Annotated in this window: 367 protein-coding genes, 1 other RNA gene and 1 riboswitch; of the genes, 171 read left to right on the top strand and 197 right to left on the bottom strand. The window is 58.0% G+C overall.

The features are described 5' to 3' along the window. The 4 genes from AVO44_RS12150 to rpsL form a co-directional block, all read right to left on the bottom strand. The coding region (locus tag AVO44_RS12150; protein ID WP_038034850.1) for a GTP-binding protein at positions 1 to 99 on the bottom strand (99 nt) is incomplete at its 3' end. A gap of 60 nt (positions 100 to 159) precedes the next feature. Further along, positions 160 to 2,277 (bottom strand): elongation factor G, encoded by a 2,118-nt coding sequence (gene fusA, locus AVO44_RS12145; RefSeq protein WP_068337291.1) that lies wholly within the window; start codon positions 2,275 to 2,277, stop codon positions 160 to 162. Positions 2,278 to 2,295: 18 nt separating this feature from the next. Then, entirely contained in the window at positions 2,296 to 2,766 is a 471-nt protein-coding gene (gene rpsG, locus AVO44_RS12140) for a 30S ribosomal protein S7 (RefSeq protein ID WP_039529242.1), read from the bottom strand. Between the two features lie 15 nt (positions 2,767 to 2,781). Continuing rightward, a complete protein-coding gene (gene rpsL, locus AVO44_RS12135; RefSeq protein ID WP_005980675.1) occupies positions 2,782 to 3,153 on the bottom strand; it encodes a 30S ribosomal protein S12 in 372 nt (123 codons plus the stop codon). A gap of 396 nt (positions 3,154 to 3,549) precedes the next feature. On the opposite strand from rpsL, the gene AVO44_RS12130 reads away from it, so the two are divergent. After that, a complete protein-coding gene (locus AVO44_RS12130; RefSeq protein ID WP_068337289.1) occupies positions 3,550 to 4,365 on the top strand; it encodes a putative rhamnosyl transferase in 816 nt (271 codons plus the stop codon). Here the strand turns inward: AVO44_RS12130 and AVO44_RS12125 are convergent. The 7 genes from AVO44_RS12125 to rplJ all read right to left on the bottom strand — a co-directional run bounded on the left by AVO44_RS12125 (position 4,350) and on the right by rplJ (position 16,068). After that, the gene (locus AVO44_RS12125) at positions 4,350 to 5,219 is read right to left on the bottom strand and encodes a DMT family transporter (protein WP_068337288.1); all 870 of its coding nucleotides are present in this window, start codon (positions 5,217 to 5,219) and stop codon (positions 4,350 to 4,352) included. The genes AVO44_RS12130 and AVO44_RS12125 overlap by 16 nt on opposite strands. 57 nt (positions 5,220 to 5,276) lie before the next feature. After that, positions 5,277 to 5,903: an NAD(P)H-dependent oxidoreductase gene (locus AVO44_RS12120; RefSeq protein ID WP_068337286.1), complete on the bottom strand. Its 627-nt coding sequence runs from the start codon at positions 5,901 to 5,903 to the stop codon at positions 5,277 to 5,279. 274 nt (positions 5,904 to 6,177) lie between these two features. Beyond that, on the bottom strand, positions 6,178 to 10,419 hold the full coding sequence (gene rpoC / locus AVO44_RS12115; protein ID WP_068337284.1) for a DNA-directed RNA polymerase subunit beta': 4,242 nt from the start codon (positions 10,417 to 10,419) through the stop codon (positions 6,178 to 6,180). Continuing rightward, positions 10,416 to 10,706, bottom strand: coding sequence for a hypothetical protein (locus AVO44_RS12110; RefSeq protein ID WP_068337283.1), 291 nt, complete (start codon positions 10,704 to 10,706; stop codon positions 10,416 to 10,418). Before AVO44_RS12110 ends, rpoC begins: the two co-directional genes overlap by 4 nt. After that, positions 10,707 to 14,843 (bottom strand): DNA-directed RNA polymerase subunit beta, encoded by a 4,137-nt coding sequence (gene rpoB, locus AVO44_RS12105; RefSeq protein WP_068337281.1) that lies wholly within the window; start codon positions 14,841 to 14,843, stop codon positions 10,707 to 10,709. It lies immediately after the preceding gene. Positions 14,844 to 15,092: 249 nt separating this feature from the next. Further along, positions 15,093 to 15,470 (bottom strand): 50S ribosomal protein L7/L12, encoded by a 378-nt coding sequence (gene rplL, locus AVO44_RS12100; RefSeq protein WP_068337280.1) that lies wholly within the window; start codon positions 15,468 to 15,470, stop codon positions 15,093 to 15,095. A gap of 79 nt (positions 15,471 to 15,549) precedes the next feature. After that, positions 15,550 to 16,068, bottom strand: coding sequence for a 50S ribosomal protein L10 (gene rplJ / locus AVO44_RS12095; RefSeq protein ID WP_068337277.1), 519 nt, complete (start codon positions 16,066 to 16,068; stop codon positions 15,550 to 15,552). 410 nt (positions 16,069 to 16,478) lie between these two features. Here rplJ and AVO44_RS12090 point away from each other — a divergent pair, with 410 nt between their 5' ends. Together AVO44_RS12090 and AVO44_RS12085 are read left to right on the top strand one after the other, a co-directional pair. Beyond that, entirely contained in the window at positions 16,479 to 17,444 is a 966-nt protein-coding gene (locus tag AVO44_RS12090) for an aminoglycoside phosphotransferase family protein (RefSeq protein WP_157769970.1), read from the top strand. A 153-nt stretch (positions 17,445 to 17,597) separates the two neighbouring features. Then, the gene (locus AVO44_RS12085; protein ID WP_068337273.1) at positions 17,598 to 18,623 is read left to right on the top strand and encodes a Hint domain-containing protein; all 1,026 of its coding nucleotides are present in this window, start codon (positions 17,598 to 17,600) and stop codon (positions 18,621 to 18,623) included. A gap of 73 nt (positions 18,624 to 18,696) precedes the next feature. Here AVO44_RS12085 and rplA read toward each other — a convergent pair whose 3' ends face one another. Further along, positions 18,697 to 19,395, bottom strand: a complete 699-nt coding sequence (rplA, locus tag AVO44_RS12080) for a 50S ribosomal protein L1 (protein ID WP_068337271.1) — start codon at positions 19,393 to 19,395, stop codon at positions 18,697 to 18,699. Position 19,396: 1 nt separating this feature from the next. Continuing rightward, positions 19,397 to 19,846 (bottom strand): 50S ribosomal protein L11, encoded by a 450-nt coding sequence (gene rplK / locus AVO44_RS12075; protein WP_037314971.1) that lies wholly within the window; start codon positions 19,844 to 19,846, stop codon positions 19,397 to 19,399. Positions 19,847 to 20,172: 326 nt separating this feature from the next. On the opposite strand from rplK, the gene AVO44_RS12070 reads away from it, so the two are divergent. Continuing rightward, positions 20,173 to 21,384, top strand: coding sequence for a peptidoglycan-binding domain-containing protein (locus tag AVO44_RS12070; protein ID WP_068337269.1), 1,212 nt, complete (start codon positions 20,173 to 20,175; stop codon positions 21,382 to 21,384). Positions 21,385 to 21,440: 56 nt separating this feature from the next. Here AVO44_RS12070 and nusG read toward each other — a convergent pair whose 3' ends face one another. From nusG to ccoN, 11 genes are all read right to left on the bottom strand, one after another. After that, positions 21,441 to 21,974 (bottom strand): transcription termination/antitermination protein NusG, encoded by a 534-nt coding sequence (nusG, locus tag AVO44_RS12065; protein WP_068337267.1) that lies wholly within the window; start codon positions 21,972 to 21,974, stop codon positions 21,441 to 21,443. A 198-nt stretch (positions 21,975 to 22,172) separates the two neighbouring features. Next, positions 22,173 to 22,370 (bottom strand): preprotein translocase subunit SecE, encoded by a 198-nt coding sequence (gene secE / locus AVO44_RS12060; RefSeq protein WP_068337265.1) that lies wholly within the window; start codon positions 22,368 to 22,370, stop codon positions 22,173 to 22,175. Between the two features lie 68 nt (positions 22,371 to 22,438). After that, positions 22,439 to 22,597, bottom strand: a complete 159-nt coding sequence (ccoS, locus tag AVO44_RS12055) for a cbb3-type cytochrome oxidase assembly protein CcoS (protein ID WP_068337263.1) — start codon at positions 22,595 to 22,597, stop codon at positions 22,439 to 22,441. Between the two features lie 5 nt (positions 22,598 to 22,602). Then, positions 22,603 to 24,780, bottom strand: a complete 2,178-nt coding sequence (locus AVO44_RS12050; RefSeq protein ID WP_068337262.1) for a heavy metal translocating P-type ATPase — start codon at positions 24,778 to 24,780, stop codon at positions 22,603 to 22,605. 4 nt (positions 24,781 to 24,784) lie between these two features. Further along, the gene (locus AVO44_RS12045; RefSeq protein ID WP_068337261.1) at positions 24,785 to 25,243 is read right to left on the bottom strand and encodes a FixH family protein; all 459 of its coding nucleotides are present in this window, start codon (positions 25,241 to 25,243) and stop codon (positions 24,785 to 24,787) included. Between the two features lies 1 nt (position 25,244). Beyond that, a complete protein-coding gene (gene ccoG / locus AVO44_RS12040) occupies positions 25,245 to 26,672 on the bottom strand; it encodes a cytochrome c oxidase accessory protein CcoG (protein ID WP_068337259.1) in 1,428 nt (475 codons plus the stop codon). 100 nt (positions 26,673 to 26,772) lie between these two features. Next, entirely contained in the window at positions 26,773 to 27,648 is an 876-nt protein-coding gene (locus AVO44_RS12035) for a LysR family transcriptional regulator (protein WP_068337256.1), read from the bottom strand. Between the two features lie 375 nt (positions 27,649 to 28,023). Beyond that, the gene (gene ccoP, locus AVO44_RS12030) at positions 28,024 to 28,887 is read right to left on the bottom strand and encodes a cytochrome-c oxidase, cbb3-type subunit III (protein WP_068337254.1); all 864 of its coding nucleotides are present in this window, start codon (positions 28,885 to 28,887) and stop codon (positions 28,024 to 28,026) included. Beyond that, positions 28,884 to 29,120 carry a CcoQ/FixQ family Cbb3-type cytochrome c oxidase assembly chaperone gene (locus AVO44_RS12025; protein WP_068337253.1) on the bottom strand — a complete coding sequence of 79 codons (237 nt, stop codon included), beginning with the start codon at positions 29,118 to 29,120 and terminating at the stop codon, positions 28,884 to 28,886. Before AVO44_RS12025 ends, ccoP begins: the two co-directional genes overlap by 4 nt. Positions 29,121 to 29,132: 12 nt before the next feature. Next, a complete protein-coding gene (gene ccoO, locus AVO44_RS12020) occupies positions 29,133 to 29,861 on the bottom strand; it encodes a cytochrome-c oxidase, cbb3-type subunit II (protein ID WP_068337252.1) in 729 nt (242 codons plus the stop codon). 14 nt (positions 29,862 to 29,875) lie between these two features. Beyond that, complete coding sequence (gene ccoN, locus AVO44_RS12015; protein ID WP_068337344.1) at positions 29,876 to 31,483, bottom strand: cytochrome-c oxidase, cbb3-type subunit I; 1,608 nt, start codon at positions 31,481 to 31,483, stop codon at positions 29,876 to 29,878. Between the two features lie 196 nt (positions 31,484 to 31,679). Between ccoN and AVO44_RS12010 the strand changes: the two genes are divergently transcribed. Continuing rightward, the gene (locus tag AVO44_RS12010; protein ID WP_068337250.1) at positions 31,680 to 32,519 is read left to right on the top strand and encodes a universal stress protein; all 840 of its coding nucleotides are present in this window, start codon (positions 31,680 to 31,682) and stop codon (positions 32,517 to 32,519) included. A 36-nt stretch (positions 32,520 to 32,555) separates the two neighbouring features. Here the strand turns inward: AVO44_RS12010 and AVO44_RS12005 are convergent, their stop codons facing one another. Beyond that, the gene (locus AVO44_RS12005; protein WP_068337248.1) at positions 32,556 to 32,807 is read right to left on the bottom strand and encodes a GlsB/YeaQ/YmgE family stress response membrane protein; all 252 of its coding nucleotides are present in this window, start codon (positions 32,805 to 32,807) and stop codon (positions 32,556 to 32,558) included. A gap of 74 nt (positions 32,808 to 32,881) precedes the next feature. Then, positions 32,882 to 33,625 (bottom strand): transcriptional regulator FnrL, encoded by a 744-nt coding sequence (gene fnrL, locus AVO44_RS12000; protein ID WP_068337246.1) that lies wholly within the window; start codon positions 33,623 to 33,625, stop codon positions 32,882 to 32,884. A 61-nt stretch (positions 33,626 to 33,686) separates the two neighbouring features. On the opposite strand from fnrL, the gene hemN reads away from it, so the two are divergent. Together hemN and AVO44_RS11990 are read left to right on the top strand one after the other, a co-directional pair. After that, positions 33,687 to 35,042, top strand: coding sequence for an oxygen-independent coproporphyrinogen III oxidase (hemN, locus tag AVO44_RS11995; RefSeq protein WP_068337244.1), 1,356 nt, complete (start codon positions 33,687 to 33,689; stop codon positions 35,040 to 35,042). A gap of 173 nt (positions 35,043 to 35,215) precedes the next feature. Then, the gene (locus AVO44_RS11990; RefSeq protein ID WP_068337242.1) at positions 35,216 to 37,144 is read left to right on the top strand and encodes an elongation factor G; all 1,929 of its coding nucleotides are present in this window, start codon (positions 35,216 to 35,218) and stop codon (positions 37,142 to 37,144) included. Positions 37,145 to 37,164: 20 nt separating this feature from the next. Here the strand turns inward: AVO44_RS11990 and AVO44_RS11985 are convergent, their stop codons facing one another. The 5 genes from AVO44_RS11985 to AVO44_RS11965 all read right to left on the bottom strand — a co-directional run bounded on the left by AVO44_RS11985 (position 37,165) and on the right by AVO44_RS11965 (position 43,527). Then, entirely contained in the window at positions 37,165 to 38,742 is a 1,578-nt protein-coding gene (locus tag AVO44_RS11985; protein ID WP_068337240.1) for an ABC transporter ATP-binding protein, read from the bottom strand. Beyond that, positions 38,739 to 39,845 carry an ABC transporter permease gene (locus AVO44_RS11980; RefSeq protein ID WP_068337238.1) on the bottom strand — a complete coding sequence of 369 codons (1,107 nt, stop codon included), beginning with the start codon at positions 39,843 to 39,845 and terminating at the stop codon, positions 38,739 to 38,741. Before AVO44_RS11980 ends, AVO44_RS11985 begins: the two co-directional genes overlap by 4 nt. After that, positions 39,846 to 40,931, bottom strand: coding sequence for a microcin C ABC transporter permease YejB (locus AVO44_RS11975; RefSeq protein WP_068337237.1), 1,086 nt, complete (start codon positions 40,929 to 40,931; stop codon positions 39,846 to 39,848). A 9-nt stretch (positions 40,932 to 40,940) separates the two neighbouring features. Next, complete coding sequence (locus tag AVO44_RS11970) at positions 40,941 to 42,845, bottom strand: extracellular solute-binding protein (RefSeq protein WP_099045663.1); 1,905 nt, start codon at positions 42,843 to 42,845, stop codon at positions 40,941 to 40,943. 172 nt (positions 42,846 to 43,017) lie between these two features. Continuing rightward, entirely contained in the window at positions 43,018 to 43,527 is a 510-nt protein-coding gene (locus AVO44_RS11965; protein ID WP_068337342.1) for a c-type cytochrome, read from the bottom strand. A gap of 119 nt (positions 43,528 to 43,646) precedes the next feature. On the opposite strand from AVO44_RS11965, the gene AVO44_RS11960 reads away from it, so the two are divergent. Further along, positions 43,647 to 44,480: a prephenate dehydratase gene (locus AVO44_RS11960; RefSeq protein ID WP_068337233.1), complete on the top strand. Its 834-nt coding sequence runs from the start codon at positions 43,647 to 43,649 to the stop codon at positions 44,478 to 44,480. A gap of 112 nt (positions 44,481 to 44,592) precedes the next feature. Here the strand turns inward: AVO44_RS11960 and AVO44_RS11955 are convergent, their stop codons facing one another. Both AVO44_RS11955 and nudC read right to left on the bottom strand, forming a co-directional pair. Then, positions 44,593 to 45,060, bottom strand: a complete 468-nt coding sequence (locus AVO44_RS11955) for an SRPBCC family protein (protein WP_068337231.1) — start codon at positions 45,058 to 45,060, stop codon at positions 44,593 to 44,595. A gap of 37 nt (positions 45,061 to 45,097) precedes the next feature. Continuing rightward, positions 45,098 to 46,078, bottom strand: coding sequence for an NAD(+) diphosphatase (gene nudC / locus AVO44_RS11950; RefSeq protein WP_068337229.1), 981 nt, complete (start codon positions 46,076 to 46,078; stop codon positions 45,098 to 45,100). Between the two features lie 174 nt (positions 46,079 to 46,252). On the opposite strand from nudC, the gene AVO44_RS11945 reads away from it, so the two are divergent. Both AVO44_RS11945 and ffs read left to right on the top strand, forming a co-directional pair. Then, positions 46,253 to 48,133, top strand: a complete 1,881-nt coding sequence (locus AVO44_RS11945) for a bifunctional 2',3'-cyclic-nucleotide 2'-phosphodiesterase/3'-nucleotidase (RefSeq protein WP_068337227.1) — start codon at positions 46,253 to 46,255, stop codon at positions 48,131 to 48,133. Positions 48,134 to 48,172: 39 nt separating this feature from the next. Further along, an RNA gene (gene ffs / locus AVO44_RS11940) (signal recognition particle sRNA small type) lies at positions 48,173 to 48,271 on the top strand. Positions 48,272 to 48,302: 31 nt separating this feature from the next. On the opposite strand, the gene AVO44_RS11935 is transcribed toward ffs, so the two are convergent. Continuing rightward, the gene (locus tag AVO44_RS11935; RefSeq protein ID WP_068337224.1) at positions 48,303 to 49,160 is read right to left on the bottom strand and encodes an alpha/beta hydrolase family protein; all 858 of its coding nucleotides are present in this window, start codon (positions 49,158 to 49,160) and stop codon (positions 48,303 to 48,305) included. Positions 49,161 to 49,294: 134 nt separating this feature from the next. Beyond that, a riboswitch (cobalamin riboswitch) is annotated at positions 49,295 to 49,514 on the top strand. An 81-nt stretch (positions 49,515 to 49,595) separates the two neighbouring features. Between AVO44_RS11935 and AVO44_RS11930 the strand changes: the two genes are divergently transcribed. Continuing rightward, complete coding sequence (locus AVO44_RS11930) at positions 49,596 to 50,003, top strand: hypothetical protein (protein ID WP_068337222.1); 408 nt, start codon at positions 49,596 to 49,598, stop codon at positions 50,001 to 50,003. A gap of 1 nt (position 50,004) precedes the next feature. Here the strand turns inward: AVO44_RS11930 and AVO44_RS11925 are convergent, their stop codons facing one another. Continuing rightward, positions 50,005 to 50,499 (bottom strand): protein-tyrosine phosphatase family protein, encoded by a 495-nt coding sequence (locus AVO44_RS11925; RefSeq protein WP_233421975.1) that lies wholly within the window; start codon positions 50,497 to 50,499, stop codon positions 50,005 to 50,007. 134 nt (positions 50,500 to 50,633) lie between these two features. Between AVO44_RS11925 and AVO44_RS11920 the strand changes: the two genes are divergently transcribed. From AVO44_RS11920 to AVO44_RS11900, 4 genes are all read left to right on the top strand, one after another. Then, positions 50,634 to 52,394, top strand: a complete 1,761-nt coding sequence (locus AVO44_RS11920) for a DNA polymerase III subunit gamma/tau (protein ID WP_068337216.1) — start codon at positions 50,634 to 50,636, stop codon at positions 52,392 to 52,394. Positions 52,395 to 52,523: 129 nt separating this feature from the next. After that, positions 52,524 to 52,868, top strand: coding sequence for a YbaB/EbfC family nucleoid-associated protein (locus AVO44_RS11915; protein WP_068337214.1), 345 nt, complete (start codon positions 52,524 to 52,526; stop codon positions 52,866 to 52,868). 63 nt (positions 52,869 to 52,931) lie between these two features. Further along, on the top strand, positions 52,932 to 53,525 hold the full coding sequence (recR, locus tag AVO44_RS11910) for a recombination mediator RecR (RefSeq protein WP_068337212.1): 594 nt from the start codon (positions 52,932 to 52,934) through the stop codon (positions 53,523 to 53,525). A 490-nt stretch (positions 53,526 to 54,015) separates the two neighbouring features. Next, a complete protein-coding gene (locus AVO44_RS11900; RefSeq protein WP_068337203.1) occupies positions 54,016 to 54,504 on the top strand; it encodes a hypothetical protein in 489 nt (162 codons plus the stop codon). Here the strand turns inward: AVO44_RS11900 and AVO44_RS11895 are convergent. Then, complete coding sequence (locus AVO44_RS11895; RefSeq protein WP_082677480.1) at positions 54,501 to 55,142, bottom strand: ribonuclease T2 family protein; 642 nt, start codon at positions 55,140 to 55,142, stop codon at positions 54,501 to 54,503. The genes AVO44_RS11900 and AVO44_RS11895 overlap by 4 nt on opposite strands. 130 nt (positions 55,143 to 55,272) lie before the next feature. Between AVO44_RS11895 and AVO44_RS11890 the strand changes: the two genes are divergently transcribed. Together AVO44_RS11890 and AVO44_RS11885 are read left to right on the top strand one after the other, a co-directional pair. Then, positions 55,273 to 56,034 (top strand): DUF1013 domain-containing protein, encoded by a 762-nt coding sequence (locus tag AVO44_RS11890; protein ID WP_068337200.1) that lies wholly within the window; start codon positions 55,273 to 55,275, stop codon positions 56,032 to 56,034. Positions 56,035 to 56,085: 51 nt separating this feature from the next. Continuing rightward, positions 56,086 to 56,478 (top strand): hypothetical protein, encoded by a 393-nt coding sequence (locus tag AVO44_RS11885; RefSeq protein ID WP_068337196.1) that lies wholly within the window; start codon positions 56,086 to 56,088, stop codon positions 56,476 to 56,478. Between the two features lie 38 nt (positions 56,479 to 56,516). On the opposite strand, the gene AVO44_RS11880 is transcribed toward AVO44_RS11885, so the two are convergent. Continuing rightward, complete coding sequence (locus AVO44_RS11880; RefSeq protein WP_068337193.1) at positions 56,517 to 57,545, bottom strand: permease; 1,029 nt, start codon at positions 57,543 to 57,545, stop codon at positions 56,517 to 56,519. Further along, positions 57,538 to 57,846: an ArsR/SmtB family transcription factor gene (locus AVO44_RS11875; protein WP_068337190.1), complete on the bottom strand. Its 309-nt coding sequence runs from the start codon at positions 57,844 to 57,846 to the stop codon at positions 57,538 to 57,540. Before AVO44_RS11875 ends, AVO44_RS11880 begins: the two co-directional genes overlap by 8 nt. 133 nt (positions 57,847 to 57,979) lie before the next feature. Between AVO44_RS11875 and pdxR the strand changes: the two genes are divergently transcribed. The 8 genes from pdxR (at position 57,980) to AVO44_RS11835 (ending at position 68,524) form a co-directional block, all read left to right on the top strand. Beyond that, positions 57,980 to 59,440 carry a MocR-like pyridoxine biosynthesis transcription factor PdxR gene (gene pdxR, locus AVO44_RS11870; protein WP_068337185.1) on the top strand — a complete coding sequence of 487 codons (1,461 nt, stop codon included), beginning with the start codon at positions 57,980 to 57,982 and terminating at the stop codon, positions 59,438 to 59,440. Between the two features lie 125 nt (positions 59,441 to 59,565). Then, a complete protein-coding gene (gene xsc / locus AVO44_RS11865; RefSeq protein WP_068337182.1) occupies positions 59,566 to 61,338 on the top strand; it encodes a sulfoacetaldehyde acetyltransferase in 1,773 nt (590 codons plus the stop codon). Between the two features lie 93 nt (positions 61,339 to 61,431). Further along, positions 61,432 to 62,529, top strand: a complete 1,098-nt coding sequence (locus tag AVO44_RS11860; RefSeq protein WP_068337177.1) for an acetate/propionate family kinase — start codon at positions 61,432 to 61,434, stop codon at positions 62,527 to 62,529. Beyond that, entirely contained in the window at positions 62,526 to 65,339 is a 2,814-nt protein-coding gene (locus AVO44_RS11855; RefSeq protein ID WP_082677479.1) for a molybdopterin oxidoreductase family protein, read from the top strand. Before AVO44_RS11860 ends, AVO44_RS11855 begins: the two co-directional genes overlap by 4 nt. A gap of 109 nt (positions 65,340 to 65,448) precedes the next feature. After that, the gene (locus tag AVO44_RS11850; RefSeq protein ID WP_068337175.1) at positions 65,449 to 66,198 is read left to right on the top strand and encodes a 4Fe-4S dicluster domain-containing protein; all 750 of its coding nucleotides are present in this window, start codon (positions 65,449 to 65,451) and stop codon (positions 66,196 to 66,198) included. Then, positions 66,198 to 67,085: a dimethyl sulfoxide reductase anchor subunit family protein gene (locus tag AVO44_RS11845; protein ID WP_068337172.1), complete on the top strand. Its 888-nt coding sequence runs from the start codon at positions 66,198 to 66,200 to the stop codon at positions 67,083 to 67,085. Before AVO44_RS11850 ends, AVO44_RS11845 begins: the two co-directional genes overlap by 1 nt. Before the next feature lie 99 nt (positions 67,086 to 67,184). Beyond that, the gene (locus AVO44_RS11840) at positions 67,185 to 67,643 is read left to right on the top strand and encodes a carboxymuconolactone decarboxylase family protein (RefSeq protein ID WP_068337170.1); all 459 of its coding nucleotides are present in this window, start codon (positions 67,185 to 67,187) and stop codon (positions 67,641 to 67,643) included. Continuing rightward, positions 67,640 to 68,524: a sigma-70 family RNA polymerase sigma factor gene (locus AVO44_RS11835; protein WP_068337167.1), complete on the top strand. Its 885-nt coding sequence runs from the start codon at positions 67,640 to 67,642 to the stop codon at positions 68,522 to 68,524. Before AVO44_RS11840 ends, AVO44_RS11835 begins: the two co-directional genes overlap by 4 nt. A gap of 36 nt (positions 68,525 to 68,560) precedes the next feature. On the opposite strand, the gene dapA is transcribed toward AVO44_RS11835, so the two are convergent. Next, positions 68,561 to 69,433 (bottom strand): 4-hydroxy-tetrahydrodipicolinate synthase, encoded by an 873-nt coding sequence (gene dapA / locus AVO44_RS11830; protein WP_068337165.1) that lies wholly within the window; start codon positions 69,431 to 69,433, stop codon positions 68,561 to 68,563. 135 nt (positions 69,434 to 69,568) lie between these two features. Here dapA and AVO44_RS11825 point away from each other — a divergent pair, with 135 nt between their 5' ends. Beyond that, positions 69,569 to 71,533 (top strand): lytic transglycosylase domain-containing protein, encoded by a 1,965-nt coding sequence (locus AVO44_RS11825; RefSeq protein ID WP_068337162.1) that lies wholly within the window; start codon positions 69,569 to 69,571, stop codon positions 71,531 to 71,533. Here the strand turns inward: AVO44_RS11825 and AVO44_RS11820 are convergent. Together AVO44_RS11820 and mnmC2 are read right to left on the bottom strand one after the other, a co-directional pair. After that, positions 71,507 to 72,376, bottom strand: a complete 870-nt coding sequence (locus tag AVO44_RS11820) for a DMT family transporter (protein WP_068337159.1) — start codon at positions 72,374 to 72,376, stop codon at positions 71,507 to 71,509. The two genes, AVO44_RS11825 and AVO44_RS11820, sit on opposite strands and share 27 nt — an antisense overlap. Next, on the bottom strand, positions 72,373 to 73,038 hold the full coding sequence (mnmC2, locus tag AVO44_RS11815; protein ID WP_068337157.1) for a tRNA (5-methylaminomethyl-2-thiouridine)(34)-methyltransferase MnmC2: 666 nt from the start codon (positions 73,036 to 73,038) through the stop codon (positions 72,373 to 72,375). The genes AVO44_RS11820 and mnmC2 overlap by 4 nt, the downstream gene beginning before the upstream one ends. Positions 73,039 to 73,086: 48 nt before the next feature. Between mnmC2 and AVO44_RS11810 the strand changes: the two genes are divergently transcribed. Continuing rightward, positions 73,087 to 74,127, top strand: coding sequence for an NAD(P)/FAD-dependent oxidoreductase (locus AVO44_RS11810; protein ID WP_068337154.1), 1,041 nt, complete (start codon positions 73,087 to 73,089; stop codon positions 74,125 to 74,127). Here the strand turns inward: AVO44_RS11810 and AVO44_RS11805 are convergent. From AVO44_RS11805 to AVO44_RS11780, 5 genes are all read right to left on the bottom strand, one after another. Next, positions 74,119 to 74,919 (bottom strand): HTD2 family dehydratase, encoded by an 801-nt coding sequence (locus tag AVO44_RS11805; RefSeq protein WP_068337151.1) that lies wholly within the window; start codon positions 74,917 to 74,919, stop codon positions 74,119 to 74,121. The genes AVO44_RS11810 and AVO44_RS11805 overlap by 9 nt on opposite strands. Positions 74,920 to 74,957: 38 nt before the next feature. Beyond that, the gene (locus tag AVO44_RS11800) at positions 74,958 to 75,500 is read right to left on the bottom strand and encodes an NADPH-dependent FMN reductase (RefSeq protein WP_068337148.1); all 543 of its coding nucleotides are present in this window, start codon (positions 75,498 to 75,500) and stop codon (positions 74,958 to 74,960) included. 115 nt (positions 75,501 to 75,615) lie between these two features. Further along, positions 75,616 to 76,287, bottom strand: a complete 672-nt coding sequence (locus tag AVO44_RS11795) for a YiaD family glycine zipper/OmpA-like lipoprotein (protein ID WP_068337145.1) — start codon at positions 76,285 to 76,287, stop codon at positions 75,616 to 75,618. Positions 76,288 to 76,387: 100 nt separating this feature from the next. Next, on the bottom strand, positions 76,388 to 77,107 hold the full coding sequence (locus AVO44_RS11790; protein ID WP_068337142.1) for a helix-turn-helix transcriptional regulator: 720 nt from the start codon (positions 77,105 to 77,107) through the stop codon (positions 76,388 to 76,390). Positions 77,108 to 77,409: 302 nt separating this feature from the next. Continuing rightward, complete coding sequence (locus AVO44_RS11780) at positions 77,410 to 78,057, bottom strand: RluA family pseudouridine synthase (protein ID WP_068337136.1); 648 nt, start codon at positions 78,055 to 78,057, stop codon at positions 77,410 to 77,412. Between the two features lie 96 nt (positions 78,058 to 78,153). Here AVO44_RS11780 and AVO44_RS11775 point away from each other — a divergent pair, with 96 nt between their 5' ends. Further along, complete coding sequence (locus AVO44_RS11775) at positions 78,154 to 78,564, top strand: nuclear transport factor 2 family protein (RefSeq protein WP_068337132.1); 411 nt, start codon at positions 78,154 to 78,156, stop codon at positions 78,562 to 78,564. A gap of 2 nt (positions 78,565 to 78,566) precedes the next feature. Next, positions 78,567 to 79,271, top strand: a complete 705-nt coding sequence (locus AVO44_RS21475) for an SGNH/GDSL hydrolase family protein (RefSeq protein WP_082677478.1) — start codon at positions 78,567 to 78,569, stop codon at positions 79,269 to 79,271. Here the strand turns inward: AVO44_RS21475 and rarD are convergent. The 8 genes from rarD to AVO44_RS11735 all read right to left on the bottom strand — a co-directional run bounded on the left by rarD (position 79,262) and on the right by AVO44_RS11735 (position 89,118). Continuing rightward, positions 79,262 to 80,137: an EamA family transporter RarD gene (gene rarD / locus AVO44_RS21470; RefSeq protein ID WP_082677477.1), complete on the bottom strand. Its 876-nt coding sequence runs from the start codon at positions 80,135 to 80,137 to the stop codon at positions 79,262 to 79,264. The genes AVO44_RS21475 and rarD overlap by 10 nt on opposite strands. Positions 80,138 to 80,327: 190 nt before the next feature. Then, positions 80,328 to 82,781, bottom strand: a complete 2,454-nt coding sequence (locus AVO44_RS11765; RefSeq protein WP_068337129.1) for a GcvT family protein — start codon at positions 82,779 to 82,781, stop codon at positions 80,328 to 80,330. A gap of 151 nt (positions 82,782 to 82,932) precedes the next feature. Next, positions 82,933 to 83,826: a homocysteine S-methyltransferase family protein gene (locus AVO44_RS11760; RefSeq protein ID WP_068337126.1), complete on the bottom strand. Its 894-nt coding sequence runs from the start codon at positions 83,824 to 83,826 to the stop codon at positions 82,933 to 82,935. 13 nt (positions 83,827 to 83,839) lie between these two features. Further along, positions 83,840 to 84,892, bottom strand: a complete 1,053-nt coding sequence (locus tag AVO44_RS11755) for a zinc-binding dehydrogenase (RefSeq protein WP_068337122.1) — start codon at positions 84,890 to 84,892, stop codon at positions 83,840 to 83,842. Positions 84,893 to 85,068: 176 nt separating this feature from the next. Beyond that, complete coding sequence (locus AVO44_RS11750; protein WP_068337119.1) at positions 85,069 to 87,522, bottom strand: GcvT family protein; 2,454 nt, start codon at positions 87,520 to 87,522, stop codon at positions 85,069 to 85,071. Between the two features lie 15 nt (positions 87,523 to 87,537). Beyond that, positions 87,538 to 87,918, bottom strand: coding sequence for a GFA family protein (locus AVO44_RS11745; RefSeq protein ID WP_068337116.1), 381 nt, complete (start codon positions 87,916 to 87,918; stop codon positions 87,538 to 87,540). 4 nt (positions 87,919 to 87,922) lie between these two features. Further along, a complete protein-coding gene (locus AVO44_RS11740) occupies positions 87,923 to 88,549 on the bottom strand; it encodes a LysE family translocator (protein ID WP_068337114.1) in 627 nt (208 codons plus the stop codon). After that, positions 88,549 to 89,118 (bottom strand): helix-turn-helix domain-containing protein, encoded by a 570-nt coding sequence (locus AVO44_RS11735; RefSeq protein ID WP_068337111.1) that lies wholly within the window; start codon positions 89,116 to 89,118, stop codon positions 88,549 to 88,551. The genes AVO44_RS11740 and AVO44_RS11735 overlap by 1 nt, the downstream gene beginning before the upstream one ends. 42 nt (positions 89,119 to 89,160) lie before the next feature. Between AVO44_RS11735 and AVO44_RS11730 the strand changes: the two genes are divergently transcribed. After that, positions 89,161 to 89,514, top strand: a complete 354-nt coding sequence (locus tag AVO44_RS11730) for a DUF1294 domain-containing protein (protein ID WP_233421974.1) — start codon at positions 89,161 to 89,163, stop codon at positions 89,512 to 89,514. Positions 89,515 to 89,625: 111 nt separating this feature from the next. Then, on the top strand, positions 89,626 to 90,015 hold the full coding sequence (locus tag AVO44_RS11725; RefSeq protein WP_068337109.1) for an SHOCT domain-containing protein: 390 nt from the start codon (positions 89,626 to 89,628) through the stop codon (positions 90,013 to 90,015). 51 nt (positions 90,016 to 90,066) lie between these two features. Here AVO44_RS11725 and AVO44_RS11720 read toward each other — a convergent pair whose 3' ends face one another. Both AVO44_RS11720 and AVO44_RS11715 read right to left on the bottom strand, forming a co-directional pair. Continuing rightward, entirely contained in the window at positions 90,067 to 90,519 is a 453-nt protein-coding gene (locus AVO44_RS11720) for a GAF domain-containing protein (RefSeq protein WP_068337335.1), read from the bottom strand. 54 nt (positions 90,520 to 90,573) lie between these two features. Further along, positions 90,574 to 91,746, bottom strand: a complete 1,173-nt coding sequence (locus tag AVO44_RS11715; RefSeq protein WP_068337106.1) for a thiolase family protein — start codon at positions 91,744 to 91,746, stop codon at positions 90,574 to 90,576. A gap of 99 nt (positions 91,747 to 91,845) precedes the next feature. Here AVO44_RS11715 and AVO44_RS11710 point away from each other — a divergent pair, with 99 nt between their 5' ends. Next, positions 91,846 to 92,184 carry an STAS domain-containing protein gene (locus tag AVO44_RS11710; protein WP_068337104.1) on the top strand — a complete coding sequence of 113 codons (339 nt, stop codon included), beginning with the start codon at positions 91,846 to 91,848 and terminating at the stop codon, positions 92,182 to 92,184. Between the two features lie 32 nt (positions 92,185 to 92,216). Continuing rightward, positions 92,217 to 92,657 carry an ATP-binding protein gene (locus tag AVO44_RS11705; protein ID WP_068337334.1) on the top strand — a complete coding sequence of 147 codons (441 nt, stop codon included), beginning with the start codon at positions 92,217 to 92,219 and terminating at the stop codon, positions 92,655 to 92,657. A 13-nt stretch (positions 92,658 to 92,670) separates the two neighbouring features. Here the strand turns inward: AVO44_RS11705 and AVO44_RS21300 are convergent, their stop codons facing one another. Next, positions 92,671 to 92,865 carry a hypothetical protein gene (locus tag AVO44_RS21300; RefSeq protein ID WP_169794852.1) on the bottom strand — a complete coding sequence of 65 codons (195 nt, stop codon included), beginning with the start codon at positions 92,863 to 92,865 and terminating at the stop codon, positions 92,671 to 92,673. A 4-nt stretch (positions 92,866 to 92,869) separates the two neighbouring features. Here AVO44_RS21300 and AVO44_RS11695 point away from each other — a divergent pair, with 4 nt between their 5' ends. Beyond that, positions 92,870 to 94,447, top strand: coding sequence for a gamma-glutamyltransferase family protein (locus tag AVO44_RS11695; RefSeq protein WP_068337098.1), 1,578 nt, complete (start codon positions 92,870 to 92,872; stop codon positions 94,445 to 94,447). A 25-nt stretch (positions 94,448 to 94,472) separates the two neighbouring features. Here the strand turns inward: AVO44_RS11695 and hspQ are convergent, their stop codons facing one another. Continuing rightward, entirely contained in the window at positions 94,473 to 94,799 is a 327-nt protein-coding gene (hspQ, locus tag AVO44_RS11690; protein WP_068337094.1) for a heat shock protein HspQ, read from the bottom strand. Between the two features lie 80 nt (positions 94,800 to 94,879). Here hspQ and AVO44_RS11685 point away from each other — a divergent pair, with 80 nt between their 5' ends. Then, the gene (locus AVO44_RS11685) at positions 94,880 to 95,761 is read left to right on the top strand and encodes an AEC family transporter (RefSeq protein ID WP_068337091.1); all 882 of its coding nucleotides are present in this window, start codon (positions 94,880 to 94,882) and stop codon (positions 95,759 to 95,761) included. A 60-nt stretch (positions 95,762 to 95,821) separates the two neighbouring features. Next, positions 95,822 to 96,403, top strand: coding sequence for a transglycosylase SLT domain-containing protein (locus AVO44_RS11680; RefSeq protein ID WP_068337088.1), 582 nt, complete (start codon positions 95,822 to 95,824; stop codon positions 96,401 to 96,403). Positions 96,404 to 96,415: 12 nt separating this feature from the next. Here the strand turns inward: AVO44_RS11680 and AVO44_RS11675 are convergent, their stop codons facing one another. From AVO44_RS11675 to AVO44_RS11660, 4 genes are all read right to left on the bottom strand, one after another. Next, on the bottom strand, positions 96,416 to 97,012 hold the full coding sequence (locus AVO44_RS11675) for a LolA family protein (protein WP_068337085.1): 597 nt from the start codon (positions 97,010 to 97,012) through the stop codon (positions 96,416 to 96,418). A gap of 39 nt (positions 97,013 to 97,051) precedes the next feature. After that, positions 97,052 to 99,946, bottom strand: a complete 2,895-nt coding sequence (locus AVO44_RS11670) for a DNA translocase FtsK (protein WP_068337082.1) — start codon at positions 99,944 to 99,946, stop codon at positions 97,052 to 97,054. Between the two features lie 14 nt (positions 99,947 to 99,960). Further along, entirely contained in the window at positions 99,961 to 101,142 is a 1,182-nt protein-coding gene (locus AVO44_RS11665) for an aminotransferase class I/II-fold pyridoxal phosphate-dependent enzyme (RefSeq protein ID WP_068337079.1), read from the bottom strand. A 108-nt stretch (positions 101,143 to 101,250) separates the two neighbouring features. After that, a complete protein-coding gene (locus AVO44_RS11660; protein ID WP_068337077.1) occupies positions 101,251 to 102,579 on the bottom strand; it encodes an amidase in 1,329 nt (442 codons plus the stop codon). 56 nt (positions 102,580 to 102,635) lie between these two features. Here AVO44_RS11660 and AVO44_RS11655 point away from each other — a divergent pair, with 56 nt between their 5' ends. Beyond that, on the top strand, positions 102,636 to 103,898 hold the full coding sequence (locus tag AVO44_RS11655) for an FAD-dependent monooxygenase (RefSeq protein ID WP_233421973.1): 1,263 nt from the start codon (positions 102,636 to 102,638) through the stop codon (positions 103,896 to 103,898). On the opposite strand, the gene AVO44_RS11650 is transcribed toward AVO44_RS11655, so the two are convergent. The 6 genes from AVO44_RS11650 to AVO44_RS11625 all read right to left on the bottom strand — a co-directional run bounded on the left by AVO44_RS11650 (position 103,895) and on the right by AVO44_RS11625 (position 107,979). Next, a complete protein-coding gene (locus AVO44_RS11650) occupies positions 103,895 to 104,080 on the bottom strand; it encodes a Trm112 family protein (protein ID WP_068337074.1) in 186 nt (61 codons plus the stop codon). The two genes, AVO44_RS11655 and AVO44_RS11650, sit on opposite strands and share 4 nt — an antisense overlap. After that, positions 104,077 to 104,718: an LON peptidase substrate-binding domain-containing protein gene (locus tag AVO44_RS11645; RefSeq protein WP_068337072.1), complete on the bottom strand. Its 642-nt coding sequence runs from the start codon at positions 104,716 to 104,718 to the stop codon at positions 104,077 to 104,079. Before AVO44_RS11645 ends, AVO44_RS11650 begins: the two co-directional genes overlap by 4 nt. A gap of 27 nt (positions 104,719 to 104,745) precedes the next feature. Then, positions 104,746 to 105,663 (bottom strand): thioredoxin, encoded by a 918-nt coding sequence (trxA, locus tag AVO44_RS11640; RefSeq protein ID WP_068337069.1) that lies wholly within the window; start codon positions 105,661 to 105,663, stop codon positions 104,746 to 104,748. Positions 105,664 to 105,739: 76 nt separating this feature from the next. Further along, on the bottom strand, positions 105,740 to 106,528 hold the full coding sequence (locus AVO44_RS11635; protein ID WP_068337066.1) for an exodeoxyribonuclease III: 789 nt from the start codon (positions 106,526 to 106,528) through the stop codon (positions 105,740 to 105,742). Between the two features lie 108 nt (positions 106,529 to 106,636). After that, positions 106,637 to 107,107, bottom strand: coding sequence for a GNAT family N-acetyltransferase (locus AVO44_RS11630; protein WP_082677476.1), 471 nt, complete (start codon positions 107,105 to 107,107; stop codon positions 106,637 to 106,639). Positions 107,108 to 107,292: 185 nt separating this feature from the next. After that, positions 107,293 to 107,979, bottom strand: coding sequence for a response regulator transcription factor (locus AVO44_RS11625; protein WP_068337060.1), 687 nt, complete (start codon positions 107,977 to 107,979; stop codon positions 107,293 to 107,295). A gap of 160 nt (positions 107,980 to 108,139) precedes the next feature. Here AVO44_RS11625 and ribA point away from each other — a divergent pair, with 160 nt between their 5' ends. Then, a complete protein-coding gene (gene ribA / locus AVO44_RS11620; protein WP_068337056.1) occupies positions 108,140 to 109,234 on the top strand; it encodes a GTP cyclohydrolase II in 1,095 nt (364 codons plus the stop codon). After that, complete coding sequence (locus AVO44_RS11615) at positions 109,231 to 109,731, top strand: L,D-transpeptidase family protein (RefSeq protein ID WP_068337053.1); 501 nt, start codon at positions 109,231 to 109,233, stop codon at positions 109,729 to 109,731. The genes ribA and AVO44_RS11615 overlap by 4 nt, the downstream gene beginning before the upstream one ends. Here AVO44_RS11615 and AVO44_RS11610 read toward each other — a convergent pair. Together AVO44_RS11610 and AVO44_RS11605 are read right to left on the bottom strand one after the other, a co-directional pair. Continuing rightward, positions 109,715 to 110,374: a YggS family pyridoxal phosphate-dependent enzyme gene (locus AVO44_RS11610; RefSeq protein WP_068337051.1), complete on the bottom strand. Its 660-nt coding sequence runs from the start codon at positions 110,372 to 110,374 to the stop codon at positions 109,715 to 109,717. The genes AVO44_RS11615 and AVO44_RS11610 overlap by 17 nt on opposite strands. A 106-nt stretch (positions 110,375 to 110,480) precedes the next feature. Then, positions 110,481 to 111,551: a porin gene (locus tag AVO44_RS11605; protein ID WP_068337332.1), complete on the bottom strand. Its 1,071-nt coding sequence runs from the start codon at positions 111,549 to 111,551 to the stop codon at positions 110,481 to 110,483. 285 nt (positions 111,552 to 111,836) lie between these two features. Here AVO44_RS11605 and AVO44_RS11600 point away from each other — a divergent pair, with 285 nt between their 5' ends. The 4 genes from AVO44_RS11600 to holA all read left to right on the top strand — a co-directional run bounded on the left by AVO44_RS11600 (position 111,837) and on the right by holA (position 116,432). Beyond that, positions 111,837 to 112,322: a DUF3576 domain-containing protein gene (locus AVO44_RS11600; RefSeq protein ID WP_068337048.1), complete on the top strand. Its 486-nt coding sequence runs from the start codon at positions 111,837 to 111,839 to the stop codon at positions 112,320 to 112,322. A 72-nt stretch (positions 112,323 to 112,394) separates the two neighbouring features. Beyond that, complete coding sequence (leuS, locus tag AVO44_RS11595) at positions 112,395 to 114,929, top strand: leucine--tRNA ligase (protein WP_068337045.1); 2,535 nt, start codon at positions 112,395 to 112,397, stop codon at positions 114,927 to 114,929. Further along, complete coding sequence (gene lptE / locus AVO44_RS11590; protein ID WP_068337042.1) at positions 114,916 to 115,407, top strand: LPS assembly lipoprotein LptE; 492 nt, start codon at positions 114,916 to 114,918, stop codon at positions 115,405 to 115,407. Before leuS ends, lptE begins: the two co-directional genes overlap by 14 nt. Continuing rightward, positions 115,404 to 116,432 (top strand): DNA polymerase III subunit delta, encoded by a 1,029-nt coding sequence (gene holA, locus AVO44_RS11585; protein ID WP_068337040.1) that lies wholly within the window; start codon positions 115,404 to 115,406, stop codon positions 116,430 to 116,432. The genes lptE and holA overlap by 4 nt, the downstream gene beginning before the upstream one ends. On the opposite strand, the gene AVO44_RS11580 is transcribed toward holA, so the two are convergent. Further along, on the bottom strand, positions 116,429 to 117,610 hold the full coding sequence (locus tag AVO44_RS11580; protein ID WP_267885770.1) for a TIGR03862 family flavoprotein: 1,182 nt from the start codon (positions 117,608 to 117,610) through the stop codon (positions 116,429 to 116,431). The genes holA and AVO44_RS11580 overlap by 4 nt on opposite strands. Positions 117,611 to 117,658: 48 nt before the next feature. Between AVO44_RS11580 and AVO44_RS21590 the strand changes: the two genes are divergently transcribed. After that, positions 117,659 to 117,955, top strand: a complete 297-nt coding sequence (locus AVO44_RS21590; protein ID WP_068337037.1) for a hypothetical protein — start codon at positions 117,659 to 117,661, stop codon at positions 117,953 to 117,955. Here AVO44_RS21590 and AVO44_RS11570 read toward each other — a convergent pair whose 3' ends face one another. From AVO44_RS11570 to AVO44_RS11560, 3 genes are read right to left on the bottom strand one after another with little or no spacing between them, the layout of a single operon-like run. Beyond that, on the bottom strand, positions 117,956 to 118,693 hold the full coding sequence (locus tag AVO44_RS11570) for a VOC family protein (RefSeq protein WP_068337034.1): 738 nt from the start codon (positions 118,691 to 118,693) through the stop codon (positions 117,956 to 117,958). It abuts the gene before it with no gap. Then, positions 118,690 to 119,298: an enoyl-CoA hydratase/isomerase family protein gene (locus AVO44_RS11565; RefSeq protein ID WP_068337031.1), complete on the bottom strand. Its 609-nt coding sequence runs from the start codon at positions 119,296 to 119,298 to the stop codon at positions 118,690 to 118,692. Before AVO44_RS11565 ends, AVO44_RS11570 begins: the two co-directional genes overlap by 4 nt. Further along, positions 119,295 to 120,044 (bottom strand): SDR family oxidoreductase, encoded by a 750-nt coding sequence (locus tag AVO44_RS11560; protein ID WP_068337028.1) that lies wholly within the window; start codon positions 120,042 to 120,044, stop codon positions 119,295 to 119,297. Before AVO44_RS11560 ends, AVO44_RS11565 begins: the two co-directional genes overlap by 4 nt. A gap of 132 nt (positions 120,045 to 120,176) precedes the next feature. On the opposite strand from AVO44_RS11560, the gene AVO44_RS11555 reads away from it, so the two are divergent. The 5 genes from AVO44_RS11555 (at position 120,177) to lpxK (ending at position 126,496) form a co-directional block, all read left to right on the top strand. Then, on the top strand, positions 120,177 to 121,700 hold the full coding sequence (locus AVO44_RS11555; protein WP_068337025.1) for a hypothetical protein: 1,524 nt from the start codon (positions 120,177 to 120,179) through the stop codon (positions 121,698 to 121,700). Positions 121,701 to 122,144: 444 nt separating this feature from the next. Further along, a complete protein-coding gene (locus tag AVO44_RS11550) occupies positions 122,145 to 123,491 on the top strand; it encodes a TldD/PmbA family protein (protein ID WP_068337022.1) in 1,347 nt (448 codons plus the stop codon). Then, positions 123,478 to 124,278 carry a 3'(2'),5'-bisphosphate nucleotidase CysQ gene (locus AVO44_RS11545; protein ID WP_068337019.1) on the top strand — a complete coding sequence of 267 codons (801 nt, stop codon included), beginning with the start codon at positions 123,478 to 123,480 and terminating at the stop codon, positions 124,276 to 124,278. Before AVO44_RS11550 ends, AVO44_RS11545 begins: the two co-directional genes overlap by 14 nt. Then, a complete protein-coding gene (locus tag AVO44_RS11540) occupies positions 124,275 to 125,498 on the top strand; it encodes a 3-deoxy-D-manno-octulosonic acid transferase (RefSeq protein ID WP_068337016.1) in 1,224 nt (407 codons plus the stop codon). Before AVO44_RS11545 ends, AVO44_RS11540 begins: the two co-directional genes overlap by 4 nt. Continuing rightward, entirely contained in the window at positions 125,498 to 126,496 is a 999-nt protein-coding gene (lpxK, locus tag AVO44_RS11535) for a tetraacyldisaccharide 4'-kinase (RefSeq protein ID WP_068337013.1), read from the top strand. The genes AVO44_RS11540 and lpxK overlap by 1 nt, the downstream gene beginning before the upstream one ends. Before the next feature lie 39 nt (positions 126,497 to 126,535). Here lpxK and AVO44_RS11530 read toward each other — a convergent pair whose 3' ends face one another. Together AVO44_RS11530 and AVO44_RS11525 are read right to left on the bottom strand one after the other, a co-directional pair. Then, the gene (locus tag AVO44_RS11530; RefSeq protein WP_068337011.1) at positions 126,536 to 127,198 is read right to left on the bottom strand and encodes a DsbA family protein; all 663 of its coding nucleotides are present in this window, start codon (positions 127,196 to 127,198) and stop codon (positions 126,536 to 126,538) included. Positions 127,199 to 127,212: 14 nt separating this feature from the next. Then, complete coding sequence (locus tag AVO44_RS11525) at positions 127,213 to 127,719, bottom strand: DUF721 domain-containing protein (RefSeq protein WP_068337008.1); 507 nt, start codon at positions 127,717 to 127,719, stop codon at positions 127,213 to 127,215. A gap of 81 nt (positions 127,720 to 127,800) precedes the next feature. On the opposite strand from AVO44_RS11525, the gene mutY reads away from it, so the two are divergent. Then, positions 127,801 to 128,856 carry an A/G-specific adenine glycosylase gene (mutY, locus tag AVO44_RS11520; protein ID WP_068337005.1) on the top strand — a complete coding sequence of 352 codons (1,056 nt, stop codon included), beginning with the start codon at positions 127,801 to 127,803 and terminating at the stop codon, positions 128,854 to 128,856. A 59-nt stretch (positions 128,857 to 128,915) separates the two neighbouring features. After that, complete coding sequence (locus tag AVO44_RS11515; protein ID WP_068337002.1) at positions 128,916 to 130,052, top strand: alkane 1-monooxygenase; 1,137 nt, start codon at positions 128,916 to 128,918, stop codon at positions 130,050 to 130,052. A 78-nt stretch (positions 130,053 to 130,130) separates the two neighbouring features. On the opposite strand, the gene AVO44_RS11510 is transcribed toward AVO44_RS11515, so the two are convergent. From AVO44_RS11510 to AVO44_RS11495, 4 genes are all read right to left on the bottom strand, one after another. After that, complete coding sequence (locus AVO44_RS11510) at positions 130,131 to 131,519, bottom strand: adenylate/guanylate cyclase domain-containing protein (RefSeq protein ID WP_068336999.1); 1,389 nt, start codon at positions 131,517 to 131,519, stop codon at positions 130,131 to 130,133. Between the two features lie 144 nt (positions 131,520 to 131,663). Further along, a complete protein-coding gene (locus AVO44_RS11505) occupies positions 131,664 to 132,767 on the bottom strand; it encodes a site-specific DNA-methyltransferase (RefSeq protein ID WP_068336996.1) in 1,104 nt (367 codons plus the stop codon). A gap of 106 nt (positions 132,768 to 132,873) precedes the next feature. Then, positions 132,874 to 133,491: a ribonuclease HII gene (locus AVO44_RS11500; RefSeq protein ID WP_068336993.1), complete on the bottom strand. Its 618-nt coding sequence runs from the start codon at positions 133,489 to 133,491 to the stop codon at positions 132,874 to 132,876. A 111-nt stretch (positions 133,492 to 133,602) separates the two neighbouring features. Further along, positions 133,603 to 134,091, bottom strand: coding sequence for a hypothetical protein (locus tag AVO44_RS11495; protein WP_068336990.1), 489 nt, complete (start codon positions 134,089 to 134,091; stop codon positions 133,603 to 133,605). A 177-nt stretch (positions 134,092 to 134,268) separates the two neighbouring features. Here AVO44_RS11495 and AVO44_RS11490 point away from each other — a divergent pair, with 177 nt between their 5' ends. The 3 genes from AVO44_RS11490 (at position 134,269) to AVO44_RS11480 (ending at position 136,903) form a co-directional block, all read left to right on the top strand. Further along, a complete protein-coding gene (locus AVO44_RS11490) occupies positions 134,269 to 134,556 on the top strand; it encodes a hypothetical protein (protein ID WP_205626541.1) in 288 nt (95 codons plus the stop codon). After that, a complete protein-coding gene (locus AVO44_RS11485) occupies positions 134,528 to 135,229 on the top strand; it encodes a winged helix-turn-helix domain-containing protein (RefSeq protein WP_068336984.1) in 702 nt (233 codons plus the stop codon). The genes AVO44_RS11490 and AVO44_RS11485 overlap by 29 nt, the downstream gene beginning before the upstream one ends. A gap of 102 nt (positions 135,230 to 135,331) precedes the next feature. After that, complete coding sequence (locus tag AVO44_RS11480; RefSeq protein WP_068337330.1) at positions 135,332 to 136,903, top strand: DUF427 domain-containing protein; 1,572 nt, start codon at positions 135,332 to 135,334, stop codon at positions 136,901 to 136,903. Between the two features lie 92 nt (positions 136,904 to 136,995). On the opposite strand, the gene AVO44_RS11475 is transcribed toward AVO44_RS11480, so the two are convergent. From AVO44_RS11475 to AVO44_RS11450, 6 genes are all read right to left on the bottom strand, one after another. Next, entirely contained in the window at positions 136,996 to 137,661 is a 666-nt protein-coding gene (locus tag AVO44_RS11475) for a DUF1217 domain-containing protein (RefSeq protein ID WP_233421972.1), read from the bottom strand. 122 nt (positions 137,662 to 137,783) lie between these two features. Beyond that, positions 137,784 to 138,185, bottom strand: coding sequence for a flagellar biosynthesis repressor FlbT (gene flbT / locus AVO44_RS11470; protein WP_068336978.1), 402 nt, complete (start codon positions 138,183 to 138,185; stop codon positions 137,784 to 137,786). Next, positions 138,185 to 138,559, bottom strand: coding sequence for a flagellar biosynthesis regulator FlaF (gene flaF, locus AVO44_RS11465; RefSeq protein WP_068336975.1), 375 nt, complete (start codon positions 138,557 to 138,559; stop codon positions 138,185 to 138,187). Before flaF ends, flbT begins: the two co-directional genes overlap by 1 nt. Before the next feature lie 77 nt (positions 138,560 to 138,636). Beyond that, positions 138,637 to 139,854: a flagellin gene (locus tag AVO44_RS11460; protein ID WP_068336973.1), complete on the bottom strand. Its 1,218-nt coding sequence runs from the start codon at positions 139,852 to 139,854 to the stop codon at positions 138,637 to 138,639. Between the two features lie 208 nt (positions 139,855 to 140,062). Beyond that, positions 140,063 to 140,422, bottom strand: a complete 360-nt coding sequence (locus AVO44_RS11455) for a flagellar export chaperone FlgN (RefSeq protein ID WP_068336970.1) — start codon at positions 140,420 to 140,422, stop codon at positions 140,063 to 140,065. After that, positions 140,406 to 140,687 carry a rod-binding protein gene (locus tag AVO44_RS11450; RefSeq protein ID WP_068336967.1) on the bottom strand — a complete coding sequence of 94 codons (282 nt, stop codon included), beginning with the start codon at positions 140,685 to 140,687 and terminating at the stop codon, positions 140,406 to 140,408. Before AVO44_RS11450 ends, AVO44_RS11455 begins: the two co-directional genes overlap by 17 nt. A 111-nt stretch (positions 140,688 to 140,798) precedes the next feature. On the opposite strand from AVO44_RS11450, the gene AVO44_RS11445 reads away from it, so the two are divergent. From AVO44_RS11445 to AVO44_RS11435, 3 genes are all read left to right on the top strand, one after another. Then, a complete protein-coding gene (locus tag AVO44_RS11445) occupies positions 140,799 to 142,034 on the top strand; it encodes a flagellar hook-length control protein FliK (RefSeq protein WP_082677475.1) in 1,236 nt (411 codons plus the stop codon). A 2-nt stretch (positions 142,035 to 142,036) separates the two neighbouring features. Next, positions 142,037 to 142,693: a flagellar hook capping FlgD N-terminal domain-containing protein gene (locus AVO44_RS11440; protein ID WP_068336963.1), complete on the top strand. Its 657-nt coding sequence runs from the start codon at positions 142,037 to 142,039 to the stop codon at positions 142,691 to 142,693. A gap of 61 nt (positions 142,694 to 142,754) precedes the next feature. Beyond that, on the top strand, positions 142,755 to 143,636 hold the full coding sequence (locus AVO44_RS11435) for a phosphotransferase family protein (RefSeq protein ID WP_233421971.1): 882 nt from the start codon (positions 142,755 to 142,757) through the stop codon (positions 143,634 to 143,636). Here the strand turns inward: AVO44_RS11435 and AVO44_RS11430 are convergent. From AVO44_RS11430 to AVO44_RS11410, 5 genes are all read right to left on the bottom strand, one after another. Beyond that, complete coding sequence (locus AVO44_RS11430; protein WP_068336960.1) at positions 143,625 to 144,926, bottom strand: NAD(P)/FAD-dependent oxidoreductase; 1,302 nt, start codon at positions 144,924 to 144,926, stop codon at positions 143,625 to 143,627. The genes AVO44_RS11435 and AVO44_RS11430 overlap by 12 nt on opposite strands. After that, complete coding sequence (locus AVO44_RS11425) at positions 144,923 to 145,741, bottom strand: ABC transporter permease (RefSeq protein ID WP_068336958.1); 819 nt, start codon at positions 145,739 to 145,741, stop codon at positions 144,923 to 144,925. The genes AVO44_RS11430 and AVO44_RS11425 overlap by 4 nt, the downstream gene beginning before the upstream one ends. Further along, a complete protein-coding gene (locus tag AVO44_RS11420) occupies positions 145,738 to 146,628 on the bottom strand; it encodes an ABC transporter permease subunit (protein ID WP_068336956.1) in 891 nt (296 codons plus the stop codon). The genes AVO44_RS11425 and AVO44_RS11420 overlap by 4 nt, the downstream gene beginning before the upstream one ends. Further along, a complete protein-coding gene (locus AVO44_RS11415; protein ID WP_068336953.1) occupies positions 146,628 to 147,755 on the bottom strand; it encodes an ABC transporter ATP-binding protein in 1,128 nt (375 codons plus the stop codon). The genes AVO44_RS11420 and AVO44_RS11415 overlap by 1 nt, the downstream gene beginning before the upstream one ends. Positions 147,756 to 147,822: 67 nt before the next feature. Then, positions 147,823 to 148,908, bottom strand: coding sequence for a polyamine ABC transporter substrate-binding protein (locus AVO44_RS11410; protein ID WP_068336950.1), 1,086 nt, complete (start codon positions 148,906 to 148,908; stop codon positions 147,823 to 147,825). A gap of 140 nt (positions 148,909 to 149,048) precedes the next feature. On the opposite strand from AVO44_RS11410, the gene AVO44_RS11405 reads away from it, so the two are divergent. Continuing rightward, positions 149,049 to 149,750 (top strand): GntR family transcriptional regulator, encoded by a 702-nt coding sequence (locus tag AVO44_RS11405; RefSeq protein ID WP_082677474.1) that lies wholly within the window; start codon positions 149,049 to 149,051, stop codon positions 149,748 to 149,750. A gap of 56 nt (positions 149,751 to 149,806) precedes the next feature. Next, positions 149,807 to 151,204, top strand: coding sequence for an aspartate aminotransferase family protein (locus AVO44_RS11400; RefSeq protein ID WP_068336945.1), 1,398 nt, complete (start codon positions 149,807 to 149,809; stop codon positions 151,202 to 151,204). A gap of 114 nt (positions 151,205 to 151,318) precedes the next feature. On the opposite strand, the gene AVO44_RS11395 is transcribed toward AVO44_RS11400, so the two are convergent. The 5 genes from AVO44_RS11395 to dapE form a co-directional block, all read right to left on the bottom strand. Then, entirely contained in the window at positions 151,319 to 151,555 is a 237-nt protein-coding gene (locus AVO44_RS11395; RefSeq protein WP_068336942.1) for a hypothetical protein, read from the bottom strand. Positions 151,556 to 151,798: 243 nt separating this feature from the next. Then, a complete protein-coding gene (locus tag AVO44_RS11390; RefSeq protein WP_068336940.1) occupies positions 151,799 to 153,097 on the bottom strand; it encodes a lytic murein transglycosylase in 1,299 nt (432 codons plus the stop codon). A gap of 102 nt (positions 153,098 to 153,199) precedes the next feature. Beyond that, positions 153,200 to 155,458, bottom strand: coding sequence for a ribonuclease R (gene rnr / locus AVO44_RS11385; RefSeq protein WP_068336937.1), 2,259 nt, complete (start codon positions 155,456 to 155,458; stop codon positions 153,200 to 153,202). 47 nt (positions 155,459 to 155,505) lie between these two features. After that, positions 155,506 to 156,081 (bottom strand): TIGR04282 family arsenosugar biosynthesis glycosyltransferase, encoded by a 576-nt coding sequence (locus AVO44_RS11380; protein ID WP_068336934.1) that lies wholly within the window; start codon positions 156,079 to 156,081, stop codon positions 155,506 to 155,508. A gap of 3 nt (positions 156,082 to 156,084) precedes the next feature. Further along, the gene (gene dapE / locus AVO44_RS11375; protein ID WP_068336931.1) at positions 156,085 to 157,224 is read right to left on the bottom strand and encodes a succinyl-diaminopimelate desuccinylase; all 1,140 of its coding nucleotides are present in this window, start codon (positions 157,222 to 157,224) and stop codon (positions 156,085 to 156,087) included. A 208-nt stretch (positions 157,225 to 157,432) separates the two neighbouring features. Here dapE and AVO44_RS11370 point away from each other — a divergent pair, with 208 nt between their 5' ends. Next, positions 157,433 to 158,491: a transporter substrate-binding domain-containing protein gene (locus AVO44_RS11370; RefSeq protein ID WP_068336927.1), complete on the top strand. Its 1,059-nt coding sequence runs from the start codon at positions 157,433 to 157,435 to the stop codon at positions 158,489 to 158,491. On the opposite strand, the gene AVO44_RS11365 is transcribed toward AVO44_RS11370, so the two are convergent. Further along, positions 158,488 to 158,832 (bottom strand): hypothetical protein, encoded by a 345-nt coding sequence (locus AVO44_RS11365; protein WP_082677473.1) that lies wholly within the window; start codon positions 158,830 to 158,832, stop codon positions 158,488 to 158,490. The two genes, AVO44_RS11370 and AVO44_RS11365, sit on opposite strands and share 4 nt — an antisense overlap. A 113-nt stretch (positions 158,833 to 158,945) precedes the next feature. Between AVO44_RS11365 and AVO44_RS11360 the strand changes: the two genes are divergently transcribed. Beyond that, positions 158,946 to 159,281, top strand: a complete 336-nt coding sequence (locus AVO44_RS11360; protein ID WP_068336922.1) for a cupin domain-containing protein — start codon at positions 158,946 to 158,948, stop codon at positions 159,279 to 159,281. A 60-nt stretch (positions 159,282 to 159,341) separates the two neighbouring features. Here the strand turns inward: AVO44_RS11360 and dapD are convergent, their stop codons facing one another. Both dapD and AVO44_RS11350 read right to left on the bottom strand, forming a co-directional pair. Beyond that, positions 159,342 to 160,169, bottom strand: a complete 828-nt coding sequence (gene dapD / locus AVO44_RS11355; protein ID WP_068336919.1) for a 2,3,4,5-tetrahydropyridine-2,6-dicarboxylate N-succinyltransferase — start codon at positions 160,167 to 160,169, stop codon at positions 159,342 to 159,344. A gap of 108 nt (positions 160,170 to 160,277) precedes the next feature. After that, positions 160,278 to 161,195, bottom strand: a complete 918-nt coding sequence (locus tag AVO44_RS11350; RefSeq protein WP_068336917.1) for a threonine/serine dehydratase — start codon at positions 161,193 to 161,195, stop codon at positions 160,278 to 160,280. Between the two features lie 79 nt (positions 161,196 to 161,274). Here AVO44_RS11350 and AVO44_RS11345 point away from each other — a divergent pair, with 79 nt between their 5' ends. Together AVO44_RS11345 and AVO44_RS11340 are read left to right on the top strand one after the other, a co-directional pair. After that, positions 161,275 to 162,117, top strand: coding sequence for an LOG family protein (locus AVO44_RS11345; RefSeq protein ID WP_068336914.1), 843 nt, complete (start codon positions 161,275 to 161,277; stop codon positions 162,115 to 162,117). Between the two features lie 3 nt (positions 162,118 to 162,120). Further along, positions 162,121 to 163,218, top strand: a complete 1,098-nt coding sequence (locus AVO44_RS11340) for a cystathionine gamma-lyase (protein WP_068336910.1) — start codon at positions 162,121 to 162,123, stop codon at positions 163,216 to 163,218. Here the strand turns inward: AVO44_RS11340 and AVO44_RS11335 are convergent, their stop codons facing one another. Next, positions 163,219 to 163,602: a hypothetical protein gene (locus tag AVO44_RS11335; RefSeq protein WP_068336907.1), complete on the bottom strand. Its 384-nt coding sequence runs from the start codon at positions 163,600 to 163,602 to the stop codon at positions 163,219 to 163,221. Positions 163,603 to 163,751: 149 nt separating this feature from the next. Here AVO44_RS11335 and AVO44_RS11330 point away from each other — a divergent pair, with 149 nt between their 5' ends. Further along, complete coding sequence (locus AVO44_RS11330; RefSeq protein WP_068336904.1) at positions 163,752 to 164,669, top strand: DnaJ C-terminal domain-containing protein; 918 nt, start codon at positions 163,752 to 163,754, stop codon at positions 164,667 to 164,669. Next, positions 164,666 to 165,010: a chaperone modulator CbpM gene (locus tag AVO44_RS11325; protein ID WP_068336902.1), complete on the top strand. Its 345-nt coding sequence runs from the start codon at positions 164,666 to 164,668 to the stop codon at positions 165,008 to 165,010. The genes AVO44_RS11330 and AVO44_RS11325 overlap by 4 nt, the downstream gene beginning before the upstream one ends. 2 nt (positions 165,011 to 165,012) lie before the next feature. Here AVO44_RS11325 and AVO44_RS11320 read toward each other — a convergent pair whose 3' ends face one another. The 5 genes from AVO44_RS11320 to AVO44_RS11305 all read right to left on the bottom strand — a co-directional run bounded on the left by AVO44_RS11320 (position 165,013) and on the right by AVO44_RS11305 (position 168,520). Continuing rightward, positions 165,013 to 165,639 (bottom strand): cytochrome P460 family protein, encoded by a 627-nt coding sequence (locus tag AVO44_RS11320; RefSeq protein ID WP_068337328.1) that lies wholly within the window; start codon positions 165,637 to 165,639, stop codon positions 165,013 to 165,015. 233 nt (positions 165,640 to 165,872) lie between these two features. Continuing rightward, the gene (gene rlmN, locus AVO44_RS11315) at positions 165,873 to 167,060 is read right to left on the bottom strand and encodes a dual-specificity RNA methyltransferase RlmN (protein WP_068336900.1); all 1,188 of its coding nucleotides are present in this window, start codon (positions 167,058 to 167,060) and stop codon (positions 165,873 to 165,875) included. A gap of 79 nt (positions 167,061 to 167,139) precedes the next feature. Then, positions 167,140 to 167,517, bottom strand: coding sequence for a lysozyme inhibitor LprI family protein (locus AVO44_RS11310; RefSeq protein ID WP_068336898.1), 378 nt, complete (start codon positions 167,515 to 167,517; stop codon positions 167,140 to 167,142). 142 nt (positions 167,518 to 167,659) lie between these two features. Beyond that, positions 167,660 to 167,824: a hypothetical protein gene (locus AVO44_RS21295; protein ID WP_169794851.1), complete on the bottom strand. Its 165-nt coding sequence runs from the start codon at positions 167,822 to 167,824 to the stop codon at positions 167,660 to 167,662. 162 nt (positions 167,825 to 167,986) lie between these two features. Beyond that, positions 167,987 to 168,520, bottom strand: a complete 534-nt coding sequence (locus AVO44_RS11305) for an invasion associated locus B family protein (protein WP_068336896.1) — start codon at positions 168,518 to 168,520, stop codon at positions 167,987 to 167,989. Between the two features lie 178 nt (positions 168,521 to 168,698). Between AVO44_RS11305 and AVO44_RS11300 the strand changes: the two genes are divergently transcribed. Continuing rightward, entirely contained in the window at positions 168,699 to 169,697 is a 999-nt protein-coding gene (locus AVO44_RS11300; protein ID WP_068336894.1) for an asparaginase, read from the top strand. Between the two features lie 5 nt (positions 169,698 to 169,702). Here the strand turns inward: AVO44_RS11300 and AVO44_RS11295 are convergent, their stop codons facing one another. From AVO44_RS11295 to hutI, 8 genes are all read right to left on the bottom strand, one after another. Continuing rightward, on the bottom strand, positions 169,703 to 170,023 hold the full coding sequence (locus AVO44_RS11295; protein ID WP_068336892.1) for a YciI family protein: 321 nt from the start codon (positions 170,021 to 170,023) through the stop codon (positions 169,703 to 169,705). A gap of 22 nt (positions 170,024 to 170,045) precedes the next feature. Next, a complete protein-coding gene (locus AVO44_RS11290; RefSeq protein ID WP_068336890.1) occupies positions 170,046 to 170,474 on the bottom strand; it encodes an SRPBCC family protein in 429 nt (142 codons plus the stop codon). Further along, positions 170,462 to 170,791: an ArsR/SmtB family transcription factor gene (locus AVO44_RS11285; protein WP_068336887.1), complete on the bottom strand. Its 330-nt coding sequence runs from the start codon at positions 170,789 to 170,791 to the stop codon at positions 170,462 to 170,464. The genes AVO44_RS11290 and AVO44_RS11285 overlap by 13 nt, the downstream gene beginning before the upstream one ends. A 47-nt stretch (positions 170,792 to 170,838) precedes the next feature. Beyond that, entirely contained in the window at positions 170,839 to 171,717 is an 879-nt protein-coding gene (serB, locus tag AVO44_RS11280; RefSeq protein ID WP_068336884.1) for a phosphoserine phosphatase SerB, read from the bottom strand. A gap of 70 nt (positions 171,718 to 171,787) precedes the next feature. Beyond that, a complete protein-coding gene (gene hutU / locus AVO44_RS11275) occupies positions 171,788 to 173,470 on the bottom strand; it encodes a urocanate hydratase (RefSeq protein WP_068336878.1) in 1,683 nt (560 codons plus the stop codon). After that, positions 173,467 to 174,264, bottom strand: coding sequence for an N-formylglutamate deformylase (gene hutG / locus AVO44_RS11270; protein WP_068336875.1), 798 nt, complete (start codon positions 174,262 to 174,264; stop codon positions 173,467 to 173,469). Before hutG ends, hutU begins: the two co-directional genes overlap by 4 nt. After that, positions 174,264 to 175,793: a histidine ammonia-lyase gene (gene hutH, locus AVO44_RS11265; RefSeq protein ID WP_068336872.1), complete on the bottom strand. Its 1,530-nt coding sequence runs from the start codon at positions 175,791 to 175,793 to the stop codon at positions 174,264 to 174,266. Before hutH ends, hutG begins: the two co-directional genes overlap by 1 nt. After that, on the bottom strand, positions 175,790 to 176,998 hold the full coding sequence (gene hutI, locus AVO44_RS11260; protein WP_068336871.1) for an imidazolonepropionase: 1,209 nt from the start codon (positions 176,996 to 176,998) through the stop codon (positions 175,790 to 175,792). The genes hutH and hutI overlap by 4 nt, the downstream gene beginning before the upstream one ends. An 81-nt stretch (positions 176,999 to 177,079) precedes the next feature. Here hutI and AVO44_RS11255 point away from each other — a divergent pair, with 81 nt between their 5' ends. The 3 genes from AVO44_RS11255 to AVO44_RS11245 all read left to right on the top strand — a co-directional run bounded on the left by AVO44_RS11255 (position 177,080) and on the right by AVO44_RS11245 (position 180,764). Next, on the top strand, positions 177,080 to 178,435 hold the full coding sequence (locus AVO44_RS11255; RefSeq protein ID WP_068336870.1) for a formimidoylglutamate deiminase: 1,356 nt from the start codon (positions 177,080 to 177,082) through the stop codon (positions 178,433 to 178,435). A gap of 12 nt (positions 178,436 to 178,447) precedes the next feature. After that, positions 178,448 to 179,152, top strand: coding sequence for a GntR family transcriptional regulator (locus tag AVO44_RS11250; protein ID WP_068336869.1), 705 nt, complete (start codon positions 178,448 to 178,450; stop codon positions 179,150 to 179,152). Between the two features lie 94 nt (positions 179,153 to 179,246). Then, positions 179,247 to 180,764: a malonate--CoA ligase gene (locus AVO44_RS11245; protein WP_068336867.1), complete on the top strand. Its 1,518-nt coding sequence runs from the start codon at positions 179,247 to 179,249 to the stop codon at positions 180,762 to 180,764. Here the strand turns inward: AVO44_RS11245 and AVO44_RS11240 are convergent. From AVO44_RS11240 to gcvT, 6 genes are all read right to left on the bottom strand, one after another. Next, complete coding sequence (locus AVO44_RS11240; RefSeq protein ID WP_068336865.1) at positions 180,751 to 181,488, bottom strand: metallophosphoesterase family protein; 738 nt, start codon at positions 181,486 to 181,488, stop codon at positions 180,751 to 180,753. The genes AVO44_RS11245 and AVO44_RS11240 overlap by 14 nt on opposite strands. Positions 181,489 to 181,604: 116 nt before the next feature. After that, positions 181,605 to 183,200 carry a phosphoglycerate dehydrogenase gene (gene serA, locus AVO44_RS11235; RefSeq protein ID WP_068336863.1) on the bottom strand — a complete coding sequence of 532 codons (1,596 nt, stop codon included), beginning with the start codon at positions 183,198 to 183,200 and terminating at the stop codon, positions 181,605 to 181,607. 58 nt (positions 183,201 to 183,258) lie between these two features. After that, on the bottom strand, positions 183,259 to 184,440 hold the full coding sequence (locus AVO44_RS11230; protein WP_068336860.1) for a phosphoserine transaminase: 1,182 nt from the start codon (positions 184,438 to 184,440) through the stop codon (positions 183,259 to 183,261). A 196-nt stretch (positions 184,441 to 184,636) separates the two neighbouring features. Continuing rightward, positions 184,637 to 187,492: an aminomethyl-transferring glycine dehydrogenase gene (gene gcvP / locus AVO44_RS11225; RefSeq protein WP_068336857.1), complete on the bottom strand. Its 2,856-nt coding sequence runs from the start codon at positions 187,490 to 187,492 to the stop codon at positions 184,637 to 184,639. 108 nt (positions 187,493 to 187,600) lie between these two features. Next, positions 187,601 to 187,966 (bottom strand): glycine cleavage system protein GcvH, encoded by a 366-nt coding sequence (gene gcvH, locus AVO44_RS11220; RefSeq protein WP_068336854.1) that lies wholly within the window; start codon positions 187,964 to 187,966, stop codon positions 187,601 to 187,603. 18 nt (positions 187,967 to 187,984) lie between these two features. Then, complete coding sequence (gcvT, locus tag AVO44_RS11215; protein ID WP_068336851.1) at positions 187,985 to 189,079, bottom strand: glycine cleavage system aminomethyltransferase GcvT; 1,095 nt, start codon at positions 189,077 to 189,079, stop codon at positions 187,985 to 187,987. A gap of 322 nt (positions 189,080 to 189,401) precedes the next feature. Here gcvT and AVO44_RS11210 point away from each other — a divergent pair, with 322 nt between their 5' ends. From AVO44_RS11210 to AVO44_RS11195, 4 genes are read left to right on the top strand one after another with little or no spacing between them, the layout of a single operon-like run. Then, positions 189,402 to 190,052 (top strand): histidine phosphatase family protein, encoded by a 651-nt coding sequence (locus AVO44_RS11210; protein ID WP_068336848.1) that lies wholly within the window; start codon positions 189,402 to 189,404, stop codon positions 190,050 to 190,052. Between the two features lie 22 nt (positions 190,053 to 190,074). Next, on the top strand, positions 190,075 to 190,689 hold the full coding sequence (locus AVO44_RS11205) for a glutathione S-transferase family protein (protein WP_068336846.1): 615 nt from the start codon (positions 190,075 to 190,077) through the stop codon (positions 190,687 to 190,689). Between the two features lie 14 nt (positions 190,690 to 190,703). Further along, the gene (locus tag AVO44_RS11200; protein ID WP_068336843.1) at positions 190,704 to 191,759 is read left to right on the top strand and encodes a saccharopine dehydrogenase; all 1,056 of its coding nucleotides are present in this window, start codon (positions 190,704 to 190,706) and stop codon (positions 191,757 to 191,759) included. A gap of 3 nt (positions 191,760 to 191,762) precedes the next feature. After that, positions 191,763 to 192,905: a saccharopine dehydrogenase family protein gene (locus tag AVO44_RS11195; protein WP_068336840.1), complete on the top strand. Its 1,143-nt coding sequence runs from the start codon at positions 191,763 to 191,765 to the stop codon at positions 192,903 to 192,905. 188 nt (positions 192,906 to 193,093) lie between these two features. Here the strand turns inward: AVO44_RS11195 and AVO44_RS11190 are convergent, their stop codons facing one another. Beyond that, on the bottom strand, positions 193,094 to 193,411 hold the full coding sequence (locus AVO44_RS11190) for a DUF3775 domain-containing protein (RefSeq protein WP_068336837.1): 318 nt from the start codon (positions 193,409 to 193,411) through the stop codon (positions 193,094 to 193,096). Between the two features lie 87 nt (positions 193,412 to 193,498). Beyond that, on the bottom strand, positions 193,499 to 194,272 hold the full coding sequence (locus AVO44_RS11185) for a DUF1365 domain-containing protein (RefSeq protein ID WP_068336834.1): 774 nt from the start codon (positions 194,270 to 194,272) through the stop codon (positions 193,499 to 193,501). Between the two features lie 146 nt (positions 194,273 to 194,418). Here AVO44_RS11185 and AVO44_RS11180 point away from each other — a divergent pair, with 146 nt between their 5' ends. From AVO44_RS11180 to AVO44_RS11170, 3 genes are read left to right on the top strand one after another with little or no spacing between them, the layout of a single operon-like run. Then, positions 194,419 to 195,075 carry a sigma-70 family RNA polymerase sigma factor gene (locus tag AVO44_RS11180; protein ID WP_068336831.1) on the top strand — a complete coding sequence of 219 codons (657 nt, stop codon included), beginning with the start codon at positions 194,419 to 194,421 and terminating at the stop codon, positions 195,073 to 195,075. 9 nt (positions 195,076 to 195,084) lie between these two features. Further along, positions 195,085 to 195,735 carry a ChrR family anti-sigma-E factor gene (locus AVO44_RS11175; protein WP_068336828.1) on the top strand — a complete coding sequence of 217 codons (651 nt, stop codon included), beginning with the start codon at positions 195,085 to 195,087 and terminating at the stop codon, positions 195,733 to 195,735. A gap of 51 nt (positions 195,736 to 195,786) precedes the next feature. After that, positions 195,787 to 196,191 carry a hypothetical protein gene (locus tag AVO44_RS11170; protein ID WP_068336826.1) on the top strand — a complete coding sequence of 135 codons (405 nt, stop codon included), beginning with the start codon at positions 195,787 to 195,789 and terminating at the stop codon, positions 196,189 to 196,191. Between the two features lie 3 nt (positions 196,192 to 196,194). Here AVO44_RS11170 and AVO44_RS11165 read toward each other — a convergent pair whose 3' ends face one another. From AVO44_RS11165 to AVO44_RS11140, 6 genes are all read right to left on the bottom strand, one after another. After that, positions 196,195 to 197,424 carry a DNA recombination protein RmuC gene (locus AVO44_RS11165; protein ID WP_068336823.1) on the bottom strand — a complete coding sequence of 410 codons (1,230 nt, stop codon included), beginning with the start codon at positions 197,422 to 197,424 and terminating at the stop codon, positions 196,195 to 196,197. A 52-nt stretch (positions 197,425 to 197,476) separates the two neighbouring features. Then, a complete protein-coding gene (gene mutL / locus AVO44_RS11160) occupies positions 197,477 to 199,342 on the bottom strand; it encodes a DNA mismatch repair endonuclease MutL (RefSeq protein ID WP_068336822.1) in 1,866 nt (621 codons plus the stop codon). Between the two features lie 283 nt (positions 199,343 to 199,625). Beyond that, a complete protein-coding gene (locus AVO44_RS11155) occupies positions 199,626 to 200,555 on the bottom strand; it encodes a metal ABC transporter permease (protein WP_068336821.1) in 930 nt (309 codons plus the stop codon). Further along, a complete protein-coding gene (locus tag AVO44_RS11150) occupies positions 200,552 to 201,757 on the bottom strand; it encodes a metal ABC transporter permease (RefSeq protein ID WP_068336819.1) in 1,206 nt (401 codons plus the stop codon). Before AVO44_RS11150 ends, AVO44_RS11155 begins: the two co-directional genes overlap by 4 nt. A 2-nt stretch (positions 201,758 to 201,759) precedes the next feature. Further along, complete coding sequence (locus AVO44_RS11145) at positions 201,760 to 202,563, bottom strand: metal ABC transporter ATP-binding protein (RefSeq protein WP_068336816.1); 804 nt, start codon at positions 202,561 to 202,563, stop codon at positions 201,760 to 201,762. Between the two features lie 3 nt (positions 202,564 to 202,566). Beyond that, entirely contained in the window at positions 202,567 to 203,520 is a 954-nt protein-coding gene (locus AVO44_RS11140; protein WP_068336813.1) for a metal ABC transporter solute-binding protein, Zn/Mn family, read from the bottom strand. A gap of 198 nt (positions 203,521 to 203,718) precedes the next feature. Between AVO44_RS11140 and deoC the strand changes: the two genes are divergently transcribed. From deoC to AVO44_RS11125, 3 genes are all read left to right on the top strand, one after another. Continuing rightward, positions 203,719 to 204,717 (top strand): deoxyribose-phosphate aldolase, encoded by a 999-nt coding sequence (gene deoC / locus AVO44_RS11135; RefSeq protein WP_068336811.1) that lies wholly within the window; start codon positions 203,719 to 203,721, stop codon positions 204,715 to 204,717. Between the two features lie 75 nt (positions 204,718 to 204,792). Further along, positions 204,793 to 207,126 carry an aldehyde dehydrogenase family protein gene (locus tag AVO44_RS11130; RefSeq protein ID WP_068336808.1) on the top strand — a complete coding sequence of 778 codons (2,334 nt, stop codon included), beginning with the start codon at positions 204,793 to 204,795 and terminating at the stop codon, positions 207,124 to 207,126. A gap of 24 nt (positions 207,127 to 207,150) precedes the next feature. Further along, positions 207,151 to 207,969 carry an SDR family oxidoreductase gene (locus AVO44_RS11125; RefSeq protein WP_068336805.1) on the top strand — a complete coding sequence of 273 codons (819 nt, stop codon included), beginning with the start codon at positions 207,151 to 207,153 and terminating at the stop codon, positions 207,967 to 207,969. A 35-nt stretch (positions 207,970 to 208,004) separates the two neighbouring features. Here AVO44_RS11125 and AVO44_RS11120 read toward each other — a convergent pair whose 3' ends face one another. After that, positions 208,005 to 208,997: an ABC transporter ATP-binding protein gene (locus AVO44_RS11120; protein WP_068336800.1), complete on the bottom strand. Its 993-nt coding sequence runs from the start codon at positions 208,995 to 208,997 to the stop codon at positions 208,005 to 208,007. Positions 208,998 to 209,084: 87 nt separating this feature from the next. Here AVO44_RS11120 and AVO44_RS11115 point away from each other — a divergent pair, with 87 nt between their 5' ends. The 3 genes from AVO44_RS11115 to polA all read left to right on the top strand — a co-directional run bounded on the left by AVO44_RS11115 (position 209,085) and on the right by polA (position 212,924). After that, positions 209,085 to 209,264, top strand: coding sequence for a zinc-finger domain-containing protein (locus AVO44_RS11115; protein ID WP_068336798.1), 180 nt, complete (start codon positions 209,085 to 209,087; stop codon positions 209,262 to 209,264). Between the two features lie 82 nt (positions 209,265 to 209,346). Further along, entirely contained in the window at positions 209,347 to 210,009 is a 663-nt protein-coding gene (locus tag AVO44_RS11110) for a YrbL family protein (protein WP_082677472.1), read from the top strand. Between the two features lie 116 nt (positions 210,010 to 210,125). After that, the gene (gene polA, locus AVO44_RS11105) at positions 210,126 to 212,924 is read left to right on the top strand and encodes a DNA polymerase I (protein WP_068336796.1); all 2,799 of its coding nucleotides are present in this window, start codon (positions 210,126 to 210,128) and stop codon (positions 212,922 to 212,924) included. Between the two features lie 45 nt (positions 212,925 to 212,969). On the opposite strand, the gene AVO44_RS20690 is transcribed toward polA, so the two are convergent. Both AVO44_RS20690 and AVO44_RS11095 read right to left on the bottom strand, forming a co-directional pair. Then, positions 212,970 to 213,200 (bottom strand): DUF2798 domain-containing protein, encoded by a 231-nt coding sequence (locus AVO44_RS20690; RefSeq protein WP_082677486.1) that lies wholly within the window; start codon positions 213,198 to 213,200, stop codon positions 212,970 to 212,972. A 62-nt stretch (positions 213,201 to 213,262) separates the two neighbouring features. After that, positions 213,263 to 214,018 (bottom strand): hydroxypyruvate isomerase family protein, encoded by a 756-nt coding sequence (locus AVO44_RS11095; protein ID WP_068336794.1) that lies wholly within the window; start codon positions 214,016 to 214,018, stop codon positions 213,263 to 213,265. Positions 214,019 to 214,200: 182 nt separating this feature from the next. Here AVO44_RS11095 and AVO44_RS11090 point away from each other — a divergent pair, with 182 nt between their 5' ends. Then, complete coding sequence (locus AVO44_RS11090) at positions 214,201 to 215,139, top strand: DMT family transporter (RefSeq protein ID WP_233421970.1); 939 nt, start codon at positions 214,201 to 214,203, stop codon at positions 215,137 to 215,139. Here the strand turns inward: AVO44_RS11090 and AVO44_RS11085 are convergent. Then, the gene (locus AVO44_RS11085; RefSeq protein WP_068336793.1) at positions 215,136 to 215,714 is read right to left on the bottom strand and encodes a DUF1285 domain-containing protein; all 579 of its coding nucleotides are present in this window, start codon (positions 215,712 to 215,714) and stop codon (positions 215,136 to 215,138) included. The genes AVO44_RS11090 and AVO44_RS11085 overlap by 4 nt on opposite strands. A 65-nt stretch (positions 215,715 to 215,779) precedes the next feature. Here AVO44_RS11085 and AVO44_RS11080 point away from each other — a divergent pair, with 65 nt between their 5' ends. From AVO44_RS11080 to AVO44_RS11065, 4 genes are read left to right on the top strand one after another with little or no spacing between them, the layout of a single operon-like run. Further along, positions 215,780 to 216,787, top strand: coding sequence for an AAA family ATPase (locus tag AVO44_RS11080; RefSeq protein WP_068336792.1), 1,008 nt, complete (start codon positions 215,780 to 215,782; stop codon positions 216,785 to 216,787). After that, complete coding sequence (locus AVO44_RS11075; protein ID WP_068336791.1) at positions 216,784 to 217,659, top strand: DUF58 domain-containing protein; 876 nt, start codon at positions 216,784 to 216,786, stop codon at positions 217,657 to 217,659. Before AVO44_RS11080 ends, AVO44_RS11075 begins: the two co-directional genes overlap by 4 nt. Next, positions 217,656 to 220,418, top strand: coding sequence for a DUF4159 domain-containing protein (locus AVO44_RS11070; RefSeq protein ID WP_068336788.1), 2,763 nt, complete (start codon positions 217,656 to 217,658; stop codon positions 220,416 to 220,418). Before AVO44_RS11075 ends, AVO44_RS11070 begins: the two co-directional genes overlap by 4 nt. Further along, on the top strand, positions 220,415 to 222,457 hold the full coding sequence (locus AVO44_RS11065) for a hypothetical protein (protein WP_068336785.1): 2,043 nt from the start codon (positions 220,415 to 220,417) through the stop codon (positions 222,455 to 222,457). Before AVO44_RS11070 ends, AVO44_RS11065 begins: the two co-directional genes overlap by 4 nt. Here the strand turns inward: AVO44_RS11065 and AVO44_RS11060 are convergent, their stop codons facing one another. Then, entirely contained in the window at positions 222,458 to 223,306 is an 849-nt protein-coding gene (locus tag AVO44_RS11060; protein WP_068336783.1) for a 2-keto-4-pentenoate hydratase, read from the bottom strand. Between the two features lie 116 nt (positions 223,307 to 223,422). Here AVO44_RS11060 and AVO44_RS11055 point away from each other — a divergent pair, with 116 nt between their 5' ends. Both AVO44_RS11055 and AVO44_RS11050 read left to right on the top strand, forming a co-directional pair. After that, positions 223,423 to 225,621, top strand: a complete 2,199-nt coding sequence (locus tag AVO44_RS11055; protein WP_068337321.1) for a response regulator — start codon at positions 223,423 to 223,425, stop codon at positions 225,619 to 225,621. A 234-nt stretch (positions 225,622 to 225,855) separates the two neighbouring features. After that, positions 225,856 to 226,314 (top strand): VOC family protein, encoded by a 459-nt coding sequence (locus AVO44_RS11050; protein ID WP_068336781.1) that lies wholly within the window; start codon positions 225,856 to 225,858, stop codon positions 226,312 to 226,314. Here AVO44_RS11050 and yaaA read toward each other — a convergent pair. The 3 genes from yaaA to AVO44_RS11035 form a co-directional block, all read right to left on the bottom strand. After that, a complete protein-coding gene (gene yaaA / locus AVO44_RS11045) occupies positions 226,305 to 227,075 on the bottom strand; it encodes a peroxide stress protein YaaA (RefSeq protein ID WP_068336778.1) in 771 nt (256 codons plus the stop codon). The genes AVO44_RS11050 and yaaA overlap by 10 nt on opposite strands. A gap of 33 nt (positions 227,076 to 227,108) precedes the next feature. After that, positions 227,109 to 229,148 (bottom strand): DNA helicase RecQ, encoded by a 2,040-nt coding sequence (gene recQ / locus AVO44_RS11040; RefSeq protein ID WP_068336775.1) that lies wholly within the window; start codon positions 229,146 to 229,148, stop codon positions 227,109 to 227,111. A gap of 78 nt (positions 229,149 to 229,226) precedes the next feature. Continuing rightward, positions 229,227 to 229,514, bottom strand: coding sequence for a YggT family protein (locus AVO44_RS11035; protein WP_068336772.1), 288 nt, complete (start codon positions 229,512 to 229,514; stop codon positions 229,227 to 229,229). A gap of 127 nt (positions 229,515 to 229,641) precedes the next feature. Here AVO44_RS11035 and AVO44_RS11030 point away from each other — a divergent pair, with 127 nt between their 5' ends. From AVO44_RS11030 to smpB, 10 genes are all read left to right on the top strand, one after another. Beyond that, positions 229,642 to 231,009: an MFS transporter gene (locus AVO44_RS11030; protein WP_068337319.1), complete on the top strand. Its 1,368-nt coding sequence runs from the start codon at positions 229,642 to 229,644 to the stop codon at positions 231,007 to 231,009. Beyond that, the gene (mepA, locus tag AVO44_RS11025) at positions 231,006 to 231,869 is read left to right on the top strand and encodes a penicillin-insensitive murein endopeptidase (RefSeq protein ID WP_068336769.1); all 864 of its coding nucleotides are present in this window, start codon (positions 231,006 to 231,008) and stop codon (positions 231,867 to 231,869) included. The genes AVO44_RS11030 and mepA overlap by 4 nt, the downstream gene beginning before the upstream one ends. Further along, positions 231,842 to 232,726 carry an esterase-like activity of phytase family protein gene (locus tag AVO44_RS11020; protein ID WP_068336766.1) on the top strand — a complete coding sequence of 295 codons (885 nt, stop codon included), beginning with the start codon at positions 231,842 to 231,844 and terminating at the stop codon, positions 232,724 to 232,726. Before mepA ends, AVO44_RS11020 begins: the two co-directional genes overlap by 28 nt. Before the next feature lie 91 nt (positions 232,727 to 232,817). Continuing rightward, positions 232,818 to 233,462 carry a queuosine precursor transporter gene (locus AVO44_RS11015; protein WP_068336762.1) on the top strand — a complete coding sequence of 215 codons (645 nt, stop codon included), beginning with the start codon at positions 232,818 to 232,820 and terminating at the stop codon, positions 233,460 to 233,462. Between the two features lie 262 nt (positions 233,463 to 233,724). Next, entirely contained in the window at positions 233,725 to 234,144 is a 420-nt protein-coding gene (gene arfB / locus AVO44_RS11010) for an alternative ribosome rescue aminoacyl-tRNA hydrolase ArfB (protein ID WP_068336759.1), read from the top strand. Between the two features lie 54 nt (positions 234,145 to 234,198). Beyond that, the gene (locus AVO44_RS11005) at positions 234,199 to 234,945 is read left to right on the top strand and encodes an SDR family oxidoreductase (RefSeq protein ID WP_068336758.1); all 747 of its coding nucleotides are present in this window, start codon (positions 234,199 to 234,201) and stop codon (positions 234,943 to 234,945) included. A gap of 9 nt (positions 234,946 to 234,954) precedes the next feature. Next, entirely contained in the window at positions 234,955 to 235,977 is a 1,023-nt protein-coding gene (locus AVO44_RS11000) for a P1 family peptidase (RefSeq protein ID WP_068336756.1), read from the top strand. A gap of 105 nt (positions 235,978 to 236,082) precedes the next feature. Further along, positions 236,083 to 236,496 (top strand): c-type cytochrome, encoded by a 414-nt coding sequence (locus AVO44_RS10995; RefSeq protein WP_068336754.1) that lies wholly within the window; start codon positions 236,083 to 236,085, stop codon positions 236,494 to 236,496. 205 nt (positions 236,497 to 236,701) lie between these two features. Beyond that, on the top strand, positions 236,702 to 237,244 hold the full coding sequence (idi, locus tag AVO44_RS10990; protein ID WP_068336747.1) for an isopentenyl-diphosphate Delta-isomerase: 543 nt from the start codon (positions 236,702 to 236,704) through the stop codon (positions 237,242 to 237,244). Between the two features lie 47 nt (positions 237,245 to 237,291). Further along, entirely contained in the window at positions 237,292 to 237,768 is a 477-nt protein-coding gene (smpB, locus tag AVO44_RS10985) for an SsrA-binding protein SmpB (protein ID WP_068336745.1), read from the top strand. A gap of 13 nt (positions 237,769 to 237,781) precedes the next feature. Here the strand turns inward: smpB and glpK are convergent, their stop codons facing one another. The 3 genes from glpK to panB form a co-directional block, all read right to left on the bottom strand. Beyond that, a complete protein-coding gene (gene glpK, locus AVO44_RS10980; protein ID WP_068336743.1) occupies positions 237,782 to 239,260 on the bottom strand; it encodes a glycerol kinase GlpK in 1,479 nt (492 codons plus the stop codon). Positions 239,261 to 239,327: 67 nt separating this feature from the next. Further along, positions 239,328 to 240,173: a pantoate--beta-alanine ligase gene (panC, locus tag AVO44_RS10975; protein WP_068336740.1), complete on the bottom strand. Its 846-nt coding sequence runs from the start codon at positions 240,171 to 240,173 to the stop codon at positions 239,328 to 239,330. After that, positions 240,170 to 241,009, bottom strand: coding sequence for a 3-methyl-2-oxobutanoate hydroxymethyltransferase (gene panB / locus AVO44_RS10970; protein WP_068336736.1), 840 nt, complete (start codon positions 241,007 to 241,009; stop codon positions 240,170 to 240,172). Before panB ends, panC begins: the two co-directional genes overlap by 4 nt. Before the next feature lie 168 nt (positions 241,010 to 241,177). On the opposite strand from panB, the gene AVO44_RS10965 reads away from it, so the two are divergent. The 6 genes from AVO44_RS10965 (at position 241,178) to AVO44_RS10940 (ending at position 248,659) form a co-directional block, all read left to right on the top strand. After that, complete coding sequence (locus tag AVO44_RS10965) at positions 241,178 to 242,665, top strand: ABC transporter substrate-binding protein (protein WP_068337317.1); 1,488 nt, start codon at positions 241,178 to 241,180, stop codon at positions 242,663 to 242,665. A 71-nt stretch (positions 242,666 to 242,736) separates the two neighbouring features. After that, entirely contained in the window at positions 242,737 to 243,813 is a 1,077-nt protein-coding gene (locus AVO44_RS10960) for a ligand-gated ion channel (RefSeq protein WP_068336733.1), read from the top strand. A gap of 10 nt (positions 243,814 to 243,823) precedes the next feature. Further along, positions 243,824 to 244,771, top strand: coding sequence for an ABC transporter permease (locus AVO44_RS10955; protein WP_068336730.1), 948 nt, complete (start codon positions 243,824 to 243,826; stop codon positions 244,769 to 244,771). Continuing rightward, entirely contained in the window at positions 244,768 to 245,583 is an 816-nt protein-coding gene (locus AVO44_RS10950) for an ABC transporter permease (RefSeq protein ID WP_068336726.1), read from the top strand. The genes AVO44_RS10955 and AVO44_RS10950 overlap by 4 nt, the downstream gene beginning before the upstream one ends. Then, positions 245,580 to 247,178, top strand: a complete 1,599-nt coding sequence (locus AVO44_RS10945) for an ABC transporter ATP-binding protein (protein WP_068336724.1) — start codon at positions 245,580 to 245,582, stop codon at positions 247,176 to 247,178. The genes AVO44_RS10950 and AVO44_RS10945 overlap by 4 nt, the downstream gene beginning before the upstream one ends. A 29-nt stretch (positions 247,179 to 247,207) precedes the next feature. After that, entirely contained in the window at positions 247,208 to 248,659 is a 1,452-nt protein-coding gene (locus AVO44_RS10940) for an aldehyde dehydrogenase family protein (protein ID WP_068336721.1), read from the top strand. A 3-nt stretch (positions 248,660 to 248,662) separates the two neighbouring features. Here AVO44_RS10940 and pncB read toward each other — a convergent pair whose 3' ends face one another. Then, on the bottom strand, positions 248,663 to 249,955 hold the full coding sequence (gene pncB, locus AVO44_RS10935; RefSeq protein WP_068336718.1) for a nicotinate phosphoribosyltransferase: 1,293 nt from the start codon (positions 249,953 to 249,955) through the stop codon (positions 248,663 to 248,665). A 166-nt stretch (positions 249,956 to 250,121) separates the two neighbouring features. On the opposite strand from pncB, the gene AVO44_RS10930 reads away from it, so the two are divergent. Beyond that, positions 250,122 to 250,655 (top strand): hypothetical protein, encoded by a 534-nt coding sequence (locus AVO44_RS10930; RefSeq protein WP_068336715.1) that lies wholly within the window; start codon positions 250,122 to 250,124, stop codon positions 250,653 to 250,655. Here the strand turns inward: AVO44_RS10930 and pncA are convergent. Continuing rightward, on the bottom strand, positions 250,652 to 251,245 hold the full coding sequence (gene pncA / locus AVO44_RS10925; RefSeq protein WP_068336713.1) for a bifunctional nicotinamidase/pyrazinamidase: 594 nt from the start codon (positions 251,243 to 251,245) through the stop codon (positions 250,652 to 250,654). The genes AVO44_RS10930 and pncA overlap by 4 nt on opposite strands. A gap of 97 nt (positions 251,246 to 251,342) precedes the next feature. Here pncA and trhO point away from each other — a divergent pair, with 97 nt between their 5' ends. Next, entirely contained in the window at positions 251,343 to 252,248 is a 906-nt protein-coding gene (gene trhO, locus AVO44_RS10920) for an oxygen-dependent tRNA uridine(34) hydroxylase TrhO (protein WP_068336712.1), read from the top strand. Between the two features lie 75 nt (positions 252,249 to 252,323). After that, the gene (locus AVO44_RS10915; RefSeq protein WP_068336710.1) at positions 252,324 to 252,827 is read left to right on the top strand and encodes a potassium channel family protein; all 504 of its coding nucleotides are present in this window, start codon (positions 252,324 to 252,326) and stop codon (positions 252,825 to 252,827) included. A 4-nt stretch (positions 252,828 to 252,831) separates the two neighbouring features. Here AVO44_RS10915 and AVO44_RS10910 read toward each other — a convergent pair whose 3' ends face one another. Continuing rightward, complete coding sequence (locus tag AVO44_RS10910) at positions 252,832 to 253,161, bottom strand: hypothetical protein (protein WP_068336708.1); 330 nt, start codon at positions 253,159 to 253,161, stop codon at positions 252,832 to 252,834. A 254-nt stretch (positions 253,162 to 253,415) separates the two neighbouring features. Between AVO44_RS10910 and AVO44_RS10905 the strand changes: the two genes are divergently transcribed. Beyond that, entirely contained in the window at positions 253,416 to 255,854 is a 2,439-nt protein-coding gene (locus AVO44_RS10905; RefSeq protein ID WP_068336707.1) for a GcvT family protein, read from the top strand. Then, the gene (locus AVO44_RS10900; protein WP_068336705.1) at positions 255,854 to 257,197 is read left to right on the top strand and encodes an MmgE/PrpD family protein; all 1,344 of its coding nucleotides are present in this window, start codon (positions 255,854 to 255,856) and stop codon (positions 257,195 to 257,197) included. Before AVO44_RS10905 ends, AVO44_RS10900 begins: the two co-directional genes overlap by 1 nt. Before the next feature lie 64 nt (positions 257,198 to 257,261). Here AVO44_RS10900 and AVO44_RS10895 read toward each other — a convergent pair whose 3' ends face one another. Genes AVO44_RS10895 through AVO44_RS10875 form a run of 5 tightly spaced genes read right to left on the bottom strand, consistent with a single transcriptional unit; the run spans position 257,262 to position 261,902 of the window. Beyond that, positions 257,262 to 259,406, bottom strand: coding sequence for a hypothetical protein (locus AVO44_RS10895; RefSeq protein WP_068336702.1), 2,145 nt, complete (start codon positions 259,404 to 259,406; stop codon positions 257,262 to 257,264). Then, positions 259,403 to 260,272, bottom strand: coding sequence for a flagellar motor stator protein MotA (motA, locus tag AVO44_RS10890; RefSeq protein WP_068336699.1), 870 nt, complete (start codon positions 260,270 to 260,272; stop codon positions 259,403 to 259,405). The genes AVO44_RS10895 and motA overlap by 4 nt, the downstream gene beginning before the upstream one ends. A gap of 38 nt (positions 260,273 to 260,310) precedes the next feature. Continuing rightward, on the bottom strand, positions 260,311 to 260,883 hold the full coding sequence (locus AVO44_RS10885; protein WP_068336697.1) for a MotE family protein: 573 nt from the start codon (positions 260,881 to 260,883) through the stop codon (positions 260,311 to 260,313). Beyond that, entirely contained in the window at positions 260,880 to 261,395 is a 516-nt protein-coding gene (locus tag AVO44_RS10880; RefSeq protein WP_068336695.1) for a hypothetical protein, read from the bottom strand. Before AVO44_RS10880 ends, AVO44_RS10885 begins: the two co-directional genes overlap by 4 nt. A 9-nt stretch (positions 261,396 to 261,404) precedes the next feature. Next, on the bottom strand, positions 261,405 to 261,902 hold the full coding sequence (locus tag AVO44_RS10875; protein ID WP_082677485.1) for a flagellar basal body-associated FliL family protein: 498 nt from the start codon (positions 261,900 to 261,902) through the stop codon (positions 261,405 to 261,407). Between the two features lie 119 nt (positions 261,903 to 262,021). Here AVO44_RS10875 and fliF point away from each other — a divergent pair, with 119 nt between their 5' ends. From fliF to fliP, 4 genes are read left to right on the top strand one after another with little or no spacing between them, the layout of a single operon-like run. Then, positions 262,022 to 263,611: a flagellar basal-body MS-ring/collar protein FliF gene (gene fliF, locus AVO44_RS10870; RefSeq protein ID WP_068337316.1), complete on the top strand. Its 1,590-nt coding sequence runs from the start codon at positions 262,022 to 262,024 to the stop codon at positions 263,609 to 263,611. Then, a complete protein-coding gene (locus AVO44_RS10865; protein WP_068336690.1) occupies positions 263,611 to 264,207 on the top strand; it encodes a FliH/SctL family protein in 597 nt (198 codons plus the stop codon). Before fliF ends, AVO44_RS10865 begins: the two co-directional genes overlap by 1 nt. Further along, positions 264,200 to 264,481: a FliM/FliN family flagellar motor switch protein gene (locus tag AVO44_RS10860; RefSeq protein WP_068336688.1), complete on the top strand. Its 282-nt coding sequence runs from the start codon at positions 264,200 to 264,202 to the stop codon at positions 264,479 to 264,481. The genes AVO44_RS10865 and AVO44_RS10860 overlap by 8 nt, the downstream gene beginning before the upstream one ends. Then, on the top strand, positions 264,481 to 265,212 hold the full coding sequence (gene fliP / locus AVO44_RS10855) for a flagellar type III secretion system pore protein FliP (protein ID WP_068336685.1): 732 nt from the start codon (positions 264,481 to 264,483) through the stop codon (positions 265,210 to 265,212). The genes AVO44_RS10860 and fliP overlap by 1 nt, the downstream gene beginning before the upstream one ends. 4 nt (positions 265,213 to 265,216) lie before the next feature. Here fliP and AVO44_RS10850 read toward each other — a convergent pair whose 3' ends face one another. Then, positions 265,217 to 266,665 (bottom strand): sensor histidine kinase, encoded by a 1,449-nt coding sequence (locus AVO44_RS10850; protein WP_068336684.1) that lies wholly within the window; start codon positions 266,663 to 266,665, stop codon positions 265,217 to 265,219. Further along, positions 266,662 to 267,402, bottom strand: a complete 741-nt coding sequence (locus AVO44_RS10845) for a response regulator transcription factor (RefSeq protein WP_068336683.1) — start codon at positions 267,400 to 267,402, stop codon at positions 266,662 to 266,664. Before AVO44_RS10845 ends, AVO44_RS10850 begins: the two co-directional genes overlap by 4 nt. 219 nt (positions 267,403 to 267,621) lie before the next feature. Here AVO44_RS10845 and AVO44_RS10840 point away from each other — a divergent pair, with 219 nt between their 5' ends. The 4 genes from AVO44_RS10840 to AVO44_RS10825 are packed head-to-tail and all read left to right on the top strand — an operon-like array spanning position 267,622 to position 271,789. Continuing rightward, on the top strand, positions 267,622 to 268,866 hold the full coding sequence (locus AVO44_RS10840) for an ABC transporter substrate-binding protein (RefSeq protein ID WP_068336682.1): 1,245 nt from the start codon (positions 267,622 to 267,624) through the stop codon (positions 268,864 to 268,866). 57 nt (positions 268,867 to 268,923) lie between these two features. Continuing rightward, on the top strand, positions 268,924 to 269,796 hold the full coding sequence (locus AVO44_RS10835) for a carbohydrate ABC transporter permease (protein ID WP_068336681.1): 873 nt from the start codon (positions 268,924 to 268,926) through the stop codon (positions 269,794 to 269,796). Then, the gene (locus tag AVO44_RS10830) at positions 269,789 to 270,688 is read left to right on the top strand and encodes a carbohydrate ABC transporter permease (RefSeq protein WP_068336680.1); all 900 of its coding nucleotides are present in this window, start codon (positions 269,789 to 269,791) and stop codon (positions 270,686 to 270,688) included. Before AVO44_RS10835 ends, AVO44_RS10830 begins: the two co-directional genes overlap by 8 nt. Positions 270,689 to 270,691: 3 nt before the next feature. Beyond that, the gene (locus AVO44_RS10825; RefSeq protein WP_068336677.1) at positions 270,692 to 271,789 is read left to right on the top strand and encodes an ABC transporter ATP-binding protein; all 1,098 of its coding nucleotides are present in this window, start codon (positions 270,692 to 270,694) and stop codon (positions 271,787 to 271,789) included. A gap of 56 nt (positions 271,790 to 271,845) precedes the next feature. Here AVO44_RS10825 and AVO44_RS10820 read toward each other — a convergent pair whose 3' ends face one another. Together AVO44_RS10820 and AVO44_RS10815 are read right to left on the bottom strand one after the other, a co-directional pair. Then, complete coding sequence (locus AVO44_RS10820; protein WP_068336674.1) at positions 271,846 to 272,454, bottom strand: MlaC/ttg2D family ABC transporter substrate-binding protein; 609 nt, start codon at positions 272,452 to 272,454, stop codon at positions 271,846 to 271,848. Beyond that, positions 272,444 to 273,172: an MlaA family lipoprotein gene (locus AVO44_RS10815; RefSeq protein ID WP_099045661.1), complete on the bottom strand. Its 729-nt coding sequence runs from the start codon at positions 273,170 to 273,172 to the stop codon at positions 272,444 to 272,446. The genes AVO44_RS10820 and AVO44_RS10815 overlap by 11 nt, the downstream gene beginning before the upstream one ends. 379 nt (positions 273,173 to 273,551) lie before the next feature. On the opposite strand from AVO44_RS10815, the gene AVO44_RS10810 reads away from it, so the two are divergent. From AVO44_RS10810 to AVO44_RS10800, 3 genes are all read left to right on the top strand, one after another. Further along, positions 273,552 to 274,007, top strand: coding sequence for a RidA family protein (locus tag AVO44_RS10810; RefSeq protein WP_068336673.1), 456 nt, complete (start codon positions 273,552 to 273,554; stop codon positions 274,005 to 274,007). A 284-nt stretch (positions 274,008 to 274,291) separates the two neighbouring features. Further along, a complete protein-coding gene (locus AVO44_RS10805; protein ID WP_068336671.1) occupies positions 274,292 to 275,479 on the top strand; it encodes a GNAT family N-acetyltransferase in 1,188 nt (395 codons plus the stop codon). Continuing rightward, positions 275,476 to 275,769, top strand: coding sequence for a 4a-hydroxytetrahydrobiopterin dehydratase (locus AVO44_RS10800; RefSeq protein ID WP_068336668.1), 294 nt, complete (start codon positions 275,476 to 275,478; stop codon positions 275,767 to 275,769). The genes AVO44_RS10805 and AVO44_RS10800 overlap by 4 nt, the downstream gene beginning before the upstream one ends. Here AVO44_RS10800 and AVO44_RS10795 read toward each other — a convergent pair. From AVO44_RS10795 to AVO44_RS10780, 4 genes are all read right to left on the bottom strand, one after another. Then, positions 275,766 to 276,071, bottom strand: coding sequence for a hypothetical protein (locus AVO44_RS10795; RefSeq protein ID WP_068336667.1), 306 nt, complete (start codon positions 276,069 to 276,071; stop codon positions 275,766 to 275,768). The two genes, AVO44_RS10800 and AVO44_RS10795, sit on opposite strands and share 4 nt — an antisense overlap. Positions 276,072 to 276,086: 15 nt before the next feature. Further along, complete coding sequence (locus tag AVO44_RS10790; RefSeq protein WP_233421969.1) at positions 276,087 to 276,434, bottom strand: EF-hand domain-containing protein; 348 nt, start codon at positions 276,432 to 276,434, stop codon at positions 276,087 to 276,089. Positions 276,435 to 276,445: 11 nt separating this feature from the next. Then, positions 276,446 to 276,691, bottom strand: a complete 246-nt coding sequence (locus tag AVO44_RS10785) for a glycine zipper 2TM domain-containing protein (RefSeq protein ID WP_068336660.1) — start codon at positions 276,689 to 276,691, stop codon at positions 276,446 to 276,448. A gap of 103 nt (positions 276,692 to 276,794) precedes the next feature. After that, positions 276,795 to 277,280, bottom strand: coding sequence for a peroxiredoxin (locus AVO44_RS10780; RefSeq protein WP_068336658.1), 486 nt, complete (start codon positions 277,278 to 277,280; stop codon positions 276,795 to 276,797). Between the two features lie 99 nt (positions 277,281 to 277,379). Here AVO44_RS10780 and AVO44_RS10775 point away from each other — a divergent pair, with 99 nt between their 5' ends. From AVO44_RS10775 to AVO44_RS10765, 3 genes are all read left to right on the top strand, one after another. Beyond that, positions 277,380 to 278,591, top strand: coding sequence for an NAD(P)/FAD-dependent oxidoreductase (locus AVO44_RS10775; protein WP_068336655.1), 1,212 nt, complete (start codon positions 277,380 to 277,382; stop codon positions 278,589 to 278,591). Next, positions 278,588 to 279,148: a 16S rRNA (guanine(966)-N(2))-methyltransferase RsmD gene (gene rsmD / locus AVO44_RS10770; RefSeq protein ID WP_068336651.1), complete on the top strand. Its 561-nt coding sequence runs from the start codon at positions 278,588 to 278,590 to the stop codon at positions 279,146 to 279,148. Before AVO44_RS10775 ends, rsmD begins: the two co-directional genes overlap by 4 nt. 88 nt (positions 279,149 to 279,236) lie before the next feature. Beyond that, positions 279,237 to 279,416 carry a hypothetical protein gene (locus AVO44_RS10765; protein WP_068336649.1) on the top strand — a complete coding sequence of 60 codons (180 nt, stop codon included), beginning with the start codon at positions 279,237 to 279,239 and terminating at the stop codon, positions 279,414 to 279,416. Here the strand turns inward: AVO44_RS10765 and map are convergent. Next, a complete protein-coding gene (map, locus tag AVO44_RS10760) occupies positions 279,404 to 280,216 on the bottom strand; it encodes a type I methionyl aminopeptidase (protein WP_068336647.1) in 813 nt (270 codons plus the stop codon). The two genes, AVO44_RS10765 and map, sit on opposite strands and share 13 nt — an antisense overlap. Positions 280,217 to 280,488: 272 nt before the next feature. Between map and AVO44_RS10755 the strand changes: the two genes are divergently transcribed. Continuing rightward, the gene (locus tag AVO44_RS10755) at positions 280,489 to 280,884 is read left to right on the top strand and encodes a RidA family protein (RefSeq protein ID WP_068336643.1); all 396 of its coding nucleotides are present in this window, start codon (positions 280,489 to 280,491) and stop codon (positions 280,882 to 280,884) included. A gap of 13 nt (positions 280,885 to 280,897) precedes the next feature. Here the strand turns inward: AVO44_RS10755 and sfsA are convergent, their stop codons facing one another. Next, positions 280,898 to 281,605, bottom strand: coding sequence for a DNA/RNA nuclease SfsA (gene sfsA / locus AVO44_RS10750; protein ID WP_068336641.1), 708 nt, complete (start codon positions 281,603 to 281,605; stop codon positions 280,898 to 280,900). 52 nt (positions 281,606 to 281,657) lie between these two features. On the opposite strand from sfsA, the gene AVO44_RS10745 reads away from it, so the two are divergent. Genes AVO44_RS10745 through AVO44_RS10730 form a run of 4 tightly spaced genes read left to right on the top strand, consistent with a single transcriptional unit; the run spans position 281,658 to position 284,573 of the window. Further along, positions 281,658 to 282,380 (top strand): competence/damage-inducible protein A, encoded by a 723-nt coding sequence (locus tag AVO44_RS10745; protein WP_068337313.1) that lies wholly within the window; start codon positions 281,658 to 281,660, stop codon positions 282,378 to 282,380. Continuing rightward, positions 282,377 to 283,087, top strand: a complete 711-nt coding sequence (locus AVO44_RS10740; protein WP_068336639.1) for a GNAT family N-acetyltransferase — start codon at positions 282,377 to 282,379, stop codon at positions 283,085 to 283,087. Before AVO44_RS10745 ends, AVO44_RS10740 begins: the two co-directional genes overlap by 4 nt. Positions 283,088 to 283,101: 14 nt before the next feature. Next, on the top strand, positions 283,102 to 283,674 hold the full coding sequence (locus AVO44_RS10735; protein ID WP_068336636.1) for a peroxidase-related enzyme: 573 nt from the start codon (positions 283,102 to 283,104) through the stop codon (positions 283,672 to 283,674). Then, on the top strand, positions 283,671 to 284,573 hold the full coding sequence (locus tag AVO44_RS10730; RefSeq protein ID WP_068336633.1) for an OmpA family protein: 903 nt from the start codon (positions 283,671 to 283,673) through the stop codon (positions 284,571 to 284,573). The genes AVO44_RS10735 and AVO44_RS10730 overlap by 4 nt, the downstream gene beginning before the upstream one ends. 248 nt (positions 284,574 to 284,821) lie before the next feature. Here the strand turns inward: AVO44_RS10730 and AVO44_RS10725 are convergent, their stop codons facing one another. Then, positions 284,822 to 285,733, bottom strand: a complete 912-nt coding sequence (locus tag AVO44_RS10725) for a LysR family transcriptional regulator (protein ID WP_068336630.1) — start codon at positions 285,731 to 285,733, stop codon at positions 284,822 to 284,824. Positions 285,734 to 285,961: 228 nt separating this feature from the next. Between AVO44_RS10725 and AVO44_RS10720 the strand changes: the two genes are divergently transcribed. Continuing rightward, positions 285,962 to 286,402 (top strand): DUF4399 domain-containing protein, encoded by a 441-nt coding sequence (locus AVO44_RS10720; RefSeq protein ID WP_068337311.1) that lies wholly within the window; start codon positions 285,962 to 285,964, stop codon positions 286,400 to 286,402. A gap of 129 nt (positions 286,403 to 286,531) precedes the next feature. Further along, on the top strand, positions 286,532 to 287,464 hold the full coding sequence (locus AVO44_RS10715) for a glycosyltransferase family 8 protein (RefSeq protein WP_068336627.1): 933 nt from the start codon (positions 286,532 to 286,534) through the stop codon (positions 287,462 to 287,464). Positions 287,465 to 287,524: 60 nt separating this feature from the next. Here AVO44_RS10715 and AVO44_RS10710 read toward each other — a convergent pair whose 3' ends face one another. After that, complete coding sequence (locus AVO44_RS10710) at positions 287,525 to 289,552, bottom strand: NADPH-dependent 2,4-dienoyl-CoA reductase (protein ID WP_068336624.1); 2,028 nt, start codon at positions 289,550 to 289,552, stop codon at positions 287,525 to 287,527. A 135-nt stretch (positions 289,553 to 289,687) separates the two neighbouring features. On the opposite strand from AVO44_RS10710, the gene AVO44_RS10705 reads away from it, so the two are divergent. Both AVO44_RS10705 and AVO44_RS10700 read left to right on the top strand, forming a co-directional pair. Then, positions 289,688 to 290,173, top strand: a complete 486-nt coding sequence (locus AVO44_RS10705) for an RNA pyrophosphohydrolase (RefSeq protein WP_068337308.1) — start codon at positions 289,688 to 289,690, stop codon at positions 290,171 to 290,173. 147 nt (positions 290,174 to 290,320) lie between these two features. Then, positions 290,321 to 290,956: a hypothetical protein gene (locus tag AVO44_RS10700; RefSeq protein WP_068336609.1), complete on the top strand. Its 636-nt coding sequence runs from the start codon at positions 290,321 to 290,323 to the stop codon at positions 290,954 to 290,956. A 78-nt stretch (positions 290,957 to 291,034) separates the two neighbouring features. Here AVO44_RS10700 and AVO44_RS10695 read toward each other — a convergent pair whose 3' ends face one another. The 3 genes from AVO44_RS10695 to AVO44_RS10685 are packed head-to-tail and all read right to left on the bottom strand — an operon-like array spanning position 291,035 to position 293,507. Next, positions 291,035 to 292,024: an adenosine kinase gene (locus AVO44_RS10695; protein WP_068336607.1), complete on the bottom strand. Its 990-nt coding sequence runs from the start codon at positions 292,022 to 292,024 to the stop codon at positions 291,035 to 291,037. Beyond that, positions 292,021 to 292,665: an endonuclease III gene (nth, locus tag AVO44_RS10690; protein WP_068336600.1), complete on the bottom strand. Its 645-nt coding sequence runs from the start codon at positions 292,663 to 292,665 to the stop codon at positions 292,021 to 292,023. Before nth ends, AVO44_RS10695 begins: the two co-directional genes overlap by 4 nt. Positions 292,666 to 292,706: 41 nt before the next feature. Beyond that, positions 292,707 to 293,507, bottom strand: a complete 801-nt coding sequence (locus AVO44_RS10685) for a methyltransferase domain-containing protein (protein ID WP_068336598.1) — start codon at positions 293,505 to 293,507, stop codon at positions 292,707 to 292,709. 136 nt (positions 293,508 to 293,643) lie between these two features. Here AVO44_RS10685 and AVO44_RS10680 point away from each other — a divergent pair, with 136 nt between their 5' ends. Then, positions 293,644 to 294,495: a methylated-DNA--[protein]-cysteine S-methyltransferase gene (locus AVO44_RS10680; protein ID WP_068336596.1), complete on the top strand. Its 852-nt coding sequence runs from the start codon at positions 293,644 to 293,646 to the stop codon at positions 294,493 to 294,495. A gap of 177 nt (positions 294,496 to 294,672) precedes the next feature. Then, entirely contained in the window at positions 294,673 to 295,107 is a 435-nt protein-coding gene (locus tag AVO44_RS10675; protein WP_068336593.1) for a glyoxalase superfamily protein, read from the top strand. Positions 295,108 to 295,168: 61 nt separating this feature from the next. On the opposite strand, the gene AVO44_RS10670 is transcribed toward AVO44_RS10675, so the two are convergent. Then, a complete protein-coding gene (locus AVO44_RS10670; RefSeq protein WP_068336591.1) occupies positions 295,169 to 296,608 on the bottom strand; it encodes an aldehyde dehydrogenase family protein in 1,440 nt (479 codons plus the stop codon). Between the two features lie 183 nt (positions 296,609 to 296,791). On the opposite strand from AVO44_RS10670, the gene AVO44_RS10665 reads away from it, so the two are divergent. Then, positions 296,792 to 297,442, top strand: coding sequence for a peroxiredoxin (locus AVO44_RS10665; protein ID WP_068336589.1), 651 nt, complete (start codon positions 296,792 to 296,794; stop codon positions 297,440 to 297,442). Positions 297,443 to 297,510: 68 nt separating this feature from the next. Here AVO44_RS10665 and AVO44_RS10660 read toward each other — a convergent pair whose 3' ends face one another. After that, entirely contained in the window at positions 297,511 to 298,242 is a 732-nt protein-coding gene (locus tag AVO44_RS10660) for a glycosyltransferase family 25 protein (RefSeq protein WP_068336587.1), read from the bottom strand. A 219-nt stretch (positions 298,243 to 298,461) separates the two neighbouring features. Between AVO44_RS10660 and AVO44_RS10655 the strand changes: the two genes are divergently transcribed. Continuing rightward, complete coding sequence (locus tag AVO44_RS10655) at positions 298,462 to 299,097, top strand: DUF1326 domain-containing protein (RefSeq protein ID WP_068336584.1); 636 nt, start codon at positions 298,462 to 298,464, stop codon at positions 299,095 to 299,097. Between the two features lie 50 nt (positions 299,098 to 299,147). Here the strand turns inward: AVO44_RS10655 and AVO44_RS10650 are convergent, their stop codons facing one another. Both AVO44_RS10650 and pnp read right to left on the bottom strand, forming a co-directional pair. Next, entirely contained in the window at positions 299,148 to 299,486 is a 339-nt protein-coding gene (locus tag AVO44_RS10650; protein WP_068337307.1) for a putative quinol monooxygenase, read from the bottom strand. Positions 299,487 to 299,618: 132 nt separating this feature from the next. Next, positions 299,619 to 301,769, bottom strand: coding sequence for a polyribonucleotide nucleotidyltransferase (pnp, locus tag AVO44_RS10645; RefSeq protein ID WP_068336580.1), 2,151 nt, complete (start codon positions 301,767 to 301,769; stop codon positions 299,619 to 299,621). 285 nt (positions 301,770 to 302,054) lie between these two features. Here pnp and AVO44_RS10640 point away from each other — a divergent pair, with 285 nt between their 5' ends. Both AVO44_RS10640 and AVO44_RS21035 read left to right on the top strand, forming a co-directional pair. Next, the gene (locus AVO44_RS10640; RefSeq protein ID WP_068336572.1) at positions 302,055 to 302,255 is read left to right on the top strand and encodes a hypothetical protein; all 201 of its coding nucleotides are present in this window, start codon (positions 302,055 to 302,057) and stop codon (positions 302,253 to 302,255) included. Between the two features lie 49 nt (positions 302,256 to 302,304). Then, positions 302,305 to 302,481, top strand: coding sequence for a hypothetical protein (locus tag AVO44_RS21035; RefSeq protein WP_157769968.1), 177 nt, complete (start codon positions 302,305 to 302,307; stop codon positions 302,479 to 302,481). 230 nt (positions 302,482 to 302,711) lie between these two features. Here the strand turns inward: AVO44_RS21035 and AVO44_RS10635 are convergent, their stop codons facing one another. The 7 genes from AVO44_RS10635 to rbfA all read right to left on the bottom strand — a co-directional run bounded on the left by AVO44_RS10635 (position 302,712) and on the right by rbfA (position 308,054). Next, positions 302,712 to 303,563 carry a hypothetical protein gene (locus tag AVO44_RS10635; RefSeq protein WP_068336570.1) on the bottom strand — a complete coding sequence of 284 codons (852 nt, stop codon included), beginning with the start codon at positions 303,561 to 303,563 and terminating at the stop codon, positions 302,712 to 302,714. A gap of 297 nt (positions 303,564 to 303,860) precedes the next feature. Continuing rightward, positions 303,861 to 304,130, bottom strand: a complete 270-nt coding sequence (gene rpsO / locus AVO44_RS10630) for a 30S ribosomal protein S15 (protein WP_068336567.1) — start codon at positions 304,128 to 304,130, stop codon at positions 303,861 to 303,863. A gap of 141 nt (positions 304,131 to 304,271) precedes the next feature. After that, positions 304,272 to 305,339, bottom strand: a complete 1,068-nt coding sequence (locus AVO44_RS10625) for a calcium-binding protein (RefSeq protein WP_068336565.1) — start codon at positions 305,337 to 305,339, stop codon at positions 304,272 to 304,274. A gap of 94 nt (positions 305,340 to 305,433) precedes the next feature. After that, a complete protein-coding gene (locus AVO44_RS10620; protein ID WP_068336563.1) occupies positions 305,434 to 305,937 on the bottom strand; it encodes a DUF1643 domain-containing protein in 504 nt (167 codons plus the stop codon). Positions 305,938 to 305,958: 21 nt separating this feature from the next. Further along, positions 305,959 to 306,864 carry a tRNA pseudouridine(55) synthase TruB gene (gene truB / locus AVO44_RS10615; RefSeq protein WP_068336561.1) on the bottom strand — a complete coding sequence of 302 codons (906 nt, stop codon included), beginning with the start codon at positions 306,862 to 306,864 and terminating at the stop codon, positions 305,959 to 305,961. Between the two features lie 60 nt (positions 306,865 to 306,924). Beyond that, positions 306,925 to 307,662: a phosphodiester glycosidase family protein gene (locus AVO44_RS10610; protein ID WP_068336557.1), complete on the bottom strand. Its 738-nt coding sequence runs from the start codon at positions 307,660 to 307,662 to the stop codon at positions 306,925 to 306,927. Further along, positions 307,659 to 308,054, bottom strand: coding sequence for a 30S ribosome-binding factor RbfA (gene rbfA, locus AVO44_RS10605; RefSeq protein ID WP_068336555.1), 396 nt, complete (start codon positions 308,052 to 308,054; stop codon positions 307,659 to 307,661). The genes AVO44_RS10610 and rbfA overlap by 4 nt, the downstream gene beginning before the upstream one ends. Before the next feature lie 91 nt (positions 308,055 to 308,145). On the opposite strand from rbfA, the gene dapB reads away from it, so the two are divergent. After that, positions 308,146 to 308,955, top strand: coding sequence for a 4-hydroxy-tetrahydrodipicolinate reductase (gene dapB / locus AVO44_RS10600; RefSeq protein ID WP_068336552.1), 810 nt, complete (start codon positions 308,146 to 308,148; stop codon positions 308,953 to 308,955). A 100-nt stretch (positions 308,956 to 309,055) separates the two neighbouring features. On the opposite strand, the gene AVO44_RS10595 is transcribed toward dapB, so the two are convergent. Continuing rightward, positions 309,056 to 309,238: a DUF1674 domain-containing protein gene (locus AVO44_RS10595; RefSeq protein WP_068336550.1), complete on the bottom strand. Its 183-nt coding sequence runs from the start codon at positions 309,236 to 309,238 to the stop codon at positions 309,056 to 309,058. A gap of 89 nt (positions 309,239 to 309,327) precedes the next feature. On the opposite strand from AVO44_RS10595, the gene AVO44_RS10590 reads away from it, so the two are divergent. The 10 genes from AVO44_RS10590 to AVO44_RS10545 all read left to right on the top strand — a co-directional run bounded on the left by AVO44_RS10590 (position 309,328) and on the right by AVO44_RS10545 (position 322,451). After that, positions 309,328 to 310,584 carry an RsmB/NOP family class I SAM-dependent RNA methyltransferase gene (locus AVO44_RS10590; RefSeq protein ID WP_068336548.1) on the top strand — a complete coding sequence of 419 codons (1,257 nt, stop codon included), beginning with the start codon at positions 309,328 to 309,330 and terminating at the stop codon, positions 310,582 to 310,584. A gap of 90 nt (positions 310,585 to 310,674) precedes the next feature. Further along, a complete protein-coding gene (locus tag AVO44_RS10585) occupies positions 310,675 to 312,414 on the top strand; it encodes a heparinase II/III family protein (protein ID WP_068336546.1) in 1,740 nt (579 codons plus the stop codon). Between the two features lie 22 nt (positions 312,415 to 312,436). After that, entirely contained in the window at positions 312,437 to 314,026 is a 1,590-nt protein-coding gene (gene purH, locus AVO44_RS10580; RefSeq protein WP_068336544.1) for a bifunctional phosphoribosylaminoimidazolecarboxamide formyltransferase/IMP cyclohydrolase, read from the top strand. Further along, positions 314,026 to 314,496 (top strand): signal peptidase II, encoded by a 471-nt coding sequence (lspA, locus tag AVO44_RS10575; RefSeq protein ID WP_068336542.1) that lies wholly within the window; start codon positions 314,026 to 314,028, stop codon positions 314,494 to 314,496. The genes purH and lspA overlap by 1 nt, the downstream gene beginning before the upstream one ends. A gap of 50 nt (positions 314,497 to 314,546) precedes the next feature. Beyond that, positions 314,547 to 315,065, top strand: coding sequence for a DUF3035 domain-containing protein (locus tag AVO44_RS10570; RefSeq protein ID WP_068336539.1), 519 nt, complete (start codon positions 314,547 to 314,549; stop codon positions 315,063 to 315,065). Positions 315,066 to 315,147: 82 nt separating this feature from the next. Beyond that, on the top strand, positions 315,148 to 316,488 hold the full coding sequence (locus AVO44_RS10565; protein ID WP_068336538.1) for a M16 family metallopeptidase: 1,341 nt from the start codon (positions 315,148 to 315,150) through the stop codon (positions 316,486 to 316,488). Then, complete coding sequence (locus tag AVO44_RS10560) at positions 316,485 to 317,789, top strand: M16 family metallopeptidase (RefSeq protein WP_068336537.1); 1,305 nt, start codon at positions 316,485 to 316,487, stop codon at positions 317,787 to 317,789. The genes AVO44_RS10565 and AVO44_RS10560 overlap by 4 nt, the downstream gene beginning before the upstream one ends. A 200-nt stretch (positions 317,790 to 317,989) precedes the next feature. Further along, positions 317,990 to 320,908 carry an error-prone DNA polymerase gene (locus AVO44_RS10555; protein ID WP_068336535.1) on the top strand — a complete coding sequence of 973 codons (2,919 nt, stop codon included), beginning with the start codon at positions 317,990 to 317,992 and terminating at the stop codon, positions 320,906 to 320,908. A gap of 48 nt (positions 320,909 to 320,956) precedes the next feature. After that, positions 320,957 to 321,370 (top strand): group III truncated hemoglobin, encoded by a 414-nt coding sequence (locus tag AVO44_RS10550; RefSeq protein ID WP_068336532.1) that lies wholly within the window; start codon positions 320,957 to 320,959, stop codon positions 321,368 to 321,370. 142 nt (positions 321,371 to 321,512) lie between these two features. Further along, complete coding sequence (locus AVO44_RS10545; protein WP_068336530.1) at positions 321,513 to 322,451, top strand: DMT family transporter; 939 nt, start codon at positions 321,513 to 321,515, stop codon at positions 322,449 to 322,451. A 22-nt stretch (positions 322,452 to 322,473) separates the two neighbouring features. Here AVO44_RS10545 and AVO44_RS10540 read toward each other — a convergent pair whose 3' ends face one another. Further along, positions 322,474 to 323,202 carry an NYN domain-containing protein gene (locus tag AVO44_RS10540; protein ID WP_068336522.1) on the bottom strand — a complete coding sequence of 243 codons (729 nt, stop codon included), beginning with the start codon at positions 323,200 to 323,202 and terminating at the stop codon, positions 322,474 to 322,476. An 88-nt stretch (positions 323,203 to 323,290) separates the two neighbouring features. Then, positions 323,291 to 324,403 carry an S-(hydroxymethyl)glutathione dehydrogenase/class III alcohol dehydrogenase gene (locus tag AVO44_RS10535; protein ID WP_068336520.1) on the bottom strand — a complete coding sequence of 371 codons (1,113 nt, stop codon included), beginning with the start codon at positions 324,401 to 324,403 and terminating at the stop codon, positions 323,291 to 323,293. Between the two features lie 130 nt (positions 324,404 to 324,533). Here AVO44_RS10535 and AVO44_RS10530 point away from each other — a divergent pair, with 130 nt between their 5' ends. After that, the gene (locus AVO44_RS10530; protein WP_068336518.1) at positions 324,534 to 324,821 is read left to right on the top strand and encodes an I78 family peptidase inhibitor; all 288 of its coding nucleotides are present in this window, start codon (positions 324,534 to 324,536) and stop codon (positions 324,819 to 324,821) included. 66 nt (positions 324,822 to 324,887) lie between these two features. Further along, positions 324,888 to 326,540, top strand: a complete 1,653-nt coding sequence (locus AVO44_RS10525) for a DUF6504 family protein (protein WP_068336517.1) — start codon at positions 324,888 to 324,890, stop codon at positions 326,538 to 326,540. 3 nt (positions 326,541 to 326,543) lie between these two features. On the opposite strand, the gene AVO44_RS10520 is transcribed toward AVO44_RS10525, so the two are convergent. Further along, on the bottom strand, positions 326,544 to 327,269 hold the full coding sequence (locus AVO44_RS10520; RefSeq protein WP_068336516.1) for an SDR family NAD(P)-dependent oxidoreductase: 726 nt from the start codon (positions 327,267 to 327,269) through the stop codon (positions 326,544 to 326,546). Between the two features lie 165 nt (positions 327,270 to 327,434). On the opposite strand from AVO44_RS10520, the gene AVO44_RS10515 reads away from it, so the two are divergent. The 5 genes from AVO44_RS10515 to AVO44_RS10495 are packed head-to-tail and all read left to right on the top strand — an operon-like array spanning position 327,435 to position 331,641. Further along, positions 327,435 to 328,757 (top strand): NAD(P)/FAD-dependent oxidoreductase, encoded by a 1,323-nt coding sequence (locus AVO44_RS10515; protein ID WP_068337305.1) that lies wholly within the window; start codon positions 327,435 to 327,437, stop codon positions 328,755 to 328,757. Continuing rightward, positions 328,720 to 329,265 carry a hypothetical protein gene (locus AVO44_RS10510; protein WP_068336512.1) on the top strand — a complete coding sequence of 182 codons (546 nt, stop codon included), beginning with the start codon at positions 328,720 to 328,722 and terminating at the stop codon, positions 329,263 to 329,265. Before AVO44_RS10515 ends, AVO44_RS10510 begins: the two co-directional genes overlap by 38 nt. Then, positions 329,265 to 330,488, top strand: a complete 1,224-nt coding sequence (locus AVO44_RS10505) for an MFS transporter (RefSeq protein ID WP_068336510.1) — start codon at positions 329,265 to 329,267, stop codon at positions 330,486 to 330,488. The genes AVO44_RS10510 and AVO44_RS10505 overlap by 1 nt, the downstream gene beginning before the upstream one ends. After that, a complete protein-coding gene (locus AVO44_RS10500; RefSeq protein ID WP_068336508.1) occupies positions 330,485 to 331,102 on the top strand; it encodes a DUF3833 domain-containing protein in 618 nt (205 codons plus the stop codon). Before AVO44_RS10505 ends, AVO44_RS10500 begins: the two co-directional genes overlap by 4 nt. Next, entirely contained in the window at positions 331,099 to 331,641 is a 543-nt protein-coding gene (locus tag AVO44_RS10495) for a DUF3833 domain-containing protein (RefSeq protein WP_068336505.1), read from the top strand. The genes AVO44_RS10500 and AVO44_RS10495 overlap by 4 nt, the downstream gene beginning before the upstream one ends. Positions 331,642 to 331,698: 57 nt before the next feature. On the opposite strand, the gene AVO44_RS10490 is transcribed toward AVO44_RS10495, so the two are convergent. From AVO44_RS10490 to AVO44_RS10435, 12 genes are all read right to left on the bottom strand, one after another. Beyond that, entirely contained in the window at positions 331,699 to 332,721 is a 1,023-nt protein-coding gene (locus AVO44_RS10490) for a porin (RefSeq protein WP_068336502.1), read from the bottom strand. A 371-nt stretch (positions 332,722 to 333,092) separates the two neighbouring features. Beyond that, positions 333,093 to 334,238, bottom strand: coding sequence for an energy transducer TonB family protein (locus AVO44_RS10485; protein ID WP_068336499.1), 1,146 nt, complete (start codon positions 334,236 to 334,238; stop codon positions 333,093 to 333,095). After that, entirely contained in the window at positions 334,235 to 334,612 is a 378-nt protein-coding gene (locus tag AVO44_RS10480; RefSeq protein WP_068336496.1) for an ExbD/TolR family protein, read from the bottom strand. Before AVO44_RS10480 ends, AVO44_RS10485 begins: the two co-directional genes overlap by 4 nt. Then, positions 334,609 to 334,974, bottom strand: coding sequence for an ExbD/TolR family protein (locus AVO44_RS10475; RefSeq protein WP_224891179.1), 366 nt, complete (start codon positions 334,972 to 334,974; stop codon positions 334,609 to 334,611). The genes AVO44_RS10480 and AVO44_RS10475 overlap by 4 nt, the downstream gene beginning before the upstream one ends. Beyond that, entirely contained in the window at positions 334,967 to 335,632 is a 666-nt protein-coding gene (locus tag AVO44_RS10470; RefSeq protein WP_068336493.1) for a MotA/TolQ/ExbB proton channel family protein, read from the bottom strand. The genes AVO44_RS10475 and AVO44_RS10470 overlap by 8 nt, the downstream gene beginning before the upstream one ends. Further along, positions 335,629 to 336,057, bottom strand: coding sequence for a hypothetical protein (locus AVO44_RS10465; RefSeq protein WP_082677471.1), 429 nt, complete (start codon positions 336,055 to 336,057; stop codon positions 335,629 to 335,631). Before AVO44_RS10465 ends, AVO44_RS10470 begins: the two co-directional genes overlap by 4 nt. Before the next feature lie 163 nt (positions 336,058 to 336,220). Beyond that, positions 336,221 to 338,770, bottom strand: coding sequence for a glycoside hydrolase family 9 protein (locus AVO44_RS10460; protein ID WP_082677470.1), 2,550 nt, complete (start codon positions 338,768 to 338,770; stop codon positions 336,221 to 336,223). A gap of 3 nt (positions 338,771 to 338,773) precedes the next feature. Next, positions 338,774 to 339,736 carry a glycosyltransferase family 2 protein gene (locus AVO44_RS10455; protein ID WP_068336490.1) on the bottom strand — a complete coding sequence of 321 codons (963 nt, stop codon included), beginning with the start codon at positions 339,734 to 339,736 and terminating at the stop codon, positions 338,774 to 338,776. Position 339,737: 1 nt separating this feature from the next. Continuing rightward, entirely contained in the window at positions 339,738 to 340,703 is a 966-nt protein-coding gene (locus tag AVO44_RS10450; RefSeq protein ID WP_068336485.1) for a glycosyltransferase family 2 protein, read from the bottom strand. Then, positions 340,693 to 341,664, bottom strand: a complete 972-nt coding sequence (locus AVO44_RS10445) for a sulfotransferase family protein (protein ID WP_068336484.1) — start codon at positions 341,662 to 341,664, stop codon at positions 340,693 to 340,695. Before AVO44_RS10445 ends, AVO44_RS10450 begins: the two co-directional genes overlap by 11 nt. A 3-nt stretch (positions 341,665 to 341,667) precedes the next feature. Next, positions 341,668 to 342,534 carry a sulfotransferase domain-containing protein gene (locus tag AVO44_RS10440; RefSeq protein WP_068336482.1) on the bottom strand — a complete coding sequence of 289 codons (867 nt, stop codon included), beginning with the start codon at positions 342,532 to 342,534 and terminating at the stop codon, positions 341,668 to 341,670. A gap of 72 nt (positions 342,535 to 342,606) precedes the next feature. Further along, a complete protein-coding gene (locus tag AVO44_RS10435) occupies positions 342,607 to 343,407 on the bottom strand; it encodes a WecB/TagA/CpsF family glycosyltransferase (RefSeq protein ID WP_068336481.1) in 801 nt (266 codons plus the stop codon). 284 nt (positions 343,408 to 343,691) lie between these two features. Here AVO44_RS10435 and AVO44_RS10430 point away from each other — a divergent pair, with 284 nt between their 5' ends. The 3 genes from AVO44_RS10430 (at position 343,692) to AVO44_RS10420 (ending at position 347,694) form a co-directional block, all read left to right on the top strand. Continuing rightward, entirely contained in the window at positions 343,692 to 345,917 is a 2,226-nt protein-coding gene (locus AVO44_RS10430; RefSeq protein ID WP_082677468.1) for a GumC family protein, read from the top strand. A gap of 156 nt (positions 345,918 to 346,073) precedes the next feature. Beyond that, entirely contained in the window at positions 346,074 to 347,462 is a 1,389-nt protein-coding gene (locus AVO44_RS10425) for a GMC oxidoreductase (RefSeq protein ID WP_068336471.1), read from the top strand. Further along, positions 347,452 to 347,694: a hypothetical protein gene (locus AVO44_RS10420; protein ID WP_157769967.1), complete on the top strand. Its 243-nt coding sequence runs from the start codon at positions 347,452 to 347,454 to the stop codon at positions 347,692 to 347,694. Before AVO44_RS10425 ends, AVO44_RS10420 begins: the two co-directional genes overlap by 11 nt. 23 nt (positions 347,695 to 347,717) lie before the next feature. Here the strand turns inward: AVO44_RS10420 and AVO44_RS10415 are convergent, their stop codons facing one another. From AVO44_RS10415 to AVO44_RS10385, 6 genes are all read right to left on the bottom strand, one after another. Beyond that, positions 347,718 to 348,116: a GtrA family protein gene (locus AVO44_RS10415; RefSeq protein WP_157769966.1), complete on the bottom strand. Its 399-nt coding sequence runs from the start codon at positions 348,114 to 348,116 to the stop codon at positions 347,718 to 347,720. Between the two features lie 77 nt (positions 348,117 to 348,193). Then, positions 348,194 to 349,714 (bottom strand): hypothetical protein, encoded by a 1,521-nt coding sequence (locus AVO44_RS10410; protein ID WP_068336462.1) that lies wholly within the window; start codon positions 349,712 to 349,714, stop codon positions 348,194 to 348,196. Positions 349,715 to 349,815: 101 nt separating this feature from the next. Beyond that, positions 349,816 to 351,138, bottom strand: a complete 1,323-nt coding sequence (locus AVO44_RS10405; protein ID WP_068336461.1) for a polysaccharide biosynthesis/export family protein — start codon at positions 351,136 to 351,138, stop codon at positions 349,816 to 349,818. Between the two features lie 42 nt (positions 351,139 to 351,180). Further along, positions 351,181 to 351,756: a sugar transferase gene (locus AVO44_RS10400; RefSeq protein ID WP_157769964.1), complete on the bottom strand. Its 576-nt coding sequence runs from the start codon at positions 351,754 to 351,756 to the stop codon at positions 351,181 to 351,183. A gap of 546 nt (positions 351,757 to 352,302) precedes the next feature. Beyond that, positions 352,303 to 352,515, bottom strand: coding sequence for a hypothetical protein (locus AVO44_RS10390; protein WP_068336459.1), 213 nt, complete (start codon positions 352,513 to 352,515; stop codon positions 352,303 to 352,305). Positions 352,516 to 352,810: 295 nt separating this feature from the next. Next, positions 352,811 to 354,226, bottom strand: a complete 1,416-nt coding sequence (locus AVO44_RS10385) for an oligosaccharide flippase family protein (protein ID WP_068336458.1) — start codon at positions 354,224 to 354,226, stop codon at positions 352,811 to 352,813. 409 nt (positions 354,227 to 354,635) lie between these two features. Here AVO44_RS10385 and AVO44_RS10380 point away from each other — a divergent pair, with 409 nt between their 5' ends. From AVO44_RS10380 to AVO44_RS21585, 3 genes are all read left to right on the top strand, one after another. Next, positions 354,636 to 355,982 carry an O-antigen ligase family protein gene (locus AVO44_RS10380; RefSeq protein ID WP_068336453.1) on the top strand — a complete coding sequence of 449 codons (1,347 nt, stop codon included), beginning with the start codon at positions 354,636 to 354,638 and terminating at the stop codon, positions 355,980 to 355,982. A gap of 132 nt (positions 355,983 to 356,114) precedes the next feature. Next, entirely contained in the window at positions 356,115 to 357,029 is a 915-nt protein-coding gene (locus AVO44_RS10375) for a sugar phosphate nucleotidyltransferase (RefSeq protein WP_205626540.1), read from the top strand. Continuing rightward, positions 356,956 to 357,963 (top strand): NAD-dependent epimerase/dehydratase family protein, encoded by a 1,008-nt coding sequence (locus AVO44_RS21585; RefSeq protein WP_233421977.1) that lies wholly within the window; start codon positions 356,956 to 356,958, stop codon positions 357,961 to 357,963. The genes AVO44_RS10375 and AVO44_RS21585 overlap by 74 nt, the downstream gene beginning before the upstream one ends. Before the next feature lie 20 nt (positions 357,964 to 357,983). Here AVO44_RS21585 and AVO44_RS10365 read toward each other — a convergent pair whose 3' ends face one another. The 3 genes from AVO44_RS10365 to rfbC are packed head-to-tail and all read right to left on the bottom strand — an operon-like array spanning position 357,984 to position 360,815. Continuing rightward, on the bottom strand, positions 357,984 to 359,309 hold the full coding sequence (locus tag AVO44_RS10365) for a protoporphyrinogen/coproporphyrinogen oxidase (RefSeq protein WP_082677466.1): 1,326 nt from the start codon (positions 359,307 to 359,309) through the stop codon (positions 357,984 to 357,986). A 1-nt stretch (position 359,310) separates the two neighbouring features. Then, positions 359,311 to 360,249 (bottom strand): NAD-dependent epimerase/dehydratase family protein, encoded by a 939-nt coding sequence (locus AVO44_RS10360; RefSeq protein ID WP_157769963.1) that lies wholly within the window; start codon positions 360,247 to 360,249, stop codon positions 359,311 to 359,313. 35 nt (positions 360,250 to 360,284) lie between these two features. After that, positions 360,285 to 360,815: a dTDP-4-dehydrorhamnose 3,5-epimerase gene (gene rfbC, locus AVO44_RS10355; RefSeq protein ID WP_068336444.1), complete on the bottom strand. Its 531-nt coding sequence runs from the start codon at positions 360,813 to 360,815 to the stop codon at positions 360,285 to 360,287. Positions 360,816 to 361,157: 342 nt separating this feature from the next. On the opposite strand from rfbC, the gene AVO44_RS10350 reads away from it, so the two are divergent. From AVO44_RS10350 to AVO44_RS10315, 8 genes are all read left to right on the top strand, one after another. Then, a complete protein-coding gene (locus tag AVO44_RS10350; protein WP_169794850.1) occupies positions 361,158 to 362,213 on the top strand; it encodes a glycosyltransferase family protein in 1,056 nt (351 codons plus the stop codon). 243 nt (positions 362,214 to 362,456) lie between these two features. Further along, positions 362,457 to 363,953, top strand: a complete 1,497-nt coding sequence (locus tag AVO44_RS10345) for an AMP-binding protein (protein WP_169794849.1) — start codon at positions 362,457 to 362,459, stop codon at positions 363,951 to 363,953. A gap of 5 nt (positions 363,954 to 363,958) precedes the next feature. After that, the gene (locus tag AVO44_RS10340; protein ID WP_068336436.1) at positions 363,959 to 364,186 is read left to right on the top strand and encodes an acyl carrier protein; all 228 of its coding nucleotides are present in this window, start codon (positions 363,959 to 363,961) and stop codon (positions 364,184 to 364,186) included. A gap of 27 nt (positions 364,187 to 364,213) precedes the next feature. Next, complete coding sequence (locus AVO44_RS10335) at positions 364,214 to 365,365, top strand: acyl-CoA dehydrogenase family protein (protein WP_068336431.1); 1,152 nt, start codon at positions 364,214 to 364,216, stop codon at positions 365,363 to 365,365. A gap of 860 nt (positions 365,366 to 366,225) precedes the next feature. Beyond that, complete coding sequence (locus AVO44_RS10330; RefSeq protein ID WP_068336428.1) at positions 366,226 to 367,389, top strand: tyrosine-type recombinase/integrase; 1,164 nt, start codon at positions 366,226 to 366,228, stop codon at positions 367,387 to 367,389. Between the two features lie 104 nt (positions 367,390 to 367,493). After that, positions 367,494 to 368,126 carry a tyrosine-type recombinase/integrase gene (locus AVO44_RS10325; RefSeq protein ID WP_068336427.1) on the top strand — a complete coding sequence of 211 codons (633 nt, stop codon included), beginning with the start codon at positions 367,494 to 367,496 and terminating at the stop codon, positions 368,124 to 368,126. Positions 368,127 to 368,469: 343 nt separating this feature from the next. Then, the gene (locus AVO44_RS10320; RefSeq protein WP_068336424.1) at positions 368,470 to 369,186 is read left to right on the top strand and encodes a tetratricopeptide repeat protein; all 717 of its coding nucleotides are present in this window, start codon (positions 368,470 to 368,472) and stop codon (positions 369,184 to 369,186) included. Between the two features lie 136 nt (positions 369,187 to 369,322). Then, positions 369,323 to 369,844 carry a hypothetical protein gene (locus tag AVO44_RS10315; RefSeq protein WP_169794848.1) on the top strand — a complete coding sequence of 174 codons (522 nt, stop codon included), beginning with the start codon at positions 369,323 to 369,325 and terminating at the stop codon, positions 369,842 to 369,844. Positions 369,845 to 370,101 lie beyond the last annotated feature (257 nt).

The following is a 370,101-nucleotide window of genomic DNA, read 5'->3' as shown; positions in this document are numbered from 1 at the left end:
GGTGATTGCTGCGGTCAGCGTCGTCTTACCATGGTCAACGTGGCCAATCGTGCCGATGTTGACGTGCGGTTTTGTACGCTCAAACTTTTCCTTTGCCATGATGGCCTCCTTTTTCGGTAATGAAGGGAGCCCGTGAACCGCGCTCCCTCAAATCTTCGCTTATGCGTATTTCGCCTGAATCTCGTCCGAGATATTCTGCGGAACCGGATCGTAGTGGTCGAATTGCATGGTGAACTGGGCGCGGCCCGACGACATCGAACGCAGGGTGTTGATGTAGCCGAACATGTTCGCCAGCGGAACAAACGCGTCGATCGCAATGGCGTTGCCGCGCGGTTCCTGACCAGACACCTGGCCACGACGCGAGGTCAGGTCGCCGATGATACCGCCGGTATATTCTTCCGGGGTGATCACTTCGACCTTCATGATCGGTTCCAGCAGCTTGGCACCGGCCTTGCGCATGCCTTCACGCATACACATCCGCGACGCGATTTCAAACGCCAGAACGCTCGAGTCAACATCGTGGAACTTACCGTCCAGCAGGGCAACCTTGAAGTCGATCACGGGGAAACCAGCCAGCGGGCCGCTATCCATGACCGAGTTGATGCCTTTTTCAACACCGGGGATGTATTCCTTCGGAACGGCACCACCAACGATGCGGCTTTCGAACGAATAGCCTTCGCCTGGCTCGGTCGGCTGGATCTCCAGCTTGACTTCGGCGAACTGACCAGAACCACCCGACTGTTTCTTGTGGGTGTAGGTGTGTTCAACCGGCATCGAGATGGTTTCACGGTATGCAACCTGCGGCGCACCGATATTCGCCTCAACCTTGAACTCGCGCTTCAGACGGTCCACCAGGATGTCCAGGTGAAGTTCGCCCATGCCCTTCATGATGGTCTGACCCGATTCCAGGTCAGTTTCCACACGGAAAGACGGGTCTTCGGCGGCCAGACGGGCCAGACCCTGAGACATCTTCTCCTGGTCACCCTTGGTTTTGGGCTCAACCGCGATCTCGATCACCGGATCGGGGAAGGTCATGGTTTCAAGAACCACCGGATCCTTCGCGTCACACAGGGTGTCACCGGTGGTGGTGTCTTTCAGACCCGCCAGCGCGATGATGTCGCCTGCAAACGCTTCTTCGATCTCTTCCCGGTTGTTAGAGTGCATCATCATCATACGACCGATGCGCTCTTTCTTGCCTTTGGTCGAGTTCAGGATCGAGTCGCCCTTCTTCATGACGCCCGAGTAGATGCGCGTGAACGTCAGCGAACCAACGAAGGGGTCGTTCATGATTTTGAACGCAAGGCCCGAGAAGGCCATGTTGTCGTCGGCGCGACGCGCAATGTCACGAACTTCCTCTTCGTCACCGGGCTTGAAGCCCATATAATCAACAACGTCCAGCGGGCTGGGCAAATAGTCGATCACGGCATTCAACAGTGGCTGAACGCCTTTGTTCTTGAACGCCGAACCACCCAGAACAGGAACGAAGTCCAGCGCAAGGGTTCCCTTGCGCAGCAGTTTGCGCAGGGTTGCGACGTCGGGCTCGTTGCCTTCCAGGTATTCCATCATGGCGTCGTCGTCTTGCTCGACGGCCGCTTCGACCATCTTGCCGCGCCACTCGTCAGCCATGTCCTTCAGGCTGTCGCGGATCGGCGCTTTGATCCAGCTTGCGCCCAGATCTTCGCCCTGCCACAGCCATTCTTCCATGGTGACCAGGTCGATCAGACCTTCCAGCTCTGATTCAGCACCAATCGGGATGCCAACCGGAACAGCACGTGCGCCAGTGCGGTCTTCGATCATGCGAACGCAGTTGAAGAAATCAGCGCCGATCTTGTCCATCTTGTTGACGAAGACCATACGCGGAACCTTGTAGCGGTCAGCCTGACGCCACACGGTTTCGGTCTGGGGCTCAACACCGGCGTTTGCGTCCAGAACGCAGACGGCACCGTCGAGAACGGCCAGCGAGCGCTCGACTTCGATGGTGAAGTCAACGTGGCCGGGGGTGTCGATGATGTTCAGGCGGTGCTTGGGCGTATCGGCGGTTTGACCGTCCTCGGTGCGCTCCCAGAAGGTGGTGGTCGCAGCCGAGGTGATGGTGATACCGCGTTCCTGCTCCTGCTCCATCCAGTCCATGGTGGCTGCACCATCGTGCACCTCACCGATGTTGTGGGATTTACCAGTGTAAAACAGGATACGTTCCGAACAGGTGGTCTTACCTGCGTCGATATGCGCCATGATACCGAAGTTTCGGTACAGTTCGAGAGGATATTCGCGTGACATGTGTCTAAACCTCTGGGATTACCAACGGTAATGGCTGAAGGCTTTGTTCGCCTCGGCCATCTTGTGGGTGTCTTCGCGCTTTTTGACGGCGGTACCGCGGGACTGAACAGCGTCCAGCAGCTCACCGGCAAGGCGCTCTTCCATTGTGTTTTCGTTGCGGCCGCGCGCAGCAGTGATCAGCCAGCGGATGGCCAGTGCTTCGCGGCGCTCGGGGCGCACTTCGACCGGAACCTGATAGGTTGCACCACCAACCCGACGCGAGCGAACCTCGACCGACGGTTTGATATTGTCGAGCGCTTCGTGGAACACTTCGACAGGTGCGCGCTTGATCTTGTTCTCAACGCGGTCAAACGCGTTGTAAACGATGCGCTCTGCGACCGACTTCTTGCCGTCGATCATCAGGTTGTTCATGAATTTGGTCAGAACCTTATCGCCAAACTTGGCGTCAGGCAGGACTTCGCGTTTTTCGGCGGCGTGACGACGTGACATATCAGCCTCTCCTTCTTACTTGGGACGCTTCGCGCCGTATTTCGAACGACGCTGCTTACGGTCTTTGACGCCCTGAGTATCCAGAACACCGCGCAGGATGTGGTAACGCACACCGGGAAGGTCTTTTACACGGCCGCCACGGATCAGAACAACCGAGTGTTCCTGCAGGTTGTGGCTTTCACCGGGGATATACGAGATGACCTCGTACCCGTTGGTCAGGCGTACCTTGGCAACCTTACGCATAGCCGAGTTCGGCTTTTTCGGCGTGGTCGTATAAACACGTGTGCAGACGCCGCGTTTCTGCGGGCACTGCTCCAGGTGCATGGACTTCGAGCGTTTTACTTTCGGCTGCCGCGGCTTGCGGATCAGCTGTTGAATAGTTGGCATTCCGGTTTCTTCCCCGTTTTGCAACACACATGACATGCACGCGCGTTGCGTGCGGTTAAATTCGCTGCACTCATGCGTCCACAAGCGCAAAACCCGCGAGCGTTCCCATTCCGAGGTGAACGTCGCGGTTGGTTATCAGAGGACGCGAACGACAAAATTGCCCGGGTCTTGACCAGTTCATTACTGAAATCGGTTATGGGGCGGCCCCCGGTACCGAGATGACGCGCGTAATAGGGGGAGTCGGCGCAAGTGTCAACAGCACAAGCCCACCTGCGCCAATCTGGCGAGGAATCGTGCGTTTACTTGGGTTCGGGACTGACATCCAGCCCTGTCCTGCGTTGCGGGCAAGGTCGTCGCCCGGCATAGTCGGGCCAGAATTCTGATGATGGATGCACCATGCAAGTACTTGGCCTTTGCCGCTTTTCCTTCCCCGCCTTGGGCAGTTTTCAGATCGAACATGAAACACTCGAAGACCGGCGCCGGCATCTGTACGACCCCAAGCGGCTGGAAGAGAGGTTCCGGCTTTTCGAAACCTCCACCCTCCCCTGTTTTAGGGAACACACGGATGAGGATTTTCAACTGCTGGTAGTCGTCGGTGATTGCCTTCCCAGATCAGCGTTTGAGCGGTTGACTGACCTGACAGCCGACATCAAGCAGATCAGGATTCTTCAAAAATCGGCCGAAACCGACAAATCGCACCGGCACATCATGAAAGACATTTTGAACGCAGCCCGTACTGACCCGGCCCAACCCTGTTTGCAATTTCGCCATGATGACGACGACGCCGTTTCCGTCGATTTCGTGGAACGCCTGCGCGAAGCGGTCGAGGACTGCAAACCGCTTATGGCCAGAAATCGCACGGTTGGCATAGATTTCAACAAAGGCTTCGTTGCCCGGATGGATGCGAATGGGATCAGGGCGGAAGAAACCTTCAAATCACTTCTTGGCGTCGGACTGGGCATGTATGTCTCTGGTGGATGCAAACAGACGATCATCAGCTTCACACATCACCGCATCGGTCGTTTCATGCCTGTCGTCAGCTACCCGGACGCGCCCATGTGGGTGCGCACTCTGAACGGTTCAAATGACTCCTGGGGCGCTCGAAACAGTACCAAAGATCTGCCTGCCCTAAGCCCTGAACAAGAAGGCGAGTTCATCGCGCGTTTTGCCATTGACCAAAAGGCGGTGCGGCGGGCTCATTCTTTTGCATAAGACTGGCGTTCGCGGAAAAAGGTGAACAGCCCTGCCCCAACGACCAGAGTTGCCCCAAACATCGTAAGCGCGTCCGGCCAGTCTCCGAAGACCAGCCACCCCAGCGCCAAGGCCCAGATCAGGCTGGAATACCGGAATGGAGCAACAAAACCAACATCGCCCGCACGCATGACCATGACGCTGAACAGATATCCCGCCAGCACGAACACAGCGGCGCATGCAATCATAATCCCGGCCCCAGCCGGAACCGGCTGCCAACCTGTCCCGAACGAAGCGACAGTTGCCGCCAAGGTGATCGTCACGGTGGTCGCCAATGTGACCGCGAGCGAGGGCACGTGAGACGACATGCGCCGTGTGATCAGGTCGCGCGCCGTCACCGATGCCACCGCGATCAACGCGTAAATCGCGTAGATGCTGAACCCGTCGGGTCCGGGCCTAACGATCGTCAGCATGCCGACGAACCCCAAGACAATCGCAACGACACGGCGCCACCCGATCTGTTCGTGAAACAGCAGCACAGCACCCAGTGTCACGGTCAATGGTAAGGCCTGCAAAACCGCCGTGACATTCGCCAACGGCATGTGCAGCAATGCGGTCAAAAAGAAGTACGTAGCCGAAAGCTCGGCCAGGCACCGCGCGACAACCAGCCACTTGTCATGACGCGGAAAATTCAGATGCAGCGCCCCCAGATGACGGGCCAGAAGGTAGACGAGGATCGTCGCCAACACACCACGCATTGCAACCATCTGGAATAAAGGCACCTCTGCACCTGCCGCCTTGACGAGTGTATCATTGATGGTAAATGCGGCCATGCTGCCCATCATCAGCAAAGCACCCTTAACGTTTGGCGTCATCTTGGTCTGGTCCGGTCTGCATTTCTTGCGACATTGGCCCCGCCCTCCGTAGGGTTGTCAACCAGGCACCGTTATACTTTTTCCTCCCTGCCGAACCTGTCGTGGAGGTTGCAGGTCCAAACCCGCCCGGTAGCTTTTTTCAAGCAGCACCTGCCGCCGTTTTTCGGACCCCGTCGCACCACACAGCAGTTCGAGCTTTCGGGGCGAAAAACCAAAATAGCCGAATGTTCCCTTCATCCAGGCCGTTTCCATGGCAGCCAGGTATCCTTCGCCCTCAATCTCATCTGAACGCGCGCCAGCGGGGATCAACAGAACACCGGATCGGGGCCGTTGAAGCGATCTTTCGGGGTCATCCAACTGATCATAGGCCCACCCCCAGTTCCAAACGCGGTCAACCCACCCTTTGGTCATCGCGGGCATGCCCCACCAATACAATGGAAACACAAGACAGATTGCATCCGCCCGGGCAATCCTGTCCTGCTCCGCAACAACGTCCGGCAGTGCGGACATGTGACCGTCCGGCTCAATGTCGGCCATCGACCAGCGCGGGTCAAAACCTTCCGCATGCAGGTCTGCAAGCTCGACCGAATGCCCCGCCGCCGTGGCGCCATCCATGAAATGCCGGGCTACGGCAGAACTGAACGAGGCGGGGTTAGGATGGTCGAGGACGGTCAGGACGTGCATGCGCAAGCTCCGGGCTGGAATTGTCATTGTGAGCAAATTGCACAACCGTCCGCAGAAGCTGGCGGCGTCACACTACGGCGCAAGCTGAACGGTATAGCTCAATCCGCATGCTCCGCGTCACTATCGAATCTCAAGGTAGGTTGAGATCAACAGGGTTTTTCGCGAACCCGGTCACAAATCCTAGAGGGTTACACACTTCTGATAGTTTCAGAGCCCGCACGCAAAAAGGCCCCGCGGGTACGCAGGGCCTTTCTTTCTTGCTTCCGGTCAGAGGTTACTCGCGGCTTTCTGGAGTCTCCACCATAACGTCCAACTCGTCACCAACCATGTCATCATCAATGGTCGGAGCGGCCAGGGCGGCGGCGGCTTCGGCCTCTTCCCGGCGGGCTTCGATCACGACGTTATCACGGGACTGCGCAACCTGACGCACGGCCTGAGTCGCGCCACCGGTACCGGCGGGGATCAGACGTCCGACGATGACGTTCTCTTTCAGGCCAACCAGTTTGTCTTTTTTGCCCTGTACCGACGCTTCGGTCAGCACGCGGGTGGTTTCCTGGAACGAGGCCGCCGAGATGAACGAACGCGTCTGCAACGAGGCTTTGGTGATCCCCAGCAGGATCGGCTCGCCCTGTGCCGGACGACCACCGCGCGCGATGGTCTTCTCGTTGGCCGCGTCGAACTCCTGCTTGTCGACATGCTCGCCTTTCAGCAGGGTGGTGTCACCTGAATCCAGGATCTCCCACTTCTGCAGCATCTGGCGCACGATGACCTCGATGTGCTTGTCGTTGATCTTCACGCCCTGCAAGCGATAAACGTCCTGCACCTCGTCGATCATGTAATCCGCCAGCGCTTCGACACCCATGATGGACAGGATGTCATGCGGAGCCGGGTTACCGTCCATCAGGTATTCACCCTTCTGGATGAAGTCCCCTTCGGCGACCGGGATGTGCTTGCCCTTGGGTACCATGTATTCGATGGTCTCCATGGACTCGTCAGCCGGTTCGATGCTGATGCGGCGCTTGTTCTTGTAGTCGCGGCCAAAGCGCACGTAACCATCGGCTTCTGCGATGATCGCGTGATCTTTCGGACGACGCGCTTCGAACAGTTCGGCCACACGCGGCAGACCACCGGTGATGTCCTTGGTCTTGGCGCCTTCACGCGGGATACGCGCGACAACGTCACCAGCTTCGATCTTCTGGCCGTCTTCGACCGACAGGATCGCATCCACCGACATCGGATAGTGAACCGGGTTGCCCGCGTCATTGCGGACCGGTTCGCCATCTTCACCGACCAGAATGATCTCGGGCTTGAGGTCGCTGCCTTTGGGGGCGGCGCGCCAGTCAACCACGATCTTCTGCGTCATGCCGGTTGCTTCGTCAGTCTCATCACGGACAGCAAGGCCCGAAACAAGGTCAACATACTTCGCAGTACCAGCTTTTTCGGCGATGATCGGCAGGGTGTAGGGATCCCACTCGAACAGCTTGTCGCCGCGGTCCACCTTGGTGCCGTCCTTGACGAACAGTTTAGAGCCGTAGCCCAGCTTGTGGCTTGCACGCTCTTCGCCATGTTCGTCTTTGATTACCAGCTTCATGTTCCGGCCCATGACCAGGCTTTCACCTGCGGCATTGACCAGAATCTGCGGGTTCTCGAACGAAACGACACCTGCCTGGCTGGCTTCCTGGAACGACTGCTGACCACCTTGCGCAACACCACCGATGTGGAAGGTCCGCATCGTCAGCTGCGTACCGGGTTCACCAATGGACTGGGCGGCGATGATGCCGACAGCCTCACCCGTGTTCACCATGGTGCCGCGCGCCAGATCACGACCGTAGCACATCGCGCAGACGCCTTCCTCGGACTCACAGGTCAGAGGCGAACGGATGCGGGCCGACTGAACGCCAGCTTCATCAATGGTGTCGGCCATGCGCTCATCAATCAGCTGACCAGCAGCCACGATCACCTCATCCGTGCCCGGACGCAGGATGTCATCGGCGGCCACACGGCCCAGCACACGTTCGGCCAACGAGGCGACAACCTCACCATCGTTTACCGCGGCTTCGGCCGTGATTGCACGATCGGTGCCACAGTCGATCTCACGAACGATGCAGTCTTGTGCCACGTCCACCAGACGACGGGTCAGATACCCCGAGTTCGCCGTCTTCAGAGCGGTATCCGACAAACCCTTACGGGCACCGTGGGTCGAGTTGAAGTATTCAAGAACGGTAAGACCTTCCTTGAAGTTCGAGATGATCGGCGTCTCGATGATGTCACCGTTCGGCTTGGCCATCAGGCCACGCATACCGCCCAGCTGTTTCATCTGAGTGACCGAACCACGCGCACCCGAGTGGGCCATCATGTAGACCGAGTTCGGTTCCATGTCCGACCCGTCTTCGGCCTTGGCGACGTCCGAGATGGTGCTCATCATCGCCTCGGTCACGCGGTCGTTACACTTCGACCAGGCATCGACGACTTTGTTGTACTTTTCACCCTGAGTGATCAGGCCGTCCATGTACTGCTGTTCAAAGTCTTTCACCTGGTTGCGGGTGTCATCAACAATGCCCCACTTGTCGTTCGGAATGACCATGTCGTCCTTACCGAACGAAATGCCCGCCTTGAACGCTTCCTTGAAGCCCATCGACATGATTTGGTCACAGAAGATGACCGACTCTTTCTGACCGCAGTAACGGTAGACGGTGTCGATCACCTGCTGCACTTCTTTCTTCCGCAGCAAGCGGTTGACCAGCTCGAACGGCGCTTTGTTGTTCATTGGCAGCAAGGCACCCAGACGCAGACGGCCCGGAGTGGTTTCATACCGCTTCTGAACTTCGTTGCCTTCGTCGTCGATCTGCGTGATCCGCGCAGTGATTTTCGAGTGCAGATGCACCTCACCCGCGTCCAGCGCGTGCTGAACTTCTTCGATCGACCCAAAGACCTTGCCTTCACCCGGCATGCCTTCGCGTTCCAGGGTCACATAGTAGAGGCCAAGGATCATGTCCTGCGACGGAACGATAATGGGCGCACCGTTTGCAGGCGACAGAACGTTGTTCGTCGACATCATCAGAACACGCGCTTCCAGCTGGGCCTCAAGGCTCAGCGGGACGTGAACCGCCATCTGGTCCCCGTCGAAGTCGGCGTTAAAGGCCGAACAGACCAGCGGGTGCAGCTGGATGGCTTTACCTTCGATCAGAACCGGTTCGAACGCCTGAATGCCAAGACGGTGCAGCGTCGGCGCACGGTTCAGCATGACAGGGTGTTCGCGGATCACCTCGTCGAGGATATCCCATACTTCGGGACGCTCTTTCTCAACCAGTTTCTTCGCCTGCTTCACGGTTGAAGACAGACCCTTGGCTTCAAGGCGCGAGTAGATGAACGGCTTGAACAGCTCCAGCGCCATCTTCTTGGGCAGACCACACTGGTGCAGCTTGAGTTCCGGACCAGTCACGATGACCGAACGGCCCGAGAAGTCGACGCGCTTACCCAGAAGGTTCTGACGGAAGCGGCCCTGCTTGCCCTTCAGCATGTCCGAAAGCGATTTCAGCGGACGCTTGTTGGCGCCGGTGATCACGCGGCCACGACGGCCGTTGTCGAACAGAGCGTCCACGGATTCCTGCAGCATCCGCTTTTCGTTGCGGACGATGATGTCAGGCGCGCGCAGCTCGATCAGACGCTTCAGACGGTTGTTCCGGTTGATGACGCGGCGATACAGATCGTTCAGATCCGAGGTCGCAAAACGGCCACCATCCAGCGGAACCAGCGGACGCAGTTCCGGCGGAATGACCGGGATCACGGTCATCACCATCCATTCAGGCCGGTTGCCCGACTCGAGGAAGGATTCAACAACCTTCAAACGCTTGATGATCTTCTTGGGCTTCAGCTCGCCAGTTGCTTCGGCCAGATCAGCGCGCAGCTGCTCGGCTTCGGCTTCCAGATCGATCTGGGCCAGCATCTCACGGATGGCTTCGGCACCTATATTCGCGGTGAACGCGTCCATGCCGTAGGCATCCTGCGCGTCCATGTACTCTTCTTCGGTCAGCATCTGGCCGTAGGTCAGGTCAGTCAGACCGGGCTCGATAACGACGTAGTTTTCAAAGTACAGAACGCGTTCCAGATCGCGCAGCGTCATGTCCAGCATCAGACCGATGCGGGACGGCAGCGATTTCAGGAACCAGATATGCGCAACAGGCGCGGCCAGTTCGATGTGGCCCATACGCTCGCGGCGGACTTTCTGCAGGGTGACTTCCACGCCACACTTCTCGCAGACAACGCCACGATACTTCATCCGCTTATATTTGCCGCACAGACATTCGTAATCTTTGATCGGGCCAAAGATACGCGCGCAGAACAGACCGTCACGCTCGGGCTTGAACGTCCGGTAGTTGATGGTTTCGGGTTTCTTGATCTCGCCATAGGACCAAGACAGAATCCGCTCGGGCGACGCCAACGAGACCTTGATCTCGTCGAAAACCTTCGGGGGCGTCAGCGGGTTGAACGGGTTGTTGGTGATTTCCTGGTTCATGAGGCATCCTTTCCAGGTTCCACACAGTCAAACTGATACTTAGAAGTCGTCAGAATGGCGTGTGTAATGTCAAAATTCAGAAGGTCGGTTTGAGTACGACACGCAGCTGTTGCGATCTCGTCGGCGGGAACGAACGAGCCAACAAACTCATTCGTCACTGTACCGCCAACCAGCACGCCATCTCTGTAGTTAAGCACCAACTCAGTTGTACGGGTGCTGGCAAAGATACCTGCCAGAAAACCCGCTCCGATAAGAGCCGCAGAGATAGCGAGCCGCTTAAGCTGCATTTATTCCTCAACCTCCGCATCCAGGAGTTCCATATTCAGGCCAAGGCCACGGACTTCTTTCACCAGAACGTTGAACGATTCCGGTACGCCCGCTTCAAAGTTATCCTCGCCCTTGACGATCGACTCATAGACCTTGGTCCGACCGGCGACGTCATCCGATTTCACGGTGAGCATCTCCTGCAGGGTGTAGGCGGCGCCGTAAGCTTCCAAGGCCCAGACCTCCATCTCACCAAAGCGCTGACCACCGAACTGCGCCTTACCACCCAGCGGCTGCTGGGTTACCAGGCTGTACGGCCCGGTCGAACGCGCGTGGATCTTGTCGTCCACAAGGTGGTGCAGTTTCAGCAGGTACTTGATGCCCACGGTCACCGGACGTGCAAATTGCTCACCCGTACGACCGTCGAACAGAACCGACTGACCGCTTTCCGAGAAGCCAGCACGCACCAGCGCGTCGTTGACGTCAGCCTCTTTGGCGCCGTCGAAGACCGGGGTTGCGATCGGAACACCGCGGGTCACATTGCCCGCAGCCTCGATCAGGCCATCCTCGTCCAGACCAGTGATGCCTTCTTCGTAGACATTCTCGCCATAGGCCAGCTTCATCGCTTCGCGCACCGGGGTCAGATCGCCAGACCGGCGATATTCACCCAGAGCGTCGTCGATGTTCAGACCCAAACCGCGCGCGGCCCAACCCATGTGGGTTTCAAGGATCTGACCAACGTTCATACGCGACGGCACACCCAGCGGGTTCAGACAGAAGTCAACCGGCGTACCATCGGCCAGGAACGGCATGTCTTCCATCGGAACAACCTTGGAAATCACACCTTTGTTCCCGTGACGACCGGCCATCTTGTCGCCCGGCTGCAGCTTGCGCTTCACGGCGATGAAGACTTTGACCATCTTCATCACACCCGGCGGCAGGTCGTCGCCACGGCGGACCTTCTCGACCTTGTCTTCGAAACGAGCGTCCAGAGCACGCTTTTGCACTTCGTATTGCTCGTTCAGAGCTTCTACGATCTGTGCGTCCTGCTCACCTTCCAGCGCCAGCTGCCACCACTGACCACGGGTCAGGGTATCCAGCAACTCCTCGGTGATCACCGACCCCGCCTTGACGCCTTTCGGGCCTTTGACAGCGGTTTTACCAAGGATCAGACCTTGCAGACGCGCATAGATGTTGCGGTCAAGGATCGCCAGCTCGTCGTCCCGGTCACGGGCCAGACGTTCGACTTCCTCACGCTCGATCTGCAGCGCACGCTCGTCTTTCTCGACGCCGTGACGGTTGAAGACCCGGACTTCGACCACCGTACCGTAATCGCCCGGCTTCACGCGCAGCGAGGTGTCGCGCACGTCAGATGCTTTTTCACCAAAGATGGCGCGCAGCAGCTTTTCTTCCGGGGTCATCGGGCTTTCGCCCTTCGGAGTGATCTTGCCGACCAGAATATCGCCCGGCTCAACATCCGCACCGATGTAAACGATGCCCGCCTCGTCGAGGTTGCGCAGCGCTTCTTCACCGACATTCGGGATGTCGCGGGTGATCTCTTCCGGGCCCAGCTTGGTGTCACGGGCGGCGACTTCAAACTCCTCGATATGGACCGAGGTAAAGACGTCATCGCGCGCGATACGTTCCGAGATCAGGATCGAGTCTTCGTAGTTGTAACCGTTCCACGGCATGAACGCGACGACCACGTTCTTACCAAGTGCCAGCTCACCCATATCGGTCGACGGACCATCGGCAATGACCTCGCCCTTCTGGACGGTGTCACCCACCTTGATCAGCGGACGCTGGTTGATGCAGGTGTTCTGGTTCGAACGCTGGAACTTGCGCAGACGATAAATGTCAACGCCAGCATCGCCCAGTTCCAGATCCTCGGTGGCGCGGATAACGATACGCTGGGCATCGACCTGGTCGATGATACCGGCGCGTTTCGCCTGAATCGCAGCACCCGAGTCGATCGCTACCTTTTCCTCGATCCCGGTACCGACCAGCGGTGCCTCGGCCCGCAGCAGCGGAACCGCCTGACGTTGCATGTTCGAGCCCATTAGAGCGCGGTTGGCGTCGTCATTTTCAAGGAACGGGATCAGCGAGGCCGCTACCGAGACCAGCTGTTTAGGTGACACGTCGATCAGGTCAACATTCTCACGCGGAGCCAGAGTGTAGTCACCGGCCTGACGGGTCGAAACCAGATCGTTGATGAACTTGCCGTTTTCATCCAGCGTCGCGTTCGCCTGCGCCACGGTGTGACGCATTTCCTCGGTCGCGGACATGTAGTGAACCTCATCGGTCACCTCGGCGTCTTTGACAACGCGGTACGGTGTTTCGATGAAGCCATACTTGTTCACGCGGGCAAAGGTGGCCAGCGAGTTGATCAGACCGATGTTCGGACCTTCCGGCGTTTCAATCGGACACATCCGGCCATAGTGGGTCGGGTGCACGTCGCGGACCTCAAAGCCAGCACGCTCACGCGTCAGACCACCGGGGCCAAGCGCCGAGAGGCGGCGTTTGTGGGTAACCTCCGACAGCGGGTTGGTCTGGTCCATGAACTGCGACAGCTGCGACGAGCCGAAGAATTCGCGGACAGCAGCTGCAGCCGGTTTCGCGTTGATCAGGTCCTGCGGCATGACGGTGTCGATCTCAACCGACGACATACGCTCTTTGATCGCGCGCTCCATGCGCAGCAGGCCAACGCGGTACTGGTTCTCCATCAACTCGCCGACCGAACGCACACGACGGTTGCCGAGGTGGTCGATATCGTCCACGTCGCCTTTGCCATCGCGCAGTTCAACCAAAGCTTTGATGCAGGCCACGATGTCTTCGCGACGCAGCGTGCGCAGAGTATCCGGCGCGTCCAGAGCCAGGCGCATGTTCATCTTCACACGGCCAACGGCAGACAGGTCATAACGCTCGCTGTCAAAGAACAAGGTATCGAACAGAGCCGACGCAGCCTCGACTGTGGGCGGTTCACCCGGACGCATGACGCGGTAGATGTCCATCAGCGCGCTTTCGCGGCCCATGTTTTTGTCCTGCGCCATTGTGTTGCGCATGTAGGGGCCGACATTGACATTGTCGATGTCCAGAACCGGGATGTCGGTGATGCCCGCATCCATCAGCTCTTTCACGGTGCCGCCGATCAACTCGCCGTCCTTGTCGTATTCCAAGGTCAGTTCATCACCGGCTTCGACATAGATCGCGCCGTTTTCTTCGTTGATGATGTCCTTAGCAACGAACTTGCCGACAATGTTGTCGAACGGAACCAACAGGTCAGTGACAGTGCCCTCGTCGATCAGCTTTTTGACCGCGCGCGGCGTCACTTTCTTACCCGCTTCCGCAATCACTTCGCCGGATTTCGCGTCGACAAGGTCATAGGTTGGGCGCGTACCGCGCACACGCTCGGGGAAGAACGGCGTGATCCAGCCCTTCTTCTTGTCCAGCTTGTAGGATACCGTGTTGTAGTAGGCATCCATGATCGCTTCCTGATCCAGACCCAGCGCATAAAGCAGGGTTGTCACAGGCAGCTTGCGGCGGCGGTCGATACGTGCGTAGACAATGTCCTTGGCGTCAAACTCAAAGTCCAGCCAGCTGCCGCGATACGGGATGATGCGGCAGGCAAACAGCAACTTACCCGAAGAATGGGTCTTGCCTTTGTCATGGTCAAAGAACACACCGGGCGAACGATGCATCTGAGACACGATCACGCGCTCGGTTCCGTTCACGATGAACGTACCATTGGGCGTCATCAGGGGCATGTCGCCCATGAACACGTCCTGTTCCTTGATGTCCTTGACGGATTTGGCGCCGGTGTCTTCATCAACATCAAAAACGATCAGACGCAGAGTGACCTTCAGCGGCGCGCTGTAGGTCATGTCGCGCTGCATACACTCTTCGACGTCATATTTGGGTTTTTCCAGATCGTATTTCACGAACTCCAGAACGGAGGTTTCGTTGAAATCCTTGATCGGGAAAACCGACTGAAACACGCCCATGATGCCTTCGCCGTCGGTCGGCTGATCCGCATCACCAGAGCGCAGGAATAGATCATAAGAAGATTTCTGGACCTCAATGAGGTTCGGCATTTCCAGCACTTCACGGATTTTGCCGTAATATTTACGAAGACGTTTCTGGCCAAGGAACGTTTGAGCCATGTCAGATGTCACCTTTCGATGTTCTCAGCGGGCAAAGACGCCGTCGGGCCCCGGCGCCTTGCACATTCGAGACGACACGTCCGGATCAATTCATGGCCACCGTCCCGAAGGCAGCCTCCCGACCCGCGAACCGCGTCTTAGAAAACGCCCCAGCTTGTGAGGCCCTTTCTAAGACAGGTTCGGCTGGACCCGGATTTCTCCGGACCCAGCCAAATTTCCGACGCATCAGGGATGCGCCACTGGACAGATTTAGGCCAGTTCGACCTCGGCACCAGCTGCTTCCAGCTTGCCTTTGATCTCTTCGGCTTCGTCTTTCGACACAGCTTCTTTGATCTTGCCGCCAGCTTCGACCAGTTCCTTGGCTTCTTTCAGGCCCAGGCCGGTGATGCCGCGAACTTCTTTGATGACGTTGATTTTCGAAGCGCCGGCGTTCTTCAGAACGACGTCGAATTCGGTTTTCTCTTCCTCGGCTGCGCCACCGGCATCGCCAGCTCCACCTGCGACCATTACGGCGCCGCCAGCTGCGGGCTCGATGCCGTATTCGTCTTTGAGGATGGTTTTCAGTTCTTGTGCTTCCAGCAGGGTCAGACCCACGATGCTTTCTGCGAGTGCTTTCAGATCAGCCATTTTATCAGCTCTTTCCGTTTACAGTGTGTGTTCCAACGTCAGGGCATATGCCCCACGCAGATCATTCAGTGCCAACCGCTTACGCAGCTTCCGCCTTCTCTTCGATGGTGGAAAGGATGCTTGCGATGTTGCTTGCAGGTGCGCCAATCGCGCCGGCGATGTTCGAAGCAGGTGCGCCAATGCAGCCAACGATCGAAGCAATAAGCTCTTCACGGGACGGCATTTTCGAAACTGTTTCGACGCCTTTGCGGTCCAGAGCGTTCTCGCCCATTGCACCGCCGAGGATTTCAAATTTCTTGTTATCCTTGGCGAAGTCCTCGGCCACCTTGGCTGCTGCCACGGGGTCCTCGGAGTAGGTCAGAACGGTCATCCCTGTCAGCAGGTCGGCCATGCTTTCACACGGCTTACCCTCAAGGGCGATTTTGGCGAGCCTGTTCTTGGCAACACGCACGGAGCCGCCCGCGTCACGAGCACGTGCGCGAAGGTCCTGCATCTCGGCAACTGTCAGACCGGCGTAGTGAGCAACCACTACGACGCCAGAGCTTTCGAAGATTTGGCCGAGTTCCTCGACCACTTTCTCTTTCTGGGCTCTATCCACAGTTCTCTCCAAGTTAGGGGCGATACCTCACCCCGGCTCATATTTGCCGCGGCTCACGCCCCGGCGTTCAGGTCCGTTGTTACGGGATTGGCCAAAACACGCCCGAGGGTTGGACCCCCAGAATTCTTTGGTCTTACCCGTCTCAGGCAGGGAATTAAGGGGCCGGTTGGACCCACCCACCGTCTTGGACGAAACGAAATAAAGCGCACGACGAATCGCACGCTTTATCTCGTAACTCTCTTTAGGGCAGATGACAGGGGTTTCCAAGGGGTAAATTGACCCTTTGCACCGTGCGGGCAATTTCGCACGAAATCCTTTCAGGATCGCGTGATTGACATGTCAAAGCCCTTCCTGTCTGTTTGGCGCTGCAGTTTCCGCAACCTGTTTTTGAAACGCTGAACCACCAGACCATGCCGACGCCAACCCTTGATGAATACGACATGGCCAGCACCTATGCCGAGGAATTCGCACGGGCGCAAGTCAACAGCTCGGTAAAGGACGTTACCTGCATCTACCGATCGCACGCTTTCCCGGCTTCCCGGCTGGTTTGGAAAATCGAAAAATCGGGGCGGCCCTTTGCCTTGAAGATTGACACCCTCTCACCCGAGACGGGGCGGCTGAGCAAGGAATTCGACGTCCTGACCCGGCTTTCGGACCACTTCAAGGGTAACGAAACTAATCGGGTCGTACGTCCGGTCTATTTAGCCCCGCATGGCGCGTTTATGGTCACGGAATTCATCGACCGGCCAACAGCTGTGGACTACATCTACAACAGCTCGAACGATGACCAGGTGGCCCAGGTGTATCGGCGCGCTGGGTCCTGGCTGAATACCCTGCACAGCTTTCAGGCACCAACCGAATATGCCTTTCGTCCACGATGGATGACAGACAGCATCAATGACCTGTCTACCGCGCTGCCCTTGCATATCGAAGAAGCCAGCAAGCCAATGATCGACGCGTTCTTGTCACAGGCAAAGCGGCTTAAGAACCGACCGGACATTCGCGTATTCTCTCACGGAGATTTTCACGGCGACAACCTGATCATGGGTTCGGGCACAGTCATTGGCCTTGATTTCACAGAAGCGCGCGACAAGCTGGCCGTCTACGATATCGTTGACTTGCTGAAAGCCGATATCTTTCGGGACGGCCCCGCATCCGAGATCGACCGAAGTGGGGTGCTGCGCAAGAACAAGGACATGTTCTTTCGTCAATACCGACACCCGATAGACCCTGAGATCCTCGAGTGCTGCCTGCGTGGCCGACTTTTGAAAGACTGGCTGCGTCTTTGGCAAACGGATTTTACATGCAGCCCTTTCGAAGATCGGAAAAAACATCGGCTGCATCTTCGGCTTAGGGCGGCGTTCAGCACGGATTGACCCTTGGGATGGCTCTGCCTGAGCAGCACAAAGATATAAGCCCAGTACTGACGCCAAACCGCATTTGTATTTCTAGTTGCGCCTAAAACCGATCTATGGTTGTCAAATAAAAAATCCAAAAATATCCGTTATATAGAAGGTAATTTGCCACAGATGGCACTTCGCAGCTTTTTCGCCCAGGACAACGCAAGTCTGATCGTAACATCGAGCCCCAACGGAAGCATTGTCAACAATCCGATCATAAACAATTCAGACACACCAAACGGCACCGTGTTTTCTTATTCTGCCGGGACAGGAACCACCGTGACATTGAATGACACAAGAGGTGGCCGAAATGTCTTTAATGATGATCTGGAGTCCCGCCACGTCATCACGGATGGCGGTGGGATTGTCGCGAATGGCACACAAGTCGAATCCGAATCCATAATTCGAGTGCGAGCACTGGATGGAGACGGAAACCCTACTGGACCCGAGATCGACATCTATGTGTTTTCCAAGAACGGAGTCACACAGGATGTTTGGGGATACAGCACATCTGCGCCTTTGGATTCCGGCACGTCTTACATCAAGGTTGGCGGTTCGAATGACGGGTCATCCGCCTACTCTAGCTTCGTTACCTGCTTTGGGCCCGGAACACTGATCGAAACGGAACATGGCGCAGTTGAGGTGCAAAACCTTGGGAAAGGTCAGCGCGTCTGGACGCGTGACAGCGGACTGCAGCCGATCTGGTGGATCGGATCAACCGAGGTTCACGGTTTCGGCCCATTTGCACCGGTCGTCATTGAAACCGGCATCATCGGGAACACGCAAAAGCTGGTGGTGTCGCAACAACACCGCATCCTGATTCAGTCCCCTGCAACCGACATGCTTTTCGGTTCATCCGAAGTTTTCGTCGCCGCAAAGCACCTGTGCGGTATTCCGGGTATTTCCATTTGCGAGACTGATCGCATCACGTATACGCATTTCATGTTTGACCAGCACCACATCATTCGGTCGAACGGTGCGCTGACCGAAAGCTATTATTTTGGGGACATTGCTGAACATGCACTGTCATCTCCGCAGAGGGCTGAAATCCTCGCTCTTTTCCCGTCGATGAACAGTATGAGTGATGCCTTCCGGCATACAGCCGCGAAAACGATCAGTGCACGTGAGGCCAGCGTATTGCGCGCCTATTACTGACGGGTTTTCGAGATGCAGAAAACCCGGGCTGCGTTTGCACCCCGGGTTGTAGTTTTCAGCGCTTGGTCGCCGCTTATTCGCCTGCAGCAGCTGCGACGTCCAATGTCACACCCGGGCCCATGGTCGAGCTGAGTGCGATTTTCTTCATGTAGGTGCCCTTGGCGCCTGACGGCTTGGCCTTGGCCACAGCCGAGACAAACGCACGGACGTTTTCGACCAGCTTGGCTTCGTCGAAGGACGCTTTGCCGACGCCGGCATGCACAACGCCGCCTTTTTCCGCCTTGAACTGAACTTCACCGCCCTTGGCTGCTTCGACGGCCGCTTTCACGTCCATGGTCACGGTGCCAACTTTGGGGTTCGGCATCAGGTTACGAGGGCCCAGAACCTTACCCAGACGGCCGACGATCGGCATCATGTCCGGGGTGGCAATGCAGCGATCGAAGTCGATGGTGCCGCCCTGAATGGTTTCCATCAGGTCTTCTGCGCCAACGATATCTGCACCGGCTTCTTTTGCTTCGTCTGCCTTGGGGCCACGCGCGAAAACAGCAACGCGCATCGCTTTGCCGGTGCCGTTCGGCAGACCGACAACGCCGCGCACCATCTGGTCTGCGTGACGGGTGTCAACGCCGAGGTTCATCGCGATTTCGATGGTCTCGTCGAATTTCGAGGTTGCGTTGCCTTTGACCAGGGCAACAGCTTCTTCAACCGACAGGTTTTCCTTGCCGGCGACAGCTTCGCGCGCAGCGCGGGTACGTTTACCGAGTTTTGCCATCTTACTTTACCTCGATGCCCATGGAGCGGGCCGAGCCCAGGATGATCTGCATTGCGCCTTCGACGTCGTTGGCGTTCAGATCTTTCATTTTGGCTTCGGCGATTTCGCGCACCTGCTTCGAGGTCACGGTTGCCACGGTCTCACGACCTGGGTTTTCCGCGCCACGGGGACGGTTACGCTTGCCAACCGGCTTCAGACCAGCGGCTTTTTTCAGGTAATATGACGCGGGCGGCGTCTTGATGTCCATGGTGAAGGACTTGTCCTGATAATAGGTGATCACGGTCGGGCAAGGAGCGCCTTGCTCCATGTCTGCGGTCTTGGCGTTGAACGCCTTGCAGAATTCCATGATGTTAATGCCGCGCTGACCCAGCGCCGGACCAACTGGCGGTGACGGGTTCGCCTGACCTGCAGGAACCTGCAGCTTCATTGTACCAGCAAGCTTCTTGGCCATTTGGTTTTCCTTTCAACGTAGGCAGGACGCGTCCCACCCGGTTTATGTTGCGTGGTCCGATCCGGGATCGCGATCCCAGCAATCTCCCACGAGAGAATCTCGCCCGAAGACGATAGAAGCGGCGTTTACAGGTGAACAAAGAGGTTGGCAAGTAGCCAGTGGAGCCAAGCCGTATCTGGCTTTTCCCTATATCCAAGAGGTTTTCGCAGACCCGGAGCTTCTCATATTGCCAATGGCGTGTTTCGCCCGGCGAAATGTGCGTGTCCGCGTTGCGCTGCGAATGTGCTATACTTGTCAGATTAAGGCCTTTGTATTGGAGGTAAGTTATGATTCTGCGTTTAATAACAACTCTTGGCATCGCGCTGTCCTTCGCTGTCACCGCCCCTCAGACCGCGCGGGCCGACGCCGGTGACTTCCTCGGCGGCGCTGTTGTAGGTGGCGTTGTTGGTTATGCGATTGGCAAGGACCAACAGAAGAAAAAAACTCAAAGAACGACCCGAACCTACCGGCCCAGCATTCCGTCAACCACGCAAGGAGCTCAGACTCAGACGGCCCTCAATTATTTCGGCTATAATGCCGGACGGGTCGATGGCCAAGTCGGAAGTGGGACCCGAGCCGCCATCGAACGGTATCAGGCGTCGATGGGTTATCCCATTAACGGATATGACTTTCAGCCGTATCAGTACGACTTTCTGATGCAGGCGTATTACTGGGCCACAAGCGGTGGACAGGCGACAACTCAGCTCGCGGGCCAGCCGCTTTTGATGGCGTATCGTCAACAACAGCTTAGCGGTTCTGCCCTTGCGGCGGCAGCTCAGCCGCAGGCTGAGGCTGCTCCGGTTCCAACAACGCAAGAGCCCGAACCAGTGCCGGATGCTGGCGAGACAACGTCCGCTTCACTGCCAACCCTCTTCTCTGGCGGCACCGCGCGTCCTTCCCTCGCCAATCGTTGCAGCGCAGTAATGCTGCAAACGTCGACCAACGGCGGCTATACGACGCTGGCAAATATGTCAGATCCTGATTTCGCACTTAGCGAACAATTCTGCCTTGCCAGAAGCTATGCGATGGCGCGCGGTGAGGATCTGATGCAGGACATTCAAGGGCTGACACCGGACCAGATAGCAACCCAGTGCACCTCATTCGGCGAAATGCTGGAACCGCAGGTTGTTTCGCTGTCTCTGAACACAAAAACCGAGGCGGAAACACAGATGCGCAAGCTTGCGTTGGACTCGGGACTCAGCCCCGAAGATCTGGCAGCGACAAGCAAGGTCTGTCTTGCAATGGGCTACCGTCAGGACAACATGGACACCGCAGTTGGCTCTGCTTTGATGTTGGTCGCAATGGGAGAACCCGCCTATGGCGAGCTGATTGGACACCATTTGCGTGAAGGATTTGGCGTTCAGGAGCGCCGTGATCTTGCGATGCAGTGGTATGATGCAAGCCTGTCTGCACTGGACGCCGGATCAGAAGCTGTCTTCTTGCCATCCCAAGCCGATCGCCCGCAACTTTTGCGAACAGCAATGACAGCGGCGCAGTAAACCGAAGCATATTCGCACCCGCTGGCGAACTTACGTCCTGCGGGTGCAATAACCCGCTAGGTCTGCTTGGTAACCTGGGTAAAGTCCAGCTCAACCGGAGTTTCGCGGCCGAAGATTGAAACAGAAACCTTCAGCTTCTGGTTCTCGTCATCCACGCCTTCAACCATGCCGTCGAAATCCTCGAACGGGCCGTCGTTGACCTTGACCTTTTCGCCGATTTCGAAGGTGATCATCAGCTTGGGCGCTTCTTCACCTTCCTGGACGCGGTTCAGGATTTGGTTCACCTCAGCATCGCGCATCGGCATCGGACGCCCCTGCGGACCAAGAAAACCGGTGACGCGGTTGATCGAGTTGATCAGGTGGTAACCCTGATCCGACATTTCCATATGCACCAGTACGTAACCGGGCATAAAGCGGCGTTCGGTCGTAACCTTTTTGCCGCGCCGCACTTCGATCACCTCTTCGGTGGGCACCAGAACTTCGTCGATGTCGTCCTCAAGGCCCTGCTCGGCCACGGACGTGCGGATTTGCTCTGCGATCTTCTTTTCGAAATTCGAAAGAACGCTGACCGAATACCACCGTTTCGCCATGAACCTGTCGTCCTTGTTTGCCTTCGGTGCGTTGGTATCGCCGCAAGCACCGTCATTGAAATTCTATCACGTCACCCGGAATAAAAAGCGGCGCGCAGCCCGAATCTCCGCACGCCCATTCCGAATAGTACCGTCACCTACTCCGACATTGCTGGCTGTGCAAGGGGGCAGTGGCGTTTCCGCTGCGCCCGAACGGTCCTAGCCGAATATACCAAGGATCAATTGCAGCCCGCCGCGAATGCCCAGATCAACCAGCGCAAAGAATACGGCCGTCAGCGCCGCCATGATGAACACCATGACCGTGGTCAGCAGCACCTCACGCCGGGTCGGCCAGACGACCTTTGCAACTTCGGCACGGACTTGCTGTATGAACTGGATCGGATTCATGGTGGCCATTTGGCTTGGTTCTCTCTGCTAGCGGATGCGCTGGACATAGCCGGGCATTGCGGCGATTTCAAGGGTTGTCAGGGCTTGGGCTTGTCGTCCCATTCATCGCTGAGGATACGCTGTGCGTCGCCTTCGGGATCATCATACTGGTTCGAGCGGACCGTGTAGACAAAAGCCACAAGGCCAACCCCGCCTAAAAACAGGGAAATCGGTATCAGATAAGCCAGAACTTCCATATCAACTACCTTAGACGCAGGGCATTCAGAGACACGGTGATGGACGAAGTCGACATCGCCAGAGCCGCAATCAGCGGTGTGGCCAAACCGGCCACGGCCAACGGCACGGCAATGATATTATAAACGGTGGCAATGCGGAAGTTCTCACGAATCCGCTTTGTCGCTTTTACCGCAGTGTCGCAGGCATCGGCGATCGGGGACAGATTGTTGCCCAGCAACACGATATCCGACGCCACCCGCGCTGCATCAAGTGCCGAAGCCGGCGAGATCGACACATGCGCCGCCGCCAGCGCAGCAGTGTCGTTCAACCCATCGCCAACCATCAGAACACGGCGACCCTGATTGCTCAGGTCCTGCACTCGGGCGGCCTTATCCTGCGGCAGCGCCTGCGCGATCCAGTTTTCGATCCCCAGTTTCCCGGCCAGCGCTTGAACAGCGCCCTGCGTGTCGCCGGAGATGAGAATGACATCTTTACCAGCCTCCCGAAACGCCTCTACAGCCTCGGCTGCACCGGCGCGCAGGCTGTCTGAGAACAAAAAGGCGACAGGCGTACGTCCGGCCACCGACAACCACGCCGCGGTTTGATCGCCATCCTGCGCGCCGGTCCATTCAGCCCGGCCCAAACGCACCCGCTGACCGCGGAAGAGGCCCTCGGTGCCAAAACCCGGCACCTCCACGGTATCCTTAACGCCCGCAGGCGTGATACCGGCATCCCGCGCCGACTTGGCCAGCGAAACCGACAACGGGTGTGACGATGCCTCGGCCAGTGCCAGAGCAATCTCAAGATCAGAACGCGCGTGATCGCCCAAATTGGTCAATTCAGGGGTGCCCGACGTCAGCGTGCCGGTCTTGTCAAACACAACCGTATCGACCTCGGCCAGACGCTCCAGAGCGGTGGCATGTTTGATCAGCATCCCCTTGCGAAACAGACGGCCTGACGCGGCAGTCGTCACCGCAGGTACGGCCAAACCGAGCGCACAAGGGCATGTAATAATCAGCACCGCAGCAGCGATGTTCAAGGCAGTGCGAATATCGCCGGAATAAAGATACCAGCCCACGAAGCTGAGCGCCGACAGGATGTGAACGCCGGGTGCGTAAAGCTTGGCCGCCTTATCCGCCAGCGAGGTATAACGCGACCGCCCCGATTCAGCGATTGCCACCAGATCAGCCATACGGTGCAGCGAAGTATCCTCGCCCACTGCGGTCGCCCGAATGGTCAGAGGGCCGGTCAGGTTGACCTCGCCCGCGCTCACGTTCAGACCCGCCTGGGCAAACACGGGCAGCGTTTCCCCGGTTAGCAACGAGCGGTCAAGCTCTGACTGACCCGAGACGATTTCACCATCCACCGGCATACGGCCACCGGGGCGGACAAGGACAAGATCACCAACTCCAAGCGAGGCAACCGAGACCTCCTCTTCGACGCCATCCACCAGCCGAGTGGCGCGCGGGACCTCAAGCGCTGTCAGTTCTTCGGCGGCAGACCGGGCCGCGGCACGTGTGCGATAGTCCAGATACCGACCTGCCAACAAAAAGAACGTCAGCGTCAGGGCCGCATCGAAGTAAGCATGCTTTCCGCTAAGCGCGGTTTCCCACAACGACGTGACCAAGGCCAACACGATCGCCAGAACAATCGGCACGTCCATGTTCAGGCGCCTGACCCGCAGGGCGCTCCAGGCGTTGACAAAAAAGGGCTGGGCGGAAAATGCAATCGCGGGCAGTGCAATGGCCGCCGAAATCCAATGAAACATGTCGCGCGTGGCGTCCGATGCACCCGACCAGACCGAAACCGACAGCAGCATCACATTCATCGAAGCAAACCCGGCCACGGCCAGCCGCATCAACAAATCACGCCCAGCCTTGTCTGTTTGCGTGGCGGACAGGGCACCGGGGTCCAGTTCGTGCGCCTCATACCCTGCATTTTCCAGCACAGGGATCAGATCGGCGGCCTGCAGATCAGGCGCCGCTTTGATCATGGCACGCTTTAACGTCAGATTGACCCGCGCGTCCTCGACACCGGGATGTGCGTTCAATTCACGTTCGACCTTGGAGATACAAGCCGAGCAATGGATACCCGGCAACGACAAGGCAATCTGCACATCCTGTGGTATGGGGCGGGCGGGCTCTGCCGGGCTTGCAATGCAGCCCGGACAGGCCGCAGTACCAGAGGTCACCTGTGCGGTCATCCTTTCACCCTTTCACGAACAGCGGCACACGCTGCGCGAACTCAGCCCCATCATGGTCTTTTGCGACCAAACGGATATTCCAGTTGCCCCGCCCAAGAGACGCTGGCGTCGAATAAGCTTGGCCGTCAAAGATGAAATCCGGGGAGAAATCGTCTTTCACGTGAGTGGCGCGCCCGACAACGGCCTGAAGCTCGGCCACTTCAACCGGGGCTCCGTTCTTATCGGTTATGTACAGGACCAACAAACCGCCGGATAACTCTGCGCGAATCTCCCAGCCCAGTGCTTTGTGCTCCTGCAGTCGATCATTGAATTCCTGGCTGGCGACATAGGAGTTCTTGACCTCCAGCCCCGGAAAGGTTTTGACCGCGTTATAGGCCAGCAGAAGATTAACGGTAATGATTACGCCAAAGGCGGCGACAAACACCGCCAAGGCGTGCTTTCCAGTGAATTGCCGCTCAGCCATCCTAGTTTCCTCGTCCGTTGAAAGAAGTATCCTTGTAGGCGCGTTCTCCACTTTGCAGGTCTTCGACCCAGATACGGACCGGAGTTGTGTCTGCCACAGCAGGATCGGTGTCTTTTCTGGCAATGATATACACACGTTGCAACTGCGACGTATCTGCCGCAACGTTGACTGTATCAAGATCCGTGCCTTCGATCACTATCCGCATTGCCGGATCTCCGGTCAGCGACAATTTGAACAGACGGTCCTCACCATGCTTGTTACGCAGCCGCACATCGTAAGTGTTGCGGATGGTGCCGTCCGACATCGTAACAAAGGTCGGGTTACGTACTGGTGCAACTGTCAGATCGATATCCGACCGGATAAACAACGCAAACAGCAATGCAAATCCGACCGCTGACCACAGGCCCGTGTACATGATCGTACGGGGCCGCAGGATGTGTTTCCACACGCTTTTTGGCGGCTGCCCTGCCCGTTCACGGCCCTCATCACTCAGCGCCATGTAATCGATAAGGCCGCGTGGCTTGCCGATCTTGGCCATCATGTCATCGCAAGCGTCGATGCAAAGGGCGCAGGTTATGCACTCAAGCTGTTGACCATCGCGAATATCGATGCCCACGGGGCAAACATTCACGCAAGCCATGCAATCAATACAGTCGCCCAATTCGGAATCGGCCGTACGCTTCCCCTTGCCCCGAGGCTCTCCGCGCCACTCTCGATAGCCGACGACCAGAGTGTCTTCGTCCATCATCGCAGCTTGAATACGCGGCCAAGGGCACGCGTAGATACAAATCTGTTCACGGGCGAACCCACCAAACAGAAAGGTTGTTCCGGTCAGAATCAGAATGGTCGTGTAAGCAACCGGATGGGCGTTTCCGGTAACAAGATCGCGCAGCAGCGTCGGCGCATCGGCAAAATAGAACACCCAGGCGCCACCGGTCGCCAAACCGATCAACAACCACGCTGTCCATTTCGTAATGCGAAGCCGCGCCTTGCGGAGATCCATCTTTTCCTGTCGGTGAAGACGCAATCGTGCGTTGCGATCCCCTTCGATCCAGCGCTCGACCAAAATAAACAGATCTGTCCAAACCGTCTGTGGGCAGGCATATCCGCACCACACACGACCCAGCGCCGAGGTGAACAGGAACAGGCCCAAGCCTGCCATGATCAGAAGGCCAGCAACAAAGTAGAATTCATGCGGCCAAATCTCGATCCAGAAAAAGTAAAAACGCCGGTTTGCCAGATCCAGCAGCACGGCCTGATCCGGCAAGCTTGGCCCTCGGTCCCACCTGATCCATGGCGTTACATAGTAGATACCCAGTGTAACCGCTAGAATGATCCATTTAAGGTTTCTAAACGGCCCGGATACACGTCGGGGGAAGATCGGCTCCCTAGCGGCATAAAGGCTGGGGGCGGGGTCGGAATCGCTCACGAGCTGGCTCCAGATGTGGCTGTATTTCTGCGTCTTGTTTCAGATCATACAGGCACTCACTTTGACATGTGTCAAAAGCGCATCGCACAGACACCTTTTGTCACATCTGGCTGGCTTGCCTTCTGATCCAGCCGACAAACGCCTTAACTGCTGGTCGCAAAGGCGCATCTGCAGTGACGATATGGTATCCACGCCGGCTGGGCTCGTGAAAAAGTTCAACAACCCGCCCTGCCTTGACATCGGCCTCGACAAAATGTCGCGCCGTGACAGTCACCCCCTGACCGGCGCGTAAGGCTTCAAGCATCAGATTGCCCGGCAACGCGATGCGACCCGCACGAGGGCCGTGTTCGACACCTTGCTGTGCCAACCAAGTGGTGGCTTCGGTTGTTCCAAGTTCCTCAAGCCAGGGCAGTTGGCTCAACTCGTCCGGCGTCATTGACGTGCGACCTTTCAGCAATGCGGGTGCAGCGACGATCACCATTGGACTTTGGAGCAGCAATTCCGAGTTTAAACCCGGCCAATCGCCCTCTCCATACCGAATTGCCACATCAACGCCACCCGGACGCAGGCTGACAAGCGCGGGTGTAGGATCCAGCGTCAAGGGAACATCGGGATATTCTGACTGAAACGCCGGAAGACGTGGCATCAACCACGACGCAGCAAACGACGGGGTGAGCGAAACGTGAACTGGACGATCTTGGGTAATATGCAAAAGATCGGCCACGGCGTCCGAGATGGCGCCAAACCCAAGATGCAGGGCACGAGCCAGTTTCTCGCCATCGGCGGTCAGCGTCATGGACTTCCCGCTTCGGTCCAACAGGGCGGCACCAAGGTGTTTTTCCAACGCGCGCAATTGTTGACTAATGGCAGCGTGGCTGACATTCAGCAATGCCCCCGCCTGCACCACATTTCCCGTTTCCGCAAAAGCATGGAACGCCTTCAGCGACGCAAGCGGCGGCATCTTCATCCAATCCATATGTAAGCTCCTGTTACATGGTCGAATGGCAATTGAGTCGCATTTTCTGACCGAAGGATCAATCCTGAAGGCATGCGAAACCATCAACAGGAGAGATCGAATGCTATCGATCCTTGCGAACTCGTTCAGAATTGCCACCCGAACGGATGGGCATAATCCACCCCAGAGCCGAAAAGAAAAACCCGGGCATCATTTTTGGAAAAAGACAAAGCGCGTCACATTTTCCCGTTTCAGGTAACGAGGCTTCTAACGCTAATGCGAACAGGCTATTGGTGCATCTTAATGGCACCGGCTGTTCAGGAAACGCGCGAACAGATAGAACAGCCGGTACCTTGGCCTTCGGGCGGCGAACCGTCCGAAGGTTTTCTTTTACCGTTACTGGCCGCCACCCAACTGGTGGACATAGGCCGTGACCGCGCGGATTTGCGCGTCGGTCAGGCGGTTTTCCCACGGAGGCATGACGCCAAAGCGGCTATACGTGACCGTTTCGGTCAGTGCCTCTTCGCTGCCACCATATAGCCAGATTGCGTCGGTCAGGTTCGGTGCGCCCTGGAAAACGTCGCCCTTACCTTCTTCGCCATGGCAGGCCGAACAATTGTCTTCAAAAACAACCTGACCCGCCTGCGCCGCCGCGTCATCAGTTTGCGCATTGGACAATGACATCACATACTGAACAACCTGGGTGATCTCTTCATTTTCGAGGATCTCGCCAAAGGCCGGCATTTCGGAATAGCGTGCGTCGTCGCTTTCCTCGTTCCGGATACCATAGGCTATAGTATACTCGATATCTTCCAGCGTACCGCCCCACAGCCATGCGTCGTCCAGCAGGTTCGGGAAACCTGTGGCACCTTGGGCACCCGAGCCGTGGCACTGTGCGCACCAGGTGCGGAATACCGCACTACCCGCGTTTACTGCGTATTGCTGCAATTCGGGATCGGCCGAGATTTCCTCGAGCGGGGTCTCGACCAGCCGCACGTTCCACGGCGCGTTGGCTTCCTGGAAGGCCACCAGTTCTTCCTGGACTTCCGCACGGGACGACCAGCCGGTTACACCAGCCGTTGCGGACTGAACCAGTGGCCACGCGGGATACATGATCGTGTAGATCACACCCCAAATAATGGTGGCGTAGAAGGTCCATAGCCACCAACGGGGCATCGGGTTGTCAAACTCTTCGATACCGTCCCAGGTATGACCAGTGGTGTTAGGGTCACCCGGCTGTTTTTCAGCTTTCTTGCTCATTTCCTCGCCTCCTTGGACTCGGCGGGTTTGTCGCCCTCTTGGGGCGTGGCTTTATCTTGATCCTGCTGCGAAGCAGGCGCGTCTGCATGACGAAACGGAATATTGGCCGTGTCCTTGTATTCCTTGCTGGCACCGGGGCGAAAAACCCAGATGACGATGCCAACAAAGAACACGAACAAAACAAGCAACATCCAGCTGTCCGCGAATTGACGTAGAAGGGTGTATTCTTCCATCACACCCCCCTGTCAGCGGTTCGCGTCCGGGGTGAAGGTCGAGAAGTCAACCAGCGTGCCCAACATTTGCAGATAGGCGATCAACGCGTCGGCTTCGGTCAGGTCTGACTGACCGTCGAAGTTTCGCACGTTGACGTTTTCGCCATAGCGCTCAAGCAGACCATCGTAGTCGCTGTCGGGATCAGCCTGAGCGCGCAGGTCAGCCATAGCATTTTCCAGCATTTCCTCGGAATAAGGCGTTCCGACCATCGCATTCGCGGCCATGATGTCACCGATATACCTATCCTCCAGCTTCCGCGTTTCGAGGAAGCCGTATTTCGGCATAACCGATTCCGGGACAACAGACTGCGCATCCCGCAGGTGCCGTACATGCCAGTCGTCCGAGTAACGGCCGCCAACACGGGCCAGGTCAGGCCCGGTACGCTTGGACCCCCACTGGAACGGATGGTCATACATCGACTCAGCCGCCAGCGAGTAGTGGCCATAACGCTCAACCTCGTCCCGCATCGGGCGGATCATCTGGCTATGGCAGACATAGCAGCCTTCGCGCAGATAGATTTCACGGCCCGCCATTTCCAAAGGCGTGTAGGGGCGCATGCCCTCCACTTCTTCGATGGTGTTCTCAAGGTAGAACAGCGGGGTGATCTGAACGATGCCACCGATGGTCACGACCAGAAAGCTGAAGATCAGCAGGAGGGTCGCGTTGGTCTCGAGGATTTTATGTTTGTCGAGAATTGCCATTGCTCCGGCCCTCCTTATTCAGCCGGGACCGCGACGGTCAGGCTGGCTTCTTTGACCGGCGCTCTCCGTACAGTCATCCACAGGTTGTAGCACATGATCAGCGATCCAGCGACGAAGAGCACGCCACCCAGAGCACGCACCACGTACATCGGGAACTTGGCAGCCACGGTGTCGGCGAACGAGTTCACGAGGAAACCGTTGGCATCCACTTCACGCCACATCAGACCTTCCATGATACCGGTGACCCACATCGACGCCGCGTACAGCACGATGCCGATAGTGGCGAGCCAGAAGTGCCAGCTGACCATTTGCAGCGAGTACAGACGCTCACGCTTCCACAGGACAGGTACCAGGAAGTACAGCGCGCCAAAGGTGATCATGCCGTTCCAGCCCAGCGCGCCCGAATGCACGTGACCAATGGTCCAGTCGGTATAGTGAGACAGGCTGTTCACTGCACGGATCGACATCATCGGGCCTTCGAAGGTGGACATGCCGTAGAAGCCGACCGAGATTACCATCATCCGGATCACCGGGTCCGTACGCAGCTTGTCCCAAGCGCCCGACAAGGTCATCAGACCATTGATCATACCACCCCAGGACGGCATCCACAGCACGATCGAGAACACCATGCCGAGCGTCGAGGCCCAGTCAGGCAACGCGGTATAGTGCAGGTGGTGCGGGCCAGCCCAGATGTACAGGAAGATCAGCGCCCAGAAGTGGATGATCGACAGCTTGTACGAGAAGACCGGACGCTCGGCCTGTTTCGGGATGAAGTAATACATCATACCCAGAAAGCCGGCGGTCAGGAAGAAGCCCACAGCGTTGTGGCCATACCACCACTGGATCATGGCATCCTGTACGCCCGACCAGACGATGACCGACTTGGAACCCCAGATGCTGACCGGAATGGTCATATTGTTGACCAGGTGCAGCATCGCGACGGTGACGATGAACGCCAGATAGAACCAGTTGGCTACATAGATATGCGGCTCTTTCCGCTTGACGATCGTTCCCAGGAACACGGCCAGGTATGCCACCCAGACCACGGTCAGCCACAGGTCAACATACCATTCGGGCTCTGCGTATTCCTTGGACTGCGTGCCACCCAGTACATAGCCGGTCGCGGCCAGCACGATGAACAGTTGATAGCCCCAGAACACGAACCACGCCAGGTTTCCACCCCACAACCGCGCGGCACTGGTGCGCTGCACCACATAGAACGAGGTTGCGATCAGGGCGTTACCGCCAAATGCAAAAATCACTGCCGAGGTGTGCAGCGGGCGCAGGCGGCCAAAGTTCAGGTAGCCCTGCGCCCATTCAAAGTTCAAAACAGGAAAGGCCAACTGAAACGCAATGAAGGTTCCTGCAAGAAACCCGACCACGCCCCAGAATGCGGTTGCGATCACGCCATAGCGGATCACGTCATCCATATATTCACCTGAGCGGTCTATGAGAATATCTGGCTCATCGGTGTTTCGAAGCGTCCAGATGAACAAACCACCGGCGATCAACATCACCAGAATTGCATGCACCTGATACGCCAAATCGCGTGCGTAGTTGGATCCGATCGCGGCAAAAATCACGACCAGACCAAGCACGATCAGCTTGATGTAATTTGACATATTGCGTCCCTTTGCCATGCCCCGCGTGGTTCATTATGTGTCGCAGGACCTTTTTGACTAGCTGTTGTTTTGTCCGACAGGCGTCGAAGCTGCTTTGATCTGTGTCAAGACAGTACTCTGATTTCTATGACAATCGTAGACCAGCGGCTGAGGCATCGGGCCGCAGCAAGACACGCGTTAAAGGCACGAGGTCAAAATGGCGTACAAATCTCTTCTCACAGTCATGACAGACGCAAAGCAAAGCGGATCGGCACTGGCGCAGATGGTGGCCTTGGCAGGCGCACAGGATGCGCATGCCGAAGCTCTGTGTCTGGGTGTCGATCGCAGCCAGACCGGGTACTACTACGCCGGGGCAAACGCCCTGATTTTGCAAGAGACTCTTAGCCGCGCAAGCGCCGAGGCTGAGGAAATACTAACCTACGCGAAGGAGTATCTGGGCAAGACCGGGGCCCGCTGGTCCGCCGAAAGCGGCGTTGCTCAGATTGCGGATATCGGCCGCCACGTGGCGCATCGCGCACGATTCTCAGACCTTGTCATCTTACCGCAACCTTATGGCGAAGACCGTGGTGCCGAGGCCGAATCCATTATCGAAGCCGCAATGTTCGAAGGGCATGCACCTGTTCTGGTCACTCCGGATGACGTGGCCCCGTTTGAACGCCCCGGTACCATCCTGCTTGGCTGGAACGAAAGCGTCGAGGCGATGCGGGCCATCCGTCGCGCTTTGCCTTTCCTGATCCAGGCTGACCTGGTGCGCATAGTGGTAATCGACCCGCCGCGCCACGGACCTGACCGGTCGGACCCGGGCGGAATGCTGTCACAGATGCTGGCCCGCCACGGCGTGAAATGCGAGATCGACGTATTGAGCAAGACCATGGCCCGTGTGTCAGACATCCTGAACCGGCATGCGACAGACACCGAGGCGGACATGATCGTAATGGGTGCCTATGGACATTCGCGCTTTCGCGAAGCCATTCTGGGCGGCGCAACACGAAACATGCTGGAACAATCCCCAGTGCCGGTTTTCTTGGCCCACTAGTTCAGTCAGCGTAAAACCGTCACGAAGTGGGCGGTTTTACTTCTTCACCAGCCCGATCAAAAACAGCAAAATAATCGCCCCGATGGTGGCGAAAAATATGGATGAGAAAACTCCGCCGCCGACTGCGAAGCCCAGCGCGGGGAAAATCAGCCCGGCCAGAAAAGCGCCAACGATACCAACGATAATGTTGCCGATCAGGCCGAACCCTCGGCCTTCCATGATCTTGCCTGACAGCCAACCGGCGACTGCACCGACGACAAGCATCGCCAGTATGCTTGTGAATTGCATGACCTGCTCCTGAGGTGGTCTTCACTCAACCCCAGTTAAGCATTTCGGGTGGCCCCAGTCACGCCCCAACCGCCTTATACCAGGAACCCGCCGTCCGAGTCATCGCCAGCCTCTTCCATCAGGCGCCCCATATCGGGGATCGTGACGTGCCGTTTACCTTGCAGCGAAATAACCTGATCTTTTTTCAGGGCCGATATCTGGCGGCTGACCGTTTCCAGTGTCAGGCCAAGATAATCCGCCATGGCTTCGCGCGTAAGCGGCAAGTCAAACACGATTGGGCCGGAGTTGCCTTTTTTACTGATAGACGCATCGCGACGCGCGATGATCGACAGCAGGCTCGCGATTTTCTCGCGTGCGGTCTTGCGGCCCAGCACCAACATCCATTCGCGGGCTGCATCCAGCTCGTCCAATGTCATCTGCAACAAGCGATGCGCGATATGCGGCGTCGTACCCATCAGTTCTTCAAAGGGTTTTTTGCGAAAGCAGCACATAACCAAGTCGGTTGTCGCCTGCACGTCATATGGCGCGATTTCGCGCCCCGGTCTCCCGACGAAATCACTCGGCAGCAATAGACCCACCATCTGAGTGCGCCCGTCTTCCATCGTCTGCGTCAAAGAGGCGATTCCAGAAACGACAGAGCCCACGAAATTCATTTGGTCGCCTGACCAGATGATCGTCTGGCCGGCCTCGAAGCTTCGATAATATTTAATTTCTTCAAGCTCTTCCAACTCATCCGCATCACAGTGCGCGCACACTGCACGATGCCGGATGGGGCAGTCCTGACAATTCGTATGGTCGACCTTAAATATCGGTGTCATGAACGTTTCCACTTGATCTCTGTCAAAGCACGCAGGCGAGCCACCCCCTAAGCGTATCGCCATGATAGTGAAACCACAATTGGCAAAGCTTGGACTATTTGACGCGAAAGTCCCGCGTTATACAAGCTATCCCACCGCACCCCACTTCAGCAATGACGTGGGGTCAGGTCTTTTTGGCGACTGGATTTCCGGGATCAAACCGGGAAGCGAGGTATCGCTTTATATCCACATCCCGTTTTGCCGCAGGTTATGCTGGTTCTGCGCCTGCCGGACGCAGGGAACCCAAACGGACAACCCGGTAATTGCCTATGTAGACGTGCTTAAGGCCGAGCTTGATCTATTGGCCGCTCGCCTGCCAGAGGGCGTAGCGCTGTCGCGGTTGCATTGGGGCGGCGGCACACCAACCCTTCTGAACCCCGATTTGATGCTCGATCTTGCGACGCGTATCCTTGACGTGGTGCCGCTGGGACCGAATGCCGAGTTCTCTGTCGAAATTGATCCGAACGAGATCGACGAATCCCGCCTGGATGTGTTGGCCGAGGTCGGCATGAACCGGGCCTCGATCGGGGTGCAGGACTTCGACGATAAGATACAACAGACTATCGGCCGCATCCAAAGCTATGACATCACGCGCAAGGCTGTTGACATGATCCGCGCCCGTGGGATCACCAGCCTGAACGCAGATATCTTGTACGGCTTGCCGCATCAGACCAAGGCGCGCATGACAGAAAGTGTGCAGAAGCTGTTATCTCTCACCCCCGACCGGGTTGCGTTGTACGGGTATGCGCATGTGCCATGGATGGCAAAACGACAGCAATTGATCCCGTCAGACGCCCTGCCTACACCCGAGCAGCGGCTGGACCTGTTCGACACCGCCCGCCGTCTGTTTATGTGGGACAACTATGTCGAGATCGGAATCGACCATTTTGCCACGCAGGATGATGGCCTGACCCATGCACTTAAGGCGGGGCGGCTTAAAAGGAACTTCCAGGGCTATACCGACGATCGTTCCGAGGTTCTGATCGGCGTCGGGGCAAGTTCGATCTCACGCTTTCCGCAGGGCTATGCACAGAACGCACCTGCGACATCGGTACACACGAAGGCTATCCGCGAAGGACGGTTCTCGACCTCGCGCGGGCACGTATTCAAGGGGCAAGACGTCCTGCGCGCCCGGTTGATCGAGGCATTGATGTGCGACTTCCAGATCAACAGCGCCGAGATTCTTCGCGACCACGACATTACCGAGACCGAGTTGCAGGGCATGTATCAGAAGGCCAACGCAGCCTTTGACGGGCTGCTTCGGATCACCGAGGACGGGTTGTTCATCCCGCCCGAGGCGCGCCCGCTGACCCGTATGATCGCCCGCAGCTTTGACTCTTACGATCTCAGCAAAGCTGGTCACAGCTCAGCCATCTGACCCGACGGCATGTCAGGGCTTGACGCGGTGGGTCCGTTATCCGCACACTTACAGGGTGGGCGAACCTCGCCCACGGCTGAGGCAGGCCGAGTAACAGGCAAAGCGCCGGCGCATCCGTGCACGGCTATCCCTTCCGTGCAGTCGAACTGCAATTTGAAAGAGGGACAGCACTCATGCGCGTTTTCACCGTCCTCGGCCCCAGCCAATCGGGCAAAACAACCCTGGTCGAGGCGATCAGCCGCCTAGATGACCGACCCACCACATTCGACGTATCAGGAACCGTGCATTTGCACGGTTTTTCTTACTTGGGAGAGCCTTGGTGCGCCGTTGACGTGGATGGCGGCGGCGACAATCTGGCGTATGTCGGACCGGCCATGGCGATCTCTGACGCGGCGGTGGTTGTTGTTCCGCCCGATCCAAACGCCGCAGTCCTGTGCGCCCCATATCTGCGCCTGGTTGAAGAGGCGGGCATCCCCTGCTTTCTGTTCATCAACCGAATGGACAACCCTAACGGGCGAATCCGTGACATCATCGCGGCCTTGCAGACCTATTGCACCCATCACATTGCCCTGCGGCAAGTTCCGATCCGCGAAGGTGACGCGATCATCGGTGCGGTCGATCTTATATCTGAACGGGCCTGGAAATATCAGGAAGGGCAACCCTCGGCCCTTATCGAGCTTCCGCAATCGGTTGAAGACCGCGAACAGGAGGCCCGCACCGAGTTGCTGGAAACCCTGTCGGATTTCGACGACCACCTGTTAGAGCAATTGATCGAAGACAAGCGGCCCCCCAGCGCCGAAGTCTATGACCTGGCCGCGCAGGTCATGCAAAACCAGCAACTGATCCCTGCCTGCTTGGGCGCGGCCAGCCACGGTAACGGCTTGACCCGCCTGATGAAAGCGCTGCGGCACGAAGCCCCGGAGTTCGACATTGCGGCCGGGCGCGATGAGGCTGCCGAAAACGCCCGAGCCATCGCCGGGTTCGCGGATGTGAAAAAACACATCGGCAAGATTGTCGTTCTGCGCGGCCTTGGTGAGGGCGTGAAAGCGCATGAAAGCCTTGGGGGCGAGACCGTCGGCAACCTGACTACTCTGGATGCCAAAACGCAGATCGCCGAACTGCCCGCCGGGCAAATCGGGCTTGCAGTCAAGTCCGATCACCTGAACCCCGGAAACCTGTATGACAGCGCATCTTCGACCCCGCTACCGGAATGGGCCGCATCGCATCCGGTCGCGCATCGACAAATCGTTTCACCAGCGCATGAACGCGATGACGTGCGCCTGTCCAACGCGCTGACACGTCTGGCCGAGATCGACCCAGGTCTTCATTTGGCGCAGGATGAACTGAGCGGACACGCCATATTGGGATCACAGGGACCGCAGCATATGCGCCGCGTCACCGCGAAACTGGCCGAGGATTTCGGAATTGAGATACTGGCCGATCCGGTCGCAACTGCCTATCGCGAAACCATCCGTGCACCTGTCGAACACCGTCACCGCCACCGCAAGCAATCTGGCGGCGCGGGGCAGTTTGCCGACGTGGTGATTTCGGTCGCGCCGATGCCACGCGGATCGGGGTTTCAGTTCGAAGAAATCGTCAAGGGCGGCGCGGTACCCAAGAATTACATCCCGTCGGTCGAACACGGCGCCAAAGACGCGCTGGCGCAGGGACCCGAGGGCTTCCCCGTGGTCGACGTGAAGGTGACACTCAGCGACGGTAAGCACCACAATGTGGACAGCTCAGACTATGCCTTCCGTACTGCTGGCAAGAACGCCGTGCGCGAAGCCTTGCCGCAAGCCAAACCCGTGGTTCTGCAACCGATTCTGAGCGCCGAAATCCACCTGCCTTCGGATTTTGTCGGGGATCTCGTTCCGACGATCAGTTCGCTGCAAGGGCAGGTGCTGGGATTCGAGGGCAACCCCAATGCGTCGGGATGGGAGATTTTCAATGCCCAACTGCCCGCCGTGGCCGAGGATGAGCTTCACCGGACCCTTGCCAGCGCAACGCGCGGCACCGGCTGGGTCAAGCTGAGCTTTGATCACTACGAAGAGTTGCGCGGGCCAGTGCCAAAAACCGCAACGCGTGAAAGCGCTAATGCCTGACCGAATGGCGCGGGCTGGGTTCAGCCCGCCGCCGCGATCAGTTCGCGGGTATAATCAGTCTGGGCGTTTTCAAACAGATCCTCCGCCGCGCCCATTTCGATAACGTCGCCATTACGCATGACGATCACCTTGTGCGACATGGCACGCACAACTTTCAGATCGTGGCTGATGAACAAATAGGCCAGCCCGTATTTCCGTTGCAGGTCGCGCAGCAGATCAACAATCTGAACTTGTACCGTCATGTCCAGTGCGCTGGTCGGTTCATCCAGAACCAACAGCTTGGGCCGCAATACCATGGCGCGTGCGATAGCGATACGCTGACGCTGCCCGCCCGAGAACTCGTGCGGATAGCGATCCATCGCCGCCGGGTCCAGGCCAACCTCGGTCATCACCTCGGCCACCAATTCACGCGGGGCGCGATGAGGATCGACATTGTGGATCGCCAACCCTTCGGCAATGATCTGCTGGCACGTCATACGCGGGCTGAGGCTGCCGAACGGGTCCTGAAACACGATCTGCATATCCTTGCGCAATCGGCGCAGTTCCCGTGTGGACCAGCGTCGCACGTCCTGATCACGGAAGGTGATACCGCCCTCAGACGCGATCAGCCGCATGATCGCCAGCGCCAGAGTTGTCTTGCCAGAGCCGCTTTCCCCAACAATACCCAGCGTCTCGCCCGCCCGCACGCTTAGCGTGGCATCATTCACCGCTTTGACGTAACCGACAGTCCGTTTCAAAAACCCCCGCTGGATCGGAAACCAGACCTTGAGGTTTTCTGTTCGGGCGATCTCTTCCGCGTTCGATGCCACGGGATCGGGATGACCCGAAGGTTCAGCACCCAGCAGTTTGCGAGTGTAGGGGTGCTGCGGGTTGTTGAAGATTTCAGCCGTCGCGCCGGTTTCGACAATCTCGCCATCTTTCATCACGCAAACCCGGTCCGCGATACGCCGCACGATACCCAGATCGTGCGTGATAAAGAGCATTCCCATGTTTTCGGATTTTTGAAGCTCGGCCAGTAGGTTCAGGATTTGCGCCTGAATCGTCACGTCCAGCGCGGTGGTGGGTTCATCAGCGATCAGAATATCGGGCTTATTGGCCAGCGCCATGGCAATCATCACACGCTGCCGTTGCCCGCCCGAAAGCTGGTGCGGATAGCTGTCCAAACGCTCCCGAGGGTCACGGATGCCGACCTTAGTCAGCAGCTCGACAATTCTTTCGCGCGCCGCGTCACCGGTCAGACCCTGGTGCAGGGCCAGTGACTCGGCCATCTGCTTTTGGATCGTGTGCAGCGGGTTGAGCGAGGTCATCGGCTCTTGGAAGATAAAGCTGATATCGTTGCCCCGCACTTCCATCAGCTTGTCTTCGGACGCGCCGATCATCTCGTGGCCGTCATATGTGGCCGAACCTTCGACGATGGCGCTGTCACCCAAAAGGGAAACCGTCGACAGGGCTGTAACCGATTTACCCGACCCGGATTCCCCCACAAGGGCAACCGTCTCCCCCCGGTCGACAGTAAACGAAACACCTTTTACCGCCGCGCTGACCTGCCCGTCCTGCCGAAACGAGACGTTGAGGTTTTTGACATCCAACAGGCTCATGAAAAGGTCTTTCTCGGATCAAACGCATCGCGGACACCTTCGAAGATGAAGACCAGCAGCGACAGCATGATGGCAAAGGTGAAAAAGGCCGTGAAGGCCAGCCAAGGCGCTTGCAGGTTCTGTTTGGCCTGCAAAGTCAGTTCGCCCAACGACGGAGCCGAGGACGGTAGACCAAAACCCAGAAAGTCCAGCGAGGCGAGACCCCCGATGGTGCCCGTCACGATGAAGGGCATGAAAGTCAGCGTTGCAACCATTGCGTTGGGCAGCATGTGACGGAACATGATGGTCATATTCCCAACGCCCAGTGCCCGCGCCGCACGGACATATTCAAGATTGCGGGCGCGCAAAAATTCAGCCCTGACAACACTCACCAGCCCGGTCCAACTGAACAGAATCAACAAGGCCACCAACAGCCAGAAACTTCGCCCCAAAATGGCAAACATAATGATGATGACGTAGAGCGAAGGCGTGGCCGACCAGATTTCGATGATGCGTTGGAACACCAGATCGAGCCAGCCGCCGAAAAAGCCCTGAATGGCCCCGGCGAATATACCAATCAGGCTGGCGACACCTGTGACCATCAGCGTGAACAGGATCGACAGGCGAAAGCCATAGATCACCCGCGCCAGAACATCACGTTTTGTATCATCCGTCCCAAGCAGATTTTGTCCGTTGGGCGGCAATGGTGCCGCGCCTGGACGGTCTACGCTCGTGTTGAAGGAATACGGGATCAGTGGCCAGATGGCCCAGCCGCGTTCAAACCCTTCGGCTTGGAACGTACCGGCTTTGATCTCATCAATAATGCCTTCGGGGTCGTCGAAACAGTCTTCAAGACCACCGCTGTCGATCAAGCACTGCACTTCGGGGTCGCGATAGATCGCTTCGGTCTGGAAATCGCCACCGAATTCAGTTTCCGCATAGAAATTGAAGATAGGCGTGTAAAACTCACCCCGGTATTTAACCAGGATTGGTTTGTCGTTTGCGATGAACTCGGCAAAGAGCGACAGGCCAAACAGAACCGAGAAGATGATCAGCGACCAAAACGCCCTGCCATTGCGGCGGAAGTTGCGCCAACGGCGCTGGTTGAGCGGGGAAAGTGTCATCTACCCCTCCCGTTTTTCGAAATCGATGCGTGGGTCGACCAGCACATACATCAGGTCGCTAATGATGCCGACTACAAGGCTCATCAGGCCAAAAATGAATAGAGTGCCAAAGATCACCGGATAGTCCCGCGCCACCGCGGCCTCAAAGCCCAAACGACCCAGACCGTCGAGCGAAAAGATGGTCTCGATTATGATCGACCCGCTGAAGAAAACCCCGATGAACACGGCCGGGAACCCGGCAATCACGATCAGCATGGCGTTGCGAAAGACATGGCCATATAGAACCTTCCCCTCGCTTAATCCTTTGGCGCGGGCCGTCATGACATATTGCTTTTTGATTTCATCCAGAAACGAGTTCTTGGTCAGCAGCGTCAGCGTTGCAAAGGCTGAAATCGTCAGGGCAATCACCGGCAGGGTGATGTGCCAGAAATAATCGACGATCTTGCCAAACAGGCTGAGGCTGTCCCAATCGTCCGAGGTCAGTCCGCGCAACGGGAAGATTTGATAATACGACCCACCGGCAAACAGCACCAGCAACAGAATCGCAAACAGGAAGCCGGGGATCGCGTAAGCCACGATAATTGTTCCGCTGGTCCATGTGTCGAACCTCGACCCGTCCCTGACCGCCTTGCGGATACCCAGTGGGATCGACACCAGATAGGCGATCAGCGTCGACCACAGGCCAAGCGAGATCGACACCGGCATCTTTTCAAGCACCAGATCAATCACGCTGATCGAGCGGAAATAGCTCTCACCAAAATCCAGCGTCAGGTAATTGCCCATCATGTCCAGGAACCGCTCGACCGGAGGTTTGTCGAACCCGAATTCCCTTTCAAGTTCTTCGATGAACTCTGGCGGCAGTCCACGCGCACCGACATAACGATCGTTCGCACCACCAGTTTGTTGTTCGATATCACTACCGCCGCCCGCGATACCTTCAAACACGTCACCGCCCCCTTCCATCTGGGCGATGATCTGTTCAATCGGACCGCCGGGGACGAATTGAACCAGCGTGAAGTTGACGATCATGATCCCCAGCAGGGTTGGAATGACCAGCAACAGACGTCTTAGAATATATGCTCCCATGGGGGCGGATTACCTCAACGCGCCCGAGGATTTCAACTCGGCTTCTTTTTCGGCGTTGATCCACCACAGGTCTTCGACCCCCAAAGCATAAGGCGGCAGGTTTTCAGGGTATTCATACATGTCCCAATAAGCGACCCAGTATTTACCCAGATACCATGTTGGCACCATGATGCGCTTGGCGCGCAAGACACGGTCGAGGGCGCGGACATTGGCGTACAACTCCTCGCTTTCGGTTGCAGCCACAATATTGTCGATCAGCGGTTCAATATCCGGGCCATGCGCACCTGACGGGTTGAATACGGAATACGAGGCCGCCTCGGTCCCGAATTGCTGATAAAGGCCAGTCGAAGGTTGCAGCGATGTTGGATATCCGCCGACGATCATGTCAAAGTCTCGGTCACGACGACGCAGCGTGAACTGGGCATTGTCCACACGGTTGTAGACCGCATCAATCCCCATAGCGCGCAGATTGTCGACAAAGGGCTGGATAATCCGGTCCAACGTGGGCTGATCCGACAGGAACTCAATGGACAGAACCTTGCCCTCGGCATTGCGGCGAATGCCGTCGCCGCCGACGACCCAACCGGCCTCATCCAGCAGGGCCATGGCCGTGCGCAGGTTACGGCGATCGTTCTGGCGCGCGGGTCTGGAGGCATGAGCCATCACCGGTTCTTCAGTCAAAACAGCCGGGTCCACTGCATCGCCAAGGCTTTGCAGTACTTCAAGCTCGCGTCCTTCCGGTAGTCCCTTTGCCTCAAGGTGTGTGCCTTCCCAGAACGAATGGCGTTGCTGAAACAAGCCGTATTGCAGGCTTTCATTGGTCCATTCGAAGTTATAGGCAAGCTGAACCGCTTCACGCACACGTGGGTCCTGAAATTGAGGGCGGTCCAGATTCATGATGAACCCCGAGGCCGTGGGGACGTTGCCGTCCTCAAGTTCAACCCGAATGACAGACCCGTTGGCAATTGCGGGAAAATCATACGCGGTTGCCCAGCTTTTCGAGTTGTTTTCCTGCCGCAGGGTGAAAGTACCCGCCTTGAACCCCTCCATCGCGGCAATCGAGTCGCTGAAATACTCGATCCGGATCGTGTCATAGTTGTTGCGGCCGACATTCACGTTGATGTCGTCACCCCAATAGTCCGGGTTCCGCTTGTACACGATACGCCGGTTGATGTCGTAGCTGTCCAAAAGGTACGGGGCCGATCCGATCCCCGGCTCCAGCCGCGACTTGTCCAAGCGCCGGTTTTCCGGGTCCGCTTCGAACCACGCTTTTGAGAACACCGGCGTGCCACCCACCTGCGAGATCAATGCCCGTCGCGGAATATCCGGGGCAAAATAGAATTTGACCCGGTGATCATCCAGTGCTTCGGCGCGGGGGATACGCTTGCGAACCGCATCTGCATATGACTTGAGCCCCTGATCCAGCAGCAGATTATGGGAAAACACCACATCTTCGGCCGTCACTGGCGTACCGTCAGAAAACCGCGCCTCGGGGCGCATGTTGAAAATGACCCATTCCTGACTTTCGGGATATTCCAGGCTTTCGGCCAGCAGCCCGTAGTAAGACGCAGGCTCGTCATAAGACGCGACCAGCAGGGATTCGTACTGATCAGCCGACCGCGCACCAGCACGGCCTTGCCGCGTGAAGGGGTTGAAACTGTCGAATGTGCCCTGCGCAGCATAGGACAGCTCGCCTCCTCTCGGAGCGTCAGGGTTAACATAATCGAAATGCGCAAAGCCTTCGGGGTATTTCAGATCACCAAACTCCGAAAATCCGTGGCTTTTTATAATCTTCTCTTCCGCAAACAGCGGAACGGTCATCAGAAGAAGAAGCCAGAACCCGATCACCAACGCATGTGTCCAGCGACTGAAATCCATTGCACGTGCCTGAACAGAAACTCTGTTGGATTTCATGTTGCTCATCCCCTGCTTCACCTGTTTCAATAACTTATACGCGCCAGCTAAATGGCCAGCGCTGTCAGGTTCAAGTTTAGATTGCGTGAACACTTTGTGAAGATGTTATGAGGCAAAAATAAAGCCGCTGCGTAGTGCAGCGGCTTTGAATTTGGTCATCCTGATCACTGGATCAGTTGCCGATCGTCTGCAAATAGGCAATCAGATCAGCGCGATCTTCAGGTTTCTTGAGGCCGGCAAAGCTCATGGATGTACCCGAGATATAGCTGCTGGGCTTGGCCAGGAAAGCATCCAGTGCTTCAGGCGTCCAGTTGCCGCCGTGCGCCTGCATCGCAGCCGAATAGCCGGTGAACCCTTTCGCAGATGCCACCGGACGGTCCACAACTGCGTACAAATATGGGCCGGTGCCATTCGCACCATCATCCAGCTTGTGGCAGGCAGTACATTTACGGAATACCTTTGCGCCTTTTTCCGGATCAGCGGCGGCCAGCAGGTCTTCGAAAACGACTTCTTCGGCATCGGCGCTTTCGCCTGCGCTTTCGGTTTCGATGATGTAAGAGGCCGTCTCACCATGGCCGTCCGCATGGTAAAGCACTTCGGCTGCCCATTTTGAAAGAAGCAGGACCAGGAAGGTGCCAAAAAGGCCTGCTGCGGCCTTGGTAACTGTCATCGTGTCGAACATTGATCGCTTGTCCATTTCAGCTGTCTTTGGGGTGTCTAAGGCTTCCCCTTGCAAGAGGCAAGGTATAGACACCGCGACTAAACGCCCAACCCTAAAACTTTTTGCACGGAATCGACCACATGACCAAACGAATTGCATTTCAGGGAGAACCCGGCGCCTACAGCCACGAGGCCTGCCGCAATGCGCGCCCCGAAATGGAGGCCCTGCCCTGTCGCACGTTCGAAGATGTGATCGAATCAGTGCGGACGGGCGAGGCGGACCTTGCCATGCTGCCGGTCGAAAACACGACTTATGGGCGGGTGGCCGACATTCACCGTTTGCTGCCGCATAGCGGGCTTCACATTATCGATGAGGCGTTCGTCCGCGTGCATATCAATCTGCTGGCAGTTCCAGGTGCCACTCTGGCTGACATCACCGAGGCACACTCGCATCTGGTATTGCTGCCGCAATGCGCGGGTTTTCTGAAAGAACACAACATACGCGGCCGAGTCAGCCCCGACAACGCCCGTGCCGCGCGTGAGGTCTCGGAACAGGGAGATCTGCATTCGGCGGCGCTGGCCAGCGAACTGGCGGGCGAAATCTATGGGTTGAACGTATTGGCCCGTCACATCGAGGACCAAGACAACAACACCACCCGTTTTCTGATCATGTCACGGGAAACGGACCTATCCCGGCGTGGTCCACATGGAATGATCACCAGCTTTGTGTTTCAGGTGCGCAACATCCCCGCCGCATTGTATAAAGCGCTGGGTGGGTTTGCCACCAATGGCATCAACATGACCAAGCTGGAAAGCTACATGGTCGATGGCTCATTTACCGCGACACAGTTTTATGCAGATATCGTAGGCCATCCCGATGACCACAATGTACAATTGGCGATGGAAGAATTGGAGCATTTTACCACCAATGTCGAAGTACTGGGTGTATACCCCGCAGCGCAACCGCGCGGCTGACCCGCGCGACGGGTCACTTCAGTGAATATTTCTTCGACACAGCATCGGTGATCTCGGCTTCGCGTCGCAAGAAATGTCTACGCTTTCCTGCGCCCTTCCAACTTTGCGGCGCTCACGACCCGTGGAGATGACGCTCTTCAATTTCACGCGCAAATTCGCTGAGCCGCATCTGGAACCGGCGACGAAAGCGAGCTTGCCCCAGTTTCAGCGATTGAAGGAACAGCCGCGCTGGCAAAGACCTGGCAGCCAGCGACATTTCAACACTCATACGGGTGCGCCGCTGCGATAGGGCCAGAAATTCGACGAGTGTCATACCCTTCATGCCCTTGCTTGTCGCCTGGAACCGCATCAGCGATGGCGGGTCGCATTCGTCCATTTCAATCGCAATATGACGGGGCTTTCCACGCAGTTTAAACTGCGTCTCCCAACGGGTTCCCGGGACGACACCCATATGCCCTGTCAGACGCCGCACTTCGATCCCGCGGCGCATTGCCATGCGTTCGAACCGCTCGAAATCGGCGACCATTTCGAACACGGCATTGATCGGGGCTTCGATGTCTTCGCGTGCTGTAAACTGCATGGCGGCTCGTGTTTTTCGTTCTTTACTCAGTATTTTGTCAGTCCAGCGTGTCCGCAAGCCAGTTTTGCAACAGGAAATGCGCGATGGCCCCTTTTCGCGCAGGCAGCAGCGTCGGATGCTCGCCCGCGAAGACCTGCATCATCTCGGGCTTACTTACCCATATCGCGTCTTCGATTTCGACCGGATCAATGGTGATCTCGCGCGATAGTGCTTCGCCGGCACAACCAAACATCAAAGACGCGGGAAATGGCCACGGCTGGCTGGAGAGGTAGCTGACCGAACCGACCGGCACACCTGCCTCTTCCATCACCTCTCGCCGGACTGCCGCCTCAAGCGTTTCGCCGGGCTCGACAAAACCGGCCAGCAGCGAATACATCCCTTCGGGCCATCCCGGCGATCGCCCGATCAGAACCGAATCCCCATGGGTGATCAACATGATGACCACCGGATCGGTCCGCGGGAAATGTTGCGCGCCACAGACCGGGCAACTGCGCTGCCATCCGGCCTGCGATACCTCGCTGGGCGCACCACACCGCGCGCAGAACCTGTGCGTCTCATGCCAGCCGATAACCGCTTTGGCTGCTGCCGCCAATTCTGCCTCTCGGGCAGACAGCCGGGTCATAATCCGGCGCAGTTCAGCAAAGACATAGCCTTGGGGCAAGTCCGGGTGTTGCTGTTCTGACGGATCGACAAAGCCGCCAACCTGCGACATGTCCATCCCGTCGGGTGACCATTCCGATATATCCTGAGCGAACACCGGATCACCATCGGAAAGACCCAGAAACACCGGCTCTTCAATACTGCCACCCGGTCCATTCTTGACCAGATCGTGATCCATTGGCACGAGGCCCAAACGGTCCAGCGCCTCGCCCTGAACCAGCGGCTTGCCACGCCAGAGCAGAAGGCAGCGCGCCTGTGGATGGGCTTGGGCCTGCGCCAGTTTGTCAAGATCGCCCCGTATCTGCGCCGCGCGATCAAGGCCTGAACTGCCAAACGTCACAAGTTCCGCGTGTTTCATAATAAGTCCTTCGGGTAGTCGGCACGGGGGTGCCACGGCTGACCCCATGTTGCAATGGCAATTCTTGCACCGGAACACCCCAGGCTGCCGGATGATCGCAGACATACCTTACAAGTTGCACATATTATACTTTTTGGAGAATATGGCGCACATACAACATCCAGAAGTAGAAGCTTGACTCACTCCCCCCGACCACCGAACGCCCCGCTAAAGATACGGATTCTTGCAACCTCCGATCTTCACATGAACCTGTGCGGCTTTGACTATTATTCAGACACACCTGACCCGTCGATCGGTTTCACCCGCACGGCACACCTGATCCGTGCTGCCCGGCAAGAAGCCGAGGCGCAGGGCGCCATGGTTCTGCTGTTTGACAACGGGGATTCGCTGCAGGGTACGCCGCTTGGGGAATGGGCGGTACAACCGGAAAACGCGCCTCATATCCTGATGCGTGCGTTTGGCGATCTTGGTTATGACGCCATTGGGCTGGGCAACCACGACTTCAGTTTCGGCTTGAATACGCTTGACCAAGTGATCGCGGCCTCAAGCTGCCCGGTGATTTGCAGCAATGCGCACCGGCTGGATGCCAGCCCCTCGTGGCAGGGACATACCATCGTCACCAAAACGGGTCTGTACAAGGGTCAGCCAGTTTCGCTGAGAATTGGTGTTTTTTCAGTTCTTCCGCCACAAACTGCGAAATGGGAAGCGCATAAGCTGGAGAAAATGGTTGTCATGGACGGGATTTTGGCATGCGCCGCAGAAAAGGTCGCTGATCTTAAAAGCCTGGGCTGTGATCTGATCATCGCCCTTGCGCATACAGGTATTGGCCCCACGAAAGGGGACTCCGATCTAGAAAATGCCATCATACCGCTGGCCGCCCTTGATGGGATTGATGCCTTGATCGCAGGACATTCGCACCTGACGTTGCCCGGAAAGGCACATGACGGTTTTGCGCATGTCGATGCGAAACAGGGGAAGGTACATGGAAAGCCGGTCGTGATGCCCGGAGCGGCCGGCGCAAATCTTGGGTTGGTTGATCTGGAGTTGGACAGGCTTGAGGGCAGCGAATGGCGCGTGCGGTACAGCCATGTCGAACTGCGGTCGGTATGCCCTTCAAAATCCGGCGCGTCGCCCGCGCCCGTCGCAAAAGACCCGGTGTTGAGGCAACTTTTCGCCCCCGGTCACTTGGAAACCCGGCGACGCACCGCACAACATATCGGTCAGACCGATCGTCACCTGCACAGCTATTTCAGCTTTTGCGCCCCGGACAGGGGTCTTGTTCTGACGGCGGCTGCGCAAGCGGCAGCGGTCAGGCCCTATTTGCAGACGACACCGTTTGCGGGTTTGCCGGTTCTGTCTGCGGCCGCGCCCTCCAAGGTCGGAGGACGCGCCGGTCCGCGATATTTCACCGATATTCCGGCCGGTCAGATCTTTGTGCGCCACGTGAACGACCTATGTATCTTTCCCAATGAATTGCGGGCCGTATTGGTTGACGGAAGACAGGTCACGGATTGGCTGGAAATGTCCGCGAGTGTTTTTAATCGCATTCAACCCGGCCAGCACGCCGATATGATCAACACAAACCGGGCCGGGTACAATTTTGACGTTCTGCAGGGTCTGACCTATCGGATCGACCTTTCGCAGCCCCCACGTTTTGACTTGGCAGGCCATCTGATTTCCCCCACTCACCAGCGTATTCGAAACATTTGTTTTGAGGGGCAGCCATTGACGGCTGATCAGCGGTTTGTGGTTGCGTCGAACAATTATCGCGCCAATGGCGGTGGCCATTTCCGTTTTATGGAAGCAGCAGAACGCATAACCCTGCCGCCATTGCTTGTTCAACGCGCCCTGCAGGATTATCTGTCCGGATCTTTGCCGCGCGACCCACTTGAGGCAGCCCCCTACCCGTTTACCTTTGTGCCCGTGCAGGGGGCCACATGCCTGCTTAGAACAGGCCCGAAGGCGCAAGCTCATATCGCGGAACTGGATAGTTTTGACCCTCAAGTCATCGGAACAGATGATGAAGGCTTTTTGCTTATCCGATTGACGCTCTGACGGGTTGTGTTTCGGAAGTGGTTTGCTTATATCCCTGCGTGAGAGGTTGGCGCGGGCGAGCGCCTCGCCAACCTGGTCAGGTCCGGAAGGAAGCAGCCACAACGAGCCCCGCTTGGGTCGATGTCCAACCTCTCACTTCATCCTCACCATTTCTCTGTGCACGTGCGGCCTAGGCAATCAATCGCGGCCAGATTGCGGCGTTACGACGGGCAAAAGCTCCGATATGTCCTACCTTGGGCAATCCAAGCTCAGCCGGAGACAATATATGTCGGCGCGCGTTGGGTCCGAAAAGACCAGCTAACCGCCAAACCGCCTTTGGCGGCACTACATCGTCGTCGTCGAATGTAAAAAGGTCCACGGGTGTGTCTGGCGGCGCTTCGCGAGCGTCGGGCAGGGTCACCCCGATTTCGGGCAGATAGTTGCGCGGTGCGGTACTCCATCCGCGCCACTGCCAATACACTGACGCGGGCAAATCTGCCCCGAAACCCAGCGCCTTGCCCGGTAAATAGCCCAGTGCTTTTACGGCCAATGGGGCATGACCGTACCAGAACAGCAAGGCTAGGCCGCGGTACGGCCACGGGTGATCCGACACTGTGACCAACCCGGAACAGACACAAATCATACGGTCAATCTGATCCAGATCGGATTGAATCGGCCCTAACATTCCACCGATGGAATGGCCAATGCTCCATTGCTGCGCATCGGGAAATCGATTTCGCATTTCGGCGCGTGCTGCGGGCATATCTGTCAAAGCCCAGTCCGCCATCGTGGCCCGCGCCGCTTTTAGCGGACCACTCAGCGAATGGCCGAAGTCGCTGTAATCATAGGTCAGGCAGGCCATGCCCTGCTCAGCAACCAGCCAGCGCGCAAAATGTTGGTAAAAGTCCCGCGGCACGCCGGTTGCCCCGTGAATGACGACGGCCGTTCGGGGCGTGTCGATCGGGCAATATAGCCGAGCCGACAATTGGGTCGTACCTGACGGAATCAGAATATCTTCGGTCAGCACGGCTTGTTCGGTATCCAGCATCCTACCCTCTATCTGAACCAATCAGTTCACCTGATGTACCCACATGGATTGCCGGGCCAAGTCAACCGGGTTTCAACATGACCCCACGTCCACCTCCCAAACCAACAGGTCGCTTGACTCAAGCCACACTGACCCGCTAGCGATGGGCTGATGGTTCTTGCCCCGGACCCCGGGGCGGGATGAAAAGGGAACACGGTGCGGTCCTGCCCGTGAAATCGGAATGGACCAAGGCCGAGACTGCCCCCGCAACTGTAAGCGGTGAGCAATGCCGAAACGCCACTGGCCGCAAGGTTGGGAAGGTCGGCAACGCGATGACCTGCAAGTCAGGAGACCTGCCATCGAAACAAAATCGAAACTCGGGCGGGGTGCCCGGACGGGTCGTCAAGACGTTGTCACACCTGATCCATGCCCCGATCCATGCGCGGAGGGCGCAGTATGATCTGGAAGACAAAGACACACCAATTCTCAGCAACCGTGTGTCAGAAAACCGGCAAAACCTGCCCGGCACTGGCGCAGATGGCGCGTTCGGTCGTGCGGGCGGTCGAGACCGCGGTCCCGGCGACGACCCCTGATTTTGAATTCGACGGCAATAGTGAGCTTTCCCATTGCCCGCAAGGCTGCGTCGCACGGTTCAGAGCGCAAAAAGACCTTATCCGTATCTACTGCGGGGCCACCGAAGATGCGCCTCTCGAAGTGCTGGAGACATTTGCGGACATGATGTTTGGCCCGGACACGGCCACGCGTCCGGCCGGAATGCTGACCACTCCGCCTTGCGCGATGCTGGAAGTCACGACCCTTGCGACAGACCCTGCCGTTACGATGGACCGGCAAATGGCGCTCTGACCTAGCGGCCTATCACGGGCCGGGCCGCCCATTGCATCTGGCTATCGGTTTCGACGGCGCACTTGCGCACAGCACGCAACCGTTTTAACGCGGTGTCCGGGCTCTCTCCGTGTTCGACCATGAGGCGCAGAACGATCATACCAGAGCGACCGCAGCCTCCGCGGCAATGCACCAGCACCCGCCCCCCACAGGATAGGATACGCGACACTATTGCGCCTATATCGGCCCAAGCCGTATCAACCGGCGGCGTCGGAGTGCCAAAATCCTCAATTGGCAAGTGCACCCACCTGACACCATTTGCACGCAGATCGTCCCCCAATCTGATCGCGCCTTCTTGCAGCATTTCATCCGTCGTAGTTACCGAGATCACAAGACCAGGCCGCCAATCGCAAATAGACACCAAGTCCCGTGCGTATCCATCGCCGCAGCCGGGCAGCGGCGACAAGGCAACAATGCCGTTTCCAACGTGAACTGGGTGAATATCAAACCTGTCCACCGTGTCCCCTCTTTCATCTGTGCTTCTAGGGTGCTCAAACATTCTTGCAAACGAATTTTCATCCTAGGTGGCTGTGGACGTGGGGCGCGGGGGTCTCTACGCTGCGGTCCTGAACCGAATCCGACAGAGCAGATATGAACGACACGCCCAGCCCCGCCTATCAGGTTCTTGCCCGCAAATACCGCCCGGAAACTTTTGCTGACCTTGTGGGTCAGGACGCGATGGTGCGAACGTTGAAAAACGCGTTCGACGCTGATCGGATCGCGCAAGCCTTTATCATGACCGGTATTCGCGGCACCGGAAAAACCACCACGGCGCGGATCATTGCGAAAGGCATGAACTGCATCGGTCCGGATGGCCAGGGCAAGCCAACAACCGAACCATGTGGTCAGTGCGAGCATTGCGTTGCCATCATGGAAGGCCGCCATGTCGACGTGATGGAAATGGACGCCGCCAGCCGAACTGGCGTGAACGATATTCGCGAGATCATCGACAGCGTCCGCTATCGCGCCGCCAGCGCACGCTACAAGATCTATATCATCGACGAAGTTCACATGCTTTCGACGAGTGCGTTCAACGCGCTGCTCAAAACGCTTGAAGAACCGCCTGAGCATGTGAAGTTCATCTTCGCCACAACCGAAATTCGCAAGGTGCCGGTGACGGTCCTGTCGCGCTGCCAGCGATTTGATCTGCGCCGGATTGAGCCCGAAGACATGATCGGCCTGCTCAGCAAGATCGCAGCGGCGGAAAACGCTCAGATTGCGGATGACGCCCTGGCCCTGATTACGCGTGCAGCTGAAGGATCGGCGCGGGATGCGACGTCGTTGCTGGATCAGGCAATTTCACACGGGGCGGGTGAAACCAGTGCAGACCAGGTGCGCGCTATGCTGGGCCTGGCCGATCGCGGACGCGTGCTGGACTTGATGGACATGATCCTGCGTGGTGATGCGGCGGCGGCGCTGACCGAATTGGGGGCGCAATATGCCGAAGGCGCAGATCCTCTGGCCGTGCTGCGCGATCTCGCAGAAATCACCCACTGGGTGTCCGTGGTGAAAATCACGCCGGACGCGGCGGAAGACCCGACAGTCTCACCCGACGAGCGCGCGCGTGGTCAACAAATGGCCGAGGCACTGCCCATGCGCGTCCTGACCCGGATGTGGCAGATGCTGCTGAAGGCGCTAGAAGAGGTCTCGGCTGCGCCAAACGCCATGATGGCGGCTGAGATGGCCGTGATCCGTCTGACCCATGTGGCTGACCTGCCCAGCCCCGAAGAACTGATCAAGCGCTTGCAGGATGCGCCACCTCCGCCGCCCAATGGTGGACCCGGCGGTGGAGTGGCTGCGCCGTCGCAACCTGCCGCGCACACTCGGACGCCGGTGGCATCGTCCTACACAAGCCCCATGCGCGGAGGGGCCGGCGCACCAAGCGCCGCTTTGGCGCAGGACGCACAAACCGCACTGGCACGTTACCCGACCTTTGATCACGTGGTCGATCTGATCCGCGCCAACCGCGATGGTGTCCTGCTGGACGAGGTGAAGCGCGCGCTGCGGCTGGTCGCCTACCAGCCCGGACGCATCGAATTCCAGCCGACTGAACGTGCCTCTCCGCAATTGGCGCAGCGTTTAGGGACAGCCCTGCAACGGTGGACAGGCAATCGCTGGGCGGTCACGGTCGTCAACGAAGGCGGTGGGGAAACGATCTACGAAAAGGAAAACGCGGCAGAGGAAGCGTTGAAAGCCGAAGCGCGTGCGCATCCTTTGGTGCAGGCTGTTTTGGCCCAATTCCCCAAGGCGCGGATCAAAAGCATCGAAACACCGGAACAGCGCGAGGCCAAGGTCGAAACCGAAGCGCTGCCCGAGGTCGAAGACGAGTGGGACCCGTTTGAAGAAGACTAGGCAAAACCGGAACCAACGGGAAGAAAGGTCTTGCAAAAGACCGTGACGACGGGCGGGAGCCTCTGCGCCCTTGTGCGGCGCGAATGCCGCCCGTATTTAGGCGACAAACCGATTTGTAGGAGAAAAGCGATGCTCAAAGGACTCGGCGGTCTTGGCGACATGGCCAAGATGATGAAATCCGCCCAGGATTTGCAGACAAAGATGGCAGAAATGCAGGAAGAGCTGAACACCATCACGGTTGTCGGCGAATCCGGTGCTGGGCTGGTCAAGGCCACAGCCACCGCGAAGGGTGAGTTGAAGGGTCTGGACATCGACCCGTCGATCTTCAACGGCGACGAAAAGGAGGTTGTCGAAGACCTGATCCTTGCTGCCATCAAGGACGCGCAGACTAAAGCTGCTGAGCGCGCGCAGGCTGAAATGGCCAAGCTGACCGAAAGCATGGGCCTGCCCGCAGACATCAAGCTGCCGTTCTGATAGACACTCCTGACGGAATATCGGCCGGGCACCCTGCCCGGCCCATTTGCAGGAGCACGCGCCGTGAGTTCGAACAGCGACATCGACAACCTGATCGACCTGATGGCCAAGCTGCCGGGCCTCGGCCCCCGCTCGGCCCGTCGCGCGGTGCTGCACCTGATCCGCAAACGTGCCCTGCTGCTGACCCCGCTGTCCGACGCGATGCAGCAGGTCGCAGCCACCGCGCGTGAGTGTCTGAACTGCGGCAATATCGGCACCACCGATATCTGTGACATCTGCGACAGCGAGGCTCGCGCGACCGGAGAGCTGTGCGTGGTCGAGGATGTCGCCGACCTCTGGGCAATGGAACGCGCGGGCGTGTTCAAAGGCCGCTATCACGTTCTTGGCGGAACCTTGTCCGCTTTGGACGGCGTCGGCCCGGACGATCTGCGAATCCCCCGCCTCAAAGATCGGGTCACGGCCGAAGGGATCACCGAGGTCATCTTGGCCCTGAACGCCACCGTCGACGGTCAGACCACCGCGCACTACATCGCGGATCAGTTAGAGGGGCAGGTCCGCCTCACCTCACTGGCGCAGGGTGTGCCGATTGGAGGTGAGCTGGACTATCTGGATGACGGGACGATTACAGCGGCGCTCAGGGCTCGGAAGGAAGTCTGAGACATCAGTTATTGGGCAATTCTTGTTGCTGTTTTATTAAGGTCGAAGTCAACTAGATAATCTATTGAATTTTATTAGCAGCCTCACTCATGACACCTTCCTGGCCCTGCTTTTCACGGTGCCTGCTTTGGCGGTAGTCTTGGGGTATCTTAAGAAGCTGAATTGGCTCAAGATTGCCGTAGGTCTGCAGACAATTGACATGGTGATCAGTCTTGCAGCTTTGTATATCGTGATAAAAACAGGTCGGTGTCGGAATTGCACCGGAATGAAAGGGCTGGCCTTCCTTGTTTTGCCAGGTTTTTTCTGATCTTTGATGCAGCCAGTTTTAGTATCTACGGTGTGGTTCGCTGGATTGCCAGTTTACTGCGCAGAAACCGCAGTGACATTTCTTAAGTCTCTCGATCGGCACATTGGGATGTAGCCTGCTTTAAACGAGTTCGCTATCTTGCAGAAAGCCAAAATTTGACAACGCACATTCTTGGAAACTGTTATGACCCGCCTGCTCGCCCTCATCTTCGCCGCCTTCACTGCAACCGCAGCCCTGTCTCAAGAACTCATCGACAAGGGTTTTGTCGAAGGTTGGAACATCATGATGGACCCTGCGCTTGGCAACGGGTGCTTGATCCAGACAGTTTATCAGGACCTCTCGGTGGTGCGTATCGGCTATGACGCGCTGGACAATCGCGGGTATTTCGCCGTTTACAACAAGGCTTGGGGCGAAATCGAGCACGGCGAAAGCTATCCGATCCGCTTCGAACTAGACAGTAAGAGCTATGCCGCCACTGCCATTGGGTTTAATCAGGGCCGTGTACCCGGCGCGACCGTGTTCTTCACAGACCGACGTTTCGTCGACGTCATTGCGCAGAACAGGACGATGACCGTCTACAACTCCACAGGTGACGTGGTGATGGCGATTGACCTAAAAGGCACTGCCAAGGCGTTGGAATACGCCCGCGAGTGTCAGAACCGGACGCTTTAACGAATCGGATCGAACAAGGCATCTGTGGCAGAACAATCACGGATGACGTCCCGACCACAGGGCACAGGTTCAAGGTCAAGTGACAAGCACAACCGCACCTCTTCGATGTAACCTTGTTTGCAGGTGACGGTGATCATGTCGCGCTCCAACGTGGGGTTGGCTTTCAGAAACGCCTCTTCCACCACCGAAGCAGGCAATTTGAGCGACGAATCCAGCTGACGGAATACCTCAGGGCGTTCGACCTGCGCATAAGCCTGCCGCGACAACGCAAAATAATCCGCTGCGGACAGGCCCGAACAAGTGCCATGTTTCTTCCACTGGTGCCATGAAAGACCCGGCGAGCCCTGAATATCCGCCATTTCGCGCGTCATCGCACGCGACGGGGGCGCCTCGGGCGTGCGGCAGAAGGAAGGCCAACCCTGGTGATATTGCGGCCAAAGACCATGCAGAATCCAGCCGTGGTCGTGGCGCGCATCGCATTGGTCCGACCCGCGCGCATCGCCTTCGCGCGCGCACCAGTTGGGCGACCAGCTGAGCGACAGAATGTAGTAGTCGAACTCTCCCGCCTTTTCGCCTTCGGCAAGCACAGTTACAGTGCCCAACACCCACAGAACCAGTCCTAGAATAGGCCGCAGCATTCGCCTCTTTCCTTCTTGCCCTGCCGCGACTATATAGACCCCAAGTTCCCCGACAACGGAAACCTGCCCCAAGATCACGGGGCCGCCGAATTCCGGCGACGGGACAGATGTACTTATAGGAGACGGGCTGATGGCAAAACCGCTTATGGCCAAGGCAACAGCCGTATGGCTGGTGGACAATACAACGATCAGCTTCAAGCAGATCGCTGATTTTGTAGGAATGCATGAACTTGAAGTGCAGGGTATAGCCGATGGCGATGTGGCCGCTGGCGTGAAAGGGTTCGACCCGATTGCCAACAACCAGCTGACCCAGGATGAGATCGACGCCGCGCAGAACAATCCGCTGCACAAGCTGAAGCTCAAGTTCAACCCGGCCGCCTCGGGCGAGGAAAAGCGCCGCGGCCCGCGGTATACGCCGCTGTCGAAACGTCAGGACCGACCAAACTCGATCCTGTGGCTGGTCAAGTTCCACCCCGAGCTTAGCGATGGCCAGATCGCAAAGCTGGTTGGCACCACCAAACCGACCATCCAGTCGATCCGTGAGCGTACGCACTGGAACATCGCCAACATGCAGCCCATCGACCCGGTTGCATTGGGTCTGTGTAAACAGTCCGAGCTGGATGCGATCGTTCAGAAAGCCGCCGCCAAGAAGGCCGCCGAAGGTGGCGTCATGAGCGATGACGAGCGCCGCAAGCTGGTTTCGACCGAGCAGTCGTTGGAAATGGACGCCGCGCCGAAGATTCCGACAGCCATCGAAGGGCTGGAAACGTTCTCGCTGTCCGACGAACCTGCGGAAGAAAAAGAGGACGAGCCGATCCTTGACGCCGACAGCTTCTTCAATCTGCCCAAAGGCGGAGCCGAGGAAGAAGACGAAGACGATCAGCGCGCCTGATGCTCAGATTGCCCCGGCCCGTAAAGGCTGGGGTGTTTTCGTGGGGAACCCATGCTGACCATCCTGTCCAAGATCTTTGGCCCGCACCGCGCTGTATCAATCTATGCGTTTCTGAAAACCTGGGGTTTGCTGGTGGTGGCGGTCATCGGCACCATCTCGATCGCAACGGCGCTTTTGGTGCTGAATGACGATGGTACGCATGAACATGAGGCGTACCTGACCCTTCCGGTTCTTTCAGCGACCCCTGTGAATGGGGATCTGAAATTCGGTGTCATTGCCTCCGTCCAGCTTCCAGATGGCTCGGCCATCTCGATCAACGAACCCAAAGAGCATATTGCACGAACCGTTGGCACCACTGCATGCGTGGAAAAACGCGTGTTCGTCGAAAGCGGAGAGCCACGGTACCGCTTTAAACAGCCGAGCCTCTGCGAGGCCAACCAATAAGCAAAACCGCCCGGAGGCATCTCCGGGCGGTTTTTCCTTTAGGTCATTTGGAAAAGAATACCGGCAATGATCGCCCCGGTGACACCTAGCCCCAGATAGGTTGCAAAGACCCTGGGTTTGACCAACGACCAGACCGCTGCCATGGCCGGGATCGAGCTGACGGCACCCGCGATCATGAATGACATTGCTGCGCCTGCGCTCATCCCCTGTTCGGTCAGACCAGCCAAGAGTGGCGGCGCAACGTATGAATTCAGATAGGCGGGCATCCCGACCAGCGCGGCGATTACAATGGGCATGACCCCTTCGCCGCCCACCACGTTGGCAATCATGTCAGCCGGAACGTAGTTGACCAGCAACGCCTCGAGTACATAGGCCAAGGCCAGCCATTTCAGCAGGAACAGACCGTTATGCACAAACTCAGCGCGGAACCGCTGACGACGGTCGGGTTCTTGCCAGAACCCCCAGACCGGTTTGTCATCCTGCTTGGGCCCACACCCGCAGCAGCTAGCCGGTTTATACTCGCGCAGAGGCGCGGAAAAAGCGCCCGAGCGCATCAGGCCGCGCACGACGAAGCCGCCGAACAAACCCAGCGCGACCGCAGCAACGGCTTTACCGATCGCAAAGGGCCATCCAAGAGCGCCTGCAGTGATCAGCAATGTCGGCGGGTCAATCAAGGGTGAGCTAAGCCAAAACGCCATCACGGCAGAAAGCGGCGCACCCAGCGCCAGCAGACCAGCGATGAAGGGAATGACCTCGCAGGAACAGAAAGGGGCCAACCCGCCAAAGACGGCGGCAAGAAAGATCATCCGAGTCTCGCGCCCCTCAAACGCTCGCGCGACCATGACCTCGGCCCCTGTTGCCTTGAGATAGGACAGCAGCAGAACAGCAAACAGGATGTACTGGCCGGTATGGGCCAATGCCTTGCCGGCAAAGGTAACGACCTCAACCCAGTTGCCGGGGTCCAAAAGCGCGACGGCTATCAGGATCGCGACGATCAGCGCCCATGGGGTTTTGATCAGTTCAAGCGCCTTTACGGGCACTTTGGGGTTTTGCGTTAACTCAGCCATCGTTCGCGGCCTTTCCCACTTCGTCCGCGCAGCATTCCGCAAGGATGAACTGCGCCAGATTCCTCAACTCGTCATAGCAGGCCCGGTTGATCGTGCTGCGCCCGGCCTTCTCTTGTTCGACCACCCCACCAGCGGCCAGAAACCGGAGGTGATGCGCCAGTGTCGACGGCGCGATTCCCGTCCGTTCCTGTATTTCACCAACTGTCAGCCCAGCCTGCCCAGCCCGGACCAGAGTCCTTAGAACCTTCAACCGGGCCTCTGATCCCATGGCCGAAAATCCTGCTGCCGCGGTTTCCCACATTTGCTTACTCCATTAAACTAGATTTCTAGTTATTTAATGCAATCGAATTCCTCAGTCAATCACCTGACGCAGGATTTATCGAAAGGACATAAGTCCAGATTGCCCACCCCGTAAGTCCAGCCTATAAAGCCTCATGGCAATATCGGTTGATACATTCTTTCTTGAACTCAACGGGCAAGGCACTCTGCAAGCCCAGATCCAGCAGATGATTGCCGAGGGCATTCTGTCCGGGCGTTTTCACGTCGGTGAAAAACTACCTTCGTCACGCAAACTGGCCGCCCACCTGGGGGTAAGTCGCATCACGGTGACGCTGGCATATACGGAATTGCTTGCCAATGACTACCTGACGGCAAAGGGGCGGTCGGGGTATTTTGTCTCGCAAAACGCACCGGTGCCGCCCAAATACACGCCTGTCCAGCGCGGGACGGAAACCGTTGACTGGGACGCTGCCCTTGCCCGTCGATTTTCGGGCGGGGATGTGCTTGCGAAACCGGCCGATTGGCGCAGCTATCGCTATCCCTTCATCTACGGTCAGGCCGACCAGTCGCTGTTCGACCACGCCAACTGGCGCCTGTGCGCCGTGCGTGCGCTTGGGCACAAAGAGTTCGACACACTGACCGCAGACTATGTCGATCAGGATGATCCCCTGTTGGTTGAGTTCATCGCCCGCCACACCTTGCCCCGCCGCGGCATAGCCGCCCGCCCCGAAGAGATTCTGATCACCATGGGGGCGCAGAATGCGCTATGGCTGGCCTCTCAAATCTTGCTGACCCGCAATCGGACTGCCGTGATCGAAGATCCCTGCTACTACGCCCTCCGCAGTCTGTTGGACCCTTGGGATTGCAACGTGACCGCTCTGCCCGTTGACAGTGATGGATTGCCGCCTGATGCTTTGCCAGACGGCACCGATGTCATTTTCACGACCCCCAGCCATCAATGCCCAACAACCGCAACAATGCCCGTTGAACGCCGGACCAAGCTGCTGGAGCGCGCACGGGATCTGGATGCCATCGTGGTCGAAGACGATTACGAATTCGAGATGGCCTTTCTGGGCGCCCCTTCTCCGGCGCTGAAGTCGATGGACCGGGATGGCCGCGTGATATACGTCGGCAGCTTTTCGAAATCGATCTTTCCCGGATTGCGCTTGGGTTACATGGTCGGGTCCGAACCGTTCATCCGCGAAGCGCGCGCGCTGCGTTCCCTGGTGCTGCGCCACCCGCCGGGCCATATTCAGCGCACAACAGCCTATTTCCTGTCGTTGGGCCACTACGACGCGCAAATCAGGCGCATGTCTAAGGCGCTGGCACAGCGGCGCGAGGCATTGGACACAGCAATAGAGGAACACGGTCTGACCGTCGCCGGACGGGGGATCATGGGCGGCTCGTCCCTGTGGATGTCAGCGCCTGACCATGTCGACACAACGCAATTGGCCCATACCCTGCAGGGCCAGAGTGTCCATATAGAACCCGGGGCGTCTTTCTTTGCTGGGTTGGACAAACCAAAGAATTTCTACCGCCTTGGCTATTCCTCAATCCGGCAGGATCGGATCGATCCGGGCGTCAAGCTGATCGCTGATGCCATACGCGCAAGCTAACACCAGACTGGACCTAATCCGCCACCCGTTCTGGCCCTAACGCAGCCCCGTCCCATACGCCAAAACCGTAGGCAAAGGCAGCGCAAACCGCCCCGCCGTTCCACTTATCCTCGGAGATCGCTCAGATGAAGATGACCACAGAAGAAGCCTTTGTGAAGGTTTTGCAGATGCACGGTATCGAGCACGCCTTTGGCATCATCGGCTCGGCCATGATGCCGATATCGGACCTGTTCCCGAAGGCCGGGATCATGTTCTGGGACTGCGCGCACGAAGGTAGCGCCGGAATGATGGCCGACGGTTACACCCGCGCCACCGGCAAGATGTCGATGATGATCGCGCAGAACGGCCCAGGAATTACAAACTTCGTGACGGCCGTGAAAACCGCGTACTGGAACCACACCCCGCTATTGCTGGTCACTCCGCAGGCGGCGAACAAGACAATTGGACAAGGTGGCTTCCAGGAAGTCGAGCAGATGAAGCTGTTCGAGGACATGGTTGCCTATCAGGAAGAAGTCCGCGATCCGACCCGCGTTTGCGAAGTTCTGAACCGCGTGATCATGCAGGCCAAACGTGCAAGCGCCCCGGCCCAGTTGAATATCCCGCGAGACATGTGGACTCAGGTCATCGATGTCGAACTGCCGGCAGTTGTCGAGTTCGAACGCCCCTCGGGCGGTGAAGCCGCCGTTGCGCAAGCCGCCGAACTGCTGTCGAACGCCAAGAACCCCGTCATCCTGAACGGAGCGGGCGTGGTCCTGTCCGAAGGCGGGATCGAGGCATCAAAAGCTTTGGCCGAGCGTCTGGACGCACCGGTCTGCGTTGGCTACCAGCACAACGACGCCTTCCCCGGCTCGCACCCTCTGTTTGCTGGACCGCTGGGCTATAACGGATCGAAGGCCGGGATGGAGCTGATCAGCGAAGCCGACGTGGTTCTGTGTCTGGGCACACGTTTGAACCCATTCTCGACCTTGCCGGGGTATGGCATGGAGTATTGGCCAGCCGATGCCAAGATCATTCAGGTTGACATCAACCCGGATCGTATCGGTCTGACCAAGAAGGTCACGGTCGGAATTATCGGGGACGCGGCCAAAGTGGCCAAGGGCATTCTGGCCCAGCTCAGCGACACCGCCGGTGACGAAGGCCGCGCGGACCGCAAGGCAAAGATCGCGCAGAAGAAATCTGCCTGGGCTCAGCAGCTTTCCAGCATGGATCACGAAGACGACGACCCCGGCACCACCTGGAATGAACGCGCCCGCGCGGCCAAGCCCGACTGGATGAGCCCCCGCATGGCATGGCGCGCAATACAGGCGGCCCTGCCGAAAGAGGCCATCATAAGCTCGGACATCGGCAACAACTGCGCCATCGGCAACGCTTATCCATCCTTTGAAGCGGGCCGCAAATACCTTGCGCCCGGCCTGTTCGGCCCCTGCGGTTACGGCTTGCCCGCCATCGTCGGCGCCAAGATCGGCTGTCCGGATGTGCCGGTCGTGGGCTTTGCCGGTGACGGCGCGTTTGGCATCGCTGTAAACGAACTGACGGCTATCGGCCGCGAGGAATGGCCGGCCGTGACGCAAGTCGTTTTCCGCAACTACCAGTGGGGCGCGGAAAAGCGCAACTCGACCCTGTGGTTCGACGACAACTTCGTAGGCACCGAGCTGGACACCAAGGTATCCTACGCCGGTATCGCGCAGGCCTGTGGCCTCAAGGGTGTCGTCGCCCGCACGATGGACGAGATGACCGCAGCGCTAAAACAGGCGATCGAAGACCAGAAGAATGGCACGACCACCCTAATTGAAGTCATGATCAATCAGGAATTGGGTGAGCCGTTCCGCCGCGACGCGATGAAAAAGCCAGTTGCAGTCGCCGGAGTCGACGCGGCAGATATGGCACCGCAACATTGAACGGTCAGGCAAGCCTCTGCTTGCCTGCCTCCACAACAGGAGCCTTTGATTGACCGAAACCGGACCTATGCACAATCTGACGTGCCGGGATCTATGATTCTTGTCGTCAATGCAGGATCGTCCTCGATCAAGGTCGAGCTTTTCAAGCTCGACCTTACCTCGGCCCTGTCTGCTGCGGTTACAGAAATCGGCGGTGCCGCACGGCTGAAACTTGGCGACATCACCGCCAGTGTCGAGGTACCCGACCACGCGGTGGCTCTGACTAGGGTGTTAGAGGCGTTGGAGGAGCAAGGTGTAAGCCTGTCAGACCTCAGCGCAGCCGGTCATCGCGTGGTCCATGGCGGCACCGAACTGACGCAGCCTACACGGCTGACGCAAACCGTGCTGGATCAGATCGCCGCCTGCATTCCTTTGGCCCCGCTGCACAACCCCCACAACCTGACGGCAATCCAAAGTCTTGCGAACAAAATGCCTGACCTGAGGCAGTTCGCGTGTTTTGACACGGCTTTTCACGCCAGCAACCCGGCCGTCGCGACGACATACGCCCTGCCCGAACAAGCCCGGTCGCTCGGCTTGCGACGCAGTGGGTTTCATGGGCTCAGCTATGCGGCGCTTGTAGAACATTTTGGTGATGCGTTGCCGTCGCGTTTACTGGCGTTCCACTTGGGAAACGGGGCCAGCCTGTGTGCCATTCTCGACGGGAAAAGCAAGGCAACCAGTATGGGCTATTCCCCGCTTGACGGGCTGACAATGGGTACCCGCAGCGGCGCTATCGATGGCATGGCGGTTTTGCGGCTGGTTCAGGAATATGGTCTGGAGCAGACCGACAAGATACTCAACACGCAAAGTGGGTTGAAGGGTCTGGCCGGTACAAATGACATGGCCGAACTTCTAAGCCGCGACGACGACGCGGCACGCTTTGCGGTTGATCACTTCTGTTACTGGGCCGCACGCCACGCCGGAAGCGCAATTGTCGCGATGGGCGGGCTGGATGCGGTCGCTTTCACCGGGGGCATCGGTGAAAATGCGGAGCCCATCCGACACAACATCATGCAACACCTGTCCTTTTTGGGGCAGGTCCCCGTTCATGTTGTGCCCGCCGATGAAGAAAAGCAGATTGCACGCGATACGCTGCGCCTGTTGAATGCAGAGGCACCGCAACGGGACACACACCGGAGAGCCAGCACGTGAGCCAGCAACCAGACCTTGATCTTTCGCCAAAAGTCTCTGACGAAGTTCGGCAGACCACCTGCTACATGTGCGCCTGCCGCTGCGGGATAAACGTGCATATGAAAGACGATAAAGTCGCCTATATTGAGGGCAACCGCGACCACCCGGTGAACAAGGGCGTTCTGTGCGCTAAGGGCAGCGCAGGGATCATGCAGGTCAACGCGCCGTCGCGCTTGCGCAAGCCGCTGCGGCGCGTCGGTCCGCGCGGATCAGGTGAGTTCCGCGAGATTGAGTGGGACGAAGCGATCAGCACCGCAGTGGGCTGGCTGAACGAGTTGCACGAGACTGCTCCGCAAAAGCTGGCGTTCTTTACGGGTCGGGATCAGAGCCAAAGCTTCACGTCCTTTTGGGCACAGAATTTCGGCACGCCGAACTACGCGGCGCATGGCGGGTTCTGCTCGGTCAACATGGCGGCGGGCGGTATCTATACAATGGGCGGCGCGTTTTGGGAATTCGGCCAGCCCGACTGGGACCACACCAAGCTGTTCATGCTGTTCGGCGTGGCCGAAGACCACGACAGCAACCCGATTAAGATGGGTATTGGCAAGATCAAGGCGCGCGGCGCGCGGGTGATCGGGGTAAATCCGATCCGAACCGGCTATAACGCGGTCGCCGATGATTGGGTCGGCATCACGCCGGGCACCGATGGCTTGTTCATCTTGTCGTTGATCCATGTACTGATGAAGGCAGGCAAAATCGATCTGGACTACCTCAGCCGCTACACCAACGCGCCAGTTCTGGTGAATGCTGCGGAAGGTCCGGAAAAAGGCCTGTTCCTACGCGACGCCGACGGCAAACCGCTGGTGATCGACCGCACCATTGGCGAACCCACCGCCTTTGACAAGCCGGGTGTGCGCCCGGACCTGTCGGCGACTTATGAACTAGATGGCGTTACCCATCGCCCGGTCTTCCACCTGATGGCCGAGAAGTACCTGTCCGACGACCACGCACCCGAGGCCGTCGCCGACCGCTGCGGAATCCCGGCCCAACGCATCCGCGCCATCGCCGCCGAAATCGCCCGCGTCGCCTTTGATGAGGCCATCGAGCTGGACCAAGAATGGACCGATTTCCGGGGCGAGAGACATGCGAAGATGATCGGCCGCCCGGTCAGTTTTCACGCCATGCGTGGCATCTCGGCCCATGCCAACGGCTTCCAGACGTGCCGCGCCCTGCACGTGTTGCAAATCCTGCTGGGCACGGTCGAGGTCCCCGGCGGATTCCGATTTAAACCGCCCTATCCGAAACCGGTCGAGGCGCACCCCACCCCGCATGGCGACCGCCGGCCCGGACGCCCACTAGAGGGCCCGCATCTCGGCTTTCCACGCGGCCCCGAGGATTTGCTGCTTAACGAGGACGGCACCGCCCAGCGCATCGACAAGGCGTTTACCTGGGAAAACCCGATGTCGGCCCACGGCCTGATGCATATGGTGATCTCGAACGCCGCGGCAGGAGATCCGTACAAGATCGACACGCTGTTCATGTACATGGCGAACATGTCGTGGAACTCCTCCATGAACACCAAGGGCGTGATGGAGATGCTGACCGCCCGAAACGAGGATGGAAAATATGTTATTCCCCGCATCATCTATTCTGATGCATATTCCTCGGAAATGGTTGCCTATGCGGACCTGATCCTGCCTGACACGACCTATCTGGAGCGTTACGACTGTATCTCGTTGCTGGATCGTCCGATCTGCGAGGCCGACGCCGCAGCCGACGCGATCCGCTGGCCCGTCGTGGAACCCGACCGAGACGTACGTGGTTTTCAGTCGGTGCTGATCGAACTGGCCAACCGCATGAGCCTGCCCGGTTTCACCAACGCGGACGGTACACCCAAGTGGAAGGACTACGCCGATTACATCGTCAACCACGAGCGTAAACCGGGTATCGGACCTTTGGCCGGGTTTCGCGGCAACGGTGACAAAGTCGGGCGTGGTGAGGTCAATCCAGACCAGCTAAACCGCTACATCGAAAATGGCGGCTTTTTCGTTTCGCATATTCCGAAAGGTGCGGATTACTACAAACCCTGGAACACGGCCTATCAGGACTGGGCAGTGGGTATGGGCCTGTATGACAGCACCCAGCCTTACCTGTTTCAGCTCTACTCGGAACCTATGCGCAAGTTTCAACTGGCCGCCGAGGGGTATGGCGACTGCCAACCGCCCGATCATCTGCGCCAACGGGTTCAAAACGCAATGGACCCGCTGCCCATCTGGTATGAAACCGATCAGCAGGGCAACGAAGGCTTTACGGTTAACGCCCTGACCCAGCGCCCTATGGCGATGTATCACAGTTGGGGCACTCAGAACGCTTGGCTGCGCCAGTTGCATGGCCGCAACCCGCTATATGTGCCAACCAAACTGATGCGCGAGCACGGGCTGAACGATGGCGACTGGGCCAAGGTCACGTCCCCGCACGGAGAGATCACGGTACCTGTCATGGAGATGGCCGCCCTGAACGAAAACACCGTTTGGACGTGGAACGCCATCGGCAAACGCAAAGGCGCGTGGGCATTGCAAGAGGATGCACCGGAAGCCACCAAAGGCTTTTTGCTGAACCACCTAATTCACGAATTGCTGCCACCAAAAGGGGATGGGATGCGATGGGCCAATTCTGACCCGGTGACCGGTCAGGCCGCGTGGTTCGACCTGAAAGTCAAAATCGAAAAAGCCGAAGCCCCCAGCGATGCCGAAAGCCAGCCCGAGTTTGCCCCTATAAAGTCCCCAGTAGGCACCGGTCCGAAAGATCTTGCATGGAAGGTGGGCAAATGACCCGGATCCGCCCTTCATCTGGTCAAAAATATCCCGGGGGTGAATTGAGCCGCAGGCTCAAGAGGGGGCTGGCCCCCTCCCCCGCCTACCACAGCCGAGGTTCCCTGATATGACCCAGCTTCCCGAATCCTCCAACCGTAAAATGGGACTGGTCATCGACCTGGACACCTGCGTCGGCTGCCATGCCTGCGTCATCTCATGCAAAGGCTGGAATACCGAGAACTACGGCGCGCCACTGTCCGATCAGGATGCATATGGGGCAAACCCATCGGGTACTTTCCTGAACCGTGTGCACTCATACGAGGTGCAGCCAAAAGACGGACCTGCCCAGCTTATCCATTTCCCCAAATCCTGCCTGCATTGCGAGGACGCGCCCTGCGTGACTGTCTGCCCCACTGGAGCCAGCTACAAGCGCGTTGAAGACGGCATTGTCCTCGTGAATGAAAGCGACTGTATCGGCTGCGGCCTTTGCGCGTGGTCCTGCCCGTATGGAGCGCGCGAAATGGACATGACCGAAGGGGTGATGAAGAAATGCACGCTGTGTGTTGACCGCATCTACAACGAAAACCTGCCGGAAGTAGACCGCGTGCCTTCCTGTGTGCGCACTTGCCCGGCCGGTGCCCGCCATTTCGGCGACCTTGGTGATCCCGACAGCGACGTCAGCAAACTGGTGGCCGAACGCGAAGGCATGGACCTGATGCCGGAAATGGGCACCAAACCCGTCAACAAATACCTGCCACCGCGGCCAAAAGATCAGATCGAGGACCAGATCGACATTCTGGCCCCGCTTCTGGCCCCCGTCGCCGACGAGCCCAAGGGCTTTCTGGGCTGGCTGGACAAGACATTGGAGAAGCTCTGATGCATCCCGCCCCTTCCGTCATCCTATTTACCACCTTGTCTGGTCTCGGCTTTGGACTGCTGTTTTTCCTGGGCCTCGGCATGCCGGACGTCACGGGCTGGGTGGCTTTCGTTTTCTACCTGATCGCCTATGGGCTTTCCGTCGGCGGCCTTTTGGCTTCGACATTTCATCTGGGTCATCCCGAACGCGCATGGAAAGCGTTCACGCAGTGGCGCTCAAGCTGGCTCAGCCGCGAAGGCTGGTGCGCCGTCATTGCGCTGCTGGTTATGGGGCTTTACGCGATCGGCGCCGTATTCTTCGGGCAGCGCTGGGGCGGTCTTGGCGTCCTTGGCGCGGCGTTTTCACTGGCGACGGTTTTTACCACCTCGATGATCTATACCCAGCTAAAGACCATTCCGCGGTGGAACATGAACCTGACGCCGGCCATGTTCCTAAGCTTCAGCCTTGCCGGAGGAGCCCTCTTGGCGGGGCAAATCACGCTGGCCATACCGCTTTTGTCGATCGCTGCCGCGGTACAGGTGCTATTTTGGCGGAAGGGAGACATCGCGCTAAAGCAGTCCGGCACCGATCTGGGCACTGCCACCGGGCTTGGTGCGCGCGGCACTGTCCGCGCATTCGAGCCACCACATACGGGCACGAACTACTTACTGCGCGAATTCGTTTATGTGGTTGGTCGCAAACATGCCGAAAAACTGCGATTGATAGCGTTCAGCCTGGCTTTCGGTCTACCGCTGCTTTTGATCGTGCCTCCGGTTGAAAGCACCGCAGTAAAACACGTTTTGGCCCTGCTGGCTGTCCTTTCACATCTTGCCGGGGTCGCCACGTCTCGGTGGTTGTTCTTTGCGCAGGCCGAGCATGTGGTCGGGTTGTACTACGGCAAACGCTGACCGGGAAAAGACCTTGTGGGATTTTTTTTCTCTGACCCTGTCACAAATCCGGTGCCACGCATGTCCTGTTTTTGTTAACTTCAAAATCAGGAGAATACGATGTCCCCTCGGATCAATCACTTTGCCGTCGCCCCCAACTTGCTTCAACCCATGCTCGATATGGAAGAACGCCTGAGCGCATCCGGGCTGGAACACAGTTTGAAAGAACTGATCAAGCTTAGGGTGTCGCAGATCAACGGCTGCGCCTATTGTATTCACATGCACACGCATGACGCCCGCGCCAACGGTGAAACCGAAGATCGCCTGCACCTGTTGAACGCATGGCACGAGTCGTCGCTGTATTCAGACCGTGAACGTGCCGCCCTTGCGTGGGCCGAAGCCCTGACACGAGTTGAAACCAACCGTGCCCCTGATGACGTCTATAGCGCCATGGCTGCCCAATTTTCGGAACATGACCAGGTGGCGCTGACTTTGGTGATCACCCAGATCAACGCGTGGAATCGCTTGGCCATCGGCTTTGCGGTTCCGCATCCCAAAGCCAAAGAAGTGGCCGCGTGACCCGATCACATACACAGCCCAGGGATCGGGCATTCGTTGAGTTGCAACCGCGTCTTTTTGCGGTTGCATACCGCATGCTCGGAACGGTCAGCGATGCCGAGGATATCGTTCAGGACGCCTATCTGCGCTGGCAACGTGTCGATGCAGAAAAGGTGCGGGACGAAACCGGCTACCTGATAAGGGTTGTCACCAGACTATGCCTTGATCACTTACGCGCGGCGCGGGCCATCCGTGACGCATACCCGGGTGAGTGGTTGCCGGAACCACTCGTCACCGACGATGTAACAGAAAGGCTTGACCGCGATGTCTCGGTCGCGCTGATGATGGCGCTCGAGCGATTGTCACCCCTGGAACGCGCCGCCTTTCTTTTGCATGACGTTTTTGAGTGCTCGTACGATGAGTTGTCCAATACGCTTGAGCGTAGTCACAGCAGTTGCCGCCAACTTGTAAGCCGCGCCAGGAGACACATCGAACACATGAAGCCCCGCGCCCGTGTTGACCGCGAACACGGTCAGGAACTGGCCAATGCGTTTTTCAGCGCGGCCAAAAGCGGTGACACGAAACACCTGACTGATTTGCTGTCACGCGATGTCCAACTCCATTCGGATGGCGGAGGAAAAATCATCGCGACTCTGAACCCTATTATCGGTCGGGATAAAGTCATTCGGTTCTTTGCCGGATTGTCGCGTAAACCTTCTGCAACCCAGCCCGCTCACTGGGTTGCGTGTCAGCTGAACGGTTTACCCGCGATCATCAATCGCGAGCCGGGCGGTACTTTGCAAGCAACATCGGTGACGATCGACAAAGGCAAAATCGCCGCCATCTACATGGTGCGCAATCCCGACAAGACCCGGCACCTGGAAAGCGTTATGAGCGATTAGAGCCTGCAGAGATCAAAACAGGCCCCGATTTCCCTATTACACAAGCCCCGCATGCGCCATCGCCGCGTCAATCGCTGCTTTGGTGCTGGTTTCCAACGTTGTCAGGGGCGAACGCACTTCCTCGCTGCAAAGGCCCAGCTTGCTCAGCGCGTATTTCGCTCCGGCAAGTCCCGGTTCGATGAAGAGCGCCTCGTGCAGGGGCATCAGACGATCCTGATACGCCAGCGCCTTGGCATAGTCGCCGTCCAATGTGGCCTGCTGGAATTCGGCGCACAGCTTCGGCGCGACGTTTGCAGTGACCGAGATACAGCCGACGCCGCCATGCGCATTGAAACCCAACGCCGTGGCGTCCTCACCCGACAATTGGCAAAAGTCCGGCCCGCAGGTGGCGCGTTGCTGGCTGACACGGGCCAGATCGCCGGTGGCGTCCTTGACACCGATGATACGCGGCAGCTTGGCAAGCTCACCCATGGTTTCAGGCGTCATGTCGATCACTGACCTGCCGGGGATGTTGTAGATGATGATCGGAATATCCGCGCAATCATGCAGGGCGCGATAGTGCATGATCAAACCCTTCTGGGTGGGCTTGTTGTAGTATGGAGTCACAACCAGCGCAGCATCAGCGCCAACCTTCTGCGCGAATCGCACGAACCGGATCGCCTCAACCGTGTTGTTAGAACCCGCCCCTGCGATGACGGGAACACGACCGGCTGCGGCTTTGACCACCTCTTCAACAACTATTTCATGCTCATCATGGCCCAGCGTCGGACTCTCGCCGGTGGTGCCAACGGGCACCAGCCCGGTCGAGCCTTCCTGAATCTGCCATTCCACCAAGTGTTTGAGCGTTTTCAGGTCCAACTCGCCGTTGCTGAACGGGGTGACGAGGGCCGGCATTGAGCCTTTGAACATGACACGCTCCTTAGGGTGCAGTTAGTGTGTTTTTTGCGCCCTGAGTCATCACAATCCAACCGATGTGAGTTGATCCCGGCAGCGCAAGGTTTATCCTGATTGGCTGTATCCTTGGTTGGTTGGGAAATGCAAGGCATGACACGCGTTCTGGCGCTTTTGATAGCGGTGATTCTTGGGTCAGTTGGGCAAGCACAAGCCGATGCGGTGGGCGATTTGCGCGCCGGAATGGCGGAAATGCGCAAAGGCGATTGGAATGCGGCCTTGCGGGTGTCGGGCCAACGGGGGTCGGTCAGCCGTGATATCATCGTGTGGCACTGGCTGCGCGAGGGGTATGGCAGCTCAGGCGATGTACTTGTTTTTCTGGATCGCCGGCCGGATTGGCCGGGTCTGGCCTGGTTGCGACGCAAAAGTGAGCCGGCATTTACCGGCGCTGATCCCGACCGGGTGCTGAAATTCTACGCAGGCAAACCACCGCAAACCGCCGAAGGGGCGTTGAACTACGCTGTAGCACTGCTGGCGAAAGGGCGTCAGGGCGAGGCGCAGGCTGATCTTGTGACCGCGTGGCGGACCATGCCGATGGGCAAGGGTTTGCAACAAGACTACTTGGAGAACTTCGGCGAGCTTCTGAAACCCCACCACGCGGCCCGGTTGGACAGGATGCTGTGGGACAACCACCTTGTGAGTGCCGCGCAGATGCTACCGCTGGTCAGCACCGATCAGCGCAAGCTGGCCGAGGCACGGATCGCCTTGCAGAAACGTCAGCCCGGCGTTGATGGCAAAGTCGCCGCAGTTCCAAAATCCGTGGCGGAGGCACCTGGGCTGGCCTTTGACCGCTTTGTTTGGCGCGACAAGAAAGAGCTGGACGACAGCGCAATTGACCTGATGCTGGCGCGCTCGACCGGGCCGGATGCCTTGGGTGAGCCTGACAAATGGGCCGAGGGACGTCGCCGACTGGCGCGGCTTGAGATGCGCAACGGCGACGCCAATCGGGCCTATCGGATCGCAGCCAACCACCACATGACACCGGAAATGGGCTATGCCTATGCGGATCTGGAATGGCTGGCTGGCTTCCTTGCGTTGCGCAAGCTGAATGACCCTGCCACAGCGGTACGACATTTCCAGAACTTCTCGGCAGCGGTACAGTCTCCGATTTCGAAAGGGCGCGGAGGGTACTGGTTGGGGCGGGCCTATGCGGCGCTGGGTGATGCGGACAAAGCCTATGAAGCATATTCGGCTGGCGCCGATCACCAAACCTCGTTCTATGGCCTTTTGGCCGCCGAGCGGATCGGTCGGCCTTTTGACAGCGATCTGGCCAACCCCCGTCGCGCGCCGCATTGGAAACAGGCTGACTTTGCTGACTCCAGTGTCTTGGAGGCTGGCCTGCTGTTGCTGCGCGCGGGTGAAGACACTATTTCCGAACGTTTTCTGACCCATCTGGTCGAAAGCCTGGATCAGACCGAAGCAACGCAGCTGGGTGATCTGGTGATCGAGTTGAACGAGCCTCATCTGGCGGTGATGATCGCAAAACGCGCGGCTCAAAGCGGTATTGTTCTACCTGCGGCCTATTATCCGGTTCACCCGGTGGCCGACATGGGGCTTCCCATGGCGAAAGAGATGACGCTGGCCATTGCCCGCCGCGAAAGCGAGTTTGATCCGGTGGTGATCAGCGGCGCGGGCGCGCGCGGCTTGATGCAGGTGATGCCCGCCACGGCGCAACTGGTCGCGAAAGAGCTTGGCATCCTCAGCGGGCACAAGACGATCAAGCTGACCTCGGACTGGCAGTACAATGCCAAGCTGGGGGCGAATTATCTGTCTGGGCTGGCCGCGGATTTCAACGGCAACGTGGTTATGATGGCCGCTGGCTACAATGCCGGGCCCCGCCGCCCAATCTCGTGGATGGAGCGGTATGGCGATCCCCGCACCGGTCAGATCGACGTGGTCGATTGGATTGAAACCATCCCGTTCAGCGAGACCCGAAACTACGTGATGCGGGTGGCGGAAAGCCTGCCGATTTATCGCGCGCGGCTGGGTCAGCCCGCGCTACCGATTCCGTTCTCGCAAGAGCTGATCGGCTCAACCCTGGCGTCTTTCGCGCCATAGGGTGAACAAACCAGCGCTTACGACCAAGGCTGCGCCCAGAACAACTTCTGGCCGCAGCGCCTCTCCAAAGACCGAGATCCCTAGGATGGCGGTCCATACGAGGTGGAAATAGGCAAAAGGCTGCACTGTGCTGGCCTCAGACATTTCATAGCATTTGATCAGCAACCAGTGCCCGCTGACACCGCTGACGCACAGCAGCGCCATCCACGCCCAATCCGATTGGGCCATCGGCTCCCAGAACCACATGCCAACCAAGGTCATCGTCACCGACCCGGCGATACCCGTCCAGAAGAAGCTGGTGGCCGAACTGTCCTTACGGGCGGCATAGCGGGTCAGCAGGCCATAGACCGCGAACATCAGTGCTGACATCAAAGGAAGAACAGCCCACGGATTGAAGACGCCCTTGCCGGGTTGCAGGATGATCAGCACCCCGATGCATCCCACACCAATTGCAGTCCAGCGGCGCCAGCCGACAGTTTCACCCAGAACCGGGCCACTGAGCGCTGCGACCAAGAGGGGATAGCAGATGAAGACCGCCATACTGTCGATCAGGCCAAGAACCGTAAAGGCAAAAACGGCAACGCAAATCTCGGCCGCCAGCAAGATGCCGCGAAACACCTGCAACCCAAGCTGACTGGTCTGCGACGCGACCTTTAAGCCTCCGGGCGCGCGTCCGGCCAAGGCGATGACAAAGGCCGCGAAGAACCAGTAGCGGATCATGACAACCATGTAGGTGTTATAGGTCCCCGCCAGATGGCGCGAGATACCATCCTGAAGGGCAAACACGATTGTTGCGGCAATCATCAGTGCGATGCCTGCACGGGCGTTGTTCTGCTGTGTCATGGCCGGACCGCACGGGTCATGTGGCGCTTGCGGCCAAATCCGGCAGTGCGAGATACGGCAAAGCCCGCCTCTTGCAACCCACGCCGCACGAATCCCGCTGCGGTGTAGGTCGCCGCAGTGCCCCCTTTGGCAGTGTGGCTAGCAACCTGTTGCATCAGGTCAGCGCCCCACAATTCCGGGTTCTTGGCAGGCGAGAATCCATCCAGAAACCACGCATCCGCCTGATCCGTCCATGCGGGCAATGTCTGACGCGCGTCACCTTCGATGACCTCAAGGTGCAAAGTATCCAGCTGGCATGTGCCGCCCTGCCACCGAGCCAGAAAACGGGCGGCCCAGGGTTTCAGTTCCGGAAAGGCCGCCAGCGCACGCGCCATATCCTGCGCGGTCATCGGAAACGCTTCGAAACTGGTGAAGGACAAGGGCGTTGTCTGACCGGATTTTTCCCATTCGGACCAGGCGGTCAGCATGTTCAGACCCGTGCCAAAGCCCAGTTCGGCAATGCGGAACCCCGGTGTAAACCGCGCAGGCAGATCGTTACCTTCCAAAAACACGTGCCGGGTTTCCTCCAACCCGTTCTGCAACGAATAATAAGGGTCGTCAAAACGATCCGAGACCGGGATGTGATCCTCGGTCCATGTGAGTTCGGCGTGCTGGTCTGCCATCGGGAAATCCTGTAGTCACCGGCGCGACACTGAACAAGGAAAAGGGGAATGGCAATGGCCGATGTGACGGTGCGCGGCGCGGGTATTTTTGGCCTGTCCATCGCGTGGATATGCGCGCGGCGCGGCGCCAAGGTTCAGGTCGTTGATCCATTTGGTCCCGGTGCCGGTTCCAGCGGTGGGCTTGTCGGTGCGCTGGCCCCGCATGTGCCCGAAAACTGGAACGCTAAAAAGGCGTTTCAGTTCGACAGCCTGTTGATGGCCGAACCCTTCTGGAAACAGGTCGAAGCCACCGGCGGCGTCTCATCCGGATATGCGCGGTTGGGACGGTTGCAACCAATTGCGGACGACCGGACGTTAAAACTTGCCCACGCGCGGGCACAGACCGCGGCGCAGCTTTGGCAGGGTCGCGCCGAATGGCGTGTGGTTGAGGGTCGCAAACTTGGCTCATGGTGCCCGCCCAGCCCGACCGGTTTCGTGATTCACGATACACTAAGCGCCCGAATGCATCCCCGACGCGCCTGTGGGGCGCTGGTGTCTGCGCTGGCGGTGATGGGGGTCAACGTGGTCACGGACGCACCGGACCAAGGGCAAGTGGTGCACGCAACGGGTCTTGCCGGATTGCAAGAGCTTTCCGCCGCATTCGGGAAAACGGTCGGCAATGGCGTCAAAGGTCAGGCCGCGCTACTGCGGTTCGACGCGGGCGACGTACCGCAACTGTTCGCTGATGCCATTCACTTCGTCCCCCATGCGGACGGCACGCTGGCGATCGGCTCCACGTCAGAGCGTGACTATGATGACCCCACCAGCACCGACGCCGCCTTGGACGATGTGCTTGAGCGGGCAACTCGCGCCGTGCCGGTGCTGCACGGTGCCGAGGTTCTTGAAAGGTGGGCCGGTGTGCGGCCCCGCAGCAAAAGCCGCGCGCCGATGCTTGGCGCTCACCCGGTATACCAAGGTCAGTTTATCGCAAACGGAGGTTTCAAGATCGGCTTTGGCATGGCTCCGAAGATCGCCGAGGTGATGGCCGATCTGGTTCTTGAGGGAACCGATAATATACCCAAGGACCTCCATCCTGAGGCTTCACTCTGATCGCGGAACAGCCATGGCCGTCATACATTGCCGCCCATCAGGGCCGCGCACCCACAGCGCAAGGCCTTCCCGGCACAGGGTCGCCGTTTCGAAATGCATCAAGGGCGCTGTAGCGCGAAAAGAAAACTGCGCCAACGGCCCCATGAGCTCTTCGGCGAACCGCATCAGCAATTGCGCCAGCAGCGGGCCATGCACCACCAGCCCGGAGTAACCTTCAACATCGCGGGCATAGTCCAGATCATAGTGGATGCGGTGACCATTGAAGGTCAGCGCCGAATAGCGAAACAGCAAGGTCGAATCGAACGTGACATCGCGCTGATCGGTCTGATCGGTGCGGGCGGCGGGCGGCGTTGGCTTGACCTCATCAGCAGCGGGGTCCTGACGGTAAACCAAGTCCTGCCATTCTGTCACGCACAATGCGTCGTCTTGCCAGATTTCGTGGCGTAGAGTGACAAACCCCAGCAGACCGGTGCGCCCAGTCTTTGAGGTTGCATTTTCGCAGGTGGTTCGCCGCTCGGCTCCTCGGCCCGCAATCAATGGTGCATCGAATTGCAACCGTCCGCCCGCCCACATCCGGCGGGGCAGCCCCATATCGGGGATCACCCCTTCGCCAACTCTCGGGTGCCCGTCCCGACCAAGCTGAGAGGGTGGGCGCGGCGACCAGAAATAGAGCTGGTGAAAGAACGACGGCAGCGGAGTGCCACATTCAACGCCCCCTTCTTGACCCAGCGCCACCAGCAGAGCAGCGGCGCGGGCCGGGTCCATTACATCGGTTTGAATTTCCACTGTCATGACGGCAGATTAGGCAGCCGTTCACGCGGGAACAAGCGCTAGAAACCCGCCTCGGCCCTTAGCTTTTCCATCAGGGTCCGCAGCGTGCTTTCATAGCGGTCGCTGGTGAGTTTACCGTGTTCATCAAACTCGTTGGAACTGTCGGCCAGGTGCATTTCAGGCCCTTGCAGGATACGCGGCTGGAACGGCACCATGTAGCCGCGCAACACCATCTGTGCGCGCTCGCCACCGGCGCGGCCAGCGGCGGCGGACATCACGGCCACCGGTTTATCAGCCCAAGGTCGCCCGCCCGTCCGGCTGACCCAATCCAGCGCATTTTTCAGAACGCCGGACGGCCCCTTGTTGTATTCCGGGGTAGAGATGATGACCGCATGGGCCTGCGCGATTTGGTCGGACAAAGTCTGTACGGCCTCGGGAATGCCTTCACCATCCTCAAGATCCCCATCATACAAGGGCAGGTTCAGATCTGCCTCGATATGTGTTCCGGGGGCAAACAGACGCGCTGCTTCCCGCAGCAGTTTTCGGTTGGTCGCATTTTGGCGCAATGAGCCCGACAGGCTCAGAAGGATCGGTTCGGACATTCATCAGCTCCGCTATTGTAATTCCCAATAGCTAGTTCAGAATTTGCGCGGGCCAAAGCCCATGTGACGCGCCGTCAATTTGCAATCAGGGCGCGTCGAAACGCGCCCTGAATGCTCAGGTACGGCCGTTGGGAACGATTTCGATATCGACCCGGCGATTCTGCGCCTTGCCCTCGGGCGTCAGGTTCGAGGCGGCTGGCCGGCTTTCCCCAAGACCAAGCGTTGAAATCCGGGCACCGCTGACACCATTGGCCTGCAAAATGTCTGCCACCGATCTGGCGCGGCGTTCGGACAGAGCCTGATTGTAGGACGCCTCCCCATCACTGTCGGTGTGGCCGATGACCTGAACGTTCGAATTGGGGTAATTCACAAGGTTTTGCCCCACCCGCACCAGATCAGACCGCAGCGCCGGGCGAACGGTCGCGCTGTCGGTATCAAAGGTGATGTCATTCGGCACGGTAACGATCAGTCGGTCACCGGCGTTGGTGACGATAATGCCCTGATTGGCCAGTTGCTGGCGCAGTTCAGCCGCTTGTCTATCCAGTTGATTGCCGATCAGACCACCCCCGGCGGCACCAATCGCCGCACCGGCAGCCGCACCCAAGAGCGGGTCCGAGCTGTTCGCGATAGCACCTACCCCGGCACCAACCAAACCACCCAGAATTGCGCCCTGCCTGGTGTTCTGATTGGGATCGGCAGGCAAGTTCAGCGTGCCCGGATCGGCACAGGCGGCCAGCATCATGGCCGCACCCAGCCCAGCGGGAATAACAAATTTGGAAATCGACATGATAACACCTTCTGCTCCGGCGCCCGTTTTCCGGGCGCATATTGTTTGGTGCAGTATATCGCTTTACCCGCAGTTAGGCTCAAGCAACAATCAGGTGAAATCAGCGAATACCTGCCAACTCGGACGGGTCGCATCGCCCAGCCAGTACTTGTGCACTGTTTCGTTCCTGCCAGAGTTCCCGAAGCGACCTTGCCTGCCCCGAAAAGCTTTGCCCAACATATTCGCTGGCCCAGATTCGGTCGGTTCGGAAATGCCTGAACCCGTCGCGCAGTTCGCACCACCCCGCCAGCATCGTACATTCGGTATGATAGATCAGCGCCACCGGGCGGACCACGCGTTCCGTGCGATCGCCATCGCCATTCTCGTAAGTTATGCGAATTTTCTGTTCGGCTCGGATCGCTTCGCGAAAACTGGCAACGGGAATACAGCCCTTGGCCGGATCATCAACCGGAGCGCCCCACGGCGCAACATGCAGCCAATCCGCGGGGCAATGCAGCGCCTCGATCTTTTGGCAGATGCGGTTGGCGGCGCGCTGCAAGTGGCTGTCTCCGGTTCGTGCCAGAAGCGACAGACCGACCCACAGCGCCTCAACTTCTTCTGCGTCGAAGTTCAAGGGCGGCAGATCATACCCGCGCCGCATCAGATACCCGATCCCCGCCTCGCCTTCGATAGGTGTCCGCTGGGCCTGCAACTCGGCAATGTCGCGATAAACCGTGCGTACGGAAACTTCCAGCTGCGCGGCCAGTTCCTCGGCGGTCACCGGCGCACCTGCGGCCCGCAGGATCTGGATGATTTCAAACAATCTGGTTGAGCGGCGCATATGTTCCTCCGTGCGATCTGCTGACATCTTATCACTCGCCCCTGACAGGGTAGTGTCAGGAGTGATGCGCGAAGCTGGGCCCGTTCTTGAATAAACGGAGACAGAACATGCCCTGCCTCGACAACCACGTCATGATGACGCTGAAACTTGGTCAATGGTCTCAGGACCACGCTTTGCGGGCGTTCGAAATCGAGCGCGAGATTGCCGCGACTCGACACTGCAGCCTGACCAGCGCGAAGACACGCAAAAGGTGGCTTTCTCTCGGAAAGTTGAAACGGCTTTTGAGAAAACCGGCCTGAGTTCTAAAAATCCGCTTTGGCCCGGAACTTCATTGAAACACCGCCTTCGGGGTGTTTAAGCCGCAGCTCTTCGGAATGCAGCATCAGGCGCGAGAAATCCCGCGCTGGCCCTTCGGCGTAAAACGGGTCACCCAGAATCGGGTGACCCAGCGCCTGCATATGTACGCGCAACTGGTGCGAACGGCCCGTTTTTGGAAATAGCCGAAGGCGGGTCGTTTCACCCTCATGCTTCACGACGCGCCACTCTGTGATGGCTGCCTTGCCCGTCTCGTGACAGACCATCTGACGCGGTCGGTTGGGCCAATCCACGATCAGCGGCAGGTCAACTGTTCCCGTTTTATCAGCGACCCGCCCCCAGACACGCGCCACATAGGTCTTTCGGGTCTGGCGGTTCTCGAATTGCAAGCCCAGGTGCCGCTGCGCATGGGGGGTTTGTGCAAAAACCATCACGCCGGATGTATCCCGATCCAGCCGATGCACCAAAAGGGCCTGCGGGAATGCCGCCTGTACCCGCGCCAGCAGACAATCGGCCAGATGCGCGCCCCGCCCCGGCACTGACAACAGGCCCGCTGGCTTGTTCACCACAATCAACTGCGCGTCCTCGTGCAATACATCCAAGGGTGTCGTCGGGGGGTCATAGGTCTCGCTCATGCGCGCCTGCGTATCGCAGCGCGCGACCTCCCGCAACGTCGGGCTTGCCTGAGTGGACTGGTTCCGCAACTCTGCCCCAAAAGGTAAGGAGACCCCATGCACCCCACTATCGAACGCATGCAAGAGGTGGTTGCCAAAGGCGATGAAAGCCTGATCTGCGAATTGCTGGCCGAAGATGTTCGGTTCTCTCCGCCGACTTACTACAGCACCTGGACCGGGCGTGCGCCTGTGGCAGCTGTACTGGGGCATGTGGGGCAGGTCTTTTCCGACTTTCGCTATCGCCGTGTTTTGGGCGAAGGCAACGATTGGGCCCTGGAGTTTCAATGCAAGGTCGGGGATCTGGATGCCGTGGGCGTTGACCTGATAACCCTCAACAAGGATGGCTTGATCCAGGAGTTCGAGGTCGTCATGCGGCCATACAAGACCATCGGCGCCCTGCGTGAGGCGATGATGGCGCGCATCATGACAGACGCGCGGTTCCTTGAGTTCAAAAGCGCGCTGAGCTGACGATGCCCGTTGCCGCAGATCAACTGCTCCGCTTGCCCTTGCTGCCGGTTCTGGCTGCTCAAGGCCTATCGGTACGCCGCAAGGCGCAACGTCTGCCCGAACCGATTGGCCCACGCCAAGGGCGCATAGGGCGTGGCCCCCGATTGCGCTTGCTGATTGCCGGAGACAGCTCTGCCGCCGGGGTCGGCGCGGGAACACAGGCGCAAGCTTTGTCCGGGCATCTCGTCACCCGATTGGCCAAGCACTATGCTGTTGAATGGCGGCTTGAGGCCACGACCGGGCATCGGACGCAGGACACGATTGACCGGCTTGGCAAAATCAATGACCAGTTCGATATGGCGGTCACCGCGCTTGGCGTGAATGACGTGACCCGAGGTGTGACGCGCCGACGGTTCATCACGCAGCAGACCCAATTGCTTGATCTCTTGTCCGGTCGATTGGGTGCTAGGCGGATTGTGGTCACTGCGGTGCCACAGATGCAAAGGTTCCCGGCGTTGCCACAACCGCTGGCCTGGGTTCTTGGACGTCAGGCCGCGCGGCTGGATCAGGGTTTGCAGCAGGTCGCAGACAGTTTTCCAAAGGTCCGGCATCTGAAACTGGACCTGCCCGACGACCCGGCCCTTGCCGCCCCTGACGGATATCACCCCAGTCCGAAAGCCTATGCCCTATGGGCCGAGGAAGCCGCCCGTCTGCTGCGTCAAGCCTGAGCGCGCACCTGCCGGATCATCGGGATCGAATACACCACCAAAGCGGTCCAGATTAGCGGGAAGGCAATCATGCGCCCACGGTCAATCTGTTCGCCAAAAACAGTGATCGCCGTGATAAAGATCATGGTCGGAGCGATATATTGCAGGATGCCCATCGTCGACAGCCGTACCAGCTTGGCCCCGTTGGCATAAACAAGCAGCGGCACCGCCGTCACGATCCCAGCCCCCACCAGCAGCATTGTGTCCGTCGCGGTGACTCCAAAATGCCCCGTGCCTTGCACACCCAGCCATGTGACATATGCCAAGGCCGGGATCAGCAGGATCAGAACCTCAAGCAAAAAGCCCTGATTGGGCCCGATGGGAAGGGACCGTTTGAAAAAGGCATAGAACCCCCAACTGACCATCAACCCCAGCGCGGGCCAAGGCAGGCTGCCTGCCTCGACAATCAGAACCAGCACGCCCAGCGCGGCAATCGCCACCGCCGCCAGTTGCGTTTTTGTCAACGGCTCGCGCAGCAGAATCGCGCCCAGCGCTATGCTGAACAATGGGTTGATGTAATAGCCAAGCGCGGCATCCAAAGCCCGGTCATTTGCAATGGACCAGACATAGATCGCCCAATTCACCGAGATCAGCGCCGCCGTCAGACAGGCCATTCCCAGCATCTTGGGGTTCACCAATGCCGCCTTCAAATCCCGCGTGCGCCCCAACGCGACCAGCAGCAGTCCGGCAACGGGAACCGACCAGATGATACGATGCGACACGATCTCGACCGCCCCGACATGCGCAATGGCTTTCATGTACAACGGCAGAAAGCCCCACAGGACGTATGCCGTAACAGCCAGCACCAGCCCCTTGGGCGTGTCCATCGTGTTCGGCGGTAAGGGGGTGTCTGCCACGGCGGGTCTCCGATTGATACCCTGGTTCTCTATGGCAAATCAGGCGCGCTTGGGAACTCAGAAAACTGTGAACAAGGTCATCACGAATGCTGATGTATCCGACCTACTAGTGACGGCCGGTCGGAAAGGGCCGGGGCGCAGAAGCGCCCCGACGATTTGATCACACCTTAACGCGTTCGGATTTCGGATCGTACATCGGCTTGAGCGATGCCTCTGCCTTAACTTTCACACCGCACACGTCGATCTCATAGTCTGAAGCCAGAACATCCGCCGCGTTCTCCCCTTTGCACGGGACATAGCCCATACCAATGGCACCACCCAGGGTATGACCGTAGTTGCCGGAACTCAGATAGCCTACATACTCGCCATCCCGAATGATCGGTTCGTTGTGGAACAGCAACGGCTCAGGATCGGTCAGTTTAAACTGCACCAGGCGGCTCTTCGGTCCGCTTTCCTTGCGCGCAATCACGGCCTCGCGTCCGATGAAGTCACAGCCTTTGTCCACCTTCACGGCAAAGCCGAGGCCCGCGTCGACCACGTGATCCTCGCAGGTGATGTCATGGCCGAAATGGCGGAACCCCTTTTCGATCCTGCAGCTGTCCATCATGTGCATACCGCAAAGCTTCAGCCCCATGTCCTGCCCGGCTTCGTACAGGGTTTCAAAAACATGGCCAGCCATGTCCGCCGAGACATAGACCTCCCACCCCAATTCACCCACATATGTGACGCGGTGTACACGGGCCAGCCCCATGCCGAGTTCAATCTCTTGCGCGGAGCCAAACGGGTTGGTCGCGTTCGAAAAATCACCCGGCGACACTCTTTCAAGCAGCGCGCGCGCATTCGGACCCATAACAGCCAGAACACCTTCGCCAGCAGTCACATCCGTGATGACGACATTGAAATCACCTGCATGGCGCATCATCCATGTCTGATCCGCCAAGCGGGTCGCTGCCGGGGTGACAACCAGATATGCGGTCTCGGTCAGGCGCGTAACGGTCACGTCAGCCTCAATCCCGCCGGTGCGGTTCAGGAACTGCGTGTAGACGATCTTGCCAGTTGGCACCGAATAGTCACCACCGCCGATGTAGTTCATGAATCTCTGGGCATCCGGCCCTTCAACGCGGATTTTTCCGAAGGACGACATATCGTACATGCCGACGTTTTCACGGACCGCGCGGTGCTCGGCCGCCGAGTTCTCGAACCAGTTCTGGCGCTTCCAACTGTACTGGTATTCGCGTTCCTGTCCTTCACTGGCAAACCAGTTGGCGCGTTCCCACCCTGCCAGTTCGCCGAAAACCGCGCCTTGTTCCTTGAGGTGGTGATGGAACGGGGTCCGGCGAACGCCGCGGGCAGTCGCCTTCTGGCGGTAGGGGTAGTGGTCGGCATAGAGCAAACCCAGCGTTTCCTTGGACCGTTCGAACAGATACTTCTTGTTGCCCTGAAACGGCTGCATCCGGCCGATATCCACATCCCCTAGATCAAACGGTCTCTCGCCGCTATCCATCCATTCGGCCAGCGCCATACCGGCACCGCCCGCCGATTGGATACCGATTGAGTTAAACCCGGCCGCCACCCAGAAATTATCCATCTCGGGTGCAAGGCCCAGATGGTAGGCATCGTCAGGCGTGAAAGATTCCGGGCCGTTGAAAAAGGTATGAATACCCGCCTCGGCCAGCATGGGCATACGGTTGCACGCGGCCTCAAGGATCGGTTCGAAATGGTCAAAATCCTCGGGTAGCTGGTCGAATTCAAAACTGTCAGGGATGCCCTTCATCGCCCAGGGCTTTGCGTTTGGTTCAAACGCGCCCAGCAGCATTTTACCCGCGTCTTCTTTGTAATAGGCGCATTCGTCAGGGACGCGCAGCACCGGCAATTGGGTCAGACCTTCAATGGCTTCGGTGACAATGTAGAAATGCTCACACGCGTGCAGCGGGACGTTCACCCCAGCCATGCGGCCAACTTCGTGGCCCCACATGCCTGCACAGTTTACAACCATATCGCATTCAATATGGCCCGAGGCACTACCGTCATCCGCCACCCAATCCACACCGATTACCTTACGGCCCTGTTTGACGATATCGGTGACTTTTACACGTTCCTTTACGATGCCACCGCGCTGGCGGGCGCCTTTGGCCAAAGCAAGGGCAATATTTGCCGGGTCACCCTGCCCGTCCAGCGGCAAATAAACAGCACCTTTGACACCATCGAGGTTCAGATGCGGATAAAGCGCCTGCACGCGTTCATTCGAAATCTCTTCGACCTCAACACCAAAAGCGCGCGCCATGGCCGCTTGCCGATAAATCTCTTCCTTGCGTTCCTCAGTCAACGCGACGGTAATTGATCCGCACCGCTTGAACCCGGTGGCGACGCCGGTTTCTTCTTCAAGTGAGCCGTAGAGCTCTTGACTGTACTTCGCCAGCTTGGTCATGTTCGCCGTTGCACGTAGCTGCGCTATTAGGCCTGCGGCGTGCCATGTGGTGCCGCTGGTTAATTGCTTGCGCTCAAGCAATACTACGTCCTTCCAACCCTTCTTGGTCAGGTGATACGCGACCGAGCATCCGATAACGCCGCCGCCAATGATCACCACTCGGGCCTTGCTGGGAAGATCAACCATCCTGAAATCTCCGCTGTGTCAGGTTTGTGCTAAAATGCCATGAAAGACCGACAACAAATGTGCGAAAACCGTCACAGTATCGGCGATTATTACCGATGCGGTGCCGCACGTTTGTGTTGAAGCGTCCGCCGGTATTCCCATCCGCTGCCTCTCAGACAATCTGGTGACCGGCTGCGCGCAGCCGGTTGGCAAGGGTTTCGATATGATCCGGCCCGACTTCGCAACAGCCGCCAACAATGGTTGCCCCTTGCGCCACCCAGCCCATCGCATGATCCGCATAGGCATCAGGTCCCAGATCATGACGCTGTTCCAGTGCATCCACCGTGGGCGCGTCTTGTAAAAACCCCTGGGTGATGCGCGTGAATCCGTTGGCATAGGCGCCGAATGGGCGCCCCAGTTTTGCGATGATCTTCAGCGCGGCCGGGATGGCCTCGGGGCGCGAGCAGTTGATCAGAACAGCCTCGGGCGCGAAATGATCCACCACCGGAGCGATATCGGAGAGCGGCTCGCCCGAACGCAACCGTGTCCCGTCATCATCCATAACCGAAAGCCCGAGCCAGACCGGTTTGCCACCATGCGCAGTACCGCGCAAAACACCTTCGGCCTCTTGCACCGAGGAAACGGTTTCGATCAGGAACAGATCGACGCGTTCACGCATAAGGTTCACCAGCTCAGAGAATTTTGCGGCGGCGTCGTCCACATCTGGTTTCAGGTCGGGCCGGTAAGAGGCCAGCAAAGGCCCAAGCGCCCCGGCAATGCACCCGCCATTTGACTCGCGCGCCCGTTCGGCCTGTGTCAGGGCCGCGTTGACCAGATCCGCCAGTTGGTCTTCCATCTGCTCCCGCGCAAGCCGCGACCGGTGAATGGCGTAGGTGTTTGTTGTGGCCACTGTCGCCCCGCGCCGGAAATACTCTGCATGCACGTCCCCGACCAGCTCAGGATGGTCGATCATGACGCGGGTCGACCACAAGGGTGTTGGCTTGTCACCACTGCGTTTGACCAATTCCTGCCCGATTGAGCCATCCAAAAGAGTGATATTCGCCATGTTTTCAGCCTAGTTAGGGGATCAGAACAAGTTTGCCCGGATACGATTTGGATTGAAAATCCTCCTGCGCAGCGGCGATGTCTTTTAGCGGATAGGTCTTTGAAATCAAAGGTCTGATCCGACCGCTATTGATCATCTCAACCAGTCGCCCAAATACCTCGAAGGCCTGATGGGTGCAGCCGTGAATGGTGATGTCGCGCAGGTAGATGTCGCGCAGATCGGCCTGCACCACCGGGCCAGCGATGGCACCCGAAACCGCATAGTGTCCACCCGGCTTCAGCGCGAGTATCAGACCGGGCCACGCAGGTCCGCCCACAACGTCGATCACCACGTCGAAAGTGTCGGTGGGCAGCGCCGCGTCACGGTCAAACGTATCTACAGCGCCCTGGCTTTTGACAACCTCGGCCTTGGCTGGGCTGGTCACACCCCAAACCGTTGCCCCGCGCAACGCCGCCAGCTGCACGGTGGCCAGTCCAACGCCGCCCGATGCGCCTGTGACCAGCACGTTCTGTCCAGGGCTCACACCTGCGCGGGTCAGCAGGTTTTCGGCGGTGCCAAAAGCGCAGGGGATCGCGGCAATCTCAACATCAGACAGGGGTGAGGCCGAAACATCATAGAGATCACCCGCCTCGACCAGACAATATTGCGCAAAAGCTCCGTCCATTTCTGAGCCCAAGGCGATAAAACCGGTCGGGTTTCCAGGTCGTGGCCGTGGCAGGTTGATCGGACAGGTCACGCGCTGGCCGGGTCGGAGCGCCGCCCCTTGTCCAACCGCCGCTACGACCCCGCAAAGATCACCGCCCTGAATGCGCGGGAACTGCAACGCACCGCCCCAGCCTCCGGCCTCAACATCCTGATCGACCGCATCCGTGGCACTGGTCACGTCCGAGGAATACCAGCCGACCCGCGTATTGATATCGGTGTTGTTCACGCCCGCCGCTGCAACCCGAACCACAACCTGCCGCGGACCGGGCCTTGGCACCGGTATGTCATCGCGCCATTCCAGAGCCTCTGGCCCGCCGTGTCGGGTCAGGTAAACGCCGGACATGTGATTGGGGAGGGTCATTGGATTTCACCTTTACGTCTTGTCGTCCAGATGCGGTGTCACCGACCCCATCAGAATTATGCATCGCCCGTGTTCTGACCCGACACCGTGTAATAGGGTTTGGTCAGTCTTCCGGTTATAAATGGGACCCAGATCGGGTCCCATCATGCGTATCGTTTGCTCACGGCAGTTTCCTGTCAGGCGCGAAGCCGCTGGTTCTCAGGATCCCAAAGCGGCTGGTCTTTTTCTACGACCGCACGATGCTTTTGCCCGTAGATTTCGACCTCAAGCTCGGTGCCCGGATTTGCCAGTTCAGCCTTGATCATGCCCAACGCGATGGACTTGCCGACACGGTATCCCCATGCGCCCGAGGTCGTCTCGCCCACAATCTGGTCACCTTGCCAGATGCACGACATGTACGGCGCGTCGCAGTCACCCGCATCCACGGTCAGGGTTACAAAGGACTTTTTCACACCCTGCTGTTTTTCGTTCAGGATCGCAGCCTTACCCGGAAAATCCTGCGGCTTATCAAGCTTGACGAACCGCTCCAAGCCACCTTCCAACAGCGAATAGTCGGTCGAAAGATCGCCCTTCCACGCGCGGTATCCCTTTTCGATGCGCAGTGAGTTCAGGGCGTACATGCCGAAAGGCTTGGCCCCGGCCTCAAGGATCGCGTCATAAATGGCAGGCATATCCGCGTTTTCTGCATGAACCTCCCACCCGAGCTCACCCGCGAAGGACACGCGTAAAAGCGCAACCCAGCCGCCGGTGATTTCACTCTCCTGAAAGCTGAGCCATGGAAGCGAAAGATCTGCATCGCAAACCTTGCTGAGCACCTCGCGCGACTTTGGGCCGGTCACGATCAGTGTGCTCATCCGCGTCGTCCAATCCTCCAGCGTAAAGGCCGCGTCAGCAGGTATGTGGCGTTCTAGCCATTCGCGGTCATGCCATTGCGCCGTGGCCGCAGTCACCAAAACGAAGAGGTTTTCGGCCTCACGCGTCACAGACATTTCCGTAAGGATGCGACCTCGTTCATCGGCGAAATATACCAACCCGACGCGACCAATCTTGGGCAAAGCGCCCGTTACAAGACCCCGCAGCCATTCGTCCGCGCCCGGACCTTGTATTTTGAACCGCGAAAACCCCGGCAGATCCAGCACGCCACAGTCGTCTCGCACGGTTTCACATTCTTCTTTGACGCGCTGCTCCCACGGACCCGAGCGACCCCAGGTATGTGTGGCCTCAAGCGACGTGTCGTCGCCCGGCTTGGCGAACCAGTTGGCGCGCTCCCAGCCGTTATAGGCACCCATCACACCGCCCAGCGCTTTGACCTTGTCATGTACGGGTGACAGTTTCTTGTCCCGCGCGGCGGGCCATTCGTGATGCGGGAAGTGCATGGCGTATTCGTTGCCATAGACCTCCATCCCCTTTTGGTTGCAGTAATCCTGATCGGTGTAATCGGTATAGCGGCGCGGATCGACCGCCCACATATCCCATTCGGTGTGGCCATCGACGATCCATTCGGCCAGCACCTTGCCTGCACCGCCGCCTTGGGCAATGCCGAAGGTGAAAGTGTGCGCCTCAAACGCATTCTTCACGCCCGGCATGGGTCCCAACAGCGGCAGACCGTCCGGCGCGTATGGAATCGGGCCGTTGATTACGCGGCCCACGCCCGAGGTAGCCATCAGTGGCACCCTCTCCATCGCGTCTGTAACGATTTCTTCGATCCGGTCCAGATCGTCATTCCAAAGCTGGAAGCTGAAATCATCGGGCATGGGATCATCTTCGGTCATCCAGTGGCCCTTGCAGTTGGGCTCGTAGGGGCCGAGGTTAAAGCCGTTCTTCTCTTGCCGTAGGTAGTAGGAAACATCCACGTCGCGCAGCAACGGCAGCTTGCCACCGTTTTCTTTGGTCCAGGCTTCAATCTCGGGAATCTCGTCGGTCAACAGGTACTGATGGCTCATGACCATCGCGGGTACAGTGCGGCCGCCAAAGGGTTTGAACCACTCACCCACACGCTGCGCGTAGTAGCCCGCAGCGTTGACGACATAGTCACAGTCAATATCGCCCTTGTCAGTATGAACCGTCCATGTGCCGTCCTCCTGCTGGGTCACGCCGGTCGCCGGGCAGAAACGGATGATCTTCTGTCCCAGATCGCGCGCGCCCTTGGCCAATGCCTGCGTCAGCTGCGCCGGGTCGATATCGCCATCGGTCGGGTCGTAGAGCACACCTTCCAGATCATGGGTTTCAAGGAACGGGTAACGTTCCTTGGCCTGTTCCGGGGTCCAAATCTCCATCGGGATGCCCTGATAGCGGCCCATGGACATGGCGCGCTCGAATTCCTGCATCCGCTCCTTACTATGCGCCAGACGGATCGAGCCCGAAACATGGTAGTTCATCGGATAGTCGACCTCTTCGGCAAGCCGCGAATACAGCTCGGTCGAATAGCGCTGCATGTTCATGATCGCCCATGACGTTGAAAAGGTCGGAACGTTGCCCGCCGCGTGCCACGTTGACCCGGCGGTCAGTTCGTTCTTTTCAAGCAAGACGCAATCGGTCCAGCCCTTCTTGGCCAGATGGTACAGCGAGGAAGCCCCCACAACACCGCCACCGATGATAACCACGCGGGCCTTTTTCGGAAAATCGCTCATTGGTCTTGTTCCCTGTTACTGGGCCCGTTGGGGCAGGTCGTCCATGATGTCGTAGTATTCGCCTTTGTCCGCCACGAAGATATGCTGGGCGAGTTTCAATCCGGTGGGTTCGTCCAATGAGCCCACGGAGATCGCGATCGTGTCCTCGTCGTTGTGCTGCCAGAACAGGAACGAACCGCACGCGCTGCAAAAACCACGCTTGGCGATGTCAGACGCGTGATACCAGCCCAGCGTCTCTTGGGCGGTGAAGCTCAGGTTGTCCTCATGCGTCACGGTCGAAGCCCACAGATGCCCTGATTGCCTGCGGCACTGACCACAGTGACACGCGTTGGGCGGGGTGAGGTCTCCTTCAATCGTGAACGCAACCTTGCCGCAAAGACATGAGCCAGTTTGCATGTCGTTATCCCCTAGTTGTTGTGGGCGTGGAGCTGGCCCCCAGCAACACGCCGTAAATAATGAAACAGGCCGCCATTACCCGGCGGACCCAGATGTTGAACACGGCCCCCAACGCGGCCTTGCCCATCAGCGCGCCCAGCAGGGTAAACCCCGTGTAGCTGAGCGTGGTGATAATCAGCGCAGTGGGCATGATCACCCCCATCTGCTGCCACACCGGCACGTCGGGTTGAACGAATTGGGAAAAGGCCGCAAGGTATCCGGCCACGCTTTTGGGGTTGATCGTCGCTACCGCCAGCGCATGCAGATAGACATGCCGCGCGGGTTGTTCGCGGGCCGGGGCGGGCTTGGTCGCGTTTATCCAACCGCGCACACCGACCCATATCAGAAATCCCGCGCCCACCAGCTTGGCAATGAAAAATCCGGTCGGAGACGCCGCGATCAGTGCAGTGATGCCCAGCGCCGACAGGATCAGGAACGCACTCGCCTGAGTCAGGATCGCCAAGACTCCAAGCATCGCTTTGGGAAAAGGCAGGCTCATCCCGTTCGAGATACAATTGACGGCATTCGGACCCGGAGTGGTCACGAAAACCACCCAGAAAAGCGCGAATATGGTCCAGGCCTCAAAACTCATCAATACACCGGTGGCGCGATGACCCAGATAGCCAGGGCAGGCTCATCATAGGGGTTGGTCCATTGATAGGGTTCGTGCTTGATGCGAAAACTGTCGCCCGCGCCTACCGTGAACTGTCGGGATCCAATGGTCAAATCCAACCGGCCCGAAATGACATAGCCGACCTCTTGCGTTGGTCTGTTGGCCGGTTTCTGCATCTTGGACCGTGGCTCGAACGTGGAATGCACCACCTCAAAATCATCGGTCAGATCGGGTGAAAGAAGCTCTTCGATCAACCCCTCATCACCAGACCCCATAGGCCGACGTGTTCCCGCGCGCACGACATAGCCCTGCTCGTCAGCTGGCACTGCGGAATGCGCAAAAAGCATCGACATCGGAACGCCCAGACATTCGGCAATCTGGCGCAGATCCGAGATTGAAGGGTTCGACATGTCTCGCTCAACCTGACTGAGCCACCCCACCGAGCGGTTCAATCGCGTCGCGATCTCGGTCAATGTCAGCCCGCGCGCTTTGCGCAGAGCGCGAATATCGGCTCCAAGTGTCGCGCTATGGGGGGCTTGGCTGTTCATGGCTGGGCGGCACCTTGTGAAATTCGCATCACATTTTTCACGATGTCGCAGAATCATGAAATTTCCAAGGGTTTTTTCATTTGCATTGGTGGCACCGCTTGCTATGCCGCGTTTATGTGGATTGCAGTGATGTACCTATGGGCGATTAACACCCTGACTTTGCTGGCCTTTGGTTGGGACAAGGCCCGCGCGAAACGTCGAAAGCGCCGCGTCCCGGAACGCCGCTTGCTTTGGCTGGCTGCGCTTGGCGGCAGCCCCGGTGCGGTGCTGGGGCGTTGGATGTTCCGGCACAAGACGCGCAAGCGCGGGTTTTCGATCTGGCTGTTCGGGATCTTTTTGACTCAAGCGGCTATGGTTTACCTGATTATATCCGAAACACTGCCCACATTGCTGTAAGCCGCGCATCGCACCCAAAGAATTTTCTAACCAACGCGCGACCTGCCTGTTACAATTGCGTGATCTCAAAGCGCAGGGATTTCTTACAATTGATTAAAGGATTGGACAAAAATGGAAAACGGGCTTGGTTTCTTTGACGTAGTCTGGTCGATCTTCTGGCTGTTCCTGATGGTCGCCTGGTTCTGGGTGATGATATCGGTTGTTGCCGATGTCTTTCGCTCAAAAGACCTGAGCGGAGGCGGCAAGGCGCTGTGGATTGCCTTCGTGATCCTGATCCCATGGTTGGGTGTCCTGTGCTATCTCATCGTGCGCGGCGACAAGATGCATCAACACAGCGTTGAGACCATGAACCAGATTGAAGAGGCTCAGAAGGATTATATCCGATCAGTCGCATCCGTATCTGCCGCGGATGAGATTGAGCGGCTTGCGAGCCTCAAGGAAAAAGGCCACCTGACGGATGAAGAATTCGCCGCTCAGAAAGCCAAGGTACTGGGAACCTGACAGAAAACATTGGCTTTTCCGATCTCGAACGGGGCTTGACGCCGGTCGAGCCTATCTTGCGAAAACGTCTGTAAGGATTGAAGACAGGGCAGACGCGTCCGTTTCGGTGAACGCGTCCGGTTGGTCGCTGTCGATGTCGAAGACGGCGATTATCTCCCCTTGAGCGTTGCGTACCGGCAAAACAATCTCGGACCGGGTGGACGAGGCGCAGGCGATGTGGCCCGGAAAAGCATCCACGTCCGGAACCAGTTGTACCTCGCCCGTGCGCGCCGCCGCGCCACAGACTCCCCGGTCGAACGGAATGACAAGGCAACCATGACCGCCTTGGTATGGACCGATCTTCAACAAACCCGGTTCGGTAACGCGATAGAACCCGGTCCAGTCGAACCGATCATCTGAATGGTGCACCTCGCAGGCGACGGTTGCCATCAGCGCAACCTGATCCGTTTCACCTTCGGTCAGCGCAGATATGGTTTTCGCCAGGGCGTCGTAGTCAGCGGTCATGGTCGTGCTCATTGCAGGAATTTTTCCCCGCACTATGCGGAAAAGGACAGGGGGTCAAACCCGTTCAATGGCAATGGCGGTGCCTTCTCCACCACCGATGCAGATAGCGGCCACACCGCGTTTCAGGTTTCGCTTTTCCAACGCATTGAGAAGCGTCACCATGATCCGTGCGCCCGACGCGCCGATTGGATGGCCCAGCGCGCAGGCACCGCCATTTACGTTCACTTTGTCGCGGGGCAGCCCCATCTCGTGCATGAACGCCATGGGCACGACGGCAAAAGCCTCGTTCACCTCCCACAGATCAACATCCTCTTTCGACCAGCCAATATTAGACAACAGCTTCTGCGCTGCCGGAACCGGAGCGGTCGTGAACAAGCCTGGCGCCTGAGCGTGACTGGCATGGCCGACGATCCGGGCGCGCACGGTCAGGCCTTGCGCCTCTGCCGCCTCGGCCGAGGCAAGGACCAAGGCCGCAGCACCGTCAGAAATTGACGACGAATTGGCCGCCGTCACCGTCCCATCCTTGCGAAACGCTGGCTTCAGCGTCGGAATTTTCTCTGGCCGTGCGGATTTTGGTTGTTCATCTTCCGCGAATGTAACTTCGCCCTTACGCGTGCGGGTCGTGACCGGAGTTATTTCATCCTCAAAAGCACCGCTTTCCTGCGCCGACAGCGCGTTGGACAGAGATTGCAGCGCGTATTCGTCCTGTGCCTCACGCGTGAACTGATAGGCCTCGGCGCAGTCCTCGGCAAAGGTTCCCATCAGGCGGCCCTTGTCATAAGCATCCTCGAGCCCATCGAGGAACATATGATCCACGACCTGACCATGCCCGATCCGCGCACCGCCACGCATTTTGGGCAACAGGTAGGGGGCATTGGTCATGCTTTCCATGCCACCTGCCACCATGGTGTCCGCATGGCCCAACGCGATCTGATCAAAGGCCATCATCGCGGCCTTCATGCCTGATCCACACATCTTGTTCAGCGTTGTCGCAGGCACCTCTTCCCCCAGACCGGCCGCAAACCCGGCCTGGCGCGCAGGTGCTTGACCCAGCCCCGCAGGCAGGACGCATCCCATCAAAACTTCGTCAACGGTTTCTGCGCCAGCGCCCTTGAGCGCGGCCCTTATCGCGGTACCGCCCAACTCGGATGCGGCAACGCCGTCGAATACTCCTTGAAACCCACCCATGGGCGTCCGTGCTGCGCCGGCAATAACGACCTGTTTCACGATGCTTCTCCTGTTTTGCCAGTCGATGGATACCGAATGGTAAGATTTGTCGTCTAGCGTATTTCTACTAGCAACCTTCAGATTAAAGGACCGTCGCGCATGGCCCTGACCAGCACAACAAACGACGCAACCCAGATCATCAAGGTGCATTGCGACCGCATTGATGCGGCCATGGCAATTCAATTCAAGGAAAACATGCGGGGCGAAGCGGAAGGGGGTGCCCCCAGGGTTGTTCTCGATCTGACGAATGTCGAATTCATCGATTCAAGCGGGCTGGGCGCGATCGTCGCCTCGATGAAGCAGCTTGGCAGCGACCGCAGGCTGGACCTGGCCGGCCTTCAACCCTTTGTCGAAAAGGTTTTTCGACTCACCCGCATGGATACAGTGTTCAAACTGTACCCAACGCTTGATGACGCCCTGTCAGCCGCAACAGACTGACGCCTTTGTTTATCTGAATAGGCGCGATGCCCATGCAAACCGGCAAGTGTTTGGATTTGAGCTTCCTAGCGACCCAGTCGAAGGCCAGCGCCGGGGTCGCTCGAATAAGCCAAGACCTGGAGGCCCAAGGGCTTCCGGCCCCTTGGGCGGGCGACGTCAAAATTGCTTTGGCCGAAGCGATCAACAACGTTGTCGAACATGCCTATGCTGGCCTCACCCCTGCCGAGGTCGAGATTCGTTGCCAATTACACAAGACTTGGCTGGATGTTCTGATCACGGACACCGGCAACCCGTTGCCTGGGCTATGTATACCGGACGGCATCCTTGCCCCACTTGGATCAACACTGAGTGAACTGCCCGAAGGGGGGTTTGGCTGGTTTCTGATCCACGAACTGACTAGTGAAATCCGCTATGAGCGTAGCAACGGGCGCAACCGACTGTCGTTGCGCTTCGACTTCGTTCAAACCGTGTAATGACCAAAAATCGTCACAATAAGGCCCAGATCGAACCATTGTAACGCCGCAAACGCAGGGCAAAAAGGAACACGTAGCTCAGATAGCTTCCCTCGGCGCCATGTGTCACAGCCCCCACCCAGTGAACGGCGCCGAGGAATTTCCCATTGATTTTACTGGACAACCCCGGGCCGCGCGATAGGTTCGGCGCGTTGAATCGGGGGGACATCACCATGCGGGATTTTCAAACACCGGGCCGGTCCGAAGTTCTGGCCACCGAAGGGATGTGCGCGACGTCGCACCCGTTGGCGGCCAAGGTGGCTTTGGACATTCTTGCCCAAGGTGGCAACGCAATGGATGCCGCAATCGCCGGTGCAGTTCTGCTTGGCATATGCGAACCCCAGATGACCGGGCTTGGCGGTGACTGTTTCGTGCTTTTCAACCGCGCGGGTGAGGATGAGGTGCGCGCCCTGAACGGCTCGGGCCGTGCACCGGCTGCTGCCGATGCTGAAAAACTTCGGGCACAAGGGCTAAAGGCGGTCCCGCTGAATACGGCTGATGCAGTGACTGTCCCCGGTGCCGTGGATGCCTTCTGCCACTTGGCGCAGGCCGAGGGCAAGCTGGGGCTGGATGCCCTGTTACAGCCCGCCATTCACTATGCCGAAAACGGCGTGCCGGTTGCCCCGAGGGTTGCCTTTGACTGGCAGATTGGCGCAGCAACGCTGCAAGGTGCAGCGCGTTCGCATTATCTGGTCAACGACAAGGCGCTTGAGACCGGGCAGGTTTTTCGCTCTCCCGGTCAGGCAGAGGTTTTGCGCCGGATCGCGCGGGATGGGAGGGATGCTTTTTATTCCGGTGAAATCGCCGACGACATGATCGCGACGCTGAACCAACTCGGTGGCGTCCACACGGCCGATGATTTTCTGGCCACAGCTTGTACGAAAACACAGCCCGTCAGTGGCAACTACAACGGTCTGGAACTGGTTGAGCATCCACCCAACGGCCAAGGGGCCACGGCCATTCTGCTGCTGAACATTCTCAAAAGCTTTGACCTGGCCAGCATGGACCCGTTCGGGGTGGAGCGTCTGCATATCGAGACCGAGGCCTCGAAGCTCGCCTACGATGCGCGCAACCGGTTCATTGCGGACCCTGATCACACGACGCATGCAGATCGTTTCCTGGATCAGAATGTAGCTGACCGCCTTGCCGCGCTGATTGATCCGAAACGGGCCATGGCTGCAGCAGCCCCTCTGACCGAATCCGTCCACAAGGATACGGTGTACATCACCGTCGTGGACCGGGACCGGATGGCGGTATCTCTGATATATTCCATTTTCCACAGCTTCGGGTCGGGAATCGCGTCCGAAAAATACGGCATTCTGATGCAGAACCGGGGGTCGGGCTTTACCCTGCAAGCTGGGCACCCGAATGAATTGGGCGGTCGCAAACGGCCAATGCACACGATCATTCCAGGATTGCTGAAGCAAGATGGGCGCGTTCTTATGCCGTTTGGCGTTATGGGCGGCGCCTATCAACCCACCGGCCACTCGCGGTTCGTGTCAAACCTGACCGACCACGGCATGGGCCTACAGGCCAGCATCGATGGACCGCGCGCATTTTTCGACAAAGGCTTTTTGAAGCTTGAGCGCGGAATTTCGCCCAAGGTTGCTCAACAATTGAGTGAGATTGGTCACAATATTCAAGTATCGGAAACACCGTTAGGCGGTGCTCAGGCAATTCGAATCTGTGAAAGCGGTGTATTGCAGGGCGCAAGCGACCCGCGAAAAGACGGATGTGCGCTTGGGTACTAAAAAACAGACGTCTGGTCGAACGACTTCAGTTCAAATGAAAGTGGAGCGGATATGCGCCATTCTCGAACGGGCCGAACATATCGGGAATATCTGGGTGTTCAACCGGTTCACCGGACTGATCCGCAACCAGATTTTGTTCAGAAACATAAGCGACATAGAACGATTGATCGTTTTCTGCCAACAAGTGGTAAAACGGCTGATCCTTGACAGGTCGGCTATCCTCGGGGATGGCCTGATACCATTCTTCCGTATTCGAAAACTCTGGATCGACGTCAAAAATCACCCCTCGGAAGGGATGTTTCTTATGGCGGACCACCTGTCCCAAACCGTATTTGGCGTTTGTCTTCAGCATTATCTCTGCCCCCACTGGTCTTACTACCTGTTTCCGGGCCGAAATGCCAATGATTGATCTGAAATTTAGGGAAACAGTCTGTGAACCTCTTGCCAACAGTCTTCGAAATTGTGGCGCCGGTTTTTCTTTTGGCGGGAATCGGTTTTGCGTGGGTCAAGCTTGGGTTTGAGTACCGACTGCAATTCGTCACGCGCTTTGCCATGACCCTTGCGGTGCCCAGTCTGATCTTTGTGGCGCTGATGAAAACAGATATTCCGGGGGAGGACCTTTCTCGCTTCACCGTTGCATCCGTTGCAGCACATCTGGCGATGACGGGGGTATTCTGGGTGATTGCACGCGGGCTGAGGCTTGAGCAGCGCACCTACCTGTCGCCGCTGATCTTCGGGAATACAGGCAACCTTGGCCTACCTTTGTGCCTGTTTGCGTTTGGTCAGGCCGGACTGGGCTATGCCGTCATCTTCTTGTCGACTACTGCTTTGTTTTCATTCACTTTCGGCATCTATCTGGTGGCTGGCAAAGGCGCGTTCGGAAAAGTCTTGCGTGAACCGATTGTCTGGGCGACCCTGTTTGGTGCCTTGTTTCTGTGGCGCGGCTGGGAAACGCCCGTGTTCCTGACCAACACACTTGATCTGTTGGGGCAGATGGCCGTTCCCCTGATGTTGATCACTCTGGGCGTTGCGGTGGCACGCCTGACAACGCATCGCTTGGGTCAGGCATTTTCGCTTTCATTGCTGAAGCTGGGGGTCTGCTTCGTTTTGGGGTGGGCTGTTGCACGTGTGTTCAGTCTGGATGCCGTGGCCTTCGGAGTTCTGGTGCTACAGGCCTGCGCGCCGGTGGCCGTGACCTCATACCTGTTGGCCGAACGGTTCGAGGCCGATTCCGATGCCGTCGCCGGGATGGTCATGGTCTCAACCGCCCTTTCAATAGGCGCAATGCCCTTAATTCTAGCTATTATTCTATGACGAATGTGATTTCCTAAAACGTCAATTTACGCTAGAATAAGGAAAAAAGGCACGAGGCACATGAGCAGAATTCTTATCGTACTCTTCGGGGTGCTGCTTTTGGCATCCTGTGGGGGTGGTTCAAAACAGCCGCCCAGCAAGCTGAATGACGCGTGCAGCATTGCGCGTGAAAGGCCTGAATTTATAAAGGCCTTCAAAAACACTGAACGCAAATGGGGCATCCCCGTTCACGTTCAGATGGCGACGATTTATCAGGAAAGTCGCTATCGGCATGACGCGCGCACACCGCACCAATACGTTCTGGGTGTAATACCGATGGGTCGTCAGAGCAGCGCATATGGCTTTAGTCAGGCGTTGGATGGTACTTGGGAACAATACCAGAAGGAAACCGGCAAACGCCGCGCCAAGCGTGACCGTATTCGCGATGCGTCGGACTTCATCGGCTGGTACATGAACAAAAGCTACACGCGGAACGGCATCCATCCCAGCGACACGCGTAACCAGTACCTCGCCTATCATGAGGGTCACTCGGGTTATGCCCGGGGTAGCCACTACAGCAAGACCTGGCTGCTGAATGTCGCCAATGACGTAGATGCCCGCGCTAAGCTATACCAGGCGCAACTGGCTGGCTGCCGCCACTAAAAACCACGCGGGTCAGCGATTGTTTGACCCGCTTCGTTTTGAAGATGAGAACAGGTCCCGGCTCAGGTTCGGGCCTGTGTTCAACTGTCCTAACAGAACGGTTGTCTGGCTGCCGGCATTGTCATGAATAACCCACTTGCGCAGCTCAATCGGGTTATCGGTGAACATCAGCTCAATCCGTCCAGTTTCAGGGTTCTTCGGGTCCTGCGCGGTGACAACCGTAGCAGTGCCATCGAAATCATGACCCACCACCATGTTCGCCTGCCCCAGATTCACATTGCGCGCCAACACCAGTGACAGCGGCGTTCGTTTCAATGGGTATTGCTCGGGCGGTTGGTTAGACTTCGGGTCGAAGATTTTCACGGTTCCGGTATTCGCCAAAACAACAGCGCTGTTTGGCGGGTCATACTCGAACCGCATCTTGCCGGGCCGTTGAAGCCACAACTTTCCAGTACTTAATGAGCCATCATCGTTGACCTGCGTGAATGTTGTCTCAACGGCCTTCAGGCCGTTCAGATAGTCAGAGATTTGTGACAAGGCCAATTTGTCGGCAGCCCAGGCGGCTGGCGCGGCAAGGCAAAAGGCAAGGGCAAGGGCAATCTGTTTCATGCCCTACAGATATGCGCTCTGCCCTTGTTATTAAATATCCTATTGCTCGGGGACGAGGATTTCCCGCTTACCGACGTGATTTGCTGACGAAACAACGCCTTCGTCTTCCATCTGCTCAACAAGCCGCGCAGCTTTATTATAGCCAATGGCAAGTTTCCGCTGGATGTAAGAGGTTGAGCATTTGCGATCCTTGATCACAATCGCCACCGCCTGGTCATAGAGCGCGTCCTCACCATTGGTGTTGCCACCGGTGTTCAGGCCCAGAACGGCGTCGATATTGTCGGCCTTTTCCTCAGCCGGGCCATCGACCACACCACCAACGTAATCCGGTGGGCCGAACTGTTTCAGGTGGTTGACGATTTCCTCAACCTCCTCATCCGAAACAAACGGTCCATGGCAGCGTGTGATCTTGGCGCCACCCGCCATGTACAGCATGTCACCCTGCCCCAAAAGCTGCTCGGCGCCCATTTCGCCCAGAATAGTGCGGCTATCGACTTTGGACGTCACCTGGAACGAAATCCGGGTCGGGAAGTTCGCCTTGATCGTGCCGGTGATCACGTCGACCGAGGGGCGCTGCGTCGCCATGATCAGGTGAATACCTGAAGCCCGCGCCATTTGTGCCAGACGCTGAATGCAGGCTTCGATCTCTTTGCCGGCAACCATCATGAGGTCGGCCATCTCATCGACGATCACGACGATGTAGGGCATCGCCTCGGGCGCGAATTCCTCGGTCTCGAACATCGGCTCGCCAGTTTCTTCGTCAAACCCGGTCTGGACCGTGCGGCTGAACATCTCACCCTTGGCCAACGCATCCTTCACGCGGCCATTGTAGCCCGCGATATTGCGGACGCCCATCTTGGACATCTTGCGATAGCGGTCTTCCATTTCGCCCACGACCCATTTCAGGGCCACAACCGCCTTTTTCGGGTCGGTCACAACGGGCGACAACAGATGTGGGATACCGTCATAAACCGACAGTTCCAGCATCTTGGGGTCGATCATGATGAGGCGACACTCATCCGGTGTAAGCTTGTAGAGCAGCGACAGGATCATCGTGTTGATCGCCACAGACTTACCCGAACCAGTTGTCCCGGCGATCAACAGGTGAGGCATCTTGGCCAAGTTGGCTACGACGGATTCGCCACCGATATCTTTTCCCAGTGCCAGCGGCAGTGCTTGGTTGCCATCACCGAAATCACGGCTGGCCAAGATCTCGCGAAGCACAACCATTTCGCGGTTTTCGTTTGGCAGCTCGATGCCGATCACCGAACGCCCTGGCAGAGTCGAAACCCGCGCCGAAAGGGCTGACATCGAACGCGCAATATCATCGGCCAAGCCGATCACGCGGCTGGCTTTCAACCCCGGGGCTGGCTCCAATTCGTACATCGTGACAACGGGGCCGGGACGGACGCTGACGATCTCACCCTTTACGCCGTAATCATCCAGAACGTTTTCCAGCATCCGCGCGTTTTCTTCCAGTGCCTCATCGCTGAGGTGATGGCGCTGAATACTGGCCGGATTGGACAAAAGACCCAGCGGCGGCAGTTCGAAATCCGAATGCCTTTCTTCAAAAGACAATGCCGGCTGCGCCTCGGCCTGAGCCCGGCGCGAAGGCGGCGGAGTGCGGCGCACAGGCTGCGCGACGACCGGTTTGCGCGGCTCGGCCACCGGAATTTTCATCGCTGGACGCGGCTGAGGTTCCGGTTCTGGTGCGTCTTCGAACACGTCATCGTCTTGGTCATACGGCTCGGGCGCAAAGTCATCATGCAAGGTGTCCTGCCATTCAGGATCAGGGGTCGCAGTCTGCATGGGTTCGGGCGGCAAACCTGCTGACGTCACGGGCGGTTCGGGCGGCAGTTCACCCGTGCCCCTTGGGTTCAGGATCAATGGGTCAGGCCCCCGACCCCGCCCCTTAGTCAGCGGCAGGTTCGGATCAGGCTCGGGTGTCATCTCTCCGGTGGCCACTTTGCGATTGCGAACGGCGGCAGAGATCTTGGATCTGATGCGATCTTCGCCCGGCATTTCATCGAAACCGGCAACCGGATCTTGATCAATCAATTCAGGTTCGGGCATCGGGTCGGGACGACGGATCAGGCTGGGCATCCGTGCCAGAAGCCCCGACTTTGCAGGCTCGGGCTCGGCATATTCAAGGTCTTCAAATACCGGATCGGCAAAGGCCACGTCATCGTCAAACACGGCTTCGGCAGCTTCGGCCCGCGCTGCCTTGCGTTCATCCCACTGTGCACGGCGATCACGGGCGGCCTGTGCAGTGGCCGCCGCCCCTCGACCCATTACGTTCATCAGCATGTCGTAGGACATCACCAAGCCCAACAGGAAGGCGCGGAACCCCTTGCGCACGTCGGATTTGGTGAAACCCAGCACAAAAACACCAAGCGCCAGCATCCCGACCGCCATGGCCAGCGACATCAGCTTGACCATGAAGTGCGAAGAAAGCGGCAGCAGGGTCAGCAATGCACCCATCACGGTGTCGCCGAACAGCCCACCCAGGCCATAGCTGTGCGTGGCGCGCCACGCCTCACCCGGCACCAGCGTCGCCGCGTAAACGGACACAACGGCAATCCAGATCGGAGCGAAGATCAGACAGTTGACCGCGCGATCCTCACCGAAATGGCCGGTAAAGCGCGCACCCCAACCGATCAGCACCAGCGCGATGCCCCAACTACCCCAGCCCACGATCATGAACAGAGGCGCAGCGATCGATGCGCCGATCCGACCCATCCAGTTCTGCACCGGTGCATCAGTCGAAACCATCCAGTTCGGATCATCGGGCGTGTAGGACCATATCATCGCGGCCGAGGCCAACCCCAGCAGGATCAGCGCGATCCCGATCAGCTCTTTGCTGCGTCGTTCAATTGCCGCCTGGGTCGTGCTGTCCAGCAATGGATCGCGTTTGCGCGCGTTATATGATGCCATTTTGCCCTCGTACCTCACGAATAGATGCAGTCGCGGAGCTTGATCAGCCCTTGCTGCAACTCTGTTTTTGGGGCCACCAGAGCGGCCCGTATATAATGTTCGCCCGGGTTCTGCCCGGAATCACCTTGGGAAAGATAAGCGCCCGGCAGGACCCGAACACCGGTTTGCTGCCACAGCTTCAATGCGGTTTCTTCGCCGTTATCGACCGGCAACCAAAGGAAAAACCCGGCCTCTGGCGGCATATAGCCTTGAACATTCGCAAACACCTCATCGGCAATCGCGTATTTTTCTTGATAGAGAGCGCGGTTCTCGGCCACATGCTCTTCGTCAGCCCAGACACGTGCCGCCGCCGCCTGCAACGGCGCGGGCAAGGGTGCGCCTGCATAGTTGCGCAACTGCTTGACCCGTTTGATCGTCTCAGGGCCACCCGCAATCAGCCCCGAGCGTAAGCCGGCCAGGTTCGATCTTTTCGACAGCGAGTTAAAAAGCGTGATCCGTTCGGGATCTGCCCCCAATTCCTGCGCCACGGTCAGCGCACCCGTGGGTGCTTTGTCGCGATAGATTTCAGAATAGCATTCGTCAGCAAAAATCCGGAAATCGAACTTCTCGGCCAAACTGATCAATTCGGCCCAATAGTCACGCGACGCAACAGCGCCCTGCGGGTTGGCCGGTGAGCAGATATAAGCCGCAACGGTGCGGTTCAAGACATCATCGGGAAGGCTTGCATAGTCCGGCAAATGACCGGTTGCGGCCGTGGCGGGCACAAAAACCGGTTCAGCCCCAACCGAGATCGAGGCGACCATGTACACCTGATAAAACGGGTTCGGGCATAGGATAACCGGTTTTTGCCCATTTTTCTGTTCGGGGCAGAGCGCCATGGCGGCATTGTACAGCCCCTCGCGCGTGCCGTTCAAAGCCATCACGTTGGTCTCGGGGTCCATGGTTACGCCATAGCGACGGCCAATCCAATCGGTGATCGCGCGGCGCAACTCAGCCGTCCCTTCGTTTGGAGGGTAGCCCTGAAATCCCGCTGCGTTTTCCATGATCACGTCCGTTACCCAAGACGGGAAATCATGCATCGGCGCGCCGATGGTCATGTGAATCACGTCTCCACCCGGTTGGTGGTGGTCCAACAGGGTGCGCAGACGTGGGAATGCATATTCCGGTAGGTTCGAAAACCGCTCGGGAAAATTCATAACTACTGCCTCAATATCGGGGTCATTTCGCCCCGTTTTTTCAGAAGATTACAGACCGCACCCTGCTTCGTCCAGACAAAGAGGTGCCGAATCAGGGGATTGTGGCATTCAGGCCAATGCTGTCTCGGCCGCAGAACCAAGACGCAAAAGAGCCTCTTCCGAACCTGGGTAGCCCAACATCATAAGCCCACATCCGGAGGTGCCTGTCGGCAGGCTGAGCGCGGCCAGACCCATGAGATTCCCAATCCGCGTGTTGCGCAGCGCCAACAGGTTTTCGGTGACGTAATAGTCGTGATCACTCAGTAACCTTTCAAGATTCGGCGGCAGGATCGGCGCGGTGGGGGCCAGAACGGCATCAAAGCCGGACGTGGCCGCATCCCAAGCGGCACGGCACGCCTTGAGCGTGGACCAGGCGGCAACATAATCTGGACCCGCAGCGTTTTTGCCAGCACGAAAACGCTCTAATATCTCGGGATACATCGCGTCAGGGTTGGCCTCGATCACATCGCGCCACAGTCCGTAGGCTTCGGTCGTATAAAGAACGCCGGAAAGACCCATCGCTTCGTTCAGCTCAGGGACTTCGATGGGTACGATCTCGGCTCCGGCATCGCGCAGACGATCCAGCGACGCGTCATAGGCTGCGCGCGGTGCATCGCGCAGATCATCTTTTGCGACATTCTGCAAATCGGCGAAACGGCGGCCTTTCAGGCTGGCGCCTCGCAGGTCGGCTGGGCTGTTTCCTTCAAGCAGCGCCAGCATATGCGCCGCGTCCTCGACAGACCGGGCTAGCGGGCCAACGGTATCGAAGCGCAGGCACAAAGGTACAACCCCTTCCAGACTGATTCGACCCGAGGTGCTCTTTAGCCCGACCAGATTGTTCCAAGCCGCCGGAATGCGCACCGAGCCCCCAGTGTCCGAGCCTATACCGCCCGCAGCCAGCCCCCATGCGACCGATGCCGCCGCGCCCGAGGATGACCCGCCGGGAACGGCCTTTTCATCGTCAACACAAGGCGGTGTTTCGGTAATCGGGTTCAGGCCCAGACCGGAAAAGGCCAGCTCGCTCATATGCGTTTTGCCCAGACAGACCGCGCCCATCGCAGTGGCATTGCGCAACACGACCGCGTCAGCCTGCGGTACGCGGCCTTTTAACAGGGCAGAACCCGCCTCGGTCGCTATGCCGGCGGTATCGAACAAGTCTTTCCAACTGATCGGCACGCCATCCAGCAGAGACAGGCGCAGACCGAGCTTGGCCCGCTCTTGCGCGGCTGCAGCCTCGGCCCGCGCACGGTTGTGGGTGACGCGCGCGTAAATCCGGTCACGGTGGGGATGCGCGTCGATTGCGGACAGGAACGTCTCGGTCAACTCCACAGGGTCGATTCGACCCATACCTATGCCGCGACCCAGATCACACGCCGTCATGGTCAGCCAATCTTGCATCCCTGCCCCCTTTTTCTCAATTCTTGGTTTTGGCGACGGTAGCGACAGGACCGCACATGGACAATCCCGAATGGGCGCGCATATTGCACCGCATGGAAAAGAAACCCGACATCCTGATCGTGGGCGGAGGCCTGAATGGCCCGGCCTTGGCCTTGGCCCTGGCGCAGACCGGGCATTCCGTCACCGTGATTGACGCGTTGGCCGAGAAGGTGCGCAAGAATGCGGCCTTTGACGGGCGTTCATATGCGCTGGCGCTTGCGTCACAACGTCTTTTGGATGCGATTGGGATCTGGGACCGCGTGGCCGAACACGCCCAGCCAATGTTGGAGATCAAGGTCACTGACGGGCACGCCGGGGCAGGTCCTTCACCTTTTTTCATGCATTTCGACCATGCCGAGATCGAAGAAGGCCCGATGGGGTACATGGTAGAAGACCGTCACCTGCGGCGCGCATTTCTGGACGCAATGGCCGAGGAAAAGGCCATCACGGAACTCAGTGGCAAGACGGTTGTCGCACAAGAGAGCAACGCAAACGGCGTTACGCTGACCTTGGATGATGGAAGCACCTTGACTGGCGATCTGCTGGTCGGCTGTGATGGACGCCGCAGCGGTACGGCCGCACGGGCGGGGATAAAGCGGACCGGTTGGGATTACGGTCAGACAGCGCTGGTCTGCGCTATCGAGCACGAGCTGCCCCATCACGGCATCGCACATCAGTTTTTTATGCCCCCCGGCCCTTTGGCCATCCTGCCCCTCACTGGCAATCGCAGTTCGATCGTATGGAGCGAGCGGACCGAAATGGCTGAGCGGATCAACGCCATGTCCGAAGCCGATTACCTACAGGTCTTGCGGCCCCGGTTCGGTGATTTCCTGGGCGAGATCAAGCTGGCCGGAGACCGGTTCACCTATCCGCTGAACCTGACCATCGCCAACTCTTTCATCGCGGATCATCTGGCCTTGGTCGGAGATGCCGCACACGGCATGCACCCCATTGCCGGGCAAGGTCTGAACGCGGGCCTGCGCGATGTCGGTGCACTGGCCGAGGTGCTGACCCTTGCAGGCCGACGGGGCGAGGATATCGGTTCAATCACGGTGCTGGAGCGTTATCAGGCGTGGCGCCGTTTTGACACCGCCTCACTGGCGATGGCGACGGATATGTTCAACAAGCTGTTTTCCAACGACAATCCCATACTCCGGATGGGTCGGGATATCGGGATGGGGATCGTAGGCTCTTTACCTGGGCTACGGCGCGGTTTCGTGCGGGAAGCCGCCGGGTTGACCGGGGACTTGCCTAAGCTTTTACAAGGTCGCCCAATCTAGTCCAGCGCGCGCGCTTCATCCACCAACATCACGGGGATTCCGTTGCGAATGGGAAAGGCAAGACCCGCCGCCTTGGACACCAGCTCTTGCTTTTCTGCGTCGTAGTGCAGCGTGGTATGGGTCTGTGGACAGATCAGAGCCTCAAGCATATGTCGATCAAACGCGTGTTCAGGCTCGGTCATTGAAGCTTTTCCTCATTCGTTCCGCCGCGCATGGCAATTTCGATCAGAGTCACCAGTGTCTCACGCCGCGTACGAAGGCAAGGCGCCTCAAGAAGCGCCTGTTTTTCTTCGGGGTCGAAGTCCAGCAGCATGGAGAGCGAGTTCACCAATAGCTCATCCTCGGCGTCTTTCAGTGTGTCCCAGTCGGTTGAAAGGTGGCGTGACGCAAAGAACCGTTCAAGAAGGTTCATGAACTGCTTACGATCAAAGCCTTTGTCCGTTTCCACCTTGCCGAGGTCACGGTCAAACCCTTCCCACGAAACCACACATCGCCTGTAAGGTGTAAATGCGTCCAGTTCGGACCGAATGCGGAACCGCGATATTCCCGTAAGCGTAATGAGATAACGGCCATCTTCGGTTTCCGAAAACTGCGTCACGCGACCGGCGCAGCCGATCTGGTGCAGCTTGCCTTCATTACTCTTGCACGGGTTCGGCTGCACCATGCCAATCAATCGCTCCTGCGTTTTCAGGGCGTCATCCAACATTTGCAGATAGCGCGGCTCGAAAATGTGCAGAGGCAGGCGGGACCGGGGCAGCAAAAGCGCCCCTGGCAATGGAAAAACGGACACCGTTTCAGGCAGATCAGCGGGATGCATCATGTACCCGATTCTAGCTCTGATCGGAGATTAGGCAAATATCATCGAGCTGAGTTTGCGCCGCCCATTCAAAACAATCGGATCATTTGGCTTGAGCGCGTCGAAGATCGTAAACAGCTGCGCCTTGGCCGCGCCTTCATTCCACTCACGATCCCTGCGGAAAAGCTCCAGCAACTGAGCAACGGCTTCTTCAACATCGCCGTTTGCATGCAGGGCCTGCGCCAGATCGAAACGGGCTTGGTGGTTGTCTGGATCGGCCTCGACCGCGGCGCTCAGATCGGCGACCGGGCCCGCATCTGCGGCCTGCTTTGCCAGTTCCAGTTGCGCATGTGCCGCCTCAACCTCGGTCGAAGTGGAAATCTCGGCCGGTGCACCGTTCAGGATCGCCTCGGCCTGTTCCAGATCATCGGCCGCAATATGGGCGCGGACCAAACCGCCGTAAGCCGCCGCATGGTTCGGGTCTTCGCCCAGAATGGCGGCAAATGTTTGCGCGGCGTCACTGGCAGCGCCAGCGGCCAGCATCTCTTCGGCGGCCTCAACGGCTTCGTCCAGTTGACCGCCGGGGCTTTCACCGCCCGCAGCTTCGATCACACGGTCGATGAACGCCTTGATCTCGGAGCCTGGCAGTGCGCCCTGAAACCCATCCACCGGCTGGCCCTTGTAGAAGGCATACACCGTCGGGATCGATTGGATGCGCAGTTGTCCTGCGATCATCTGCGCCTCGTCCACGTTGATCTTGACCATCCTCACCGCACCTTTGGCGGCGGTCACGGCATCTTCCAGCATCGGGCCTAGCGTTTTGCATGGGCCGCACCAAGGCGCCCAGAAATCAACGATGACTGGCGTTTCCTGCGATGCTTCGACCACATCGGCCATAAACGTGGCCTCGGACCCGTCCTTGATCAGATCGGTAGTGTCAGGGCTGGCAGCGGCGTTCAGAAGGTCCATGGCATTCACTCTCCGGTTCGAACTTGAGCCTTATATGCAACCGCTGGCAGCGGAAACCAAGGGCAGAGTTGCGCAATTACAGGTCGAAACTGGCAAAAACAGGCGCGTGATCACTCGGCTTCTCCCATCCGCGCGCGTCGCGCAGAACACGGCTGGAATGACCGGCGTTTGAGATATCGGGCGTGGCCCAGACGTGATCCAGCCGCCGCCCCTTGTCCGCCGCATCCCAATCGCGCGCACGATAAGACCACCAGCTATAAAGCTGCCCATCGGGAATATCCTGCCGGGTTACGTCAACCCAACCCCCCGCATCCTGGGTTTCGGCCAGTGTTTCAACCTCGATCGGCGTGTGCGAGACGACCTTGAGCAGTTGTTTGTGCGACCAAACGTCGTCCTCGCGCGGAGCGATATTCAGGTCACCGACCAGAATGGATTTCTGGGGTTTATCGGCATGGAACCAGTCACGCATATCGGTGAGGTAATCGAGTTTCTGACCGAACTTCTCATTCACCTCACGGTCCGGAACATCGCCGCCCGCCGGAACGTAGAAGTTGTGGATTGTTACGCCATTCTCCAGCCGCCCTGCGATGTGGCGGGCGTGGCCAAGACCTGCAAAGTCCTTATCGCCGACCTCTTCCATCGGAATCCGAGACAGGATGGCGACACCGTTATAGCCCTTTTGACCACGTGCGATCATGTGAGTGTAGCCCAGCGCAGCGAACCCTTCGGTCGGAATCTTGTCGACCGGAGACTTGCATTCCTGCAAACACAACACATCCGGAGCCTCTTCCTGCAGCAATTTCAGGACGATAGGCTCGCGCAGGCGGACCGAGTTGATGTTCCAGGTGGCAAGGGTAAAGGGCATATTCGGGGAATCCTCTGTCGCGATTGACCGGAAAATAGCGCGGTGCGGGCCGGGGTGCCATCGGAAAACCCTGACAATGGCATCACTATCGCGAAACGGCGCGCGACTTCACCCCGTGTTCAGCCGATACTTTCGAAACAGGGCACCCTCATACTCCGTTTCGCCAATGAACTCTGCGCCGAGCCTTAACAGGGCACCGGTCTTTGTCCGCGATGGCGGCAGCAGAAACGTGACAAACGGAATGCGCGGGTCTGATGCGGCAAAATCCAGTGCTTTCCGGGTGATCCGCCCACCAAGCCCAAATGAGTCCGGTTTAAGAACCAGCCCATAATCCCACTCGCCCTCTTCTTTCTGAAACCCGCCCCAACCGACATAGTTTCCGTTGTGCAAAATGGCCCAATGCCCCAACCCATCACGTGACCAGCACTGTTCCTTGGCTTCGACAAAACGAGCCACATCGGACAAGCCCCAAGCACCTGTAAGCAAAGGCATATGTTCCATCAGGCGCGGGTCCGACATGTGGAACAAAATCTCTTTTGCATCGATATCCGGCAGGCGGGTGAATTCAATTTTGGTCATTTCAGCTTTTCCTACCGCAGAAAGCATCGCTGCAGAATGGTCCGCGCATACACAAAAAAAGGCCGGGCCCAAGGGCCCGGCAGTCCAACAGGGAGGTGCATGTCATAACCCGGACATGCGCGGGTTGGGAGTAAACTAATTACACATCCAGAGTATCACTTTGATGCACGTCAATCCACAACGAGTTATGACACCAAGCGATATCCACCCGATTCTGTGACCAAAAGGCGCGCGTTGGATGGATCGGGCTCGATCTTCTGACGCAGGCGATAGATATGCGTTTCCAGCGTGTGCGTGGTGACACCCGCATTGTAGCCCCAGACCTCGTGCAGCAGAACGTCGCGGGCGACCACACCATCGGCCGAGCGGTACAGGAACTTGAGGATGTTGGTCTCTTTCTCGGTCAACCGGATCTTACGATCCTCTTCGGTGATCAGCATTTTCATCGCAGGCTTGAACGTGTAGGGGCCAAGTACGAAAACCGCGTCCTCTGACTGTTCATGCTGGCGCAGTTGGGCACGGATACGGGCCAGCAAGACCGGGAATTTAAAGGGTTTAGAGACATAGTCGTTGGCGCCTGCGTCCAGACCCAGAATGGTATCAGCGTCGCTGTCATGGCCCGTCAGCATCAGTATCGGGCTTTTGACACCTTGTTTCCGCATCAGGCGGCACAGTTCCCGACCATCGGTATCTGGCAGGCCCACATCCAAGATGACCAGATCATAGATCGCTTCGCGTGCGCGCTCCATCGCGGATTGACCGTCCTGAGCTTCGAACACATCGAAATCCTCGGTCATCACAAGCTGCTCACTTAGCGCCTCGCGCAGGTCTTCATCGTCATCTACCAGCAGGATTTTTTTGAGCTGAGCCATGTCGGGTCCTCCAAACCTTTTCCACCACTTGCGCGCAGAAGATGCAATCAACAAGGTTTGCTGCAACACGCTCACGCGGTCGTGTCTGATGAGGAGGAATTATTTCACATTATTGCCAGATCAGGATATGGGAAGGCCGGATTGTGACAGGATACCATTGATGAGCCTTGTTCCTGATATCTCAGAACTGCTGGCGCGGGCCCGTGCGGATTTGCGGATGGGTGTTCCTGTTGCCCTGACCGATGACAGCGGGTTCAGTGTACTGGCCATCGCGACCGAGACACTGACCGCGCAGCGGCTTGCGGACCTGCGCAGCGTCGGAGAGGATCCGGTCGTCGCCGTTACCGTGCGCCGGGCCGAGACGCTCAAGGCGCGCGCCTATGATGGCGATCTTGCGCGGGTGATCATCCCAATGGATGCGGATATCGCGTGGGTTCAGGCTGTCGCCGATCCGTCGGACGACCTGAATGCCCCGATGAAAGGTCCCCTGATGACTCGGCGTCAGGGCAATGCCAACTTGCATCGCATCGCAATTGCATTGGCCAAGTCGGCGCGGCTTTTACCTGCGGCTGTTGTTGTGCCAATCGAGGATGGGCGCAGCTTTGCCGCCACCCATGGCCTGACCTGTATCGATCACGCAAGCGCAGCGCCGCATCTGGCTGATCGCAGTGAATTGCACGAGGTGGCCGCGGCCCGTTTGCCAATGGAAGTATCCGAAGCTGGGCGGCTTCACATCTTCCGCCCCGAAGACGGTGGCGAAGAACACTATGCCGTCGAAATCGGCCGCCCAGAGCGCGACAAACCGGTTCTGGCCAGGTTGCATTCGGCCTGTTTCACCGGTGACCTTATGGGCAGCCTGAAATGCGATTGCGGTCCGCAACTGAGGGGCGCGCTTGCGCAGATGGGCGCAGAAGGGGCCGGGGTTCTGCTTTACCTTAACCAGGAAGGGCGTGGCATTGGCCTAGCCAACAAGATGCGAGCCTATTTCCTGCAGGATCAGGGGTTCGATACGGTCGAGGCCAACCACCGGTTGGGGTTCGAGGATGACGAACGGGATTTCCGGCTGGGTTCGGATATCTTGAAATCCTTGGGATTCAACTCGGTACGCCTTCTGACCAATAACCCTGCGAAAATCGCTATGATGGAAAAGACCGGGATTGCCGTTGCTGAACGCGTCCCGCTGAAGGTCGGCGAAACGGCCCATAACCGGGGCTACCTGGCGACAAAGGCCGCAAAATCGGGGCATTTGCTTTGACGCCAGATGATCTGGTTCTGACCCCTCGCGGAACACGGTTCGCGGGTCGGATGTTTCCATGCGTGATCGGCAAAGGCGGCTTAACCAACACCAAGCAAGAGGGCGACGGGGCAACGCCCGCCGGCGTGCATCACATCGTAGGGATGCTCTATCGGCCAGAACGGATGGCCCGTCCTGCCAATTGGGCGATTCCCATCGGCCCGCGCGATCTCTGGTCGGACGATGGCCGCGACAGTCACTACAACAACCTGGTCACCGCGCCATACGGTTTCAGCCATGAAAAACTGCGCCGCGCCGATCCTTTATATGATCTGGTGCTGATCACCGACTGGAACTGGCCCAACGCGGTGCCGGGTCGTGGGTCGGCGATCTTTATTCACCAATGGCGGCGTCCGGGATTCCCGACCGAAGGCTGTGTTGCGTTTCGCCGCGATCACCTGCGCTGGATCGCTGGGCGGGTGTCATTGGGTACGCGCCTGATCATTCCCCGGGCTTAACGCGCTCACCAAAAATGGCCGACCCCACGCGCACATGGGTTGCGCCCAGCGCGATGGCCTGTTCGAAATCACCACTCATACCCATCGACAGACCATTAAGCCCGTTGCGTTCAGCGATCTTGGCCAGCAAGGCGAAATGCAGGGACGGTTCTTCATCTATTGGGGGGATACACATTAAGCCTTGCACCGGCAGGTCCAGATCCCGGCACTCCGCAACAAAGGCATCTGCATCAGCGGGCAGGATACCTGCCTTTTGATCCTCTTCCCCCGTATTGACCTGAATGAACAGGTCCGGGCATTTACCCATTTCCTGCGCCAGCCGCGCCAGTGTTTTTGCCAGCTTGGGACGGTCAACCGAGTGGATGGTGCTGAACAAGTCAAACGCCTGCCGGGCCTTGTTGGTTTGCAAGGGTCCAATCAGGTGCAGATCAACATCTGGAAACTGCTCGGTAAAACGCGGCCATTTTCCGGCGGCCTCTTGCACCCGGTTTTCGCCGAAACACCGATGGCCCTGCTCTAGAACGGCCTGCACGCGCTCATCCGGTTGCACCTTGGAAACAGCGATCAATTTAACAGACCCCGCAGACCGCCCTGCGGCGGTTTCGGCCTTGGCAATACGGGCGGTGATATCTTGCAGCGACATAGATAGGGTACCTCAATCTGCTTTATGCGCAGGAAAACACCATGTCGCCGCAAGAGAAAAGGGCAGGCCCGAAGACCTGCCCTTAAACCTTTCGGTTCAGATCAACTTAGAAGTTGAACTGCGCACCGAAGTCAGCAACGATCGTTGAGTCGTCGCAAACGTCACAGTCGTTTACACCGATACCACCGCGCAGCGATGCACCGCCGCCCAGGTCGTAGATGGCGCCAGCAGCAACCTGCTGAGTGTCCGCATCCGCGTTACCGTCGCCGTAGGCGAAGATCAGAGTGGTTGCGGCACCCAGGTTGTAGGCAGCCGACAGACCCCATGCGGTGCCGTCAGTTGCGTCAACTTCGGTGGCGTCGTCTGCTACGAACAGAGTACCCGAGAAGTCGCCCCATTCACCACCCAGAGTCAGAACTGTCAGGCTTGGATCGCTACCACCGAAGTCGTCCAGATCAGTCTGACCGTAGGCAATCGCTGCGGTGATGTTGTTGAACGAGTAGGTCGCGCTGATGTCCCAGCGGTCAGCGTCAACTGCAGAACCGTTCAGGCCCAGAGTCGCTTGGTCGTACGATGCGCCAAACGCAAAGTCACCAACTGCGTACTGGAAGAACACAGCGTTCGAACCCGAACCGGTCGAGCTGTAGGCCAGGAAGTTGTAGTCAACGCCGGAGTACTGACCAGCGAACAGTTCCAGACCAACTTCGTTACCATAGTAGTTTGCGAGGTTGTCGAACGAACCGGCAACGTTGCCGGCGTCAACACGCAGACCACCGTAGATAACCGAGAAGCGCGCGCCGTTCAGACCAGCCGAGTTGGCTTCGCCGGTCGAAGAGTTTTCGTCGGCTTGCAGACGAACACGGCCTTCAAAGCGAACGCCACCGTCGGTTTCGGTGAAACCGTCAATGTTCAGACGGAAACGCGAAACCAGGATTGCGTCGTCGGTGTCGACAACTGCAGTACCGGTGGTGGTGGTGGTCTGGCCAGTGTTGGTGGCGCCGCCAGTGGTTGTTGTGGTTACACCAGTGTTGACGTTGAAGTTCGTTACAGTACCGGTACGGTCTTCAGAGTACCCAATACCAAAGCGGCCATAACCGCTAAAGTTAACGCCGGACTCGGCGGCCGCAACGCCTGCGGTTGCAATCAGAGCCGTCGTTGCGAAGAGAACTTTTTTCATCTTGTTTCCCTCGGTTTCAAAAAGTTTATCTACTCGACACATGCCACAGCATATGTCTCAGCACGGACACCGTTTCGCTCTTTTTGCCCCCTTTACGCAAGCTTGGCATAAGGACTGCCCGCTCATTGACCCTGAATTGGTGCAAGGATGCCACAGTCGGTTTTGAGGGCCTGATGGACCCCACACCAAACCATATGTGACAATAATAGGGTTGTTGCTGAACGGGTCCTTGTCTAGGAGTATCACTCAGACAATGTAGACCAAAGTGAACAGGACCAGTCGACAATGCGCCTGCAGACGATTTTCGGTTTGATCATAATGACTGCTGCCGTGTCGGCCTGCGGAGAGAATCGGGGGGCCACGCCGAACCCGGATGTGCTTGCAACCGGTGGCAATTCCGATGAGCAGGAACTGAACGATCCGAACCGCTCGACCATCTGGGATGTCTTCAACACGGCTGATGCCGAGCAAGTCACCAACGTGAATCGCTATCTGTGGGCTGCATCGCTGGACGTTCTGAACTTCCTGCCCGTTCAGGAGATTGACCCGTTTACCGGTGTAATTGTAACAGGTTACGGCACGCCTCCGGGCGGGGGGCGGCAATACCGGGCAACGGTTCACATCAGCGATCCGGCTCTTGCGGCGCGATCTCTGAGAGTTGCTTTGCAGACAAGCGGCGGCAATCCGGTTAGCGCGGCAACCACCCGCGCTGTCGAGGATGCGATCCTGTCCCGCGCCCGCCAGTTGCGCATTGCGGACAACAAGCTCTAGCAACCCGCCGAAAATCGCAATATTACCACGCCGGGTTCACGCCCGGCGTTTTCATTCACGAAGGACCGCACGATGTCTCGCTATTCGGCCACCGAAATCGAAGCAAAATGGCAAGAGGCCTGGGACAAGGCCGGAATCTTCACCGCCAACCACAAGGCGGACAAGCCGAAATACTACGTGCTTGAGATGTTCCCTTACCCGTCGGGCCGAATCCATATGGGGCATGTGCGCAACTACACGATGGGTGACGTGATCGCGCGGCACAAACTGGCGACCGGGCACAACGTGCTGCATCCGATGGGCTGGGACGCGTTCGGTATGCCGGCAGAGAACGCCGCGATGGCGATTGGCGGCCACCCGAAGGACTGGACCTACGGCAACATCGCCGACATGCGCGGGCAGATGAAACCACTGGGGCTGTCTATCGACTGGTCCCGCGAATTCGCCACCTGTGACCCCGAATACTACGGTCAGCAGCAGGCTTTGTTCCTGGATATGCTTGAGGCCGGGCTGGTCTATCGCAAGAACGCCGTGGTGAACTGGGACCCGGTCGACATGACCGTTCTGGCCAACGAACAGGTTGAAAACGGGCGCGGCTGGCGTTCTGGCGCGCTTGTCGAGCGGCGCGAACTGACACAGTGGTTCTTCAAGATCTCGGATTATTCCGAAGAGCTGCTTGAGGCACTGGACACACTGGACAATTGGCCCGCCAAGGTGCGGCTGATGCAGGAAAACTGGATCGGCAGATCGCGCGGTCTGCAATTCGGGTTCGAGCGCACCGATGGGGGTGAGCCGATCACCGTATACACAACGCGCCCCGATACGTTGTTGGGCGCGTCCTTTGTCGGTATCTCTCCGGATCATCCGATAGCCAGACAGTTGGAAGCTGAGAATCCGGAAGTGGCTGAATTTGTTGCTGAATGTCGCAAAGGCGGCACCACGGAAGAAGCCATCGAAACCGCCGAAAAGCTTGGATACGACACCGGTATTCGTGTCAAACATCCTCTGGACCCGAATTGGGAGCTGCCGGTCTGGATCGCGAACTTCATCCTTATGGATTATGGCACCGGTGCGATCTTTGCCTGCCCGGCGCATGACCAGCGCGATCTGGATTTCTGCCGCAAGTATGACTTGCCCGTGATCGACACGTTCTTTGCGCTGGATGACGGCACTCCGGTCGACAAGATCGCATTCGTCCCGCCCAAAACCGAGAAAGTCCGCTGGGTGAATCACTTTGCAGGTTTGACCGAGGCCACTGGTGACGAGGCGATCAACGCCACGGTCGATTTCGCCGAAAAGGCGGGGTGGGGAGAAGGCGTCACCAAGTACCGGTTGCGTGATTGGGGCCTGTCGCGCCAGCGCTACTGGGGCTGCCCGATTCCCGTGGTGCATTGCGAAAAATGCGGCGTTGTGCCCGAGAAGAAAGAAAACCTGCCGATCCGTCTGCCCGACGATGTCACCTTCGATAAACCGGGAAACCCGCTGGACCGTCATCCGACATGGCGCGATTGTGCCTGCCCCAAATGCGGCGGATCTGCCCGGCGCGAAACGGATACGATGGATACGTTTGTTGATTCGTCGTGGTATTTCGCGCGCTTCACCGCTCCGCGCGCTGAAACACCCACCGATCTGGCCGAGGCCGAATACTGGATGAACGTTGATCAGTACATCGGCGGTATCGAGCATGCGATTCTGCACCTGCTCTATTCCCGCTTCTTCGCACGGGCGATGAACATCACCGGCCACCTGCCCAAGAAAGCCATCGAACCCTTCGATGCCCTGTTTACGCAGGGCATGGTGACGCACGAGATATACCAGACACGCGATGAAAAAGGCCGCCCAGTCTACCACCTGCCCGAGGATGTGACCGACGGCAAACTGGCCGATGGGACAGAGGTTGAGATCATCCCTTCGGCCAAAATGTCGAAATCCAAGAAAAACGTTGTTGATCCGGTCAGCATCATCTCGGCCTTTGGCGCAGATACCGCGCGTTGGTTCGTGCTGTCCGATTCGCCGCCCGAGCGTGACGTAGAGTGGACCGCATCCGGGGCCGAAGCCGCATTCAAGCATCTCAGTCGCGTTCACCGCATCGCGACCGAGATCACCGCGTCAAACGTTCCGCCCAATGCCGACGACGAAACCCTGCTGCGCGAGATGCACAAGGCCATTCATGACGTGACGGGTGGGGTCGAATCTTTTGGGTTCAACGCCTCCATCGCCAAGCTTTATGCCTTTACCAACACGCTGGCGAAATCCAAGGCAGGCACAGCCGCAAAACGCGAGGCAGCCAAAACGCTGGCACAGCTGATGTCGCCCATGACCCCGCATCTGTCAGAAGAACTCTGGCAGCTTTTGGGCGGCGAAGGGCTGGTTGCCACCGCCCCGTGGCCTGTCGCGGATGAGGCGATGCTGATCGACGACACCATCACCCTGCCGATCCAGATCAACGGCAAACGCCGCGCGGAAATCAGCGTGGCCAAGGATTTGGCCAAGGCAGAGGTTGAAAAAATCGCGCTCAGCACCGAAGCTGTCCAAAAGGCGCTGGATGGTGCCGCGCCGAAGAAAGTGATTGTTGTCCCGGGCCGGATCGTGAATGTCGTTGTTTGACCGCAGAACCCTGTTGTTGATGCCGCTGGTGCTGGCAGCCTGTGGCTTTGAGCCGGTCTATGCACCCGGCGGGTCGGGCGCAGCGTTGAATGGGAAGGTTGCCGTTTCAGTCCCGAACTCGACCGACAGCTACTTGATGGTCCAGAATCTTGAACAACGTCTGGGTCGCAGCGCGAATTCGGGGAATGACTACAATCTGGACGTGAGTGTCGCGACTGTTATCCGGTCGGCCGCTATCACCCCAACCAACGAGATCAACCGCTATACCATTGAAGGCAGAGCGAATTACGCCCTGAAATCCAACAGCACGGGTCAGGTTGTTGCATCCGGTGCCGTCAATAATTTCGTCGGCTATTCAGCTGCCGGATCGACGGTCTCAACCTTGGCAGACGAGCGCGATGCCCGGCAAAGGTTGATGGTGATCCTGGCGGACCAGATCGTAAACGAGCTTTATGCCACGCCGGGTCTTGGCTCATGAAGCTCAGCCCGCGCGAGGCTGAGGGGTATTTCGCGCGGCCCGACGCCGACAAGGCCGGGCTTTTGATCTATGGCGCAGATGCGATGCGCGTGGCTTTGAAACGCCAACAGGTTTTGACCGCACTACTGGGCAGCAATGCCGAAGAAGAAATGCGCCTGACCCGAATGCCGGGCGCTGATCTACGCGGCGATCCTGCCCTGTTGCTGGATGCGGTCAAGGCGGTGGGCTTTTTCCCCGGGCCGCGCGCGGTATTTGTCGAAGACACTACGGACGTCGCAGCCCCCGCGATCATCGCCGCGTTCGAGGATTGGGCTCCGGGTGACGCCCAGATCATCGTTACTGCCGGGCAGCTCAAAGCCAGCTCGAAAATCCGCAAAGCGTTCGAGGCGCACCCGTTGGCCTATGCGGTCGGTATCTACGACGACCCACCATCCCGGGGCGAGGTCGAACGGATTCTTAAGCAGTCCGGGTTGGACAACATCCCCAATGATTCAATGTCTGCATTGGTCGAGTTGGCGACCGCGATCAGCCCGGGTGATTTTGCGCAAACCATCGAAAAACTGTCGCTCTACAAGTACGGCGACAGGTCAGAGCTGTCTATCGAGGATATCATGGCCTGCGCCCCCCGCTCGACCGAGGCCGGGCTGGATGATGTTCTGAACGTAATCGCCGAGGGCCGTGCCGGCGAGATCGGCCCGCTGATTCGGCGTTTGCAATCCCAAGGCACCAACGCGGTTACCCTGTGCATCGGTGCGACCCGGCATTTTCGCACGCTTTATGCCTGTGCGTCGGACCCCGGCGGGGCAGCACAGGGAATCGGTAAGCTGCGGCCACCGGTATATGGTAAACGCCGTGACCGGATTCTACGGCAGGCGCAAGGTTGGGGCGCACCGAAATTGCAGACCGCGCTGACCGTTCTGACCGATACCGACCTTTCACTGCGCTCAGCAGGTCAAACCGCACCCGCGATGGCATTGGTCGAACGTGCGATGATTCGCTTGGCGATGCTGGCGCGGTCTCGCTAACGCGCTTGCAACCATTCCGCGGCAGATCGCCCGGCCCATTTCCCGGTCGCCAAACAGGCGGTCAGCAGATAGCCGCCGGTTGGGGCCTCCCAATCCAACATCTCTCCGGCGCAGAACACACCGGGAATCGCGGTCAGCATCAGCCCACCATCCAAAGCAGTACGTTTTATGCCGCCCGCTGTCGAAATCGCTTCGTCCATAGGACGCAGGCTATCGTATCGGATCGGCAGATACTTGAGGGCCTCGGGCCATCGCGCCTGCGGCAGACCGTTACTTTTGGTCATCTCATGAAACAGCGCGATCTTTTGTGGCGGCAGGCGGAGTGATTTTTTCAGCCATTGTGACAGCGTGGTCTTGGATTTCTTTCTATCAAGCCGGGATTGCAGGGCCGCTAGGTCCAAATCTGGCAGCAGATCGAGGTAGAGCGGCGCACCCTCACGCAACGCTGGAGTCAGGGAATACATCCCCCCACCCTCTAGCCCGGTTGCCGAGATCGTGGCTTCGCCCCGACTTTGCAGTTTTCCAGCCTTCCAGCGCACCGACTTGAGCGGCGAACCGAAATACGGTTGCATATGATCGCTCCAACCAACGGATAAGGCAGCGTTCGCCGGTGCAAAAGGGGCCGTCGCGACACCTGCGTCCCCCAAGATTTTTGCCCACTGGCCGTCCGAGCCCAACCGCGCCCAACTTGCCCCGCCCAGTGTCAGTATTGTCACATCCGGCGCAAGCCTCTGCTCGCCGTCCGGTGTTTCGAACAGCAGTGCATCGCGATCCCAACCCAGCCAACGCCAGCGGGTTCTGATCTGAACGCCTGCGGCCTCAAGCCGGGACAGCCACGCACGTAACAGCGGCGATGCTTTCATCACCGTCGGAAACACTCGGCCTGTCGTACCGGTGTATACCTCTTGCCCTAACCCTTGCGCCCAGCGCTGTACGCCAGTGGCGTCGAAATCGGCAATCATAGGTCGCAGCCAGTTGGCCGCGTCCCCATACGATTGCAACAAAGTCTCAAGGGGTTCATCCTTGGTCAGGTTCAGACCCGATTTCCCCGCCATCAGAAACTTGCGACCAACCGAGGGCTTGGCCTCGGCCACAAGAACGTCATGGCCAGCGGCAGACAATTCCTCAGCAGCCATCAAACCTGCGGGTCCAGCCCCGATTATCACTGCCTGCGCCACGACTGCCCCCTTGCTTTCCGCTCCGTCCCGCGCATTTCTACGTGGGCCATGTCGAACAGTGATCCGATCTGCCCGCTCTGTGACCGCCCCATTCCGAATGGGGGCGGCAGCCTGCACCATCTGATCCCAAAACTCAAAGGGGGCAAGGGCGGACCGACGGTTTTGTTGCATGTCATCTGCCACAAAGAGGTTCACGCCACGCTGACCGAAGCGGAATTGGCTCGCGAGTTCAACACCGTCGAGGCTTTGCGCGGTCATCCACGGCTTGAAAAATTTCTGCAATGGGTCCGGAAACGACCGCCCGGCTTTCGGTCGAAAGTTCCGGGCAAACGCCGTGGGCGGTGATCAACCCGGACGCACAGGATCACCAAAGGCATCGCGGACGGATACCGCCAGCCCCTGAACCTCTAACCCGCGATAGTCAGGTGCCGGCGCGAATTGCGCCCCGGAAAGATGCTGGAACTCCAGCACCGTGTATGGTCGTTTCCAAAGCCATTCGCGGTTTGCAACAGACCAAATATCGGGGTCAGGCGGCGTTTCATCGGTGAAGGCATAGAAATGCAGGTCGAACCCCAATTGGGCCACATCCTGAATTGACAACAGCCGCATGCCTTGAGCACGGCAGAAAGCATCTTCGGCGGCGATATTCCCTGTGCGCAAGGTGATCTGGCCGATGCAAGCTTTTGCAAATGGCGCGGCAGGATTGGCGGCGTTCAACGGGCGGTTGGCCTGAAAATCATGTTGCAGCAACTCGATTACAAACCCTTCCGGGTCTTTCAGGTGACACATATAGCCAATGTCGAGAAACTGTTTCGGTTCCGAGACTTCGACACCTTTTTGGCGCAGACGGGATACGGCGAGATCAACATCCGGCACGGTGATCCCGATCTTCCAGTACCTTTGCCCGCCGTCATGCGTATATCCACCTCCACCCGGCATCAAAAGCAGGTCCGCGTCCTGACCCGCATAGCCAACTCTGTGGTTCGGCCCTTGTGCTTGTGCCGTCATGCCCAAAGCATCCGCATAGAAACCTGCAAGCCGTTCGGGGTTCGCGACACGCAGAAGCAAAGCGGACAATCTCATCGGCACATCCTTGCGATTCCTGCCGCGATCTCAGGCGTGGCGGCCAGACTGTCAGCGACAAGCTCACGCGCCGTTTGCATCAGTTGATCGGGCTCAACCACCCTGTCAACCAGCCCAAAGCCATAGGCTTCCTCAGCCGTTATCTTTTGCCCGGCCATCAGGATCATCTTGGTGCGCGCTGGCCCGATCAGGGCAGCCATACGCCCGGGATCTGATGGTTGCGGCAGAAAACCCAATTTCATTACCGGGTAAAAGACCTTGGTGTGCGGCACTGCAATTCGAATGTCACAGGCCAAGACCATCCCGTTAGCTCCACCTGCCAGCGTTCCGTTCAAGGCGGCAACCGTAAGACAGGGCAAAGCTGCAATTGCGCCCGATACCCGCTCCCACAGGTCCGAGGTTGCAAGGCCCGCCCGCGCCTCTTCCAGATCAGCCCCCGCGCTGAAAACCTTGCCTTTACCGGTCAGGATCAGAGCGCGCGCCTCGGTCGCGGCTTCCGCGATTTCGGCCAGATCACTTAGCATCGCAGCCGTCAGAGCATTGGCCTTTGACGGATTATTGAGCGTGACCGTCCACAACCCATCTGCCTTGGTCAATTCGATCACGTCAGCCCAACCCGTTTGCGGATATCTTCGCGCCGCAGAGAAACTTCGGTGCCCAAAAACTCATCCGCATCGGACGAACACATCCACAGCAGCGCCCGCGCGGGCCAATCGGCGGGGATGTGATCGCTCCACTCCAACTGGCTGACGGCGTTGATGCCGCTGGCCTTGATTACCCGCTGCATATCCGTGGCAACAGTTCCGGGGGAAAGGCCCATGGCGCGGATGCCGTGTATCGACTCTTCAAGATGCAGACATTCGGTCAGCATCTTGGCCCCAGCTTTCGAGGCGCAGTAATGACTCCATGCTTCAATTGCATTAGACGCCGCGCCTGATGAAACGGTAATCACCGTCCCGCCTCCGGCAGCACGCATCACAGGCAGCGCCGCGCGCATTCCATGGAACACACCCTTGAGATTGATATCGATGGCCGCGCTCCAGGCTGCGACATCGGCATTGGACAAATGAGAGATCGGATCAATCACACCCGCGTTGCCGATCACGACATCCAACCCGCCGAAACGGTCCACACACTCTGCGACGGCCTGTTCAACCTGCGAAAAATTGCTGACGTCACATTGCAGCGCCATGGCTTGATCACCCAGCGCCTCGGCCAATGCGCCGATCTGATCGCCACTGCGCGCCACCAGTGCAACATTTGCCCCCGCTGCGGCAAAAACGCGCCCCGCCTCGGCCCCGATGCCGCGGCTGGCTCCTGTTATCAGTACGGTTTTGCCCTGCATTTCCACCCTGTACCTCCGTTGTTTTGAGATTAAGTGAATCTCTACCGCGCCAAGGGGGAAAGGGTCCAGCCCTTGCCCCTTGACGCCTGCCTCTGCAGGCACGACGATGCCGGCAAATTGATAAAGAAGGGTTCTCAGATGTCCGTTTTCCTTCGTCGCAGCAGCGGCGCAGTCTTAGCTTATGCCCTTGTCACCCAAGGCGCGCTCGCCGACGTCACCGCCCAACAGGTGTGGGATGACTGGCAAGCCTACTTGTCCCAGATGGGATATACCGTATCGGCAGAGCAATCGACAGCAGGCAATGTGACCACCATCACGGATATGAAGGTGGTCGCCACCGTTCCGGACGCTAGCGGATCGTTTGAGATGAACGTCCCGCAGATGACCCTGACCGAAAACGGCGATGGCACAGTCAATATCGGTCTGCCGGAAAGCCTTCCCATGACCTTGTCCGGTGAAGAGGATGGCGAGGCGTTCTCGGTCGATATCGAATACTACCACACAGGGCTGGAGATGGTGGTCTCGGGCGATCCTGACGATATGACCTATGACTATTCCGCGCCAGCGCTTGGACTGAAGCTGGGCGGCCTGCAAGTCGATGACGAGACCATTCCAGAAGACAGTCTGGACATGGATCTGAAACTATCCGACCTGGCTGGCAGCACACGAATGAAAATCGGTGAGTCGCGGTCAGTTGATCAGAATATGACAGCCGCGACGCTCACCTATGATCTGGTGTTCAACGACCCTGAAGGATCGGATGACGGCAAGATTAACGGATCACTGAACCAGCTCACGTTCGAGGGTACCAGCGTGGTCCCAGACGATTTCGACGGGACAGACCCGCAAGCCTTCTTTGAGAACGGCTTTTCATTCTCGGGTCTGTTTACCTATGCCTCCGGTCAAACCGCGATTGCAGGCACCAGCGAGGGCGAGGCATTCTCGATGGGAAGCGAATCCGAAGGCGGACGCTTTGGCGTCAGCATCGACGATCAGCGCCTGGCCTATGATGTCGAGCAGAACAGCTCGAAACTGGCGGTGACCACGGATGACCTGCCCTTTCCGATCGAAATCGCGATGGCAAATGCCGGTATGAAGTTCGAATTTCCGGTACAGCAATCCGAAGAGGTTCAGCCCTTTGGCTTTGCCATGAACCTGAAGGATTTCACCATGTCGGATGTGTTGTGGAGCATGTTCGATCCGGCAGGCGCCTTACCGCGTGACCCTGCAACCATTGCGTTGGACGCAACCGGTACTGCAAAAATACTGACAAACTTGTTCGATCCGGAATCGGTCGAAGCCATGGAGACCACGGGCGCTGCGCCGGGTGAGCTGCATTCGCTGAAGATCAACGAATTGCTGGTCTCTTTGGTTGGCGCTAAGCTGACCGGAGATGGCGACTTTACCTTCGACAATTCCAACGCGGCCGAGTTTGACGGTATGCCGACCCCTACGGGCGTGGCGAACCTGCAACTGGTGGGTGCCAACGCTTTGATCGACACGCTGATCAGCATGGGCCTGGTTGACGAGAACGAAGCGATTGGCGCGCGCATGATGATGGGCATGATGGCTGTTCCGGGCGACGCGCCGGACACGCTGAACTCCAAGATCGAATTCACCGAAGACGGTCAGATTCTGGCCAATGGTCAGCGCATCAAATGATGCTCTCAGCGGTGAAGCTCAGCCTTAAATGGGCTTCGCCGCACTAGGAATTCAGGTTTCTAACTAAGTTCTTCCATCAGCGCCCGAGCGATGCGTCGCCCGGCCTTTCGGCCATCAAAAAGTGCCAGGATATTCGCATTCAACTTCTCGTTTGAAGGATTTTTGCTTCACAACAAAAAAACTTAGCGTGGTGCAACAGAACATGCCTTTGAGGTTCGGCCGTTAGGCCATGCTCGACGAACACGTTGAAAGGCACGATTACTGCAGAAACGTTCAACCTCCCTAGAACACCGAAGACGCGTCTGATTAAAGACCCAGACCCTTTGTCTGCCGCCTTCGAAACTAGGCGCGGTTTGCCGGGCTCAACGGCGACTCAATCTGCCCTGAGGTCTTGCGGGAACGGCAGTCCAAGGCTAGGTCCAGTGCATTGCAACCGGAGGCCGCATGACCCGTACACCTGAAGATATCAGCCACGCCCTGCTGGACGCTGCCCGCAAAGCCGGGGCGGATGCTGCGGATGCCATTGTGATCGACGGATCTTCGGTCTCTGTCGAAGTCCGTGGCGGCGCGCTGGAACATGCCGAGCGGTCAGAGGGTACTGATCTTGGCCTGCGGGTCTTGCTGGGTCAGCGGCAAGCGATTGTATCCAGTTCGGACAGCAGCCCCGAAACACTGGCCACCATGGCCGAACGCGCCGTCGCCATGGCCCGCGAGGCACCAGAGGACCCGTTTGCCGGGTTAGCCCATTCGGACCAGTTGGCCACTGGCTGGGACGTTACCGCGCTTGAATTGTTCGATCCAGCCCAGGAACCGGCAGCTGAGGATTTGTTGCAAGATGCATTGGCGGCCGAGGCGGCGGCGCTTGCGGTTCACGGCGTTTCGCAAGTTTCGGATGCGGCGGCGGGCTATGGCACGCATCGCGTGCATCTGGCGGCAACCAATGGCTTTTCCGGCGGTTATGCCCGCAGCAGCCGATCCACCTCTTGCGTGGCGATCTCGGGCGAAGGCACGGGGATGGAGCGCGACTATGACGGCGACAGCCGCACCTTCCAAAGCGACCTGCGCAGCCCCGACGAGATCGGCCGCACCGCCGGCGAACGCGCCGTAGCGCTGGTGGGTGCCCGCAAGCCTGCCACAGGTACGTTTCCGGTCCTGTTTGACGAACGAATTTCATCCTCGCTGATCGGTCATTTGCTGGCGGCCAGTAACGGGGCCGCAATTGCACGCGGGGCATCCTGGCTTAAGGATTCTCTGGGCGAGCAAGTGCTGCCAGAGCATCTGTCGCTAATCGAAGACCCACACCGCCCACGCATCTCAGGCTCGCGCCCCTTTGATGCCGAGGGGTTGCCGACGCAACGGCGTGCGATTGTCGAAAATGGTGTCCTGACCGGTTGGACCCTGGACCTGTCCAGCGCGCGCAAACTGGACATGACCTCGACAGGCAATGCGGCCCGCGGTGTGTCCGGACCGCCATCGCCCAGCAACTGGAACCTGAGTCTGACGCAGGGCAAACACAGCCGCGAAGACCTGCTGCGCGACATGGGCACCGGCCTATTGGTGACGTCGATGATCGGGTCCACCATCAATCCGAACACCGGCGATTATTCGCGCGGGGCCTCGGGGTTCTGGGTCGAAAACGGAGAGATTACGCACCCGGTCAATGAATGCACCATCGCAGGCAATCTGCGCGATATGCTGAAACGGATCATCCCGGCAAACGACGCGCGGCCCTGGCTGTCGCGGGTTGTCCCCTCGATTCTGGTCGAAGGAATGACACTTGCCGGCAGCTGACCTGCAACTTCTGATCGACGCCGCATTAGAGGCCGGAAAGATCGCGACACGGTATTCGGGTGATACGGCGCAACGCTGGGATAAACCCGGCGGCGCGGGGCCGGTGACCGAGGCCGATCTTGCCGTCAACGCCATGTTGGAACAGCGCCTGCCCTTCGCCCGGCCCGGCTATGGCTGGCTAAGCGAAGAAACCGAAGACAACAGCGCCCGGTTATCGAAGGACCGTCTGTTTATCATCGACCCCATTGATGGCACCCGCAGTTTTGCCGAAGGGTCGCGCACATGGGCGCACTCTTTGGCGGTCGCCGAGCGGGGCGAAGTAACGGCAGCGGTGATTTTCCTACCGCGGCGCGATCTGCTTTACGCGGCTGCAAAGGGGCAAGGCGCGACGTTGAACGGTGCCCCGATCCGTGTTTCCGGGGTTTCAACCTTGGAAACGGCCGAGATTCTGGCCGCCAAGCCCAACCTCGACCCGCGCCATTGGCGGCAAGGCGAAGTGCCGGAATTCAAACGGGTTTACCGCCCCTCGCTTGCCTATCGACTGGCGCTTGTCGGACAAGGCCGGTTCGACGGGATGCTGACGCTTCGGCCGAGTTGGGAATGGGATATCGCCGCAGGCGACCTGATTATCCGCGAGGCGGGCGGCACCTGCTCTGACCGGCTCGGTCTTCCTCTGCGATTCAACAACGCAAATCCACGTCTGAACGGCGTGATTGCGGCGGGCGCGGCAGTGCACCAGATCTTGCGGGCACGGCTTGACCCCGGCAGCACCGGCATTCGCCCATGAGCAAGCCGCGTTCGCTCAGCCTGGCTGCATATAGGGTTCTTTCCTGGGGCGTACCTAACGCGGCTGCCTTGTCTTATCCAGACCGCCCGGAAGGTGAAGTCATTTGGGCGCACATCAGCACCCAAGACCGTCAACGCGCGGTGACCGATTTCTGCCGTCGCCTGCAACAGGTCCGGCCTAATTTGAATGTACTGCTGACAACGCCGCCCGGAGCCGATCTGTCGCGCTGGGATCGGTCCGAGTTTCCGCTTGTCGATCTGCCGCTGGAACAGACCGGCGCAGCGCGGGCGTTTCTTGATCATTGGCGCCCGGATATCGGCCTGTGGGTCGGGGGCGGCCTGATGCCAAATGTGATTACACGCGCCGATGAGCGGGGTATCCCCCTGATCCTTATCGAGGCGCAGATCGACATCAACATCGCGCGCGGTGCACGGTGGCTGCCCGATATCACCCGTTTTACGTTAGATTGCTTTCAATCGATTCTGGCCACAACGCCCGAAACGGTACGCACCATCCGACGCCTTGGTATCGCGTCAAGCAAGGTGTCCGAAGCTCCACCCCTGCATGTTAGTCCAAACCCTAAACCCTGGCCTGAAGATGAGCTGATCGAGATCACCCACGCGCTGGCCGGGCGTCCAGTTTGGCTTTCAGCCTGTGTGCTGGATACGGAATTCATCTCGGTCCTTACCGCCCACCGTCAGGCGCTGCGGATACTGCCGCGGCTAACGCTGGTGCTGCATGTGGCGGACGTGGCCGAGGCCGAGCCACTGCACCGCCGCCTGGAAAACATGGACCTGCGTTGTACCAATTGGGATACGGGCGGGCAGATCGAAGACACCACGCAGGTCATACTGTCGTCCGAACAGGAAGATCTGGGTTTGTGGCACAGGGTCTCGCCTGTCACTTTTATGGGCCGCTCACTTGAAAGGGGCGCGGGCGGGCATGATCCGCTGGTTGGCGTTGCGCTTGGCTCATCCGTGATCCACGGCCCGTTTGTGCATCGGCATCAGCAGATATACGATCAGTTGGATCAGGCCGGGGCAACCCGCGTCGTCAGAACGGCAACCGAGTTGGGTGACGCCGTGGTTGAGCTGCTTTCGCCGGACCGCGCCGCGGATATGGCATTGGCGGGATGGCGTATCGTTTCCGAAGGCGCACCCCAGGCTGATAAACTGGTCGATATGGTACAGGATTGCCTGGATCAGCGGAGTACGAAGTGATGCGGGCACCGAACTTTTGGAACACCGCGCCGGACCAACTGGATCTGCGCGCGCGTCTTCTGGCGCCGCTTGGCCACGTCTACGCCGCAGCCACGGCGCGGCGGGTCGCGGCCGGCGCGGGCTACAAACCCGGTGTTCCGGTCATCTGCATCGGCAATCTGAACGCAGGTGGCACCGGTAAGACGCCGACCGTGATTTGGATGATCGAGCAACTGCGCGACGCCTGGCACCAACCACACGTCGTCACACGCGGTCACGGTGGGTCACTGGAGGGTCCGGTGCAGGTCGATCCGACCAAACACAGCGCCGCACAGGTTGGGGATGAGCCATTGTTGCTGGCTGCCTTTGCCGAGGTTTGGGTCGCCAAGGACCGCGCCGCCGGTGCCCGCGCCGCAGCGGAAGCAGGTGCAACTGTGATTCTGCTTGATGACGGGTTTCAGAACCCGTCGGTCGCCAAGGATTTCTCGGTTATCGTGGTAGATGCGGCACGTGGCTTTGGCAATGGGTTGTGCCTGCCAGCAGGACCGTTGCGTGAACCTGTCGAGGTCGGGCTAAGGCGCGCTGATCTGGTGTTGTCTCTGGGTGATGACGCGGCGCAAACCGAATTTGCGGCTCGTTGGGGGCAAGCCCTGACCAAACCCCATGCAACAGGAGCCGTTGAACCCCTGCAAACCGGTATGGATTGGAGTGACACGCCTGTTCTGGCCTTTGCAGGGATCGGCCATCCCGAGAAGTTCTTTGCCACCCTGCGCCAGCAAGGCGCTAAGTTGCTAAGGGCCGAAGCGCTGGATGATCACCAGCCTTTGACCCCGGCGCTGATGACGCGGTTGGAAAACGACGCACGCCTGCTCGGCGCGCAGATGGTTACAACGGAAAAAGACGCGGTTCGCCTGCCACCCGCATTTCGAAGCAAGGTGATCACCTTGCCGGTGCGACTTAGGGTAAATGAGCCCGACAAGGTCCGGCAGATGCTTTTGCGGATTGCCCCCTCGCCCTGAGTGGCGACCAGCCCTGAACAGGCTGGTCACATCAATTGCTTAACTACCCAGTTCAGCCTCGATCAGCTTTTTGAAATCGGCATAAGACTGGTTGCCCACTTTCTCTCCGTTAATGATGAACGACGGTGTGGATTGAACGCCGTCGCGTTCGGCGTTTTCCTGATACCAGGCCACCAGCGTCTGAGCGCGTGTTCCGTCCTGCAGACAAGCCTCAAGCTGATCATTGTCGATACCGGCCAGCCGCCCGATCTTGCGCAGTTCATCCACGATCTCGGCAGGGCCGCCTGCCTTCGTCCATTCGGATTGACCTTCATAGATCAGATCAGAAATCCCGAAGAACTTTTCAGGCCCGTCGCAACGCGCAACCATCGAGGCCCACAGACCATATCGGTCAAAATACACCTCACGATAGATGAATTTCACCTTACCGGTGTCGATAAAGTCCTTTTTCAACTGCTTGAACGGGCCGTTATGGAAATTGGCACAATGCGGACAGGTGTAAGAGGCATACTCGATGATTTCGACAGGCGCATCCTCGGCCCCCTGCACCATCTCGACAATTGTCGAGGTGTCCAGATCGGCTTCTTGTGCTTCGGCGCTGCTGATCAGCGGATACGAAGACGTGGAATTCGACAGCGACAGCCAATAGCCGCCTGCGGCAATGGCGACAGCCGCGCAGATTCCAGTTGCAATACGGCTCATTTCTCAGCCCTTTCTCAGCGTTTTTGTTTGGATAGAACGTTACGACCCAGACGTTCAAGGGCCGCGCGCAAATCACCATCGTGAACCTCGCGTGCGGTCCGGTCTGCCTCGGCTGCAATCTCTGGATTGAGTCTTGGTTTTGCCGGTTTCGGCTTGTGGTCAAAACTGGCCTGCCCCTCGGCAAACCCGGTCAGAGCGGTCTGCGTGATGCGCACCCGGCTGATGGCGTTGTAGCCATAGACGGAGTTCACCTTGTCGCGCAATTGTTCTTTCTGCATCTCAAGCATTGGGGCCTGCGGACCGGTCGTCAGCACCGTCAACGTCGCGCCAATACCGCCCTTGCCATAGCCGACATTCACTGGCCTCGCGATAGCGGCCAGATCCTGCCCGACAATTTCAGCCCAATGGGTCAACAGACGTGACACGGCAAAACCCCGGCTCTCCCCGGCGCGCCTGATCTGGTCGTTCAGCAATGTCGCGGTGCGTTTGAACCCGCGGGTCGAAGAACGTCTGCGCTGCATCTGGTTTCCAACTCCTGCGCCGCTATTGTAATGGGCATGACACCGGGCGCCAGAAAAACCCGACAAAGAGATAGATAAAACTTGCGTGACGCTATTCAATCTGACCTGAGCACCGACCTGCTGGACTGGTACGACCGCAACGCCCGTGTGATGCCGTGGCGCGTTGGGCCGGGCGACCGGGCAGCAGGCGTTATGCCCGACCCTTACCGGGTCTGGCTGTCCGAGGTGATGTTGCAGCAAACCACCGTTGCTGCCGTGCGCGATTACTTCACCCGCTTCACCACGCGCTGGTCGACAGTTCAGGCGCTGGCTGCCGCCCCCGACGATCAGGTGATGGGGGAATGGGCTGGGCTGGGCTATTACGCCCGCGCCCGCAACTTGCTGAAATGTGCCCGTGTGGTGGCCGACGACTATGGCGGAGCATTCCCCGATACCTACGATGCCCTGCTGAAACTTCCGGGGATCGGTCCCTATACCGCCGCTGCTATCGCGGCCATCGCCTTTGACCGTCCCGAAACGGTGCTGGACGGCAACGTCGAACGCGTGATGGCCCGCCTGCATGACATCCACGAGCCTCTGCCGGGATCAAAGCCGGTACTCAAAAACAAGGCCGCTGCACTTACGCCGAACACGCGCCCCGGCGACTACGCACAGGCGGTGATGGATCTGGGTGCCACGATCTGCACACCCAAGTCACCCGCCTGTGGAATTTGCCCGCTGCGGGACCCCTGTCAGGCCCGCGCGGCCGGAACACAGACCGATCTGCCGCGTAAAACGCCCAAAAAGCCCAAGCCAACGCGTTATGGCCATGTCTACATAGCCCAGCGCGAAGACGGAGCCTTGTTGTTGGAGCGTCGCCCCGACAAGGGGCTGCTCGGCGGTATGTTGGGCTGGCCCGGGTCCGATTGGTCAGATACGCCGGTCAACACACCCCCTTTTTCAGCGGACTGGCAGGAATTGGCGGGCGAGGTTCGCCACACGTTCACCCATTTCCACCTGATCCTGCGTATATGGACCGCCCCGCTGCCTGCCGGGCTCCACCCACATCGTTTAATTGTGTTAGACAAACATGCTTTCCGCCCCAGCGACCTGCCAACCGTGATGCGCAAGGCGCATGATCTTTGGCGCAATCGGTAACCCATTGTGCGGTGTAACGGACTTGGACTAGTCTCGGCCCAGTTGTTCGGAGCTTGGGAATGATCGCAACAGAAACTCTGTCCCGCTGGCAATCGGCCCTGCCCTTTTGGGTCTCATTCCTGTTGATTCCACTGATCTGGTTTACGGCGATTGCAGGTGGCTGGTGGGTTCTGCTGGTGCCGCTGTCGACATGGTGGGTTTTTGCTGTTCTGGATCGGCTGACCGGCCTTGAAATTCGAAACGCCGACCCCGACACTCAAGACCCGATTCTGCGCTGGTACGTCCTGCTGACCAAGGTCTGGGTTCCGGTTCAGTTTCTGACCCTTTACGGATTGATCTGGTACGCAACACATGCTGACCAACTGTCGACTCTGGCAAAGATTGGTCTGTTCTTTGGAATGGGCGTGATCTCGGGAACAGTAGGTATCAATTACAGCCATGAGTTGATGCACCAGAAAGGTCGGTTTGAACGCTGGCTCGGCGACATCCTGTTGGCAATGGTGCTTTATTCGCATTTCCGTTCGGAACACTTACTGGTGCATCACCGCTTTGTCGGCACGCCGCGCGACCCTGTAACCGCGCGATACAACGAAGGCTTTCACCGCTTCTACCCGCGGGTGTTGAAACAATGCCTCGTCTCTGCCTTCAAGGCTGAACGCGACAAATTGGCCCGCAAGGACCGCGCCTGGACCGATCCCGCGAACCCGTTCTGGCGCTACTGGGCGCTGCAGGGCACCATGCTTGGGCTTGCTTCCCTGATCGGAGGCTGGTCCGGCCTCGCCCTGTTCCTTATCCAGGCCGGCACCGCCATCTGGCAGCTGGAACTGGTTAACTACGTCGAGCATTACGGCCTGACCCGGAAACATCTGGGAGATGGCAAATATGAACACGTCCAACCGCGTCATTCCTGGAATGCCTCACAAAAAGCGTCGAACTGGTTGTTGATCAACCTGCAACGCCACTCGGATCACCACTATAAACCGAACCGCCGCTTTCCGCTGTTGCAGCATCACCCCGACGACACTGCCCCACAATTGCCTTATGGCTATCCAGTCATGACAGTCGCTGCGATGATCCCACCACTCTGGCGCCGTGTGATGAACCCGCGCGTCCGCGCATGGCGGCGCCAGCATTACCCCGAGGTCAAGGATTGGGTCCCCTACAACAGGTCGCAAAACCCCTTGCCACGCGCGTGACCGCAGCGCGCCATAGCGCGCTGCCCGGCCCAACAATCTGACTTGCGTCTTCGATGCATGCCAGATTGGCGGGAGCCGCTATGCCCTCATCACCCATAGGTTCATCGGGGCGTCTATGCCTCGAACAGCCTGATTCTGTTGGCTCTCAAATCCTGCCAACACATCTGATGCACTATGGCTTTCGCGTTCCAACTGGCTTTGAACGGCATCGCTGATCACGACCCTTGCCGGAATGTCACGGGTGAATGCCTCTAGCTTGGCTGCAACATTCACGGCATCGCCAATCACCGCGAATTCCAGTCGATTGGCACCGATATCGCCCAGCACCACAGACCCAAAGTGGACCCCGATCCCAACCTTGATCTCGGGCTCTCCTGCGCGGCGACGCTCCGAGTTCCAGCGATCAATGACACCGACCATATCCACCGCGCAGGCCACCGCGTTTGTGGCATCCAGCGGCGTCGGCACCGGTGTCCCGAACGTAGCCATCAACCCATCACCCAAATACTTGTCCAGCGTCCCGTGATGGCGAAACACCGCAGATTCCATCCGGGCGTGGAAACCACGCAAAACCTCGATGACGTCATAGGGATCGCGCCCTGCGGCATATTTCGTGAACCCCACGATATCGATGAACAAAACCGCTACGTTCTCTTTGCGCACCTGCTTCAGAGGCTCGTCGTTCTGGCTGAGTTCTTCCACAACATTGGGTGAAAAATATCGCGACAGGTTCGCCCTTTCACGTTCAAGCCCCGCATTTGTCATCAGCAGCCGGTTTAGGCGCCGCATTGACACGCCCAACGTCACCGCCACCATCATGAATACAATTACCTGCTGGATGCGATGTGACGGCATAAAGCTGTTGGGGTCCAACAGTTCGGCCACAGCCGGATACCCGGACAAAGCCTCGGCGACGCGCTCGCTAAGGCCAGGCATCGGGGTCGCCACCCACCAGGCAACGATCCATCCCAAGGTCCAAATCCCGGCTGTCCATGATCCGATTGCAACCACCGTCCGCCAGGAATATGCCAACGTACCCGCTGCCAGAATGATAAAGAAGTACTGGAAGTTATCAAACCGGTACTGCATCGCCAAAGGCCGGACATCGTCGCTGAACGGGTTGGGCAGGATCATCCCAAGCGTCATGATCAGCAGGTCCACAAAGATCAGCAGCAACTCGACCCGTGATTGCCCAACGCGCCCGGCCCTTCGGATCAGCCATCCATTTGCGCAGATCAGCAGCAGAATGAAGTGATACCACAACACCTCCCACTGAGGGTTCAGGAAAACCAACAGAACCCCGGTCAGCGCCATCGCCAGCCAGCGTGCGCGGACGGCAAGTTCCAGACCTTCGCGTTTGTGACGCTCCAGCGCGGCTTCGGTGTATTTGTTTTCAAGGTCGAAAGTGTCCGGGCGGGTCACGAAAAACCGATCAAAGCGGGATCCGCTGGCTGTAGTGTCCGACATTGCACAAGCTCCTTCACTGCGCCGCAGAATACAGAAAGCGCATGTTCAATCCAAACGCCCGGCAAAACAAAAGACCCCGCCGGACTCGGCGGGGCAAGGCTTAGTGCCTTGTGTCAGGCCACAGGCACCGGCGGTGTTCGTAAATCAGTTGTGCATTTCGGCCCGTATCTGCTGCCGCAGAACGTCGATCGGAACTGTCTTTCCATCGCGTTTAAAGCACCAGTAGGTCCAGCCATTGCAGGACGGTGCATTCTCCAAATGCGCCCCGACCTGATGGATCGAGCCTTTTACGTTTTGTCCGACCAAGGTGCCATCAGCGCGAACCTTGGCTTTGTGGCGCTGGTTCATGGAATAGAGTTCTTCACCCGGGCGGAGCATGCCGCGTTCAACCAGTTGGCCGAACGGCACGCGAGGCTCAGCGCGCTTGCTGGCGCTGACCTCCAACGCTTCGCGGTCGAATTTGCGGACCTTTGCGATACGCTTTTCGGCCACCTTGCGATAGCTTTCCTCACGCTCAATCCCGATGAATTCACGCCCCAGCATCTTTGCAACCGCGCCCGTTGTACCGGTGCCAAAGAACGGATCCAGCACGACATCGCCCGGATTGGTCGAGCCGATCAGAACACGATGCAACAACGATTCAGGCTTTTGCGTCGGATGCGCCTTGTCGCCGTTTTCATCTTTCAGGCGTTCGTGACCAGTACAGATCGGCAGGACCCAATCGCTACGCATCTGCACGCCTTCATTCAACGCCTTCAATGCCTCATAGTTGAACGTGTATTTCGCACCTTCCCGCTTGGATGCCCAGATCATCGTCTCATGCGCGTTGGTGAACCGCTTGCCGCGGAAGTTCGGCATCGGGTTCGATTTGCGCCAGACCACATCGTTCAGAATCCAGTACCCAGCATCCTGAAGGGCCGAGCCGACGCGGAAGATATTGTGGTAAGACCCAATAACCCAGATCGCGCCATTCGGTTTGAGCAGGCGATGCGCCGCCTTGAGCCAGTCGCGGGTGAATTGGTCATAGGCAGCAAAGCTGGAAAACTGGTCCCAGTGATCGTCGACCGCGTCTACCTGGCTGTTGTCGGGGCGGTGCAGCTGGCCTTTCAGCTGCAAATTATAGGGCGGATCTGCAAAAATCAGGTCCACCGACGCCTCGGGCAGACTGTTCATCACGTCGATGCAGTCTCCGGATAGAATCGTGTTTAACGAGAGCGCGGCTGCGCCCTTTGTCTTGGTCGTTGTCATATTGCTGCCTCAAGTTCCACGGCGCTTTTGCGCTCATTTGGTTGAGACAAGGATGAGTCAAAGACGAATCGCCGTCAATTTCTTTTTTGAATCATGGACTTACGATTTACTCTTGATACAAGATATTGTGGACGGGTTTAAACGAACGTCTATGGTGTGGGGTCACACCAAGATTTTGCAGCGCCTCTTTGTGTTGTTTCGACGGATAACCGGCGTTTGTCTCCCACCCATAGCCGGGGTGCTGTTGCGCCAAATCCACCATCAGTTGATCGCGCCAGTTTTTCGCTATGATCGAAGCAGCCGCAATTGATACAGAATGCGCGTCACCTTTGACCACTGCCCGGGCCGGGATCGTCAGACCGCGCGGAACCATGTTTCCATCAATCAGCAGAAAGTCCGGCGTTGGGTCTAACGCCGCGACCGCGCGTTCCATCGCCAGATGCGAAGCACGCAAGATGTTGTGTTCATCAATTTCGGCAACCGAGGCTTCGGCAACCGCAATCTTGGCCCGTTGGCGCACCGCCGTGTCCAATGCAAGACGCCGTTTGGCCGTCAGCTTTTTGGAGTCGTTCAGCCCGACGGGAATATCCTCGGGGTTCAGAATCACTGCCGCTGCGACCACCGGCCCGGCCAGTGGCCCGCGGCCTACCTCATCAACGCCGGCGATCCGCAGATATCCCTGCGCAAGGGCGGCTTTCTCAATTTCATAATCCGGTAACGTCATACATTTCGGGAAATCGCGTTTTTAAGACCATCGCAAGGGGAAAAGAGAGGGTAGCTTGCGCCACCCTCTCCCGCGGGGCGCTTCTTTGGCGCCGCTCCTGCTCGAAACCGGTTATCTGGAACCCACACGGTATCCTTGCTGACGCAGGCAGCCAGGGTGGTAGGCGCGCTTGACCTTTTTGCCATTCCAGAACCTGACCTTGCACTGGTTCGGCAAGCTGTTGCTGTATTTGTAATGGTTCCCCAGACACGTCTGCCCCAACAGCCGCTGATCAGGTGAATACCCTTTGAAGGTGCGCAGGCATCGTTGCGGCAGAGTATAGCGCGCAACACGTTTCGGCAGTGGACGAACGTGATGCGGCCTGTCCTTTGGCCTTTTATACACGTGGTCATGCGGTGCCTTATATACGTGATTGTAGTTATGTGTAACGGTGTTCTTTTTGTTGTCATCGCTGAAGTGCTTTACAGCGGCCCCAAGCAACGCGATTGCAGCCAGCCCGCCAATAATATCCCCAACATCTGCCGCCCGCGCCTGCGACGCTGAAATGCCCGTGATGGCAACCGCCGAAGCCACGATCAAAGCTATGAATTTCCTGTGCATGCTACTTGTCCTTCAGGTGTCTTGAGGTGACCCGGTCGCGGGCCTTGTGCTCGATGCCCTGACACTGGCAATCCCCCACCCAGACAAGCAATAACGGGTCCCTGTTATCCGATATCAGCGCCGCGAAACCCCTTCGGTTATTGAATATCGCGCCAACCCATGCGCAGGATGCGGCCTATGAAACAGATCCTCTCTTCTCTGGTCCTGCTGGCCCTGATATCGCTTGGCACCGCCGCTGCGGCGGAGGATTGCTATGCCGACTACAAGGCCAAAAAGGACAATCCGCTGCGTCTGCACTATGGCGTTATGCAGGTGTCATCCTGCGGCAAAGGGCAGGCAAATCAAGAAGTCGCCCAGCGCCTCAAAGGGTCGGGCTGGACCCTGCTGAACGTCATATCCGTGTTCGGATCGGAAGGGTTGGATAAAAGGAAGGCCAATGCCGGACAATTCTATCTCCGTTACTGAGGCTCGCCGGTCCGGTGTCAGGCTGGTCGGCGCCGGCATTGCGGCGATCGTCGTAATTCTGGTGACGGCAGCCGTTTTCCTGTTTTGGACGTTGCCGGATGCCAATGCTTTCAACGCCAAGGTCGAGCGCCTGTTCGTCGAAAGCGATCTGACCTCGCAGGCCGAGATTCGTTTGCTTGAGATACTGGCCCAATCCGGCACGGCCTTTGCTGATACCCTGTCCAGCTATCGTATGGTGATATTTGTGCTGCTCGTTTTCGCCACCGCCATGCTGGTATCGGCACTGGTTTTTCTGGTGATGCTGGTTTTGCTGAACAGACGAATGGCCCAGATCGAACGGACCGGAATTCAGGTTACCTCGCTTTTGATCAGCCGCGAGGAAAATACCGTCTACCTCAACAACATGGATTTCAAACTGACCCCCGCCGCGATGGAAACGCTGTCGGTACTGGCTGAATCCCGTTTGGATGACGAAGTTCTGTCCGGCGCCCAGATCGAGGCGATGATTTCGGGTAGAGACGCCGCTGATTGCGACGAATCCGCAGGCGCCACCCGTATCAAGCGGTTGCGGGATGCCCTGGGAAATCAGATGGTCAGCGAGTTGCTGGTCAAGAATATCGCCAAGAAAGGCTACATGCTGTCGATTGAGAAAGACGTGATTCAAATGGTTTGAACAGGTCGCACAGGTCATGCGCGCGAAAAAGCCGATTACACCCCTTGGAATAAACCCATGTAGGACCCATGCTATGGAATAGTCACGTCAGGGAGTCTGATGATGAATGTGCACACCACCCCAAAGACCAAAGGTTTTGGCATCTCGGTCGAAGACCTGACCGGGCGGGTCGCGATCTACCGGGATAAAACCCTACTGGCTGAAAGTACCCGTGCAAAGGTGATGTACGAAACGCGCTTGCCAGCCACCATTTACGTCCCCCGCGCAGATGTTTGCGTCGATATGGGTGATGAAAGCGAGTTACAGACTTTTTGCCCGTTCAAGGGGACGGCGACCTATCACGACGTTATTCTGGAAGACCAGCGGTTGGCCAACTCTGTTTGGGCCTACGAAGACCCGCTGCCTGAAAGCCTTGCCATTCGAGGCTATGTTGGCTTTGTGCCGGACGCCTACACGCATGTCGACCTGGGTGAGAACACTCTCCGAGATGCTGAGGATGGCAATATCAGCGGCCCACTAATCGACTGGCTGATGCGCCGCGCATCTGACAGCAAGACGCCCGAGGCCTTCACCAAGGCGCTTGCCGAAAAGATGCTGGAGCATGGGATAGCGATCCAGCGTCTCAGCATTTTGACGTGGTCCTTGCATCCATTGATCGCAGGTAAGCACTATATTTGGGAGAAAGGCGCGGCCGAGATTTCGACCAATGTGCCAACTTATGAAATCCATGACCACCCGGCCTATATCAACAGTCCCTTACGCCACGTCTCGAACGGGCTGGGCGGTGTTCGCCAGCGGTTGAATGACGACAACCCGCATAACAGCTTTCCCATAATGGAAGACCTCAGGGCAAAGGGAGCAACAGACTACGTCGCGATGCCGCTACCGTTTTCGGATGGGCGCACAAACGTTCTGACCTTGACGTGCGATCACCCAGACGGATTCACTACCGAGAATCTTGGGCTGGTTTTCGAATGCTCGTCGGTTATTGCCCGGTTTTACGAAGTTTTCATGCAACGCGAGAATGCGCAGGTTCTGCTTGAGACCTATGTTGGCAAACGCTCGGGTGCGCGGGTGTTAGGCGGTGAAATCAGGCGTGGCGATGGGGATGAGATCGACGCGGCAATCATGTTCTGCGATCTGCGCAATTCCACCAGTCTTGAGGAACAGCTTGGCCGCGCGGACTATATCAACTTGCTGAACGACTTTTTCGAAACGGTATCAGGTATCGTGCATGACAACGGTGGCGAGGTTTTGAAATTCATCGGAGACGCTGTTCTGTCGGTCTTTCCTGAAGGTGAAGATTCAATCGTGGCGCGCGGTAATGCTCAGCGTTCAGCGATTGCGATCGTCGAAAAGCTGGGGGAACTGCGCCAATCCGGCTCCGAAGCCCATTGCGATTGTTCAATCGGGATAGCCTACGGGCAGGTTACCTATGGCAATGTCGGGTCGCGCGAAAGGCTGGATTTCACTGTCATCGGTCAGGCCGCGAATGTTGCAGCCCGGCTGGGTGAATACGGTAAGTCATCGGGGCACCGCATTGTCGTCTCGGGGGATATACAACCCGCATGCACCAGCGCCATACCATTAGGCGATATCAAACTGCACAATGTGTCACTGCCTGTGACATCCTTTGCGCTAAGTACGTCGGCGGATGCAGTGCTGAATGCCTAATGGCCCGCAGCGTTCGTCGGTCAGACGGATTGCTGCCTGGTATGATTTGCTTTTTTGGTACCTGAAATCGCGGAAAATCCAAATTTACCGCGTTATGCCCTGAGCAGAATCAATGCCGTCTGACCCGGTGATATCGTGCTTTGCAATTGCTTTATCTGACTGCGGGCTTGATATGTATCCGTCAGCTTGGCAATGGCGGCCTCATCGGTGAACTGCGCAAGATCATCTGACCCTGTCAGACGTGACAACCTGTCTTTGAACACCTCAAGCTGCCTGTCGATATCAACTTGCCCGAAGCTTGACGGCAGACCCAAAGCCGTCTCCATCATGCTCCGCAGCGGCGGCTGGCCCATCAGATCAAACCATTTGGTATCTACGCTGTTGTCCTGAGATGCCAAATCCGTCAAGGAGCGCTGTGCGTAAAGCGATATACGCATTGTCTCATCCGACTCGCCGACTGCGATTTCAAACTGGGACACGACATTGTCCTGGGCAACCTCCTCCATAAACGTGATCAACCCGGTTTTGCGAATTTCACCCGGCCCAAGCCCAAATGCCTTGGAGAACTCCCGATATCGCTTGTCAGCCAGCCGGTTTGACAGCGCGTCACCAGCTGTGGTGCCATCGGACAGTATTTTCTGGATGAAGAAGCGGTTGTTGATGTCACCGTCCAATCCAAAGGCCCCCAACGCCACTTGCAACAAGCGCCGGTCCGAAACCAAATCTTCAGCCGTCTGAACCTTGCTGATGTTGTCCAAAAAATACTTGGTCTCTCTTTCATTAACAGAGGAGGATGAAAAACTCTGCAGTTGCGCGTCGTAGGTACGCTGCAGAAAGCGCCAGCCCACGATTCCGTTTGCGGGGACTACTGGCTGAAAAGTCATTGCTGATACGCCATCAGGCGTTCTTCGCGCGGCAACAGGGCGCGCAGCGATTTCAGGCATTTATAATACTGTTTGGCCAGCAATGCTTCGGTGGCTTCAGACAGCACCTGACGGCTGTCCAGGTCGGTAAAAACCTGACTCAATTCCTCAACACGCCGCAAAAGCTGTTGGTGCGCCTGTTCGGGCTCCATGTCACCGGATAGAACAAGCTGGGCAGCATAACAGACCCGCCGAACCGGGGTATTCACCTCATCAGGATGGATGGCATCACGCAGACGCAGGACATTTGCCCCGGGCGTCATTATCGAAAACCGACTGCGGCGGTCGCCATTCTCCACGACCACACCGTTGATTAGCACCCTCTCTTTCGGTGCCAGTTTCAGAACCAGCCCAGCCATCACGTCAAACCAATCTGCCGCAGGCCACGCAGGACGGCCATGTTGATCTCAAGCAAAGGTTCTACGGTTGCATTGTTGCTCAGAATCTGGGTGCTGTGCTGTTCCGTGAACTCTGCCAAATAGAAAATCCGCGCGCGCAGATCGTCGGGAAGGGCGTTGTCGGAATCCATTACACCCGTAGCCAAAACCGTCCACAAGCGACGGTTTTCGTGAAGTGCCTGAACGAACCCGGCATAGTCGGTTTTGCGCTGGGCGGTCGCAGCCTTGAGCCGATGGGTAATCCTTGAAATCGCTTCGAATTCGGTATCGCGTGGGGTACGCGTTGGGGCGGCGGTCTGCGCATATGCGCGCTGGGCAACAGTTTGCGGTGTCACTTGAATTCCTTCCAATAGGCCGTCTTTTGGCGGTCAGGGTCGGGGCGCGTGGTTGCGCCCCGACCGGGCTGCGAAGATTAACGGAACAATGACAGGATCGACTGCGGTGCCTGGTTGGCGATCGACAGTGACTGGGTTGCCAACTGCTGCTGCACCTGCAGGGCCTGAAGGCGGGCCGATGTCTCTTCCAAGTTGGCATCGACCAGCGACCCGATACCGGATTTGAACGAGTCACTCAGGTTCGAGATGAACTCTTTCTGAGTCTCGATCCGGTTTTGGGTCGAGCCAAAAGCAGCCGACGCATCGATGGCAGTGTCAATAAGACCCGAAATCGTACCCAAGGCTGCAGCTGCATCCGATTTCGACGTCACGGAAATCGAAGACAACGCACTTAAACCGCCTGAGCCCGCGTTGGCGTACTGGCCACTGATTTGCAGCGAATCTGCTCCGTCATTGGTGATGTCAAGCTGCGCTGCGTTCGAACCCGGATCGTAGGCGACCGTAACGTTCGCACCAGAAGCTTCGATTGCGGACTTCAACCCGACTGCGATGAGTTCTTCAGGTGCGCTGCCTGCACCGAGGTCGCCAGCCTTAACCGTATAGGTTGCTTCGATGTCACCCAGCCGGATAGTAAATGAATCACCCGCAGACAATGAGCCAGGATCAGCAATCACAATGCTGCCGGCATCTGTCGAACCACCATTCGCATCGAGGGCGAAGCCGAATGCGTCAGCGACATCCGTAGTTACACCATCGGATCCGGTGAAAACGTCAGCGGCAGTGTAACCGCCAGTAGACAAATCCGCAGCCGAAACGGTGATAGAGGACGGTGTCACACCACCAGAACTGTCACGATCCAGCGAAGCCAGAATCTTGGCGCCTGAGCCACCTTTAACCAGATTAAGGCCATTGAACTGGGCCGCGTCGACAACCGAATTAATCTGATCTTTCAGCGCGGTAATATCGGCGTTGATCTTATCCCGTTCGACGTTATCCTCTTGTGCCGCGACGACTTTCTCTTGCACCTGGATCAACAGGTCAGTCACGGTTTCTGACGCGTTACGAGCCACCGCGACAGTCGATTCACCCAGTGCGAGGCTGTCTTTGATCGCATTGAAGCTCTTGACGTCGGATTCCATAACTTTGGAAATCGCCCAAACTGCCGAATTGTCTTTGGCGGTTGCAACATCCTTACCAGTTGCGATCGCGGTCTGGGTTTGCCCCAGATTCTTGTTGACCATTTTCAGGGTTTGCAGCGCCACCATTGCGCCATTGTTTGTCAGAATGCTGGACATAGCTTTCTTCCTTTGTGTTCGGGCACTTTGCGCCCATGCTTACCCCGCACCGTAAGCGGGCTTTGACGTCGTTCTGAGCGATGCGATCCGCCGTCGGGCTGTTCGCGCCACCTGTTGTATCAGGTGCAGGACCACCTTTGCCCGTTACCTCCTAACGGAGTGCTAAAGCCCCTCGGTCAAAAATTTTGGATTTGAATCAAACCCGTACCTATGCTCGCTTCTCAAGCTTTGGATTGCGACGCACAGCGAACCCGTTGCGCTGCCCGTCCGCGCCATAGGTGGTGAACTCTTGCCGAACGCGACGCAGTTCAGCCATGCGGTCGGCCACGGCGCGAATCCCTTCGGCGGCGCTGTTGAGCAACAGCTGGTTCCGTTCGACCTTTTTCTGCAACCGAATCAACTCGGCGCTTTCAAAGACCTGAAGTTCATTGATCGTATCAATCAGTTTTTCTTTTTCCGGTACCACCTGGTTCAGTCTGTTCAGATCACCATCGACAAGCGCGGTGCGTTCAAGGTCCAGCACATCTTCAAGCGAGCGGATCAGGTCGGTATCAGTATTGGTCGGCATTTGTTTTCTCCATCATGGATTGGAACAGAATCTCGGACAGCCCAACACCACCAGCCTCAGCCAGCGTGCGCGCCTGATGCTGTATAAGGAACGACGAAAACTGTTCCTCGCCGGCACCGCCACCAAAGGAATCATGTGTCTCACCCAATCCAGAGGACTTGAGCATTTCAGCCAGGAATGCCGCCTCAAGCTCGACAGCGGCAGCTTGCAATTTCTCGGCTGTGGTTGGGGGATGGGAGCCAGGCAGGGTTCCAGAAATCTTCATTATATTCTCCGAAATTTACATCGAACTTTCTTGATCAAAGGCGAAAGCGGTTAAAATAAACGTAACTTCCTGCGGGCAGGTTGCTGGTCACACAAACGGAGTCGGAGCAAAATGCCCAACCCTATTTCAGCACTGATGCCTGCGTCGGGCGGCGCCATGAAACCTGCGGCTGCCGCGAAAGACGCAAGCAACACCAAGGGCGCCGAGTCATTTCAAACGGTCATGGATCAAGAGGCCGACGCGCAGCCAAACGAACAAAATACGGGTGAACCTGCGATTCAGAATCCCGATTTGGCACCGGACTCGGAAATCATCGTTGTCGATGGTGAGGTCGCGCCTTTACCAATTGAGCCGCAGGATCAGCCGCCCACCGAAATACGCCCTGCTGCGGCTGAAATAGCTGAGAATCCGACCGTCAAAAGGCAGGTTGAAAAGCCAATTGTAGCGGCCCCGGCTGTCGTTGTTGAAGCTGAGGTGTCCGCCTCCAAGCAGCCGGTAATCGTGCAGAGTGAAACGGTGCGATCACAGCCGCGCCCAACGCAGGCCGAAGTTGCACCGACCGTTCAGGCCCTGATTTTTGCGTCGGTCCCTCCGAAAAAAACGCCACAGGTCGTAGCTCGGCCAAATGGCGTCCCCGTGGGGTTGGCGACACCAGATGCTCACCCTGATGGAACGCCTGACCTTCCAACCCCTCCCCGGCCTGAAAAAGAGGCACCTGCCACCCGGGCCGTGCCGCAGGCTAGTCGCCCGGAGGCAGTAAAACCCAGCCGCACGCCGCCGACGCCTGTCCAGATACAGCTTTTCGCCGCCGACACTCAAACCCTTCAACCCGAGGCGAACCCGACAACCGAGATTGAAGACATCCCGCTCAGCAGGGAGGCCACAACGCTTTCTTCATCACGCGATTCTAGCCCCATGACGCAAACGACGACGACGGCAACGGCACGGGCTGAAACGGCGCGCGCAGTCGCCAACCAAATGGCAACCGTCGTTTCTGCCCGGGGGCAGCCCGGAATGATCGAAGTCGCCTTGAACCCTGAAGAGTTGGGGCGCGTTTCGATTGTCTTGAACGGTCGCGAAGACGGTCTGCACATGACGATCTCAGCCGAACGTCCAGAGACGCTGGACATGATGCGCCGCCACCTTTCGGTTCTTGAGGCAGAATTCCAGAACTTCGGGTTCGGCAACCTGTCTTTTGACCTTGGGACATCTGCAGGGTCACAGCACAGCGACTCTGATACAGGCGAAGGCGCAGGGTTTTCGGACACACAGCCCGAACAGATCACCGAGGCTGCACCAGCCGCTCCAAAATTAGGCCCTGAAGGCCGAATCGACATGAGGCTTTGACCATGATCAACCCAACACAAGCCACAACCCAGACCAACACGCAGGTCACGTCCGCATCCCAATCCAGAACGTCCTCAATCGCGTCGGATTTCGACACGTTCCTGTTGTTGATGACGACACAGGCGCAGAATCAGGATCCGTTGGAACCGATTGGGTCTGCTGAATATGCCTCGCAATTGGCTCAGTTCTCGATGGTGGAACAGCAGGTGCAAACCAATGATCGCCTGTCAGAACTGGCGCTGACTTTGGGCAGCGTAAAACTCGACGAACTTGCAAATTGGGTCGGCATGTCTGTTCAGACAACCTCGTTCCAGTTTGATGGTGATCCGGTGACCATGCATGGACAGGCCGCAGCAGAGGCAGACAGCGCCGAGATGGTGATCGTAGACAGTGAAGGAACCGAGGTTGATCGGGTATCCATTCCCGTGACCCAGTCTGAATTCACCTGGGACGGAATCGCAAGCGATGGAAGTCCTCTTCCTCCGGGCAGCTATTCGGCTACGCTGGAAAGCTACTATGAGGATGAATTGATATCGACGCTGTCAGTTTCACCTTTCAGCAAGGTGGTCGAAGCGCAGGCCGCGGATGGGACGGTTTCGCTGACACTGGACAACGGGCAGTCCGTTCCGGTCTGGATGGTGACTTTGGTAAGCACCTGAGCTTGATCTACTGGCCGGGACAGGCCACACCAGTGCGACATGCGACTCGCTTATCGTCTTGGTGATCCCCCTGCCTGACCCGAACAGCCCTCCAATCCAACTGGTTGCGCAACTGCGCGATCAAGGCCTGATAGCTGCGGAAACGCAATTCCAGGCCATGTATGGCGGACGTACCAATCAGGTTTGGAAGGTAATCGACGAAAACGGCGGTAGGGTCCTGAAACTCTACCGCGCCGGCCTGCGCAACCCGCTGTTTCGCAACGACGGCGAACTCGAGGCGCAGTGCCTTACTTTTTTGGAACCGACCGGGTTTGTGCCCCGCCTGCGCGCGACTGGCCTGCACCAAGATGACCGCTGGGTCTTTTACGACCACGCACCGGGGTCCCCGTGGCGTGAGGGCGTTGCGCCAGTGGCAGAGCTGTTGGGCAAACTGCATCAGTTTGATCTGCAGATACAAGCACCCAAGGGGTGTAATGGCAGTATGGACCTGGCCCGCCACGGGCAGAGCATTCTTGATCGGTGCAGATCTGGCATGCGGCAAAAGCTAGAGGCGCTACGGCCCGACGATTATATTCCGCCGACCCACCACACCTGCCTGATACATGGCGACCCGGTTGCAGGGAACATTCTGGTGGCGCCCTCGGGTTTGACCCTTATTGACTGGCAATGCCCCGCGCAGGGTGATCCGTGTGAGGACCTTGCGCTGTTCCTGTCGCCTGCCATGCAGCACCTGTACCGGGGCAAAGCCTTGACCACTGCAGAGGAAAGCCTGTTCCTCTCTGCCTATGGCTGTGCCGACACGGTGGAACGGTACAAATCGCTTCGCCGCTGGTACGCGTGGCGGATGGCAGCCTATTGCCTTTGGCGAATTGAAAACGGTGCTTCGGACTACGCAGTAGGCTTAGAGCTGGAACGCGCCACTCTGTCATCTTCACCAATCTAAAACGGCCATCATCGCATAAGCGGGCGGCATCAGAGCGCGCCGCCAGCGGCCAAGGGGAAAACGAGCAGGGATGCGCGTCATCGGGTCGGGTAGGTCATCTGCCTGCCCCAAAACAAGCCGAGCCAGCGCACGTCCACAATAGCTCCCCATTGCCACCCCATTCCCATGATAGGCAAAACCCGCGAACAGGCCGGGCTGACCCGGCACTTCGCCAACAAAAGGTGTCAGACCTCGCGACAGGCAAACCATACCGGACCACATATGAGTGACCTCGACCCCACCCCACGCCGGGAACATTCGCCGGAAGTCCCGGACAGCCTTTTGCCGAATCGCTCCCTCAGCCCGCGGGGACGAGTGCAAACCGCCGCGCATTCCGAACAGAAATCTTCGGTCGGGCATCAGCCGAAAGTAGTGCAGTAAATGCCGGGTGTCGTAGGCCATCTGATCCGTGGTCCAGCCTTGTGCGTGCAATTCGGGCTCCGTCAGCGGGCGGGTAACCAGAACTGTGGACTGAGCAGGCATATAGCGGCCCGACATCCAGGGCGGCACATCCTCGCTGGAATATCCATTGGTGCAGATCAAAACACTACGCGCCGTAACTCGGCCGTTGTTCGTGCCAAGGTCAAACCCGGATTGCGTTTTACGGAGTCTGTGAACCGCGGTGTTGCCAAACAGATCAGCCCCCAATGAACGAGCCGCCCCCGCAAGACCAAAAAGATACTTTCTAGGGTTCAGAGCAAAGCCGACCGGGTTGGTGTATCCGCCATGAAACCCGCCCCCGAAGCCAAGCGCAGGCAGGTCACTTGCTTCGTGAAGGGTGCCTGACGCCTCGGCCTGTTTTCGCAACGAGTCCATCGCGCGGGGCGTGTGGGCCAGTTGGGTTTCCCCTGCCGAATGCACATCCGCGTCAATGGCGTGACCGCTCAAAAGATCCGCGACAAGGTGAACTGCGTCTTTTTCAGCCTGCGCATAGCGCTGCGCGGCACCCTCTCCAAACTGGCGAACCATTGCGGCCTGGCTGAGTTTCGAGCCTCCCAAACAACAAAACCCGCCATTTCGCCCCGATGCGCCCCAGCCTGGCGTCTCGGCCTCAAGCACTGCTACGCGTATTCCAGCCTCGGCAAGATGCAGCGCGGCAGACAGGCCGGTATAGCCGCCCCCGACAATCGCGACATCCGTGTTCAAATCGCCCTGCAAAACTGGCCAGTCCGGGCTGGCAATGGTTTCATCCCACCAGCAGTTGGTCCGCGGACCGGGTCCGTAAGTGTAGGTCGGGAATAGCCGTTTCATTCCGTTTTCGCAGCGGCCAACTCATCCTGCTTCTGCCGGACCATCGCGCGCTTAGTCACCAGCGACGCGGTGATGACGCCAACCGTGACGACCGCGATCATGATTGTGGACAGCGCGTTGATTTCAGGGCTGACGCCCAAACGTACGGCCGAAAAAATCTTGATCGGCAGGGTCGTGGCTGACGGGCCCGAGGTAAAGGATGCGATCACCAGATCGTCAAGCGACAAAGTAAACGCCAGCAACCATCCGGAAATCACCGCAGGCGCGATGATCGGCAGGGTCACAAGCCGGAAGGCCTGCGCCGGAGAGCACCCCAAGTCCAGCGCTGCTTCTTCCAGCGACTGATCGAAAGTCACCAGACGCGACGACACCACGACCGAGACAAAACACATCGAAAAGGTCGTATGCGCCAGAACGATGGTAACAATACCCCGATCCAAGCCGATACCGATAAACAGCAGCAGCAGCGACAGGCCGGTGATCACCTCGGGCATCACCAGCGGCGCATAGATCATGCCCGAGAACAGAGTACGGCCAAAGAATCGCCCGCCACGCACCAGCACATAGGCCGCCGCGGTACCCAGGATCGTCGCCAGAGTCGATGAGACCACGGCAACGCGCACAGTCACCCAGGCGGCATCCAAAAACGCCTCGTTCTGGACCACCGCGCCGTACCATTTGGTCGAGAACCCGGCCCAGACCGTAACCAGTTTGCTTTCGTTGAAACTGAAGATAATCAGTATGATCATCGGGATGTACAGGAACGCAAACCCCAGCGTAAGCGAGACTGTGTTAAACCAGCTTAACCTGCTCATTTTTCCGCCTCCGCCTGTTTTTGCTGGTTGCGCTGGAACAGCACGATCGGCACCACGAGGATCAGCAGCAAAACAACCGCCACGGCGCTGGCAACCGGCCAGTCGCGGTTCGAGAAGAATTCCTCCCACAGCACCTTACCGATCATCAGCGTGCCAGACCCACCCAGAAGTGAGGGGATAACAAACTCACCAATCACCGGGATCATGACAAGGAAGCACCCAGCGATAATGCCAGGGCGCGACAACGGGATCGTCACCAGCCAGAACGCCTGCAAACGCGAACAGCCCAAATCCTCGGCGGCTTCGATCAGGGATTCGTCCATCCTTTCAAGCGAGGAATAGATCGGCAGGATCATGAAGGGCAAATAGGTGTAGACGATGCCGATATACACGGCTGTATTGGTGTTCAGAATGGTCAGCGGGGTCGAGATGATGCCCGTCCACAGCAGGAACTGGTTCAGGTAACCTTCGTTCGACAGGATGCCCATCCAAGCGTAAACGCGGATCAGGAACGAGGTCCAGAATGGCAAAATCACAAGCATCATCAGCGTCGGCCGCCACTCCACAGGTGCGCGGGCCATGCCGTAGGCGATCGGATACCCCACCAGCAAGGTCAGCACGGTTGAGATAACCGCAATCTGGACACTGGAAAGATAGGCTTTCCAGTAAAGATCGTCCTCGGTCAGCCAGACGAAATTCTCAAAATCCAACTGACTGAAGAAGTCTTTGATCCCGGCCCAGCCCTGCGACAGGTCCAGTGTCGGAGTGTATGGCGGGATGGCCAGCTCGGTATCTGACAGCGATATCTTCAGAACGATGAAGAACGGCACCAGAAATAGCGCCAGCAACCAGACATACGGAACGGCGATCAGAAACGCGCGGCGCATCAGTCGACCAGCAGAACCGCGGCCGTCGCTGTCCAGGACAGCCAGACCGGGTCTTCCCACGTAAAGGACCGGCGCGAGATGCGGCGGGTATTGGCCGTCTGCGCCTTGATGATCGTGCCGTTCGGCAGTGCGACATGATAGGTGGACAGGTTGCCCAGATAGGCGATGTCATGCACCTTGCCTTGCACCGCGTTGATCGCATCTGCCGGGCGATCTACCGAGATCGTCACCTTTTCGGGCCGGATGGCAAGGTGACAGGTCTGTCCGTTCGAAAACCCGGTGGCTGACGTCGCAGTCAGCGGTGCCTGCCCCTCGGCCCAGTCGACCTGATAGGTTTCGTCTCCGTTCGCCGTGGCCCGGCCTTCGATGATGTTCACATCACCGATGAAATCCGCCACGTAGACCGAGTTCGGGCTTTCGTAGATCTTGTCCGGCGTCGCCACCTGCATCAGCTTGCCCTGATCCATCACCGCAACGCGGCTGGCCACGGTCATGGCTTCTTCTTGGTCATGGGTGACGATCACGAAGGTCGTGCCGGTCTTTTCCTGAATGTCCATCAGTTCAAACTGCGTATCCTGCCGCAATTTCTTGTCCAGCGCACCCAGTGGTTCATCCAGCAACAGCAGCTTCGGCGCCTTGGCCAAAGACCGCGCCAGCGCCACCCTTTGCCGTTGCCCGCCCGAAATCTGATGCGGTTTTCGTCGGGCAAACCGCTCTAACCGTGTCAGTCGCAACATTTCTTCGACGCGATCTTCAAGATCATGCTTGGGCATGTTGTCCCTGCGCAGGCCAAACGCGATGTTGTCCCGGACGCTGAGGTGCGGGAACAGCGCGTAGGACTGGAACATCATGTTGACCGCCCTTTTGTTCGGCGGGATCGGGTCAATGTCCTGCCCGCCCAGAATGATGCGCCCCTCGGTCGGTTTTTCGAATCCCGCCAGCATCCGCATCATGGTGGTTTTGCCGCAGCCCGAAGGCCCCAGCAGCGCAAAAAACTCACGCTCGAAAATATCCAGAGACAGGTCGTCGATGGCCGTGAAGTCGCCAAAGCGCTTGGTAACATTCCGGAACTGGATCAAAGGTTTCGCCTGCGGGTCTTCCCACGGCGCAAAGACGTCAGAGTTCACTACAGCCCCCGTTCGACAATCTGGTAAAAAACAAGGCGGCCAGGCCGCCTTGCATGAACAAATCAGATCAGGTGCCGGATTTGATCTTGGTCCAAAGACGGGTCACGACCCGCTGTGTTTTGGACGGGTAAGGCGTCGTGATATACAGGTTTTGCATGGTCGCATCGTCCGGATAGATCGCCGGATCACCGATTACATCTTCTTCAAGGAACTCTTGCGAGGCCTTGTTGCCGTTCGCGTAATACACATAGTTCGATGCGGCCGCCATGTTGTTGGCATCCAGAATGAAATCCAGGAACTTATGTGCACCTTCCGGGTTCGGGGCATCCACCGGAATGGCCATCTGGTCGAACCACATCAGCGATCCTTCGGCGAAGGGGTGATATTCAATGTTCACGCCGTTGTCAGCCTCGGCCGCGCGATCCCGCGCCTGCAAAATATCACCCGACCAACCGACAGCGACACAGATATCGCCGTTGGCCAGGGCGTTTATGTATTCCGAGCTGTGGAATTTTTGGATATGTGGGCGCACGCCCATCAAAACCTCTTCGGTTTTTGCAATGACATCCGTGTCATGGCTGTCCGGGTCTTCACCGATATATTGCAAGGCCATCGGAATGATCTCGGACGGAGCATCCAGGAAATGCACCCCGCACGAGGCCAGCTTTTCCATGTTCTCAGGCTTCAGAACCAAGTCCATGCTGTTGAGTGCAACGTCCTCGCCCAGCGCCTCTTTGACCTTGTCGACGTTCACACCAAGGCCGGTCGTTCCCCACATGTAGTTGATTGAATATGCGTTGTTGGGGTCATAGCCCGCCGTACGCTCTTGGATCACGTCCCACAGGTTGCCGGAATTCGACAGCTTAGACTGATCAAGCTCCTGAAACGCGCCAGCCTGAATCTGGCGCTGCAGGAATGTACCGGACGGCACTACCACATCATACCCTGACCCGCCGGCCAGCATCTTGGTTTCCAGAACCTCATTGCTGTCGAACACGTCATAAATCAGCGTCAGGCCGGTTTCCTGTTCGAACTTCTCAAGAAGGTCTTCGTCGATATAGTCGGACCAGTTGTATACGCGCACCTCTTCGGCGAAAGCCGCCGACGTCCCCAATGCGATGACCGCAGTCATGCTCAGCGTTTTGATTGACATTTTTTTCTCCCTGCAAGTGTAAGGGTATTTTCCCGTTTTTTGTGATTTGATCAAGTTTTGCGTTTTCCTCCGAACATGCGTATGGTTTCACGAGGTCAGATACCTGACAAGTCACCTTAATTGGAAACAGGGCAAACCAATTGGATTTGATCAAAAATAAGGCATCGGCCGCGTTGGAAGAGGCTGAAAAAAGGCCAGCACATGAACAGGTCTATCAAACTCTCAAAGCACAGATCATGTTTGGTGAGCTGGTGCCCGGCCAACCTGTCACGATCCAGGGTTTGACGGAATCACTCGGGGTCGGAATGACCCCGGTGCGCGAAGCGATCCGCCGTCTGATCTCGGACGGTGCGCTGGTGTTTCAAGGCAATCGCAGGGTCAGCGTGCCGTTGTTGTCATCTGGTGACGTTGAGCAGATGATTTTCGCCAGAATTTCAATAGAATCAGAGCTTTCGAAGCGCGCGACCGAAAATGTGAACAGCACTGATATCGACGATCTTGAGCGTATCGACCAACGTCTGGACGGCACAATTGCAGATGGGGACGTCAGTGGCTACCTGCATCTGAACCACGCGTTTCACGAGACGTTGTATTCCTACGCCCATGCCCCGATTCTCAGTGACTTGGCCGAGCGGCTCTGGCTCAGATTCGGGCCATCGCTGCGGGTGGTTTGCGGTCGGTTCGGTACGCAAAGCCTACCAGATCGCCACAAGGATATCATCGAAGCACTGCGCGCACGTAACGCCGATGGAGTTGCCAGAGCGACTGCACAGGACATCGAACAGGGGATGGAGCTGATGGCCGAGGCGCTGACCGATGCTCAGCCCACGCGATTCGATTGACACGGAAAAATTTGATCATATTGTGAACGCCAACCGCTCTTGCAGGAGATTTCCGGATGTCCACCATCACCAACCACATGCCCACCGCCGAATTGCAGGCGCTGGATGCCGCCCATCACATGCACCCGTTTTCAGCCAACGGCGCGCTTGGTAAAGAAGGGGCCCGTGTGATCACCCGCGCGAATGGCGTCTATCTGACAGACAGCAATGGTGAGCAGATTCTTGACGCCATGGCCGGTCTGTGGTGCGTCAATGTCGGCTATGGCCGCGATGAACTGGCCGAGGCTGCATATCGCCAAATGCGTGAGCTGCCCTATTACAACACATTCTTCAAGACGACCCACGTGCCTGCCATCGCGCTGGCCAAAAAGCTGGCCGATCTTGCGCCCGGTGATCTGAACCACGTCTTCTTTGCCGCCGGCGGGTCCGAGGCGAATGACACAAATATCCGCCTCGTGCGCACATATTGGGCCGAGAAGGGCCAACCAGACAAGAACATCATTATCAGCCGCCACAATGCCTACCACGGCTCATCGGTGGGTTCGGCCTCGCTGGGCGGTATGGCGGGGATGCATGCGCAGGGTGGTATCCCGATCCCGAATATCCACCATATCAACCAGCCGAACTGGTGGGCCGAAGGTGGCGACATGACGCCCGAGGACTTCGGCTTGGCCCGCGCGCGCGAGTTGGAAGAAGCCATTCAGGAACTGGGCGAAAACCGCGTCGCAGCCTTTATCGCCGAACCCGTGCAGGGCGCGGGCGGCGTGATCGTAGCACCCGATACGTACTGGCCCGAAGTTCAGCGTATATGCGACAAATACGATATCCTGCTGATCGCGGATGAGGTGATTTGCGGTTTCGGTCGCACCGGCAACTGGTTCGGTTCGCAAACCGTGGGGATCAAGCCGCATATCATGACCATCGCCAAGGGTCTCAGCTCGGGCTACGCGCCGATCGGCGGGTCCATCGTCAATGATGAGATTGCCGAGGTCATCGGTGGCACCGAATTCAACCACGGCTATACCTATTCCGGTCACCCGGTCGCCGCTGCTGTGGCATTGGAAAACCTACGCATTCTCGAAGAGGAAAAGATCGTCGATCACGTCCGCGATGTGGCTGCGCCCTACCTCAAAGAGAAATGGGAGGCTCTGGTCGATCATCCATTGGTTGGCGAAGCCAAAATCGTCGGGATGATGGCATCCATCGCCTTGACGCCGGACAAGGCCAGCCGCGCCAAGTTTGCCTCTGCGCCCGGTACGGTTGGCTACGTTTGCCGCGACCGCTGTTTTTCTAACAACCTGATCATGCGCCATGTGGGCGACCGGATGATCATCTCGCCCCCGCTGATCCTGACCCCTTCGGATATCGACGAGATGTTTGTGCGTATTCACAAATCACTGGACGAGGCGCAGAAGGACATTATCGATCAAGGGTTGATGAAGGCGGCGTCCTAAATCGACATCCTTACATAACAGAAAGGCGGCGCTAAAACGCCGCCTTTATTGATGCTAAACCGTGGATCATGTTAGCCACGCAGGGTCACCACGGCACAGGATCTACCAAAGGCTTCAGACAAGCCCCAAGGCCACCATGCCCGCAAATGCGACGACCGTTCCGATCAACACAAAAGGCGCTATGCGGTTAAAATAGGCCAAGCGGCTTTTGGGGTCTGCGGCTGGCCACAGGGGCGCAAAAGCGGCCATGGCCACAATACCGTTTCGTACTCTTACCCTCTCGGCTTGCTGGCATTCGCGTTTGTATTGCGCGACGGCGTCCGGCCTTTCGGTGTCGTATGTGTCTTTCATCTAAGTCTCCTCATCTTTGAGAAGACAGCTAGGTGCGTTCTGAAAAAAGACAGCACCAACCAAGGAACGGCGACAGTCTGGCGCACATGAGACAGGTTCTCCGATCCTTTGTGACAGCGTTTCGTACAGCGCGTAATGGGGCAGACAACCCCGCCACGTTCCAAAACCCGTTCGCGGGGCGCTGACTATGAGTGACAGGGCAGCACCTTGGACAACGGTCCCGCTTGCGAGACGCTTCATTTCTTAACGCAGCCGCTCCAAAAGCTTCAAGCTCGCGTATCCGTCTGGCAGCAGCCCCTGCGCCAGTTGATATTCCCGCACGGCGTTGATCGTGTTTGGACCGTTGCGCCCATCAATGCCCTGCGTGTCAAATCCGGCCTGGGTCAGGCGGGTTTGCAGTTCCTTTTTTTCGGTGAAACTCAGCACCCGATCACTGCGTGGCCAATCGCCCTTAAATGGTGCGCGGCCAGCCAGACGGTCTGACAGGTGCCCAATTCCAATGACGTAAGCATCCGCGCCATTGTATTTCTCAATGACCCCGAAATTGTCAAAGATCATCAATGCAACGCCCTGCCCGCCTGCAGGCAGCAGGATGGCGGCCCGCCCGTGGTCAGGGATCGGTTTTCCGTTGCGCCCAACCACCCCACGCGCCGCCCAGTCTGATGGCAAAAGGGTATAGTCCCGCTTGGCCGTAGCAAAGTCGAAGCCTTTGGGCAGCCGCACCTCAATCCCCCAGGGCTGACCCTTGGTCCACCCATGCCGCGCCAGATATGCAGCGGCGGAGGCCAGCGCATCCGTTGGGTCCTCGGACCAGATATCGCGCCGCCCGTCACCGTCGAAATCCACCGCATGATCCAGGTATGAAGTGGGCATGAATTGCGTGTGCCCCATCGCACCGGCCCAGCTGCCGACCATATTGCGGGGGCTGACATCGCCGGCTTGAATGATCTGTAGCGCCGCGATCAGTTGCGCTTCGAAAAACTGAGACCGCCGCGCATCAAAGGCCAGAGTGGCCAGCGACCGGATCGTGTGATCATTGCCCCGGAATGTTCCGAACGAGGTTTCAAGCCCCCAGATCGCGGCCACAACCTCTTTCTCGACGCCATAACGCGCCTCAATCTGCGTCAGTATCCTGTCATGACGCTCCAGCCCGGCGCGTCCGTTCGCTATTCGCCTATCCGAAACAGCCGTGTCCAGATATTCCCAGATGGGCTTGGAAAACTCGGCCTGATTGCGATCCCGTTCAATGACCTTTTTGTCGTAGGTCAGGCCCGCCAGCGCCCGGTCCAGTGTCGCGTGTGAAATGCCTTGTTGACCGGCACGTTCACGAAACGCCCCTAGCCACGCCTGGAACCGCGCGTTTCCTTCGGTCGACACCCGGTACTCCTTCGCTGATGGCCGCACGACTGGTCTGATGGACACTGTCACATCTGCCGAGGCCAGTTGAATAGAGGTCAATTCACCCGGTTGATTGATGGTTTCCGCCTGCAAAATGGATGCCCATAATGCAGCGGCTATGATGCCACTTGCGCATTTACGCATTCCGAAATTCCTGATTACTGCTCGTGATCAGGATAGCGCAGAACCGCAATTTCTCAAAGCGCTGATGATTTTGGACTGCGCGAATTTACACCGGCCAAATCACTATCTGGCCCGCCGCTTGCGCTCGACCTTGCGTTTTATCTTATCTTTCTTGCGTTTGGTGCTGACGGCCTTGCGCCGCGTTGGCCGCCCTTTTGGTCCGCGCCCGCGCGGCAATGCCTGATCATCAATCGAAAGCAGTTCAAGTTCCAGCCCACCGGTGACAGGCGTCGCCTCGGTCAGACGGACAGTAACGCGCTGACCAATGGCGATGATCAGCCCGGTGTCCGACCCCATAAGCGTTCCGGCCTCGCGGTCGAAATGAAAATACTCACGCCCCAAAGACCGCACGGGAACCAACCCATCCGCACCGGTCTCATCCATCTTCACGAATGCGCCAAAGCGGGCTATGCCGCTGATCCTGCCTGTAAATTCATTGCCCACGCGTTCGCTGAGATAGGCAGCCAGATAACGGTCGGTCGTATCACGTTCCGCCATCATTGAGCGACGTTCCGTATCCGAGATATGGGTGGCCGTCTCTTCCAGCCTGGCGATTTCATCTTCGGTCAAACCGTCCTTGCCCCAGCCATGAGCCGAGATCAGCGCCCGGTGTACGACAAGGTCGGCATAACGGCGAATGGGCGAAGTAAAATGCGCATAGCTTCGCAGCGCCAGCCCGAAATGGCCGAAATTCTCGGGGTTGTAATAAGCCTGCGCCATTGATCGAAGGGTGGTCAAATTGATCAGCTCGGCATCTTCGGTCCCCGCCGCCGCGTTCAACAGCGCGTTCAGGTGACGGGTTTGCAATACCTGCCCCTTGGCCAGATTTAGCCCCGCCGCCTGGGCGGTTTCCCGCAGACTTTCCAGTTTCTCGGGCGCGGGTTCTTCATGCACGCGGAACAGCAGCGGGCGACACTGGGCGATCAGGGTCTCGGCGGCCGCAACATTGGCGAGGATCATGAATTCCTCAATCAGTTTGTGCGCATCAAGACGTTCGCGGAAGGCCACGCTTGTTACTTTGCCCGTTTCACTGAGAACAATCTTGCGTTCCGGCAAATCAAGTTCCAGCGGTTGCCGAACCGCCCGCGCCTTTTTCAGTGCGGCATAGGCGGCATAGAGCGGTTTAAGAACAGGCTCTAACAACGGCCCGGTTCGGTCGTTGGGGGTGCCGTCGATGGCCTCTTGAACCTCGGCATAGTTCAGCGACGCGGCAGAGCGCATAAGGCCGCGCACAAAGCGGTGGCCGATCTTATTGCCCTCGGCATCGATCTGCATCCGCACCGCAATACAGGCGCGCGGAACGCCTTCGTGCAGCGAACACAGATCGCCCGACAGACGATCGGGCAGCATAGGCACCACACGGTCAGGAAAATAGCTGGAGTTGCCGCGTTTGCGCGCCTCGCGGTCCAGCGCGCTGCCGGGCAATACATAGGCCGCAACATCGGCAATGGCGACCCAGATCACATGGCCGCCGGGATTTTTCGGATCATCATCGGCGTGGGCATAGCACGCATCGTCATGATCCCGCGCGTCCGACGGGTCGATGGTCAGCAGCGGCATGTCCCGCAAGTCTTCGCGCCCCTTTAGGCCGACGGGTTTGGCCTTATCGGCTTCGTCAATCACCTTATCGGGGAAGTCGTCGGGGATGCCATGTTGATGGATTGCGATCAGGGATACTGCCTTGGGGGCCGTGGGATCACCCAGCCGTTCGACAATACGCGCGCGGGGCAGGCCCATGCGGTTCTTGGGTCCGGCCTGTTCGGCCTCGACCAATTCACCATCCTTGGCCCCAAGTACTGCGCCATCCTGCACGAGCCATTCGGTTGAACCCGCCTTGTCGATAGGCACGATCCGGCCGCCCTCAGCCGCTTTGCGAAAGATTCCGACGATCTTGCGCGGATTGGTCCCGATACGGCGGATCAGGCGGGCCTCGTAATTGTGGTCGGCTTCGTGCACCACTGTCAGGCGCGCCAGAATGCGGTCGCCTTCGCCCAACGCCGGGTCACTGGCGCGCGCGACGATCAGAACAATCGGCTCGACCCCTTCGCCATGCCATTCCAGCGGGCGCGCGAACAGGTCTCCATCCTCGTTCGGAGCCTTGACCTGCAATACGCTGACCGGCGGCAGGCGGTCCGGGTCACGGTAGCTGCGCTTGCGCTTTTCCAGATGCCCTTCGGCCTCAAGCTCTTTGAGCACGCGCTTCAGATCAATCCGATCCGCGCCCTTGATGCCAAAGGCCTTGGCGATATCGCGCTTCGAGGTCAGGGTGGGGTTCGCCGAGATCCAGTCAAGGACCTCCTGCTTGGTGGGGATGCGAGTCATAATTCCGGCCTAGCACGGGGACGCGACCGCGTCATGACCAAAAAGGATCAGTGCCTAAGATCGGCAACCGTGTCGACATCGCGCAACTGATCCAGCAAGGCTACACGCGTACCCGGAACCGACGCTAGCGTGTCGGCCAGAGCATTCTCGGTCGACCAGCGGACCTTATTGAACAAGCTTGAAGGCAACGCACCGTATCGCTGTGCACCAATCAGCCAATACCCCCCGTCCGGCGCGGGGCCGAACACCATCTGTTCCCTGCCCAAAGCCTTGAACGCCTGGGCGATATGTCCGCGCGTTATGCCAGGAATGTCCGCTCCGATCAGGCAAACGGGACCTTTTGGCATGCCCCGCAACATCCGCCGCATACGATCACCCAGATCACCGCTGCCCTGCGCTGCGCGACGTAGGTCAACGGGCCAGATACGGCTGGTCAGCCCCTCGTGATCCGGCGACACCGCCAACACGATTTTCCAGCGCGGGTCACGCAGCCGTCGGATCAGCGTGCGCGTCTGATGACGAAACCACCACGCTGCACCAACCATTCCGATATCGCGGCCCAAGCGCGTTTTGACACGGCCCGGACGCGGCTCTTTCACCATGATGACCAGAGTGCGCTGCATGGTTCAGGCGAAATAGTCCCGCAGAATACGCGTGTAGATCGCCTTGAGCTGCTCGATCTGGGCCACTTCAACGCATTCATCCACCTGATGCATTGTCTTGCCAACCAATCCGAACTCGACCACCGGGCAGTGGTTTTTCACAAAGCGCGCATCCGAGGTGCCGCCCGTGGTGGAGAGTTCGGGCCGGATACCGGTTTCCGCCTCAACCGCCTGCGCCACAAGATCGGACAGCGGGCCGGGCGGGGTCAGAAAGCTTTCGCCCGAGATCTTTATCTTTACGTCAATCTCAACGTCATGAGCCTTGGCGACAGCGGTCGCCTCGGCCTGCAGCCACTCACTCAGGCTTGCTCCGGAATGAAGATCGTTGAAACGGATATTCACTGTCCCACGGCATTGCGCTGGGATCACGTTGGTTGCCGTGTTTCCGGTGTCGACCGTCACAACAGCCAATGTCGAAGCATCGAAATGATCCGAGCCCTGATCCAACCTGTGACTGGCCAACTGGTGCATCAACTGCGCCATGGCAGGCAGGGGGTTCTTGGCCCTATGCGGATAGGCAGAATGACCTTGTACGCCCGTTACCGTGAACCACGCGGTCATTGAACCGCGCCGCCCGATCTTCATCATCTCACCCATCGTATTGGGGCAGGTCGGCTCGCCCACCAAACAGACGGACATGCGTTCATTCGTGCTGTCCATGTAGTCCAGCAGCGCAGTTGTGCCATCTATGGCGTCACCTTCCTCATCGCCGGTGATCGTCAGAATGACCGCACCATCCGGCGGCGTGTCGCGGACGAAATCGACAGCCGCGGCAACAAAAGCCGCCACGCCGGATTTCATATCGGTGGTCCCCCGCCCAAACATCACACCATCGCGGATTTTCGCCCCGAAAGGCGGCATGGTCCAGGCGGCGTCATCCCCAACTGGCACAACATCGGTGTGGCCATTGAACCCAAAACTGCGCGCATGTCCTTTTTCACCCCAGCGCGCGAACAGGTTACTGATGCCGCCACGGTCAACGCGGGTACACTCAAACCCGGCCGCACCCAGAATATTTTCCAGCAAAACCAAAGCGCCGCCTTCCTCGGGTGTGACCGATGGGCAACGGATCAGGTCCGCAGTCAGTTGAACAGGATCGGTCATGATCGCGCCTCTTTGTTTCATATGCACGCTGGTTCGCGCACAGATTCAACGAATTGGCCCGATTGCCAACCCCTGCACCCTCAAATCCAAAGGCTTTTTTTCCCTTCTTGCAATTTAACACACCAATAAAACACGGGCCTTTACCCCGCGACCACCTTGCCGCAACGTTCACATTTGCGTTAGAGCCGCGCGAAACAGGTAACTGACTATGAAACGCGCCCTTTTTGCCTTGATCTGCTTGGCTTGCACTGTTTTTGCACTGCAAGGCCAGGCGCAGACACTGAATGTCGCTACGGTGACCCGCACTCCGTTCTCTTATGTCGAAGACGGGGCTCAGGCCGGGTTTTCCATAGACTTGCTCACAGTGCTGGCACAGGCGCTAGACTGGGACTTTGCAGTGAACAGGGTCGAAGGGTTCGGTGACATGCTGGACGCGGTGCGACAGGGGTCCGCCGATCTTGCCATCGCCAATATTTCGATTACCGCCGCGCGTGAGACACAGATGGATTTCAGCCAACCGATTTTTGAGGCCGGCTTGCAGATCATGGTCCCGTCCGAAGCCGCACGGCGGCCTTCCCTGCTGCAGGCGCTGTTGTCACGCGAATTGTTCATCGCCATCGGCCTGGCTTTTGCCATCCTGCTGGGCGGCGGCATGTTGATGTGGATGTTCGAACGCAGGGCACAGCCTTACTTTGACCGAAAGCTGGATGAGGCGTGGTTCCCCTCGTTCTGGTGGGCTTTGAATCTTGTGGTGAATGGCGGGTTCGAGGAACGCATGCCGCGCACTCCGTTTGGCCGCCTGCTGGGTGTTATCCTTGTGGTGTCGTCGCTGTTTATCGTGTCGGTTTTTACCGCGCGGATCACCTCGGTCATGACGGTGGACGCGATCAGCGGTAGTGTGAATTCCGTGAACGACCTGTACGGCAAACAGGTCGGCACGATCTCGGACTCAACCGCGGCAAACTTCCTGAACCGGCGCGAGATCGAGTTCACCGGATATCCCGGCCTCGAAGAATTGCTGGCCGCTTTCGAGGACAAAGATCTGGACGCCGTGGTCTTCGACGCGCCGATCCTGTCCTATTACGCCGCGCACGAGGGGCGCCGGATCGCCACGATGACCGGTGGTGTTTTTCTACGCGAAAGCTATGGGATCGCCTTCCCAACCGGATCGCCCCTGGTCGAGGACGTCAATCAGGCGTTGCTGTCGCTGCGTGAAGACGGAACCTATGAAGAGATTTACCGCAAATGGTTCGGGGCGCGGAACTAGGCCTGTGCCTCATCCCCGTAAAACGGCGTCATCTGCGCAACGATAACTGCGTTCTCGTCCAACGCCCGCTGCATCAGTGCCCGCTCATCAGGATCGATGTCATGCCCCTGCGCTTCGCGTTCAGCCAGGGTGCCATACCCTGTCACATCAAGCGGTGCGGTGTCGGCTTGCTTGAGGATCGCCACCGTTTCGCGCACGGCCTCGGCCTCATCGACGCCGCTGGCGAAACACATCAACGCCGCCCCGGTCGCGCCTTCGGGCAGGCCATCGCCCTCTTTGCGACCGATCTGTACCAGCAGGGTATAGACTTGCTGACGGGAAGGTTTCTTTTGCTTTTCCATGCAGGGGGCCATATCCGCGCGTCCGCCCCCGGTCAAGCAGTCGGGAATTGCGGGGCCGCAGCTTCGACGCCATAGTGCCAGCAAAGCAACCTCGAACCAAACAGGACGTTTCCATGCCCTTTCCGGATTTCATCACCCAGTTTCCCAGCCTCGACGTGCCTTTCCCTGAGGATACGGTGCAAACTGCGGTGATCCGTTCGGATGTCGGTCTGGTCGCATTCTTTACCTTCCTGAAGGATTTCGAACTGCCCGCGCATGCGCACAAGGCGCAATGGGGCACCGTGATCGAAGGGGAGGTTGAATTGACCATCGGCGGAGTGACCAAAACCTATCGCCCGGGCGACAGCTATTCGATTCCGTCCGGCGTTGAACATGGCGGAAGGATCAAGGCCGGCACGCGGGTCATTGATGCGTTTGAAGAGGCTGACCGCTATCCGATAAAAGGATAGAGACGCATAAAAAAGGGCCGTAGCGCACGGCTACAGCCCCGATTCCTGAACGCTCTGGGCTTAGTCGCGCAGCAAATCGTTGATGGCGGTTTTTGAACGCGTCTTTTCGTCCACCCGCTTCACGATCACGGCGCAATAAAGGCTGATGTTGTTCTTGGACGGCATCGAACCTGCAACAACAACCGAGTAGGGCGGCACTTCACCATACGTGACTTCACCGGTTTCGCGGTCGACGATCTTGGTTGACTTGCCGATAAAGACGCCCATACCCAGAACCGAGCCTTCGCGGACGATACAGCCTTCGACCACTTCGGACCGGGCACCGATAAAGCAGTTGTCTTCGATGATGGTCGGACCGGCCTGCATCGGCTCAAGCACACCACCGATGCCGACGCCACCCGACAGGTGCACGTTCTTCCCGATCTGAGCACAGGAGCCAACGGTGGCCCAGGTATCGACCATGGTCCCTTCGTCGACATAAGCACCCAAGTTCACAAACGAGGGCATCAGCACCACGCCCGGCGCGATAAAGGCCGATTTGCGCACCACGCAGTTCGGCACGGCGCGGAAGCCTGCAGCGCGCCACTGGTTTTCACCCCAACCGGCGAACTTGCTGTCCACCTTGTCCCACCAGCCGCCATCCTGCGGACCACCTGATTGGATTTCCATGTCCTTGATGCGAAAGCCCAACAGAACCGCCTTCTTGGCCCACTGATTTACGTGCCAGTCGCCGTTGTCCAATTTCTCGGCCACGCGCAGCGACCCGCTGTCCAGCGCGTTCAGCGTATCTTCGATTGCTTCACGCTGTTCCCCAGTGGTGGCGGGGGTGATCGTATCGCGCGCCTCCCAGGCGGCTTCGATGGCGGCTTCCAGTTGCGCGTTGGACATTTGGCGGCTCCCTGCAGAATCTGTTCACGTTGGTGTTGCCTATACGCAAGCGAAGGACTGGCCGCAATGCGACGCTGAACGCGTGCTTTGCGGCTGATGCGTGCGGATTCAGTCGCTCAGCGGGTCGGGTGAGATATTGCCACCGCAAACCAGCACCGCCACACGTTCCCCGTTTGCGGGCTGATAAGCCCCCGACATCAACGCGGCCAGGGCCGTGGCCCCCGCGGGTTCCACCAGAATTCGATGTGCCCGCCACAGCAACTTCTGGGCCTCGGCGATGGCCTCGTCAGTTACCAGAACTGAGGTCATCCCCTGCGCCAATCCAAAGCAGATTGACCCGATCCGCCGCGCGCCCAGCGCATTGGCTGCGATGCCCGAGACGGAAACATCTACCGGCTCTCCTGCTTGCAAAGCAGCGTTCAGCGCGCACGAGGTTTCAGGCTCAACCGCCACAACCTTGCGCGCGCCCTGCAACCACGCCAGCGCGCCCGAGATCAGACCCCCGCCGCCTACAGCGACCAGCACGGTATCCGCCTGAAGCCCTTGCGCCTCCCACTCAGCGAAACAGGTGCCCTGCCCGGCCACGGTTGCCGGTGCATCGTATGCATGAATCTGCATCGCGCCTGTTGCCTTTTCATGGGCCTGTGCTTCGGTCAGCGCATTTGCGTATTCGCCCTGGACAACACTCAGATCAGCGCCTGTCCGTTTTATCAGGGCAATCTTGGACGACCCCGCCATCTCTGGCACAAAAATCTTGGCCGGATATCCCAAGGCCCGCGCCGCAAAAGCTGCTGCCGCCCCATGGTTGCCGCCAGACGCCGCAACAACACCCGCCTCTGGCACATCAAGGCTAAGCAGCGTGTTAAACGCCCCGCGCGCCTTGAAACTACCGGTATGTTGCATGTGTTCCAGCTTTATCTCGACAGGATCGTCCAGCCCCAATGCGTGGCTTTCCATAACCGGGGTCACCTGCGCATATCCGGAAATCCGATCTGCTGCTGCTGAAATTTCACTCTTCCAATTCATTCTTGTTCTTCCGTGACTGGCGCTCTGCGCGCGAACCCTATAGCTGTTTGCGGGACACGCAAGCAGGGAACTGTCACCAATGAGAGAAGATCGCCTCAGCCCTTTCCGCGACGCACAGACAGACCGCTCAACCGCGAGCGAGGTTCCGGACACGCCGCAGACGCGCTCATCTTCCTATCGCCTTGCCTTCGCGGATGACGATTTCCTGTGCCGTGAGGAATTGCGGCCCGTGCGCCTGCAACTGGAATTACTGAAACCCGAGATGATCATGTCCGAGCGTGAGATCACGTCAACCATCGTCATGTTCGGCGGGGCGCGCATTCCCGAGCCGTCGCAGAAACACACGGCCCGAACCGAAACGCTGGCCAGCCTGTCGCAGTATTACGACGAGGCGCGCGAGTTCGCCCGGCTGATGACCGAGAAATCCAATGCAACCGGCTGCCGCGAAAACGTCATCGTCACCGGCGGTGGCCCCGGTGTGATGGAGGCCGGAAACCGGGGCGCAAGCGATGCGGGCGGTTGCTCGATCGGGTTGAACATCGTGCTGCCGCATGAACAGGCACCGAACCTTTACGTGACGCCGGAGCTGAGCTTCAATTTCCACTATTTCGCCGTCCGCAAGATGCATTTCCTGATGCGCGCCCGTGCCATCACCATCTTTCCCGGTGGCTTTGGCACGATGGATGAGCTTTTCGAATCGCTGACCCTGATCCAGACTGGCCGGATGGAACGCGTACCTTTCCTGCTGTTTGGGCGCGCGTTCTGGGAAAAGGTCATCAATTGGGAGGCGCTGGCCGACGCCGGCACCATCTCGGCCGAAGATCTCGATCTGTTCCGTTTCGTGGACACCGCGCAACAGGCGGTCGACATTATCGAGAACTGGGACCCCGCCCCGGCCCGCGACGAAATTCCGGGGCGTTGACGAATGACTTCGAAGAACGGAGAGATGCTGCATCTGCGTGGCAATGCACTGAAACAGGGTGAACCGGTGGCGCTGCCGCTTGTCCAAAGCAGCATGTACCACCTGCCCGGCGCGCCGGATGGCTTGCCCACCTATGGCCGGGTCGACAACCCTACGTGGCAGCATCTGGAACATGTACTGGCCCATCTTGAAAACGCGCCCTGCCTGACTTTCCCATCCGGCATGGCGGCGATTTCCGCGGCGTTGTTCGCAACTGTGAAGGCCGGATCGCGACTGCTGATCCCGTCTGATGGCTACTACGTGACTCGGGTTCTGGCCGACAGGTTCCTGTTCAATCTGGGCATATTGGTCACTGAACGCCCGACCACCACGTTTGCCGATGGTGGATTTGACGGATTCGATGTGGTCTTTGTCGAAAGCCCTTCGAACCCTGGGATGGATATGATGGACTTGCCCGCCATCGCCTCGGCGGTGCGTGCGGCGGGGGGAATTACGATTGCCGACAATACGACCCTAACCCCACTGGGCCAACGGCCGCTGGATATGGGTATCGACATTGTGGTGGCCTCGGACACAAAGGCCATGGGCGGGCATTCCGACCTGCTGATGGGTCACGTCGCCAGCCGCAATGCGCAAATCATGGAGCGGGTAGAGGAATGGCGGAAAGTTTCGGGCGCGATCCCCGGACCGCATGAGGCGTGGCTGCTGCATCGTGGGCTTGAAACGCTGGATGTTCGGTTTGACCGCATGTGTGGGTCCGCTCAAGTTCTGGCGGAACGGTTTGCAGAGCACCCGGCGGTAGGCCAAATCCGCTACCCTGGACTGCCCGATGATCCATCATACACTCTGGCCAAGGCTCAAACCACGCGCTTCGGCTTCTTGCTGTCGATCACGCTGGGGTCAGAGGAAAAGGCTGAAACCTTCATAAACACCTGCCCGATGCTACGCCCCGCGACATCCTTCGGCGGCGTCCACAGCTCAGCCGAGCGCCGTGCGCGGTGGGGCGATGATGTTGACCCTGCCTTCATCCGCCTGTCGGTGGGCTGTGAACCGTTGGAAGAGCTGTGGAAAGCGATCGAGGGCAGCCTGAACGCGCTGTAGTTATTTCTTCGGCTCGCGCAGTTCCTTGAACACATAGATCGGTAGCACAACACTGGCGACCAACGCGCCCAGCCAGACCAACAGCGTCGCCGCCAGCAGATTGGAAATTCCACCGACTGTCAGCCCATTCGTGACCAGATCAGTCACCAACAGGCCGATGAATGTCACAATCAACGCGATACCACCTTTGATCGCGGGTGCTTTTTTCTCACCCAGTTTCAGGATCAGCGGCTCGGCGATCCACTGCACCAGCGTGAAGACAATCACCACAACGATGAACGAGATTGGCTTTACCGCAAATTCCGGCAGCAACAGCGCAGCAAGCAACAACCCGATGGCATTGCCGGCCAGCAGCGCCAGAATAGACTTGAGTCTGCGCGTCATGGGGGATCTCCGTCAACTAACAGTTCGAAATATGCATATGTTAACAAGCTTGCAGGATTTTGCGAGCGGTTTCAAATGCCTCTTCCTTTCGGACGAGTGAAATCGCATGATAAAACCTATCCTGTTCCGCCCGACCCGCGAGAGGTGAGATGAGCGACGATCCCTATTCCGTGCTTGGTGTCGCCAAAGATGCCAGCGCCGCCGAAATCAAAAAAGCTTACCGGCGCATCGCCAAAGACTGCCACCCTGATCTGAAACCGGGCGATACAGAGGCCGAAACCAAGTTCAAGGCTGCGGCCGCCGCCTATGATTTGCTGAAAGACCCCGAAACGCGCGCCCGGTATGATAAGGGCGAGATTGACGCGTCAGGTCAGGAACGTAAGCAACAGCAATACTATCGCGAATATGCCGAGGCTGCCGGAAACCCTTATCGCGGACGGGCGGCAGACCCAGACGATATGTCAGACATCTTTGCCGAGTTCATGCGCGGACGCGGTGGCTTTGGGCAGCGTAGAGGTGATTTCCACGCGCCGGGGCACAATCGAAGCTATACCCTGCAAATCAGCTTTCTGGACGCAGTCTTTGGTGCCAGCCAGAAACTGACCCTGCCCGATGGCGACCGGATCGAAGTAAAAATCCCGGCCGGAATTACGGACGGACAGACCATCCGCCTGCGCGGCAAAGGTGATCCAGGGTTTGGCGAAGGTCCACCGGGTGACGCTCTGGTCACGGTTTCGGTTGCCAATCACCCCGTATTCGAACGTCTGGGCGATGACATCCGTATCACCCTGCCAATCACAATTGACGAGGCCATTCTCGGCGGCAAAGTCCGCGCGCCCACCATCGATGGCGGTGTAAATGTCAATATTCCCGCAGGAACCAGCAGTGGCAAAACGCTGCGCCTGCGCGGTAAGGGCGTAAAGAAACGCGGATCAAGCGAACGCGGTGATCAATTGATCGAACTGACCGTTTCGATGCCGGACCGGATTGACGACGAGCTAAAGCAATTCATGGAGACGTGGCGCGAAAACCACCGCTATGATCCGCGCAAAGGAATGCCGTCATGACCCGCACCTTGACCGAAGAGCAGTTGATTGCAACCGTCACCCACCTGACATCGACCCGGCTGACCGAATACCTGGCCGCCGAGATTGTCATCCCAGAGCAGACAGAGAAAGGCCCCGTCTATCGCACCCTCGACGCCGCCCGCCTGGAACTGGCTTGCGAGTTACATGATCAATACGAGATGGAGCCTGACGCCCTGTCGATGATGATCTCATTGATTGACCAGATGCACGGGTTACGCGCGGAACTGCGCGAGGTGTTGAAGGCGATTGAGGCGCAACCGGAACCGGTGCGTCAGGCTCTGATCAAGGTAATTGGCACGGCTCGCTTCGGCGGGAAGTGAGATCAGTTACCTACGACGAACTCTTCGGGCACAAAAAAAGTATAATCCCGGTCCGCAACCATTTCGTGGCAACTGTGGCAATAGGCGACCGAACTAGCGCGGTCACCCATTGTATCCCCAAAAAGCGAACCATCTGGCAGTACCATGATATAGCGCCAATCAGCCGTATCGGGACTGGCGCCCGGGGCCAGTTTCTCCATCACGAACAACGCGCCGGGATGGACATTTCCTTCATCCGTCACGGTGACGCTGTCCTTTGCAAGAACCGAACCGAGGGGCAGTTTCTCTCCCGCCTCAAGGGTGCCGTAGTTATGCGCCATTCGATTGGCATAGCTGTTTACAAACCTCTTGCCATGCGTGGCCGAGATATAAGGGGCATCATTGAACAGCGGCCAGTTCTGGTAATTCAGCAATTGATCCAAGTGCGCAGCGCCGTAACCTCGCGCCATGCGCTTCTGCAACGACTGATAGATGCGCAGAGCCTCATCCTTGGACAACTCAGCCGGGTTTTCGATGGCGATATGAGCGTTTTCCCCAGCGGATTGCGCAACTGCGTTCGACACGGCCAAAGCTGCAAGCGCTGCGGCTGAAATTGAAATCGAAAAAAGACGTCTTAATCGTAAAAACATTTGGATGGCCCGCCTGTTGGACAAGGTTCGCCGAAGCGCCGCACGCCCGACAAAAGGAAGGATAGCGGCCTTGTAGAAACGCGCTACAGCCGGGCCAAGGCTCTCACAGCTTTGTGCGAAAGAGTGAGATGCGGAACCCGATCCGAGCCTGAAAAACATACCAAATTCCAAAGGCCAAAGACAGCGACCTGACCAGTATACCATACCTCTCTGATCTGGGATACTTGAACGGCCTAGCCTTGCAGACCAGTTTCTGCCTCAATTTGCTTGCGGGATTTGCGGGCGCGCTCGGTTGCTGATTTCAGCTGACCACAGGCTGCCATGATATCCTCGCCGCGTGTCTTTCGAATCGGTGAGGCATAGCCCGCCTGATAGATGATATTCGCAAAGGCGCGGATACGATTGTTCGAGCTTCGCTTGTAAGGCGCGCCGGGCCATTCGTTGAACGGAATCAGGTTGATCTTGGCCGGAATGTTATGACGTTTGATGTGATCGATCAGACGATGCGCGTCCTCATCGCTGTCATTGACACCATCCAGCATCACGTATTCGAACGTAATCCGTTCGGAATTCGAGGCCTTGGGATAGCTGGCAAGCGCCTGCAGCAACTCCTCAATGTTCCACCGCTTGTTGATCGGCACCAGTACGTCGCGGGTTTCATCGGTGGTGGCGTGGAACGAGATCGCCAGCAAACAGCCGATTTCCTCGGCCGTGCGTGCGATTTCAGGCACCACGCCGGATGTAGACAAAGTGATACGCCGGCGCGACAGGGAAATCCCCTCGGGGTCCATGGCGATCTTCATCGCATCGCGGACGTTTTCAAAATTGTAGAGCGGCTCACCCATGCCCATCAGCACGATGTTCGACAGCAGGCGCGTTTCATCCTTGGGCGCGCCGGGGGTCGGCCATTCCTCAAGATCGTCGCGGGCCATCATCACCTGACCAACAATTTCGGCCGCGGTCAGATTACGCACCAGCTTTTGTGTGCCCGTATGGCAGAAGGAACAGGTCAGCGTGCAGCCCACCTGGGACGAGATACAAAGCGTGCCCCGATCCTCTTCTGGGATATACACCACTTCGACCTCATGCCCGCCTGCGATGCGGCACAGATATTTGCGGGTGCCATCCTCGGATACCTGACGGGTCACAACCTCGGGGATTTCGATCACGAAGTTCTCCGCCAGTTGCGCGCGATAGGCTTTGGCAAGGTTGGTCATCTCGGCAAAGTCGCGAACGCCCCACTGGTAAATCCATTGCCAGATCTGTCCGGTGCGCATCTTGGCCTGCTTTTCAGGCGTGCCATGTGCGATCAGAACCTCACGCAACTGATCGCGGGTCAGGCCGACAAGGTTTGTCTTCCCTTCCGGCAACTTGCGAGGGATGGTCATGACGTCTTGAGTGATCGGCGCTTTGGGCGACATGTGGCTATCTCGGAACATTCTGGCTTGGGATGCGCCTCTATATAGGATTGCGCGCAAAGATCAAAAGGAATCGTCGCGCCTAGTTCGCATAGCCAAGTAATTGATCAACGCGTGCACGGCCAAGATCGACCCGACAAGCGGTAATGGCAATCCCTGTACCCGAGCCGCCGCCAAAAGATGCGCCAACCGCTTCGCATTGTGCATCCCGGTAAGCAACCCACGCGTCTTGCGCCGCCTCTAATGCGGGTTGCGCGACCAATCGTTCGGTGATGTCATCAAGCTCTTTTGCGGCACGCATGGCGAGGCTATAGCTCGCCTCGACTGCCTTGTCGACGCGGGCTTCTGCGTCGCGAACACAAGACCCGATCTCAACCTGTGAACTGGCGTCCCAGCATTCCAGCGTCGGGTCCGCAAACGCGGCGGATGGCAGGAACAGAACAAACAGAACGTGACGCATAACTCGTGTCCAGCAAGCACTTCATACACGCTGACGGTAGCACAAGCTGTGAAAAGTGCCTAGTTCAGTTGGCCGCCACGCAACGAACGCTGCGGCCTGACCGGTCTTTCAAGTCACGGCAAGAATATCGAGGCAAAGGCCGTCATATACCCGCAGGCACAACGGCACAATCCGCGGCATCCAAGGTTTGTACCGGGTCGTTCGGGCCACATTCCTCACCCGAAATCGGGTAGGTCTCAGTTGTGTTTTCGCACGCGCTCAGCAAAGCGGCGGCCAGCATCAACACGGCGAGAGTTTTGTTCAGCATTTCCAGGTTCCTTCCTTTGTCCGTAAACTGATTAGTTCAGAAGACAGAGGATCACTTTGATACGGATCAAGTTGAATACCGGACGTGACGTAAACAATGCGTCTGTGTGAAAAACACAAAACCCCGCCGGATGACGGGGATCTGCGCGCTGAAAGTTCCGGATTATTCTGTGCAGCGCTTTTCGGCGTCTTCAATTGCGGCCGTAAAGCCCAGAAGCGAGAATGTATCTTTGGTTTGCGTGCCACGTTCCGAGCGCGCGGTCAGCACCGCCTCGGTTCCGCGCTTCATGGCCGCGACAACCTTCAGGTCTTCGCCAGCCGTCGCGGGCCAGGCCCATTCGCCGTCGGTGATGAATTCAAACTCGGACCCATCGACTTCGACATTCACTGTCGAACCTGCTGCAAAAGGATATCCGCCGGTGAACGTCACCTGCCCTTTCACGTCTGCGTTCGGACGATAAAACACGAACAGCAAGATATCGCTGCGGCGCACAGACACCACGCGACCACCTCGGGTGTTCACGGTTTCCTTTGGGGCAGACACGCTCCAACATTCGGTGGGATCATCTTCGACGAAAACGCTCCAATCCGTCTTCGCCGCCACGCGATTGGTGCTTGACGCCTGTTGAGCGGTTGCAGTTGTGGCCAACCCGGCCATACACAGGCCCGCAATCACACGGACGAGTTTCGATCCCATCTGTCCAGCCTCCTAGCCCGACCTAATACCTCATACCCATCGGACATAACTGTGAACTCTGCCGGTTCGTCTGTAAGTTGCGTATTCCGATGATTGTCGACATACACACACTAACGCAGGTTTCGCCACAGGCGAAAGGGCGATTGGCAGAATTTTGCGCATATAACGGAGGGGCCAGATGACGCAACCGGTACCAATGACAGAACTGTGGCGAGGCCCCCTGCTGGAAAGCCTGCATACGGGGCATGCGGTGATCTGTGACGACAGCGGACAGATTGTGCAAAGCTGGGGTGATCCCAACGCAGTGATCTATCCCCGTTCCTCGGCCAAAGTGATTCAGGGGCTGCCCTTGATCACATCTGGAGCGGCCGCAAAATACGGATTGACGACCGAACATCTCGCTCTGGCGTGTGCGTCGCACAATGGCGCACATATACATACAGATCGCGTGTCGGCTTGGCTGGATCACCTTGGACTGTCCGAGCATGATCTGCGCTGTGGCCCGCAAGAACCGCAGGACATGGCGGCGCGGGACGGGTTGATCCTGGCCGATGACACGCCCTGCCAGATTCACAACAATTGTTCGGGCAAACACTGCGGGTTTCTAACGGTGGCCCAGCATATGGGCGCCGGGCCGGAATACCTTGAGATCGACCACCCCGTGCAACAGGCCTGCCTGTCCGCGATTGAGGAAACAACGGGCGAAACCAGCCCGGCTTATGGCATAGATGGCTGTTCGGCCCCGAATTTTGCCACCTCGCTCGTGGGGCTGGCGCGGTCGATGGCGTGGTTTGCGTCAGCTGCTGATCGCTCGGACCGGGCCAGCGATGCGGCGGCTCAGTTGACCGCCGCAATGATGAAGCACCCGGAACTGGTCGCCGGAGAAAACCGCGCCTGTACCGAACTGATGCGCGCCATGAAAGGACGCGCTGCGATCAAGACCGGGGCCGAGGCCGTCTACGTCGCCATCGTACCGGAAAAACGCATGGGCGTGGCGTTGAAGATCACCGATGGCACAACCCGCGCCAGTGAATGCGCGATCGCCGCCATTCTGGTCAGCTTGGGTGTGCTGGAGGCCAACCATCCAGCCACCCGCAAATTCATGAACGCCACGCAATACAGCCGGCGTGGGCTGGAATGTGGAGTGATCAAACCAGCGTCAGGATTCCCCGGCTAAGTCTGTCACATTTCGATTTCGTGCACCTCGGCGACCTCGACCGAACCCGAACCGTTGATGACCATGGGGCAACCCTTGGCCATCTCGGTTGCGGCGTCGATGCTGTCGGCTTTAATCACGGTAAAGCCAGAGGCCGGATTTGCACCTCCATTGTCAACGACACCACCGGAGCTGACGGTATATGACTGGCCAACCGGGTTGCCGGGAATGTCCAGCGCATCGCCCATGTTCTGAAACCACGTACCCCAGGCGGCCATGGTTGCGTCGATTTCCGCGGGATCCGTCGGGGTGGTTCCGCCATGATAGACAAACAAGTATTGGGGCATTTTCTTCCTCCGTTATGAGAGCCTATTGAAACTGTGCCTCAAGCCTGCGCAGGGATGAGGTCCAACCGGATTCGTGGTTGGCCGCGATCTCGTCATCGCCCAGATCGCGGTGATCGAGGATTAGGCGCGCTCCATCGCCCGAGGGTTCGACCGTCAGCGTCACATGGCTTTCTGCCCCGCGCTGATCCTGATCATCGTGCCACCCCCAAGTGAACCCCACAGAATTTGGCGGGTCAACATGGGTAACCTGTCCTGAAACCTTGTAACGCTGGCCCTCCGCATTCGCCATGACCGAATACCACGGCCCGAGGCGCGAAAAATCCAGGTCATGTTCAGGCACATGCATCCCTTCCGGCCCCCACCATTGCAACAGCTTTGCACCGTCACTGATCCACGCAAACAGGTTGTCGGGGGTGGTTGGGAACTCACGTTCCAGTCTCAGGTCGGCCATGAATTTTCACTTTCAATCAAATCATTTAGACGGTCCAGGCTACCCTCCCAAAACTGGCGTTTCGAGATGGTCCACTCGGCAATCGCGCGCAGCCCTTCGGGTTGGATGGAGTATATTCGCTGACTGCCCCGCACCCGTTGCTGAACCAAACCGGCTTGGCGCAGCACCTTAAGGTGGCGCGAAATTGCCGCCCCCGACATGCCGCGCCCTTCGATCAGATCACCGGCAGACAGTTCGCCGCTTTGCATCAATTGCTCGACAATTGAAAATCGGGTGGCGTCGGACAAGGCCGAGAAAGCAGTCAGAAGCGTGTTCATGACCACTGTTTAACATTTTTGTTAAATAAAAGGAAGCCCGTTTTGGGTCAGATGTCTGCGAAGGCCGTGCGGGAATAGCCTTGCAGGTATAGCAACGCCGTCAAATCCCCGTAGTTGATCCGAATGTCACACTGTGCTGCGACCGACGGCTTGGCGTGCAGCGCCACCCCGGTTCCGGCCCGGCTGAGCATCCCCAGATCGTTGGCCCCGTCGCCGACAGCGATCACGTCAGCTTCGGACAGACCCAAGCGCTTGGTGATCTGTTCCAGCGCGTCCACCTTGGCCTGTTTCCCGAGGATCGGACGCTGTACATCGCCCGTGAGCTTGCCATTCTCGACCAGCAGAGTGTTCGCACGATTCTCATCGAAACCCAGCAGATCGGCCACTTTGGCGGTAAAGGCGGTGAACCCGCCTGATACCAGAACGGCGTACCCTCCGTTCAGACGCATTGTTGCGACCAACTCTTTACCGCCGGGCATCAGCGTGATGCGTTGTTCCAGCACCTTGCCGATCACAGCCTCATCCAGACCTTTCAGCAGGCTAACGCGTTCAATAAGCGCGCCTTCAAAATCCAGCTCACCATTCATCGCCCGCGCGGTGATATCCTTGACCCGATCGCCCACACCGGCCTCATCGGCCAGTTCGTCGATGCATTCCTGCTGAATCATCGTGCTGTCCATATCGGCCAACAGCATCAGTTTGCGGCGCTTCCCCAGCGGCTGAACGATCAGGTCGACTTCCAGCAGTTGCAGCTCGGCCCAGACCTCCCACTGATTGTCGGGCAGGTTGGGGAACAAAAACTGCGCGGCCTCATCTTGGCTGAGCCACACCAGATCGTCGCCGCCCCACGCATTGCACAGCGACTCGACCAAAGCCAGGTCAAGCTTGGGCGTGTCAGGGTTGGTCAACAGCGTGGCAACATACATCTTCGGTCTCCTGCGAACTTCCCTGCGCATACCGCAGAGGGCGCCAATTCACCAGAGACAGTTGAAGTGTCTACCCCAGAATACCCGGCAACCGCAGCCCGTGGGCGCGGGCGCAGTCTTTTGCGGCTTCGTACCCCGCATCCGCATGCCGCCACACGCCCGAGGCCGGGTCATTCCAAAGGACACGCTCCAGCCGTTTTGCAGCATCCTCGGTCCCGTCAGCGCAGATCACGACACCTGCATGCTGGCTAAAGCCCATACCGACCCCGCCACCGTGATGAATCGACACCCAGGTCGCGCCGCTGGCGGTATTGATCAATGCGTTTAGCAGCGGCCAATCTGACACCGCATCGGACCCGTCCAGCATAGCCTCGGTTTCCCGGTTCGGACTGGCGACCGAACCACTGTCGAGGTGGTCACGACCGATAACAACCGGCGCTTTCAGCTCGCCACTGGCCACCATCTCGTTGAAGGCCAGCCCGGCACGGTGACGATCCCCCAACCCGATCCAACAGATACGCGCTGGCAGACCCTGAAACGCGATCCGATCCCGAGCCATGTCGAGCCAACGATGCAAATGCTCGTTCTCGGGGAACAGCTCCTTCATCTTGGCATCGGTTTTGTAGATGTCCTCCGGGTCACCGGACAAGGCACACCAGCGGAACGGGCCGATCCCCTTACAGAACAGCGGGCGGATATAGGCAGGCACGAAGCCGGGGAAGGCAAAGGCGTTCTCCAGCCCTTCATCCTGCGCCACCTGCCGGATGTTGTTGCCGTAATCCAACGTCGGAACACCCGCGTTCCAGAAATCGACCATCGCGGCCACATGCTGCTTCATCGACGCGCGGGCCGCTTTTTCAACTGCTTTGGGGTCTGTTTCACGCTTTTCTCGCCATTGCGCCATGGTCCAGCCCAGCGGCAGGTAGCCATTGATCGGGTCATGAGCACTCGTCTGGTCAGTGACGATATCCGGGCGCATTCCGCCCTCGGCCATGCGGCGGTAGATCTCGGGGAAAATCTCGGCGGCATTGCCCAGCAGTCCTACGGATTTGGCCTCGCCCGCCTTGGTCCAGCGATCGATCATCGCAAGCGCTTCGTCCAGCGTCTCGGCCTTTTCATCCAGATACTTGGTCCGCAGGCGAAAATCGATGCTGTCAGGGTTGCATTCAACCGCCAGACAACACGCCCCGGCAAAGACAGCCGCCAGCGGTTGCGCACCACCCATACCGCCCAACCCTCCGGTCAGAATCCACTTGCCCGTCAGGTCGCCGCCATAATGCTGGCGTCCGGCTTCGGCAAAGGTCTCATATGTGCCCTGAACGATGCCCTGCGTGCCGATATAGATCCACGAGCCAGCCGTCATCTGGCCGTACATCATCAAACCCTTCTTATCGAGCTCGTTGAAGTGATCCCAGGTCGCCCAGTGTGGTACGATGTTGGAATTGGCGATCAGCACCCGCGGCGCATCCTTGTGTGTGCGTATGATTGCAACGGGTTTGCCGGATTGAACGATCAGGGTCTCGTCCTCTTCCAAATCTTTCAAACCATCAACAATAGTGTCGAAATCAGTCCACGTGCGCGCCGCGCGTCCGATACCGCCATAGACCACCAGCTCATGCGGATTTTCCGCCACATCCGGATGCAGGTTGTTCATCAACATCCGCAGCGGCGCTTCGGTCATCCAGCTTTTCGCATTTAACTCGGGACCAGTCGGAGGATAGATGTCGCGGGTATTCTTACGAGGGTCAGTCATGGCGTAAGCTCCAATGCAGTGTCCTGGATGGCATTCAGAATGTCGCGCAACCAGCGGCGCAACCGGTCCGCTTTGGCCGGGTCATAGCGCCACGGCGCGGCCTCGGCCGCCAGATAGGTGGACTGTGCCAACTCCATCTGAATGGCGTGTATCCCGTCAGCCGGGCGACCGTAGTGGCGCGTCGTCCACCCACCTCGAAAGCGTCCGTTCAAGACGCTGCTAAAAGGTGAGTTGGAGGCACGTTCATTTGTAATAGACTCTATTTGCGGGTCGCAGGTTGCGCCCCCATCGGTTCCGATATTCATGTCGGGCAGCGTTCCGTTAAACAAAAACGGAATGCGGCTGCGGATTGAGTGGCAATCGAACAAAACCGCCACCCCATGGCGGTCGCGGACACGCTCAACCTCTTCGCGTAACGCAGAATGATAGGGCGCATGGTAGGCCTGACATCGTTCGGCGTTCTCGTCTTCTGAGGGTTCCTGCCCACTCTGCCAGATGGGCTGGCCATCAAAATCTGTCAGCGGCACCAGCGTCGTTGTGTTCTGGCCGGGATAAAGCGAGATACCTTCAGGGTCACGGTTGGCATCGATCACATAGCGGTGGATATGGGATTGCACGACAGTTGCCCCCGCCAAAATCCCTTCATAGAGCCTATTTATATGCCAATCGGTATCGGCCAATGCGCGCCCCGTGTCATTGAAACGGGCCGCAATCTCATCAGGCACAAATGTCCCACCGTGAGGTTGCCCCAGCACGATCGGGCTACCGCCGCGCTGCACGCTCGCCACTTGCATCACGTAATCTCCGGCATCTGAACACCCACCGCGCTTAGAATGGTGGCCTCTGCGACCAAGTGCTTTGCGGCCTCCAGATCCGGCGCCAGATAGCGATCTTCGGTTAGGGCGGGAATTTCTGCCCGCAACCGGGCGATAACTTGTTGCAACGGGGTGCTTGTGGTCAAAGGTGCGCGAAACTCGACCCCTTGCGCGGCGCAGAGCAGTTCGACACCCAGAATGTAGTTCAAGTTCTCAACCATACGGGTCAATCGCCGCGCGCCATGCGCCGCCATCGAGACGTGATCCTCTTGATTGGCCGAGGTCGGAGTGCTGTCCGTCACGCATGGATTGGCCAGATGCTTGTTCTCGCTCATCAGCGCAGCCGTCGTGACCTCGGCAATCATCAGGCCCGAGTTCAGACCGGGATTGGGCGTCAGGAAAGGCGGCAGGTCAAAGCTGAGCGTCGGATCCACCATTAGCGCAATTCGGCGTTGCGCGATGGCACCGATTTCGGACAGGGCAAGGGCGATCATATCTGCGGCGAATCCGACCGGCTCGGCATGGAAGTTCCCGCCCGAAACGATACCGTCCTCCAGCACCAATGGATTGTCGGTGGCCGCGTTGGCCTCAACCTCTAGCGTGGCGGAAGCCTGACGCATTACATCCATGGCTGCACCGGTGACTTGCGGCTGGCACCGAATGCAGTATGGGTCCTGCACCCGCGTGTCGCCATCGCGATGACTTTCGCGAATTTCCGACCCATCAAGCACGGCACGCATGGCACTGGCGGCTTCAGTCTGGCCGCGATGACCACGCAGTGTATGGATTTCGGACCGCAGGGGGGCAGTTGACCCCATGATCGCGTCGGTCGACATGGCCGAGATGACAAGCGCGTTTTGTGCCGCGCGCCAGGCTTCAAACAGACCAGCCAACGCAAAGGCCGTTGAAAACTGCGTACCGTTGATAAAGGCAAGGCCTTCCTTGGGGCCTAGTTGAATAGGCTCTAAATCAACGCTTTTCAGGGCTTGATCCCCCGGCAGGATATCTCCGTTTACCTCTGCCTCGCCTGCGCCGATGATCACGGCGGTCATATGGGCAAGCGGTGCAAGATCGCCCGACGCTCCGACCGACCCTTGCGCCGGGATCACCGGCGTGACCCCTCGGACCAGCATCTGCTGCAACACCTCGATCAGGTCCCACCGCACACCCGACGCCCCCCGACCAAACGACAACAGCTTGAGCGTCATCATCAGTCGCGTCAGTCGCCTTGGGATAGCCGGTCCCACACCACAGCAGTGGCTCAGGATAAGGTTGCGTTGCAGGATCGACGTATCCTGCGCGGCGATCTTATGGCTGGCCAGTTTGCCAAAACCGGTATTGACGCCATAGACGGGTTCGTCACCCCGAGCGGCGGCACGAATGCGATGAGCAGCTGCGTCGACTGCGGGTTTACACGCAGGATCCAGCAACACGGCCGATTGGTTCCAATACACGTCGGCCAATTGCGACAGGGACACCTGACCCGGCTGTAACGTCAGAATGGTCATGCCAACCCTCCGAACACACGTGTGTGGAGCGGGTTGAACCCGATGCGATAAGACAGCTCGGCAGGATGAGCGACGTCCCACACCGCCAGGTCCGCCCGTTGTCCGGGCGCGATTGTCCCGGCATCTTCAATTCCCAGCGCACGGGCCGCGTTTCTGGTAACACCCGCCAGCGCCTCTTCTGGCGTCAGGCGGAACAGGGTGCAGCCCATATTCATCGCCAACAATACCGAAGTCAGCGGTGAGGACCCCGGGTTGCAATCCGTCGCAAGCGCCATTGGCACTGCGTATTGGCGCAACAGGTCGACAGGCGGCACCTGCGTTTCCCGAAGGGTATAGAACGCGCCCGGCAGCAAGACGGCCGTCGTTCCAGCCCTTGCCATGGCGGACACTCCATCCTGATCCAGATATTCGACATGATCAGCCGACAAAGCTCCGTAGGACGCCGCCAATTGCGTTCCGCCCAAGTTGGACAGTTGTTCTGCATGCAGCTTCACCGGAATGCCCAAACCTTGCGCCACGTCGAAAACCTGCGCGATCTGAGCGGGGGTAAAGGCGATCCCTTCGCAGAAACCGTCTACTGCATCCAACAGACCCTCGGCATGGGCTTTGCGCAGGGTCGGGATGCAGACATCGCGGATGTAATCATCAGGCCGCGAAGCGAATTCCGGCGGCACCGCGTGCGCGCCCAGAAAGCTGGTATTCACTCGGACGGGCCGGGATTCGCCAATACGGCGGGCCACGCGCAGCATCTTCAGCTCGGTCTCTGTGTCCAGCCCATAGCCAGACTTAACCTCAATGGTACAGACACCCTCAGCGATCAGAACGTCAACCCGGGTCAGCGCATCCGCCAACAGCGCGTCGTCGCTGGCTGCTCTCGTGGCGTTGACCGTAGACAGGATACCGCCCCCGGCGCGGGCGATTTCCTCGTACGACGCACCTTTCAGCCGCATCTCGAACTCAACCGCGCGGTCACCGCCGAACACAACATGCGTATGTGCGTCGATCAGGGCCGGAGTGATCAGGCGCGACCCAAAGTCTTCAATCGGCCAGTCGGTGAACTCCTGCGGCAGGGCGCTATGCGCCCCGGCCCAAACGATCTTGGCCCCGTCAACTGCAATCGCTGCATCGTGACACAGCCCGTAGGGCGTTTCCCCATCGGTCATCGTGGCCATTCCGGCGCTGATCAAAACCGCTTTTCTGGTCATGGCGATTCTTTTCGGCTCCCCTCTTGTTTGATTTTTTCGTATATGTGAAAAGATATAAAGTCTACACATTATAGGACCAAAATGCAGATTCACGCCAAAACTGCTTTGTTAGGCACCGACTGGGTTCAGAATGTGCGGATTGAAACGGGTCAGGGCCACATCAGTCAGCTGCAGAGACAGTCCAAGGCGATGCCGGGCGACACGCAAGTGGATGTCCTTTTGCCCGCATTGGGTAACCTGCACAGCCACGCTTTTCAGCGCGCCATGGCCGGTATGACCGAAACCCGTATGACCGGGCGTGAGAGTTTTTGGACGTGGCGCACGTTGATGTATCGTTTCCTCGATCAACTGACGCCCGAGCAGATCCAGGCCATCGCAGCGTTGGTCTTCATGGAAATGCAAGAGGCTGGCTATGCCTCGGTCGGCGAATTCCACTATGTCCATCACAAACCCGGCGGCGCGACTTACGATTGCGTCTCGGAACTCAGCCAGCGCATCTTTGCGGCCGCAAGCCAGTCGGGGATCGGGCTGACCCATCTGCCCGTGCTTTATACTTATGGGGGCGTCTCGCAAGAGCCCTTGTCAGGCGGGCAACTGCGGTTCGGCAATACCGTGGATCAATTCCTAAGACTGGTGGAAGATTGCCTTAAAGACCTGCCATTTCTTGACTCTGGTTTGGGCATCGCACCTCATTCCTTGCGCGCCACTTCTCCCGCCGATCTTTCCGAAGTACTGCGGGCAGTGCCCCAAGGGCCAGTACACATCCACATCGCAGAACAACAAAAGGAAGTCGCAGATGTACGGGCTGCGCTTGGACGGCGCCCGGTGGCGTGGCTGCTGGACAATGCTGAAGTAAACGCGCGGTGGTGCCTGATCCACGCAACCCACATGACTGACGCTGAGACCCGCGCCTTGGCCCGGTCTGGTGCAGTCGCCGGGCTGTGCCCGATCACCGAGGCCAATCTGGGCGACGGCATTTTCAACGGCGCAACCTATGTTGCCGAAGGTGGGCAATTCGGCGTCGGATCAGACTCTAATACTCGGATTTCCTTGCCCGAAGAGTTGCGAACACTGGAATACTCGCAACGGCTCCGCGATCATGAGCGTGCGGTTCTGGTGAACGGCGAAGGCTCGGTCGGGCAGGCGCTGTACACAGGTGCTGCGCAGGGCGGCGCACGCGCGCTTGGGCGCGACGCGGGCGAGATTGCCGAGGGCAGGCTTGCGGATCTGGTTGCCATCGACCGAAGCCATCCGACGCTCTGCGCCCTGACCGACGATCAACTACTAGATGGTCTGTGCTTTACCGCCCCCGACGGTTTGGTTACCGATTTATGGAGTGCCGGGCGCCATGTGGTGAAACAGGGCCGTCACATCGCACGAGATCAGATCATTGCCGACTACCGATCCGCGATTGCGGGTCTGTTGGCCTCGGTCTAAAGGAACGACGCGATGGCTCAATCAAACGACACAACCAGCTACAAAGACATCAAACAGACCGTTCTGGCGCGCATTCGGTCGGGCAAATGGCAGCCTGACTCGCTGTTACCGAACGAGCAGGAGCTTGCTGCTGAGTTTTCCTGCACCCGCACTACGGTAAACCGCGCCATGCGGGAACTGGCCGAGGAAGGCTATCTGGAACGCCGCCGCAAAGCCGGAACCCGGGTGCTGAGCGCACCACAACGGCAAGCTCGCTTTACCATCCCGATGGTCCGGGATGAGGTTGAGGCGTTGGGCGGCACCTATCGCTATGCGCTGGTCTCGGCTGATTCTGAAACAGCACCAGAATGGTTAAGCGCCCGTCTGGCCCTTTCGCCAAAGCAAAGCGTGGTGCATGTGCGTTGCATGCATTTCAACGGCAACACTCCGTTTCAGTATGAGGACCGCTGGATCGTCACAGCCTCGGTCCCTCAGGTGCAGCAGACTGATTTCTCGGAAGTCGGCCCGAATGAGTGGCTGATCCAAACTGTTCCCTTCACCAATGTCGAGCTTAGCTTTCTTGCCAGCCGCGCCAATGCAACGGTTGCCGGGTTTCTGGACGTGACCGAAGGGGACCCCGTCTTTACCGGAGAGCGGATCACGTGGTTAGAGGGTCAGCCAGTAACCTTTGCCAAAATGTATTTTGCCGCCGGATATCGTATGACTACAGAATTCTGAACGAGTTTTGAATTTCCGCGCCAAAGGGCTTTACCCCCCTTTCAATCCGATACAGATTCAGCCCCGATTGAGCAGGCGCAAAAGGAATGACGAAATGGCCAACCCGCTTTATGACCGACTGTTTGGCATTCATGCGGGCAAGGACACGCCGTTTCTTTATCTGCCGGACGGGCAGACCCTGACCCATGCTGCCTTTCTGGACATGACTGCGCAGATCGCCAATGCCCTGACGGGGTACGAACTTGAACCCGGCGACCGGGTGGCGGTGCAGGTTGAAAAGTCGCCTGAAATGCTGGCGCTTTATGCTGCCTGCGCCCAGACCGGGCTGATCTTTTTGCCGCTGAATACAGCCTACACCACAACCGAGCTGCGCTATTTCATCGAAAACAGTGGGGCAGAACTCGTTGTCTGCGACGCGGCAAAAGAACAAGACCTTACGCCCATCGCAGCCGCCCAGAACGCCCGGTTAGAGACGCTGAACGCCGATGGCACTGGTAGCCTGATGCGGCGGGCGTTGGGGATGTTGCCTGCATTTGAACCGGTGAAGCGCACCGAAGACGACCTTGCCGCGTTCCTTTATACCTCGGGCACGACGGGGCGCTCGAAGGGCGCGATGCTGACACAGGCCAATCTGCTGTCGAATGCCCAGACGCTGGTACAGGAATGGCATTTCACCAAAGATGACGTTCTGCTACACGCCCTGCCAATCTTTCACACCCATGGCCTGTTTGTGGCAACGAATGTGGTGCTTGCGTCGGGCGGGTCGATGATCTTCCTGCCGAAATTCGACCTGGACGAGGTGCTGCGATGGATGCCTAAGGCGACGTCGATGATGGGGGTTCCGACCTTCTACACCCGCCTGCTGGGTGATGAGCGGTTTACAGGTGATCTTTCCCGGCATATGCGGCTGTTCATCTCGGGTTCGGCCCCGCTGCTGGCGGAAACCCATGAGCGGTTCGAAGCGCGTACCGGCCACCGCATCCTTGAACGCTATGGCATGACCGAGACCAACATGAACACCTCGAACCCCTATGATGGCGAACGTCGCGCGGGCACGGTGGGTTTCCCGCTGCCTGGTATCGAACTGAAGGTTACTGATCCGGAAACAGGCGCCGACCTGCCACAGGGTGAGATTGGCATGATCGAGGTGCGCGGACCCAACGTATTCAGCGGCTACTGGCAGATGCCCGAGAAAACTGCGGCCGAACTGCGTGAAGATGGGTTCTTCATTACTGGTGATCTGGGGCGCGTGGATGAGGATGGCTATGTTCACATCGTTGGGCGCGGTAAGGACCTGATCATCTCGGGCGGCTATAACATTTATCCTAAAGAAGTCGAGCTGGTGCTGGATGATCAGCCCGGCGTACTGGAAAGCGCCGTGATCGGCGTGCCGCACCCGGATTTCGGCGAGACCGTGTTGGGCATTCTGGTGCCCAAACCGGGCGAGGCACTGGACCCGGACTCCATCCTGACCAATGTCCAGAACGTGCTGGCCCGCTTCAAACATCCGCGCAAGCTGATCGTAGTTGACGAGCTGCCCCGCAACACGATGGGCAAAGTGCAGAAAAACGCACTGCGCGAAACCTACGAATCCCTGTTTACAAAGGGTTAGGCGTCAGCGGAACGCGTCCCGTCCGGGTCAAAAGCCAGCAATCCCGCCCTTCGAATACGGCCACCGCCAAAGACCGGCCATAACCCGCGCCCGCATCCAGATTGATCCGGTTGCCGCAATGTTCGGCCCGGTCGCACGGCGTATGCCCGTGGACAACCAGCCACGGATGCGGACCGGTCTCTTGCAGAAATTCGTGGCGTATCCAGACCAGATCGTCTTCGGCCTGTTGCTCCAGAGGGATACCGGGGCGGATACCGGCATGGACGAACAAAAGATCGCCTTCGCGATGATACAATGGTAGCGCGTTGACGAAGTCGATATGCGCGGGCGGCACCGCCGCACAGGCGCGCTGAATAACCTGAAAAATGCGGTCATCGTCAGAAACCTCGACCCCGTAGGACGCCAGCGTTTCAACACCCCCCAAACGCGGATGCAGCCAGTTGAGCATGATCGGCAGGTGTTTGTCTGCGATTTCGCCCTCTTGCACAAAGCGCGCCATCATCCGGTCGTGGTTGCCTTTGACCATGATCCAGTTTCTGCCCGCGCGCTGCCCTTCGATCAGCAGGTTCAGCACACCGCTGCTGTTTGGTCCGCGGTCCACGTAGTCACCCAGAAACACCACGCGGGCATCTGGCCCCCCATCCTGCTCAATCAGGTGAAGCGCATTTTCCAGCATGTCTAGCTGACCGTGGATATCGCCGATGGCGTAAAGCGGAGATGTCATGAAATACCTTTGTAACAAGTCGTATTGCTTGTGTGATGTAAACTGGCGACCGGAAAAAGAAAACGCCCGCGCAAATGATGGCGCGGGCGCGATAATGCGCGGAGTATCAGTACCGCTTAGGCAACGTCAAACTCCAGAGGCTTGATCTGCTTGAACAGCCCGGTTTCCGCCAGCTTGGCCCGCGCCTCTGCCGGAACAGGTTCGTCGACATAAAGCAGGGCGATTGCCTCGCCGCCCGCCTCGGTTCGACCAAGGGTAAAGTTCGCGATGTTCACACCGTTTTCGCCCATGGTCTGACCCAGCGCACCGATGATGCCCGGCACATCTTCGTTGGTGGTGTAAAGCATGTGCGCGCCCACCTCGGCGTCGATGGTGATGCCCTTGATCTGGATAAAGCGCGGCTTGCCGTCGCTGAAGACTGTACCGGCAATCGAACGCTCACGCTTTTCGGTCACCACGGTCACCTTGATATAGCCGTCGAACGTGCCGGACTTGTCCTGATTGGTGGTCGAGATCTGGATCCCACGCTCTTTTGCGACCACGGGGGCCGAGACCATGTTCACCTCGGGGTTAAACTTTTTCATGATCCCAGCGACAACAGAGCAGTTCAGCGCAGCAAGGTTCATCTTTGCCGCGACACCGTCATACAGAATGTTGATCGCCTTGATCGGCTCGTCCGTCATCTGGCCGATGAAGCTGCCCAGATGTCCGGCCAGTTTGATCCACGGCCCCATCACTTTGGCCTCTTCAGCGGTCACGCTGGGCATGTTCAGCGCGTTTTCAACGGCCCCGGTCAGAAGGTAGTTTGAGATTTGCTCAGCCACTTGCAGGGCCACATTTTCCTGCGCTTCGGTCGTGGCTGCCCCCAGATGCGGCGTGCACACCACGTTGGGCAGGTTGAACAAGGGGTTATCCTTGGCCGGTTCTTCGCTGAACACATCAAATGCGGCACCAGCGACATGGCCCGATTGCAGCATCTCGGCCAGTGCTTCCTCGTCCACCAGACCGCCGCGGGCACAGTTTACGATACGCACACCCGGCTTCGTCTTGGCAAGGTTTTCGCGGCTCAGGATGTTGCGGGTCTGGTCGGTCAGCGGCACGTGCAGGGTGATGAAATCAGCGCGCGACAGCAACTCATCCAGTTCAACCTTTTCCACACCCATCTTCGCGGCTTTTTCTGCGTTCAGAAACGGATCGTAGGCGATGACCTTCATACGTAGGCCCAGCGCGCGTTCACAGACGATACCACCGATATTGCCCGCACCGATCACGCCCAACGTCTTGTTGGTCAGCTCGATCCCCATGAACTTGGACTTTTCCCACCTGCCCGCATGGGTCGAGGTGCTGGCCTCGGGGATTTGGCGTGCAACCGCAAACATCATCGCGATCGCGTGTTCAGCGGTGGTGATCATGTTACCGAAAGGCGTGTTCATCACGATCACGCCTTTTTTCGACGCAGCTTCCTTGTCGATGTTGTCGGTACCGATGCCGGCCCGGCCTATAACCTTCAGCTTGTCCGCCTTTTCCAGAATCGTTGGCGTCACTTTGGTCGCCGACCGGATGGCAAGGCCGTCATACTGGCCAATCACCTCGGCCAGTTTGTCCTTGTCTTTACCTAGGTCGGGCATGAAATCCACGTCGATGCCTCGGTCGCGGAAAATCTGAACGGCGGTTTCGCTGAGCTTGTCAGAGACGAGTACTTTGGGGGCCATTTCTTTGGTCCTTGAATTGTATGAAAGGTCCGGGCCTGTTGCGGCCCGGTGCGCAAGATCAGGCGGCTTCGGTTTGCGCCGCGATTTCAGCCTCGAAAGCCCATGCGAGCCAGGGCAGCATCGCCTCGATATCCGAGGTTTCGACCGTGCCGCCACACCAGATACGCAGTCCCGCCGGCGCGTCGCGATAGGCTCCGATATCCAGCGCTATGTTTTCGGCCTCCAACCTTTTGGCCACGGCCTTGGCGAAGGCTGCGCCATCCTTGATCCGCGCATCGGTGAATTTCAGGCAGACCGAGGTATTTGATTGCGTTGCTGCGTCTTCGGCCAGGTTCGCGATCCAATCATTCTGGTCACAGAACGCGTGCACCGCACCGGCATTGGCATCGGCACGGGCGATCAGACCCTGCAAGCCACCGACCGAGCGCGCCCAGTCCAGCGCAAACAGATAGTCTTCGACCGCCAGCATCGACGGCGTGTTGATCGTCGCACCGGTAAAGATGCCGTCGATCAGCTTGCCACCTTTGGTCAGGCGGAAAATCTTGGGCAGCGGCCATGCGGGGATATAGCTTTCCAGCCGCTCCACCGCGCGGGGCGACAGGATCAACATCCCATGCGCAGCTTCACCGCCCAGCACCTTCTGCCAGCTGAACGTGGTCACATCCAGCTTGTCCCACGGCAGGTCCATCGCAAACGCTGCGCTGGTCGCGTCACAGATGGTCAGACCCTGACGGTCATTTGCTATCCAGTCGCCATTCGGCACCCGCACGCCCGACGTGGTGCCATTCCATGTAAAGACAACGTCATTGGCAAAATCGATGGATGCAAGATCAACGATCTGACCGTATTCGGCCGTTTTGACCTCGGCATCAATTTTCAACTGTTTGACCACATCCGTGACCCAGCCCGCACCGAAGCTTTCCCAAGCCAGCATCTCAACCTTGCGCTCACCCAGCAGCGACCACATCGCCATCTCAACCGCGCCGGTGTCCGAGGCGGGAACTATGCCGATCTTGTAATCTGCCGGAATGCCCAGAACCTCACGCGTGCCTTCAATGGCCGCCTTCAGCTTGTCTTTGCCAACAGCCGCGCGGTGCGACCGACCCAGAGCGGCATCGGCCAGTTTAATCAATTCGAATGTGGGGGGTTTGGCACAAGGACCCGAGGAAAAACGCGGATTAGCTGGCCGCAGTTCAGGTTTGCGCGCGGCGTCGCGCGACGCCGTTTGTTCAATGCTCATCTGTATTACCCTTCCAGATACACGCCCCTCGTTGGGGAGGGGTGTCCCACGGACAGAGGTATGGCGCGCTTGCGATTGCAGCAAGCGGAAAAGACGCTTCACTTGCAAAAAACGACACCTGAAAGGGGCGCAAATTGGAACATAGGTTTCCGATTGGCGAAAAACCCCGCCAGTCTCTTGGCGGGGTTTGATGGTTTTATTCCGCTGCCTCAGCGTAGTCCGCCATTGGCGGGCATGTGCACACCAGGTTTCTGTCACCATATGCGTTGTCGACACGGTTTACAGGAGACCAGTACTTGTCGACGCCCATTGAGCCCGGAGGGAAACACGCTTGTTCGCGGGTATATGGGCGATCCCAGTCACCGACCAGATCGCGCACCGTATGAGGGGCGTTTTTCAACGGGTTGTTCTCCGCGTCGATCTTGCCGTCGATGATGTCCTGCGCCTCGGCCCGGATCGAGAGCATGGCGTCGCAGAAGCGGTCCAGCTCGTCCTTGGGTTCGGACTCGGTGGGCTCGACCATCAGGGTACCGGCCACTGGCCAGCTCATCGTGGGGGCGTGGAAGCCGCTGTCGACCAGACGTTTCGCTACATCATCCACGGTCACATGCGCCTCGGCGTCCAGCGGGCGGGTGTCGAGGATACATTCATGCGCCACGCGACCGGACTCGGAGGTATAGAGGATCGGATAAGCATCCTGCAGACGCGCCGCGATGTAGTTGGCGTTCAGGATCGCCACCTTTGTCGCTTGCGTCAGACCCGCGCCGCCCATCAACAGTACATAGGCCCAGCTGACCGGAAGGATCGAAGGAGACCCGAAGGGCGCCGCCGAGACCGGACCCACGGCGGTGCCGTATTCCGGGTGGCCGGGCAGGTGTTCCTCCAGATGCGCCTTGACGCCGATCGGACCCATGCCGGGGCCGCCGCCGCCATGTGGGATGCAGAAGGTCTTGTGCAGGTTCAGGTGGCTGACGTCGCCGCCAATATCACCCGGACGCGACAGACCGACCATAGCGTTCATGTTGGCCCCGTCGATATAGACCTGACCGCCGTGATCATGGGTGATCTGGCAGACCTCTTGAACGGTAGTTTCAAACACGCCATGGGTCGAGGGGTAGGTTATCATACAACCGGCCAGATGATCGGAATGCTTCTCGGCCTTTGCGCGAAAATCGGCGAGGTCGATATTGCCATTCTCATCCGATTGCACCGGGACAACCTGCCAGCCCACCATCTGCGCCGAGGCCGGGTTGGTCCCGTGTGCCGAGGTTGGGATCAGGCAGACATTGCGATGCCCCTGCCCGTTGGCGACGTGATAGTTGCGGATGGTCAGCAGGCCCGCATATTCCCCCTGCGCGCCCGAGTTGGGCTGCTGGGAGATCGCGTCATAGCCGGTGATCTGGCACAGCTTGTCGTTCAGATCGGCAATCATCTCGTGATAGCCTTGCGCCTGATCTTCGGGGCAGAACGGATGCAGATTGCCGAACTCGGGCCATGTGACCGGGATCATCTCGATCGTGGCGTTCAGCTTCATGGTGCACGAGCCCAGCGGGATCATCGCCCGATCCAGCGCCAGGTCGCGATCGGCCAGACGGCGCATGTAACGGGTCATCTCGGCCTCGGCCCGGTTCTTGTGGAAAATCGGGTGCGTCAGATAGGGCGTCTCGCGCAGGGCGTAATCCGGCAGGCGGTACTGCTTGTTCGAGCTGTCATCCTTGCGGTCGATGCCGAACGCGCCCCAGACCGCCTCGATCGTTTCGGCGCGGGTCTGTTCGTCAAGGCTGATGCCGACGCGGGTCTCGCCGACCTTGCGCAGGTTGATGCCACGGGCAACAGCCGCTTCCATCACGGTTGTCTGAAGATGGCCAACTTCGACCGTAATCGTATCAAAGAACACCTCGGGCTCAACCGCGAAGCCTGCCTCTTCCAGGCCAGCGGCCAGACGCGAGGTTTTGCGGTGGACCGATTGCGCAATCGCCTTGATCCCGTCGGGGCCGTGGTACACGGCATACATTGAGGCCATCACGGCCAACAGCGCTTGCGCGGTGCAAACGTTCGAGTTCGCTTTCTCGCGCCGAATATGCTGTTCGCGGGTTTGCAGGGCAAGGCGATAGGCCTTGTTGCCGCGGCTGTCGATCGACACACCGATGATCCGGCCGGGCATCGCGCGTTTCAGCTTGTCGGTGGTGGCCATGTAGGCCGCGTGCGGGCCGCCATAGCCCATCGGAACACCGAAGCGCTGGGTCGAGCCGATGGCGATATCCGCGCCCATCTCACCAGGCGACTTGAGCAACGCCAGTGACAGGATGTCAGCCGCCACGATTGCAATGGCGTTGTGTTCGTGCAGCGCAGCGATCTCAGTGGTGAAATCGCGCACATGGCCGTGGGTGCCTGGATACTGGAAGATCGCGCCAAAAACGGCACCGGCGTCCAGCGTGTCCGGATCGGCAACCTGCACGTCGATACCCAAGGGCTCGGCGCGGGTTTTGATCACCGCGATGGTCTGCGGATGGCAGTTCTTGTCAACAAAGAAGGCCGCGTTATTGCCCTTGGACCGACCGCCGCGCTTGGCCATGGCCATGGCTTCGGCCGCTGCTGTGGCTTCGTCCAGCAAAGACGCGTTGGCCACGTCCAGCCCGGTCAGGTCGCTGACCATGGTCTGGAAGTTCAAGAGCGCCTCAAGCCGTCCCTGGCTGATCTCGGGCTGATAGGGCGTGTAAGCGGTGTACCACGCCGGGTTCTCAAGAATATTGCGCAGGATCGGTGCGGGTGTGGTGGTGCCGTAATAGCCCTGACCGATCAGCGAGGTCAGAACCTTGTTTTTGCTGGCCACCTTTTTCATGTGATACAGCGCGTCGCGTTCTGTCATCGCCGGGCCCCAATCCAGCGGCTCAGCCTGCCGGATTGCTGGCGGGACGGTGGCGTCGATCAGCTGATCAAGCGTCTTGAAACCAATCACCTTGAGCATATCGCGCATCTCGGTCGGGCTGGGCCCGATATGACGGCGATTGGCAAAGTCATAGGCTTCGTAATCGGTCAGTTTGAAGGCCATTGTTGCACTCCTCAAAGTATGTCTCGCCCTGCCGCTGTGGCTGGAGCCTCCGGCGGGGATATTTTTTGCCAGATGAAGGGCGGATCCACACAGGAACCCGCCATTGGATCAGCCGATGAAGGTTTTATAACCGTTCAGGTCCATCAAGTCTTCCAACTGAGCGGCGTTGCTCAGCTTGATCTTGTAAATCCAGGCGTTGCCCTCGGGGTCGTCGTTCAAAGAGGCGGGGTTGTCGGCCAATGTCTCGTTGACTTCGATCACTTCGCCATCAACCGGCGCATATATTTCGGAGGCTGCTTTGACGGACTCGATCACGCCAATCTCATCGCCCTTTTCGAATTCCTCACCTTCGTCTTTCTGTTCGACAAAGACCACATCGCCCAGCTGCTCGGCGGCATGCGCAGTGATGCCCAGAGTGGCGGTGTCACCTTCGACCTCGATCCATTCATGCTCTTCTGAGTAATAGGTTGCCATGTTGTCTTTCTCCTGACTTCAACGCTTGTAGTTCTGTTTGACGAAGGGCAGCGCCACGATCTGCGCTGGCAATGGCTTGCCGCGTACGATCAGGTTCACCGTCTCACCTGCCGCACTATGGTCGGCAGAGACGTAACCCATCGCAACCGGCCCACCGACCGTGGGGCCAAACCCGCCCGAGGTGATCTGACCAATCGTATCCCCCTCGGGGGATTGCACTTCGACGCCCTGCCGCGCGGGTGCACGGCCTTCGGGCGCGATGCCTACCAACTTGCGCGCGGGACCTTCCGCCAGTTCCTTCTGAATACGCTCCGCCCCCGGGAAGCCCCCTTCTTCCCTGCGGCGTTTCTGAATGGCCCATCCCAAAGAGGCCTCAACGGGTGACGTGCTTTGGTCGATGTCATTGCCGTAGAGGCAAAGCCCCGCCTCAAGCCGCAGGCTGTCGCGTGCGCCCAGACCGGCCGGTTCGCAATCGGCATGCGCCAGAAACGCGCGCGTAATCTCGATGGCTTTGTCCTCGGGGATCGAGATTTCAAAGCCATCCTCTCCGGTGTAGCCCAGGCGCGATACGCGGCACGCGACACCCATGATGTCTGCCTCGGTGGTTTCCATGAACTTAAGATGGCGGGCCGCCGGGCAAAGGTCACCCACCACATCTTCGGCCTTTGGACCCTGCACAGCGACCAAGGCGCGGTCGAATATCTCGGTCACTTCGACGCCTTCCATATTGGCCTTCATATGCGGAATGTCCTGATGACGCAGTGCTGCGTTGACCACGACGAAAAAGTGATCCCCGGCGTTCGATACGATCAGGTCATCCATGATTCCACCATCAGGGTTGGTGAAAAACCCATACCGCGCCTTGCCTTCCTTCAGCGTCGCGTAGGCCTGCGGGCAAAGCGCCTCAAGCTTTTCGCCCACGTTTTCGCCGCGCAGGATCACCTGACCCATGTGGCTTACATCAAACACCGCCGCTTTGTCGCGGCACTGCTTATGCTCTCCCATAATGCCCATCGGGTACTGTACCGGCATCTCCCACCCGGCAAAGTCGACCATCTTACCGCCCAATTCAACATGCAGATCATACAACGGTGTGCGCTTTGGTGCGGTCATCTTCTTAACCTTTCAATGCCGTTTGCAAAGGTTGCCGTGCGGGGCGCAATGACAGCTTTGACAGGCACCAAGGTTCCCGGGACGCTATTGCGAGTCAACAGGGTTTGCCCGGGCACGAAAGCAGGTGGTATGCGGCCGCATGCAGCAATCTTGTATCGTATAGGAAACTTTTTTCCGTTAGGCAACACAAAAGGCGCACAGTGTTTTGCCGAATCCGCGACGGGTAATCATCGTCTGCAGACCGATTTGTGCCCGCACCCAGTCAAACGCCTCTGGTCCCTGCCCGAAACCTGCCCTAAGACGTCGCGCAAGAGGAACCGCGATGTCACACATTACACTGGTACGACACGGCCAGGCCAATACAACTGCCCGTGATGAAGAAAGCTATGACATGCTCAGCGATCTGGGTCATCAGCAGGCGCGGTGGTTGGGCGCGCATCTACAGGATACCGGTGCGCATTATCCGCGGGTCTATTGCGGAACGCTGAAACGGCACGTGGAAACTGCCGCCAGCATGGGCCTGACCAACCCGATTCAGGACGCACGCCTGAATGAGATTGAGTATTTCACCATGGCGCAGCTTTACGAACAGCAGCACGGTGTAGCGGTTCCAGTGGATCGTGAAGGCTTTGTCGAACACCTGCCCCGTACCTTTGAAGCATGGGCCAAGGGTCAGATCACAGGCACGCCGGAAACGTTCGAAGCCTTCGAAACCCGCGTTTCCGCCGCGCTGCACGAGATTGGATCCGAAGGCGGGCCGGCCATTGTTGTAACGTCGGGCGGTCTCATCTCGATGGTGGTGCGGCAGGCCATGGGGCTGGATATTCCGGCAATGGCACGGGTGGCGCTTGCCATCATGAACACGTCGCTGCATCGGCTGCATCCGATCGGAGAACAGCTGAGCCCGGTTCTGTTCAACGCGGTGCCCCATCTGGAAGCCCCCGACCGGCAATTCGCGCAAACGCATCTGTAAACCACCCCCGGAGACCCCGTTCATGCAGCTCTATTATGCTCCGCGCACGATCTCGGTTGCTGTCGCAATTGCCTTGGAAGAGGCCCAGTTGGACTATGAAGCCATCCGTCTTGATTTTGCACAGGCAGAGCAGACCAAACCGGCCTATGCGCAAATCAATCCCAAAGGCCGTGTTCCGGCCTTGGCGGTAGAGGGCGGCATTCTGACAGAAACGGGCGCCCTGCTGGACTATGTAGCCGCGATCAAACCCGAAGCAGGGCTGGTACCCAATGACCCGGTTGCTGCGGCCCGCATGCGCGAGGTTATGTACTACCTCGCTTCGACGATGCATGTGAACCACGCCCACAAGATGCGCGGCTCACGTTGGGCCGACGACGAGTCCAGTTGGACCGACATGGCGGACAAGGTGCCGCAGACAATGACCGCATCCTGCAAGTACATCACCTCGAACGGGTTGCGCGGGCCATTTGTGCTGGGTGAGGCCTTTTCGCTGGCCGATGCCTATCTTTATGTGGTTTGTAGCTGGCTCGAAGGTGATGGCGTAGACGTCGCGGCCTTTCCCAAGATTCTAGCCTTCCGCGCGGCGATGGAGGCGCGCGCCTCGGTTCAGGCTGTACGAGCCGCTGGAATGCTCTGACAAAAGGAAAACGCATGACACATCTCTGGGTCCGGGCAGAACAGCGCCCAAACGAGGAACGGGTCGGGCTGACCCCCGAAGGCGCCAAGGAACTGATCGCGGCGGGTATCCGCGTCACGGTCGAAGACAGCACTGTCCGCGCGATACCGATTGAGGGATACAAGCAGGTCGGATGCGAAATCGCGCCCGAGAATACGTGGCCGGACGCGCCGTTGGATGCGATCATCTTCGGCCTCAAGGAACTGCCAGAGGATGGCACGCCCCTGCCCCACCGCCACATCATGTTCGGTCACGCCTATAAGGGCCAGCATTCCGGCCGCGCCTTGCTGGAACGTTTCAAGGCGGGCGGCGGTACACTGTATGACCTTGAATATCTAGTGGATGACGATGGCCGCCGCGTTGCGGCCTTTGGCTATTGGGCAGGGTACGCCGGGGCAGCCGTAACACTAAAAACATGGGCTGCGCAGCAACGGGCTGAGGAATGCCCCCCGGTCGGCGTCTACCCCAGCAAGGATGCGCTGAATGCCGAACTAAGCGCTGAATTGGATGCCACTGGTGCCGTTCGTCCGCGCGCCATCGTCATCGGCGCGTTGGGTCGCGTGGGGACAGGTGCAGCCGATCTGTGCGAAGCCATGGGCGTAAAAGTAACCAAGTGGGATATTGCTGAGACCGCGAGTGGTGGGCCATTTCCCGAAATCCTTGACCATGACCTGTTCCTGAACTGCATTTTTGCACGCCCCGGCACACCTGTCTTTGTCCCGCGAGAGGCATTGACGGCCCCGCGCACCTTGACCGCAATTGGTGATGTGGCCTGCGACCCGGACAGCGACTACAACCCGGTCCCCGTCTATGATCGTGCTACGACATGGGACCAACCCGCCGTTCGCGTGGCAACCGATCCGGTTCTGGATGTGATGGCGATCGACAACCTGCCGTCGATGTTGCCGGTCGAAAGCTCACAAGACTATGCAGCGCAACTGCTGCCCTCATTACTGACCCTGACCGATCTGGACAGCGGCGTCTGGGGTCGGGCAGAAGCAACTTACAAAACACATATCGAAGGACTCTGAGCGATGACGATTCACTGGTGTGGCACCGGCCTGTCGGCCATCCCCGGCCTGCGCCGCCTGATCGAAGGCGGGCACAAGGTCACCGTCTGGAATCGGACCGTCGAAAAGGCCAGAGCCGAAGTTGGAGATCTGACCGACGATATCCGTGCATTTGATATCGACGCGCTGGGCGCGGTGCTGGGCAAGGGTGATGTGATCGTTTCGATGCTGCCGGGCGACTGGCACGTACCTCTGGCCGAACTGGCGATTTCGAAAGAAGCCAATTTTGTCTCATCCTCCTACATCGCGCCAGAGATGCGCGCACTGGACGACAAAGCGCGCGAGGCCGGTGTCGCGCTGGTCAACGAGGTGGGCCTTGATCCCGGCATCGATCACCTGATGGCGCATGCCTTGGTGGATGATTACCGCGCTTCGGATGCGTTTGATCCGCAGAACCACCTGAGCTTCATCTCGTATTGTGGCGGTATTCCCAAAAACCCGAACCCGTTCCGGTACAAATTCAGCTGGTCTCCTCTGGGTGTGCTCAAGGCACTGCGGTCGCCGTCCAGGTCGATCCGCGACTACGCTCCGCTGGACGTCGCCCGCCCGTGGGATGCGATCACCAGCTATATCGCGCCGTTGCCTGCTCCGGAAAGCTTTGAGGTGTATCCGAACCGCGACTCGATCCCGTTTATGGAAGAGTATCAGTTCGAAGACCATTGGCCGGTTAAGGAATTCGTCCGTGGCACCCTGCGCCTAAACGGTTGGGCAGAGGCCTGGTCGGATGTGTTTACTGAGATCGAGACACTTTCCGGCCCTGAAGGAGACGCGCGCCTGAAAGAAATGTCAGATCAGTTCTGGGCTGAAAACGCCTATGACGAGGGTGAACCGGACCGCGTGGTTCTGTGCGTCGGGCTCAAGGCAGAAAAAGACGGCATCCCGGTCTGGCATAAGACCTACGTGATGGACGCATGGGGCGACGCGCGCGGTACAGCCATGGCGCGCCTGGTTTCGATCCCGGTCTCGCTGGCTGTCGAGGCGGTTCTGAATCGCGCCATCCCGGCGGGTGTCCATGCCGCCCCCAGCGATCCGAAGCTGGTGCAGGACTGGATGGCTGAAATCGACACCTTGGCCCAACACCTGCAAGTGGTGGACCACACGGCGTGATCTCAAAGAAAAAGGCCTGTCCAGCAAATTAGGGCAGACCTTAATCCCCGAACGCAGCTCGGCTTTGTTGATGACGAGCTAAAAACATGGGATGGCCAGCGGCTTCGACGCTGGCCGCGAGAAGGGCGGCATCGAGGAGTCTGCAAATCCGAACACCAGCTCGACGTTTATTCGACCGGAAACAGACCCTACATAAGGTCGTTTTCTACATCCTCAGCCGAGATACCAAGCGCATCCAATCCGTTTTCAAGATGATCCGACAGGTGCGGGGTTCCGATCAGGTAATCGGCACAGGGCGTCGAGGCCTCTGATTTGGCGGTTGCGATTGCTTCAGCCAGATCCTCGGCAAAGAAACTTTCACGCCCGACCCACATGACCGCAACCAATTCTGCCTGCTCATCTTCGCTCATACGGTCAATAAATGCGCGCAGTTCCCCCTCGGCCCTGTTCAGTTCACGACCCATCATGGCCACCTGAGCGATTTTTCTTGCCGAGATTTCCAACATGTCCCAACTCCTTGTGTTCGCGGTTTCAACCCTAGCACAATCATTGTCAGACGTCTGAGTCTTTGATCTTACTCAAACAAAGCGGCCTCAAGGTTCACGAATACGAGACACGGGATGATCGGGAACAGGCGCAGAGCGAAACGCGCGGAACCGGGCCTTTTTCGCCCACAGTTTCATCGCCTGCCACAAGATCAGTAAAAACGCGCGGCGGGCGCCAAAGGGGCGACGGACCAATGACCAAATGATTGCGCAGTCGGTCAACCTGGTCCGAGGGCCGGTCAGGGTAGCAATCAGACCACCGCCTTCTCGGCCATAGTCAATCCATACCCCCACGCGTTCGGCGCGATAGTCGAACCGGAATGTGTAGCACCCCTCGACCTTCTGGAAGGGCGAGACATGCATCAGCTTGTCCGCCACGATCCGGTCCGACGGTTGAATCGGCGCGAAACCCGGATTGTGGCACAGATAGCTATGGCGCGTGCCGTAGGTGTTCGTGACCTCGGCCACGACCGCGTAAAGCTGGTCGGTGTCATTAAAGCAGAACCAGAAGCTTACCGGGTTGAACACATGACCAAACACACGTGGCTGCGTCAGAAGGGTGATATGGGCGGGCTGTGCCACACCAAACTGGTCGAACTGCTCACGCAGCCAAACCGCGCCGCGCCCTTGTCCCGGTTCTCCGCCATGGTCCAGATCCCGCCAGTTTGTCACATTGGGTTGGTTTTTCGAAAACAGCATCGGGGTGTCAGGGTCGGACTCTGGATCAAGCAGGATGTAGTCGACCGAGTAACGAAAAGCGTTCTGAATCGCGCCCTTTCGCCCGTGATATGTGTGGCCTGCAATATGGTCGACCCAGTTCAATTGAATATCTCCGCCGCGCCTGTAAACCGCTCAATCGGCATTCTTTTCCTCATTTGTATACATATGTCTGTACGAAATGCAGCCGCAGACGGATCAAAAACGAACAACAAAGTGATCCGGCTTGGGTCGCGCGTCGTAATGTGGTTATGTTTACCGAGATTGATACCGTGACCTTGGACGACCCGGCGGCCGACAGGCCAGCGCTGAAGCCTTGGCGCGAAAAGACACGTACCAGGGGCAAGTCGGTGAACAGTGCGAATGGCAATCGCGAAACCAGAACTGAGTGGGTAAGCCACGTCAGACGCATAAGAGACGCGCAGGACCAGGCGGCCTTTGCCGAACTTTTCCAGCATTTTGCGCCTCGGATCAAAGCGTTTCTGATCAAGTCGGGATCAGATGCAGCACTGGCCGAAGAATGCGCCCAAGAGGTTATGGCAACCTTGTGGCACAAGGCACATATGTTCGACCCAACCCGTGCAACCGTAGCCACCTGGGTGTTCACGATTGCCCGGAACAAGCGTATCGACGTTTTGCGCAAACAACGTCGCCCCGAACCGGAAGATTTGGGTTGGGGCCCCGAAGCTGAACCTGAACAGGACGACGTCGTCGCACTGCAACAGGAAACCGCGCAGTTGCGCGATGCCATGGCGGCACTTCCTGCCGCGCAAAGAGAACTGATTGAGAAGGCATATTTTGGTGACTTAAGCCACCGCGAAATAGCGTCGCAGACAGGGTTGCCTTTGGGAACAATCAAATCACGTATACGGCTGGCGCTGGACCGCTTGCGCCACGCGATGAATTGAGATGAAAAGATGAGTACAGAGATCAAACATCACCTGACCGATGACCTGCTTATGGCCTATGCCGCAGGTACATTGCCCGAAGCGTTCGACCTTATGGTCGCCACGCATCTGTCGCTGTGCGACCACTGCCGTGCGCGTGCCGAAAGCTTTGAGGCTGTGGGCGGCTGTGTTCTGCAAGAGCAAGACGGCACCGCAAATATGTCCGACGGGTCACTGGCGGCCACAATGGCTTTGATTGCCAAAGGTGCTCCGATCGCAAAGCCCGTCCGCGCGGGGTGCTCGGTTTTGCCTGCACCGTTGCAGGATTATGTTGGTGGGGACGTCAACAGCATCAAATGGCGGTCGATCGGCATGGGCGTTAAGCAGGCGATCCTTCCAACCACAAGCGAAGCTACTGCGCGTTTGCTGTTCATTCCTGCCGGTGCTGCGGTTCCGGACCACAGCCACAACGGCATGGAACTGACGATGGTGCTGCAAGGTGCTTTTTCGGATGAGGTTGACCACTTTGCCCGCGGCGATGTTGAGATCGCGGATGAAGATCTGCACCACATGCCGACCGCGGATTTTTCAGAGGACTGCATCTGTCTGGCCGTTACTGATGCGCCGCTGAAGTTCACCAAGATGATGCCGCGTCTGTTCCAGCCATTCCTTCGCATCTGACCAGGCAGTGGTTCGTGCTATACTTTCCCAAGTTCGATTAGGGAGTAGATCATGAAATTGCGTTTAATCCTGAGTGCATTCTTCGCGGGCTTGGCCTTTACTGCGTGGGCACAACAGACAGCCGAAGTTAAATTCGAGCCGGGTAACTTCGGTACAATGGTCAGTGGTACCATCACCGGCGATGAATATTTTGACTACAACCTAGGCGCAAAAGCCGGGCAGGAGATGTTTGCCGAGCTTCAGGTCAGTGATACAAATGGCAATGGCGTAATCTATTTCAATATCCTGCCACCCGGCAGCGACGGGGCCGCGATTTACAACGGCTCAATCGACGGGAATACCGCCCGGATCGATCTGCCCGATGACGGAAACTATACGATCCGTGTCTACCTGATGGGCAATGACCGCGACACCGGGAAAACGGTTGGGTACAATCTGGACCTATCGATCCAGTAGACCCTAACCCTCGGTCTTGCCAAGTGGCACGACGTTTGTGTGATCCCCCGGGGCGAGTTCTTCGAAATCGAAATTGTCCAGACGCTGCGCCCGGCGACCCGCTTTCTCGGCGCTGATCTTGATGTCCGAGATGTCCTTTGCCGCCTGCCCGAAATGACGATCGAGGTTTGAGACCCGATCCTCAAGACGTTCGACATCCTTGTGCAGCATACCCAGCTCTTTGCGGATCGCCCCGGCCTGTTCGCGCATCCGTGCGTCTTTCAGGATTGCCCGCATCGTGTTCAGCGTGGCCATGCAGGTGGTCGGGGACACGATCCAGACGCGTTTGCTGAAACTTTCCTGCACCAGTTCGGGGAACTTGGCGTGTAGCTCGGCATAGACCGCTTCGGACGGCAGGAACATCAGCGCACCATCAGCGGTTTCGCCGTCCAGAATGTATTTCTGAGATATATCCGTGATGTGCTTGCGCACGGTGGTGCGGAACATCTGCACGGCCGCTTTCAGTTCCATGTCATTGGTCGATCCGATCAGCGCCTCATACGCCTCAAGCGGGAACTTGCTGTCGATCACAATCGGTCCCGGCGGATTAGGCAAGTTGATCAGGCAATCCGCGCGGCGCCCGTTTGACAGGGTCGCCTGCAGTTGGAAACTGTCCGAAGGCAGCGCTTTAGAGACGATGTCGTTCAACTGGATCTCTCCAAACGCACCGCGGGTTTGCTTGTTTGAAAGGATGTCCTGCAGCGACAGCACGTCACCAGAAAGTTTGGTGATATTGTCCTGCGCCTTATCGATGGCGGCCAGACGTTCCTGCAATTGCGTCAGCGAAGTAGCTGTCTGTTTCGAGGAGCCATGCAGCGATTCCTTCATCCGCTCCTGCATCTCGGCCAGCGCGCGGGCCGATTTCATCGCGTTATCCGCAAGCCGATCATTCATCTGTTGCTGAACCGAGGACAAGCGAGATTCAACTGTCTGAATCACCTGCACCTGAGCGTTGGCTTGCGTGTCTGATACATGCTGCAATCCGCCGCGCAGTTGCTCTTGTCCCTGCCCCAATTGCTGCACATGCTGACCCAGATGGGCCATCTGCCGCGCCAGGGGTTCGGCCATCCGGGCTGAGCGATTCGAAGCGCGCAAAGACATGAACAGAAGCAACAGGATCAGGGTCACAATCCCACCCGCGACCAGTACCACAGGGTCGTTCAAAGCCATTTTAGTGCCAGCAATCTCGATCATGTCGCCTCGGATGTTCTTGTTTTATTCTTCTTAGCCCGGCTTGACAGTCAGATCAACTGCGGCCGAACAAACGCTCAATATCGGTCAGCTTCAGTTCGACGTATGTCGGTCGCCCGTGATTGCATTGCCCCGAGTGCGGTGTGGCCTCCATCTCGCGCAGCAGGGCGTTCATCTCTTCTGCGCGCATTCGGCGACCCGAGCGGACCGATCCATGGCAAGCAACCCGGCTTAGAATCGCCTCAATCCGCGCCTGCACCGTCTGGCTTTCACCCTGATCGGCCAGCTCGTCTATGATATCCAGGATCATCGCGCGGGCATCGACCTCACCCAAGATCGCCGGTGTTTCGCGCACAGCGATGGCACCGCCACCGAAAGGCTCAAGCGTCAGCCCAAGGCGGGACAAATCATCAGCTACAGCCATCAGGCGCGCGCAATCGCCCTCGGAGAGTTCAACGATCTCGGGGATCAGCAATGCCTGTGCGGACACGCCATTCTCTGCCATCTGGCGTTTGAGCTTTTCGTAAACCAACCGCTCATGCGCGGCGTGCTGGTCAACGATCACCATGCCATCGGCGGTCTGAGCGATGATGTAGTTTTCATGCACCTGCCCGCGCGCCGCGCCCAAGGGCAAGTCTTGCGCCAGAGGCTCCTCAACGACTGGCCCTGCAGGCGCGGGCTCAACAATGCTGCCGCTGTAGTCGTGCGACAGATCGGCGAATCCGGGCGACTGCGCTCTGTATGCGGCCTGTCGTGCCGCAACCGACGGCCGATCCATCTGATATACCTGCGCCGCTGCGGGCTGCGCTGGCAAGGCCGGTTCGGGCCGCATTGCACCCAAGGTGGCATTGGCCACGGTCGAGGACGCCCGATGCCCTGCCTCGGCCAAAGCATGCCGCAAGGCCGAGACGATCAAGCCACGCGCCACGCCGGGGTCGCAGAAGCGGACCTCGGACTTTGCGGGATGCACGTTCACGTCCACCAGAGTTGGGTCGCAGTCAATGAAGAGAGCCGCCGCCGGGTGCCGATCACGGCTGAGGAAATCGAAATAGGCTGCGCGTAAAGCACCAGTGAGCATCTTGTCCCGCACAGGGCGGCCATTCACGCACAGGTATTGGGCCACCGCTGCACCGCGCGAATAGGTCGGTAATGCGGCGTATCCGTATAGTCGGATGCCTTCGCGCGTCGCGTCGATCTGCAAGGCATTCTCGGCAAACTCGCGGCCGATCACACGCGCTAGGCGCGCATGTAGCGCGTCGAACAGGTCGCCGTTCTCGCGGTCGGCGCGGAAGGTCACACGGCCTTCGCCCCCACCCGAGACATCGCGCAAGGTAAAGGTGATCGAAGGCTCGGCCATGGCCAGCCGTTTTACCGTGTCGGTGATTGCCTGTGCCTCAGCCCGGTCGGTGCGCATGAATTTTAAACGGGCGGGCGTGGCAAAAAATAGCTGCCGCAGTTCCACCACGGTACCAGCACGCAGCGCCGCTGGTTTTACCGCCTCCATCTTGCCGCCCGCCACGTGGATCGAGGCAGCCTCTGCCCCCGGCACCCGGCTGGTGATGGTCAGCCGCCCAACCGCCGCGAGCGAGGGCAACGCTTCGCCCCGAAAACCGAAGGTGTGAATGTTCAGCAGATCCGAGCCATCGATCTTTGATGTTGCATGGCGTGACAAGGCCAGCGGCAAGTCTTCTGCTGAAATCCCGCAACCATCATCGCTGACACGAATCAGTGTCTTACCCCCATCGGCAATGTCTATGGCGATCCGGGTCGATCCGGCGTCGATCGCATTTTCGACCAGTTCTTTCACGGCAGAGGCCGGACGTTCCACAACTTCACCCGCGGCAATACGGTTGATCGCGGCATCGTCGAGTTGCCGGATTACCGGGCGATTTTCGCTGATATTGGGGTTTGCCTGCGCCATGCTACCAGACCTAGCACAGGTTCGCACGATTCTGCCACCGGTTTGGCGGCTGTAATTGTCCGGAAGAGGGGGCGTTCGAACAATCTCGCAGCGCTGGTCTTGTTTAACGCAAAGCTGATCGAGATTGTTCGAACGTTCCGAAGTGAGTGGTGGTCATCCTGAATTCATTAGCGGTTGTCCTAGCACGAAACGCGATATCACAGTTACGTGATCTACTAACGCACCGTATCTAGGCGATTTTCAGCCGAAAGATACGATTCACCGTTAGCGGGAACACGCCGTGTCAAGCCTCTTGAGGGGCGCCGGTACGTGTGCGGTAAGGACCCCACAGTGCTGCAATTGCCAGAATCAGGCCGGACATTGTTGCGATCATTCCTGCCGCGCTGACCGCATCCGCAGCCCCCAACCAAAGCGGACCGTATCCCGCCAAAACGTACCCCGACACCGCCGACGCACCGGCAAAGACGACGCTCCACGCGATCTGCGCCTCAAGCCCGTTGGTCATCATCCGCGCTGCCGCCGGGGGGCAGATGAACATCGCGATCACGATAATAGAGCCGACCGCGTCAAAAGAGGCCACGGCGGATATGGCTGCCACGATCACAAGCGCCATGCCAAGCGCACCGGTGCGAATGCCGATGGTCTGGGCAAAACCTTCGTCAAAAGTGGAAATCTTCAACGGACGCCAGAACACCCAGATGAACAGGATCACCCCGACCAGCGTCAACGCAATTCGCGGCAGTTCCGGTGGCAGGCCGGCCAATGCCGTCAGGTCCAACAGCGACGACCACCCCACCGCATCCAGCCAGATCAGGCTTTCCAGATTGCCATAAAGCGCATGTTCCACGTCCAGATGTACACTCGACGTATCGGTCTGCTCCAACAACAGCACGCCGCCCGCGAACATGGTGGTGAACACCACGCCCATCGCGGCCCCCGGTTCGATCTGGCCCAACCGCCGGATCGCCTCGATCATCACGACCGAGACAATCGCCGCGCCCGCAGCGCCGAGCATCATGGGCCATGTCGAGATTGTGCCGGTCAAGATAAAGGCCACCACGATGCCCGGTAGAACCACATGGCTGATTGCATCACCAATAAGGGCCTGTTTTCGCAGGACCAGAAAGTTACCGGGCAATGCGCAGGCAATCGCTGCGAAGGTGCCGATGAGCAAAGGTGTCAGCGACAGCGGAACGAAGTCTTCACCGCTCATGCCGGAACCTCCTGCGGACCGCCGATCCGTCGGTCAATTTCGGCGATCTGGTCTCGGGTCAGCACGGTCTCAATATCACGCAACCCGTCATAGAGCGCCGCCGTCGCCTCATGCGCCTGGTCGGCTCGGATAACCTCCCACCGTTTTTCATCGCGCAGCGCCTTGGCAGCAAGGGCCTTGCCAGCCTCGGTGGCAACCCCGTCAGCACGGGCAAGACCAGCGCGTGCCAGCAGGCGCAGGGTGAGCGGTTCATAGATTTTCTGACCTTGTGCAAGCGCCAGAAGGCCTTGGCGAATATGAACGCGGCGCTGGAATTTCAGATGCTGCAAAACCGCCGCCAGCACACCCCGGCCAGGCGCAAACAACAGCGACAGAGCAAAGAAGCCAAAGCTGACCAAGACGATGATGGGACCGGTCGGCAGGTTGGGCGTCACAGCCGAAAGAGCCGCGCCAAGATATCCCGCCAGCCCCCCGGCCAGACCTGCCAGCATCACCACCCTGTCGGACCGTTCGGTCCAGAATCGCGCGGTGACAGCGGGGATAATCAGTAGTGCCACGATCAGGATCAAACCAACGATTTTCAAACCCACAACAGTGACAGCCATCACCAGCCCCATCATGGCCAGATCAATTCGATGCACTGGCAAACCCTGCGCCGCAGCGTAGTCCGCATCAAAGGCAACAATCGTCATTGGACGGCGAATGATCATCACCATCAACAATGTCGCCGCCCCGCCAATCGCGATGATCAGCGCGTCGGCCCACAGCATCCCGGCCGTCGACCCCAGAAGGAACCCTTCGAGCCCGGCCTGACGGCCCACACCCATCGTTTGAATGACCGTCAGCAACACGATGCCAAAGCCAAAAAAGACTGAAAGAACAGCCCCGATCGCCGCATCCTCAGCCAGTCGGGTGCGGCGCGTCAGCCAATTCATGCAAAGCAAACCGATCCACGCCGAAATCGCCGATCCGGCCAGCAAGCCGATCAGGTTGCGCCCGTCGCCACCCAGGAAAACCAGCATCATGAAAGCCAGACAGACGCCTGGCAAAGTCGCATGGCTGATCGCGTCACTGACAAGCGCGCGCTTTCGCAGGAACAGGAAAGTGCCGGTGACTCCGGCTGACACACCCAACAGAGTCGCGCCAATCGCGACCAGCGTGGCATTGTAGCCAAGCTGTAGGGTCAGGGCTTCCCAAAACATGACTACGCCAGCGCGCGCGAGATCTGGTCGATCTGAGCGGTGGCCAGGCGGCCGCCATAGGCTGTTTGCAGTGTTTCAGCCGTGAACGCCGTGTCCACAGGACCTTCGGCCACTTTGCGGGTATTGATCAGGAAGACGTGATCAAAATACTCAGTGACAGTAGCCAGATCGTGATGCACGACAACAACTGTCTTGCCAGCTTCTTTCAGCGATTTCAGAACCGCGATGATGGCTTTCTCGGTTGCGGCATCAACTCCGGCAAACGGTTCATCCAGCAGATAAAGGTCGGCATCCTGCGCCAAAGCGCGCGCCAGGAAAACCCGTTGCTGCTGACCGCCGGAAAGCTGGCCAATCTGGCGATCCGCGAAATCGCGCATGCCAACGCGGTTCAGACATTCCATCGCGCGCGACATGTGCCGTGCCCGGATACGGCCCAGCAACCCCAGCTGCCGCGACAAACCCATCAAGACAACGTCGATCACGCGAGTGGGGAAATCCCAATCCACGCTGGCCCGCTGTGGAACATAAGCGATGCGGGCGCGCTGCTGTTCCAGCGGCTGACCAAAAACCGTCACCTGCCCGGACAGCGGCGCCACAATCCCCAAAGCAGCCTTGAGCAGGGTCGATTTCCCCGCTCCGTTCGGGCCGATGATTGCAGTCATCGCCCCCGGCTGCACGGTCATATCAACCGAAAAAACCACCGGTTTCTGACCATAGGATACGGTCAGGCCCCGTATGGCCAAGGGGCTGTCCTCAACATTGTGTTCGGCAACCGGGATACCCTGATTTGTGGCCAATTCCAGCATGCGTTAGTACCCCGCCGACAGTTTGCCGTTCATCCCACGTTCGGGCACGTCTGCGCCCAGCGCTCCGGCGATCGTGGTGATATTGTGGTCCAGCATGCCCACATAGGTGCCTTCGTAGGTGCCCGGCTCACCCATCGCGTCCGAATAAAGCTCACCACCCACACCAACATCGTGGCCCTTAGCCGCCGCGCCTTCGATCAAAGCGCGCATCAACCGGTCAGAGACCGAGCTTTCCACGAACACCGCCTTGAGTTGCTTGTCGACCAGTGTATCCACCAGCTCTCCGATGCGGTTGAGGCCGGCCTCGGACTGCGTCGAAATCCCCTGAATGCCCATCACTTCATACCCGTGTTCAGCGCCGAAATAGCCAAACGCATCATGCGCTGTGACCAATACGCGGTTCTGTTCCGGAACGGCGGCAAGGGTCTGGTCAGCGTAGGCTTGCAACTTCTCAAGTTCGGCGAGATGCGCTTGTGCGTTTGCAGCGAAGATGTCTGCAGCCTCGGGGCGCACCTCGGTCAGAGTGTCCTGAATCTCGATTACGACTTCACGCCACAGGTCCGGGCTCATCCAGACATGCGGGTCGTACTTGTCAGCGTAGTCGTCATGGGCGCGCAGTTTGGATTTGTCGATCCCTTCTGCAACCGCAACAACGGTCTGTTTGCGCGCAAGATCACGGAAGAAGTCTTCCATCTGCGCTTCAAGATACAGACCATGCCACAGAACAACGTCCGCGCGGGTCATCGCCACGATGTCGCTGCGCGTCTGGCGATAGGCATGCGGGTCAACACCCGGCCCCATCAGACCTTTGACTTCTACCTGATCACCACCGACCTGACGGGTCGCATCAGCGATCATACCAGTTGTTGCGACCACTTTCAGGGGCGTTTCGGCCCATGCGGCTAAAGGCAATGCAGCAGCAAAAGCCAGCGCTGCAAGAAAGCTGCGACGAATCATACCAATCCCCGGTTTGCTGTCCTCTTGCAAATGAATATGCGAACCACTCGCAACTAAGTCAACGCTATTGCGAATTATTCGCAAAAAAAGTATGTATTTTGTCCATTTGGTCAAAAAATGTTCAGGCTGTGCGCTGCTACGCCTTCCATTTGGGCACCTCTCGTGCAAGTTTGACGCAAACCTCCAAAGGATGTGACAATGGAAACGCAGAGCTCAGACAGCCCCGTGCGCACCGCGCATCTGCCGCAAGTGACCGAGCCCAGAAACCCCGGAATGGATCTTGATCTGGACTGGGTGCGTGCCGTTCAGGCCAATACGTCGGCCATAGAGCGTCGCGCAGCAACCCTGCCCGGTCGACGATCTGTAAAGAAAGATTATCAGGCGGCTTGGTTGCTGAAGGCGATCACGATGATCGACCTGACCACCTTGTCGGGCGACGACACGGTTGGCCGGGTGCGCCGCCTTTGTGCCAAGGCACGTCAACCGGTGTCGCCTACGCTGTTGCGTGCAATGGACATGACGCCGATCACCACCGGGGCGGTCTGCGTTTATCACGACATGGTCGAAACCGCCGTTGAGGCACTGGAAGGCACCGGCATCCCGGTGGCTGCGGTGTCCACGGGGTTTCCGGCTGGCCTGTCGCCGTTTCACCTGCGCGTGGCCGAGATCGAGGAAAGCGTTCAGGCCGGGGCTGAGGAGATCGATATCGTGATCTCGCGTCGCCACGTGCTGTCGGGCAACTGGCAGGCTTTGTATGACGAGATGAAAGCCTTCCGTGCGGCCTGCGGCGATGCGCATGTCAAAGCCATCCTGGCGACTGGTGAACTGGGTAGCCTGCGAAACGTCGCGCGCGCCTCGCTGGTTTGCATGATGGCCGGGGCGGATTTCATCAAAACCTCGACCGGGAAAGAAAGCGTCAACGCCACCCTGCCCGTTTCACTGGTGATGATCCGCGCCATCCGCGACTATTATGACCGCACCGGCTATCGCGTTGGGTACAAGCCTGCGGGCGGTATCTCAAAGGCTAAGGATGCACTGGTTTATCTGGCTCTGATCAAAGATGAGCTTGGGGATCGCTGGCTGGAACCCGATCTGTTCCGCTTTGGCGCGTCGTCTCTGCTGGGTGATATTGAACGGCAGTTGGAACACTATGTGACGGGCGCATATTCCGCCGGTTACCGTCATTCTATGGGCTGAGGCACGCCCGGAAGTCGCTCCAGTGGAGCGATTTCAGTGCCGAACGGGCGAAGCCCCGGGAAAAGGACAAGAACAATGACAGTCAAAGAGATTTTCGAAACCATGGACTACGGCCCCGCCCCCGAAAGCGCGGCCGAGGCGCTGGCATGGCTGGTCGATCAGGGCGACAAGTTTGGCCATTATATCGATGGCGCTTTCACCAAACCCGGCAAAGGGTTCGAAAGCCGCAACCCGGCGACCGGAGAGGTTCTGGCCAAGCTGACGCAGGCCAAGCAAGCCGATGTTGACGCCGCCGTCGCTGCCGCTCGCAAGGCGCAACCGAAATGGGAAAAGCTGGGCGGCGCGGGACGCGCGCGCTATCTCTACGCCATTGCACGGCTGTTGCAGAAGCATTCGCGCTTGTTTGCAGTGCTGGAAAGCCTGGACAATGGCAAGCCTATCCGTGAATCGCGCGACATCGACATCCCGCTGGCGCAGCGGCATTTCTACTATCACGCAGGTATGGCGCAACTGATGGAGAGCGAGCTGCCAGACGCGCAAGCGCTTGGCGTATGCGGGCAGATCATTCCTTGGAACTTCCCACTGCTGATGCTGGCGTGGAAGATCGCGCCTGCTCTGGCGATGGGTAACACGGTGGTTCTGAAACCGGCCGAGTATACCTCTCTGACAGCGTTGTTGTTTGCCGATATCTGCACGCAGGCCGGGCTGCCGAAGGGCGTGGTCAACATCGTCACCGGCGACGGTGCGGTGGGTGAGATGATCGTAAACGCGGACGTGGACAAGATCGCCTTCACCGGCTCGACCTCGGTTGGCCGCCGCATCCGCGAGGCCACCGCCGGGTCGGGCAAGGCCCTGACGCTCGAGCTGGGTGGCAAGTCACCTTATATCGTCTTTGACGACGCCGATATCGACAGCGCCATGGAAGGTCTGGTCGATGCAATCTGGTTCAACCAGGGGCAGGTGTGCTGTGCAGGGTCTCGCCTGCTGGTGCAGGAGGGGATAGCCGACCGTTTCCACGAGAAGCTGCGCGCACGGATGGACACGCTGCGTATTGGCGATCCGCTGGACAAGTGCATCGACGTGGGCGCGGTTGTGGATCCCATCCAGTTGCAAACCATCAAGGGCATGGTTGAAAGCAATACGGTTGGTCACGTGCATCAAGCCGCCTGTGAGTTGCCCGAAAATGGCTGTTATTATCCGCCGACCCTGATCTCGGGCCTCGAAACCTCCGATCCGCTGATGCAGGAAGAGATTTTCGGCCCGGTGCTGGTGTCATCCACCTTCCGCACCCCGGCCGAGGCGGTTGAGCTGGCCAACAATACCCGCTACGGCCTGGCGGCAACTGTCTGGACAGAGAATGTGAACCTCGCGCTGGATATCGCGCCTAAGCTCGTTGCGGGCGTGGTCTGGGTCAACGCGACCAACCTGTTCGACGCCGCCGCTGGCTTTGGTGGCGTGCGTGAAAGCGGCTTTGGCCGTGAAGGCGGTTGGGAAGGCTTGGCGGCCTATACCAGACCCAAGGGCAAGGCGAAGCCGCTTGCGAAGGTTGAAGCCACTATGGGCGAGGGCGCTCCAGTCGACCCGATTGACCGCACCGCCAAAATGTATGTCGGTGGCAAGCAGGCGCGGCCCGACAGCGGCTATTCCAAACCCGTGTGGGGCAAATCCGGCCTGCTGGGCCATGTGGGGATTGCCAACCGCAAGGATGTGCGCAACGCGGTTGAGGCTGCGGCAGGCGCGAAAGGCTGGTCCAAGACCACCGGCCATCTGCGCGCGCAGATCCTGTATTACATTGGCGAGAACCTCTCGGCCCGTGCCGATGAATTCGCCGCGCGCATCGACGCCATGACCGGCAAGAAAGACGGCAGGAAAGAGGTCGAGACCTCGATCCAGCGTCTGTTCACCGCCGCTGCCTGGGCCGACAAGTATGACGGCCAGGTCCATGGCGTTCCGATCCGGGGCGTTGCGATCGCGATGAAAGAGCCCGTCGGGGTGATCGGCGCGCTCTGTGCGGATGAAGCCCCTCTGCTGGGTTTGGTGTCCGTGATGGCGCCTGCGATCGCGATGGGAAACCGGACGGTTCTGGTGGCGTCAGAGCCCTATCCGCTTGCCGCGACAGACTTCTACCAGGTGCTTGAGACTTCGGACGTGCCTGCGGGTGTGGTCAACATATTGACAGGCAGCCATGCGGATTTGGCGAAACCGCTGGCCTCGCATCTGAACTTGGATGCGGTCTGGTCGTTCTCCTCCACCGATCTGTCGCAAGAAATCGAAACCGTGTCAGCCGGGAACCTTAAGCGGACCTGGGTCAATAACGCGACGGCATTTGACTGGAGCGTGGACCAATCGCGCCGCTTCCTTCAGGCTGCAACCGAAGTGAAGAACATCTGGGTGCCCTACGGTGAGTAAGGCACCCCGCTAAGGGAGGTCTACATGGATTTTGCAGGGCAAACTGTAATCGTCATTGGCGGGACCAGCGGCATCAATCGGGGTATTGCCGAGGCTTTTGCGGCCTCGGGGGCCAAACTGGCCGTTGCCAGCCGGTCGCAGGAGAAGGTGGATGATACGCTCACCGCGTTGAAAGAGGCCGGTGCCGCAGAGGTGGTCGGCGCAGCCTTTGACGTGCGCGACCCCGAGGCGGTGGCCGAGGGCCTCAGACAATTCCACGAGGCCTTGGGCGATTTCGACGTTCTCGTCTCGGGCGCGGCGGGGAATTTCCCGGCGCTGACCTCTGAGATGTCGGTAAACGCGTTCAAGACGGTGGTGGATATCGACCTGATGGGCACCGTCCATGTGATGAAAGGCGCCTATCCATACCTGAAACGACCCGGTGCCAGCATCATCAACATTTCCGCCCCGCAAGCGTTCCTACCCTATGAAGGGCAGGCCCATGTCTGCGCGGCCAAGGCGGGCGTCGATCAGATTACCCGAACGCTGTCGATGGAATGGGGGGTTGAGGGGATTCGCGTAAACTCGGTGGTGCCAGGTTTCATCGAGGGCACCGAGGGGGCGCGCCGATTGGCTCCTACGGAAAACGCGCATGAAGAGATCAAACAGGACGTGCCGCTGGGGCGGTGGGGCACCACGCAGGACGTGGCCAATGCCTGTCTGTTCCTGTGCTCGGACTGGGCCAGTTATATCAGTGGAACAGTTCTGTCCGTCGACGGGGCGCTGTATCAGCGCGGATCGGGTAAATTCGGACAAATGATGGGGCAAATGCTGCGCGCGCAGGCAAAAGAAGACCCTAAATAAGTGGAATGTTTTGGCCCTGTGCGGATCAACCGGGCCTACAGCCTGACCCGGTGCATCCCCCTGCGGGGCTGGTCGTGATCGTCCACCGGGGCTTCATCCTCGCGGGATGAGGTAAGCGCGAGGAAGACATCCTCAAGATCGGCTTCTTCGGTTCGGACGTCGCGGATACGGATACCTGCCTGACGAACGGCTTCCAGGACCTGCTCGGCGCTGGTCTGGATGCTCTGATACCGCAGCACCAGGTTTCCATCCTCGCGCAGCGCCGCTTCGACACCATCCGCAGAGGGCAGGTCGGTGACAGGGTCGTCCGGCGCGATCACCATGGTGCGGCTGTCCATCCGCCCAAGCAGGTTGGCGGTGCTGTCCTGCGCGATCATTTCTCCGTGATTGATGATGGCGATCTCGTCACACATCTCCTGCGCTTCTTCCAGGTAATGTGTGGTCAGAATAATGGTCATACCCTGTTCGTTTAGCTTGCGCACATTGGCCCAAAGCATCTGGCGCAGCTCGATATCGACACCGGCCGTGGGCTCATCCAGAACCAGAATCTTGGGATGATGCACCAGCGCCTTGGCCAGCAGCAGCCGCCGCCGCATGCCGCCCGACAGGGTTCGTGCATAGGCCTCTGCTTTATCGCTCAGGCCGACAAGATCCAGAATCTCGGCGCTGCGGCGCTGTGCCTTGGGAACGCCGTAAAGCCCCGCCTGAACTTCCAACGCGCCACGAGGCGTGAAGAAAGGATCAAGGTTCAGCTCTTGCGGCATGACACCGATTGCAGCGCGGGATTGGCGCGGATGTTTATCCTGATCAAACCCGCAGATCACGACGCGGCCCGCAGTTTTAACCACCAAACCGGCCAAAATGTTGATCAGCGTCGACTTTCCAGCGCCGTTTGGCCCGAGCAAACCAAAAACCGAACCGCGCGGGACTGTCAGGTCGATACCCTTGAGTGCATGCTTCTCAGGCTGGCCCTTGCCGCCTTTATAGGTCTTGCGCAGCCCTTCAATTGTGATTGCCGCATCGCTCATGTGGCTCTTGCCCCCGGTTTGCTCATCGCTCATAAACGCACCTAATACATGCCCGCGAGGCCGACAACTGAAGAAGGATCGCCAGCCGTGACCATCGAAGCGCCGGAAACCAAGATCGTCGAAACCACCCGTGTCGCGTGCGACGGTGGCGAGGGTGCGCTGGGTCATCCGCGCGTGTGGCTTCAAATCCCCGAGGACATCGGTTGGGTCGAATGCCCCTATTGCGACTGCAAATACGTGCTGAAAGGCGCAGCGGGGCAGAGCTGAGAGGGCTGGCAGCCCACTTGCCCGACTTTTCCCTTTTTCGGCCAGACGAAGCATCGCGGCTTCGAAACACTACGGAGGCGTGATGCTGTTTGCACTGGATCTTTTGCAGCTGTCGAGTCAGGAGCCTCTGACGACCGGTGGTCAAAGGGACGTGTATGCCTGTCCGGATTTCCCAGAGCTACTGATCAAGGTCACACGGCCGCGCAAACGTCCCATTCGGTCCTACACAAAGCGGCTGATCCGACGAGTGTTTCCCGATGCGATCTATCGCAACGCCCTGAAGGAAATGGAGTGCGAGCTGAAGGCAGCTTTGAAAAGCGGTACCGATATTGCGCAATTGCCGTTGGCACGCTCTTTCGGTGTCGTGCAGACCGATGTCGGCCCGGGTCTTGTTGTAGAGCGCATACAATCCGAAGACGGGCAGCTTGCTCGACAATTGTCGTGGGTGTGTGAACAGGGAACGCTGAGCGACGAGGTCCTGAACCAATTGAACAGCTTTGTGAAAAGCCTGTTCCAGCTTCAGATCGTGGGGCGCGATATTCACCCCGAAAACATAGTCTATGGGCTGCGCAATCAAACCAAAATGTTTGTTCTGATTGACGGATTCGGAGAGCGCAACGTGATCCCCTTGCGCACCCTGAGCCGCAGGTTGAATGACCGTTCGCTCAGCAGGCAGATGCAATACATCGCTGATCGGACAGGGCTGATCTGGGACAAGGCGCATCGGGCATTTCGCACTGTGTAATTATGGCTGGCCCCGGCGGCCTGCGAGTGCGCTTGCCGGTGGATGGATCGCCTTCTTGACTGGTCACCCGCGCGCCCCTGTGGCAGAACCGTCTCCAACCAAATCGGAGACGTCGCATGAGCAATTTCGGAAAAGGGTGTCATCTGCATCTGATTGACGGATCGGCCTTTATTTTTAGGGCCTATCACGCGTTGCCTCCGCTGACGCGAAAATCTGACGGATTGCCGATCGGCGCGGTTTCGGGCTTTTGCAACATGCTGCAAAAATATGTCGAAGGAAATTCCGGGCCGGATGCACCGACCCATGTGGCGGTGATCTTTGACAAGGGCTCTCATACCTTCCGAAATGACCTGTATGACCAGTACAAGGCAAACCGCGAGGCGATGCCCGAAGACCTGCGCCCCCAGATTCCGCTGACCCGTGAAGCAACCCGCGCTTTCAACATCGCATGCAAGGAATTGGAAGGCTACGAGGCCGACGACATCATCGCGACGCTCACTGTTCAGGCGCGCAATGCGGGCGGACGTGTCACCATTGTCAGCTCTGACAAGGACCTGATGCAACTGGTTGGCGACGGCGTTGAAATGCTGGACGCGATGAAGAACAAGCGTATCGACCGGGATGGCGTGGTTGAAAAATTTGGTGTTGGACCAGAACGTGTGGTTGATGTGCAGGCCTTGGCTGGCGACAGCGTCGACAACGTTCCGGGCGCACCGGGGATCGGGGTAAAAACCGCAGCGCTGCTGATCAACGAATTTGGCGATCTGGAAACGCTTCTGGATCGTGCGGAAGAGATCAAGCAGCCCAAGCGCCGCCAGACCCTGATCGAAAAGCGCGATCAGATCGAACTGTCCAAGAAACTTGTGCAATTGGACGAGAACACTCCGTTGGACTTCACTTTGGACGATCTTGAGGTGACGGACCCTGATTCCGAGATCCTACTGGGCTTTCTGGCAGAGATGGAGTTCCGCACACTAACGAAGCGCATCGCGGACAAACTGGGGGCAGAAGCGCCCGTGATTGCCGACGCGCCTGCGCCTGCCGCCGAGGTGGAAGAGGTTAAGGCCGCGCCCTTTGATGCAACGAAATACGAGTGTATCCGGGACGCTGGCGCGCTGCAGAAATGGATTGATCTGGCCTATGAACGCGGCTGGGTCGCGGTAGACACCGAGACCACCGGTCTGAACGAGATGATTGCTGATCTGGTGGGTATTTCACTGTGTATCGAGCCCGGTGAGGCGTGCTATGTGCCACTGACCCACCGGGATGGGGCGGCTGATGATCTGTTCGGATCGGATGCGTTGGCCGAAGGGCAGATGCCGGTGGATGAGGCTCTAACACTGCTGAAACCGATGCTTCAGGACCCGTCGATCCTGAAAATCGGGCAGAACATGAAATACGACGCCAAGATTTTTAAACGGTATGGCATCGACATTGCCCCCATCGACGACACGATGCTGATGTCATACGCGATGCACGGCGGCGAGCATGGGCATGGCATGGATACACTCTCGGAGCGGTATCTGAGCCACACACCGATCCCGATCAAACCGCTGTTGGGATCGGGTAAATCAGCGATCACCTTCGACAAGGTGCCAATTGATGAGGCTACGGCCTATGCCGCCGAGGATGCGGATATCACGCTGCGCCTGTGGAGGCTGTTCAAACCCCAGCTGCATCAGGCTCAGGTAACAACGGTTTACGAAACGCTGGAACGTCCGTTGGTGCCGGTCCTGACCGAGATGGAGATGCATGGCATAAAGGTCGACCGCGATGTTCTATCGCGCATGTCCAACGCGTTTGCACAGAAAATGGCCGGGTTAGAGGCTGAAATCCACGAACTGGCAGGTGAGACTTTCAACGTCGGCTCACCCGCGCAGCTGGGTGAAATTCTGTTCGACAAGATGGGTCTGGAAGGCGGCAAGAAAGGCAAAACCGGCAAGTATTCGACCGGCGCAGATATTCTTGAGGACCTCGCGACCGAGCATGAACTGCCGCGCAGGGTGTTGGACTGGCGGCAGCTTTCCAAGCTGAAATCGACCTATACGGATGCGCTTCAGACCCATATCAATCCCGATACGGGCCGGGTGCATACGTCTTATTCGATCACTGGGGCCAATACGGGACGTCTGGCGTCAACTGATCCGAACCTGCAGAACATTCCTGTGCGCACCGAAGAAGGGCGTCGCATTCGCGAGGCATTTGTTGCCGAACCGGGTAACGTGATGGTCAGCCTTGACTATAGCCAGATCGAGCTGCGAATCCTGGCCCATATCGCCGATATTCCGGCCCTGAAACAGGCGTTTACGGATGGGTTGGATATTCACGCGATGACGGCGTCCGAGATGTTCGATGTCCCACCGGACGAGATGACGCCAGATATTCGCCGCAAGGCCAAGGCGATCAACTTTGGTGTGATCTACGGCATTTCGGGTTTTGGACTTGCGCGCAACTTACGCATTCCACGGGCCGAAGCGCAGGGCTTTATCGACCGCTATTTCGAACGTTTCCCGGGTATTCGGAAATACATGGACGACACCATCGCTTTCGCGAAGGATCATGGTTATGTCCAGACCCTGTTTGGACGCAAAATCCATACGCCCGAAATCAATGCCAAAGGGCCGCATGCCGGTTTCTCGCGCCGGGCGGCGATCAACGCGCCGATTCAGGGGACTGCGGCGGATGTGATCCGGCGGGCCATGGTACGAATGCCGGATGCAATCAACGGCTTGCCCGCCAAGATGCTGCTGCAGGTACACGACGAATTGCTGTTCGAAGTGGCCGAGGATGCGGTGGATCAGGTAATCGACGTTGCCCGCGACGTGATGGAGGGTGCGTCGAACCCTGCAGTCAAGCTGGATGTAAAGCTGAGCGTGGATGCAGGCCAAGGCGCGAACTGGGCTGAGGCGCATTAGGAAAGGCGCAGCTCATCGGGCCCAGCGGGCCTTCTTCGCCGCGGGTCAGTCCTGCGGCCTGACCAGCCGATTGACCACCCGTTGCACCATAGGTCCGAACAGAAGGATGACGGTAAAGGCAATCGGCCAGCAGAAACTCCACGATGCCATCCAGTTGCCAAATGTGCTTGGGCCGAACCCGATTGCCTTCACGGTCGCGATACCTGTCACGATAAGGGACATTAGGCCAGACATGATCAGGCTGAACACGGCACGGGAATATTGGGCAGGGATCATCACGGGCGTCCTATTGGTCGAAGCCTCTACGATGTGATGCATTTTCTATAAAAATGCCAGACCTACATCTGCATCCATCCAAGACTGTCGGATGTGCGCTTTGTTGACGGTGTATATTCCGCGCTAACCCACCCGGAATAGCCTGCGGCGTCAATCGCCCGGAAAAGACGTTCGAAGTTCGTTTCCCCGGACCGCGGTTCACTGCGGTTAGGGGCGGCGCCGATTTGGGCGTGCACGATCCGGGGGCAAAAGCGATCCCAGATCGCCTGCGCATCGCCGTGGATCATATGTGCGTGAAAGCTGTCATATTGCAGGCTGACATTCGGGCGGCTCACGCGGTCCAGCACCTGCGCGGCCAGTTCATAGTCACTCAGAAAATAACCGGGTTGTGAGATCGGATTGAGGGGTTCAATCGTGAACTGTTGTGTTGGTGCAAAATCAGCAGCCCATTGCAGATTGCGTACAAAACAATCCTGCGCCTCGGGTCCGGTTGCGTAGCCTGACATGATATGGATCAGCTTTGGCTGCAGAACATCGGCATAGCGCAAAACGCGCCGGATATCGGACTGAAACCGCGCTTCGGCACCGGGGATAGCGGCATAGCCAGGCTCGGCACCGGTATAATTTGGCGGCGGCGCATTAATCAGAACCAGCTCTAGCCCGTTGGCCAGTAACGCGCGGCGGGTTTCTTTTGCCGCCAATTCGTAGGGAAACAGAACCTCAACCGCTTTGAACCCGGCTTCGGCGGCGGCCTGAAAGCGCTCAAGATAGGGCAACTCTGTATAGAGCAGAGAGAGATTGGCGGCGAATTTGGGCATGAGGGGTCTCGGGCGGCTGTCGCCCGGACCATACTCACAGGCTGATTGCAGGGGAAGGGGGTCAAAAACGACAGATTGTCGAAAATCAGCCAGATCGCGTGCTGCGAATCAGTGACCCTTTGGGCCAATGCGGCGAACCATTTCAGGTTGCCGTGCCAACATGAGGTCTGACTCCTATGGCGATGAGCCCTGACCCCGCGCGCGGGACCAATCTTTCTATGGCTGCGGGTCGAAATTCCGCTTTGTCCGGCAACGGTTTGGCGGTTGCATCCATGCTGACTTGGGCGGCTGGATTTCCTGCTGCTGAGGTATTGCTGCAAACATGGCCTCCGGTGGCTTTGTTCGCAGCGAGGCTGGCTCTGGCGGTGGCGATCATGGTTCCGATCTGGCTGTTGATCGACGGGCCGAGCAGGGTGATGCGTGCCCGCTGGATGCGTGCGATGGGTGTTGGCGGGGTCGGGTTGGGAACGGGCATGTTCCTGATCATCGTGGCGCAGAAACTAACCGATCCGGTTACGGTGGCGATCATCGCCTCGTGCGCACCGTTGATTGCAACCTTGTTAGAGCTTGCGTCCGGCACGCGACGGCTGCGCTGGAACTTCGCGCTAGGCGTACTGGTGTCAATTGTCGGCGGCTTGATCGCAACAAGCGCGATGGCTCCGGCACAGTTAGGTCTTGGCGCGGCCCTCGCCATCATGTCCACGGGTCTGTTCTGTTGGGCCAGCATGGCGACCGCGCGGGACTTTCCGGAACTCAGCCAGACGGGCCGCACAACGATCACCTTCGTTGGCGGGCTGGTTATGGCGTCGCTCTTGGTATTCAGCGCGGCGCAATTTGGGATGGACGTCTTGCCCTCCAAGCCCGTTGATGCCCAACAGTTGGGAATGCTGGTCATCTACGCGCTGATCTCGATGGGTCTCAGCCAGGTCTTGTTCATCGCGTCCATAGGCAAGCTGGGAGTGGCCTTGTCCTCGTTTCATATCAATATCGCACCGTTTTACGTGATGGTGATCATGATGATGATGGGAGAAGAGTGGAACAGCACCCGTGCCTTGGGTGCCGGTATCGTTGCGCTGGCCGTTGTGCTTGCGCAGGATCGTCGTGTGACCCGCCCGGCTTAGTCAGGCAGATCATCCGACCGGATCAGCGGGAAGAACTGACCACCGGACCACACGCCGAACCATTCATCGCGATGAACGGCAATGTCGATAAGGCGGTAGAAACTCTTGCGATCGATCCGCGCCTCAAGATTTGCGCGAACCAGCACATACGGCGACGGCTCATCCGTTTCGGGGTCAATGACAATGCGGATCGGATGATCCGGGCCGGCCACCGCCGTGTCACCGACCTGGGTGATAAAGGTCAGGTTTTGCGCGTCCCCCTCGCCTGCGGCGTCGAAATCCACGGCGACAAATGGCGCGTCTTCCACGGTGATTCCCACCTTTTCGACCGGAGTCACCAGGAAATATTTCCCATCTTCTTTCTTAAGAATTGAGGAAAAAAGCCTCACAAGCTCGAACCGGTTGATGGGCGAACCTAAATAACTCCATGTACCATTTTTTGCGATCCGGATGTCCAGATCGCCGCAAAACGGAGGATTCCAAAGGTGAACAGGGGGCAAACCCCTGGTTTTGGCTGCTTTTACCGATGCTGCCAGACCGTCAGGAGAAGGTGTCACAGGTTTTTGTCCGCTCATTACTTTTGCCATTTCCTCTAAGCGCGATACACTTCAAAGCATAATAGCCCACGGAAGGGAAAGTCATGACCGAACCTGCCGACCTCGTGTCCGAGATCGAAGCGCTGGAATCCAAGCTGCAAGAGGCAAAGTCCTCGATCACCCGTCGCTTTATTGGACAGGAAAGGGTCGTGGACCTGACCCTGACCGCGCTTTTGTGCGGCGGGCATGCTTTGCTGATCGGTCTGCCGGGGCTGGGCAAAACAAGATTGGTCGAAACGCTGTCGACGGTGATGGGCCTGCACGGCAACCGTATCCAGTTCACGCCTGACCTGATGCCAGCCGATATTCTGGGGTCCGAGGTTCTGGACACCGCCGACGATGGCTCGCGCCACTTTCGGTTCATTTCCGGCCCGATCTTCTGTCAGTTGCTGATGGCGGACGAAATCAACCGCGCCAGCCCGCGCACCCAGTCAGCCCTGTTGCAGGCCATGCAAGAGCGCACCGTGACGGTCGCGGGTGAGGATCGCTCGCTAGGTGAGCCATTTCACGTGCTGGCAACGCAGAACCCGATTGAACAGGAAGGCACATACCCCCTACCCGAGGCGCAATTGGACCGCTTTCTGGTGCAGATTGACGTGGAATACCCGGACCGTCAGACCGAACGGGACATCCTGCTGGCCACGACGGGCGTCGAAGAAGACGCGGCCCATGAAATATTTACCAAAGAGGAATTGCTGGCCGCACAGGTGTTGTTGCGCCGTATGCCGGTCGGAGAGTCGGTTGTGGAATTGATCCTTGATCTGGTCCGCGCATTCCGTCCCGAAGAGGCAGACGCCTCGGAACGCGTGACGGAAACGGTTGCCTGGGGTCCCGGCCCGCGCGCGGCGCAGGCGCTGATGATGACAGTGCGCGCCCGGGCGATGCTGCAAGGACGGCTGGCACCGAACGCTGACGACGTGCTGGACATGGCCCGCCCTGTTCTCAGCCACCGGATGGCGCTGAACTTCGCGGCACGCGCACGCGGTGACAGCTTGACCGATCTGATCGAAACAACTGCCGCCAGCCTGATCCGTACCGAGGCAGCGGCGTGAATGCGGCACTGACCCTTCGCGAAAGATCCGAGGCCGAGGCGTCCCGGCTGCCGCCACTATTGGCGCGTGCCGAACATCTGGCAGGAACCGTTCTGCTGGGGGATCACGGGCGCAGGCGATCGGGTCTGGGTGATGATTTCTGGCAATACAGGCCCGCGCAGATTGGCGATAGCCGCCGAATGATTGACCATCGGCGATCAGCCCGTGGTGACCAGCAATTCGTACGCGAACGTGAATGGCAGATCGCGCAATCGGTAATGCTTTGGGTGGATCAAGGCGCTTCGATGCGGTTCGCATCTGACAAGAACCTTGTCTCAAAGGCTGATCGCGCGCGCCTTTTGGGTCTGGCAACTGCCATTCTTTTGGTTCGCGGAGGTGAACGCGTTGGTCTGACCGGCACCACCCTGCCGCCACGGCGCGGTAATGCGCAGATTATCCGGCTGGCTGAAGCCTTGTCACAAGACCTTGAGACAGACTACGCGCCACCCGAGCATCGTGCCATGATACCTCATGCCCGTGCAGTGTTCATTTCCGATTTCCTCGGCCCAATGGACGAAGTTGAGCTGGCTTTGACCAAAGCCGCCGACCGCGGGGTGCGCGGTGTCCTGCTGCAGGTACTTGATCCGGGCGAAGAGACGTTTCCCTATCGCGGACGGACGATTTTCGAAAGCGTCGGTGGCTCGGTCCGGCACGAAACGCTCAAAGCTGGCGAGCTGCGAGAGCGGTATCTGGAACGGCTTGCGAAACGCAAGGACGCGCTGACACAGCTATGCCGCGCCACGGGATGGCAACTGGGTTTGCATCACACCGGGGATAGCGCACAAGCAGCCCTGTTGTGGCTTTACCGTGCGTTGGATGGGGGAACGCGATGACTGTACTGGCGGGCATCGGTTTTACCGCGCCTTGGGTGCTGCTGGGTTTGCTGACCCTGCCGATCCTTTGGCTCATCCTGCGTGCCGTGCCGCCCGCACCAATACGCCGTCTGTTTCCTGCGGTGACGTTGTTGTTGGGCCTGAAAGACGATGAAAGTGTTTCCGATCGCACACCGTGGTGGTTGCTTTTACTGCGGATGCTGGCTGCGGCGGCGATTATCATCGGTCTGGCCGGACCGGTCCTTAACCCGTCACGGGATGTTTCCGGGTCGGGGCCCTTGCTGTTGGTGCTGGATGCCAGTTGGGCAGGGGCGACCGGGTGGCCTTCGACGCTGGACCAGATCGACGCGCAACTGACCGAAGCCGGACGTGCAGGCCGGACGGTTGCCATCCTGAGCCTGACAGAGCCTGAGCCGCCGATTTTCCAGGCCGCTGAAGCCTGGCGCGGACGCCTGCCGGGTCTGGCCCCCAAACCGTGGCAACCCACGGAAATTCAGATAGATCAAGCCTTGGCCGCGTTGGATCAGGTGGAAGGTGGATTTGAAACCCGTTGGTTCAGCGACCGCCTGACGTATAACGGCCATGACAGGGTTTTGGCAGCCTTGCAATCCCGCGGTGACGTGTCGGTGTATCAGGCCGCGGCGCCTGTCCTTGCACTCTTACCCGCTGCCTATCAGGATGGTGTCATCCAACTGACCGCCCAGCGCGACGAACCGGGACCGGTGGACCGCATCACCATAGTAGCACAGGGCCGAGATCCCGCAGGCGCACAACGTATTTTGCAAAGGGCCGAGATCGAGTTCTTGGGTCAGGACACGCAAGCTCAGGTGGATTTGGCGCTTCCGTCAGAACTGCGCGCCCGGATTACCCGGTTCGAAATTCAGGGCCAACGATCAGCCGGTGCAGTGACCCTGACCGATGACAGTTTGCGCAGACGCGAAGTTGCTCTGATTGCCGGGACGCTGAACCGCGAAGGGTTGGAGCTGTTGTCACCACTGCATTACCTGACGCAGGTTCTAAGCCCCACGGCAGATTTCGTCGACGGTGGCTTGCTGGACGTGTTGCCTGCAAACCCGGACGTGATCGTACTGGCGGATGTGGCAAAATTGTCTGAGGGTGAGCAGAGCGCGCTTGTTGAATGGGTCGAACAGGGTGGGCTGCTGCTAAGGTTTGCCGGTCCGCGCATGGCCGCCAGTGATTTGGGCCGCGACGCCGAAGATACGCTGTTGCCCGTACGGTTGCGCAGCGGGGGCCGCTCGGTCGGCGGCGCGATGAGTTGGGGCGAGGCCAAGGGTCTGGCCCCCTTCCCCGAGAACTCCCCATTCTTTGGTTTGCGTATTCCCGGCGACGTTACGATCAGCACTCAGGTCATGGCACAACCAGACCCTAATCTGGCGGATCGCGTGATTGCGTCCCTGTCCGATGGAACGCCGCTGGTAACACGCAAGGCGTTGGGTTTGGGGCAGGTGGTCCTGTTCCATGTCACAGCGGATGCAGAGTGGTCCAGCCTGCCGCTTTCAGGATTGTTTGTTGAGATGTTGGATCGTCTGGCCGTGGCATCGGCTGCGAAATCCCGGCAAGATACGCAGTTGCAAGGCACCACGTGGGAACCGATACAAGTCATGGATGGCTTTGGAACCTTGTCCGACGCGGGGAACCTTGCCGGTGTTGATGGGGTCGGTCTGATCTCGGGCACGATTGGTCCAGACTTGCAGCCCGGGCTTTATGAAAGCGGCAAGCAAAAGCTGGCATTGAATGTCCTGTCCGAAGATGCAGTCCTGACACCTGCAGCTTGGCCCTCGGATGTGCCAATCAAGGGGCAAGAGGTGAACACGGAAACGCCCATCGGGGGAATTCTGCTCAGCCTTGCGTTGCTGCTGCTGACGATTGATGTAATCGCCTCACTCGCCTTGTCCGGCCGCCTTGGCGTTGCCAAAGCCGCAGCCGTGGCACTGGGTGCGATGCTGTTGGTTCCCGAAGCACAGGCACAAACTGCGGAAGAAACCGACTTCGCTCTGACCGCCACGCAAGAGCTGGTATTGGCCCATGTACTGACCGGCAACGCGCAGGTGGACGAGGTGGCCGGGGCTGGCATGCGTGGATTGGCTCAGACGTTGTTTTTTCGCACATCCGTCGAGCCGGTAGACCCCATCGGCGTGGACATTGAGCGTGACGAACTTGCGTTTTTCCCGCTGCTTTACTGGCCGATCACGCCGGATCAGCCGCAACCGTCTGCCGAGGCCTACGCCAAGCTCAACGCTTTTTTGCGGTCGGGCGGCATGATCCTGTTCGATACGCGCGACGCGGATGTGGCGCAGTTTGGCGCCTCAAGCCCCAATGGGCGCAAGCTGCAACAACTGGCCGCGCCGTTGAATATCCCTGCGTTAGAGCCTGTTCCACGTGATCACGTGCTGACCCGCGCCTTCTATCTGCTTCAGGACTTTCCGGGCCGATATGCCGGCACCGAAGTCTGGGTCGAGGCCGCGCCGCTGGACGCGGAACAGATCGAAGGCATGCCATTCCGCAATCTCAATGACAACGTGACTCCGGTTGTGATCGGCGGCAATGACTGGGCGTCGGCTTGGGCGGTGGATCGAAACGGGCAGGCGATGTTGCCTGTCGGGCGTGGCTACGCCGGGGAACGTCAGCGTGAGCTTGCCAATCGGTTCGGCGTCAATCTGGTGATGCATGTACTCACCGGGAATTACAAATCCGATCAGGTCCATGTGCCTGCTTTGCTTGACAGGTTGGGACAATGACCGGAACCGTCATCTTTGATCCTCTCATCCCATGGCCCGTTCTGGCGATTGTCGCCACTGTTGCGGTGGCCGGAGTTGTCTTGGCCCTGTGGCGCGGCCTGTCGGGCTGGGCATTGCGTGGTTTGGCGGCCCTCGTCGTGATCGCAGCGCTGGCGGGGCCTGTCTATCAGGTCGAAGACCGCGCGCCGCTGACCGATATCGTCCTTATGATCGAAGACGAAAGCGCCAGCCAGACCCTGTCGGACCGGGCTGATCAGACAGCACGAGCGGCCGAGGAGCTGGCCGCCGAAATTGAATCCCGCGATAATACCGAACTGCGACGGATCACACTCGGCGACGGGGACGGCGACGAAGGCACGCAGGTCATGACCGCGCTGAACACTGCACTGGCCGAAGAGCCGCGTGCGCGCATTGCCGGCATTCTTGTCGTTTCAGACGGGATCGTCCATGACGTCGATCAGGCCCCCGACCTTCCCGCCCCGATGCATCTGCTACAGACTGGGCGTGACAATGACTGGGATCGCCGCCTGATCGTCCGAAACGCCCCCGCGTTCGCTATCATAGACGAGCCGGTCACGCTGACCCTGCGGATCGAGGACAGCGGGGCGGCACCCGCCGGTGAGACGACCGCACCGCTTGAAGTCTCGGTTGACGGGGCTGAGCCAGAGCGGCTGAATATTCCCATCGGAATTGATGTCGAACTGCCGATCACGCTGCCCCATGGCGGGCGAAACGTGATCCAGTTCACGGTACCGCAGGCCGACGGCGAACTGACCGACCGCAACAACACTGCGCTGATCCAGATGAACGGTGTACGTGACAGGCTGCGCGTGCTGCTGGTTTCGGGCGAGCCGCATCCGGGCGGGCGGACATGGCGCAACCTGTTGAAATCTGACAGCTCGGTTGATTTAGTGCATTTCACCATTTTGCGCCCGCCCGAAAAACAAGACGGGGTACCGGTCGATGAACTGTCTCTGATCGCTTTTCCGACACGTGAGTTGTTTCTGGAGAAGATCAACGATTTCGACCTGATCATCTTTGACCGCTACAAGCGGCGCGGCATCCTGCCTGCGATCTATCTGGACAACGTGACCAACTACATCAACGACGGCGGGGCGGTTCTGATTGCTGCGGGACCGGACTTTGCCAGCGCAGACAGCATTTTTCGGTCGCCTCTGGCACCAATCCTGCCAGCGCAGCCCACGGCACGGGTGATTGAAGAACGCTTTGTGCCTATGGTCACCGATCTGGGTCATCGCCATCCGGTGACAACCGATCTTGGCGATTCCGAGGATTGGGGCGCGTGGCTGCGTCAGATCGATGTGAGCCATCGCAGCGGTGAGCTTTTAATGACCGGCGTGGACGAACGCCCTTTACTGGTGCTTGACCGTGTGGGGGAAGGACGGGTTGCGCTGCTGGCATCGGACCACGCCTGGCTGTGGAGCCGAGGCTTTGAAGGGGGCGGACCGCAGTTGGAACTGCTGCGCCGTCTGGCCCATTGGATGATGAAAGAGCCTGAATTGGAAGAGGAAGCCCTTTGGGCCGAGGCCAATGGGCAGGTCATGCGCATCATCCGCCAAACGCTAGAGGATGAGGTTGGTCCGGTAACGATCACCCGCCCGAACGGAGAGACACTCGAAATCACCCTAAACGAGGTATCGCCCGGCCGGTTCGAAGCGACGTATTTCGGGCCAGAGATCGGGCTTTATCGGCTGCAGGAAGGCGAGCAGATGGCGGTCATCGGGTTGGGCCCGGCGGCACCAAAAGAGTTTGAGCGCACCATTGCCACCGCCGAGGTTCTGGACCCTGTATTGACTCAGATGCGCGGTGGCGCAGTTCGGCTGGAAGAGGGATTGCCCTCGATCCGCAATGTCCGCGCCGGACGTCCGGCTGCCGGGCGTGGCTGGATCGGCCTGACCCCGCGCGATGCTTATGAGACACGTGATGTGACTCAGGCTGGTCTGTTGCCGCCTTGGCTGGTGCTGCTGCTGGCCGGTGGCTTTTTGTTGGGCGGCTGGCTGCGCGAAGGGCGGCGTTAACTACTCGAACGTGACACTGACAGTGGGATTACCCGGCACACCCGTATATGTGGCGGACGCCCCGCCCTTGCCTTTTGCCGGCGGTACAAGCGGCCCGAAGGACCCGACCGAGATCAGGTCTCCGGGCTCAAACACAATCCCTTTCGACATCAGCCACAGGGCGGCATTTGCGGGGTGCCCCAGCACTGCCGTACCCGGCGCTTGGGCCAAAACCTCACCATCAGCCGCACTGAGCGTGACAGTCATATCCGCCAGGGCTTTTGTCATTGCCTCAGCGTCTGTGACAAGGATTTCAGAGCCCAACACACCCAGTTTTGGCGCGACACCGATGGCCGTCAGAGTGAAAGGCGTGATCGGCTCACCCTCGGCCAATGTCAGGTCGGGCAGTTCGATAAAGGGGCGGATGGCCGCAACATGCGCGATGACCTCTTGCGGTGTTGTGGCTTGATTGATCCCCGCGTCGGCAACAACCAGAACCAAGTCAGCTTCGAAAACCGGACGTGCGCCCCATGCGGTTGGTACTGTCGCCCCGTCGTCCAGCATCATATCGCGGAACAAGACGCCTTGAATGGGTTCAGCGGCGCCGAAGCGCTCTTGCGCGGGTTTGCTGGTCAAGCCCGCCTTATAGCCGATGACCGGACCCATATGCGGCTCTAAAGCAGCGACTATCTTGGCTTGCGTACAGTGCGCATCTTCCATGCTGTCATTCACCGAGAGGGCCGCAGTGGGCGTATTGGTCACATAGTCCTGCACATATCGTTCGATTTGCGCGTCCGAAGCACATTCAGCCGCCACTTGGGACCCAATAACAGCGGCACAGAGTAAACAGATATACGACACAGGTTGCATGGCTCACCTCCGCTTTTCGGAAATTGTGGCACGGACTCCAAAGCGACAGCAACGGCTTAAACAGATTTTTACCTCCTCTACGGATGCTTGGCGCACGCTATCCGGAACCCGAAAAGATGAGTCTTGCAACCAAACTGGCACACGAACGCCGCGCACGGCTGGCCGCCGAGCGGCTGTTGCAAATGAAACAGGCCGAGCTGTCTGCCGCCAATCATGAGCTCAGCCTGCACGCCTTGGCCCTGAGCAAACGCATCGGCGAAACCGAAGCGGAGGTAGAGACGGTTCGCGATGAAAACGAAAAGGTCAAATCCGATCTGACGCTGGCCAACGCAAAAATCGAAGTGGCCGAACGCCGCCTTTGGCATTCGATGCAAACCATTCGGGACGGATTCGCATTCTTTGACAACCAAAGCCGCCTGATCGCTGCTAATGCGACCTATCTTGGCGTGTTCGACGGGCTGCCAGAGGTGGGACCGGGTACAACTTACCAGCGTATCCTTGAGATCCTGACGGAAGAAAAGCTGATCGACATTGGTGCGGAATCCCCAAAGGATTGGCAAAACAGAATGATAGAGCGTTGGGCGCAGCCTCAACCCGACTCGGTTGTAATCAAGTTTTGGAATGGTGAGTATTTTAAGGTGATTGCCCATCGCGGCATTGGCGGCGAAGTGGTCAGCCTAGGCCTGAACATAACCGCTTCGGTAAAGCATGAGGCCGCGCTTGAGGCCGCGCGAGAACGCGCCGAAGCCGCCAACCGCGCCAAATCCGCCTTTCTTGCCAATATGAGCCATGAGATCAGGACCCCGATGAATGGCATTGTCGGGATGGCCGAGCTTTTGTCGGAAACGCCCTTAGATGACGAACAGCGGTTGTATCTGAACACAATCCGCAATTCCGGCGAGGCTTTGCTTGTGATCATCAACGACGTGCTTGATTACTCGAAGATCGAGGCTGACAAGCTGGTCCTACACGCCGAGCAGTTCGATTTCGAACGTTGCATTCTTGAAGTTACGATGCTTATGCAGCCCAGCGTACGCGACAAGGGGCTGTGCCTGTTGGTTGACTACGATCTGTTTCTACCGACTTTATTCGTGGGCGATCCGGGGCGTGTGCGGCAAGTGCTTACCAATCTGGTTGGCAACGCCGTCAAGTTCACGTCCAACGGGCACGTGCTGATCCGGGTCACCGGGGTGCCCAATGCCAAGTCTGATCAATGCGATATCCATGTTACGATCGAGGATACGGGTATCGGGATAGAAGCCGAAAAGATTGAGCATATCTTCGAGGAATTCAGTCAGGTCGAAGACAAGCAAAACCGCCCCTTTGAAGGCACCGGATTGGGATTGGCAATTACGGAGCGCCTGATCAAACTGATGGGAGGGTCGGTCTGGGTTGAAAGTGAACCTGGGCATGGCTCTTGCTTTGGCTTTCGGGTGTCGCTGCCGACTGCCGAAGGCCCGCAGCCCGCACCGCCCAATCTGTCAGACCAACTGCGCCATGTGATTGTGGTCGAGGATATGGCCGTCAGTCGCGCCATTCTTTCAAAGCAACTGGGGCGGTTGGGCTCTCGTGTCACGGTTTGCTCAACCGGTACCGAAGCGCTGGCCGCGATAGATAACAGCGTCGACTTGCTGCTGTGCGATCATGATCTACCGGATATGGACAGTTTGGAACTTGCCGCTGAACTGAGGAACCGAGGTTGGGACAATCTGCCCGTGGTGGTGGTGACAACCAATCCCGGCCTGATCCACGCAAGCGCTGACCGACATCTTCTGGAAGGTGTTCTGCAAAAACCTATTCCCCGGGCCGAACTCTACTCCTGCCTGAGCGCGCTTGGGCGTTCGACCTCGGCACCCAAGGCGTTGTCGGAAACACCGTACGCTGAACCCGGCAGGCATCTGCCGCGCATGCGTGTGCTGGCCGCCGAGGACAACCGGACCAATCAACTCATCCTGCAAAAAATGGTGAAGGATCTGAACATTGATCTACAATTCGCAGCCAATGGAATTGAGGTGTTGGAAAAGCACCGTGATTTCGATCCGGACTTGATTTTTATGGATATCTCGATGCCCAAAATGGATGGAAAGCAAGCTACGACCGAAATCCGCCGCCGCGAGGTAATTGCAGGGCGTCACGTACCCATCGTAGCCCTCACCGCGCATGCAGTGGCCGGTGACGACAAGAACATTTTATCCGCCGGCCTGGATCACTACCTGACCAAGCCGCTGCAAAAACGGAAAATCCACAAGATGATCCTGGATTATAAGCCGGAAGGGGCGGCACCCATCCTTGCCGGAACCTTGGTGGATGACTAGCGCAGGGCACTACCCCGACCAAACCGACACCACGCGAGCTGCGGGTGGACGGTCACAGAACCTTGTATTTCTCGTGGAGCGGCAGCTGATTTTCATACAAACAAGGCTGGTCTTTGTCCTGCGATGCTGTGATCTTTTGCGTTGCCCAACAGGTTCAAGCCCCAGTGCCATTTTCCAACCCGGGACCGACAAAGAACGATGGAAAACGCTGCACTGTAACCCTAGGCTGATCCTATGTCAGAACGTGGATTTCACCCGCGAGCATTAGGAGAGATTGCTATTCGCTGCGCGGATATGGGCGCAATGGTCGAGTTCTATGAGACCGTGGTCGGGTTGAAACGCCTGACCGGAGATCATAACAGCGCTATTACCTTCTTTCGCATTGCCGAAGGTTTCGGTGGGCACACACAGGTGTTGGCGCTGTTTCATCATACGGCAGCCCCTCGGCCCGGGTTGCATCCAACCGGTGCCGAAAGGCCTGAAACCGGGGCTGGATCATCTCTGCACCATATCGCCCTTTCACTACCCTTCACTGAGCAAGAAGCCGTCATGAGGTGGTATGAAAAGCTGGGCCAACCATACCGCGTTGAACAGTTTGACTGGATCGGATGGCGCGGCATTTTCACCGAAGACCCCGAAGGCAATACGGTCGAGCTGGTCGCTTATGACCCGTCGATCCTGAATCAAGCCTGATAGGGGCGCAGAAAGACGGGCTTGTCCTCTTCCGACAGGTCGGGGCGATACTCATATCCGCCAGTGTCAAAATCCAGCAGTGCCTTGGGATCGGTCAGGCGGTGCTGAATGATGTATCGCGCCATGGCACCGCGTGCTTTCTTTGCAAAAAAGCTGACGATTTTGGGCGTACCGGCTTTGTCTTCCATGAAAACAGGTGTGATGACCCGCAATTTTAGCGCCTTAGGGTCTACTGCACCGAAATACTCCTGGCTGGCGCAGTTGATCAGAACCTTGGACTCGATCTGTTGCGCCTGCGCGTTCAGCGCCTTGCTGAGTTGGTCCCGCCAATACTCGTAAAGGTTTTTGCCGCGCCGGGTTTTCAGCTTGCTACCCATTTCCAAACGATAAGCCTGAATGGCGTCCAGCGGACGCAGCACACCGTAGAGACCAGACAGAATTCGAAGGTGATCCTGAGCCCAGGCCATTTCGTCAGCGTCCAACGAGGCCGCTTCGAGCCCTTGATAGGTATCACCCGCAAAAGCCAACGCCGCGGGACGGGTCTGATCAGCGCCTGGTGTAAGTTCAAATTCGCGGTACCTGTCCCGGTTCAGACGCGCCAGATCATCGCTGAGATCCATGAGTTTTTTTAGATCGCCCAAAGTCAGATTGCGGGCGGTTTTCGCCAGCCGGATCGCATCGTCCTGAAAGTCGGGTTGCGTGACCTCAACATCCCGCTCTGCCCAGTCCAGCCGCTTGGCCGGAGAAATCACTACCAGCATATCCGCCCTCTTTCCTTGCCTGTTGTCGGGTATCTAGCCCGCCTGACGCAACACGTCCAGAAAGGCGGCACCAAACCTTTCGTGACGACGGTCACCCAGAACTTGCGCCAACCCGCGCGGATCGTCGGGGCGCAATTGCGCAACCTTCGCCAATTGCGAGGCCGAGCATGTCAATGGCTTGTCAACACCATCCGGCCCGCGCGACAATTGCGTCTGAACTTCCAATAGCTGGTCATAGATCGCGCCCTGGTCGCGTCCGGCCAGTTTGCGCCGCGCGGGATGCACCTCTTCGACCGTGCCGGTCAGAACCTCAAGGAAGGTATCACCGTACCGCTCAAGCTTTTTCGCACCAACGCCGCTGATGCGTGCCATATCATCCAGCGTCGCGGGACGCTTTTCAGCCATTTCAATCAGCGTCCGATCGGGGAAGATGACATAGGCCGGAACACGTGCCGATTCCGCCAGTGCGCGGCGCTTAGCCTTCAAGGCGCTCAGCAAGGGCGCGTCTTCCTCGGACACCATCATTTTGACAGCAGGACGTCGGACAGCCTTGCGCAGCGTATCCTTTCGCAGATTGATCGTAGCCTCACCCTTCAGGATCGGTTTTGCAGCCTCGGTCATGCGCAGCGCGCCGTGGCGTTCGGGATCAGGGCGGACCAGATCGTGACCCATCATCTGCCGGAAGATCGCCTGCCATTGCGGGCGCGACCAATCTTTGCCGACGCCATACGTGGTCAGAGCGTCGTGACGCCGTGCGCGAATCTTGTCGGTTTCAACACCCTGCAGGATATCGATCAGATGTCCCGCACCAAACCATTCTTCCGTACGCAAAATCGCGGACAGCGCCATGCGGACGGGAGTGGTGCCATCGAACACTTCGGGTGGGTTGTCGCACAGATCGCATTTTCCGCAGGGCTCGGTCTGTTCGCCGAAGTAACCCAGCAAAGCCTGACGGCGGCAGACCAGAGCTTCGGCCAATCCCAGCAAGGTATTCAGCCGCGCGTGGTCAGCCATGCGTCGCTCGGGCGGGGCCAGCCCTTCGTCGATTTGCGACCGACGCAGACGGATGTCATCAGGGCCAAACAGTGTCAGCGTCTCGGCAGGGCTGCCATCACGCCCAGCGCGTCCGATTTCCTGATAATAGGCCTCGATGGATTTGGGCAGGTCCGCATGGGCAACCCAGCGGATATCGGGTTTGTCGATCCCCATACCAAAGGCCACGGTTGCGACGACGATCAGACCGTCTTCGCGCGCAAAACGCGTTTCGACGATCCGGCGGTCTTCAGCTTCCATACCGCCATGGTAATGGCAGGCCACGTGGCCTTCGGCGCGCAGGGCTTGGGCCAGAACCTCGGTCTTGTTTCGAGTGCCGCAATAGACGATGCCCGATTGGCCTTTGCGGGCAGCGGCGAAATCCAGGATCTGCTTGCGTGGCCCGTCCTTGGCGGCAAAGGCCAGATGGATATTGGGCCTGTCAAACCCGCGCAGGAATTTGCGCGGCGCGGTGCCGTCAAAGAGTTTTTCAACAATCTCGTCTTGCGTTTCCGCATCCGCCGTGGCGGTAAAAGCAGCCAACGGCACGCCCAAAGCACGGCGCAGCTCGCCGATCCGCAGATAGTCAGGGCGGAAGTCATGACCCCACTGGCTGACGCAGTGGGCTTCATCCACGGCAATCAGGCTGACGTTGATCCGACGCAGCATCCCCAGTGCCGACCCGGCGGCCAACCGTTCAGGCGCCATGTAGAGCAATTTCAGCCGCCCGGCCTCAAGCGCCTCCCACACCGCATCCGTTTCTTCGGGGGTGTTGCCGGACGTGAGCGCACCGGCCTCAACCCCGGCTTCCTGCAACCCACGCACCTGATCGCGCATCAGGGCAATCAGCGGAGAGATCACCACAGTCACCCCGTCACGCAGCAGGGCAGGCAGTTGAAAGCAAAGGGATTTACCGCCCCCCGTTGGCATGATCGCCAATACGTTTTCACCAGCGGTTACCGCATCGACGATTTCTTCCTGACCGGGGCGGAAGTCATCGAATCCAAAGACATCTCGCAGCAAAGGCGCGGAGTCGAACATGTGCGGGGTTGCCCTGTTTTATGGTTTGACTGCTCTTAAAACAGGACAATCACACACAAAGATTCGTCGAACAAGGGTTCAGACGAAATAGCCCATATTGTTGATCAGGATGATCCGCGCCGCATAGACCCCGATTAGGACCACCAGTGGCGTCAGGTCCAGCCCACCCATATTGGGCAGAATCCGCCGGATCGGGGCATAAATCGGCTCTAATATGCGGTTCAGACCGTACCAGATTTGCGCGACCAGCTGTTGATGCAGATTGAGAACCTGAAAGTTGATCAACCAGCTCATAATCACATGGGCCAGGATGATGAACCAGACAATGTCCAGGATCAGCAGCAGAATTTGGATCAGCGACAGCATGGGGCCTCCGTTTTCACATCTGCTGAGACCTAAGCGCACCCGCAGCAAAGAGCAAGCCCGCGCCAACAGAACGCTTGCGAAAAGGGCCAAAGCCCCCTCTTATAACCTCAATAAAACAGGGGCGGTCATGGCAGAGATTTCGCAGCGCAAGCGCATTTGGGGCTGGTGGTTCTTTGATTGGGCCAGCCAACCCTATCACAGCCTACTGGTCACCTTTGTCTTTGGTCCTTACTTCGCCGGCGTTGCGGCGGGGTACTTCTCGGGCGCCGGTCTGGATGCAGAGGCCGCAGCGGCACGGGCGCAGACGATCTGGGCCAACTGCCTAACCATCACGGGGCTGATCATCGCCTTTGGTGCACCCTTGCTGGGCGCGATGGCGGATGTTTCCGGGCGGCGTATCCCGTGGATATTCGCCTTTTCGGTCATGTATGTGGTGGGGTCAGCAGCGCTTTGGTATACAACACCGGACGGCTCGAACATGTGGCTCATGCTGTCTGCCTTTGGGCTGGGCTTTGTGGGCGCGGAATATGCGCTGATCTTCATCAACTCACAATTACCCGATCTGGGTGATGACAAAGAGGTTGGAGAGATTTCTGGCTCGGGCTTTGCATTCGGCTATTTCGGCGGGCTCATTTCGCTTGCGATCATGCTGGCGTTGTTTGTTGAACAGCCCAACGGAAAAACACTGATCGGGCTGGACCCATTGTTTGGACTGGACGCCGACCAGCAAGAAGGGACACGGTTTGTAGGTCCCTTTACGGCCGGATGGTTCGTTCTGTTCATGGTGCCCTATTTCCTATGGGTGCGCGACGATCCAAACGGTGCCAGAACCGGCAGTCTTGGCGCGGCGCTGCACCTATTGGGCAAATCCGTTTCAAACCTGCGCCACCGGATCAGCCTGGCAACATATCTGGGCTCGTCTATGTTTTATCGCGACGCGCTGAACGGGCTGTACAGTTTTGGCGGCGTCTATGCGCGGCTGGTGTTGGAGTGGGACCTGATCAAGATTGGTGTGTTCGGCATCGTAAGCGTTCTGGCCGCCGCGGCCTTTTCCTGGATTGGTGGAAAACTGGATAAGAAATATGGACCAAAGCCAGTCATTGTGGTGGCGATATGGGTGCTGATCCTGGTCTGTGCGACCATCGTTTCGATGGACCGGACACAGGTCTTCGGCATCGCTTTGCCTGATGGATCGGGTCTTCCCGATCTGCTGTTTTTCGCCTGCGGCGTTCTGATTGGCGGTATGGGCGGAATCCTGCAATCATCCAGCCGATCCCTGATGGTGCGGCATACCGATCCCGCAGCCCCGGTTGAAAGCTTTGGCCTCTACGGCTTATCGGGCCGCGCAACTGCTTTTGCTGCGCCACTTTTGATCGGTATTGCCACAACTGTAACCGGCAGCGCCCGACTGGGGGTGTCACCAATCATTCTGTTGTTTATTCTAGGTCTGTTCCTAATGCGCTGGGTGAAACCGGAAGGGGATCAGAGCAGATGATTTTATTACGCTTTTTGGCGATAGTCGCCACGATAACATTTGCAGGCACGGTCGAGGCAGAGCGCCTGGCCAAGCAGTTGTTCGGGGCTCAGAAGGAAAGTTCACAGCAAAAACCTGCCGCGTTCGGCAGTTATTCGCGCGGCTGTGCCGCCGGGTCGGTGCAGTTGCCCGAAACTGGGCCGACATGGCAGGCCATGCGCCTGTCGCGCAATCGCAATTGGGGTCATCCGGACGCGATTGACTACGTGCAGGACCTCAGCCGGTTTGCGGCAAAGCAACCGGGTTGGAATGGTCTCTATATAGGGGATATCAGCCAACCTAGGGGCGGGCCGATGACGTCGGGCCATCGTTCGCATCAACTGGGTCTGGATATCGATATCTGGATGCTGCCCGGTGACAATATGCGTCTGGGCCGCAAGGCGCGCGAAAATATCTCGTCCATCTCGCTGCGCCGGGCCAACGGAGCCTATGTGAATGGCAACTGGACCAAGCAGCATCACGCCGTACTGCGCGAAGCTGCCAAGGACAAACGCGTAGCCCGAATTTTCGTCTTTCCCGGTGCCAAGGTCCAAATGTGCAACGATGAGAAGGGCAATCGCGCCTATCTGCGAAAAATTCGCCCTTGGTGGGGACATCATTATCATTTCCACGTTCGGCTGAAATGTCCCCGAGGCTCGCGCGGATGTGTCAATCAGGACCCCCCGCCCAAGGGGGATGGATGTGAGGATGCACGCAAATGGGTGAACAACATCCTCAATCCACCGCCACCCGATCCAAACGCACCACCCCCCAAGAAACGCCGGGAGTATGTACTGGCCGATTTGCCACAGCAATGTGCCGCCGTTTTGCAATCCAACTGATTGCCGCTCTCCTTCTGACCGGATCAGTTGGTGCCGCCGAAGTCAAGCAGGCCACCCAGCTAGACAGCTTTGTCTGGCGTCACAGCGCAGACTGGTTTGGAGGGTTTTCGGCCATTCATATCTCTGAGAATGGTCAGAGCATGATCGCGCTCAGTGATCGGTCGATACTGCTTCACGCCCGGATTCACCGTGACGGCGATCAGATCGCGCAAATTCAGATCACCGAACGCTGGCCGGTTTTGTCCAGTACGGGCCGTCCGCTGTCAGGTAGCACGGGGGATTCCGAAGGTATCGCCGTCACGCCGAATGGCAGCTATTACATCTCATTCGAGGCGGTGCACCGCGTGGCCCAATACGCAAACCCTGATGCCAAGGCGCAGGTGTTGCCGCGCCCCAAGGTATTTGATGACCTGAACATGAATGGCTCATTCGAGGCTATGGCGATAGATCATCGCGGGTGGCTTTATACCCTGCCCGAGAAAAACCGAACCAAGCAGGGCGATATCCCTGTCTACCGCTGGGACGGTCAGGCATGGTCAACGCCATTCGTGCTGCCGCAACGGGGAAAGTTCCTGCCCGTTTCAGCCGATTTCGGCCCCGATGGGCGATTTTATGTTTTGGAACGCAGTTTTGTGCTTACCGGTTTTCGCACACGCCTGCGACGGTGGCGGATCGAAGACGACGTGGCAAAGGCCGAGGAAACTCTGTTCACAACAAGCACTGGCGCACATGACAATCTCGAAGGGCTGTCCGTCTGGTGCGACGATCAGGGGCGGCTGCGGGCCACGATGATCTCGGATGACAATTTTCTGGCGCTGCAACGGACCGAACTGGTGGAATACCTGCTGCCCGATTGACTCGTCACGATCAAGGGTCTAAACGCACGGCTTGCCTTGGGATGAGCCCGGGGCCAAGTCGCCGCCACCTTGTCAAAACGGGCATCTGAAAATGCAACGCAGCTTTATTCCCGGCATCATTGCCATGGCCTCGATTGTTGTGGCCTCAAACATCCTGGTCCAGTTCCTGATCCTTGACGGGTTGCTGACCTGGGGTGCTTTCACCTATCCGCTGGCCTTCCTCGTCACGGACATCATGAACCGTGTCTACGGCGCGGCAACGGCCCGCAAGGTCGTGTTTGCCGGGTTCATCACCGGTATCATCTGCTCGCTGATCGGTAGCCAGATCATGTTGCAGGGTGATGGTTTTACCTATGCCGCCGTACCGCTGCGGATCGCGGTCGCGTCGGGGACCGCCTTTCTGATCGCGCAGCTGACCGATGTAACCGTATTCAACGCAATGCGCGGTGGCCGGTGGTGGCGCGCGCCGCTGGTGTCGACACTCGTCGGATCGGCGCTGGACACCGCGCTGTTCTTCACCATCGCGTTTTCGGCGTCGATCACCATGTTCGGCGCCAATGCGGACGCTGCAATCAACTGGGCGTGGGAGCCTGTGCCCTTCATGCTGACCGGGCCAATTGCACCTTTGTGGGTGACGCTGGCTTTTGCCGATTGGCTGGTTAAGCTGTCGCTGGCCCTGATCGCGCTGATCCCGTTCAAGGTGATCGTTGCGCGGCTGACCGCCCAGCCCGCGTAAAAAAATGCTTTGAGATTGGCACAACTTGTGCCACGCTCAGTCTCAACCGCAATAGTTTGAAAGGAGGTGATCCAATGTCGAGAAAGGGATTGGAGAGAGGTGTCGGAACAACCGGGGGGATCGCCTGTTAAGGCAGCCCTTGGCGGAGCGCTCGCTCCGGCTGGTCGATTGATCTAACCGACCCACCCTCCTGTACTTTCGAAGGGCCGTCCCACCGGGGCGGCCCTTTCTGTTTCTGCACGACCCTTGTAAGGTCGCGCCAATGTTGCGCATCACCGACGATATCACTCTGCAAGACTGGGAAATGACCGAGAGCTTTGTGCGCTCGTCCGGTCCCGGCGGGCAGAATGTGAACAAGGTCTCAACGGCGGTTGAACTGCGGTTCGAGGCGGCGCGCTCTCCATCGCTGCCGGATCCGGTCAAGAACCGGCTGAAACGGCTTGCCGGGCGCCGCTGGACCAAAGATGGCGCGATCATCATTCAGTGTGAGGAAACCCGGTCGCAAGCCCGAAATCGTGAGATTGCCCGCGCCCGGCTGGCTGAGCTGATCACACGAGCCCTCGTCAAACCCAAACGGCGGATCGCAACCAAACCCACTTACGGATCGGTCAAACGGCGGCTGGCGGCAAAAAAGGCGCGGTCGGATGTGAAGGCGCTGCGCGGCAAGGTGGCAGAAGATTGATCTGGTAGTTTTACCGCACCTTGCTAGTCTGGCCCCGCAAGGGAGAGCAAGACCATGAGGTTAGAGGGAAAAACCGCAATCGTGACAGGCGGCGCTTCAGGCTTTGGGGCCGGGATCGTGCAGAAATTCCTGTCCGAAGGCGCGCGGGTCATGATCGCCGACATAAACGGCGACGCGGCCGAGGTTCAGGCAAAGCAACACGGGCCAAATGCTATAGCTCAGATGGTTGACGTGGCGGATGCGGCTTCGGTGCGCGCCATGGCAGACATCGCACAAGAGCGATTTGGCCGCTTGGACATTCTGGTCAACAATGCTGGCGTCACGCATTTGCCGATGCCGCTGGAAGAAGTCAGCCCAGAAGATTTCGACCGTGTGTACAACGTGAACATGAAGTCGGTTTACCTGACCGCGCAGGCGTTTGTGCCCGCAATGAAGGCGAACGGTTCAGGCGCGATTCTGAACGTCGCATCGACGGCGGGCCTGTCGCCGCGCCCAAACCTGAACTGGTACAATGCCTCGAAAGGGTGGATGGTCACTGCGACCAAGACCATGGCGGTGGAGCTTGCGCCCTTTGGCGTGCGCGTGAACGCGATCTGTCCGGTGGCCGGGGAAACGCCGCTGCTGAAATCGTTCATGGGCGAAGACACGCCAGAGATGCGTGCCAAGTTCCTGTCAACCATCCCGCTGGGCCGGTTTTCCACACCCGAGGACATGGGCAATACCGCCTGCTTCTTGTGCTCGGACGAGGCTGGCATGATCACCGGCGCTGCGTTGGAGGTTGATGGTGGACGCTGCATTTAAGGACCACGCATGAAACCAGGAACCAGGAATCTGATCACCGATGTCCCCGGCGTTCTGGTTGGAAACGCGCAGGATGACGGGTTGAAATCCGGCACGACTGTTTTGACGTCGGATCAAAGTTTGACCGCTTCGGTTCATGTTATGGGCGGGGCACCAGGGACCCGCGAAACCGATCTTCTGGCGCCAGACAAATCGGTGGCTCAGGTGGATGCAATCGCCCTGTCCGGGGGGTCGGCTTTCGGGCTGGATGCCTGTTCTGGAGTGTCAGATGCGCTGCGCGCCCAGGGCCGCGGCTATCCGGTAGGTAACACCAAGGTCCCGATCGTACCCGGAGCGATCCTGTTCGACCTACTGAACGGCGGCAACAAGGATTGGGCTGAAAACCCCTATCGTGTGTTGGGGCGCTCAGCATTCGAGAACGCCGCGCAGGATTTTGCACTGGGTACGGCAGGTGCGGGAACCGGCGCGTTGACGGCGCGACAAAAGGGCGGATTGGGATCAGCCTCATTGGTGTTGGAAAATGGTATCACTGTAGGTGCCCTTGTCGCGGCCAACCCAATGGGCAGCGTGACCACGCCGGGGGACAAACATTTCTGGGCCGCGCCGTTCGAAATCGATGCCGAGTTTGGCGGATTAGGGTCTGATTCCAAGGTGGGTCTGGGTCTGCCCGTTCCCAGCCTTAAGGCGCAGGCTATGCAGTTGGTTGGATCGGATAAGGGTAACACCACCATCGCGATTGTGGCCACGGATGCCGCCCTCTCAAAACCGCAATGTCAGAGATTGGCCGTTGCCGCACATGATGGCATTGCCCGCGCCATTCTGCCTGCGCACACGCCGGGCGATGGCGATCTTGTGTTTGGCGTCAGCACCGGCGCGCGCGCGGTGGACACCGAAGCCCAACTTGGGTTGATCGGGCACGCGGCCGCGCTCTGCCTGTCGCGGGCCATTGCGCGGGCGGTCTATCTGGCGACTCCATCAGACAAAGATCTTCTGCCGTGCTGGTCCAATCTGCGCAACGAACAGTCCAAGTGACATCACTGTTGCGCTGGGAATTACCACCACGCGGCAATCTGCGCATTGACTCCACCCGGAACCAACGATCCTGTCGGCACAGCCAAAACTACGGAGCAAAAAGTTATGAATCGCGTCCTTGCCACCGCAATTGTGGGTCTGTTGGCCCTTCCCGCCTATGCTGAAGGAGATGCCGAGGCTGGAAAGAAAGCTTTTAACAGATGCAAGTCATGCCACATGATCGCGACCCCAGATGGCGACGTGATTGTCAAAGGCGGACGGACTGGCCCCAACCTTTATGGCATCGCTGGCCGCACGGCAGGCACGGTGGAAGACTTCAGATATGGTGACAGTCTCGTCGCTGCCGGTGAGAATGGCCTGGTCTGGGACGAAGCCATTTTCGCGGAATATACGCAGGATCCCAAGGCGTTCCTGAAATCCTATCTGGATGACACGGCTGCCAAATCCAAGATGTCGTTCAAGCTGAAATCTGGCGGCGAAGACGTCTACGCCTATATCGCAAGCCTGTCGGCCGAATAGGGCCTGAGGCCTTACATACCGAAAAGTTACAAAAGGCCGCAGCCCCTGCGGCCTTTCGTGCGATTGATAACTTGTCCGATCAGCGCCACCTTTTACAAATCGTGTTCATCGTGCTTTCGCGTGATGCCACAAAGCCAAGCCGATCCGACGGCAGCCAGTTTCGACCTTTTCCGCCGCTCGGCGGATCGCCAGCAGGAGACGACAGATGGGTATTATGATCCCGGCCTGGGTTGACGGCGAATTGACCCCAGTAGACAAGCTTGAGGTGCATGAAAAGGGTCTTCGGCACAAGGCGGTGTCGGTCTTTGCCGTTCGCGGGACCGAGATCCTGCTGCAACGCAGAGCCTTGGGGAAGTATCATACGCCGGGCCTCTGGGCGAATACCTGCTGTACTCATCCCGATTGGGGTGAAACGCCCTCGGAATGCGCGGTGCGTCGCCTGCGTGAAGAATTGGGGATCACCGGCCTGTATCCCGAATACCGCCATCGTCTGGAATATCACGCCGATGTTGGTAACAACATGATCGAACACGAGGTCGTGGACATCTTTCTGACCCATGTTCGCAGCCCGCTAAAAATCGAGCCGAACCCAGACGAAGTCATGGATATCCGCTGGATTGATTACCACGATCTACTGGCCGAAGTGCAGCGCCACCCGCAGCGCTTTACGCCGTGGCTGAAGATCTATCTGCACAACTATGCCGACACGATATTCGGCCCCGACCTGATGTTTGCTGCCACGTCCTGACATCCTTGGCTTGCAAGGGCGGCTCAAGCCGCCTAAATCAACGCGTCATGGCCAAACAGAAGACAGACCCGAATTACAAAGTGATTGCCGAAAACCGGCGCGCCCGCTTCGATTACGCGATCGAAGAGGATATCGAGTGCGGCATCGTGCTTGAAGGGTCCGAGGTTAAATCCCTACGTGCGGGCGGGTCGAATATAGCTGAGAGCTATGCCACGGTCGATAACGGAGAGCTTTGGCTGATCAACAGCTATATCGCGCCATATGAGCAAGCCAAGGTATTCAAACACGAAGAGCGCCGCCGCCGCAAGCTGCTGGTCTCGCGCAAAGAGCTTTCAAACCTTTGGAACGCGACCCAGCGCAAGGGTATGACGCTGGTGCCGCTGGTTTTGTATTTCAACCACAAAGGCCGGGCCAAGCTAAAAATCGGCATCGCAAAGGGCAAAAAGCTACACGACAAGCGTGAAACCCAGGCCAAAAGGGACTGGTCACGTCAGAAACAAAGGCTGATGAAGGATCACAGCTGATCCCTCACCATTCTCAGAACGCCATGGCAGCAGCGACCGCGCGCTGCCAGCGGGCATAGGCGGCATCACGGTCCTCGGCTGACAGTTTCGGCTCGAACCGGCGATCCAGTGCCCAGGTTTTCGAAAACCCTTGTTGGTCTGGATAAACCCCCGCGCGCATTCCGGCTAGCCACGCAGCACCCAGAGCGGTGGTTTCCTGCATGACAGGGCGGTCGACGGCGGCACCCAGGTAGTCTGACAGCCCCTGCATCGCCCAGTCCGAAGCACTGGCCCCGCCATCTACGCGCAGGGTGACCTCGGTATCTACGCCCCAGTCGCCCTGCATGGCATGCCACAGGTCGCGGGTCTGGTAGGCGATGCTTTCCAGCGTTGCCTTGGCAAATTCTGCGCGGCCGGAATTGCGGGTCAGGCCAAATATCGCGCCCCGGCAATCGGGCTGCCAATATGGCGCGCCGAGTCCGGTAAAGGCAGGAACAAGTACAACGTGCTGATTCGGATCGGCCTGTTGGGCCAGTTCGCCGCTTTCAGGGGCCGTTTCGATGATCTTCAGGGCATCCCGCAACCATTGTACCGCAGCCCCGGCCACAAAAATCGACCCTTCCAGCGCATATGTCCGTTGCCCATCCAGTTGGTAGGCAATTGTTGTAAGCAGGCGGTTCTTTGACGTGACCGGCTTGTCGCCCGTGTTGAGCAGGGCGAAACAGCCGGTGCCATAGGTCGATTTCATCATGCCGGGCTGGAAACAGGCCTGCCCGATCGTGGCGGCCTGCTGATCGCCGGCAACGCCCAGAATTGGGATTTTTCCCCCTAATAGGGTCGTATGTCCAAAGTCCGAGGCGCAATCATGCACCTCGGGCAGCATGTTCATGGGCACATCCAGCAGGTCGCAAATCTCGACGCTCCACTCCCCCTTGTGAATGTCAAACAGCAGGGTTCGGGCGGCGTTGGTTGCATCGGTGGCGTGGTTGCGACCTTCGGACAGGCGCCAGATCAGGAAACTGTCGATGGTGCCGAACATCAGCTCTCCGGCTTCTGCGCGGGCGCGGGCACCCGGAACGTTGTCCAACAGCCATTTGACCTTGGTGCCAGAAAAATAGGGGTCCAGCAAAAGCCCGGTCTGAGAGGTCACGTCATCCTCGCACCCGGCTTGCTTGTAACGCGCGCAAATATCGGCGGTACGGCGATCCTGCCAGACGATGGCGTTGTAGATTGGTTGGCCCGTGGCGCGGTCCCAGACGACAGTGGTTTCACGCTGGTTGGTGATTCCGATACCGGCGATCTGCTCTGGTGTGACGCCTGTGCTGTCCATCACCTCGCGGCAGACACGCAGAACGCTTTCCCATATTTCCTCGGCATCATGTTCAACCCAGCCTTCCTGCGGGAAATGCTGGGTGAATTCGTGCTGCGCCGTGCCTGCGCGCTGCATATTGGCGTCAAACAAAATGGCCCGTGATGATGTGGTGCCCTGATCAATAGCGAGAATATAGGTCATTCCTCGCGCCCCTCCCATTTGCTTTTGCAGGACTTTAGCGCAAACACCGCCGGACGTGCCAGTGCGTTCAGACAGCAATATTGTCGATCAGTCGTACACCGTCCGCCCACGCTGCCGCAAACAGTCGGGCGGGGCGTTGCGTCACGTGGGTCAAAGGTTCCAGCGTTTCAGCACACCGCAGTTGAATATACTCGACTTGCGTAAAACCCGCGGCCAGCAAATCCGATTCAGCTTGTGGAGCCAAAGCCTCGAAGGCCGCACCCTGTTTCAGGGCCAAGGCCAGATTGGTCATGATCCGGTATTTGTTGGCCGCAACTTCCAACCCTTGGGGCGAAAGACGCAGGTTGCGCGACGACATCGCCAACCCCGAGGTTTCGCGAATAGTTGGGCAGCCGACCACCTCAATCGGGATGTCCAAATCGCGGGCCATGCGGCGGACAGTCATCAGTTGTTGATAGTCTTTTTCGCCGAAATAGGCCCGATCTGCCTGCGTTTGCAGGAACAGCTTGGCCACAACGGTGGCAACGCCATCGAAATGTCCCGGACGGAATTCGCCCTCCATCACATTGGTCAGACCCGCGACAGAGACTGTCGTGGCAAAGCCTTGCGGATAAACCTCTTGGGGGTCAGGCACATAAATCGCATCAACACCGTAGGGGGCCAGTTTTTGTGCGTCTTCATGCTCAGTCCGTGGGTAGTTTACCAGATCTTCGGGGTTGTTGAACTGTTTTGGGTTTACAAAGATCGTGACAATCACACGGTCGGTGCCAGCTTTGGCGGCTTCGACCAGGGACAAATGCCCCTGATGAAGTGCGCCCATCGTGGGGACGACTCCGATGATTTCGCCATGGCGATGCCACGTGGTCGTCAGCGCGCGCAATTCGGTCAGGCGGCGCAATATAGGGGCGTTCATGTCGCGGACCCTTTGGCCGGGGCGTGATCTGCAAACACATGTTCGTCGGCAGGAAACGCACGGGAACGTACGTCGGCCGCGTATTCTGCGATGGCATCTTCGGCCTGCTGCCCTAATTCGGCATAGCGTTTGACGAATTTCGGCTTAAACGCGGTAAAAAAACCCAGCATATCGTCAACAACCAGAATTTGCCCGTCACACCCTGCTGAGGCGCCGATTCCAATGGTCGGAATCGCAATCTCGGCGGTGATTCGGTCGGCCAGACCCTGCGGTATTTTCTCAAGCACCACGGAAAACGCGCCTGCCTCGGCCACAGCATGCGCATCTGCCAATACGGCCTGCGCTTGCTGATCACGGCCTTGCACCTTATAACCGCCCAGCGTGTTGATCGACTGCGGTGTCAGCCCGATATGCGCCATCACCGGAATGCCGCGCCGAACCAGAAAGCGGATCGTTTCGGCCATTTCCACGCCGCCTTCCAACTTGACCGCACCTGCACCGGTTTCCGCCATCAGCCGGGCGGCGTTGCGAAACGCCTCTGCCGGATTGTGTTCATAGCTGGCAAAGGGCATGTCGATCACCATCATCGCATTATGTAGCCCGCGCGAAACGGCCTGACCATGCAGCACCATCATCTCCATCGTCACGCCCAGCGTCGATTCCAGCCCATGCAGCACCATACCCACGCTGTCGCCGACCAGAACAAAATCGCAATGCGCGTCCATCAACTGGGCCACCGGCGTCGTGTAGGCCGTCAGTGAAACCAAAGGCGTGCCGCCTTTCCGGGCGCGAATATCCTCGGCATTGGGGGCTTTTTTGCGGGCGGTGGCGCTCATGGTCGCTCCTCCGGAGTTCATGTTGCAGCGCGGCATAGCAGATTGAACAGGGTCATAGAAACCCCGGTTGCGCGAACATTTCCTTGATTGAACCAAGGTTTAAAGGAACATTGTTTCTACAAAGCCCGCAAAACAGCGGGGACAGTTATGCAACGCGGGGAGATTTTCATGACTAAGCAAGCGTTTCGATCATTTGCTTCTGCGCTGGTTTTAGGGACCAGCGTCTTTGCCACGGGGGCTTTGGCCAAGTCCGACATCACCATCGCGATGCAGCTTGAGCCGCCCCACCTTGACCCCACAAGCGCCGCGGCCCAAGCCATTGATTCCGTGGTTTACACCAACATTTTCGAAGGTTTGACGCGTTTCATGGGCGATGGTTCTGTCGTGCCGGGGCTGGCCGAAAGCTGGGAAATTTCTGACGACGGTACGATCTATACCTTCAAGCTGCGTGAGGGGGTCGCGTTCCATGACGGCACCGCAATGGATGCCGAGGACGTCAAGTTCAGCCTTGATCGCGCCATGGCCGAAGACAGCGTCAATGCACAAAAAGCGCTGTTTGCAGGGATCGAAAGTGTTGAGGTGGTCGATCCCCTGACCGTCAAAGTCACCCTGTCCGAACCAAACGGCAATTTCCTGTTCAATATGGCATGGGGCGATGCGGTTATCGTGGCGCCTGAAAGCATCGAAACGATTCAGACCAATCCAGTGGGCACGGGGGCGTTTACTTTCGGCGACTGGGTGCAGGGCGATAGCATAGTCCTGAACCGCAACCCGAACTACTGGGGCGAACAGCCCGCGTTAGAGACTGCCACCTTTAAATTCATCTCGGACCCGACGGCAGCGTTTGCTGCCATGATGGCTGAAGACGTGGATGCATTCGACAACTTCCCTGCCCCCGAAAACCTGCCGCAATTCGAAGCTGATCCGCGGTTTCAGGTGATTGTCGGTTCGACCGAGGGCGAAACGATCCTGTCGACCAACAACAAGCAACCTCCTTTCGACGACATACGCGTGCGGCAGGCTCTGGCCCATGCCATTGACAGGCAGGCTATCATTGATGGGGCGATGTTTGGTTATGGCACACCCATTGGCACGCATTTCGCACCTCACAACCCGGCCTATGTCGATCTGACCGGAACCTCGAACTATGATCCGAAAAAGGCAGCTGAGCTGTTGACCGAAGCGGGGTATGCAGACGGGTTCGAAACCACGCTGCACCTGCCGCCACCCGCATATGCCCGGCGCGGAGGCGAGATCATCGCCGCACAACTGGCCGAGGTTGGTATCAAGGCCGAGATCATCAACGTCGAATGGGCGCAATGGCTGGAATCGGTCTTCAAGGGAAAGGATTTCGGCCTGACCGTCATCAGCCATACCGAGCCGATGGATATCGGTATCTACGCGCGGCCCGACTATTATTTCCAGTATGACAGCCTGGACGCCCAGACGCTGATGCAGACGCTGAATGCAACTACGGACCCGGACGAACGCAAAAAGCTGCTGGAAGAGATGCAGCGCCTGATCGCGAGTGATTTCGTCAATGGCTACTTGTTCCAGTTGGCCAAGCTGGGGGTCGCAAAGACCGGCGTTCAAGGCCTGTGGGCAAACGCGCCGACCGCGGCGATTGACCTGACCCAGATCAGTTGGGCCGAATGACAAAACCCCGTTCGGGCCCCTTGCCTGCTCGGGGCCCGGCATATCAATGCTGATGGTGAGTTTTTTCGATCATGGGACGTTGCATTAAGGTACTGGCGTTCTTTCTTGCCGCCTTGTTGCTTCCTGGGGAGCTAGGCGCGCAAGGATTGTTTCATGGGCACCACGACAGGCTTGTTGGAACACCGGACAACCCTCTTCAGGTGGGTGTTGGTATCAAGATCGATCAAATCACCGACGTCAATCAAAAGGCCGAGAACTATGGCGCCGTCGTTGTCCTGCGACTAGAGTGGACAGATCCCACGTTAGCATTCGACCGAGAAGCCATGGGGCGAGATTTTCGGGTATTTGATCCTCCGGCTTTCGTTACCCATGCGAGCAACCTCGATACAGTTATTCCGGCATTTGTCATTCACAATCAGCAATCGAACCGGTGGATTCATGAATCAGCCGCTGCTCTACGCTATGATGGACATGTTACCTTTATCGAAAAATCCTCTCTGACCTTACAGGCACCGCATTTCAATTTTGTCAAATTCCCATTCGACACGCAGGAGTTTCATTTTGAGGTTGCCTCGGTATTCCCGTCCGAGTTTGTTCGCTTCTATTCACTCGATGCATTTTCAGGCTTGGGAGACATGCTGGGTGAAGAGGAGTGGATTCTTGGAAACGAAAGACTCCTTGCTTCGACCACCATTGGCTTGTCCGGAAGGGAAAGTGATCAGGTAGAGCTTGTGTTCACGGGCACACGGCATCTGACCTACTACGTTATTCGAATCTTTCTGCCTATGCTCGTTCTGATCACCGTGGGCTGGGCCCTGTTCTTCCTGGATGAATACCAAAAAAGGATCGAGATCGCCGGCGGCAACTTGTTGGTTTTTGTGGCCTTTAACTGGGCGATTTCTGCTGACCTGCCAAAACTGGGATATCTGACGTTTTTGGATTTTGTTCTGCAATGCATGTTTCTGATGACCGGCGCGATCATAGTTTTTAACGTCGCCTTGCGAAGGATGAAGACTTCGGGCCGGGTAGGTAGTGCAAAGATGCTTGATAATTACGCGATCAAGTGGATCTATCCACTTGGATACGCAGCAATTGTCGGCTACGCGATTTTTGCCTATCTGCTGGACCCGGGGTTTATGTCACCCTAACGTAGCCCCAATGCTCCGCTATACCCTTAAACGCCTGATATCCCTGCTGATCAGCCTTATGGTTGCCTCCGTGGTCATCTTTATGGTGATCGAGGTTGCACCCGGTGATCCGGCCTCGTTCATGCTGGGTGTGAACGCGCAAGAGGACACTCTGGTCGCGTTGCGGGCCGAGTTGGGGTTGGATGTGCCCAAGGTTCAGCGGTATTTCAACTGGGTCAGCGGTATGCTGGTGGGGGATTTCGGAACATCCTATACCTATCGCACGCCAGTATCGCAGATGATCGCGGATCGGCTTTGGGTTTCGTTGCCCTTGGCGCTTTATGCGCTGGCACTGTCCACCCTGATCGCGTTCCCGGCCGGGATTTACGCTGCTGCACGCCGGGGCAAGCCGGGCGACCTGACGGTGATGGGGGCGACACAACTGGGTATTGCGGTGCCCAATTTCTGGTTTGCGATGATGCTGGTGCTGATCTTCGCAATCAACCTTCGATGGTTTAACGCGGGGGGGTTTGCAGGTTGGGAAAACGGCCTGTGGACGGGTCTGCATTCACTAACCCTGCCTGCCATCGCACTCGCCCTGCCGCAAGCCGCGATTTTGGCGCGGGTCATGCGATCGTCGCTTTTGGATATTCTAGGTGAGGATTTCATGCGCACCGCCCGCGCCAAGGGGGTGTCCCGCCGTCAGGCGTTGTGGCGGCACGGTGTGCGCAACGCTTTGATCCCGGTTCTGACGATCATCGGGCTGCAATTCTCTTTCCTGTTGGCGGGGTCGATCATCATCGAAAAGGTGTTCTACCTGCCGGGCTTGGGACGGCTAGTGTTTCAGGCGATCTCCGCGCGCGATCTGATTGTCGTGGAGTCAGTCGTCATGCTTCTGGTCTTCGCTGTCATCACGGTCAATTTTCTGGTCGATCTGGCCTATGCCGCCGTCGATCCAAGGCTAAGGAGCCGGACATGAGCCGCAATCTGATCCTTGGCGCGCTGCTGTCATCGCTGGTGCTGCTGGCGGCGTTGCTGTCGTTTTTCTGGACACCTTATGACTATGCAGCGCTGGATATCCCGAACAAGTTACAGCCCCCGAGTATACAGCATTGGTTCGGAACAGACCATTTCGGGCGCGATATGTTCTCGATGATCATGATCGGCGCGCGAACATCCATTGCGGTGGCCCTGGTGGCAGTCGGTATCGGGATGACGCTGGGCATTCCGCTTGGCCTTATGGCCGCAGCGCGCAAGGGCACCTGGCTGGACGAGGTGATCATGCGCGGTAACGATCTGGTCTTTGCCTTCCCATCGCTGGTTATCGCCATCCTGATCACCGCGATCCTTGGCGCTGGCGCAATCAATGCAATCATCGCCATCGGCATCTTCAACATTCCTGTCTTTGCCCGCATCACACGCGGGGCGGCGCTTTCTCTTTGGGAACGCGAGTTCATTCTTGCCGCGCGGGTCTCGGGCAAGGGCGCGGCGCGGATCTCAGCAGAACATATCCTGCCCAATGTGGCCAATTTGCTGATCGTGCAGGGAACCATCCAGTTCTCGCTTGGGATTTTGGCAGAGGCAGGCTTGTCCTATGTCGGACTAGGCGCGCAACCGCCAACGCCCAGTTGGGGGCGGATGCTGGCTGATGCGCAGACAATGGTCAGTTTTGCCCCGCATTTGGCTCTGATTCCGGGTCTGGCGATCATCGTCACCGTGATGGGTCTGAACCTGTTGGGCGACGGGTTGCGAGACTGGCTGGACCCCCGCATCCGGGTAGCACGCGCATGAGCCTGTTGCGAATTGAAAACCTCTCACTATCGATACACAGCGTTGAGATTCTGAAACGCGTCAACCTGTCAATCGCACCCGGTCAGATTGTGGCCGTAACCGGTGAAAGCGGCTCAGGCAAGTCGATGACGGCGCTGGCCGTGATGCAATTGCTGCCGAACGGAGCACAGGTAAGCGGGTCCGTTTTGCTTGAGGACCAGAACCTGCTGACGCTGTCTGAGCCCAAGATGTGCACCTTGCGCGGTGCCTCGGTCGGCATGGTGTTTCAAGAGCCGATGACAGCCCTGAACCCGGTCAAAAACATCGGCGATCAGGTGATGGAGACGATCCTGATCCACAAGGCCATGTCACGCAGCCAGGCTCAGGCGCGCGCGCAAGAGGTGTTGACGCGCGTTGGTCTGCCTCAAGACCGGTTCCCGCTGTCACGATACCCGCATGAACTTTCCGGCGGTCAGCGCCAGCGGGTCGTGATCGCAATGGCCATCGCGCTGCGGCCCAAGCTGTTGATTGCGGATGAACCAACCACCGCGCTGGATGTGACAACACAGGCACAAATCCTCGACCTGCTCAAAGGGCTGGTGCGCGAATTCGGGATGGGCCTGTTGATGATCACCCATGATCTGGCCGTTGTGGCCGACATGGCGGATAAGATTGTTGTCATGCGCCATGGTGAGGTGGTTGAAAGCGGGGCCACAACCGACCTGCTGCACAACATGCAACACCCTTACACACGGATGCTGTTCAAGGCCTCGGGCCATCAGGTGACCCTGCCAGAACGGCCGCAGCCTCAGCCATTGCTTGAGGTCAGGAACGTCATCCGAACGTATCGCTTGCCGCGGAAAGGGTTGTTCGACATTCCGGAACATCACCGCGCTGTTGATAACGTCAGCTTTGCCTTGAACCGGGGTGAACGCCTTGGCCTTGTCGGAGAATCCGGTTGTGGAAAATCGACCCTAACAAAGGCAATTTTAGGGCTGGATGAGGTACAGGCAGGTGAGATCCGATTGGATGGCCAAGCGGTTTTTTCAGGCCACAAACCCAACCTCGCAGTCCGACGAAAGATGCATGTGGTGTTTCAGGACCCATATGGCAGTTTCAACCCACGTCACCGCGTGGCCCGTTTGATCGCCGAACCTTTTCACCTGCTTGAAACTCCGCCCACAGGGTCCGAGCGACAGGACCGCATCGCGGAAATGCTCAGAGCTGTGGGTCTCAGCCCGGATGATGCAGACAAATACATTCATGAGTTTTCAGGGGGCCAACGGCAGCGGATCGCCATCGCCCGCGCCTTGGTCATACAACCTGAGCTGATCCTGTTTGATGAGGCGGTCTCGGCCCTTGACGTTTCGGTCAGGGCGCAGATCCTCGACCTGCTTGCCGAACTCTGCGCCACCTACAGCCTGACCTACCTTTTCATCAGCCACGATCTAAGCGTCGTCCGCACGATCACTGACCGGGTGATGGTGATGCAGGCGGGAAAGATCGTCGAAGAGGGCGAGACTGAACAGGTCTTTGCCCAGCCCAAACACCCCTATACTCAAAGCTTAATCAACGCCGCACCGACTTTACCAGAGATCAGCGACAACGTCGCGTGAGCGGGTTTAGACCCTAAGGAGAAGAATTGATGTCTCATCCAATCTGGTTCAACACCGAGTTATGTCTGATCGGCGGCGAATGGGTCAGACCGGTTTCGCGGGAAACACTGTCACTGACCAACCCATCGGACGGATCGGAACTCTGCCGGATTGCGCGCGGCGACATAGCGGATATCGGCGCTGCGGTGCAGGCGGCGCAAAAGGCATTGGACGGCGATTGGGGGCGAAAAACTGCGTTGGAGCGGGGGCGCATCCTAACGCGGCTGGGGCAGTTGGTGCTGGAAAAGGTCGATGACCTCGCACAGCTTGAAGCGATGGATGTGGGCAAGCCGCTTACGCAGGCACGTGCGGATGCGGTGGCATTGGCCCGGTACTGCGAGTTTTATGGCGGCGCGGCGGATAAGGTGATGGGTGAGACCATCCCGTATCTGGATGGCTACACAGTCTACACCCTGCGCGAACCGCATGGCGTCACGGGCCATATCGTGCCGTGGAATTACCCGATGCAGATCATTGGCCGCTCGGTCGGGGCGGCGCTGGCGATGGGCAACGCCTGCGTCCTGAAACCCGCGGAAGAGGCCTGCCTGACCGCACTGGCCTTTGCCCACCTGGCGCAACAGGCCGGCCTGCCGGCTGGCGCGCTAAACGTCATGCCCGGTCTTGGGGTCGAGGCCGGGGCAGCATTGTCAGCAAATCCGGGTGTGCATCATATTTCCTTCACCGGCTCGGTTGCGACTGGCGCGCTTGTCCAGCAGGCCGCCGGGCGCAACGTGGTGCCGGTGACGTTGGAATTGGGCGGGAAATCCCCGCAGCTGGTGTTTGACGATGCCGATCTTGATGCCGCCCTGCCCTTTTTGGTGAATGCAGGTATTCAGAATGCCGGGCAGACATGCTCGGCTTCATCCCGAATTCTGGTCCAGCGCGGTGTGTATGATCAGGTCAAAACGCGCATGGCAGCGGCGTATGCCAACCTGAAGGTTGGCCCTGCGCAAGAGGATTTGCCGCTCGGCCCCCTGATTTCAGCACGCCAGAAAGACATTGTAGAAGGCTTTTTGGCCAAGGGGTCTGATCTCAGCATCGCGGGTCAGGGGCGCATCGTTGACCATGCGCCAGAAAACGGTGCCTATGTCCAGCCTACTCTTTTTGCTGATGTTCCACCGGATCACGTCTTGGCCCAAGATGAAATTTTCGGCCCTGTACAGGTTCTGATTCCCTTCGACACCGAGGAAGACGCAGTTCAGATCGCCAACGCGACGGAGTATGGATTGGTCGCCAGCATCTGGACCCGCGATGGAGCCCGCCAGATGCGGCTGGCAAAACAGCTTCGCTCGGGACAGGTATTCATCAACAATTACGGTGCGGGTGGCGGGGTGGAACTGCCATTCGGCGGCGTGGGTAAATCCGGTCATGGCCGGGAAAAAGGGTTCGAGGCGCTCTATGGGTTCTCACAAGTAAAAACCGTGGCAGCGTATCACCGTTAGGGTCTAAACAATGACTTCTACCGATTCCTGCGCACCCACACCAAAGATCCGCTTGTAACGCGTGATCTCATCTTTCGGACCCATTGCCTTTTCCGGGTTGTCCGACAGTTTCACGGTCGGTCGGCCATTGGCCGAAACCGCCTTGCAAACCAGTGAGAATGGCGCCAGCGCGTCATTCGGGACCAGGCCGCGGAAATCATTTGTCAGCAACGTGCCCCAGCCAAAGGACACTTTGGTGCGATGGGCGAATTGGCTGTGCAGCTCCTGGATTTTCCCAACGTCCAATCCATCCGAGAAAATGATCCGCTTTTGCGTCGGGTCTTCGCCGCGCGATTTCCACCAGTTGATAGCAATCTCAGCCCCCGCAGCCGGATCGCCACTGTCTACGCGTATGCCGGTCCAACCCGCCAGCCAGTCCGGCGCGCGGTCCAGAAATCCTTGGGTTCCGTAGGTGTCGGGCAGAATAATGCGCAGGTTCCCATCATGTTCTTCGTGCCAGTCGCTCAGTACATCATAGGGGGCTTGCGCCAGATCTTCATCTGAATCGGCCAGCGCGGAATAGACCATCGGCAGTTCATGCGCGTTTGTACCGATCGCTTCAACCTCGCGCCGCATGGCAATCAGACAGTTCGAGGTGCCGGAAAACGCGGGCCCCAAGCCTTCTATCATCGCCTGCACGCACCAGTCCTGCCACAGAAACGAATGTCGGCGCCTAGTGCCAAAGTCCGCGATTCCCAAGCCGTCGATCTTGCGTAGCTTTTCGATCTTTTCCCAGACACGTGTCATGGCCCGAGCATAGAGCACTTGTAGCTCGAACCGGCGCATTTGGTTCAGAACCGCACGTGACCGCAGCTCCATCAGCACGGCCAGCGCCGGAATTTCCCATAGCATGACCTCATGCCACTTGCCCTCGAACGTCAGCTCATACTGATCGCCTTTCCGCTCAAGGTGATAAGGCGGCAGGCGCAGATTTTCGAACCATTCCATGAAATCTGACCGGAACATCTGACGTTTGCCATAGAAGGTATTGCCGCGCAGCCAGGTGCTTTCGCCCCGACTGAGACCCAGCGAGCGAATGTGATCCAGTTGCTCGCGCAGCTCACCTTCGTCGATCAGATTCGCCAGTGGAATGTGATTCGACCGGTTGATCAGCGAAAAAACCACATCCGTTTGGGGCTTATTTCGAAACACTGACTGGCACATCAGCAGTTTGTAGAAGTCTGTGTCGATCAAAGACCGTACAATCGGGTCAATCTTCCATTTATGATTGTACACACGCGTCGCAATATCGACCATGGTAAAACTCCTGCGATTTCCGTTGTTAGATCAATAGGTGCGCGGATTAGCAAGAGTCGCTAAATTGATAACAATGACAAGTTGAGGTCACAAATCGAGCAAATTGTGTGGTCTTTTCATTGGTTAGTGAAAAGAAGGGGTTGGAAGAACAAGGTTTAGTTAGTGAATGGTTCTTGAGTACGATTTTGATATTGTGGCGATCGCACCGGACGAAGTCGATCCCGAACATGGTGTTGCCGCCATGAAGGGTCACCGGGCCGTTCGCGCGTCTTTTCGCAACGCCCGAACCATCGCGGCCTTGCACAGCGCGTCCCCTAAGATTCGCCGCATATTTCTGGAATCCGGGTTCAGCCTGGAATCAAAAGGCAATGGCCTGCCACACGGGTATTACCGGTCCGAGGATGCCGCAGATCGCGAGCGTATTTTAAAGCGGCTGTTTGCAAACATCCGAAATATGGGTGTTCAGGGCGAATACTGCGGCGATTTCGACTTCTGGCAATTTCTGGATGATGTGCGGCGCGCCCGACCAAGAGCAGAAATTACCCGCGAGGTACCGGACTGGACACCAAAGGCCCGGCAAGCCGAGGTGAAGAAACCAAAGCGGCGCTCGATCCAGGGTCGGATCGGCTTTGCACTTGGGCTGGCGGTGATCGTGATTGTCGTTCTCAGGTACCTGGCGTCCCAGGGCACCACACCCTAAATCAGCGCAACGCCCGCATCTCTCATCGCTGTTTCGGCGGCGGTCAGCGACCCGTCCATATCAATGGCGCGACAAGCGTCCATACGAACGGCTACGTCAAACCCTAGCCGCGCAGCATCCACGGCCGAGAAATGGACGCAGAAATCTGTTGCCAGTCCGACAAGGGTCAACCTGTTGATCCCGCGGGTCCTCAGATACCCCTCCAGCCCGGTTGGGGTCGTTTGGTCATTTTCAAAAAAGGCGGAATAGCTGTCGATTGTCGGGCGGAACCCCTTTCGGATAATCAGGTCGCCATCTGTGCGCAAGTCCGGGTGAAACGCCGCGCCTTGTGTTCCCTGTACGCAATGATCCGGCCACAACACCTGTGGGCCATAGGGCATTTCAGTAAGGTCAAACGGGTTTTTCCCGTTGTGAGAGCTGGCGAATGAGGAATGCCCCTCCGGATGCCAGTCCTGCGTCAGGATTACTGCATCAAAGTCGTCCATCATGGAGTTGATCGGGGCCACGATCTCATCCCCGCCGGATACGGCCAACGCACCACCGGGGCAGAAATCGTTCTGGACGTCGATTACAAGCAGGGCATGGGTCATCGCGGTCTCCGTCAGGTTGCCACATCGGTAAGCGGATGAAAGGGGGGCGTCAATCCAATCCCTTGCGACTCTTTCAGCGCGGGTTTAGACCGCGCACATGTACACGATTGCCGCCTTATATCATTTCACCCGTTTCCCCGACCACGCTGCCCTGCGCGAGCCGTTGATACAGCTATGTCGCACGCAAGGGGTCAAAGGCACACTGCTGCTGGCGCAAGAGGGGATCAATGGCACCATTGCCGGGCCACGAGGGGGGATCGACGCGGTACTGGCACATATCCGTGCCCTGCCCGGCTGTGCCGATCTGGAATGGAAGGAGGCGACCGCCGATCATCCACCCTTTGGCAAGATGAAAGTCCGCCTGAAGAAAGAGATCGTGACAATGGGCCAGCCGGATATCGATCCCCGTGCCCGCGTCGGCCACTATGTCGACCCCGAGGATTGGAACGATCTGATCCGTTCAGACGATGTTGTGGTGATCGACACTCGCAACGATTACGAAGTGGCAATTGGTACGTTTGAAGGCGCAATAGACCCTGAAACAGCCAGTTTCCGCGAGTTTCCGGCCTGGTGGGCGGAGAATAAGGATCGGTTCCATAACAAGCGCGTCGCGATGTTCTGCACCGGCGGCATCCGCTGTGAGAAGTCGACGAATTTTCTGTTGGGCCAAGGGGTTGAGGATGTGTATCACCTGAAGGGTGGCATCCTGCGCTATCTTGAAGAAATGCCTGCCGCAGACAGCGCCTGGCAGGGTGAGTGTTTTGTATTCGACAATCGTGTCTCGGTCGGGCACGGGCTGGTCGAAGGCCCGCACAACCTGTGTCACGGGTGCCGCCGTCCGATCCTGCCCGAAGACATGAAGCGCCCTGAATACGAACATGGTGTGTCGTGCCACAACTGCATTCATGAGACATCCGAGGCCGACAAGATGCGCTTTCGCGAGCGGCAGAAACAGATCGCCCTGGCACGCCAGCGCGGACACGAGCATCTGGGCACCGACTAAGGCACTGATAAACAAGGTTGCAGGGGCGGGTCGGAAAGCCGATCATCATACCCGTATCACCCGACCGGAGGTATCATGCGCCGCGAACCAAAAACGCTGGAAGAGTGGAAGTCGACCCTGGTCGCCGCGCTTGGCCTGGTGATTGTCAGCTTCGTCGCCTGGTTTGGTCTGTCCCGTCTGAGTGAGACGACTGCCGGCGACAAGATCGGTACGGCGACAACGATACTGCTGATGATCTGGCTGGTGTCGCAGACCTGGTACTCAATGACTCAGGTCAAATCGCCAAAGCGCCAGCTTTTACTGATGGGGATATCTTTTATACAAGTCGTCCCCTTCCTGTTTGCCGCCGTCTACGGCTCGTTCGGGTATTACGACCTGTGTGTTGTCGGCGCTAAAGGGCCATCCGATGTCCTGTATTTTTCATACGTCACCTTTACGACGGTGGGCTTCGGCGACTTGCGTCCTGCGGGGCTGTGTCGTGGGCTGGCCGTGGCCGAGGCGATTACCGGTTACATCCTGTTAGGCCTGTTCGTCGCCGCGGCTGTCGGGATTTACGCGCGCGATCACAAAAGGCAATGACTGCTTACTTGTTGCGGTCGATCCAGATGGACATCGCGTGCTTGTCGCGGAAACACTCGGACGGGATCGGCCTACGTTTGCTGCGCGAGATACGTTCGGCAAAAGCGACCTGTTTGCCTGTGGGATAGTTGGCGAAAGGTGACGGGTCATGCGGTTTGTGCGCCGAAATCCAAGCCGACATTGACTTACGGTCGCGCTGCGCCTCAACAGGAATTTCCAACGCGGACTGTTTGGCGATGGCGCGGGCATAGCGCATCTGTCGGTCGGTAACGGGTAGCAGGTGATAGTCGTTTGACGGGCCGCCCAAGGCGGTGCTTTGCGTGTGTTGTGCCATCGGATGTTCCTCTGACTGTATAGAACAAAGATGGAACATTAACAGTTTATTTCAAGTGGGGGCACGGGGGACTCGGCGGAAATATGCCAGGCCAGCCTTTTTTGACTGACAAACCAAAAAAGATAACTCCACAGAAACCGGACCTCTGCGCCTGTTCCCGACATTTCGCGTCGGGAACAGAGCATAAGCTGGCCGTGACCTGTGGCTGACTTTCCTGAACGGGCACGCAAGCACACGATCAGGAGGAAAGCCCCATGAAAACCCACGCACAGGCCGTTGTGATTGGTGGAGGGCTGGTCGGATGCTCGATCCTTTACCATCTGGCCAAGCTCGGCTGGACCGATGTGGTCTTGCTGGAGCGTGATGAGCTGACCTCGGGGTCGACCTGGCACGCGGCGGCGAATATCCACGGGCTGCACGACAATAACAACATCACCCGCATCCAGCACTACACAATGAACCTGTACAAGGAGTTGGAAAAGGAAACCGGGCAAGGCTGCGGCGTTTTCCAACCCGGCTCACTGTACTTGGCCCAGACAGAGGATCGCGAGCACCAACTGCGCCTGCAAGAAGCCAAGGCGCGGTTTTATGGCCTGAATTTCCACGAGATAAGCCGTGAGCAAGCGAAAGAGCTGCACCCGCTGGCACAGTTCGATGACATCCGATGCATCATGTACGAACCCGATGGCGGCAACGTGGATCCCTCAGGCGTGACAATGGCCTACGCTGCCGGTGCGCGTGCGCTCGGGGCAACGATTGAGCGGTTTTGCCCTGTAATAGGGACGGAACAGCAGCCTGATGGCTCGTGGATCGTACGTACTGAGAAAGGCGATATCCATGCGCAATGGGTAGTGAATGCCGGAGGCCTTTGGGGGCGTGAGGTTGCAGCGCTAGCCGGGATCGAGCTGCCGTTGCAACCGACCGAACACCAGTATTTCGTGACCGAGGCAATTGACGAGGTTGCGTCTCTGGGCCGTCGCTTGCCCTCAATCGCTGACCGTGACGGCGAATACTACTTCCGTCAGGAAGGCAACGGGTTGCTGATCGGCGCCTATGAGAAGGACATGAAATTCTGGGCAGAAAACGGTACCCCGCTGGACTTTGCCCATGATCTGTTTCCTGACGATCTGGACCGGATCATGGAGAATGTGATCCGCGCCACTGAGCGGGTTCCGGTTGCGGCAACCGCAGGGGTAAAACGGGTAATCAATGGCCCGATGATCTGGTCACCCGACAGCAATGCGATTTGGGGACCGGTGCCCGAGTTGCGGAACTACTTCTGTTGCACAGGTATCATCCCCGGCTTCTCGCAGTCCGGCGGCCTAGGCTTGCTGTCGGCACAATGGATGATTGAGGGTGAGCCGCAATACGATATGTTTGCCTGGGATCTGGCCCGATTTGGGGACTGGGCCGATAAGGCGTTCACCAAGGCCCGTGTCGAAGACGCGTATACGCACCGTTTCGCTATTCACTTCCCGAACGAAGAACGCAGCGCCGGCCGCCCTGCCCGCGTTCGCCCGGCCTATGAAATGCAAAAAGAAATGGGCTGCGTGTTTGGACTGAATTGCGGCTGGGAACATCCGCTGTGGTTCGCAGATCAGCCCGGCACGACCGAGACCAACGGCTTCACCCGCCAAAACTGGTGGAAGCCTGTGGGTCGTGAGGTGCAGATGCTGCGCGATCATGTTGGCGTCATAGATATTTCGAATTTCGCCAACTACGTGATCAAAGGCCCCGGTGCACATGACTGGCTGGATCGTTTGGTCGCAAATCGGGTGCCAACCGAAATCGGACGCTCATGTCTGACGCCCCTGATCTCGGTTCGCGGCGGTGTGGCTGGCGATTTTACCATCACCAAGGTCGCTAAAGACGAATACATGATGATCGGCTCGGGCATGGCCGAACGCTATCATCAGCGGTTTTTCAATATGGTCGACCTACCAAGCGACACCACGTTCGAAGTTGCCACTGACCGTATCGCTGGCGTCAACGTCGCCGGACCCAAGTCGCGCGATCTTTTGCAGCGCTTGACCAATGCGGACCTGTCGAATGAAGGGTTCCGTTTCATGCGATCTCGGGTGATCGATGTTGCCGGAGTCACCTGCCTCGCCATCCGTGTTAGCTTTACAGGTGATTTGGGGTGGGAGTTGCATTGCGCCGAGAGTGATCAAATCAGGCTCTATTCCGCGCTTATTGATGCAGCTAAAGACCTAGGCGGAGGTCCTGTGGGTGGTCGCGCACTGGGATCCTTGCGCATCGAAAAAGGCTATGGCTCATGGGGGCGTGAGTATTCTCAGGAATACTGGCCGCAGGAGGTTGGGCTAGCGGGCCTGATCAAGCTGGATAAGGACTTCCTGAACAAGCAGGCCTACCTCGCCATCAAGGATAACCCCGCCCGTGAAATCCTGTCGATTTTCGAGGTCGAGACGGTTGAGGCTGACGCGACCGGAGGGGAGCCGATCTTTACCCCCGATGGCACCCCCGTCGGTCGCGTGACGTCGGGCGCATATGGGTATTCGGTAGGTAAATCTCTGGCCATTGGATATGCTGACCCCAAAGTGGCGGGTCCGGGCGATACAGTCGAAGTCTTTATTCTGGGCAAACCGCACAAGGCGAAAATCCTCGCGGAACCGCCATTCGATCCCAAGGGGCTTAAGCTACGTAACATTCAGCCGGTGGCCGAGACAATCTGATGGCCGGGGTCTTCTCAAGCGTTGCAGATTTTGCCCTGAACCGTAGCGCGGATGAGATGCCCGACAGCGCCAAAAAGGCGGCGGCGCTGATGATGCTGGATACGATGGGCATCCTGATCGCATCCGGCCCGATGGAGGCCGGGGTGATCGCGCGCGATGCGGCCGCGCTGCTTTATGCCAGTTCAGACGCGCGTTTTAGCGCGCGCATGGCCTTTGATGGCCGCTCGGTCAGCATGGCCGGGGCGGCTTTTGCAGGGGCGACACAGATCGACAATTTGGACGGCCATGACGGCTATCAACCCACCAAGGGGCATATTGGCGTGGTGGTTCTGCCAGCGCTGATTGCACTGGCCGAGCATTGCCCGGATCTGACAGGCCCCGACGCGCTGGCGACCGTGATAACCGGGTACGAAATCGCCGGGCGCGCCGGGCTGTCGTTGCACGCATCGGTGAGCGACTATCATACGTCAGGTGCGTGGAATGCGTTGGGCGTGGTCGCAATGGCCGCTCGGCTACGGGGCCATACGCCGAACAAACTGCGTCAGGCGATGGGTATTGCCGAATATCACGGTCCCCGCAGCCAGATGATGCGCGAGATCGCCAACCCAACGATGCTGCATGACGGGTCGGGATGGGGGGCGATGGTCGGTCTTTCCGCCGCGATCCTGGCCGAACGCGGATTTACCGGGGCACCCGCTATTACAATCGAGGCAGAGTCAGCAGCAACTCATTGGGCTGATCTGGGCCAGTTCTGGCAGGTCGAGCATCAATATGTGAAACCGTACCCGATTTGTCGTTGGGCCCATGCATCAATAGATGCAGTGCGTTTGGTGATGCGGGACAACAACCTGACAAACACGCAGATTCGATCTGTTCAAATCAATACATTCCATCAGGCGGCATGTTTGTATGCCGGGATGCCCGCAACAACGTCTCAAGCGCAATACTCGCTGCCTTTCGCGGTCGCCGCGCAAGCCATCCATGGCCGGATCGGCGTAGAGCATATTTCGGGCTCTGGCTTGTCGGATCCGGCGATTGCCGAGTTTATTCCCCGTATCCATGTGACCGAAACGGACCGCCACAACACCCGTTTCCCCGTGGGCCGCTGGGCCGATGTCACGATCGAAACCACGGACGGTCAGGTTCTAAAATCCGAAGACGTCCACGCGCGAGGCGGCCCTGAGGCACCGATGCAGCGGGATGAGGTGATCGACAAATACCTGGAGTTTGCGGTGCCGGTCATTGGCCTAGCGCGCGCAGAGGCGATCCGGGATGTTGTTTTGGGTTGGGTCGCGCCGGGCTCGCGATTCTCTGATCTGTCACCATTGATCTTTGAGCCCTGACGCACGGATTTGTCTTTTCCCTATATGTCGATTAACCGCTGGATTAGGGGATGCACAGCCAGACTCAGTTCTCAACCAGCGTTCCCAAAAGGTCAGCAATCATTTGACGGGTCTCCGCGCTGTCTCTCAGCAAGTTTTCCGCATCAGCCAATGGAGTGTCCGGCAAGCGACCCACTTCGGCGGTTAAGCCCAGCGTCGACTTGATGACCAGATCGAACTTTTCGCTCTGCGCCAACTCCGCCTCGTCTGTCTGATCGGCCAGCCAGTAGAACCGGCTTGCATCATCCGTACGGCCCGCACCACGCATCAAGGCCCCCGCGGCGGCAAATTCACCGGCGGCCTGTAAAGCTTCGGCTCGCAAATCTATCGCCTCCTCTGTGTGGTCCTCTTCCAGCTCAAGCAATGCCTGATGCGGGCGTTGGTCCAAAAGCGCTGCTCTGGCGCGCACGCGGGCTAGCTCGTCTGTTCTGAGCCTATCCTGAGGCCGATTTGCCAAAGCCCGCGCCTGTCTTGAAAATCCAAGTTCGGTCAGCCGGTTCGCAACAGCAATGGCTGTATCAGTTGTAAGCTGGTCGGCTTGCTTTTGCGGCAAAGCCAGAATACGGCGCGAAAAGGTGGCATCTTCTGCCCGCTCCGTAAGAATAAGCACCACGCGGTTTAATGCGTCCGCGGTATCCTCGTCCTCGGGAAGCTCGGCCAATGCATCCAATGCGGCATCGAACTCTTGCCCCAGGCTAAGCGCGACTGCGTGCGTCCGTTGCATCATTTCGCCAATGTCAGCATGGCGAAATTCAACCGTGTAGGAGTCCGCCAATTCCAGTTCTTTGGGCGAGATCGCGCCACGTTCACGCCAACGTTTGTCCACCAATCGCGCCAACGCTATGGGTGCCTCGAACGTGGCGTCCGAGGCTTCGATGGCTTCGGTCAACAACGCTTCGGTCTTTGGGGCATCCCCTTCAGCGGATGCGACACTTGCCTTGGCGTGCGCAAGGCTCGCATTCGTCTGAGTGTTGACGCGATCAACCGAGCGCAATACGCGCCGCGCAGCCTCCAGTTTCTTTCCATCTACCAGAATATCGGAAAGTGCCGGACCAACATGGCGCCGCAAGTGATCAGGCAATCGGACAAAGCTTTGTTCGATCGCTGTCAGATTGGCGTCTTCTTGCAGGTGCCCTTCGGTCAGTGCCGCCCAAAGGGCTGCATCACTGTCGCATCGCTGAAGCCCGGCGAACGGGTTGTTTTCGGTCAAAGGCCCGTTATCCAGAACACGCCCAATGGCGGCGACACGATCAGTTTCTAGTGATTGGTCAGCCAGTAAATTCAGGGCCGTCATCGCTTCGGCGCCAAAGCCGGAATAGGCATAAAGCTTTGCCAGTTCCATCGCCTTATGCGTATCAACGGTGTCGAACTCCTGATACAATTCGGACCTAAGATATGCGGCCTGTACGGCGAATGGTCTGCCATCTGACCAATCTTCAAACGCCAGTTCGTCGCTGGACACACAGTCGCGACGTTTCTTCAACTCGGGGATATCCGGCCCAAGAAGACCTTCAAGATCGTCCAGGATAGACGTAACCTGAATGTTCATCTCCAAATCAGATGGTAAAAACACCTCTTGCTTGCTGGTCGAGGCCCTTGGTCCAACCGCCGCAATGTTCAGATCGATAATGTCCCGATCCGCGCCTTGCAATAGACGGGTCGAAAGCTGGTCCTCAAACCCGTTTGCGTTCTGGTTCAACAGCGGTAAAGCCAACGTGTCCAAGGCCTGCTCCGATCCAGGTGCAGGTTCATGTTTCCGGTTTTCGGGCAAAACCGGCAGGGGCACATCGCTGATCAGCGAAGGCGGCAAGCTGCCGGGAGCGATATCAATCACGATCATTGTATTCTTGAACAGATAGGCCAACGCGACACAATCGCAACCGAACTCCAATTCAAGGGCCGCGCCGGGCTTTGCCTGAGACATGGCGGTCAGCCGGTCTTGCGTCAGGCGCCGAAAAACCGAGCTGGTGTCATACGTTGCATCCTTGAGAGCGACATGCAGCCGTGCGCCGTTTTTCGTGTGTTTCAGAACCCAGCCGGTGTCTTGCGGCACGTGGACAACAAGTCGGGTGAAACCTTCATGCTCGCCCGAGCGTACCGTCAAGTCTTTCGCTGCAGCCCCCGAGGCCGCCGCGATCATTGCAGCAGTAATTAATGCGAACCGGTTCATGCTGCCGCCTGCTTGAGTTGTTTCAATGCCTCTTCCAACTCGGTAAAGCCGGGACGGTTATGAGTGGGCGTGTTCTGACGCCCAACCTCGATACACATGGCGGCGTTATGGTTGTGCATATTTGCGACCAAAACTTCTTTGATCAGTTGGTAGAAATGATTGTCCTCTTCAACAACCGCCTTCAACTTACCCGCAAACGGACCAACCAGACCGTAAGCTAAGAACACGCCCAGAAAGGTCCCCACCAGCGCGCCCCCGATCAGCTTGCCCAAGACCTCTGGCGGCTGGTCGATCGAACTCATCGTTTTAATCACACCCAGAACCGCCGCAACGATACCCAAGGCGGGCAAACCATCCGCAACCGTCTGCAAGGCGTGACTAGGGTGCATTGCGCGGTGGAAATTCGCCTCCATCCGTTTGTCCAAAACCTCTTCCACCTGGTGCGGATCGTCGTAATTCATCGAAGCCGAGCGCATCGTGTCACAAATCAGGTCAACAGCTTCTTTGTCGGCTTTTATTTTCGGATAGGCCGAAAACAGCGACGAGTTCTCAGGGTCTTCTATGTGGTGCTCAACCTCCACCGGGTTCGCCTTGGCAATTCGGATCAGCGAGAACAGCAGGCACAGCAAGTCACGGTAGTCCTCGGGCTTCCATTTCGGTCCCCGGAAGACTTTTCTCATATCCCTGACCGTGTGCTTTACGGCACTCGAGTCATTACTGATCATAAAGGCACCGACGGCTGCGCCGCCGATAATCATCATTTCAAACGGTAGCGACTTCATAATGATGGTCATCGTGCCGCCCGCCGCCAGATAGCCGCCGAACACCATTGCGAAAATGATGACAATTCCGATAACTCCGATCATGGGTGATCTCCGTCAAGTTCCTGTGCGGGGTTCAAATGTTATTCCTGAGGCGCAGCCGCATTTCGCCCCGCCATAATGACGCTTATCGTGTAGGCGGCTTCAGGCCTCAGCCCGGCCAACACGCCGGCTGCCGCGTCCGGGGGCATGCGCGACAGGAACCCGGCAGCAAAGTCTGGGTCCATTGTTTCGAACAAGGCAGCGGCATCTTTGGGTTTCATGCTTTGATACACATCCGTCAGGCGCGTCAGATCCGTTTCGGCGGCGGTTTCTGCAAGGGCGAGCGTCGCGCGCAGGGATTCTTCGGCTTCTTGCAAGGCAGCCAGCCTTTTCTCGATCGCCTCAGACGCGATATCCAACGCTTTCTGCTTATCCAGGGCCGCCGCTTCGCGCTGTTTCAACGCCTCCTCTCGACGCAATAGCTCGGTGAGTAAAACTTGCGCTCCGGGCATATCCACCCGCTCTTGTTTGGTGGATGGGGCAGAAGGTTCGGTCGTTTTTGCGAATGCTGGTCCTGCCTCCAACCCAAGCCGAATGGCGGCAGACCCAATCATGAGCAACGAAATCACAGCAAGCACACCACCCCGTGCGCGCTCGTTTTGCTGGCGGGTCATGTTGATGCCTCGCCCTGCAACCGGTTGTGCCGGAAGAACATCAAACCATCGGACCGTTTGGCCTCGGGCGATTCGGGGGCGTTTGTTTCCGCGAAGTCTGCGACCTCTTCCCCAGTTTCGTCCACTTCCACCGTATTATGTTCCACCGCATCTTCGATTTCTGCCTCGACCTCTTCTGTTTTTTCAGCGGTCGGTGATACGGTCGGCGTCGGGGGCTCATCCTCTGGTGGGATGACGTCATGCATGGACGCCATCATCAGTTCCAGTCGCTGGGCAACCGATTCCGCGCGCTGTGTCAGGTCTTTCAATACCGCGCCTGACCGGTCCGAGGCATCACGTGCTGCGTCCAATGACTTTTTCAACTCATCTGCCTGGGTCGACAGTACGGCGACCGCGCCGCCCACACCTTTTTCCAGATCAGTAAAGCGCCTGAGCCGCCGGGACAGCACGAAACAGTAAAGACCCGCACCAAGTGCGCCAGCGACCAGCAAAATATCTGCAATCAGCTCCAATTTCGCCTCCTAGTTCAAAACGAATTCCATGACGAGAACGTCGCGTACGCGGCCTTCTCCAACAACGATTTCAATGCGCCGCAGCAGGTGCCCCCGGATACGCATGAGGGCCAGCGAATCCTCTAAATCCGACATCTCAACAGCGCGCAGGTATCCGTTCAGGACATCCATGATGCGAGGTTTCATCATTTCGACATCGTCTATGTAGTCGCTGTTCACCTCTAGCTGAGCGTGAAATTTCAGATGCCGCGAATCACCTGCTTTTACCGAGACGACCACTGGCGGAAGGTCGATAAAGTCCACGTTCGGTAACACCTTCAAAGGCTCAGTCTCATTTAGCCCACTGGCGTTTTCCATCACGTGCTTGCCGCCGAATGGCAACATCCCGGACGTGGTCACAAAGTACCCACCGCCAGCCCCGGCCACAGCAAGAAGCAACCCGATAATCATTCCTTTTTTCCCGCTTTTTACGGGTGTCTCTGCCTGTTCTGCAGTCGCGTCAGTCATGACGTCCTCATTTGTCGGTTCCGGAATCGTCATAACCCGGCAGGAACTAACCGATTGTTAAGGGCAATCGTCCAAACAGGGGACGCGCCGGGCAGAATGTCGGCGAGTCGGAGGTGAGCGTGCAGCAGATCGGAACTGTCTGGGCAAGTTTGGACAGGCGTAGACAAATTATCGTTGCCGGCGCAGTTGTGCTGGTTTTTCTTGGGGTCCTTGCGATGTCGCGGTTGGTGACAGCGCCATCGATGACCCTTTTATATGCCGGGCTGGAAAGCGGTGCGGCAGGAGACATTGTCCGTTCGCTGGATCAGCGCGGGGTTTCCTATGAAATTCGGGGCGGCTCGATTTATGTGCCCGGATCACAGCGGGACGAGCTTCGCCTGACTCTGGCCAGCGAAGGCCTGCCCGCAAATGGCAATCAAGGCTATGAACTGCTGGATACGCTCAGCGGCTTCGGCACGACGTCGCAGATGTTCGATGCCGCCTATTGGCGCGCCAAAGAAGGTGAACTGGCCCGCACCATCGTTGGCAGCCCTCATATCAGTCAGGCGCGCGTGCATATTGCCAACGGGTCGGCCAACCCGTTTCAGCGAAACGTGGCCCCGACAGCGTCGGTTTATCTGGTACCTTCGGGGTCGCAGGTCACGTCGGACCAGGCCAAGGCCATCCGGTTTCTGGTGGCGTCGGCTGTAAGTGGTTTGGCGCCCGAGAAGGTTACGGTAATCGATTCGAACGGGACGGTTATTGGGGCACAGGAAACAACGGTTGCGGCGGATACAGCCGATGACAAGGCGCGCCAGTTGCGCGAAAGGGTCATGCGGCTGGTTGAGGCTCGCGTCGGGACCGGAAATGCAGTGGTCGAAGTCAGTGTCGATACGGTGACCAAAACAGAGTCCATCCGCGAACGCCGCTTTGATCCAAATAGCCGCGTCGCCATCAGCACCGACATCGAAGAACGCTCGGACAGCGCCCGTAACCAATCTGCGGATGTGACCGTGGCCTCGAATCTACCGGACGGCGATGGGGCTGGTGGCGACGAATCAAACTCCACGGCCACGCAAACGCGTGAGCGGGTGAATTATGAGGTCTCGGAGACAGAACTTGAGGTTCACAACGCTCCCGGTGCTATCAAGCGTCTGACGGTTGCGGTTCTGGTCAATGGCACGCAAGCGGTAGATGCCGCTGGGGTTGAGACCTTTGAACCAATGCCCGAAGCAGAGTTGCAGGCGCTAAGGGAACTTGTCGCATCGGCCGTCGGTTACGACGCCGAGCGTGGGGATGTCATCACCCTCAAATCACTTGATCTGCCTGCGGTCGAACCGCAAGGGACGCTGGCGTCTTCGTCGATCTGGCAGAAAGTCCATTTTGATGCGATGTCTCTGATTCAAATGGCTGTACTTGCGATTGTTGCTGTCGTCCTCGGTTTGTTCGTGATCCGACCGATCCTGACAAACCCTGTGACCGCCCCCGCGTTGTTAACCACTGATTCGATCCCCGAACCCGATGATTTTCTGACCGGTGAGATTGCGCTCGACGAAAGTGGGCCATTCCAATCGCTACCTGTTCACGTGTCCGACGGCGACATCCCTGCACTGGGCGCTCAGATTGGCGAAGACCCGGTCGACCGTTTGCGGGAGATGATCGGCGACAAGCAGGAAGAAACCGTAGAGATCCTTCGCAGCTGGCTCGAAGAAAGTGAGGAGCGTGTGTGATGTCGATTGCCCATCTTCTTGAAGACTTCAAACTGCAGCCCGACGACAGCAAGTTGCACCTTCTGGACGAGGACGCGCTGGAGGAACAACGATTAGCCGCCTTCGAGCAAGGCTATAGCGCGGGTTGGGAAGACGCTGTTCAGGCACAGGAGCAAAGCCGGGGGCGGGTTTCAGACGAATTGGCACGTTCGCTGGAGGACATGTCCTTCACCTATCAGGAAGCCACAACCCGAATGTCCCTGTCACTGGAACCGATGTTCCAGAGCTTGGTGGATGTTGTCCTTCCCGAGACACTAAACCGTGGCTTCGCCGCCCGTTTGGTCGAACAGCTATGCGAAATGGCGCAGGAACAGATCAATCAACCAATGCAGATTTTTGTACCTGAAGGCCGCGTAGCTGAAGTGGAAGCGTTGTTGCCGCAAGATTTGTCATCATCCACCCGCGTGCGCGAGCACGCAGCGCTGGAACCCGGTCGGGCCCGCTTGCAGGTCGGCACATCACAACGCGAGTTGGATTGCAGCAGCCTGCTCACTTCGATCGCCGCGGCATTCGACGCGTATGTTTTTGAGGCAAAAAAGGCTTTAGCAAATGAGTGACCTCCACAAACCAGAAAAAATCAACCCGTTTGAGGCCGTCCCGATTGAGGTCACGGTCTCGGTCGGGCGCGCGCGCCCGTTGATCCGCGATCTGCTGAACATGGGTGAGAACGCTGTGCTGAAACTAGACAAACGGATTGATGATCCGGTTGAGCTTTATGTCGGTGACCAATTGGTTGCTCGGGGCCTTCTTGAGGAGTTGGAGGGCGATCAGGCCGGGCAGCTTGCCGTGCGTTTGACCGAGATCGCGGATTTGCAGAACGGGATCGGTTGATGCGGGTATTGCTCTGGCTGGTCATCGCGCTGGCAACCCTGTCCCCATCCTTGGCTGCGGCGCAGGAGGTCCCTCTCTCGCTGGGTGAGGGGGGCTCAATTTCGGCGCGATCGATCCAGCTGATCCTGCTGATCACTATCCTGAGCCTTGCGCCCGGGTTGGCGATCATGATCACCTGTTTTCCGTTTCTGATCACCGTATTGTCTATACTACGGCAGGGTATTGGGTTGCAGCAATCGCCGCCCAACATGCTGATCGTAAGCCTTGCAATGTTCCTGACCTACTTCGTCATGGAACCTGTTTTTTCCGAAGCGTGGACCACCGGCATCGAACCCTTGGTCGAAGAAACCATGGACGTTGAACCGGCCTTGCAACTTGCGATTCAACCGTTTCGTGCATTCATGGCCGCCCGGCTGGACCCGGATACGTTTCATGCCATGGCCGCCCTTCGGCCCGGCGGCGACACCCTTTCCCTGACGCCCGAAGCTCCACTGTCTATACTGATGCCGTCCTTCATGCTGTCCGAGATAGCCCGCGCTTTTCAGATTGGCTTTCTGATTTTCCTGCCGTTTCTGATCATTGACCTCGTCGTCGCTGCTGTACTGATGTCGATGGGGATGATGATGGTGCCACCTGCGACCGTTTCGCTGCCGTTTAAACTGGCTTTCTTCGTCATCGCCGATGGCTGGTCGCTTATCGCCGGGGCATTGGTGCGCAGCTATGTGACGTGACGCGTTATTGGCGGGTAATCTGCAACTGTGCGCGCAGGCCATGATCCCCGGCCTCAAAACTCAGGGTGCCGCCATGCTGCTCGGCCACGGTGGCGGCGATTGTAAGACCCAAACCAAAACCGTCTGATGACCCGATATTGGCACCGCGCCGAAACGGGGCCATCAGCGCCTCGATATCCGAGACTGAGAGATCCGTGCCCTTATCCTCAACCGTGATGGTCGCCATACGCGCGTCGGTTTCCAGTTCAACCTCGGCATGGCGACCGTATTTTAGCGCGTTGTCGATCAAATTGGTCAAAGCCCGCCTCAGGGAGATCGGCCGCCCGACGACCAGCATTCTTCGTGTCTCGGGCAGTGACCCATGACCGCGCCGGGACATAAAGACTGAAGGCGCGCCCTCGATCGCGACCGGCGCAATTTTCTTCAGTGTTACCGGCAGATCCATGTCCTGGTAATCCGCGACAAGGGACTCGACCAACGCGGTCAGGGAAATCTGGCGGGGCTCTTCAACATTGAGCTCAGAGCGGGTGTAGGTCAGAACGCTTTCGATCATTCCGGTCATCTGATCCACGTCGGCCTCAAGCTTTTCGCGCAATTCGTTATCCGGGATCAAGGCGGCGCGCAGACGAACACGCGTTGCCGGCGTTCCCAGATCGTGACTGACGCCGGACAAAACGGTGGCGCGTTTTTCCAGTTGCATGCGTTCAGCATCCAAATGGTTATTCACGGCCGAAACGATCTCACGCAACTCAAGCGGACCATCCGCATCATAGCTGCTGGGTCCTCCCCGACGCTTACGGTCGCGCAGTGCGCCCGAGAACCGGGCAAAACTGTCTGAGACGCTGCCAACCGAAGACATTATGACCGATAATGCGACAATCGCAGCCAGAATCGCGGGCAGGCGCAGGTCAGCAGGAGCCGCCTTGCAGCCCCAGATATCAGTCCCATCCACGCGATGCCAATCATTGTATCCAAACTGCGCGATCAGGATGGGCTCGCTGCAATAGGTCGCCAACAGACGGGTGAGGTTGCCCATCTTTTCAGGTCCGATCTGATCAATCCGCGACAGAATATCCGAGACCGGGTAGATAAGCCTGTCAGACATCACAGCCAGCGTCAGCTCGCGTCCGGTCAGGGGGGTGGTGGTGTCGGTCAGAATCGACAGGTTGGTGACAAAGCTGCGGTCCGACATGCCTGGTAGCTGTTCGAACTGTCCCGCATCGGCCAATCGCGCGGCCTCTGGCGGCAAGGGGTTGATCCTAATCCCCGGCGTTGGGCTTTTTTCGGTCCGCAGCTCTTCGTAAACTGAAAAACCTGCAACATAAGCGCGAGTCAGGAAATCATCCCACGCGTTCGCCGAATAGAACCAGAGGCTCGCAGACAGCAGCCCCGAAGCAAAAGCCGCTCCGCTCCAGATCCAGCCCAGACTGCGAAGGCGCGGCGCCCATGTCATTCGTCGTCTTCCACCGCTGACACCTCGGCTGCAAAGATATAACCGACCCCGCGCTCGGTTCGCAGCATTTGCGGCTCTTTCGGGTTGGCCTCTATCTTCGAGCGCAGCCGGCCGACAAGCATATCAATCGCGCGCCCCTGTGCCTCGGGCTTGTCGGTGCTGCCGGTTACATCCAGCGCGGCGGCAATTTCGATCCGGGTCAACGGAATATGAGGGTTGGCCAGCAAAACCTTGAGCAGCGCGGTCTCACGCTGCGACAGGGATACAAGGTACCCTTCAGGCGAATGCACCTCATCGCGTTTGCCATCATAGGTCCAGTTGTTGAACCGAAAGCTGTGCGTGCGGCGGCGATACGCCAACGAAGGCGTCCGCCGTGCGCGTTGCATCACGGCACGGACACGAGCCAGCAAAAGCTGTGGGTTGAAAGGTTTCGCAATATAGTCATCCGCACCAACCGCATACCCCGCCATGCGCTGATGATCGGCCGACAGGGCCGAGACCAGAATGATCGGCACATCCTGTTCGGCGCGCAGCCGGGCGCAGATTTCGACCCCGTTTTCGTCCCCCAGCATCACGTCCAGCAGGATAAGGTCGATCCGCCCTGACGTCAGATGAGTGCGAATTTCCGTTTCCGAACTGGCTGGCAAGGCAATGAATCCGTTCTGATGCAGGAACTGCGTCATCATCGACCGCATCTCGGGGTCGTCATCCACCACCAAAAGTCGCGGAATACTCACGCGGTTTTTCCTCCCGAATTCTGCTCCTCAGGTCTCATTCATTGTAACGAACGGAAACAGATTCAATGTCAACGTAACACGCTGTAACAAAAGCGGTGGATTTTTGGGCCAAGGCGCGCTTTAGCGCCGGATTACGCGTTGCCAGACGGCAATCTGACCGCAGTATGGCCCGCATCGCTGCTTTTGCAGTTACAGAGTTCTCGAGGGAGAAGACAGAAAATGAAAAGTATCGCATTGGCCACTGCATCGACGCTGGCTGTCATGGCCGGATCGTCGGTACTGGCGGGGCCACAAGCCGAAGTTCTGCATTGGTGGACCTCGGGCGGTGAAGCCAAATCCGTGGCGGTTTTGCAGGAAGAGTTTGCCTCGAACGGTGGCACCTGGACTGACATGCCGGTTGCTGGCGGCGGCGGGGATGCTGCCATGACCGCCCTTCGTGCGCGTGTTCTGTCCGGCAACGCACCGACCGCCGTTCAGTTGAAAGGCCCCGCGATCCAGGAATGGTACGAAGAGGGCGTTCTGGCCGATATCTCTTCGGTTGCCGAAGCGGAAGGCTGGGCCGAGGTATTACCGGCGTCGATCGCGGGCCACATGATGTGTGAAGGCGCATGGTGCGCAGCACCGGTCAACGTCCACCGTGTCGACTGGATCTGGGCCAACGCAGACGTTCTGGCAGCCAACGGCATTGAAATGCCAACCACATGGGATGAATTCAACGCCGCCGCAGAAAAACTGCAAGCCGCCGGTGTGATCCCGCTGGCCCATGGCGGTCAGGCGTGGCAGGATGCGACCGTTTTCGAAACCGTGGTTCTTGGTATTGGCGGGCCGGAGTTCTTCCAGAAAGCATTGGTTGATCTGGACACCGATGCGCTGACCTCGGACACCATGGTGCAGGTGTTTGACCAGATGCGCACCCTGCGTGGCTATGTGGACGAAAACTTCTCGGGCCGTGATTGGAACCTTGCCACCGCCATGGTGATGAATGGCGAAGCGGCATTTCAAATCATGGGCGACTGGGCCAAGGGTGAATTCCTGGCAGCAGGCAAGAAACCCGGTGAAGATTTCCTGTGCGCCTCGACCCCCGGCGACGGCTATCTCTATAACGTCGACAGCTTTGCCATGTTCGACGTGGACGGCGATGACAAGAAAGCCGGTCAGGACCTCTTGGCCAAGCTGATCGTCGCGCCGAACTTCCAGAAGGTGTTCAACCTGAACAAAGGCTCGATCCCTGCACGGACCGACGTGGCGCTGGATGATTTCGACATCTGCGCCAACCTGTCGGCCGAAGATATGGGCGCGACTTCGGACGCGGGCTCGCTGCTGCCGTCTTATGCTCATGGCATGGCGCTGCGCGGTGCGCAGTCCGGTGCGATTACGGATGTTGTGACCGCACATTTCAACTCGGATATGTCCTCGGCTGACGCGGTTCAGCAATTGGCGGACGCGGTAGCAAACAGCTACTGATCCAATACGCTCTGCCCCCTATACTGAGGGGCAGAGCATCTTTCCCCGGAGGCTGAAATGTCTGAATGGCTGGAAAACCACCTGCCAAAGGTGGTGCTGGCACCGTCGTTCATCGCCGTATTGATCTTTGTCTATGGATTTATCGGATGGACCGCATGGGTGTCGCTGACCCGATCAAAACTATTGCCGAAATACGAGATCAAGGGCTTCATGCAATATGAACGCCTGTTTGACTCGCCCCGCTGGGATACGGCGATCAACAACCTGTATATCTTTGGCGCGCTGTTCATCGCGATCGCGATGGTGCTGGGTCTGCTGCTGGCTATCCTGCTGGATCAGAAGATTCGCGTCGAAGGGGCGATCCGCACGATCTACCTGTACCCTATGGCGCTGTCGATGATCGTTACAGGCACCGCGTGGAAATGGATTTTAAACCCGGGCCTGGGCATCGAGTCCATGGTGCAGGGCTGGGGCTTTCCGAATTTCGAATTCGATTGGCTGGTGAACCCGGATTACGCCATCTACACCATCGTAATGGCCGCGATCTGGCAAAGCTCTGGCTTCGTCATGGCGCTGTTCCTGGCGGGTCTGCGGTCGGTGGATGGTGAGATCATCAAGGCCGCGCAGGTCGATGGTATCCCCACATGGCGCATCTACACGGCGATTATCATCCCGTCGATGGCCCCGATTTTCCTGTCCGCCTTCATCGTGCTGGCGCACCTTGCGATCAAAAGCTTTGACCTTGTCATCGCCCTGACGGGGGGCGGTCCGGGTTACGCGACCGATCTGCCGGCGACTTACATGTACGCGATGGCGTTTTCGCGCGGTGATATCGGTCAGGCGGCTTCGTCCGCGATGATCATGATGCTGGTCGTCTTTGCCATCGTGGTTCCCTATCTTTACTCAGAGCTGAGGGCGAAAAATGACTGATCTGTCGATGCCCCAAACCCAAACCCGCAGCCAAAGCGCCACTGGCAAGATTGCGCTGCGCTGGTTGCTGTACATCCTACTCGGCCTGTTCGCGTTGTATTACCTGATGCCGCTGTTCGTGATGCTGACGACATCGCTGAAAAGCCTCGAGGAAATTCGCACGGGATCCCTGATTTCACTGCCGCGAGAGGTCAGCTTTGACGCCTGGAAAACCGCGTGGTCCGGTGCCTGTACCGGTATCCAGTGCGAAGGTCTGCGGCCTTACTTCTGGAACTCGGTCCTGATCGCGGTGCCCGCTGTGGCCATCTCGACCCTGCTGGGTGCGCTGAACGGCTATGTCGTGGCGCAATGGCGGTTCAAAGGGGCCAATATCATCTTCTCGCTGATGCTGTTTGGCTGCTTCATCCCGTTCCAGGTGGTTCTGCTGCCGATGGCGCGCCTGCTGGGCATGATGGGCATCGCAGGCACCATTCCGGGCCTGATCTTTGTTCACGTGATCTACGGGCTGGGCTTCACCACGCTGTTCTTCCGCAACTACTATGTCACCATCCCGGCCGAACTGACCAAGGCCGCCCGTGTCGATGGGGCTGGTTTCCTGCGAATTTTCTGGTCGATCTTCCTGCCGCTGTCGCTGCCCATCGTCGTAGTGACAGTGATCTGGCAGTTCACACAGATCTGGAACGATTTCCTTTTCGGCGTGTCGTTCAGCCAAGCAGGAACACAGCCCGTGACTGTGGCGCTGAACAACATCGTAAACTCCACCACCGGCGTCAAAGAGTACAACGTCGACATGGCCGCCGCGATTATCGCGGGGCTGCCGACGCTGCTCGTCTATGTTGTTGCCGGTAAGTATTTCATCCGCGGCCTGACCGCTGGTTCCGTGAAGGGATAAATCATGGCCCCGATCCTAGATATCAACAATCTGTTCAAGAATTACGGCGCAACCGAGATTCTGAAGGACATCAACATTTCGATCGAGCCGGGCGATTTCCTGGTTCTGGTTGGCCCTTCGGGTTGCGGCAAGTCCACCCTATTGAATTGTATCGCGGGGTTAGAGCCGATTTCGGGCGGCACCTTGTCCATTGGCGGTAAGGACATGACGCATGTCAGCCCCAAGGACCGCGATATTGCCATGGTGTTCCAGTCATACGCTTTGTATCCGACGATGACGGTGGCCAAGAACATCACCTTCGGCATGAAAGTACGCGGGGTCGATCAGGCCACACAGGACGCCAAGTTGAAAGAGGTCGCATCGCTTCTGCAAATCGAGCCGTTGCTGAACCGCCGCCCCAGCCAGTTGTCGGGTGGTCAGCGTCAGCGCGTGGCGATGGGCCGGGCGCTGGTGCGCGATCCAAAGCTGTTCCTGTTTGACGAGCCTCTGTCCAACCTCGACGCTAAACTGCGGGTCGAGATGCGGACCGAGATCAAGAAACTGCACCAGACGCTGGATGCCTCGATCGTTTACGTCACGCACGACCAGATCGAGGCGATGACCCTGGCCACCAAGATCGTGGTGCTGAAGGGCGGCGTTGTGCAGCAGATCGGCACCCCGGCCGAGATTTACAACAATCCGGCCAATCTGTTCGTGGCCGATTTCATGGGCTCTCCCGCGATGAACCTGATTCCGGCGCAGGCGACCAAGAACGGGTCGGGCACCGAGATCGCCATCGCGCGTGAAACGGGTGACACACTGGTGCTGAAAGATACCCGGGACCTATCGTTACCCAAGGACGTTATCCTTGGTTTGCGCCCTGAGGACATTGCCGAGGCCGGGTTCCGTGCAGGGGCTGGCGTGCAAGAGGCCGCGTGTTTGGTCGATATGGTCGAACCGGCGGGCGCGGACACCTATGTGGTCTCAGAGTTGGGCGGCAAGCAAGTCACCGCGCGCCTGCACGCGGAAACCAGTGCACAGGCGGGTGAGATGCTGAACCTCGCCTTTGACATGAGCAAGGTGTCATACTTTGCGAAAGAGACCGGCGAACGCCTGAATTAAACCAAAAGCGCCGCGCGAAGCTAATCGCGCGGCGCAATTGCACGGTGTAAACTGGATCAGCTGATCTGATTGCGCTTCATATCGTTGATCAGGCGATTTAGATCTCCGCCCCTGGCATCCAGCATGGCACCAACTTCGGTGCGTTCGGTCAAAAGCATGTTCACCCCTTCGATGAACATGTTGAAAAACTTGTCCCGCCCCGATTTGTCCGACACCAGAAACGTCACTTCGAACGGCGATGAGCCCTGCAATTTGACCGAAGTGCGCACCTCGTACCCGGCCTTGATCTTGCGGGCATTGCGAACGGTGACCTGACCCCCAATGAATTCACGGAAACGGCGGCCATACTTATTCGAGATATAGCCCTGAAACGCATCGGTGAATTGCCGGATCTGCGACGGACTGGCCGAGCGGCCATCGGCCCCCAGCACATAGCGCGCCATGATCGGCACATCGGCATATTGAACGAATATCTTTTCGAAATCGCGGATCATGGCCTTTTCGGATTTACCCGAGGCGATCACGCGGTTGATGTCATCCACGACACTCACAACCAGTGCCTTTGCGCTGGCTTCGGTCTGCGCAAATGCGGGAAGTGCGGTCATCACCGCACCGGCCATGCAGGTGGCGACAAAGCCGCGTCTGTTCAGATGGTTACTCGGCATAGGGGTCCTCGTAGGGGTCTAGGTAGGGGTCCCTGACAGGGTCGGTCCCGGTTTCGGCATAAGGGTCGTCGTAAAGACCCAGATAGGTTTCTTCATCATCCCGCGCCAGTTCAAAGCGGCGATTTTGGATGAAAATCGTCTGCGCCTGCGCATAGCTGTCGGCACTTTCATACAGAATCGAGTCGACCGTATCCGAGAACCTGCCCCGATCGCCCATACGCCGCACAACCTCGGCATATACGCCGATATTGTCGACCGGTCGCACTGGTGAAAAGTTGATCGGGTTCGAGAACAGGTTGAACACAACACCGATCGCATCGCGCTGGGTAGACGGGCCATAGAACGGCAGTTCAACATAAGCGCCCTCGCCGACACCCCAAACATGCAGCGTTTCGCCGAAATCAGTGTCAACGGGCGGCAGGTTCAGTTCGGCGGCAGGATCGGACAGGCCCGCGCCGCCCACGGTGGTATTGACCAAGAAACGCAACAGCGCATTACCAGACTGTTTGATGTTGCCCTGCAACAGATAGTCCAGCGCCTGACCTGGCATCGTCAGGTTCTCAGCAAAATGACTGAAGCTGGTCACCATTGGATCGGGTACGATCGTGACATACCCTTTCGAAGCTGGCCGGAACAGGAACCTGTCGACACCCAGATTAAACTGGTGAATGCCCCGGTTCGTTTTTTCGTAGGGGTCGAACACTTCGTTGGGGGGCATACCCTCAGGAGGGCGCGTGGCGCAGGCGCCAAGCACTGTCAACAGGGACAGGACGATCAGGTGCTTGCAGCGGGGTTTGCTCAACACGGTCTTTGCCACTCCTAACCGTTCGGATATTATTTTCCCGAACGTTAAACCAATATTCCTTTTGGCCACGTTACGCGGCCTGATCTGATATCTTTTAGACGTTTCACGACCAGCACGAAACAGCTAGCGTTTAACCCGCTTGATGGGGGCAGGTAAAGCGACACGCGTTCAAGTGTTCGGGATAAGAACAGTTACGCCTACATGTAGGGCGCGTCTATTCCTGTTTTCGCACTTTTCGATCAGAGCCGTGCCGGATAGCTTCGCCCCGAATCAAAGATTGGGAGAAACCGTCATGAGCATCGCAGCAAAACTGGAAAACCTGGGCGTCACTCTGCCCGACGCACCTGCACCGGCGGCGAATTACGTGCCATTTGTGCGGGTTGGCAACATCGTCTACGTCTCGGGCCAGATTTCCAAGGATGACGATCTGATCACCGGCAAGCTGGGTGATGACATGGGTGTCGAGGCCGGCGCGGCAGCAGCGAAGGTCTGCGCCATCAACCTTCTGGCACAGGTCAAGGCCGCCTGCGGTGGAGACATCGACAAACTGGTCCGTGTGATCAAACTGACGGGTTTCGTGAACTCGACCGCGGACTTCACCGCTCAGCCGCAGGTGATCAACGGCGCATCTGACTTCCTTGTCGAAGCATTGGGTGAGGCTGGCCGCCACTCACGCTCGGCTGTCAGTGCAGCCGCGCTGCCGCTGGGTGTGGCCGTCGAAATCGAAGGTATTTTCGAGATTCAATGACTCCGCCCCTGCCGCCCGGAGAACAGCCGGGCGGCCATTCGTGCTGCTGTTCAGGTCGGATACGGACTCAAGATTCATCTGCAACTGACAGCAGAAAGTTCGGGGGGCGGTTGTTAGCGGTTACGAATGGGCAGGCCGGTCCGATAAACGACAGTGCGTTCACCCGAACAAAAGACACACGCTTGCACCGTTGCCGATAATGTGACCTTCGAAGGTTATTTGCCCTGTGCCCGGGTTGAACCTTCCCCCTGCCAGCACAGATAAAGACGAGACGCGGAGGGCAGATGGATCAGGCACAAATCGAAGTTCAGGTTCTCGGAACGCTTTCGCAGATTTCTGCGGCGGACTGGGATGCCTGCGCCTGCCCCGAAGCTGCGGATGGCGGTCGGCCGCTTGATCCGTTCACCACCCATCGGTTCCTGTCTGCGCTGGAAGACAGCGGGTCTGTTGGGCCGGGTACGGGCTGGCAGCCGCAATATCTGGTGACCTACCAAGACGGTATGCTGATTGCTGCTGCACCCATGTATGCCAAGTCGCACAGTCAGGGTGAATATATTTTCGACCACAATTGGGCCCATGCTTACGAAAATGCGGGCGGGCGGTATTATCCCAAATTACAGATTGCAGTGCCTTTCACCCCTGCCACCGGGCGACGCTTTCTGGTGCGGCCGGGGTATGAGGCGTTGGGAATGTCGGCGCTGGTGCAGGGCGCGGTGCAATTGGCGGCTGACAATCGGGTTTCATCCGTACACGCGACCTTCTGCACCGAGGAAGAGGCACTGGCAGGCAAGCAGATGGGTTTGATGCTGCGCGAGTCGCAGCAGTTTCACTGGCTCAATGACGGCTACAAGGATTTCGATGGGTTCCTGTCCGCTCTATCCTCGCGCAAGCGCAAGAACATCCGCAAAGAACGCGCCCAGGCCTGCGATTTTGGCGGAGATATTCGCACGCTTACGGGGGATGACCTGCGCCCCGAACATTGGGATGCCTTTTGGCGGTTTTACCAGGATACTGGCGCACGAAAATGGGGCTCGCCATACCTGACGCGGCAATTCTTTGATATTGCGCAGGAAACCATGGCGAACGACATGGCGTTGGTGCTGGCTGAACGGGATGGCTATCCCATTGCCGGGGCGCTGAATTTCATCGGACGCGAAACACTGTTTGGCCGCTATTGGGGCTGCGTCGAACACCATGCCTGCCTGCATTTCGAATTGTGTTACTATCGAGCCATAGACTTCGCCATCGCACAGGGCCTGGCCCGCGTTGAGGCAGGCGCACAGGGCGAACACAAGCTGGCACGCGGCTACTTGCCGACGCGCACGCACAGCTTGCATTGGGTCGCCGATCCCGGTTTTGCGGATGCGATCAAGAAATATCTGGACGCCGAGACCCACGCGGTGGGACAAGAGATTGAGATTCTGACGGAATACGGCCCGTTCAGGAAATCGAACCCGGAGGAACAGCAATGACCGAACTATTGTCACCCGAGACCCGCGGACCGCTTTTGGATCCGCTGTTCAACAATGGCTGGACCATGGTCGAAGGCCGGGATGCGATCACAAAAACCTTTATTTTCGAAGATTTCGTACACGCATTTGGCTGGATGACCCAAGTTGCCATCTTTGCCGAGAAATGGAACCACCATCCAGAATGGAGCAACGTCTACCGAACGGTAGAGGTGACGCTGGCTACGCATGACGTAGGTGGGATATCTGCGCTGGACGCCAAGCTGGCGCGAAAAATGGACAGTCTCTGCTAGCGGTTGCCCGAACCGACACCACCCGCAAGCGATGCAGCGGTACCCATCTGCGCAAACTCTGCCGGGGTCACACTGCCGCTGCTAACATCGATGTTTCGTGGAATGCCGGTTGTTCGGTTGCCGATCTGCCGGACACTGCGCGCAGCCGGGTTAATATCCAGGCATTTATTGTCATAGCAGGTCAAACCCGAAGTGTTGATCTGAATGCGCGTTTGCCCGTCCGGTCCGTTCACAACCGGAGCTTGAGGCACATCGCAGGCCGCCAGCAGTGCAAGTGATCCAAAACCGATCCATTTTTTCATCGCACACTCCGGTTGTTAGTCTAGCTGACCATTACCATCCTGATCCGCGGCATCAAAATCGGCGCTCATTTGCGCATCATATTCAGCCTTTGAAATAAGATTATTGTTGTCACGGTCAACGTTCTGGAACAGTTTTATGTCCAGAAACGGTTCGGCCTCGTCTCGTCCCAGCGTACCGTTCTTATCCTCGTCCATTTCCTGAAAGGCATAGTCCGAAAATGCGTTGAACTCATCGCGCGAGAGGAATCCGTCGTTATTCGCGTCAATGGTCTTGAGTTCGTTTTCATGCAATCCGCCGACGGTTTCAGCCGAAACCGCACCTGCCAACAGAACAACTGCAGCAATCACTAGTCCACGTGTCATCTCAGCTCTCCTCAGCATGCGAATCTGTTGCCTTGTACGGCACCGGCGGCTGCGCCTGTTGCCGTCAGGATCGATTGTCCGGACCCGCCGCCGAACTGGTTGCCTATTGCTCCGCCGATGAGCGCTCCGCCCAACGATCCGCTGAGGCAGGCGATTTCGTGTTGCCGCGCGGCTTGTTGTTGTGGGGTGGGTGCCGGGCCACAGGCAGCTAAAGCGCCCGCAGTTCCAAGAATTAGGGTGAAAATCTTTAGTTTCATTGATGAACTCCCTGATCGTATGCCGTAACTATTGGCGGATCAGGGCGTTGCATCAAGTTAATTAGCGTGCAGGGCCCCGAGGATCGCCCGAGGCCAAACGCGATCAGATCGTCTCAAGCAGGCTTTCACCCGCTGAAATTTCGCACGCACCTGGGTTTTCTTCCACGTTTAGCGCGGTGACTTTTCCGTCTTCCACCAGCATGGCATACCGCTTGGACCGGGCATAGAGGCCAGCAGGCGGTGCGTCAAAATCCATCCCGATGGCTTTGGTAAACTCGGCCGAGGCATCGCCCAGCATGGTCAGCCCCGCATTAGCGGCGCCCGTGGCCTCTCCCCAGGCCTTCATCACGAAAGGGTCGTTGACGGCGACGCAGATGATCTCATCCACACCTTTGGCAGTGAACTGATCCTTTGTTCGCACAAAGCTGGGAACATGGGCCGAATGGCATGTCGGTGTGAATGCACCGGGTACCGCAAAAATCACGACTTTGCGCCCTTTGGTCTTGTCTGAAATCCGCACCTCTTCGGGGCCATCTGCACCCATCTGCGTAAGTGTGGCGTCGGGCAGCGTGTCACCTGTTGAAATCATTGTTAACCTCCTGTCGTTTGGATTTGCAGAGTCGGGCTTAGCCGCAATATAGGTGGTCGCGTGGATGAAACCACGGGAATTCGATGGGGTGGAAGGTACATGAGCCATATTGTCGTGATAGGTGCGGGGCAGGCAGGGTCTTCGCTTGTGGCCGGGCTGCGCAAGGGTGGGTTTGAAGGGGACATCACCCTGATTGGGTCCGAGCCGCATCTGCCCTATCAGCGCCCGCCTTTGTCAAAGGCCTATTTGCTAGGAGAGATGGAGCTTGAGCGCCTGTTCCTGCGTCCCGAGAGTTTTTATGCCGAAAACAACATCACCCTTCGCTTGGGCCAGCGTGTTACCGCCATAGATCCGCAGGCCAAAACGGTCACCGTGGGGGACGATGTGATCTCGTACGATGAACTGGCACTGACCACCGGATCTGAACCCCGCCATCTGCCCGCCTCGATTGGCGGTGATCTGAAGGGCGTGCATGTGGTGCGCGACCTGTATCATGTGGATGAAATGGAGCCTTATGTTACTGAAGGCGCGCGCGCCCTGATCGTGGGCGGCGGCTATATCGGGCTTGAGGCTGCGGCCGTCTGCGCCAAACGCGGGGTCAAGGTGACTCTGGTCGAGATGGCAGATCGTATCCTGCAAAGGGTAGCCGCGCCCGAGACCAGTGATTATTTTCGTGCTTTGCACACGCAACACGGTGCCGATATACGCGAGGGCGTGGGGCTAGACCATCTGGTTGGAGAAGACGGCAAGGTGGTCGGCGCAGTTCTGACCGATGGCACCGAACTTGACGTCGACCTTGTTGTTGTTGGCGTGGGGATTACCCCTTCGACCCAACTGGCCGAAATGGCCGGGTTAGAGTTGGACAACGGGATCAAGACCGACGCACATGGGCGCACCTCCGATCCCTCAATCTGGGCAGCGGGTGACTGCGCGTCTTTCCCGCATGCCGGAACGCGCATCCGACTCGAAAGCGTGCCAAACGCGATCGATCAAGCCGAGCTTGTGGCCCAGAACATGCTGGGCGCGGGCAAGGACTATGTTGCGACGCCCTGGTTCTGGTCGGACCAATATGACGTCAAACTCCAGATCGCCGGGCTGAACACAGGCTATGATCGTGTCGTGACCCGTCAGGGCGAGGGGCAGACTGTATCCTTCTGGTACTATAACGGGGATCAGTTGATTGCAGTTGACGCGATGAACGACCCGCGCGCCTACATGGTCGGCAAACGCCTTATTGATGCAGGCAAGACCGCCGATCCTGCGGTGGTTGCCGACCCCGAAGCGGACCTGAAACCGCTGCTTAGAGCGTGAGAATCATTGCCGGAGAGTTCCGGGGCCGGGCTTTGACCTCGGTCGGCAAAGGGGATACAGGTGCACATCTGCGTCCCACTACCGACAGGGTCCGGGAAAGCCTGTTCAATGTTCTGACCAATCAGATTGATTTTGATGGCTTGCGCGTACTGGACCTTTTTGCGGGCACTGGCGCGCTGGGGCTTGAGGCTTTGTCGCGTGGCGCGGCGCACGTGACCTTCGTGGATGACGGGCGCGTGGCGCAGAGTCTGATCCGCAAGAATATCGACCTGACCCACAGCGCCGACCGCACCGACCTGATCCGCCGCGACGTCACGCGGTTGGGTCAGAATCCGGGCAAGGCCTATGACCTGATCTTCCTAGACCCCCCCTATGGCAAAGCGCTGGGGCAGAAAGCCATTGCGGCCCTATCGGATGGCTGGATGGCTGACGGTGCCCTGATTGTCTGGGAAGAAAACGCACCGATGCGGGCGCCCGACGGGTTCATTATGCAGGACGCTCGGAAATACGGCGATACGCATATCACGCTCATGTGGCATGGTGATCCAGACAGATAACCAAGTAAACCGAACGGACCTCTGACCCGCCTCGCGTCAGCTATTCTGTCTTTTGAGAAACTGGCCAGCGTGTGTTAGTGTACTCGCCATGGACCGAGCCCTAACCCCTTCGATCTGGTCTGTCCCCAAGGACGCTGACGCGGCCACGGGGCCTGAACGCAAACCCATGCGAGCCCCGGTCTTCATCCAGGACGCGATGACGCCATTGGGCGACGAAACCCTGCTGTTGAAACTGTTGCGCGACCAGTCCGCTGATCAGGACGAATAGGTTGGGTGGAACTTATTGCCCGGCGATAGGGTAAAGATATCAACACCATCCGCCGTTACACCCACCGAGTGTTCAAACTGCGCGGACAGCGATTTGTCGCGGGTCACGGCTGTCCAGTCATCGGCCAGCGTCTTGGTTTCGGGACGGCCCAGGTTGACCATCGGCTCAATGGTAAAGAACATACCCTCTTCCAGCATCGCGCCAGTCCCCGGACGCCCATAATGCAGCACGTTCGGCGGCGCGTGGAACACCCGGCCCAGCCCGTGGCCGCAGAAATCGCGAACAACGCTCATCCGGTGCGCCTCGACATAGGCCTGGATGGCGTGGCCGATATCACCAAAGGTATTACCGGGTTTGACCATCTCGATACCCTTGAACAGCGCGTCATGGGTCACTTGGATCAAACGCTCGGCCTTGCGCGGCAGCTTGCCCGCCACATACATGCGCGATGTATCGCCGAACCAGCCATCCACGATCACCGTGACATCGATATTCAGGATGTCACCGTCCTTTAGCCGTTTGTCGCCGGGAATCCCGTGGCAGACCACGTGGTTCACACTGATGCAACTGGCGTGCTGATAGCCTTTGTAGCCAATCGTTGCCGAAGTTGCGCCTGCATCCTCGACCATCTGGGTGATGATCCGGTCAATCTCACCCGTGGTTTGGCCAGGAAAAACATGCTCCGCGATGTTGTCGAGTATCCGCGCGGCCAAGGCCCCTGCCGTATGCATACCGGCAAAGTCACCCTGTTCATAGATACGGATACCGTCCTTTGTCAGACGGCCACGATGTTCTTTCATGGATGCAAGGCTCCGAATGTTTCGCGCAACCCGTCTTTTACGCTGCTTGTGCAGAAAGTTCCAGAGGGCTTGAGGTCGCGTGCGGTAGGTTGATTAGATGGTCCTTTGGGCCGGTTCTGCAAGTGCCACCGCGTCAATTGGATAAGTGAAGCGCGTTGTATCGAGGCTGGCAGACAGATTCGGGCAGAAATTTCCCTCGATTTTCAGCCCGTTTCGGCGCCTATTCTGCATAGTGACGCCGAATTTCGCCGATATTGCCAGGGAGCAGAACAATGCCGCACAAGCGAGAATTGATTTCAAACGGAAACCCGATGGAAACCATTGTCGGGTTCAGCCGTGCAGTCAGAGTGGGAAATTTCATTGCGGTAGGCGGCACCGCCCCGGTCGATCAGGAGGGCAAGACCGTAGGGGTCGGTGACGTGTTCGTGCAGACCAAGCAGTGTTTTGAAATTATCAAAGCAGCCTTGGAACAGGCAGGGTCCGGTTTGCACGACATCGTGCGTACCCGCGTGATCCTGACGGATATCGACAATTGGAAGCAGGCGATTGAGGCCCGGAAACTTTACTGCCTGGATGCGCGGCCGGTCGACACGATCATGGCCATCGACCGTTTCGTGAACCCCGAATGGCTGGTCGAGATCGAAGTGGACGCCGTTGTCGCCGATTGACGCAAAGCTATGCTTACTTGACCCAGTTTCCTGTTTCGGGCCGCACCCATACCCCTTCAGTCGAAATTCGCGTTCCATGGATCAAACTTTCCACGCCCTGCGCTTTTGCAGCGTCGAACGCCTTGGCGTAGGCGGGGTCGATATCCGCCGCCAGCGCAAACCGGTCACAGTCAGTACGCTGCACCAGATACAGCATGATCGCCCGGTGCCCTTGCGCCACCATCCCGGACAGCTCGGCCAAATGCTTGGCGCCGCGCGCGGTCACGCTGTCTGGAAATTCGGCCAGACCCGGCTGTCGTGACAAAGTTACGCTTTTTACCTCGACATAGGCGTCCGGCAGCCCCGGTTCGCTCAGTAAAAAGTCGATGCGGCTTTTCTCACCATATTTTACTTCGGCCCGAATGGTGCCATAGGCGGCAAGTTGGGGTATCTCACCCGCCTCTAACGCAGCCCGCAACGCCTTGTTGGGAACGGATGTATCCACACCAGTGAAATGCCCGTTTTCATGGTCGACCAAACGCCAGCCGTATTTCAGCTTTTTCTTCGGATCGTCATTCGGCTCAAGCCAGATTTTTTCACCCGGTTCAGCCAGCCCCATCATCGAGCCGGGATTGGCGCAATGGGCCGTGACCTCGCGTCCGTCCTCAAGCATGCAATCCGCCAGAAAGCGTTTGTAGCGGCGGATAAGGCGGGCGGGGACGAGGGGGCTTTCAAATCGCATGCCTCACGGCCTATACCTGCCCCAAAGGTCGATCAAGAGGGAGGCGCGTACCGTGGCCAATCCAACCGCTGCAATGCTTGTAATCGGAGATGAGATCCTGTCGGGCCGGACCCGTGATTCGAATATGCACTTCCTGGCCGGAGAGCTGACCAAACACGGTATCGACCTGAAAGAAGTGCGTGTCGTCAGCGACGACGCGCCCGCCATTGAAACTGCAGTCAAGGCGCTGTCGCAGGCATATTACACTGTATTTACCAGCGGCGGGATCGGCCCGACCCATGACGACATCACCGCAGATTGCATTGCGCGCGCATTCAGCAGGCCCATCGACGTGCGCGAGGATGCGCGGGCGTTGCTGCAGGCCCACTACGACAAATCCGGTCTGGAGCTGAACCACGCGCGTTTGCGGATGGCGCGTATTCCGGACGGGGCCACGCTGATCGACAATCCGGTTTCGACAGCACCCGGTTTTACCATTGAAAACGTGCACGTGATGGCCGGGGTGCCGTCAGTTTTTCAGGCTATGGTCGCCAGCGTGCTACCCGGCCTGACCGGAGGCAATCCGCTGTTGTCACAGACCTTGCGCGTCAACAGGGGCGAAGGCGATATCGCCGCAACCCTCGCCGCATTGGCCGAGAACTTTCAGGATCTTTCGATCGGTTGCTATCCATTCCAGGTCAATGGTGTCTTTGGCGCGAACGTGGTCGTGCGGGGGACGAACGGCGCGCAAATTGACGCGGCCATAACCCGATTGGCGAAAGAACTGGATCTGTGAACACCAACTGGGCCGCCATCGTCGACGGCACTTGGCCTGCTGCACGGTACGAAAGGCTAGGGCCATTTCAATTGCGACAGGGACAGGGCGGCGGCTCACGCGTGAGTGCCGCAAGTGCGCTGGGTCCGGCGACCGAGGCTGATATTGACGCCGCCGAAGCCGCGATGCAGGCGATGGGGCAAAAGCGCCTGTTTTGCCTGCGTCCAGGGGATGAGGCGCTGGACGTGCAGCTTGCCGCACGAGGGTATGACATTCTGGACCCGGTCAATATCCATGCCTGCCCTGTTGATCATCTGACCGACATCCCCATCCCCCGTGTAACGGTCTTCACCATTTGGGAGCCTCTGGCCATTATGCGCGAAATCTGGGCGCAGGGCGGGATCGGGCCGGAACGGATCGCCGTGATGGACCGCGCGAAGGGTCCGAAAACCGGTTTTCTTTTGCGTCGCAGCGATCATCCCGCCGGCACCAGCTTTGCTGCGCTGCAGGACGGCATTGTCATGGTTCACGCACTTGAGGTTTTGCCAGAACACCGCCGGCAGGGGCTGGGTGCGTGGGCAATGCGCGCTGCTGCATTTTGGGCGCAGGCGAACGGCGCCAAAACGCTCAGCGTGATCTGCACCAAAGCAAATGACGGCGCCAACGGGCTATATCGCGCACTTGGGATGGAGATTGTCGACGAATACCACTACCGTCAGTCTGCCTAAGGAGAGAGCCCGACGTGACCGACGAGACTATGCCCACTGCGCTGAACCTGCCGATGGTGGACCCGCTGCCCCCCGAAACGCAGAAGTACTTCGATATTTGTGTGGAAAAGCTTGGCTTTGTGCCCAATGTGCTGCGCGCTTATGCGTTTGACATCGACAAGCTGAACGCGTTTACCGCGATGTATAACGATCTTATGCTGGGCGACAGCGGCCTCAGCAAGTTGGAGCGCGAAATGATCGCGGTGGTCGTGTCAGCGATCAACAAATGCTTCTACTGCCTAGTGGCCCATGGCGCAGCGGTGCGACAGTTGTCTGGCGATCCGCAATTGGGCGAGAAGTTGGTCATGAACTACCGCGTTGCCAATCTGAACCCCCGCCAGCGCGCGATGTTGGATTTCGCCGCCAAGATGACCACAGCCAGCACTGAGATCGAAGAGCCTGATCGCCAGCGTCTGCGCGACGTAGGTTTCACCGACCGGGATATCTGGGATATTGCCAATGTCGCCGGGTTTTTCAACATGTCTAACCGGGTTGCAAGCGCGACTGCTATGGCTCCGAACGACGACTATCACGCGCAGGCTCGATGATCCGAATTGCCCAAGTGATCCTTTTGGTGCTGGCAGGACCCCTTGCCGCACAGGATCTGACGTTGCCCACCGGCGCGCGCCAGCTAAGCGAACGTGTCAGTCCGCTCGACAGTTACGACATGCCGACCGGCCCATTCGACGGTGGCACCCTGCCGGTGCGCCAAGTCGAAGGTCGTGTCGAAAGGTTCACATGGCGCGTGCAGTCTGGTTCCAGCACAACACTGCAACTTCTGGCGCCGCTGCGCGAACAAATCACCGCGCAAGGTTATGACATTATGTTCGAATGTGCGGCCAAGGCCTGCGGCGGGTTCGACTTCCGCTTCGCGACAGAGGTGGTGCCAACCCCCGACATGTACGTGGCGATACAGGATTATCGCTTTCTGGCCGCCACACGCGGAGAAGACGTGTTGACCCTGCTGGTCAGCCGCAACCCGCCCAGCGGTTACATCCAGATGATCCGGGTGACCCCGGTAGATGCCCCTGCCCCGCCCCCGTTGGTGATCGAAGAAACAGTCGAGAACTCGGGCGGACTGCTTTCTGCCCTGGCGCAGAACGGGCACGTTATTCTGGACGATTTGCATTTCCGCACCGGTGAAATCACCCTGGGCGACGGCCCGTTTGCCTCACTGGCGCAGATAGCGGGCTATCTGGCCGACAACCCGGGCACGCGGCTGGCACTCGTGGGGCATACAGACGACACCGGCGCCCTGGACGCCAACATCTCTGTCAGCACGGGACGGGCGCAAGCGGTGCGCGTCCGACTGATCGAGGCGTACGGCGTGTCAGGCGACCGGATCGAAGCGCGCGGAATCGGATACCTAGCCCCCCTAACCTCGAACGCCACACCCGAAGGTCGCGACCTTAATCGCCGGGTTGAGGCCGTGCTGCTGGTCAACTGACTCGGCTTTCCTGCGTCGAAGGGTTCTGACAATTCAAAAAAAATGACCCGCATCAAAGCGCGGGCCGTCAAAGTTTACCGAGGAGATATGTGCTATTCTATAAACTATCTTCACCAAAAAAGACGATTTGTCGACGAAACAAAGACAATATGAGATTTTCTTTGGCGTATTGCCAGCACCTTAAGCGAACGAAGTGAGTCAATTCACAGAACGCAGCAGGATTTCGCACCAGCGTAATGTGATTTCTGTCAACTCGCCCAGTCCATCAGGCCTTTGTCTGCGAAGGACTCGACGAGGAAATCAATAAAAGCGCGCACCTTGGGCTGCGTGAAACGGCCGGGTGGATAGACGGCATAGATGCCCTGCACTTCATCAGGCAGGGATGGCATCGCATCCAGAACCGCACCTGTTTTCAGCGCGTCCGCGTATAGATAGCTTGGCAGATAGGCGATCCCCAGACCCGAGATGGCCGCATTCAGCAGCGACTGACCGTCGTTGACGCTCAGCCAGCCAGCCGTGCGTACCTGTCGCTTTTCGCCGGATGGTGCGGTCAACCGCCATACATTGCCGGATGACTGGCTGGAATAGTGCAGCAGTTTGTGTTCGTTCAGATCGTCGATCTTCTGCGGGCGGCCAAACTTTTCGATGTAACTGGGCGCGGCGACCATGCGTTTAACGGTTTCAGTCAGTTTGCGGGCGCGCAGGGTGCTGTCTTCCAGCTCACCAATACGTACGGCCACGTCAAACCCTTCCGAGATCAGCTCTACATAGCGGTTGTTCAGAACCATGTTCACCGTGATGTCCGGGTAGGCGGCCAGAAAATCCGACAAAACCGGTGACAGGTGATTCACCCCGAAATCCGTCGCCACACTGATCCGTAACAGGCCGGACGGTGCCGACTGCATTGAGGTAACCAGCGCATCCGCCTCGCCCGCGTCATTCAGCACGCGGCGCGCGCGGTCGTAATAAGCCAATCCGATCTCGGTCGGGGAAACGCGACGCGTGGTGCGGTTCAGCAACCGCGCGCCCAACCGGGCCTCAAGGCTGGATACGTGCTTTGACACAGCCGATTTGGAGATGCCCATTTTCTTGGCCGCATCGGTGAAGCCTCCCTGGTCCACCACGTTGGCAAAGGCTTCCATTTCGGTCAGTCGGTCCATTCTCATTCCCCAGGTCTTTCGTTCTTTGTCTCACTATTGGCGTCAATCTGGGCGGAAACTGGGCAGACATGGGATAATATCAGGGTTTTAAAACGGATCGTTTGCAGATGGGAAACGCGGAAACAGTGGTTTCCAAATACACTACACCCATAAAAGAGACCGATTTTAGGACCGGTGATCCTGATATGCTAGGATGAGAATGGCAAATTTGTGACCATGGAGGAGAACATGAAACCGCTTTTTGCAATTGCGGCCCTGTGCCTGTCCGCAACCGTTGCGTTGGCCGGTGGCGAAACACCGTCAAACCCCGACGCGGAAGTCTATTTCGTGACCCCTGCCAACGGGGAAACGGTTCAATCTCCGGTCACGGTGGTCTTTGGTCTCAGGGGTATGGGCGTGGCCCCGGCCGGGACCGAGAAAGAGAATACCGGCCACCACCACCTTTTGATAGATCGCCCGCCAATTGGCGAAGGTGAAGACGGCGCAGATGAACTGGCTTATGGCCTGCCTGCCGATGACAACCACCTGCATTTCGGCGGTGGCCAGACAGAGGTAACGCTGGACCTCGCGCCCGGAGAGCACACGCTACAACTGGTACTGGGTGATGCCAGCCATGTACCGCATGCAACTCCGATCGTTTCGGAAGTGATCACGATAACAGTGGAATAACCCACGGGTTCACATTCGGGAACATGTTATCAAAAATCAACCAATGCAGTCCGGCACAGGGTTGCATTTGCAATACGTTCGTCGTGGTTGTAACTGTGCCCATCAAATAAACATATTCCTAGGTTTGTTATGCAAGTGGTTTACGGCGTGGATGGGAATCTTCTGTTTCCAGCCCTTGTATCTGCATATTCGGCGATTCAGAACGCCAGCAAGGCGATTGATGTCACCATTTTCGGGCAAGACTTCACATCTGATGATATTGCTCTGGTCGAAAAGGTAAACAGCACTCTGGCGCGCGGCACGGTGTCTTACCGCGCCTATGACCTTGCCAAGCTCAATAGGTTTCCGGATTTCAAAACAAAGTTTCCGGCAATCACCTTGCTGCCGCTCTTCCTGCCTGAACTCTGTGACCAGCGTTGTGTTTTCATCGATGCTGATACGCTTGTCCTTTCGGACGTGTGCGAGCTTTTGGAACAGGACCTTGATGGCCATGCACTCGGGGCCTGCGTCGACATGGGATTGGTGACGATGGGTGAGGGCCGGTTCCTGCGCCCGAACCTGCAACAGATGCTCAGACCTGCGCGAGAATACGAGAAATCCCTGACCAGGGTGATCAAAAGCATCAGGCTAGGCTTCATTCCCGGCGAAAACTACTTCAATGCAGGCATCATGGTGATGGACTGCCCGGCAATCCGGAACAGCGCCGATCTAGGTGACTTAGACGACTTCGACAGGCTGATCCCCCATATCCACGATCTGCCCGAACAGGATAGGCTGAACGAGATTTTTTTTGGTAAATGGAGCCGGTTGCCCATGCAGTGGAACACGCGACCCCAAATCTGGTTTGACACCGTCAATCCGAAATACCGAAAAATGACGGATCTCTTTCGGGCGCAACTGGCCGAGGCGCGGGACAATCCGAAAATGTGGCACTATGTCGGCGGCAAGAAACCATGGAAGGCGACGGCTCTCACGCGTCTCTTGTGTCGCCGGGCCTATCGCGACTACCGGGACTATGTCGCGCGTTTTGAAAACGATACCGGCCTGACATTTTCGATGTAAGTTTGCACGCCTTTCGGTAAAGCGCCCGGCGGGCCGGTCATTAGGCCAGTCCAGGTAATCTCAGAACGCCGCCGCCAATCGTGTACCCTGATTAATCGCCCGCTTGGCATCCAGTTCCGCGGCAACATCCGCCCCGCCGATAACATGCGGCGTGATACCGCGTTCGATCAGCGCATCCGCAAGACTGCGGTCCGAAACCTGACCCGCGCATAAAACAATCGTATCCGCCGCAATGACGGTGGGATCGGCGCGGTCTTCGCCAAAGCTGACATGCAGGCCGTCTTCGTCGATCTTTTCATAGTTCACGCCACCGACGAAATTTACCTGCTTCATCTTCAGCGTCGCGCGATGAATCCAGCCCGTGGTTTTCCCAAGCCCCTTGCCGTGCGCCTGCTTCTTGCGTTGCAAGAGCGTAACCTGACGCTTGGGCGCTTCGGGCTGTGGGCCTTCGGGGGCCAGGCCCGAACGGTAATTGGCCGGGTCGGTGACGCCCCATTCCTTCATCCAAAGGGGAAGGTCGGTGGTCGCGCTGTGGCCGTCTTCGATCAGAAATTCAGAGACGTCAAAGCCGATACCCCCGGCGCCGATTACGGCAACGGATGCGCCGACCTCGGCCTTGCCGCGCAGTACGTCAATGTAGCTCAATACATTGTCGCGGTCCTGCCCGGGTATCTGCGGATCGCGCGGGGTGACACCCGTGGCGATCACCACCTCGTCAAAGCCGGTCAGTTCGTCGGCGCTGACTTCGCGGTTCAGTTCCAGTTTGACACCCAGATCGGCCATCATGGTGCGGTACCAGTCGACCAACCCCCAGAATTCCTCTTTTCCCGGAACCTGTTTCGCCATGTTCAGCTGGCCCCCAATTTCACCGGCACGGTCGAACAAGGTGACGCTGTGGCCACGCTGGGCGGCGGTCATCGCGGTGGACAACCCAGCCGGACCTGCGCCGACGATGGCCACGGACTTTGGCTTGTCGGTCTTCTCGATCACCAGCTCGGTCTCGTGACAGGCGCGTGGGTTCACCAGACATGATGTCAGCTTGCCGCTGAACGTGTGATCCAGACAGGCTTGGTTACAGGCAATGCAGGGCGCGATCTTGGCAGACTCTCCTGCCATTGCCTTGGCCACGAAATCCGCATCCGCCAACATCGGACGGGCCAGCGAGACCATGTCGGCACAACCTGTCGACAGCACCTCTTCGGCCACCTCGGGGGTGTTAATGCGGTTCGAGGTGATCACCGGAATAGACACCTTGCCCATCAGCTTTTTCGTCACCCACGCAAAGGCCGCGCGGGGAACGCTGGTGGCAATGGTTGGGATCCGCGCCTCGTGCCAGCCGATGCCAGTGTTGATGATCGTGGCGCCGGCCTTTTCGATCTCTTGCGCCAGTTGCACCACCTCGTCATGGGTCGAGCCGTTGGGAACAAGGTCGATCATTGAAAGGCGGTAGATGATGATGAACTCACGGCCCACTGCCTCACGCGTGCGGCGCACGACCTCGATGGGCAGGCGCATCCGGTTCTCGTAAGACCCGCCCCAGCGATCGGTACGCTTGTTGGTATGGGTCACGAGGAACTGGTTTAGGAAATACCCCTCGGACCCCATGATTTCGACCCCATCATAACCCGCCTTCTGAGCCAGAACGGCAGCGTTGACGATATCGCTGATCTGTTTCTCAATGCCCTCCTCATCAAGCTCGCTTGGAGGGAATGGCGAAATGGGCGATTTTACCGGGCTGGGCGCTACGCATTTCGGGCCATAGGCATAGCGGCCCGCATGCAGGATCTGCATCGCGATCTTGCCGCCCGCCTGATGCACCCGGTCCGTCACGATAGAGTGGTTCGCCACGTCCTTTTCGGTCGTCATCATCGATGCACCCGGCAGAACCGATCCTTCCAGGTTTGGACCAATCCCACCCGTCACCATCAGTGCCACGCCGCCGCGCGCCCGGTCGGCATAGAACTCGGCCACCCGGTTCCAGTCGCCGGTTTCCTCAAGCCCCGTGTGCATCGAGCCCATCAACACACGGTTCTTCAAGGTGGTAAAGCCCAGATCAAGCGGGGCCAGCATGTTTGGGTACGCGGTCATGGCAAAACTCTCCCTCCTGACGTCATGCCCCAAATTGCCGTGCGCGTCACCTTTGTCACGCGAAACCTCACGTCACCCCCTTTGCTGCAGCGGTCACGCTTGGTACAGCTTGGCCGGACAACCATGAGGCCGCGCATGACCCCCGAACAGATCGCCAAACTGCCCTATCGCCCCTGTGTCGGGCTGATGCTGATGAATACTGGGGGTAAAATCTTTGTCGGTCAGCGCAACGACCGGTTTGAGGATGCGTGGCAGATGCCCCAAGGCGGCGTAGACAAAGGTGAGAACGCCCGCGACGCGGCCCTGCGAGAGTTGTGGGAAGAAACCGGCGTTACTGCCGATCTGGTTCAGATCATCGCTGAAACCGATGGCTGGCTACCCTATGACCTGCCGCATGACATCGTGCCCAAGATCTGGAAGGGCCGCTATCGCGGGCAGGAACAGAAATGGTTCCTGATGCGCTTTCTGGGGACTGATAACCAGATCAACATCGAGACTGACCACCCCGAGTTCACCCGCTGGAAATGGCAGGACCCCGCGCGCCTGATTGATGAGATCGTGCCGTTCAAACGAGATGTGTATGAGCGGGTGATGGAGGCGTTTGAGGGGTATTTGGGGTGAGGGCTGTTTGTTCGTTTTCAGCCTGATGAAGCTGATGTCAGGCGTTGCACAAACGCCCATACCTGCAACAGCTCAGGGCTAAATGGATGGACAAGCGTAGCTACAGCCTGAATAAGTGGGTCAATTAAGCTACGCAGGTACTCCTGAATGCCATTCACTCCAACTTGGGAGCTGCTTAGCTCATTCGGCAGTTCAAGATTTGCGAAACTGAGTGTCTTTGTCCCAGTTTTTGGATACTTCATTATTTTCAACGACGCTTTTGTTGCGCTCGTAGGATCGTCGATGGAATGGGCATGTATCGCATTTCAAAGTGTTGCTTGTGGTGACGGTGGTTTCGCCAAGCTTGACAATGACTTCATGCTTCGCAAGGTAGTGAATATCTATATTGCTCTTTCTGCTATTGGTCTTTCTACCGTAGTCTTCCAAGGGTTTTGTCCCCATGAAGTGAAGAAATTTTGGCACGTAGAAGATTATGTTGCTGAAAACACAAAAGTGTTCCACCATGAGTTTAACCGTCGAATTCGCAGTGTGCTGAACAAGAGCGTGCCTAAGGATACCTCGCGTATCCAAGAAACTTTTAACCGTTACAAAGAATATGACCGGCCAAAAGCTAGCGAGATGTATGATCGAGATATTCTTGCGTTGTGGTTCTCTTTTCAAAATACCCGTTTTGAAGCCGCGCGCTGGACGTGTTTCGTTTTTTTCACAGTCGGCGTAGCGCTTCTAACCTACCCAACGGTGACAGTGTTTCTCAAAGTTTGCGCAATCATAATAATGGGTTAAGCATACCCTGCTCTCGATAAAGGTTGCCATTGGCACAGCGGCTGCGGAGTCACAGTTTGCCCACAAAACGGCCCCCCTTCAAACCAATCCCGCCTCCCGCAACAATTCCACCATGTTCGCCTCGGGTCTCGGGCCGATATGCGAAATCACCTCGCGGGCGCAGACATTGCCGATTTTTGCGCAGGTCTCGTAGTCGCGGCCTGTCGCCATGCCGTACAAGAACCCGGCGGCGAACTGGTCGCCCGCGCCGGTTGCGTCGACGGGCACAATCTTTTCAACCGGCACATTAATGCGGGTGCCTTCGTGTAGAATGCTCACCCCATCGCCAGACCGGGTGCAGACGACCAGAGGGCAAATCTCAGCCGTTTTCGCCAGCGCTTCCTCAAGATCGCTGGTTTCAAACAGTGACTTGATCTCGTCCTCGTTGCCGATAACGAAATCCAACTCGTGTTCGATCAGTAGCAGGAAATCGGCGCGGTGGCGTTCCACGCAGAACGGGTCGGAAATGGCGATGCCGGTTTTGCCGCCGCCCTTGTGGCAGTCACGCGCGGCCTCAAGAAACGCAGCCTTGCCCTTTTCCTTGTCGAACAGATAGCCTTCGAGGAACATGATCTGGCTGTTGCCTGCCACCTCATTCGGGACGTCCTTTGACGACAGTTCCGAGGAAATGCCCAGATAGGTGTTCATCGACCGTTCACCATCGGGCGAGACAAAGATCATCGAGCGTGAGGTCGGCAATTCTCCCCCCGGCACGGGCGGGTTGACGAAATCCACCCCGTCCTCGTTCATCGCATCCGCATAAAACCGGCCCAGCGCGTCATCATGAACCCGGCCAATGAACGCGGCGTCCAGGCCCAGCGCACCGGCCCCGGCGATCGTGTTGGCGACCGACCCGCCCGGAGTCTGTACCCGCCCCTCCATCGCGGCATAAAGAACCTCGCCCCGGTCACGTTCGATCAGTTGCATGATGCCCTTCTCGATCCCCATCAGTTCAAGGAAGTTGTCATCGGCCTGGGAAATCACGTCCACAACGGCATTTCCGATGCCAACAAGCTGGTAGGTTTTCATAGGTTCTTGTCCTCAAATTCGCAGAGATCGCGGATGATGCAGGTTGCGCACATCGGTTTGCGTGCCTTGCAATGATAGCGGCCATGCAGGATCAGCCAGTGATGCGCATGAAGCTGGAAATCGGTTGGGATGTTGTCTTCGATTGCGCGCTCAACAGCATCAACGGTTTTACCCGGACAGATACCGGTGCGGTTGCCGACACGAAAAATGTGCGTGTCTACGGCCTGCGCAGGGTACCGCCACCACATGTTCAAAACCACATTGGCCGTCTTGCGTCCCACGCCCGGCAAGGATTGCAGCGCCGCGCGGGAATTTGGAACCTCACCACCGTACTGATCGACCAGAATGCGGCTCAGCTTGATGACGTTCTTCGCCTTCTGGCGGAACAGGCCAATGGTCTTGATATGCTCGATCAACCCCTCTTCGCCCAGATCCAGCATCTTTTGCGGCGTATCTGCGATCTGAAACAAGGCGCGCGTGGCCTTGTTGACACCTGCATCTGTCGCCTGCGCCGATAGGGCCACGGCGACGACAAGCGTATAGACGTTCACATGCTCCAGCTCACCCTTGGGTTCGGGGTCAGCGTCATGGAAGCGCGTGAAGATCTCGCGGATTTTGTGATAATCGAGTTGCTTTGCCATCCGACCCTTAATGCAATGCCTGAACCGGCGGGTAAAGTGCGTCAGGCACGAGTTGCGGCAAAGAAATGCGCTTCTTGCGGAACGATGAACACCCCGTCCTTGTCGTAAGGGGCAAGGTGATCGGCGATATCCTTCAGAACGCGGTCAATGACGGCATCCCCTTTTGCGCGCATGTCCTGTTCCACCGGCAAGGCCAGAACCTGCGCCCGCAAGTCTTCAAATCGGCGGTGGAGTGTGATGATGTCATGCTCGGCAACCCGAAACCCGGCGTCGTCCAAAAGCGCGGTGATCAGATCGCCATCGCGAAACGAAAACGGCGCCCGCGCCTTTTGCGCGGCACCGTGGCTGACATGCCGCTCCAGTGCTTCGGCCAACCCGTTGTTGAACTCTGAGATCGCGCTCCAGCAGGTCAGGCACAGTTTACCACCCGGTTTCAGCACGCGGTGTATCTCGGCCAGTGCCGCAGGTTTGTCGGGAAAGAATTGTAGCCCTTGCTGAATACAGGCCACATCAAAACTATGATCGTCAAAAGGCAGGTCAGTGACATCGGCAGCCATCCAGTCCACGGAATGGCTGGACGCAGGTGTCAACGCCGAGGCCACGTCGATCATCGTCTGGTTCAAATCAGCACCGACAACGCGCCCACGACCCGGTAACGTTGCGATGATCTCTCGCGTAAGCGCACCGGTGCCACAGGCGACATCCAGCACATGGTCATTTTCGCAGAGTCCCAGCTTTTTAACCGTGGCCTTCGCCAGCGGCGCGAACATGGCAGGCACGGAATGATCCTGGTACTTTCGGGCAGCGGCACCGGACAGGTGGAAGGCGTCGGCTTGGGGCATATCAGTCGCTCCTGAGTTTCCTCAGAGTAATCAGCCGGGCTGATTCCAACAATGGGCACAAAAATCGCAAGTTTCGGGTCGCTTCGGTCAGGTTCGACCGTCTAGGATCAGGGCGAGCCACAAAAAGGTGACAGCCATGAATATCCAAAACTCCGAATCCGGTTATCACTACAACGTCATGCGGCGCGCCATCGACCTGATTGACCAAGGCGGCGAGGGGCTGAGCCTTGAAGAACTGGCGCGTGAGATGAACATGAGCCCGGCCCATTTCCAGCGCCTGTTCTCGCGCTGGACCGGGGTGTCGCCGAAACGCTTTCAGCAATATCTGACATTGGGTCACGCCAAAGCCCTGCTGCGCGACCGGTTTACGACGTTGGAGACGGCGCACAACGTTGGCCTTTCAGGCAGTGGCCGCTTGCATGACCTGTTCTTGAAATGGGAATCCATGAGCCCCGGGGAATACGCCCGCAAAGGGGCTGGGCTGACAATCTATTGGGGCTGGTTCGAAAGCCCCTTTGGCCCGGCCCTTGTCATGGGGACTGAAAGGGGGATCTGCGGTTTGGCCTTCGGGGCAGAGTCCGGCGAAGAAGGCGCGATGGAGGATATGCTTTCACGTTGGCCACAGGCTGATTTTGTCGAGGACCCGATGCGGCTGCGGCCTTGGGCACTCGGCGCCTTTGGCGCGGCCAGCGACCGGCTGGAGCCGACACCGCTCTACCTGATTGGCTCACCCCTCCAGATCAAGGTGTGGGAAGCTCTGATGCACATCCCTTCGGGCCATGTCACAACCTATTCCGAGATCGCAGAACGGGTCGGCTCACCTCGGGCCGTTCGTGCCGTGGGAACGGCGGTTGGGCGCAACCCTGTCAGCTGGTTGATCCCCTGCCACCGGGCATTGCGCAAATCCGGGGGCTTGGGCGGCTATCACTGGGGCTTGCCGGTCAAACGCGCCATGCTCGCCTACGAGGCCGCGCAGGCCGATGCCTGATTGACAGGCAGGCTTGCCAATGCAACAAGGCGGCTAGGTTCGGGTCCCCTGCCGCTCGCGGTCTTATGATTTTGGTGAAACCCGGTTGAGTGAACATCTGTTGCCCTTTCCCGGCGCACGGATGGCAATGCGAGCCCCGTCCAATCTTTGCGCCCGTTTACGGAAACGAGGCAAGACATGACACAAACCGAAACAATCGCCCCGATAGGCGAACTCAAGGCGCAGGGCAAGCGGCTGCGTGAAAAACTGCGCGGCACAGGGGTCGACCTGTCGCACGCACAATCGCTGGAACTGGTCGCCCACCAGCATGGCGTGCGCGACTGGAATACGCTGCGCGCCATGGCCGGAAACCGGATGCACCTGCGTGTGGGTGACAGGGTCAAGGGCACCTATTTGGGTCAGACCTTCACCGCTGAGATTCGCGGCCTGACTGTATTGGGCGATGGGGCGCACAGGCGGATTACCCTGCAGTTCGACGCGCCCGTCGACGTGGTCACTTTCGACAGCTTTTCGTCGTTCCGGCAACGGGTCAGTGGCGAGGTTGGATGGGATGGCCGGTCCACGCGCCGAACATCGAATGGTGAACCGCAGTTGGTGGTTCGACCCATCTGACAAACTAAGGGCAAGGCACATCTCTTCGCCTTGCCCAATCTGTTTTCGATGGTGTTTGATTTTACTCTAGCGTCCAGCCGCCAACGGCTTTGACCTCAAGAAAATCCTCAAGACCCCAAACGCCGCCTTCGCGTCCATTGCCCGATTGCTTCATCCCGCCAAACGGCGACCCGGCGCTGCGTGACTGACCATTCATCTCGACCATGCCCGACCGCAGATGACGCGCCATCCGGTTGGCCCGCGCGCCGTCCTGAGTCTGGACATAGTTGGTCAGGCCATACGGCGTGTCATTGGCGATCTCGATGGCTTCATCCTCGGTATCGAAGGGGATCATGGTCAAGACCGGGCCAAAGATTTCCTCGCGCGCGATGGTCATCTGGTTGTTGGCATCTGCAAACACCGTGGGGCGCACGTAGTAGCCCTTGTTCAGCCCCTCGGGCCGCCCTGTGCCACCTGCAACCAGACGCGCGCCTTCGTCGATGCCTTTCTGGATCAGATCCTGAATCTTGGTCCACTGAACCTCGTTCACGACCGGGCCGATATGGCGTCCTTCCTCGGACGCCGGTCCAACAGTGACCTTGCCAGCCACTTCGGCGGCTGTCTCGACCGCCTGATCATAGATTGGGCGCTGCACCAGCATACGGCTCGGGGCGTTGCAGCTTTGGCCGGTGTTCTGCATCATATGCAACACGCCGCGCTTGACCGCCTTTTCGTCGGCATCGGCAAAGATCACGTTTGCGCCCTTACCGCCCAGTTCCAGATGCACCTTCTTCAACGTATCCGCAGCATTCTTGGAAATCGCAGTACCGGCGCGGGTCGAGCCGGTAAAGCTGACCATGTCCACGTCCGGATGGCCTGAAAGCTGTGACCCAACTCCGGCGCCATCACCGTTCACCAGATTGAAAACCCCGGGCGGGAAACCGGCCGCATCCATCATCTCGGCAAATATCATAGCGTTTAGCGGGCTCTGTTCCGACGGTTTCAGAACCATTGTGCAACCCGCAATTGCCGCAGCACCCACCTTGAGCGTGATCTGGTTCATCGGCCAGTTCCACGGCGTGATCAGGGCAGCGACACCAACGGCCTCAAAAATGATCCGGTCATTGGGGGCATGATCACCCAGCGGGCGTTCGAACTGGAAGTCACGCGCCGCGCGGATGAAGTTTTTCAGATGGTAAATCCCCGCACCCGATTGCGCCGTGCGCGACAGATCAATGGGCGCACCCATCTCAAGCGACATGGCCTGTGCCAGATCTTCGGCGCGGGACTGATAGATCTCGGCCAGTTTTTCGACCAAAGCAATCCGATCCGCGACCGGGGTGGCCATCCACCCTGGCAAGGCCGCCTTGGCCGCCGCCACAGCTGCATCCGTATCGGCCTGCGTACCGAGTGAGATGACCGCGCATGGCTCTTCGGTCGAGGGGTTGATGACGTGAAAGTCATTGCCCGACGCGGGGGCCACCCACTGACCGTTGATGTAAAAATCGCGTTTTTCGATCATGGCGTATTCTCCTGTGCCCGCAGCTCAAAATAGCGTAGTTGCGGCTACTCTGGCACCGGCAACAGGGCGCGGCAAGACATGATTTGATCAAATCATTCCGCGCGAATGCAAGGTTTAACAATCGCGGAAAGTGTTTAGGTTGACGGCAGCCGAATCGGGCTTTTACAGCAAAGGAGCTTCACAATGGGTTTGCGCATCAACGATACGGTTCCGAACTTCACAGCAGAAACGGACCAAGGCACCATTCAGTTTCACGACTGGATCGGCGACAGCTGGGCAATCCTGTTCTCGCACCCCAAGGATTTTACGCCTGTCTGCACGACCGAATTCTCGGCCGTCGCGCAACTGAATGACGAATGGGCGGCCCGCAACACCAAGGTGCTGGGCGTGTCGGTGGACGGCGTCGAAGACCACAAAAAGTGGAAAAAGGACATCGAAGCCTATGGCAACGCCAATCCCGGCTTTCCCATCATCGCCGATGACGGGTTAGCGGTATCCAAGGCGTTCGACATGCTGCCAGCCGAGGCATACCTGCCCGATGGCCGCACACCCGCAGACAGCGCCACCGTGCGGTCGGTCTTTATCATCGGGCCGGACAAACAGCTGAAGCTGTCCATGACCTATCCGATGACCGTGGGCCGGAACTTTGCCGAGATTTTGCGTGCGCTGGACGGTTTGCAAATGTCGGCCAAGGGTGTGGCCACACCAGCAAACTGGATACCGGGCGAGGACGTGATCATCCCCCCTGCGGTGTCAAACGACGAGGCGAAAGAAAAGTTTGGTGAGTTCAAAACGGTCTTTCCATATCTTCGTACGACAAAAGCACCGTCCTAATACGGATTTGGGTATTGGGGGCCGACTCGGCCCCCAATCGCGCGTTCGGGCGCAGTTTGGCAAAGATGTTAGTCCGACGCAGCGGGCGGGCGCTGAGGGTGTAGATGCAGCTGCGCCCGATAGGCAGCACGCTTAAACTCTCGGGTCAGTTTATCAGACAAAGGTGGCTTGCTCTGAATGGTCGAGCCGCCGATTTCGCCCGCAATTTCCTGATTGCCACTGCCTTGCAACGCATGGATCGGCTGGCCGGTCAGCCAGTGCATCTGAAGAAACGTATCCACGGGCCGGTCGATCTGAGTGGTGGCAGCCAGCAGACGGTTGGCCGCGCGTCGCCCCACCAGTTGACAGACACATTGCAGGCCGATCACCTTGGGCAGGATCAGGCGCAGCCCGTTTTGGCAAGCAAGGGTTTGGGCCGGGACTTCGCGCTGTTTCACGGGGATGCGGATGTAGTGATCCGGCGTGGCGATCGGTTCTAGCATCTCCAACGCCTCGGCCATACGCGGGGCGTCGATACGCAGGTCATCTTCGGTGATGATCGCCAGATCAATCTCTTCCTCGACCATCCTGCGCCAGATACGGCGGTGGCTTTCGAAGACGCCGATCTCTGCCGGCTGCAACGCAAACGGATAATGCGGTCGGTGCAGGTTGCCGGGGTGCAGCTGAACTCTGGCAATTTGATCAGGGTCGCGGCCATTTACTGCCTCGAAAAGCTCGGCATTGGGAAGGTCGGCGCAAAGCCGTTCAGCATTGGGGCGCCGGGCCATACTTGAGGACATATGAATGACAAAAGATCGCATAGCGCTTTGCATAGATCACAGATGCTTGCAGGGAAAGCGAAACTCTGCGCCGCGCGTTTTCAGAACCCGCAGGGCGAGCCGGACTTTAGGTGAAGGCACCGAAAGGCACGGACATCAGTTCGTGATTTGCCCCTTATATGGTAGGGTGGCGGTGGCAGACCCGCATTCAGGCAGACCGTCGACCTCGAGCATACAGGCCGTGCAAGACAGGAGAGGACGATGGCATTCACAGATTGGTACGTTGAAGGCGACGCTTTCGGGAACTGCAATTGCGGCTATGCCTGCCCCTGCCAGTTCGAGGAATTGCCGACCCACGGTCATTGCCGCGGGTTCGAGGTTTTAGAGATTTCCAAAGGTCATTTCGGGGACATCGACCTCACCGGGGCAAAGGCCGCGTTGATTTACGCCTGGCCGGGCCCGATTTTTGAGGGCGGCGGTGAGATGCAGGTGATTATCGACCCCAGCGCATCGGATGCTCAGCGGGTTGCACTGGAAAAGATCTTTCATGGGGAAGAGACCGAGGAAATGGCAACCCATTGGTTCGTCTTCCGAGCCATGTGCAAAACCATTCACGAAACGCTGTTTGCGCCCATTGACTTTGAAATGGACATAGAGGGGCGCACCGCGAAGGTCGCAATCGGGGACGTCCTGAACTCGACCGGTCGCCCAATTCAGGCGCCCCACGGTGGCGGCGAACACCGCGTTCGCATCGACATCCCCGGCGGGATTGAGTTTACCCTGGCCGAAATCGGCAGCGCGTCGACCAAGGCGGATGCTGCGATCAAGCTGGACCTGACCGACAGCTACGGGCAATGGCACGTCATGAAGCACGGACCGTCAGGAGTGGCGCATTAGCGATCTACGTCATGACCCAAGCGTGCAAGACGGCGATGTTTTTGCGGAAGCTATCCGTCGACTGACGAGGCACCGTTAAAGTTTTCGAAACCGTCAGTGGTCTCAACCACCTCTGCCTCGAAATGGGCGATCATCGACATTGCGATTGGTTCGATCTGGTCATGCCAGACCTGCCCGCCGTAGAAATCGCCCTTTATCTTCTCTCTTGCCTCAATCGAGGGGAAGGCGCGCATCCAGTGAACCTTGTCTGCATCTTCCAAATCCCGAAGCGGGCCGAAAACCAGCATACCAGCGTCGCGCAGTGCTGAGCGATTATGCTTTTCAAAGAACGTGATAAACTCCTCTCGGCGTCCGGGCTTGAGGGTGTAGTGACGTATTTCAAGGATCATGTAAGGGCCTCTTAGAACAGTCCTTTTACTTTCGGTGTCGCCCATCGACTTTTCAAGAGGTAGCGAAAGCAGCCCTTATAAAAAAGACCCCGGTCGAAACCGGGGCCTTTCGGGTCAAAAAAGGCGTGCAGATTAGTCTGCGCTTTCCTCTTTCTTTTCTTTTTTCTCAGGCACAACCTCTTCGCCAGTTTCCTGATCGACGACTTTCATTGACAGGCGGACCTTGCCGCGGTCGTCAAAGCCCAGCAGCTTGACCTTTACTTCCTGACCTTCCTTCAGAACATCCGACGGATGGTTCAGGCGGCGGTTTTCGATCTGGGACACGTGGACCAGACCGTCGCGCTTGCCAAAGAAGTTCACGAAGGCACCGAAGTCGACGATCTTGACCACTTTACCGGTGTAGATCTGACCTTCTTCCGGCTCGGCCACAATCGAATAGATCATGTCATAGGCCTTTTTGATCGATTCACCATCGGGCGAGGCGATCTTGATGACCCCGTCATCGTTGATGTCGACCTTGGCACCCGAGGTTTCCACGATCTCGCGGATGACCTTACCGCCCGAGCCGATCACTTCACGAATCTTGTCAGTCGGGATGTTCATGGTCTCGATACGCGGCGCGTGGACCGAGAATTCGCTGGTCTCGGACAGGGCTTTGCCCATCTCACCCAGGATGTGCATCCGGCCATCTTTGGCCTGTGCCAGGGCGGTTTCCATGATCTGCGGCGTGATGCCTGCGACCTTGATGTCCATCTGCAACGAGGTGATGCCGTTTTCGGTACCCGCTACTTTGAAGTCCATGTCGCCAAGGTGGTCTTCGTCACCCAGAATGTCGGTCAGAACGGCGTACGACCCGTCATCTTCCAGGATCAGACCCATGGCGACACCGGCAACCGGAGCCTTCAGCGGAACACCCGCGTCCATCATCGAAAGCGAACCGCCACAGACCGACGCCATCGAGGATGAGCCGTTGGATTCAGTTATCTCTGACACCACGCGGATGGTGTAGGGGAAGTCGGTCGGCGCAGGCAGAACCGCCTGCAGCGCGCGCCATGCCAGCTTGCCATGACCAATCTCACGACGACCAGGCGAACCAACGCGACCAACCTCACCAACCGAGTAGGGAGGGAAGTTGTAGTGCAGCAGGAAGTTCGATTTGAAGTTGCCATGCAGCGCGTCGATAAACTGCTCGTCGTCACCGGTGCCCAGCGTGGTCACAGCCAGTGCCTGCGTTTCACCACGGGTGAACAGGGCGGAACCGTGCGTACGGGGCAACAGCGAGGTTTCGGCTTCGATCGCGCGAACATCGGTGGTTGAACGACCGTCGATGCGCTTGCCGCCTTTGACGACGTCACCGCGCAGAATGCCGGCTTCCAGCTTTTTCATCGCCGAACCAAGGTTGCTGTCTTCCAGCTGTTCCTCGGTCAGTGCTTCCTTGATCGCTTCACGGGCTGCAGCAACAGCGGCGGTGCGCTCTTGCTTGTCGGTGATTGCAAAGGCCGCGCGCATCTGCTCTTCACCGGCGGCTGCAACGGCAGCGTACAGGTCCGAGTAATCGGGGGCTTCGAAGGCGAACGGCTCTTTCGCGGCTTCTTCGGCCAAACCGATGATCAGATCGATGACCGGCTGAATCTGCTCATGCGCGAAAGTCACGGCACCCAGCATTTCAGCCTCGGACAATTCGTAGGCTTCCGATTCCACCATCATCACGGCGTCTTTGGTACCAGCCACAACCAGGTCCAGACGCTGTTCGGGGTTCAGGCGCAGGTCCTGCATGTCGTCCACGGTCGGGTTCAGGACGTATTCACCATCCACGAAACCAACACGGGCACCGGCGATCGGGCCCATGAACGGCGCACCGGAAATGGTCAGCGCAGCCGACGCCGCGATCATCGCAACGATGTCGGGATCGTTGACCAGATCGTGACTCAGCACGGTGCACATCACCAGCACTTCGTTCTTGAAGCCGTCAACGAACAGCGGGCGGATCGGACGGTCGATCAGACGCGCGGTCAGCGTTTCTTTCTCGGTCGGGCGCGCCTCGCGCTTGAAGAAGCCGCCCGGAACCTTACCGGCGGAATAGTATTTCTCTTGGTAGTGTACGGTCAGCGGGAAAAAGTCCTGGCCGGGCTTTTGCTCTTTGGCAAAGGTCACGTTCGCCATGACGCTGGTTTCGCCCAGCGTGGCAATCACGGTGCCGTCGGCCTGACGGGCAATCTTGCCGGTTTCCAGTGTAAGCGTTTCTTCGCCCCACTGCATTGATTTCTTTGTTACATCAAACATATGCGTATCCTAAAAGGGAGCACTCCCAGGCGCATCCCGGGTCTCCCGTTTGCTTGGCGGCCCCATTGCCGCCGACCCCACTTTATCTTCCATTCGAGTGCCGGGGTCAGGGCACAACGTCTCAGATGTCTGGCGCATACATGAGAATGGACCCGAAGGAAAGCGAAACCGAACGGCCAGACCGCGCGGCGCAGCGTCGAAACTATGCCCTTTTCGGATGGGCTTGCGAGACAAAGCACCTAGATTGAGGCATGTGTATCAACGACCCGCCGTCGGAGGATGTGGATGATCACCCTGATGCGGTTCCTGTTCGCGGCGTTTATGGTCGCGGTGGCCCATGCGGCACCTGCCGCGTCTTTGGGCTGGGCTGACCTTCCGGACCCTTCGGTGCAGGATTATGAGGATCCGTTCCGCGACCTCAGCCCCGAGCAATTCGATGATCCGGGTGCTGTTAAACAGCGACTGGACGCCGAGATATTCCCATGAACCTGTCCGCCTGATCAGCCTGCTGACCATCGACTCCTCCGATTACTGAATGAACGTGGTCGACGGCCTGATGCCGATGCGCGCGACCTTCCGGTTGGATGTAAACCACGCCGAACCGCTAGGCGCGCAGACCGACCAGAGCACCGACGTCCTAAGCTTTGGCGGCCACTTGCGGGCCGCGGCACAGCGAAAAACGAGGGCTTTCTCGCGCAGGACTCAGGATTAAAAAGGGGCGCGTTGTAACGTTTAGTTGCCATCGCCCTGATTTTGGGCGGCGGTTTTGCCGCCCTGAAAGCTGAGGCGGTGTCTGCAGAATCCCCAATACGCCGGTGGCAATAATGATGCGCTATTGCCTGCGGCTGGCACTGAATTCAGAAAAGGCGAAGAGGTAGGGAAGGAGCCCTAAATCAAAATAACGTTGCCCCGAATTGACTGCGGGGCAACGCCTCAATCATATCAAGCGACTGATCTCAGATGCCGGAACGGAATCTTCTCGAAATGGAGAGAACACCCCATACCAAGGGTTCGGCGATTGTCTAGGGAACAATGGACCATCAATCCGGCCTCAGAAAAGGTAACATCCTCGATGGGATCGATATCGTTGTCTTCAAGACCCGGAAAGTATGGGCGGAGGTCAGTCAGGATGCGGCTGAAAAACTCGTCTGGGCTTTCGCCGGTTTCGGCTTTGATTGCCCTGATGCGCGCGGCGTCGCTTTCGTCAAGCTTCCGCGAAAAGTTACCTCCCTGGCCGACTTCGACAAGGGAATTGTCGATCTCCAGCTCGACCCCACGTTTCCAGCGTAGCGGCATTCCAACTTTCCAGGTCACCCACGGTTTTCCGTTCGCTGTATCGCGATAGCCGGGCGTCCCGATCCCCCAGTGACGCGTCAGCGCGTCGCGATATCCCTCAACCTGCTTTTTCCAGTCGCCCGACGTCACATCAAGCCTCACAATCGGGCCTGATAGGCTGGTTCTTTTCAGGACTTCCAGAAAACGGGTTGGTTCGATGATGGAAAGCGCGGTTACCGCTACGGCCCAGAGGGATGCGTGTGGATCTCGGTAATCTGGCTCTGGACGATACCCAAGTTCATTCATCCGTTTAAGGAACGCCTCAACATCAAACCGCACAACCGGGAGTACGGTTCTGTCGTCGGGTGAAGGCGATTTAAGGGCTAATTGCAACCCATAGGAGTCCGGGAAACCAAACCCTCGAGCAAGGCCCTGATCCAAATGGTTCCATTTGATCTGGTCCCGGATGGGCCAAAGCGCAGTTTTGAGCAATTTGTAAGACTGAAAATCAAGCGACATGCTTTTCTCCTGACGGCTCCATACGCTCGCAATTATGACGGGAGCCTCTGTGACAGAGAGCATTGTCGAACTTTCGGGTGTGTTCATTGCTTTTTGGGCTTGCGAGTGCCCCGGCGCTTGCCTTTCACCAAAGTGCGCAATGCCGCGCGATTAGTCAATAGTAGGTTCGCAAAAAAGTTGTATGCCCTAGCACGGCGGAATGAAACGTTTGCGGTTCTTCTTGTAATATCTTGTACCACAAAAAAACGCCCGCCAAAGTGGCGGGCGTTTCAAATCTGCAAGCGGTACGATCCAGCCTCAGCGGCGGATGCCCAGCTTTTTGATCAGGTCCTGGTAACGCGCTTCTTCCTTGCCCTTCAGGTAGTCCAGCAGCTTACGACGCTGGGCAACCATCTTCAGCAGACCGCGACGACCATGGTTGTCTTTCTTGTGGGTCTTGAAGTGCTCGGTCAGGGTGTTGATGCGCGAGGTCAGGATGGCAACCTGGACTTCTGGCGAACCGGTGTCGCCGTCCTTGGTTGCGAATTCTTTCATGACGCGTGCTTTTTCAGCGGCAGTGATCGACATCGGGGTCTCCTTTTAAGGTTAGCGTGAATGGCGCAGGCCGGGATGTCGTCCAGCGCAGGCCCATGGAGAAAACCGCACCGATTCCGATGCGGATGGGCGCGTATAGGCGTATTTTCTTCGAATGGCAAAGGGTTTCTTAAATCAGCTTAGCGCGGTCAGGTGCGCCAGTTCAGCACCCGAGATCAGTTGAATGTCGTCAGCGGTCAATCCTTCTGCGCCAAGCAACTGCGCAACACCCTGCCCGTCAACAACCACATGGACCAGATTTTCGTTCTCAGCGTCAGTTTCGATCTGAATTTCCGGATCATCCTGACCGTCCCAGGACACGAAAAGCTTATCCTGGCCGGGTTGGAAATCCATCACGGTCACCGCTTCATCCTCGGCATCGGGGTCAAGAATGATGTCATCCGCGCCGTCGCCCCCGGTAACGATGTCTCCACTGCCTGCCAGAAATGTGTCCTCTCCGGCACCGCCGTTCAGAAAGTCAGGGGCGTGTTCGCCATCGGGGTCCTCACCGGTAAGCACATCATTGCCATCGCCGCCGAACAGAACGTCCTCGCCCGCGCCTCCGTCCAGGATATCGTCGCCGAAACCGCCATGCAGCGCGTCATCGCCGTCACCGCCAAGCAGAGTGTCATCGTCCTGCCCGCCGTAAAGGGTATCGTCGCCCGCACCCCCTTCCATCTGATCTGCGCCGAAATGGCCGTAAAGCGTATCTTCGCCGTCACCCCCTGCCATCAGGTCATCCCCGTCCTCACCGCGAAGGATGTCATCTCCTACACCGCCTAAAATGGTGTCTAAACCGGCGCCCCCATGCAGCACGTCATTGCCTTCGCCGCCATCAATGATGTCATCGGCGGCAAAACCATTGATCTGATCATCTCCGTCCTGCCCGTTCAAAACATCCGCTTCGGCGGTGCCAGCAATGACCAGATCGCCTTGATACTCGGACACAATCGTTCCGGTTGGGGGCGTACCGGTTGAGGAGTCTTCCGCCTCGGTCTGCTCTTCAGCTTCGGTCTGGTCTGCAGGTTCGAGCGTATCTTCCTCAGGCGTGTCGATTTCAATAAATTTACCCTCAGAGATTTCGTCGGGCTGGTCATCAATGCTGTCGTCCTCTTCAGGCGCGTCATCAGAGACAAACGCGTCGCTCAAGGCAATAGCCGCACCACCGACGGCGGCAAGGCTCAGCAAACCGAACAGAAACATGGGAACCCTCCGTGAACGCATCGCCCCGACGGTAAATATCCCATGCAATCAACCGCTTGGTCAAAGCCAAGCTGGTCTTGTGGTTAACCCTTTGTCACCATGGTTCGGGTTGCTGAGTATACGCGATATAGAGCGGATGTTTCGGGTGCCCTTCCTTGGTCAGCCCCAGATGAAACAGCGGCAGACCCGTTCCGCGCAAAAGGGTTTCGACCGCAGGGCCACGCTCCAGATGCGCACCGTGGGTGCCCCAGGCGGCAATGACCTGATCGGCCCAATCTGCTCCGCCCAGAATGGCGGCGTCATTTTCCGGCCCCACCGGATCGGCTGCGGCGCGCATCTTGCGCGGGTCGGTGTCGCGCCAGGCAAAGATGTTGGTCACTTGAAACGCGCCGAACCCCAGCGCCCGCGCGCGCCGTTCACAGCGCTCGACGGTCGGGTCATTCTGCACCTCGGTCGCGGTCGATGGGTTCAGCATCACGAACAGCGCCTTGCGACCTGCTGGGTCCCAGATACGGGTCAGGCTATAGCGATATTTCTCGCAGTCAGAGTAAACGGCGGTCGAGGGCGCATCGCCTTTGGTATGGGAACGGGTGATCATGTCCTTCGCCTAGCATGCCGGTCAATCGACGAACACCCGGTGCGGGTGTAGCTCACCGGATTTATATATGCCCACGGCCACGGCCTTGCCGTCGAGCGAAGCCCATGCCTCATCGCCATATTCCACGTCACCAGCCAGAACCATGCCCGGATTGCCATTGCGCAGACGGGTGGCGCCCTCAGGGGTGCACTTCAGCTCTGGCAGGTCGGTCAGGCCGGTTTCCAGCGGGTGTAGATACTCGTCCAGCGCGGGTGTCTTGGCCATTTCGTCGATCTGCTCGATGCTCAGGCCGTCTTCGGCCTCGAACGGGCCGGACCAGATGCGGCGCAGTTCTTTGACGTGGCCGTGGCATCCCAGTGCTTCGCCCAGATCGCGGGCAATCGAGCGGACATAGCCGCCTTTGCCGCAGGTCATCTCTAGCACAACGTGGTCTTGATCAGGGCGGTCGACCAGAACCAGTTCCTCAACCCAAAGCGGGCGGGCGGACAGTTCCACATCCTCACCATCGCGAGCCAGCTTGTAAGCACGCTGTCCGTCGATCTTCACGGCTGAGAACTTGGGCGGCACCTGCATGATGTCGCCCAGAAACGGGGTCAGCGCCTGTTTGATATCGTCATCCGAAGGGCGCGCATCGCTCTGCGCAATCACTTCGCCCTCGGCATCGTCGGTGTTGGTGGCTTGTCCTAGACGCACGGTGAAGGTGTAGGCTTTCAGCGCATCGGTGATGTAGGGGACGGTCTTGGTCGCCTCACCCAAAGCCACGGCCAAAACGCCGGTTGCTTCGGGGTCCAGAGTACCCGCATGGCCCGCTTTCTTGGCGTCCATAGCCCAGCGCACCTTGTTGACCACAGCGGTCGAGGTCATGCCCGCAGGCTTGTCCACCACCAGCCAACCGGAAATGTCGCGGCCCTTGCGTTTGCGTCCCATCTTGCACCTTGATCCTTGCTGAGGCGCGCGACCTAGCGGATCGCTCTGCCGCTGTCAATTTCAGGGCGCGTCTTCTACCACCCCCACAATGGGACCCAGCGAAAACCCGATGTCAGACCGGTTGCTGGCCCGCTCATACATTCGGGAAATATTGCCGTCGAGAAACAGCGCGTTCGGAGTTTTCAGCACATCGCGAAACAGGCTGCCAAACTCGTGGAAGGTGACATAATCGTCCGAGATTGCAAACACCGCCCGCGCCCCATCCGCGCTGGTGCCCACCCCATTGCGCACATAGAGCGAGGTCGAATCAGGCAGAAAACGCGGATGCAATTCCCCGTCAATCACCAGCATCGGGCCGGACTGGGTAGCAAAGCGGCACAAGGGTGCCCGATCTACGTAGTCCAGCGTTTCGAACACGTCGGCGCGACCGTCACGGATGCAGAACACTCCGTTGGGCAACAGGCCGAAATTGCCCGGCCCTGCATTGGGGATCACGCGCATCTGTTCTTGACCATCTTCGACATAATGGCCAACGGGTGAGCGGTCATCGTGGTACATGCCCGCATTCATCGCGAAAGCCAGACGTTTGCCGTCGGCGGCCAGCACTTCGTTCACCGAGGAGAAATGCCCCAGCAACTCGCCATTTTCATCCTTCAGAAACAGGCGAAGGTCTGCCTCGGACGCATCCACTTCGCAAACCGTGTAACGCTTTTCTTCATGGGTCACCTTTTCGCAGGTCACCGCAGCAGCTTGCGCGGCCCAAAGGACAGCGCCCAAGGAGATAAGTGCGCGTATCACTCGTCCAGATCGCGGCGCACCGCGTCCTGTTCAAACATGCGGCGTGTGTCGTCCAGACGATCAAACGTGTCATCCAGACGGAACCGCAGATCGGGCGAGAATTTCAGGCCGACCTTCTTGCCAACCACGCGCCGCAATTCACCCTTGTTGCGGGCCAGCAGTTCAATCACGTCCTCCTGCCCTTTGCCACCTAGGGGCAGCACATAGGCCGTCGCGATCTTCAGATCGGGTGAAGTGCGCACCTCACCCACAGTGATGGACATGCGATTCAGGTCGGGGTCGTGGACATCTCCGCGCGCCAGAACCTCGGACAGGGTGCGGCGGATCAGCTCGCCGACGCGCAGCTGTCGTTGGGACGGGCCGGGGCCATCGTGGAATTTGTTCTTTGCCATACCCCCGATCTAAGCCCAAAGCAGGGCTTTGCCAAGCGGGCGCGAACGGGGTAGGAGGCTTTGAGCCGACAAATACGAAAGGACCAGCACAATGACCCATATTCCGGGGATCGTTATCACAGGGGCTTCGGGCCGCATGGGGCAGATGCTGATCAAGACTGTTTCGGACAGCGACCACGCCCGTCTGGTCGGAGTGGTCGAGCGTGAGGGTCATGACTGGATCGGTCAGGACGTAGGCGAAACAATGGGTGCTCAGGCGCTGGGTGTCAAAGTGACCGATGACCCGCTGGAGGCTTTCGCGCAGGCACAGGCGGTGATTGATTTCACAGCGCCTGAGGCGACACTGGGATTTGCTGCTCTGGCGGCACAGGCGCGTTGCGTGCATGTGATCGGCACCACCGGAATGACCGAGGACCAGATCGCAGCGTTAGAGCCTGCCGCGCGCCATGCTGTCATCGTACGGGCGGGGAACATGAGCCTTGGTGTCAACTTGCTGGTGCAACTTACCAAAAAAGTCGCCGCCGCGCTGGATGAGGATTTTGATATCGAGGTGATCGAAGGCCACCACCACCACAAGGTCGATGCTCCTTCGGGCACCGCGTTGATGCTGGGTGAGGCCGCCGCCGAAGGGCGGGGCGTCAAGCTGGCAGATGTGGCCGACAGGGGCCGCGATGGCATCACCGGCGCGCGCAAAAGGGGCGACATCGGGTTTCACGCCATTCGCGGCGGTGACATCGTGGGTGAGCATGACGTTCTTTTTGCCGCCCCCGGTGAAAGGATCGTGCTGCGCCACCTTGCCACTGACCGCGCCATCTTTGCTCGCGGCGCGCTGAAAGCAGCGCTGTGGGGGCAAGGCAAGACGCCCGGCCAGTACGATATGGTTGATGTGCTGGGGCTATGAACCGGTCACGGCACGGCCTGCACAACAGGCGGTGCGCGTTGACTCAAATGTACGACACCACCGGTTTAGCGTCTTTTTCGCGCGTCACCGGGTCGGAGGATTAGAAATCGATCGCGATGCCTTTTTTCTCCCAATCGCCATAGCGTGCGGGGTCGGGCCCATCGCGACCACCCAGTTCCCTGGGCATCTTCTTGGCTTCGGTATCGGCTTTCTTGCGGCGCTCTTCCGCCTCGGCCAGTGCGCGTTGGGCGGCAGGGGGCAGGTCTTTGCGGTCGTCACTCATGACATCGGGTTCCTTTCCGTGCATGGGCTTGATATACGCCCGCGTCCGCTGTTGGCAATGCGGACGCGTTTATAATCAAAGGCGGTTCTATGTCCGACAACGCAACAGCGGCGCGACGCAGCGCGATCTATCTGCTGGATCAAATACTGGGCGAAGGGCGGCTTTTGCCTGAATGCCTGGCCGCCGGCGCGTTGGACCGGCTTGCACCGGACGATCGCGCCCGGGCGCAACGTCTGACCTTGCAAACCCTTCGCGGGCTTGAACGCGCCGACCGGTTGCTGGACAACCATCTGAATCGCACGCCCGCTTTGACTGTCCGGAACGCGCTGCGTCTGGGCGCGGTTGAGCTGTGCTTGGGTGAAGCTGCACATGGCGTGGTTAATTCCATGGTCGAAATCGTGGGCCGGTCGCGCAAGCATGGGCGGCTCAAGGGTCTGGTGAATGCGGTTCTGCGTAAAGTGGCCGCCGAAGGACCCGAGGCCTGGCCCAAAATGCGTGTACCGCGTATGCCCGATTGGCTACGCGAGCCATTGATCGCGGCCTGGGGGGCGGACGCCGTCGCAGGAATGGAACGTACCCATTTCGCTGGCGCTCCACTGGATATCACGGTCAAGCCGGGTGCAACCGGACCCGGAGAGGCGCTGCCGACCGGGTCACTTCGTGTTCACGATGCGGGGCAGGTCTCGACCCTGCCGGGGTTCGCCAAGGGTGACTGGTGGGTGCAGGATGCCGCGGCGGCTTTACCAGTGCGCATTCTGGCACCACGGGCCGGAGAAACCTTACTGGATCTTTGTGCGGCACCCGGTGGCAAGACGCTGCAACTGGCCGCTGCCGGGGCGACTGTCACAGCGCTGGATATTTCGGATTCGCGTCTGGAAAAAGTCCGCGAGAATCTCAAGCGCACAAATCTGCAAGCAAATGTCATTGCAGGCGATGCGCTAGAGCATCAGGGCCAGTACGACGCCATCCTGCTCGACGCGCCGTGCTCGGCCACTGGCACGATTCGGCGGCATCCCGATTTGCCCTTTGCCAAGGACGGCTCGGAATTCGCCGGACTGATCGCGTTGCAGACGCAGATGCTTGCCCATGCCTGGACCTTACTGAAACCCGGTGGGCGGCTGGTCTACTGCACCTGCTCGCTGCTGCCGGACGAGGGGGAGGTGCAGATTGAAGAGGCATTGGATCAACACCCCGACATGACGGTCGACCGCGAAGCGCTGAAGATTTCCGGTGTGGATCAGGAATGGATTACGCCAGAGGGCGGCTTGCGCCTGCGGCCCGATTACTGGGCAGACCTTGGCGGGATGGATGGCTTCTACATCGCCTGCCTGAACAAATCCGCCTAAGGGCACGCTTTTCGGTGACTTGACGACCAGCGCGGTCTATCGTTGGGTCTCAGGCGCCAGCAGAGCGCAAGGGGCAGAGTAACGAGCGTCATGTCAAAGACAGATACCATGACAAACCGGTGGACGCGGTTTCAGAACCGCCTGTACGCGCGGCTCAGCCAGAGACGCAAGGCAGTCACCGGCTTCGTGACCGAGCCTGAACCCCGTACCGTTGGATCGTTTGCGCGCGGGCGGCAATTGGTTGCGGGCAATTTGCTGTTTGCCGGATATCTGGTCGAGGCTGAAGATACAGATCTGTGGGACGTTACCGCGCCCAGCACCGGGTTTGACAACGAGCGCCACGGGTTTGCCTGGCTGGATGATCTTGCCGCAGTCGGAGACATGCGGGCGCGCGACAAGGCGCAGCGTTGGGTTTGGGGCTGGATCGAAGCGCATGGGCGCGGGCATGGGCCCGGATGGGCCCCAGATCTGACCGGACGGCGCGTGATGCGTTGGATTAATCACGCGGCCTTCCTGCTGCGGGGTGCGGATGAAAAGCGAACCCGTCTGTTCTTCCGCGCGTTGGCACAACAAACATGGTTCCTGTCAAAGCGCTGGCACGCAGCCACGCCGGGCCTGCCGCGATTCGAGGCGCTGGCCGGTTTGGTGCAGGCCGGGCTGGCGCTGAAAGGGCTGGAACAGATGTCAGACCCGGCCCTGCGCGCCCTTGCAAAGGAATGCGAGAAACAAGTTGACCGGCAGGGTGGGATTTCCACCCGCAATCCCGAAGAACTGTTGGAAGTCTTTACTTTGTTGTCCTGGACCTCGGCCGCGCTCAGCGCTTTGGGGCGGGGGACGCCCGGCGCGCAGGCCGACGCGATCAAGCGCATCGCGCCCACCTTGCGCAGCTTGCGCCATTCCGATGGCGCCCTTGCCCGGTTTCATGGCGGGGGCCGCGGCGTCGAGGGGCGATTGGATCAGGCCCTCGCCCAAAGCGGCGTTCGACCCCAGCCCGCATCCGGTCTGGCGATGGGCTACGCGCGCCTTTACGCAGGGCGCACAAGTGTGATCCTGGACGCCAGCGCGCCGCCCACAGGGGCTGCATCTTACAATGCGCACGCGTCTACCCTTGCCTTTGAACTCACATCAGGCCGGCGGCCGTTGATTGTGAACTGCGGGTCCGGTGAAACTTTCGGTGCGGAATGGCGGCGGGCCGGACGGGCGACGCCGTCTCATTCGACGCTATGTCTTGATGGGTATTCCAGTGCCCGATTGGCGAATGCAGGACCCGGCAGCGACAGCGAGGCACTGGTGGACGCCCCCAAGGATGTACCGGTGGAGTTTGAAGAGCCGATGGAAGGCGCACGCTTCATGGCCGGGCATGACGGCTATACCAAGGTTTTCGGTCTGACCCACGCCCGCACGTTCGAACTGCGCTTCGACGGGCGCGAGCTGACGGGCGAGGATATTTTGCTGACCGCCAGCGACAAGGCCAAACGGCAATTTGACAGGGCGCTGGATGCGTCGGGCCTGAATGGGATTGGTTATGACATCCGGTTTCACCTGCATCCGGATGTTGATGCGGCCATTGATCTGGGCGGTGCGGCGGTGTCAATGGCTCTCAAAAGCGGGGAAATCTGGGTTTTCCGTCATGATGGTGCTGCAAAACTAACCGTTGAACCAAGCGTTTATCTCGAAAAAGGCCGGTTGAAGCCACGCGCGACAAAACAGATCGTTCTATCCGGGCGCGCAATGGAGTATGCGACGCGCATCCAGTGGACGTTGAGCAAGGCACAGGATACAGCCTATGCCGTGCGCGACCTGCACCGGGACGAGCCCGATTTCGACTGACGCCAAAAGGACCTTTGGACCCATGACTGATCTTCACCCCGTGCGCCGCGCGCTGCTTTCCGTCTCCGACAAGACCGGTCTGGTCGAACTGGGAAAGGCACTGGCCGAGCGCGGGGTTGAGCTGTTGTCGACCGGCGGCACAGCCAAAGCGCTGCGCGATGCGGGGCTAAAGGTGAAAGACGTAAGCGAGATCACCGGCTTCCCCGAAATGATGGATGGCCGGGTCAAAACCCTGCACCCGATGGTGCATGGCGGGTTGCTGGCCCTACGCGACAATGACACCCATGTTGCGGCGATGGAGGAACACGGAATCGGCGCGATCGACCTGCTGGTTGTGAACCTCTACCCGTTTGAGGCAACAGTGGCCAAAGGCGCGGGCTACGATGAATGCATAGAAAACATCGACATTGGCGGCCCGGCGATGATCCGCGCGGCCTCGAAAAACCACGCTTTTGTTAACGTGGTGGTTGATGTCGAGGATTACTCATCCCTGCTGGATCAGTTGGAAGAGAATTACGGCAAGACATCGTATGGCTTCCGTCAATGGCTGGCGCAAAAGGCTTACGCGCGCACGGCTGCCTATGACACTGCCGTGTCGAACTGGATGGCGGATGCGCTGCAACTGGACACACCCACCCGGCGCGCCTTTGCCGGAAAATTGAAGCAGCCCCTGCGCTATGGCGAGAACAGCCATCAACAGGCCGCGTTCTACACCGATGGCACCAACCGTCCCGGTGTGGCGACCGCCGTGCAGCATCAGGGCAAAGAACTGAGCTACAACAACATCAACGACACCGACGCTGCGTTCGAGTTGGTTGCCGAGTTCGATCCGTCAGAAAGCGCGGCCTGTGCCATTATCAAACACGCCAACCCCTGCGGAGTGGCCAAGGGTGCGACCTTGCTTGAGGCGTACAAAGCCGCCTTCGACTGTGACCGGACCTCGGCCTTTGGTGGCATCGTTGCGTTGAATCAACCGCTGGACGCCGCGACTGCGCAAGAGATCACCGGTATCTTCACTGAGGTTGTGATCGCCCCCGGAGCATCGGATGAGGCAAAGGCGATCTTTGCCGCCAAGAAAAACCTGCGCCTGCTGACGACCGAGGGTTTGCCGGACGTGACCGCCGGCGGCAAAACCGTACGGCAGGTGGCCGGGGGCCTGCTGGTGCAGGACAAGGACAACGGCTTTGTTGGCTTGGATGATCTGAAAGTCGTCACCAAGAAAGCCCCGACAGAAGAGCAGATGCGCGATCTTCTGTTTGCCTGGAAAGTGGCGAAACACGTCAAGTCGAACGCGATCGTCTATGTCAAGGACGGCGCAACCGTCGGTGTGGGCGCGGGTCAGATGAGCCGGGTCGACTCGGCCCTGATCGCCGCCAAAAAAGCCGAACGCATGGCCGATGCGCTGGGATTGGCGCAACCTTTGACCATCGGCTCTGCCGTGGCGTCGGATGCATTCTTCCCCTTCCCCGACGGTTTGTTGGAGGCCGCTGAAGCCGGTGCCACCTGCGTGATTCAGCCCGGTGGCTCGATGCGCGATGATGAGGTGATCGCCGCTGCGGACAATGCAGGCCTTGCCATGGTCTTCACCGGCATGCGCCACTTCCGTCACTGATGCGTTATCGCTTTCTGCTCTGGGCGGCGCTGGCCGCGTTCCTGATCGACCAGATCAGCAAGTATCTGGTCGTCCACGTTTTGCGCGTGGCCGAGGGCAATATCGACATTCTGCCGCCGCTTCTGGTCTTCAAATACGGCGAGAATCGGGGCATCAATTTCGGCCTGTTCCAAGGAAATTCCGAGGCCGCCCGCTGGATGCTGATCGGCATTTCGCTGGCGATCTCGGTCGGTGTTCTGGTCTGGCTGATGCGGACAGCACCCACGAAACTCATGCTTGTCTGCGGCGGGTTGCTGATTGGTGGCGCGCTTGGAAATGTGGTTGACCGGGTGCTGTACGGTTTTGTGCTGGACTTCCTGAACATGTCCTGCTGCGGCATAAACAACCCGTTTGTCTTTAATCTGGCCGATGTGTTTATCTTTGCCGGTGCTATCGGGCTTGTGGTGTTTGATGGGAAAAAGCCCTCGTGACCTCCCCTACGAAATGGGATAAAAGCGCCACAAACAGGCTGGAGACTCTGATGCGGTTGCCGCGTTCCATACTTGCTGTGACATTGGCTTTTACAATTGCCGGATGCTCGAACATCGGCCTGCGCCACCTTGAGGCACCCGGAGACGGCCCGGATGAGTTCTCGGTCATGCCAGTCAAACCGCTGACGCAGCCCAAGGATTACGATTTCCTGCCTGCCCCAACGCCGGGCGGCGCCAACCTGACCGACCCGAACCCCAAAGCGGATGCCATCGTGGCGTTGGGCGGCAGCGAGGCGGCTTTGAACCCCAATACCGCGATTCCGTCCAGCGACGCCGCGCTGGTCACGGCCTCAAGCCGCTATGGCGTTCCCGCCAACACACGGCAGGTCATCGAAACCGAAGATGCTGAGTTCCGCAGGAAACAAGGCCGTTTGACGCGTCTGCGCCTGTTCAAAGTGGATCGGTACGAGCAGGTTTATCGCCGCGAAGCGCTTGATGCTGCCGCGCAAAACGAAGCCGCGCGCCGCGCCGGGCTTGAAACGCCTTCCGCGCCTCCGGCGAATGAATAAACCTTAACTTTCCGTCATCGGCCTTGAACCTGCGCCGCACCATCGTAGTTTGAATAGCACCAAACGAAACGGAGGATGCCCCATGGTTCGGGCTTTGGCATTATCTGCCGCCCTGCTCGCCGCCAGCCCCCTGATTGCCAAAGAAGGGCATGAGGCGGTTACAACATTCACGCTGGACAACGGCATGGATGTCGTCGTCATCGAAGATAACCGTGCGCCTGTTGTGCAGCATATGGTCTGGTATCGTGTCGGATCAGCCGATGAGCCTGCGGGTACGTCCGGCATTGCACATTTCCTTGAGCATTTGATGTTCAAAGGCACCGACACGCTGGCTCCGGGTGAGTTTTCGGGCACCGTCGCGGCCAATGGCGGGAATGACAACGCGTTCACGTCTTATGATTACACCGCTTATTTCCAACGTGTTGCTGCAGATCGATTGGAATTGATGATGCAGATGGAGGCGGACCGGATGCGCAATCTGAGTCTGACCGAAGAAGACATCACCACCGAGCGCGGCGTGATCCTCGAAGAGCGGAACCAGCGCACAGACAACAACCCCCGCGCCCTTTTCGGCGAGCAGATGAGCGCCGCGCAATATCTGAACCATGGTTACGCTGTGCCGATCATCGGCTGGCGGCATGAGATGGAGACCTTGGGTATGGAGGACGTACTATCCTTCTACCAAAACAATTATGCACCCAATAACGCTATTCTTGTGGTCACGGGCGACGTTAAACCCAATGATGTCAAAGCCCTGGCCGAGCAATATTACGGCGTTATCCCGGCCAACCCGGATGTGTCGCGGCGGGACCGCGCGCAAGAGCCCCCGCAAACAGCAGCACGACGGCTGACGTACAAAGACCCGCGTGTTGCGCAACCCTATGTCCAACGAAGCTATCTGGCACCAGAGCGTGATCCGGGTGCACAGGAAACAGCGGCTGCCCTGTATTTGCTGTCTGAGTTGTTGGGCGGCGGCACCACGTCGTATCTGAATGAAAAGCTTCAGTTCGAGCAGCAAAAGGTTGTTTATGCCGGGGCTTTCTATCGTGGCGTTTCATTGGACGATACGACCTTTGATCTGTTGGTTGTTCCGGCGCAGGGCGTTTCGCTGCAAGAGGCCGAAGATGCAATGGATCAGGCCGTTGCCGATTTCATTGCCGAAGGTGTGAACCAGGATGATCTGGACCGGATCAAGATGCAGCTGCGCGCCGCGCAGATTTACGCGCGCGACAATGTGGACGGGATTGGCAACCGCTACGGCCGCGCTTTGACCAGTGGCCTGACGGTCGAAGACGTGCAAGCCTGGCCCGACATCCTGCAAGCCGTGACCGGGGATGAGATCATTGCAGCCGCGCGCGAGGTTCTGCAGCTTGAAACTTCCGTCACTGGCTGGCTGATGAAAGACGATGAGGTGACGCAATGAAACGGATCTTCGCAACCCTGATTGCCTTTGTCATCGCGCTGCCCGCTTGGGCTGCGATTGAGATCAAGGAAGTGACCTCGCCCGGTGGCATCACCGCTTGGCTGGTCGAGGATCATTCGATCCCGTTCACCGCGCTGGAATTGCGTTTTCGTGGCGGCACGTCGCTGGATGATCCGGACAAACGCGGCGCTGTTTACCTGATGAGCGGCCTTATCGAAGAAGGCGCGGGTGACATGGACGCCCGGACCTACGCGCGCGAACTCGAAGCTCTGGCCGCTTCCTTTCAATATGACGCATCGGATGATTCAGTGTCGATCTCGGCGCAATTCCTGACCGAAAACCGCGACGAAGTGATCGACCTGCTGCGCACCACGATCCACGAACCACGTTTTGACGAAGATGCTGTGGAGCGCGTAAAGGCGCAAATTTTGTCTGGCCTGCGGTCGGACCAGACCGATCCCAACGATATCGCGGGGCGCAACTTTGCGCGGATGGCTTACGGCGATCATCCCTACGGGTCCGAGGGCAAAGGCTCGATCGAAAGTGTCGGCGCGTTGACGCGCGATGACGTGGTGGCCGCTTATGACAGTGTTTTCGCCAAGGATAGGCTCTATGTCGGCGCCGTGGGTGACATCACTGCCGAAGAACTTGGCGCGCTGCTGGACACGTTGCTGGCCGATCTGCCCGAGACAGGCAAACCCATACCAGAGCGGGCCGAGGTAAACATCCCCGGTGGCGTGAGCGTGGTTGAGTTCGACACGCCGCAATCGGTTGCGCTGTTTGGTCATGCTGGAATTGATCGCGACGATCCTGATTTCTTTGCCGCCTTTATCCTGAACCACATTCTTGGTGGCGGTGGGTTCGAAAGCCGCCTGATGCAGGAAGTGCGGGAAAAACGTGGCCTGACCTATGGTATTGCAACCTACCTAGTGCCAAAAGATCTGGCGTCAGTCTATCTGGGGTCGGTCTCGTCCTCCAACGACCGTATTGCCGAAGCGGTTGAAGTGATCCGCGCGGAATGGGCTCGCGCCGCGACCGAGGGCGTCACCCAGAAAGAGCTGGACGACGCGAAGACTTATCTGACTGGTGCTTATCCGCTGCGGTTTGACGGCAACGGTCGTATCGCCGGGATCATGGTCGGGATGCAGATGGAAAATCTGCCCATCGACTATATCGCCACGCGGAACGACAAGGTGAACGCGGTGACACTGGAAGAGGTGAACCGCGTCGCAAGTGAATTGCTCAACCCCGAAGGTCTGCATTTCACAATTGTCGGCAAGCCCGAGGGGCTGGACGGCTAACCCGTTCACGCCGCAACGGGCTGCGATCTTCTTATCAAGTCACGCGAGTGACTTACAATCATGTGCCGCGCGTTGAGAAATGCGCGGCACATGCTTTTCTGCACGATCTTGGACCGAGAGCGTCATTCTGACCGATGAGCATTGATTTTGGCGTAAAGGACTCGAAAAAGAACAAAACGTGAATATAATGTGGAATCGCCATGTATGCCGAGCTGTCGATCACATCGAACTTCACCTTTCTCACCGGGGCTTCACACCCCGAGGAGTATATGGAGCGCGCCGTCACCCTGGGCCTACCCGCCATTGCCATTGCCGATGACAACTCGGTCGCCGGGATCGTTCGCGCCCATACAAGGGGGCGCGAGATCACCCGCAAGGTGCGTGAACGGCTGGAGTGGGAGGCGCAGAATACGTCCATCGGCCCACCCTGCCCCGATCACATCCCCAAACCGCCTTCATACCCGATCCACGCGGTGCCGCGCCTGATCCCGGCGGCGCGGCTGATCTTTACCGACGCGCCCACCGTCACCGCCCTGCCGCTCAACCGTCAAGGCTGGGGTAACCTGTGCCGTATTCTCTCCGCCGGCCGTCTGCGCGCCGAGAAAGGTGACTGCATCCTGCACCTGTCGGACCTGATGGAATTCTCAGACGGTCTTCACCTGCTGCTCTGGCCACACGCGACCCGGTCTCCGGGCGGCGCGAACGCTTGGCGGACACAGGCACAACAGCTGACGCGCCGCTTTGCCGGACGGATGCATCTGCTAATGCATCCTCGGTATGATGGGGCAGATACTGCATATTTCGACCTATTAGAGACTGAATCAAAGCAGCTTGGCATCCCCACGCTCGCCAGCGCCACGCCGATGATGCACCACGGCACCCGCCGCAAACTGGCCGACGTGCTGACCGCCATCCGCCTGCGCCGCAAGGTCGACGATCTGGGTCGTGAGGCGCTTGCCAATGGTGAACAGCGTCTCCGCTCTGAACCAGAGATGTTGCGCATTTTCAAAGGGCATGAAGGGGCTATCGCCCGCGCGCATGACCTTAGCGAACAGCTCACATTCTCGCTCGACGAACTGCGCTATGAATACCCCAGCGAGGGTAGCGAGCGGGAAAGCCCGACCGAACGTCTGCACCGTCTGGCGCATGAGGGGCTGAAATGGCGTTACCCGGCGGGCGCGTCGGACAAGGCAAAAAAGATGCTGGCCCATGAGCTCACCCTGATCGGCAAGCTGAAATACGAACCCTACTTCCTGACCGTCCGAGACATCGTCAAATTCGCACGGTCCCGCGATATCCTATGCCAGGGGCGCGGCTCGGCGGCCAATTCGGTGGTCTGCTACTGCCTTGGCATCACCGAAGTCAGCCCCGAGCTGGGCACAATGGTCTTTGAACGCTTTGTCTCCGAGGCGCGCGACGAACCCCCTGATATCGACGTGGATTTCGAACATGAACGTCGCGAAGAGGTGATCCAGCACATCTATGATCGCTACGGCCGGGACCGCGCGGGCCTCTGTGCTACGGTGGTGCATTACCGTGGCAAACGCGCCATTCGCGAGGTTGGGCGCGCCATGGGCCTGACCGAAGACACGATCTCGGCCCTGTCATCGCAGCTATGGGGCTTCTTCTCGACCGTCGGACTCGAGGCGCACCGGATGCGCGAGATTGGCTTGGACCCCGAAGATCACCGCCTGAAACAGACTCTATCATTGGTCTATGAGATCGATGGCTTCCCCCGCCACCTCTCGCAGCACGTGGGCGGGTTCATTATCACCGAGGGGCGTTTGGACGAACTTGTCCCCATCGAAAACGCCACCATGGAGGACCGCACCGTCATTTGCTGGGACAAGGACGATATCGACTCTCTGGGTATTCTGAAGGTCGATGTTCTCAGCCTTGGGATGCTCACCTGCATTCGCAAGGCGTTCGATCTGATCGGTCAGCACCACCAGACCCGCTATACCCTTGCCACCCTGCCGCCCGAAGATCCGGCGGTTTATGACATGCTGTGTAAGGCGGACTCGGTGGGCGTGTTTCAGGTGGAATCACGTGCGCAGATGAATTTCCTGCCTCGGATGCGGCCGCGCAATTTCTATGATCTGGTGATCGAAGTCGCCATCATCCGCCCCGGCCCCATTCAGGGCGACATGGTCCACCCCTATATCCGCCGTCGGAACGGAGAGGAGGAGGTCAGCTTCCCCTCGGACGCGCTGGGTGAGGTGCTGGGCAAAACACTGGGTGTACCGCTGTTTCAGGAACAGGCGATGCAGATCGCCATTGTCGGTGCAGGCTTCACCCCGGAACAGGCCGACCGGCTGCGGCGGTCGCTGGCGACATTCAAGAAACACGGCAGTGTCAGCGAATTCCGCGCGCTTTTCTTACGCGGCATGAAGCGCAACGGCTATGACGACGACTTTGCCGAGCGTTGTTTCTCGCAGATCGAAGGCTTCGGGTCCTACGGATTTCCCGAAAGCCACGCGGCCAGCTTTGCGCTGCTGGTCTATGCCTCGGCCTGGATCAAATGCCACCACCCGGGCATTTTCGCCTGCGCGCTGCTGAACTCACAGCCGATGGGGTTCTACGCCCCTGCCCAGATCGTGCGGGATGCGCGCGAGCATGGCGTGCAGGTGCGCCCTGTCTGCATCAATGCCAGTTTCTGGGACAATGTGATGGAGCCTGACGGCCATGGCGGTCTGGCCCTGCGACTGGGGTTCCGCCAGATAAAGGGTCTCAGCGAGGAAGACGCCAGTTGGCTGACTGCCGCGCGCGGCAATGGCTACCATCAAATCGATGACGTCTGGCGCCGTGCCGGGCTTGGTCCGGCGGTGATCGAACGGCTGGCCGAGGCCGACGCCTTTGCCGCCTGCGACCTGACCCGGCGCGAGGCGTTGTGGCAGGCCAAGGCGATTGCAACCGCCAAACCCTTGCCGCTGTTCTCGCAGGATCTTGAGGGCGAGGTGCTGGATGAACCCGAGGCCTATCTGCCCCAAATGACCCTGGGCGAACAGGTGGTCGAGGATTACGTTGCCACGCGCCTCAGCCTGCGGGCTCATCCGGTGGCCCTGCTGCGGCATCTTCTGACGCCGGACCCGCGCGACAAAACCACTCCTGTCGTGTGACCCCTGAACCGGATATGGCCCTGATCAGAGTCGAAAACCGAGAGCCCAATGACCAGACCCACCCTGCCGCCGCGCTTTCCTGCAACGCCGGACCAGATCAACGCGCAAGTCCGTGCGTTTTACGCCCGCGTGCGCAGGGATGCGGTGCTTGGCCCCGTTTTCAACACGCACGTCCACGACTGGCCCGCGCATGAGGACAAGATCGCCGCCTTCTGGCGAAACGCCATCCTGTTCGAGCGCTGCTATGACGGCAATCCACAGCGGGTTCATATCGAACGGCCAGACGTGAAACCCGAGATGTTCGCCCATTGGCTGGACCTGTTCGAAGAAGTCGCCACTCAGACGTTGCCACCGGAAACGGCTACTCCGTGGAGTGCGCTTGCCCGGCGGATCGGAGCGGGCATGAAGGCGGGGGTTCAGTCCGCACGTCAGCCTAAAGACGCGCCGCCAGTCCTGCGATGATTCCGGTACATAGCGGGTATGCAATGTTAGCGGTAAATTAGGGGCTATGCGCCCCACTGAAATGTGTTTACTCAAGACACGACAGCCGGAACACCACCCGCGCTGCGACGGTAACGCCGATACATCACCTGGGGCCGCAGCGATGAGCACTCAAAATACCACCCTTCGCGGCCTTGGCTATGCCTTTTTGGGTTTTGCTGTCTTTGCCAGCCATGATGCCCTGATCAAGGTGTTGGGTGGCACGTATTCGGTGATGCAGATCATCTTTTTCGCCACGCTCTTTTCCTTTGTGCCGATGGCTGTGACGATCCTGACCGACCGGACAACAGGAAACTTCCTGCCGCATCACCCGTGGCTGGTTATGCTGCGCTCAGGCTTGATGGTGACGTCCATGGTCTGCGCGTTCTATGCGTTTTCAGTGCTTCCGCTGGCCGAGGTATATTCGCTGCTGTTCTCCTTCCCACTTATCGTGACCGTCCTGTCGATTCCGGTTTTGGGTGAGGTCGTTCGCGGCCAACGCTGGGCGGCGGTCGGCGTCGGTATGATCGGTGTTCTGATCGTCCTGCGACCCGGCGCAACCGAAATCACCCTGGGCCACCTTGCGGCGCTGACGGCTGCGTTCTGCAGCGCCTCTGCATCCGTTCTGGTGCGAAAAATCGGGAACGAGGAACGCTCGGCCGTGTTGATCCTGTATCCGATGCTGCTGGCGATCGCAGTCATGAGTCTCGTACAACCCGCCGTTTATCAACCTCCGTCTCTGCTACATCTGGCGATGATGGCATTGGTTGGAATCTTCTCGGTTATCGCGCAACACCTGATCATTCTGGCCTACCGTGCGGCCCCTGCCGGGGTTGTCGCCCCCAGCCAGTACAGCCAGATCATCTGGGCAACGCTGTTCGGCATGATCTTTTTTAGCGAACGCCCGGACAGCTGGGTCGCCGTGGGGGCCAGTATCATCATCGCATCTGGAGTGTTTGTCGTCTGGCGTGAAAGCCGGGCGAACACGTCAGCGAATACGCCAGTCTTGCGCGTGCGGTCACCGCGGTCGGATACGGGGGCATCAGCCCGGCCAATGTTTTAGCGCGGCCGCGATACGTAAACCCTTACCTATCCTTTGGTCTGATCTTTAGGCCCCCGTTTTCGCTGGATTCTTCGAACTTCCCGGTTGCGCGTACCAGGTCACTCAAGCGCTTGAATCCGTAGGAGCGCGTGTCGAAATCCGGGTAGTTCATGCCGAGTTGGCTACCAACCCCGCTGAGTCCGACCCAACCGTCCGGGTCTTCAGATTTGAGCACAACATTCCGGATCAGCTGATATGCGTGGTTCAGATCCTGTTTGACAGAAGGCTTCTTTGTTTTCCCTTCAGCACCGCTGGTCTGCGCTTCTTCTTTTTTGATATTCTCGATGTAGATAAACCGGTTGCAAGCTGCGACAAAGGCCTTGGGCGTCTTGCGCTCACCAATCCCAAAAACGCTCAACCCCTGTTCGCGGATACGACTGGCCAGCCGGGTGAAATCGCTGTCTGAGGACACCAGAACGAACCCGTCGAAGCGGCCAGAATGCAAAATGTCCATTGCGTCGATCACCAGGGCAATGTCTCCGGCATTTTTGCCTGTGGTGTTGGCGAATTGCTGGTGAGGAACGATGGCGTATTCCGCCAGTTTCTCAGCGCTCCAGCCTTGCGGGATACCGCCCGAAAAGTCACCATAGATTCGGCGCAGGCTAGCCTCACCCAAGGTGGCGACTTCTTCAAATATCTCGGCAACATGCTTCGCCGGGACATTCTCGGCGTCAATCAGAACAGCCAAGCGTTCCGTTGTCTTGTTGGTCAATTTAGTCCCTCAATTCAGAAATTTACAATGACCTGAAGATAAGAATCAAAAGGGGCGGGTCAAACCCCGCCCTGTCAATTTAGGGTTGTTAATACACAACAACCGACCGGATGCTTTCACCCCGGTGCATCAAGTCGAACCCGTTGTTGATTTCGTCCAGCCCCATGGTGTGGGTGATCATCGGGTCAATCTCGATCCTTCCTTCCATGTACCAGTCAACGATCTTTGGCACATCGGTCCGGCCACGGGCACCGCCGAACGCGGTGCCGCGCCATGAGCGGCCAGTCACCAACTGGAACGGACGGGTCGAGATCTCGGCGCCTGCAGGCGCCACACCGATGATGATCGATTCACCCCAGCCCTTATGCGCCGATTCCAGCGCGTCGCGCATCACACCGACATTGCCGGTGGCGTCGAATGTGTAATCCGCCCCGCCCTTGGTCAGGTTGACCAGATAGGGAACCAGATCGCCTTCGACCTCTTTGGGGTTCACGAAGTCGGTCATGCCGAACGCGGTCGCCATATTGACCTTCGACGGGTTCAGGTCGACACCAACGATCTGATCTGCCCCGGCCAGACGCAGGCCCTGGATCACGTTCAGGCCAATGCCGCCCAGACCGAACACGATGGCGCGGCTGCCGATTTCGACCTTGGCAGTGTTAATCACCGCACCGATGCCCGTGGTCACACCGCAGCCGATATAGCAAATCTTGTCGAAGGGAGCGTCCTCGCGCACTTTGGCCAACGCAATTTCCGGCAGAACCGTGTGGTTCGAGAAGGTCGAGCAGCCCATGTAGTGCAGGATTGGATCCCCATCCAGCGTCGAAAACCGCGAGGTGCCGTCGGGCATCAAGCCCTTGCCCTGGGTTTCACGGATCGCCTGACACAGATTTGTCTTGGGATGCAGACAGTACTCACACTCACGACATTCGGGCGTGTAGAGCGGGATGACGTGATCGCCCGGTTTCAGGCTGGTCACGCCAGCGCCGACCTCAAGCACAACGCCCGCACCTTCGTGGCCCAGAATGGCAGGAAACAAGCCTTCTGGATCTGCACCTGACAGGGTGAACTCATCGGTGTGGCAAATACCGGTCGCTTTTATCTCAACCAGAACCTCGCCCGCCTTGGGGCCTTCTAGGTTTACGTCCATCACTTCCAAAGGTTTGCCAGCCTGAACGGCAACGGCGGCACGGGTACGCATGGTGCTTATCTCCCTGTCTTGTTTGACCCGACCCTGCGTCAATTACAGGGTGTTTTCAACTGCGCTTTCATGGCAGCCTCTGTAAGCTTTTGATATTTCAGAAACGACATTGCCGAAAAGAGGAGCGCCAATGCACCGGTTTATCCCGATCCTGATTGTCCTAGCCGCCTGCGCTGAAACCGACCTGCCCGAGCCCGGCCCTACTGAGCCTGAAGCCGCCCCGGTGGACCTGGCCTTCTGCAAAGGGGATCCCTTTGCCGATTCCGTAGGCCAGCCGGTCTCGGCCATTCAAGCCAGCCTGCCGGAACGGTCCCGCGTGCTGGGCCCCGATGACTTGGCCACGCAGGACTATCGCATCGACCGGCTGAACATCTACGTGAACGGCTCCGGGATCATTCAGCGGCTGACCTGCGGGTAAGTGCGGACTCGACTCAGGGCATGATTCTCAATTAGAACAAAGTAAGAACATTTTGATGTCTGCCCGATGCCAAAACGCCGAATATTATCCCTGTGGTTTCCCCGTTTGGGGGCTGAACGGCTGATCCGCGCTGCGCGGGGGCTGCAGGATGGGCCTTTGGCTGTGGTGGCGGAACAATCGAATATGCAGGTTGTCACGTCGCTGAACGCCGAAGCCCAAGCCGCCGGGTTGCGCGTGGGCCAGCCCGTGCGCGATGCCCATGCCATGTGCGCAAACCTTGTGACACGCCCCCGCAACACCCCGGCCGAGGCTGCATTTCTGACCGCGCTGCGCCGCTGGGCGGGCAAGTTCAGCCCGTGGGTCGCCGAAGAATCCCCCGATGGCCTGATCGTCGACCTGTCGGGCTGCGCGCATCTGTTTGGCGGGGAAGAGGCGCTGCTGAACGTTCTTGAGGTCGACTGCGCCGATATGGGCCTGAGTGTGCAGATGGGCATCGCCGACACGCTGGGCGCGGCCTGGGCTTTGGCGCGCTATGCCGGGCAAGAGGCCACATCCGACCGCAACGGCGACGCCATCAGCCAAGAGGCCCGCGCCACCCGCGCCCGGGCGGGCAAGCGGCGGCACTGGACCAAGGGTGGAACCGCACCACAGGTGATGACCTTGGGCGGCGGTGCACGGATCGCCGCGCCGGGGCAGTCCTATGGTGCGCTCAGCCCCCTGCCCATCGCGGCGCTGCGGCTTGAAGATCAGGTGGTCGCGCAGTTGAACCGCCTGGGGCTGCGCCGGATCGGCGATCTGCTGGGCCAGCCGCGCGCGTCGTTGGCCCGCAGGTTCGGGCGCGGGCTGGTCCTGCGGCTGGATCAGGCCATGGGCAGCGCGCCCGAGCCGGTTTCGCCCGCGCGGCCCCCGCACCACTTTGCGGTGCGGATGACGCTGCCCAATCCGATCGGCCTGATCGAGGACGTGATGGCCGCCATCGACCGGATGCTGCCAACGCTCTGCACCAAGCTGGAAGAAAAGGGGCGCGGCGTGCGGACATTACGGCTGGAGGCGCACCGCGCCGATCAGGCGGCTGAGATCATCGAGGTTGGTTTGGCCCGTCCAACCTATGACAAACACCGAATCCGCCCTTTGTTAGAGATGAAAACCGACAAGATTGATGCGGGCTATGGTATCGACATGCTGCGGCTTGAGGCGATCCAGACCGAACCCATCCACGCCCGTACCATGGCAGGCCATGCCGAGGCCCGCCGCGTGGCCCGCGAGCGGCTGGACGGCAATACAGCCGTCGATGACCTCATCGGCAAGCTGGGCGCACGGGTGGGGTTAGAGGCGATCACTCGGCATCATCCCGTTGCCTCTCATATCCCCGAAAAAACCGCGCAGACGCTGGCGGCTGCATGGTCGGAACCGGCACACGACTGGCCCCCGTCGCCCCGCCCGCGACCCTTGCTGATGTGGCAGCCCGAACCGGTCATGGCCCCGGAAACCCCGACAGTGCCCAGTGCCTTTCGCTGGCGTGGGCGTGACTGGCAACTGGCGCAGGCCACCGGCCCAGAGCGGATCGCACCGGAATGGTGGCTGGACGACCCCAATTGGCGCAGCGGGGTCCGGGATTACTGGGTGGTGGTGACGGAACAGGGGGAGCGGTTGTGGCTGTTCTACGGCCATGGCGGCACCATGTCGGCGGGCTGGTTCTGTCAGGGGCAGTTTGGTTAGAGTCTATTTTTCGCGATAGACCAGCAGATCCGGCAGGTAATCCAGCAAGCGAATTCCCCAGGAAAACGGCGCTGGAAAGTCAGTACGGAAGCGACGTCGTGACATCGCCTTAGCCACCCGCTCGGCTGCATCTTCGGGCGTCATAATCATCGGCATCTTGAAATCGTTCTTCTCGGTCAGTCGGGTCTTGATGAAACCCGGGTTGACGATCCGCACGGTTACGCCAGTTCCGGCAAGATCGAACCGCATCGTCTCTGCCAGAGAAATCAGGGCTGCTTTGCTGGCCGCATACCCCACAGCCCCGGGCAACCCACGATATCCTGAAAGCGATCCGATCAAGGTGATATCCCCCCGGCCCGAGCGCACAAAATCCGGCACTGTTTCACCCAGGACCCGCAACGCGCCAGTATAGTTCACGTCTGTCATCGACAATACCGCCTCGGTATCCCAATCGGCCGTGCGCATCGGCTCATAAGCACCCGCGTTATAGACCAGCCCGTCCACTTCAGCGACCTCGACCGCAGCGCGGCGCACGGCGTCCAGATCGGTGACGTCAAACGGTACGGATTGCGCATTGGGCAGCGTATCGCAGATTTCAGCCAAGCGGTCTGCATTCCGGGCAGACAGGATCAGCCGCGCGCCCTGACGGCTTAACGTCTTAGCCAGCGCGTGGCCCAACCCTTCGCTGGCGCCAATAATCCAATAGGTTTTCCCGCTGAAACTGCTCATTCCTCGTCCGTTTTTGTTGTCATGCAGGTTCTACGGTTGGCCAGAGCGGATGGATCACATCCCGGGCAACAGCGCATCAGCCCACCGAGAAAACATTCAATACGATTGATCCATCCGCGCATACGATGCGTATCTTATTGTAAAATGTCGCATATAGAGGATGGCATGTTCGACGAAACCCGAGGCGTACGCAAGAAAATCGCAGTAGTAGGTGCAGGTATCTCCGGTCTGTCGGCTGCTTACTATCTTTCAGAAAACAACGACGTGACCGTGTTTGAGGCCGAGCCGCGGCTTGGTGGTCACGCGCGCACTGTGCTTGCTGGCAAGAACGGGGATCAGCCGGTCGATACCGGTTTTATTGTCTTCAACTATGCCACCTATCCGTATCTGACACGTCTGTTTGACGAACTAAACGTGCCGGTCATCAAATCTGAGATGAGTTTTGGGGCCACGATTGACGATGGCCGCATCGAATACGGTTTGAACAACTTGCGCACCCTGACGGCGCAGAAACGCAACCTTGCGCGGCCGGCCTATTACAAGATGATTGCGGACATTGTACGGTTCGGAAAAGAAGCCCCCGAGGCCGCCAAGGATGATGACACCACGATCGGAGAGTTGGTCGATCAGCTTCGCCTTGGATATTGGTTCCGCCACAATTACCTGATGCCCATGTGTGGCGCCATCTGGTCCACCCCGGTGGAGTTTGTCGACCAGTTCCCGGCCCGCTCTTTGGTGCAGTTCTTCCGCAATCATGCCCTGTTGGCGAGCGGACGGGCCAATCAGCATCAGTGGTACACGGTCAAAGGCGGAAGTATCGAATATGTCCGCCGGATTGATGCTGCTTTGCGGGCGCGTGGCAGTGAAATACGCCTGGCCTGCCCGGTTGATCAAATTCACCGGGACGATACCGGCGTGACGGTACACAGCCAAGGACAGGCCGATCTGTTCGATGAGATCATTCTCGCCACTCATTCCGATCAATCGCTGTCGATTCTAGGTGAGGCCGCAACGGATGCAGAAAAGGCCGCATTAGGGTCTATCCGTTATCAGCCCAACACCGCGATTTTGCACTGTGACCCGGGCCAGATGCCACGGCGGCGCGCCTGCTGGTCAAGCTGGACCTATAGGTCACAAGCCGGAAACGTCGGCGTGACATATTGGATGAACCGGCTACAGAACATTCCGGACAGCGATCCGCTGTTCGTGACGCTGAACGCGTCATCGGAAATTCCCGCGGATAAAATCTATGACAAGGTCGAATTTGCCCATCCGGTATTCGACAAAGCCGCCCTGAAAGCCCAGGGACAAATCCGCGAGATGCAGGGACAGAACCGAACTTGGTTTGCCGGCGCCTACAATCGGCACGGCTTTCACGAAGATGGGATTGCCAGCGCGATGCATGTTGTTGAGCGTCTGAATGGCACCCCGCAAACACTCGGAGCTGACAATGGAACGCTTGAAAAAGACCCGGTCATTCCTGCATAGGCTGATACCTGACGCTTGCCGTACGGTGCTAGTTTCCTTGGTGATACTGGCTCCGGGCGGGCTTGCTGCGTCTCCTATCAATCAGACGCTTTCTGACGCGCAGCTCAAGGGCAGCGCGACGTTTCGATTTTTGGGTGTACCGGTTTACGACGCCAAGCTTTTCACCTCTCAGGGTGACGCGTTCAATTGGAATGAAGATTTTGGGATTCAACTGACCTACCGAAAGAACCTGAAACAAAAAGCCCTGGTCGAGTCGACACTGGATGAGATGGCGCGCCAGGGCAACCCTGCGCCCACCGCAGGTCAATTGGAGCAGTGTTTCCAAGGCGTGAGCCGGGGCGATAACTACGTCGCCATCTCGGAAGGTGCGAACCAGGTTGGATTTTGGCGCAACGGCCAAAAAACCTGCACCCTGTCCTACCCGGGGGCCAAGCGGGCCTTCATGTCCATCTTCCTTGGCAATGACACAAGATCAGCCAGCTTCACCCGGCAATTGAAAGGCCAGTGATGCTTTACCCCCGGGTCAGCCTATACGCCCTGATGTTGGCGGCAGCAGGTATTCCGCTGTATATCCATTTGCCGCGATTTGCCGCCGTTAATCTGGGTATCGGATTGGCTGTGATCGGTACCGTTCTGCTGGTAATCCGACTGGTCGATCTGGTGCAGGATCCGCTTATCGGTTGGGCCATCGACCGTTGGCCGCGCGCGCAAGCCCTGTTTGCTGCTGTCGCTGCGTTTGGACTGGCGCTGGGTTTTCCCTTGCTATTTGGTTTACCCGAGGGGGCAAGTATCGCTGCATTAGTGTCTGTTTTGATCCTTTTGTTCTCGGCCTACAGCGTGGGCACCATATTGTTGTATGGCCGAAGCGCGACCTTGGCAAAACGCACTGACCCGAAGGAACTTATGACACTGGCCGCCTGGCGCGAAGGAGGACAATTGACCGGAGTTGTTCTTGCTGCCAGCGCCCCGACCTTGTTCGTGGCATTGGGGGCCAGCGCACAAGGCTATCCCGCGTTTGGCCTGTTTCTAGGATTGTTGGCGATCTTCACCCTGATCATGACGCTTCCGATGTGGCGTCGCGCACCGATCACAGGTGAAGGGTTGTCATTTGCGGGGCTTGGTCAAGCCGGCGCGCTGCGCCTTTTGTTTCTGGCGCTGATTAACAGCCTGCCAGTCGCCATCACATCAACTCTGTTTCTGTTCTTTGTTGAGGACCGCCTGCAACTGCCCGGCAAGGCCGGACCGCTGTTGATCTTGTTTTTCCTAAGCGCGGGGGCGACCGTGCCGATCTGGGCTAAACTCAGCAACTGGATTGGCGCGAAACAGACATTGATGATTGCCATGCCCCTGTCGATCGCCGGTTTTGTCGGTGCAGCGATGTTGTCGGCGGGGGACCTGACAGGCTTTGCCCTTATCTGCTTCGCCTCGGGTGCCGCGCTTGGGGCGGATATGGTAGTGCTGCCTGCCATGTTTTCAGTCGTGTTGACACGTGCAGGGCTGAACGCCTCGGCCGCGTTTGGCATCTGGTCATTTGCAGGCAAGCTGGGCCTTGCGCTTGCTGCCTTTTTCACCCTGCCGTTGCTGGAACGCAGCGGTTTCACGCCGGGGCAGGCGAATTCCGCCGAAGCTTTGCGGACACTCACCATCGCGTATGCCGTACTGCCCTGCATCCTGAAACTTGGCGCGTTCGGGTTGGTCCTGACGTTGCCCACGGAGGTTACAGCCAAATGAATACGCTTGTTGTTTTCTTGCTCGCAATCCTCGTTCTTTTAGTTTCCAAGAACCGTTTCCTGAGCTTCAGATCGCAATCGCCCACCGATTATTCCGGCACCGGCCCCGAGTTCAGAATGAAAGAGGTTCTGACCGGCGAAATACTGTCCGAAGGGTTGATCTATGGGCCCAATGGCAAAATGTCGAACAGTTTCGTCGCCCGCATGGTCGGGGAATGGAATGGAAACACCGGTACACTGGCCGAGTATTTCACCTATTCCAACGGCAAGAAAATGACACGGAAATGGCATCTGACGCTTGGGACCGGCAACACGTTTACCGCCACGGCAGATGATATCGTGGGCGAAGGCAAAGGAACCATATCGGGTTCGACCGTCAAGCTAACCTATCGCATCATCCTGCCGCAGGACGCGGGCGGGCACACGCTGGATGTCACTGATTGGATGTATCTGACCGAAAATGGCGTGATCATGAACCGTTCGGAAATGCGCAAGTTTGGCCTCAAGGTTGCTGAACTGGTTGCTACAATGCGTCCGGCACCGGAAACCAAAACCGCCCATGTCAGCGGTACCAACGGATATGACGCGGCGGCAGAGTCGAGGGTCGTTCAATGATTGCTCGCCGCGTTCTGATCCTGGGTTTTGCCATCGCGGGGCTTGCGGCTTTGGCCGCCTGTTCCGCGAAACCGCGCGTCCCCAAGACATTTCTGTCCGACCGGCAACTGAACCTTGAAGAGTTCTTTGAAGGAAAAACTGTTGCCTACGGTCAGTTTCAGGATGTTCTGGGCAATGTACCCCGCCGCTTTACTGTCGACATTGACGGAACCTGGGATGGCGAAACCCTGACCTTGGTCGAGGATTTCGTCTATGATGATGGTGCCACCGAACAACGCATCTGGACATTGACCAAAACCGGCGAAGACACCTGGACCGGTACCGCACCCGGCGTTCTGGGCACCGCCAGCGGGATCGAGCGTGGCGATACGTTCAATTGGAAATATAAGATCGATCTACCGGTCAAAGACGGAACGATGCGCGTGAACTTCGACGATTGGATGTGGCTGCTGACGGATGATCGTCTGCTGAACCGCGCCTATGTCTCGCGCTTCGGGGTCCGTCTGGGCGAAGTTATCTTGTTTTTTGAAAAGAAATAAGCAGAAAAAAGGGCGGGTTCAAAAACCCGCCCTTTCACATATTCAGCTTAGGTCAACTTAGAAGTTGAACCGGACACCCAAGTCGGCACGGATAATACCGTCCTCATCGCCATCTTTGATCTCGCCGACACCGCCGCGCAGAGACGCGCCGCCACCCAGATCATAGATTGCGCCGACACCGATGAAACGCTGGTCATCATCAGCCGAACCGTCACCGTATGCCAGTTCCAGCGTGGTCGCAGCACCTACGTTGTAGGCAACCGAGAAACCGTACGCCGTGCCGTCTTCGTCGTCATTTTCAACATCATCATCGGCCAAGAACAGTGTGCCGTAGAAATCTCCCATATCTACACCCAAGGTGAAGAGGGCCAGGCTTTCATCACCGCCAGTTGCGAGGTCGGTTTCACCGTAGAGCAACGATGCAGTAATGATGTCGTTAAAAGTGTAGCTCGCGCCGACGTCCCAACGGTCTGCACTGTCTTTTCCGCCGTTAACAGCAATCGTATTTTGGTCATACGATCCGTATACGGACAAATCACCGACGCTATATTTGACAAATACAGCGTTCGCGCCAGAGCCGGTCGAGGTGTACTCGAGGAAGCTGTAGTTCACGCCCGAATACTGCCCCAGGAAGTCTTCCAGGCCGATTTCGGTGCCGAAATAGTCGTCCAAGTTGTCGAACGAACCAGCAACGTTACCGGCATCAACACGCAGACCACCGTAGATGACCGAGAAGCGAGCGCCGTTCAGACCAGCCTTTTGCTGTTCGCCGGTCGAAGGGGTGTCGTCGGCTTGCAAGCGAACACGAGCCTCAAAGCGAACACCACTGTCCGTCTCGGTGAAGCCGTCAATGCTCAGGCGGAACCGCGATATCAGGGCGGTGTTATCGGTATCGACAGTGGCGGTATCAGTGGACGTGATTACGCCGCCAACTGTGTTGAAGTTTTCGACGGTGCCGGTACGGTCTTCGACGTAGCCAAGACCAAAACGGGCGTAGCCGCCAAATTTGACGCCGGATTCAGCCGCTGCAACGCTTGCAGTCGCCATCAGAGCGGCCGATGCAATGAGAATCTTTTTCATGGTAGTTCCATTTACTTTGAGAGGAGTCGCCACAGAGCGTGACGGACTGCCTAATCGAACAAACTCGATGGTCAGGCAACCGCACAGGAATTGTTGAACGTCTCGGCGCGAAACCTGCGTTGCACCTTTGCATACGACCTAAGACGAGAAATTCTCTTAATTGTTTATTTTCAATTACTTGAAGGATTTCACGATCTTTTAACAAGAAGTTGAATGCAGAAAAACGGTCATTGGTCTTTAAATTTACAAAACAATAACATTTGGCTCGCTGCTCGCGTTTTCGTCGAAAAAAAACACATTTGCGCGAGGAAAGAACCGCCCCAACCAAAGGCGGAAGCTATGTCGAATCAGTTTGAGACCGGCGCGTCCGATTAGTTGCTGGAATACACAAAGGACAGTTTGCGGCTCACGCCTCCGGGTGGTTTTGGAAAGGGTGAGGCCGCGCGGACCTGCGCCTTGGCGGCGCGCTCGACATCCGGCGTGCCATTACTGTCAACGACATCAACCCAGGCAAGGGTTCCGTCCGGGTTGATTTCAAAAAACACTTTCGCAAACCCGCGTGCCGCCGTGTAAACGATCGGTGCGCGGTTCAAGTGAACCAGAACCCGCCCGGCGTAATTGGTTCTGTCCGAGTTTCCAGGTCCGCGCCCGCCAGACCGGGTTCCGCTATCGCCCGAGGTGAATGTATCGACACCCCGGCGCCTGTAGGTGGTCAGAGGAGACTCGATTTCACGGGACGGGAACCGAAGGGCACTAAAATCACGGGCTCTGTTCAGTGTTCCCTGACGGTCAGGCTGCGAAGGGCGATCCGAAAGCGGCGGGCGGATCGAAGAGGTTACGGCCAGCTCTGAGCTTTCAGTGTTCTCGGATGTATCTGGCACTGGCTCGACCGGCGTTGCGGCAATTTCGGCCTCCTCCGTTTCGCTTTCCAACGGAACAACGGGAACGACCGATGGCACGGTTTCGTCGGTCGGGTCCGGCAGGGCGGCAAGCTGTTCGGTCTCAGCAGGTTGGGATGCGACGGGGACCTCATTGACCGGCTCGGTAACTTCTGGGTTGCCCTCGGGTGGTTCAACAGCCTCGGCGGTCTCGGGCGGTGTCTCGTCCGCGTCGTCACTGGCGCTCTGGTCACCGTCGGTGGTGTCTTCGGACTCGGGAGCGTCAGCCTCGACCGGCTCGGGTGCGACTGGCTGCAACACCTCCGAGGTACCCGTATCCGGCGCAAATGTGCGCTGTGGATTGTCCGAGGCCACGTGAACCTCGCTGGTCGGAATCTCAGCGGGTTCGGGCGGTTCGTCGACAGGCGGTTCAGGTGCTTCCACCGGTTGCGGTTCAACCGGTTCCGCAACAGCGTCGACCAAATCCTCAAAGCTGCTTCCAAGTTCAACCTTATCTGGCGCGCCGCTGGCGGTTGGCTGGCCTGCCAATCTGGGCGCGGTCAGACTTAGCCCCATCAGGTGCAACAGCAACGACAGCAGAGCAGCAAAGCCCGCAACGATCACGGACCCCCGGATCATTCCAGTGCCTTTTCAGTGACCACAAACACCGATGTTGCTCCAAGTCGGCGCAGCGCGCCTGTCACCTCCATCAGGCGGGCACCTGATGCGTCACGATCAGGAACGATACGCACCGGTCCGGGGTCGCGCCCAGCCATGTAGGCTTCGGGGTCTACTGGCGTGCCCCGAAAGCTGAGCCGCCCATCCCGATGCAGCACCAGCGCGTCGGGCGGCTCGCGCCCCTCAAGTTCAGATGTTTCGACAAGATTCAGGTCTGGGTCCAAAGGCGTCGCCACCGTACCCGCGATCAAGAAAAAGATCAGCATCAGAAACACGACATTGATCAGCGCAATAGTCGAGTCGCGTTTGCGGCGGGGGCGGCTATAGCGGATCATTCCAGCACCAAGACACTCAGACCTTCACGCCCGCGCAGCAGAACCAGCACGTCCACCAGCCTCTGTGCCGTTGTGTCGGGATCAAGGTCGATCAACACCTGACCTGTTGTCACCTGCGCCGTCAGGTCGTCCAGTGTTACCGGCGCACCGTTCAGAACCAGCCTGTCAGCCCCCAACTGAACAAACGCTCGGTCCTGAGGCACGTCAGACGTCGCGCCACCGGCTGTCGCGTTGCTCAACTCAATCTCACCATATTTGGAAAAGGTTGAGGTCAGCATGAAAAACAACAACAGCAGAAAGATCACGTCGATGAGCGGCGTCATCGCCAGCGGCCGTCTGACAAATGGTGCGATGTTACGCATGTCCGGGCGTGGTCGCCATGCTCTGCGCGTCTTCGGTCAACGGGATCGCTTGCCCCGGCACCAGAACGGTGCGCAACGCCTTATCGGCAAAAACCCGTTCGCGCGCGGTACGGCTTTCGAACCATGACAACACCATCGAGGTCGGCATCGCCACGGCAAGCCCCACGGCGGTCGTTACCAGCGCCACCCAGATACCCCCCGCCAACAGCGAGGGGTCGACCGAGGAGCCCGCAGCTTGCAGGCTACGGAATGCTTCGATCATGCCCAACACGGTTCCGAACAAACCCAGCAAGGGCGCCAGTTGCGCCACCGTGTCCAGAAGGCGAAAGCCGCGTTCAAGCCCGGCCAGCGCCAGCCCCGCCTCAGCGTCCAATCGCTGATCCAAACCGGGCGTGTCAGGCGCATCCATTGCAACACCGACCAGCGGTGCAAGATAGCTGTGGCTTTCTGCCAACCGCGCGCGGGCGGCCTGTTTGTCCCCGGCGTCCCAAGCCTGCAACGCCTGCGATAGCACCCGGTGCCGCCCTACACCTGATGCGGCGAATTGCCAAAGCTTGTAAAACGTGACGGCCAGCGTCACCACTGACATCGCGATCAGGACTGCCACCACCGGCCCGCCCAGGGCCAGGATTTCGCGCAGGGCGTCAAGAAAACTCATCCCAAAAGCTCCACTTCTGTACGGCTGTTCAGGGTCGGTGTTTCGTCGCAGATATCGCTTTCTGCGCCTTCGACGGTACAACCGCTTAACCCATTTATCAGAACGCGCCCGAGGTTTTCACAGGACAGGCCGCGCACATCGAACTGGCGCACGCGCGGACGCTGCGCCGGGAGATCCCTGAACGCAAAAAGGGTCAGGCGTTCAAACACACCCGAGGCATCGAAGATCACCACCTGGTAATCGGCAGTATCAATCGCGGTTTCAGTTTCGTTTTCGACCAGAAAAGTCAGCCGACAGGCACCTTCGACAGTTTCTACTGCATTCAGCTCAATCATTAGCCCCGACGCATCTTGCGTGGATTGAGCTTGAACCGCAAAAGGCAGCGCGCAGAAAAGAGCTGCAAACACCGGACGACGATACTTCATGAATGCGCTCCTGGTTAATTGCGTCAGACTAAGCTCTGACGGCGCTGCAACCGTCTTATCCAAGACCGCTGGGGCGCGAAAGGGTTGCCGCTGCCTATATGATAAAGAGCGATTTTTGGCCCGTTCAACCCTGTCAGGGCAGCAGGGTCTGCGATGAAAAATGTCACTGAGACGGTTCAGGACTTCCCGCGTTAACCATGGCGCAGGCCACCAGCCACTCCAACGCGTTGGACTTCACCCCATGTTCAGAGCAAATTGCGATGCTTTGGCTTTCGAAAATCTGCGCATAAATCGGCCAGTCGTCTTGATTGGGTGGGTAAATCGCACCCGACGTCTTGCGCTCTTCCCATTGGTGAAGCTTGCCACCTGCGACGCCAAAGCTGATCTGCCCGGGTATCGGAGGTTTGCCGTTTTCATCCGTCATCAGCGGGTCGGCGAAGTCCCGGTGTCCCAACCCCTGCACAAAGCTCGTGTTCGACGGATTGCAACCCAGGCCGAACCACATCCCTTCGGTCACGGCATCCGACATTTCCGGTGACAACTGCTTGTCCATCGAGAAGAACATCGCGATTTCTCCGGCCCGCCAGTTGGATCCGGGACCAAACCGCAGCCACCCCCGCCCCCAAGGATAGGTGCCGGTATTGTGCAGGCCGAAATCAGCCCCCATGCGTTCCGAGCGTCTGGCGCGATACCTGATCCAGCCTTCGATTGCGTCAACAATCTCGGGGTCTGCCAGCTTACCATCCCGCGCCGCCAGCACGTATTCGAGGTAAGCGTGGGAGTATATTCCCCTTTTGACCCCCTCTGCCGGGGACTCGGCCCTGGGTACAAAGGGATTGTGCGCTTCGAACACATCGCGGGCCGCTGTATCGCCGCTGGCCCGATATACAACTGCGGCCGAGGCCACGCGCGACCGATTGATGACTTCGACCGCCTCGGGGTCGCGCGGTTCGGCAGTGTCGGAGAGAAAATCCTGTTCTGCCCAGTGCCAGGCCCGCGTAGCCTCTTGTATCAAGGCGTCGCCCAGTGTGGGATCACCGCAAACCTGCTTGATGACATGACCCAGCTTTGCCGCGCTCAGCGCGAAATTGTATGCGGCCCAGTCCTCGGGGGCGTAGGCATAGGTCAGTTGCACAGGGTTCCATGACACCGATCCGAAAATGCCTGGATTGGAATACTCCACGCCACCGATAATCGCCCCGTCTTCACCCTGTGTTCGACGCCACAGCGAAATGCCCCACAGTGCTTCATGTATAAGATCGGGCAGAACTGTCATGCCGTCACCCCGATCGGTCGCATCCTTGCGCGCCATAACATCGGGGTGAGCGAACGGCTTGCCGCTTTCGGGCAAGTTCAGGTTTAGCCCGCGGGCATAGTCGAAAGCCTCGATGATATTGGCCATGTGATAGACGACATCCATGTGCTGAATGCGACGATCCCAATCCCCGGCGTCATGCCATCCACCCCAGGCATCGGGATTGTCCTGCGCGCGTGCCGATACAGGAATACTGTCAAAACCAGTGACGCCCACGGGCTGTTCAGACAAAAGCCCACTTGCCCCGGTCTTGCCATACCCTTCGCCGGTGCTGCCCAAGCGGATATCGGTTTGCCAGACGGTCAGGCCATCCTCGGGGTGGCCGTTGCGCGGACGGGTCCGGCCTTCGCCGAAGGGTTCGGTAATCTCGCATCCCGACCTTTGGTGAAAATACCAACGCGCGGCCAGTCGCAGTGTTTTGGTGTAGGGCGCGGGAGAGACCCGGAATGGAAACGACCGACCGAAACCGTCGACCTGAAGGATGAATTCTCCGTCCTCGTCTAGGTCCGAAAAATCCGCCTCGTATATGTCGCAGCCGTTGAAATTCTGATCGTTCCGATGCGGCTCGGACGCGGGTTTGGCAAGGGTCAGGCTGCCGGTGCGAACCGCCGCGCCGTCTGCGGTTGAAAGCACTGCCCATTCGGTATTCTGGGACAAAATTGCATCGGTGTTGCCCGGCTGACCCACATTGTTGTGCCCCCACCATGACCCGATATACGCTTTCTTCGGACCATTCAGCGGATAACCTGCGTGACACACATGCAGCGCCTCGTTGAAGACTTCGGGCGACTTGCGCTGACTGACCGCTGGCACCGATGGCCCCTCAAGCACAACCACGGCGCCTTCCGGTATGGCACGATCCAGCATCAGGGTCAGGTTGTGCCGCTTGGTGCTTTCCCACTTGCGTTTGGCAACTGCTCTGGTGCGGATCGGGACAGATTTGCGATAGACCGACACGACATTCGCTGGACTTCCATCAATAGTGACGCGCCATTGGTCGGGCTGATCAACAGGGATATGCTTAAGAAACGCTCCTGTGGTCATCTGGAACCCAGACCGCCGGGTATCGCTGATGACCCTCGGCCATTCGGTAAAACCCTGCGGCAGCGTGGTATTAGCAAAACCCGAGAAATACCCTTCTACACCGTTGAGCTGCCCGAGCGATCCAAAACTATCCGTCGGATCGGGGTACCACGCCCGGTCATCCCGCTGGGTTACCGGAATCACCGGCGAGATTTCAAACAACGTATCAATGACGGTCAGCTGAACGATGTCCTCACCAACGAACCCGACCACGCCATCGGTTTCAGGCTCGGCCAGGGCCATCTGGTTCAGAAACGGAACAGATACAGCAAGCGCAGTGCCCTGCAGCAAAACCGCACGTCGGGATATCCTCATTTGTCAGTGCCTCCCTTCGCTTTTACCGGGTGTAACGGTCCCTTGATTTGCACGACGGTCCAAACTCTGCAGGAACCGCCAGATCAGTTTTGGTCGCAGCAGGCTATCGGGATAAAGAACCGCGCCGCACAGGCCTTCGAACACAGCGGTCGACTTGCGCCCATATTGGAATTGGTTGCGAACGCCTGACCAAAAGATATCAATCTGACGCTTACGCAAAAGTCGACGAAGCCGAGACCCATACCGCGCCTTCATATCCGCATTGGCCGCAACCTTCTGAATGCTGGGCACACGGCGGGCAAAAACGGACCCACGCGCCTGATGATTGGCCCCGCTGGCCACCTGACGGTAACGCAGCAGCGGCGGCCCGTCGACCACGGCGAACTCTCCCAGCAGCGCGAGACGGCACCAGAACTCCCAATCTTCGCCTTTTACCAGGCTTTCGTCATATCCGCCTACCCGCTTTGCGCTGTCAGTGCGTAGCGCCAGAGCACCGCCATTGACCACGAAATTCTTGCACAGCAGCGCGTCCAGCTGATCCTGAGCAGGAACCAGTGCCCTGTTATCCGTGCCACGCATGACATGGCCGTCGACAGCCATACGCTGCACACCCGCCAACGCACCCACTGCTTGGGTGCGTGTCAGCGTGTCATAGTAGCGCTGCAACGCTTCGGGGTGCAGCAGATCGTCAGCATCAAGAAACAAGACAAAGGGTGCTTTTGCTTGTGACAGACCCAGATTTCGCGCTGCGCTGACACCCTTTGACGGGCCCTGCACCAAACAGAAACGGACGTCGCGCCGGGTAAAGCCTTCAATGATGCGGGCCGTTCGGTCGGTCGAGCCGTCATCGATGCAGATCACTTCGAATGCCCCGAAGCTCTGAGCGCTGACGCTATCCAGCGTTTCAGCGATGTACGGCTCCATGTTTCGGGCCGGGATGATGATCGAAAACGTGGTGTGCTGCATGTTATCGGCCTCCGACCCGGTCGACCTTTACAGCTGAGTTGCTGTATTCAGAGAACTCAAACCGCAACAAGCCAGCTATCATGCCAGCGCCCCGAAATATCTCGAGCAGGCCGCGATACCACCTGGCCTGTGAGCCGAAGCCAAGACACAGGCACATCGCGCACCCCCACCCCAGGGCGCCAAGGCTTTTGACCACCCGCATCCCAACTGCCTTGCGCCGGATCAACGCAATGCGGCTCAGCGTGTTGCCCTTGCGAAACCAACGCCGCCCCAGCCACCGGATCGTGGTGCGGTTTTCGGGTACGTCGTCCCAGACCAGAGCATCTGCCGCCGCGCGGATCGTGCCACCACCGTCGCGCAGACGGGTAAAGAACTCTTCGTCCTCTCCGCCCGTGATGTTGAAACGCGGATCGAACCGCAGCTTTCGATCACGGATGACGGCAGACCGTACCATCGAGTTGTTGGTGGCCGCCGACACCAATTCCGCCCCTTGATCATAGGGTCCCATACGAAACAGGTTCAAGGCATCAACCCAGTCCGGCGGGGCTTTGCGATAGCGCGGCTCAACCGGGCCCTGAACTGCCACGGTGTCGGGCAGGCGCATGGTTTTGAGCATTTCTGCCAGCCAGATTTGCGAAACCTCTTCGTCATCGTCGAGGAAAGCAACAAAATCGGAATCTTGGGGCACTTCGGACAAGGTGCGATTCCGGGCCGCCACGATGCCACGTGTCGGCTCGGTCACATAGATCACCGGCCAGTTCGACAGGCTTTGGATATCCCCCAACGTGGCTTGAGCCGTGGCATCGGGCGCGTTGTCGGCGATCACCAGTGTCACCTGCACCTGTTCATCGCTGATGGTTTGCGCGTTCAGGCTTTCGATCAATGCCCGCAGCCCCAGCGGACGCAGATACGTCGCGACGCAAATGGCCACATGCGGGCCGGGTTGTGCTCTGCGTTCACCGCTCATACCCGGCAAGCTCCAATGCGCGCCCTGCCAGTTTGTCGAACCGGGCTTTGTCTGCTTTCGACCATGCCGCCCAGCGCTTTACCGGATTAAAATCCGACGCTTTTGACTGCGGCTGCCAACGCGCATCGTCTGAAGCATTTGACCGCGACGAACCGCGCACCGGCAATTGATCGACCCGATCCCAGGGGAAAACTTCGGGGTTCAGCCCGGTATGGGCCAGCATGTTCGTAACAAAAAGCTGCGAGTCCGCGACGATATCCTCATACCGCACCACCAACGCGTCTTCAGTCTCATTCACGCCGCCTTCGGCGAAGGTTGTTATGGCTTCGGTTCCAAGCCGCCACTCATCAGCCAACTGGCGAAAGGTTTTACGGGCCAAAGAATATCGCGAAAAGGTGTTGAGTGTTGAATCCACGACATCGCGCCCATCCCTGAGACACAGGATCAGTTTGGCGTCCGGGAAGATATACGGCGCGAGGGTCAGGTTATGCACATGCGGACACTTCAGCAGGATGTGCTTGCCCGGCGCCTGCGCCTGCAATTCCCGAAACCACGCCCCTGCCAACATCGCCAGCAGATCGTATTTCTCAAGAACCTCGCCGTTTCGCGGAAAATACCTTAGGAAATCCCGCCCAAACGCAGCTGCGTCATCCGCTGCATGCAATAAGGGAAATTCATACAACCGTCCGGCATCCGCCGCCACATCCGGGTGCATAGCCACCAGATCACGTACGAAATTCGTGCCCGAGCGCGGCATGACTCCCAGCACGAGGATCGGCGTGTTGATCTTACCGCGTGCACCACGCGCCAAGGCTGCAAGGCGCGCGCCTTGTTCTGGGGTAATCGGTGGCAAGAAATCTTCGATGCTCAGAAACCGGGCACCGAGCAGACGCCGCGCGACGTGGCCCATCTGGTTGATGCGCATCTCTCCGAAGATCTGGGCGGCACGGTTCAATCGCATGGGTTAAACGCCGCCCTTCCGTTCGCGCCAAGTCTGCCAGGGCAATTCCGCACGGCCCGTGACCCGCGCCACAAACTCCATATCGGGCGTGAAGAGGTCAGTCAGCCTCTGCCGCGTTTCGGACGTTGGCGGCGCGATCTTTGTTTTCAGGTGCTCTTTGTTCATGGACAGCGCGTGTTTAAACCCCGGCAAAGCTTTCACCGTTCGTACCGCTTTACGCATCCCCAGCGAGCGCATCATGTCACCACCCCGGCGCAGGGTATGCTGTACAGCCGGGCTGCGGTAGGTGACGGTTTCGTGGTGGCGATCAGACAGCGACGCCGGATTCGGATCGGGTGCAATTGCGAGGTGACGACAGATCTGATCGTATGCCCGCTTGGGATTTTCCGAGATATCCTCGGAAAACAGCAACAACAGCGCGCTTCGGTCAAAACAGGCAAGCCAGTGTTCAAGGTTCGTTTTGTACTGGCTTTGCCGCGCATAGGCCGGGTTCCGCGCCAGAGCATCTTCGAACGAGATCGAGGATGCGATATGGCCTTTGCGGATTTCATGCAGGTGGTTGGAATAGGCTCTTTCGACCGGATCGCGCAGGATACAGATCAGCTTTAGGTCCTTGTTGTAGTCCCTTGCGCGCTGCGGGGCGTCCAGACTGAAGAAATATGTCGGAGAGCATTCGCCCTTGATCGTACCGGCGGGGCCATCGGCGAAACAGCTTTCGTACCAGATGTAGCCCCGGTCATAATTTGCGGTAAAGAAGTTGAGCTCTTTGGTGTCGCCCATGGTCACGGCGGAATGCTCCGACAGGACATGGTGCAACCACGTCGTCGCAGCCTTCTGCGCACCGATTCCAATGAACTCGACCTTACTCACACCGAACCTTTCACAACACACCAACCAACCGGAGGCGGCGGCAAAACTCAAACTTATGGCAACTGTCTGCCCCTACCTGCGGCCAAAACGATTGGGAACATCCTTGCGCAACACAATGCTGAGCGCATGAGGCAGGGTCCGCATGTATCTACGGGCCAGATGGCCCGGCCCTGTCGCGATGCGGTGCAACCACTCCAATCCCAAGGTTTGCATCCATTCCGGCGCGCGCGCGTAATCGCCCACAATATAATGGAAACACCCGCCACAGGTGACGATCCAGGCACAATGCGACAGTTTCGTTGCAATCCGTTCCGCAAAAAACTGTTCCTTTGGCTTGCCCAGCCCGACCCACAGGATATCCGCACCGCTGGCATTGATATCAGCCACGACCGCGTCTTCTTCGGAGGGATCAAAGTAACCATGTCGCCGTCCGGCAATGGTAAGGCCCGGATACATAAGGGCCAACTTTTCCGCACACTCGCGGTTGATCTCTTCGACCCCACCCAACAAATAAAAGCTCAGACCATTTTTTGCCGCAACCGTGGCCGCCGAGTGGATGAAATCCGTTGTTGCGGTTCGCTCGGGGATGCCAAGACGGCCATAGGATAAGCGGGACGCCCAGACAACAATCTGGCCATCCGCGTGGATAATATCGGCCAAATCCATTGTCTTGGCGAAGTGTTCATCGCTTGCATACAGCGAAATCGCCTGTGCGTTTGACGAAAACACAGTTGTCGCACGATTGAGCTTACCGCACCGCCGCCGCTGCACGTCCTCAAGCATGACGTCTGTCAATTCGTTGGCACCCGCGATCGCAACTGGCATGCCCCCGACAAAAGCATGCGGCAGGCGCTTATCCAGAATCTTATTCATGTAAAAGCCAACTGGTCACAAAAAAACGATAGTGTAAGCAGGTTAGCAGGCCCATCGATTCTTGCTAGGAAATTCATCGGTTCTGACCCGGATTGTTTCGAATAACATGTGTATTTGCGCGTTTCCTGTCAAACTTGCTTACTTTTCACCGTCAATTGTGGTTTGGTTAATGCATTGTTGAATTTTTCTGGCCCGCAGGCTGATGGCCGCTGACGACACATGTTGTCCACCAGACGCTGCCGGGCTGACCTGAACTATATCTGTGTCAAAAGTTGTTATGAGTTATGACTGATCAGTATCGCAGAGGGCTCGACGTAGAGTTATCGGGTGTGGGGCAAGCCGCTGCCGGCGATCCCGAGCTTAGAATGCTGTCCAATGCTGTCTGGGCCATCCGCCGATCCATTCTGTGGATTCTGGCACTTGCGTTCTGCGGTGGGGTTCTAGCCTATCTGCTGACCTACACGGCCGACACCCGGTTCACCTCAAGCGCCAAGGTTATGATCGAAACCCGTGTACAAACGGAAACGGAATTCACGCCGCAGGTCTCGGGCTTGCCGCTGTCGCTGACATCTCTTGAAAGCGAATTGCAACTGCTGCGGTCCACGGACCTGATTGAAAGCGTAGTTGAACGCCTGAATTTGCAAAACGATCCCGAGTTTGCCGGAGAGGAAGGCGGAATTACCCTGAACCCGATCGCGCTGGCGCGTGGGTTAAAGAATGCTTTGGTGGATACACTCGCGGGCGGTGACGAAGCGACTGCTGACGGCGACACACGTTCCGAGGAAGAGATACGCCGCGAGGCAGCCGTCGAAAACCTGCTGAGATCGAGGCGCATTGAACAGGTCGGGGACCTATCGGCCGTGTACGAAATTCGAGTGACCACAAAGTCGAAACACAAAGCCGCTGAAATCGCCAACAGCCTGGCATCGGAATACCTGACCGTTCTGACCAAAATGAAGCGCGAAGCACTTGGGCAATCGCAAAGCTGGTTGACTATCCGTATCGGTCAGCTGCGGGAAGACTTGAACAAACTGAGTTCAGACCTTGAGACGCACTCGATCGAGACGCCTTATTCCCCTGATGAATATGCAACGATCAAGGCGCAAAGGATCAAGGCGGAACGGCGATCTTCTCTGGCCAACGCATCCCTGCAGGAGCTTGAAGAACAAACAAACACGATCACAGAGCTGCGCGATCAGGGCAATCTGCGCGAAGCAGTCGACTATGCCGCCCAGGTCGGGCTGTTGTCACGCAGCACAAGCGGCGACATTACAGACGATGCGGCCATCACCGCGCTGGATGCGATACAGCAATCCGCCGAGCGGAAAATGGACCAATTGAATGCCCAACTGGTTGGCCTGCAACAAAGCATCGAAACATTCCGCGAGCAGCAGGCCCGGCAGGTGCAGCACGACTCGGTCACCAAGCGGATCGAAAACGAGATTCTGGTTACGGAAACCATCTATCGGGATTTCGTGTCGCAGCTGGGCCGTAGGGCAGAACAAGCGGACTATCTGGATGCGGGCGCGCATATCATCGAACGGGCCCGGCCTGCTATTGATCCTTCGGAACCCAAACGCTCGCAGACGGCGATCCTCGTCATGTTCGCGATCGTGTTTTTCGGCCTGATCGGAACGGTTGTGCGCGAGCTCTTTCAGAAGCGGCTCAGAACAACGCACGAGTATGAAAGCACAACCGGGGTCAAGCTGTCTGCGATCGTGCCAGAGGCCAAAGAAGACCCGCCGTTCGAGACCTTCTTTATTCATGACGGCAAGCTGGATGCGGAAATGCACCATTTCGGACGCAAGCTGCTTGCCAGCAGCGATGTCGGCCTTCGCGTCTCGAACACGCAAAGCGAGCCAGAGGCCCAAGCCAGCATGATTTTTTCGAACCGTCCGGAAGGAAAGAACAAGCTTTCTGCTTCGGACACGCAGTGTGTGATATTTTCGGGTGCCTCCGCGCTGCCGGATGAGGGCAAGACCTCATCGCTTCTGTTATTGGGCGCAGTCTGCGCCAAGGCGAATTACCGCACGCTGATCATAGATTGTGACACGTTGACTTCGGCCTATCGTGACTACTCCCGACTGACACCCGACGCCCTGCAACACGCCGGAGCAGACCCGGAGTTTCTTTTGAACTATGTCGTCGGCAGCCCGCAGGCAGGGCTGGATATCCTGCCGCTGATCTGCGGCGAAGGGGAAGAGGCCCAAACGGTAGCCGCAGATTTCCTATGCTCACCGGCGTTCCTTGATCTGCTCTACTCGCTGTCGCATATGTATGACGTCATTCTGCTGGATACCCCGCCGCTGCTATCGGCAGTGGAATCGGCCTATCTGTCGCAAATATCCAACCGCGTCCTGTTGTTTACCCGCTGGAACAGCACCCGCGTTAATTCGATGTTGCAGGCGATCCGAGAACTGGAAAACGTGGGCGTGCGCCCATCCGCACTGGTGGCGACGCGCGTCGACCTGAAGAAGGCGAAACTTTACGGCGATCCGAACTTCGGCTGATTGGTTGCTTATTCACTCTGCGGTGCACGAAACGCCGATTGTGATTGGGATTGAGCGCTTGGACCCGAAAAAAATATACGACCACGCATAAGAATCGCTTACCATGACCGCATTGCCCAATGACCGTTTTTGTTTCCAATAAAGTGAGTAGCCAGTTTGCAGGTTTTAGCGAGTGAAGTAGATTTCGACACCTACGACGTTATTGTCGCTGGTTCCGGTCTTGCCGCATATGCGATGGCCAAACGCCTTGGCGCACACGACAAAAGCGCGATCATGCTTGAGACCGGAGAGGCCCAATACAACGATGACATTCAATCCGACTTTGCCCAGATCTTCGGTCGCGGGCATCTGGACGGATCGCACTGGCCGCTGCATTGGGTGCGCGCCATGGGTGGAACATCCGCCGTCTGGGCCGGGTATTGCAGCCCGCTGATCGACCGCAATTTTCGACAATGGCCAATCACGCGCAGCGATCTGGACCCCTATTACAAAATGGCCGCGGAATATCTGGGCAGGCCAGAACCATTCCTGACTTATGCGGCGGATTTTGAGCCGGGTTTCGTCTACCGGCCCATCTCCACCGAAGACCCGTTGCGCCTGATCCGCGAACCCCAGCTCTACGATGGACTGCCCACAACCGATCTTGCGCTTGGCGCCACCCTCAGCCACCTGCACCCAAGGGACGACCGGAAGGGGGTCGAGGCCATCTCGATCTACACGCTGGACGGCGGCACCAGACGGATTGACCTGCGGCCCGGGCAAGCGGTCGTGCTTGCAGCCGGGGCGATGGGCAACGCGCAAATTCTGCTCAGCTCGCAGCCCGAGACCGGGCCTGCGGTCGGCAACGAGAACGATCAGGTCGGCCGCTATCTGATGGAGCATCCGCATTTCCCCGATTGCGCCAAGCTGATTTGCAACGGGGCCTTTCAGTTTCCCACTGCTCCCGACGGTTTCGGCGAGCTGACCGCCCTGCTGGAACCGGACGATGACCTGTATCGGCAAATCGGCGGGCTTGAGGTGTCGGTCGCCCTATATCCCGGAAAGTTCGTTTCGGACGATCCCGTCGAAACGATGTTTGCCGACAAATGGGGCGACGGTGCGGTGGCCTATGGCGTCATCGTCCGGGCGGAAATGGATTCCGAACCTGAAAACAGGGTCACCGTCAGAGAGGGCACCGACCCGTCCGGTCTGCGAAAGCTGCGCACAGATTTCCACATCGGTGCCCGCAGTTTCCGGGCGGTCGATACCTTTCTTGAAACATTGGGCGAACGGCTGATCGCCTCGGATACCGGGCGACTGCGGATGTCCAACGAAGAGATCATGTTCGGCGTCACCGGAGGTGGTCACACCCTTGGCACGACGCGGATGGGGGCCAGTCCGAAAACCAGCGTCGTCGATGCCGATTGCCGCGTGCACGGGTATCAGAACCTTTTCGTGGCGGGGTCATCGGTGTTTGCATCCGGCGGTCACGCCAATCCTACGCTCACCATCATGGCCCTTGCGGCGCGGCTGGGCGACAAACTGGGGGTGATAAATGAAGTTTGATGTAACCCGCAGAAACCTCATGTTCGGCGCTGGTGGTTTCGCCGCTGGCAGTGTCATTACCGGCGTTGTCGGTTTCAAGTTCCGCGACCAGGTCCGGCAGCTTCTTGGGGTGTCGCGCCCCAATATCGAACAGCTGGGTCTTGCAACCGGGATGGATGACGAATGGCTTCTGACCCCTGAAGACCGGGAAGAGCTTGCCCGTCATCTGGCCGATAGCACGACCGCTGATTAAGCCCCGCCTACAAGCATAGCCCCCTATTTCGGGGCGTCACCCGCATCCAGAATACGGCGTGAAAACAGAAAGTTGATGATCATCCCGGCCAGCGTCGATGGCACCAGCGCAATCACCGGATGGGCACCCGCGATCTCGTTCAACCTGATCACGGCGACAAAGACGGCGTAATTCACCGCCAGCCCAAAGCTCATCGCCAGCACATAGCTGATGAATTCCTTCACCGTGGGCGATGCCTGGGTGGCAAATGTAAACGTTCTGTTCAGATACCAGGTTGTGGTCACAGCCCCCAAAAAGGATAGCAGCCGCGCGACCTCTGGTGCCCAGTTCAACCCCTCGATCGCGATGAGCAGCAAACCCGCATCCACCACAAAGGCAACAGCACCCACGATCGCGAATTTTAAGAACTGGGACGAGGGCATCTTTGGAAATCCGCCTTTACACTCTGTTTCTTCGATGTGCTTTTGCGCCGACCGGTGAACTCCACCAAAGTCTGAGGTCAAAGCGTTGCATCTGAATTTTCCGCGGAAAACTGGGTCGGGACCCGCTTGGCGCGTTGAGCACCGTGAAAAACAAGCAATGTTGCCAGGAAGGGCAACAACCAGATAACCCGCGCCTGATATCGGTGGTGCGGGTCCGACAACACGCCGCAGACCACAGCGTTTATCAGCAAGGTTGCCAGGATCAGCACGGCCAACGCCATCGCCGTGTTTGATATTGATCGCACCCCGAACATAATAGCCACCGTAATCAGACTAATAACGGCCGACGCATAGACAAACGTCGACAGGAATATAAACGGGAAGCCGCCAGTAACAGCCAAAGATGCCCCGAACCTGCTAAGGTTAGAGCCATTCATGAAGTGCGGCGCGCTTTCAGCAAAGACTCGTTTGGCGGTATAGAATTCGTATAAACCAAACATACCAAGTTGTCTTAATGCATTCCCAACCGAAGCCCGTATCTGCATCACTGGTTCCGCAAGCGCGGCTGTCAGGAAAACTGAGAAGTCTTCGTCACTCAGCCGTTGCTTCGTAGCTTCATCTGCTGACTGGTAGTAGCCGTTCTTGTCCCAAAGAAATAGTTGCGAACTGTTATTGTCCAAAGGCGCTGCGTCACAAATTGCAAACTCATACCCGCCGCAGTCATTTGCCATCAGCTCGGCCACCGGACCATCCTCGATCCCGCGCGCTGTCAGGAAAGGCAGGTTCTGCGGCCAACTGCCGAAGACGGCCTGGGACACGAAGGCAAAGGCAAAAACCGCCGACACCCCGGCGCTGAAAGCCAAAAATGACATAAGCCAACCAGATAGCAGCGGTCTAACCCGCGGCCATAGCGACATCAGCGCCAAAAGCACCAACAGGCCAAAGGTCAAAAGAATATGGCTGCTGTGAATGGCAACCGCTGCGGCCAGAATGACCCAGCAGATTACTATCTGAGTTTTCGTCAGGCTGCGTTTCGAAAAACACAGCAGAAACAGACAAAGCGGCACCACGGCTGCAAACACATCTGGCATGGCATAGGCTGTGAAATACGGCAATGGTGTAACCGCGGCACAGATTGCGCCAATGACCAGATAAGGTTTCGTGGGGTTTTCCTTGCAAATTTGCCGCACCACAAGCCAAGCCACGTAGCCAACGATCAGCGATTGAAACAGCACCAACAAAAGTGCTTCGGCTTGCAGGGATACAAAGACCAAAGCGCCGTAGTAAGGCGAACGGGACATCGAAATCACGCGTTGGTCCGGTGCGGCCGCCACAGCCTGTTCGACCGAAGGATCCGCTGGCGAGGTCGCCTTGGTTACCGGCGCTTCATCGACCCATTGCTTACCCGCTATGGTTTCTACTACCGCCTTGCCGGCATTGTTGTAACCGCGCGTATCGAAGAAAATAAAGGGAAAGCCATTTATCGCCGCGGGCACAGTCTGCATAACCGCAAAGCACAGCACCAAGATGCACGCCTTTAGCGTCGTCAGATTTGCGCCTTGCGAATGAGGCGCGGCCTTAGCTTTGAGATACGCCATTAAAAAACTTCACTTCTTAAAACCGCCCCGGAACCCGCGAAATACGCGACTCCTTGGGCCAACTCGTTACTTAAACACGACCTGATCCTTCCCGCAGGCCACTATTCGGTCAATTGTGTTGTTTGCTGTATGGTCTGCTGTGTCACCTGCTCTACCGAGATTTCGACACTGTCGCCCGGAAGCAGCTGGGTCATTTTCTCAGCCCGAAGCTCCTGCAATTCACCGTCGACAACCCGGAAAATCGTAACCGAGTAATCAATATCACTGATCAGGCTTTCGGTGCCGATCTCGCTGGACGCACCAGCCAGATATTTTGCAATCGTATCCATTTGCAAGCTGGCATCGCGAAGGGCCAGATGCGCGTCGCGACGTTGCTGCAACAACACAAGGGATCGCTGCTGTTCATACAGCTCCCGGTCCCGTTTCAATCTGGTCAGAACCAGATTTGTGGCCGCCAGATCTTCTTCGACCTCCAACAAGCGCGTGGCGGACAACACGGTGGTCCGGCGCGTATCGGCAATCCTTGAACCCGCGGCCAACCCACGTTCGATCAAGCTGATCACTCTGGCCTCTTCCTCTTCATCGGACGCCAGAGCCTTAGCTAGTTCGATCTCCTGTTCTTTCAGGATTTCAATGCGTTGCTCGGCCTGGTCCTCAGCATCTTCGAAATAACGCCGCTCACCGGCTTCGTTTTCCTGATTGACGGCTCTGATCCTGATCTGCTCGGCGATCAACTCGTCCAGAACCGCGTTGGACACCGAGACTTGGGCGTGCGTCGGTGGCGGCATGTCAAGATCTTGTCGCAGCTCGGACGTCGTGCGCCAGACCTGAACGATTGCCTGCGCGTGTTGCAGCGCCGCTTGCCCATAGGTGGTTTGCCACCGCATCAATTGTATCGGGTCGATGGTGACATCATCGGCCAACAGCATGCTGCGGACGCCACCGGCAAGGGCCACAGCCTCACGTGCGGTGATGGCCGGACGGAAATCAATCTGACCAGTACGCGCGACATCCCCACCGATTATGATGGGCCTGTATCCATTGCGGGCGACTTCGATCTCGTCCCCGTCCAGCTGAATGATGTAGATTTCACCATTCGCATTGTATTGCTTGACGATTTTGCCAGCCGCATCCAACCGCACAAGGTTTTCCAGCTCATCGGCCAACAGGCCTTTGGCCTCAAAATGGCCCAGCCATTTCAAGTTTACGTTGCCATGCGCATCAACGATTGCATCAAAAGACAGGCCATCAAGGCCGGTCAGGGACAAACGAATCTGGTCTCCGGGCTCCAGCTTGTAATCAGCAGCGGCAGGACCGTGCGTCAACACAAACAGGCATAGCGCCGCACAGAGGCTTCGGGCCAATGATGACAACCTGAACAGTGCAGGTACGGAATGAAATATTTTCTTACGGGTCAACTTCATGATCGTAGCATCACTCTGTTTTTTTGGCTGCGGTGCAACGGCTCAGCGACCTGTGCCATTGCAAACAGCGCCGATGGTTTGAAACAAAATCTTAATGTCTACCCACAGACCAACCTTCTGAGCATATTCAGTGTCGAAAACGGCGCGGTCCGAAAACTCGACATCATTGCGTTCGGACACCTGCCATAATCCGGTGATCCCCGGTTTCATCAGGTTGTAGTCGCTTCCCGGATACAGCGCCTGTTGCTGAGGCATCATCGGGCGTGGGCCAACAAGGCTCATGTCGCCGATCAGAACATTCCAAAGCTGGGGCAACTCATCCAAAGAGGAGGCCCGAATAAACCGTCCAACCTTGGTAACACGCGGGTCGTTTTCAAGCTTTTGCCGGGCTTGCCATTCCGCCGCAGCAGCAGGGCACTCCCTCAGATGATCCAGAAAGATCTGATCTGCATCGATCATCATGGACCTGAATTTCAGAAAATCGAACTCACGCCCGCCCAGACCAACACGCCTCTGTCTGTAAATTGCCGGCCCGCCGTCCAGTTTCACGCAGATCGCAATCAATAGCATGAGTGGCAGCACAAAGGGCGCGCCAATCAAGACCAGAACAATATCCAACAAACGCTTACCCTTGGCCGCATAGAAACCTTGGAGATTTACGCGATTTTTTGAAGCAGGTATAAAATGTTGTCTTGTATTATATATTTCGGTCTCTTCTATCGGAAAAGAACCTCGATTGTGGTTCATAATGACCCCCAAACTTACGCACTGACTACTCAAAAAAAGCGCCTAAAACCAAGGCACAACACACCTTATGGACCCGCGAGCCTACCCCAAAAAAAGGGCGAAAGCCGTGAGTTTCAAACTTCTTTTGCTCAATAGATCAACGGCGCAACGACACCACATCCGCTGCCCCGTTTCGTCTTGCTTCCCGACTCGATGTCATAAAATGGCCGGGTTTTTGCCTGAAATATGTTTGCATTTATTGCCTGAGGTGACAACTTGTTTGTTAACTTTTCCACATGCGTGACACATTTCGTATTCTTTGCAGAAAAGCTTTCAACCCCGATTTTTATCTGAATAATCGCGGCCGTAATACCCAACCGCACATCGCGTGATGGTGCAGACGTCAAAATTTGAGCGGCTTGCCCAAAAAACAGCCCGTTACTGTCCGGTTTTCAGGGGTAATTTATTGATGATCTTCACACGCAACTTGCTTTTACAAACAAGATACAAAGAAGCAATCAAAGCGGGTGCGCAAAAACCAGCAACAAGGCCACCGGAGAGCGCTGCAATCGAGCTTGCATCCGATATCGCCAACGCCACGAAGACAATCGCGGCAAACAGAGGGCCTGATAGTAAATAGAAAATTATCATTCCAGCCTCAGCTCGCTTGGTTAGATCTCATCCACTGTTTCACGCACTGGCCCGATTGTACGCAGCATTGTGTCACTTTTGGGGCAGCACCCTCTTGGTGCATGCTGATCCCGGTCATCGACGCAAAAAGAAACTCATTAAGAAGGCCTTAACCTTAACACCAATCAGTTCTGTCGACGATAGATGGGCGCGCTTTTCCCGGATTTCCATAACCTATCGGCGATTTAGCACCACACGATTGGTAAAATCTTGCCCATTGGGCCTCAAATCTCTGTTAAGTTGAGATGTTTTGCGTTCAGGTTTTCGCCCAAGACACGAACCCGCGCGCCCTGCGCCACACGACGACCGCCGCAACTTGTCCAAGCAACACCAACACCCAGAACATAAACATCAAACCAGCCGCTAGAAGTGCAAGTTGCAGGGTCAGATTCGCTGACATCCCGGCAGAGATACAAAATGGCGCATAAGCTATCGCACCAAGAACGCCATATTTCAGTTCTGTCGTCGACACCCGTAGCGGGTCGACCTTTCGACCGATGTAGTAATAAGCGACAAAGCTAACTACACCGCTGATCAGGAATGCAATCGGGGCGCCGGGCGCGCCGAACAGGTAGATAGTTACAAGCGACAAAAAAGCATGCACCACAAGTGACGCAACACTAATGCCAAGCTGCAATCCGGTTTTCTTTGACCGCATAAATGCATAGCTGAAATAGGCGCCCTGCAAGCCGACGATAAATGCGGCAGGGGAAAGCAATCTTAGGTAAAGTGCGGTTTCTTCGGCAAAGCTCTGCTCGAACAGCAGATGCGTAAATACGTCCGCAGCAAAGACCAGCGCAACGACGATCGGCATTGAAATCAGCACGAGGAACGAGAAATAGCGTTCCAGCACGGCGTCCGATGATCGGAGCCCGTTGGTCTCATGCGCTTCGAAAACACTGGGGGCCACGACACGCGACAGTGTCGTCATCGGCAATTTCAGCGCTTTGGAAGCAAGCGTTTGTGCCGCTGCAAAATATCCGGCCGCGTCCATCCCCGCGAAGAAAGCCAGAAGAGACTGAGAAGACATCGCAAAGAACGAGGCGCTGGACGACACCACCGCCAATGGGAATCCGAACCGGAAATAAGTTCTGAGCGCACCAAGGGATGGCACCACGATGCCGGACCGGCTCAGCGCGAAGACAAGGGCATAGGCACCTGTAATCGCCGCGCCCATCGACATTCCAATCACCGCACTTGCGTAGCCTCCGCCATACATCACAAACGTCACGGCCAGTGACACGCCCAAGGCCTGGCGCAGCAAGGTCACGGCGGCGAATTTCGGTCCCTCATTGTATTGCCTGAGGCAGACCGTTCCCAATTCATACATCGCGTGACTGGTGCAGAACACAACGGCCAGGAAGAAACTGCTGACCCACTCCGCTGGCAGAACCATCCGAACAAGACCGACGAGACACAGCAAAAACACCCCCAGCAGAGCCGAAGCCCCCAGGACCGTCGCGATCGTCTGCCCGTCGAACTCAGGTGCGTGATGGAATCGACCAATGGATATGGCCAGCCAATGGAATGTAAACGAAAACAGCAACATTCCAGACAAAAGCGTAAGATTGTATCGCCCAAAGTCTGCAGCACCCAAAACGCGGGTCATTACGATCAGAATCACAATCGCGATAAACGCCGACAGCATTCGTGGAACAAAATACCATGTCATCGCGGACTGTATCCCTTGGCCGGCAACTCTAAACCCATACACATCCAATAGCCCGGATTAGGCACTGAACACTCGTAAAACTCACCATTTTCTGGCATGCCGACTACCTAGCTGACCGCGTGCGTATCCCATGGAGCATACTGACACTCATATGTGCCGATGGAAAACAATATCCTGATCACAGCCCTAAAACACCACGCTTTGCAGCGACAGGGTCTTTGTTTGCAACCTAACGGCCCCCCGAGTTTGCCGAGTAATTGTGCACCAAGTCGGCGTTGCCGCATTCCCAGGTTCTGCCGTGATAGACAATCCACGTATCGCTGCGTAAGCTTCGGACACTCGCATTTATTCGAAAAACCGCCGGGTTGTTCAGCCCGGAGCGCTATCAATTGGTCTGACAGATTTGACAATGACCGCCCTGAGCCAGAATAACGCAAATCGACACGCATCGGACCTGCCGTTCCGTCACGTGATCCTTGCTTTATGTCTGATGCTTGTGGTTTTTTTCGGCACGGATCTGTTCAACATTGTGCTGTGGCAGAACAATCTGGCCAACAAGCTGGAAATCCTGATGTTACTGCCCGCCATGGCAATTACAGCATTGTATTACCGGCATCTTATTCGCGGAGCTTTTGCTTCGCCAGAGCTTGCGATCCTTGTGATCTGGGCGCTGGTCTCGACCACAATAAGCAGCCTTCCGGCCTATTCATTCGAGCGATGCGTGCCATTGGTCGTCACAACCGCTTTTGCCCTTTTTTTAGGCAGCATCATGTCGCTGCGCGGGTTGCTGTTATTCATGGCGTCGTTTTACGCGGTTGTAATGGTACTGACCATGGGTGCTATCGCTGCCCTGCCACAAGCCCGGGGGATACCGCCCTGGGGCGATACGTGGAACGGAATTTTCCTGCACAAGAACGGCTTGGGTGCAGCCTGCGTCATGACTTTGCTGACCTCGTTTTACGCGATCGGTCAGGTGAAAGGAAAACTGAAGCTGGTGTTTCAGGTCACATTTTTCCTCGGACTGCTGTTGCTGGTCGCATCTGAATCCCGCACATCGCAAGTGGTTGCATTGGTCTCGATGAGTGCGCTGGTAGTCAATCGAATCATTCCTCGGTTCGAGGTCATCTGGGCGATCTGCTTTATTCTGTTCTCAGTCCTGCTCATTAGTTTGATTGCCTTTCTACTGTCCTCGCCGCTGGCCGACCCGCTTTTTGCGCTGATCGGTCGAAAACCAACCCTGTCCGAGAGGATCCCCATATGGGAGCTTACCTGGCCTTACGTCATGGACCGGTTCTGGCTTGGCTGGGGCTACGGGGTGTTCTGGCACCCCGATTCCAGCCACCTGGCATGGTTTTCCAACAAGGCCAATCTGGGTTTCACGCCCTTTTATTCTCATAACGGTCTGATCGAAACCTGGCTGAATACCGGCTTTCTGGGCGTTGCACTTTTGGGCACCGCCATTGTTCGCTTTTTCTTTTCCGCGTTTTTTTCCATGCGATTCGTCGAAAACCGGGCCGGGATTGTCTGCGCTCTGGCGCTGATGGTTACCTACTTGCTGGCGAATATTACCGAAAGCACCTTGCTTGGCCGGCTAGAGGCCAACTGGATATTCTTTGTCGCCTACGTCACCAAAATGAACCTTGTGGCAAGGGCGATCAGAGACGATGCCAAGTTCCGGGATTCACCCGTCGCACATGATGGCGGCACCGCCAAATCAATCGGTTCGGAACCCGTCTATCGACCTGTGAACAGCTAATATCAAAAATTTCTGCGTTTTCTGCGCCTGCCGTGGCCACAAAGATTGACAGCAGCCGCCTACGTAGTGTCGAATTTGAATGTTCCTACTTTTAAATGTTTTTGCAGTAATCAGTTCCGTTGGGAGGCACAATTGAAAACAGCCATATTTGCAGGTGGTAAGGGCTCTCGCCTGATTGAAGAGACCCGGGTCCGCCCCAAGCCTTTGGTTGAGATCGCCAACCGGCCGATCCTTTGGCATATCATGCAGCACTATTCGACCTACGGGCACCACGAGTTTGTTCTGGCGCTTGGGTATATGGGTGATCTGATCAAGCGCTACATTTCAGAACTGTGCCAGTATCAGGGAAACCTGCGTATTGATTTCGATCAGCGCGAGCTGTTCGGTGAACCCGACTATGCCAACGGTGGGCCCGAGCCTGAGACACCGCCCTGGACCGTGGATCTTATCGATACCGGCATGGACACCATGACGGGTGGGCGTCTGGCCCGGCTGCAACCTTACCTTGGCAATGAGACCTTCATGCTGACCTATGGCGATGGGGTATCGAACGTCGATCTGGATGCGCTTATTGCCTTTCACAGGTCGCACGGAAAACTCGCCACCATCACCATGGTGCGCCCGCTGACCACTTTCGGCCACCTTCAGGTGCGCGACGATGGGTTGGTCGAAGGTTTCATGGAGAAACCAGAAACCGCGGCTGATTGGATCAATGGCGGCTTTTTCGTACTGGAACCCGGCGTTTTCGATGCCGTCGCCAGCGTGAATGGCGATGAGATCATGTGGGAAGAAGGCCCCCTGCCCAAACTGATGGAGATGGGTGAGTTGATGGCCTATCGCCATCCTGGATTCTGGTATTGCATGGATCACCTGGCGGACAAACGCCGACTTGAGGAGATGTGGAAAAATGGCAACCGTCCGTGGGCAACATGGGAACATTCAAAAGGTTCTGTTAACGGGGCATCTCGGCTACGTGGGGACGGTCACCGCCCCGGTATTGGCCGAGGCGGGAATCCAGGTGACTGGGTGCGATATAAATCTCTTTGACCGCGCGGACTTCGCCCCGGGCGGCACCGTTCCGGACATTCCCAACCTGGGTAAAGACATTCGTGATCTGACGGTCGAAGACCTGAAAGGGTTTGACGCGGTCGTGCACCTGGCGGCACTTTCAAACGACCCCCTCGGCCAATTGCGGCCGGGTCTGACCCAACAGATAAACCACGAAGGCACGATTCACGTGGCAAAACAGGCCAAGGCGGCGGGGGTATCCCGGTTCGTCTTTGCCTCGTCCTGTTCCAACTATGGTCGCGCGGGTGAGGGTTTTGTTGACGAAGAAGGCAAGTTGAACCCGCAGACGGATTACGGCGTTTCAAAGGTTCTGGCCGAACGCGACCTGAAACCGCTGGCCGATGACAACTTCACACCCACTTTCCTGCGCTTTGCCACCGCTTACGGTGCCAGCCCCCGGATGCGGTTTGACATCGTGCTGAACAATCTGATCGCGCACGCCTATACCTCGGGGCGTATCCTCATGATGTCGGATGGTACACCGTGGCGACCGATCATCCATGTCGAGGATATGGCCCGCGCCTTTCTCGCCACGTTGGAAGCCGACCCAAAGGCCATTTCGGGTGAGGCCTTCAATGTCTGCCGGACCGAGAATAACTATCAGATCCGTGACCTGGCCGAGATTGTCGCCAAGACGGTGCCTGGCGCACATATAGACTACGCGGCGGATGCTGGACCAGATAACCGGTCATACCGCGTCAGCTCGGCCAAAATCGAAAAGTCCATCCCGGGGTTCAAGCCGAAATGGGACGCAGTCCGGGGCGCGCAGCAAATTTATGACGCGGTAAAGGCTTGTGACCTCAAGGTCGAGGATTTCGAGGGCCGCAAATACAAACGCCTTGCCCAGCTTGAAGCACTGCTTCAGGAAAACCAGCTGGACAAGGATTTCCGCCGGACCGAGCCTATCGTCTGACCTGGTTCAAAACGGGGCGCTTAAACCAGCGCCCCGATCTTTTCCAGCACGGTGCGGGCGCCGCGCTCACCTGATTTGAAGGCCTCGTCCGTCCACTGATATCCCCATTCTCCAAAGCGGCCAACATAGTGGATACCGGCCTGATCCAGCCAGTCATGGACAATCGGCAACGCCTCTTCCCGGTCAAGGTCAAAGATGATGTTGGCATGGGTGATCAGGCGGGCATCGGTGTGCAGGATTTTCTCATCTTGCTCGATCAGACCAATCTTCACCAAATCGTCGATCACGGGTTGAATCAGGTCATCCGGTGACACATCCAGCGGGCGGTATTTGTGAGAATAATAGCATTCCGCCTGAATTGATCCGCAACCCGGTGGACAGGTTTTTGTCGACATTTTGTGCGGAAAGCTGAGGCGGGTAAAGACGATGTCCTCGTCATAGATATAGGTCCATGTGGCCGGGGTGAAGTCGTCGCGCGCCAGGCCGATATTCACCGTGATACAGGTGGTGCAGGCCAGCTTCGCCGCCGCCTTGCGCACATGATCCGGCGCGCCTTTGACCATCGGGATCAGGTCAGGCAGCGGGATCGAGGAAATCAGGTGGTCATAAGTCTCGGTCACACCGTTTTCGAATTGCACGGTGCGCGCCTCGGGGTCGATGGCGATAACCTTGTGATCCAGATGAAGATCGGTCTTTTCCATGAACGGCTTGAGGTAGGATATAAACCCGCCCTCGGTCGGATACCGAAAATCGGTGATGTAATGAACATCGGGGGTCTCGGCAAAAACCGCGCCGCGGATGACCTCGTCCATCGAAGGCCGGTAAAGCCGGGGCCCCATCCAGACGGTGCTCATCTGGTCAGCATCGACGGTATGGTATTTCTTTCCATAGACGGCCGGAAAATGGGTGGCGAAGGTTTTGCCGAAGACCGAGATCAGCCACTCAAGATAATTTGCAGGCTTTTCAACCACATCCTGTTTCGAGGCTTCGATAAAGTCCAAAATGCACTGTGTTTTCAACTCGTCCGGCAGGTTGTGCAGATTGGCCTGCGCCGGGTGCTTGACCCATGCGCCATGATAATAGTTGTTCACATAGGCTTGGAGTTTTTCGTATTGGCCACCGACATTCTCGGCGAACAGGTCTTGAATGCGCGGATCCTTCGAAAAGGAAATATGCGGCCCGTCATCGAAGATGAAACCACTGTCATGGGTAAAGGTTGCTGTATGACCGCCGGGAAAGGCGTTCTTGTCATACATTCTGCTGGACACGCCGGCACCGTGCAGGTGGTGGGCCGCGCCCAATCCGGACATGCCGGAGCCCAGGATAACAATATTTTTGTCACTCATATCAACGTTCTCTCACAATTTCGCGGCGCCACCACGCGATGGTATCCGCAATTCCAGTTTTCAATGTAAATCTAGGAGTCCATTTCAGCTGGTCGTGAAGCCGGGTGATGTCGGCTTCGACCAACGGCGGATCGCCCGGGCGCGCCTCGCGGGCACCCAGACGTATCAGATCATCGGCCTTGGTCTGACGCCCGATCTCATGGATCAGATCGGCCAGTGGGATTGCCGTTCCGCTGCCGATATTGACCGGCCCCTGCAGATCGCTCAGCAGCAAGGCGACCATAGCGGTGGCAACGTCATCAACATGCAGAAAATCGCGTTTCTGCTGCCCATGTGTACATAGCGCTTCTTGCCCCTGCAGCAGCGAGCGGATGACATCCGCCGCAAGCCGCCGCGGGTTCTCGCCCGGGCCGTACAGGAAAAACGGCCGCGCCCATGACCCGGACAGGTCCAGCGCCTTGCACATAGGGCCAAAGGCCGTGAACAAAGCCGCCTTGGCCGCACCATATTCCGTGGCCGGAGAAATTGGAGTGCTGTCTTCGCGCAGCTTGTCAGTGCCGGACCAATCATACTCCATACACGACCCGCAAAACGTTACACGTTTGCCGCCTGCGCTCGAGAAAGCGAACAGAAGGTCGATTGAATGCTGAATCCAGCGAAAATTCTCAGGCGACTGCTGGTTTCCTGGCCCCATGTACCAGGCCAAGGCGAGCAAGTGGCTGGGCCGGTGCAGATGGATGATGGCACTGACATCCGAGGTGTTGGTCACGTCAAGCTTGACCCAATGCACATCGCCGTAAATTTTGGGGCAAGGGTCGCTTCGGTATGTCGCGATCACGCGGTGCCCTTGGCGAGCAAGCGCTTGGACAGCAGCGCGACCGATGAACCCACCGGCCCCCGTGACCATTACCGTTGTTTTATGTTCCGTCGAACGTGTCATGAAAAGGTTGTCTGTCCTTGGATTCGCGGTGGGGCTTAGCGCTGGATCAGCGGCCACCCCGCGTCTTTTTCAGAAACAATCGTTACAGTTTGCGGCCATTGTATACCAAGAGCCGGATCATCGTAGCGCAACCCCTGCTCAACGCCGGGGGTGTAGAACTCGCTGGCCGAGTAGTAAGCCTGCGCGCCATCCGTCAGCGCAAGATAGCCGTGGGCGAACATTTCGGGCACGTAGAGCGCGCGCCGGTTTTCCACCGACAACTCTATCCCGAAATGCTGAAGGTAGGTGTCGCTGTCCGGGCGCATGTCTACAATCACGTCGTAGATTGCGCCGTTGATACACCGCATGAACTTGGCCTCGGTCGCCGGGGCCTGCTGGTAATGCAGACCACGCATCGTGCCTTTTTTCTCATTAAATGAAAGGTTTATTTGCGCGATTGCTGGTTTCAAACCATGCTTTTCAAACTCATTTGCGCAAAAGGCCCGGGCAAAGAACCCACGATCGTCCGAGATTTCCTGCAAGTCTACCAGATAAGCGCCACGCAAATGCGTTTCTGTGAAAATCATTAAAAACCGCCTCTACTAGACCGCAACCAACTACACACACTGCGCCTTGTTCAAAAAAATTCCTGCCAAGCAACGCTGGCCAAAATCAGCCACGCGTTGTCAGGCATTTGAAGGCACGCCAAAAGCTAACCAGACAATGGGTTCAGTTTCCATGATTCTTGGTTTTTTCTGCACAAAACTGTGCCTTCGAACCGCCCGGCCACCCGCGCGGCGGAAAAATTGTTTAAAATTTGACACTCTGTGTGTGTAATGCGGGCTGGTTTATTGCTGACAAAGGATAAGCACTTGGCGTCTTCAGACCGAAAAGTCCTGATTTTCTCGCAACGCAATCTCAATGACAATGTGTCCCGTTGTTCAGGGTTCGAGTTTGAGGACGTCATTTCCGATATCGAAGATACGCAGCTTGTGGCACCCCACCTCAGGACCAGTGGCAAAATTCCATTGAACCCCAAACGGTGGCTGTCCCGGCGCAGCGCTCTGTTTCAGTACTGGCCATCCGGGGTGGAAAAAACCCCACTGACGCGGAACTATGACCTATTCTTCTGCAATGCCCAAAAACCTTTGGAGTTGCTGGCGTTGGATGCAATCCCAAATTGGCGTGACCGATGCGGTCTTGCGGTCTGTGTTCTGGAAGAGGTCTGGAGCAGCGGTATCGAACAATATCTGCCGCTGATAAAGTCACTGTCGAAATTCGACCTGATTGCCAGCGCGTTTGCCGAATCTTGCGATGCGTTGCACCGCATTACCGGGAAACCCGTTATTCACCTACCCGGAGCCGCCGACATGGTTCGGTTTGCGCCTTATGCTCTGACCGCGGACCGCCCGATTGACATCTATTGCATGGGACGCCGCCGTCCCGAACTGCATGACAGGCTTTTGACCACATTGGCAGAGCGGCGCGGTTTCTACCTATATGACTCGGCGACCAAACCGCCGACTACGGCGCAGCACAAAGTGCACCGGGACTTACTGGCAAATCTGATCCAACACTCGAAACTATTCATGGTCGACATCGCCAAGATCGGTCACGACGATCAGAAAAAGGGCAATATTGCCTGGGGGCCCCGACATGTCGAAGGTCTCGCAGGTGGTGCCATTCAAGTTGGGTATGCGCCAGAAACAGAGGATTATCTGCGCTATTTCGACTGGCCTGAATCCGTAATCCGTCTGCCAGAAGACCCTGACAAAGCCCTGGACGCAATTATTTCGATCCTTGACGACACGGCTGAACAAGACCGTATGCGCCAGATCAACTTGAAACACGCCCTTCAAAAACACGATTGGTTACACAGGTGGTCGGATATCCTGAAGCATCTAAACCTGCCGGAAACCCCAAAGATGATGCAGCGGCAAGAGACCCTGTCGCGCATGTCGTCCACCTACATAGATGTTACTTAGGGACGCAGCTTTGCAGGGCACAATGCAACCGGTGCTTCCGTTCCTCTCAGCGCTGGCGCCGCGTGTCGCTCGGGCTTGGCTCTGAAGTTGAATAGGCTGCAAAAGATCAAACAAATTTAATCACAAGTGATCCAACTCCACTTTGCAAACGAAAAAAGTCTAAGATCGAAACAGACAGCGACTGGGTTTGTGGCGCGACCAGTCACGTGCTGCATGACCCGACTAAATCGCCGGTGTGACCTATTGAACGATACTATTGAAATAAGCGACATTGATAAATCGCTCTGGCGTGCGTCCGAAAAATGGCCCGACCGCGTTGCATTCAGCTGCAACGGAGCTTCCCTTTCCTACCTTGAACTGCGCAGGAAAGCCGAGGCTATGGCCGTAACCTTGCGTTCAGCAGGGGTCAAACCCGGTGATCGTGTCGCATTGGCGTTGTTCAAAGGTCTGGAAATGCCAGTCGCCATCCACGCGGCTTGGATGGTTGGTGCCGCTTTCGTGCCGCTCGACCCAACGGCACCTGTCGCGCGCTTGGTCCAGATCATTTCAGACTGCGCTATTTCGGTTGTGATTGGCGCCCCGCGAAGTGAGGCGTTGATAAAAAAGATTGTCGCCGAAAAGTCCGTTCATATTGTCGGCGTAGAAATCCCCGATTGCGACTGTTCGATGCCAGATGAACAGGCGAACGGTTTTGAGTGTCATGAAAACAGACGGGATGATTTGGCCTATATCATCTTTACATCTGGCTCCACCGGCACCCCAAAAGGCATTTGTCACACATTTTCCTCGGGCAGCGCGTTTTCCCACGCTTGGATAAGGCACTATGGGTTAAGTCCTGACGACGTGTTCTTTAACACCGTACCGCTGCATTTTGATTTCTCTCTGGCCGATTTCTTTACCCCTGCAATGGTGGGCGCAACGACCGAACTTGTCCCAGAGCCAGCGCTGCTGTTCCCCGCAAGCCTTTCGAAACTGTTGGAAGACAGTGGCGGGACGATTTGGAGCTCGGTCCCCTACACTTTCATGCAGCTTTGCCAGCGCGGCGCGCTTGATAAGCGGGATGTGTCCCGCCTGCGGTGGCTGATTTATGGTGGCGAACCGATGCCGCCATCAGCGCTGCCGCTGTTGCGCGCTTCTTTTTCTGCAAAAATATCAAATTCATATGGACCGGCTGAGGTCAATCAGGTTTCGGAATACACCGTTCCTGACACCCACCCCGCCAACGAACCGATACCCATCGGCCGAACCATGGATCACGCAACGTTTGTGCGCACAAGCGACGGTGAATTGTTAGTGTCATCCAGTTCCATGATGACCGGGTACTGGAACAATCCCGAACAGAATACCCGATCTTTTACGACACTGGACGGTAAGCGTTTCTATCGGACAGGGGACAGAGTCGAACAGGATCCATCCGGGCTGTGGGTTTTCTTGGGACGCGAAGATCGCCAGGCCAAAGTGCGCGGCTATCGTATTGAACTTGATGAGATTGAGTTGGCAATGAACTCTCACGCAGCTGTTGCAGAGGCGGCGGCTGTTGTCTCGTCAGACGGTGCCAAAATTCTGGGGTTTGTCACTTTGTTGGAAAACCAGGAGTTAAGCGCGGCGGATCTGAAGTCATTTCTACACTCCAAACTTCCTGGCTACATGGTTCCTGACGAAATAGAATTCAAAGAAGCATTCACCAAAACAAGCACCGGCAAGATCAATCGAAGACACCTATTGGAGGCTGACAATTGAGCAGCATGAGTGAGCAGGGTATCGCAAATTTTATCTCGGGCACCATTCTGGACGGTCGGCAGGTTGCACCGTCTGATGAGCTGCTGATGTCAGGGCTTTTGGACTCGCTGGCCGTCATGACACTTGTTGCGCATTTGGAAACGGAGATGCAGGTCGAAATACCGGCAGACAAAATCACGTTCGAAAACTTCAGCAGTGTGCAAAATGTTATGAGTTTGTTGAAGACTCTCTGATCCCGCTCAAACGACAGGTGTGTTCCGATGCGACCGATTGGTGAAAAGTGCGAAACCTTCCGCAGCCTGGGCAAAAAGGTTCTGAGCGCTGATGTAGAAGAGCGCGACAAACGCGGTGCAAAAGACGCGGCTGATTGGCGAACCCTTTGGCGCGCGGCTGCCGACGCCGGGGTTCTGGCGTTAACCGTGCCGGAACAGTTCGGAGGCGAGGGCCGGTCGTTTCTTGAAGCTGTTCAGGCGCTGCACGCGCTGGGCGAAGGGTGTCGGGACAATGGCATGTTGCTTGGCCTAAACGGCCAGCTTTGGGCAATGCAGAAGTCAATTCTGGAGTTTGGCAGCGAGGAACAGAAATCGACCTTTTTGCCGATCCTGATCAATGGTGATGCAATCTGTGCGCATGCCGTGACCGAGACGAATAGCGGCTCAGACGTGACGGGAATTCGCGCGACGGCTCAGAAAACGCAAAACGGGTATGTTCTGAACGGTGAGAAGATTTGGATCGGGATGGCACCTGCCGCCGACGTTGCCCAAGTTTTTGCATTAACCAACCCTGATCTCGGGGCTTGGGGAATGTCAGCGTTCTTAGTTGATCTGAACCTGCCCGGCATTTCGAAAAGCGCGCCTTATGAAAAGGCTGGCCATCGAACCGTTCCCACCGGGAAACTGACATTTGAAAACGTCGAAATTCCCCAAACCTCCCTTTTAGGGTCGGAAGGGTCCGGGCATGCCATATTCAACCTTTCGATTGCGTGGGAACGAAGTTTCATTTTCTCAAGCCATGTCGGGGCGATGAAACGGCAGTTGGACGAGACGGTGTTGTTTGCCCGAGATCGCGCGCCGAATGGTAGGCCAATCATCAACAATCAAACCGTCTCGAATCGTCTGGCCGATATGCAGGTCCGCTATGAGATCGCCCGCCTCTTGATCGAAAACGCCGCGCGAGAATTGGATGCCGGTATCCAAAATCGCATGACCCCGTCGGTGGCAAAGCTACAGGTTGCGGAATCTTTGCTAGAAAATGCACTGGACGCGCAGCGGATCAACGGTGCAAGCGGCTATTTGACCGGAGAATGCGAACGGATGGTTCGCGATATGGCAGGCACGATTACGCTGGGCGGAACGTCAGACATTCAACGCCTTCTTATCGCAGCCTATCAGAAAGGATCGGTAAAGGCCTGATAGCAGCGTCAGGTGATGCTGAACGGCTACAGGTCAAGTTTCAATTTGGTCCAAAACGGCCACCAGTCATCCGAAAGCACCGTATCTCGGCGAATATGCGCTGTCCACGAAGCGAGTTTCCGCAACGTAAACTGACCCTACCTTTTCGATATTCCCGATCTGATCTATCTGCACGGTAACGGGCATTTTGGTGGGGGCCATAATGAAACTAAGCGTGTGGGAAATAATTTGCATAACCTTGGCAAGCGCAGCGGCATTGGCCGGATTTGCGGGTGCCGCCAATGTGTTGATCTCTGTGCTGTAAGCTGCTCGAGGTGGAAAACTTTTGAGCTGTGCAAGAAATCCGGGTCACTAAGCCGCTAATTGTCGTGACGAACTACCCCTTGGGATATCGTCGCGAGCCCGGATTTGTCTGACCAAATGGCAATATAAAAACCGATGGCTTTGCAGGACGAAATCAATCTATTCAAAATCAATTAAACCTCATCCCAAACCTTCTGTAGCAGCCGGTACCTAAGCGCGACGAAAAGTGCATCAACTGCGCCTCTTTGGCACTTGGAAGTTCTCATTAAAGAACGGCCGTATGCCCTTGGAAAGCGAATCTCTGCGAAAGGCAGTAACCGACGACGCATGCAGGTTTTACTACTGTTATAGAAGTGGTGAGCCGTGCAGGATTCGAACCTGCGACCCACTGATTAAAAGTCTTATAAGCCCCTTTTCGACAGCATTGTAGCCAATTCGATTGGACAGTATATTCTCTTCAATAACAAAAGCTTTAGCGTGCAGAGGTTTCTATAAGACCCTTCCCAAATCTCCACACTTTGCTTACCTTGTGCTTACCCAAGCCGTCTGAGACCAATATGCCCAACGTCAGATTAACAAAATCAAGTGTCGATCGCCTTTCAGCAACAAACCGGGACACGATATATTGGGACGACGGTCTGCCGGGTTTTGGACTTCGCGTGAAAACGACCGGCGTCAAAAGCTTCTTAGTTCAATATCGCAACAAACAAACCGGTCGGTCGAAACGCAAGACACTTGGGCGATATGGGCCGACCTTGACTTTGGGCGCCGCCCGCGAAATAGCACGCGCGCTTCTTGCTGACGTGGTACGTGGCGCAGACCCTGTCGCCGATGCTCAAAGCCTAAGGCATTCACCAACGGTGAACTCACTTGCCACGCAATACATGACCGAACATGCGGAACCGAAGAAACGTCCCGGTAGCGTTCGGAATGATCGGTCAATGCTGGACAGATACATTCTCCCCAAGCTTGGGGATCTTAAAGTCATTGAAGTGACGCATCAGCATGTTCAGAAGCTTCACAATCAAATGCGTGATACGCCCTATCAAGCCAATCGCACTCTGGCGCTCATGTCGAAAATGTTTGAACTGTCTGTGCGCTGGGGTCAGCGTTCTGACAATCCGGCACGTGGCATAGAAAAGTTCCCCGAGGAAAAGCGGGACCGCTGGTTGTCAGACGGTGAGCTGCAAAGACTTTTGGTGGCTCTGTCAGAGCATCCAAATCAGGTTGCAGCGAACGCTATTCGCCTGCAGCTCCTGACAGGCGCACGGATCGGCGAAGTGCTGAAGGCAAAATGGGAAGACTTCGATTTGGATCGCGCGGTCTGGACAAAGCCGTCGCACCACACAAAGCAAAAGCGACGTGAGCACCTGCCGATTTCGTCAGCAACCTGTGATTTACTTGCGGCAATGAAAGCAGGGGCATCTCCTGAAAGTCGTTGGTTGTTTCCGGGACGCTCTCCGGACCAACCGTACAAAGATCTGAAGAAATTTTGGAGCTCGGTCACCACATCAGCAGGTCTTCAAGACTACCGTATCCACGACAATCGGCATACGCATGCGTCGCATCTCGTTTCCAGCGGTCTGAGTCTGCCTATAGTCGGTCGATTGCTTGGACACACGAACCAGTCTACCACGCAACGCTACGCGCACCTCGCAGATGACCCGTTGCGGCAGGCAGCGGATGTGATGGGTAAGAAGATCAGCGGTGGCAGTTCCTGAAACCTGAGAATTTCCTGTGCTGAAGACACGCGAGCGGCAATTAGACTGCAGCTGTCGGCACAGTGTCGATGTTTGGGACGGAAGGGAATGGACGGAGATATAAGATGTCCAAATCTCTACTTCCCGTTGTCACAACGCGTCGTCCGCCTTGGAACAAAGGCAGACTAGTCGGACAGAAGCGGCCATTGCAGTCAAAGCAAGTCTGGGCCATTCGCGCTCGGCTCGAACTTGCAAACAAGCTGAGAGACCTGGCACTGTTCAATCTTGCCATCGATAGCAAGTTGCGCGGGTGCGATCTCGTCCGCCTGAGGGTTAACGATCTCGCCGTCGGCAATTCTGTTCGCGATCGGGTATCCGTTGTTCAACGTAAAACTGCAAAGCCAGTGCAATTTGAAGTGACGGAGAATACACGTGAAGTCGTGTCGCAATGGGTCTCTTCTCAACACATGCATGGACAACGGTATCTGTTTCCAAGTCGTATGCATGCTTTGCCGCATCTTTCGACCCGGCAATACGCTAGGCTTGTCCGGGAATGGGTGTCAGCGATTGGTCTCGATCCGTCCAGCTACGGAACGCATTCGCTTAGGCGCACCAAAGCGGCCTTGATATACAGAAAGACCGGAAACCTACGTGCCGTTCAACTTCTGCTCGGTCACAGCAAAGTGGACAGTACGGTGCGTTACCTTGGCGTCGAGCTTGAAGACGCGCTTAGTATTGCCGAACGTATCGATCTTTAACGATTTAGGCGGGCGGGATCGTCCGCTCGCCGCTCCTAAGCAGACTTTCGGAATCTCCCGTTAATCTTCCGCTTCGAGCCCAAAGCGGAATTTCTCCAAATCAGAAAATGCCACCGTTCGCTCCAAAGCGGCAGGTTCTGACCAACGGGAAAACTGCCAGACGGACAAATCAGCGTTCAAGGCACGGTCGTTCTATGCGGCAGAGCCGATAGTACAGCTGAAACGGATTGACGGCGGAAATTGCGCTACAATCGAAAACTGATAACTCAAGGTCTTGTTTGACTCGTTTTTGAAAAGGGTCGGGACTTCCTTGTATGCGAACCAAGAACACCGCCCACAATGATTGAGCCAGATCAAGGCGATCCCAATCCTAACACCACTATCTTGTAACTACATTCAAGACGGAAAAGCTCTGGGGGACAAATTGCAGACAATACCTGTCTTGGATATGGGGGGCGCAACCTTGATACAGCTTCTATCCAGAGTTTTGGTTCTTCTACTCACATTTTTTGGCGCTTCAGCGCACGCAGGAGAATACGAGAATGCAGTAGCTGCCTACAAGCGAGGGGACGTAGCAAGTGCGTTGTCGCAGTTTGCAAAGTTGTCCGAACGCGGAGATCCTCGCGCACAACTTCATCTCGGAATAGCGTATCTAACCGGCAAACATTTCAAACAGGATTGCGCCAAAGCAATAGATCTACTCAACAAATCGGCCAAGCAAGGAAATGCAATGGCTCAACATAATATTGGTGTCGCCTACGACTCTGGTACTTGCTTGCGAGTTGACGACAAGAAAGCTGCCAACTGGTATCGTTTGGCAGCTAAACAAGGTCACGCCTCGTCTCAAAACAATCTCGCAATTGCTTACGAGAAAGGTCGCGGCGTGAAGAAAAGCAAGGTCTTGGCTTACGCTTGGTGGACGCTGGCAATCAAGAATGGACACAAAAACGCTACCTTGTATCAATTTAAGTTGTCTTCCAAAATGACGTCTGCCGAGCTCAAAGAGGCAAGTCGCCTAGCAGAAAACTGTTTCCGATCCAACTATCGAAACTGTGATTGAAACAAGCGCTTGATCCACGCATCTCAACACTAAGGCATTCAGCGAAGAACAGAGCAAGTAAAGCGAAACAAATTTAGCAAAGGCAGAACCGCAAGTTCGATATCGCAATGAATTCAGCCAATTCGGAGAAGGAATGATGCTCCGCAGTTTTGTCCTGCTAATGTGTTCATGCTCAATGATTTTATGGACTTTGGAACTTTTTGCCGCCGAAACGTATAAGCAAGTAAGGGGGAAAAATGATGACTGGCATATCATTGTGCCTTCCGATTGGACCGTAGAGAATTCCAAATCATCTCCTGTTTTGTTCACTTCCCCTGATGGTCTATCCGTTTGTGGTGTTCATTGGGCGTTGTTGAAAGAGAAAAAGCGGCGCTATAGCCACGCTGAACTGAAGAAATGGGCAAATGAACTTGTGGCCTCGCAAAGTTGGCTGAAAGCAAAAGTGGTTCGAAAAACGAGTTTGATTTTACCATCGGGAGAGAACGGCGTGAGATATGAGGTTTCGATCCCTTTGGCGCCCGGAGGTAGATCATTGCGTTTGTACACAGCTTCAAATGGCAAACTCTTCACTGTCGATTGCGAGACTTTTGCCTCTCTATGGGAGAACAGAAAGGCTACATATTTCGCAGTTATTGGTGGCTTCGATTTCTCCCACTAAGGCAGCGTTGAAGATTTCAAATTGGTTAAATCCAATCAATTTTAGATCAAAGCCAAGTCCTTTGTCGCAAAGTCCGTTTAGCTTCGTCCACCAATGACGGCTGAGTCCGCATTGCGGTCGTTCGCTGCAACTTGCTTGAACGTCTACTTTGCGGACATGGACGAAACCGCTCTCGCGGTATTGGCGCTGGTGGCGTTCGCTGGGCACTGATTGGGGCACAGAGATTTTGTAGATGGGCGCGTCTGCCTGACGATTGG

Origin of the sequence: Ruegeria profundi (assembly GCF_001507545.1) — a bacterium.
Lineage (GTDB): Bacteria > Pseudomonadota > Alphaproteobacteria > Rhodobacterales > Rhodobacteraceae > Ruegeria > Ruegeria profundi.
The sequence above is the reverse complement of the archived record's forward strand: the minus strand, read 5'-3'. Positions and strand labels throughout refer to the sequence as shown.

Coding starts and splice junctions, on each gene's coding strand:
- fusA (WP_068337291.1), bottom strand. CDS start 2,277: ATGTCACGCGAATATCCTCTCGAACTGTACCGAAACTTCGGTATCATG.
- rpsG (WP_039529242.1), bottom strand. CDS start 2,766: ATGTCACGTCGTCACGCCGCCGAAAAACGCGAAGTCCTGCCTGACGCC.
- rpsL (WP_005980675.1), bottom strand. CDS start 3,153: ATGCCAACTATTCAACAGCTGATCCGCAAGCCGCGGCAGCCGAAAGTA.
- AVO44_RS12130 (WP_068337289.1), top strand. CDS start 3,550: ATGCAAGTACTTGGCCTTTGCCGCTTTTCCTTCCCCGCCTTGGGCAGT.
- AVO44_RS12125 (WP_068337288.1), bottom strand. CDS start 5,219: ATGACGCCAAACGTTAAGGGTGCTTTGCTGATGATGGGCAGCATGGCC.
- AVO44_RS12120 (WP_068337286.1), bottom strand. CDS start 5,903: ATGCACGTCCTGACCGTCCTCGACCATCCTAACCCCGCCTCGTTCAGT.
- rpoC (WP_068337284.1), bottom strand. CDS start 10,419: ATGAACCAGGAAATCACCAACAACCCGTTCAACCCGCTGACGCCCCCG.
- AVO44_RS12110 (WP_068337283.1), bottom strand. CDS start 10,706: ATGCAGCTTAAGCGGCTCGCTATCTCTGCGGCTCTTATCGGAGCGGGT.
- rpoB (WP_068337281.1), bottom strand. CDS start 14,843: ATGGCTCAAACGTTCCTTGGCCAGAAACGTCTTCGTAAATATTACGGC.
- rplL (WP_068337280.1), bottom strand. CDS start 15,470: ATGGCTGATCTGAAAGCACTCGCAGAAAGCATCGTGGGTCTGACCCTG.
- AVO44_RS12090 (WP_157769970.1), top strand. CDS start 16,479: ATGCCGACGCCAACCCTTGATGAATACGACATGGCCAGCACCTATGCC.
- AVO44_RS12085 (WP_068337273.1), top strand. CDS start 17,598: ATGGCACTTCGCAGCTTTTTCGCCCAGGACAACGCAAGTCTGATCGTA.
- rplA (WP_068337271.1), bottom strand. CDS start 19,395: ATGGCAAAACTCGGTAAACGTACCCGCGCTGCGCGCGAAGCTGTCGCC.
- rplK (WP_037314971.1), bottom strand. CDS start 19,846: ATGGCCAAGAAGCTTGCTGGTACAATGAAGCTGCAGGTTCCTGCAGGT.
- AVO44_RS12070 (WP_068337269.1), top strand. CDS start 20,173: ATGATTCTGCGTTTAATAACAACTCTTGGCATCGCGCTGTCCTTCGCT.
- nusG (WP_068337267.1), bottom strand. CDS start 21,974: ATGGCGAAACGGTGGTATTCGGTCAGCGTTCTTTCGAATTTCGAAAAG.
- secE (WP_068337265.1), bottom strand. CDS start 22,370: ATGGCCACCATGAATCCGATCCAGTTCATACAGCAAGTCCGTGCCGAA.
- ccoS (WP_068337263.1), bottom strand. CDS start 22,597: ATGGAAGTTCTGGCTTATCTGATACCGATTTCCCTGTTTTTAGGCGGG.
- AVO44_RS12050 (WP_068337262.1), bottom strand. CDS start 24,780: ATGACCGCACAGGTGACCTCTGGTACTGCGGCCTGTCCGGGCTGCATT.
- AVO44_RS12045 (WP_068337261.1), bottom strand. CDS start 25,243: ATGGCTGAGCGGCAATTCACTGGAAAGCACGCCTTGGCGGTGTTTGTC.
- AVO44_RS12035 (WP_068337256.1), bottom strand. CDS start 27,648: ATGGATTGGATGAAGATGCCGCCGCTTGCGTCGCTGAAGGCGTTCCAT.
- ccoP (WP_068337254.1), bottom strand. CDS start 28,887: ATGAGCAAGAAAGCTGAAAAACAGCCGGGTGACCCTAACACCACTGGT.
- AVO44_RS12025 (WP_068337253.1), bottom strand. CDS start 29,120: ATGGAAGAATACACCCTTCTACGTCAATTCGCGGACAGCTGGATGTTG.
- ccoO (WP_068337252.1), bottom strand. CDS start 29,861: ATGGCAATTCTCGACAAACATAAAATCCTCGAGACCAACGCGACCCTC.
- ccoN (WP_068337344.1), bottom strand. CDS start 31,483: ATGTCAAATTACATCAAGCTGATCGTGCTTGGTCTGGTCGTGATTTTT.
- AVO44_RS12010 (WP_068337250.1), top strand. CDS start 31,680: ATGGCGTACAAATCTCTTCTCACAGTCATGACAGACGCAAAGCAAAGC.
- AVO44_RS12005 (WP_068337248.1), bottom strand. CDS start 32,807: ATGCAATTCACAAGCATACTGGCGATGCTTGTCGTCGGTGCAGTCGCC.
- fnrL (WP_068337246.1), bottom strand. CDS start 33,625: ATGACACCGATATTTAAGGTCGACCATACGAATTGTCAGGACTGCCCC.
- hemN (WP_068337244.1), top strand. CDS start 33,687: ATGATAGTGAAACCACAATTGGCAAAGCTTGGACTATTTGACGCGAAA.
- AVO44_RS11990 (WP_068337242.1), top strand. CDS start 35,216: ATGCGCGTTTTCACCGTCCTCGGCCCCAGCCAATCGGGCAAAACAACC.
- AVO44_RS11985 (WP_068337240.1), bottom strand. CDS start 38,742: ATGAGCCTGTTGGATGTCAAAAACCTCAACGTCTCGTTTCGGCAGGAC.
- AVO44_RS11980 (WP_068337238.1), bottom strand. CDS start 39,845: ATGACACTTTCCCCGCTCAACCAGCGCCGTTGGCGCAACTTCCGCCGC.
- AVO44_RS11975 (WP_068337237.1), bottom strand. CDS start 40,931: ATGGGAGCATATATTCTAAGACGTCTGTTGCTGGTCATTCCAACCCTG.
- AVO44_RS11970 (WP_099045663.1), bottom strand. CDS start 42,845: ATGAAATCCAACAGAGTTTCTGTTCAGGCACGTGCAATGGATTTCAGT.
- AVO44_RS11965 (WP_068337342.1), bottom strand. CDS start 43,527: ATGTTCGACACGATGACAGTTACCAAGGCCGCAGCAGGCCTTTTTGGC.
- AVO44_RS11960 (WP_068337233.1), top strand. CDS start 43,647: ATGACCAAACGAATTGCATTTCAGGGAGAACCCGGCGCCTACAGCCAC.
- AVO44_RS11955 (WP_068337231.1), bottom strand. CDS start 45,060: ATGCAGTTTACAGCACGCGAAGACATCGAAGCCCCGATCAATGCCGTG.
- nudC (WP_068337229.1), bottom strand. CDS start 46,078: ATGAAACACGCGGAACTTGTGACGTTTGGCAGTTCAGGCCTTGATCGC.
- AVO44_RS11935 (WP_068337224.1), bottom strand. CDS start 49,160: ATGCTGGATACCGAACAAGCCGTGCTGACCGAAGATATTCTGATTCCG.
- AVO44_RS11930 (WP_068337222.1), top strand. CDS start 49,596: ATGATCTGGAAGACAAAGACACACCAATTCTCAGCAACCGTGTGTCAG.
- AVO44_RS11920 (WP_068337216.1), top strand. CDS start 50,634: ATGAACGACACGCCCAGCCCCGCCTATCAGGTTCTTGCCCGCAAATAC.
- AVO44_RS11915 (WP_068337214.1), top strand. CDS start 52,524: ATGCTCAAAGGACTCGGCGGTCTTGGCGACATGGCCAAGATGATGAAA.
- AVO44_RS11900 (WP_068337203.1), top strand. CDS start 54,016: ATGACCCGCCTGCTCGCCCTCATCTTCGCCGCCTTCACTGCAACCGCA.
- AVO44_RS11895 (WP_082677480.1), bottom strand. CDS start 55,142: ATGCTGCGGCCTATTCTAGGACTGGTTCTGTGGGTGTTGGGCACTGTA.
- AVO44_RS11890 (WP_068337200.1), top strand. CDS start 55,273: ATGGCAAAACCGCTTATGGCCAAGGCAACAGCCGTATGGCTGGTGGAC.
- AVO44_RS11885 (WP_068337196.1), top strand. CDS start 56,086: ATGCTGACCATCCTGTCCAAGATCTTTGGCCCGCACCGCGCTGTATCA.
- AVO44_RS11880 (WP_068337193.1), bottom strand. CDS start 57,545: ATGGCTGAGTTAACGCAAAACCCCAAAGTGCCCGTAAAGGCGCTTGAA.
- AVO44_RS11875 (WP_068337190.1), bottom strand. CDS start 57,846: ATGTGGGAAACCGCGGCAGCAGGATTTTCGGCCATGGGATCAGAGGCC.
- pdxR (WP_068337185.1), top strand. CDS start 57,980: ATGGCAATATCGGTTGATACATTCTTTCTTGAACTCAACGGGCAAGGC.
- xsc (WP_068337182.1), top strand. CDS start 59,566: ATGAAGATGACCACAGAAGAAGCCTTTGTGAAGGTTTTGCAGATGCAC.
- AVO44_RS11860 (WP_068337177.1), top strand. CDS start 61,432: ATGATTCTTGTCGTCAATGCAGGATCGTCCTCGATCAAGGTCGAGCTT.
- AVO44_RS11850 (WP_068337175.1), top strand. CDS start 65,449: ATGACCCAGCTTCCCGAATCCTCCAACCGTAAAATGGGACTGGTCATC.
- AVO44_RS11845 (WP_068337172.1), top strand. CDS start 66,198: ATGCATCCCGCCCCTTCCGTCATCCTATTTACCACCTTGTCTGGTCTC.
- AVO44_RS11840 (WP_068337170.1), top strand. CDS start 67,185: ATGTCCCCTCGGATCAATCACTTTGCCGTCGCCCCCAACTTGCTTCAA.
- dapA (WP_068337165.1), bottom strand. CDS start 69,433: ATGTTCAAAGGCTCAATGCCGGCCCTCGTCACCCCGTTCAGCAACGGC.
- AVO44_RS11825 (WP_068337162.1), top strand. CDS start 69,569: ATGACACGCGTTCTGGCGCTTTTGATAGCGGTGATTCTTGGGTCAGTT.
- AVO44_RS11820 (WP_068337159.1), bottom strand. CDS start 72,376: ATGACACAGCAGAACAACGCCCGTGCAGGCATCGCACTGATGATTGCC.
- mnmC2 (WP_068337157.1), bottom strand. CDS start 73,038: ATGGCAGACCAGCACGCCGAACTCACATGGACCGAGGATCACATCCCG.
- AVO44_RS11810 (WP_068337154.1), top strand. CDS start 73,087: ATGGCAATGGCCGATGTGACGGTGCGCGGCGCGGGTATTTTTGGCCTG.
- AVO44_RS11805 (WP_068337151.1), bottom strand. CDS start 74,919: ATGACAGTGGAAATTCAAACCGATGTAATGGACCCGGCCCGCGCCGCT.
- AVO44_RS11800 (WP_068337148.1), bottom strand. CDS start 75,500: ATGTCCGAACCGATCCTTCTGAGCCTGTCGGGCTCATTGCGCCAAAAT.
- AVO44_RS11795 (WP_068337145.1), bottom strand. CDS start 76,287: ATGTCGATTTCCAAATTTGTTATTCCCGCTGGGCTGGGTGCGGCCATG.
- AVO44_RS11790 (WP_068337142.1), bottom strand. CDS start 77,107: ATGCGCCGCTCAACCAGATTGTTTGAAATCATCCAGATCCTGCGGGCC.
- AVO44_RS11780 (WP_068337136.1), bottom strand. CDS start 78,057: ATGAGCGAGACCTATGACCCCCCGACGACACCCTTGGATGTATTGCAC.
- AVO44_RS11775 (WP_068337132.1), top strand. CDS start 78,154: ATGCACCCCACTATCGAACGCATGCAAGAGGTGGTTGCCAAAGGCGAT.
- AVO44_RS21475 (WP_082677478.1), top strand. CDS start 78,567: ATGCCCGTTGCCGCAGATCAACTGCTCCGCTTGCCCTTGCTGCCGGTT.
- rarD (WP_082677477.1), bottom strand. CDS start 80,137: ATGGACACGCCCAAGGGGCTGGTGCTGGCTGTTACGGCATACGTCCTG.
- AVO44_RS11765 (WP_068337129.1), bottom strand. CDS start 82,781: ATGGTTGATCTTCCCAGCAAGGCCCGAGTGGTGATCATTGGCGGCGGC.
- AVO44_RS11760 (WP_068337126.1), bottom strand. CDS start 83,826: ATGGCGAATATCACTCTTTTGGATGGCTCAATCGGGCAGGAATTGGTC.
- AVO44_RS11755 (WP_068337122.1), bottom strand. CDS start 84,892: ATGACCCTCCCCAATCACATGTCCGGCGTTTACCTGACCCGACACGGC.
- AVO44_RS11750 (WP_068337119.1), bottom strand. CDS start 87,522: ATGAGCGATTTTCCGAAAAAGGCCCGCGTGGTTATCATCGGTGGCGGT.
- AVO44_RS11745 (WP_068337116.1), bottom strand. CDS start 87,918: ATGCAAACTGGCTCATGTCTTTGCGGCAAGGTTGCGTTCACGATTGAA.
- AVO44_RS11740 (WP_068337114.1), bottom strand. CDS start 88,549: ATGAGTTTTGAGGCCTGGACCATATTCGCGCTTTTCTGGGTGGTTTTC.
- AVO44_RS11735 (WP_068337111.1), bottom strand. CDS start 89,118: ATGAACAGCCAAGCCCCCCATAGCGCGACACTTGGAGCCGATATTCGC.
- AVO44_RS11730 (WP_233421974.1), top strand. CDS start 89,161: ATGTCGCAGAATCATGAAATTTCCAAGGGTTTTTTCATTTGCATTGGT.
- AVO44_RS11725 (WP_068337109.1), top strand. CDS start 89,626: ATGGAAAACGGGCTTGGTTTCTTTGACGTAGTCTGGTCGATCTTCTGG.
- AVO44_RS11720 (WP_068337335.1), bottom strand. CDS start 90,519: ATGACCGCTGACTACGACGCCCTGGCGAAAACCATATCTGCGCTGACC.
- AVO44_RS11710 (WP_068337104.1), top strand. CDS start 91,846: ATGGCCCTGACCAGCACAACAAACGACGCAACCCAGATCATCAAGGTG.
- AVO44_RS11705 (WP_068337334.1), top strand. CDS start 92,217: ATGCAAACCGGCAAGTGTTTGGATTTGAGCTTCCTAGCGACCCAGTCG.
- AVO44_RS21300 (WP_169794852.1), bottom strand. CDS start 92,865: ATGTCCCCCCGATTCAACGCGCCGAACCTATCGCGCGGCCCGGGGTTG.
- AVO44_RS11695 (WP_068337098.1), top strand. CDS start 92,870: ATGCGGGATTTTCAAACACCGGGCCGGTCCGAAGTTCTGGCCACCGAA.
- hspQ (WP_068337094.1), bottom strand. CDS start 94,799: ATGCTGAAGACAAACGCCAAATACGGTTTGGGACAGGTGGTCCGCCAT.
- AVO44_RS11680 (WP_068337088.1), top strand. CDS start 95,822: ATGAGCAGAATTCTTATCGTACTCTTCGGGGTGCTGCTTTTGGCATCC.
- AVO44_RS11675 (WP_068337085.1), bottom strand. CDS start 97,012: ATGAAACAGATTGCCCTTGCCCTTGCCTTTTGCCTTGCCGCGCCAGCC.
- AVO44_RS11670 (WP_068337082.1), bottom strand. CDS start 99,946: ATGGCATCATATAACGCGCGCAAACGCGATCCATTGCTGGACAGCACG.
- AVO44_RS11665 (WP_068337079.1), bottom strand. CDS start 101,142: ATGAATTTTCCCGAGCGGTTTTCGAACCTACCGGAATATGCATTCCCA.
- AVO44_RS11660 (WP_068337077.1), bottom strand. CDS start 102,579: ATGCAAGATTGGCTGACCATGACGGCGTGTGATCTGGGTCGCGGCATA.
- AVO44_RS11655 (WP_233421973.1), top strand. CDS start 102,636: ATGGACAATCCCGAATGGGCGCGCATATTGCACCGCATGGAAAAGAAA.
- AVO44_RS11650 (WP_068337074.1), bottom strand. CDS start 104,080: ATGACCGAGCCTGAACACGCGTTTGATCGACATATGCTTGAGGCTCTG.
- AVO44_RS11645 (WP_068337072.1), bottom strand. CDS start 104,718: ATGATGCATCCCGCTGATCTGCCTGAAACGGTGTCCGTTTTTCCATTG.
- trxA (WP_068337069.1), bottom strand. CDS start 105,663: ATGGACCTTCTGAACGCCGCTGCCAGCCCTGACACTACCGATCTGATC.
- AVO44_RS11635 (WP_068337066.1), bottom strand. CDS start 106,528: ATGCCCTTTACCCTTGCCACCTGGAACATCAACTCGGTCCGCCTGCGC.
- AVO44_RS11630 (WP_082677476.1), bottom strand. CDS start 107,107: ATGACCAAAATTGAATTCACCCGCCTGCCGGATATCGATGCAAAAGAG.
- AVO44_RS11625 (WP_068337060.1), bottom strand. CDS start 107,979: ATGGCTCAGCTCAAAAAAATCCTGCTGGTAGATGACGATGAAGACCTG.
- ribA (WP_068337056.1), top strand. CDS start 108,140: ATGAGCCTTGTTCCTGATATCTCAGAACTGCTGGCGCGGGCCCGTGCG.
- AVO44_RS11610 (WP_068337051.1), bottom strand. CDS start 110,374: ATGTCGCTGCAAGATATCACCGCCCGTATTGCCAAGGCCGAAACCGCC.
- AVO44_RS11605 (WP_068337332.1), bottom strand. CDS start 111,551: ATGAAAAAAGTTCTCTTCGCAACGACGGCTCTGATTGCAACCGCAGGC.
- AVO44_RS11600 (WP_068337048.1), top strand. CDS start 111,837: ATGCGCCTGCAGACGATTTTCGGTTTGATCATAATGACTGCTGCCGTG.
- leuS (WP_068337045.1), top strand. CDS start 112,395: ATGTCTCGCTATTCGGCCACCGAAATCGAAGCAAAATGGCAAGAGGCC.
- lptE (WP_068337042.1), top strand. CDS start 114,916: ATGTCGTTGTTTGACCGCAGAACCCTGTTGTTGATGCCGCTGGTGCTG.
- holA (WP_068337040.1), top strand. CDS start 115,404: ATGAAGCTCAGCCCGCGCGAGGCTGAGGGGTATTTCGCGCGGCCCGAC.
- AVO44_RS21590 (WP_068337037.1), top strand. CDS start 117,659: ATGTCGAACAGTGATCCGATCTGCCCGCTCTGTGACCGCCCCATTCCG.
- AVO44_RS11570 (WP_068337034.1), bottom strand. CDS start 118,693: ATGAGATTGTCCGCTTTGCTTCTGCGTGTCGCGAACCCCGAACGGCTT.
- AVO44_RS11555 (WP_068337025.1), top strand. CDS start 120,177: ATGTCCGTTTTCCTTCGTCGCAGCAGCGGCGCAGTCTTAGCTTATGCC.
- AVO44_RS11550 (WP_068337022.1), top strand. CDS start 122,145: ATGACCCGTACACCTGAAGATATCAGCCACGCCCTGCTGGACGCTGCC.
- AVO44_RS11540 (WP_068337016.1), top strand. CDS start 124,275: ATGAGCAAGCCGCGTTCGCTCAGCCTGGCTGCATATAGGGTTCTTTCC.
- lpxK (WP_068337013.1), top strand. CDS start 125,498: ATGCGGGCACCGAACTTTTGGAACACCGCGCCGGACCAACTGGATCTG.
- AVO44_RS11530 (WP_068337011.1), bottom strand. CDS start 127,198: ATGAGCCGTATTGCAACTGGAATCTGCGCGGCTGTCGCCATTGCCGCA.
- AVO44_RS11525 (WP_068337008.1), bottom strand. CDS start 127,719: ATGCAGCGCAGACGTTCTTCGACCCGCGGGTTCAAACGCACCGCGACA.
- AVO44_RS11515 (WP_068337002.1), top strand. CDS start 128,916: ATGATCGCAACAGAAACTCTGTCCCGCTGGCAATCGGCCCTGCCCTTT.
- AVO44_RS11510 (WP_068336999.1), bottom strand. CDS start 131,519: ATGTCGGACACTACAGCCAGCGGATCCCGCTTTGATCGGTTTTTCGTG.
- AVO44_RS11505 (WP_068336996.1), bottom strand. CDS start 132,767: ATGACAACGACCAAGACAAAGGGCGCAGCCGCGCTCTCGTTAAACACG.
- AVO44_RS11500 (WP_068336993.1), bottom strand. CDS start 133,491: ATGACGTTACCGGATTATGAAATTGAGAAAGCCGCCCTTGCGCAGGGA.
- AVO44_RS11495 (WP_068336990.1), bottom strand. CDS start 134,091: ATGCACAGGAAATTCATAGCTTTGATCGTGGCTTCGGCGGTTGCCATC.
- AVO44_RS11490 (WP_205626541.1), top strand. CDS start 134,269: ATGAAACAGATCCTCTCTTCTCTGGTCCTGCTGGCCCTGATATCGCTT.
- AVO44_RS11485 (WP_068336984.1), top strand. CDS start 134,528: ATGCCGGACAATTCTATCTCCGTTACTGAGGCTCGCCGGTCCGGTGTC.
- AVO44_RS11480 (WP_068337330.1), top strand. CDS start 135,332: ATGAATGTGCACACCACCCCAAAGACCAAAGGTTTTGGCATCTCGGTC.
- flbT (WP_068336978.1), bottom strand. CDS start 138,185: ATGGCTGGGCTGGTTCTGAAACTGGCACCGAAAGAGAGGGTGCTAATC.
- AVO44_RS11460 (WP_068336973.1), bottom strand. CDS start 139,854: ATGTCCAGCATTCTGACAAACAATGGCGCAATGGTGGCGCTGCAAACC.
- AVO44_RS11455 (WP_068336970.1), bottom strand. CDS start 140,422: ATGCCGACCAATACTGATACCGACCTGATCCGCTCGCTTGAAGATGTG.
- AVO44_RS11450 (WP_068336967.1), bottom strand. CDS start 140,687: ATGAAGATTTCTGGAACCCTGCCTGGCTCCCATCCCCCAACCACAGCC.
- AVO44_RS11445 (WP_082677475.1), top strand. CDS start 140,799: ATGCCCAACCCTATTTCAGCACTGATGCCTGCGTCGGGCGGCGCCATG.
- AVO44_RS11440 (WP_068336963.1), top strand. CDS start 142,037: ATGATCAACCCAACACAAGCCACAACCCAGACCAACACGCAGGTCACG.
- AVO44_RS11430 (WP_068336960.1), bottom strand. CDS start 144,926: ATGAAACGGCTATTCCCGACCTACACTTACGGACCCGGTCCGCGGACC.
- AVO44_RS11425 (WP_068336958.1), bottom strand. CDS start 145,741: ATGAGCAGGTTAAGCTGGTTTAACACAGTCTCGCTTACGCTGGGGTTT.
- AVO44_RS11420 (WP_068336956.1), bottom strand. CDS start 146,628: ATGCGCCGCGCGTTTCTGATCGCCGTTCCGTATGTCTGGTTGCTGGCG.
- AVO44_RS11410 (WP_068336950.1), bottom strand. CDS start 148,908: ATGTCAATCAAAACGCTGAGCATGACTGCGGTCATCGCATTGGGGACG.
- AVO44_RS11400 (WP_068336945.1), top strand. CDS start 149,807: ATGTCCACCATCACCAACCACATGCCCACCGCCGAATTGCAGGCGCTG.
- AVO44_RS11395 (WP_068336942.1), bottom strand. CDS start 151,555: ATGAAAGACACATACGACACCGAAAGGCCGGACGCCGTCGCGCAATAC.
- AVO44_RS11390 (WP_068336940.1), bottom strand. CDS start 153,097: ATGCGTAAATGCGCAAGTGGCATCATAGCCGCTGCATTATGGGCATCC.
- rnr (WP_068336937.1), bottom strand. CDS start 155,458: ATGACTCGCATCCCCACCAAGCAGGAGGTCCTTGACTGGATCTCGGCG.
- AVO44_RS11380 (WP_068336934.1), bottom strand. CDS start 156,081: ATGCAGCGCACTCTGGTCATCATGGTGAAAGAGCCGCGTCCGGGCCGT.
- dapE (WP_068336931.1), bottom strand. CDS start 157,224: ATGACCGATCCTGTTCAACTGACTGCGGACCTGATCCGTTGCCCATCG.
- AVO44_RS11370 (WP_068336927.1), top strand. CDS start 157,433: ATGAAACGCGCCCTTTTTGCCTTGATCTGCTTGGCTTGCACTGTTTTT.
- AVO44_RS11365 (WP_082677473.1), bottom strand. CDS start 158,832: ATGGAAAAGCAAAAGAAACCTTCCCGTCAGCAAGTCTATACCCTGCTG.
- AVO44_RS11360 (WP_068336922.1), top strand. CDS start 158,946: ATGCCCTTTCCGGATTTCATCACCCAGTTTCCCAGCCTCGACGTGCCT.
- dapD (WP_068336919.1), bottom strand. CDS start 160,169: ATGTCCAACGCGCAACTGGAAGCCGCCATCGAAGCCGCCTGGGAGGCG.
- AVO44_RS11350 (WP_068336917.1), bottom strand. CDS start 161,195: ATGAATTGGAAGAGTGAAATTTCAGCAGCAGCAGATCGGATTTCCGGA.
- AVO44_RS11345 (WP_068336914.1), top strand. CDS start 161,275: ATGAGAGAAGATCGCCTCAGCCCTTTCCGCGACGCACAGACAGACCGC.
- AVO44_RS11340 (WP_068336910.1), top strand. CDS start 162,121: ATGACTTCGAAGAACGGAGAGATGCTGCATCTGCGTGGCAATGCACTG.
- AVO44_RS11335 (WP_068336907.1), bottom strand. CDS start 163,602: ATGACGCGCAGACTCAAGTCTATTCTGGCGCTGCTGGCCGGCAATGCC.
- AVO44_RS11330 (WP_068336904.1), top strand. CDS start 163,752: ATGAGCGACGATCCCTATTCCGTGCTTGGTGTCGCCAAAGATGCCAGC.
- AVO44_RS11325 (WP_068336902.1), top strand. CDS start 164,666: ATGACCCGCACCTTGACCGAAGAGCAGTTGATTGCAACCGTCACCCAC.
- AVO44_RS11320 (WP_068337328.1), bottom strand. CDS start 165,639: ATGTTTTTACGATTAAGACGTCTTTTTTCGATTTCAATTTCAGCCGCA.
- rlmN (WP_068336900.1), bottom strand. CDS start 167,060: ATGTCGCCCAAAGCGCCGATCACTCAAGACGTCATGACCATCCCTCGC.
- AVO44_RS11310 (WP_068336898.1), bottom strand. CDS start 167,517: ATGCGTCACGTTCTGTTTGTTCTGTTCCTGCCATCCGCCGCGTTTGCG.
- AVO44_RS21295 (WP_169794851.1), bottom strand. CDS start 167,824: ATGCTGAACAAAACTCTCGCCGTGTTGATGCTGGCCGCCGCTTTGCTG.
- AVO44_RS11305 (WP_068336896.1), bottom strand. CDS start 168,520: ATGGGATCGAAACTCGTCCGTGTGATTGCGGGCCTGTGTATGGCCGGG.
- AVO44_RS11300 (WP_068336894.1), top strand. CDS start 168,699: ATGACGCAACCGGTACCAATGACAGAACTGTGGCGAGGCCCCCTGCTG.
- AVO44_RS11295 (WP_068336892.1), bottom strand. CDS start 170,023: ATGCCCCAATACTTGTTTGTCTATCATGGCGGAACCACCCCGACGGAT.
- AVO44_RS11290 (WP_068336890.1), bottom strand. CDS start 170,474: ATGGCCGACCTGAGACTGGAACGTGAGTTCCCAACCACCCCCGACAAC.
- AVO44_RS11285 (WP_068336887.1), bottom strand. CDS start 170,791: ATGAACACGCTTCTGACTGCTTTCTCGGCCTTGTCCGACGCCACCCGA.
- serB (WP_068336884.1), bottom strand. CDS start 171,717: ATGTATGTTGCCACGCTGTTGACCAACCCTGACACGCCCAAGCTTGAC.
- hutU (WP_068336878.1), bottom strand. CDS start 173,470: ATGACTGACCCTCGTAAGAATACCCGCGACATCTATCCTCCGACTGGT.
- hutG (WP_068336875.1), bottom strand. CDS start 174,264: ATGCAAGTGGCGAGCGTGCAGCGCGGCGGTAGCCCGATCGTGCTGGGG.
- hutH (WP_068336872.1), bottom strand. CDS start 175,793: ATGACCATTCTGACGTTACAGCCGGGTCAGGTGTCCCTGTCGCAATTG.
- hutI (WP_068336871.1), bottom strand. CDS start 176,998: ATGACCAGAAAAGCGGTTTTGATCAGCGCCGGAATGGCCACGATGACC.
- AVO44_RS11255 (WP_068336870.1), top strand. CDS start 177,080: ATGCAGATTCACGCCAAAACTGCTTTGTTAGGCACCGACTGGGTTCAG.
- AVO44_RS11250 (WP_068336869.1), top strand. CDS start 178,448: ATGGCTCAATCAAACGACACAACCAGCTACAAAGACATCAAACAGACC.
- AVO44_RS11245 (WP_068336867.1), top strand. CDS start 179,247: ATGGCCAACCCGCTTTATGACCGACTGTTTGGCATTCATGCGGGCAAG.
- AVO44_RS11240 (WP_068336865.1), bottom strand. CDS start 181,488: ATGACATCTCCGCTTTACGCCATCGGCGATATCCACGGTCAGCTAGAC.
- serA (WP_068336863.1), bottom strand. CDS start 183,200: ATGGCCCCCAAAGTACTCGTCTCTGACAAGCTCAGCGAAACCGCCGTT.
- AVO44_RS11230 (WP_068336860.1), bottom strand. CDS start 184,440: ATGAGCATTGAACAAACGGCGTCGCGCGACGCCGCGCGCAAACCTGAA.
- gcvP (WP_068336857.1), bottom strand. CDS start 187,492: ATGGCCTTCAAACTGACCGATTACGAAGCCTATGACTTTGCCAATCGC.
- gcvH (WP_068336854.1), bottom strand. CDS start 187,966: ATGGCAACCTATTACTCAGAAGAGCATGAATGGATCGAGGTCGAAGGT.
- gcvT (WP_068336851.1), bottom strand. CDS start 189,079: ATGACCGCACCAAAGCGCACACCGTTGTATGATCTGCATGTTGAATTG.
- AVO44_RS11210 (WP_068336848.1), top strand. CDS start 189,402: ATGTCACACATTACACTGGTACGACACGGCCAGGCCAATACAACTGCC.
- AVO44_RS11205 (WP_068336846.1), top strand. CDS start 190,075: ATGCAGCTCTATTATGCTCCGCGCACGATCTCGGTTGCTGTCGCAATT.
- AVO44_RS11200 (WP_068336843.1), top strand. CDS start 190,704: ATGACACATCTCTGGGTCCGGGCAGAACAGCGCCCAAACGAGGAACGG.
- AVO44_RS11195 (WP_068336840.1), top strand. CDS start 191,763: ATGACGATTCACTGGTGTGGCACCGGCCTGTCGGCCATCCCCGGCCTG.
- AVO44_RS11190 (WP_068336837.1), bottom strand. CDS start 193,411: ATGTTGGAAATCTCGGCAAGAAAAATCGCTCAGGTGGCCATGATGGGT.
- AVO44_RS11180 (WP_068336831.1), top strand. CDS start 194,419: ATGTTTACCGAGATTGATACCGTGACCTTGGACGACCCGGCGGCCGAC.
- AVO44_RS11175 (WP_068336828.1), top strand. CDS start 195,085: ATGAGTACAGAGATCAAACATCACCTGACCGATGACCTGCTTATGGCC.
- AVO44_RS11170 (WP_068336826.1), top strand. CDS start 195,787: ATGAAATTGCGTTTAATCCTGAGTGCATTCTTCGCGGGCTTGGCCTTT.
- AVO44_RS11165 (WP_068336823.1), bottom strand. CDS start 197,424: ATGATCGAGATTGCTGGCACTAAAATGGCTTTGAACGACCCTGTGGTA.
- mutL (WP_068336822.1), bottom strand. CDS start 199,342: ATGGCGCAGGCAAACCCCAATATCAGCGAAAATCGCCCGGTAATCCGG.
- AVO44_RS11155 (WP_068336821.1), bottom strand. CDS start 200,555: ATGAGCGGTGAAGACTTCGTTCCGCTGTCGCTGACACCTTTGCTCATC.
- AVO44_RS11150 (WP_068336819.1), bottom strand. CDS start 201,757: ATGTTTTGGGAAGCCCTGACCCTACAGCTTGGCTACAATGCCACGCTG.
- AVO44_RS11145 (WP_068336816.1), bottom strand. CDS start 202,563: ATGCTGGAATTGGCCACAAATCAGGGTATCCCGGTTGCCGAACACAAT.
- AVO44_RS11140 (WP_068336813.1), bottom strand. CDS start 203,520: ATGATTCGTCGCAGCTTTCTTGCAGCGCTGGCTTTTGCTGCTGCATTG.
- deoC (WP_068336811.1), top strand. CDS start 203,719: ATGGAAACGCAGAGCTCAGACAGCCCCGTGCGCACCGCGCATCTGCCG.
- AVO44_RS11130 (WP_068336808.1), top strand. CDS start 204,793: ATGACAGTCAAAGAGATTTTCGAAACCATGGACTACGGCCCCGCCCCC.
- AVO44_RS11125 (WP_068336805.1), top strand. CDS start 207,151: ATGGATTTTGCAGGGCAAACTGTAATCGTCATTGGCGGGACCAGCGGC.
- AVO44_RS11120 (WP_068336800.1), bottom strand. CDS start 208,997: ATGAGCGATGCGGCAATCACAATTGAAGGGCTGCGCAAGACCTATAAA.
- AVO44_RS11110 (WP_082677472.1), top strand. CDS start 209,347: ATGCTGTTTGCACTGGATCTTTTGCAGCTGTCGAGTCAGGAGCCTCTG.
- polA (WP_068336796.1), top strand. CDS start 210,126: ATGAGCAATTTCGGAAAAGGGTGTCATCTGCATCTGATTGACGGATCG.
- AVO44_RS20690 (WP_082677486.1), bottom strand. CDS start 213,200: ATGATCCCTGCCCAATATTCCCGTGCCGTGTTCAGCCTGATCATGTCT.
- AVO44_RS11095 (WP_068336794.1), bottom strand. CDS start 214,018: ATGCCCAAATTCGCCGCCAATCTCTCTCTGCTCTATACAGAGTTGCCC.
- AVO44_RS11090 (WP_233421970.1), top strand. CDS start 214,201: ATGAGCCCTGACCCCGCGCGCGGGACCAATCTTTCTATGGCTGCGGGT.
- AVO44_RS11085 (WP_068336793.1), bottom strand. CDS start 215,714: ATGAGCGGACAAAAACCTGTGACACCTTCTCCTGACGGTCTGGCAGCA.
- AVO44_RS11080 (WP_068336792.1), top strand. CDS start 215,780: ATGACCGAACCTGCCGACCTCGTGTCCGAGATCGAAGCGCTGGAATCC.
- AVO44_RS11070 (WP_068336788.1), top strand. CDS start 217,656: ATGACTGTACTGGCGGGCATCGGTTTTACCGCGCCTTGGGTGCTGCTG.
- AVO44_RS11065 (WP_068336785.1), top strand. CDS start 220,415: ATGACCGGAACCGTCATCTTTGATCCTCTCATCCCATGGCCCGTTCTG.
- AVO44_RS11060 (WP_068336783.1), bottom strand. CDS start 223,306: ATGCAACCTGTGTCGTATATCTGTTTACTCTGTGCCGCTGTTATTGGG.
- AVO44_RS11055 (WP_068337321.1), top strand. CDS start 223,423: ATGAGTCTTGCAACCAAACTGGCACACGAACGCCGCGCACGGCTGGCC.
- AVO44_RS11050 (WP_068336781.1), top strand. CDS start 225,856: ATGTCAGAACGTGGATTTCACCCGCGAGCATTAGGAGAGATTGCTATT.
- yaaA (WP_068336778.1), bottom strand. CDS start 227,075: ATGCTGGTAGTGATTTCTCCGGCCAAGCGGCTGGACTGGGCAGAGCGG.
- recQ (WP_068336775.1), bottom strand. CDS start 229,148: ATGTTCGACTCCGCGCCTTTGCTGCGAGATGTCTTTGGATTCGATGAC.
- AVO44_RS11035 (WP_068336772.1), bottom strand. CDS start 229,514: ATGCTGTCGCTGATCCAAATTCTGCTGCTGATCCTGGACATTGTCTGG.
- AVO44_RS11030 (WP_068337319.1), top strand. CDS start 229,642: ATGGCAGAGATTTCGCAGCGCAAGCGCATTTGGGGCTGGTGGTTCTTT.
- mepA (WP_068336769.1), top strand. CDS start 231,006: ATGATTTTATTACGCTTTTTGGCGATAGTCGCCACGATAACATTTGCA.
- AVO44_RS11020 (WP_068336766.1), top strand. CDS start 231,842: ATGTGCCGCCGTTTTGCAATCCAACTGATTGCCGCTCTCCTTCTGACC.
- AVO44_RS11015 (WP_068336762.1), top strand. CDS start 232,818: ATGCAACGCAGCTTTATTCCCGGCATCATTGCCATGGCCTCGATTGTT.
- arfB (WP_068336759.1), top strand. CDS start 233,725: ATGTTGCGCATCACCGACGATATCACTCTGCAAGACTGGGAAATGACC.
- AVO44_RS11005 (WP_068336758.1), top strand. CDS start 234,199: ATGAGGTTAGAGGGAAAAACCGCAATCGTGACAGGCGGCGCTTCAGGC.
- AVO44_RS11000 (WP_068336756.1), top strand. CDS start 234,955: ATGAAACCAGGAACCAGGAATCTGATCACCGATGTCCCCGGCGTTCTG.
- AVO44_RS10995 (WP_068336754.1), top strand. CDS start 236,083: ATGAATCGCGTCCTTGCCACCGCAATTGTGGGTCTGTTGGCCCTTCCC.
- idi (WP_068336747.1), top strand. CDS start 236,702: ATGGGTATTATGATCCCGGCCTGGGTTGACGGCGAATTGACCCCAGTA.
- smpB (WP_068336745.1), top strand. CDS start 237,292: ATGGCCAAACAGAAGACAGACCCGAATTACAAAGTGATTGCCGAAAAC.
- glpK (WP_068336743.1), bottom strand. CDS start 239,260: ATGACCTATATTCTCGCTATTGATCAGGGCACCACATCATCACGGGCC.
- panC (WP_068336740.1), bottom strand. CDS start 240,173: ATGAACGCCCCTATATTGCGCCGCCTGACCGAATTGCGCGCGCTGACG.
- panB (WP_068336736.1), bottom strand. CDS start 241,009: ATGAGCGCCACCGCCCGCAAAAAAGCCCCCAATGCCGAGGATATTCGC.
- AVO44_RS10965 (WP_068337317.1), top strand. CDS start 241,178: ATGACTAAGCAAGCGTTTCGATCATTTGCTTCTGCGCTGGTTTTAGGG.
- AVO44_RS10960 (WP_068336733.1), top strand. CDS start 242,737: ATGGGACGTTGCATTAAGGTACTGGCGTTCTTTCTTGCCGCCTTGTTG.
- AVO44_RS10955 (WP_068336730.1), top strand. CDS start 243,824: ATGCTCCGCTATACCCTTAAACGCCTGATATCCCTGCTGATCAGCCTT.
- AVO44_RS10950 (WP_068336726.1), top strand. CDS start 244,768: ATGAGCCGCAATCTGATCCTTGGCGCGCTGCTGTCATCGCTGGTGCTG.
- AVO44_RS10945 (WP_068336724.1), top strand. CDS start 245,580: ATGAGCCTGTTGCGAATTGAAAACCTCTCACTATCGATACACAGCGTT.
- AVO44_RS10940 (WP_068336721.1), top strand. CDS start 247,208: ATGTCTCATCCAATCTGGTTCAACACCGAGTTATGTCTGATCGGCGGC.
- pncB (WP_068336718.1), bottom strand. CDS start 249,955: ATGGTCGATATTGCGACGCGTGTGTACAATCATAAATGGAAGATTGAC.
- AVO44_RS10930 (WP_068336715.1), top strand. CDS start 250,122: ATGGTTCTTGAGTACGATTTTGATATTGTGGCGATCGCACCGGACGAA.
- pncA (WP_068336713.1), bottom strand. CDS start 251,245: ATGACCCATGCCCTGCTTGTAATCGACGTCCAGAACGATTTCTGCCCC.
- trhO (WP_068336712.1), top strand. CDS start 251,343: ATGTACACGATTGCCGCCTTATATCATTTCACCCGTTTCCCCGACCAC.
- AVO44_RS10915 (WP_068336710.1), top strand. CDS start 252,324: ATGCGCCGCGAACCAAAAACGCTGGAAGAGTGGAAGTCGACCCTGGTC.
- AVO44_RS10910 (WP_068336708.1), bottom strand. CDS start 253,161: ATGGCACAACACACGCAAAGCACCGCCTTGGGCGGCCCGTCAAACGAC.
- AVO44_RS10905 (WP_068336707.1), top strand. CDS start 253,416: ATGAAAACCCACGCACAGGCCGTTGTGATTGGTGGAGGGCTGGTCGGA.
- AVO44_RS10900 (WP_068336705.1), top strand. CDS start 255,854: ATGGCCGGGGTCTTCTCAAGCGTTGCAGATTTTGCCCTGAACCGTAGC.
- AVO44_RS10895 (WP_068336702.1), bottom strand. CDS start 259,406: ATGAACCGGTTCGCATTAATTACTGCTGCAATGATCGCGGCGGCCTCG.
- motA (WP_068336699.1), bottom strand. CDS start 260,272: ATGATCGGAGTTATCGGAATTGTCATCATTTTCGCAATGGTGTTCGGC.
- AVO44_RS10885 (WP_068336697.1), bottom strand. CDS start 260,883: ATGACCCGCCAGCAAAACGAGCGCGCACGGGGTGGTGTGCTTGCTGTG.
- AVO44_RS10875 (WP_082677485.1), bottom strand. CDS start 261,902: ATGACTGACGCGACTGCAGAACAGGCAGAGACACCCGTAAAAAGCGGG.
- AVO44_RS10865 (WP_068336690.1), top strand. CDS start 263,611: ATGTCGATTGCCCATCTTCTTGAAGACTTCAAACTGCAGCCCGACGAC.
- AVO44_RS10860 (WP_068336688.1), top strand. CDS start 264,200: ATGAGTGACCTCCACAAACCAGAAAAAATCAACCCGTTTGAGGCCGTC.
- fliP (WP_068336685.1), top strand. CDS start 264,481: ATGCGGGTATTGCTCTGGCTGGTCATCGCGCTGGCAACCCTGTCCCCA.
- AVO44_RS10850 (WP_068336684.1), bottom strand. CDS start 266,665: ATGACATGGGCGCCGCGCCTTCGCAGTCTGGGCTGGATCTGGAGCGGA.
- AVO44_RS10840 (WP_068336682.1), top strand. CDS start 267,622: ATGAAAAGTATCGCATTGGCCACTGCATCGACGCTGGCTGTCATGGCC.
- AVO44_RS10835 (WP_068336681.1), top strand. CDS start 268,924: ATGTCTGAATGGCTGGAAAACCACCTGCCAAAGGTGGTGCTGGCACCG.
- AVO44_RS10830 (WP_068336680.1), top strand. CDS start 269,789: ATGACTGATCTGTCGATGCCCCAAACCCAAACCCGCAGCCAAAGCGCC.
- AVO44_RS10825 (WP_068336677.1), top strand. CDS start 270,692: ATGGCCCCGATCCTAGATATCAACAATCTGTTCAAGAATTACGGCGCA.
- AVO44_RS10820 (WP_068336674.1), bottom strand. CDS start 272,454: ATGCCGAGTAACCATCTGAACAGACGCGGCTTTGTCGCCACCTGCATG.
- AVO44_RS10815 (WP_099045661.1), bottom strand. CDS start 273,172: ATGCCCCCCAACGAAGTGTTCGACCCCTACGAAAAAACGAACCGGGGC.
- AVO44_RS10810 (WP_068336673.1), top strand. CDS start 273,552: ATGAGCATCGCAGCAAAACTGGAAAACCTGGGCGTCACTCTGCCCGAC.
- AVO44_RS10805 (WP_068336671.1), top strand. CDS start 274,292: ATGGATCAGGCACAAATCGAAGTTCAGGTTCTCGGAACGCTTTCGCAG.
- AVO44_RS10800 (WP_068336668.1), top strand. CDS start 275,476: ATGACCGAACTATTGTCACCCGAGACCCGCGGACCGCTTTTGGATCCG.
- AVO44_RS10795 (WP_068336667.1), bottom strand. CDS start 276,071: ATGAAAAAATGGATCGGTTTTGGATCACTTGCACTGCTGGCGGCCTGC.
- AVO44_RS10790 (WP_233421969.1), bottom strand. CDS start 276,434: ATGACACGTGGACTAGTGATTGCTGCAGTTGTTCTGTTGGCAGGTGCG.
- AVO44_RS10785 (WP_068336660.1), bottom strand. CDS start 276,691: ATGAAACTAAAGATTTTCACCCTAATTCTTGGAACTGCGGGCGCTTTA.
- AVO44_RS10780 (WP_068336658.1), bottom strand. CDS start 277,280: ATGATTTCAACAGGTGACACGCTGCCCGACGCCACACTTACGCAGATG.
- AVO44_RS10775 (WP_068336655.1), top strand. CDS start 277,380: ATGAGCCATATTGTCGTGATAGGTGCGGGGCAGGCAGGGTCTTCGCTT.
- AVO44_RS10765 (WP_068336649.1), top strand. CDS start 279,237: ATGGACCGAGCCCTAACCCCTTCGATCTGGTCTGTCCCCAAGGACGCT.
- map (WP_068336647.1), bottom strand. CDS start 280,216: ATGAAAGAACATCGTGGCCGTCTGACAAAGGACGGTATCCGTATCTAT.
- AVO44_RS10755 (WP_068336643.1), top strand. CDS start 280,489: ATGCCGCACAAGCGAGAATTGATTTCAAACGGAAACCCGATGGAAACC.
- sfsA (WP_068336641.1), bottom strand. CDS start 281,605: ATGCGATTTGAAAGCCCCCTCGTCCCCGCCCGCCTTATCCGCCGCTAC.
- AVO44_RS10730 (WP_068336633.1), top strand. CDS start 283,671: ATGATCCGAATTGCCCAAGTGATCCTTTTGGTGCTGGCAGGACCCCTT.
- AVO44_RS10725 (WP_068336630.1), bottom strand. CDS start 285,733: ATGGACCGACTGACCGAAATGGAAGCCTTTGCCAACGTGGTGGACCAG.
- AVO44_RS10720 (WP_068337311.1), top strand. CDS start 285,962: ATGAAACCGCTTTTTGCAATTGCGGCCCTGTGCCTGTCCGCAACCGTT.
- AVO44_RS10715 (WP_068336627.1), top strand. CDS start 286,532: ATGCAAGTGGTTTACGGCGTGGATGGGAATCTTCTGTTTCCAGCCCTT.
- AVO44_RS10710 (WP_068336624.1), bottom strand. CDS start 289,552: ATGACCGCGTACCCAAACATGCTGGCCCCGCTTGATCTGGGCTTTACC.
- AVO44_RS10705 (WP_068337308.1), top strand. CDS start 289,688: ATGACCCCCGAACAGATCGCCAAACTGCCCTATCGCCCCTGTGTCGGG.
- AVO44_RS10700 (WP_068336609.1), top strand. CDS start 290,321: ATGCCATTCACTCCAACTTGGGAGCTGCTTAGCTCATTCGGCAGTTCA.
- AVO44_RS10695 (WP_068336607.1), bottom strand. CDS start 292,024: ATGAAAACCTACCAGCTTGTTGGCATCGGAAATGCCGTTGTGGACGTG.
- nth (WP_068336600.1), bottom strand. CDS start 292,665: ATGGCAAAGCAACTCGATTATCACAAAATCCGCGAGATCTTCACGCGC.
- AVO44_RS10685 (WP_068336598.1), bottom strand. CDS start 293,507: ATGCCCCAAGCCGACGCCTTCCACCTGTCCGGTGCCGCTGCCCGAAAG.
- AVO44_RS10680 (WP_068336596.1), top strand. CDS start 293,644: ATGAATATCCAAAACTCCGAATCCGGTTATCACTACAACGTCATGCGG.
- AVO44_RS10675 (WP_068336593.1), top strand. CDS start 294,673: ATGACACAAACCGAAACAATCGCCCCGATAGGCGAACTCAAGGCGCAG.
- AVO44_RS10670 (WP_068336591.1), bottom strand. CDS start 296,608: ATGATCGAAAAACGCGATTTTTACATCAACGGTCAGTGGGTGGCCCCC.
- AVO44_RS10665 (WP_068336589.1), top strand. CDS start 296,792: ATGGGTTTGCGCATCAACGATACGGTTCCGAACTTCACAGCAGAAACG.
- AVO44_RS10660 (WP_068336587.1), bottom strand. CDS start 298,242: ATGCGATCTTTTGTCATTCATATGTCCTCAAGTATGGCCCGGCGCCCC.
- AVO44_RS10655 (WP_068336584.1), top strand. CDS start 298,462: ATGGCATTCACAGATTGGTACGTTGAAGGCGACGCTTTCGGGAACTGC.
- AVO44_RS10650 (WP_068337307.1), bottom strand. CDS start 299,486: ATGATCCTTGAAATACGTCACTACACCCTCAAGCCCGGACGCCGAGAG.
- pnp (WP_068336580.1), bottom strand. CDS start 301,769: ATGTTTGATGTAACAAAGAAATCAATGCAGTGGGGCGAAGAAACGCTT.
- AVO44_RS10640 (WP_068336572.1), top strand. CDS start 302,055: ATGATCACCCTGATGCGGTTCCTGTTCGCGGCGTTTATGGTCGCGGTG.
- AVO44_RS21035 (WP_157769968.1), top strand. CDS start 302,305: ATGAACGTGGTCGACGGCCTGATGCCGATGCGCGCGACCTTCCGGTTG.
- AVO44_RS10635 (WP_068336570.1), bottom strand. CDS start 303,563: ATGTCGCTTGATTTTCAGTCTTACAAATTGCTCAAAACTGCGCTTTGG.
- rpsO (WP_068336567.1), bottom strand. CDS start 304,130: ATGTCGATCACTGCCGCTGAAAAAGCACGCGTCATGAAAGAATTCGCA.
- AVO44_RS10625 (WP_068336565.1), bottom strand. CDS start 305,339: ATGTTTCTGTTCGGTTTGCTGAGCCTTGCCGCCGTCGGTGGTGCGGCT.
- AVO44_RS10620 (WP_068336563.1), bottom strand. CDS start 305,937: ATGATCACCCGTTCCCATACCAAAGGCGATGCGCCCTCGACCGCCGTT.
- truB (WP_068336561.1), bottom strand. CDS start 306,864: ATGGGACGCAAACGCAAGGGCCGCGACATTTCCGGTTGGCTGGTGGTG.
- rbfA (WP_068336555.1), bottom strand. CDS start 308,054: ATGGCAAAGAACAAATTCCACGATGGCCCCGGCCCGTCCCAACGACAG.
- dapB (WP_068336552.1), top strand. CDS start 308,146: ATGACCCATATTCCGGGGATCGTTATCACAGGGGCTTCGGGCCGCATG.
- AVO44_RS10595 (WP_068336550.1), bottom strand. CDS start 309,238: ATGAGTGACGACCGCAAAGACCTGCCCCCTGCCGCCCAACGCGCACTG.
- AVO44_RS10590 (WP_068336548.1), top strand. CDS start 309,328: ATGTCCGACAACGCAACAGCGGCGCGACGCAGCGCGATCTATCTGCTG.
- AVO44_RS10585 (WP_068336546.1), top strand. CDS start 310,675: ATGTCAAAGACAGATACCATGACAAACCGGTGGACGCGGTTTCAGAAC.
- purH (WP_068336544.1), top strand. CDS start 312,437: ATGACTGATCTTCACCCCGTGCGCCGCGCGCTGCTTTCCGTCTCCGAC.
- lspA (WP_068336542.1), top strand. CDS start 314,026: ATGCGTTATCGCTTTCTGCTCTGGGCGGCGCTGGCCGCGTTCCTGATC.
- AVO44_RS10570 (WP_068336539.1), top strand. CDS start 314,547: ATGCGGTTGCCGCGTTCCATACTTGCTGTGACATTGGCTTTTACAATT.
- AVO44_RS10565 (WP_068336538.1), top strand. CDS start 315,148: ATGGTTCGGGCTTTGGCATTATCTGCCGCCCTGCTCGCCGCCAGCCCC.
- AVO44_RS10560 (WP_068336537.1), top strand. CDS start 316,485: ATGAAACGGATCTTCGCAACCCTGATTGCCTTTGTCATCGCGCTGCCC.
- AVO44_RS10555 (WP_068336535.1), top strand. CDS start 317,990: ATGTATGCCGAGCTGTCGATCACATCGAACTTCACCTTTCTCACCGGG.
- AVO44_RS10550 (WP_068336532.1), top strand. CDS start 320,957: ATGACCAGACCCACCCTGCCGCCGCGCTTTCCTGCAACGCCGGACCAG.
- AVO44_RS10545 (WP_068336530.1), top strand. CDS start 321,513: ATGAGCACTCAAAATACCACCCTTCGCGGCCTTGGCTATGCCTTTTTG.
- AVO44_RS10535 (WP_068336520.1), bottom strand. CDS start 324,403: ATGCGTACCCGTGCCGCCGTTGCCGTTCAGGCTGGCAAACCTTTGGAA.
- AVO44_RS10530 (WP_068336518.1), top strand. CDS start 324,534: ATGCACCGGTTTATCCCGATCCTGATTGTCCTAGCCGCCTGCGCTGAA.
- AVO44_RS10525 (WP_068336517.1), top strand. CDS start 324,888: ATGCCAAAACGCCGAATATTATCCCTGTGGTTTCCCCGTTTGGGGGCT.
- AVO44_RS10520 (WP_068336516.1), bottom strand. CDS start 327,269: ATGAGCAGTTTCAGCGGGAAAACCTATTGGATTATTGGCGCCAGCGAA.
- AVO44_RS10515 (WP_068337305.1), top strand. CDS start 327,435: ATGTTCGACGAAACCCGAGGCGTACGCAAGAAAATCGCAGTAGTAGGT.
- AVO44_RS10510 (WP_068336512.1), top strand. CDS start 328,720: ATGGAACGCTTGAAAAAGACCCGGTCATTCCTGCATAGGCTGATACCT.
- AVO44_RS10505 (WP_068336510.1), top strand. CDS start 329,265: ATGCTTTACCCCCGGGTCAGCCTATACGCCCTGATGTTGGCGGCAGCA.
- AVO44_RS10500 (WP_068336508.1), top strand. CDS start 330,485: ATGAATACGCTTGTTGTTTTCTTGCTCGCAATCCTCGTTCTTTTAGTT.
- AVO44_RS10495 (WP_068336505.1), top strand. CDS start 331,099: ATGATTGCTCGCCGCGTTCTGATCCTGGGTTTTGCCATCGCGGGGCTT.
- AVO44_RS10490 (WP_068336502.1), bottom strand. CDS start 332,721: ATGAAAAAGATTCTCATTGCATCGGCCGCTCTGATGGCGACTGCAAGC.
- AVO44_RS10485 (WP_068336499.1), bottom strand. CDS start 334,238: ATGATCCGGGGGTCCGTGATCGTTGCGGGCTTTGCTGCTCTGCTGTCG.
- AVO44_RS10480 (WP_068336496.1), bottom strand. CDS start 334,612: ATGATCCGCTATAGCCGCCCCCGCCGCAAACGCGACTCGACTATTGCG.
- AVO44_RS10475 (WP_224891179.1), bottom strand. CDS start 334,974: ATGCGTAACATCGCACCATTTGTCAGACGGCCGCTGGCGATGACGCCG.
- AVO44_RS10470 (WP_068336493.1), bottom strand. CDS start 335,632: ATGAGTTTTCTTGACGCCCTGCGCGAAATCCTGGCCCTGGGCGGGCCG.
- AVO44_RS10465 (WP_082677471.1), bottom strand. CDS start 336,057: ATGAAGTATCGTCGTCCGGTGTTTGCAGCTCTTTTCTGCGCGCTGCCT.
- AVO44_RS10460 (WP_082677470.1), bottom strand. CDS start 338,770: ATGAGGATATCCCGACGTGCGGTTTTGCTGCAGGGCACTGCGCTTGCT.
- AVO44_RS10455 (WP_068336490.1), bottom strand. CDS start 339,736: ATGCAGCACACCACGTTTTCGATCATCATCCCGGCCCGAAACATGGAG.
- AVO44_RS10450 (WP_068336485.1), bottom strand. CDS start 340,703: ATGAGCGGTGAACGCAGAGCACAACCCGGCCCGCATGTGGCCATTTGC.
- AVO44_RS10445 (WP_068336484.1), bottom strand. CDS start 341,664: ATGCGATTGAACCGTGCCGCCCAGATCTTCGGAGAGATGCGCATCAAC.
- AVO44_RS10435 (WP_068336481.1), bottom strand. CDS start 343,407: ATGAATAAGATTCTGGATAAGCGCCTGCCGCATGCTTTTGTCGGGGGC.
- AVO44_RS10430 (WP_082677468.1), top strand. CDS start 343,692: ATGACTGATCAGTATCGCAGAGGGCTCGACGTAGAGTTATCGGGTGTG.
- AVO44_RS10420 (WP_157769967.1), top strand. CDS start 347,452: ATGAAGTTTGATGTAACCCGCAGAAACCTCATGTTCGGCGCTGGTGGT.
- AVO44_RS10415 (WP_157769966.1), bottom strand. CDS start 348,116: ATGCCCTCGTCCCAGTTCTTAAAATTCGCGATCGTGGGTGCTGTTGCC.
- AVO44_RS10410 (WP_068336462.1), bottom strand. CDS start 349,714: ATGGCGTATCTCAAAGCTAAGGCCGCGCCTCATTCGCAAGGCGCAAAT.
- AVO44_RS10405 (WP_068336461.1), bottom strand. CDS start 351,138: ATGAAGTTGACCCGTAAGAAAATATTTCATTCCGTACCTGCACTGTTC.
- AVO44_RS10390 (WP_068336459.1), bottom strand. CDS start 352,515: ATGATAATTTTCTATTTACTATCAGGCCCTCTGTTTGCCGCGATTGTC.
- AVO44_RS10385 (WP_068336458.1), bottom strand. CDS start 354,226: ATGACATGGTATTTTGTTCCACGAATGCTGTCGGCGTTTATCGCGATT.
- AVO44_RS10380 (WP_068336453.1), top strand. CDS start 354,636: ATGACCGCCCTGAGCCAGAATAACGCAAATCGACACGCATCGGACCTG.
- AVO44_RS10365 (WP_082677466.1), bottom strand. CDS start 359,309: ATGAGTGACAAAAATATTGTTATCCTGGGCTCCGGCATGTCCGGATTG.
- AVO44_RS10360 (WP_157769963.1), bottom strand. CDS start 360,249: ATGACACGTTCGACGGAACATAAAACAACGGTAATGGTCACGGGGGCC.
- rfbC (WP_068336444.1), bottom strand. CDS start 360,815: ATGATTTTCACAGAAACGCATTTGCGTGGCGCTTATCTGGTAGACTTG.
- AVO44_RS10340 (WP_068336436.1), top strand. CDS start 363,959: ATGAGTGAGCAGGGTATCGCAAATTTTATCTCGGGCACCATTCTGGAC.
- AVO44_RS10335 (WP_068336431.1), top strand. CDS start 364,214: ATGCGACCGATTGGTGAAAAGTGCGAAACCTTCCGCAGCCTGGGCAAA.
- AVO44_RS10330 (WP_068336428.1), top strand. CDS start 366,226: ATGCCCAACGTCAGATTAACAAAATCAAGTGTCGATCGCCTTTCAGCA.
- AVO44_RS10325 (WP_068336427.1), top strand. CDS start 367,494: ATGTCCAAATCTCTACTTCCCGTTGTCACAACGCGTCGTCCGCCTTGG.
- AVO44_RS10315 (WP_169794848.1), top strand. CDS start 369,323: ATGCTCCGCAGTTTTGTCCTGCTAATGTGTTCATGCTCAATGATTTTA.